A 450,215-nucleotide genomic window follows, 5' to 3' on the forward strand; every position below is an offset into this window, starting at 1 on the left:
GCGCGCGGTCTGCTCCGCAGACACAACGCGCCGCCGCTACGCGGCGGAAGAGGCGCAGCGCTCCGCGCTGCTGGCCGGCCACTCCGTGGCCGCCGTGGCCAACTCCGTTGGCCACGGCTCGAATCGCTCCGCGATTCGAGCCAGCGGAATCCGCTCCGCGGATTCCTTAAAGTGCAGCTACAGAAGGGAGTCTGATGGCCCGGCACCTTGCTCGGCGGACCGAGGTGACGGACCCCCTCGCGACCTGAGCTGTGACGGTCGTACCGGTTGGGCACTCCCTCAAGGTGCAGGAAGGTTCGCCCTCTGGGTCTCAGCGTAGCCGAGTTGGCGCCGTTCCTCTGCTTTTTGGATGCAGAAAAATCTAAGTGATCTCCGGGAGATCGGGGCAGTCCTCTCCGGCCGTGCTGGAGGGTACGGTCCAGTTCTCGCGGAGGATCTCTTGCATCAACTTGCTTTGCTCTTCGGCTAGTTGATCGTTCTTATGCTTGGTGCGCGTCTTGGACAGCCACGGGCCGATCATGACGCGCTCGCCGTCCACCTCGATCCACTCCCGGGCGCCGGGCGGTCGGCCGTGCCGCTCAACGAAGGCCCGGAGCAGCGTCGTGTGCTGCTCGAAGGAACGGCGGCGCCGTGGACCAGTGGACGGGATAACGGCCTTGGGGGCGGGGAGCGGGATCTGGTCGGGGGTCAGGCCGAGGCGGGTGAGGAGATCGCGTTGGCCGGGGTCGAGCTGGGACCAGGTAGTGAACTGGCGGTGTAGCCAGGATCCGGCTTTCACTCCGCCGACCATCGTGTCGCGGCGCAGCGTGGCTGGGTGGTTACCGGCCTCGATGTGGTGGTGCAGGAGGTGGTATTTGCGGTGCCAGTCCGGGCCGTACGGAAGCGTCCAGGTGGGGTCGAGGGCGGTGAGTTGGGCTTCGCGGTTGGAGTTGAGGAGTTGTTTGCGGGCGAGGCCGCGGCAGTTGACGAGGAACTGGCCGCCGGGGGCGGTGGCGGGGATGGCGAGGTGGCCGTGTTCTTCGTGGAAGGCTTCGAGGGTGGCCAGGTTGGCTTGCCAGGCGGCTTCGTTGTCGTCCCAGACCATGCCGAGGTCTTCTAGTTCGGAGATCCAGCCAGAGTCGAGAACGCCCTGGTGGTAGGCGGTGCGTTGCCCGGTGATGAAGGCGCCGAGGCGGTAGCCGTAGGCGTCTTCGAAGTCTGCGGGGACGCGTAGGTGATGGTGTTCTTCGTGGTAGCGGATGGCGGCGGCCAGTCCGGCGCGGCGGGGTTGGGAGAGGGCTGCGCCGGTGGCGGGCCAGGCGATGAGGTCCATCGTGCGGGCGATATGTTCGGGGTCGAGGGTGAAGTCGAAGCGGAAACGGCGCGCGAGGAGTCGGTGGGTGTCGCGGTCCAGGCGGTGCTTGGTGTTCTTTCTGGGGGCGCGGGCGGCGATGGTCTGGTCGTGGCGGCGTAGGGCTGCGGTGACGAGCCACAGCGCCTCGTAGGGGGTGCCCAGGAGGTCGGTGGGGTCGGCGCCAGGCGGGATGTGGGCGGGGATGACCAGGCTGGCCGTCTTGTGGTCGACGGTCGGGGGCTTGCGCAGGGCGCGGCCGAGGGACTGGACGATGCGGCGCACGCTGGCGGTGCGGTCGGCGAAGACGACGGCGTCCACGGCCGGCAGGTCGATACCCTCGCCCAGGACCTGGGCGTTGGTCAGGATGCCGTGGTTGGCGGCGATGAAGCGGCCCTGGATCCTCTGGCGCTGGTCGGGGGTGTGAGTGCCGTTGATCGACTGCACGACCAGGTCCGCGGCCCAGGCGGGGCACTGCTCTTTGGGGAGGGTGCGCAGGGTGTGGGCGAACTGGCGGGCGAAGTCGGCTGCGTCGGCGACCTGCTGGAAGTAGACGATCACATGGTGGAGGTCGTGGTCGTTCATGGCCTTGAGGACGGCCAGGTGCAGCGCTGTGGTCCGGCGGGCGTTGGGGCCGAAGCTGGTGCGCAGGTCTGGGTCGGTCAGGACGGTGCGCAGGTCGGTGTCGGTGACTGTGGGGATGAGGAGCTGGTAGTCGGCCAGGACGCCGTCGTCGATGGCATCGGCGTGGGAGTAGGTGTGCAGGCGTTTCCCGAAGACCTTGGGGTCGTCCATGGAAGCGATCATTGAGGGGGCCTCCCACGCAGGCGCGGTCGCGGCGGTGCGCTTTGGTTGGGGGCGCTGGTCCGGGGCTTCGGCCAGGCGGGGGGCTTCCCACTCGTAGGGGGTGGCGGTCAGGTAGAGACGGCGGTCGGCGGGGATGCGCTGGTTATCGTGCAGGGTCGTCCAGCGTTTGTCCCAGCTGCCTGCAGTGCGGTGCGCCTCGTCCACGATCAGCAGATCGAAGACGGGTGCGGGGAAGGAGGAGCGCTGGGTCTCCTCGATCCGGGGCAGGGAGTCCAGGGTGACGAACACGGTCGCCTTCTCGTGCCGACTAAGCCAGTACGCCAGGAACGCACCCGAACCCGTACTCACCGCTCCCGCCTTTGCGAGCAGGGGATGCTTGTCCGCGCGCAGCGAGGAGATGGCCATCAGCGGCTCTGTGCGGCCATCCGCGCGAGCAGCCTGGGCCCACTGGCCGATCAGGTCCAAAGACGGTACGGCGATGAGGAGACGGGCGGTATCGAGCTCCTCGGCGGTGCGCAGCGCGATCAGCGTCTTGCCGGTGCCGCACGCGGAGACCATGTGGCCGCGCGTACCCGGCTTCCTCAGCCCGCGTACCCCGCTGTCCACCGCCGCCTGCTGATCCGGCCGCAGCACCCGGCGGGGGGTGTTGGGGTCAGAGGCGGGGCGCGGGGCCGCGGGCTGGGGACTGGGGCTTGGGGGCATCACCACGGATAACCTCGGGCTCACGGCGGCATGGTCGTGCCCATCCTCCCTCACTCGGCACAGGCTGTGCGGGGGTACCTCAGGGTGGTGTGGTGCCGGGCTGAGACGGGACGGGTACTGGTGGGATGGTGGCGGGTACGGTCTGTTCAGCGAGTTTGCGGTAGCCGGTCGTAGTGAGGGAGCGCCAGGCGCGGTAGAAGCCGAAGGCGGTCGCTGCGCCGAGGGCGGTGGTAGCGCCCAGGATGAGTGGGCGGTGCTCGAAGGAGTAGCGCAGCATGGCCAGGTCTGCGGTGAGGGTCAGGGCCAGGGTGTTGAGAGTCCATCCGCGGCAGATCCGCATGCGGGAGCGCGCGTAGTCCGCCCGGGCTGCCAAGACCGGGAAGTCGGCCAGGCGCAAGCGCGCTTGGGCGTAGGCGGTGTTGGAGGGGAAGAAGCGGGTGCGCAGCCGACGGCGGTGCGGCGTGAGGGCGGTATCGGCCGCCCGGTCGATGGGGATGCCCAGGGCGTAGGCGGCGGCGAGCGCTACTCCGGCCGCCGCGGAGGAGCCCGCGAGGGGGGCGAGTTTGGCCGTGGTAGCTGGGCCGATCAGAGCGACGAGGAGGAGCACGGCTGCGGTGAGCGCGCCGATGCCGACCACGAGGACCTCGATGAACATCGCGGTGGCGGCCACGAGGGCTGGGGGCTCGGGCTGTGTTGGGCTCGTCATAGGGCGACTCCCCAGATCTGGGCCATGTCGGTGATCATGCTGTCCGGTAGCTCGCTGTTCTTCCAGGCGATGTGCAGGTCGAAGCGGGAACGGATCTGGGATAGCCGTTCAAAGATGATCAGGCTTTCTGGCTGGCTGGCCAGCAGGTAGCGGCCGTGCTTGAGGAAAAGGGCGCTGGTGGGTCCGTACTCGGTGTAGGCACGTTCGAGACGCTCGCGGAAGCGTTTGGTGAACTGGGTGAGTTGCTCGCTGTAGGCGGTGGTGTCATCGATGGTCTGGGAGAGGGTGTCGATGACTTCGTGGGACAGGTCGGTGCTGTAGGGGTGGTCAGTGAAGGTGCGGTAGATCTGTTCGGCCGTGTTGAGGAGGTGGTTGCTGTGTGCAAGGTCGGGGTGCTGTGCCATGGCTTCCACCCCCCGTTCGACCTCGAGGTCGAATAGTTCGACCAGGGCAATCAGACGGTACAGCGAGCGTCTGACATCGGGGGGTGGGGTGACGCCGGGCTTGTAGAGAAGCTTGTGGGACATGCGTGACCACAAGTCGACGGCCTCGGTGCGTAGTTGGATCTCACAGTCGTACGGGTTGCCGTCGGGGTCTTCTTCCCTGCCGACCATGACGGCTTGGATGTGCAGGCGGGGGTAGCGCAGGCGGTCCTCGTCGCCGGGGGTGTCCCGGTCGTCCTCTACCCACCGGACGTCAAGGCACTCTTTGATCATTTTCAGGGCGGGGTCGAGCAGACCTCTGTGGGGCACGATGACGCGTACGCCGGCTTTGTCGGTGATTTCCTTCCAGGGGTCGGTGTAGCCCTTGCGGTACATCTTCGTGTTGAAGCCGCTGACCTCCTTGGCGCGGGCGGTTACCTCGCAGGCAATCCCGCGGAGGGCAATGTGATGCTCCAGGTGTGCCTTGGTCGCCTCGGCTGCCTTTTCGATGCGGGGTCGTTCGTGTTGATAGCGCTGGAAGGCTTCATCGGCGCTCAGGGGCACGGCTGACCCAGCCAAGCGTTGGGGAGGGTGCCGCGGAACGTCACGTCTGGGCCGGTGGGAGCGCATGTCCGTTGTGGGCAGGCGTGGCTTTTTTGGGGAGGGCGCGGATTGTCTCGAATCCAGGAAGTGTCTCGGCCTGGATGGGCAACTCGGGGCGCTGAGTGGGTGGTTTGGGAGGGCGGCCCGCTGTTGCTCCGCTGCTGGTCTTGGTGACGGTCGAGGTGACTGTCACCGTCGTCCGGCCGTCGCCGAGGTCCTCTACTTGGATGGTTCCGTCCTGCATGGCTTCTACCGGGGCGACTAGGAAGGCACCGTTGGACAGGTCCACCCGCATCTTCTGGAGCCTGTTGCTGATGAGCTCGGTGTTCTTCTCGAAAGTGCCGATAGGGACGTCGTTTTCGGCAAGGAATGCGGCAAGGTCGGCCTGGTGCGCGTCGCGCAAGTGGGTGCGGATGAACTCCGTGGGGTCCACTGTCGGGGTGGGGCTCTGGAGTTCCACCATAGTGGCCAGCACGTAGTTCATACGGGTGTCTGAGTCCGTGCAGCGGCTGTTGACCCAGTTCATCGCGGTGTCGTGGAAGCGGCGGGTCAGTTCCCTGGGGTCGTTTTGATGCCGACAGCCCAGGAACTTCTCGAGGAAGAAGCGGGCCACGTCCTTGCCCGTTGTCTGGGGGTCTGCAGCCCATCCCTGAAGCCCTGGTTCAGCCAGCCCCTCTTCGGAGAAGAGGGCTACTTTGTACACCTTGGATTTCTGGGTGAGCAGGAGGTCATCGAGGTACTGCATGGCGAAGGTGCGCAGGCCGTCGGTGACGATCTCGTTGGTCTGCATGCCGGTCTCGTGCTCGAGTTTGACCATCAGCAGCGCCTGCTGGCCGTCCAGGCGGGCGGAGGCGACCAAGAGAAGCCCGGCCGGGCTGTTTCCTCCTTGGCTGTCGCGCAGTGCGTGTGCCAGTTCCCCGGAGACTTGGACGAGGTCCTGTTCAGTGTCGAGGAAGGCGCGGACCGTGTCGGGCAGGGGGGATTTGAGTTCCGGGTCCTCGATGACCTCGCGCCCCAGACGGGCGAAGACGTCACGCAGTTTGCCCTGGAGTTCGTAGCGCACGTCTTCGTCCAGGCGGCAGAACGTCTGGCTGAGCTGGAGCGGAAAGAGCTCCTCGTTCTGGGTGCGTCTGGGCACTATGTGGACGATGGCCTGGTCCACGACGAGGTCCCCGAAGTCGGTCCGCACTGCCCACCCCACGCATCCCGCCCGCACCCCCGTAGGCCGGACGCATTGTCGCCAGACGCAGTCCGGAGCGGAGCTAGCCCGTCCCGCGGCGTACGTCTGTGCGGCATCACCTGGCCCGGGGCGGGGCGGGCCGGTTCTGGGCCTGTCCGTGTCACGTGCCAACAATCTTGCCGCTCATCGTAACGGAGCGTACGAAGGCCATGGCAGGGATACCGGGAGTGGTGGCTGAACTTCAATGGTGGGCCAGGGCATGTGTGAGCTGTCGCCTGTGCCGGGATCGACACAGAGGAGCATCCTCTATGAGCTTGTCCTGCGAAGCTGAATAGCGGTTGAAGCGGCAGGGGCGGACTCAAGATCAGGCGGGTTCATCACCGCATCGAGAAGGCATGCGTGGTCGTGGCGGCTGCTGCCGCCCCGCGCCTAGGGTGTCGTGTCGGGTGGTTCCAGGATCGGGTTCCAGGCGAACCGGCCCAAGTTCTCGTCGCCCAGTTCCCATGGGGATTCCAGCAGCAGTTTCCGGGTTGTCCCAAGGTCCGTGGTGACGAAAGCGGGGGCGGGACCGATACGGGTCATCAGGTCACCCCATTCGTGGAGGAAATCCTCGTCCTCGCCGCGCAGTCGGCGCATCGCCGCTTCCACGCAGGCAGGCCATTTCGGCATACCGTAGTGGCGGCTGTTGGTCCCGATGCGGGGAGCGCCGGCAAAGAGGAGGAAGTCGTCTGGCGGCAGTCGCTTCTCGAAGTGCCTGAACATGTCTATGTGCTGTTTCGCCTGTTTCTTGATTCTCCGAGGAATCCCCAGCCGAAGTCCTTCAGAGTCCGCTCGCATCCCGGCCAGACCATGTCCCGGTCCAGGATCAGGTCCTCCAGTGCGTAGAGACGGAACGGGTCATCGGAGCCCAGAACGTCGAACGCCTGCCGGGTGTGCCAGGTGTTGCGGGCGAATATCGTCCCGTCGCGCAATGCCTTGCGCCGGCTGGTGGGTCGAGAGGCGTGCGCGTCCTCGATCGGACCGTTGCGCCAGACGGACAGGACGAGACCGTGGGCCGCCGCCCACCGCAGTCCGTCCTGCGTCCCGAAGACACCCATCTCCTCAAGGCGTTGCCGCGCCCAGTCCGATGTGTCCTGGATGTCCTCGTCCACCGGCTGCCTCTCCCCCCATGGTTCTCCGCACTCCTCGATTCGAATTTTCGGTGTTCCTGTCCAGCCACGCGGCGCAGGTGCCTGCGAGAAGTCAGTCCAGGCCGGGCCCCGGCGCCTGGGTGCCACTTTCTCTCGTAGTCACGCCGTCCGCCGGGCCGCTCTCAGGCGGGCCGGACCGCTGGAAGGCTGCGCTGAGCGCGTGCAGTTCGGCACGGCGAGCCCGTATGAGCTCCTCTGGCTGGCGCAGAGCGGTGTCCAGGAGCCACACGCCACGGCGGAACGGCTGAAAGCCGATGCTCTCCCACAGTGCGGCGACCTTCTTCTTCACATGGCGGCGATATGCCTCGGTGGCCTGCTCACGGTCTTCGGGGTACTCACCCATGGCCGGATAGACCGCGACCGCGCAGCAACCCCCGGACAGACGGCGGATCGCTTCGGCCGCCAGAGCCGGGCCCAGTCCGAAGCCCCTCCACACCTTGTCGAGGCTGACGCGGTCGAGGAGCAGCAGATCGCCGACAGGATGAGTGACCGCTTTCTCGAACGCAGCGCTATAGCCGTCGCGTCCGGATCGGCCCAGGGCAGCGGAAGCAATGACCTCGAGATCGCCGGACTCGGCGTCCGCCGCCTCCCACCGGTTCTCGCCGGTGTAGTCGCGCAGCCTCCACAGAATGAGGTGCCCGACCTCGGTACCCGCAGCCGGAGCGTGGCTGTCCCCGTCCTCCTCGTCGTCCCACTCCTCGTCGCCCGCCTGCCCGTGGGTGACCGCGACGTACCAGGATTCCAGCGTGTCCTCAAAGTCGTAGGGCACCGCAGGGTGTCCGTGACCGTAGTGGAGGTGAAGACGGGCGGGGTCGCCCGGGAGCTCGGTGACCGGCCGTTTGGGCCTCGCTGATGGCATGGCGGAGAGACTAGAAGCGGGCACTGACACCGCACCGGGAAACGGGAGTCCAGGGGGCGGGCGCGGTGAGGCCGGGGGCCGGTCACTGGTAGAGGAAGTCTGTCCAGCACACCTGGAGTCCGGCGACCAGGGGGACGGCGGTGTCCGCTGCCTCTCGGTGGCCGAGGGGCGGAAGAGGGTGTCCGCCGTCGCGTCTTCGTCGACAAGCTCGGCCGCGCCTTCACCACCAACGAGTACGCGGGCCGCTCGCACGCCGTGCCGGGCACTCGCACACGTAGCCCAGCGGGCACGCAACGGGCGGGCGCCCCTGAAATGCGGCAGGGTCCGGATCCTCTAATGGATCCGGACCCTGCTCGGCAGTAGCGGGGACAGGATTTGAACCTGCGACCTCTGGGTTATGAGCCCAGCGAGCTACCGAGCTGCTCCACCCCGCGTCGGTGAAGCCAACCGTACGCCATCCCGCGAGGTCCGCAGACCACCTCCGGCCAGGGGCTATGCAGCGAAGCCGACGTTGGTGCAGTACTCGTACGCTCCGTACTGGGACCCCAGATCAGGCAGGATGTCGTCGGTCCAGGCCGCGTCCAAGCCATGGTGGTCACCGGCCGCCCACGCGCCGACGATCCGGTCCCAGCGGCGCACGTTCATGTGCCGGAAGGGAATGTCGCGCTGCAGCGGGCGGGCGACGCCGGACTGGTTGAGGGGGTGGATCTCCACCCTGGTGCCGCCGTTCGCGTTGAGGCGCTTGAGCAGGTGCCGGGCCACGTTCTGCCGGCGCACCACCCGGTAGGCGTCCTCGATCTTCTTCAGGTTCTTCGCCGAGGGGTGGCGCTTGCCCTCCAGCCACGCCTTCAGCGTGCGGTCGGTCACCATCAGCCCGGCATCCCGGGCGGCCTGACGGGCGTGGTCGGACCTCGTCAGATAGTTCAGGCGCGCCATCAGACCGCGCTTCGCGGTGATGGGGGTGGCGATGCCGCCGGCGAGGTCGTCGAGCTTTTGCCCGACGAGTTCACTTCCCCTGACACCGCTCGCGCCGAACTTTCCGAAGTCATTGTTCCTCTCCGGCATCTACTGCTCCTCCCCCATCGTGTCGGTGCCCGCGGTGTAGAGGTCTTTGACCTTGACCTCGGTAACCCCACGGCCTTCGGGGAAGACACGGCGCCAGTCGCCGATGACGTGGAGTTCGTCGGTGCCCATCGCTCGGACGACGGCGAGTCCTTCGTCGTGGGCTTTGAGCGCCTTCATCCAGAGGTTGGCGAAGGCCTGGGATCGGATGATGTGCATCCAGTCCGGCCGGTACAGCTCCCGGTTGTAGTTCGACTCCCCCATGGTGGAGACGAACTTCGAGTACATCGCCTTCACGTACTCCAGGGTCACCGCGTCGCCGTCGGCGATGGCGGTGTCGCGGGCGTCCTTGAGCGTGATGCGGAACTTCTCCAGCAGGTTCTCCGTCGCCCCCGATGTATAGGACTCGTGGACTTCCGGCGCCTCGCACAGCCCGTGCTTCGGGCTGGACAGGCGCAGCAGGAGACGCAGGGTGGGTTCGGTGACCCATAGGGGCCCGGGTTCGTCGCGCTCGCCGATCGGGTTGGGCAGCACGGCGTCGTACTCCCAGGCGGGTGGGGTGATCAGGTGGACTCCGGCGCGGCGGCCGTCGTGCGGCATGCCGGTGGTGTGCTCGAGCTGCCCGAGCGGCAGATGAGTCTTGAGGGCGGACAGATAGGCGCCGTTGATGTCCAGTGCCGTCACCTCATGAACGCCGGGCGGCAGTTCGGCGCGGGTCCACTTGGGGCGGGCCTCCCAGATCTGGTCCGCGCCCCGGGAGGTCTGCTTCTTCAGGATGTCGGGAATTGCGGGGTGGGCGATCACGTCGTACCGGGCGCCCTTGCGGGTCTCGTCCAGCAAGCGCATCGCGTCCCCGATCGCCTTCTTCAACAGCGCCGCGGTGGCCGCTTCCACATCGCCCTGGTGCTCGGCGAGCGCTCCCTCAACCGCCGCATGGATCAAGCCCACCGGGCCTGACGGCTCCTGGAATGCCCGGCGGGCCGGGCCCTTGGCACGCTCCGACGGCTTCGAGGCGGGGGCGGACCGGTCGGCGACCGGGGCTGGCTGCGCCTCGACTGTGCTGTCCTGGCATTCGGCTGGGTCCAGGTGCTGAGCGAAGCCCTCCACCCGCCGCCCGGCCGGACGCCCGCACAGCACACACGGCTCCGGCACGGTGAGTACCTCGACTTCGTCCCCGCCCTCGGGCTCGGGCTCGGCTGCAGCGGCGGCATCCGCTGCGACGGGCTCGGCCGCAGTGGACTCCGCCGCCGGCTCGATTTCGGGCGTGGTGTCGGCGGCGAGCTTGGCGCTCAACCCGTCCAGGAGGTAGGCGTACTTGACGCGCACCTCGCCGGCCGGATCCCGGCCGGCTTCCCAGGCGCTGACCGTGGAAGGGCTCACCCCGAGGGCGCGGGCCACCTGCGCCTTGGACAGCTGAGCCTGCTCGCGCAAGGCGCGGCGGGCCTGGGCGTCTGGGAGGTCGGTCTGCGGGCCGACAGAGGCGAGGAGCGAGTCGATCGCGTCGAAATCACTCACCGGAACGCTCCCTTCAGATGTAGGTGACGGGGTTGCGAGACAGGTGCGGACTCTTGGTGGCACGGCCGACACGGTCGTCGCCGCGCAGCAGCTCTCCCTGGAGGGCATAGCGGTTACCGTGCTTGGAGATCCCGGTGATCGTCGCCACGGCGAGGACAGTGCCTTCGGCGTTGATGATCTGCACCTCGTCCTGGGACAGCGCGCGGTCGGCGTTGAACTTCCAGATACCGCGGCCGGCCTGCCATGCCTCGTCCTCGCTCATGCCAGAGCGCCATCCGATGGTCGACCGCCCGAGCACGTCGTCCGGACCCGCCTCGCGCTCGGGACCGATCTGGATCTGCAACACCCGTCCGCCTCCCAGAACCTGAACTCTTCAACTTGTCACCAAGTTACCATCCGAGCGTGAAACTTCGCAACAAGTTCGGAAGTACCCAACTCGATTGGCTCCAGCACGACTTCACTGCTCAGCCCCTCGACGCGAAGGAGGCACACGCCATGGCCAAGGCGTCAGCGAAGTACTGCGCGGCATCCGCGCCGGAACCTGCTCCACCTGCCACGAGGTCTCGGCCAGCTTGGACTTGGCGATCTTCTTGATCTCGCGCCGCTCGGGCAGCGTGAACGTCCTTGGACTGCCGCCTCGGTACCTGGGGTAGAGCGAGTCGAAGTTGTGGATCACGTTGCGGACCCGGCCCGGGCCGGTGAACGTGACCTCATCGATCTTGTCGGCGGGCATGCCCTGCGCGGACAGCGGCACCATACGGGCCCGCCGCGAGGTTCACTACCGACCCGGTACCCCGGCGGATGATCCGCAACAGCCGCGCACCTTCGTCGTTATCGATCTCCGTCGAACCCGTTCAGCCACCAGAACGGCGTCGCCGATGCATGCCGCCCGGACCTGAACCCAGACGGCGAGTCACGGCCCCTTGTTTTCGCGGTGAAGGTGCCCGGACCACGTTCCGGCGAGGCTGCATCAAATACGTGAGCTGCACGGTGTGCAGCAGGCTTCACCACTGCCCGCATGTCACTCGACGCCGCGCCGTGGTCATGGGGCAGCGCGCGGCGGGACTCGTGGTCATGTCATGCCCAAGGATCACGCCCGCAAGAGCAGCGCCCGCCGGCGGGCCGCCCGCACCGGATCCTCCTACACCTCCGCCAACGCCCGCACTGTGCACGAAGATCCCACTCCTACCGTCTGGCTGGCGGGACGGTCCTGGCCGCACGGACTCGAGCAGGTCCTGCGCGACGGCGAACGGCACTGGCGGTGGTGTGCTGGCGTATGTGAGAAACCGCCGCACTCCGCATGACCCCGCCCGACAGTTGACGTGCTGCGCCTACTGCTTCGCCGTGGTGCCGGTGCGGGCCGGTGCCTGGGCGGGCGCGCCACCCGCAGCTTCGACACAGTGCAGGTCGTGGCGCAGAGCACCGCACCGCTGCCGGTACGGCCGGGGTGGGCGCCGGAGACCTTCATGGAAGACTCGGATCTTCCCTTAGAGGAACTGCTGGCCGCCGATGAGCGGTTCGCCGGTGCGGCCGCCCGGCCGGTCATCAAACCCGAGACGATCGTCGTCGACCACGGCTCACCGTTCGTCTCCGCGGACTTCACCCGCTCCTGCAACTGTCTGGACATCGAGGTGCGCGAGGCCCGGCTGCGCACCCCCGTCGACAAGTCGATCGTCGAGCGCGCCATGCTGGCGATCAAGACCGGCTTCAGCCAGCACCTGGCCTCCTACACCCACCACCGTCTGGACCTGCGCGGCGAACAAGTCCGCAAGCAACCGCTGTGGACGATCGCGCAATTGCAGGAGCTGTTCGAGCAGTGGGTGGCGCTGCGCCGGCAGCAGACCCCGCACGGCGCCCTGCGCAGCCCGTTCACCCCGGGGCTGAAGCTCAACCCCGAACCAGATGTATGCGGCGCTGATCTCGCTGCGCGGCTACCGGGCCACGGCGCTGACCGAGAGCGAGAACCGCAAGCTGCTGCCGACCGCGTGGGTGCGCATCGACCGCACGGGCTTCCAGATCAACAACCGCACCTGCAACCCGGACAAGGCAGGCCTGGATCCCTTCCGCGGTACCTCGGGACTCGCGGCATTCCAGGGACGCCGGGAGGTGCACTACTGCCCCAACCACCCCGAGGCCGCCTGGCTGTTCAACCACCGGGTAGCCCCCGACGACGACCCGTGGGTGGAGGCGCCCTTCATCCACCGGCGCCTCCTGCACGACCGGTGGACCGAAGAGAGCTGCAAGGGCTGCAGGTCCATCTCGCCGCCGGCGGACATCGCCGGAACGAGGCCGCCATCGCGCGAGCCACCCATCGCCTGCTGTCCAAAGCAGCCGATGGGCCCGGGCCCGGCGACGCGCCCGCTGCCTCTGCACATGCCCTGCCCTCGCCCCACCGCCGGCCCGTGACACCCAAGGAGCCCTACGCCGTCGGCATGCCGACGCGGACAGACGCGGATCGGTGGGAAAGGGTCCCAGACCTTGGCGGCCTGGAACTGGTGCGGGCTCATCCGCTGGAGTGTGCCGGTGTGGGGCATGCCGTCTTCGCCGGTGTTCCTCACCAGGAACCACAGCTCGATACCCAGATCTGCCGGTGAACGGCCCGGGAAACTCATGACAGGCCGCTTCCCTCTCGCCCAGGAAACGGGCCAAAGCCGATACTGAGCACGCCCGTACCCATGCCCGATCTGCAGCCGGGCTGGGCGTAGTAACGGCCCAGGGCGTACAGAAAGCATTCACCGGCGATGGGACACATCTCGTCACGGGCATGCAAGCCGAAATAGGACGGGCTCCGAGCGTTGGTCTCCGTCGACGCCGGCAGATGGTGCTGCGCTCCAGGCGGGCCACGGAAATGGGGCCGGCGTTTTCCGGAGGGCGTGGCCGCGGCCGTGCAACTGCCGGACGCGACCGCGCGGGACGGCGTCATGTGACCTGTGCGGGTGGCCCAGCCCCAGGGTGTCTCAGGTGGCGCACCTGTGTAGACAAGAGGCGTTCGCCGCCGATGGTTCAGGGAGCCGAAGCAGGAACAGGGCCGTGCGGCCGTCAGCGTGGCACAGATAACCTGCGCGAATGAAGCGCATCCAGCGGGCCGCTGGCGCGGTCGTCGGCTCAGCGGTGGGTGACGCCCTGGGCGGCCCCTTCGAGTTCGGCCCCCAGGGAGCGTTTTCCGCACGGTTTCCCGCGCCTGGTTCCGGTGACGAGATGTGCGGAGGCGGTGGCTGGGACCCCGGCGAAGCCACGGACGACACACAGATGGCCGTCCTGGTCGCGGAGTCCCTGCTGGAGCAGGGCGGACTGGATCAGCCCTCGCTGATCACTCCGGAACAACGGGCAGACTGCACGCAGTTCGAGCCGGTCATGGACAAGATCTACGTCCCGCGCGCGGGACGCGGCCGTCCCCGTCGCACGCCGGACAGGGGGAGCGCCGACAAGGCGTACAGCAACCGCGAAAACCGCGCCTACCTCCACACACGCGGCATCCCGCACCTGATCTTGGAGAAGCAGAACCACAAAGCCACCCACCTGCCCCGGAGCACACGCGGCGGACGACCCCCGGGCCTCGACAAAGACCGGCACAAACACCGATACAAAGAACACAACACTGCGCAACGAGCCCCCGGCAACCGGAAACAGTTCAGAACCGCGGCCACCCACAATGACAAGCGCGGATACCTCTACCCCGGCACCGCCACCCCCGCCACACCCCACACCCGGCCCCGTTCCTGATCGGACGGACACCCCCTCGTCCACGACACCCAAGACCACGCCCGCCCCTCAACTACACCCCCACCCAACAACATCAGCCCAGAGCCACCGTCGTGATGTGGGCCCGGCTTGCGGTAGTGAGCGATCCGGGTGGTTTCGCCCGGAACGCGCACTGCCGCAAGCCGCCCTACCTGGCGAGTTCAACCGGTTCGTTCAGTCTCGTCAGCTTCAGTGGATTTCTCACCAAGTAGACCCGGGTGATCCGTCCGTCCTCCACCACGAGGCTCACCGCCGTGGCCAGCTCGCCGTCGATCTCGATCCGGCCGGCAGGTGCCCCGTTGAGCCACACGGGGGTCGTCGTGAGCGCGGCCACCTGCACCCGGTTCGTGCGCGCGAGCACCTTCGCCACGAGATCGACCCCGTGGATCGGAGCCAGAGCGGCGGCCGCCAGTCCGCCACCATCGGCGACCAGGACCACATCCGGCGCCATGACCTCCACAAGTTCCTGCAACTGCCCGGTACGCAAGGCGAGCAGGAACCGCTCCACCACGGCCTGCTGCTCCGACCGGCTCACCTGAACCCGCGGCTGCCGGGCCGCCACATGCTCGCATGCTCGCCGCGCGATCTGCCGCACCGCGGCCGCGGACTTCCCGATGGCCTCGGCGATCTCGCCGTACGGCAGCTCGAAGACCTCGCGGAGCACGAACACCGCCCGCTCCGTGGGCCCGAGCGTTTCAAGGACGGTCAGCATCGCTATCGACACGCTCTCCGCGAGCTCCACGTCCTCGGCGACGTCAGGGCTGGTCAGCAACGGGTCCGGCAGCCACTCGCCGACATAGTCCTCGCGGCTGCGCGCCAACGTCCGCAGCCGGTTGAGCGCCTGTCGCGTGACGGTCCTGACGAGGTAGGCCCGCGCGTCGCTCACCCGCGACTGGTCGACCCCGGCCCACCGCAGCCAGGATTCCTGCAGCACGTCCTCCGCGTCGGCCGCGGAGCCCAGCATCTCGTAGGCGACCGTGAACAGCAGGCTGCGGTGGGCAACGAACGGGTCCTGGGTCATGCCGCCGTCCCTGCGTCGGACGTTTCAGGTCGCGCCGCCAGCGGGAGCTCGCAGGCATCGGAATAGCCCTGCGAAGTGATCCCGTGTGCCGTGTTGCACCTGGCTGCCAGGTTGGCGAAGCCGATGAACACGGTGAGCTCGACCAGCGCCGCCGGGCCGAGCCGGCCCAGCAGACTCGCCGACAGCTCATCAGTGACCGCCGTCGGCGTGTCCGTCATGGCCTCGGCGTACTCCATCACCTCCCGCTCCAACGGCGTGAACACCTCAGACTCCCGCCAGCGCGGAACCTGACTCGCCTTGGCCAGGTCCAGGCTCTGATTCTGGGCCGCGAAGTAGTTGACGTCCAGGCACCAACTGCAGCCGACCCGCGCCGCGACAGCCATGTGCGCGAACGTCTTGAGACTCGCGTCGGCCGCATCCCACGTGGCCACCTTGGCCGCAAACTCCTGGTTGGCCTCGGCGAGCTTGGGATTGTTCCACAGCACCTCATTGGGCTCGGGCACCGAGCCCAACTGATTGATCAGGCTTTCGCGGAGCTCGGCGGGGAGCTGGGCCTTCGGTACACGTAGAGCCATCATGTCCTCCTTGGACGTTTGCCTGCTGCACATGAAGACACCACCGGGCCCAGGAATGTGACACCCACCCAACGCCATCGCGCAGGAACCGTCAGCACGCAGTCTGCGTGGCCTGTTGCTGGCAGGCACAGGTCGGTGGAGCCGATGGACGCCCGGCTGGGTCAGGACAGCAACCGTCAAACGCTGGCCCACTTTGTCATCTCCAACCCGTGGGAGGCGGGACGCGGGCGGGCCCATCTTCATTACGCGTGCAGGTCATCCACTTCAGCGGTGAGCGGTCGGTTGGGAAGGCCCTTGATTCCTCGCTCGTCGACCGCTTCGAGCAGCGCTGGCAGGCCCGGCTCCGCCCCCGTCGCCTCGCACATCTCAGCCCACACCGTGTAGGCGCGGAACTCGAGCTGGTAGCGGCCGACCGCGTTGGGTTTCACTGCTCCTCGTCCCTGCGGGTTTCACTGCTCCTCGTCCCTGCGGGTTGGTGATCCCGTGTCCGGCCAAACGCGCGGCCAGCTCTTCGCGGTTCGGCTCAGGCCCGCGGGTATGCAGGAACGACTCGTAGCCGAGGTAGTAACGATCGACCGCCGTCAGTTGCACCGCCTCATCCAGTGCAGCCTCGTGCAAGGTGGAAGCCGTGTCACGCCCGGGTTCGCGCTGGTCACCCGGCGGGCCAGGTGGAAGCGGCGCCTGGGCCTGAGGCTCGTGCAATGTGCCGGTTCCGTCCAGTGCTCCCGTGAGCGCTCGTCGGGCTTCACCGAGCCTGGAGAAGGGTGTTCTTGCGGCTCCGGGCCTTGCGGATTGCACGTCGAGTTCCTGCTGGCAGCGCAACTCCGAGCTGCCCCGTCAAGTGGCGTTCGATGAAGGGCCGGTGCGGCGTACTTCTCAGCCCAAGCGGAAGGTCGTCAGCACTGCCCGGTGATCCGATGGCCAGGTCTGCCCGCCGCCGATCACCCGGGACGCCACCGCTTTCGTGGTTCCGCCCTTGTGCAGGACGAAGTCGATCCGGTCTTGCGGCTCGGGATAGTCGTCGTACGCGGTATTGCGCTTCCACACGGTGGACCATGTATCGCCGCGATCAGCGGCCGGATCCGGGTTCACCTCGCGGAAAGAGTCCTTGAAGCCGCTGTCAGCGAATGCTTTCGTCGCCGGCCACTCGACCACCGAATCGCAGTGGTGATCCTTTGTGTCCTCGGTCCAGTCCAGGTGGGACGGCCCGTTGAAGTCCCCCGCCACGATCGCCGGGGAGGCTCCCGTCCACCGCGCCACAGCCTCGGCCTGCGACGTGCGGGTGTCCTCGTCGGCGTAGATGTCGTCGTAGGCGTCCTTGTCGAAACAGGCGTTGTACGGACCGTAGTCCTCCGGGTCGAGACGCACCGAGTACACCCATACTCCGTCCACCCGCGCCGCGACCGCCTCCGCGCCGCTTTCCTCGTCGGAGAAGAAGTCGCGGCCTTGGACCGGTCTACGGCTCAGCAGTTCGACGTCTGTGCCGCTGTCCGTACGATGCTTCCAGCCGAGCTGCGCGGCGATCTCCGCCGTCAGTGCACTCGAGGACTCTTGCAACGCCACCACGTCCGCGCCCGACAGCCTGATCACCCGAGCCATGGCCCTCGCGCCGTGCTCGACGTGCTTGCCCGCATCCCAGGTGTTCAGCGTCATCACCCGCAGCTTCTTCTGCGCGGGCGCGGCCGCCGCCTTGCCGGCATCCGCCTCGCCGCCCCGCAAGAACGTCCCTGGCAGGAGCGCTGCGGCAGTCGCACCCCCGGCGGCCAGGGCCAGAGCTGCCGCGATCACGAGCGGACGGCGTACCCCGCGCGGCCGCCGCCGCTCCGGCTCCGGAGGCGGAGCCGCCCAGACCCGCGTGCTCCCGCGACCGGGCGGCGTCTCAATGGCCGCCGAGCGCAGGAGCCGCGCCGCTCCTGCTGACGACAGGCGCTCAGCCGGGTCCTTGCACAGCAGGCCCTCCAGCACATCGCGCAGCGGGCCGGCGGCAGCTGCCGGAAGGTCTGGCGCCTCGTTCGCCACGGCGTGCAGGGTGGCAGCCGGAACGGATCGCGCGAAGGGCGAACGGCCGCAGAGCAGCGCGGACAGTGCGCAGCCCAACGAGAAGAGATCGCTCGGCGCCCCGACGTCCCCTCCGGTCAAGCGCTCCGGTGCGATGTATTCCACCGATCCAATGACCCCGCCCGGCACCGTGAGCGACTCCGACCCGGCCATCGTGGCTATCCCGAAATCGCACAGCACCACCCGGCCGTCCGAGCGCATCAGCACGTTCGCCGGCTTCACGTCACGGTGCAAGGCGCCTGCCGCGTGCACCGCGTCAAGGGCATCGAGCAGCTGTACGCCGATCTCGGTTACGCGTGCGACGTCCAGCGGGCCGGCGTGCGACACGTGCTCGGCGAGCGAAGGCCCGTCGACGTACTCCGTGACCATCCACACCCGATCGTCCTCATGGACGAGGTCATAGATGCCGATCACGTGCGGGTGTGCCATTCGGGCCACGGCGAGCGCCTCTCGCCGGGCCCGCTCCCCGCGCTCATCGCCCGCTTCGCCGACCGGCTGGACGTGCATCTCCTTGACGGCGACGACACGCTCCAAGAGCTGATCGTTCGCGCGCCAGACCGTCCCCATCCCACCGCGTCCAGAGAGCTCGACCAGGAGATACCGGCCGGCCACCAGACGCTGTCCACCCCCACTGCTCATCCCTCCAACCTACCGACCACCTCGCGCGAGTCCGGGACCGGCCCATGTGACCGGCTCGGGGAACCCACCCGACGCGGTGGCCGTCCTCGATACTTTGGAGCAGGGGTTCACCGCGGAGGACGCGACGTGAGACGGAGCGCCGTCCACAATCCCCCCATCATTCACCCCGCCGCTCCCGGTGACTGCTCGTCGTCGTCTCAGGTGCCTCGTCGGGCATCGGAGCCGCGACGGCACAGGTCCTCGCCGCAATGGCTACCACGTCCTTGCCGGGGTACGCACCGACAGCGAAGCGGACGCCGTCCGGGCCGACGGCATCGAACCGGTCACCCTGGACGTCACCGTCCCGGAACACGAGGTGGGTTGCCCGGTGTCGGTAATGAGGACTTGGCGGGCGCGCCGGTCGCGTGGGTCTGGCTTGCGGGTCACCAGAGTGTGGGCTTCGAGGTCGTCGAGGAGGTAGGTCATCACGGTGCGATCGAGACTGACTTCTTTGGCCAGGGCGAGCTGGGTGGGTGGCTTACCGCCGCCGGCCGGTGCACCAGGACCAGGTAGCCGCGGGCTCCGCCGGGCAGGTCTGCGACGGAGCCGGTGGCGACGCGGCGGATCGCCGTGGAGACCATGCGGATCGCCCAGCCAAGGTCGGTGTCCAGCGCCAGGGATTCTGTCCCGGCACGCGGCTTCGGTTGGCCGAGGTGGTCGTTGTCCATGTCGCACTCGGTCCGGGCCGGGCCGTTCTCGTCACAGCAGGCGACAGGGAAGGAAGTGTGGCGTGTGAGCTGTCGGAGCGCCTGTTCGACGTGGTGAAGGTCGTGTACGACGCGCCCGAGGCCGGGCTGTCGACCGAGCGGAGCGCTGCAACGTTTTACGTCGCCCATCCTCGGTGCCCAAGTACGTTCAGCGCCTCAACCAGGCCGTGGACGGGGCCAGCGGATGTTGCCTCGCGAGTATCTGATTGCTCGGCTCGGCCGGGTACCCCGCGTTCTGAATCCGTGCCACGAGCCGTGGCACGGCGCAGGTGCAGGCCCGGCCGCCCCAGTGCGACTTTTCGCGCTACACGGCACGCGTGACATTGCCTGGACTGGGCGAGTGGAGTCTGCGTTCCGCCCTACCTGGCACTGGAGTTGCCCTGCAGATGGCACCTGCTCCGGCACTCTCGAGGCAACTGGGACTGAAGGCGGCGTCGTTCTCGACCGGACCTTATGTGGCCACCGGGACTCCTGCGTGTGCTACGTCCTACGAGCCGTGTGCTGGAGAGACTCACCGGGCCGGCTGCTCAAGGAGAAAACGGGCGCTCCTGCTCCGGTCACGCTCGGGGTCGCTGCTTGGTCTGCCATTCTTCGTATCGGTCCAATATGGCTGGCATCTCCTGGCCGAGGAACCAGTAGAAGTCCCGCATGTCCCGGATCCGCGTGATCGCCCTGCCACCAGTCCCCTGCGCCTGCTCGAGGGTGGCGTCGAGGAGGGTCAGGGTGTTGCCGACGATGGTGAATCCCTCGCGGAACAAGTGGACCCACAGTTCGTCGCGCACGCGGTAGTGATCGCGTCGGGTGTCCGGCGAGACGCTGCGCTCGACCAGCCCCATCTGCAGCAGTAGCCGGCCGGAGTTCGACACCGCCGCGGGGCTGATGCCCAGTGCCTTGATGAGGTCCTTGCTGGACAGATCGGGTTCGTCGGTGGCCATCAGGGCCCCGAGCATGCGTGCGGCTGCTTTCGGCATCCGGTCCGCGAAGTGCTCGGCGAGCCGCTCGATGAACTCCCCCTGCCACCCCAATGCGTCTTCCGATCGCTGCATGGCGTCACGGTATCAGAAGAGGCCATTTACAATTAAGTGAACGGCCTCTAGAGTTCCCTGTCCGACGGCTACAGACCTGTAGCCGGTACACGCTGGTCACCGGCCGCGGGGGCAACGCCGCGACCGGCACGGAACATCGCCACTCGCCTGAGCCTCCTGGAGATCGTCGTGTCGGACCTTGCCCCGGCTGCTTCCCGCACCCGATGTACACCTGTCACCCTCGCCGTCCTGGCCGCGCTCGCCATCGCTATCGGCGCGGTGGAGAGCCTTCCACTGCCCGCGTTGCCGCTTATCCAGACAGAACTGGGGCTGACCCCGGCGCAGGCGGGCCTGCTGTCCACCACGCTGCTGCTGGCCGGTTCGGTCACGATGCCGATTACCGCCAAGCTCGCCGATGCCCACGGCGGACGGCGCATGCTGCTCGTCCTCGTGTGGTGCATCGTGGCGGGCGGTGCCACCTCGGCGTTCGCGGGCTCGCTGCCGGTAATGCTGGTCGGCCAGTTCCTGCAGGGGCTAGGGGCCGGCGTGCTTCCGGTGGCGTTCGTCGTGTTGCGCGAGTCGTTTCCCGAGCGGATGTCCACGTCGGTCGGTGTGATCACGGGATTCTTCACCGCCGGCGGCGGCGCCGGCATCCTCGTCTCGGGACAGCTCGCGGACACCTTGTCGCGCCGGTGGATGTTCTTGCTGCCCACCCTGCTGGTGACGGTCCTGGCCATGGTCGCCCACTTCGTGCTGCCCCGCGGCAGCGCAGGAAGGCGGGCGGCTGCGCGGTTGGACTGGCCGGGTTGCCTCCTGCTGGCGGTGGCCCTAGGCGCCCTGATGTACAACCTGTCCAAGATCCCGGAGAACGGGTGGCTTTCCATTACCACCCTCGGCCTCTTCGCCTTGACCCTCATATCCGGGGCCGCGTGGGTCGTGGTCGAGCGCCGCGCTCAGGATCCCGTCGTAGACCTGCGGCTGCTGGGCCGGCGGGGCGTGTGGAGCTCCAGCATCGTCGCGGGCGTCCTGGGCGCGGGTTACGCGGTCCCGAACTTCCTGATCCCCCAGCTGCTGGCGGTGCCCGAGGCGGTGGCCGGATTCGGTTTCGGGGCCTCGCCGGGCGACATCAGCCTGTACTTGTTCCCCGGCATTGTCGTCGCGGTCGTCGTCGGTCCGGCAGCCGGCCTGCTGGTACGTCGGGTCGGCTCCCGCGTGGTGGTCGTGGGCGGCCTGGTCGTGACCGCGGCGGGGCTGCTGTTCGCGATGCAGTGGCACAGCTCGCCCTGGCAGATCGTGCTCGTCCTGTTGCTGACGACCGGTGTCGGTGTGGGCGCGGCGTCGACTGCCCTGTACGTCGGGGTGATCGACTCGGTCGAGGAAGCCGAAACCGGCGTCGCGACCGCCGTCAGCGGCGTCGCGCGCGGCATCGGAGCATCCCTCGGCGTTCAGATCGCCGCCGCGGTCATCACCGCGAACACGAACCCCACCACGGCCCTTCCTACCGAACGCGGATTCCAGCACGGCTTCCTGCTGTCCGCCGCCCTCATCCTGCTCCCACTCGTGATCATGCGCTTCCTTCCCGGCAGTACGCGCCGGGCGGCACGCCCCGCGCCGAGCGAGAAGGCCACCGGGCCGACAACGGTCCAGTGATCTGTTCGATCAGAAAGGCAAGACCCTCGTGAACACCATCGACTGGCAGAGCCGATACACCGTCATCCAGCAACTGCTGGGCGACCACTCCCAGCTCGTCATCAACGCAGAAGTGCATCCCCGGTGGATCGGCGAATCCGGCTGCTTCTGGTATCTCCGTCACGGGACGGACGGCCGCGAGGCGCGCGTCGTCAACGCGCACACGAAGCACGTCCAGACGCTGCAGCTGGCTCCGGTCTGGGTGGCCCTGGAAGCCGCGTTGGAGACGCGCATCGACACCGACCACGCAGATCTGCGCGGCCTGGACTTCGCCCTCGACCCACTGCTGGCCACTTTCGAGTTCCATGGACGCCGCTGGGAGTATCTCGCCGACGGCGGGACCCTGCGCAACTGCGGCGAGGTGGTCGAGTCGCTGTCTTTGGAGGCGCCGGACGGCAAGACGGCCGCCTTCGTACGCGGCCACAATCTGTGGGTCCGCGACCTCGCCTCCGGCGCCGACCGGCAGCTGACCACCGACGGTGAGGAGCACAACGCGTATGCGAGCCCGCCCGTCGCCTCGCGTGCCTCGGCCGCGATGCGTGGTGAGGGCGCGCAAGGACTGTGGTCACCCAACTCGCGGTACTTCCTGACCCTGCAGACCGACGAACGCCACGTCCCAGAACTGCCCTGGGTCGACTTCGTCCCAGCCCCCGGGGCCCGCCCGGTCATACACCCCCACCGCACCAGCCTGCCCGGCGACCCGCGGGTCACCGAGTTCCGCATCCTGACCGTCGATCTGGAAACCGGTCGGCAAATCGAGGCCCGCTACCCGCGTCTTGCCGCGGTCCGCATGAACGACACTGTCTTCGCCAACGGCCTGGCATGGTGGAGCCAGGACAACCGGACCGCCTACTTCGTCGACATCGAACGTGGCGAAAAGAGGGCCCATGTGGTCGCGTTCGACCTCGCCACCGGCGCCACGACGGTGGTGTTCTCGGAGACCGCGGATACCCCGTTGGAACTCGGCGTGAACGTTTACACGCGCACCCTGATCACCCCCGTCCCGGGCACCGACGAGCTCATCTGGTACTCAGAACGATCCGGCCGCGGCCACCTCTACCGGTACGACCTGGCCACCGGGGCCCTGCTGAACGCCGTCACGAGCGGGGAATGGCAGGTCCGCGAGCTGCACGGAGTCGACGCCGAACGGCGCGAGGTGCACGTGCTGGCCGGGGGCATCGATCTCGCCGAGGACGACCCCTATCTGCGCAAGCCCGCGGTCGCCTCCCTCGATGGCGGGAGCGTCCGCATCCTGTCCGACGAACCCGGGGACCACACCGTGTGGCGGCCGGGCGATTTCGGCCTGGTCGCCCTGCACCTGTTGACCGGAACCGACCCCAACCGCGTCTCCGGGTTCTCCCCGGACGGCCAGCACTTCGTCGAGACCGTCTCCCGTCCCGGACGGCTGCCCCACACGGTGCTGCGGGACCACGACGGCCGACTCCTGCTGGAGCTGGAGCAGGCCCAGGACGTCGGCCTGCCCAGCGACTGGCAGTGGCCCGAGCCGGTGAAGGTCAAGGCCGACGACGGGACAACCGACCTGTACGGCCTGCTGTTCAAGCCGGCCGACTACGACCCGGCAAAGTCGTATCCCGTCATCGACCACATCTACGGCGGGCCGCAGGTCCCACACACCCCCAGGGCGCCCTTCACCGACTTCGGCGAGACCATCACTTTCCTGGAGTCCGCCGCACTCGCCCGCCTCGGTGCCTTCGTGCTCGTTCTGGACGGCCGCGGCACTGCCTACCGCGAACGCGACTTCCGGCAAGCCTCCTGGCGCGCCGCCCACACCGCCTCGGACATCGACGACCACATCGCCGGACTCGGGCAACTCGCCCAGCACTACCCCGCAATGGACCTGTCCCGCGTCGGCATCACCGGATTCTCTGGCGGCGGCTACGCCACCGCACTCGCGGCGCTGCGGCGCGGCGACTTCTTCACCGTCGCGGTCGCCGGCGGCGGCAACTACGACCTGTCCCTGTTCTGGCACGGCTGGGGCGAGCGCTATCACGGCACCTTCGACGCCGAGCACTACCAAACCCAGGCCGCACGCACCTACGCCGAGGGCCTGAGCGGCCACCTCATGCTCATCCACGGTCTGCGCGACGCCGGCTGCCACCCGGCCGGCCTGTTCCAGTTCACCCAGGCCCTGATCGACGCCGAGAAGGACTTCGACCTGGTGCTGCTGCCCGACGCGGGCCACGAGATGACCGGCTACGCGCTGCGCCGACGCCTGGACTACTTCGTCACCCACCTTCTCGACGACACCCCGCCCTCCGGCATCAAAATGGCCTCCCCGCTCAGCGAGCTCATCCTCGCCAAGGCCGCCGCCAACACCCCCGCCCCGGCGGAGCGTGCGAAATGACCGCCGTGCGGCTCGCGACCAGCCTCGGCACCCTCACCATCGAAGCCGACACCGACCGCGCACCCGTCTCGGCCGGCGACTTCCTGCATCATGCCGAGCACGGCAACCTCGCCCACGTCTCCTTCCTGCGGGCCGTCGACGCCGACAACGACCAGGGCACACCCCCGATCAGCATCCTGCAGGCCGCGCCGATCCAGGCAGTGCCCAACTGCGCGCCGATCGCGCACGAGAGCACCACCGAAACCGGGCTGCGTCACCGGAACGGCACCGTCTCGCTGGCACGCGGCGAGCCGGGCACCGCCAGCGGATTGACCTTCTTCGTCTGCCTGGGCGATCAGTCGGCCCTCGACGCAGGCGGCGCCCGCCTGCCCGACGGTCTCGGGTTCGCGGCGTTCGGAGCGGTCACCTCCGGCATGGACGTCGTCCGCAGCCTGCACGCCCGGCCGCGCCATGGATCCGCGCCGGTCGACGCAATGGAAGGGCAGATCCTGACCGACCCGGTCCCCATCCTTGCGGCGCAGGTACTGCGTTGACGACCCACCCCACGACAGGAACAGCATCACGACGCACCACTCGAACTCCCAACTGAGTCCGTTGGTTACTTTCATTGGTGCCCGCTGTCAGGGGCTGTGAGGTCGCAGAAGTAGATTCGGAAGCCGGTCAAGTCCTCTACCTCCTCGTGGTATTACAGCTCACGACCTAAAAGGCGCTAACAAAGCCGTTGGACGTGGCGGTGGGTGATCAGGCAGACGGCGAGACCGAGGAAGGCCTCATGGATGTCGTCGCGCCGTTCCCAGCGGATGCGCAGGCGGCGGAAGCCGTGGAGCCAGGCGATGGTGCGCTCGACGACGTAGCGGAAGATGCCCAGGCCGGTGCCGTGTGGCTCGCCTCGTTTCGCGATCACGGGGCGGATGCCGCGCTGCCAGAGCAGGCGGCGGTACTTGTCGTGGTCGTAGCCGCGGTCGGCGAGAAGCGCGTCAGGGCGTCGGCGCGGTCTGCCGACCCGTCCCGCGACGGCTGGGATCTTGTCGAGCAGGGGCAGGAGTTGGGTGACGTCGTTGCGGTTTCCGCCGGTCAGGGTCACTGCGAGCGGGATGCCCTGGCCGTCGACGATGAGGTGGTGCTTGCTGCCCGGCCGTGCGCGGTCGACCGGGCTGGGCCCGCTTTTGGGCCTTTACGAGCTGCCCTGACGTGGGAGGAGTCGATCACCGTCCGGCCCCAGTCGATCTGGTTCTTCGAGCGCAGCTTCTCCAGCAGGACGACGTGGAGTTGGTCCCAGACGCCGGCGTCATTCCAGGCGGCCAGGCGCCGCCAACAGGTCATTCCCGAGCCGAAGCCAAGCTCCTGGGGCAGATACTCCCACTGGATGCCGGTATGCAGCACGAACAAGATCCCGCACAGGGCCTGCCGATCGGGCACCCGCGGTCTGCCCTGTGCCAGCTTCGGTCCAGGCTCGGGCAGCAACGGCTCGATAAGCGACCACAGTTCATCCGACACGATCCACGGCCGCGACTGACGTTTCGCCACAACCAGACCAACGAGCCGACGCGCCAAGAGTCACATGATCAACCGCTTTTGTTAGAAGCAGTAAGCCCCAAGTGAGTATGCGTCGCAGACTCGCGGGCCAGTCGGCGGTCTACTCGGCAAGTGCGTCGCGGACCTGCGGCGCCTTCTAGCCGTCGGACAGATGGATGAGGCGGACGTAGCCGGTGGAGCATGCGACCAGGGTGCCGGTCGTCCGCCGACACGTCGCCGCAGGACACCGGATGCGCTGCCTGCGCGTCCGCCTCGATCCGGGCGACGGCTGCATCGCTTCGACGGAGTTCCTTGCTCACGACGGCTCGCCCGCCGGAATCGGCCAGCCCTCCATCGCCTTCTGGCTCGGTCGGCCGCCGAACGCTTCATGACCGATCAGCCACGAAACCGAGGTCGACGTCCACGTCGGCGGATGCCACATGGCGGGCAAGCGGTCCCGCGGTGTCACGCAGGACCAGGCGCGCCGAGCCCTGTACGAACGGGTCGAAGCGTGCCCGCACTGCCGACCCGACACGGAACTCGGCATCCTCGACTAGCTGTGAATGTCGATCAGTACCTTGGATACGCCGCCGGTGTAGTGGGCGGGAGGGGGATTTCGTCCAGCCGAAGCCATTGGTCCTGCCCTGCGGCGTCAGGCAACCGGAAGCGGAAGTCACGCGCGGCATCCACCTGGTGGTCAGCGTCTGCAACAACGCGGAGCAGCGCCCGCAGGCGCGGGTACGGTGCCTGGCGGGCCCGGCCGATGACCTCGGGGTCGCGTAGCGCGAGGAGCATGAGCGAGGCGAGATTGATCCCGGCTCGCCGGTGTTCGGCCGCGTGGCGGGAGACGTAGAACTGGTCGTCGCGCAGGAGCGAGGCGCGCGGCTCGTCGAGCACGGTGTAGCGCAGCAGCAGATCGCCACGTTGTACCAGGAGCCGGGAGTGCGGGGGCATCAGCTCGCCTGGACCGATCTCCTGGCTGGCGGCGGCCGTCCTGCCGATCAGCGGCCCCTGTTCGAGGGCTGCGATCTGCGCGAACTGTTCCACGGTCGCGTCCACCATGCGCTGCGAGTCGGGCAGGACGAGCAGACAGTGGCCGTGGAAGACCGTGCCGTCCGCGCTCCAGGACTGTTCGGACGTGCGGAAGACTTCCTCGCCGCCCTCCTGGGTGCGGATGTTCAGGTCGACGGGCTGGAGTTCCGAGCGGATGCCGTACTGCCCGAACGCGTGCCGCAGGGCCAGCGCCGCGTCGACGCAGATGTTCGACGGCGCCCCCACTTCTTCGGCGATCGACGCCCACAGGTGCGGCAGGAGCAGCTCGACCAGTTGGTCCGGCGGGGCCTGCTCCAGCAAGGTGGCCTGCATGCCGAGGTTGCCCTTGAGGGGCAACGCGCCCATCGGCCGTGATGCCGCACGCTGCGTCGGGACGACACGCCGGCGGGCAGGCCGCTGTTGCGGAGAGCGGTTTCGGCGGCCGCGCTGCTTCTTCCCCTTGTTCCCCATGCGCAGAGCGTATGCGGCCGAACTCCCCTGCAACAGACGGCCGTTCTGGCCGAGTTCGCCTGGGGCCGCGCATCTGGCTGAGCCGCTGATCACTCACGTCAGCGGTCGATCGGGAGGACCCGGTCCAGGCCGCTCTCGCGCAGGATCTGCCGAACCGTGTCATCCAAGGCACTGGCCGCGTCGATGACGGTCTCCAGGTCACCGGGCAGCAGGTCCTTGTCCCGGTACCACCCACCGGCGGGCACGCACCACTGGACGACAGCGCGGCGCACCCGGCGCTGGCGTGGTCGGGGTGTCCAGCGCGCGTGAAGACACCAACCTCTCCTTGTTTCCGGTGAATGGTGGTGCCCCGGGCGGCACAGGCTGACCGAGATCTAGAGCCATCACAGTCGGCCCGCGCGAAGATTCCGAGGCGGAGCCCGACACAGTCAAGGAAGGAACGGAAGCTCCGGCTTGGTGCCTGGATCGGCAATCAACGGAGCAGAGCAGCGACCCTGCACCGGAGCGGATGGAACGGCTGATCGGCATGCGGGGGCGTGATGGGCATCGTCGTCACGCGGCCCGCGCTCGCCGCCGATTACCGCGGCAACGGGTGACGGCTGCGAGCAGATACGCGGTGCCGCCCGGGTGGCTACCGGTGGAGACGGCAGTGGCTACGATGCGAAACTCCGCCCCCTGGCAGTTCGAGTGCCAAGGGGCGGGGAGTTGTCACTGGGTGGCTATCCGAGCCAGGTGATGGTGAGGACCGACAGGCGGCGCAGGGGCCTGTTCACCCAATAGGTGAGGGACAGTTGGCCGACGGACGCGTGGCGCACGTCCTCGCCCTCGGAGTCGTGGACGTTGAACTGCCGGAAACCCCACGGGTCGCGGGCGGCGGCATCCAGGACGTCCCACACGGTGTCTTCGACGTGCTCGGGCAGGGTGTCAAGGATCTTTGCGGCCGGGGAGGAGAAGCGGACCGCGTACGGCTGTCCGGTCACCGGCGCCTGCCACGGAGCTCCGCCATGTCGATGAACTCACTGTCGTCGTAGGCGGAAGCGACGAAGGCGTCTACCGCCGGAGCGGAGGCAATGAGACCCTGCCACTCCTGGACGACTTCATACAGCGCAGCGAGGGAGAACGTGCGGCGGGAATGCTCCAGCGCGCTCGCCCACTGCCGCTCGAAGGCCGGCACCCACTGCGCGGCGCGCCGGTCGGCGCGCAGCTGGGCGAGGAGTTCGGCCGGAGCCCCCGGGGCGGGGGCATACGGCGCGAGGGGGGCGTGGTCGGGTTGCGCGCTCATCTGGTCCTCCCGGCGGGTCGTCACCTCACGGTACTCGCCTCGGGTACCCGTAGATGCGGGCATGGGCGGATCCCTCCTACGGGCCTTGGCCAGTTGCTGTTTGTTCATCGCAGACCGGCCGTTGATGCCGCGCCGCTTGGCCTCCGTGTAGAGCTGGCGCCCTTCGTCGGACCTGCGATCCGCTGGGCGAGCGCTCGCGGCCCAGCTGCGAAACGGCTTCTTATCCCGCCTGGAGGTCTTGCTCGCGGACTTCGACTCGCCGCAACGGGCTCCGTGCCGGCTACCCGAGGATCTGTCCGGGCTCCGCTCTGTGCTGAGCCTGCCTCAGGGGCTGTCGGCCAGGGCGAGGCCCGCAGTGATGCGCTTGCCGACGGCTTGCCGTTCCACCAACAGTTCCCGGGCGATCGCCTGCACGATCTCCAGGCCGTGCTGGCCGATGCGTCTGGCATCTGCGCTGCGGGCCTTGGGGAGATTCGGCTCGGAGTCCCACACCGTGACCTTCACCAGATCTCCGGTGATGCGCAGGCGCAGCAGCACCGGGCCCGGTGCGTACTTCAGCGCGTTGGTGACCAGTTCACTGACCACCAGCTGCGCAAGGTCAAGGGTGCGCTGGGAGACCGGCACCTGATGGCGCACGCTGGCTGCAGTGAGGAACTCGGCGGCCATCCGGCGGGCGCGGGCGATACAGGAGCTGTCCCCCTCAAGCGCCACCATCGTCTCGAGGAAGCCCCCCTGCGTTCCGGGAACCTCCCTTTTACTCTCCCCGTTTACTCTCCCCGCCTTTACTCTCACCGCACTCTGCGTCCATTGCCCCACCTTGCATTCCCCGTCGGCAAATTTTCCCGCTACCCCTGAATCCGCAGATCACACCCCGCCGTCGCGGGCAGGCTCACCCCGGCCAGCCGTATGACGCAGGGGTGCAGGCGGCAGGCCCGGTGTGCCACCATCGCCGCCATGACGCAGCAAGAGCCGACCGGAACGCAACCCTCGCCACCCCCAGGGTCCCTGACGATCCAGGACACCAACGCCGAAGGCATCCGCGTCCTGTCCCTGGCCGGCGAGATCGACCACCACAGCGGCCCGGCACTGCACCAGGCCCTGGCCGAAAGCGATGCCTTCCGCCCCCGAGTGGTCCTCGACCTCTCGCTGGTCACTTTCATGGATTCCAGCGGCATCAACATCCTCTTGGCCGCCCACCACACCCACACAGAAGCCGGCGGATGGCTGCGTCTGGCCGCCCCCTCCCCCGCCGTCAAACGCACCCTGGACATCATCGGCGCCGACACCGTCCTGGACTGCCACGACACCCTGAGCCAAGCACTCACCTAGCCCGCCGACGCACACCACCACCCGCACCAGCACACGGTGTGCAGCAGACGAACAGAACGATCAGCACGGCTGACCGTACGGGCTCGTCTCCCGGGAGGGGTGGGCGTCGTCGTCGCCGCAGCCGCCGCGCTCGCGGCCGGCTATCTGCTCGGGCGACGGCCATGCCGGAGCGTGGGTCCGGGCGGCGCCGGAGCCAACTCATGCTGCGTCGGCCTTTGCGCCTGCAGCCGCGGCGACGCTTAACCGCCCCAGGACGGCGCAGCGGTCAGACCGAGTAGGACCCCCGTGCTTGGCATCAGGGGCCAGGAAACCACTGCGGCCGACACTCTTGTGCGCGGCGATATAGTTCCTTCATGGAAGGAACTGATTCGGTATGGTTGATCATCCGGGAGCTGCATCGGGCCGCGCAGCTGCAGCGGCGGGCGGCGGCCGGCTCGCCGCTGGGGCCGGTGGCTCTGGGGCTGCTCAACCTCGCTGCTCAGGCGCCGGTGCCGCCTTCGGACGCGGCGAAGGAGCTGCAGGTGCCCCCGCAGTCGATTTCCCGCGCGGTGGCCGACCTGATGGAGGCCGGCCTGGTGCGCCGGGTCGGCAACGCGGCGGACGGCCGCTCGTACTCGATCGAGCTCACAGAGGCAGGTCAGCAGGCTCGTTCGGACTTCCGGCGGCAGCTGTCAGCGGAATTCTCCCGGCTGCTCACCGACTGGGATCAGCAGGAGATCGACACCTTCGCCGGTCAGCTGAGCCGTCTCGTCTCCGCTCTGGCTGCGGATGCCGCCGCCGGCCCGGCAGCGGCGCGGACCGCCAATCCGTGGCGGCAGCCGGAGAGGTGACGGCGAACGACATCATGGGAGTAGAAAATGAGCGAGTTGGACTGCGACGTGCTGATCGTCGGTGGCGGGCTGGTGGGCCTGGCGGCCGGTGCGTTTCTGTCGCAGCAAGGCGTCAAGGTGACCGTGGCCGAACGGCACCGGGAGACGTCCCGGCACCCGAAGGCGCGCCTGGTCAACGTCCGGTCCATGGAGCTGTACCGGGCCCTGGGCGTCGATGACGAGATCCGCGCGGCCGGCGAGCCGAGCGCCGGCTTCGCGGTGGCCGACAACCTCGCCTCACCGCACGAGTCCTGGATCGCGCCACCGCAGGAGGAAGTGGCCGGCGAGGGCCTGAGCCCGGTCGCTCCGTACTCCTGTGACCAGCAGCGGATCGAGCCGATCCTGCGCAAGCGCGCCACCGCCCGCGGGGCCAGGGTGCTGTTCGACACTGAGGTTACGGACATCCAACAGCACGCCGACAGTGTCACTGCCCGGCTGGCGCGGCCGGATGGCGGGCAGGTCATCCGCGCCCGGTTCCTCGTCGCGGCGGACGGAGCTCGCAGCCCCATCCGAACCTCGCTGGGGATCGGCCTCGAGGGTGAGGCCGTGCCCGGCACTGCGGTCAGTGCCCTCTTCCGCGCCGACCTCGAACACGCGCTGCGCGGCCGCTGGGTCGATGCGCTCATGGCGCGCGACGCCGGAGCCTTCCTCTTCGCACGCGGCGACAAGGGTGACCGCACCTGGCAGCTGGGCACCCATCTCCGAGCGGACTGGGCAGCGGACGATCCCGAGGCCCTGGCCTCGCATCTGGTGCCGGTCATCCGCGCCGCCACCGGACTGTCCGACCTCAGCCCCGAGGTGGAGAGCGTGCTGACCTGGACCACCGGCGCATACACGGCCGACAACTTCCGCCGCGGACGGATCTTCCTCGCCGGCGACGCCGCCCACCAGATGCCGCCCTACGGCGGCTTCGGCGGCAACACCGGCGTCCAGGATGCGCACAATCTCGCCTGGAAACTCGCCGCAGCCTGCCGTGGCGACGCCTCGGACGCCCTGCTCGACACCTACCACGCCGAACGCGCCTCACTGGTAGCCCTCACCGTCGCCCAAGCGCTGCTGCGCTCCCGCAAGACCCCCGGCCAACCCGCCCCCGCCGAGCAACTCGACGCCACCACACTGGCCCTCGGATTCAGCTACCAGCTAGACGGCACCAAAATGCCGCACCAGGGCACCGCCGTGGAGGACCCCGCCGCCCCGAGCGGGCGGCCCGGAACCCGCGCCGCCCACGTACCCCTCACCGGCCCCGCCGCCAGCACGCTGGACCTGCTCGACCCCGCCGCGTTCACCTTCGTGGCCTCTGCCACCAGCCGCACCGCAATCGCACTGGAGCATCACCCGGTCCCTGGCGTCCGCGTCCGCACCGTCGATCCCGGCGACGTGGAGGCCCGCCACCGGCAACGGTGGGAGAACGTCTACGGCGGGCCACGCTGCGACGGCCTCCTCATCCGCCCGGACCAGGTCATCGCCTGGCGCGCACCGAAGACCGAGGCGGACAGCGATACCAACGTCCAGAACGCCATCCAGCAAGCGCTGCAGCCCGATGCCAGCCTATGAACCCAACGCGCTGATCACCATCTCGACGGCCCTCGGGGTGGCTCGGAGGAAATCTGAGCGACGATCAATGAGATCGGCTATGCCGCTGCTGCAGCCCCCCGCCATCAGCAGGACGCCAACCCCGGGGCCAGCGGCAGGTCTTGGACGCCATCTGGTGGCGTGCCCGCACCGGCTCGCCGTGGCGCGACGTCCGATCAAGCAGGCCCTAGTTCCTCACCAAGCCGCCCGAACTCGCTCAGAGCCTTGAGGAAGGCGCTACCGCCCCCCTGCGAGTAGTCACCCGGCCGGGCAGGACGACCCTGCCCGGCCGCTTGATCGCGAGAGCTGGTTTCTATTTGTTCCGTCGATGTGGCCGGTGCGCAGCGCCAGTTCGTGCTGTCGGCATACGACCTCGGCTCCCCGGTTATGGACGGATGAACGTCCCCAGCTACGGTTCACGGGTGGCAGAGCGATGGGGAGATCGGGTTGGAGCTGTGGGACCAGGACATCGCGCCATACGGAGAACAGCTGGAGGCGTTGGACAGCAGCCCACTGGCTGACCTTGTGCTGGACGTGGTGGCATCGACGATTCCGCTGTTCGAGCCGCCGTTTGACCACTTCTTCCCGCAACCGCACTTCGAGCTGGTCGAGTCCGTTCTGTCCCTGCGTGCACAAGCTCCTACGAGCTGGTGGGATGACGCGGCCTTCGCACGAGAGTTTCTGGCTCGCTACGACCTTCTGCCAGATGTCCCCACCAGGCCAGCAGTCGGTCCCTTCCTGATGGTGCTGGTTCGACTCTTCGAAGCACCCCGCGGATGCCTGTCGGCCGACCAGGCGCTGGAGTGCCTGTCCAGTTGCTATGAGGCAGTCCTGGTATCCCAGTTGACCGGGCGAGTCACAGTGGCGGACGAACGACAAAATGCAAAGTGCCAGCAGGCCATCGCGCACCAGACAGGCCTGCTCCTACGCGCGCTGGGATGAAGCGTGGTGGCCTAACTGCTTCTAACAAAAGCGGTTGATCATGTGACTCTTGGCGCGTCGGCTCGTTGGTCTGGTTGTGGCGAAACGTCAGTCGCGGCCGTGGATCGTGTCGGATGAACTGTGGTCGCTTATCGAGCCGTTGCTGCCCGAGCCTGGACCGAAGCTGGCACAGGGCAGACCGCGGGTGCCCGATCGGCAGGCCCTGTGCGGGATCTTGTTCGTGCTGCATACCGGCATCCAGTGGGAGTATCTGCCCCAGGAGCTTGGCTTCGGCTCGGGAATGACCTGTTGGCGGCGCCTGGCCGCCTGGAATGACGCCGGCGTCTGGGACCAACTCCACGTCGTCCTGCTGGAGAAGCTGCGCTCGAAGAACCAGATCGACTGGGGCCGGACGGTGATCGACTCCTCCCACGTCAGGGCAGCTCGTAAAGGCCCAAAAGCGGGCCCAGCCCGGTCGACCGCGCACGGCCGGGCAGCAAGCACCACCTCATCGTCGACGGCCAGGGCATCCCGCTCGCAGTGACCCTGACCGGCGGAAACCGCAACGACGTCACCCAACTCCTGCCCCTGCTCGACAAGATCCCAGCCGTCGCGGGACGGGTCGGCAGACCGCGCCGACGCCCTGACGCGCTTCTCGCCGACCGCGGCTACGACCACGACAAGTACCGCCGCCTGCTCTGGCAGCGCGGCATCCGCCCCGTGATCGCGAAACGAGGCGAGCCACACGGCACCGGCCTGGGCATCTTCCGCTACGTCGTCGAGCGCACCATCGCCTGGCTCCACGGCTTCCGCCGCCTGCGCATCCGCTGGGAACGGCGCGACGACATCCATGAGGCCTTCCTCGGTCTCGCCGTCTGCCTGATCACCCACCGCCACGTCCAACGGCTTTGTTAGCGCCTTTAAGCCCTGGAGAACCCCGAACTCCGAGCCGTCGTCGCCGAGGTCTTCGACCGGCGCCTTGCGACAACCACCACCGCTGCCACACCGCACTCGGCGGCCACCCACGGTTAGCCGCGTCAACGACGCCGCGGGTCAATACAACTAGGGCCTGTTGCGAAAGCGGCGCTATCGGACTAGATGTGCTCTGGCGCAAGTACCGTTTCTTGTCAGGCTCGGGAGGGTCGTTGCCCCTGGGGACTTTCTGTTGCAATCGGGAGGCTGCGCAGTGTCAGTGCAGCCGGTGGGGGCAGCGGTTTGTTGGTGGGGTCGGTGCGGAACGACTGGAGCAGATAGGCCACCAGGCGCCGGGACGCTGCACCGTCGTCCGGTAGGGCGGTTACCAGACCGCCGTGCGCCAATAGGGCCACGGCGAGGTCGGAAGGGTGAAAATCGGACCGTAGCGCGCCCGACGCCTGGGCCCTGCGTACCAGAGTCGTGAAGCCCCGCTCGGCTCGTTGCCGGGATTGCGCGTGTTCCGCCGCGGTTTCCGGGAAGGCCGCGAGGAACGCGGCCGGGAACCCGCGTTCCTCCCGTTGCAGAGCGCAGACCGTCTCGATCAGCTGTTGGAAGCCCTGCCACGGGTCAGGGGCGGCCAGAGCCTCGGTGAGCGCCCGCGCGCAGGTCTCCATCTGCTGCGCGAATGCGTCTCTCACCAGGGCGTCGCGGGTCGGGAAGTGCCGGTACAGCGTCGCCACGCCGACCCCGGCCCGTCGGGCCACGGTCGCCATCGGGGCGTCGATCCCGTGCTCCGCAAAGACCGCACGGGCGGCGACGAGAACATGCTCTCGGTTGCGCCGGGCGTCCGCCCGCATCCCGTCCCGGGCTGTGATCCGAGAGGATTCCGCCATCACTATCTCTCGCTTCCGGTACAAGCGGACGATTGCGTCCACTTAAGAGCTTACGGTCGATGCCAGATCCCTGTACGGCCCCCGGCGGCAAAGGCAGAACGATGAACGACCGCATGATGAAGGCAGTGCTCTACGACCGCTATGGCGGCCCCTATGTGCTGTACACGGGCTGCGTGCCGCGCCCTGAGCCGGCCCCCGGCGAGGTCCTTGTGAAGGTGCGCGCGTTCAGCGTCAACGGCGGCGAACTGGCAGCACGTGCCGGCCGTCTCCGTCTCCTGACCGGCCGGAAATTCCCCAAGCGCGTCGGCTTGGACTTTACCGGCGATATCGTCGCACTGGGCGCCGGAGTCACCCGGTTCGCGGCCGGCGACCGCGTGTGGGGGGTATTGGGCCGCACCTCCGGGTTCGGCAGCGCCGCCGAGTACGTGACCGTACCCGCTGAACGGGTCGGCTCGCTCCCCGACGGCCTTGACCTGGTGGACGCCGCCGCGCTGCCGGTAGCCACCACGGCCATCACCGCGCTGCGGGACAAAGCCGGGCTGCGCCCTGGCGAACGACTCCTCGTCCGGGGCGCTTCGGGCGGTGTCGGCAACGCCGCCGTCCAGCTCGGACGGGCGTACGGCGCCGAGGTCACGGCACTCGCCCGTGCAGCCAACCTCGACTTCGTCCGCGGGCTCGGCGCGCACAAGGTCGTCGACCACCAGGCCGTGCGGCCGGCGGAACTGGGCCGCTTCGACGTGGTCCTGGACACCGCGGGGACCGACCTGCGGGCCTTCCGGCGCCTACTGAATCCGGGCGGTCGCATGGTCACCATCGCCTTCGACCTGAAACGGCCTGCGGCGTCGCTCGGCTACCTCGCGGCCAGCACAGTCCATGGACACGGCCGGGTGCGTTTCTTCAGCGGCAACCCCACGAGGGCGGACTTCGACGACCTCGCCCGCCATGTGGTCGAGGGCAAGCTGAGCCCTGCGGTGGACACGGTGTTCCCCCTGGAGGAGACAGCTGCGGCACACCAGGCGCTGGAAGCGGGCGGCGTCCAGGGCAAGTACGTGGTCAGGGTCGCGTAGGTCGACTGTGGAGGTGCTGATCACAGCCACTCGTTGATGGCAGCGATGAGGACGGTCGCCTCGTGGCGGACCGCCAGTTTGTCGTATCGCGTGGCGACGGCGCGGTGCCTCTTGAGGCGTTTGATCCCGCACTCGACCGCGCGCCGTTGTTGGTAGTCGTCCTTGTCGAACTTCGGCAGGCGGCCGCCACGCGATCCACGCTTGAGGCGGTTGCGCGCCTGGTCGGCTTTGTCGGGAATAGTGCAGCGGATTCCGCGCGGCGCAGGTGGACGCGGTTTCTACGGGAGGCGAATGCCTTGTCAGCGCGGACTCGATGGGGACGGAGACGTGGCCGCCCCGGCCCGATGCGGGGCACGCGGATCTTCTCCAGGACGGGTTCGAACTGTGGCGAGTCCCCGCGCTGCCCAGCGGCCACCACGATGGACATGGGCTTTTGGCCCTGCTCAACGGCCAGTGCAGTTTGGTGGTGAACCCGCCGCGTGAGCGTCCCAGCCCGTGATCACCACAACTGGACACACTGACACTCCGTCACCCGCATAGGGCTGTTGTGACTGAGCTCTCTATCCGGCGTCGGTCGCCGGTTAGGGCGCTCAGCGGGGGCGAGGTCTCGCCGGACAGGCCTAGGGCGCCACCAACTGCACGGTCGCCCTGCCGTCCGCGGTCGCCAGGCATGCCGTCGCCTCGGACCAGGGGCACGACCCGACGGCCGGGGAGCTGCTCGAGGCCCTCAAACGTGCCGGGGTGAACCTGAGAGCCGATGTTGAGGCAGCCGCTGCGGTCCTTGAAGCCGAAGCGCACACCGCGGCGTTCGGCTGACGTGGCCGCCTGACGCTGCGCCCGGAAACCCTCCGGGCGCGGGCGCAGCACCACTCCCCTAGAGCCGCCATCGAATGGGAGGCGTGGGCAATCCTCGGGACAGTTCCCCAGTTCGGTCCACATGAAATTCACCGCGCTGATTGTTCGATGTTGGTGGAGAGCAACCACCAGCCAGCCACGAACGAAGGAACACCAGATGAGAACCCTGCCCTCGCGGTAGCCACCGCCGTTCACATCGCGACCCTCGCCCGCAAGGCCGGATAGCCCATCCTGCGGCGAGCGCGTCAACGGTCGCGGCAACCGGCCCATCGACACCAAGAACGGCCGTACCAAGGGCGGCGACGCCTACTCTGCCGACGGCCCGTCCTTGTGCCTGACCGGCAAGTACCGCACCTGGAAGCGCGAGAGTGACGGCCTGCGCCTTACTGCTTCTAACAAAAGCGGTTGATCATGTGACTCTTGGCGCGTCGGCTCGTTGGTCTGGTTGTGGCGAAACGTCAGTCGCGGCCGTGGATCGTGTCGGATGAACTGTGGTCGCTTATCGAGCCGTTGCTGCCCGAGCCTGGACCGAAGCTGGCACAGGGCAGACCGCGGGTGCCCGATCGGCAGGCCCTGTGCGGGATCTTGTTCGTGCTGCATACCGGCATCCAGTGGGAGTATCTGCCCCAGGAGCTTGGCTTCGGCTCGGGAATGACCTGTTGGCGGCGCCTGGCCGCCTGGAATGACGCCGGCGTCTGGGACCAACTCCACGTCGTCCTGCTGGAGAAGCTGCGCTCGAAGAACCAGATCGACTGGGGCCGGACGGTGATCGACTCCTCCCACGTCAGGGCAGCTCGTAAAGGCCCAAAAGCGGGCCCAGCCCGGTCGACCGCGCACGGCCGGGCAGCAAGCACCACCTCATCGTCGACGGCCAGGGCATCCCGCTCGCAGTGACCCTGACCGGCGGAAACCGCAACGACGTCACCCAACTCCTGCCCCTGCTCGACAAGATCCCAGCCGTCGCGGGACGGGTCGGCAGACCGCGCCGACGCCCTGACGCGCTTCTCGCCGACCGCGGCTACGACCACGACAAGTACCGCCGCCTGCTCTGGCAGCGCGGCATCCGCCCCGTGATCGCGAAACGAGGCGAGCCACACGGCACCGGCCTGGGCATCTTCCGCTACGTCGTCGAGCGCACCATCGCCTGGCTCCACGGCTTCCGCCGCCTGCGCATCCGCTGGGAACGGCGCGACGACATCCATGAGGCCTTCCTCGGTCTCGCCGTCTGCCTGATCACCCACCGCCACGTCCAACGGCTTTGTTAGCGCCTTTTACAGAAGCGGAGGCCGGTCTCCTCGTCGGTCCCGCCGCTCCTACCCGTGACAGGGCAGCCGCACGAGCGCCTTCCAGTAGGCCGCCGACGTTCGTCTCCCCAGTGATAGCCGCCATCGTCCTCAGTGGTGTTCTGTGCGCACTCCGGCTCAAGGCCGACCAGTACGAACACGCTCCGGCCGCGCGCGTGCCCGGACCCGCCGGGACCCCGGCGTCCGAGCCGGCCTGGGGGGGGGATCCCCAGAGGACGCCATGGGGCTCAGAGAACGTCGTAGAGCAAGTGCGTCGCCGTCGAGGTCGCCGTCACATTCCGCTGCGTCAACGTGCGCGGGGTCTTGCCGGTGAACAAGGGAGTACCGGCGCCGAGTACGACGGGCGCCAGATGCAGCGACAGCACGTCGACCAGCCCGGCTTCGACGGCCGAGCCGACCGTTGCGCCGCCGCCCATGAGGACGACGTCGAGGTCCTTCCCGCGGGCGGCCGACGCCGCCTCGGCATGTCCCCGAGCGACAGCGACGGCGTCGGACAGGCCGGTGGTGACGAAGGTCCAGTCGAGGTCGGCGAGGCGCACCGACTCCGGCGGCGCACTCGTCACGACGACGAAGGCGGGCTTGCCGACCTCACCAGCGCCGTAACCCACCGAGTCGTCCCAACCGCCGGGCCCGTCGACCACGTCGAAGAGCCCGCGCCCGAGGATGACGGCGCCCGAACGGGCGGTCCCCTCCTGCAGGAAGCGGCGGTCCTCGGGGTCGTCGGAGAACGCCCAGGTGTGCAGCGCCTCCCCGCCGGTGCCGAGGCCGTTCTCCGGGCCGGCGTCGGGGCCGGTCACGAAGCCGTCGAGGGAGACCGAGATGTCAGCGATGATTCGAGTCATACCCGGTAGACCGTAGGCGTCGCTCGAATTCATCGGCTGGGGCGCCGGGCCGGTGTGCCACCGCGCTCCTGTCCTTTCGCCTAGATCCGCCACACCGATAAGCGGTTCGTCTTCTCGATAACGCGAATGTGGTGATCAAGCAGCGACATAAGAGTCCGGAGGGACTCGATGCCGGCCGTACACACACGGTGGTAGGGGCCCGAGTGCCACAGGCTCTCCAACTATGAGTTGGCGTGTGCTCGGCTCGGTCTGCACGATGGTGACTACTACGGCGGCAACATAGTCGACAACCCGTACACGTAGATCGACAAGGGCGCGACGCAAGCCGCGACGCGTCTTGACGGTCCGCGGCCATGCTCACGATCGCTGTACCGCCCCGCACTCGGATCGCCTCGCTCGCCGTCCGCGCCCAGAACGTCGTCAACTCTGGCCTGTGCACCCATACATCGGGCGTCCCTGACTCGCTCGCCACCTGGACCAGCTCGAGCACCTGGACCGCGGCCCCCATCACCGACCGGCGCGCCACCATCGCAATCCTCGATGACCGCATCCTGTGCGACCTCGAGGTCCTGTCTTACCTGCGCCACGGCACGCCGTACACCTTGTGGGCCGCCACCCTGGCCGGATTCGCCGAGGACGTCCTAGGGACCACGACCTGGGCGCAGCTCTCCGGCCTCCTGGCCGCATCGCAGTCGTAAGCGGGGAAGAGCTACGGCTGCACCTGGTGCCACTTCGGCAAAAGGAAGCCAGGGCGTTCGTCACCGCGTGGCACGCCGCGGCCGCCACCCGAGCCGCGCCTGACGCGATCATTTCGCCAAAGCCTCAGCTCAGCCAATGCCCTAAAGGAAACCACCCGCATGCAATTGGCTGCGCTGTGCAACCACCGGGTAGCCAACACTGGTAGTTCATCCTGAGCCTGGAGACGGCAGCGCAACTCTTCGGCCTGCCGCCCTGGCCAGGGGGGCACGACTGCCTGTTCGTCAAGAAAATCCGCGACGTTGTCCTGGCCATGGCCTGGGCAGATTGCTGGTGACCCGCCATGCGCAGGGGCCGGGCGCTGCTGATGGCGGACCTCTGCCGCGTAGGCGACTGTGCCCGCCTAGGTTCGCCGGTTGGTGGTCGTAGCCGTTGGATGTGCGGAGACGTCCGTTCCGATCGCTATGACGCGGTGGCTGAGCCTGTCCATGTGCGCAGGCTGACCGACCAGGAGGGGCCGCGGCTGCAGCAGATCGTGCGCCGGGGCAGCGTGAGTTCGGTGCGTCACCGGCACGCGATGATGTTGGCGTCGGCCGGCGCGAACCGCGTGCCGGTGATCGCTCAGCTGGTGCGGGAGGACGCTGGGCGAACCCGGCCGTGGCGCACTTCGGACCGATGAGGCAGTTCACCATCGCCAACTCCGGCTACCCCAACCACCCCAAGCAGACTCGGGCCCTGCACGCCTACCTGCGCTGGCGCAACGCCCATGCCCGCCATCCCGACGTCCTGACCGCCCAACAACGCGAACGCGCCCGCATTCGATGTGGAAGGGCATCCGTCGGGGCCGACGCGCAGACGCTGAGGCAGCCTGACCAGGGCCAAGCTGCTACTGGCTCTCCTTGTGAACGGCCTCGATGTTGTTGCCATCGGGATCGCTGACGAACGCACAGTAGGCGCGATACTCACTCCAAAGCCGAGGAGTGTGCCGGGAGACGCCCCCGGCCACCACCGCAGCGGAGTGGAACATGTCTACCGCTTCTCGACTCCCGGCATCGAACGCGAGGTGCATTCCCCGAGTCGCCATAGCCGACTGCTCCGCGCGTTCCAACGACACCGAGGGCGTATCCCGCTCCGGATGCCAATACTCGGCGACACCATCCGCTCGATAACCGGCAGAGATCCCAAGCGGCTCAAGCGCCGCGGTGTAGAATCTTTCACTCGCCGCGAAGTCGGAAGCGAACACGCCCAGGGGATGGATAAAAGACATCGCTGATCCCATGACAGCGGAGCCTACGGCTGGATCGATCGACAACCCCGAGAGCAGGACCGCCAACCCGGCGAACCAATGTGGTCAGAGCACTAGCGCAACTCGTAGACCTCGCGCGCGACCAATCGGCAGAACTCGACGTGGTCGCGCGCCGCCCTCTCGGTCACCTCCGGAGCACGTTCACGGCGGCCATGCACCACCGGCATCACCTATCTCACCGTCGTCTACGGTCCGAACGTCGGGCCCAACCGGCTGCACCGGTCGAGCGTCGATGGGGCGAAGCAACTTCCAAGGCATCCGGGAAGGGTTCGGGGCCATCGACGACGTGTGGACGTCATGCATGCGCGACATCCGCCTCGCCCGCGCCCGGCTGATCGTCCCCCGGCGGATACCTACGCGACTACGGGCCCGGACAAGGCGCAGGATTCGACGACGACAACGAGGTCTGGTATTCGCTGAAGATGCCGCCCAACGAGGGCAGCGCCATCACGTTGAGCCAGTTCGAAATCCGGATCGAGGAACACCAGCGGAGCGCCCAGGCACTGGCACGGCAAGCCGCCCAGTCGGCCGGATACAGCGCCCGGTCATTCGGCCTCGATGCCCGCGGCGCCCCGATCACCGCGACCGAGGTCGACAGCCGCGGCACCCTGTCCATGGTCACCTGGCGGAAGAAGGCCGGCGATGGTGTCGCCGAGAGCGAGCAGAGCAAGGCGACAACGCTCGACCTGCTCCCCGAACTGGCGCCGTATCAACCTCGTCCAAGGTCAAGATCCTGCACCCTGATTGGGACGCCACCGCGGTACCAGCCGAAGTGTCCCCACCCTTACCCGAGACCGGAACGAGCGGGGCCGACCCTGTTGGCAACTTCCCTATGTAATCGTTGAGTTGTCAATGAGCCTGGAGCGAAAACCCGCCCGGCTTGGCAACGGGTCCGGTACAACACTGAGTGTGACGAGCTCTCGGCAACTTCGCGCGCAAACCAGTAGGCGCAACCGTCCCCGCACTCACCTCGCCCAGGCGGCGCGTCCTCCCCGTCGTGCTAGGGACGAGTCTGGCGAACAAGCAGACGCTAGGCATCAACGCCTAAATACCGCATCAACCGTACTAACGGCTGCGATCGCGATACCTGCTCTCGTTTTAGCGCTGATCACGTATTTTGATCAGAAGAAAAGTTCCGAGATCTCGGATCGAAAGGCGGCTGGTGCAGTTAGCTTCTACTTTAAAGGCCATCGACAGGGAGGGCCCCCTTCCGAACTCGTGCTAGAAAACAGGGCCTTGACCCCCACTTATAGAGTGATCGTCAACATTGAAGGCGAAACAGGTAAAGACGTCCAGAGATTCAACGCCCGTTTAATTCCCGCCTGCTCCCGCGTCACCTACCAGTTGGGGACCCACGGGCACGAAATCAGGGGTGACCTAAATTTGGAGCTCTTATTCAAGGACGCCGCCGGTCAAAGTTGGCGCGCGTCATACGGTGGAAGTCTGGATCAGTACATTCCACAAGGTAGAACATCGAAGGTGAAAGATTTGATCACCCGCTGGAACTTGACTCCCGATTACAAAGATCTGGAGGCCTGTGGGTAGACGAATTAAGAGGATGTCTCACGTGGTGTGAAGTCTGTGCGGCATGATACCGGTCGTGGTTTCTGATCTGTCGCAGCGGCTGGTTCCGGGCGAACTCTCGGAACTGGTCGCCCCGTCGCTGCCGTCGTTCCCTGCTAGCCCGCAGGAAGGTGGACCGCCCCGTGTGATGAGCGGGCCGTGATCAATGCCTGGTGTACGTACTGACCAGCGGTTGCGCCCGGCGGCATCTACCGCCGACGTTCGGTACGTCTCCCGCGACGGTGCATCGCCCGTTTCGCGTGGACCGAGACGGGAGCGACGGCTTCACCGGGCGGTGCTGGACGAACCCGGCGCCAGGGCGGGGTCGACTGGACCTCGGCAATCATTGACGCCGCCTCGGTCCGGGCGAAGGGGGGACCCTGACCGGGCCGAATCCGGTTGATCGCGGCAAGAAGAGCAGCAAACTGCACGTCCTGTCCGACGCCCAAGGCATCCCGCTGGCCGTTGCGGTGTCCGGGGCGAACCTGCACGACCGCCAGGCGTTCAAGCCGCTGATCCGTGGAATTCTGGCGGTTCGCTCCCGCTGCGGACCGCGTCCGCGCCGTCCCGGCAAGAGTCGCGCGGACAAGGCGTACTTCTCCGCCGACCACCTAGCCTGGCTACGCGAACGCGGGCTGATCCCGCGCATCGCGCGTCCGGGGATCGAATCGGGCCAAGGGCTCGGCCGACACCGTCGGAAGATCGAGCAGTCGATCGCCTGACTGTTCGACTACCGCCGCCTGACCTCGCTGCCGCCCTGACCTGCTACAAGAAGCTCTCACGACTGAAGCCAGGCAGCGGGAGACCGTAGCGGTCTCCCGCTGCCTGAACGTGATCACGGCCAGGCTGAGGCGCGATTGATCAGCCCCGGATCAACGGTGCCTGCAGTTCCGTCACCCAGTCCTCACGATTTTCCGGGTACTCCAGGTTGATCTCCCAACAATCGCACCGAACTGGCCCTCCACGACCAGCCTCGGATCGAATCCGGCCACTCTTAGCCGTCGCCGTGACCGATGCGCAAACGGCCGACAGGGGCGTCACCGGCTTCTTCGTCGCGTGGCGATCCCATGGCTGACGAAGAGAAGGATGCCGAGGCCGCCGAGGCCCACCCCGACGTACCCGACAAGTTCCCCCCGGGCTTCGTTCTTCTTCTCCTCGTCATAGCTGACGCTTCCGCCGCCGCTGAAGCTTGAGCACCACTGACCTGGTCTCATCGGGCTGCCGTCGCACTCGACGGCACTGCCGTTCAAAACCGCCTCGGCATTGATGAAGAACATGGCGGCCCCAACCATGACCAGAACGTAGGCAAGGGCCGTGAGCCATCGACGAGTCGCCATCCCCCAACCTTTCAGGCGTATAAGGACCGCCACGAACCCCAAGGCTGACGATCGTCATGCATCCGAGGTTCAGAAACAAGCTCTGCGCTTGTCATGCACCCCTCCGCCGCGCGTGAAGCGTGCCAGTGCTTCCCCGCACAGTCAGGTGCGGGGAGGAATAGAGGAACCTGCCATCGCAGTACAGGTCGTACTTGAACCGCCCCGCCCGCTCCACGTCCCAGCGCTGCTGCGAGTCCGCATCTGGGAAAGGTCAGTTCAGCGAAGCCGTTGCCATCGTGGCCCGGGGGGCTGAAGTCACAACTTCGCGCCAGCGACCGGCACTTCGGCGCTCGGGTTTAGTGGTTCCACATGATGGCCGCGCCGTCGTGCCACTGCTCGACTAGGGTGCTACCGATCCACGTGCCCAGTCCCCGACAGCGGCCCCTCAACGGCCGCCAGGCCCCCTGAGCTCGACCGCGGGGACGTCCTCGGCACCCTCCGTGGTGTACGCCAGGGACATGTGGGGGTCACGGCTCGGTGCCGGAGTGAACTGACCCGGAAACCGGCCCTCCATCAGCGTCGTGAGCGTGTCGACGGTCGCCGTCGGACTCGACCGTGCCCCCGGAGGCGGGTTCGGCTCACGGCCCGCGCCAGAGATGGGCGAAGGCCGCGTTCTCGATGGTCTCGGCGGCCGCTGGACACGGTTTGCGGATCCACCCCGCGTTCCACCTCCTCGAACAAGGCCACCGCTCCCGCCGCGGTACCCAAGGCCCACCGCCCCGTGCTCAGCAGGCCCAGGACCACGATGGCCAAGCCCAGCCCGAGCACCATCCACCACACGCCGCGCTCCGCGCCGGTGAACGCTGTGCCGCCGCTGGGCAGGGCCGAACCCACGATCGTTCCGGAGATGGCAACGCCAAGGGCGGTTCCGGTCTGCCGGCCTGTGGAGGCCAGCGAGGTGGCCACCCCGGCCATCGAACCGGGCATGCCGGAGACCGCTGTGTTGGTGATCGGCGGGTTCACGGTGCCCAGGAAGACGCCGAACAGCAGATAGGTCGCCAGCACAGCCGGCAGTGGGGTGTCCGGTCCGAGCCAGAGCGACGCTCCGCCGCCCAGCGCCAGCGCGCCACCGGCAACCAGCAGCGGCAACCTGGCACCACACGTGCCGACCAGTCGGCCGGTGGCCGGGGAGAGCACGACGACCAGTGCCCCGACCGGGAGCAGGCACAGCCCGGTCGCCAGCGCCGACAGGCCGCGTACGTCTTGCAGATACTGGGTGGTCACGAACAGGAACGCGCCGAAAGCGCACAGGGCGAAGAGCGCCATCAGGATCGCCGAGCTGAACGGCACGCTGCGAAAAAGGCGCAGTTCCAACAGCGGGTCGACGCGGCGCCGTTCGTAGCCAAGGATGCCCAACACGCCGAGCACGGCCACGCCAAGCAGACCCAGGATGAGCGGCGAGGTCCAGCCCAGCCGCCTGGACTCGACGATCGAGAAGACGACGCTGCCCAGTACCAAGACCACCAGGGTCTGGCCCACGGGGTCGAAACGGCGTGCCCGGACAGCTCGGGACTCGGGCACGAACAGCGCGGTGCACACGATCGCAGCGGCCACGATCGGAACGTTGATGAAGAAGATGGAGTGCCAACCGAAGCCGTCGACCAGGGCGCCGCCGAGGATCGGGCCGAGCGCCAGCGACAGACCGGTCATCGACCCGAACACGCCGATGGCCCTGGCCCGCTCGGCCGGTTCGGGAAACGTGATGGCCACCATCGCCATCGCCACCGGGTTGAGCATCGCGCCGCCGACAGCCTGCAGTGCCCGCGCCACGATCAACCAGTCCAGGCTCGGCGCCAGGCCGCACAGCAGCGAGCCCAGTCCGAAGGCGACGAGGCCGACCTGGAAGACGCGCCGACGACCGACCCGGTCAGCGGTGGAGCCGGCCAGCACCAGGAAGCCGGCCAGCACCAAGGTGTACGCATCGACCGTCCACTGCAGGCCAGAGACCGAGGCGCGCAGATCGCGGCGGATGGACGGCAGCGCTACGTTAACGATAGAGATGTCCATCACCACGACGATCACGCTGGCGCAGCAGATCACGAGCACCAAGAGCCGGCGGCGTCGGCTGAGTTCGGGCATGCGGGCTCCCGTCGAGAGACACTGCTGACGATCGGCAGTGAGGGGTTGGCGGCAACTGACCACGAAACTAGGATCTAGAGCGTGGTCGAGGTCAATCCGCAGCCCGAAACCGAGCACCCTCACTCCGACCCCCAGGCAGGTCTGAGCATCGGCGAGGCCGCCCGCCGCACCGGAGTCAGCGTGCACACCCTGCGCTACTACGAACGTGTCGGCCTGGTCGTCACGCCCGTCGACCGCACCCACGGCGGTCGACGCCGCTACCACCCACTCGACCTTGAGTGGATCACCATCTGCACCAGACTGCGGGCGACCGGCATGCCCATCCGCGGCATCCGCCGCTACGCCGAGCTCGTCGCGGCAGGCCAAGGCAACGAAGATGATCGATTGGAGTTGCTTGAGTCGCATCGTGATGAAGTGCTGGCCAGGATGGTCGAACTTCAGGAGAACCTGAAACTCATCGACCACAAGATCGACGTCTATCGAGACCGACTCGCCGCTGGTGACGCCGACCAGCTATGGGCGCCCAACCGCTCACCGGGAGCTCACTGAGCAATCTCCCCGCGGGCCCCGAACCACCAGCCGTCGTCCCCTGCCGAGAGTGCACGCCACAGCAGACCGCCCTCAACGACGTCATGACCTACTGCCCGCAGCGGCAGCTCAGGGACACCGGCGTCCCATCTTCGCGAAGTGCCGGTTGTACCCCTTGGTGTCCCACCACTCCTCCAAAAGGCCCCGCACCAGCTCAACCAGTTGGCGAAGACGCTCAGGATCAGGGGCTGATGAGGTGAACACGTCCACAAAGGACCTGTCACTCCATGGCAATGTGAACACCCAGCACTCGTCGTCGCGGCTCTTCCGCTCGACGGTGAGACGGTAGGTCAACGTGACGTTGCGGTCCGGTTGCTGAGCAACCGTCAAGTCCTCGACATTGAACCTGACCGCGCCATCGTCGGAGATGTATGAGCGAGCCAGGACTCCCTCAGCCGGCGTGTGAGCCACCGTATGCACCTCCCCCGTCGTCAGCCTGTATCCCACGTTAGTCGCTAGCAACTGACAGAGGGACGCGGGTCGTAACCCGGTAAGCGGTCCGCAGGGACCTTGGGGTTGTGCTGGCCCTTGTAGAGGGCGGGGGCTGCTTGTCGAGCTCCAGGAGCTGTGCGACCGCGGTCCAGGCGGTGCGAACGGAGTACTCCACGGCGAAAACCACGTCGTCGGGGACTTCGGCGTACTGGCCGATGAAGGCGAGATTGGTGGAAGCGTCAGGGACGCCTCGCCCGCCGCCTTCCCCAGGCCGGAGCGCTCACCACGATCGCCGCGATGGCCGCCTTGATCACCGGGCCGGCATCGGAGCACTCGCAGATGCGAGTGAGGGTGGTGATTCGGATCGCTTTGGCGCGTCCGTTCTTGAGGATGGACAGGTTGACGTTGGTCGCCGCCCCGCACGCCGACCAGGTCGCCGCTCGGTCAGTCGCACACCGACCAGGTCGCCGCTCGGCCAGTGAGCGGGGACGGGTCGATGAGGGGCATGGGTCCGCGCCGAGCCGGTCATGCAGGCGCAGCCGCCCGTGCCGCGTAGGCACGGACATCCGCGTCCGGGTCAAGGACTGCCGTGGCAAGTGCCGTACGAGCGTCCTCGTGCGCCGGGTGCCGGAGCAGGGCCAGAACAGCGGCCTTGCGGACGTCGGCGTTGGGGTCGCCGAGTGCTTTGGACAGCGCGGGGACGGCGCGGTGCGGGTCGGCTGCGCCCAGGGCCGTGGCCGCACCTGTGCGTACCTGCCAGGACGGGGCGGCCAGCGCGTCCTCGGCCGCGAGGTCGTACGGGGTGGGGCAACCCACGGAGGCCAGGGTGGTGAACGCCGCCGCGCGGACCAGGATGTCCGCGTCGTGCAGCAGGCGGGCCAGCGCCTGCGGGGTGTCCAGGCCGCGGGCCACCGTGACGCGGACCTCGCGGGCCGGGTCGACTCCTGCGCGGGCGACGGCGTCGAGGGCGCCGACCGAGACCAGGGCGCGCACCGACGCGATACGGACCTCGATGTCCGGGTCGGAGAGGGCAGGGGCGTAAGCGGCGGCGTCGCCCAGGCGCAGGGCGCGCAGGACGTCCAGGGCCGTCGACCGGACCAGGGCGTCCCCATGTGCAAGGGCCGCGCGCAGCCCGCTGCCCAACTCCGGTCCTGGCGGCAGGACTTCCACCAGTTCGCGCAAGGAGGCGGCAGCGGCGCCGCGGACTCCCGGATCCGGGTCCGCGAGTGTCTCGGCCAGCGCCGGGCCCGTACCCGCGGGGACGGTCTCGGTGAGCGCGGCCACCGCAGAGCGGCGCACGGCGGGGTTCGGGTCGGTCAAGAAGGGGTGCAGGAGGGGGAGTTCGGGCTCCTGCTCAATGAGGGTGAGCAGTTCCAGGATGCGTGGTGAGTGGGAGGCGGCGGTGGTCGTGTCCCGCGTTTCCGTGCTGCTCGTTCGGGTGGGTGATCCGACCGGGGCCAGGTCGCGCTGACCGGCCGTGGCCACCTGCTCCAGGTGCACCTCGCCCAGCTGACGTGACGCGCCGCCGACCGGCGTGAATTCCTCGACCGGGACCAGGTACGGCTCCACCGGGCGCGCGGTGAACTCCATCGTTCCGGCTGGGGACTTGCGAAGGTCCAGGTGGTGCAGCCAGACGTCGTCGCGCTTCGGGTGGTCCGTGCGCTCGTGGTAGAGGCCCCAGCGGGACTCCGTCCTGGCCAGGGAGGAACGGGCCGCCATCTCCGCGCAGTCCCGGATGAAGTGCACCTCGGCGCAGCGCATCAGCTCGTGCGGTGTCTGCGCGCCCATCTCGTCGATTTCGCCGCGCATCCGCTCGAAGTGGTCCACGGCCAGTGAAAGCCGCGCGCCCGACTTCGGCGGTGCGACGTAGTCATTCACGAAGCGGCGCAGTTTGTACTCGACCTGCGGTTGCGGAGGTCCGTCCGGGTTGCGCAGCGGGCGGTAGATCAGTTCGTGGGCGTCTTGCACCTGCTCGGTCGGCAACTCGCCCTCGTATACGCGAAATCGCGCTGCGTCCGCGCCTGCCAGGTCGCCGAAGACGAACGCGCCGATCATGTAGTTGTGCGGCACGCAGGCCAGGTCCCCCGCGGCGTACAGGCCGGGCACGGTGGTGCGGGCGTGGTCGTCCACGCGGACGCCCGACGCCGAGTGGCCTCCGCACAGGCCGATCTCGGAGATGTGCATCTCGACGTCGTGGGTGCGGTAGTCGTGGCCGCGGTTCGCGTGGAAGGTGCCCCGTGTCGGCCGCTCCGTGGAGTGCAGGATGTTCTCGAGGGCGCTGATCGACTCTTCCGGCAGATGGCTGAGCTTGAGGTACACCGGCCCACGGTCCGAGGCGAGTTCGGCCGCGAACTCCGACATCATCTGGCCCGACCAGTAGTCGGAGTCGACGAAGCGCTCGCCGTGCCGGTTGACCTGGTAGCCGCCGAAGGGATTGGCCACGTAGGCGCAGGCGGGGCCGTTGTAGTCCTTCATCAGTGGGTTGATCTGGAAGCACTCGATGCCGGTCAGCTCGGCACCGGCGTGGTAGGCCATGGAGTAGCCGTCGCCCGCGTTGGTGGGATTCTCGTACGTGCCGTAGAGGTAGCCGCTCGCGGGCAGGCCGAGGCGGCCGCACGGGCCGGTCGCGAGGATCACGGCGCCCGCACGCACAGTCACGAACTCGCCTGTACGCGTGTTGAATCCGGCCGCTCCGACGGCCCGGCCGTCCGCCGTGAGGACCCGGACCGGCATCACACGGTTCTCGATGCGGATGCGTTCGCGCATCTCGCGGCGGCGCAACTGCCGGTAGAGGACCTTCTTCACGTCCTTGCCCTCGGGCATGGGCAGGACGTACGAGCCGGAGCGGTGCACCTGACGCACCGCGTACTCGCCGTGCTCGTCCTTCTCGAACTTCACCCCGTACGACTCCAGTCGCTGCACCATCGAGAAACCGCGGGTGGCGGTCTGGCGGACGGTGGACTGGTCGACAATGCCGTCGTTGGCGCGGGTGATCTCGGCTACGTAGTCGTCAGGTTCGGCGCGGCCGGGGATGACGGCGTTGTTGACGCCGTCCATGCCCATGGCGAGGGCGCCGGAGTGGCGGACGTGCGCCTTCTCCAGGAGGAGGACGTCGCGACCCTGTTCGGCCGCGGTGAGCGCGGCCATCGTGCCGGCCGTGCCGCCGCCGATGACCAGGACGTCGCAGGAGAGCTCCTGGGCGTCGGTGACTGCGGGGATCTGCATGTAAGGAGGGCCTCTCAGGTGCCGAGGGACGTCAGAACGGTGCGGCGCAGCTCGACGGTGGCTGGGGCGTCGTGGGACGTACGGTCGCGGGGGCGCGGCACGTCGAGGACGGTCACGGGCCGCGAGGTGTGGCCGGTGCCGAGGAGCGCGACGCGGTCGCCGAGGAAGATCGCCTCGTCCACGTCATGGGTGACGAAGACGACGGTCGCGCCCGTGCCGCGCAATACGTCGGCCAGGAGCTGCTGCATCCCGGCCCTGGTCTGCGCGTCGAGCGCGCCGAACGGCTCGTCCATGAGGACGGCCCGCGGCTCTCCCGCGAGGGCGCGGGCGAGCTGGACGCGCTGCCGCTGACCTCCCGAGACGCGGTGCGGGAGTTTGACGCCGTGCGCGCGGAGGCCGACACGCTCCAGCCATTCCTCGGCCCGGGCGCGGCGCCCGGAGCGACTCAACCCCTGGATGGCCAGCGGCAGTTCGACATTGGCGCGCAAAGTGCGCCACGGCAGCAGCGCGTCGTCCTGAAAGATCAGAGCACGTTCGGCGTGGGGCGCGGTGATGGGGGTCCCGTCCTGGGTGATCCGCCCGCCGAGGGGAGGCAGCAGCCCCGCGAGGGTGCGAAGCAGGGTGGACTTTCCGCATCCGGACGGGCCGACGACGGTGAGGACCTCGCCGGCTGCGATGTCCAGATCGATCCCGTCGAGGACGGCGGCCCCCGCCCGCCCGATCGAGGCGCCGCGCAGGGTGAGCCGGGTTCCTCGGGGCGGGGCGAGGACGGAAGCGAGAGTGGTCTCCGGGGGTGTGCTCATGGCCTCACGCCTCCATGCGTCTCCTTGTACGGGCGGTCCGGCGCATGTACGGGGGCATGCGCACCGGCATCAACGGCCGTGGTGAAGCGGGGTTTTGGTCGCGAAATGCTCAGCCGGGTCCGGCGCGGCAGCACCGGTACCTCAAGGCGGGACTCCGTCCGTGGCAGCCACCGCGTCATCCTTCGGCCCAGCACCTCCAAAGCCGTCGACGTCATCCACCCGAGGGCTCCGATCGTCACCATGCCGACGAAGACGCCGGGGTAGTCGACCACCGTGTAGTCCTGCCAGGTGCGGTACCCCACCCCGTACTCGCCGGAGATCATCTCCGCCGAGATCACACAGATCCACGAAACGCCGATGCCGACGGAGAGCCCGCCGAGAATGCCGGGCAGCGCCCCGGGCAGCACCACCGAGCCGAGGACCCGCCACCGGCCACCGCCCATCGTGAGCACCGCCTCTTCCCAGACCGGGGTCAGGGCGCGGACCGCGTGCCGGGTGGAGACCATGACGGGGAAGAACGCCGCGGTGAAGGTGATGAACACGATGCCCTGCTCGTTACTGGGGAAGAGCAGGATCGCCACGGGCACCAGGGCGATCGCCGGTATGGGGCGCAGCACTTCGAGGACGGGACCGAGCAGATCGGCGGCCAGACGGGAGCGGGCGATCGCCGTACCGACGGCCACGCCCGCGACTGCCGCTAGGGCGAAGCCGGTCAGGATGCGGCTGAGGCTGTCGGTGAGGTCCTGCCAGTACTCGTCGCTGCCGATGCGCTGCCCGAACTCCCGCGTGACGTCGATGACGGTGGGGAACTGCTCGAAGCGCAGCCACAGTTCGACATCGAGAGCGGTCAGGAGCTGCCACAGGCCTAGCGCCGCGGCGAGCGACAGGGCGCGCACCAGATGATGCTCCGTCATGACGCCTGCCCCTGCGCCGTGTTGTGTGTGAGGGCCTGCTTGTACGAGATGGTGCGCGCCCCCGGATGCGCCTTGGTGTAGGCCGTGGCGGTGGAGGGCGTGACGAAGGGCAGGAGCTTCTTGCCGTCCGCCACCCACACGGCCTTGTCGGCGAACCAGGACGTCCCGGTCGTGGTGTCGGGGACGTACGCGGCACGCACCTTGCCCTGGTGCGCGGCTGCCTGGCGCAGCATGTCGGCCGGTTCGGCGAAGGACCGGGTCTTGTTCTCGCCCTTCAGCCAGAGCTCGCTGCGCGGGGGCTTGGGGGTGGCGGTCAGGGCGGTGGCGTATCCGTCGCCGTACGCCTTCTTCACATATCGCTCGTCGACGAAGGCGTCGACATCGACATCGCCCACCAGCTTCGCCGACTTCAGGACGGGCACGTCCTTCTTCAACGCGGCCACCAGCGCGGGTTTGATCGTGGGGTCGAAGGTGGCGATGCCGTGCATGCCGTTGTAGAGGTAGACGACCTCGGGCGGAAGACCGGTCGCCTTCGCCACTGATTCCGCGGCCGCGACCGGCCGCTTGTTGAGATGGTCGGTCGCCTTGGCCTGGGCGCGCAGAAAGTCCTGCAGGACTCCGGGACGCTTCTTCGCGAAGTCCTCCCGCGTGGTGACCCCATGGAAGGTCGGCAGGTCCAGTTCCGCGCCGTCGTACAGTGCGCGGGCCCGGTCCTGGAAGGCGAGCAGGCCGGGCCATGCCACGAACTGCGAGAGCGCGTCAGCGCTGCCCGCCTGGAGCGCCGAGGCACCCACGGCCGGCTGCTGGTTGAGCTTGCGGATGTCCTCGTCCGGGTCGATGCCGGACTGCCGCAGCGCCCGTACCAGGGTGCCGTCGGCAGCCGAGCCGACGCTCGTCGAGACTTTCTTGCCGCGCAGGTCCTTCAGTGCCGAGAGCTTCGAATCGGTGCCGGTGACAATGGTGTTGAGCCCTCCGCGGAGGTTGTAGCCGGTGACGGAGACGAGCTTCGTCGGCCGGTTCAACTGCGTGCCACGGGCGGCGTTGATCAAGAGGGGGAAGTCGCCCATCGACCCGATGTCGATCTTCCCGGCGGTCATCTGCGCGGTGATCGGGGCGCCGGTGGCGTAGTCCTGCCATTTGACCCTGTACGTGACGCCCTCGCGCTTGCCGCGCGCGGCGAGTTCGCGCTCGAAGTAGCCGAGCGACCGCAACAGCGTGCCCGCGGTGACGGTGTTGATGGTCTTGGACTGGTAGCCGATGGTCACGGTGACGGTTCCGGAGTCGTCCGCGCTGGCGCCGCCGCAGCTCGTTAGGGGCAGGGCCAGCAGGATGGCCGAGGCGGCGGCAAGCACCGTACGTTTCATGGGAGCTGTGCGCTTGGTGGGGGCTGTGCGTTTCGTGGGAGCCGTGCGTTTCATGGGGGCTGTGCGTTGCATGGGAGTGGGAGCCTCTCGACCTTCGTCGCCTTCCTTCACCGCCATCACCGGAGCAGATAGGGCATGTTGACCGTGACCGCGTCCGTGGGGCAGCGGGCGGCGCACGGCCCGCAGTACCAGCACTCATCGACGTGCATGAAGGCCTTGCCACTGTCCGGGTTGATCGCGAGCGAATCGAGCGGGCACATGTCGACACAGAGCGTGCAGCCGTCGATGCACTTCGACTCGTCGATGGTCACGGGCACGTCGGCGCGCTGGGGGGCCAGAGGCATGGCTGTCTCCCGGAAAGAGTGGCGGAGTGAGAAATCAGAGGGGCCGGCGGGCCGGCGGGCCCTATGGTCCGGACGGGCCGATGGTTCAGAGCGCCCGGTGGTTCAGAGCGTCCGGTGTAGCAACCCGCTCATGGCGATGCGGTCGCCGCGGAAGCGGATGAACTCCAGGTCCACGGGGCGCCCGTCGGACAGCGAGGTGAGACGTTCGAGCATGAGGACGGCGACGCCGCGCGGGGCCTCGAGAACGGCGGCGGAGTGCACGTCGGCGTTGACGGCCTCCAGGGTGATCTCGGCCGTGCCGAGCGGCTGACCGGTCAGGGTCTCGAGCAGCCGGAACACATCTGTGTTCTCCAGGTCGCAGCCGATGAGACCGGCGCCGATGTCCATCGGGATGTAGGTGAGATCGAGGGAGAGCGGCAGGCCGTTGAGCCGGCGCAGCCGCTCGATGTAGAGCACGTCGGTGTGCTCCACCAGGCCGAGCCGCCGCGCCACGGGTGCGGGCGCGGGGACGGGACCGACCGTACGGACTTCGTTGGTGACGTCGCCGTGCTCGTGCAGGGTCTCGGCGAGGCCCTGCAGCCGGTCCAGGCCGTGCGGATACTTCTCGGACACCACGACGGTGCCGACTCCGGGCTGCCGTTCCAGCAGCCCTTCTGTACGGAGCAGATCCAGCGCCTGCCGGACCGTGTTCCGCGAGACGTGGTAATCACTGCCGAGCGCGCCCTCCAGCGGCAGGACACCGTTGGGAAAGCCTCCCGTGCGCACCTGGTGGCGCAGGAGGTCGGCGAGCTGCCGCGCTTGGTCCGCGCGCAGCCGACGCCGACGTGCGGCGGCGACTGGCACAGTGTGCTCGCGGATACGTTCGACTGGCATGCGAGGGACCATACCGACGTGGCCGCGGTCGTGGTGTTGCCGGAGTATTGCGCCACTCGACGCGTCACACGCACCAAGCCTGACCTGCGGGTTCGCGCGGCCCTCGGAGAGATTTGCCAGGGCGGTTGCCTCCGCGCAGGTGTTGTTACTGGTGCGGTCGCGGAGCGAATGGTCGTAGGGGGTCACCCCCGCCAGGGGCCTGGTGTCCAGCGGAAGGTGCGCGACCCTCCACTCGTGCACGGACGTGACGGCCGCCAACGGCTGACTGCCGGGTGCGTGTCGCGCTGGGCAGGCTGGGTGGTGGACTCGTCCTGGGTCTGGGCGGCTGTGCGGGCCTCCAGCCCTGTGTGCGCTGCCGCAGCGGCTTTACCGCCCGGACGGTACGACGCCAGGACGGCGCCCGGCCCGCCGCGCCGAGGAGAAGACCCGGACCGCCGACCGGGGCCTTCACGCGCCTCCGGTGACGCGGATGATCGTCTTGCCGGGGGTGCGCTTGTTCGGGGCGAACGCGGCTGCCGTCTCGGCAAGCGGCCGGATGGCGCCGACGAGCGGCTTGAGGCGGCCGTCTCGCAGCCGCTGGGCGAGGTCGGCAAGGCGGGCCCAGTCGGGTTCCACGACGAAGAAGACGGCCCGCCCGTCGCGGGGGTGCACGGTGACCGGCTGGGCGATGGTGACCAGGGCGCCGCCGGGGCGGACCAGCGCGGTGGAGTGTTCCAGGATCTCGCCGCCGATGACGTCGAACACCACATCGACCCCACCGATGTCCTCCAGGCTCTCGGCCTGGAGGTCGACGAATGGTGCGTCAGGGTGATCACGGCGCAGGCAAACCGCCAAAGCCTTATCGTGCACGCCCGCGTACGCCAGCCCCCCGCACACTTCAGACAGATGCGCAGGTCCCGGCGGCCCAGACGCTTCGCCGAGCATGGTCAGCGGCGCTGACGTCCGGGTTAGGAAGGGCTCAGCGCTCTGGCAGCTCCCATGAAGCGAACCAGTGGGGGAAGGGTCCGGCGGAGGGCGGGAAGGCGAACGGCGGGGTGCGGTCGGTGAGCAGGCGCAGCACGAATTCGCCAGTAGCGCAGTCGAAGCGCTGCCACTCACCGTCCATGTACTGCACCAGAACCGGCCAGTCGTCGGGATCGGCCGGTCCGGTCAGCCAGTGGAAGGTCAGCTCCTGTTCGGAGGTTCCCCAGGTGAGCACGCCGCCGGGTGCGGGGTGGGTGGGGTAGGGCCGGTACAGGTCGGCGCACCTTGCCATGTTCTGGCCCCAGGAGATTAGGTCCGTGCCCAGTGCACCGGGCACCAGCAGGTCCAGGTACTCGTCGAAGGTGCCCGCGCCGAAGGCGTCGACGATGTTCTTGTAGTCGCCGGGCAGCGTGGTGCGCAGCGATGCCTCTGCCGCGGCCCAGTCGACGCCGCATCGATCGGGTTCCGTCCACCCAGTTACCTCCCGTAGCAACTCCACCCACCCGACACCGGGCGGGCGGGTGAACGTGCGCCGGGCGAGGATCACGACGCGGCGCGGGCCATCGGCGCTGGACCTCACGCCGTATCCGAACCAGTGCCCCGCCAGCACCCACCCGCGCAGCTCCAACAGCCCGCCCTGACCGCCGATGGGGATCCCGCCCTCCCCGCCCACCGGCGGGCCGTCGGACACCCCTGCCGCCTTCCCGCCAACGACCCACGCACGTACGGGCAGACCCGCCCCGTCGATCACGTCCGCAGCGACGCGCTCCAGCTCGGCCAGATCCTCCGCGTCACTGGGCACACAGACATGCCCTACGCCATGAGTGGGCAGCGGGCAGTGCAATTCGGGTGCGCGCCAGGCGTCATTCAGACGGGCGCGCAGAGCAGAGGCGTCCACGCGGCCAAGTGAACAACACGGCACTGACATTGAGCCTCTTCTTCAACCTTCATCAGCTGTACGTCGGCGGTCCGTGCTGTTCATGGCAGCGGGTACCTGCTGGAGGTGAGCCCCGTCGACGCGGGGGCGTCCGGCGCAACACCCCCTGCAACCGGACGCGTTCGGTCAGGGCCGAAGAGCCTGCGCATGGGCGGGAGCTCGAGCATGGCGGGTGTGCGCTGGTGGGACCGGGGCGCGGGCCGCTGTGATTTGGCGGCGCGTCAGCCCCATCCGCCATCAACTGCCGTATTTATGCCACTCTTTGAGGCTGTTCAAGGCCGAACATGAGCATCTGGTGTCTGTTTCAGTAAACGGATGCAGGAGAGAACCGCAATCGTCCCAGTAACGGTCTGTAGCGAGCTCTGCGCGAAGCCATGCCTCACGCGTCGGGTCGAAAGCGCCCTGACGGGTACCCGGTGACGGACACAGGAGGACTTCATGCCACTCACGTTCCGCAAGAGTTTCAGGATACTTCCCGGGGTACGGCTGAACATCAACAAGCGCTCGTGGTCCCTCACCACAGGCGGCGGCAGTCACGGCCCGCGCCGCACCCACAGCAGCACCGGCCGACGCACCACGTCGATGGACCTGCCAGGCCCGTTCGGCTGGCGCCGCACAACCAAGCGCCGGTAGGTCGAACAGCAGGAAACCAGCATTCCGTCGGCTTTTGTGGTTGTGCGTAGCAGAACTCACCGCATAGCGCGTGATGTACGCCAGTTCGTTACGGCAGCGCGCACCCTCACGCCAGGAGTTCCACGACGCGTGGAACGCAACGTGACCATCCGCGCCCAGAACTGAACGATGTGAAGGCCCGTACCGAGCGCGTGACGGGCCTTCATGCGTCAGCAGTCCAACCCATCCCCGGGGCCCACGGCTCCCGTCGAGAGCGGCGTCAATCGCCTCAAGAGACATCGAGCCGTGGCCACCCGCTATGACAACCTCGCGGGTCCGCTACGAGGCTCTCATCCTCGTAGCCGCCGTCAACGAGTGGTCGTGACGTACTGGTCCGACGACAACTCGAACACCCTTACTCGCCGACCGCCGGTGGGATTGACGGTCTCACGGGCCGGATGCATCCCCAGTTTGGTCATGATCCGTTCCGAGGCTTCGTTGCCCACTTGAGTGATGCTGACGATCCGCTCCAGCCCTCGCTCTTCGAACCCGAACCGTACAGCGGCCGCGGCAGCTTCGGTGGCCATGCCCTGCCCCCAGTAGGAACGTCCGAGCCGCCAGCCGACCTCAACCGCCGGCAGTACCTCCGGCAAGAAGTCGGGCACCGAGAGTCCGGTGAACCCGGCCAGCTCGCCAGTTGACCTGACCTCCACGGCGAACAGACCGAAGCCCTGCGACTCCCACTCTCTTTCCCATGCCTGGACCCCGGCGCGAGTCTGCTGTTCGTCACGGACGCTGCCGTCACGGATCCACCGCATGACCTCGGGGTCGGCATTGATGGCAGCCATGGGCGCAACATCTTCCTCGCGCCAGCGCCGCAGGACCAGACGGGGCGTCTCGAGCGTGACCATGCAATCATTCTGGATCACAACAGGGCGCCCCACCAAGCACTTTCGACGCACGCCCTAGCAGACATGTCGGCGGCGGCAGGCAGGTCAGGGATGTGTGCCTGCTCCCGCTTCTCAGCTACATCGCAACCCTTCACGCTTCCCGCACCGCGTCCTCGCACTCCGGGGAGCGCGGGATCCAGGAGCGGTACCGGCCGGGCGTGCTTGGATGGGCCTGTGGCCCAGACAATCGATACACCGTTCGTCGGCCGGACAAGCGAACTCGCCCGGCTCACCGGCGTACTGGAGCGGGCCGCGGCCGGCGACCCGCGCGCCGTCCTCGTGGCCGGGGATGCCGGCGTCGGCAAGACCCGCATGCTGACCGTGGCCGCAGCGCACGCCGCAACCCTCCACATGACCATCCTGACCGGCCACTGCGTTGACCTCGGGGACGTCGGCCTGCCCTACCTCCCGTTCACGGAGATCCTCGGTGCGGCTGCCGCCGACGAACGGCTCGCCCCGGCCTTCGCCGCGTACCCCGCGGTGGAGCGCCTGATCGGTACGGCAGCGGGGGTGGGCCCCGTGCCCGACGCCGGCAGTCGCCTCCAGCTCTTTGAGGGGATCGCCGGCCTCCTCGCCGATCTGACGGCCCTGACCCCGCTTCTCCTGGTCATCGAGGACCTCCACTGGGCGGACCAATCCTCGCGTGACCTGCTCCGCTTTCTGCTCAGCCGGGGTGTCCTCCAGCGGCCCACGCCCAGCGGACCGCCCCACCGGCTCGCGGTCTTCGCCTCGTACCGCGCGGACGACCTGCACCGCCGTCACCCGCTGCGGCCGCTGCTCGCCGAGTTGGTCAGGCTGCCCGCCGTCGACCGGCTCGAACTGAACCCGCTGGCTGACGCTGACGTGGCCCGGCTCGTGTACGCGCAACGCATGGGCCCGGTCTCCGATGCGGCGGTTCGCCGCATCGTCGACCGCGCCGAGGGAAACGCCTTCTACGCCGAGGAGTTGCTCGCCGCACTGCCCGAGGACGGCGAGGGCCCGGACTCAGCCGCCATGCCCAGCGGCCTGGCCGACGTCCTGCTCATCCGGATCGAGCAGCTGACCGAGACTGCCCAGCAGGTTTTGCGCACCGCGGCAGTGGCCGGGCGCCGGGTCGGGCACGACCTGCTGCGTGACGCCGTACAACTGCCGCAGGAGGAGCTGGAATCGGCGCTGCGCGAGGCAGTCGGGCACCAGCTGCTGGTGACCGACGACACCGCGACGTACTCCTTCCGGCACGCCCTCACCCGCGAGGCCGTGTACGCGGATCTGTTGCCCGGCGAACGGGTCAGACTGCACGGGGTGTTCGCTGCACTCCTCGCCGGCGAGGACCGTCCGGCGAACAGTGCGGCGGAGCGAGCCCATCACTCACGCGCGAGCCACGACCTGGCCGACGCGCTGGCGGCTTCCCTCGAAGCCGCCGACCACGCCCAGCGCCTCCGCGCACCCGCCGAAGAACTGCGCCACCTGGAGACCGCGCTCGAACTGTGGGCCGTGGTGGACCCGTCCGCGCACCCCGAGCACAGCGACCCGGTCACTCTGACCCTGCGCGCCTCGGCCGCCGCCGCACGCGCCGGTGAGCCCCATCGAGCGGTCCAGCTCACCCGCTCCGCGCTCGCGCGAGTCGGCTCGGAGGCCGACTCCGAACTCGCCGCCCGTGTGCGCTACACCCTCGCGGGCAACCTGATGCGGATCGACCATCTGGAGGCCGCCTTCGCGTACAGCAGCGAGGCGCTCGGGCTGATCCCGGCCGAGCCGCCTTCGCGCACCTGGGTGTGGGCGGCCGCGACCCACGTCATGGCGGCCCGTTACGTGGGCCGTGACGAGGACGCCGCACGCGTCGCCCGGCAGGCCCTGGACATCGCCGAACGGCTTCGACTGCCCGACGCCCAGGCCGATCTGGTGACCTCGCTGGTCGGTCTCGAGGCGCACAACCGGCGTACTCCGCAGGGTCGGGAGCGGCTGCTCGGAGCCCGTGAGCTGGCCCGCGCCGCCGGGAACTTCCAGGTGGAGATGCGGGCGCTGTACAACCTGGCGATCGGTTGCCACGAGTGCGGCGAGATGGACTCGTGCCTGGCCTGGATCGGCGACGGACTCGACCGCGCCCGCCGTGCCGGCCTCCTCTCCTCGCCGTACGCCGTGGAGTTGCGCTATCTGCAGTCCCTGCTGCTCTACACGCTGGGTCGTTGGGACGAGTGCACGCGAACGGCCGCCGACGATGTCACCCTCCTCACGGCCACTTCCGGGTTCGCGACCGCACCCGCGCTGTACGTCGCTCTGGCGCGCGGCGAGTTCGACGCGGCGGTCGGCGGCTCCCGCGCACTGCTCGACGGCCCCCCGGACTGGATGGCCTCGCTGGTCGCGAGCGTCGTGCTCACCGACGCCGCGGCGCTGCGCGGTGACGCCGAGGAGTGTGTACGGCAGCTGGGAGCCGCGGTCGACGCGCTCACGGAAGGTTCGGTCTCCGAGAGGCCCGACGCCGTGGTCCGGCTGGCAGCGCTCGCTCTGTCAGCCGTCGCGGACGCGGCGGAGGAGTCCCGCCTGGCCGGCGACGCGCCGGGCACCAGTCGCTGGACGGACATGGCGGCCGAGCTCGTGGAGCTGGCACGCACCACGGCGGCCCACGGCAAGGACGGCCCTGAGCAGGGTCCCGAGGGCCTGGCCTGGTTGGCCCGCGCCCAAGCCGAGGGAGCACGCGCCGCCACCGGCCCGGACGTCGCCACCTGGGAGCGGGCGGTGACCGCGTTCGGCTACGGCGAGCCGTACGAACTCGCCCGGTGCCGACGGCGGCTCGCCGAGGCCCTGCTCACCGTGGGCCGCCGCGAGGAGGCGGCCGAGCAGGCACACGCGGCCCGGGACACGGCCGTGCGGCTCGGCGCCGTACCACTGCGGGAGGCGCTCGAGGCCTTGATACGACGCGGCCGTCTCGCCGACGCAGCGGCCGCCGGGGAGCGTATCGCCGACCTGAACTCCCGGGAGAGCGAGGTACTGCGGCTGCTCGGCCGGGGGCGTACCAACCGCCAGATCGGCGAAGAGTTGTACATCAGCGGCAAGACGGCAAGTGTCCACGTCTCCAACATCCTCGCCAAGCTGGGTGCCGCGAGCCGTACCGAGGCCGTCGGCATCGCATACCGCGAGGGCCTGATCGAGCCGGAGACCAGCGCATCGGACTGAGCAGCTTCCGTCGCTTCGGGAGGGTGTCGGAACCGCAGATGGTCGATTGCCCTGCACCGATAGCGACGGACCCGCCTCTCCGATCTACAGAGACGCGCCACGCCACGACCGACACAGGCGCGCCCCACCTCCCCCGCTCCGCACAGACACTCGCGCCTCCGGTCAAGGCACCGCGGCGATCCCGGCTCCAGGACCGTCCGCCGTCCGTCGAGCGGCGGCCCTTACCTCAGCTGCGCCCCCCTTCCCCTGAAAGGGCCGGTCAAGGCCATCCGATCGTGTCGTTCTGCATGCTCCCTCCGCGGACAGACATCATCCACCGGCACAGACCGCACCGACTGCCCGGTGTGCGGGCACCTTGAGGGCGTCCGGTACTACGTCGAGGAGACCTGCTGTGGCCAGTCAGTTCCAACACGACAAGCTGGAAGCCATGTTCGAGGCCTTCGACGCGGATCGCGACGGCTACCTTCAAGAGAGCGACTTCGAGGCACTCTCTGCCCGCTGGGGACGGCTGCCCGGCGTGGAGCCAGGCACCGAGCTGCGAGCCCGGGTGGACGAGGTCTGCCGGGGCTGGTGGCACACTCTGCTGGCAGCAGCCGACACCAACCGCGACAACACGGTGGACATGAACGAACTCCTCTCCGTGGTCGATCAGTTGCCCACCATGCGGAAGGACGTCGCGGCGACGGCCGACGCCATCTTCGACGCCGTTGACGCGGACAAGGACGGCCGTATCTCGCCAACCGAACACCAGCGACTCATCGAGACGTGGCACGGACAGCCCCGCGAAACGCGTGACATCTTCCCCCTTCTCGACCACGACGGGGACGGTTACCTCACCCGCGCCGAGTTCGCGGCCCTGTGGACCCAGTTCTGGATCAGCGACGACGCCGCAGAACCGGGCAACCTGATGTGCGGCCGCTTCCCCGGTCTGCCCTCCCCCTCCGGGAGTCCGGCCCCGCCCCAGGCCTGAGCAAGCGTTCTGAACCGTTGTCTCATTCAACGTCCGGCCCGGCGTACTCGACCATGCGCTCCTGGACCAGAGGGTGCGCGAGTAGACCCTTCGGCAGCTTCGTGGTGGGGTAGATCCGGGCTCGGCCGAGTTGTTCCACGCGCAAGTTCGCAGCGCGGGTAGCGAAGATGTGAATTCGACTCCGCTGTGAACGTGAGGCGGGGCCCGTGCCTTCTTTGGTGAGCGAGCTGGTGACCAACGTCCATCGGTATGCCCCTGGACCGTGTCTACTGACGCTGGAGATCAACGAAGGGGCCGTGGCGGTGACGGTGTGGGACAGCAGCACCACGCTGCCCCTGATCATGGGACCCGACCCCAAGAGTTCACTCCGCGGCAACACATCACCAGAAGCTGCCCATCCATCCGGCCAGGACCGTTGCAGTACTCTCCTGCGTCGCTTCCTCGGCGTCACGGGCCTGCGCGTGCGGTGGTGGACGGGCGGTACCTCAGGTGGCGTACGGGGATCAGTGGGAATGTGGGGGGAACTTCGGGGCATTCGGAGGCGTACCTGACGTAGGTCATTTTCAGCTGGGGAGGGTGTGGAACATGCGTGTTTCCAGGATGCGGGGTTCGAAGACGGCAGCCTTCGGGGTGGCGGGGCTGCTGGCCGCCACGGTGCTGACGGGCTGTGGGTCGGAGGGCTCGGGTGATGACACCGGCTCCGGTTCCGGGAAGAAGACCGAGGGGGCCAAAGGCGGCGGCGAGAAGTCTCCGTCGCAGGTGCTGCAGGCGACGAACGAAAAGACCGCGGACGCCGGTTCCGCCCGGCTGAAGATCTCCACGATGGTCAGTACGAACGGCAAGAGCGAGACGGTCACCGGCTCCGGCGTCATGGACTTCGGGGGCGGCACCAGCAAGCTCACCATGGGGCAGCAGGGCAAGAAGGTCGAGCAGCGCGTCGTGGACAAGGTCCTCTATCAGAAGCCTCCCAAGGGAAAGGCCCAACTGCCTGACGGCAAGCCCTGGTTGAAGATCGACTTGGAGAGACTGCAGGCCTCCGGGGTGGCAGGCACCGATCAGGCCAGCGATCCCTCGGATTCCTTCGCCTACTCCAAGTCGCTGTCCGACAAGGGTGTGAAGCGGGTCGGTGAGGAGGAGATTGGGGGTGTGCGGACCACGCATTACCGGGTCTCGCTCGACATCGACAAACTCGCCCAGGGGGATCAGAAAGAGGCGGACAAGATGCGTGAGCAGCTGGGCGACTCCGTGCCGGTGAACATGTGGGTCGATGACAAGGGCCTGACCCGCCGTATGCAACTAGAGATGTCCGCCAAGAACGGAAAGGGATCCGGGGGCAAGGACAAGGTCAAGGTCGTCATGGACTTCAGCGACTTCGGCACGAACGTCGACGTCGACGTGCCCCCTTCCTCGGACACCGCCGACGTGACGGACAAGGTCATCAAGGAGAGCCAGGGCCGGCAAAAGGCCTGACCACGGGCGTTCCTGGTGGGCCGTCCCTGGCCGTGGTCAGGGACGACCCGCCCGTCATATCAGGCGAAGTCCGTCTGCTGTTCCGTTGGTCGGACGGCAAGGTCGCAGCGCGCTCGGATTGACCGTCCCTGCCGCTCCTCGGCCGCGCGCGTGGGCCTGCGGTAGGTCCAAGCGTCATTCCGGAGCCTCCGCCAAGGCTGTCTCGGTGCCGCCGCCAAGGGTCAGCTGAGCCCCAGTGCCTCCGACAGCCCCACCGGTCTGTCGGCCACGTCGACCGTCGCCCGTCCGATCTCAGGTACCCGCGCCCGCGCCGCCGGAGGTCAACCGAGAGGTTGGGGGGCCGGCTCTTGCCGGGGCAGCAGCCATCGCACCACGTCGGCCGCGCCGTACGGTGCGCCGTTCGGGCTCAGGGGCGTGAGGAACGTGAGGTCTTGGCCGAGGGTCGCGATGAGGGGTTCGATCGTGCCGTGGGGGCGGCGTTGGGCGAGGCCGATCGTGGCCAGCAGGCCGTTGCACAGGCACAGGCGACCCTCGGTGGCGGATGGGTCGCCGCCCTTGCGCCGGTAGGCCGCCTGGGGTTCGGCGGGGCAGCGGTAGCCGATGGTCCCCTTGGAGGTGCGGTAGGGCGTACGGAGATATCCGAGGTCGCAGACCCGGCGGCGTCCCGCGAGGACATCGGGGTCGGCGAGAGTGCCCGGCAGCTTCGCGACCTTGAAGGGGAAGCCGGTCGGCGAGGCCAGGGGGTCGTTGCGCACCGTGAGGTCCCCGGCGTGGGCCCGCTCCCTCAACTCCCCGCGCAGCTCCGGGTCGAGGCCGGAGTCCTCACTGAGCGCGAACGCGCTGCCGATCTGCACCCCCGCGGCCCCGGCCGCCCGCGCCACCGCGAGCCGGTCGGGGTGGGCTGCGCCGCCGGCCAGCCAGAAGGGGATGCCGAGCGCGGCCATCTTGGCCAGGTCGGGGTGGTCTCGGGGGCCGTAGACCGGATCGCCGTCCGGGTCCAGGCTCAGCCTGCCTCGCGGGGGTGCACTGTGCCCGCCCGCGCCATGGGTCTCGATGACGAAGCCGTCGGGCCGGGTCGCCTCGTCCCTGGCGAGATACGAGGCGAGCACGGGCAGCGAGACGATGGCGAGGACGTCCGGGCGGCGGAGGCCCGCCATCGCCTGCGATGCCGTAACTCCCGCTGTTGCATGTCGAGTTGGGGGTGCCGTCGTGCGGAGTCCGTCGATCGTCACGTCCTGCACCCGGCGCTTCCCTTCGCCGGAACCGCCCTCGCCGCGCCCGCACGCGCAGTCACCCGAGCCGGATCCGCTGCCCCCGCCGCAGCCGCCCTCCTCCACCGGGTCGGCGTCACCGACCGTCAACGTGGCCCTCGGGTCGAAGCGGTGGGCGTACGGCTCCTCGTCGCCGTCCACCGTGACGGCGACCGTCACCGGTTCCGCGCGGGCCAGACGTGAAGCAAGGTCCGGGACGTGGCCGGGGACACCCGCACCGACCAGGACGCAGTCGACTCCCGCGAGGATCGCCCCGAACATGGCCGGGGCTAGGCCCAGTTCGACCTTGCCCAGGTAGTTGATCCCCACCGGTCCTGCCGCGTCCCGCCGGTCCGCCCCGTCCCGCCGGTCTGCCGCGTCCCCTTGGCCCGCCCCGGCCTCGTAGTCCTCCTTCGCCAGCCACACCTCGACGAAATTGCCGAGCACGGTCAGCAGCTCCGCGGGCCGGCCGCGATCGGCCCGCAGCATCGGCACCGTACGGAAGCGTTCGTGCTCGCCGATGCCTCCTTCGACGTAGAAGCGGTCGATGACCGCGGACGCCAACTCCGGTACGGGGAAGGCCGCGAGGGCGCGCCGCACGTCGCCGCCCGGGTCGCCGAGCTGGAGACGACGCGCGAGCACCGCGTCGAGCGCCGTGCCGGAGACGACCCCGAACTGACCGGCGCGGGAGACCGCGCGGGCGAGCTGCCAGTCGGAGACGCCGACGCCCATGCCGCCCTGGATGATCTGGGGCGGGGCGCCGCCCGCGGCGATCCTGCGCAGGGCGGGCTTCGGTGTGACAACGGTCTTCGGCATCGCGCTCAACCTCGCTGCTCGGGCTCCGGAACCTACGGAACCGTAGGTTCGCCCGAGGCCCAGTCTGCGCCACCGCGGACTGCCACAACCGCGCCGAAGGACCCGGAAAGCAGGGCCTTTCGACCCCGGGTGGTCCTGTGATGGCAGGGTTTCGCCCAGGTCCGGGGGTTAGCTCCGGCCCGGGGATTCGCCCCCGGTCCAGTGGCCCCAGGCCCCAGGCTCCAGGCCCCAGGGCCTCACCCGGCCGTCACAGCGCAAGCAGAGTCACCAGCAGGACCGCCGACAGGGCCAGCTCGGTCAGGCCCACCGTGCGGATTCGCAGACCGCGGCCCGGCAGCAGCGCCGCCCGCAGCAGGCACAGGGCGAACAGCACCGCGAGCCGGGGGTCGAGCAGCGTCGCGACGGTCAGGGCCGCGCAGTGGTAGGCGACCGAGGCGAACAGGAACCGGCGGTTGTGGCGCTCGCGGATCATGGACTTGACGTAGAGGACCGTGCCGCCGAAGTAGAGGAGGCAAGCGATGAAGGGGCCCACTCCCCCGCCCGGCGCACCGCCACCGATCCGCAGCGCGACCAGCAGCATGGCGCACGCGGGCACGATCGCGACCAGGCCGTTGACCAGCGCCCGCTCCCGGTTGCGCAGCGCGTAGAAGATGTTCACCGCGACGAACGGCAGCGCGGCGGCGACCGCCACGGCCAGCCAGGGCCGCCATACGAGGAGCGGTGTGCCCAGGAGGATGAGCACGGTGGCGAAGACGAGGAACGGCCGTACGTGCCGCTCGGCGGCGCGGGGGTTGCGGGAGCAGCGGGTCAGCCGGATGTGCTGCTGGAGGTGGAAGGCCGTGGCGTAGGCGACCAGCCAGCACACGAAGAGCGGCAGGTGCAGCCAGGTCGGCTCACCCAGGAATGTGCCCGCCGCGAAAGGGACGGCCAGCATCGCCCAGGCGCCGTGCTGGTCGGGGACCCACTTGGAGCGGACGCGCGCCCTGTTCCCGGGGGTGGGAGCAGGTGCCCTGTTCCCGGGGATGGAGGAGAGCGTCCTGCTCCCGTGCCCGGGAGACATTGCCCTGCCGTGCGGGAGATCGGCCCGCACTCCGCCGTGCGTGACAGCGTGCGCCCTGCTGTGCATCAGTGAGAGACCTTCCCAGGAGCGGCCGCCGGGCGCGGCGAGCGACCGCCGACGAACAGCGAGCAGCGACCGCCGGTGAGCAGAGAGCGGCGGGCCAAAAGCCCCTTTCTCCGCGCTATTTGGCCCTGAGTTCCACCATGTCACGTACATGGAGCCGGAATTGCGGAATTAGGTCACTGCCTACTGGGACTTAAGTCCCGGGGTTCTGCCTGGTCAGCGGGCATAGGGTCTGGTCAGGCCAGCGAATTTCCCGGCGAGTTGTCGGCAAGTCGGGGCCGGAGTTTCTCCCATCTCGGAGGGTCAAGTTGCGGCAGAATCAGCGCGGAGCCGCGGAGACGCTGCTCAAGGCCGGACGGTATTTCGGCCGTGCCGACGTTTCCGAGGACCTGCGGTCGGTGCACCACACCGGCGGGCGCGACGGCGAGGTCTTCTACCGGGACCGCTGGAGCCACGACAAGGTCGTGCACTCCACCCACGGCGTGAACTGCACCGGCTCCTGCCGCTGGAAGGTCTTCGTCAAGGACGGGATCATCACCTGGGAGACCCAGGCCACGGACTACCCCTCGGTCGGCCCCGACCGTCCCGAGTACGAGCCGCGCGGTTGCCCCCGCGGCGCCTCCTTCTCCTGGTACAGCTACTCGCCGACGCGGGTGCGCCACCCGTACGTGCGCGGCACCCTCCTGACGATGTACCGCGAGGCGAAGAAACACCTGAAGGACCCCGTCCTCGCCTGGGCCGACATCCAGCGCGACCCGGTCCGCAGGCGCACCTACCAGCAGGCGCGCGGCAAGGGCGGCCTCGTCCGGGCCAGCTGGGAGGAGGCGGTGGAGATCGCCGCCGCCGCGCACGTGCACACGATCAAGGAGCACGGTCCCGACCGGGTGGCGGGCTTCTCGCCCATCCCCGCGATGTCCATGGCCTCGCACGCGGCGGGGGCCCGCTTCCACTCCCTCATCGGCGCCCCGATGCTCTCCTTCTACGACTGGTACGCGGACCTCCCGGTCGCGTCCCCGCAGGTCTTCGGCGACCAGACGGACGTACCGGAATCGGGCGACTGGTGGGATGCCGCGTATCTGATGATGTGGGGCTCGAACGTCCCCGTGACGCGCACCCCCGACGCGCACTGGATGGCGGAGGCGCGTTATCGCGGGCAGAAAGTCGTCACCGTGTCCCCCGATTTCGCGGACAACACCAAATTCGCCGACGAATGGATGCATCCGCACCCCGGGACGGACGGTGCGCTCGCCCTCGCGATGGGCCATGTCATCCTCAAGGAATTCTTCGTCGACCGGCAGACGCCGTTCTTCACGGATTACGTGCGGCAATACACCGACCTGCCCTTCCTGGTCACCCTGCGGGACACCGAGCAGGGGCTCGTCCCGCACAAGTTCCTGAACGCGTCCGACCTCGGCGAGGCCACCGAGAACGCGCGGTGGAAGACCGTCCTGGTCGACGACGCGACCGGCGACCCCGTCGTCCCGAACGGCACCCTCGGCCACCGCTGGGGCAGCAACGAGACTCCCGAGTGGAATCTCGACCTCGGCGACACCGTTCCGCGCCTCACCCTGCACGGCGAGGCGGGAGGTGACACCGCCGAGATCGTGCTGCCCCGCTTCGAGGAGGACGCGGACACCACCATGCGGCGCGGCGTACCGGTCCGGCGGATCGGCGGGCACCTCGTCACCACCGTCTTCGACCTCATGCTCGCGCAGTACGGCGTCGGGCGAGAGGGCCTGCCGGGTCAGTGGCCCACCTCGTACGACGACGCGTCGGAGCCGGGCACTCCTGCCTGGCAGCAGACGCTGACCTCCGTCCCGGCGGCTCAAGCGGCGCGTGTGGCCCGGGAGTTCGGGCAGACGGCCGAGCAGTCCAAGGGCAGGTGCATGATCCTGATGGGGGCGGGGACCAACCACTGGTTCCACTCCGAGACGATCTACCGCGCGTTCCTGGCCCTGCTCACCCTCACCGGCTGCCAGGGCCGCAACGGCGGTGGCTGGGGCCACTACGTCGGCCAGGAGAAGTGCCGCCCGGTCACCGGCTGGGCCACCCTGGCCAGCGGCGCCGACTGGGCGCGGCCTCCCAGGCACATGATCGGCGCGGGCTGGTTCTATCTGCACACCGACCAGTGGCGCTACGACACCCTGCCCACCGAGTCCCTCTCCTCTCCCCTGGCCGACGGGCACTTCGAGGGCATGAGCGGCGCCGACTGCCTGGCCGCGTCCGCCCGTATGGGCTGGATGCCGTCGTACCCCACCTTCGACCGTAACCCCCTGGATCTCGGTGACGCGGACGATCCCGTCCAGCACACCGTCGAGGAACTCAAGGCGGGGAAGCTGAAGTTCGCGGGCGAGGACCCCGATGCACCCGGCAACTGGCCGCGCGTCCTCACCGTGTGGCGGGCCAATCTGCTCGGATCGAGCTCCAAGGGCAACGAGTACTTCCTCAAGTATCTGCTCGGCACCCACTCCAACTTGCCCGACGACGGGCCGCGTTGCGCGCCGCGCGATGTCACCTGGCATCAGAAAGATGTCGAGGGCAAGCTCGATCTGCTGCTCGCCATGGACTTCCGGATGACGTCCACGACGCTGCTCGCCGACGTCGTGTTCCCGGCCGCGACGTGGTACGAGAAGCACGACCTGTCCTCCACGGACATGCACCCCTTCCTGCACGCCTTCACCCCGGCCGTCGACCCACCCTGGCAGGCGCGCTCCGACTTCGACGCTTTCCTCACGCTGGCCCGCCGGTTCGGCGAGCTGGCCGCCGAGCACCTGGGCGTCCGCAAGGACGTGGTGGCGACCGCGCTCCAACACGACACCCCAGGCGGGGAGATGGCGCAGCCCGGCGGGGTCGCGCTCGACTGGTCGAAGGGCGAGTGCGAGCCGGTGCCGGGGCGCACCATGTACAACCTGACGGTCGTGGAGCGCGACTACGGCGCCGTCGGCGAGAAGTTCGCCGCGCTCGGCCCGCTGATCGACACCCTCGGCGTCACCACCAAGGCCATCACCTTCGACGTGGGCGAGGAAGTCGACTACCTCGGGGCGAAGAACGGGACGGTACGGGGCGGCGTGGCCGATGGACGGCCCCGTATCGACACCGCGCAGCGTGCCTGCGAGGCGATCCTCTCGCTGTCCGGGACCTCCAACGGCCGCCTCGCCACCCAGGGGTTCGAGACCCTGGAGAAGAAGGTCGGCACCCGCATGGCGCATCTGGCCGCGGAGGCCGAGGGCAAGCGGGTCACCTTCGCCGACACCCAGGCCCGCCCGGTGCCCGTCATCACCTCGCCCGAGTGGTCGGGCAGCGAGTCCGGCGGGCGGCGCTACACCGCGTTCACCGTCAACACCGAGCACCTCAAGCCCTGGCACACGCTCACCGGACGCCAGCACTTCTTCCTGGACCATGACTGGATCCACGAGGTCGGCGAGGCGCTGCCCGTCTACAAGCCGCCACTGAACATGCACCGCCTGTACGGGGAGCCGCAGTTGGGCCGGGTCGACGAGAAGACGGTGGCCGTGCGCTACCTCACCCCGCACAACAAGTGGGCCGTGCACTCCATGTACCAGGACAACCTGTACATGATGTCGCTGGGCCGGGGCGGCCAGACCATCTGGATGTCCCCGCAGGACGCCCAGTCGATCGGTGTGGCCGACAACGACTGGATCGAGGCGGTCAACCGCAACGGCGTCGTCACCGCCCGCGCCATCGTCTCCCACAAGATGCCGCCCGGCACCGTCTACATGAACCACGCCCAGGAGCGCACCGTCGGCGTCCCGCGCACCGAGAAGACCGGCAGGCGCGGCGGCATCCACAACTCGCTCACCCGCGTGATGCTCAAACCCACCCATCTCATCGGCGGCTACGCCCAGTTGACCTGGGCGTTCAACTACCTGGGCCCGACCGGGAACCAGCGCGACGAGGTGACGGTCATCCGCCGCCGCAACCAGAAGGTGGCGTACTGATGCCCCGTGACGGAGTCACCAGTAGGCGAGTAATGGCACAGGTCGCGATGGTGATGAACCTCGACAAGTGCATCGGCTGCCACACCTGCTCGGTCACCTGCAAGCAGACGTGGACCAACCGGCAGGGCACCGAGTACGTCTGGTTCAACAACGTCGAGACCCTCCCCGGCCAGGGCTACCCGCGCCGCTGGGAGGACCAGGAGAAGTGGAAGGGCGGTTGGGAGCGCACCCGCTCCGGCAAGCTGCGACTGCGCTCCGGCTCGCGCGCCAAGCGCCTGGGCACCATCTTCGCCAACCCGGACCTGCCGGGGCTCGACGACTACTACCAGCCGTGGAGTTACGAGTACAAGAACCTCACCGAGGCCCCGGCGGGCGACGACCTGCCCACCGCCCGGCCCGTCTCGCAGGTCACCGGCGCCCCCATGGAGAAGATCGAGTGGGGTCCGAACTGGGACGACAACCTGGGCGGCGCGCCCGAGCACGGGCCGCGCGACCCGATCGTGGAGAAGATCCGCGACGAGGTGGGTGAGAAGATCCGTTTCGAGTTCGAGCAGTCCTTCATGTTCTACCTGCCGCGCATCTGCGAGCACTGCCTCAACCCCGCGTGCGTGTCCGCGTGCCCGTCCGGCGCGATGTACAAGCGCTCGGAGGACGGCATCGTCCTGGTCGACCAGGACACCTGCCGGGGCTGGCGGATGTGCGTCAGCGGCTGCCCGTACAAGAAGGTCTACTTCAACCACGCCACCGGCAAGGCCGAGAAGTGCACCTTCTGCTTCCCGCGCGTCGAGGTCGGCATGCCCACGGTGTGCTCCGAGACCTGCGTGGGCCGGATGCGCTACCTCGGGGTGATGCTCTACGACGCGGACAAGGTCGGCGATGCCGCCGCCGTCGAGGACGAACACGACCTGTATCCGAGCCAGTTGGAGTGCTTCCTCGATCCGCACGACCCGGCCGTGCAGGAGGCCGCGCGCGCGTCCGGAATCACCGACGAGTGGCTGGCAGCGGCCCGCCGCTCCCCCGTGTACGACCTCATCGCCACCTACCAGGTCGCGCTGCCGCTGCACCCGGAGTACCGCACGATGCCGATGGTCTGGTACGTGCCGCCGCTCTCCCCCGTGGTCGACGCCGTCGCCGCGACCGGGAGCGACGGCGAGGACGCGGGCAACCTCTTCGGGGCGATCGACGCGATGCGCATCCCGGTGGAGTACCTGGCGGGCATCCTCACCGCCGGGGACACCGACGTCGTCGACGCCGTGCTGCACCGGATGGCCGCCATGCGCGCCTTCATGCGGCGGATCAACCTCGTTGAGGAGCCCGATGAGGGCATAGCGCAGGCGGTCGGCCTGACCGGGGTCGAGATGCGGGACATGTTCCGGCTGCTCGCCGTCGCCAAGCTGGAGGACCGCTTCGTGGTGCCGAGCGCGGCGCGGGCGGACGCGGACGCGCTGGCGCAGGCGCATCCGTTCTAGGACGCCGGCGACCCGGTGGCGGCGAGGGCGCAGGCTCAGGCGCAGTCGGCCTGCCCGGTCGCCGGGCTGCCCAACGCCACCGGGGCCCCCGCACGCGTCCTGCTCAACCTCGGGGCCACCCGGAGGACCGCATGAGCGCGCCCGCCGTGGCATCCGTGACCGCGCCGGTCACCGCCGACGACGTCACGCGGCTGATCGTCGGGCGGTGCCTGGAGTACCCCGAGACGCGGCTCTACGCCGACCTACCCGCCCTGCGCGCGGCACTCGACGAGGCGACGCCCGAGGCCGCCGCGCTGCTCGCCGGGTTCCTCGACCACGTCGCGGCCACCGAGCCGCTCGACCTGGGCGCGCACTACACGTCCACCTTCGACACCCGTAACCGCCGCTGCCTGTACCTGACTTGGTGGGCGGACGGCGACACCCGCCGACGTGGCATGTCCCTCGTACGCGTCAAGCAGATCTACCGCGACCACGGCCTGCCGTACGAGGACGAGGAGCTGCCCGACTTCCTGCCCGTCGTCCTGGACTTCGCGGTCCGCCGCCCGGAGGCGGGCACGGAGCTGCTCGAAGAGCACCGGGTCGGCCTCGAACTGCTGCGCCTCGCCGTCGCCGCGGCGGACACCCCCTACGCGGCCGTGCTCGAAGCCCTCTGCACGACGCTGCCCGGCCCTTCCCCCCGCACCCGGGAGGAGGCCAAGGCGATGGCACGCAAGGGGCCGGCACAGGAACTCGTCGGCATCGGCTCGCCCCTGGAGCCCTTCGGCGCCGTCATCGACCTGCCGTGGCCCACCCCCTCCGCCGCGCACGGAATCCTCGACGCGCACGGAATCTCCGAAAGGCCGTCGGCATGACCGACCTGCTCCTGTGGGGCGTCCTGCCCTACGTCTCGATCGCGTTGCTGATCTCCGGCACCGTCTGGCGCGCACGCTACGACCGGTTCGGCCGGACCAGCCACTCCTCGCAGCTGCACGAGTCGCGGCTGCTGCGCATCGGCTCGCCGCTGTTTCACTTCGGGATGCTGTTCGTCGTACTCGGCCATGTCGTAGGCCTGTTGGTCCCGCAGGCGTGGACCGACGCGGTCGGTGTCAGCGACCACACGTACCACCTGGTGGCGGTCGGCACCGGGGCCGTGGCGGGCGCCGCGGCCGTCGCCGGGGTCGCGATCCTCCTCCACCGCCGCCTGACCGTGCCCGCCGTGCGCCGGGCCACCCTGCGCAGCGACCACCTGATGTACACCTTCCTGCTCGGCGCGATCGTGCTCGGGCTCCTCGCCACCATCCTCAACTCGACCGGAGCGACGGACGGTTACAACTACCGTGAGGGCATCTCGCCGTGGTTCCGTTCGCTGTTCACCTTCTCGCCCGACTACCAGCTGATGGCGGGCGCGCCGCTCGCCTTCAAGCTGCACATCCTGTTCGGCTTCACGCTCTTCGCGCTCATTCCGTACTCGCGCCTGGTGCACATGTTCAGCGCCCCGGTGCGGTACGTGTTCCGGCCCTTCGTCGTCTACCGCAGCCGGGACCCGAAGCGGCTCACCCCGCGCCCGGAGCGGCGCGGCTGGGAGCGGGTCCGATGACGATCGCTCATCACCAGCGGGCGGTGGCGCCTCCCGCTGGGCGGCTCGTCCGTACGCCACGGCACGCGGTGGCCGACCGGCCCTTCCTCGTCATCTGGGAGGCGACGCGGGCCTGCCCGCTGGCCTGCCTGCACTGCCGGGCCGAGGCCAACACCCGCCGCAGCCCACACGAGTTGGACGGGGCGCAGGCGCGCGCCCTGATGGACCAGATCGCCTCCTTCGGGCGCCCCCACCCGCTGTTCGTCATCACCGGGGGTGATCCGTTCCAGCGGCCGGACTTGAGTGAACTGATCTCGTACGGTACGAGGTTGGGCCTACGGGTCGCCGTGTCGCCGTCCGGCACGCCCACCCTCACCCGGGAGAACCTGACGGCGGTGCGGGACGCGGGCGCCGTCGCGCTCTCGCTCAGCGTGGACGCCTCCAGCGCCGCGCGGCACGACGCCTTCCGGGGCGTGGACGGGGTCTTCGACCTCACGCTGCGGGGCTGGCGGACGGCGCGCGAGCTCGGTCTGAAGGTCCAGATCAACACCACCGTGTCGCGGCACAGCCTCGACGACCTGGCCGACATCGCCGCCCTCGTCCGCCGGGAGGGGGCGATGCTGTGGTCCGGTTTCCTCCTGGTGCCCACCGGGCGCGGCACCGACCTCGCCTCGCTCAGCGCAGCCGAGACCGAGGACGTCCTGCACTTCCTCTACGACTGCGGGGCGTTCATGGCCACGAAGACCACCGAGGGGCACCACTTCCGTCGCGTCGTGCTGCAGCGGACCGCCCTGGCCGAGCGGGGCGGGACGCCGGCCACCGGTGAACTGCACGCACGCCTCACGGCGCGTGGCGCCGCGCTCGGGCTCTTCGACGGGGAGCGGCGTGCGGTGCGCAGGCCGCCGATGGACGTCTCGTCGGGGCGCGGCTTCGTCTTCGTGTCCCACACGGGCGAGGTGACGCCGAGCGGCTTCCTGCCACTGTCGGCGGGCAACACCAAGCACCGCCCGCTGACCGACATCTACCGCCACTCACCGCTCTTCACCCAGCTCCGCGACCCCGGGCTCCTGCGCGGCAAGTGCGGGCGCTGCGCGTACCGGTCCCTGTGCGGCGGTTCGCGCTCGCGGGCGTACGCGGTCACCGGCGATTACCTGGCCGAGGACCCCTGGTGCGCATACGAGCCGGGCGAAGTGGATGGACCGGGCTCCGCTCACGCTCCCGGCGCCCCCGAGGCCCCTGAGGCCCCGGAGGCTGCCGACACTCCCGAGTCCCCCGGCAAGGAGTCCACGTGCGTTCTGTGATCGTCATCGGCGGAGGCATCAGCGGTCTCGCCGCGGCCTGGGAACTGCGCGGCAAGGCCGAGGTCACCGTCCTGGAGGCGGGCGACCGCGTCGGCGGCAAGCTGCGTACCAGTGTCCTGGCCGGAACACCCGTCGACGAGGGCGCGGAGTCGATCATGGCGCTGCGGCCCGAGGCCGTACGGCTCGCCGAGGAGGTCGGCCTCGGGGAGAGCCTGTGCGACCCGGCGCCCGCCCCCGTCACCTTCTGGACCCGCGACGCCCTACGCCCGCTGCCCGCGGGGCACGTGATGGGCATCCCCGCGGACCCGGCCGCCCTCGACGGCACCGGGCTGCTGTCCCCCGAAGGCCTCGCCCGGCTCGTCCAGGAAGAGGCCATCCCCGCGAGCCCCGCCCTGGCCGAGGGGGCGGACATCAACATCGCCGGTTACCTGGTCCCCAGGATCGGCCGGGAAGCGGTGGACCGCCTCGTGGAACCGCTCCTCGGCGGGATCTACGCGGGCCGCACCGACCGGCTCTCCCTGCGCTCGGCCATGCCGTTCCTCGCCCCGGCAGCCGCGTCGGGCGACTCGCTGCTCGCCTGGCTGCGCCGCCGCCGGGAGAGCCGGCCGCCGGCCACGGGCACCCGGCCGAGCGTGGTCCGCGGCATCGTGGGCGGCACCGGCAGGCTGCCCCGCGCGGTGGCCGCGGCGAGCGGCGCCCGCGTCCTCACACACAGCACCGCCCTCGCCCTGGAACGCGTACCGGGCGGGGGCTGGCGCGTGCACGTGGCCACCGGCCGGGGCCCGACGACGCTGGACGCCGATGCGCTCATCATCGCGCTGCCGGCGCACGCGGCGGCCACGCTGCTCGGCCCGCACTCCCCGGCCGCGCAGGCCGAGCTCGACGGCGTCCGCCATGCCGGATCGGCCGTGATCACCATGGCGTTCGCCCGCTCACGGCAGGGCGGTCCCTCGCCGGGCCTGAACGGCTTTCTCGTACCCCCGGTGGACGGTCGGACCATCAAAGCGGCAACGATCCTCTCCCACAAGTGGCCCTGGCAGGGCGCCGATGCGCCATCGAAGCTCATCCTGCGCGCTTCGGTGGGCCGGGTGAGCGAGGAGCACCTGATCGGCCTCGACGACCGGCGCCTGATCGGCCTGGCGCAGCGGGAACTGGCCCACGCGCTGGGCCCGTTGGGCGAACCGCTGGAGTCGAGGGTCACCCGCTGGCCGCAGGGTCTCCCACAGTACGAGGTCGGGCACGCCGACCGCGTGGCCGCGATCCGGGACGCGATCGGCATGCTGCCCGGGGTCGAGGTGTGCGGGGCGCTGTACGAGGGAGTGGGTGTCGCCGCGTGCGTGGCGACGGGACGGGCGGCGGCGGAGCGGTCGCTGGAGGGGCGTTGAACCACGCGGCGGTGGCTACCCCGCAGCGAGAGCGCGTAACGGATCATCAAGTCGGGAAGGGCAGAGCACGCGGTCCGGTTCAGGGGTGCTTACGAAGAGCCGAGGCGTGAGCGGAGATAGGCGACTCCGGCCGTGCCGTCGGTACCAGGCTGGTTTCCGATCATCCGTTCCACCAGGCGCAGGTGCCGTTCTTTCCAGCTTTTTGCCGCCTCACGCACACGGGACACACTCGCGTCCACGTCTCGTGCGTGCGCAACCGGTACGGGTGCGCCGCATCGCGGCTGGGCGATGTGATGGAACAGCTCGGCGAACTGCACGGATTGCCCACCGCTGCCCTCGCCGAGCAGGGGCCTGAAGGAGGCGAAGTCCTTGTCGGTCAACGTGTCGAGCAGGGGGAGCAGGCCTTCGAGCTGGCACAGCAGGTCGTGCACCCGCTGAAGCGTGACCTGGGCGGCGCCGGGCACGCCGCCCGTCGAGTGGCGAAGCTGCCGCAGCTCGACCAGGGCGTGGGCGAGGAGAAGCTCCGAAGCTTGATGCACCACGATGAACAGGTGCTCATCGCACCACTGGGCGCCCCGGGCAGGTCGGGTACGCGGCTGCTGCAGAGCGAGAAGCTGCGCCACGTGCAAATAGGCCGCATACGGGCTCTCGTCGTCAGCAGGTTCTTTTTCGTCCGTACGATGGTCCATGTGCTGGTCCTCATAGCGGGATGACAGGGCAGGGCGCGGCGCCGCATCTCCAGCAGACCTGGTCGCCTGCGTGTGCCGCAGCTCTGCCTCGTCCATCTGGCCCACGTCCCGGCTGGGCAGTGGGCCCACTGGGCACCCACAACGAGATGATCGGCGTCGTGCTCGGCATGTACGCCGCGATCTACGGCATCATCCTGGCCTTTGTCGTCGTGGCCGAGTGGGAGGGCCTCAACGCCGCGGAGACCAACGTCGCGCTCGAGGCCAGCCAGACCGCCGAGGTATTGCGTGACGCTTCCGCTTTCCCGGCCGGCCAGGAACGCCGGGTGACGAACGCCGTCGGTGCGTACGTGCGTGTCGTCGTCAACGAGCAATGGCCGCTGATGCGCGCGGGAGAGCCCGACCCGGGCCTCACCAATCCCGAAGTGACCGCGCTGTACCAGGCGTTCCAGGAATACGAGCCGCAGACCGAGGCCGACTCGTCATGCTTCCCCTGACCTTGCTCTACGGCATCAGGATCCTGCGCGCGAAATTGATGTTCGTCGTGTCGGTCGCCGCGCTGATCGGCGTGAGCCTGCTGCTGTGCTTGACGAGGCGGCTCTACGACGCCGTGCGCCGGGCCCGTTCCTCTGCGTCCGCGTCGAAGCCGACCGGTTCCCAGCGCTTGGCCAGCAGTGCGATCAGACCCAGTACGGGGGCGGCGAGGATGACCCAGTAGACGTGGGTGCCCAGGCCGCTGCTGAGGATGGGGAAGAACAACAGGGTCAGCGTCGAACCGAGGCGCAGGACCGCCTGGTTGAAGCCGATGCTGACGCCGCGCATCGACGTGGGGAAGCCCAGCGAGGCGTAGCTCATGATGTGCGCGCCGGGGCCGAAGCCCTGGGCGAACATGAACGCGCCGAGCATCAGGATCCCTGCCGCGACAGCGGCCGTGCCGGAGGGGTCCGCGATGAGGCCGAGCACCGTGATGGCGACGAACTGGATCGCGAAGCCCAGCGTCATCATCGGCCAGGCGCCGCGGGTCGACGCCCAGCGGATCCCGAGCAGTCCGCCGGTCAGGGCGAAGAGGAGGTTCAGGGCGAACGAGGAAGCAATGGTGGTCAGCGGGCCCTGCGTCATCAGGGTGGCGATGATGATCGGCAGCCCGAACGCGACCGCGTTGTAGCCGAAGGTCTCCGCCAGACCGACCGTCACCGACTGGATGGTGCGGGTGCGGTACGGAGGTGTGAAGAGCCGTGCGTACGCGGCGAGGCCGGGCTTGGGCGGGCGGGGCGCCTGCGCGGGTACATCGTCGGCGACGCGCGCGTCCACGTCGTAGGACTGCCGGAGTATCCGCGCCGCGCCTTCCAGGTCGCCCTGGTCGGCGGCCCAGGTCGGGGACTCGTTCATGTAGCGCCGGCGCAGCAGCAGTACCAGCAGCGCGGGGATGGCGCCGAAACCGACCGTGAACCGCCACAGCCAGCCCAGCTGGGCGTCCGGCAGGAGGAAGTACAGCAACATGATCACCAGGTAGCAGCCGCTGGTCGCGGCGTACCAGGCGGGCGACCAGGCAGCCGTACGTGAGCCCTTGCTGCCCTTGCCGCGCAGCCGGGAGAACTCGGCGAGGAACGCGATCGCGACGGGGATGTCCATGCCGACACCGATGCCCATCACGAAGCGCGCCACGATGAGCGTCCACACGTCCTGCGCCAGCGCGCACACGAGCGCGGTCACGACGAAGAAGAGCATATTCGCCATGAAGACCCGGTAGCGTCCGATCCGGTCCACCAGCCAGCCGCCGACGAGAGCGCCGACGAGCGATCCCACGCTGATCGATGCGGTGACCGTGCCGGCCATGGCGGAGCTGAGGCCGAACTGTTCCGTGATGTCGGGAAGCCCGTAGGCGAGGGAACTCAGGTCGTAGGCGTCGAGGAAGATGCCGCCGAGCGCGATGATCACGATCATCTTGGCGTGCCGGCCGCGGGCCGTGCCCGAGTTCACCAGGTCGGAGACGTCCGCCGCGGAGCGGATCAGAACCGTGCCCGGTGCGGTCGCCGGGATCGTGCTGCCGGACAAGGGGGAGGTGGAGCTCACGAGCGCCTTCCGGGGTGGTGCGGACGTACCGGCGCATCGTCGCATCGGCCGGAAATCGTCCGTACGTACGTCCGCATAGTGGTCACGGCCGTCTGCATCATGGACGCCTCACCCACGATCCCTTCCAGCCTCGGGTGTCCGATGCCGGTAGGGGCCGACCCCTCGCCTCCCTGTGTGGAGGCTCGGGGCCTACCGAGTGCGATGAGGGCGAACGTGGCGATCGCTCGTGGCCGGTGGCGCAGCGTTTCCTACCCTGACAGCATCGGGACCCAGTAACTCATCACCTGGTGCAGACGCCGGCGGTGGTGCGCAACCCAGTCGTCCGGCGGGACGATCGGGACCCGCACGGTAACCATGGATCCGCCCTCGTCCTCCACGACCACCTCCGGACAGTCACGCTCGCCGGCGAGCTGGATGAAGATCGATGGCCCTCTGCTCATCTCCATCCAGGCGATGTCTTCGCCGGCGTCGAGCCGGTCCAACGCGTCGGCCCAGCTCTCCAGCCTCGAAAGGTACAGCCCCAGGTCGATACGGCCGCACACGAAGGGCGTCCTGACGACGATCTCGGCGTCGAGGCCGGTGCTCCAACTGGGGGCACGCCTCAGAACGTTGACCCTGACGCTGTTCCCCTCGTCATCCGCGAGGGAGATCAGCTCCCTCGGGGGACTGTCGCCCATGACTGCCCTCTCGTCGGCGAAGCAGTGAAATCAGTGACCCAGATCCTCGCCTGGCCGGAGGGCGACTTCCACTTCATTTGTCAGTGATGCGAAGGCGAGACCGCCAGGGTGCGCAGCACGTCGAACTCGTTGCCCTCGGGGACGGCCATGACCACTCAGTTCCGGTCCGAACCCTGGCCCGCGTCTGCCTTGGTGGCCCCGAGGGCGAGCAGTTGGGTCACCTCCTCCTCGGTGCTTTTGTCGATCGGGCTCACGTCGAGATGAAGCCGATTCTTGATGGTCTTTCCCTCGGGCACACGGATGAACACCAGGGGGGCGACATCTGGCGGGCCCGGACGTCCTCGACGGCCGGGACCCAGGAGCCGATCTCGACCTTGCCGAGGTAGTACGGACGGGGCTCAGCGTAGGTCGCCCGCCCGCCAGGTCCCAGATCTCTTGACCAGGGCCATCAGACGGGAGGGACCGAGGCGGAGGAACCGCTCAGTGCGGACGTCGTCTTGGCGATGCCCCGACTGTCGGTGCTCGGTGCGGGGCGCGACATGACGGCGGTCCGCGGGGCGTGACAGTACTGTCGTCGCCATGACTGACAATTCGCTGCGTTCCGTCACCATCGAACGGGCCGGCCCGGGACGGTTCACCGTGACCAATGCCCGCGGGGGCACGCTGAGCTTCGGCACCGGCGAGGGGACCGACTTCACGCCGGTCGAGTTGTTCCTCGCGGCGATCGGCGGCTGCACGGCGGCCGACGTGGAGGTCGCCACGAGCCGTCACGAGGAACCCATCACGTTCTCCCTCACCGTGACCGGCAACAAGGTCGAGGACGAGAGCGGCAACCGGATGTCGGACCTCGACGTCGCCTTCTCCGTCGCGTTCCCGGACGGCCCGTCAGGGGAACGCGCCCGCACGATCCTGCCGCGAGCCGTGAAGACCTCGCACGACCGGCTCTGCACGGTCAGCCGCACCGTCGAGGCGGGCACACCGGTCGGCGTGACCGTGTCCGACAACGCTGAGGGCGCCTGACGTGTGAAGGCGGCGTCGGAGCAAGCCGGTCGGCGAGCTTCGGCGCCGCAGGCCATCCACCACGTCCGCGAGTTCGGCGCGGAGCCTCTCCCGCGGGCGGGGGACCAAGCATGAACTGAGCCGCGGCGACGGCCTCCCCGTCGACGACTCCGGCCAGGGCGCATAAGCCGGCCGGGGGCCGGACGCCCGCCGCGGGACGTCACGCAGCGGGTGCCAGCAATCGGTCGACCAGCCCGTCGACATAGCCCCGGGTCAGCGGGCCCATGCCGAACAAGACGCGGATGTACATCGGGGCCAGGATGTGGTCCAGCACCCCGAGCGCGTCGGGCGCGTGTTCGCCACGTTCTTGGGCGCGATCGAGCATGGACTGCAGTTGCCGCGTGCGTTCGTCACGGAGTGCGTCACGCGCCTGCAGACCCTGCTGACCAGTGCTCGACAGGGCGACAGCCAGGCGCACCAACAACAGGCCGTCGGGGCCGGTGATCTCACGGGCCACGGCGGCCGCGTACGAGCGCAGGTCGCCGTCCAGGCTCCCGGTGTCGGGCATCGGGGACTGCGCGTTGAGGCGGTTGAGCGCCACGTCGGTGAGCAGGGCGTCCAGACCGCCCCACCGGCGGTAGATGCTGCTGTCCGCCACGCCCGCGCGGGCCGCGACCTCGCCGACGGTGAAGTTGCCGTAGCCGCGCTCGTTGATCAGGTCGGTGACGGCCTGGTGCACCTCCGCGGCGACGCGGGCGCTGCGCCCGCCGGGCCGTCGGGCTCGCTGTTGGTCCTCCATGCCTCCACCTTAACGCAGTTACTACTTGCGTTTACGAGGCAACCTTCCTACAGTCCCCTAACGCAGCCACCGGCTGTGTTAGGGCGCCGGCGGCTGATCACATCGGCCCGGAACGGCGCGACCGATTATGGAGAGGAATCCCCATGGCTGCATCGCCTGAGGCCGTAGGCAGTGGGCCGAACCGGGCCGTGCTGCTCGCAGTGACCTGCCTGGGTCAATTCATGGTCCTGCTCGACAACACGATTGTCGGAGCGGCGCTGCCCGACATGCAGCACCGGCTGCACACGGGTCTGACCGGTCTGCAGTGGATCGTCGACGCGTACGTACTGCTGGTCGCCATGCTGCTGATGTCCGGCGGCATCTTCGCCGACCGGTTCGGCCGCAAGCGGGTGTACCTGACCGGCGTGGCGGTGTTCACCGTGGCGTCGGTGCTGTGCAGCCTCGCGCCCTCGGTCGGCTGGCTGGTCGCCGGCCGGGTGCTGCAGGGCATCGGGGCCGCTGCGCTGGCCCCTGCCTCGCTCGCCCTGCTCGCCGCCGCCTATCCCCTGCCGCAGGAACGCGTCAAGGCGATCGGGCTGTGGGCCGGATTCAGCGGGATCGGTCTGGCCGCGGGCCCCGTGGCCGGCGGCGTGCTGACGGATGCCTTCGGCTGGCCCGCCATCTTCCTGGTCAATCTGCCCATCGGCGCCGCCCTTCTGCTGGTCGGTCTGCACAGCCTTGAGGAGACCCGTAATCCCGGCGCTCCCGCGATCGATGTTCCAGGTACGGTGCTGTCCGTTCTGGGGGTGGGGGCGCTGACGTACGGGCTGATCGAGGGTGGTGCTCGCGGCTGGACGGCGCCCGTGATCCTGGGCAGCTTCACCGCCGCGGTGATCCTCCTCGGAGCCTTCGTCGCCGTCGAAGCGCGTCGTTCCGCTCCGATGCTGCCGCTGCGGTTGTTCCGGGAACGCCTGTTCACCGTGTCCAACACCGCCATGGTCGTGGTGGGGTTCGCGCTCATGGGGTCGTCGTTCTTCTTCTCCCAGTTCTTCGTGTACGTCCAGGGCAGCTCCATCCTCCGCGCAGGCCTGCAGACCCTGCCGCTGTCCATCGCCATGGTGATCGTCAGCCCGTACGCGGGCCGGCTCGCCGCCCGGTACGGCTTCCGCATCGTGACCACCATCGGCCTGGGCCTGGCCGGCCTGGGCCTGCTTGGGCTCGGCATGGTGCACGCCGACACCGGCTACGGGAACGTGTGGTGGCGGCTGGGAGTCGTCGGCATCGGCTTCGCACTGACCATGTCCCCCCTGACGGGAGCCGCCATCCAGGCGGTCAGCCCGCAGGAAGGCGGCCTCGCGTCGGGCATCAGCAGCACCACCCGGCAGATCGGCGCGGTGCTCGGCGTGGCGGTACTCGGAGCCATCGTCCGGACCCGGCAATCCGGCGGCGCCTCCTTCGAGACCGGCCTCAACAGCGCCTTCCTCGCCGCCGGTGCGGTCACGTTGGCCACCGCCGTGTTCACCGGCCTGTGGCTGGCGCGGTCCAAGCCGGCGGAAGACTCCGCGACGCCGCACCGTTCCACGCGGTCAGGCGCGGTCACTGTCTCGAACCAGGCGTCGTCGAACAGCCGTTGACTGCGACGCCGAGCTCGGCCGGAAGTCTCGTCCCGCCGGTGGATCATCCGGCGGGACGCCTCCCGGGCAGGTAAATCCGGCCGCTCACAGAGCCGCGCGTCCCTCGAATGGCGGAGGGCGGCGGGCAGGCGCAGAGTGTAAGTGGCGCCCTGACGGGCGGATGAGCCGCTCGTTCCTGCACCACTTGGGAGGCGGCCATGACCGACACAGGAACGATCAGCACGAACGCGTCGACGGGCAGGTCGGGCACCTCGACGCCCGCTCCGGCCCGGGGCTCGACAGAGGCCGACTCGCGTGGCACGACCACTATCGCCGACAGCGTCGTGGCCACCATCGCCGGGATCGCGATCCGGGGGACGGACGGCGTGCACTCCGTCGGCAAGGGTGCGTCGAAAGCCTTCGGGACCGTTGCCGGCAAGATGCCCGGAACGTCGAACGCGGGCCGCTCGGTGCGGGTGGACGTCACCGACAAGCAGGTCGTGATCGACGTGGACATCGAGGTCGAGTACGGCATGCCGATCCACGAACTCGCCGACCAGATCCGCACTCATGTCATCGACGCCGTGGAGACCATGACGGACTTGAGCATGTGCGAGATCAATCTCAACGTCTTCGCCGTCCACGTCGTCGAGGATGACGACGAGGAGCAGTGAGACTGCGGGTGCGGAAGGCTGATCCTGCCCATCGGGTCGCCGGAACAGGTCGCCGGGACAGGTCGCCTCGATAGGTCGCCGGGGCGGGCATACCAGTCCCCGGGGGCCACTCGGGCCTCGGGCGGAGATAGCTGGCTGGCGGCTGGCCGGAGCGCGGCCCGGCAGGCCGGAACGTCAGCCGATGGGCTCGCGCATCTCCTCGCGCACCTGCAGCGTCATCCGCGCAAGCTTCTCCAGGTCCACGTCCTCAGGGTCCTGGGACACGTTCTCGTCGGTGATCACACCCACCGACGCCCCCGTGTTGTCGTCACCCCACACGCACATCGGTACGTTGCTCACCGTTCCGCCCTGCTCCGATGTCAGCACCTGGCACCGCACCGTCATATCCGAGCCCCGGACGGTGACATCGTGGGCGGGCACAGCCACCGTGGCGCCCTCAGCTTCCGCAGCACCCTCCGACATGTCGTCCCGCGCCTCCGCCGGGCTCCTGAACCGCCCGTACAACCCCGAGACCACCAGCCTGCTGCCGTTCTGCTCGCCCTGCCCCGCGTAACTGCCCACCACGGCCGTCGGATTCCGGACGTTGCTGCGGTTGCGGTTCTCCTCCACGATCTGCCGGCCCGCCGTGTCGGAGAGATCCGCGCTCAGCTTGAACGTTCCGCCCACCAGCTCCGCGGACACCCGCAGACGGTACTTCGCCTCCGGGAATCCCACCCCGCCGAACACGGCGAACCCCACCATCACCAACACCACGACCAGCACACCGGCCCCGACCGCCGCGACCACCCTGCCCGTCCTGCGCCCCGGCGGCGGAACATTCCAGGGCGGGGGCGAGGGATAGGGCTGCAACCCGTACGGCGGGCCCTGCGGCGGCAATGGCGCGGGAACGTGGGGCGGCTGCTGCGGTATCGGCCCAAAGGCAGGTGGGGCAGCACCGAACCCACCAGGCGGTGACGGAGGCATGGACATGCCCACACGCTACGTCACCCCCCACACAGAACCGCCGGAGCCCCACCACCAACTCCCCGCCACACCGCGGCCGTACTCCACACAAGCCGGCTCCGAGGCGACACGACTCGTTGACGCTTTGCGTTGTCGGCTATGGCTCCGTAGGTGCAGGTCACCGTGGTGCCGACGGCGGTGCATCCGGCGGAGAGGCTGGTGGCGGACGCGCCCAGCGGGAGCGTGGCGGACAGCGTTGCCGAGGTGACGGGTCGGGGCCGGTGTTGTGAGCGGTGAGGGTGTAGTCCAGGTAGGGCACAAGCAGGCCGAGGTTCGGCCGAGCGGTGAGGTTGGCGTCGATGTCCGTCGCCCGGCAACTTGACACCACACCCGAGGGGTTCACGACCTGTCCGAGCTTTCCCCGGATGAATCAGAGCTGTTCGCCCGTCGAGCTTCAACTCTCCCCCAGGTGTCGTCGAACCTGGCGGCGGATTGCTCAGGAGTGCCAGGTCGTCGAGCCGCCGTGCGACACCACGTATGCCAGACGCCAGATCACCACGATCAATGTTCCCGCCCAGAGCGCGATGCTCCCGTACAAGCCGCGGACGCACCGCCGGTAGCGCGTCTCCGTGTCCAGCGCGGCCAGTTCCGGGTGGGCCGGGTCGAAGCGGATGCGCACCCGGGACCCCTCGGGGAGGGCGTGGGCACCCGTGCCGTCGGGGAGGGCCCGTTCGTGCGTCGTGCCATCGGGGGCCGTCCAGGCCACCACCGGATGCAGCGTCGCGTACGTCGCCTCTCGCGAGGCCGTGTGACCGGTGACCGTCGCCTCGACCACCGTGCCCGTCGCGCGGCGCAGGGTTTCGGTGACGAGCTGGGTTATGTACGTCGCCATCAATGCCAGTCCCGCGACGAACGGGATCAGGGCAAGCAGCCAGGGTGTGCTCATGGGGCACCACCGTAGCCGCGTGACTGCACCGCGTTCGACGAGAAGGTCGCCGCACTACATGAACCGCAAGATCCGCATGGCCGCCGTCGCCATCGCCGCCACCGGCGTTGCTTTCGGCACGGCAGCCGCGTCGCCCGCGATGGCTGCCTCTGGCGCCCGAGGTCATCGTCAACGACATTGACCTCGACGGCCGTTCGATGGGCGTCCGGATCTCCGATGGCAGCGGCAAGTACCAACTAAACCTGCAGCAAGGCGTCAACGCACCAGCTGGGCGGGGGCCTACCCCCTCAGCCCGCCTACGGCGAAGGGCGGCAGGGGGCCTGCGAAGGCCCCGACTGGTTCGGGGGATCGCCAGCCGGGGCCGATCGGGTGTGGGCGCGAAGGGCGGTCGCCTCGCGGCGGGGGCTCCATGAGGCTTCAGCCGAACGATCGTCCTCATGGGCGAAGGGGTGAGGCCCGGGGACACAGTTCCCTCCACGCCCACATACGGATCAACAGTGAAGCACCCTCGAATGTTCCCCGGATGTTCCCCGGAAGCGGCTCCTACCGAGACTCTCCGCAGCTCGTGCGAGCGGGGCCCGGGGCGCGCCTGTCGCGCGGTTGCCGGTGCCGTCGGGTAATCAGGAACGGTGAGCAAGGACGCGAGTGACCCCTTCGTACATGTCCGGGGCGCCAGGGAGAACAACCTGCGGAACATCGATGTCGACGTGCCGCGGGACGCGATGGTCGCCTTCACCGGCGTCTCGGGTTCGGGCAAGACCTCGCTCGCCTTCGGCACGCTCTACGCGGAGGCCCAGCGGCGCTACTTCGAGTCCGTGGCACCGTACGCCCGAAGGCTGTTGCAACAGGTAGGCGCACCGCACGTGCAGGACATCACCGGACTGCCACCCGCCGTGGCCCTGCAGCAGCGACGCGGGGCGCCCAGCTCGCGCTCGACGGTCGGCACCATCACCACGCTGTCCAATCTGCTGCGCATGCTGTACTCCCGCGCCGGCACCTACCCGGCCAGGGCTGCTCGGCTGGAAGCCGAGTCGTTCTCACCCAACACCGCGGCCGGTGCCTGCCCGCAGTGCCACGGGCTGGGCGTCGTGCACGACGTCGCCGAGGACCTGCTCGTGCCCGACCCCGCGCTGAGTATCCGCGAGGGGGCGATCGCCGCCTGGCCGGGTGCCTGGCAGGGCGCCAACCTGCGCAGTGTCGTGAACGGCCTGGGGATCGACATCGACCGACCGTGGCGCAGGCTCAGGAAGAAGGACCGGCAGTGGCTGCTGTACACGGACGAGCAGCCCTCCGTGTACATCGAGCCGGAGGAGGCCCGCGTCGACTACGGCTACCAGGGCAAGTTCTGGAGCGCCCGCAAGCACGTCATGCACGTCCTCGCCGACTCCAAGAGCGAGAAGATGCGCGAACGGGCGCTCCGGTTCGTCAGGAGTGTGCCCTGCCCCGAATGTCACGGCAGCGGACTGCGGCCCGAGGCGCTCGCCGTGATGTTCGCAGGACATTCCATCGCCGAGATCAACGCGATGCCGCTCATCGAGGTCGTGGCATTGCTGCGGCCCGTCGCGGAGCGGTCCGAGGCCGACGCCACCACGTCGACCGCCCGATCCGGGGAGACGACCGAGGTCGCGGTCCGGATCTGCGCCGATCTGGTGGCACGGGTGGATGTTCTGCTCGACCTTGGCCTCGGATATCTGAGCCTCGGGCGCCGCTCGACGACCCTGTCGCCCGGCGAGGCGCAACGTCTGCGGATCGCCACCCAGCTGCGCTCGGGGCTGTTCGGCGTCGTCTACGTCCTCGACGAACCCTCCGCGGGCCTGCACCCGGCTGACGCGGAACCGCTGCTCGACGTGCTGGACCGCCTCAAGGCGGCGGGCAACTCTCTGTTCGTCGTGGAGCACGACATGGACGTCGTACGGCGGGCGGACTGGGTGGTCGACATCGGTCCCGGCGCGGGCGAGGGCGGCGGGCGCGTGCTGTACAGCGGTCCGGTCGCCGGTCTCGAACGGGTCGGGGAGTCACCCACGAGCCAGTACCTGTTCGGGCGCGCCCAGCCGCTCGATCACCGCCCGCGCGCCCCGCACGGCTGGCTGCACCTGCGCGGCGTCTCCCGCCACAATCTGCGCGACGTGTCGGTGGACGTACCGCTCTGCGTTCTGACGGCGGTGACGGGCGTGTCCGGTTCCGGGAAGTCGACGCTGGTGACGCAGGTGCTCGCCGAGGTCGTCCGTGGCCACCTGGGCGTCGTCCCCGAGGAGCCCGACGAGGCGCAGCTGGAGGTCGACGTCCAGGACGCGTCGGGGATCGAGTCGTTCGACCGCCTGGTGCTGGTCGACCAGCGGCCCATCGGCCGCACTCCGCGGTCCAACCTGGCCACGTACACGGGGATGTTCGACGCGGTGCGCAAGCTGTACGCGGCGACGGACGAGGCCAGGGCGCGCGGCTACTCGGCCGGGCGGTTCTCCTTCAACGTGCCCCAAGGGCGGTGCGAGACCTGCCAGGGCGAAGGGTTCGTCGCGGTGGAGCTGCTGTTCCTGCCCGGCACCTACGCGCCGTGCCCGACCTGCCGGGGCGCCCGGTACAACGCCGAAACCCTGGAAGTCACCTACCGGGGCAAGAACATCGCGGACGTGTTGGCACTGTCCGTCGACGCCGCCGCCGAGTTCCTGTCCGCCGTCCCGGCCGCCTCCCGCAGCCTGGAGACCTTGCGCGAGGTGGGACTCGGCTACCTGCGGCTGGGCCAGCCCGCGACGGAGCTCAGCGGCGGTGAGGCGCAGCGCATCAAACTGGCCACCGAACTGCAGCGAGCTCGCCGCGGCCACGCGCTCTACCTGCTGGACGAGCCGACGGCCGGACTGCACCCCTCGGACATCGCGCTGCTGTTGCGGCAGCTGCACCGGCTCGTCGACGCCGGCAACACGGTCGTCCTCGTCGAGCACGACCTGGACACGATCGCCACCGCCGACTGGGTCATCGATCTCGGGCCCGGCGGGGGCGACGCGGGCGGGCGGGTGGTCGCGGCGGGCCCGCCGGCCAAAGTGGCGAAGGCCCGCCGCAGCGCCACCGCGCCCTACCTCGCGGCCCGGCTCGCGCGCTCCTGACCACGCCGGAGGGGCGAAGCACCGGTCGCCGCGGGGCGCGGGGCGCGGGAGGCACGTAACGAGATCCTTCGCTCCCCTGCTCACGAGCAGCCGAGAACCTCAAGCTCGGGGAGGACGGAGAGGGAGGGCGGAGAGGGAGGGCGGAGAGGGAGGGCGGAGAGGGAGGGCGGAGAGGGAGGGCGCGACAGTGACATCGTGCGCGAGACGTTCGAGCGCACCGGCGCGAGCGTGATGGGCAAGCGCATGTTCGACGCGGCGAGCAGCCTGGCCCGAAGATCCGCCCTTCCACACGCCGGTGTTCGCGCTGACGCACGAGAAGCGTGATCCCGGGCCGCGACAGGGCCGGATTACCTCCACTTCGTCAACGACGGCATCGAGTCCGCGCTCCATCAGGCCCGCGAGGCCTCCGCCGGCCGGGATGTCCGCGTCGCAGGCGGCGGCGCGACCATCCTGCAGTACGTGAACCCTGCAGTACGTGAACGCCGGCCTGATCGACGCGTTCACTACCGCCCTCTCGCCCGTGCTGTTCGGCTCCGGTATCCGCCCGTTCGCAAGCGTCAACGCCGGCCACGTAGCTCTCGACCTGGTCCGTGCGGAGCATCGCCCAGGACGACGCATCCCAGTCACACCGTGCGCCCCCGGTAACCACCGCCACCGGGGGCAGTGCCGGCCGCGGGCGCCGCCCGCACGGTCCGGGCGCGGGCGATCTCCTTGAGAGCCACCCGGGCGGCAGGCGTTCCGGCAGGCGTCTCCCAGAAGGGATGCCCCGCGACACGGCGGGAGAGCTCCAGAAGGCGACGACGTCGCGCAGCCGTCTGCACCCCCGCGGGGTCGACGGCGAGTTCGTCGTAGGTCAGGTACCAGGCGGTCTGATCCCTCAAGAGGTCACTGGGGAAGCGGTCACGGTCCATGCTTCAAATAGACCACATGTTCGATTTCTATCGCAAAGAGGAGCCGAGGTGCGCACGCAGGCAGGTGACCTGTCGCCGCGAAGGTTGAGTGTTCTCATCGAACATTGAGTGCCGCCGGGTCGGCACGGCCGACGGCCATGGCCTGTGCGCACCCAGCCGAGGCGGTCGCGACGGGTGGCCTCGTGGTGGGCGAGCCGTTCAACGCGGCCGCCGTCGGCAATAGTGCCGGTACGGCCGGGTATCCCCGGCGGTCTGTCGACCCCGTCGTCAACTCCGGCTCAGTCGCCGTACGATGGCCTCCAGCAGCTCGTCCAGCGCCGCCTCGTGCGTCCGCCCCCGAGGCCGGACCAGCCCAACCCGGCTCGGTGAGACCCCGCGGACTGGACGGAAGACCACGTCCGGGTGGGAGTAGAAACGGGCCGCCGACGCCGGGGCCAGCGCCACGCAGCCGCCAGCCACCGCTCCGAGCCACTCGTCGGGACGGCTGGTGACGGCGCCTACCCGGACAGGGTGCCCGTCTCGCTCCTCCACGGCCAGCCAGTGCTCCCTCCAGGTTCCGGTCTCGGCTCCGGACGCGACGAACAGCTCGTCCCGCAGCTCCCGGAACTCCACCGTCTCGCTGTTCGCCAGCGGATGCCGAGCTGGTAGCAGCACCCCCCGGTCCTCAGTAAACAATTCCCGCACCGTCAACCTCTCTTGCCCCGGAAACGGCAAACGCACCACTGCTGCATCCACCTCACCCCGGGCCAGGTCGGCACCCGGGTCCGACCAGTCGAACTGCCGCAGTTCCACCCGCCACTCCGGCTGCGCCTTGCGGAACGCGGCGATGACCTCGGGGACGGCACCCACTGCGCCCGCGTCCAGGAAGCCCAGGCGCAGCACCTGCGCCGCTTGGCCCGTTGCCTGCACCGCCTCGTCCCAGTTGTCCAGCAGTGCGGACACCCGGGAGGCGAGCTCACGACCAGCCTCGGTCAGCGCCATCCCCGACCGCGAACGCGCGAAAAGCCGTACACCGAGATCGTCCTCCAGGCGCCGGATCTGCTTGGTCAGCGCAGGCTGCGAGACGAACAGCCTCTTCGCTGCCCCCGTCAGGCTCCCCTCATCCGCCACTGCGGCGAAGTACCGAAGCAGGCGCGTGTCCACATCCATGCCACCAGGTTATAAAAGCAGGTATTGGTAGGTGCCGCGGTGCCCGCGGATCCTGAAGGCATGACCAGTACCCAGCTCGCTTTTCTCGTTGTCACCCTGCTCACCGTCGCCGTCAACGTCGGTATCGCCGCCGCCGACCTTGCCGGGGCGCGCTTCGTGCTGGCCAACTCGGCGGAGGTAGGTGTCCCCCGGTCCTGGCTGCCCCGGCTGGCCACCCTCAAGCTGGCTGGCGCGGCGGGCCTCCTCCTCGGCCTCGTCGACGCCGCACTGCGCCCCCTCGCCGCGGCTGCGGCCGGCGGTCTCGCCCTGCTCTATCTAGGCGCGCTTGCCTTCCACCTGCGCGCCCGCGTGCTCTACAACCTCGCCTTCCCCGGTTTCTATTTCGCCACCGCCGTCGCCTCGCTGGCCTTGACGGTGTCCTCTTGATGGCAGCACCACTCAATGTTCGACGAGAACGCTCGACCTTCGCTGCGACAGGTCAGCAGGAGCCGGAGCCACCGTTGCCGACAAGGTGGGTCACTTGGTGAGGCGACCGGTGCAGGCGACGGTGCCGAGCCAGTGGGCGCTGAGCTTGGGGTGCGGGTGAGGGTTTCACGGTCGACGACAACCTCCTCCTTCTGAGCCCCACCCGCCGGTCAGACCGTACTGAGCGGGTGGGCCGCCGTGGCAGAGCGTGGGGGCCAGGCGCGGGGGGCGAGGATACCCAGGACATAGGCGCGGGCGACCAGGGCGGGGCGGGTGGCGGCTCCCAGGGCCTGCCGCAGGCGGCTGAGGTGGTAGTCGACCGTCTGCCTGGACAGCTTCAGCGAGGCGGCGATGTCACTGTTGCTGCTGCCCTCCGCCAGGAGGGACAGGATGCGGACCTGCGCGGCGGTGAGCGGCGGATGGGCCTCGTGGGCGAGGCTCTGGTGGGTGATGACCGCCCAGACGTGCCGGGCACGGGCAGTGGAGTGGCCGACGGTCGTCAGGTGGAGCCGCGCGCGGCGTTGTAGCCCCTGGCTGTCGACGAGCACGGCGGATGTCTCCATCCGTCTGGTGCGGCGCGCTATCAGACCGTTCCATCTGCGGTGCAGCCGGTCGAGGTCGGGGGCGGAGGCGGGGGCGAGCAGCGTGTGCGCGCGGCGGCCCACCAGGTCGGGCAGGCCGAGGTGGAACAGGTCGGCGGCCGCCGCGCTCGCCTCGATCACGCGTCCGTCGGCGGAGAGCAGTGCGCAGGGCAGGCCGCTGTGGTCGCGCAACGCCTGTAGGTTCTCCTCCGCCTCCTGCCGTTGGACCATGGCACGGAGGTGGTCCGTGATGTCCACGTAGATTCCGGCGACGCAGGTCTGCGTGTTCTCGCGCACGGGGAAACGGTGGCCGACCGCCTGACCGGCGCTGCCGTCCGGGCGGCGGTAGCCGAGGGTGTGGCGCACCTGCGTGCCCCGGGTGAGGATCTCCTGGTCGAGGGCGCGGAACTGGACGGCGTCGGCGGGGGCGTCGAAGTCCTCGATGCACTTGCCGGCGAGTTCTTCCGCAGTGGTGCCGTAGAGGTGCGCGTAGGCGTGGTTGGCCCACAGGTAGCGTCCGTCCCGGTCCCGGATGAAGGCGGCGGCCGGGGCGCGGTCGATGAGGTCGGCGAAGGCCGCGTACCGGCGCGGGACTTCGGGGTGTGCGTCGACCTCCACGGCGAGGCCGCGCGTGGGACTGTGGGCGCGGTTCTCGTCCAGGGGCCAGCTCACGTCGAAGGTGCGGCCGTCGAACCGGGCCTGCCAGCGGCCCTCCTCGGGCGGGCGGTGCCCCGGGGCCGAACGTTCCTGCTGCAGCCGTTCCAGGAAGCGCTGCGCCGTGCCGGTGTCAGCGAAGGCGCCGCCTCCTCTCTCCAGCACCTGCCACGGCTCGTCGACCTCCCACCAGAACACGGGAAGGTCCTCGAGAAGTGCCTTGAGGCCGGAATCGTCCACAGCGTTCTCTCCATCCGTATACAGCTGGTTGACGCACAGTCATCACGCGAGGCGTATCCCGTCCTGGTCCCGCGCATGCTCGGTTCTCGGCCGAAGTGGGGGCTACCCGCGGGGAATCGCGGGCAGCCAGCGATCCCTCGCGGAGCACGAGGTCGCCCAACACGGCCTGCGACTCAGGCATTTGCCTGAGTCGCGGGCGCCCCTGATGGCGTTCGCGGGTACCTGCCGACTGGTCCCCTTGAGTGTGCGGGTGAACACTCCCTGCAACGTACGCCCGGTGATCCGCCCTGGTCTACGCGCGTCACCGCTCCGTGCGACACCACGCCCCGTACCAACCGGATGGATGGAGACGAACTTCAGTGAGCACGGTGCTGTTAGTGCATGCCAAGGGTGGTCCGCCGCTCGGTCACGTCCTGTCCCGGACGGCCGCGCGGGCGGAAGTGCACCTGCTGACGCTCAGCGCTCTTCCTCCCGTGGCGGCGGACACCGCCCGGACACTGTGCGCGTCGGTGGTGACGCCCACCGATGCGCAGCGCTCCGACCTGGTGTCACTGATCGTCTCGCAGGCCGAGGCCGTGGGCGCGAACGCGGTGTTCACCTGCTCCGAGTATGCGGTCGTGGCGGTCGCCGAGGCGTGCGAGGCGCTCGGTCTGACGGGGGCGGGCAGCGCCGCCGCTCTCGCCCGTGACAAGCGTCTGATGCGGCGCACATGGCAGGAACACGGCCTGCCGCAGCCCGAGTTCCGGCCGGTCGCCACGGAGGCGGACCTGCACGAGGCGGCCGTTCACCTGCCCTTCCCGCTGCTCCTCAAGGCGGCCTGGAGCGCGGGGTCCACCGCGCACCAGATCATCCGCTCCCCCCACGAGGTGTCCGCCGCCTGGCGTCGATCGCGTGAAGTGATGGCCGAATCAGCCCTGTTGGGGTACGCGGAGCTTCATGTCGCCGAGGCCGAAGCGGACTTCGTGGTCGAGCAGATCGTGACGGGTACCGCTTCGCACTGGTTCGACGAGCCTGGCTGGGGCGATTACGTCAGTGTCGAGGGGATCGTGGCGGACGGCGTGTTCCGTCCGGTCTGCCTGAGCGGCCGGATGCCCACGGTCGAGCCGTTCACCGAACGCGCGGGGATCACCCCCGCCCTGCTGTCCCAGGACGCCCAGGACCGGATCGTGGCTCTGGCCCGTGAATCCGTCGACGCTCTCGGCCTGCGCGACTGCGGAATCCACACCGAGATCAAGCTCGGTGTGGACGGCAGCATGTGGCTGATCGAGACGGCTGCCCGATTCGGCGGCGCGATGACGGTGCCGCAGGTCGAGGAGGTGTTCGGGCTCGACCTGATCGGCATGCTCGTCGACCATCTTCTCGGCCGCCCCGTCGCGTGGCCCGAGCAGGCTCTCACCCCGGCGCAGGCACACGGCGCGGCGGGCTCCCTCGTGGTCCTCGCGGTCGACGGCAAGGGCGAAGCCTGGCAGGACCGCAAGATCTGGGACTTCGCAGCGGTAGCGGCGAACGTGCCGCTCGGAGGGGGCAGCGAGCTGTCGGTGGTCGCGGAAAGCTCGCTCGCCGACGGCAGCGTCGTGCCGGTCTACGATCCGGCCGCGGGCGCCAACACCATGGCGGCTCTGTGCCTGCTGTCCGCCACCGACGCGCGGGCGGTGCTCCGCGACTTCGAAACGCTGGTGGACGCCCTGCCCCTGACCCTGCCCACCGCGCGGCCCGAGGCGGTTTCCCGATGACCGACCAGCTGCTGACCGGCTCCGCCGGGCCTGCCACGGACCGCACGGTCGTCGGCGAGAACCTCTCCCTTCCGCTCTTCCGCACCCTCTCGGGCGTCCTGGCCGGTCATCCGTACCTCAAGGTCGTCGTCGACCGCGTCGAAAACACCTGGCACCTGCTCGACACCGCCGCGCACCCCTTCCACGTCAACTACATCGCCACCCGCGTCCTGGGCATGGAACTCGCCGCACTGGACGCGGATCTCGACGCGTTCAACGCCTCCGTCTACATGGACCCCGAACGCCGCTTCCTCCTCGGCGTGCTGTCCCTGCACACCGAGCAGGACCCGGAGGGCCGCGAACGCACCTTCCTCGTCCTGGAGACGACCGAGGCCGACACCATGCACGGTGAACTCCTCGCGTACTTCCACCAGTTCGTACGCGCACGCGTCGACGGCAGACTGCCCGTGCTCCTCAAGCCCGCCAACCACGGGCAGGAGGAGGAACTGGCGGCGATCAGCGAACTGCTCGTGCCGCGCATCCTGAGCCACGAGCTCTTCGGCTCCAGGACCCGAACGCCGCTCAACCCCGGCGAGGCCACCGGGCGGTTGCGGTACTTCCGTACGCACGAGGAGTACGCGGCGGCGGAGGCCGGGCTCGGCTGGGCGGACATCGTGGCCATGCCGTGCCTGCCGGACGACGTTCCCCGGGTGGCCGGATTCCTCAACACCGCCCCGATCACCCCGCTTTCGCACACCAACGTCCTCGCCTCCGGCTGGGGCATACCCAACGCCATCGTGCGCGACCTGGAACAGCTCGTCGAGAAGGACCAACTGAACGGCGCATGGGTGCGCTACCGGGTGCGCGAGGACGAGATCTCCCTGGAACGGCTCGACCATGAGCCGGCCCTGCAGGCTCCGGCCTGGCACCAGCAACGCATACGCCTCGAACCACCCCTGCTGGAGGACGCCCCCGTCCTGGCCCTGCACCGGCTGCGCAGCACCGACCGGGACCGGTACGGCACCAAGGCGGCCAACCTCGGCGAGCTGCACCACGTACTCGACAGCCGTACGGCCGACCTGACCACCTTCTACGGCCGGCCCCGTCCGCCGCGCGAGGACCTCTACGGGCACCTCGCGGCGCGCCTGGGCCTGCACACACCCTCCCCGGCCGAACTGCGCGCCGGTGCGGCCGACTTCGTGGCCACGACGGTCGGCGCCCCGGAGGGTGTCGCGCTCCCCTTCGCACTCCAGCAGCACTTCCTTGCCTCCTCCCCCGCGCTACAGCAAGGCATCGGCAAGCTCAAGATGGCACTGGAACTCGACGCCACCGACGTCCTGGACTCCCTCTGCCTGCAACTCCAGCACCTGATCCGGAACACTCCCGTCCCCGAGTCGGTCACCCGGCAGATCAACCAGGCGCTCCCCGCCGCCGCGGCCTCGCGCCGGCGCCTGGTGGTGCGCTCCTCGTCCAACGCCGAGGACCTTCCGGGCTTCTCCGCGGCGGGCGTCTACGACTCCGTCACCACCGTCCACGGCACCGGCGAACTCATGGAAGCCGTACGCCAGGTGTGGGCCTCCGTGGTGTCACCCCGCAGCGTGCGACTGCGCCACCAGGTCGGCATCTCCCTGGACGACACCTACATGGGCGTGATCATCCAGGAGTACGTGCCCGCCTCTCTGGGCGGTGTCCTGGTCACCTGCAACCCGACCCGCCGCGAGGACTTCCGCAACGTCTACCTCAACTGCTCCCCCGGATCCCCGGAGCAGGTGGTCGACGGCACGGTCATGCCACAGCAGTACCTGTACAACACGGTGGAGGGCGGGGGCCGCACCGTCGCCCTGGGTTCCGGGGGCGAAGCCCTTTCCACCGTCAGCCGCGCCCGGCTCGCCGACCTGTCCCTGACCGGGCGGCTGCTGCAGTCCCATTTCAGCGGGTCACACTCCGGTGGTTCGGAGGTGGACAAGCCGCTGGACATCGAGTGGCTGATGACCGAGCGGGGCGACTTCCGTCTGGTCCAGATCCGCCCGTACGCGCTGTGAGCGCGCGACGTGGGCGTCCGCGCACCGGCAAAGGGGCGGGCCACGGCCTGACGGACACCGCCCGCCGGATCATCCGCCTCAACTACGGCTTCCAGCTGCTGTTCAACTTGCTGTGGTGGATGCCGGTGTTCTATGCCTACCAGAAAGCAGCCGGGCTCTCGGACGGGCAGATCTTCGGCATCCAGAGCATCTACTACGTGGCCTTCTGCCTGTTCGAGATCCCGACCGGGCTGATAGCCGACCGCATCGGCACCCGCAACTGCCTGCGGGCCGGCGCGGTGGTCATGACGGCGGCCAACCTGGCTCCGGTGGTCAGCGCCTCGTACACCGGCTTCCTCGTCCACTTCCTCGCCATCGCCGCGGGCCGCTCGCTCACCTCGGGTGCGGCAAGCGCCTATCTGTACGACGGGTTGCAGGCCGAGCAGTGCGACGAGCATTACCTGAAGGCAGAGGGCACCGCGCGGGCCCTGGGGCTTGCGGCCAAGGTCGTGTGCTGGCCGCTGGTGGGGCCCTTGATGTCCGCCGCCCATGCGGCCCCCTACGTCCTCAGTGCCGCCAGCGCGGCGGGTTCCCTCGCCTGTGCCGTCGCGCTGCCCCGGCTTGCCGGAGCGGACGGCGGCACCGGGAAAGCGGCCGAGCGGACGAACGGCGGGCGCAGAAGCGGCGACTTTCTGCGCGACGCGGGCTCCGCTCTGCGCTGCGTCGCCTCCTCACGGTGGCTGGCCCTGGTGATGGTGCAGGGCGTGGCGGTCTTCACGCTGTCCCGCATCTGCCAGGTCAACCTCTTCCAGCCGATCCTGCTGGACCACGGCATCGCGGAGACCTCGCACGGCGGAGTGCTTGCTGCGATGACGGTGGCGGAGGCGGTGACCTCGGCCCGCCCCCAGTGGCTCAGCCGTCGCCTGACCCCGGTCGCCTGGGTCTCGGTCCTCAGCCTCGTGCTCGCGGCCACCCTTGCGGCCATGACACTCGGCGGCCCCTGGGCCGTGGTCACACTGCTCTGCCTCTTCGCCGCCGCCGCCGGCTTCGCGTACCCGGTTCAGCGCAAACTCGTGAACGACGCGGTGCCCGCACACGCCCCGCGCGCCACGCTCCTCTCGGTCGAGAGCACCGTGGACCGTGCGGTGTGCGCACTGGCCGCGGTGGCCGCGGGCGCCTATCTTTCGGCGGGACACCTGGACGCCCTGCTGTGGCACAGCGCGCTCGCGACGGCGGTGCTGCTCGGAGCCTTCCAACTGATGCTGCGCAGCGGGGTGGTGAAGCGGGGCCCGGTGGCCGCGGCCCCGGGAGCACCTTCGGCCCCGACCGGGAGTGCGGACACGACGGACGCGGACACGTGCGCCCCGACCGCCTGCACTGCCCCGGCGACGGAACCCGGCAGGGATGCCCTGCACGACGCGGGCGACGCGGACCGGCTGACCGGAGGTGGAGGCCGCAGGCCCCGGGGCTGACACGCAGCCGCGGAGGGGACCTCCGCCTCCCCCGCTGCCGTACACACCCGCGAACAGTGCGTCCGGCAGCGGGGACACGCTCCACGCTCCTCATGAACTTCGGTCAGCGGGAGCGGTCGCCGAGGAACTCGATCAGCCGGACCGGGAAAAACGCGGGCCGGTGGGGCCGGGCGACCTGGTACGCCACGTAGCCGAGCGATGCCGCAACATGGGTCTCCTCGGCCGTCTCCGCCTGGTAGACGACCCGGCAGCGGCCCGAGTCACCCTTCGCGCGCTGCCAGAGGGCGGGAGCCGGTTTGCGTTCCGCTTCCGTCCGGGGGGTGTAGATCCGGTCACCGAAGTCCTTCCAGGCGAAGGGCGCGGAGCCCACCCACGTGGCATCGACCTCCTTCTTCAGCCTGGCGGCACGCTCCTCGTCGGTCGTGCCCCAGGAGGACGGGACATTGGTGATCAGGCCGATGCTGATGTGGCGTTCGCGCAGGGCTCGCAGATAGGTGGCCGCACCGGCCTGATAGCTGGTGCTGCCGTCCTCGGCGGTGTGCACGAGGGTCTCGCCCAGGTCGAAGTACACGATGGGGCAGTCACGTTCGGCGCTCAGCCGCGCGACCGAGGACGTCGCCGTGGCGCCGCTCGCGTCCGCGGGCACAGCCACACTCGCCGTGGCGCAGAGCATGGTCGACGCCAGGGCCGCACCGAGCGTGATGCTCGTGCGGACCGAGCCCTTGGAGGCGGATCTGTACATGGCGTCGTCGCCCTTCTCCTGGCGCACCACGAGGGTGCGCTTATGTCCAGTCCATGACAGGCAGTTGCCGCATTCCATGCGTTCCATGCCGTCGGCTGCCTGTCTGGAAGTTCCCTCAACGCTTCGGCGGTCTACCCCGCTCTACCCGTGAACACCACGTGTCACTCGGCTCCCAGACACCGCCCTTGAATCCCACGTGATCGCGTCGCGTGACCGCATCCGCCTCTCGGTCGTCACGAAGCCGCCATGAGCTTGTCACGTACGGGCTGGAATGGCGGTCGCGCGACGGACGGTTGTGGTGAGTATGACCATCGGAGTAGCGCTCTCACTTCAGAACCGAGTCGACAGCACGGTGCAACTCGCGCGGGAGGCCCACGAGGCCGGACTGCGCTCCGCGTGGTTCGGCCAGACCTTCGCGTACGACTCCCCCATGCTCGCCGCGATCGTCGGCCGCGCGGTGCCGGGACTCCACGTCGGCACCGCGGCGATCCCGGTCTTCGGCCGTCACCCCCTGCCTGTCTCCAGCCAGGCCCAGACGGCCCAGGCCGCGACCGGCGGCCGCTGCCACCTGGGCCTCGCGCTCGGAACGAAACAGCTGACAGAAGCGGCCTTCGGCATCCCGCACGAACGCCCCATCGGCCGACTCCGCGAATTCCTCACCGCTTTGCGCCAGTTGCTGGAGACGGGCACCGCCGATTTCCACGGCGAGCTGCTCACCGCCACCACGCCCCTGTCTGCACAGGTGCCCGGCGCCGATCCCCCGGTGCCGATCCTGGTGGCCGCCATGGGCCCCCAGGCACTGCGTGTCTCGGGTGAACTCGCGGACGGCATCCTGCCGTTGCTGGCCGGCCCGCGCGCGCTGGCCGAGCACATCGTCCCGGCCGTCAACGCCGCGGCCGAAGCCGCCGGCCGACCCGCTCCCCGGATCGTGGCCTTCGTGCCCGGCGTCGTCACCGCCGATGCCGAGACGGTACGGGATACCGCGACCGCGGCTCTCTCGTTCTACGAGCAGTTTCCCTCCTACCAGCGTGTCATCGAGCTCTCCGGCGCCACCCGAGCCGCCGACCTGGCTGTCATCGGCGACGAGGAGCATGTCGCCGCCGAGGTGCACCGGTACAGAGAAGCCGGGGCGACCGAGGTGGTGTTCACGTCGACGGAGCTCGGCGGCCAGGCGGACCGCCGTCGTACGTGGAAACTGCTCGGGGAGCTGGCGAGCGCCTGAGGCGCTCCGATGGGCCTACCCGCTCAGCCGGCGTCGGCCGGGCGGGAGCCGGGAGCGTGCCCCGGCAGCGCGATGCCTTTCAAGTAGCGGAACGTGCCGCGTGCCAGATGATGCGCATGCCATGGCCACCGGGGTCGTTGCCCTCAGGGACACACCTGCGCCACTCAGGGGGGCGGCGTCTCCCCGAGGGGCACGTTTTCCCCGAAGAAGACAACGTCCGTGCTTGAGAACTCCGTCGCCACAGGTCGAACACGCCACCACCCGGAACTCGCAAACCGCTTCGTCGGGCACGTCGACGTCACAAGTCCCCTGGGGGCTCGGTGGAATTGAGGGGGCCGGGCGCGGCGGCGTCATGAATCGTGCACAGGCGGGCGGTCACCACCATGCGCTGGTTCCGCGAAGGGCCCCACCAGCCCGCCCTGCGCTGAGGCTCGCGCTGCACGCGGCCTGCCCTGCCCAGCCGCGTCCGTCGCGGAATTCACCGGCGGTCGCTAGTGTCGGCCCATGTCCAGTCCTGGAGATGTGCCGCCGGAGATCCTGAACCGGTTGCGGTCGATCTGTCGACAGCTGCCCGAGGCGTACGAGGAACCAGCCTGGATCGGCGTGCGCTGGCGGATCCGTACGCGGACGTTCGCCCATGTCTACACGCCGGACGTGGATCGCCACCCGCTCTACTCCTCGTATGCAGCCGCGGATCAGGAGCCGGTCGTGATGACCTTCCGGGTGCCCGCCGACGACCTGCTCGGCCTGACCGCCGGTGGGTTCCCGTTCCTCCGTGCCGGCTGGGGCCACAACGTCGTCGCCGCCGTCCTCGGTGACCACACCGACTGGACCGAGCTTGCCGAACTGATCACCGACAGCTACCGCGAGATGGCCCCGAAGTTCCTCGCCGCCCAGGTCCCCCTCCTGCCACCGATCAGCTGACTGACGGGAACCCGGCCGCCCGCCACACCACGCACTGCGCGTGGACCTTGGGTCACCACGACACCCCGAGACGCGGGTGACCCGACCATCCGATACAGCACGGCACCACCGAGTTGTGGTCACAGCATTCGGTCGACCAGCCCGTCGACGTAGTCCGGGGTGAGCTCCATGCCGAACAGGACGCGGATGTACATCGGGGCAAGGCAGCTCGCGCCTCACCACCCGCTGGTACGACCACCAGCAACACCCCACCCACCGCTGGCACACCCGCCTGACTGCCCGGACCCGAAGTCGAACTTCAAGGGCAATAGCCGCCAGGCGCTGCCCTGGTGCAGGAACCACAGGATGCCCTGCAGACTCCTTTTACGATCCCTTACCGGAACTACCGCCTATTTCTCCTCACCAATCCGATGATCATAATAATTGCCAAAATGACCACTACAGCCACAGCGGCCACTTGACCCGCCACCGGCCAGCTCTGCCCGTTTCCACCCTTTGCTATCAAAATTTCCATACGAATCTCCCAATTTCTTGCACATGTAGCCGATCGATATTCCGCGTATTGTGGACCAATTCTGACAGGCCCACAATACGCGGTGAAATATGCGCTTTTCTCAGTTGAGGCTCACCAGGTGTATTTCACCTTCGCGCTGCATCCGGGCTTAGCGCTGTACTGCGTGCTCGCGCCGAGACTCGTGTCACCGTCCGTACTGGCAGCTGCCCGCAGGTTTCCGGCAGAGCACTCAACCTCGCCCGAGGGGCCGGCGTTGGCATCTCCGGCGGACTGGTCAGCTGTGTAGTTGACCCCGGGAGTGCCAGCTCCCGCAGAAACACTGGGGTGGAAGGAGCCATCGTCGTTGATGGAAAGGCCACCACCGACACATCCGCCGAACATGCAGACTTCGAGACTGCCGCTGGACGCCAGCCCACTCGGGTCGATGCGGTTGACCGGGTCGCCCGAGGCGTAGAGGTAGGGGTTCTGTTCCTGGCCTGAGGGGTCAGGGCTGTTGAAACGGCCGATGTTGGGGTCGTAGTAGCGGGCCTGGTTGTGGTAGAGCCCGGTCGGGTCCTGATAGCTGCCAGCGAACCGATAGGGCTGGAGGATCTTTTCGCTGCTCGTAGAGCGGGTGACGCCGCGAGGACTGTAGGCATACGAATTCACCTTCGTGCCGGATTCGTCGGCGGTCGCGACGACGGAGCCGAGGGCGTCGGTGAGGTAGTAGTCCGCCTTTCCGTCCCGGGTCATGGAGTTGAGTGTGCCCTCCGGTTCCCGGTTGAAGCCTGTGTCCACACCGGCAGTTGACGTGGCCGACAGGCCGATCGGGCCGTTGTGGAAGTAGGTGTCGCCGAGCTTGACGCGCTCGCTCTGGTCGGTCGAGCCGTACTGGCCCTCATACGTCTTGCCGCCCACCGTCAGGGAGGTGAGCTGGCTGTGATCCGACCACTTCTCGCCCGTGCGGGTGCCTTCTGGTGTCGGGGCCGCGGCGGTCTCGTGGCCCTCCCGGTCGTAGGACCAGTTGGTGGCCGAGCCGTTCTTCGCGGTGATCTGCTGGGCGTCGTTGATCGTATAGGTGGTGCCGCGGGGGCAGCCTTTTTCCGTGCCCTGGCTGGTGAGGTTGCCGGCCAGGTCGTAGCAGTACTGCCAGGACTCGTTCAGCGTGGAGCCCTTGTTCTCCGCCGCGTAGGAGAAGCGGCCCGCCCCGTCATAGCTGTAGGTCGTCTTCAGCCCGGTCACCGCGTCGGTCTTGGTGCGGATCTTGTTGCCGTCGGTCGTGGCACCGGTGCCGTAGCCGTAGGTGTAGGCGAGGTCGACCAGCGTGCCCTTGCTGGATGTTGCCCTGATCTTCTCGGGGCGGCTGGACTTGTCGACGTCGACCTTCTGCACCGTGCCGCCGGGGTAGGCGGTCTCCGTGCGGACGTCGTTGTTGTTGTACTTGTACTCCGTCACCCGGCCCTGCGGGTCCTTGAGCTCCTTGAGCTTGTTGACCTCGTTCCAGGTGTAGTCGACCTTCCCGGCCGGGTCCTGGTAGAAGTCGACATTGCCGGCCGCGGTGTAGGCGAGCAGGGTTTGTGAGCCGTCCTGGAGGGTGCGGACGGTTTCGCGTTGGAGCGGGTCGAACTGGTACTTGATGGTGCCGGTGTTGTCGTCGCGCTGGCGCAGGTTGCCGTCGTCGTCGTAGTAGTAGCGGACCGTGTCGTTGGTGGTGGAGACGGTCTTGATGCGGTCCAGATGGTCGTAGGTGAAGACCTTCTTGATGCCGCGGCCATCGGTCAGGGTCTCGGTGCGGCCCAGGCTGTCGTACGTGTAGGTCGTCTCCCCCAGCGGCCCCGGCGGGCTCACCTTGGTCAGGTTGCCCTTGCCGTCATAGGTGAAGGACGTCTTCACCGTCTTGGACGCCGACATCTTCGTCTCGGTCGCACACCGCTGGCCCTCGAAACCACCGCAGTTGGGCGTGGCCGGGTTATAGGTGTAGGAAACGTTGCCGCCGCCGGTGCCGGTCTGGGCGACCGATTTGGTGTTGCCCGCGGTGTCATAGGTGTAGCTGGTCTTCTCACCGTCGGCGTTGGTGGAGTCCTTGGGCACATCCCCGCCGGCGATCGTCTGCCAGCTCGTGGCCGACTTCCCACCGGTCGGGGACTTGACGCTCTCGAGGTTGTTGCGGGTGTTGAACCCGTAGTCGGACACGTTGCCCGGGGTCGTACCCGACCCCATCGCGTCGGTAGCCGTGTCCACGTTGTGGTTGGCGTCGAACTTCGTCGACCGCTTGTGCCCCAGAGCGTCGGTGACCTCGTCGACCTGGCCATCCTTGTCGTGCTTGTAGCTGGTGGCGTGCTGTTCGGGATCGGTGACCTTCGTCGTGCCCGCCGCCGTCGGCGAGGCGGCGTCGTACTCATACGTCCACGTCGGCCCCGTGTGGCCGGAGCCGTTGAACTCCGTGGCCCGCAGCATGGACGTGACGCGGTTGGCGCTGTCATAGGTGAAGACGGTGACCCGCTTCTCCGCTGTGGTGATCTTTGTCAGGCGGCGTGAGGAGTCGTAGTCGAAGGTGGTGGTCTTGCCCTCGGCGTTCGTGGTCTTGTGCAGGTTGCCGGCGGGGTCGAGGTCGAAGACCGCGGTGCGGCCCGCGTGGTCCTTGGCCTGCCACTGCGAGGCGTCGGTCTTGACCAGGTCGATCCACCGGCCGGATCGGGTCTCGGTCAGCTTGAAGCCCTTGTGCTCGCCGCCCTCATCGTGCTGGGCGATCGTGATGGCGCCCTTGTTCTTGTCAGTGACCTTGGTCAGCGTGCCATCAGCGTTGTAGGTGTCCTTGGATGAGGACTTCCAGTTGGTGACGGTATAGGTGCCGTCCGCGTTCTTCTTCAGCTCCTTGGAGTAGCCCTTGGGCGTGGTGAAGGTGCCATCAGCCTGCTTGCTGAAGCGCAGGCTGTCACCCGAGGCGTCATAGAGGACGACTTCACCGTCGAGGACCTGGAGGTAACGCTCATACTGCTGCCACCAGCGTTGGGAGACCTTGCCCCACGGCGCGTCCAGTGAGTTGTAGGTGCGCGACAGGCTCAGAGTCTGGCCCACCCCGGCGATCTCGAAGTCGGTCGCGGTCAGCATCAGGTTGCCGGTCGAGTAGTCGACCCGGGCCGTCAGTGCGTCGGTGATCGCGAAGTTGCTGATGCGGTGCCAGGGCACATTGCCCTGCCTCTCGGGCACGTAGTCGCTGGGTGCCGCACGACCGGACCGGCCGGTACTGTCACCGCCCTGGGCGCGTTTCTTCTGCTCGGCCCGCCACGCGGCCACCTCAGCGGTGGGCGTGCGCTCGGCCTGCGGTGCGACCGGGTCGTTGTCCCCGACCTTCACCGGCGGCATCGTGAACGACGGAGCGTCCTGGCCCCACGCCGAACCCGGATCATCCGCCGCAGCCGCCACACCGGCGACCGGCAGCAACGACAACGTCAGGGCACCGGAAGCAACAACTGCCGCCGTCGCCAGGCTGGTTCTGTTCCGAGCACGCGAAAAACGCGCGCCGAAGGCACGTCTGATCAAGACTTCCCCCCACAGGAAGACATCCCGCAACCCCAACGGTCACGAGGAGCCCACAACCAACCACACAAGCCACACAAGTTGACTGGCGGTAGCCCCGATCCCTTCCGGTAAACGTCCAGGAATAAGCCCCTCCCCATAACGCCACCGCGGGGAGACATACGCAGCGCAGAGACAGTTTCCGGTTGGTCATTTGCGAACACGATCTGCTTTCACCCGGCAAACGTGGCGTGAAAGGGACGGTTAAAACCAGACCCGAAACGGGAGCGCCGCTGCGGCAGCACATCCTGATCGGACCTGACCCCACGTCCCCGCACAGCGCGTGGACTCACGCTCCTGCCGGTTGCTCTCCCGCCGGCCGGCGGCTTCCGCGCCAGTCGCACCGCTCGTCCCACACCGGTAAGGGCCGTGCCCTCTTCGGGGTCCCGACGCGGTCCAGCCCGCCGCCCTTGCCGCACCGCCATGGACCGTCTGAGGGACCGTCTGAGGGGCGCTGTGCGTCGTCAGGTCGACTTGGGGTGTACGCCGTGAACCGGCCGGCCCGCCAGTGCTTCGTCGACCTCGTGCTGAAAGTGCTCGAAGTTGGTCAGAGCGAACCATCCGCACGGCTCGACGCGCCCAGAGAGAGCGTTGTCGTTCTCGTCGACGTACCCCTCGTCGCTCGCGTCATAGAAGCAGTGCCCGAATCGATAACTTGCGTCGTCCAGCTGAAGGGCGAAGACGTCCCCAGCCACATGCTTGCGACGCTGGCCCCGAATCTTCATCAAAGGCATACAGGCAATCCTGCCGGAAGTCGCTCAAAAGTCGGGTCGCTCGAGGGAAGCTCGCAGCCGAGCCGACTCGAGACCGATGGGCCGAGGCGGCAGATTAACGCCGTAGTGCCTCGGAGATCCTGGCAGGACGCATGAACGGCAGTTGAGTCGGGGGCACTTCAAGGCTGCGCGAGGGGATTCACGGTGGCCCACCTGTGGCTGTCGCGTCTTGCCCTGATCAGGCGCCCCTGATCAGGGCACTGCTCGCCCGCCGTTGCGAGTGTCAGTGTGTTCCGGCGCGCAGAGTGAAGCCGCCGTCGACGGGCAGGGTGACGCCTGTGATGAAGGCGGAGGCGTTCGAGGCGAGGAAGAGTGCTGCTTCGGCGACGTCCTGGCTGGTGCCTTGATGGCCCATGGGGACGAGGCTCGCCCGTTGCGCCGCGACGTCTTTGCGGTCGGTGCCGCTGGAACGGGCGACGGAGTCCACGCCCATGGGAGTGTCCATCATCCCCGGGGCGATGGCGTTGACGCGGATGCCGTGCGGGGCGTACTCCAGCGCGAGGCTACGGGTCATGGAATGGACCGCGGCTTTGGAGGTGGTGTAGGCGATGGCCTCGCCGCCGGCGAGCAGTCCCGCCATGGAGGAGATGTTGATGACGGCGCCGCGGCCGCGCTCACGCATATGCGGTAGGACGTATTTGCAGGTGAGCCACATGCCGGTGAGGTTGACCTCGAAGCCGTGACGCCAGGTGGCGGAGGGGAGTTCCTCGGTGCGGCCGCCGGGCACGATGCCGACGTTGTTGTGGAGCACGTCGATCTGCCCGTAGGCGTCGAGGGCGGCCCGGGCCAGATCGGCGCAGTCCTTTTCGACGGTGACGTCGGCGCGGTGGGGCCGGGCGGTGCCGCCGCCCTTGCGGATGAGCGCGGCGGTTTCCTCGGCTGACTCCTCGTCCCGGTCGACGACCAGGACGCGTGCGCCTTCACGGGCGTAGGTGAGGGCGGCGGCGCGTCCGTTGCCCATGGTGGCGCCCGGGGTCTGTCCGCCGCCGACGACAACGGCGACTTGGTCGCGCAGACGTGCGCTCACGGTTGCTCCTTCCTGTCCGGCGGGGGTGCCGCACTGTTGGTCGGGGTGTTGGCCAGGGCGGTCACCTGTTCGTAGCCGGTGTCGTGTCCGGTGGCCGTGTCGACGGCCGCGTCGAAGGACGTGGCCAGCGGCCACCCGGCGTAGTAGGCGATCTGAACGGCCATTTCGCGCAGTTCGGCCTCGGTGAGGTCGCTGCTGGCCAGGGCGGCCCTGATGTGCAGTGGTGTGTGCAGGCGGTCCTGTCCAAGGACGGCCAGGGCGGTGAGGGTGATCAGCCGTCGGTCGCGCCGGGAGAGCCCGGGGCGGTCCCACAGGTCTCCGAAGATGTGCTGGGCGGACAGGCCGCCGAGCGAGGCCGGCGACATGGCCGGCGGAGCCGGGCACTGCATGACCTCGGCCATAGCTGCCCAACCCCGCGTGGCGCGCTGCTGTGGTGTCTCGGCGACTCCGGCACCGTCAGGGGCGCTCACCAGGTCACCGGCAGTTCTTCGAGCCCGTAGGTCAGGGCGTCGTCGTGGAAGCGCAGTTCGCTTTCGTCCACGGCCAGGCGCAGGGCGGGGTAGCGGTGGAAGAGGCGTGGCCAGGCTTCCTGCATCTCGACGCGGGAGAGGTTCTGGCCCAGGCACTGGTGGATGCCGAAGCCGAAGCCGATGTGCTTGCGCTCCACGCGGGTGAGATCGAGCGCCTCAGGGGCGGCGAAGACGTCGGGGTCGCGGTTGGCGGCGGGCAGATTACAGATGACGCCCTCCCCGGCCTTGATCAGGACGCCGCCGATCTCGGTGTCCTGAAGGCAGACGCGCCGCGGTTCGGTCTGCACCATGGACCAGTACCGCATCATCTCCTCGGTGGCCGTGCTCTGATATTTCTTCGGGTTCGAGAGGAGGATGGCGCGCTGCTCGGGCTCGCGCAGCAGAGCGAGGATGCCGAGGCCGATCATGTTCGCCGTGGTCTCATGTCCGGCGGCGATGACGAGGACGCCCAGGCCGACGGCCTGCTCGAAGCCAAGGACGCCCTTCTCGTCGACCCAGGTGTTGACCAGGCGGGAGAGCAGCCCGTCATCGGGATCGCTGCGTTTGTCGGCCATGGTGCGGCTGAGGGTGTCCAACATCGTGCGGTGCGCGGCGAGCTTCTCCTCTTTGGGAAGGCTGAGCTGCACCACCTTCTTCGAGGACTCGTGGATGATGTGCCGCCACTCGGACGGAACGCCGAGGATCTCGCATATGACCAGGGTGGGCAGAGCCAGGGCGTACTCCTCGATGAGGTCGACGGGCCTGCCCTTGGCCGGCAGCTCGTCCAAGAGATGGTCGATCAGTTCGACGATGCGGGGGCGCAGCGCCTCGGAGCGCTTGGCGGTGAAGTCGGGGTTGAGGATGCGGCGGATCGGCAGGTGTTCGTCGCCGTCCTTGCGGAAGAAGATGCCGCCCTCGACGACGGGCTGGGCGCTGGAGGTGTTGGGGAAGCCGGGGAGGGTGACATCGGCGCCGAACCGGCCACCCGGGCTGAGAACCTGTTGGACCTGGTCGTGGCGGGTGATCAGCCAGGGGCGGGTGCCGTTCCAGATGATGACCCGGCGCGGTGCGCCGGCCTCACGGAAGGCGGTGGCGGTCTCCGGCGGAGCGAAGGGGCAGCCGCGGGTGAGAGGGAAAGCGGGGGCTTGTGCTGAGGTGTCCGTGGACATGCGTGTCCTTCAGGTGGGGGGAAGTCTTAACCGGCGAGGGGAAGGTCCTGACGGGCCTGTTCCCACGGGGCGCGGGCGGCCACGAGGGGCCGCAGGGCGCGTAGCGGGCGGATCATGCCGACGCCCAGGGCTGCGGTGACATGACCGCGGCTCAGGTACAGCGCGGTGAACTTCCGCTCGTGCAGGCTGCCTTCGACGACGTGCATCGCGTCGGCGCCATGGGTACGGCCGTAGATCTGGATCTTCAGGTCGTACTGGTCGGACCAGACGTAGGGCACCGTGCGGAAGGCGGTCGCGGCGGGCCCGGCGAGGATGTTCCGGGCGACGGTCAGGCCCTGCTCGGAGGCGTTGGTGCGGTGCTCGATCCGCAGGCGTTCGCCCGAGTCGACGTCCGGCCAGGAGGCGACGTCACCGGCGGCCCACACACCGTGGCCTGCGTGCAGGAAAGCGTTGCAGTCGACACCGTTGGTGAGCGACAGGCCGCTGCCGGTTAGCCAACCGGTGTTGGGCCTCGCTCCGATGCCGATCAGGACAGCTCCCGCGGGCAGGATGCGGCCGTCGTCAAGACGTACACCGGCGGTCCGCCCGTTCTCGGTGATCACTTCCCTCACCAGTGAACCGGTCACTACCCGCACGCCGTGCTCGCGGTGCACCGCTGTCAGCAAGCCGCCGACTTCCACGCCGACGGCGTCCGAGAGGGGCGCGTCCTGGTCCGTGACGAGCGTGACCTCGCAGCCGAGCCCGCGTGCCACCGCCGCGGCCTCCGCGCCCACGAACCCGCCGCCCACGAACCCGCCGCCCACGATCACCAGGTGCGGGCGGGCGACGAGTTCCGCACGCAGCGCCAAGGCGTCTTCCACCGTGCGCAGGGTGTGCACCCCGGCCACACCCTCGGTGCCGGGCAGCGTGCGGGCCGAGGCGCCGGTGGCGACGACCAGCTGCGTGTAGGCCAGCTGGCGGCCGTCGGCAAGACGGACGCTGCGGCCCCCGGTGTCCAGGGCGACCGCCTCCGCGCCGAGCAGGTGATCCACCTGGAGTTCGGTGTACGTCTCGGGGGTGCGCAGGCGCAGCTTTTCCGGCTGCCAGGCACCGCTGAGCAGCTGCTTGGACAGCGGGGGCCGGTCATAGGGCAGATGCGACTCACCGCCGACCAGTGTCAGCGAGCCCTCGTAGCCGCCGCGCCGCAGCCCCTCCACGGTGGCCAGACCCGCCGCCGAGGCGCCGACCACGACGATTCCGGCGGACACGGTCATGCGTGGATCTCGATGGCGGCGGCCGGACAGACGGACGCGGCCTCACGGGCGGCGTCCTGCTGCTGCGAGGGCGGCTCGGCATCCAGCAGGACCACCACCCCGTCCTCGTCCCGCTGGTCGAAGACCTCCGGCGCGACCAGCACACACTGCCCTGCACCACAGCATTTGTCCTCGTCGATCGTGATGTGCATGCGCGTTTCCCTTCAGAACAGGGCACGGCAGCGCTCCGGCAGGGAGCGTCCCGCTCCGTAACTTTACGAGTATTTATTTACACCCGATTAGCTACTGCCGTAAAGCTCGGGATCGTCGCCGTCGACCTCCGTGGCGCCCGGAACGAACACTGTGCGAGGCTGGCAAACATGGCCGACCGCACCCGAAGCTCCTCGCCGCCCGAGGAGACCGCCCTCAGACGCAGACCCCGTAACGCCCGGGGCGAGGGAGACAAACTCCGCGAGGAGATCCTGCAGGCGACGCTCCGGCTCGTCGCGGACGAATCCCGGATGCAGATCGTGCCGTTGTCCCTGCGAGAAGTCGCCCGGGAGGCAGGAGTCACCGCACCGGCCATCTATCTGCACTTCGCGGACAAGGAAGAACTGTCGATCGCGGCCGTACGACGGCTCTTCGAGCAGCTCCTCGACGCGATGGACCAAGTGGAGGGAGACTCACACGAGCTTCCACCGGACCGGCGACTGGCCGAACTCGCCCACGTCTACTGCCGGTTCGCCGAGCACAATCCGCTGTACTTCCGGGTCATGTTCGGCGACCACGACCGGCATCAGAATGAGATGGCGCTGCTCGCGGATCGCTGGCGGACCGCCGTCACGCGGCTGGCGGCGACAGGCATGCGTCTGACACAGACGCCGGAGGCCGCTGCCGTGTCCGTGTGGTCGGCGGTGCACGGCCGCATCCTGCTCAGGAACAGCGCGGGCCAAGTATGGAACCTGGGCGACGTGCACGACTTCGTCGAGGAACTCACCCGCTCCATCACCACGGCCGATGGCGGCCCTCGCGGCTGACTTGCCAAGGTGAGCGGCCCGCCTCGCTCCCCTCCCGAGGGCGATGCGGCAACAGGAGCACCCGGGGGCCCGTACGTCCAGGACTCACCGAGATCCGTGGCCCTTAGGGCCTGTCTCTAGTCGCGATCATGAGCGGGAGTCAGGGCTGAAGTGGTGCTCACGGCGTCCGCCGTCGGCCGGCCGACGGGTAGCGACGCTCACTCCGGTCTGCTTTCCCTCGCCGGAGCCGCACTCTGGCTGCGCTCCCGATAAGTAGGCTGTGTCAGCTTCTTCGGGAGTCGTTTCGGTGTGACTTCGGTAATCGTTTGGCGGCCAGCCGAGTGATCAATGTCAGCGTGGTGCCGGGCTAGCGGCGATGCCTCCTACGCATCCAGCCCGCTCCGAGAGCAACCGCGGCGATCGCAGACAGAAGGATCGCCCCAAGGACCGTGGTTGCTCCGGTTGAGACCACGATGATGGCCCACCACGGCGGATCACCTTCCACAGCGCACCCCTAAGAAATCACGAGTACCAGGCACGACGCCGGGCTTTGGGGGATGGTTCTGTGGGCCTGATCACCTGTCCCACTTCCGGGAAGACTCCTACGGATGCGTGGGGTGACCCCCATGTGTGATCCGGTCGGTGTCTTAGGTCAGCAGCCGCTTGCGGGCATCGGGCGCGAAGGCGCGGTCCAGGCGCGGGGCGTGGGCGGCGACCACCAGAGACGTCGCTGCCCTCCTGACTTGCAGAACCTTCACCCCCTACGAGAGATCGAAGGGGGCGGGGGCGTGGCCTTCCCAGATCCGGCGGGAGACCTGTTCGGGGTAGGGCAGAGTCTTTGATTCGGCGTCCAGGACGCGGGTCAGCTGCTGGTCGGGCCGGTAGGCGGCCCATCCCGCGTCGCCGGTCGTGACGAAGCGGACCCATGCCTCCCTGAGTTCGCGGGAGATCGCATGGGTCTCGGGGGTGGGGTCGTCGCCGATGAGCTGTGCGCCGACGGGACTGTCCAGGGTGCCGAACGCCAGGGGGACGTCGAGGCTGTGGCAGGCGCCCAGGGCGCCGCCGAGGGCCGGGGCGGTCCAGCACAGCTCGAACAGGAATGAGGTGCCGCCGGCTGCGGCGTTCGCCTCGGCCAGCTTCTGCGACGGCATGCGGAAGAGGGCGTCGGAGTACACCGTCTCCACCAGCTCCTCCGGGCCGGCCTGTGGAAATCCGGCACGGTACGCGTCGGCGCCGCCCGGCTGCGGGGCGAGCAGCTCCAGGGCTGCACGGGCGTCCTGCTCGGTGAAGGTGCCCCGCCGTCCGCTCATGACGCTGAACAGCCGGAATTCATCGCGGGTGTGGCCGACGAGCAGCTCGGTCCCGTTCGCGCGCGCGCCGCTCAGCGCGGGCCAGGGCGTTTCGGGGAGGACCTCGCCGTCGACGACGGGGCACAGGGCGGTGCCGGTCTCCGTGAGCCGTCCCCAGCTCTCCCGGTGTGCATGGAGGTCGGCGTTGAAGGAGGTGAGTTCCGCGGCCAGGTGCCAGGGGTCGATGTCGCGCATGGCCGCGGCGGTGGGGGCCGCCGCGCCGAGCCGGTCCGCGAGCGCGGCGGTGACCTGCAGTGCCAGCGCGGGGGTGCTGTGCAGCCCCGGCACCGAGTGGGTGATGGCCCGCCGGAACAGGCCGCGCGCCGGCTTCATCGTCAGGAGGGCGGCGACCGACCCTGCCCCGGCGGACACTCCGCCCACGGTGACCTGGTCGGGGTCACCTCCGAAGGCGGCGATGTTCCGCTGCACCCACTCCAGCGCCGCGATCTGGTCGAGGAATCCGCGGTTGGGCGGCGCATCGTCGAAGAACGCGTAACCCTCCACGCCCACCCGGCAGTTGATGCTCACCACAACGACTCCCGCGTCGGCCAGCGCCGCCGGGTCGTACATCGGGTCGCTCGACGCCGCCGAAACGTAGCCGCCTACGGGGATCCACACCAGCACCGGTAGTCCTGCCGCGCCCGGATCCGGGGTGCCGACGTTGAGCGTCAGCCAGTCCGTGCCCTGCGGCGGGCCCACGTCGATCGGCAGGGACAGCGGTACCACGGGGCCGAACTCCGCCGCCTGCCTCGTACCCTCCCAGCGCTGCGGTGAGGCGGGCGCGGCGAAGCGAAGTTCTCCCACCGGGGGCCGGGCGTAGGGGATCCCGCGGAACACTGCGTGTCCCTGCCGCCGGCGCCCCTGCACCACACCTTCGGTGGTCCGCACTGTTGGCTGTTCGGGCAGCCGTTCAGGCATGGCACTTCCTTCCTCGAGTGGGCTCCAGGTTTATCGGTCGCCTGTATTATGTCAAGTGTATGGGAAAGGCTCCGGGTACGAGAGAAGAGGCTGGCGATGCCGAAACTGGTGGATCACCGCAGACGCCGCGAAGAGATCGCCCGCGCGCTGTGGCGGGTGGTGGAACAGCGCGGCGTCGCGCACCTGACGACGCGCGTGGTGGCGCGGGAGGCGGGTATCTCCCTCGGGCAACTGCAGCACTATTTCGCCACTCGGGCCGCCATGCTCTCCTTCGCCATGGACTTCGCGTCCGAGCAGACCTCGCTGCGCGTCGACCAGGGCCTCAAGAAGCTCGGTGACCGTCCGCACCCCCGCGACGTACTGCGCCTGACGCTCGCGGAAATGCTCCCCCTGCACGCCGACGCCCGCGCGACCAGCCGGATGAGCGCCGCCTACGTCCTGGAGGCGCTGCACGACGAGGCCGTCCACGAGCAGGCACGCCGCGGCCTCCTCCAAGGACGAGATCTCGTCGAGCAGCTGATCCGCCAAGCGGTCGCCGACGGGCAGATCGATTCTGACTGCGATCCGGCGACCGAGACCAACCTGCTTCTCGCCCTCACCGGCTTCACCCCTCTGATCGAACTCGACGTGATCGGACCCGGGGACGCACTCACTGCGATCGATCTCCACCTGGACAGGCTGTTCAGCGGCAACGATCGGAGTGCGTGACCTGCCCCCCGGCTCCGCCAGCGAACGGCTCGGCGGGCCCTCTAGCCTGGCTTGGACGTAGACGGCTGTTCGTCAGGGGCCGGGGGTGCTCCAGCGGGTGCGCCACATCGGCTATTCCTGACCGGCGGTCCTTCACATCCGCCGGTAGAACCGCGCGCCCTTCTCAAACCTTCTTGCGATGACTGTCGTCTCCTCGCGGTAGTTGCCGGCCTCGTGACAGTTGTCGGCCTCGGCGAACAGCAGCGGCACCCCGCGGCCTCTGGGGCCGTGAGGACGGCGTCGGCGCGCGCTTCCCAAGCCTGGGGTCTTCCACGCACCGGTGGCGGGGAGCGCCACTCTCCCGTTACACGCCCTATGCGGACTTCGGCATGGCGCCGGCAGCCTCCACCTGACTCAGACATTTCAGACACAGGGGCTGGAGGAGTCCTATCGCACGGCTGGCCGATGGCGGACCCTGGACCGGCCGCACCGCGACCGCACGGACGTCGACTCTTCAGGAGGGTGGTCATGGCCCGAATCTCACCTGAACTTCCGGCGGTTGGCCACCGTCTGGTGCCGGCTTACCAGCGGGTGGGGACGGTAGTTCTTGCGCTGAGCTGACGGGTGGCCGCCTTGTGCTCATCCAGCGCGGGCCCCTCCTTGTCGGTGGCAATCGTGGTCACCGGTGACATTCCCCGCATCCCCTGGACTGGACGCTGGTCAGCCGCGTCCACTCCGCCCTCGCCTGGCGTCGGCGTACGATCTCGGCTCCCCGGTTGTGGACGGATGAACGTCCCTGACTACGGTTCACGGGTAGCAGAACGATAGGGGGAGGGGGGATTGGGTCGGAGCTTTGGGACCAGGACATCGCGCCGTACGGCGAGCAGCTGGAGGCGCTGGACAGCGGCACGCTGGCTGACCTTGTGCTGGACGTGGTGGCATCGACGATTCCGCTATTCGAGCCGCCGTTTGACCACTTCTTCCCGCAACCGCACTTCGAGCTGGTCGAGTCCGTTCTGGCCCTGCGTGCACAAGCTCCAACGAGCTGGTGGGATGACGCGGCCTTCGCACGAGACTTTCTGGCTCGCTACGACCTTCTGCCAGATGTCCCCACCAGGCCAGCAGTCGGTCCCTTCCTGATGGTGCTGGTTCGACTCTTCGAAGCACGCCGCGGATGCCTGTCGGCCGACCAGGCGCTGGAGTGCCTGTCCAGTTGCTATGAAGCAGTCCTGGTATCCCAGTTGACCGGGCGAGTCACAGTGGCGGACGAAAGACAAAATGCAAAGTGCCAGCAGGCCATCGCGCGCCAGACAGGCCTGGTCCTACGCGCGCTGGGATGAAGCCGTCGACATGGACCGTATGCCTCGCGGAAACGCCGCCCCGGGTCAGGCGACATCGTTCTTTGGACCGATGACCACCAGGCGGCTCTTCAGCCATTGATGGAGATGACGTCACATCAAGAACTGTCCTTCTCCCTCCCGTACGAGGGTGAGGAGGGGCACGTGTACGCCGAGACTCAGCACAGCCTGACCCCCTACCAGGTCCTCGACACCCTCCAGGACCTCCTGCGGTGCCGCACCGAGCTTCCCGAACACACCCTCAGCTTGTTCTTGGACCTGAGCCCAGTCGGGCGCGCAGGATTGCGGCACCGTCACCCTCAAGGTCCTCGCAGGCCGATGCACGGCCTGCCATCCCCATCACCAGCGAGAGGGTCGGCCCCCGGAGCAGATCCCCCGAGCCGGTGGTAAACGGGCCGTCTGTGGCCTCGACCCGCAAGCCCGCGATCGCAGTGTTGCTCGCGACGGTGAAATCGCGGCCGGCGAAGAACCGGGCCACGGCGGTCGTCGTGGCTACCGGGGGTGTCCGTACAAGCCCCAATGGCCGACGGATGTCCTCGCTGTGGACGACTGTTTCGCCCAGCCAGGCCGCAGTATGTCCTGTCGGCCCGGCGGGCCCGGCGACAACTTCGCGAAATCGCCGCAAGCTCTCTTCAGGTGTAGCACCACGGTGCTCTGCAAGTCGTCGGTCGTTGTGCAGAGCAGGGTCGAACCGCGCGGCCAGCATGCTCAGCAGCCAGCGCCACATGCTCGTGCTGGCACCTGCCGTCAGATGGGCTACGACCTCCTCCACGGTCCAGCGCTCACACAGTGACGCTTTCGCCCACTGGGCCTCGCTGAGTTCGGCGAGGTCTTGAGCGAGCGCGGACCGCTCGACGTGGATCGCCCTTTCCAGAGCTTTCCGGGTTTCAAGAACGTGTGGTTCAGCCACGGGCCAGCCTCCAAAGATCACCTGTCCTCCATCAGACTCCTATCGCAGCCCGAACTCATCGACGGCACCCGCGTAGCGGGCCGCAGATGCGCGGCTACGGTTCCGGTCGACGCCGACCAGGAGGGTGTGACCGCCGAGGCCGAGGAGGCGTCGGAAGGGTGAGGTGCGGCCGAACTCGAATCCGAGTGTCTGCCGGCTCGCGATGTTCTCGGCTCGGGCTCGCTCCCCTTGCGGCGACGGGCGCCTGTGAGGCGAGTGGGTACCGCTTTGGGCGGCTCGGCGCCGGTGTGAGTGGCAAAATCGTGCTCAACATGTGTGGCGTCGCTGCGGCTTCGAGCCATCGTCGCGAGAGCCTCTCCGGCGGATGAGGGTCAGGAGAGCGCATGATCCGCCGGACAGACCTAGTCCCTGCCGTCGGCGTTCAGTCGCGCGCCGTCCAAGGTGGTGTCCGTGAGGGTGGTACGCGTCTCGGTGCTGACCTCAGTGCGACTGACCACGGCGCAGGTCATTTCGGACAAGAGGAAGCCTGAGCGGTGCTTTCCGCGCACCATGCCGGAGTCCACGCAGTGATTCACTCCATCGCGGAGCCAGTCATACAGGTCGTGGACGTCGTCATCCTGCCATCCCTTGAGGCCAGCGGCGCGGATGCCTAGGGCCAGCCTCTCGGCCACGTAGTCGGGATCAAGGAAGGTCCGGAAGCGAATCGTCAGGCGCTCGAACTCATGGCCTCCGCCGAACTCCCAGAGAGCCCACAGCTCCGCCACACCCTCCGCCACGGGTCGGGCCTCGAGAAGCCACTGGTACTCATCCATGAAGGGCGCATGACGATCCAGCCACGACTTTTGTGCCCGTGGGTGGATCACCCAGGGCTTCGGGATCTCGGGGAAAGCCGGCCATTCGACCTCGGGGCATTCCCAGCGCCTTGTCCACGACCGAACCTTCTCCCGGTTGGCCACAAACTTCGCTCGAAGTTCGTCCGCGTCGCGCCGTTTCGATCTGCGTAAGCTCATGTCCTTCAACTTCCCGCTCTCCCGCCAGGACAAGCTCTCACTCAACGGTCGATGACAGAGGCCCAGCCAGTGATGGCGCGGGCTGCCCGGGTCGGCCGCTCTCGCGGCATCGCGATCGGCTGGGGCCTACCACGCCGCACAGGTTAAAGATCAAGCCAGAGCGGCAAAACCTTGAGCTGATAACCGCGCTGGGGGACTCATCCTCGTCGCCTACACCCAACTCCGCCTCGCCCGCCCACTCGCAGTGTCTGCCAGAGACGGTCGGCATCCGCCGGAGCGGCATCGGTGCCTGACCACCACGACCAGACCGGGTTCGGTGTTGCTCCGGCTTCGGTGTTGCTCCGCTGGGCAGGTGGCCGATATCCGGGGGATCACCGTTCCTTCCACGATCGGGAGGGTGTGGTCTGTGTCTGCCCAGGAAGAGCTATGGGTCAGCTTGGGGTGCAGCCGGTTCCAGGAGCGGGCCGCCCTGGCGGTTCCGTGGAGGTGTGTCTCGGTGACGGTTTCGGTGTTCGGGGTGCCCCACGTCTCGAGCTGTCCGTAGACGAACTCGCCGCCGTGCCGGGGCGGTCGGCCCTGGGTGTGCGGGAGCCGGGGTGGGACAGCTCTGCGAGGCGTGGGCAGGCACCACGCCGGCCAGGGCTGCCTGGACGAGACGTGACGGGCGTCGCGGGCACGTGGCGCAGCGGCCGCTCAGAGGTGGCCGTCCAGGAACTTCCGTACTTCGGCGGTGGTCATAGGACCGGTGCTGTGCGCCACCACCTCTCCCTCCTTCAGCAGGACGCAGGATGGGGCTCCGGTGACTCCGTATCGCTCGGTTGCGGCCGGGCAACGCGTGATGTCGGCGCGAACGGCCGTCAGGCGGCCCGTGTATTCGTCGGCGATGTCACCCACGACGAGGTCCATCTCCCGGCAGGGCTCGACTGCCTTGGGCCATGTTCCGGTGAAGTACGCGAGGACCGGGCCTTCGCTCATCCCGAGGATGAAATTGAACTCCGCGTCCTCGCGGGGGCGGTGGACCCGCTTCGCCATGCAAGCTCCTGACCTTCACATTCCGTCATTCCATCCCCATCATCCCTCGCGCGATGCGCCAGGCCCGCCCGGTCGATCGTCCGGTTGACCTGGCGGCAGGGAGGCACGGGGCCGTCGCAGACCACTGTGGTCGTGGGGGCGAGCGGCCTGCCCCCGCCGTTGGTGACGTGACTCCACCTGATCGGCCAGCGCATCGTCCACCGGCTCCGGTCGAGCCCTATCCGCCACCACGCTTCTCAGAGACAGCCTCCCCGAGAGGCTTCTGTCTGGTCCGCACCGCGCCCCGCTCTCAGCTGGCCGATTCCGCGCCCCGCTCTCAGCTGGCCGATACCGCTCTTCTGCAGGCCGCATGAGCCGGACGAGGACACCGAGAACGAGGCGCGGTTTTTCGGACCGCTCACGGACCCGGTGGTGGACGGTCGAAGTACGCGTCAGCTGTCCCGAAGACCGACCGCCAGTGTCAGTTCAAGGATGCGCTGTGGCGATGCGAGGTCAGGAAACAGCTCACGCAGTTGCGACAGCCGGTACCGGACCGTCTGGGGGTGGACGAACAGCGCCGCCGCCGCCTCCTCCCGCCTGCCCTGGTGCAGTAGCCACTCCCGCAACGTCTCCTCCAGCCGCCGCGCTCTGGCGGCGGGCAAGGTCCGCAACGGCGCGAGGGCTCGGGCACGCAGGTCGGCGAGCGCGTCCGCGTCGGCGCTCAGCACCAGTTCGGGCAGGTGGTCCTCGGTGTCGCGAATGTCAGGGGAGAGCGAGCGTGCGCGTACAGCCCGTGCGTACGAGTCGGACGCACGAGTCCACGGACGGGCCGGGCCGACCACCGCGGTGCGGTCGGCCAGCTGCCGCAGGAGATGTGATCGGTCGGCATCGGGGACCAGCAGCAGACCAGTGGCGTCCACGAGGTCGTCGAGGACAAGGGTGCTCGGGTCGAGCGCGCGGTAGGCGGGCCGGGCCTGGGCTGCGGGCAGCAGGACCGCGGTCAGCGAAACGGGAGGCTGCCACCCGGCCCGTTGCACCGAGGCCAGCAGCACGTCCGGGCTCGCGCCGGCGAGAAGGTCACGGGCCAGGTGTTCCAGGTGGAGCTCGTGGGCCCTGCCCCGGGCGGCCAGCTCGTCGGCGTGGCCCGCGGCGCTCGCGGCGGAGAGCTCGTCGATGTAGGCGAAGGTCAGCTCGGCGAACTTGGCGACCTCGGCGGCGGGCAGGCCTGCGGGTACGGCACCAGCTGCCAGGCATCGCCAGGCCACGCGGGCGCCGACGCGGTAGGCGCTGAGCAGGGCGTCCATCGAACGGCCGTCCCGTACCTCGCCGCGGCCCAGCTCGTAGGCTGCGTCACCGGCGTCGCCGCCGGTGGCCTTCCCGCTCGCGAGGTCCAGGTAGTGCCCCAGGGCGGTGCGGACGGCTCGGCGGATGGTGCCGCCCATGCTGCCCGATAGGGCGTTGGCGTAGGGAGGGACCTCGTCGATGATGGCCTGGACGACCTCGTCCGCGGTGCTCTTCACTGTGGCCCGAAGTGCGGTGACCGTCGTCTCGTCCAAGGCCAGTTCGCTGGCCCTCTGGATTGCATGACTCACGTTTTTGTTCCCTGCGAACAATTCAGTCGACCAGATTTACGTCCTGCGGTCAGGACTTTACGCCTTGAGGCGCAGCAAGCTGAAGTCATGACGAGTACAGCCCTCCGCAGCAGGGCGTGGAAACTGCTGGAGATGGTCACGACGCCGCTACTGCCGTCGGACTACCTCGACCTGGTCAGCCCGCTGCGTGCGGGCGCTGACCTGCGTGGGCGCATCGAGGCCGTGCACCCGGAGACGGGTGACGCCGCGTCTATCGTGATCAGGCTGGGGCGGGGCTGGCGCGGTCACAAGGCCGGTCAGTACATGCGGATCGGGGTCGACGTCGACGGGGTGCGCCTGTGGCGCGCCTACTCCATCACCTCGCCGACACACCGCCAGGACGGCCGCGTCACGATCACCGTGAAGGCGATCCCGGACGGCAAGGTCAGCAACCACCTGGTCCGCAGGGCGAGACCGGGCACGCTGATCCAGCTCGACCAGCCGACCGGTGACTTCGTGCTGCCAGAGGCCAAGCCCGCCAAGGTGCTCTACCTGACGGCCGGCAGCGGCATCACGCCCGTGATGGGCATGCTGCGCGACACCGAGTTCGACGACGTCGTCATGGTCCACTGCGCGCCACAGCCGCAGGACGTGATCTTCCGCAACGAACTGCACGAGCTGGTCGCGGACAAGAAGCTGCGGCTCACCGAGGTGCACACCGACACCGACGGCATGCTCGACATCGCCCGTCTCGACGAACTCGTACCCGACTGGGCCGAGCGCGAGACCTGGGCCTGCGGGCCAGCGGGCCTGCTCGACGCCGCCGAGAAGCACTGGAGCGAGCACGGCGTGCCAGAGCGCCTGCACACTGAACGCTTCCGCCCCAGCGTCGTCGTCGCCGGCGATGGCGGCGAGGTCACGTTCAGCACCACCGGCAAGACCGTCCACGCAGGCGGCGCGACGCCGTTGCTGGACGTCGGCGAGGAGGCCGGCGTGCTCATGCCCTCCGGGTGCCGCATGGGCATCTGCTTCGGCTGCGTCACGCCGCTCAAGGCGGGCGCCGTCCGTGACCTGCGCACCGGCGAGATCACCGAGGCCGAGCCCGGCGTCCTCATCCAGACCTGCGTGTCCGCCGCGGCGGGCCCCTGCGACATCGAACGGTAGGAGCACCTTGACCGCCATCGACCCCACCGCCCACCTGACCACGGAGCAGATCGAGGAGCTGGGCCGCGAGCTGGACGCGATCCGCGACGAGGTGATCGCCGGCCGCGGCGAGAAGGACGCCGCCTACATCCGTAAGGTCATCTCGGCGCAGCGCAAGCTCGAGCTGGTCAGCAGGGGTGTGTTGCTGTTCTCGATCTTCCCGCCCGCGTGGCTGATCGGCACCGCCGGTCTGTCCGTGGCGAAGATCATGGACAACATGGAGATCGGCCACAACATCCTGCACGGCCAGTGGGACTGGATGCGGGACCCGAAGATCCACTCCACCACCTGGGATTGGGATCACGTCTCGCCGGCCGACCAGTGGAAGCACTCGCACAACGAGCTGCACCACACGTACACCAACGTGATCGGCAAGGACAACGACCTCGGCTACGGCATCATGCGCGTCGACGAGGACCAGAAGTGGCACCCCTTCCACCTCGGCCAGCCGCTGTGGAACTTCATCAACGCCTGCTTCTTCGAGTACGGCATCGCGGCGTACGACCTGGAGCTCGGCAAGAATCTGCCCAAGCATCGCCGCAAGAGCCCGGAGTTCCGCGCGCGGGCCAAGGCCGTGGGCCGAAAGATTCGCAAGCAGGTGCTCAAGGACTACGTGATCCACCCGCTGCTTTCGGGTCCGTCGTTCCTCCCCACGCTCGGCGCCACCTTCACCGCGAACCTGGTCCGCAATCTCTGGACCCACTCGGTGATCATGTGCGGGCACTTCCCCGAGGGCGTGCAGGTCTTCGAGCGCCGGTCGATCAAGGGCGAGACGCGCGGCCAGTGGTATCTGCGCCAGATGATGGGCTCGGCGAACATCAGCGGCAGCAAGGCCATGCACTTCATGTCCGGCAACCTGTCGCACCAGATCGAGCACCACCTGTTCCCGGACCTCCCGAGCAACCGTTACGCCGAGGTCGCGGTGAAGGTGCGCGCGCTGTTCGAGAAGTACGAGCTGGAGTACGTCACCGGGCCGCTGCCCAAGCAGGTGTTCTCCGCGTGGCACAAGGTGTTCCGGCTCTCGCTGCCGAACAAGAAGCCCAAGGTCACGACGCCGAACCGCGAGCGGAAGCTCGTGGCGGCCTGAGCCCCGGCCCTGGGCCCCGGCCCTGGACCCTGACTGGAGACTTCGGTCCGGGCGATCCTGATGGCGCCTCGCTCCTCTGTTCTTTCTTGCAGCGGGCCGGGCAGTGTCTCGCCATGCGGCGACGCCGGTCGTGGGCGGTACGCCCAGGTGGCGGTCGAGCATGTCGGGCGCCGTCCCTTCCTTGAATGAAGCTGCGGGACGTCAGTCGTTTGGACGAAACCCGCAGCGCCGGGTCGCCGCGTCAGACAAGGTTCTTGACCTGCAGAAACGCCTACCCGACCGCCCGAGCGGGCTTGAAGAGAGCCCGTGGGACGCGCGAGCTGGAGTGCAGGACGGCCCACAGGAGGCTGTTCTCGAAGCAGATCGCGTTGCCGGGCAGCGCACAGGCGCTGTGCCCCGTTCCACCGGGAGGTCACTGCATCATGGGTGCCATATCCGTTGTCGTCACCGCTGCTGCTGGCGCGGCCATCATCAGCATCGCCGCCCCGGCGGTGCAGGCCACCGACAGCTCCGCCTGCGGGCGAGCCGAGATCGCTGCGCAGCAGGCTGAGACCGACTACAGGGCGGCGCTGAAGACGTACCAGGCGATCGTCGATGAAGGGGGCCACCCCGATCAGTCCCGGCGCGACAACGTGGACCGACTCAAGTCTGAGTCCGCATTCTTCTCCACTCAGGCGGCCCGCTGCCCCGGCCCCCACCAGACGCCCACAGCCACCACACATGCCGGGCTGGGCGGCCCGAACCAGGAGCGCTACGGCCCCGCGTTGGCCGGTTCCACGATCGTCGCCCTGGCCGGCGCCTACGGTCCGGCGATGGCCGGCTCCGCACTTGTCGCAGTGGCGGGGAGCCTGCTTCTGCTCATGTGGCGGCGAGACCGCTCCTGACCAGCCGCTGAAGCCGCTGTAGCACCCGGCACCCCGCTCATGGTCTGCCGGGCACCCGTCGGAAGTAGGAGCTGGATGCCGATCACAGTGGTCATCGCGGACGACCAGGAGATGGTCCGCAGAGGATTCCGGATGATCCTGGAGGCGACCCCCGGAATCGAAGTGCTCGCCGACGTCGCAGACGGCCAGGAAGCGCTGGAGGCCGCACGTGCACTTGCGCCCGACATCATGCTCCTGGACATCCGCATGCCGGGTATGGACGGACTCGAAGTCAATCGGCGCCTGCGCCAGGCAGATCACAACAAGGAAAGTGAACGCTCCTCACCGAAGGTCGTCATCATCACCACGTTCAATGACGACGAATACGTGCGCACGGCGCTGCGCGACGGAGTCTCCGGTTTCCTCCTCAAAGACTCCAGCCCTGCCCTGCTCGTCGAAGCGGTCCACGCGGCAGCCGCGGGCGACTCCCTGATCTCACCAGCCATCACTGTGCGCCTGCTCGAGCAGATGGCGCAACAGCCCGGTGCGCTCAGGGCGTTTCAGCCTGCCGAACCACTGACACCGCGAGAGGTGGATGTTGTCCGTCGCCTGGCGCGCGGCCTCACCAACGCGGAGATAGCCGAGGACCTCTTCCTGTCCGTGTCCACCGTCAAAGCCCACCTCGCGCACATTCAGACCAAGCTCGACGTACGCAACCGTGTAGAGATCGCCGTCTGGGCATGGGAGGCGGGCCTGTGCACCACCGATTGACACACGCGCACGGCCCCGCGTGCGATCTCTCGTGTCCCGCCCCCTCGTGTCCCGCTGTCACGCGCCACAACGCGCAGGAGAGCCTTGCCTGGTGCAGCACATGACGCTGGTGGAACGCTTTTCACGCCTCCCGGCCCGCAACCCCAGGGTGATGATCGCCTCGGGGATCGTCTTGCTCGGCCTCATCACCATCGATGCGGTCTTCCTCGAGAGGCTGCCCTCGGCGGAACTCGCCCTCGCCATCGGCTCATCCATCGTGTGCAGTCTGTGTGCCATCCCCGGCACCCCCGTCCCGCTCGCCGTGCGCGGCACAGTCGCCGCCGTCGTTTCGTGGGGCGTCACGTTGTACTTCATCGTTGGAAGCGATGAGAGCGGGGTGTGGGGAATCGGGGAAATCGCGGCGCTCCTGCTTCTGTTGTGCAGTGTCTGCTGGCGGGCCTCGGATCGCACCGCCACCATCTTGGCGCCCGCGTTGGCGCTCGCCTGCATGGCCGTGCCGACACGTGATGCCAACCCGCAGGAGTGGACCCTTGCCATCTCACTCATCACCCTGATCGTCGCGACGTTCTCCATCCTCCTGCGGGCACAGAGACAACGACGTTTCCGTGATCTCGCCGAAACACGCTCCGTCGAACGCAGAGCCCTGGCACGGGAGTTGCACGATGTGGTCGCTCACCACATCACCGGCATCATCGTTCAGGCGAAGGCGATCCGCTTCGTAGGAGCGCAAGGGCAAGTACCGGATGACGCCCTGGAACGCATCGAGACGGAAGCCGCCGAAGCGCTCAATGCGATGAAACGGCTCGTGGCGGTCATGCGCCGAACCGGCGACCGCGAGAACACGGGCCCTCTTGCCCCCACAGGGCTCGGCGGACTGCCCCAGGTGGCTCGGGATTTCGCCCGCACTGGACCACCGGTAGAACTCGACATCGCACCCGGTGTCGAGTCAGGACTTCCGGCTGACGTTCGCGCCGGGGTTCACCGGATCGTCCGCGAGGCGCTGACCAACATCCGCAAACACGCAGCCGACGCCACCCTCGTGCGCATCTCACTGCGCGAGCTGCCCACCGGGCTCGAACTGAAAGTCGTCAACGACGGCCACCGTGCAGCCGGCCTCCCGCCTCGCGCCCGAGGTGGGGGCTTCGGGCTGGAAGGCATGCGCGAGAGGGCAGCCGCCATGGCAGGACGCCTGGACGCCGGCCCCACTGACGAAGGCGGCTGGCAGGTACGGGCCCTCCTCCCCCTGCGGCCTCCCGGCGCGTGATCCGTCTCGCTCTGCCGACTTTCCGAACGGGTCGAGGAGAGGGACGAGTAGGTCTCCTACCGAGGGAACTCGCACTGGCTCCATGAGCGAACCTCCGCCCCGTGCCCGTGCCTTCGAAGGCACGGGCACGGGGCGGATGATGGTGACTGCTGGGTGCGCTGCGGATCTGGGCGCTAGGTCCTGCCACCTGGCTGGCTCAGCCTGTGGCCGGGCTGGGGGTCGGGCCATCATCGGGCGTCGGGTTCGGCGTCGGCGTCGGGCTCGGCGTCGGGTTGTCGATGATGTGGGCCTTGGTCCGCCACTTGACGACCTTGCCGTTGCTGTACACCTTCGTGTGGACCATGAACTTCCCATCGAATTCGGTGTACTCCTTCACCACACGCACCGGGCGGGGCTTCTTCTTGTTCTGGCCCTTCTTCTTGCCGACGGCGGCGGCAGACTGGCCCCCATCGCTGTTCGGGGCTTTCTGGCTGACGGTGCTCGATGTCGACGAAGGCGCCGGCGCGGCCATGGATTCGACCGCGGGAACCAGGGACAGACTGCCCAGCGCGGCAACGACGATGCCGGCGCGCACGGTGCGACGAGACAGAGCAGAACGCATGATGTTTCCCTTCAGAGGCCTGGCGGTACGTGGTGCACCGCGCAGAACGGTTCGGTGGTCGTCGGCCGGCCCACCCCCCCTGCTTGCGGGCCGACCGACATCTACCAACGTAGGAAACCGGGCGCTCCTGCCGCTTCAGCCCTTTGGCCAAGGAATGGGCAACCGAAAGTACTGAGACAGGGCGGCAGGCCGCACCGGGGGATGACGGATGATTCGCCGGTCCAGGAGGCGCGCGCGGTGAAGGGCGGCCTGCTGCTCTTCTCAGCCCCGGGCAGCGACTTCTTGATGCGCTCGGACCGTGTCCCGCGCGCCGCGCTCCCGCCAACCGCACCCGGTTCTATCTGCACGACTCGCCAACATGTCTCCTTCACCAGGGTGGCTAGGAGGCGCGAGCGCCGTGGCATGGTGATCCGGAGTTCACGGCCGGACAGCGCAGGGAGAACGTGGATGATGTCGTCAAAAGCCCCCATCCCCTCTCGGCCTCGGCCCGATGGGTCTGAAGGCTCCCGGCCATCGCCCTGGCTGCGCCTGTTGCCCGGCATTTCCCCCAAGCGCCGTGGCTTCGTGCTGGCCTGGTGGGGATTCACTCTCACCTTCGGCGGAATGCGCCTCCTCACCTGGCTCATCCACATTGACGCCGCCGGGGTCGGCGACATGGAGGCCGGCGGAGTTCACATCCATCACTATGTGTGGGGATTCCTCTTGCTCGCGGCGGTCGGCGCGGCAGGTTTGAGCGATCGCTCGGCGCGGGCACGCGCCTGGTTGGGACTGGCCTACGGCGTGGGCTTGGCTCTCGTCATCGACGAGGCGGCATTGCTGATCAGCTTGGAAGACGTCTACTGGGACACTCAGGGCGGGGTAAGTATCGCGCTGGCCATCGCCGTGATCGCTGTCGCAGGCAGCGTTCTGGCTGTTACACGAGGGCGCCGCGCCTCCAAGGATGAGGACCTCAACGCCGCCTGACACCGAGAAGGCAGCCACCAATCCTACGCAAGACGCCTTGGCAGAGGACCCGAGCAGTCGTACGGCTGCTCGGGTCCTCTGCCAAGGGTCGAGGGGACGTACACGACCCGACGCATGCCCGCTTCTCAGGAGGTCAGTTGCACCTTCTCGGCCGGCTCCTTGGTGCTGACGCATTCCGTGTAGGGGTTGGGCGCCCCCTTCTCCTGCTTCTCCTGGCACTTCCACGCCGTGCCGTTCACGGTGACGGTGACGGGCGGAGTTTTCTTGGCCTCGATGACCTTGCCGAATGCGCTGGAGACCTTCTGTGCGGTGGGGCAGGCATCCTTACCCTTCGAGGTGATGGCTGTCACGGCCAGCCCGTTCCAACCGTTCCCGCACTGGATCTCTTGCCCGGCGGAGCTACCGGAGTGCACCTTGAGGGTCGCCCCCACCGGGCCCACAACGTTGCCCGGGTGGGTAGCGGCTTCTTGCCGGGTCACCGGCCCCCATTTCCACGGCAGGCTGCTGGACGCTTTGTTGTCCGGCGGCGTCACGATCGCCTTCGTCGGGCTGATGGCCTGTCGGGGTTCGTCCTTCTCGCTGAGAAAAAGGAACGTGAACGTGGTGCTCTCGCCCGGTGCCAAGGACACCTGCTTCGGGGCGGGCTTGCTGGTGTCGTGGAGCCTCTCCTCGTCCGTGCCCTTGGTCAGGGCGACATCGGGATGGCCCTGGAGCGTGCACGTTGCGTCGCTGGAGTTGCGCAGCTGCACGACAGCCGTTTCCTGCTCACCCGTTGGTTCGCTGGAGCGGGCCGAGCCCGCATCACTCCAGGAAGCCTGGAGCTGGTTCGTACGGCAGGAAGCCGGTGCGGCCGAGGCGGGTGGGCCCGCGAAGAGAACCAACGGCGTTGCGCAAGCGGCAGCAGCGGCCCAGGCCACCATGGTTCTGGTGGCGGCGGCCGGGCGATGGTGCACGTGACTGCTCATGGAGTTACCTCCGGAGTCCGACAGGAAGCCTCGCTTCACGAGGCAGCGGTGTCCTACAGCACTCCACGGGGCTCGGAGCGCGGACGTGTCCATTATCCCGGCGGTTGCACAAGGCGACAGGCGAACCCGAATGGATACGGGGTACCGGTATATGCACGATTTGACGACCACCGCAGATTTTCTTCAACTCCAGGTGCAGCAATGTGGTTTGTGAGTTTCGATGCGCTCACTTCCCAATCATCTCTCGCCATACCCTGCGGGGGTTCCTCGGCTAAGAAGATGGGTCCGCACGTTGTTGGTGTCGGAAAGGAAGAAATACCTTCCTCGCTTTCCCCGTCTCGCCGATATCTCGACCGGCAAGACCTACAAGGCTGGCAACGCCTACGAAGCCGACATCTTCTGCAAGGGCACAAAGATCGGCACCCTACCCTCAGCAAGCGCCTGACGACTTCCCGCGGCAGCCGGGGTGGTGGGGTCGAGGACGGGAGTACAGCTTTCGCACTGGTCACAGCGTGCTCTGTCGTAGCCGCAGTGGGGACGTGTGGCACAGTTCGATGCCCTGCACGTCGCTGTGCAGGGCATCGCTGTTGCGTCTCTTCGGTCGAGCGAATATCACTTAGGCGGCAGCGCCTGCCTCCGGCTGCGGGGTGGGGACGACGTCGTCGTCCGGGGCCGGGATCGGCTTGATCGGCTCGTCCTTCTTGTCGTCCTTCTTGTCGTCGTTCTGCTGCTCGTCCTGTGCCGCGCCGGGCTTCGGCTTGGGGTTGCTGAGCCAGGAGGTGATCTTGCCGTTGGAGGTCATGGTGACGTTCACGACGCCCAGGCCGCCGGTCTCACCGAACTTGATCGTGCCGCGGCCGTTGATGACACCCACGGACTTGCCCTTGGAGGTGATCTCCGCCCGGAAGGTCTTGCCGGTCTTGTAGACCTTGGCGACCGAGCCGTCGACCAGGCCCTTGACGGCGACCAGCTTCTTGCCGGCCTTGCCCTGCTGCGCCACGGTGATCACCGAGTGCGGCGTAGCGGTGTGCGAGCCGGCCGTCAGCGCGCTGGGCAGAGCGGCCGCCGAGCCCGCGGGGGCAGTTCCGGAGACGTCGTCGGGGGTGGGGTTGGGGATCGGGTCAGTGATCCCGTCATCCGGAGTGGGGTTCGGAATCGGGTCGGTGATCCCGTCATCAGGGGTGGGGTTCGGGATCGGGTCGGTGATCCCATCCCTCTTCTTCTGCTCGTCGCTGTTCGGCTTGGCCTTACCGGCCTTTTCCGCCCACAGCTTCCCCTTGTAGGGGTGGAAGCTGTAATTGACGCCGTGGTGCTTGAGGACGGTCTTTCCGGCCTTGAGCGTGCCGATCTTCTTGCCCTGGTAAAAGATGTCGGCCTCGAACTTCCCGCCGACCTTGTAAACCTTGCCGACCGAGCCGTCCGCGAGCTTCTGCGTCTGGACCAGCTTGCGCTGCTGGGCGACGGAGAAAGCGTCGACGACGCCGTGGTTGCCGGCGTGTGCAACGGAGGTGACGGCCGTCTGGTGGTCCGTGCCGGAGTCCTGCGCTGCGGCGTAGGCGGCTGCCGGTGCCCCGAGCGCGACGGCAGCACCGAGGGTGACGGCGGTGGTACGGATCGTGCGGCGCGAGTAGGAGTAACGCATGGATGTCCCTCTTTCTAAGTGAGGAAAAGCCTTGTTCCTTTCCTCCGACACCCATAACGCTACGGTTTTCGAGGGATACGCCGCGTCGGTAAAACGGTCAGACGCATACTGGCCGAAAGGCCAATAGACGGGCCGGACCGCTAGCCCCAAATATTTGCGCACAGAGTGGGTGGTGGACCAGGTGGAGACGGAGCGGGTCGTCGCAGCGGTCTGCCGGAGCGACGGGCAGAACAGCACCAGCGGCACAGTGGGGGTCACCACCGGGTTGCCTCGGTGAGCACGTCCAGTTCACTCCGGCGAGCCGGTGAAGGCGTTCTGCGTCGAGGACAGAGATGATCACGCAGGCCCCCGGGGTATCCCGCAATCCTGGGTCGTGCCGAATGACTCATGACAATCGGCCTGGTGTGGTTCGCTGCTGGGGTGACTCAGGACTTGGAGATCGTCGCATTCGAATCCGCCGAGGCCTTCCAGGCATGGCTCGGCGAGAACCACGACCTCTCCCCCGGCATCTGGCTCAAGCTTCGCAAGAAGGGTCCCGGAATCGCCGCGCTCGACTATGCCCAGGCGCTCGACGTGGCACTCTGCTACGGCTGGATCGACGGCCAGAAGGCAAAGTTCGACGACCAGTGCTGGCTCCAGCGGTTCACCCCGCGCAAGTCGCGCAGCAAGTGGTCCAAGGTCAACCGGGCCAAGGTGGCGGTCCTGATCGAGCAGGGCCGGATGCAGCCGCCGGGACAGGCCGAGGTCGACCGCGCCAAGGCAGACGGCCGCTGGGAAGCGGCCTACGACGGCGCGAAGACCGCCACAGTTCCGGACGACCTCACGGCAGCCCTGACCGCCAACCCGGCCGCGGCGGAATTCTTCGAGACACTGGACCGGCAGAATCGCTACGCGGTCCTGTACCGGATCCAGGACGCCAAGAAGGCCGAGACCCGGGCGCGCCGGATCGAGAAGTACGTAGCGATGCTGGCGAAGGGCGAGAAGCCGCACCCCTAGTCACGGAGGGGGCCGTGGCCATGTGCTGCCCTGGGCTCCCGGGCGCGCCTGCGGCCCCGGCAGCAGCCATCAACCGCCGGACCCGCGGTTTGGAGAGCTGCATCGGCGGAATCAGGCCCCGCGGGTTTCGGACAGGGGCTCAAGCCCCGGGGCCTGGCCTCCGCGATCTCGGCGGAGAGTGGCGCGCGATGGTGGGTTTCGAAGTTGGGGTCAGCGGGCGTAGAGGAAGGTCTGGCCGTCGTCGTCCTTGGCCTGCACCGCGATGCTGCCGTGCAGGTTCTTCGCTTTCACGGTGAGGCGGTCACTGGTCACCTTCGCGTCGGCGGACAGGGGGACGGCGAAGTAACCGGTGCCGTCCTGTTCCATCTGGCCGGCGGTCACCCCGGCGAGGGTCATGGTTCCTGAGGGGAGGGAGAAGGTGGCTCTCGCCTCGGGGGTGATGGAGATGGGCAGTTCTTCGGTGGTGTAGAAGCCGCTGCCGCCGACGCTGCCGCTGACCTTGTCGACGGGAAGCATCAGTACGCGGGTGCCGTGGTCCTGGATGGCCTTGACGAACGGGTCGATGGACTGCGCCAGCTGCTTGTTGGTCTTGTCCACGGCGGCGGTGACGCCTTGGCGTACGTCGTCCGGCACCTTTTGTGGCGGCGCCGGTTCGACGCCTTCCAGCAAGGCGTCGAGCGGGGTGGTGGGGTCCTGGGTGAGCCGGGTCTTGAGGTTCTTGCCCTGGGCGTCGGCGGCCAGGAGCGCGGCCGTGCCGATCGCGTACGGCTCGACGCCCTTGAAGGCGGTCTTCATCGGCTTCAGTCTGCTCAAGGTGGCCTTGCGGAGGTCGCCGGCGCCGGAGCGGTCGCCTGCCAGGGCCATGGACAACGCGGTCTGTTCCACGTATTTGGTGGTGCCTTCGAGGAGGTCGACCTGTTTCGGGGAGTCGGCCTCCTCGCGGTGATCGCTCTGGTATTTCTGGCGCCACCACGCCGTCTTGGTCAGTAGTTCGCGCGCACGGCCGGGGTCCTTGGCGGCGTCCAAGAGGGTGTTGTAGATCATCGCGCGCTCGATACGCGGTGCGGCCCGCAAGGGGTACAGCTCCTCGCGGTCGCCGCTGCCAGCGGCTTCCAGCTTGGCCAGGGACTTCCAGGTTTTGCCGTCCTTGTTCTGCACGTAGGGGTGGAACTGCTCGTGGGTGGCGAGCTCGAAGGCGTGCATGGCCGCGCTCGGGCTGGTCAGGCCGAGCGGATCCTGGCGCAGCTGGCCGAGTTCTTTGCCCTGGGCGACCCGCACGATCAGGGAGTGCTTGCCCTGCCAGGTGATCACGTCGAATCCGCCGCGCTGTGGCAGCTTGATCTTTTCCGCTCTGACCTTGTCTTCTTCGACGCGGGTGGCGTGGTCGCGGTCGGCCTCCCACACGCTTCGGCCGTCGGTGAGCAGCAGATTGTGGTCGGAGAAGTCGGCTCCGGGCCAGATCTCGCCCAGGCGCGGCCACACCGTGGCGATGGCCTGCTGGACCTGTTCGGCCGTCTGCTCCAGCGGAGCGGCGGCGGGGTGCTGCCGGGCGGTGCTCGTGCCGCAGGCTGTCAGACCGCCTGCGGCCATGACCGCCAGACCAGCGGCTATCGGCAGGAACCGGGTACGGCGAGGGGCGCAGGTCATGCGTACTGCTCCAAGCGCGAGGTGGGCACACAGTGCTTTCAACCGTGTGTGTCACCAATGCGCCGGGGCACGGCATGGTCCGCCGATCGGGGGTGGTGGTTAGGTGGGGTACCCGTTTGGCGGGACTGCGGCTGCGAGCGGTGGACTTGGGGGTCGAAGGTGGGGGGATGAATCAGCACCTTGCCCCTGCACGCGGCGTCGTTGTGGCAGCTCTCCTCGCTCTTGGCACGAGCGTTGTGGCCGGGTGCGGTGCCGAGGACCTTGTCGGTGGCGGCGTAGCCCGTACCGGAGCCTCCCAGGCTGGGAAGATCGCCTTCCGTGTGCACGAGCACCCTCTGCGTGGCGATCTGAAGTGTACGAGCCAGGGGGACGGCAGCGACGAGATGCGCGTTCGGTGCACGGGCACCACTCAGGACGGCCGCCCGGCGGAGATGACCGCGACGCTGGGCAAGGGCGCGAAGGTCAGCAGCGGCGACAAGCCGAAAATCACCGGCGCCACGGCCGTCGGCACGGTCGACGGCAAGGAAGTCTTCCGCGGTGACTGCATCGGCGCCTGCTGACGGGTGGCCGGCGCAGGGGGACTCCGCACCCGACGCTTCGGCGCGGACACGTGGATCACTCCTCCTCCGTTTCGGTGTTGCCGTGTGCCGGTTCGCATTTGATGTCGTAGCGGGCTCAAGAAGTTGGTGGTATGGACCGACACCAGTTCCAGGTCGGCGCTGAGCGCCAGGGTGAGGGAGCGCTCGAAAGGGTGATCCGCGCATACGGCTGGCGAGAGCGGCGCGACGGTCTAGGAAGCGTTCATGGCCCTGGCCCGATCCCCGGATCCGGCCTGTGCCACGCAAGCAGCCATCGGAGGCGGTAGGGACGCCACGCCCCTGAGCCGCACGGGCGCGGTCACCAACCGGGTCGGACGGACCGGCCGCCCCCGGTCCGGACGCCGTCCACTCAAACCGCACGACTCGCGTCAGGGGAGGTCCGTCCCGGCGCGGGCTCGGACGGGGACGTAACCACCTACGGCGCTGCCTGCCTGCAGGGTGCGCAGGCGGTGTTCGAGGTGGATGGCGCGCTCGGAGGTGGGGGCGAGGACGGCGTACTCGACGCTGCGGTGGAGCGTGGTCCGGTCGGTGGTGATGATGACGCCTTCGCCGGTGTGCGGGTTCCAGGCCAGTTGGTGAATGTGCAGGTCCTCAAGGAGGCGGGGCAGGCTGGTGGCGGGCAGGTCGTTGCGGGCACGCAGGGTGTGGGTGCGCATCCAGTGCGGGCCCAGCAGGCGGGTGGCGAGGTGGTGCAGGTGGGTGCAGCCGCCCAGGCGGGCGTTGACCTCGTTGAAGAAGACCTCGCCGGTCGGGGTGATGATGGCGTCGATGTTGACCAGGCCGCGGTATCCGAAGGCGCGCATCGCTGCGGCCAGCCGCAACGCTCCCTCAAGGATGGTCTGCTGGGGGCCGGGGGTCAGGGGAGCAGGCATGAGGAAGCCGTTCCATACGGGTTCCATGAGCATCTCCCCCACATTCAGCACAGCCGGCTGCGTGCCGTGGGCCGGATCGCAGTCGATCTCCACGCAGAGGGAACGGCAGTAAGGGTGGTAGGCCTCCGCGACGAACTGGCCGTGCGGGGCGTGCGTTTCCTCAAGCCCGGTCGCCGCGATGAGGACGTCGAGGTCTTCCGGGCCGGTCAGGTCCAGAGTCTGCTGTGCCCCGGCGGCCGGCATGCCCGCATCGGTGCGGCACAGCCAGTTCCCGGCCCCTCCCGCGTTGCGGTCGGCCTTGACGATGACCGCTCCGGTGGCCTCCAGCAGCCGGGGCACCGCGCGCAGCAGGTCCCCGCGGGTGGCGCACAGCGCACCGTCAGGAACCCGCACACCGACGCCGGCGGCCAAGGCACCGAAGACCGCCTTACTGTTGAACAGTTCGGCCCCGCCCGCCTCTTCGAATGCGGCGTACCCGGTAATGCCCAGGGCGCGGGCGAGGCTGCCCAGACCCCGGTCGTGGAGGTAGCCGCGCATCTCCCATTCCTCAGGGCGCCGCACGAGCGCGCGCAGGCGGGCCAAGAGGCCGGGCTCGTGCAGTTGCTGCTGGTCCAGGCAGCGGACCGCGGCATCATCGGGCGTGAGAATGTGCACACGAGCCGGATCGAAGCCCACCAGGGGCCCGATGGCCTCGAGGTGGACGGGATCGACGGGTTGCGGGAGCACGAGCGCGTCACCGTCGCGCAGCAGCCACACCATCCGGGCGCCCACGGCCGGTGTCCCCTCGTGTTCCGCCGCATCCAGGAGACCGCGACGGTGAACCATGTACTCGCTGTCACAGTTGCCCACCCACAGCCTGCGCACCACACAACTCCCTCACCACGAAAGGCAATCGGCCAAAGAGCGCTACCCCACGTTGCGGCCGCACACTCCCCGCCATCCCTGCGCGCAGCCGTCAGGGGCAGCGGCCGGGGCGGCTGCCCTCCAGCCGCCCACTACCTGAACTCAGCTCGATAGAAGCGGTCGCGGACGGCGATACGTGTCTGGAGGAGCCCACCGGGTTCAAGAAGCCGATCTTGTGCCGCCTTCTCTGTCGGAGGCCCCGGTTACGGGTGCCGGGTGAGCGGATCGAATACACCGGCAGGCCCCGACCTACCGACCTACCCGCCCGCCCCGACGCGCTGCTGCCTCTCCTGAGCGCCGATGAGGAGGTCGTTGCGTTCTTCGCCGGGGTCGCGGACCTCGACGCGACGGATCCGGCCGACCAGGAGTTGGTGGACGGAGTTCGCCTTGCCTCCGGGGCCCGGCTGGAACAGTTCGCTCGGGCGGGCTCAGGGGACGCGTTCTGCTTCGTCGGTGAAGGCGGAGAGGAACGCCCGGTGGTGTACGTCAGCCTCGACGGCGAAGCCGGACTGTTGGCTCTCGGGTTGCCGGAGTTGGTCAGGCTGTGTCTTGTGGCACCGTGGTGGCGGGATGCTCATGGGCGGACAGCCGAAGAATGCCTGTCAGTCGCCGACGAGTACCGAGAGGACCTGCCGGATTTCGACCTGCGGCGCGACCTCGCCGCCCGGGCTCTGGGCCTCGATCCGGCCGGGCTGCCGTCGGAGGCGGTGGTCCTCGCCCGGCTCGTAGAACTCTCCCGTGGGCCTGTCGCCACCTCCTGCATTGTCATGGGATACGAGGGCGACCCGTTCAACCCCCTGTTCGGCGCCGCCCCCAACCGGCCGTGACTGAAACGCTATACGGGCACGGTCCGGTGCCGGATCCCTCTACAGCCGTGTTGCGTGTGGCCTAGGCCGTCGTTGCCATGCCTCAAAGAACGATGCCCTGAGGCAGTTGGCATGCCGGAGTCGCGAATCCGTACTCTGTGTGATCTACAGCCGACTTCCCGTCACGGGAAATGCTAGGAGCGTCCAAGTGAGCCATCCTCTACCGCAGAGCCACCACCCGGCGTCCGAAGGGATGCCCAACTACCCGTCGCCGTTGCACATGGCCGGGGCTCAGTATCCGCCGTTTCCACGCCCAGATGCCCGGTACGCCCAGCAGGGCCCTCTATACGCCGGATGGATGCAGCGGGCAGACGCTTTCCTCCTGGACAGCCTGATCAATTTCGGGCCGATGTGGCTCCTGATAGGCATCGGTTACGCCATCGATGAGAAGAGCTCCGGAGACAGTGGCGAGATCCCCGCAGCGATCCTGAGCTGGGTGGGCATCATCGCCATGGTCGTCACGACTGTTGTACAGCTGATCCGCGAAGGTCGAACCGGGCAGACCGTGGGCAAGAAGGCCTTCGGTATCCGAGCCGTACGCGACCACGACGGTTTCATGCCCGGAATCGGCCTGGCCCTCAGCCGTCGACTCTGCCAGTTCCTCAACTGGCCGCTCCTCGCGCTGGGTTGGTGGTGGGCCATCTGGGACACCAAGAAGCAGACTTTCGCAGACAAAATCACCGGTGTTGTCGTCGTCACTGCTGCCACCGGACCTACACAACAGCCTGCCGCTGGCGGCCAATGAGCCCATCGCCGTTTTTTGCCTGGCCCTGCATACGGGGACGCGGAACCCCTGACCACAAACTGGCTTCCTTCGCGCCGCGACCAGGGCCCGGGGTGGTGAACGACCCCCAGCAGTCGCATGGTCGTAACCGACCTTGTTACCCCTACGCGATGCGCAATGCGCCCAACACCCGGCCCGCCCAACACGCCTGACTCTCCAGCGTCACCCGTATCGTCGCGTGATCCGTACTGTCGAGCGATGTGATCACTCGATCGTGAGTTCTTCCGCACTCCGGCCGGGCATGGCGGGATGCTCGCAAGGGCGGCGCGTGATGGGCGCCTTCCGGATGTCCACTGGGGTGGGGGCGTGGCATGGCAGAGGCGGCGGGACGGCGTGGAGGAACGGACGGCCAGGCGGTGTTGCTGGTGGCCGGACTGGCCGATCTGGCGGTGAGTACGCTGGGTTCGGCGTTGGGGGCGGTTCGGGGGATGCTGCGACGCTCCGACGCCGCCGAGCTGGCGACGGAGGCCGAGCGTGACCTTCTGGCGCGCGGCCGCCTGGTGCTTGACCGGTACGCGACCGTGCCCCCCGCTCACCTGGAGGTGCTGGCCCGGCGGGCGCTGGCTCGACGGGCCGCCGATGACGTCTGAGGTGTGGGAGCCGGACGCGTTCAAGTCCCGCGTCGACGAGACACTGCGCCGGTTCGTCGCCGAGGAGGCGGACCAATTCGTGGCCATTGACCCGCTCCTGGGCCCCGTGGCCGGGCAACTGGAGGCGGCGGTCGCGGACGGCAAACGACTGCGTGCGGCATTCTGCTACTGGGGCTGGCGCGCGGTGGGGCAGCCCGACAACGACGCCTTGGTGCGGGCGGCGGCCTCCATGGAGCTCGTACACGCCGCGGCCGTCGTGCACGACGACCTCATCGACGACAGCCCGCTGCGGCACGGGCGGCCCACCGCGCACCGCGCCCTGCGCGGCGCCGTACGCCGTCGCCCGCGCGCCGATGCCGCGGCGAGGTCGTTGGCGATGCTGGTGGGTGACCTGCTGATGGCGCTGGCCGGACACCTCTTCACCACCAGCGGGCTGCCCGCCGCGTATCTGGCCCGGGCCCGCCCGGTGTGGTCGGTGATGGCCCGCGAGCTGATCGCGGGAGAGTGTCTGGAGATCCTGCGCACCGGATCCGGTCCGGACATCACGGCGTCGCTGAAAGTGATCCGCTACAAGACCGCCAAGTACACCGTCGAGCAACCCCTGCTCATCGGCGGGGCCCTGGCCGGTGCCGGGCCCCGGCTGCGCGAAGGCTACGAAGCGTATGGGCTGCCGCTGGGCGAGGCGTTCCAGTTGCGGGACGACCTGCTCGGTCTCTTCGGAAACCCGGACCTGACCGGTAAGGCCAACGCCGACGATGTGCGCGGCCACCGGCCGACAGCCCTGTTGGCGGAGACCTGGCGCCTGGCAGGCGACGACGAGCGGGAGCGGTTGCGTGCACTCCTCGGCAAGCGCGACCTGGGCGCGGAGGGCCTGCAAGAGGTGCGCCAAGTGATGGACCGGCTCGGGGCGCCCGCCCGCATCGAAGCCATGATCAGCGCGCGGGTCGAGGAAGCGCTCGACGCCCTGCATGCCCTGGATGTGCCGACGCACGCCACAACCGCCCTGACCGTGTTGGCGCGTTCGGCGGCCCTCCGCCTGTCCTGACTCCCCCACGGGGTGGGTGAACCTGCGCCTCCCTTGCCTGCCGGCGGCGGCCGACCCCGCAGCGGACACATGGAGACGCGCGGCAGACGCCCAAGACGCATCAGACGCACCCAATGCAGCCAATGCCGCCAATGCCGCCAATGCAGCAGACAAGGACCCCGCCATGAACTACACCGAGACATCGATGGATTCCCTGCGCCAGGCAGGGGACGAACTCGCCGACGCCACCGTCGCCGAACTCTTTGAACGCGGGCAGGTCGGAACGTTCAACACCCTGATGCGTTACGTCTCCACCGCCGGCTCACCCCTGCCGGACGGGCTACCGGAGGTCGCTCGCGAGTACCTCGAAGCCACCCGTACCCCGCCGGCCTGGGTGGACTGGGGAGAGATGGAGAAGGCGCGGCTGTTCTTCATCGACAACAACGTGCACATCTCCACCGCGCTGTCCTTCGCCTCCATGCCCGCCTGCTACGTCGTCCCGCACGTGGCGAAGTTGTTGTCGACCACCCACGGTCTGAAGTACCCGTCCAAACGGATGGCGGAGACCGGGCAGTTCACCGTCTACCTGATGCGGCCCGACGCCTTCGAGAGCGGCAGCCGCTTCATTCCCGCCGCCCAGAAGGTCCGCCTGCTGCACGCCTCCATCCGCCACCACCTCACTCGCGAGAACCGGTGGGAGACCGGCCTGCTCGGGACGCCGATCTGTCAGGAGGACATGATCGGCGGGCAGATGTTCTTCTCGATGCTCGTGCTGGACAGCCTGCACCGCCTGGGTATCCACATGTCGACGGAAGGCGCGGAAGCGTACTACTACGCCTGGCGCGTGGTCGGCGCCATGCTCGGCGTCGACCAGGACGCCGTCCCCAAGACCCTTGATGACGCCCGCCGCTTCCTCGACCTGTACATGGTCCGACACATGGGACCCTCCGAGGAGGGTGCGCATCTGACCCGGCAACTCATCGACCTCTACGAGGAAGTGGTGCCCGGGACCGTACTCGACCCGATCGTCTCGGCTCTCATCCGCTTCCTCGTCGGAGATACCTGTGCCGACTGGCTGGCGGTTCCCCGCACCCGATGGGACACCGTCGTCAAGACCGTGCCCCATCTGCTGGGCGTACTGGAGACGATCGAGGACCGCTCCCCGCTCGGCGCCTGGGCGCTGGACCGCCTCGGCCATCTGACCAGCGTTCTGGAACTGTCCTCGCTCACCCGCGGACGCGTCATGCACTACGCCATCCCCGAGCAGCTCAAAAAGGATTTCGGCGTCCCCAACACGGTCCCCCGCACCCACCGGTGGACCCCACCGGCCACCACGGTCCACTGACCGCCGCTCTCCCGCTGACGCAGGGGGCACAATGGTCGGTCCTACGTGTCCTGCGTCAGGCGCTGGGTCGGCCGCGGCTTTGGGCGGATGGCTCGATCCGCGTGCCGTTCATGGGCCGAGACGGCAGGCGCGCCGCGCTGCGTGGGACGAGCCGCTGGTGCCTCAGATGGGATCCATTTTGTCTGCCACGACGGTGGTGGGGCCCGCCTGTTAACGTATCGAGCCGGTGGGGGCGGGCCAGGGGGTGGGGAGAGACGATGACGGATATGGAACAGGCATGGCAGGTTGCAGAGCTGCGCTGGCGGAGCAATACCTTGTCCGCATTCGTGGCGGCATGCTCTCGTGACGAGGAACGCGCACGCCAGGCCCGCGAGTTGGCTCAGCAGGCACTCGAGTGCAACCCCGACGACATCGAGGCGATCCAGGAGATCCAGGAGATCGTCTGGACGCTTGCCGACAGCGCCGAGGATCTCGCGGACCACCCTCACTACCCCAGCGAGCCGAGGCCTGACGAAACCGACCGTCTGGTCCGTGACCACCTCAAGGACATCCTGCGCAACCACCTGCCAACCGAGGCCCGCGATTGGATGTCAGGCACCCAGCTCTTTCTGGACGTCGATTTCCATGCTCTGCGCCAGCTGCCGGCGCTGGACTCACGAGTCCGTGAGGACGTCTTCTACACCTACGGGCGCGCCACGATGGCCCTTGACCTCGGAAACCGACAAGCAGCCGAACGTGAGCTGGAACGCCTGCGGGAGCTGAGCAAATCGCACTCCAAGGGAACACCCTGAACCTTTCCAACCTGGTGCGGTGGGATGGTAGTTGGGCTGGGGGCGGTGTCAGGGTGTGAAGAAGCTTCGGGTAGACGGGTTCACGACCAAGGTCTGCGCTACCTGTCCGCCTGCATGCGGACCAGCTGGCAGACAAGGGCTACCGGGCGCCCGGCGGCACCGCCCACCTCCCCTACTGGGGACGGCCCGGGGGAGCTGTCCCCAGGTCAGCTAGACACTGTCCGGCGGATTATGCTTCGAGGTCGAGGATCCGGAGGTCGTAGAGATAGGAGCGATCGCCCTTAAAGCTGCGCCAGACGGTGGCCGGGGGTTCGAGTTCGTCAGCGTGGCTCTTGAGGGGATGGGCAGTGACGAGGCCGTCAGCGATCTCGCAATGCCAGCCGTCGGTCGGCGACCAAACACACCGCACGTCTCCGTCCGTTCGGCGGTAGGCAGGGCGGCCATTGTGCTCGCCGTCGCGTTCGAAGTGGTAACGAAGCCCGTCTATGTGGCGCACGAAGGTGAAGGATGAAAGTGCCGTCATACCTTCGGCACTGTATGGGACAACGCTGCTGGCGGCTAAGCAGTTCTGGGCGTACCCAGATGCAGGGTGCATCTCACGGGCGGAGCCAGAGCCGGATTGCGGCGACGGTGACGGTGCCGTGGAAGACGTAGACCCTGTTGTCGTAGCGGGTGGCGACAGCTCGGGAGTTCTTGAGCCGATTGATCGTTCGCTCGACCTCGTTGCGGCGTTCGTAGATCTCGCTGTTGAAGCCGACGGGCCGACCGCCCTTGCTTCCGCGTCTTGTGCGGTTGGCCCGCTGGTCCTTCGGTTCGCGGATGATGTGGTTGATCTGGCGTCTTCGCAGGTAGCGGCGGTTGCGGCGTGAGCTGCATGTCTTGTCGCCGCCGAGGTGGTCCGGCCGTGCGCGGCCGTCCGCCCTGCGGTCGGGGAACGGCGATGCGGTTGAGGACCTCAATCATCTGCGGCGCGTCGCCCCACTGACCCGGCCGAGTAGGAAGGCCGTCGAATCGACGCTGACCATGCTCCAGTCGATCCGACCCGCGAGGTCGGCGTCCGCGCCGCATCCGCATCCGCATCCGCATCCGCATCCGCATCCGCATCCACTGAGAACGACGAGCAGACACCGGCAGGGCTTTCGTCTTAAAGGCGCTAACAAAGCCGTTGGACGTGGCGGTGGGTGATCAGGCAGACGGCGAGACCGAGGAAGGCCTCATGGATGTCGTCGCGCCGTTCCCAGCGGATGCGCAGGCGGCGGAAGCCGTGGAGCCAGGCGATGGTGCGCTCGACGACGTAGCGGAAGATGCCCAGGCCGGTGCCGTGTGGCTCGCCTCGTTTCGCGATCACGGGGCGGATGCCGCGCTGCCAGAGCAGGCGGCGGTACTTGTCGTGGTCGTAGCCGCGGTCGGCGAGAAGCGCGTCAGGGCGTCGGCGCGGTCTGCCGACCCGTCCCGCGACGGCTGGGATCTTGTCGAGCAGGGGCAGGAGTTGGGTGACGTCGTTGCGGTTTCCGCCGGTCAGGGTCACTGCGAGCGGGATGCCCTGGCCGTCGACGATGAGGTGGTGCTTGCTGCCCGGCCGTGCGCGGTCGACCGGGCTGGGCCCGCTTTTGGGCCTTTACGAGCTGCCCTGACGTGGGAGGAGTCGATCACCGTCCGGCCCCAGTCGATCTGGTTCTTCGAGCGCAGCTTCTCCAGCAGGACGACGTGGAGTTGGTCCCAGACGCCGGCGTCATTCCAGGCGGCCAGGCGCCGCCAACAGGTCATTCCCGAGCCGAAGCCAAGCTCCTGGGGCAGATACTCCCACTGGATGCCGGTATGCAGCACGAACAAGATCCCGCACAGGGCCTGCCGATCGGGCACCCGCGGTCTGCCCTGTGCCAGCTTCGGTCCAGGCTCGGGCAGCAACGGCTCGATAAGCGACCACAGTTCATCCGACACGATCCACGGCCGCGACTGACGTTTCGCCACAACCAGACCAACGAGCCGACGCGCCAAGAGTCACATGATCAACCGCTTTTGTTAGAAGCAGTTAGACCGTCGCGGCGGGCAGCAGCCCTTTCAGTATCTGCCCTCGGGGAAGACTCAGACCGAACCGCTCTTCCAGCACCGACAGAGATCTGGCGTGGGCGGCGTCACGGCTCTCCTCCCCCTCGATGCCGGCAGCCTGAACATCACGGAGAAGCAGATCCGGTGCCGTACCGCCCACGTGCGGGAACGAACACAAGTCGAAGCCGCACATGTACGTCTCCTGGTGAAAATAGGAGAATGAGGGTGGCGGCACCTTTGGATTCTCACTCTCGTAGTAGAGCTGGAAGACGTGCGCCTCCCCGGAGAGACCGTCGGTGAACCCCGGGCCCATATACCCCGGCCAGTCCCCGTACGCCACCGCGAAGGCCAGCCCCTCACTGGAGCCGTACCGCACTGCCGTCCGCGCGGGCGCATCCCGGCGCTCCAGGTGAGCCTCCAGCGTCTCGGCCGTGTACTCACCCAGCGGACCCGGCTCATCCCGGGCCAGGCGCCGCACCAGCTCATCCGGCTCATCCGGCTCCAGCCCACGGGCCAGCGTCACGCAATACCCGGCCCACGTCACGTCGCTGTTGGCCAGCCACGTCAGTCCGTCACTCAATCTCTCTCCCATGCCGAAAGGGTTCCGAGAACTCGCTGTCGTCCGCAGACGACGGCACCAGCCGCAGCCGACCCCCCGGCCCCAGCCCACACCGGCACCGTACGTCCGGCTCCAGCAACTACCCCGCCTGTCGCGGCGAGCAGCGCTGCCCGCCGCGGAGTCTGTCAGAGCGTGGTGGCCAACCGGACTGCAGCTGGGTGAGGATGAGCCGCAGTTCGAGTCGAGCCGAAACCATAGGCCTGCCCTGTGGCAGGTCGTCCACGCCCGTCGCGCCGAAGGGCGACCAGCCCGCGCGCCGCATCGCGCCCAGCCCGGCCTCGGCCGTGGGCCAACCGATGGAGCGGTCATCGGTCAAGTACGGGGCGGGCGCTCATCCCCAGGTTTCACCGGTGACCAGCGCGGACCCGAAGTGCCGGGCAGCCACCGTTTCGATGGCCGGGCAAGGAGTTCCCTCGCCATGCTTGAACGTGTTGACCACGCACGTCTGTACGGGATGCGTCGGCCCGCCCGACCGGCCGAGGGTGTTCGCCTCCAGCGGCCTGTGCTGCGGCGTGGCCAAGGCGAAGCAGGCCAGCACGGTGCGCTCGTCCTCGTACCAGTAGTGGTCCAGGATCGCGGAGTTGGTGAAGTCGAGGCACCGGAATGTGACAGCGATGTCCTGCTGCGCGTAGGGGGCGTCACGCAGTGCGGGCAGCACGTCATCAAGGGTCTCGCCGCGGGCCAGGAGCACCGCCCGCTCAACCGATACGCCCCACGGCGGCGGCTCACTGTCCGGGCCGTCATCGGCGGGCCGCTCCTCGGAGACGAGTTCCGTTCCGATGGCGGGCGATTCGAACCGGGCCCGCCCCAGGACACTGTCCCAGCCCAGACCGGCGTTGACACACAGAGTGCCGGCGAACACCGCCCACGGCGTGCGCACCAGCTGCTCCCGGCCAAGGTCCACCACCAGCTGCCCGAACTCCTCCAACGGGAGCAAGGCTGGTGTGGCAGGCGCGATGAAGGTGTCGACCCAGATACCCATGAGTTGGTTCTACCTACGCCCCGAAGCTACGTCATCCCGATATCAGTGCAAGCGGTGGCGCTCAGCCGCGCGCGCAGCGACCCACGGGCACTGATCTCGGGCGGGGTCTCGTTTGTATGTAGTGTGCGGACATGACAAGGAGTGAGCGGCTCGCGGAGCAATTGGACTGGTACTGGCACAAGAACCTGCGGCCCCGGCTGGACGGTCTTACCGATGAGGAGTACTTCTGGGAGCCGGTGCGTGGCTGCTGGAGCATCCGCCCACGTGGCACGTCGGCCGCACCGATGTCGGAAGGTTCGGGGGAATGGACGATGGATTTCGCGTCCCCTGGCCCGGTGCCGGCGCCCGTGACCACGATTGCCTGGCGGCTGGCGCACATCATCGTCGACTGCCTGGGCTATCGGGTCGGATGGCACTTCGGCGGCCAGGATGTCGACTCCGCGACATTCGCCTACGCGGGGACCGCTGACGAGGCGCTAGAACAGCTCGATGCGATGTACGAGAGATGGAACGCGGGGGTCCGCGAGCTCTCGGACGCTGACCTGGACAACCCGCCGTCGGTGGGTCCCGAGCGGTTTCCGATGGAGAACAGGGTCCTGCATGTCAACCGGGAGCTGATCCATCACGGCGCCGAGATTTCCCTGCTGCGCGACCTCTACCGCTGGCAGGACGGAGCCGCACCGCGCCGCATATGACTCCGTGGCTGCTGGAGCCCGCTCCGTCAAGAGGATCCTGCTGGTCGATATGTGCTGGCCGCTTGAGCCGAAGGCCGCGAGACTCAGGCTGTGAACATGGGGATCTCTGGTTTCGAGCCGTCTTTTCTGGTCGGGTGCAAGGCAGTTCAGCAGGCGCACGGGGCACGTCTGGCGACGCTGGCCGGTAGGCGGTTGACGGGCTTCGCCGTGGTGCGTTTCGTCGAGGACGGGGACTGGTTCGCCGAATGCCCGGTCGTGCTGGACTTCGACGGCATCCAGGTTGAGGTCTGCCACTGGAAGTTCGACGAGCTCTCGATCGGCTGGGACACGATCGACACCGCGGCGGAGATCGCCGGGTGGGAGTGGTTCGAGCTGACGCCCCGATGGTCTCAGCACGATGAGCGCCTCCAACCGTTCGTCGGTCAGGAACTGCGCGAGGTCGCGCTCCTTGAGTGGCGGCCAGCCGGCCCTGGCCTGGCGGCTGGGTCGTTGGTGGTGGAATTTGCGTTCGCCGGGGGCTGCCTGCGGATCGCCAACGGACTCGACGAGAACCGCATCGAGGTCGGCGGGTCCCGGCCGGACTACGTTCGGCACCGGCTGGGCTGTTGAGGGCTACCGCCCTGTCAGGGGCCCGGTTGGTCTCCCCCCATGGCCGGCAGCAGGGTGGCCTGAGCAGGGCCCGGGGCAAGCCCGCTTGCTCTCCGGGCCGTCTGGTGCTGGTGTTGCAGTTCGTGGAAGGCCTCACCGACCGGCAGCCGCGGAAGCGGTGGGGAACGGAAGCGGGCGGTGCGGGAACGGAAGCAGTGCGGGCATGGAAGCCGTGCGGGCACGGATCGACCTCACATACGCTCTCGGGCTGGGAACTGGCTAAGCCGGGCTTCGACTTCTCGGTGCTGTCGGCGGCATGTTTCGGGCACAGCCGAAACACCTCCCGCCCATGCCGACCCGCCTCCTACGGTGCTGAGTGTTCACAGAAACATCAGCTCAGCACTACGGGGGAAACACCACCATGAAACGAACACTGCGCACGGCCCCACTGGCTGCGACCGCCGTGGGCCTGGCCACCGCCCTGACCCTCACCGCCTGCGGCGCCACGGACGTCGCCGACAGCGGGAGCGCCGCCGCGATCGAGAAGGACCACAAGAACAACAGCGCACTTCCCGTTCAGAACGCCCAGGCCCAGAGCCAGCCCAACTCCCACCAGTCGAAGGCGGCATCCGACGCCGTACGCAAGCCCATGCGCCGGCTGTGGATGCCCCTCCCCTGCGGGCAGAAGTGGCGCGTCAACACCTGGGACGCACAGCACTGGCCGGCGCTGGACATGGTCCGCGAGCCGCAGCACAAGACGGAGGGCTCGACGGTACGCGCCGCCGCCTCCGGCACGGTCCGCTTCGCGAAGTGGGACGGCGGCGCCGGAAACGTCGTACAGATCAAGCACTCCTACGGCTACTACACCACGTACCTCCACCTCAAAAAGCGCAGCGTCAAGGCGGGCCAGAAGGTCAAGCGCACCACGAAGATCGGGACGGTCGGCCAGACCGGCTCGAACGGCAACACCCCGCACCTGCACTTCGAGGTCGCCAAGGGCAAGGGCAACGCGAACCACTGGGGCGAGGACAAGGGCGACAAGTACCGCAAGGTCGCGAACCTCTATCCCAAGACCTACAACGACAACAACGGCGGCGGCCCCGGCGGCGGCGAGTGGCGCAACCAGGTTTCGCACTCCTGCTCGGCCCCCAAGCCGACGAAGTGGGCGCCGTTCAAGGTGGTCAAGGAGGTCAACAAGCGCAAGTGGGCCGGTACGAAGTACGAGTCGTCCGGGAAGCTGAAGAAGGGCAAGACGGTGATGCTGGGCTGCAACCACACCCGTAAGCCCGACGGTAAGCTCTACCGGCGCCTGGACGGTGGCGGCGGCGCGGACGGCCGGGGCCTGTGGGTGCGGTCCTCTACCAAGTACGTCAAGCAGACGGCCGGTTGCAGTAGGTGAACTCCCCTTCAGCTGAACGCTGTTGAACCGGTCACCACCCCGTCGAGCCAACCTCGCCCGTGACTTCCGACGCTGTTGGTCAATTCGGCTGCGGGTTCCGATGCCGGCCCCCGAGACTTGGTCTCGGGGGCCGGGTCGTGGTGCAGGGGGGACCGCGATGGGTGCGGAGATCTTGAGCGGTCGCCTTGTTCCCGAAGTCGGGTTCGGCTCACGGTCCGCGCCAGAGATTGGCATAGGCAGCGTTCTCGATGGTCCGCCTCTGGCGTACTGCCTCCAGCTCCATCACCGCGTCGTGGACGGCGGCCAGTACGGTCGTCACCGCCTCGTCCTCGAGGACGGACTCATCCTCGGATCGTTCATTCTCGATGCCCACGGCCGAGGCGAGGGCGGCCAGGACGGGCTCCTTCTCTCTCCAGCGGTCGCCTGCACGGCGGCGCGCGGGCGTATCGACCGGTTCCACGCGTTTCGAGCCGAAGGGCAACCGGCCGCTCCGCTGCGGCTTCAGCTCTTCGTTCTTCTCCAAGGCGGCCTGGTACACGGCCGAGAGGTCCCGGCCCCGGCGCCACAGCCAGTCCTCGATCCGCTCATAGGGCGCCTGCCGAGTGAGAGCTGCCGCAGCCTCGTCCATGAGCTGCTCATCCGGCGTCGACTGTCCACCCGGCACGATGCGGTCGCCGTCCACTGCGACCGCCCCCGCAGCGATGAGATCGATCAGCTCGGCTCCCGCGAGTGCGAGGGACAGGTCGCCCTGTCCCACGGAATGCTTCAGTTCCATGGCGATGATGAACAGGTCTTTCGCCGTGGTCATGAACGGCTCCCCTCAAAGACATCGACAAAGGTGACTCTCCGCCAACGGGCCCACGTCCGAAGCCAGCCCGGCGCGGCCCCGCGGTGCGACTGTCACGATCAGTATTGCCCAGTACACGCGGCCTCCTACGCGGACTGCGGATGCATCAGCCGGGCCAGCAGGTCGTCGAGGGTGACGATGCCGGTGAGTCGTCCGGTGTCGTCGCTGACGATGGCCAGCGACGCGCGGCGATCGCGCAGTTGCTCGATGGCGTGGCCGACGGTGTCCTGGCTGTCCAGTTCCGGCACGGGGCGTGCGAGATCCCTGGCGCTGGTGGTCGTCCGGCCTCGGGCGCGGGCGATCAGCGCGTCGCGCGCGTGGACGGAGCCGAGGACCAGCGGGCCGTCGAGCACCAGCAGACGGCTGCGGTCGTGCGCGGCAGCGGCTGCGAGGATCTCCTCGACGGTTGCCTGGGCCGGGATCGAGGTGATCTGGTCGGCTGGTGTCTGTAGGTCGACGACCGGCATGTGCGGCTCGGTCAAAGAGTTGGTGATCAGCCCGGAATCAGCCGCGCTGATGAGACCGAGCCGCTCGGACTCCTCGACGAGATGGGTCAGTTGCTCGCGGTTGTGGACCGAGGTGAGCTCATCCCTCGGGGTGACCCGGCACATCCGTACCAACGCGTTGCTGACTTTGTTGAGCAGCCGGATCAGGGGTCGTACGACCTTCACGACGGCACGGAAGGGGGGTGAGAGCAGCATCGCCGAGCGCTCGGGGTGGGCGATGGCCCAGGACTTGGGCGCCATTTCGCCAAGGACCATGTGCAGGAAGACCACGACGATCATCGCGAAGGCGAAGGAGACGCCGTAGCTGAGCCCGCTGGGGAGGCCCAACTTGTGCAGCAGTGGGTCGAGTTCGTGTGAGACCGCGGGTTTGGAGATCGAGCCGAGGCCCAGGGTGCAGACGGTGATGCCGAGTTGTGCGCCCGCGAGCATGAGCGAGAGCTCGCGCATCCCGGCGAGCGCGGCCTTGGCGCCGCGCTGTTTGTCGGCTGCCGCCTTTTCCATGCGGTGGCGTTTCGCGGCGACCAGTGCGAATTCGGCAGCCACGAAGAAGCCGCTGCCGATCAGCAGCAGGACGGTGACGAAGAGCGCCATCGGGAAACTCATGAGCGGGACTCCTCGGGCGGGGCCTCGGCGTGGGGCATCCATTCCAGACGTACGCGCTCGGCGACATGGCGGTCCAGGGTGCGTACGTCGATGACCGCGCGGCCCTCGTCGGACAGCCGGAGGGCGACGCGGTCGCCGACGGCGGGGAAGCGGCCGAGCCGGTCGACGATCAGGCCGGAGACGGTGTCGTAGTCGTCGTCCTGGGGCAGCTCGATCCCCGTGGCTTCGGCGATCTCGTCCAGGCGACGGCCGGCGTCCACCAGCCAACCGTTGCCGTCAGGGGCGGCGAGTTCGACGACGGTGTCGCTCTCGTCGGCGATGTCGCCCACCAGTTCCTCCGCGATGTCCTCGTACGTGACGATGCCCGCCACACCGCCGTGCTCGTCGAGGACGACGGCGAACTCATCGTCCCGCCGGCGCATCTGCGCCACCGCGGCGGGCAGTTCCAGGGTGTCGGGCAGCAGCAGGGGGCGCCGGGCGGCCGCCCCCGCGGTCGTTTCGGCGAGGCTGTCCGCGGGGAGTCGCATGAGTTCGCGGACGCCCAGCACGCCGCCGATGTCGTCGGGGTGGTCGCCGAGGACGGGGTAGTTGGAGTGGCCGTGCTTGGCGATCAGTTCGACCGCGTCCGCGGCGCTGGCGTCCTTGCGGACGAAGACGGCATCAGCGCGCGGCACCATCACCTCGTCCAGCGTGCGCTCGGAGAACTCCAGCGCGTGGTCGAGGAGCGCGGCGGTGTCCTTGGGCAGTTCACCCTGCTCGTGGGACTCGCCGATGAGGTGACCCAACTCCTCCAGGGTCGCTCCGTGATGCAGTTCCTCGACGGGCTCGATGCCGACCCGGCGCAGCAGCCGGTTGGCCGCGCTGTCGAAGATCCGCACGAGCGGTCCGACGACCTTCAGATACGCGAGGGTGGAGCCGGCAAGCGACTTGGCGAGCCGCTCGGGAACGGCGAGGGCGAGATTCTTCGGCGCCAGCTCGCCCAGGACCATCTGTACGACGGTGGCCAGCACGAAGGCCAGGACGACCGAGATGCCGCTGACGGCGCCGTCCGGAATGCCTATCCCGGTCAGCACGGGCCTGAGCAGCGCTGACACGGACGGCTCGGCGATGAAGCCGACGACCAGGCCGGTGACGGTGATGCCGAGCTGCGCGCCCGACAGCATGAAGGACAGCCGACCGAGGACCTTCAAGGCGCGGGCGGCACGCTTGTCGCCCGCTGCCGCCTCGCGCGCCAGGGCAAGACGATCCGCTGATACGTAGGCGAACTCCTGGGCAACGAAATAGCCGGTGCCGGCGGTCAGGACAAACACCGCTAGAAGGCCCAGTGCGGCACTCATCGGCGCGTCGATCGAGAGGGGGCGCCCCGCCGCGTGCCGCGATCAGCCAGGTTGTTCAGGGTCTGGCGGGGTGGTCGGGGGCTGTGCTCCGGAGGGTCCGTCGCTGTGGCGGACAAGGCGCTGCTCCTTGGTGTGGGTGTTTCAGGACAACGGTCACGACCCCGGTCGAGTTCCCGTCCACCCAGGTCAGGGCATCATGTGAGGGCATCGCACACCACAGGACGGGAAGGCGATCTCCATCTCGTCCGTCATGGCGGCAAACCGTCATGGCGGCAAAGAGGGGCACCCGAACCGGCGAAACGCGTCCTACAGCGAGTACGGGGACCGCGCCGTCGCAAAACATTCATCGCACCCTGGACACGCATCTACGGCGACGTCACCCAGGCACGCCGAGCGGTGGGTGCTCGAGCACGCGGGGCTTGTACTCGACCAGCTGGGTGCGTCCGTCGAAGGTGCGGTGCTCGATCATCTCGAGGGCGACGTCGGGGTAGCCGTCGTAGATGCGTTCTGCGCCCGTGGCCCCGGTGATCACCGGGAACATCACGACCCGGAAGCGGTCGACGAGTCCGGCTCGTAGCAGGGACCGGCACAGGCGCAGGCTGCCGATCGTGCTCAGGAGCCCTGAGCCGCTCGACTTCATGGCTCGGACCGCCTCGACGGCATCGTCACGGACGAGCGTGCAGTTGGCCCACGTCAGTGGCTCCTTGAGCGAGGAGGAGAACACCATCTTGGACGCTTGCGTGAGTTCGTCGACGGATGCCTCTTCTTCGGGCCTGAACTCATCTTGGCCGTCGGGGACCTCGCCTGCGGCGAAGCCCGACATCTGGCGGTAGGTGTTCGTCCCCATCAGGAAGGTGGCCTCGGGCTGCTCGCCGAGCCAAGCGAGGTACTCGGGGCCCTCGAGGCCCCAGAACCCGGGCCACCCCTCCCCCGATGCGTGGCCGTCGAGGGAGGTGATGAAGTCGACGAGAAGTTCCGACATGGCGGTGTCCTTTCCTGGGGTGCCAAGAGCTTGGACCGGCCGGGTGTCACAGACTCATCGGCCACGCCGTGGAGGTTCATATCTCGCCGCAACGGGCCCAAGACCTCCGGCCTCAACCCTGCTCGTTCCTTCGGCCATGCCTAGCTCGTCCTGGCCCTGACGATCACCGGCCTTCTGCTACCCGACGGCAGTTCCGCACAAGGGCCAAGCACTCCAGGCGCTCGAGGAGCACTTCGACCGACGGTCGTAGAAGTCAGGGTCAGGCGTCGTCGCCCCAAGCGAGCAGCGTCTCACCGACCGCCGCCGGAAGGCCGAAGGATTCGAAGCGAGGGTTCCACCAGCGTGTGAACTCCGAGTCGTACGACCTCAGTCGGGCCACGAGTTCGGCCGGAGTCACGCCATCATCGAGCTCGAGGTAGACGATGAGCTGTGCGCTGCCGTCCTGGTTGGGCTGGAGCCACATCCGCTCCCGGTGATAACCGACCTCCCGCGCTCGCTCCGCGAGCCCGGACAGATCCTTGTTGAGCTCGGCGAGCATGCCGCGGAACTCCTGAACCCTCTCCCGCGGAATGGGGACGGTCCAAGCTGTGCTGGTCACGGTGCCTCCGTGGTGTGGAATGCGTCTTTCGGGCGCCCCGCCCGCCAAGGTGTCCTCACCCAGCCCGGCCGCGGCCTGGACCAGAAACGGATGTAACGACGTCTCAGCGAGCTGGGACCGGCATGGTCGACGGCCGCCACTCTCGCCTGATCAACCCGAACACCCACGTGTCGGATACCTCGCCGTTCACAATGCATTCTTCCCGCAGCGTCCCTTCCCGCAGGAATCCGGTCTTCTCCAGAACCCGGGCAGATGCCACGTTGCGCGTATCGGTCTCGGCCTGAACTCGATTCAGGTCCAGTGTGTCGAATGCCCACTGCAAAAGGGCGTGCGCGGCTTCCGTCGCGTAGCCGTGCCCCCACGTCGTATCAGCGAGGCAGTAGCCCAGCGACGCGCTGCGGAAGTCCGGGTCCCAGTCGGTCAGAGCGCACCAGCCGACGAAGGCCCCGTCTGAAGCACGGTCGATGGCAACCCGTGCGCCGGTGCCTTCGTCCGCCATCGTTCCGCACCTCGCGATGAAGCGGTCAGCGTGGGCGCGTTCGTTCCACGGCGCGGAATCCCAGTAGCGCATTACGTGTGTGTTGCTGTGCAGCGCGAAGAGGTGGTCTGCATCGGCGTCGGTGAAGGGGCGCAGTCGCAGGCGAGCGGTGTTCAGCGAGGGAGTGGTCAAGGGCATGCCGCCCATCGTGCGTCATCACGGGCGGCCGGGACATCGAATTTCCCACCCCGGTCCGGTCCTCACGACCAAGGCGCCGCCCGCTGTTCCTCGCCTTTCTCACTCGTCCGGCAAGAACCGGGCGCGGTTCGGGTCTCTCGCCACGTCTCAGGTGGTGGCCCGTACGACCAGCTCGGTCGGCACGAGAACGTTCCGCGGTTGCTGCGATCCCTCGACAACAGCAACCATCATCCGGGCGAGCTCACTGCCCATTTGTTCCACCGGCTGGGACAGGGTGGTGAGCGGCGGCTCGGACTCGTGGCTGTTCGTGTCACCGCCGAACCCGACGACAGCGATGTCCTCGGGCACTTTGAGCCCCGCGGTGTGCAGGGCACGCAACGCCCCGCGGGCGACCATGTCCGAGGCGGCCACCACAGCGTCCACCGGGACACCCCGTCCCAGAAGTTCTGTCATGGCCCGTTGGCCGCCCGGCGCCGTGTAGTCGCTGGGAACAACTAGAGATGCCCGTTCGGCCAACCCCACTTCCTCGATTCCGCGCAGATAGCCGCGGTGGCGGTCGTGACTCGAGCGCATGTTCCGGACGCCGGTGATCATCGCGATGTTTCGGCGGCCACGTTCATACAGATGATGGACAGCTGCACGCGTTCCCCCCACATTGTCGACGTCGAGATAGCGCGCCCCTGTGGCCCCGAACGGCCGTCCGATGAACACCACGGGCACGCCGGATCTCTGCAGGGTTCCGGCGAGCGGATTCCCACGCTGCGGCGACAGCACCATCAGCCCGTCCACGTGCCCACCGTGCGCGTACTCTTCCAGCCACTGCCGGTCGTTGGCCGATCTGCCGACCATGAGCACGAACCGGAACGGTGTGGCCGCCAGGCCGGCGGCCACACCGTCGATCAGCCGGGCGAAGAACGGCTCGGCGAAAATGTGGGTCTGGTCCTCGGGGATGACCATGCCCAAGACGTCCGCGCGGTTGGTGACGAGCTGACGGGCGGCGAAGTTCGGTACATAGCCGAGGCGTTCGATGGCCTCCTGCACGGCCCGGGCGCGTTCACTGCTCACCGGCAGGGAGCCGCGCACCACCCGTGAGACCGTGGACGGAGAGACGCCGGCCAGGGCTGCGACGGCGGCGAGTGTCGGGCGCTCCAGGTCTCCCTGCCCGCGCGGTCCCATGGCCCCTCCAAGGGTTCAACTCGGGTATCGGCCGGCCGTTGGGGGTGCGGCGACCTGCCCGATGCCGATCAGACGCCCCATCGTAGGCAATGGCGTGCGGTGGCCCACGTCCGCCGTCCGGTCGCTGTGCCGCTCCCACCGCTCACTGCATTGTCGTCCGGGTGCACGACACCGTTAGCGGTGAGCCGCATCGCTCCGGCCTGCCGTCCACTCCCATGGCTTCATCGAGCAGGGGCGGTGGCCTTCTTTTTATGCCTCCCAGCGGGCGTGTCCGCGCTCTACAAGCGCTTGGGCGTTGCCGGCGAGCAGGTCGTAGGCGTCGAGGTCGGTGCTGTCGATCTCGACGACACACCAGGAAACGCTCGCCGGTACGTGCCGCAGCGTCGTGTCCGGGTCGACGCGGCCGGTCCCGATGGGAGTCTGCGGCTGCCAGGGCTGGGCCGGACCGTCCTTGACGTGCAGGGCCATGGTGCGCTCGCCGAGGGTGGTGAGGACTGTGGCCGGGTCGACGCCGGCTGCCGCCGCCCAGTAGACGTCCAGCTCCGCGCGGAGTGCGTCGCTGGTGCGGGACCAGAAGCGGTCCCAGGCGGTGGTGCCGTCAGGCAACTGTACCCATTCGAACCAGTGGTTGTGGTAGCCGAGGCTCAGCCCCTGGGCCGCCAGTTCATCGGCCGCGGCGCCCAGGCGGGCGGCGAACGCGTCGAGGGCGGCCGGTCCGGCGGAGTCGGCGCAGCCGGTGAAGGTGTCCTCGTCGAAGCGGGTCTGACCGCTGACCATGTGCGGGTGTGGCACGAATACCGTGTCGGCCCCCAACTCCCCGCACTCCTCGACAAGTTCGTCGAGGTCTGCGGGAAGGCCCGCATGGACGGCGGACACGGCGAGGCCAGCCGCGTCCAGGGCCGTCCGCAGTTCGCGGGCCTCGGCCAGGCGCTGGGCGGCCGGCCGGTCGGTGGAGCAGAGGCCGAACGGCTCGACGTGCCGGAAGCCTGTTTCTGAGAGACGGGCGAGGGCGGCGCCGCGGTCGGCGGCCAGCTGGTCGCGGACGCTGAAGAGCTGGACGGACAGGAGCGCGGGGGCGATGGACATGTTCTTCCTGACTGCGCGGCACGGTAAGGGGGCGAGCGGAGGCGCATAGGGGGACTGAAGCGGCGGCGGCCGGTGTGCGCGGGGACGGGCCCACGGGCACGGGGCCGGCACCACGGGCACAGGGCCGGGCCCACCGGCACGGGGCCGGCACCACGGGCACAGGGCCGGGCCCACCGGCACGGGGCCGGCACCACGGGCACAGGGCCGGGCCCACCGGCACGGGGCCGGCACCACGGGCACAGGGCCGGGCCCACCGGCACGGGGCCGGGGCCCACCGGCACGCCCCGTGGCGCGGCTCGGTGCAGGGCTCATCGAGGTGCCCGCGCCGATCCGGGCGGGCGGCGGCTGACTCAGCCGACGAGTGGCGGGCGGTGGTCGCCCTCAGGAGACGATCAGCGGCCTCAGGTTGCGGTGGGCGATACGCAGGCCCTGGGTGACACGGTCCTCGTCGCCGCTCCACACGGGGTCCTCGTGCTCGACGGAGAGGGTGCCGGTGAAGCCGTGCTCGTAGAGCCGGTCCACGACGCGTCGCCAGTCCACCTGGCCCAGGCCGGGCACGCGGTAGCGCCACCAGCCCATGTCCCAAGGGTCGCCGCCCTTCGCCGACTTGCCGAAGAAGCCATAGCGCTGCCGGGCCGCGGGGTCCAGCTCGACGTCCTTGGCCTGGGCGTGCACGATGCGGTCCGCGTAAGGCGCGATGGTCGCCACCGGGTCGATGCCGATCCAGGTCAGGTGGGACGGGTCCCAGTTGAGATAGAAGCCCAGCTCGAACATCCACTCCCACAGTTCCGGGGAGTAGGCGAGGTTGCCGGGGTATCCGTCGGGGTGCCAGCCCTCCATGACGCAGTTCTCGACGATGATGCGCACGTCTCGTTCGCCTGCGTACTCGACGAGCTCGGGCAGGATCCGTTCGGCTTCGGTGAGGTTGTCGGCGACCGACTTCGTCCAGTCGCGGCCGATGAACGTGCCGACATAGGGCACTCCGAGTGCTTGCGCGGCGTCGATGGCGTGGCGCAGGTGCGTGCGAATCTCCGTGCGGCGCGCCGGATCCGGGTGGAGGTTGTTCTCGTAGTAGGCCAGCGCCGAAAGCTCCAGGCCGTGGCGGGCGAGCAGGGCGCGGGTCTCCTCGGCCTGGCGGGGTCCGAACTGCGCGACGGGCAGATGGCTGGCCTCGAAGTCGCGTCCGCCTGTGCCGGGCCAGACCGCGACCTCCAGAGCTTGGTACCCCTCCTGCTGCGCCCACACGGCGATCTTCGCCAAGTCCCATTGAGGCAGGCATGCGGTCAACATGCCGAGTTTCATGGTTGTCACGATTCCACCTTCGTCCAGGCGTTGTCACGGGAGGAGTGCAGCACCGCGTCGACCAGGTGCGCCGAGCGCAGGCCGTCGGTGAACGTCGGGAGGCCCTCGCGCTGTGCGGCGGTGAGTTCACCGCGTACGGCGGCATAGGTATCGGCTACGAACGCCTCGAAACACTGGGCGTAGCCCTGGACGTGGCCGGCGGGCAGCCGGGAGAGGCGGCGCTGTTCGGCGGAACCGTGCCCAGGATCGCGCACCAGGACACGGTGGCCGTCGGCGTCCCCGAGCCAAAGTGTCTCCGGGTTCTCCTGATCGAATACCGCACTGCCCTGGGCACCGTCGAGTTCGAACCACAACCGGTTCTTGCGGCCGGCCGATACTTGGGAGACCACGGTGGAGCCGAGGAGGCCGCCGGCGGTGCGCAGCAGGACGGCTGCGGAGTCCTCGGTCTGCACCGCCACGCGCGCCCCGTCGGGTGCGGTGGGGCCCGAGAAGCTCGGGCCGGTGGTGGCCGGACGCGTGGGGATGGCGATGGATGTGTGGGCCAGCACCTCGGTGAAGGATTCGCCCGAGACCCACTCCACCAAGTCGCACCAGTGGGAGCCGATATCGGCGAACGCCCGTGAGGGGCCGCCCAGTTCACTGTCCACGCGCCAGCTTGAGGTGTCCGGCGAGAGCATCCAGTCCTGCAGATAGCTGCCGTGCGCCAGATACCACTCGCCGAATTCGCCGGCCATGCGTCGGGCCCGTAGCTCGCGGATCAACGGGTGGTAGCGGTAGACGAAGGGGACGGTGGCGACCAGGCCCAACTCCTCGGCGAGCCGGGCCAGCAGCTGCGCCTGCTCGACGTCGGCGGCCAGCGGTTTCTCGCACACGACGTGCCGGCCGGCGCGCAACGCGGCCTCGGCGTACGGCGCGTGAGTGGCGTTGGGCGTGCATATGTGCACGACGTGGACCCGGTCGTCGGCGAGGACGGCGTCGAGGTCCTCATAGGCGCGATCGACACCCCATTCCTGAGCCACCTGGCGCGAGCGTTCGGGCGTCGAGGCGAGGACGCCGACGATGTCGGCGCCCGCCAGGATAGCGGAGCGCCGGTGCACGTCAGCGATCATTCCGGCTCCGACGAGAGCGACGCCGAGGGGCTGAGGGCGGGTCGTTGCGGGTGGTACGGCGGGCAGCGGGCGGGGGATGCCCGCCGTTCTTGGCCCGCTCGGAGCGCTGGGTCGGCTCACCCCGAGACTCCTCCGGTAGTGCGGTCACTGTGGTGTCTCACGCCCCAGTCATCGCCTGCAGGAAAGTTAAAGGCCTGCCATTTACATGCACAAGAGACCTGTTTTATTTTCTTTCCAGTCATTAATAAAACGAAAAGCGACGGGAGTGTGTCCTGGTGCAACCGGTACGCCTGGCTCTGCCGCACGTCACCGGCCGGACCGAGGGCAGTGTGGTGCGCAGCTCGCTGGCCCGCCTCATCGCCGCGGGTGCGGCCCCCTCGCGTGTGTCGCTCGTGCGCGCGACCGGTCTGTCGCGTACGGCGGTCAACACGCATCTCGAGCCGCTCCTGAGGGCGGGTTTGGTGGTCGAGGACGGGCAGGCGGCCGGCGGGGGGCGTGGCCGCCCGGCGCACCGGCTCGCCCTGGCGCACCGCGCGGACGTGGTGGTGGTCGCAGACGTCGGCACCCAGTCGGCGCGGTTGGCGGTCGTCCACCTGGATCAGACACAGCTGGTGCGCCAGGAGATCGCCCTGGACATCGCCCTTGGCCCCGTCGCCGGACTCGACGCACTGGAACAGGGTCTGCTCGGCGCCCTCGCCGAGGCGGCGGTCGAACCGAGCGCGGTGCGGTGCCTGGTGGTGGGGCTGCCGGGGCCGGTGGACGCCCAACTGGGCCGCCCCGTGCGGCCGCCGATCATGCCCGGCTGGGACGGATTCCCGGTCAGTGACACGCTGCGCGAGCGATTCGGCTGCCCGGTGCTCGTGGACAACGACGTCAACCTCATGGCCTTGGGCGAGGCACGCGCCCGGCCACCGGAAGAGTCCCCGTTGCTCTACCTCACGATCGGCATGGGCATCGGCGGAGGCCTGGTTTCCGCGGACGGCTCACTGCATCGCGGCGCCGACGGGGCGGCCGGCGACATCGGCCATGTACGAGCGGCGTCGAGGGACGACGTGGTGTGCGTGTGCGGAAACGTCGGCTGCGTCGAGGCAATCGCCTCCGCGGGCGCTGTACTTCGCCGCCTGCAGACGCAGGGGCGCGACTTGGCGACCATCGAGGACTTGGCCGCTCTGCTGCGCAGCGGGGACCCGGGAGCCGTACGGGCCGTCAGGGGAGCCACCGAGCCGATCGGCGAGGTGGTCGCGACCCTGGTGCACTTCTACAACCCGCGAACCATCGTCATCGGCGGCCTCATCAGCACTGGCAGCGACGACGTTCTGGCAGGAGTACGCAGCGTCGTCTACCGCAGGGCGCTGCCGCTCGCGACCCGCAATCTGCTGCTGAGTCACAGCATTCTCGGCGACGCCGGGATCGCGGGCGGCGTGGCGGCGGGGATCGAGACGGTGCTCGCGCCCGGCAACATCGACGCGCTGCTCAGCCACTAATCAGCCCTTCCTTATGGCCCTGTTCAGGGCGTTCTCATGACAGCGCTGTCAGACAATCGCTTGACAGCGCTGTCAGGATCCGTCAATGATTCAGGCGTCTCACGTCCCCGGTTTCGTTCGCATCGGATCTGTCGGCGCCTCTGCCGACCCCGCGGCCCGGCGCCCCACGCGCCCGCCGTGTCCGGTGCCCCAAGGGCAGGACCGTCCGCACGGTCGCCCGAGGTATGCGACGAGAGAACGGGTACCAACCATGGCCGACCACCAGGCCACCACCCCAGCAGTCACTCCCCCACGCGCCCATGTCGAAGACACCGGCATGCGGCCGCGTGAACTGCGGGCCGGGCAGCGCACCTGCGTGTGGGTCGCTTCCGCCGAATCGTCCACCCCTTCGCTGGTCTTCGAGACCTCCGACATCCTCCTGGAAGCCCCCAACTGGAGCCCGGACGGCAACAGCCTCCTCCTCAACGGCGATGGCCGACTGTGGCGGCTGAACCTGGACCAGCGGACCGACCAGCTGGTGGAGATCGCCCTCGACGGCGTCCCGCCGATCAACAACGACCACGTCCTCTCCCCCGACGGCCACCACATGTACGTCTCCGGCATGGACGGTCACCTCTACCGGGCGCCTCTCACCGGTGGCACCGGGACCCGCCTGACGGACGACGACGGGACGCTGCACTTTCTGCACGGGGTGAGCCCGGACGGCCGCACCCTTGCCTACGTGCAGATCCCGTGCGGCGTGGAGGGCGCACCCGGCCGACTCGCTCTGATGCCCGCCGAGGGCGGACGCGGTTACGTCGTGGACACCGGCAAGGGCCACATCGACGGCCCGGAGTACTCCCCCGACGGCGTGTGGATCCTCCTGAACAGTGAGGCGTTCACGAGCGTGCCGGGCCACGCGCAGATCGCCCGCCTGCCGGCTGCGGGAGGCCCCCTCGATCGCTTGGTCAACTCCGAGACCGTGGACTGGTTTCCGCATGTCTCACCCGACGGCCGTCTCGCCACGTACGTGGTCTTCCCCGCCGGCACGCTCGGCCACCCGGAGAACCTCGACGTCGCCGTGAACCTGGTCGCGACGGACGACTGGCAAACGCCCCTTGCCACCTTTCCGCTCTTCGGCGGGCAAGGGACCCTCAACGTCAACAGCTGGGCACCCGACAGCCGCGCCTTCGCCTTTGTCTCCTATCCCATGGCGGACCGCTGACAGGCCTTTGGCCATGCGGCGGATCCCGCGGGCCCCCGCCTGACCACCGCGATCTCCTCCGCGTCCGGGATCGCGTCCGGACCCACCCCACGCGGCCCAGTCGTCCCGCCGCTCGACCTTCCTCGCCGAAAGGCGGTCCGTCATGACCGACAACAGCTTCCGCAGCCTCTTCGACGGAGAAACCCTCGACGGCTGGTACGCGGTGCCGCGCAGTTACGGCACACAGTGGCCTGGCGGCCCGCACGTTCTGGACGACGACAACTTCCCGCCCGACTACCAGGTGCACGCCGACGCCCACCCCGCCAAGTGGAGCGTCGAGAAAGGAGAGTTGGTGGGCAGGCAGGACCCGCCCGGCAGCGGTTACGGCGGTTACCTGGTCAGCGAGGAGTCCTTCGGCGACTTCGAGCTGGTCCTGGAGGCCAAGCCGGACTGGCCCGCCGACAGCGGCATCCTGATACGCCGCCGACCGCACTCCTGGGAGGGCCTGCAGGTCCTCCTCGACCACCGCGCGTCCGGCTCGATCGGCGGCTACTACGGCAACGGCATCGGCGCCTTCCACGCCGTCCCGTTCGCCCTGAACGCCCAACCCGGCCCGCAGTGCAACCCTGTGGGCCTGCGCGAGGACGACCCTGCCACCAGTCTCGAGCCGTTCACGCCGGACAAGCGCGCCATGCTGACCCGGGCCTGTGATGTCGGTGATTTCCTCGCCGCCTGGCGCTGGAACGACTGGAACGAGTTCCGTATCCGTTGTGTCGGCGGCATGCCGCTCGTCACCACCTGGATCAACGGACTCCTGGTCGCCGAGATCGATCTCGAAACCCTTGAGGCTCCGCACTACGACGCCGAGACCGTGCGGGCGCTCCTCGGCTCACGGGGACACATCGCGCTCGAGGTACACGACACCGACAAGCGGATGGGCCCGGCCCGGTGGGGCGCCGACTCCGCCTGCCGCTGGCGAAATCTACGTATCAAGCAGCTGTGAGAGGGCCATCGATGAACAACTCCACTGGTCTGTACGCCCGGCTCGGCTCGATGATGGTCCTCGAGTTCCTGGTGTTCGGTTCCTGGTTCCCGACGATCGGCCTCGTGCTCAGCAAGAACGGCCTTGGCAACCTCATCGGCCTCGTCTTCGTCTGCTCCTCCGTCGCCGCCGTCATCTCCCCGATGTTCGTCGGCGCGCTGGCAGATCGCTTCTTCGAGGCTCAGAAGGTGTTCGGTGTCCTGCACCTGGCGGGCGCCGCCGTCCTGCTCTTCATCCCCAGCGCGGTGAAGTCGGGGAACGACACTCTCTTCCTCGTTCTCATCTTCGTCTTCACCGTCTTCTTCCAGCCGACCCAGGCCATGCCGAACAACATCGCGTTCGTGCACCTGAAGGACCGGCATGACATTTTTCCCTACATCCGCTCGCTGGGTACCGCCTCGTGGATCGTCGCGGGCCTGATCGTCGGTCAGGCCGGTCTGTCGGCGAGCTCCGTCATCTTCTATCTCACCGCGGGCTGGGCCGTCGTGCTCGGCCTGTACTCCTTCACCCTGCCCTCCACCCCTCCGCAGCAACGGGACGTGCGCTTCCGGCTCGGAGATGTCATCGGCAGTGGCGCGTTCGTACTGTTCCGTCAGCGCAGGTTCGTGGCGCTGATGGCGTGCATGCTGTTGATCTCCGTCCCGATCTCGATCTACAACGCCTACGGTTCCACCCATCTGTCCGCGGCGGGCATCACGGATGTCGCTTCCGTCATGTCCATCGGCCAGGCCTGTGAGCTGGCATTCATCCTGCTGCTGCCGGCCCTGCTGCGCACCGTCGGCTATCGGGGCGTGCTGACGATCGGCTTGATCTGCTGGGTCGTCCGCTGCGTCCTCTTCCTGGTCATGAACAACGGACAGGTCTGGCTGGCCTACGTGGTCGTCGGCATGCACGGCGCGTGCAACGACTTCTTCATGATCACGGCATGTATCTACGTGGACCGGATGGTGGCACCGGCGTTGAAGGCGCAGGCGCAGGCCCTGGTCTTCTTCGTGAGCATCGGTGTCGGGCAGGGCCTGGGCGCGCTGATCGCCGGATTCATCTACAGCGGCACGGTCGGCCATCACCCCACCTCCGAGCTCAGTCACTGGAACGGGCTGTGGGGCATCGCGACAGCCGTAGCGGTCCTGACGTTCCTGGTCTTCGCGTGCCTTTTCCGCAAGCAGCAAAACGGGGTCGAGTCACCGGTCGAACCAGCCCCACAGCCCCCGCGGCCGACGGAGCATCCTCCCGCCGGACAACCCGACCCCGTACGTCAGACCGTCAAGGAGACATCACCATGAAGAGTCCTCTGCCGCTCGCCGGTTTCATCCAGATCGCTCTGGTCGTCGATGACATGGACCGCGCCCTCGATGCGTGGTGCGACCTGCTCGACATCGCGCGCCCCAGCATCCGCGTCACGGAGCCTGAGCCGAACCCCCACGAGACCTACCGCGGGCAAACGGCCTGCTACGGGCTGAAGTTCGCGGTGATCGAATGCAGGGACCGCGGTTTCGTCATCGAGCTGCACGAGCCGGACGAGAACCCCTCCACCTTCAGGGAATTCCTCGACACACACGGAAACGGCGTCCACCACATCGGTTTCCAGGTCGGTGAGGCACGTGACACGGTGGTCGGCGACCTTGAGCATCTCGGCTATGCGCTGCGCAACATGGGCACCTACCCCGGCGGTAGTTGGACCGTCCTGGACGGCGAGGCGACCCTCGGGGTGAATCTCAACATCAAGCCGTGCCCGTGAGCGTCCGTCCACATGACCGTCGTCCCCCACACATGCGCATGACTGCCATTCCCCTCCCGCATGAGCCCTGACGTCGGCCCTTCCCCTGTGTTGACTCGGGTCAACAGAACCGTGTTCACAGCGTAAGGGGCGTTTATGGACGAGCAGCAGGTGTCGGTGCGCGGCGGACAGACGGTGGTGGTGACGGGTGGAACCAGCGGGATCGGGGCGGCGATCGCCCGACGGTTCGCGGCCGAGGGGGCTCGCGTGATCGTCGCAGGTCTCGACGCGGACCAAGCGACGAGCCCGCTGCCCGAAGGCGTGCGCGCGGTGGAGCTCGATGTCACGCGGGTGGACGAAGTGCGGGATCTCTTCTCGGGTTTCGACGCCTTGGACGTTCTCGTCAACGCCGCGGGGGTGATCGCACGGGACCGCGAATTCGACCCTGAGGTCTTCGCGCACGTCGTCGGGGTGAACCTCACCGGCACCATGCAGTCCTGTGTGGCCGCGCGCAGGGCGCTGGTCCGATCACGCGGTTGCATCGTCAACATCACCTCGATGTTGAGCTTCTTCGGTGGCCCCAAAGTGCCGGCGTACAGCGCCAGCAAGGGAGGGGTAACGCAGCTCACCAAAGCTCTCGCGGTGGCCTGGGCCGACGATGGCGTACGGGTCAACGCCGTGGCGCCTGGCTGGATCCGTACCGGGCTGACCAGTGAACTGCAGGAGAGCTCCGACGCCAGTCGGCGCATCCTCTCGCGGACACCCCTGAAGCGCTGGGGCCGGCCCGACGACGTGGCAGGGGCGGTCTCCTTCCTCGCCGGGCCGGACGCCGGCTTCATCACCGGTGCGGTACTGGCGATAGACGGCGGCTATCTGGCCGCCTGACCCCACAGACCTCCTCGCTCCTACGCACGATGGAAAGGACCCGCTACTCATGCGCCCTGTTGAATCCTCCGCGCCCGTGGGGCCGGCCATTGCCCTCTCCTCGCTCGTCCCGCCGGAGATCGCGGTGGCGGCGGAGCCCGACGACGAGCGGGTCTGGGTCCCCCAGGCCCCCCATGTGTGGTTCCGGCCGCTGATGTTCAACACCGTGACCGGCCAGTGGTGCAACCTGCTGAAGGTGACCGCTTCGGGCGTCGTCTCCCGCCACCGTCACCCCGGCGTCGTCTTCGGCTACGTGATCAAGGGGACCTGGCACTACCACGAGCACGACTGGGTCGCCGAGGCCGGGCACTTCGTGTACGAGCCACCAGGTGAGATCCACACTCTTGCGGTTCCCGAGAACTGCACGGAGATGATCACCTTCTTCAACATCACGGGTGCCATGGCCTACGTCGACGACAACGGCGTACAGATCGGTTACGAAGACACCTTCACCAAGATCGACATGTGCCGGGCGCACTACGAGAAGGTCGGCCTGGGAGCCGACTACGTGAACCAGTTCGTGCGCTGAGCGACATATCCGCGGCGCCCCGCCCCCTGCTGCCTCGCAGCCTCGGGCGGGGCGCCACGCAGTCGGCTTCCCCCAAGGGCTCAGGTGATCGGAGAACGCCCATGGACCTCAGTGATGTCCACCAGTACCGCCTCGACTGGATCTCCAGCTTTGTCTCGGTGGCGCGCCACGGCGGTTTCTCCGCAGCCGCGAAGTCGCTCTACCGCTCCCAGCCTCGCGTCAGCAGCCATGTCGCCGCGCTGGAAAGGAGCGTGGGCCGGCGTCTGATCGACCGGTCGGTACAGCCGGCGGTCCTCACCCCCGAAGGCCGCGGGCTGCTGCCGCACGCCGAGGAGATCCTGCGACAGCTCGCGTTACTGGCCGAGACTGCTCAAGGCACCGTGCGCGGCACCGTACGCATCGGCTGCTATCCCAGCGTTGCCGCGTATCTGTATCCGCTCGCGGTAAGGGCACTGCGGGCGGCACACCCGGAGATTCGGCTGGTCCTGCACGAGGGCCCCAGCATGCAGCTCGGCTCACGACTCCTGGGCGGGGAGGTGGATGTGGCCATCCGCCCGCTCCATCCGCTCCTGGACTCCGACCGCGTGGCCGGTCAAGTCCTGTGGCGTGAACCGTTGGTGGCCGTCTTTCGCACCGATCACCCGCTTGCCGGGGCCTCCTGCGTACGGCTGGCACAGACGGCCGCGCTGCCGGTGATCAGCATGGGCGAGGCGGGCCAGGAGCACAGTCATCAGTACGACACCAACCTCGCGTTCGCCGCCTCCGGGCTACGGCCGGTGATCAGCGAGCGAACCAGTCAACCGCAGACACTCGTCTCGCTGGTCCGCCACGGCATGGGCGTCGGTGTGACCAACGCCCTCGCCATGACGACGGCCGACACGACGGGAGTGGCTCTGGTCCCCATCGCTGACTCCGGCTGCGAGCGCGTCGTTGCGGCGTGGTGGCGCCGCGGTGAGAGCGTCTCCCCCTCGGTCGAGACGGTACGGGACTACCTGAGCCGCCTCGCTCCACCGCGCTGGCCGTGGAGCGAGGCGCCCTACCGAGGCCAGGACCACCCCGCCACCTCCGCGTCCCTCCCTGGGGCCGGGGCCCATGAGCGGACGAGGGAAGGTGCGGCCCCGTCCGTAGAGCCGTTCACGACGCCCGGCTTCACACAGCCGTCGACCGTGCCTGCTCGACGGCCGACCTGAGCGGGATAGGGCCCACTGCACCGTGCCCGGTGGTGGTCAGGGCAGCGGCGACGACTGCGTACCGGGCGGCGTCCTGCACGCTGTCACCGGCCAGGAGCCGGGCGGCGAAGGCTCCGTCGAACGTGTCGCCGGCCCCCGTCGCGTCGAGCGCTCGCACCGGGTGGGCGGGAAGGTGGGTGAGACGACCGCCCTCCGAGAGCAGCACTCCGTCCTCCCCCATCTTCAACGCCACCACGGCGGGCCCGCGCCGGGCGAAGAAGTCCGCCACGGCCTCGGGCTGCTCCTCCCCCGAGATGAGCCGGCCCTCCCCCAGATTGGGCAGGAAGACATCGGACAGTTCGGCGCTGCGCAAGATCGTGGCACGAGCGCGTTCCAACGGCCACAGAGCGGGCCGGTAGTTGGGATCGAAGGACACGAGGGTGCCCGCCTCGCGGGCGATCCGCATCGCGTGGAAGGCCGTGTCACAGGCTGAGGAGGAGACGGCCTGGGTGATGCCGCTGACGTGCAGCAGCCGGGCGCGGGTGACGGAAGTCCGCGTCACGTCCCCGGGGGTCAGGCGACTGGCGGCCGAACGCGCTCGACGGTAGGTGAAGCGATGGCCTTCCTCGGCGTCACGGGTGATGAAGTAGAGCCCCGTCTCTCCACCCGGTTCACGGATCACCCCGGTGGTGTCGATGCCCTCGCGTTTCCACATGTCCATCAGCAGTGTGCCGAACGCGTCGTCCCCGACTCTCGTCAGGTACGCCGTCGAAGCTCCGGAACGGCTGGCCGCGACCGCCATGTTGGACGTGTCGCCGCCGTATCCGAGGGCGAAGCCGACGGCGCCCTCCAGAGCGCCGTCGGACTCCGCGCTGAGCTCGGCCAACGGCTCGCCGAGAGCCACGACGTCAAGGTCGGTCCCGCGTTCGGGAAAGGTGGGCAGGGCGGTGGTGGCAGCCATGTCTCAGATCCTGTTGTAGCGGGAAAGGCCCTCGCGCAGGGATCCGGAGCCGAGGATGAGACGTGTCTGTTCCTTCTCGCGCTCCTCGATCTCCTGTGCCGTGTCCAGGACGGGGACGACCAGGTGGGCTGGGATCCGCACCACGCCGTCGCGGTCGGCGACGATGAGATCGCCGGGACGGATGTCGACATCGCCCACGACCACCGGCTCGTTGAGGGCGACCGTGCGGATCCGGCCGAGCGTAGTGGCGGGGACGGTGGAGCGTGCGTAGACGGCGAAGGAGGGGAAGTCCCGGTTGATTTCGGTGACATCGCGGACCCCTCCGTCCAGCACGCAGCCGGCCAGGTGGCGAGCCACCGCGCCGGCGGTCATCAGTCCTCCCCACACCGCGATGTCGGCGCCTCCCGCATCTATGCAGACGATGCTGCCCGCAGGGGACTCGTCGATCGCGTCCAGGGCGTGGGTGGGCGGCCCGGCCTCCGCGGCCGGTATCTCGCGGACGGTGACGGCCGGACCGACCAGCGTGCCTTCGCCCGGGGCGATCTGATGGATGACGCCCGCCAGGTATCCGCGCTGCCCGTGCTGTTCCACGGCGTCGGCCAGCGAGGCGGTGGTGATGGCACGGAAGGTCTTGAGTGTTTCCTCTGTGTAGGGGTTCGGGTCGTGCGCCGGTGATGTGTTGTTCTCAGACATGTGTGTTCTTCCTTCGGTGCTGGTGGGGCGGGCGGTCAGCGCCTCGACGGCGCGTTGCGTTGTCAGGCGGAGGTGGCCGAAGCCTGTGGGGAGGCGCCTCGTCGGTTCTCCTTGTCCCGGCCCAGCGCCCCGAATGACGTGATGACGAAGCCGTAGACGAGAGCACCGAGAAGCGCCATGCCGCCCGCGACGGCGAGCGGCACGAAGTACGAGCCGCCGGTGGCATCCAGGAGCAGGCCCACGACGAGCGGGCTGACGAAGCCCGCCACGTTCGATGCCAGGCCTTGAATGCCCGCGATGGAGCCGACGTTCGCCGGGCTCGGCGCGATGTCGACCGGCAGGGCCCACAGACTGGACGCTGCGAAGCAGAGCGCACTCTGCGACAGGGCGAGCAGGGCCAGTGCCACGTAGGCGTTCTCCACCACACCGGCGAGCACGATCACCGACGACAGGATGAGACCGCTGATGAGCGGGACCTTGCGCGCGTAGGTCACCGACCTACCCCGGCTCACGAGCTTCATCTGCAGCCAACCGCCGTACCACTGGGCCGGCATGGCGAGCAGCGCGGGGATCATGCCCAGGAAGCCGAGCTTGAGCAGGTCGAAGCCGCGCTCGTTCACCAAGTAGGACGGGAACCAGGTGACGAAGAAGTAGAGGACGAAGGAGAGGCAGAAGAAGCCGATCAGCATGCCCCAGACGGTGCGGTACCGGAAGAGTTCCTTCCAGGGCATCGACACCTGAGAGCCGTCGTTGCGCTGGGCGCCGCCTGCCGCGATGTAGCCGCGCTCGGCGTCAGTGAGTTTCGGGTGGGTGTCCGGGTCGCGGTAGAACTTCAGCCAGAAGAGGGCGTAAAGGAGACCCGCCAGACCAGCGGCGACGAAGGAGCCGCGCCAGCCGAGCAGTGCGATGACGGCAGTGGTGATCGGCAGAGCGAAGGCTGTTCCGGCCCGGCCGCCGCTGTCGAAGATGGAGGCCGCCATCGCTCGCTCGCGGACCGGGAACCAGCGTCCCACCACCTGTGAACTCGACGGGTAGGCCGGTGACTCGACGGCGCCGAGCAACAGTCGCATCAGCAGCAGGGCCAGGAAGCCGCCGGCCGCGCCCACGAACATGGTGACCAGCGACCACGCTATGAGCGCGAAAGCCATCATGCGCCGGGGCCCGAAGCGGTCGACGAGCCAGCCGGCGCCCGGCAGGAACGCGGCGTACGTCCAGAAGAACGCTCCGAGCAGCAGGCCGGTGACGCTACTCGACAGATGCAGGTCGTCCGCCATGTAAGGGAGCGCCACACCGAAGTTCGCACGGTCCACGTAGTTGATCGTGATGGCACCGAACGACAGCCAGATCATCGTCCATCGGACGCGGCCTGCCACCGGTGGTGACGATGGTGATTCTGCGGTCATCAATGCTCCTGCGTACGGGGCGGCCCCCGAACTCACACGGATACGCAGGGGGCCGGCCATGGGGACAGAAGGGATGAGAATGCCGAAAGTTCGGCGCCCTGAGCGGGGGAATGTGAGGCGAGCGTAGACGAGCGGAACCGCACCGTTAAGAGGCCGCTGCGAATGCGGCTATTCGGAATATGGATCGACCCTCATCCGAAATTCCGCACGGGCCTTGTCAGCCGCGGGGCCCGGGTATAGATCAAGGAAGCATGCTTCGCACCGACATACGCCTCGAGTGGTTCGTCTCTTTCCTCAGCGTCATCGACACCGGTAGTTTCAGCGCCGCCGCAGAAGTCGTACACCGGTCCCAGCCACGTGTGAGCATGCACGTCGCCGCCCTGGAACGGGAAGCAGGCGTACCGCTGTTCGACCGTAACCGGCGTCCCGTGGCGCTCACCGACGCCGGGGCGGTACTGGCCGACCACGCACGCGTCATCCTGCGCCAACTCGCCGACACCGAGGCGGCGATGGCGGTGCACCGGGGTGCGGCTCGCGGCGTCGTGACCCTCGGCAGTTATCCGAGCGCGAGTGTGGCGTTCGTGCCGCAGCTCCTGGAACGTATGGCGCGCACCCGCCCGGCCATCAAGGTCGTCCTGGTGGAACGCTCGACGCTGGAGCTCGACGGGGCTCTCGCCTCCGGCGAGATCGATATGTGCCTGCGCCCGATGACCCCTCCACCTGGCCCGTCGGTGGAGTACCGGCCGCTTTGGCGCGAGGACCTGATCGTCGTGCACCGCCCCGACCATCCGCTGGCCGCTCTGCCCGAGCCGCTACCCGTGACGACCGTGGCCGGGTACCCGCTGATCACCATCGGCCGCCTGGGGTCGCCCACCGCGATGGGTTTCGAGATGTACCGGGCCTTCAGGGAACGGGGTTTCGAACCGAACGCGGTGCAGGCCACCAACCAGCCGCAGACTCTCATCTCCCTGGTCCGCAGCGGTCTGGGTATCGGAGTCACCAATTTCCTGGCGGTCGACACGGCGGACGCGCGGGGCGTGGTGGCGCGCACCCTGGATGTTCCCTGCGGCCGTCGAGTCGCCGTGCACTGGAGTGGGACCACTCCGCTGACACCAGCCGCCCGAACGCTGCTCCGGGAGATCGAGGGCTCCGATGTGCCGCGGGGCACCCGACGGCTCGCGCCGGAGCCGACTCTCCCGGCACAACAGGGGTAAGGCACCGCCGTATTCGATGCCGGGCGTCTCGGGCGCACCATTCGACATACGAATCCGGTTATCTCTCCCTGATTCTTCACGCGCCCTGGAACTACCCCTACCGTTTCCGTCAATTCCAGTGCGCGACGCCGCTTCTTCGTTTTCCTCGTGCACTACTTCGGCATACCCGCTGAGCGTCCGGACTCTTTTGCGAAGCACGCTTCAGGAGGAATACCCGTGCAGAAATCCAGATCAGCCGCCTCCGTGGCGGTCGGTGTCTCCACCCTGTTGGCCGGCGGCCTTGCGGTCGCCGCCTACTTGCCGCACACGTCGCCCGCCGTGCACACCGCCCCCGCCGCGGCGGCCGACTCCGCGCGACAGGAGCGGGCACCGGTCTCGCCGAGCGAGCCGAATCCCGTGGCGCGGAAGGCGGAGGTCGTCGCGCTGACCGCGGACTGGAAGGGAGCACGTTTCCCCGACGGACGCCCGAAGGTCTCCGACGACCTCCTGAAGCGCATGAAGGTGGTGTCGACCGAGCAGGCGTGGGGTTACCTGAAGGACAAGGGCTACAACAACCAGTTCGCCGGTGACTGGAAGGTGATTCACGAGGGCAGGCCCGTGGTCGGCCGTGCGCTCACGGCTCAGTTCATGCCGAACAGTCCCGCGCTGGAGAAGCGCATGACGGACGTCGGTCACGCCGCGGGTCATGACGGCCAGATGAACACCTGGCCGATCGAAATGCTCAAGAAGGGCGACGTCTACGTCGCCGACGGCTTCGGAAAGGTGCAGGACGGCACCCTCATCGGCGGGAACCTCGGCAGCGAGATCCACGCGAAGACGGGCAACGGCGTCGTCTTCGACGGCACGGTGCGCGATCTCGACGAGCTTGCGGAGATCAAGGGCTTCAACGCCTATGTCCGCGGGTGGCACCCGTCGTACATCCAGAACGAGATGCTGACCGGAGTCAACAGGAACATCCGCATCGGTGAGTCCGTGGTACTGCCCGGCGACATCGTTCTCGCCAAGCGCGAAGGCGTGGTGTTCATCCCCGCGCACCTGGCCGAGGGCCTGGTGAAGGACTCCGAAGTCACGCTGCTGCGCGACCTGTTCACCAAGAAGCGACTTGCTGACGGCACCTACACGGCCGGGCAGCTCGACAAGGGCTGGGACGAGATCGACCAGAAGATCAAGGACGATTTCGTCGGCTGGCTGAAGGAGAACAAGGACGAGCTGCCTGTGCCGCCGGAGCGCGTGCAGGAAGTCATCGACAGCTCGGACTGATCAGGGTCGACAACGGCCACGGGGCGAGCGCTGCCCGGCCGAGACCCCCACACACCCACCCGTTCACCATGGCGCCCGCCCGACGGGGCCGCCGCACCATCTTCCTACGATCAGGAGCACACCCATGCGCGATGACGCACCCCGCACAGAGGCCTCGGACGCTCGCCCCAAGGTACGTCCCACCAGGCGCGACATGCTCAAGCTCTCGGCCGTCGGCCTTGGCGGACTCAGCCTGGGCGCCATGGCGTTCCACCCCATCGAGGAGCAGGTGGACTATGTGTCCCAGAAGGTCAACAGGGCTTCCAAGCCGTCGCAACTGAAGATCACTGACATGCGCGTCGCGGTCCTGGACGGTGTCCCGTTCTCCAGCCCCATCGTCCGCATCTCCACCAACCAGGGGATCTCCGGGTACGGCGAGGTACGCGACGACGCGGACAAGCGCTATGCCCTTGAGCTCAAGAGCCGCCTGTTGGGCGAGAATCCCTGCAACGTGGAGATGCTCTTCAAGCGCATCAAGCAGTTCGGGAACCACGGCCGGCGAGGGGGCGGGGTCTCCGGTGTGGAAATGGCGCTGTGGGACCTGGCGGGCAAGGCGTACGGCGTCCCCGTCTTCCAGATGCTCGGCGGTGCCTACCGCCGCAAGATCCGTCTCTACACCGACACGCCCGAGTCCGAGAATCCGAAGGTGTACGCACGCCGTATGAAGGAGCGCGTCGACAAGGGCTTCACCTTCCTGAAGATGGACCTGGGCCTGGAGTTGGTGGCGAAGACGAAGGGCACCATCGTCGGCGAGAGTTACTGGGACGGGAACCTGGGGCAGTACGACGGCACGCCCGGCGGGTACGGCATGACGGAACACAACTTCACCATGGTGCAGCTCACCGACAAGGGCATCGAGTTGATGGCCGAGTACGTGCACGCGGTGCGCGATGCCATCGGTTACGACATTCCCCTTGGCATGGACCACACAGGCCACTTCGACGTCAACACCGCGATCCGCCTGGCCGACCGCTTCGAGCGCTACAACCTCGCGTGGCTGGAGGACTTGGTGCCGTGGCAGCACACAGACGACTGGAAGGAGATCACCAAGGCCATCAACGTGCCAACGATGACCGGGGAGGACATCTACGGCCTTGAGGCCTTCCGCAAACTGTGCGATGAAGACGCCGTCGACCTCGTGCAGCCCGACCCGGCCACCGCCGGCGGCATCCTGGAAACCAAACGAATCGGCGACTACGCCCGCGAGAAGGGCAAGGCCATGCCCCTTCACTACGCCGGCTCGCCGGTGGGAGCCATGGCGGCCGCGCACATAGCGGCGGCGACCGAGAGCTTCGTCGCGCTGGAGTACCACGCGTCGGACGTTCCGTTCTGGAACGATCTCGTCAAGCAGGACGAACCGCTGATGGACAGGGGCTGGTTCCACCTCACCGACAAGCCGGGGCTCGGCATCGAGATGGACGAGAAGGAGATGGAGAAGCACCTCGCCAAGGGCGAGAAACTGTTCGCTCCCACACCCGAGTGGAACAAGAAGGTTGCCTGGGACCGGACCTGGAGCTGAACGGCCGCGCTGACTGACCGACCCCTCGCATCGGCGCGGCCGTTGGCAACGCCGATGCGGGGTTTCTGCGGCAACCGGCCCACACGGGCCACCCACCACGCTCAGTCTCGACGGCGCAGCGTCGGTGCACACTGTGCACAGGTCAGGCGGGCTGGTGCGCAGTGAACTCCGCTTCCTGCAACCAGTCGATGTACCAGTGAGTGAACGTGACCGGCTTCCCGTACCGGTCCAGAAGCGGGACGAGGTCGGCGTCGTCCGCCCGGCAGTCGGACCAGACTGTGCCGCGGTAGGTGCCGCTGATGATCAGCACTCCCTCTGTGCGCATCCGAGGTGGCAGATGGAGAGGACAGGCAGCCAGGCCGCCCGCCTGTGCAAAGGCTCACGCGGCGGACGGCCACCCGGCTTCGACGAGGACCGCCAAGGAGCGCAACACCGTGGAGCGGGCCATCAACAAGCTCAAGAAACCACCGCGCCGTGGCGACCCGTTACGACAGCGCGGCCCCGTCTTCCTCGGCACCGTCACCGCGGCTGCCCTCGTCATCTGGCCCCGCACTTGGAGCCGCTTCACAGGGCGAACGGCTGGTACTCCAGAGCCTGGGGCTGTGGCGGGTGGTGGGCGCGCGTGTCAGAGCGTCGATACGACCTGCTCGTAGGTCAGTCGGGGCAGGCGCGGGAACCAGGCATCGGGGCCGGGCCGACCGATGTTGACGACCATGAGCGGGGCGTGGTCGTCGTCAAGGAACTCCTTGCGCAGGCCGTCGGCGTCGTATCCGGTCATGGGCCCGGCGGTGAGTCCGGCCGCGCGGATCCCGATCAGGAAGTAGGCGGCCTGCAGCGCCCCGTTCAGTGCGGCAGCCTCCTCACGTACGGGGCGCTCAGAGAAGTAGGCGTCCTTCAGGTCGGGGGCATGAGGCACCAGATGCGGCAGCTCCGCGTGGAATTCGTGGTCGGTGGCGAGGATCGCGACCAGGGGCGCGGAGGCGGTCTTGTGCCGGTTGCCCTCTGCCATGTGAGCCAGCAGCCGCTCGCGCGCCTCCGGCGTGCGGATCACGACGATGCGCAGGGGATTGGCGTTGAAGGCGGTCGGGCCGTACTTGACCAGATCGTAGACCGCCTCCAGTTGGGCGTCGGACACCGGCTCCTCGGTGAAGGTGTTCGCGGTGCGCGCCTCACGGAAGAGGAGGTCCTGGGCAGCGGGGTCGATCAGCAGGCTCATGGCGGGTACTCCACAGAACTAGTTCAAGGCTCGGTCTTACAAGCCAATATGTTTTGACGTTGAAAGACAACACGCTTGCCCGTTCAATGTCAAATCTTTTAAGGTGGAAGTACATTGTCGTGAGGAAGGAGGCCGCCATGGCCGACGCGGTGGACCAGATGGCAGAGCAGTGGCGCACGGAACGGCCCGACCTGGCCGGCCAGCTGGAATCGATCGAACTGCTCGCACGCATCTCCCGCATGCAGAGAGTGTTCGACCAGCACTACAAGAAGTTGCACGATCAGTTCGACCTGACCCTCGGCGAGATCGACATGCTCTTCACGCTCCGCCGCTCCGGGCCTCCCTACACACTCACGCCCGGCGCGTTCGTGAAGGCGGTCATGGTGACCGCAGGCGCTATCACCAACCGGCTCGACCGCATGGAGGCCAAGGGCCTGGTCGAGCGGGTACGAGAAGGCACCGACCGGCGCTCGGTACAGATTCACCTCACCGAGCACGGCAAGACCCTCGCCGACGAAGTCCTCGCCGCTCACATGCAGAACTACGAAGAGATCACCGCTCCCCTAGCCCCACAGGAACGCCAACTCCTCAACGCAGAGCTGCGCAGGATCCTCGAAGCCCACGGCGACACCACTCTCGGCTGACTCCTCACTGCCTTCGCCACCGGCGCCAACCCGCAGACGCGAGTACCAACACCCACAACGTCCCCAGGAAGATGAGGAACCGCCACCCAGTGTCCGACCACGGCTCCCGCCGAATCGCCTGCCCTACGAGCGCGTACAACGCCGCTGCCGGGAACGTTGCCGCTAACCGGAACGCCAGTGGCCTTCCCCTCAGGTCCATGCATGCCGACTACCCCACGGCACGGCTGTGACGCCCGAGCCTCGCCGTCGACAGCGACCCCGGCTGGTCCGACGCCAGGCTTCCCTTGTCCTATACGGGGGGGCCTGCCGTGTGAACTGCCGCTGGAGAAGCGGGTGCTGTTGCCATCACCTACTGGCGCACAAACATGACGAGGCGTCAACTCGCCCCGCTGTTCGGCTTTTCGCAGTCAGCGGCCGACCGCCGGCCTCCCTTGTCACGGGACACCTCCCGCCGCGGACGCGGCCGGAGAGGGTCCTAGCGAGGCAGTTCCCCACCTCGCCCACTCGGAGGATCCTCAGTCGAGACAGAACTCGTTGCCCTCAATGTCCTGCATCACGATGCAGGACTCGTTCTCGCCGTCGGCACGCATCGTTCGCACATGTACCGCACCAAGCGCCACCAGCCGTGCACATTCGGCTTCAAGCGTGGCCAGACGCTCCGCGCCCACGAGCCCGGTACCGGCCCGCACGTCGAGATGCAGCCGGTTCTTGACGACCTTTCCTTCGGGAACGCGCTGGAAGAGCAGGCGCGGGCCTTCACCCGAGGGATCACTGCACGCGAAGTAGATCGCCTGATCCTCAGGTGGCAGGGAGCGATGGTAGTCCTCCCAAGTGGCGAAACCCGTCGGGACCGGAGGTACGACGTAGCCCAGCACCTCGCACCAGAAGCCGGCGAGACGCGCAGGTTCCGCGCAGTCGAAGGTCACTTGAAACTGCTTGATCGTTGACATCGGCGCACGATAACAGGGGCCCTACTCATCGCCGAGCGAGGCGTCGAACAGGGCTCTGTCCTGGGCGTTTTCCGCTGGGTAAAGCCTTCCTCGGCCTCGCCATTTTGACTGATCACCCAATGACGCGTCCGACGCCGCCGTTCGGACCGTCCTGTTAGCCCCGGCTCGGGCCGGTGAACCCGATGCTCTGGCGCCAGTTGAGCTCGTCGACTCCGTCGCCGGTCTCCTTGCGGAAGACGACTCGGTATCCGGTCCAGGAGAAGCGTGTCCATTTCCACCCGTCTTCCCCTCTGATCACGTGCGCGTCCCAGTCCGTCAGGTCGCCGTTGCCCACGGCGGCGATCACCGTGTCGTCGGCGTCACCGAGGTCACAGCCCTCGTTGTGATGGGCGATGACCGCGACGGTGTTCTTGTAGGTGCTGAGATCAACTCCGCAGTCGGCGTCCCCCGCCGCAGGGTGGAGAACCCGGGGCTGCGACCAAGAGCCGCCATCGGCGCCTTGATGCCTTTCGGTCAGGCCTTGCTCAGTGAAACGCACCGAGACACGAACGCCGTCCTCCAGCACCACTGGACCCTGCTGACTGGTCGTTTTGACGGAAGGCGTCTTCACCGGCCACTCGGCGCATCCCACCCACGCGCCCACCACCGCAAGCACCAGTCCCCCGGCCACCAGACCACGCCTCAAGCGCATCGTCGATCTCACCTCTTTCCTTCATCCACTGCCGGGTCCAGGACGACCGATCACCACCGCGCGGTTCCATCTCCACGCGAGCGGCGTAGTTGCTGCGGCTGCACGGTCCCGGCCACGGGAACCGGGACCTCGCAATCCTGGTCGAACATGCGGACCACCTGCTGAAGTCGGACTTCCTGGGCACGTTCGTGTCGGTTCTCGCCCAGGCGGCTTGGAACTCCAACCTCCGCCTGGACGCCGACGGAGAGCTCGATGAATCGCGGCGACGCATGGCCCAGCACTTCGTCTTCCTCCTGGACCACACTGCACCCGCGGCCTTCACGGAAAAGGCAGCCCGCGGCACGGACGTGGCGGTGGCGCTCGCGGACGGCCGCCTACTCGTCACCCTGACCGACGTTGACTGGCCCCGCGGAGATCCCGCCTCCGCCCCGTGGACAGCCGGCCCGCTCTCCTTCGCGGACAAGGAGATCCTCTGCGGCACGACCGTCAAAGCCATGGAGACCTTCCAACACCACCTCGGCTGCTCGAGCGACGAGGCCCTGCACATCGTCCAGGCCCGCGCTGAGCACCTGCACCGCGAAAACCGAACGGCTACGTGACTGTCGTCAATCCCGCCGAACTCTGGGGTCAGGAGGCAGTTTTCGTCGCTCCCACTCAGCCGGCCGCGGTGATCTGTGACGCCTCGCGTGCTTCGGTGAGGGCCCGCTGCCGGAGGTTGCCGCCGAACAACTGAATCGTGGTGGCGGCCAAGATGTCATCCCTGCCGATGGTCCGCCCGTCCCCGCTGCGAGTGGACAGGGCGGCCCGATGGGAATCCGGGGCCGGGGCCGGCTCCGGCTCGGTCGACATCACCAGGGAGACCGAACCGAATCGTTTGACCCCGCCCTCGCGGACGACCATGGCCGCGTCCCGGGCGAGGTCCGTCAGGAACACACTCGCGATCCCGTCCAGGTCACGGACCATCGCTGGGACGGCCGTCACCCCCTGGCTCCGCAGCATCTGCTTGACCCCAGCCTCGAACCTGTGAGCACCGACCACCGCAACTGCTTTGCGCGACCTGCTGCGCTGACGAGAAGGCACGATGACACCCTCGGCGTCGTACAGGACACCGGTCAGGCCCTTGAAGGTGGGACTGTGGTCGTACCACTTGGCCCCCACCTCGAGTTCGATGTTCCGGTCGATCGCCGAAAGAAGGTCCCCGGGTATCAGCTTTTTCCGGGCCTCCTCCGCTGCCGCTCTCCTCGCGCCGTCGATGATCTCCGTCAGCACTGTCCGCGTCACCGACGCGGCGGCCCACGCGGCCGACCGAGAGACATTCATCGAAGTCACCTCCCTGAACACCGCTTTGACGAGAGAAGGCTTGAACGGCGAGACATCTATGACCGAGGCGGTGGCGTGACCGTTTCGGCCAGGGCGTGCGTGTTGTGTGGCCATCGGAAGAAGCGCTCCCTGCTGTTGGAGTTACTCAGAGGACCACACTCCACCACGCAGCCCGGTCGGAGGGCCTAGTCCTGGGCACTTAGCCAAGCCCCCCTGCTCACCCATCGCGACGGCGCCCGGATAGTGGCCGGCACATTCGCTCCCAGAGCCAACACCGTCATCGGCTCGGACGTGTCCGTACAGGTGCTTTGCCGGGCCGGCCTGCCTCCCGCCCAAGCGGGCTGGGTCACCGTCGCCCTCTTCACTTACCGCGACCTCGCATCAGATGGATCGCAAAGAAGACGGCGCCGACGACCACAAGGGCGCCGAAGGCGATCCCGAGCCAGGGTGGGCCGTCGGGCCCCCCGCCCGGGGCTGCCAGCTCTGTCGCACGCATCTGGTCCTCCTCCGTTCCGTTGCCAAGTCTTCTCGACCTGGTATCCCCCCGGGGGGAAGGGCCCGCGCCCACGGTGCGCGGCCGCCCTCGAGCGGGCCGGTCATAACAGAGTCTGCTACTGAGCTGCGAGGTCCGGGGCTACCTCCGCTCCCGGCACAGGTGGCGCCTCGGTGACGTCGAGGAAGACCTGGTCGGCCTGCGGCCAGCGTTCGGCCACGCCGGATTTGATGCGCTCCATGACGAGTTCCACGACCTCGCTGTCCCGGCCGGGGGCGAGGTCGATGCGGGCGGCGACGAGCGTCGAGTCCATGCCGAGCCGCATCGTGAGCAGGCTCGCGACACGGTCGATCTCGGGCTGCTCGGCGAGGAAGTGGGCTATCTCCTCGCGCAGTTCGGGGTCGACGGCCTCGCCGATGAGCTGGTCCCTGGCCTCCTTGCCCAGGCGGTAGGCCACCGCGATGAGCAGTAGACCGATCGCTATGGAGGCAGCTGCCTCGTAGACGACCTCGCCGGTCGCCATGTGCAGGCCCATGCCGATCATCGCGAGGGTCACGCCGAGCACGGCGGTTCCGTCCTCGGCGATCACGGTGCGCAAGGCCGGGTCGGAGCCGATGCCGCCCTCCTGTCGCCGCACCTGCCACAGCGCGCGGACGAGGGAACCCCCCTCGGCGAGGAACGCGACTCCGAGTACGACGAGACCGATGATGTAGCCGGTCGTGGTTTCGGAGCTCTCGGAGCGCAGCGCCTCGACGCCCTGGAAGACGGAGAAGCAGCCACCGGTGACGAAGATGCCGACGGCGGCGAGCAGCGACCAGAAGAAGCGCTCCTTGCCGTAGCCGAAGGGGTGCTGGCGGTCGGCCGGTTTACGGCTGCGGCGCAGCGCGGCCAGCAGGAAGACCTCGTTCATGCTGTCGGCGACCGAGTGAGCCGCCTCGGAGAGAAGCGCGGGTGAGGCCGCGAACAGTCCGCCCGCCACCTTGGCCACGGCGATGACCAGGTTTGCGGCGAGAGCCACCCACACGGTGGTCTTCGTCTCCTGGTCCTTCGACGACTTGTTCCTCGCGGCCTGCTCGCTCGGCTTACTCGCGGCCTGCTCGCTGGGCTTTCCCACGGCCTGCTCGCTGGGCGCTCGCTCGGCCGACGCCGGTCTGCTCGGCGTTTGCTCGGTCGACGGCTTGGCGGTCATCAGGCCTCGCAGTTCTGGTAGGTCTCAGGGGTGCTGCAGTGGACAACACGCCGTCGTGTACCCCGGCGATGTGGCTCCAGACGTGCAGGTGCCGTCGCTCCGTACGCGGGCCGGACGCGCGCATGGATCCGGTTCGAACGCTGGCGTCCGGCCGCGCCACGCGGCGAGCGAGCCCCCTCCCTGCCTGTGCTCGGACGCCACCGGACGACCCACGTCGGCGCGTGATCCACGTCACCGTGAGAGCCCCGCCCAAGTGTCATGTCCCTGATCTGCTCGGATAGGGTCCGCGTGCACCGTGAGCGACTGCCACGGGGCGCATCGTTCCCTTTTCTTACGTACGGGGTACATACGGCATGGATTTCGTTTTCCACCTGCTCTTCCCACTGATCATCGTGCTGATGTTCTGGGCCGCCTACGCGATCGTCAGCCGGACTCGGCAACGGCGCGCGGCCTGGGAGAGCGGGCTGACCGCGTCGGCGCGGGTGGTGCGTGCCTGGGTCACTGTCCAGATGGTCAACAACGTGGCGCGGCGCATCCAGTGGCACGAGTACGACTTCACGACGGCGAATGGCCTGGCCGTCCGGTTCAAGGAATCAGGTGGCCCGACGAGCCGTGAGCCGGGCGACGAGACGCTCGTGTACTACGTGGGCGACGAGCCGGACAAGGCCACTGCCTCCGAGCCCCGGCCAGGCAAGGACATGTTCGGGCTGGTTTTCGGTCTCGGCGTCATCGGGGTGGGCGTCGTCATCCTTACCAAGGTGATGATCCAGTACTGGTGATCGCGCAGCCTCTGGAAACGAAACCGCTCTCTCAGGCGCGCGGGGTGAGTCGAACGGTCACGATCTGGAACGGCCGCAGCGCGAGAGTCAACCCTTCGTTGCTGCGGGTGAGTTCCGGTACGTCCGGCAGGGGCCGTTCGAGCAGATCGGTCAACGTAGCGTCAGCCAGCGCGAATCCAGCCCGCAGGGTCGTCGTGGCGCGCCCGCCGAGTGACTCGTAGAGTCGCACGATCACGTCTCCGGAGGAGTCGTCCGCGAGTTTGACCGCCTCGATCACGACACCGCTGTGGTCGACCTCGACGAGCGGTTCGACGGCAGCCGTGCCGGCGACGCCGCGTTCGGCGAGGTTGAAGCCGTAGCCCTCACGGATGGCGTCGCCTGTGTCGGCGCCGAGCACCAGGCCGTAACGCAACCGGTGTTCGCCCTGGTCCGCTTCGGGGTCGGGGAAGAGTGGGGCGCGCAGGAGCGAGAGCCTGGCGGTGGTCGTCGTGCCGCCGTCGGGGCGGACGTCGCGGGTGACGTCGTGGCCGTAGGTGGAGTCGTTGACCAGGGCCGCTCCCCAGCCTGGCTCGGCGAGGTGCAGGTAGCGGTGGGCGCAGATCTCGAAGCGGGCCGCGTCCCAGCTGGTGTTGGAGTGGGTGGGCCGCCGGACGTGGCCGAAGGGGATCTCGCTGGTGGAGTGGTCGGCGCGAATGTCGAGGGGGAACGCGGCCTTGAGGATCTTCTCTCGCTCCCGCCAGTCGACGGTGGTGTCGATGTCGAGGCGGCGGGAGCCCTCGCGCAGCGTCAGGAGTTGGCGGATGCGGGACTGGTTGACGGTCCGTACGACCTCGATGGCGTCGCCGTGGGCGGTGACCTTGTCCGCCTGCGTGAGGTCCTGCACGGTGTTGCGGTAGAACGCGTCGACGTCCCAGGCGTCCCACTGGTTGGGGAAGTCCTGGTGGAGTTGGAGCAGGTTGCCCACTGTCCCCGGGGCGAGCGCCTCGCGTCGGGCGGAGCAGTCGTAGGCGGAGGTGATCAGTCCACGGGCGTCGACCGTGATGCGGATCAGTCCGTTGTCCAGGATGAGGCTGCCGCCGTGACTTGCTCGTACGGGTACCGTCCGCGGCGATGTGGGGCGGGGTGTGCCGCCGAGGGCGGGCACTCCGTCGCGGTCATGCGGAGCCGCGTTGAAGACGACCTCGCTGCCGTCAGGATCCGGTGGTCCGGCCAGGGACCGCTGGGCCGTGTCGATGATGGTGTTCAGTTCGCGGACGGCTTCCCGGTGGGCCTGCTCGGTTTCCCGGTGTACCCAGGCGATAGAGGAGCCGGGCAGGATGTCGTGGAACTGCTGCAGCAGGACCGTCTTCCAGATCCGGTCGAGCGCGGCGTACGGGTACGGCTCGCCCGTCCGCATGGCCGCCGTGGCCGACCACAACTCCGCCTCGCGCAGCAGGTGTTCACAGCGGCGGTTGCCCTGCTTGGTGGCGAGTTGACTGGTGAGAGTGCCTCGGTGGAGTTCCAGGTAGAGCTCACCGACCCACACCGGTGCGTCGGGGTATTCGTCGTGGGCTTTGGTGAAGAAGTCGGCAGGGCCCTCCAGTTCGACCTTCGCGGAGCCCTCCAGGTTCGCCAGCCGGTCGGCGCGTGCCAGCATCTCGCGGGTGGGGCCTCCGCCGCCGTCGCCGTAGCCGAAGGGCACCAGGGAGCGGTTGGTGGCCCCCTTGTCGCGGAAGTTGCGTTCGGTGTGGCCGATGTCGGCCCCGGAGAGGTCGCCGTTGTAGGAGTCGACGGGCGGGAAGTGGCTGAACACGCGGGAGCCGTCGATGCCCTCCCACCAGAAGGTGTGGTGCGGGAACGCGTTGGTGGTGTTCCAGGAGATCTTCTGCGTGAGGAACCAGTCGATGCCGGCGAGCTTCATGAGCTGGGGCAACGCGGCGTTGTAGCCGAAGGTGTCCGGCAGCCACATGTCGCGTGTCTCGACGCCGAACTCCTCCAGGTAGAAACGCTTTCCGTGGACGAACTGGCGCACCAGGGACTCACCGCCGGAGAGATTGGTGTCGGGCTCGACCCAGAGACTGCCGGTCGGCAGGAACTGCCCGGTCGCCACCTTCTCCAGTACCCGGGCGTACACCTCGGGGCGCTGCTCCTTGAGCCAGGCCAGTTGCTGGGCCTGTGACATGACGAACCGGAAGTCGGGGTGGTCGTCCATCAGCGCCGTCACGTTCGAGACCGTGCGGGCCGCCTTGCGGACGGTTTCGCGTACCGGCCACAGCCAGGCCGTGTCGATGTGGGCGTGGCCGACGGCCGAGATCTGATGGGCGCCCGCGTGTGCGGGTGCGGAAAGCGCCGGGGCGAGGAGCGTCCTGGCCTGCCCGGCGGAGGCGGCGATGTCCTGGAGGTCGATCGCGTCGAGAGCCCTGCTGACCGCGTGCCGGATCTGGCTGCGGCGGGTGGAGTCCTCGGGCAGTTGGTGCATCAGCCCGGACAGTACATCGAGGTCCTGGACCAGCTCCCAGACCGTCTCGTCGAAGACGGCAAGGTCCATCCGCGTCAGCCGGTAGAGCGGTTCTCCGGCCGGTTCGGCGGGCTCCTCGCCGCGCAGCCAGGGGGCGATGTCGCCTGCCTCGGTGGGAACATAGGGGTCGCCCGCGGCGTCGAAGTCGAAGATCAGCGGGTTGGCGGCGGCCTCTATGTGAAACTCGAAGTCCTCGCCGCCCTGGGCCTGTTCGGCGATCAGGAGCCAGGTGTTACGTGGGTTGAGCGCCTTCACCGGAGTCCCGTCCGGCCGGTGGACAAGCCCCTCGGCGGAGAATCCGGGCTGGGTGGCGGCGAAGCCGAGGTCGAGCACGGCTTCGACCCGCTCCCCCGCCCAGTCGTCGGGGACGGTGCCGCGGATCTTGAACCAACTCGTGGACCAGGCCGGCCCCCAGGGGGTGCCGGTGGCGACCGGCTCGTAGGGCCCCGCGATGCCTTCCTTCACCGGTATGGGTTCACCGAAGGTGTGATGGGCGCTCACTTCGAGAGGGAGGGAGCGTGCGTGGACTGCCGGCCTGAGGCGTTGGTCGAGGACCCGGGCGAGCCGGCGTTCGGTCAGCGTGCGGTCGTCGTGCATAAGACTCCGTCCAAAGTTCCGCGCAGGGCGGCAGACTGGCCCGCCGAGCCCGTCGTGGGACAGCAGAGACCCGAAGAGAAGAGGGGCGGGCTGCGGGAGGCCTAGATGTGGTGGGTCCCGTACCGGATGACTTCGATGGGGACCATGGAACGTCGCACGGGCAGCGCGGCGCCGGGGCCGGCGTTGATGCGGTCGATGAGCATCTGACCGGCCCTGCGCCCGATCTCGTCGGCGTCGTAGGACGCGATCGTCAGCGGAAGCCCGAGGACGTCCGCAAGGTCGAAATCGTCGAATCCGGCAAGCGACACCGGAACGTCTAGGGTGCGGACAGCTCGGACGGCACCCTGGGTGAGACGGTTGTTGGTACAGAAGAGGGCAGTAGGTGCGTCGGGCTGCTGCAGCAGGGCGACGGCGGCACGCTCGGCCGCGGCCACGTCGGAAGGTCCGCGGCGGATGGTGCGCTCGTCGGGCTCCAGGCCGGCTTCCTCGTGCGCGGCCCAGTAGCCGCGGAACCGTTCGGCGCCGGTGTAGAGCGCCGGCGGGTTGCCGAGGAACCCGATGTGCCGGTGACCGTCCTCGATGAGCCGGGCGGTCGCCGCCTCGGCTCCGCCGAAGTCGTCCACCAGTACGCAGTCGGCTTCCATGCCCGCCGGCGGCCGGGCGGCGAGGACGAGGGGCATGCCGCGCAGGGCGGCCGGGGTCAGGTGCCGGTGGCTGCCGCTGGCGGGCACCACGATCATCCCGTCGACCTGGCTGGCGGCGAGATCCTCCACCAATCCCCGCTCCCGGTCGACCTGTTCGGCGGTGTTGCCGAGCAGGACCCGCAGGCCGTGCGCGTAGGCGACCTCCTGGACGCCGAGCGCCAGCCGTGAGTAGAAGGGGTTGGCCAGGTTGGTGACGACGAGACCGATCATCCCGCTGCCGCCGACCCGCAGACGGCGGGCGGTTTCGTTGCGCCGGTAGCCGAGCGCGTCGACGGCGCTCAGCACACGCTGCCTGGTGGCCTCGGTGACCTGGGGGTCGTCCTTGAGGACCCGCGAGACGGTCATCGCGCTGACCTTGGCACGAGCGGCGACATCACGCATCGTCGGCGCGGCGGCGTCGCTCGGTCGGTGCTGCGCCACGGCCGGTCCTTCCTTCGTACCTTCACGGGGTCATTGCCATCGGCGGGCTGCCGGAGCTGCGGGCGCCGTCATTCTAGAGAAGTTCTCCGCCTCCAACGCCGTGCGCACCGGCCGGTGCGGGCCTGTGGCGAGGCTCAGTTGCCTCCTCACGGCGGAGCCGCGCGGCAGGAGTCAGGCGGTACGGGGCGGGACGCGAGGACTCCGGTGTCCCGCTCCTCCCCCTGGGTCCGACAGTCCAAGGCCCAGTGAGCGGCGCCGATCAAAGGAGCGTCGTGTGGCCTGCGGGCGCTGCGAAGTTCCATGGCGGCGACGGCGGCAGCCGCTTCGTGCCCGGCGGCCTCGGCTCCGGTGGTGAGGCCCTCCCGCAGCGCCGGGCCGATGAGGTCCCAGGACGCGGCCATGGAGCCGCCGACCACCATCACGTCCGCCCGGAAGGCGCCGCACCACGGTGCCAGGGCACGCCCCAGCGTGCTGAAACACCCGAGGATCGTCGCCGCGGCCCGGGGGTCCCCCGTGCGGGCCAGTGCGGCGATGTCGCTGACGTCCGGGCCCTCGGCTGCTCGTGCAAGGCCTGCGGCCTTGGCATACCGCGCGCGGATCGCCCGGCGCGAGACCACGTCCTCCAACGGCAGCCCGTCGACGCTGATGCGATGGGCCCGGCCGTCGGGCGGCACAGCGGGGCCTTCCGTGACGGGCTGTCCGTCGAGCAGGAAGGACGATCCGACGCCGGTGCCGAGCGTGATGCACACGGACCGGTTTCGCCTTGCTGCCGCTCCCCTGTGGTGCTCGCCGATGGCGAAGGCGTCGGCGTCGTTGAGGAAGCGGATGGCGCGCGGATTGGGCAGCCGCTCGCGCAGCTCCGCCCCGACGTCGACGCCGTGCAGCGACTCGAACTTGCCGATGCCGCGGAATCGTCCGATTCCGGCGGCGTAGTCGAAGGGCCCCGGTACGGCGACGCCCCATCGCGCGTCGGCGGGCGCTTCCGTGTGCCGGGCAGCTGCGGCGAAGGAGTCGAGTATCTCCGTCGCACCCGCGTCGGCGGACACCGGCCTGCGCACGAGGGAGTCGGTGACCGGGACACCGTTGCTCATGTCCACCACGGCGGCGGTGACATGCGTGCCGCCGATCTCCAGCACGGGCACCCGGGTCATGACGGCTTCACCAGGGACTTGACGACCTGTACGGGTCGTACGCCGACGGGGTGCAGTCGGTATGCCCCCACGGCTGCGGGCACGGTGAGGGTTTCGGCGAACGCCAAGTCATGACGCCGGCCGTCGGCGGTCTCCACCACCACGCCGTCACCGGCGGCGACGTTGAGGATGTGGAAACGGCCCTCGGTGTCGTCGTCGGCCGGCTCCGTCCCCTCCAGCACCAGCCGGTGGACCGCGTAGAACATCTCGGGCAGAGCGCCGACGATCTCCTCGCGCCAGCCCGGGCCCTCGCGCAGGACGCGCGGCTGCGGGACGAGGTCCTCGACGACCTCGGTGCCGCGTCGCTCGGTGTCGAGGTTGGCGAAGGCATGAGCGTGCGACAGCGGCCTGGGCACCCCGGAGTCGGAGCGGCGCAGCCAGTCGTAGAAGCGCAGCGAGTAGAGGTAGGGCGTGGCGCTGATCTCCAGCACGAGGTTGCCCGCGCCCGATGCGTGCGGGGTCCCGGCCGGGATCATGAACAGCTGGCCGGGGTCGGCGGGGAACGTCTGGATGTGGTCCTCGACGTGCAGCGGCGTGCCGTGCGCCGCCGAGGCCTCGACTTCCTTGCGGAGGATGTCCACGTCGGTACTCTGCCGCAGCCCGAGGAAGACCTGCGATCCGGGGTCGCTCGCCGTGACGTAGTAGGTCTCGTGCTGGGTGTAGGACCAGCCGAAGTTCTCCCGCATGTACTGCTCCTGCGGGTGGCAGTGCAGCGAGAGGTTGCCACCCCCGACCGTGTCGAGGTAGTCGAAACGGATGGGGAAGGAGGTGCCGTAGCGTGCGTGCACGTCGGCGCCGAGGAACCGTTCGGGGTGCAGGACGCACAGCAGCTGGAACGGCAGTTCCACCTGCGCTCCGGCGTCCTGGCCGACGAGGACGCCGGCTTCGGGGGCGATCAGCTCGTAGCCCAGTGCGGTGTTGCCGCCCTCGGGCTCGAAGCCGAGCTGCTCGGCGGCCCACTTTCCGCCCCAGGCGGTGGAGTTGAAGTACGGGCGGGTGCGCACCGGCTGCTGGGCGAGCGCGGTCAGGGTGGCGCGAAAGGCCTCGCCGTCCAGGGAGGCGGGGGCCTGCGGGTCCTGCACGTCGACCCAGCGGTCGATGGTGGGCGCCAGTGCGTCGCGGTGGCGGTCGGCGACCGGCCAGTCGGTGTAGAAGAGGCGGCGCAGTTCGCCGGGGGTGTCGGGGTGCCCCAGATTGACGCCTACGGGCAGGGTTCCGGAGGCCACGGCGGTCTCGGCGTAGCGCTTGGGCAGGTCGGCCCACCAGAGCAGGTCGGGCGAGCACAGGGCGGAGCCGGGGCCGAAGACCAGCAGAACACCGCTCGCGGGCCGATCGACGTTCAGCGGGCCCTCGAAGAGGTCGGCCATGTCGAACTCTGCGAGCGGCAGGAAGAAGACATCGCCGCCGTCGCGAGGGGTGCACAGCCGCTCGACGGCTGCCGGTGACCAGTGCTCGCGCACATCCAGGACCGCGACTTCGGTGCCCTGGGCGCGCAGGGCGGCGGCGAGCCCCTGTGCTGCCGCGTTCCAGTCCAGGGCCGCCGGTCCGTCCAGGGCGAGCACGGTCGGCCGGTCGGGCAGGGTCGCCGCGACCTCGTTCCACCCCGTGACCACGGTGCCGGTGGCCGCCGGGTAGCGGGGGTTGCGTTCGTAGGGTCGGGGCTCTGAGTGCACAGGTACTCCAGGAGTGGTGAGCGGGGGCAGCCGGAATGTTATCGATACCAATCAGAGTGCACAAGATGAATGCTCAGCGGCAAGTCATAACCGCTGCCAGGGACGGCACACAGACGGATTCCCGCAACAGAGTCTTGTTTCGGCCTCATGGTGTCGTTAACATCCTGGCCATCCGAACCGCCGATGCCGTGCGGTACGGCGAGATCTCGCGGAGGGCGTCAGGCCCTCTCACCCACCACACCCCAGAGCCAGGGATCCCGTCCGGGATCCACAGGGAAGGGCACCCATGAGATCAATCGGCGGGGCGACGCAGTGGCCGCCCCACCCGCTCGGCCGCCGCAGCGTCCTCGCGGGCATCGGAGCGGGCGCCGCGGTCGCGCTGGCCGGCTGCGCCCGCGGCGACAGCACCGCGGTGCAGCCGGGGACCACCTCGCTCACCAACGACAACGCCACCTGGGACCGGGGCTATGTCGCGGCCGGGCGGGAGCTCAAGAAGCTCACCGGTCACGCGCTGCGTCCGCTGTCCAACCCGAACCCCACGTCGTACAAGCAGGTCACGCAAATCTCACTGCAGACGACCAAGGCCACCGACATGATCAAGTGGGCCTCGGGCTACTTCCTCAAGTCGCTGGCCCGTACCGGTGAGCTCAGCGATCTCTCCTCGATATGGGCCGACTACGAGGACAAGGAGTGGGTCACCCCTCAGACCCGTGAGGCGATGTCCTACCGCGGCTCCGTCTACGGGATACCCCTCTACGAGTCGTACTACGTGCTGTTCTACAACACGGCCCTCTTCCGCAAGCACGGTCTGCGCGCTCCTGACACCTGGGACGAGCTGCTGCACAACGCCGAGGTGCTGAAGAAGGCCGGAGTCATCCCGTTCGTGGCGACCCAGGCCGGCAACTGGCCCGCCTACGAGTGGTTCCAGGAGCTGGTCAGCAAGGTGGATCCCGACTTCTACGCGGACCTGGTCAGCGGGAAGGCGCAGTACACCGACCCGCAGGCGCACAAGGCACTGCAGATCTGGCAGGACTTCATGCGCAAAGGCTGGATGACGCCGGCGGACTTCGACCAGAACAACGGCCCTGCCGCGCTGAAGTCAGGGCGCGTCGGCATGTTTCTGCACGGCTCGTGGCAGTCGCAGGGGATCGCCGCCACGGGTATGAAGCCCGGCACGGACTTCGACGCCTTCGTTCTGCCTCCCGTCGAATCATCCACCCGGCGCTCCGTGATCACCGAGTCCGGTGTTCTCGCCGTCCCGCGCAAGGCCGTTTCGCACGACGCGGCGATGGCCAACGCGGCGCACTGGCTCGACCCGAAGGTCCAGCAGGTGTGGACCGACTTCCTGCAGGACGCCTCGGCCAATCCGCGCTCCCGGCCGGGCAACCCGGTGATGGCGAGCCTCAAAGAGCGCGCGCGCAAGGAACGTTGGGCACAGCTTCCCCGCTACGGCGAGTCAGGCCCGCCCAACCTCATCCAGGGAAACACCGATGACCTGGGCAGTTTCATGACCGGCGCATCCTCCCCGCAGGCCACCTTGCGCAGCATGGCCGGCCGGGCGGCGGAGGAATGGGCCGCGTGGGAGAGGGACGAAGCATGAGTTCTTCCGTCGAACAACGGCGACCGCTGCTTCCCGGGCCGGATGCCTCCCCCGGTCCGCACCCGTCAGCCCCCACGCCCACGCGTCGCCGCCCCCGGCGGCTGACGGGCAAACTGGCCGCGACCGGATTCCTGGCCCCTGCTGTGCTCTTCGTGGGCGCACTGCTGCTGCTCCCGTTCGCCACCACCGTCTACCGGAGCTTCTTCGACGACCGGCGCATCTCCGGCTTCGCCGAATTCGACAACTACCTCCTCTTCCTCAACGATCCGACGCTGACCCGGTCGATCCAGAACACCTTGATGTGGGTGGTCGGCTCAGTCGCCCTCCCGATGGTGCTTGGCCTGGCCATCGCGGTGCTGACGCACAGCGGCGGATTGTCTCGCGTGGCCCGCCTGCTGGTCGTCCTTCCCTATGCCCTGTCCGGATCAGCCGTCGCGGTGGTGTGGCACTTCGTCCTGACCACCGACGGCGCCGCCAACCAGGTACTCAAGGCGTTCGGCCTCGATGCCTTCGCCCAGGGATGGCTCCTCGAATGGCCTGGCAACACACTGGTCATGATCATCGCCAACACCTGGCAGGCCGCGGGCGTCGCGGTGATCCTCTTCCTGGTCGGACTGCAGACCATCCCGCCCGAGACCCTGGAGGCCGCTTCCCTGGACGGTGCGGCGGGCTGGCGGAAGTTCTGGTACGTCGTCCTGCCCCAGCTGCGGACCGTGTCGGTGATCGTCGTCGGGACCAGCCTGGTCGGCGGCCTCAAGTCCTTCGACCTGATCTGGGTGCTCACCCAGGGAGGGCCCGGCCGGCAGTCGGAGACGCTCGCGGTCTCGATGTACCAGGAGACCTTCCTCGCCCTGCACCCCGGAGCAGGCGCGGCGGTCGCGGTCATCCTCACCGCGATCGTGCTCCTCGCCTCATGGCTGTACCTGCGGCGCCAGCTGACTCCGAAAGGCAACTGATCATGCCTACTCGCACCCCGCGCAGAAGTGCCCCACGGCCGCGGCCCACGGCAGGCCGGATCGTGCGCAACACGACCCTGGTGATCATCTCCCTGGTGTGGGCGCTGCCCACCTGGCTGCTGCTCGTCAACGCCCTGGTACCGTCCGCCGACTACGGTGGCGCGCCCCACTGGTGGCCGCAGGGGTTCGGCCTCTTCGACAACATGTCGCAAGCCTGGTCGCAGGCGGACCTCGGCCCCGCCATGGGCAACAGCCTCCTCTACGCCGTCACCAGCGCCGCGGCCGCCATCCTGGTGGCCACCACGGCCGCCTTCGCGACCGTCATCATGCCGGTCAAGCACAAGACCCTGTGGTTCTGGCTGATCTACTCCGGAACCCTGCTGCCGCTCCAGGTCTTCCTGCGCCCCCTCTTTCTGGCCTACGCCGACACCGGCCTCTACGACGCCCAGTTCGGGCTGTTCCTGGTGTACGTGGCCATCGCCATCCCGTTCGCGTACTTCATCATGCGCAACTTCGCGCTGACCCTCGCGCCGGAAATCATCGAGGCCGCAAGGATGGACGGTGCCTCATGGTGGCGGATCTTCTGGCAGATCCACGTGCCGCTGTCCCGGTCCGCCATGGTGGCCGCCTTCGTCTTCCAGTTCGTCGCCGTCTGGAACGACCTCCTGTTCGGCATCACGCTGTCCACCAGCAGCAACATCCGCCCCGTCATGGCCGCGCTGGCCGAACTCCAGGGCAACTACTCCAGCGTCGGGCCGCCGGTCGTGCTCGGCGGCGCGCTGCTGGTCTCGCTGCCGACCGTCGTCCTGTTCTTCTCCGCGCAGCGCTTCTTCGTCAGCAGCCTCAAGCTGCACGGCTGACCGCAGCTCGGCCTCCGCTCACCGTTCCACCTTCCCGAAAGGCAGACCCTGGTGAAGACACCCGTACACGCCGCACTGGCCCTCGCCGTCCTCTCCGGAGCGCTGTGGGCGAGCCCCGCCGCCGCAGCCGGAAACGACAAGGAGACCACCCCCTCCACCTGGGCCCACCGCGCCCAGGCCGGCTACGACTCCCTGCAGCGGCACCTCTACCAGGGCCCCAAGGAGCACGGCCTGTACCTGGAGAAGACGCCGCGTACGCAGGAGGAGAACCCGCACTCGTACATCTGGCCCCTGCGCGAGGCGGCGGCCGCCACCGTCGACATGTCCGAACTGCCGCGTACCGGCGCCCGCTACGACCGCGACGCGGCCGAGCGCTTCGAGACACTGCGGCTCTACTTCAACCCCCGCGACAACAGGCCCGGATACGACTCCTACCTGCCTGCCCCGCTCGGACAAGGCGGCGACGTCTTCTACGACGACAACGCCGTAGTCGGACTCAGCTTCCTCGACCAGTACCGGGCGACCGGAAGGAAGCTCTACCTCGATCGGGCAGCGGAGACCTACCGCGTCGTCACCCGGGCATGGGACACGGACCCGGCCAAGCCGTGCGCGGGCGGCATGCACTGGGTCGACTCCGCGAACAACTACATGCGCGCCGCGAACGTCACAGGCCTGTCCGCCCAACTGGCCGCAGAGCTCTACGCCATCGAGCGCGACGACCGGTACCTCGCGAGCGCCAAGAAGTGGTACGAGTGGAACTGGTCGTGCCTGCGCCAGTCCCCCGGCCTGTACAACAACAGCCGCGACGACGACGGCACCGTCAACAAGACACTGTGGTCCTACAACTCCGGCGCGATGATCGGGACCGCGACCACGCTCTACCGCGCCACCGGGGAGCGCCGCTACCTCGACCGGGCTGTCGAGGACGCCAACGGCTCCCTCGCGTACTGGAAGAAGGACGACCGGCTGCACGACCAACCGGCCATCTTCAACGCCTTCTACTTCGACAACCTCCGCATCCTCGACGAAGTACGGCCCAACAGCGAGTACCGCAAGGTGGCCGCCGCCTACGCCGAGCAGACCTGGCGGGAGAACCGGACGCCCGCCGACGGTCTTTTCCGCTTCCAGCCCTCCGGCGGCGGCGACCACGCCCCGGACGCACAGGCCGAAACCCTCCACCAGTCCGCGATGATCCAGATCTTCGCCGGGCTCGCCACCGACCACTCCTGAACCGTCCCGAGCCCTCGCCACCTCACACCCTCGCGCAGCACCCCAGGCACCAACACGAGTGGAGATCTCTTCCATGCCCCGCCCCGCACTTGCCCGTCCCTCCTGGTGGGACTCGAACATGGCCCGAGACATCCTGCGCGAACGCGCGGTGTCCTCCGAGGGTCTCCTCGCAGGACACCGGATCAGGTTCTCCTGCGAACCTCTCCTCCGCCACGACGGCACAGGCGGCTTGCTCCAGTCCGTCCGCGTGACGGCGCCCCGGCCGCTCACCCGCGCCCGCGTCACCACCATCGCCGGAAGCGCGCTGCGGTGCGACGTCCTCGCCGGGCCGGGTGCGGCTACGCGCCTGCTGGTCCCGGAAGTCGACGCTCCCACTCCCGTCCTGGTCGAGCTGCCCGAGCTGGCCGAGGGGGAGACCATCGAGGTCCTGCTGACCCCCCAGCGCCACTGGACGCTCCACCTGGTCCAGCACGCACACCTGGACATCGGCTACACAGACCCCCAGAGCACCGTGCTCGCCGAGGGACGCAAGTACCTCGACTCCCTGCTCGAACTGTGCCGGACCACGGACGACTGGCCGGACGAGTCGAAATTCCGCTGGGCGGTCGAGGGCTTCTTCAGCTACGAGAACTGGTCACAGAACCGGCCCACGCGCCAGGTCGCGGAATTCCTGGACCGTGTCCGCGAGGGACGCATCGAACTGGCCGCGATGCCCTTCAACCTCCACACCGAGACGTGCTCCACCGACGAGCTCCACGAACTGCTGCGCCCCATACGGGAGTTGCGCGCCCAGCACGGAATCGATGTCACCACGGCCATGCAGACGGACGTACCGGGACAGGTCGTCGGCCTGCCCGACGTCCTGACGGACAGCGGGATCCGCTATCTCTCGGTCGCCCACAACTGGGCAGGACGCGCCGTACCGCACCACGTCGGGGGAGAGCATCTGCCGCGCCTGTTCCGTTGGCGGGCACCGAGCGGACGGGAAGTACTGGTGTGGCGCACGGACACACCGCACGGCCTCGCCTACATGGAGGGGTCCATCCTCGGCTTCGACGAATCCTTCGACCGCGTCGACGACCTGTTGCCCCACTACCTCTCCGCGCTGGCGAACCACCAATACCCGCACGAAGGCCGGGGGATCCCGGGATTCCCCATCCTGGACGAGGAGTTCAAGAGCGACCCCTACCCGTGGGACATCCTGCACCTGCGGGTCCTGGGCAAGTTCGCCGACAACGGTCCTCCACGCCGCATCATCGCGGACACCGTACGCCGGTGGAACGAGGAATGGGCCTTTCCCGTCCTGCGCACCTCACGCAACGAGGACTTCTTCACGGACGCGGAGGAACGGCTCGGCGACCGGCTCGAGACGTTCGAGGGCGACTGGACGGACTGGTGGGTCGACGGTGTCGGCGCGGGTGCCGTGCCGCTGGCGGCCACCCGCGACGGCCAGGCGGCGCTCGCCGACGCGCAGACTCTCGCGGGCCACGCACTGGTCCTGGGAGCGCCGGGCGGGGCCCGGATCACCGAAGCCGCACCCGAGGTCTACCGGTCGGCCTCCCTGTTCAACGAGCACACCTGGGGCGCCGGCGACCCGTGGACCCACGGCGACCACGGCCACGCCTCGGGCGAGCGCCAGTGGCACTGGAAGTACGCGCAGGCCCTCAACGCCCACGACGGGGCGCAGACACTCCGCGACGCCGCGAGCACGGCGCTGGGGGATGTGCTGGCACCGCGCGAAGGGACACTCGCCGGTTACTACGTCGTCAACACATGCAGCTGGGACCGGTCCGAGGCCGTACGGCTCTTCCTCCCGGAGAGCACCGTCCCCCTCGACGCGCCCGTCCAGGTCGTCGATTCGCGCGACGGCAATGTGCTGGAGGCGACCGAGGAAGCGCAGAGCAACGAACTACACCGGGCTGCCGGCCGCTTCCTGCTGTTCAGGCTGCCCGACGTACCGGCCCATGGAGCGGTACGCGTCGACATCGAGCCCGCGCCCGCCGACTCGGCCGAACTGTCCGCCGGCTCGGCCGGACGATCGACGGAAGGCAACGCTCCCGCAGCCGCTTCCACGGTGCTGGAGAACGAGTACCTGCGCGTCCACGTAGACCTCAAGTCCGCGTGCATCGACTCGATCCTGGACAAGCGGACCGGAGCCGAGCTGGTCCGCCAGGACGCCACCGTCGGCTTCAACGGCTACCTCTACGACGAGTACGCGACCGCCGGCGGATTCAATCACCAGTCGAGCAAGACGACGGCGGACGACTCCATGCATCTGCTGGCCACCCGGCAGACGGCACCCCCCGCGGCCCTGCTGGAACGCACCACGGACGCGACGGGCGAGACGCTGGTCTACGAATGCGCCCCGGCCGGTACCCGACGGCTGCGGGTCAAGGTCCATCTGCCGCGCGCAAGCGCACGGATCGACCTGGAGAACCGCATCGACAAGGCCCCGACACTGACCAAGGAGAGTGCGTTCTTCGCCTTCCCGTTCGCGATGCGGTCCCCGGTCGTCCGGATGGAAGCGACCGGCGGAGTCACCGGTACGGGACTGCCCACGGTGCCCGGCTCGGCCCAGCACATGCGGGCGGTACGCCGCTGGGTCAGCCTTCAAGAGGAGGGCGTGAGCGCGGCGTTGGCCACACAGGACGCGCCGCTGATCCAGATCGGTGGGATCGCCATCCCCTACGTGCCGTACCCGCAGTCCCTGGCTCAGGAGGAACCAGGAACGGTGTTCTCCTGGGTCCACAACAACATCTGGGACACCAACTTCCCCTCGCAGCAGGCGTTTGACCATGTCTTCCGGTACAGCATCGGGTGGCAGGACACGCCGGCCATCGGCGGCGCCGTCCTCGGCATGCGCACGGCCGCCGTCGGCAGCCGGCCCCTGGTCGCCGTACGGGCCCTGCGGGCAGCCGAAGCCGACCCCAGCGCGTCCTACGCGCTACTGACCCTCGACGACCCCCGCGTACGGATCGTCGGTCTGACCGTCCCGGCGCCGGGACGTCTACTGGTGCGCTTGCAGTCCTTCGCCGAGGAGTCCGTCACCTGCCGGCTCACGCCGGGCTTCCCTATCGCTGACGGGACGAAATTGGCCGACTACCTCGGCAAGGAGAGCACCACACTGCATGCCGACGCGGATGGCTCCCTGCCAGTACCTGTGCCTCGACTCGGCACCACAGCCGTATCGCTGACGACAACGGACATCCCGTGAGGCCCGCACTGACACAGATCGTCAACTGAACGATTCTCACGGGGCTGTTCGCTGTCCGGGGCCTGCATAGGGTTTTGAGAAGGCGGTGGTGCGGCATGTGCGCACTCGATCCGCCGCCGCGCCGAGTGTTCAGGCGCACCCCCGCGAGAGGAGACACACCCCCTATGCGAGCCCTTGTGGTCGATCACAGTGAGGCCGGACCCATACGGTTCGCCGATGTCGATGAGCCCGTACCGTCCACCGGTGAGGCGTTGGTGGAGGTACGGCACATCGGTCTCAACTTCGGAGAGCTGAATTACGTACACCAGTGGCCGGCCGGCGCCGTGCACGGACACGACGCCGCCGGCGTCGTGGTGCGCGCCGCGTCCGACGGCTCGGGGCCGCCCGAAGGTACGCGCGTCGCAGTGGGAATGGCTCCCCACGCATGGGCGGAGCGGGTGGCGGTCAGCCCCGCCTCGCTCGGCACCGTGCCCAAGGGCGTGGACCTGGCCGACGCCGCCGCGCTGGGGATCGCCGGAGTCACCGCACTGCGGGTGCTGCGCAAGCGTTCCCTGTTGGCGCGCGACGTGCTGATCACCGGCGCCAGCGGGGGTGTTGGGCACTTCGCCGTCCAACTGGCGGCGCTGGCGGGCGCCCGGGTGACGGCACTCGTCGGTTCGCCGGAGCGGGCCGCCGGGCTCCGCGAACTCGGGGCCGACAAAGTCCTGACCGAACTGGCCGCACTGGCCGAACTGGCCGAGACCGGGGGCCGGTTCGACCTTGTCCTGGACACGGTCGGCGGGCCGCTGGTGGCCCAGGCGTGGAATTCCCTCGCCGAGGGCGGCACCATCCACCTGGTCGGTTACTCCTCAGGGCAGGAAACCACCTTCCCGGCAGGGGCCTTGTTCGGCTTCGGCGAACCCCGCAGCATCGCCACCTTCGGCGACATGACGCCGACCAGCGGGGAGTTGACGGAGCTGCTGGGCCTCATGGCCGCCGGGAGGCTCTCGGCACCCGTCGGACTGCGAGGCGGCTGGCAGGACGTGGACGACGCCGTCCAAGCGCTGTTCGCGCGGAAGGTGCACGGAAAGGTCGTTCTCGACGTGGCCTGAGGCTGGGGAACAGGACACATGTGTCTCGCCCGCTGGTGGGCGGTTCGCGGCAGTGGACGAGAATGGACCCATGGATGTGCTGGCGGAGGTCTTGCGTGTTTCCGGTGCGCGTGGGGCGCTCGGGGTCGTGCTGAAGGCCGGAGGAACCTGGGGCCTGCGGCTGGACTCCTCTCCAGGAGCGGCACTGCATGTGGTGTCCCGCGGCACCATGTGGCTCCACGTCCCAGGCGAGAAACCACTTCAGGTACAGGCCGGAGACGCCGTCCTGGTGTCGCCGGGCACCGCTCACGGGATAGCCGGGGGCGCCGGCGTGACGATGGGTTCCTGCGACCGTGAGGCGGCGGCCCGGTCCTTGCGCGACGGCCGGGCCCTGCGGCTGGGCTCGGCGCCGGTGCAGACGGAGGTGATCGTGCTGCGCTACGAGCAGGACGCGGAGGTGCGCACACCGGTGCTCACCTCTCTCGCTCGGCCGATGCACGTCACGGCCCGGGAGAACGCCCAGCTCAGAAGAACCGTCGAACTTCTCGCCGCGGAGCTCGCACAGCCGCAGATCGGCACCACCGCCGCCGTCAACAGCATCGTCGACCTGCTGCTCGTCCAGTTCGTACGCGCCTGGCTGGCCCGCCACCCGCAGGAGCGGTCCGGCTCATGGCTGGGAGCGATGCGTGATCCGGTCGTGCGCGAGGCTCTGGCCTGCGTGCACGCCCGCCCGGGGCACCCCTGGACCACGGAGACCCTGGCCGCCGCGACGAGCGTTTCCCGGGCGACGCTGTCCAGGCGTTTCCGATCCGCCCTCGGGCAGACGCCGGGCGCGTACGTGACGCAGTGGCGCATCGATCTGGCGTCCGTCCGGCTCCGCGACACCGATGAGCCGGTCGAGTCGATCTCCGGCGCGGTCGGATACGGCTCTCCGCACGCCTTCAGCCGCGCCTTCCGACGTGCCCGAGGTGCGGCCCCGGGTGAGTATCGCTCTCGACTTCGCGAGTGATCGCACGCAGGCGACGACGACCGGCGTCACTTGGCCGCACCACCCGAAGTCCGGCACCCGCCCCCGCTCTGTCGAGCCGAGCGGAGCCCCGAGTGCGAACTCGTGTTCCCGGAGGAGGTACATTGCGTGGTGACCACCGCGGGAGCTCGGGAGTAGCCGGGCTGAGAGGGCGGACGGGACTTGATCCCCTTTCCGCCGACCGCATGAACCTGGACCGGGTAATGCCGGCGTAGGAAGGGTGTTGACGATGGAGAGTGCCTCCATACCTGCCCGGAACGGCCCTGCCGTTTCCCGTGCTGCTGTGGCGGACGTGATCGCGTCGGTGCGGACCTCCGCACCCCTTGTGCACTGCCTGACCAACGTCGTGGTGTCGCAGTTCACCGCGAACGTGCTGCTCGCGGCGGGGGCCGCCCCCGCGATGGTGCACAGCGCGGAGGAGGCCGGAGCACTGGCCCGAGTGGCCGGAGGCGTCCTGGTCAACCTGGGGACGGTGACCTCCGTGACGGCTGAGGCGATGCGCGTCGCGGTCAAGGAAGCGGCCGGGGCCGGGCGCCCGTGGGTGCTCGACCCGGTGGCGGTCGGCCCGCTGCCCTGGCGCACCGAGCTCGCCCACGAACTCCTGGAGAGCGCACCCCCGGCGGTCGTCCGCGGTAACCCATCCGAGATCCTGGCGCTGGACGGCGGCGGCGCGGGCGGGCGCGGCGTGGACAGCACGGACGCCCCCGAAGCGGCGCTGGCCGCGGCCGGCGCGCTGAGCCGACGCTACGGCTGCACGGTCGCCGTGAGCGGACCGGAGGACGTCCTCACCGACGGGACGCGAGTGGTGCGCGTGACCAATGGGCATCCGCTGCTGCCCCTGGTGACGGGAACCGGCTGCTCCCTCGGCGCCCTGGTGGCCGCTTGCACAGCCGTCACCGGCGACGCGCTGCTGGCCGCCACTGCCGCGACGGGCCTGCTCACGGTGGCCGCGGAAACCGCCGCCACCCGCTCGACGGGTCCCGGCACGTTCGCGGTCGCACTGATCGACGCGCTGCACGAGCTCAGCCCGGACCGGCTCACCGAGGCTCTCAACCTGCGTTGAGCTCGCGGGTGTTGGGGATGTCGCGGGGTTTTGCGGTGGGCGGTCGGCCTGGATGTCAGCGGCTGATCAGCCGCTAATCAGCCGCTGATCAGCCCCCGCCCGCCCAGGGGGGCGACCCCAACACCAAGTCTGCCAGCCCTCTCGGACACACACCCCCACCCCTGTGGATAACTCAAGGTTCCTGCATGTCAGGTGCCCTCCCCTTTCCCTACACCTCTTTCCCCAGCACCTCTTTCCCAGCACCTCCCGATGCGTCTCCCACGCCCCCACGCCCTCCCCCGGCCGGGAGACCCCAAGGAGCACCCATGCGACCACCACTCGACCTGTCCCTGTATCTCGTCACCGACACCCGGCTCTGCGGCGACCGCGGCGTAGCCGCCACCGTGGCAGCCGCCGTCAAGGGCGGTGTCACCGCTGTCCAGTTGCGCGATCCGGACGCCGACGACCGCACGCTGTGCGCGCTCGGCCGGTCGATCCAGGCCGAACTCGCGGACACCGGCGTCCCCTTGATCGTCAATGACCGCCTGGACGTGGCGGTCTGGCTGGGCGCGGACGGCATCCACCTCGGGCAGCGGGACGTCTCCCCCACGACCGCCAGGCACCAGCTCGGCCCGTACGCGTACGTCGGCCTGTCCGTCAGCCGTCCCGAGCAGCTGGCGCACGTACCCGATGCCGTCGATCACCTCGGTGTCGGTCCGGTGTTCCCGCAGGCCACCAAGCCGGACGCGGACGCCCCGCTCGGTCTGGGCGGCTTGGCCCGCATCGTCCGGGAGAGCCCGCTGCCCTGCGTGGCCATCGGCGGGATCGGCGTGTCCGAGGCCGCCGCGGTCAGGGGAAGCGGCGCGGCCGGGATCGCTGTCGTCAGCGCGGTCTGCGGGCAGCCCGACCCCGAGACCGCGGCCCGTTCCCTCGTCCGCACCCTGCGACCGGAGGTCTCCGCGTGACCAGCCCGCCCATCGCCCTCAGCATCGCCGCCAGTGACCCCTCCGGCGGCGCCGGGATCCAAGCCGACCTGAAGGCGTTCTCCGCGAACGGCGCGTACGGAACGGCAGTTCTGACCGCCCTGACCGCACAGAACACCCGGGGCGTCACCGGCATCCACGCCGTCCCGCCGGAGTTCGTCACCGAGCAGCTCGACACGCTGTTCGCCGATGTGGCGGTGGACGCCGTCAAGATCGGGATGCTGGCCGACGCCGCCATCGCCGCAGCCGTCGCGGACGCTCTGGAGCGGCACCGCCCCCGGTACGTCGTCCTCGACCCCGTCATGGTCTCGACCAGCGGTCACCGCCTCCTCGAGGCCGATGCGGTGACGGTGCTGCGCGAGCGTCTCCTGCCGCTCGCCGATCTCATCACCCCGAATCTCCCCGAGGCCGGCGACCTCCTCGGCGCCGCCTCCGCAACGAACCGCACCGAGGCCCTCGAACAGGCCCGCGCCCTCCTCGAGACCGGCGCCACGCGCGTCCTCCTCAAGGGCGGCCACCACACACACGACGCCGAGTCCGTCGACATCCTCGTCGACGCCGCGCATGCCACAGACGCCCCTGGCACGAGCGTCACCGAGCTGTCCGCACCTCGCGTGAACACGCGGAACACCCATGGCACCGGCTGCACCCTCTCCGCCGCGATCGCCGCCCTTCGCCCCCGGAGCGACGACTGGCAGACCGCTGTCCGCGCCGCGAAGGACTACCTGACCGGGGCCCTGCGTGCGGCCGACACCCTGCGCGTCGGGCACGGCCACGGCCCCGTCCACCACTTTCACCAGTACTGGAGCTGAGCACCATGACCACGACGTTCTGCGACGAGCTGTGGACGGCCACGGCCGAGATACGTACGGCCATCGACAAGCTGCCGTTCGTCACCGGCCTCGGCGACGGCACCCTGGACCGGGAGAAGTTCGTCTACTACCTGGCCCAGGACGCCCACTACCTGCGCGGCTACGCCCGCGCGCTGGCCGGCGCCGCCGCGAAGGCGGACCAGCATCAGGACATCGCGTTCTTCGCGAAGTCCGCCCACGACGCCGTCGCCGTCGAAAGCTCCCTGCACGAGACCAACGTCGTCGACGTCGATGCCTGGACCCCCTCCCCCACCTGCACCGGCTACACCTCCTACCTGCTCTCCGTCGCCCACACCCAGGGCTACCCGGAGCTGGCCGCCGCGGTCCTGCCCTGCTTCTGGATCTACGCCGAGGTGGGCCGGGCACTGCTCGAGCAGGCCGGTGACCTCGCCGTCCATCCGTACGGAGACTGGATCGGCACGTACGCCGACGACGAGTTCGAGGCCGCCACCGAACACGCCCGACAGATCGTCAACCGGCTCGCCGACCAGGCCGACCCGGCCACCCGCGCACGCATGCGAACGGCCTTCACCACCGCGTCCACCTGGGAGTGGATGTTCTGGGACGCCGCCTGGCGTGTGGAGTCCTGGCCCTTCGACCTCGCTCCTGCCCAGGTTTCGGAGCCTGCGAAGTGACGATCACCACCGACCCCAGTACTTCGACACCGGACCCGGCCACAGCCCCGGCGAACGAGGCGCCGCTCACCCTCGACCAGCCAACCCCCAAGGTCCTGACCGGCCTTGACCAAGGCACCTTCTGGGCCAACCTGGGCGTCAGCCTGCTCGGGTTCAGCGGCATGCTGGTCGTCCTCGACCCGCTGGGCACCGGCAGTCCGACCTTGTCGTTCGCCGCCGCCGTCACCGCGTCCGTCGTCGGCACCCTGATCGGCACCGCCGCCCTCGGCCTCGCCGCCATCACCGGGGCCCGCACCGGCGCGCCCTCGATGGTGCTGCTGCGCGGCCTGTTCGGCGCGAAGGCGTCCTACCTGCCCACCGTCCTCAACGTGCTCCAGATGGTCGGCTGGGCCGTCTTCGAGCTGGTGGTCATCTCCACCGGCTTGAAGATCCTGGCAAGCCAGGCCTTCGGCGAACCGGGTCCCGGCTGGCTGTACGTGCTCGTCGCGGGCGCGGTGACCACAGCGCTCACGCTGCGCCCGCTCGGCGCCCTTCGCATCATCCGCCGCTACGTCACCATCGCCGTCGTCCTGGCCATCGGCTACCTGGGCTGGGACCTGGCCGGCCGCGGGATCCCGATGGAGGGCGGCTCCTGGAAGGACTTCTGGTTCGCCGCCGACAGCGTGATCGCCGTGTCGATCTCCTGGCTGCCGTTGGTCGCCGACTACTCGCGGCACTCCCGCAGCGAGAAAGCGGCGTTCGGTGGCCTGGTCATCGGCCAGACCCTCGCGGGCGTCGCGGGCTCGGTCCTCGGCGTGGCCGCCCTATCGATGATCGCGTTCGACAGCACCGACCCGTACAAGGTCTTCGACCCCTTCACCGCCACCAGCGTCGGCGTGATCTGCTTCGGGGTCCTGGTCCTGCGCGAGGTCGACCAGTCCTTCGCCAACGTCTACTCCACCGCCGTGTCCGCCCAGAACCTGCTCCCCCGGGCGGACCGCCGCGTCCTGTGCCTGATCAGCGGCACGCTGGCCACCGCCCTGGCACTCCTGGTGAACATGGACAGCTACGCCAGCTTCCTCTACCTGATCGGCGCGGTCTTCATCCCGATGTTCGCCGTCCTCGTCGTGGACTTCTTCGTACTCGGCGGCCACCGCACCTGGGACGTCTCCGAACAGGCCCCCACCCGCTGGGTCATGCTCCTGCCCTGGACACTCGGCTTCGCCACCTACCAACTGATCGCACCCACGAACATCGCCGGCTGGTCCGACTTCTGGGCCTGGCTGCAGGACACCGTGGGCCTCACCGTCCAACCATGGATGAGTGCTTCCCTGCTCTCCTTCGCGGTAGCTGCGCTCGCCACCCTCGCTGTGGGCCGCAGGCGTCGGCGCGTCACGGCATAGGCTTCGGGGTTGACGGTGGGAACGGCTGCGGTCTCCGCCGGTCGTCTCCCAAGTGCTCAGGCTGCTGCGGCGACGCCGACGCCGATGGCGATGAACAGCCAGCCGGTGGTCAGTTCCCAGCGGTGGCGGATCTTCGGCCGGGCCAGCAGGGTGCGTAGCCGCACGGCGCCCGCGACCAGGGCGAACCAGTAGCCGACCCCGATGAGGACGTCCAGGATCCCCAGGAAGAAGATCTCCTGGGTCCTGGAGCCGCCTCCGTTGACGAACTGCGGCAGGATACTGAGGAAGAACAAGGCCGCCTTGGGGTTGAGTACGTTGGTGAGAAATCCCTGGGTGAAGCTGGGGCGCCACCGCACGGCGGCCGACTGCGGTTGCCCCGGCGCGTCCTGTGCGGCGGCGTACGGGCTTTCGCTCTGTCCGGGACCTGCGGCGGCGTGCTCCCGGGCGCTGCGCCGCGCGGCGAGCACCGCCCGTACGCCCAGGTAGACGAGGTAGGCGCAGCCCAGGAATTTGATGGAGTCGTACACCACGGGTGAGTGGGCGGCGATCACGGACAGGCCGACGGCTGCGGCGAGCATGTGCACGCACAGCCCGGCCTGGGCGCCCAGCGCTGCCGCCCGGCCTTTGGACGGATGCTCGGCTGCTGAGCGGAGTACCACCAAGAAGTCCGGCCCTGGGACCACGTAGGCAACCAGCACCACGCCGAGGAAACCGATGAGGTCGACTGACATCCGTTCTCCGTTCGTCGGCCCACAGCCTGCACGCCGCGGAGGTGGAAGTTTCCAGTCCAGGTTTCAGACCGCTGGGGCGTGCCACGAACTCCGGGTCTCCTGTACCCGCTGACGACGTGGGCAGGCACAAGATCTCGGGAACGGACTCTGCCGCCAGCAAAGAGAAGCCCTTTGGCACCTCCAACCCCGACGGCTTGACGCATGCCGATATCGGCATATGATTTTGTCCATGGCACGAGCAGCGACGACGTCGGACGTCTTCAACGCGATCGCCGAGCCGCAGCGCCGGGAGATTTTGGTGTTGCTGCGGGCGGGTGAGCGGTCGGTGACCGAGGTGGCCCAGGAGCTGGAGATGACCCAGCCGGGGGCGTCCAAACACCTGCGGGTGCTCCGGGAGGTCGGGCTGGTGCGCGATCGCAAGGCAGGCAAGCAGCGTCTGTACGGCCTTGACGCCGGCGGGCTGCGGTCCGTCCACGAGTGGACCGGCGGTTTCGAGCAGTTCTGGAACGAGAGCTTCGACCGACTGGACGCCTACGTGCAGGACCTGAAGCAGACAAGGAAAGCGGAGTAGCTCATGAGTGCGACAGGACCAGGAACGCCGACGCAGTCGGCGACAGCCGACCGGGAGACGGTCATCTCCCGGATCATCGACGCCCCGCGGGAGTTGGTGTTCGAGGCCTTCACCGAGGTGCGGCACCTGTCGCGGTGGTGGGGGCCGGAGGGGTTCACCACCACCACGCGGGCGTTCGAGTTCCGCGTCGGCGGAGCGTGGGACTTCGTGATGCACGGCCCGGACGGGACGGACTACCAGGAGTGGATCACCTGGACCGCGATCGCCCCGCCGGAACGGATCGCGATGCTCCACGGTGAGGCCCGCGACGACCCCAACGCCTTCGAGTCGGTGCTGACGTTCGAACGCGACGGCGCGGCGACCCGGATCGAGATGCACACGCTGTTCCCCACCAAGGAGCAGCGCGACGAGGCGGTCGAGAAGTACCACGCGATCGAAGCCGGCCGGCAGACCCTGAACAACCTGGCTGCCTACGTCACCGAGACCGTTTCGAAGGGAGCTGAGGACTGATGACCGGGAAGGTCTTCTTCAGCGTGTCGATGTCGCTGGACGGTTTCATCGCGCCCGATTCCCCCGAGGAGTTGATGGGAAAGCAGTGGATGGAGCTGCAGCAGTGGGTCTTCCCGCAGCGGTTCTTCCGGGAGAATCTGAAGCTCGGCGCGGGCGGCGAGGAGGGGCGCGACAACGACATCGTGCGCGAAACGTTCGAGCGCACCGGCGCGAGCGTGATGGGCAAGCGCATGTTCGACGCCGGGGAGCAGATGTGGCCGCAGGAGGCGCCGTTCCACACGCCGGTGTTCGTCGTGACGCACGAGAAGCGTGACCCCTGGGAGCGGCCCGGCGGGACCACCTTCCACTTCGTCAACGACGGCATCGAGGCCGCCCTCGATCAGGCCCGCGCGGCCGCCGGCGACCGCGACGTCCGTATCGCGGGAGGAGGCGCGACGATCCTGGAGTACGTGAACGCGGGCTTGGTCGACGAGTTCTCGATCGCCTTGTCACCCGTGCTGTTCAGCTCCGGAATCCGCCTGTTCGAGGGCGTGGACGCGGGCCGCGTGGCTCTGAAGCAGATCCGCGCGGAGCCCTCCCCACGGGTGACGCACCTGACCTACACCGTCCGGGAGCGGTAACGCTCCTGCCCGCCCGGGGAGGGTTCGTATCCAGCCGCTCGCTGGGCTGTCACCGCCGTCGGATCGTCGACCGGTCGATGAGGTGCAGAGAGGCGATCGTCTCTGCTGTCTCTGCTGTCTCTGCTGTCTCTGCTGTCTCTGCTACGACCAATAACCGGGGCGAGTTCACTCCATCGACTCCAGGATGCGATCGAGGGTCCGGCGCCCCATTCCGCTCATCGTCCGGTTACTCCCGACGTAGTACCAGACAAGACCCATCGCCTGTTGGAACGCCCATGCCTTGCCGCGCTCCCACTCCAGATCGTCACAGCCCAGTACCCGCCGGAGCACTTCCCGCGGGCCTGGCTGCAACAGGTGCCAGGCGCTGACCAGATCCAGCGCGGGGTCGGCCGGGCCGAAACCGCCGGTGTCGAGTACGCCGCTGAGACGGTCTCCCGCGACCAGTACATTGCCCGGGATCAAGTCCCCATGGCTCATCACGTCGGCCAACTACACCGCCCCCGTTATCTAATTGGGGCCCACCGAACCGCCTGCGCTTCCCGACCTGACGAAGGACGGCGATGAAGGACGCATTCTCGACGCGGGAACATCCTCGGCTGCCCGTCGGATGGCGGCGGTTCCTGGCCCGGCTGCCGCTGCGCCTGTACAGCGCAGGGCTCGGCCCGCTCTTCGGCGGGAGGATGCCCCGAGGAGGGCGGGGCGATCATGGCCTGCTACGCCTCCAGGCGCCCGCGGCTCGCCCGCCGCCTCTGCGCCTTCATGGGCTTGGATGTTGACGGGAGTGAGGCGAGGTTCCGGGAAGCGGGGAAGTCCATCCCCTTCGTACGCCTCGAAGCCGCTCCGGAGCCACGCCGCCGCGAACCGCCGCGCTGAAAGGTGCGTGCGCACACACTCCGGTCGCGGGCTCCGAAGCAGGCCTAGGGGGCCTCGCCGTCTGCAACGCGATAGTAGAGCTGCCTGCAAGGGCGCGGCCTCTCTACCCACGCAACGAGCCGCGGCGAGATTTCAGCGGCTGTCCGTCATGCCTCCCGTCACCGCGATGGTCTCCCCGATGACGTAACTGGAATCGGCTTCCGAGGCCAGGTAGACGTAGGCAGGCGCGAGCTCCTCCGGCTGGGCGGCGCGGCCCATCGGGTCCGCTGCTGCGAGATTCTTTTCGAGATAGTCGTCGGGAAACCGCTGTCCCGCGACGTTCAGGACGGTCCATGTCGGGCCGGGGGCCACCACGTTCGCCCGGATTCCGCGCTTGGCCAGGTGGGAGGCGATGGACTTCGTGAAGATGATTTGCGCGGCCTTCGACGCGGCGTAGTCCATCATCATGTCGCTGCCCTTGAGACCTTCCTCCGAGGCCGTCGCGATGATCGCATCTCCCCGTCCCAGGTGAGGCAGAGAAGCCAGCACCAGGTGGAAGTAGGCGTAGACGTTCGTTTTGAAGGCCAGGTCGAACTCCTCGAAGTTCAAGTCCTCCAGGCTGTTCTGGCTGTTGAGGCGCGCTGCGTTGCTGACCAGAATGTTGAGTCCGCCCAGCGTCTGCACGGTCGTCTCCACGGCCTGTCGGCAGAAGTCGGGGTCACACAAGTCGCCGGGTATCAGCAGGCACCGTCGGCCTTCGGATTCGACGACCTTGCGCGTCTGTTCGGCGTCCTCCTGCTCCTCCGGCAGGTAGACGATGGCCACGTCTGCGCCTTCACGCGCACACAGCACCGCCACGGACCGGCCGATGCCCGAGTCGCCGCCGGTGATCAAGGCCACCTTGTCCCGGAGCTTGTCCGCCCCGCGATAGTCGGGAGCCATATAGCGCGGCGGCGTCGACATCCGAGACTCCAGCCCAGGTCTCTGCTGCCGCTCGAAGGTGTACGGCGGCGTGGGCTCAGCGCCCGCCCCGGGCCGGCCCGGGCGACCCTCGTGTGCGTCAGTCATCAGGCAAACCTCCAGCGGAGACGAAAAGCGATCACCCGCCTCGCGTAACCCGGACCGGCAACGATGAAACAATCAGCGGAAATATCGCACTGGAGGATGCGGGGGCGGGCGCCCTACCCCCAGGTCATCACCCTGGACACGAGCACTCGGGGCGCGGCATCGGCAGACATTCGCTACGCCCGCGAGGACGGCGGTCTGCTCGTCCCGTTCACGCCGAAGCCCCTTCTCGGGTCGAGCAGCCCTCCCCCGTTCACTGGATCAGATCGGTGTGTGGATGCTCCGGGGAGGTCGGGCAGACGTAGATCTGCATGTTGTCCGTGCTGCCTACTTCCACCCCCGTCGGCTGCGAGGGATTCTGCCCGGGGTAGTTAGAGCCGGCGAGGGCGGCGGCCTGGTCTTCCTGCGGCGCCCAGTTGCGCCCTGCGCCGCCGTCCCACTCCCGGGAGGCGATCGTCAGGAGCGGGGCCATCTGCGCTTCGCACACCGAGCAGTACCGGCGGTAGGGGTCGGTGCGGCCCCACGGGGGCCAGCCGCCGACCTTCCAGCCCGGGGCGTTGCCCAGATGAAGGGAATAGAGCTCGCGCGGATTCTGCGCGTAGGAGACATCCACGTCGGCGCCGGCTGCCTGCCACCTGTTCCAGTCCTCCAGCATCCGCTGCAGTTCCGGGCTCAGATCCAGGATGTTGGGGTACTCCGTGATCGCTTCCGGCGCCAGCACGCACGGCTCTGGCACGTAACCCGGATAGTCCGCCTCGTACGGCTCTGGTGGTGTGGTGAGGATGTCGACGATCTCCGCGGCCGACCGCCAGAACAGGGCGGTCGCCGGCTTGTAATGCGGTTCGTGCTCGTACGGGCACCAGAGAACCTGAAGCAGATCGGCCTGCCCGGGCGGTCGCAGCAGGGCTATGTCACGCAGGAACAGCTGAGCCACGGGCAGCATCGGGACCGGGCAATCGGCGGGCCATGGAGGGCTCGCTTCGTAGCGTTCGGCGAGCCACGCGGCATTGCGCGCACTGAGGGCTGCCTCCTCGGGCGTGAGCGCGGGACGTTGGTCATCTGGACGCCATCGGGACCGCAGGCGTCTCGCGAGCCGCACTTCGGTCGGTGACTCGCGAAACCCCGTGTCCACATGCAGGTGCGCGTCCGCGCAGTGCGGCCACGGCTCCCCCGCCGGCCACATCAACGGCCCGCCGACCGAGCTGTCCCCGACAGAAGGCGTTCCCGGACGCGGATGCAGCCGGATGGCAGGTCGCGCCAGCGGAGCCAGCTCGGGAAAGACCGCGCTCACCTCTACAGGCCGCGGCGGAGTGGTACGTACGAAACTCATGCCGGTCATCCTGTCACCAGCCACTGACACTCCCCTTGCCACCTCGACCCCCCGCAACACCCAACCAGCCACACCCTCCACCGACTTGGCCACGGTGCTGGCAGCGGCCATTCGCCCGGGTCAGCTGGTCGGCGTGGTCCGGCGTCCCGTCGAGGCGCGGAGGATCACGGCGAGAGCGACCAGGACGATGCCGAACCAGACGACGCTCGTGACACCCACGTGGTCGGCGAACAGGCCGCCGATGAGGGCGCCCAGGGCGATGCAGGTGTTGTAGGCCATGGTGTTGAGCGACATCGCGGCCTCGAAGGTCTCGGGGGCCGCCGAGAGCGTCATGTTGATCTGGCTGAGCTGGACGACGCCGAAGGCGAGGCCCCACAGGACCATGGCGGCGATCACGCCGATGTCGTTCGTGCCGATGGTCAGCAGCATGACGAGGACGGCGATCATGATGAGGCCGCCCACGATGAAGCTGCCCCGCAGGCTCTTGCTGACGCTCTGGCCGCCGATGAAGTTGCCGATCGCGCCGCCGATACCGAAGACGATGAGGACGACGGTGATGAAGCCGACGGTGGCGGACGTACGTTCCTCGAGGTAGGGACGGACGAAGGTGTAGGCACCGAAGTGGCCGAGGACGAAGAAGACGACCATGACCAGCACCACCCGTAGCGGCACGTTCTTGACCGGCAGCTCGAAGACCTCGCGGACCGAGACCGCGTTGGCCGACGGCAGCGATGGGATCGTGAAGGCGACCGCGAGGAACACCAGAGCGCTGAGGCCGGCCCAGATCAGGAAGGTGGTGCGCCAGTCGATGGCGCTCTCGAGCAGGGTGCCGAGCGGGATGCCGACGACGGTGGCGATCGAGATTCCGGACATCACGACGGCGGCGGCCCGGTTGGCGTGCTGCTCGGGGACGATGCGCATGGCCATGCTGACGCCGATGGCCCAGAAGACGCCGCTGGCGAATCCCATGATCAGGCGGGTGCCCAGGATGAGCGGGTAGTTCGGGGCGATCGAGGTGATCAGGTTACCGACGGCCAGGACGGCCAGCAGTGTGGTCAGCAGTCGGCGCCGGTTGACGCGCCGGGTCCATGCCACGATGAACGGCACACCGAGACCTGCCGCCAAACCCTGCGCCGTAACCATCAGGCCGACCGATCCCACGGAGACTCCGAGGCTTGCGCTGAGCGGGGTGAGCAGGCCGATCGGCATCAGTTCGGTGGTGAGGAAGACGAACAGACTGGCGGTGATGGCAGCCACGCCCAGCCATGCCCGGTTCGGGGACATCTGCTTCTGTGGCGTGACGGGGGTGTTGGTCTCTTCTTGAGTGGTCATGTCATCTCTCCGGATGTGGTCAGACGTGCGTGGTACGCGAATGCCTCACGGCGCCGGCGTCCGCGAGACCGTGGTGGAGGGTGGAGCCGAGGGCGTCTCCTCGGGCTTCGGTTCGGGCGGGCGCGGCTGGCCCAGCACGACCGCCAGGAAGATGACGGCCATTCCGATGACCTGGAGGGCGGACAGCGTCTGGTCCTTGACGAGGTAGCCCAGCAGGGTTGCCACGACCGGGCTGCCCAGCGCGAGGAAGGAGACCGCCACGGTCGGCAGGCGTTCGATGCCTCGGAACCAGACGACGTAGCTCAGGACCGCCCCCAGAGTGATGAGGTAGGCGAAGCCGATGACGTTGGAGCCGGTGAGGCCGTCGGGAAGGTCTTCCAGCGCCAGCCAGAACGGCAGCAGGACCAGACCGCCCGCCGTGAGTTGCCACCCCGTGAACGTGAGCAGGCCGACACCTTCCGGCCGGCCCCACCGCTTGGTCAGTGTGATGCCCGAAGCCATGCACAGTGCTCCGCCGACCGCGGCGACGAGCCCGATGGTGTCGAGCGACGTCGCGCCCCTGAAGACGAGCAACATCACGCCCCCGGTGCCCATGACGCAGGCCAGGGCGTGGACGAGTCTGATCCTCTCGCCGAGGAAGAGGGAGGCGAGGATGACGACGAACACGGGTTGCGCCGACATGACCACGGCGGCGATACCGCCCGGCAGCCGGTAGGCCGCCACGAAGAGCAGGAAGTTGAAGGCGCCGATGTTCAGAACACCGAGCACCAGCGCGCGCCACCACCAGACGCCGACGGGAAGCTTCCGGCCGAAGGCCAGCAGGACCAGACCGCCGGGCAGGGCCCGCATGGTGGTCGCCAGGAGCGGCCGGTTCGGGGGCAGCAGCTCGGTGGTCACCAGGTAGGTGCTGCCCCAGACCGCCGGAGCAAGACCGGTCAGGGCCGCGGTGAGCAGATTCTGTCTGTTCTTCATCTCGTTCTCACATCCCTCGGGGGAACCACTTGGCTCCCGTAGTCCGTCCGTCCGGCCGTCCGTCCGGCCGGCTCAGTCGAAGATCGGGTCGCGGTCGCGGCCGCGCTTCAGCTCGAAGAAGCCCTCTGTGCTCACCACGGCCAGCACGCCGTCCCAGAGCGTTCCTGCCGCCTCGGCACGGGGAGCGGGGGTGAGCACAGGGCCGAAGAACGCCAGCGGCTTTCCCTCCGGGCCGGGCACGTGGATCACGGGGGTGCCGACCTCGGAACCGACAGGGTCCATCCCCTCGTGGTGCTCGGCCCGCAACGGCTCGTCCCAGGAGGTGTCCTCCGCGGCCTCGATCAGTTCGGCCGGCAGACCCGCCTCCCCCAGAGCTGCAAGGATCATGTCGTGGCCGAGCCCGGCCTGCTCGTGGTGGATCCGACGGCCCATGGCGTTGTAGAGGGGGCGCAACACCTCGTTGCCGTACCGCTGTTGTGCCGCGACGCACACGCGCACGCAGGCCCAGCCGTCGATCATGCCCTGGCGGTACTTCTCCGGGACCGCGCGGCCCTCGTTGAGGACCGAGAGGCTCATGATGTGGAAACGGGCTTCCAGCGGCCTGACCTGCTCCACCTCCAGCATCCAGCGTGAGGTGATCCACGCCCAGGGGCAGCGGGGGTCCACCCAGATGTCGGCGATGGTCGTCTCGGAACGGGTGGGCGTGGTGCTCATGGCGGTCGCTCGTCCTTTCGGTGTCATGCGTCATGGGTGCGAGGGGTGCAAGGGGTACGAGGAGGGCGAAGGGCGCGCGCAGGCATGCCTCGGCGCTGTGCGCCCAGGTGCGGGGGGTGAAGGAGCTGGCAGCGGTAAAGCGGCTTCTGGGCATGCCGGAGAGGCCCTGATCGAGGGCCCGCCCGGCGGAGTTACCCCGAGGACGTAGCTGCCGTGTGCGGTCGTCATCAGTGTCGGGACGAGAGCATCAATGAGTCCAACACATGATTGTCACGCGATGGATCTCGTATCACGATGGATCCATGGAGCTCCAGCAGATGCGGTACGTGATCGCCGTGGCCGAGACGAACAGCTTCACGAGGGCTGCCCAACGGTGCCTCGTGGTCCAGTCCGCGCTCAGCCACCAAATCGCGCGCCTGGAGAAGGAATTGGGCGCGAGACTCTTCGAACGCACCAGCCGCCGCGTCCGGTTGACCCCGGCGGGCGCGTCCTTCCTGCCCGCCGCCCGCCAGTGCCTGGACGCGGCAGAGCGGGCCGCGGCCGAAGTCGCGGCGGCCGTCGGGGAGGTGCGCGGACGACTCTCGGTGGGGCTGATCCCCAGCGTCGCCGCGGTGGACGTCCCCGCCGTTCTCAGGGAATTCCACCAGCGCCATCCCAAGGCCCGGATCAGCCTCAGCGTGGGGGCGAGCGACGAGCTCGTCGAGCAGGTCAGGCAGGGCGAGATCGAGGTGGCCTTTCTCGGCATCCCCGTCACGGCCCGCCCCCGGGGCGTCATGGCCCGGAAGCTGGCCCAGGAGCGTCTTGTGGCCGTGGTCTGTCCGGACCACCCACTCGCCGACGAGACCTCGGTCGACCTCCGTCGGCTGTCCTCGGAGGTGTTCGTGGACCTCCCGGCGAAGACTGCCGGCCGGGCCCAGTCCGATCTGGCCTTCACCGCCGCCGGCCTCACCCGGGAGGTCGCCTTCGAGGTGACCAACGCGGACTACCTGGCCCGTCTGGTCGGCGCGGGCCTGGGCGTGGCCCTGCTCCCGCCCGCATACGTCGCGGGCCTGGCCGGACTGGCCACGATCGAGGTCACGGACGCACCGTCCCGCGCCGAGTACGTGATCTGGGGCCGGGAGAACCGCACCCCGGCGGCCACTGCCTTCCTGGAGCTACTGGGCATCGAGGAGGAGTAGGCCGGTCTTTCGCAGCCGCTTGTTATAGCCGGGCTGGTTGGGGGGGGCAGGTACGGCAACGGATGCTGCGGGCAGCTCATCGCTATGGATGCCGCATGCCGTGAATCGACGCCGACCATCGCTGCTCCGTAATGACAGCCGGGATGCATGTCGCGATATAGCACTAGTCTTTCTTCTCGCGCCGCTGCCTGCGTCGCGAGAACGACGTCGACAGGACCAGGACGGAATCATGTCGGGAGAGATCTCGCCCACCGGGAAGGGCTCCGGCCACGACTCGTCGCCGGAGCTGAGGGCCTCTCATGCGGACCGGGACCGGGTGGTGGACGTGCTGCGCATCGCGGCGGGGGACGGCCTGCTGGCCGCGGACGAGTTGGACGAGCGCCTGGAAGCTGCCCTGTCGGCGCGGACTGTCAGTGAGCTGACCGCGCTGACCGCTGACCTGCCGGCCGTGTCCGCTTCGAGCGGCACGGCCGGGGCGGAGGTCAAGGACGTACTCCAGATCAACGCGGTCCACAGTGGTGCGGTCAAACGCGAGGGGCGCTGGGTGGTGCCGCGGAGGCTGGAGCTGGTCACTGCGTGGTGTGATGTGACGCTCGACTTCACTGAGGCAGTGATCACGCAGGACACTTTGCGGATCGAAATGAGCACGGCAGGCAAGAAGCTGACGCTGATCACCAAGCCAGGCATTGTGGTCGATGCCGATGCCCTGGGCCTCGTACACAGCAAGATCAAGATTCGCCAGGCTCCAGACCACGGGACGCCGATCACGCTGCGCGTGGAGCTGGTCGGCACGACCATGCACGGCCGCGTCGTGGTGCGGCCCCCGCGGCGGACGTTCGGGCAGTGGCTGCTACGTAAGCCCGCCTCACTGCCCACAGGCGATTGACTCCATCACGGGGAGCTGTCGGCGGTGGTCCGGACGGTATGGGGCGGGGCTCAGCGGTCGGATCGCCCGGGAGCAAACACCAAGCAGCGGACCAAACACTCAGTCAAACGGCGACGGAGAGCAGATCCACCACGAAGACGAGTGTCGAGCCCGCCGGGATCAACGGCGAGGGTGACTGGTTGCCGTAGCCGAGGCGCGGGGGAACGATGATCTCGCGTCGGCCGCCGACCTTCATCCCCCTGACCCCGCGGTCCCACCCCTTGATGGCCTTGCCGCCACCCACGGCGAACTTGAACGGCTGGCCCCGGTCCCAGGAAGCGTCGAATTCCTTTCCGGACGCGAAGGTGACCCCGACGTAGTGAACCCGGACGACCCTGCCCGGCTTCGCCTCGAGCCCGTCCCCCACGACAAGGTCGCGGACTGTCAGTTCGGCGGGAGCATCACCCTCCGGAAGATCGACCTCGGGCTTCGTCAGTTCACTCATTGCAGCCTCTTTCTCTCGCCGCCGGAAGCCCTCATACAGACCAGCCAGGCGCACGGTCACTCTAAGCGGTAGATCATGATGCCGTCGTGAAGGTTGATCTCCTGGAGTGCTTGATGGAGCCCGCCGCCGGGCCTATGCCGTACGCCCGTACGCCCGTACGCCGGTGTACTGGAGACATGCCCGTCGAGGAGCAACCGTCAGAACCTGTCGACGCGAGCCCCACCGACCCAGCGGTGATAGGCGTCCACGTCGACGTTGCTGCCGCACACGATGGTGACGACGTGTCGGCCGGCGAAGCGGTCACGGTCTTCGAGGACCGCTGCGATGCCGAGGGCGGCCGACGGTTCGACGACGAGTCCGGCGTGGTCGAGGAGCAGCCGCATACCGGCGATGATCGACGCCTCCTGGACCACGACGGCGTCGTCAACGACCAGCAGGAGGTCGTCCAGGACTGCCGGGATGGGTCGTCGGCCTGCGACGCCGTCAGCGATGGTGTCGGTCAAGTCGGTGGTGACAACACGTCGTTGGTGCCACGAGCGCGTCATCGCCGGTGCGCCCAGCGGCTGGACACACATCACCTCGACTTCCGGTGCCAAGGCCTTGATCACATGCCCCACGCCGGTGGCCAGCGCTCCGCCGCCGAGTGCGATCAGGACGGTGTCGAACGACGGCGCGGTGTCGACCAGTTCCAGGCCGATGGTCGCCGCTCCCTCGCAGGTCTCGATGTCGAGGCTGTCTTCGACCAGCCGGATGCCGTCTTGCCGCGCGATGGCCGCGGCCCGCTCGCGGGCCAGCTCGTGGTCGCCGTCCACCAGCTCCAGCCTTGCGCCCAACGCGCGGATGCGATCGAGCTTGGCCACCGTCGCGAAGCGGGATGCCACGACGGTCACGTCGAGCCCCCGGCCGCGACCGGACCAAGCGAGGGCCTGGCCGAGATTGCCCGCGCTGGCGCACACCACGGCCGGCGAGGCATCGTCGGCCAGCAGGCTCGCGACCAACTCGGTGCCGCGTGCCTTGAAGCTGCGGACCGGGTTCGCCGTCTCGAGCTTGATGCTCACCGTGCACCCGAGGTCGGGTTCCAGCGCCTCGCAGCGGTACAGCGGAGTATCGAGAAAAATCGGGTCGATCACCCGGCGAGCCGCCCGGATCCGAGCGGTATCAAGGCGCGTCTTCTCCGTCACGACACAGCAGCGTAGCTGGGCTGCTCAACCGCACGCTTCGACGACCGGACTCCTCGGACCAGGTGACCGAGCCGAGGCCGTGGCCGTGGTCGCGTGCGCGGGTGACGATGCTCTCCAGGTCATCGACGTCGACCGTAAGTTCCCACTGCGGGGTGGATGGCCCGGGTCCGCGCGTGGCGATGAAATCGGCGCCGTAGGGGGCAATGACTCAGTCGAAGCATCCGCTGGGGTGGATCTCCGGGCGCAGGGGCCATCCCCCGGGGGGCCTGGACGTGCCCGAGCAGCTGCCGCCGAGGCCCCCGGCAAGCCCGAAAAACCGCGAGCCATTTGGTCACAGCCCCGGCAGGATGCGCTGCGTGAACCATGTTCTGTGCGGTCTGGCTGCCAATGCCGCCCTGCCATCCGCGCTCGTCGACCAGCTGATCGAGGTGGCGGACGCGGAGATCGCCGCGGACCTCGCTCGTCGCGCGGACCTCGGCCATGCGCAGGCAGCTGCCCTGGCATCCCGCGTTGAGGAAAGCGCTGCATGGCTGGCGTACGAGGGCCATCTGACAACCGCCGACATCGATCCGGGCGCCCAACCGCACGCCGCGCTCGCCCTCCTCTGCGGGGGTGTTGGCAGCCCACGGTGGGCGCGCCTCCTCGCGGCAGATCCAGACTTCGAGCACCGGGAGAAGCTGGCTTCCTGTTCCGGCCTCCCCTCCGATGTGGTGGAGACGCTCGCCGCTGACGCGGACGTACGGGTCGTCGCGGAGCTCGCCTTGTGGACCACCCTTGAAGTCGCCGCAAGGCTCGCGGGGCATCCGCACGCCGAGGTCCGCCGCGCGGCAGCGGCGAACCAGGCGACGCCCCCATCTCTGCTGGCGGCGCTGCTCACCGGCGAGGGCCGGCCCTCGGCGCTGCGCTGCCGGGTATGTGACCGTGAGGAGATCCCGTTCGTGCACGACCCGCATTGCCCGCGCAACGATTGCGATCTGCTGCCGGGTGACTCCTGCGACGGCAGTCACGAGTCCACCGTGCACACAACGCAGCAGATGGCACTGCAGAACCCGGCAACACCCACTGAAGCCGTCATCCGCTTCGTCAATCACCCTTCGGCGCTGCTGCGTTGGGCGCTCGCCTCTCGCTCCGATCTGCCGTCGGAGGTGTACGGACAGCTCGCCATGGACCCCGACCCTGGTGTCCGGGCCGACCTCGCCGAGAACCCCGCGATCGCGGAGGCTTTGATGCGGGCTCTGGCCGCCGACCGTGGCCACGATGTGCGGCGTCGGCTCGCCCACAACCCGCGCGTGCCGCTCGATGTGCTCACCCGCCTGGCGAGCACCACGAAGATCGGCGCCATCTTGCTGCCGCGGATTGCCGCCGCTTCTTGCGGCGAGGTCGAGGAGCTGGCCCAGTCGCCGGAGTCGGCCGCGTGGTTGCTCGTGGCTCGACGACGCGATCTGCCGGCCGCGATCCGCGACGAGCTGGCCACCCACCCCGACGCGAAAGTGGTCAAGTGCATCGCCTCACACCCAGGCCTGTCCGAAGCGCAGTTGCGCGCCATGGTCGCCCGGCACGGAGTGCGTGTCATCGCCGAGGTGGCGGCCAACCCGGATGCGACTGCGGCTCTGCTGGAGGATCTGACCCGGCACGAACCCCCGGCAAAGAAGGTGTTTCGCGAGGTCGCCCGCCACCGCAACGCGACGGGACCAGCGCTGCAGAACTGCCTGGCAGACAAGCGGGCACGGCCCCTGGCCGCCGGCCATCCAGCCCTTCCGCCGCACGTGATCACGGAGCTGCTCACCGACACCGACTGGCGGGTGGCGCAAGCCGCAGCCGCCAACCCGTCGCTACCGTTCGCCGTGATGTCGGCGCTGATGCCCCAGCGGCAATCATGCGGCTCACCAGACGAAACGCCCAGCGATGCCCGGCTTCCGCGCCGTGCCACCCGGCACCGGATCGGCGAGCAGCCCCTCCGCGCTCCGGAGCCCGGCACCGCGGAGAACCGGTCCACAGCCTGAACGGTCGTTGACCTGTCGAAAGGACCTCATGTCAGCCGTTGTTGTCGTCGGTGCGGGAATCATCGGCTCCTCGGTCGCCTACCACCTGGCCCGTCGGGGCGTCCCGGTCACCCTGCTCGAGCAGGGGCCGGCACCGGCCACGGGGGTCACCGGAGACTCCTTCGCCTGGATCGGCGGCTCGGGAGGCCACTGGCCCGGCGGGGCGCGAGACCTCCGCGAGTACGTCCGGGCGGACTACCGACGCCTGGAGGACGAACTGCCCGACGTTGCCCTGCGCTGGACCGGCTCGCTGTCCTGGGCCGACGCACCGGCGCCTGACCCACTGCCGAGGCCGGGCCAGTTCCGTATCGGACGAAGTGACATCGCAGCCCTGGAGCCCAACCTTCGACACCCACCCCGCCAGGCCATCCACACCCCGAGCGACGCAGGCGTCGACCCGACGGCCCTGACCCACGCACTCATCACAGCCGCCAAGGCGCACGGAGCAACCGTTCTCTACGAAACCGCGGTCACCTCTTTGCCGGTGACCAACGGACGCGTCGAGGGGGTACTGACCTCGTCCGGACTCCACTCCGCCGCAATCGTCGTACTCGCTGCCGGAACCAACGTACCCACGCTCTGCGAGCCGCTGGCGGCCGACCTGGCCATCGCCGCTTCTCCTGCCACCCTCGCGCGGGTCGCAGCACCGTCCGGCCTGGTCAAGACCATTGTGGCCAGACCGGATTTCGAGGTCCGCGAGGTACGGGACGGGGAGCTCTTGCTGGTCGTACCGCACGTCGAAGGCTCAGCAGCAGCGTTGGCGCAGGCCGCCCAGGACGCGCTGCAGCACCTGAAGACGGCCTTCCAGGGCAGCGACCAGTGTCATCTGCTGGGCTACCGCACCGCCAGGCGCCCCATGCCCGCTCACGGTCCCGTCATCGGATACGCGACACACGATCGGTCCGTCTACGTCGCCGTCATGCACTCCGCCATCACATTGGCGCCCACCGTCGGACGCCTCATCGCAGACGAACTCGTGACCGGCAGGCCCGTATCCGAGCTGAAGCGGTGCCGCCCGCGCGGCCACTGACATCACTTCTCGACGACCCTCGTCAAGGAGAATCGCCGAGGAAATCTGAGCTCAGTCAGATTTGCAGCCCCGCAGTCCATGGAGTGGTGAGTGTCGGAGCAGCCGTGGAAGGTTCAGGCGTCCGCAGGTGCGGTGTCGAGGGCAGCCGGGGCGAAGCCGGCCTCGGCGAGGACGTCGGCGGCGACTCCGCGACCGACTTGGGCGAGGCCGATCAGCAGGTCGTCGCAGTCGATGCGGTCGCAACCCTTCTGCTCGGATCGCGCCTCCGCGATGTCAATGGCCTTGCGGGAGTACGGAGTCCAGGCGATCCGTTCGGCTGCCTGGGACGCCCCCATGCTCAGCCGCGTCCCGACTGCCCGGTGGACCGCCTCCGGTGAGACGTCGGCCGTCCGCAGGAGTCGGGCGGCGCTGTTGTCCTGCGCGGTCAGCCCCCAGAGCAGGTGCTCGGTGCCGATGTAGTTGTTGCGGTGGTGCACCGCCGCCTGCTTGACGTGGACCATCGTCTCGCGGAGGTCGTCGGTCATGGCCTCGGGGGTGTAACGCTTGTGCGGGGCGTGGAAGCGTTGCTGGACCGCCTGCCGGGTTACGCCCAGGGCGGTGCCGATGTCGGTCCATGAGTTGCCGTGCATCCGGCAGTGTTCGACGTAGTCCTCGACCAGGTCGTCTGCCAGGGCCTGTAGCTGGCCCGCGAGTTGGGCCGCGACGGTGAGCAAGGCGAGCCAGTCGGGCTGGTCTTGTCCGCCGGGGCGGTGCGCGGTGTCGCACCTTCGGTCGACTTCCGCGATGAGATCGTCCAGGTCTGGAAGAGTCATAAGGCAAGTACGCCTTGACGTTTCCAAACTGTCAAGACTTACTTGCGTTTTCTTTTCGCACGGCATTCCAGTCCGAGGTTGAGTGTGATCCGCCGGGCTTCACCTCGGGGCCGTGCTACCGACCCGACATGCGGGCTGCGCGGAGCCTTGTTGGCGAACCGTTGGCGGGCCGGGCGACGATGACCTTGTGGTCGGCGAGCGTGTCACCCCTCTGGGGTGGAGCACACGCCGAGCAACCGCCGGTCCATCGAACCGAACGCCTGGTTCCGGTGGACTCACGGGCGTAAGAACTGCATCGGCCTGGACCGATGCCAATGAGGGGAAAGCATGAATCTGAATCTGCGCCGCACCCGGCCTGAGCCGCTGTCATCCGCGAGCAGGAAGGCCGTGTCGGCCGCGCTGGTCGGCGCAACCATCGTCGGCGCGACGGTACTGACCGCCTCCCCGGCCTCCGCGCTGAGCTGGAAGTGCAAGACGAGTTCCACGACGATCGACGACGCGGGCTACTCCGGCCCCTGGGGCGACAACTGGGACTTCACGGTCAAGAACTGCGTGGCCCGGTCCGGCGGTTACGTCTACGCCAAGGCCACGGTGAGCTGGGACGCTCCGCCGTGGTACTCCGGAACCAACCTGTCGGAAACCTTCGACAGCGCCCACTTCCGGCTGTACATCACCCACCCCGACGCGGGCACGGACACCATCCTGGGTACGAAGACCTTCTACATCCAGGACAACCTGGCGGGCATGAACGGCAGCGGCAACGGTTCGTGGAGCACTTCCACGGCGAAGAAGTACGTGGGCAGCAAGAGTGCGTACGCCGATGGCGCACTGAAGCTCAACTGGGACGAGGACGGCAAGGGGGTACGCCACTACGACTTCAGCGGCACCCGCTCGGTCTGACGCCGGTGCTGTTGACGCGGGCGTACAGCCAACGCTGAACGTCTCGCGCCGTCCCGGCCGCCTGGTCCGCGGCCGGGACGGCCCGGCGCGCGGGCACTGGCGCCGCGGAGAGCATCCGGGCCACGACCGGCGGGGCCCGCCCTCGCGGCGGCGCACGGCCGCAAGCAGCGGCGGTAACAGAATTCGCCGGAATACTTCTCCTGGTTCATGCGGGGCTGGTGGGCTTGCCGCGCTCAACTCACCGATCACAGGAGGCGCGCGTGAATCTCGTCGTCAACGGCGACGCGGAGAGCGGGGCCGGCGGCACCGCCGACCCCGTATCGAAGGTCCACGGCTGGAAAGTAACTCAGGGAGCCCCGGCGCTCATCGCCTACAGTCTCGGCGGTGGTTACCCGACCGCGTCGGACCCCGGCCCGGCCAGCCGCGGCAGCCGCTTCTACTCGGGCGGCAACAGCCCGCGCACCGTATTGGTGCAGGACATCGATCTGCCGAGGAGCGGCCCCACCGGACGCGGCGCCGTCGACGGGGGCAAGGTCCGCTACACGCTGGCCGGCTGGCTCGGCGGCTTCGCAGCACAGGAGGACGGTGCGCGCCTGTCCGTGGAGTTCCGCGATGCCAAGGGCACGCCTGTCGCCCTCAGTGTCCTGGGACCTGTCGGCGCGTCCGACCGGCAGGGCAAGACCGGGCTCCTAGAGCGCACGGCCGAAGCCGCCGTGCCGCCCACCGCTCGCTCGGCGCGGGTCCTGCTCGTCTTCACGCGCAGCGGCGGCGGCACCTCCAACGACGGTTATGCGGACGCCCTTTCCCTCACCCTCACCGCCACCGGAGAACGCCGATGACCGTCAACCGCCGTGACCTGCTCAAGTCCGCCGCGGCGGCCGGCGCTCTCAGCCTGGCCTGGCCGCTCGCCCCGGGGCTCAGCCCGGCGCAGGCCCGCGAGGCCGCCGAGAACCTCGGTGCCGAGTACGACCGCGCGCCCTTCACGCTCGGCGTCGCCTCCGGTGATCCGCAGCCGCACTCCGTGGTCCTTTGGACCAGACTCGCGCCCGAACCGCTCGCCGCCGAGCAGAAACTTCCCGAGGTCGTCGAGGTCGAGTGGGTCCTCGCCAAGGACGCCCGGCTGCGCCACGTCGTCGCCCGGGGCACGGCCCCCGCCTCGGCGACGCTCGGCCACAGCGTGCACGTCCCGGTGAGCGGCCTGACCCCCGGCCGCCACTACTGGTACGCGTTCAAGGCGCTCGGTAGGACATCCCGCGTGGGGCGGACGAAGACGGCGCCGCTCGGCCGCGTCTCCAAGGTCACCTTCGCGGCCGCCAACTGCCAGGCGTTCCACGACGGTTTCTACGCCGCCCATCGCGGCATAGCCCGCGAGAACCTCGACTTCGTCGTCCATCTCGGCGACTACATCTACGAGCACGGCCAGGTCGGCGGCGTACCCGAGGAGCACGTACGCGATCACGACGGCCCGGAGATCCTCACCCTCGCCGACTACCGCAAACGACACGCTCTCTACAAGGGCGACAAGTCACTGCGCGAGGCGCACGCCGCCCACCCGTGGTTCTTGACCTGGGACGACCACGAGGTCTTCAACGACTACAGCGGTACCGGGGGCGGCGCGCCGTTCATGCGGCGCCGCGCGGCCGCGTACCAGGCGTGGTTCGAGCACATGCCGCACCGTGACTCCTTCGGCGGCTCGGCGCTGCCCGACCCCGAGATCCACCGGGTGCGGCGCTGGGGCGATCTGCTGGAGCTGGCCGTCCTCGACCTGCGCTCGTACCGCTCGGCGCAGAACCTGCAGGACGGCACCATCCTGGGCGCCGAGCAGAAGACGTGGCTGAAGAAGACCGTGGACCGTGCCCCCGACGCCTGGCACGTATGGGCCAACTCGATCATGCTGAGCCAGCTGAGGGGTCGCCCTGGCGGCTCGTACATGTTCACCGACCAGTGGGACGGTTTCCTCGCCGAACGCGAGGAAGTTCTGGGGCATGTGCACCAGAGCGGTCTGGAGGACCTGATCGTCATCACCGGTGACTGGCACTCCGCGTTCGTCGACGACATCCGCACCGACTTCGACGAGCCGCAATCCCCCCTGATCGGCACGGAGTTCACCGCTCACTCGGTGACCTCCGGCGCGTACTCGGCCGACTGGAACGCCACCAACGGGCCGTTGATGGGCCAGGCCAATCCGCACCTGAAGTACTTCGAGGGCAATCGGTACGGTTACGACGTGTACGAGGTGACGCCGCAGCGGTTCAGCGCACACATGCGCGTCATCGACGACCGCCGCGACCCGCGCTCTCCCGTCAGTACGCTGACGACATTCCACGTGGACCGGGGCAAGAGCGGATCCTACGAGGACGACGCCACGAAGAACTCGCCCGCGCAGTACCGACGGGACTGAGACACACCGCCTGCCGGTGCCCCGGCCCCAACAGGCCGGGGCTCCGGCGGCCTTCACCTCACATACGGTCGGCGGCCCCTTGCCGTGATCGGCTTCCGCTCACACGGCCACGACGATCTTGCCCCGGGGGTGGCCCGCCTGCAGGTGCTTGATCGCGGCGGCGGCTTCGACGAGCGGGTAGGTGCGGTCGATGACCGGTGCGATGGTGCCGGCCTCGGCGAGATTCCTGAGGGTCATCAGGTCCTTGTGGCGCACCCTGGCGACGAGGCTGTGCAGGGTCTGCCCGAGGAACGGTGAGAGCGCGTATCCGCCGAGCTGGCGGCCCATGCCGCCGATCCAGTCGCCGCCGCCTTCGCCCCCGGCCATCACCAGGACGCCTTTGGGGGCCAGTACCCGGCGCAGCAGCGACAGCGGGCGGTTGCCGGCGGCGTCGAGGATGATGTCGAACAGCTGCTTGGCGTCGGTGATTTCCCCGCTGGCGTAGTCGATGACATCACTGGCGCCCAGGGCTCGCACGAAGTCCGCCTTGCCAGGGCCGCAGACAGCAGTGACGTCGGCCTCGCAGGAGACGGCGATCTGCATGGCATAGGTCCCGACGCCTCCGGATGCGCCGATGACAAGGACCTTCTGCCCTGGTTTCGGGCGTGCCTTGCCACTGAGGGCCTGGTAGGCGGTGACACCTGAGACGGGGAGAACCGCGGCTTGCTCGAACGTGAAGTTGGCGGGCTTGGGAGCGAGTTTGTCGGCCTTGGCGCAGGCGTACTGGGCCAAGGAGCCGTCGCCGACCCCGAAGATCTCCTGTCCCGGCTCGAAACGTGTCACCTTCGCACCGACCGACTCGACGACTCCTGCGAGGTCCCAGCCGCGAACCGGATTCCTGGGCTTGCGCAGCCCCAAGGCCAGGCGGGCGATGTAGGGCTTGCCTGTCATGAGGTGCAGGATGCTCGGGTCCACCCCGGCGGCACGCACCTGGACCAGCACTTCATCGTCCCGGGGCACGGGTCGGGCGATGTCGCGTACTTCCAGGCCGTCGGCAATGCCGTAGGAGTCCTGTGCGATGGCCTTCATGGGGGCCCTCCTGGTGGGGATACCGCTGCCCCCGAGCATCGCGCCGCTTCGACCTGCTGACCAGCCTCCGCGCCCCCCATTCGTCCCCTATATGTCACCCCTGACGGCGCGCACAAGCGGCGCGCCGCCCCGCGTCACCGCCGTCTCATCGCCATCAAGACCCCATTACCTCGCCGTACTTGATGGCCCCGTGGGGCAGCGCGAAGCCGAACGGGGTCAGTGACTTGCCCACCGGGTACGTCTCCTCGGTGCTGCTCGGCGCGAACCAGACGCCGCCCGACCTGGGCTCGCCGGCGTTCTCCCCGGGTGCGCTGACCGCGGTGTCCCACAGTCCGTCGCGGTTGTAGTCGCCGACGGCCACCCGGGCGCCGAAGCGGTCGCCCGCCTCGGCGGTGCCGGGCATGTTCGGGGTGCTCTGGCTGCGGGCCAGGCCGCCCTGGGGGCCGTGCTCCGTGCCGTTCAAGGTGACGTATCCGCCCGCGTCCTTCACGGCGCCCACGTCCTCGCCGGGTACGCCGACCACCAGCTCCGGACGGCTGTCGCCGTTCAGGTCGCCTGCGGACAGCGCGGCGCCGAAGTCGTCGCCGTCCTCCGCGGTGCCGCCGACATCCGGGGCGGACTGCGTGATGCACTCGTTCTCGGTGCCGAAGTCCGCGGTCTTCGAACCCTTGAGCAGGAGCACCGCGCCGCCGACGCGGTCCTCGCAGTGGGTGGTCTCCGACTCGGGGTTGGGCTGTACCAGGCCGACCGCCAGGTCGTCGGTGCCGTCCCGGTCGAAGTCGGCGGCGGCGAGCGCGCTGCCGCGGTCACCGTCGGCCCACCACTGGGCGGGCTCGGCCTGGTCGTCCCAGCGCGTGATGAAGGTGCCGGAGTCCTCCATGGCCTTCCAGGTGGTGGCCAGGTCGTCCCGGCCGTCGCCGTCGAAGTCGCCGGTGGCCAGGGCGTGGGTGCGGCCGCCCATGCTGTAACTGCGCAGGGTGGTCGTGGTCACCGGGTCGGCGGTGAGCGGGCCCGGCCTGAACCGGAGCGCGCCGCTCTCCTCGCCCTTCTCGCCGTACGCGAGGTCGGTGTCGCCGTCACCGTCGTAGTCACCCGTGGCGATGGTGTCGCCGATGCTGCTGAACTCGCCCCCGCCTCTGGCCACGGTGGTGCCCTTGACGTTCCCCGAGCCGTCCAGGACGGTGATGGTGCCCTCGTCCCTGAACTGTTCCGAGGTGAGCGACTCGCCGCTCGCCCCGACGACGAGCTCGAAGACGCCGTCGCCGTTGACGTCGACGGGCGCCACGGAGGAGCCGAAGCGGTCGCCTGCCTCGGGTGTGCCGGGGATGCCGGCCCCGGCCTGGCTGATGACGCCGGTGGACTGGCTCGGGCTCTGCGGGCCACCGTAGATCACGCTGACGTAACCGGCCTTGGCCTTGCCGTCCACCGTGGCGTTGGGCATGCCGACGGCGATGTCCGTGTATCCGTCGCCGTTGAAGTCGAACCGCGCAGTCGTCGCAGCCGCGGCGCTCCCGGCGAGCGGCAGGGTCAGACCGGTGGCGGTGAGTGCCGCTACGACGGCGGTGGCGGCCAGGGTTCGTACACGCACGTGGAACTCCGTTGGTCAGGGGAAACGCAGGGGAAACCCAGGGGAAGCGCTTGCGGGAGTGTGACTCACGAGGCGTACGAAGGGTTGTGCGAAGGTAGCCGCCCGGTGAACACGCCTTGCCTCAGGAAGACATCGGGCCGCGGCCACGAGCGGAGCGCTTGCTGCTGGCGGCTGTGCGGCGCCGAGCATGCCGCCGGCGGGGCTGAGCAGAGCCGAACTTCGTTCACCGGGCGGCCCACCGTCCGCGGCAACCGTCCTATGGTTGGCCGATGACCACACGCCCTGTCGACCGACCTGCCGATCTCGACGTCGTCCGTGAGTCCTATGACCAAGTGGCCGACACCTACGTCCACTTGTTGGCCACGACGGGCATGGGCGACATCCGTCGTCATCCCTGGCTCAAGGCATCGATCGATGCCTTCGCCGACACCGTCGGTGACCTCGGGCCCGTCCTGGACGTCGGCTGCGGTCCCGGCACGGTGACCGGCTACCTCGCCGAGCGCGGACTCGACGTATCCGGGGTGGACCTCTCACCCCGCATGGTCGAAAACGCGCGCCGTCTGCATCCGCAGTGCCGCTTCAGCGTTGCCTCCGCCACCGAGCTCGACCTCGATGAAGCGTCCCTCGGCGGCGTGCTCGGGTGGTGGTCACTGTTCAATCTCCCCCGCGACATCCTGCCGCAGGTCCTGGCCCTGTTCGCGCGCGCCCTGCAGCCGGGCGGGCACTTCATCACCGCCACCCACGTCGGCGAACAGGACAAGGTGCGCACCGAGGCGTATGGAGGAGTGCCCGTTCGCTGGACCACACATCAGTGGCGGCCCGAACAGCTCATCGACCTGATCGAGCAGGCCGGCCTCCGCCCCGTCGCCGAACTCCGCCTCCCCGCGAACGAGCAGGCCGGGCCGGGCGTGGTCGTCATGGCCGAGCGCCCTGCCTAGGGACCGCTGAGGTCCAGCGGGCGTGTTGTCAGTCCGGTACGAGGCCGCCGGTGAGATTGAGCTCGGTGGCGGTCATCGTGCGGGCCCAGTCGGAGGCGGCGAAGACCGCGGCGTTGGCCACGTCGTCGTAGCTTGGGCGCTCGGTCAGGAGTGCCCCGTCATCGGCACGGTTCTCCCCGCCGGGTGTGGGAGAACCGGGTGAGAGCAGCCAGGCGACGCGGATGCCCTGCGGACCGAGTTCCGCCGCGAGTTGCCGGCAGACGCCCGTGAGGGCGGACCACGCGATGTGCGAACCACCCAGGTCGGGGATGGTCTCGCGGCCTCCGGCCATGACGAGCAGGACACCGCTTCCACGGTGGATCATGTGACGGGCCGCGGCAGTGGCCGTGGTGAGCGTGGTCGTCACCGCCTTCGTGACCGGGCGGATCACATCCGCGACGGCCATGTCGACCAGCGGGCTGCCCTGCAAGTCGTCGTTGGCCGTGGCGTTGAAGCAGATGTCGATGCCGCTGCCCGCAGCCGCGACCGCGTCGGCATGGTGGTCGGCGGCCTCGCGGTCCGTCGCGTCCAACTGTGCGACGTGAGCGACCCCGCCATCGCCTCGGATGCGCCGTGCGACGTCGTCGAGGGGCGGCACGGATCGTCCGGTGAGGTGTACGGCAGCGCCTTCGCGAGCGAAGGCGCGAGCAACAGCCGCCCCCACCGCTCCGGAACCGCCATGGACGATAGCCGTCTTGCCGGAGAGCAGCACGGATCCCTCCTCTGTACGGAAACTGACGGACTGACAACTGTGCGGTTCAGAAGCGGGGCATCTACGGACCCCACCTGGATGTCGGGCACGGGGCTGAGAATAGTGGCCAGTCCTTCGCGGACGCGGGAAGCCGATGCGAACCACGACAGCGACCTGGTCAAGGAGTTCGAAGGGGGCGGGGGACGGACCTACTTCCGTCCTCGGACACCGTGCAGGACAGTGACCACTTGTGCCCAATCGGTGGTGCAGACGTACACAGGATCGGCGTGCCAGGTGAATGTCTTGGTTATCGTCGAGGGACAGTAAAGATTCTGCCTGCCGAGGGATTCCTGCGATGACGCTGACGCCAGAGAAACTCGCGGTCCTGTTCGCCGAGTTGATGGAGCTGGCAGCAACGGACCCACTCGACACGCAAAGGGTGCTGCGTACGTGCACACGCAGCGGTCGGCGCATCTACGGCTCCCACGGCGCACTCGTGCGCTATCGACCGTGCGGTGGGTCGGCCGGGCAGACGGACGGGACCAGCACCGCCCTGCAGGACCTCGCGGCCGATGCCCTCGCCTGGAACGAGGGACCCGGTCACGACGCGCAGGCCGAGGGCTGCCCACTGGTCGACGTGGATGTGACCGACCCGGGCGCACATGCGCTCTGGCCACGCTGGGCGCCGCGTGCCACGGCGCTGCGCTACGGCCGGGTGACGGCACTGCCACTGGCCGCTCACGGCAGCCCGGTCGGCGCACTCGTGCTGCTCGGCGCGCCGGGCAGTGCTCCGGCGGACGAGCAGCTGCTGGCCTGTGTCCATTCCCTGGCGAGCATCACCGCGCACGCGCTGTCGCTGCAACAGAAGACCTTGGAGAGCCGCGCCCAGGCCGCCCAGCTCCAGGGCGCGTTGACCAGCCGGGTCTTGATCGAGCAGGCCAAGGGCGCCCTTGCCGCGCGGCATGGTCTCACCACGGAGGAAGCGTTTCAGCTCTTGCGGCAGTACGCCCGCTCTCATCGACGCAAGGCCGCCGAGGTCGCCCGTGACGTCATCGACGGACGCATCGACCTGTCAGGCCAGGCGGACACGGAGTGGAGCGAGTAACACCCATACGGAGTGGTCCGAGGGACACGGCCGGACCTGTATGGCCGGGAGGCGCCTGCTGTCGTCGGGAAGTCCCGCCGAGACGCACGGGCAGACTCGCACGCGATGGGTACCTGATCTTGTATGGGTGACATTCTCGTGGGCACGTGCTCGTGGACCGACCCGGCGCTGGTGCGCAGCGGCTGGTTTCCGACGGGACAGCGAGACGCCGAGGGGCGGCTGCGTTACTACGCCGGCCGGTTTCCGGTCGTCGAGGCGGACGCGTCGTACTACGCCCTGCCACAAGAGCGCGTCAGCCGCCTGTGGGTGGAGCGGACGCCGGACGGGTTCACGTTCGACGTCAAGGCGTTCTCGTTGCTGACCGGGCATCCCACCCGGGAGTCGGTGATGCCCAACGGGCTGCCGGCCGACACCAAGGACCGCGGCGTGCTCGACGAGGTGTGGTCGCTGTTCGCCGCGGGAGTCGAACCGTTGCGGAGAGCTGGGCGGCTCGGGAGCGTGCTGTTCCAGTTCCCACCGTGGTTGCGTCCCGGGGACCGGGCCGAGCGGATCCTGGCGCAGACAGCGCGACGCACCCGCGACTGGCCCGTCTCCGTGGAGTTCCGGCACCCCGACTGGTGGCGTTCCGACCGGGATGCCGCGTCCACTCGCGCACTGCTCGCGGAGTACGGCATGGCCGCCGTAGCCGTGGACATGGCCCAGGGGTTGCCCTCTTCCCTGCCGCCTGTCACACCTGTCAGCACCTCTCGGCTGGCCGTCGTGCGATTCCACGGACGCAGCACGTCGTGGGGGCGGGGGACCAAGGAAGACCGCTTCCGGTACACGTACTCCGAAGATGAACTCACCGCGTGGATACCCCGGTTGCGCGAGCTCGCCGAGCGGGTTGAGCGGGTGCACGTGCTGTTCAACAACTGCTGCGGCCGTGCCTCGGTCGGAGCTGCCGAGCAGATGGACCGTCTGCTGCACGCGGACCGGTCGCGTACGTGACCGGTGGCAGGCCGGCTCGAAGGACGCACCTCACCGGCACGGTCGGCACCGCCATTGGGCCGACAAATGACGGACGCTCACGTCCCGTTGACGTGCGCCGCCCCACCCGCCAGGCTCGGAACGCACGTGCGCACCTCCCGCCCCTCCCCCACCCCTCATGGAGTGCTCTGATGCCCAGACGCACCGCACGGCTCGTCCTATCGCTTGTCATGCTCATTGCCGCCACCCTCGGCGGTGTCATCGCCACCGCCGGAACTGCTCAGGCCGACGGCTGCTACACATGGTCGCGCACCTTGTCCCAAGGGGCCTCGGGCGCCGACGTGACGCAGTTGCAGATCCGGGTAGCGGGTCACGCCGGCAACGGCGGCGTGCTCTCCATCGACGGCGCCTACGGACCGGCGACGACCGCCGCGGTCAAACGGTTCCAGTCGGCCTACGGTCTGGCTGCCGACGGCGTCGCCGGTCCGGCGACCTTCAGCAAGATCTACGCCCTCCAGGACAACGACTGCACACCGATCCACTTCACCTACGCCGAACTCAACACCTGCAACTCCACCTGGGCGGGCGGCGCGGTGAGCGCCACCACCGCGAAGTCCAACGCGTTGCGCACCATGTGGAAACTTGAGGCGCTGCGGCACTCTCTGGGCGACCAGCCCATCCGCGTGACCAGCGGCTTCCGCTCGCACGCCTGTAACGACGCGGTCGGCGGAGCGGCCGGCAGCCGCCACCTGTACGGCGACGCGGCCGACCTCGGCTCCGGCCCGCACTCACTGTGCCGACTCGCTCAGCAGGCCCGCAACCACGGCTTCAACGGAATCCTCGGCCCCGGCTATCCGGGCCACAGCGACCACACCCACCTCGATCACCGCCCCAGCCGCTTCTGGTCGGCGTCGAGCTGCGGCATCTGAACACGCCGGCGGGCGCTCCCGACCTACTCCCCGCTCAGGGAGCGCCTTCCGGTCAACTCCGCCGACTCCGTGACCTGCGAAGCGGCCGTTTCGACGATGGTCTGGACGAAAGCACGCAGCCGCGGGGTGTTCGCCGCGGCCGACCACAGGAGGCCGTACTCCACCGGCGGAGCATCGCTGAAGGGCACGTAGACGATGTCCGGGCGTGAGTAGTAGTGCGCCGCGCGTGCGCAGGTGGGGGAAACCCCTTTGCCCGCGGCGACCATGGTGAGCACCTCCTGCCAGGCGGTGGTCGACGGGCCGCGGGGGATGAGGCGTCCCTGCGGTGTGCGGTGGGGGTAGTGGAGGTCGAGGAAGTACTGGGGCTGGCCGGTGATCGTGATCAGAGGGGCATCCGCGAGATCCTCCACGGACACCGTCTCCCGCTCGGCGAAGGGGTGGCCGGCGGGGACGATCAGCGCGCGAGGCTCGGTGAAGAGGACTGGACCGTTCACGATGTCGGGCTCGTCGATCGGCAACTCGATGAGCTGAAGATCGCGGCTGCCGTCACGCATCGGGCCGAGCGGTTCGAGCAGGGGTGACTCGTAGATGTGAATCCGGCAGTCGGGGTGGCGGGCGCGGAAAGTGTCCGCGGCTGTCACGATGAGATTGCCGCACCACGCGGTGGCATAGCCGATGTGGAGCTCCCCGGTGATCCCCCGCCCGGCGGCGCTCGCGGCGGCCAGCGCCTCCTGGATGTGCTGGTAGCCGACGGCGAGGCCGTCCCTGAGCTGCGCACCGATCGGTGTCAGTTGGACATTGCGGCTGGTGCGCTTGAACAGTTCGGCGCCGATGACGCGTTCCTGCTTCTTGATCGCCTGGCTGACGCGGGCCGGGGTGACGTGCAGTCGGTCAGCCGTGCGGCCGAAATGCAGCTCCTCCGCCAGGGCCAGGAAGATCTCTATCTCCCGCAGCTCCACGCTCCACGCCCCCGCATCATGAACCGCTGTGTTAAGTGCCGTTGCAGGATACGACGTTGATCCGCCTTCCCGCGTTGTCGATGCTTGTCCGTGACGGCAGACGGCGGCGAAGAAGGGCTCAGTGCATGCACATCGCTGCGTAGAGGCTGAGGCGGAGGGGGGCACAGTTCATGGCACTGCCGCACCAGATGCTCCGGATTGGTCGGTCGTGAAGCTCGACGGCCGCGACGGCGTGGTGAGCCAGTTCGCGCCGTGGGTGCCCTCCGTCCGCGCCTGACTGCTCCTCAACTCCCCTGCGGGAGCGCTCGCTGCGGCGAGCGCGTGCTCAGCTGCGCCTGCGAGCGCCTTCCTGGCCCACCTCAGCCACGCGCCGTACTCAACCCTTTGCACCTACAGCCTTCAAACGGAGGGCCTCATGTCCTATGTCATCCCCACACACAGCATCGTGCCCCAACAGGGAGGTGGACACCTGACTGCCATCTCCGCCACCGGGCTGCGCAAGTCCTACGGCGACAAGACCGTACTCGACGGCATCGAGCTCACCGTCCCGGCGGGTACCGTCTTCGCGCTGCTCGGCCCGAACGGCGCTGGCAAGACCACCGCCGTGAAGATCCTCTCCACGCTCATCACGGCCGACGGCGGCCAGGCCCAGGTCGCGGGCCACGACATCGCCACCTCCCCGGACGGGGTACGCGCCGCGATCGGTGTCACCGGTCAGTTCTCCGCGGTCGACGGCCTGATCACCGGCGAGGAGAACATGCTCCTCATGGCCGACCTGCACCACCTCCCCCGAGGGGAAGGCCGCCGCGTCGCCGCCGAACTCCTTCAGCGGTTCGATCTCACCGAGGCCGCCAAGAAGCCCGCCTCCACCTACTCCGGCGGCATGAAGCGCCGCCTGGACATCGCCATGACCCTGGTCGGCAACCCGCGGATCATCTTCCTCGACGAGCCCACCACCGGCCTCGACCCCCGCTCCCGCCACAACATGTGGGCCATCATCCGGGAGCTGGTCTCCGGCGGGGTGACCGTCTTTCTCACTACCCAGTACCTCGAAGAGGCCGACGAACTCGCCGACCGCATCGCCGTGTTGAACGACGGCAAGATCGCAGCAGAAGGCACGGCCGAGGAGTTGAAGCGACTCATCCCCGGCGGCCACGTACGGCTGCGCTTCACCGACCCCGAGGCGCACAAGTCGGCCGCGACCCTCTTGCCCACGGCCGCTCGGGACGACCAGACGCTGTCCCTCCAGATCCTCAGCGACGGCACCCAACGCCAACTGCGCTCCATCCTGGATCGCTTGGACACCCTCGGCATCGAGGCCGACGAACTGACCGTGCACACTCCCGACCTCGACGACGTCTTCTTCGCCCTCACCGGTCCGACCACCCTCCCCAGCCAGCCCGCCGAGCAGCCCGCCCGAACCAAGGAGAACGCCCGATGAGCAGCCTCGCCCTCGCCGTCCGCGACTCGAACACGATGCTGCGCCGCAACCTCCTGCACGCCCGGCGCTACCCGTCGGCGACCCTGAACCTGCTCCTCGCGCCGATCATGCTCTTGCTGCTCTTCGTCTACATCTTCGGCGACGTGATGAGCGCGGGCATCAGCGGCGGCGGCGCCGACCGGTCCGACTACATCGCCTACATCGTCCCCGGCATCCTCATGATGACCATCGGCTCCACCGTCATCGGAGCCGCCGTATATGTCTCCATGGACATGACCGAGGGCCTCACGGACCGCTTTCGCACCATGAGGATCTACCGCGGCTCCGTGATGATCGGACACGTCGTCGGCAGCGTGCTGCAGTGCCTCGCCAGCGTCATCCTCGTCGGCACCGTCGCCCTCGCCATCGGTTTCCGCTCCACCGACGCCACCGTCCTGGAGTGGCTCGCGGCGTTCGGACTGATCACGCTGTTCGCCGTGGCGCTCACCTGGATCGCCGTCGGCATGGGCATGGCGAGCCCTAACGCCGAGGCAGCCGCCAACAGCGCCCAGCCGCTGATCCTGCTCCCCCTCATCTCCAGCGCCTTCATCCCCGCCGCCACGATGCCGGGCTGGTTCCAGCCCATCGCCGAGTACCAGCCCTTCACCCCGGCCATCGAAACCCTGCGCGGCCTCCTGCTCGGCACCGAGATCGGCAACAACGGCTGGATCGCCATCGCCTGGTGCACGGCCCTGATCGCACTCGGCTACCGCTGGTCGATGGCACAGTTCAACCGCGGCTCGAAGTAGCGCCCGGCTGGGCCAGCCAGGCGGTCAAGGAGCCGGATCGCGCCGCCAGTTGTCCAGTCCGGTGGCGGCCGTCGCACAGAGGCGCCTCGGCCCCCACTTCGAACCCGACGGAGCCGGCTCGAACCCGACGGCGACGACTTGAACCCGACGGAGACGGCAGGTGAACTCCGTACAACCAGCTCAGTCCTTCGACGGTCACACCAGACAGAACCGCACCCCAGAACAGAACCGCACCCCAGAACTGCACTCCGTCGACCGAGTGGGAGCCACCGTGCCTCGCAGCCGCCGCATTTTGACGTACGCCATCGCGGCAGCCGCTGCCGCCACCGCCGGGTTCCTGCTCCCGCCCGGTGCTGCCGCTGCCGCGCCCCGCAGCGCCGCCAGCGACTTCAACGGTGACGGTTACGCGGACCTAGCGGTCGGCGTCCCGGGCGGGACCGTGGACGGGCGGGCCAAGGCCGGGTACGTCAACGTCGTCTGGGGCGGGCCCAAGGGCGTCGGCGCCCATGGAAGCATCCGTGTCACCCAGGCCACCCCCGAAGTTCCCGGATCTCCGGAGGCGGGCGACCGCTTCGGGGCTTCCGTGACCCTGACCGACCTCAATGGCGACGGCATCGCGGAACTGCTCGCCGGTGCCCCCGGTGAGGACGTCACCGACCGCGGCAGCGACGCGGGCATGGTCACCGTCGTAGGCGGCTCGAAGACCGGGCCGGGGCCGGGGTCGACGGTCCTGACCGGGCCCTCGCCGTCGGCCGCGTACGGCACCTCGATCGCGGCGGCCGATCTCACCGGGGGCGGCAACAAGGCGATCGTGGTCGGTGGCACGGACAAGGTGGTCGCCCGGGTCATCCAGGGCGAGGACAGCCTGGTCACCACCGTGGTCGCCGCTCCCATGGGTGGCCGCGCCCCCGTTCTGGCCACCGGCGACTTCGACAGCGACGGCACGGCGGACCTGGCCGTGGCGTACTGGACCTCGGGGGTCCCCAGCACGCAGTCCCACGTACGGCTGTGGAAGTGGGACGCCGACCGGTCCGAGATGGCCAACTTCTGGAACACGGACAACGCCGGCGTGACCGCCTTGGCCGCCGGCGACTTCGACGGTGACGGTCACGACGACCTGGCGCTCGGCGAATGCCGTGAGATCGCCGACGAGAACATCGACGACCCGTGCGGTCCCGAGAACCTCGCCAAGGGCGGCGGCATCCACGTCCACTACGGAAGCACCGCGAGCGGCTCGTTCGGCGCCCGTGCGCAGACGCTCAACCAGGACACCGCGGGCGTGCCGGGGGCGGCCGAGGACGGCGACCGCTTCGGCGCCGCCCTCGCCGTCGCAGACGTCAACCGCGACGGCCACGACGACCTGATCGCGGGCGCTCCGGGTGAGGCCATCGGAAGCCGGGCGGGGGCGGGTGCCGCTTGGCTGGTGCGGGGCGGCGCTCAGGGGTTGGTCGACGCCAAGGGCGCCGCCCGTTCACTCTCCTGGAACCAGGACACGTCGGGTGTCCCGGGCGTGGCCGAGGCGGGCGACACCTTCGGCGCGGCGGTCGCCGCGGGTGACCGCAACGCCGACGGTGTACCGGACGTGACGGTCGGATCACCGGGCGAGAACTCCTCCCTGGGCGCCGCCTGGCTCTTCCCCCAGGGATCGGTCGGCGGCTCGGCGGCCTTCTCGCCCCGCACGCTCGGCCTCCCCTACCTCTCCACGGCACACGCGTACGGAAAGCCGCTGAGCAGCCACTGAACGTGGCGGCCGCGCCCCCGACATCGTTGTCGAGAGCGCGGCCCGCGCGGGACTCAACCCTGCCGGATGCGGCAAATCCCGCCGCATGGCTTTGCGTTGAGGTGTGTGTGCGTCCTACGGGGTGTAGACGGCGTCACTGCCGTACAACTCCCTCGTGAACGCGGAGACATCGGCGCTGCGATCGGTGCCGTCGAGGTTGTACGTCAGGTAGACGCCGTACCCGCCGCTGACGGTGCGGCGGGCGAGGTCGGCGGCCGTGCTCTGCGAGGTCCGGCCGATCTCGACGGCCGCCGGTGACAGCTTCGACTTGGGAAGTGCGATGCCGGGGACCTGCCAGGTGCCGTAGTACGGGTTCCAGGCGTAGTCGAACTTGGTGGAGATGTCGACGCCGTCGTAGGACAGGCGCGATGCGGCCGGGCCGATGTTGTAGAGGCTGATGATCTTGTTCGGCATGTTCGCGCGCAGTGCCGACACCAGGTGCACGAACGAGCTGGTGTTGGGCTGGCCGGTGCCGTTGTTGCCGTACTCGGCGTATTCGTCGTCGAAGTCGATACCGTCGAGTCCGTACTTGGTCACGGTGTCCGACATTTCCTTCGCGAACGCCGAAGCCGCCTGCTGCGAGGGGAAGTTGGCGAACCCGGCGCCCTGGTGGTTGCCGAGGACCGAGAGGACGACCTTGATGCCCTTCTGCTGCAACGGCCGTATCTCCGTGTCGGCGTTGTCGAGTACACGCTGCACGTTCTCGTTGAAGTGCAGATACGCCGACTTCTTGGTCGTGTCGTAGTTGATGTTCGCCGCGAAGATCACGGCTACGTCGAAGACGTTGTCGCCGCCGTCGGCAAGCGTGTACTTGCCGACGTTGCGCATGCTGTTGTTGTTCACCTCGACGTACGCCACCGAGGTCGGCCCTTGCTTCGCGGGAGCGGATGCGGGGGCGGGAGCGGGGCTGGGGGCGGGGGCCGCTGACGCGCCCGTCGTGGCGGTCGCGCCGAAAGCGAGGGCCGCGACGGCCGAGAGGGCGAGCGCGGCGGTCCGCACTCTGCTCCGTACCAGAGTGAACATCGTTGATCGGTCTCCCATCGCACGGTCGGCGCCCGACTCGTTCGGAAGCGCCGGTGAGCTCCCCGATCTTTTCGCTCCCGCGACCGAATCCCCAGAATCGTGCGTGAACTCTTCACGACTCCCACCCATGAATCCCCGGGGTTGTCTGTACGAACCCTGGGGCTAGTTGAAGACGTACCAGTTGACGGTGATGGCCGCGGTCTTTCCCGCCCCGTCCTTGACGGTGATCCGGCTGTTGTGGATGCCCCAGGCCGTGGGGGACCCGGAGATCGTGCCCGTGCCGACGTTGATGGTCAGGCCCGCGGGCAGGCCGGTGGCGGTGAAGGTGCGGGTTCCGGTGCCGCCGCTCGCGGTCAGGGGCAGGGAGTAGGGGCGGCCGGTGTAGACGGTCTGGTTGCCGGGGTGCGTCAGGGCGAGGGTGCCGCCTCCGGGTGCGCTGACGGTCCAGGTGAACGTGGTGCTGCCGGTCTTGCCGGTGGCGTCGGTGGCCGTGAGGGTCACCGTGCTGGTGCCCGCCGTGGTGGGTGTTCCGGTGACGGTTCCGGTGCCGGCGTCGATCCGCAGGCCCGCGGGCAGGCCCGAGGCGCTCCACTTGTAGGGGGCCGTGCCACCCTGAGCGGTGTTGTTCAGCGTGGCGCTCTGCCCCACCGTGCCGCTCTGGTCGCTCACGGCACCGACGGTGACGTCGCCGGGCTGCGGGTTGCTGGTGGCCAGAGACAGGTTCCACTTCTGCAGGGCTTCGTTGACCGGCTGGAAGATGGTGTTGGTCGTGCCGGAGCTGCCGCAGGTGGCGCTGCCTCCCCCGGAGTGCAGCCCCACGGCTCTGCCGCCGGTGGCCGTGACGTAGGAACCCCCGGAGTCTCCCCCGGAGGAGCAGGCATCCGTCCAGGAGAGGCCGTCGATGACGACGTTGCCGTAGTCGACGCTCTGGTTGACCTTGGTGATCTCTCCGCAGCGCCAACCGCTGGTCTGGCCGGAGCGGCAGACGCTCTGGCCGACGACCCCTTCGGCTGAGCCGGTGACCGTGACGTCGCCCTGCCCGTAGCCGGAGACCTTCGGGGAGAGGTCCCATCCGGTCTGATCGACGGCCACCAGTCCGAAGTCGCCCTCGCGTGCGTTGATGCTGTGGCTTCCGCCCTGGTTGGAGGTGCCGAGGCGGCTGCCGTCCTTGCCGTACGCGGGCTGGTTGGCGTCGTTGGTGCAGTGCCCGGCGGTGAGGAATCCCTTCGCTCCGCCGGAGGCGGTGACCGAGAAGCCGACGGAGCAGGGGCTCTCGCTGCCGGGTATCCATTTCTCGCCGCCGACGACGCTGCCCTGCTGCTGGCGCGGTGCGTCGGCGATCGTGGAGTGTCTGACGATGTCTCCCAGGCTGCGCAGCCGCTCCAGGAGGCGCTCGGTTTCCGGGGTGTGGCGGTCGGCGGCGGTGACGACGTCGATCCGGCCGGTGCGCTGGTCGACACCCCAGGAGACAACCCCGGGAACGTCGCGGACCTGGCCGCGGACCACGGCGAGGGCCTCGGTCAACTCACGCGGAGTGTAGGCGGTGCGGTGGGTGATGGCTCCGAGCCGTTCGGCGGTGGCCGCGTCCGCGGAGCCGTTGAGATTGACGTGCAGCTTTCCCGACGCACCGTCGAACCACATGCCGACGACCCGGTCACCGATGGTGGAGCGGATTCGGGTGGCCGCGCCCCTGGCTGCTCTCTCGTCGGCGAGGCGGGTACGCGCCTGTTCCGGCGTCAGGTTCAGGTCGCGCTGGAGTGCGGACAGGAGGCCTGGAGCCGGTGGAGGTGTGGCTGATGTGTGCTGCGCCGAGGCGAGTTGGGGAGACGCGGCGAGGGTGAGGCACGCGACGGTGCCGGCGATGGCAGCACGTAGCGTGGTGCTGCGAGGGGTGATGGGCACGGTGGGGCCTGCCTTTCTGTGGTGGCTGGGCTGTTGTGACTGGTCTGTTGTGACTGGTCTGTTGTGACTGGCGCTCCGCGGTTGCGACTGCCGCGGTGCGAAGCTGCGGTGACTGCCGCGGTCGGATGCTGCTGTGTCTGCCGCGTTGCGACGGGATCCGATAGCCGTGCAGCCTCGTGGCACTGGCCGGCCGTGGCCATCAGGGATGTCCCTGGCGTCTCGTCGTCACCAGGGGGAGGCGGCGGATTGCGGTCGCCGACGCGGATCAGCGGGTCCCGGGCGAGCCGCACCTGCCATGTGGTGGGTAGTTCTTACGGTGACCATGGGATGGCGGGGTGTCGGCTGCCGGTGGCGAGGGCTCACGACTCTGGCGGGGGCCTGAGGGTTTTCCCTTGCCCGCAAGGCCCACGCTGGATGGGGCGCGCCCCGGAACCTAGGCTCACGGACGTGACCGAGGTGCGTGAGGGGTACGGCGGGAGCGACGCGTGGTGGCCGGAGCAGGGCCGGGTGCTGCGGGAGGCAGAGGCTGACCTGTGTGCGCGGGGCCGCGTCGTGGTGAGCGGGCCCTGGGGTTCGGGAAAGTCCCACGTACTGCGGGAGTTGGCCCGCCGCGCCGGCGCCGCCGGGGACACACGATGTCTCCCGCTGGCGGGGTGCAGGCAGCTTGAGTGCGAACCGTATGGACTTCTGGCGCAGTTGGTCGGAATGTTGCCGCCGTCGCGGGAGCCCGCGCCACCCTTTGACCTACGTCCGCCCTTTGACCTACGTCCACCCCTTGACCTACGTCCACCCCCGGAGCCCTCTGATGCGGACCCGCCGTCTGTCGCCTCCGTGGCAAGGGCGGTACGGCAGTTGTGCCTCGACGATGGCGCCGGGGGTTGGACAGTGCTGATCGACGACGTACATCTGGCGGACCAACTGAGCCTGGACGTCCTGGACTTCTGCTGCCGTACGCTTCCCCCTTCCCGCCTGCGGCTGGCCTTCTCCCTTCCGTCCGCCCACTGCGCTTCGGGAGAGCTGAACGCGGTGCTCGGCGGAGGCCACGCCCCCTGGACCGAGCTACGGATGCTGACCGAGGCCGAGGTCGCCGCGGCCCTCGTGTCTCAGGGCGTCTCCGCCGGGCATGCCGCCTCGGCGTACCGCGACAGCGGCGGCCATCCGCTGCTGGCGCGCGCCGCGGCGAGCGAATTCGGCACGGATCACGAGCGGCCCACTGCCCAGTCGGCCCGCCTGGCGCAGGCTTGGTGGCAGTCGGTCCCCACCCCCTGGCGGGGCACCCTCACCGCGCTGGCACTGACCCGCTCGGCCGACGCGTCGCTGCTCTGCGCCTGCGGATACGACGACGCCGAACGCGACGTGGAACGTGCGGGCAGAGCGGGCCTCGTTGTCCGCGACCCGGCGGGAAGAGTCGCCTTCGCCTCCGAACTGCTGCGAAGGCAGGCTGAGTTCGCCATCGGGCCCATGGAGCGTGCAGCCCTCCATCACGCTCTGGCAACCGCCACCCCTGACCCGCTCGCCGCAGCCCGGCATCGTCTGCTGGCCGTGGCCGGTCCGGATGAGCGAGCCGCCGGTGACGGTGTGGCCGCGGCTCGCACAGCCCGTTCCTGCGCCGAGCCGGGCCTTGCCGCCGAGCTCATGCAACTGGCGGCGCGCCGCACCGCCACCGACGACCGGCCTCTTCTTCTGGAGCGCTGGCTCCAGGCGTGCCGAGACGCGGCCGACGCCGGCGACGCCGGTCTCGCCTCGCGCGCGGTCGCTGCCCTCACCCTCCTGCGCGCGCCCGACGCCGAGGCGGAGGCACTGCTCGCACTCCTTGACGCGCACGGCCAGGGACTCGAGAACCAGAGCGCCACCCTGGCGCGCCTGGCGGCCCTGACCCGTTCCGATGCCTCGCTCCGCGCCCGGCTCGGGCTCTACACGGCCATTCGGCACAACATCGCGGGCCGGCCCGAGGAGTCCCTGGCCGCCGCCGAGCAGGCAGCACTCGACGCCCGATCCTCCGCACGGCCGGACATCGAGGCGGCCGCCCTGACCATGCAAGCCCGCATCGAACGCCTCACCCAGCGGGGCGACGCCAAGGCCACCCTCGCCCGGGCGCTCACGGTCAGCCCCGGCCTACCTTCCGGTCAACTCCGCTACAGCCCGCACTACCTGAGGCTTCGTCACACTCTCTATGACGACGACCACGCGACCACGCAGAGCGGTCTGCACCATCTGCTCGGGCACGCTGAGGCCACGGGCAGCACCGAGGACCTCCAGGAGATCTGGCGCAGTCTCGCCGAGAGCGACCTGCGCCGCGGCCACGTCGCCGCCGCCGAAGGCTGGAGCCGACGCGCCTTGCATCTCGCCCGGGCGATGCGCCTCTCCCCCGGTCCCGCCTGCGCCACGCACGCCCTCGTACAGGTCGAGAGGGAAGGTCCCGGCCAGGCCGCCATCACCGCCCAGTGGGGTCTGCGACAGTCCAAGGAGGACGAGGACAGCATCTTCACGGCGCGCAACCTGCACGCCCTGGCCCAAGCGCTGCTGTGCCTCCACCAGTTCGAGGCGGCAGCGGCGGCCCTCGGTGAGGTGGCCCGCCTCGAACAGCATCAACTCACCGCCGATCTCTCAGCCTTCAAGTGGCACCACCTGTATGCCGACGCACTCACCCTGGCCGGCCGGGCGGACCAGGCCGAGCGCTTTCTCACCCGCCTCACCGAGGAGCATCCCCAACCGGCCCCGGCCGTCGCCGCGGCCCTGCTCCGCAGCCGGGCACGGCTCGACCTCCACCACCACCGAACCGACCAGGCCGCCGAGCGGCTGGCCGAAGCCGCCCGCACCTTCGACGACTCGCACCTGCCCTTGGAGCACGCACACACCTTGGTTCTGCTGGGGCAGGCGGAGCAGAAACGGCGCCGGGCGGCAGCCGCGCGCCGCCACCGGGAACACGCCCACGACCTCTATACGCGGGCCCAGGCGACCTACCGCGCCGAGCGGACCCACCACCTCCTCCTACGACTCGACCGCACCGCGCCGACCGGCCCCGGGCGGGAACTGACGCAGGTCGAGGCGGACATCGCCCGCCATGTGGCCTCCGGTGCGTCCAACCGGGAGGTGGCCAACACGCTCTTCATCTCCGTCAAGACGGTCGAGGCCCACCTGAGCCGCATCTACCGCAAGCTGTCCCTTACGTCACGCACCCAACTCGCCCTGCGGATGCGGCAGCAGTGACTGATGCCGCGTCCGTAGGCCTGTCCGCATCCGCAGACCTGTCCGCGTCCGTAGGCCTGCCCGACCGACTGGAGAACGGATTGTCAGCCGTTGCCCAGGCTTCCGTCCAGGAGATCCAGCAGGCGCTCCCAGTGGCGCTTCAGGCCGGAAGCGCTGAAGGCGTCGGTGTCGGCCATGGTGTAGCCGTGGACGGTGCCGGGGTAGATCTCGGAGGTGTAGGCGACACCTGCGGTGTCCAAAGCCCGGTTGAGTTCGCCGAGGGCCTCGGGCGTCAGGTCCGATTCGGCGTGGCCGAGGTGCACCTGGGCGGTGATCTTGGAGAGAAGGCGGTGCAGACCGTCGGGCCCGTCCGCGACCACGGGGCAGTGGAATCCGGCGACGGCGGCCACCTGGCCGGGGTGGGCCGAGGCGGTGCGTATCGCCAGGAGGCCTCCGATGCAGTAGCCGGTCACGGCCACCGGCCCGGCAGCGACCTCGGGTTGGGCGGTGAGGAACCTGAGGTAGGCGTCCGCGTCGCTCTCGACACGTTCGTCGGCGATGTGCTCGTTGATCAAAGGCATCAGCCGGGCCAGGATGGAGGGCCGGGCCTCTTCTCCGATGTGCGCGGGAAGTTCGAGCAGCGGCGCCGGGCCGTGACGGTAGAAGTAGTTGGGGACGAGCACGTAGTAGCCGTGCCCGGCCAGTTCGCGGGCCATCTCTTCCAGAACGGGCCGTATGCCGAAGGCGTCCGCGTACAGCAGCACCCCCGGGTGACGCTCACTGCCGTCGGGAAAGGCGGCGAAAGCGTCGGACCGGCCGTCCGGGGTGGGAATCTGCAACGTTTTGGTGGGCATGACTTCTCCTGTCGTGGTTGATGTGCAGAACCTGAGATCAACAACACGACGGAGGAGGAGCCCGCGCGGCAGCGCGAGGTCCTCGGTCGAACAGCGGGCCCGGTCCGGCCCCTACGGCGCTCAGGAGAGCACCGGGTAACCGCTCTGTGTGTGGCGCGAGGCCGTCCCGGTAGTCATCGCCGCGCATCCTAGTCCAGCGTCGGCGATGGGTCCTGAAGGGCCGCGACCAGCGTCATGACCTGTGGGTGACGTCGGCGGAGGATCGTGGCGACACCAATGTGCCGGGTCGGCGTAGGCGGCGCGATGGGGACGGTGCGTATCCCCGTTATCTGCGGGGTCAGTGCGATGGAGGGGATCAGTGAGATTCCCACGCCTGCGGCGACGAGCGAGCGGGCGAAGAAGTAGTCGGTCGTCGTGCCGCGCACCTCGGGTTCGAAGCCGGCACGTTCGGCGTGGCGGCGCAGGTAGGCCTCGGTCTTGAGGCAGCCGAGTACCCAGGGTTCGGCGGCCAGTTCAGCGATGTCGAGCGAGGTGCGGTCGGCCAGCCGGTGGGTGTCAGGCAGGACGACATGCAGAGGATCCTCCATGAGCGTCGTCCACGCCAGGCCGGTGCTCGGGCCGAGCCGGCCCGGCAGCGGGCCGTCGAAGTGGTAGGCGATGGCGACGTCCACGGCACCTTGGCGGACCAGTGGCAGGCTGTCCTCGGGCTCGGCTTCCCGGACGTGGACCACGGTGTCGGGGTGGTCGGCGGTCAGGCGGGCGAGGGCGCCGGGCAGCAGGAGCCTGCCTCCGCTGGTGAAGGTGGCGATGGTGATCTGGGTGCGCCCGCTGCCGAGTTGGTCGACTTGCTGCTTGGCGTGCACGAGCTCCGCGGCGACCGACTCGGCGGCGCCCACCATGATCACCCCGGCCGGGGTGAGGGTGACCCCGCGGGTGCTGCGCGCGACCACCTGGGCGCCGAGACTGCGCTCGAGCGCGGCGACGTGCTGGGAGACGGCCGAGGGCGTGAGGTGGAGGACTGCCGCCGCCCGGTTGAAGCTGCCGTGTTCGGCCACTGTCCGCAGGACCCGGAGCCGCTGCACATCGATCAACAGTTTTCCTTAATACGTATCCACTAAGTAGTCACTTCTACTGGCAACCATAGGTGGCCAGGATGAGGGGCATGCAAAGAATCTGCGTGATCGGCGGAAGCCGCTACTTCGGCAAGCTCCTGGTGCAGCGCCTGCAGGCGGCAGGCCACCAGGTCACTGTGATCAACCGCGGCTCCGTCCCGCCGCCGGCAGGGGTCGAGCACCTCGTCGCCGACCGCGATGACGAGGCCGCCCTGGTCGCCGCGTTGGGCGCCCGCAGCTTCGACGTGGTCGTGGACCAGGTCTGCTACACCCCGGTGCAGGCCGCCATCGCCGCCCGCGTCTTCAGCGGGCGTACCCAGCGCTACGTCATGACCTCCACGATCGAGGTCTACGATCCGGCGACCGCCGCACTGCCCGAGATCCCGAGCGGCACACCAATACCTGAACGGACGGTGGATCCGGCCACGTGGCGGGTGCAGACGAATTTGCCCTGGCACGACGCGGCATACCTGGAGGGGCATTACGCCGAGGGCAAGCGCCAGGCGGAGGCAGTCCTCACGCAGCATCACGGGTTCGATTTCGCCACCGTGCGCAGCGCCCATGTCCTGGGCGGCGGCTCCCAGGAGTTCACCGGCCGGCTGGCGCACTACGTCGAACGCATCACCCAGGGAATTCAGGTCACCGTGCACGCCCATCCGCTGCCCACGGTCTTCATCCATTACCGGGAGCTGGCCGACCTGCTGCTGTGGGCGGCCACGGCCACCGACTTCACCGGGCCGCTCAACGCATGCTCCGACGGCCCGCTCGACGTCCGCGCCCTGAGTGCCTTGATCGCCACCCAGGTCGGCACCGAGGCCCTCTACCGCACCGTGGGTGCGGGCGTGGGCGTAGGCGTGGGCGTGGGCGAGCCTGCCTCGCCGTTCTCCTTCGACCGCCACTACGCCATGAGCAACGCCCGCGCGAAAGAACTGGGCTTCCGCTTCTCCCACACCGCCCAGTGGCTTCCCGAAGCCGTCGCCGAAGCCCTCAGCACACCGTCCGACACCACCGCCACCGCCACCGCCTGAGGAGCAACCACCCATGCATTACCGCCCCATCGGGAAAACCTCCGTAAGCGCGATCGGCCTGGGTGCCATGCCGCTGTCCATCGAGCACCGCCCGGACGAACGGCGGGCGACCGCCACCATCCACGCGGCCCTGGACGCCGGCATCACGCTCATCGACACCGCCGACAGCTACCACTGGCACGCCGGTGAGGCCGGGCACAACGAACTCCTCATCGCCCGGGCCCTGGCCCACTACGGCGGCGACACCTCCGACCTGCTCATCGCCACGAAAGGCGGCCGGGGCCGCCCCGGAGACGGCAGTTGGACCGTCAACGCCACCCCCTCCCACCTCAAGCGCGCCGCCGAAGCGTCCCTCAGACGCCTGGGCGTGGAAGCCATCGGCCTGTACCAGCTGCACAAACCGGACCCGGCCGTGCCCTGGGCGGATTCCGTGGGAGCGCTGCGCGAACTGCTCGACGCCGGCACCATCCGATCCGCCGGGATCTCCAACGTCACCACCCACCAGATCCGCGAGGCGCACGCCATCCTGGGTGCGGGGCTGGTCTCCGTGCAGAACCAGTACTCACCCGCCGTCCGCGAGAGCGAGCCCGAGCTGCGCCTGAGCACTCAGCTGGGGCTGGCCTTCCTGCCCTGGAGCCCGCTGGGCGGCATTTCGCGCAGTTCCCTCGACGGTCCCTCCGGGCCGGTCGCCACCCACACCGCCTTCCACCGCGTCGCCGCCGAGCGCGGCGTCAGCCCACAACAGATCACCCTGGCCTGGCTGCTGAACCGCTCCCCGGCGATGATCCCCGTACCGGGCGCCAGCCGCCCGGCCTCCATCCAGGCCTCCGCCGAGGCGACCGACCTCGAACTGAGCGCAGCAGAACAGCGCCAGTTGGATGAAGCACTGCCCAGATGAACTGACGCGAGCACACCCCGAGCTCAGGTCCCTTCACGACATCCCTGCCGTCGATCGGCATCGATCGCATCGATCGGCATCGGCGGCATCGGAACACCCCTGCAAACCGCCGCGCGCCGCCGACCGGCGCCTATGCTTTGGTCCGTGCCGATCCGTCTGTCGCCGCGACTCGCCGCGATCGTGACCGCCCTCCCCCTCCAGCCACATTCCCGGGTGCTCGAGATCGGGTGCGGGCCCGGGGCGGCCGCGCGAGCGGTCGCGAGCCGGCTCACCACAGGCCACATCCTGGCCATCGACAGGTCCGCAACCGCGATCGCCCAGGCACGAGCCGCCGCGGTCGAGGAGATCGGATCAGGCCGCATGAGTGTCCGCCAGGTCTCGGCCGAGGACTTCGTCCTGCAACCGCACGAAGAGCCCTACGACCTTGTGTTCGCCATCCGTGTCGGCGCCCTCGACGGACGCCACCCCGAGGCCGGACGGCAGGCGATGCGACGTATCGCCGTGGCCACCACGGCGAACGCGCGGCTCTTCGTCGACGGCGGCGACCCACTACGTGAACTGGCCATCCCGGGGCGATGAACCGCGGGCCAAGTCAGAGATCGCTGTCGATGCCGGTGACGGCCGGGGGGCCGAGCGGGGCGTCCGGCCCGTTGATGCCCGCTTCCTCCAGAGCCGTCGTGACAAGCCGGGAAGCTTCCAGCTCCGCCTCGTAGCGGTCGGCGGCCCGCACTTCGAGACGTACCGAGAAACGGCCGCCATCGTCCAGCGTGAGCAGATCCAGGCCCTCGCCCTCACTCACCTCCGTGTGCCGAGAAGCCAGCCCTCGCTCAAGTGCCGCGCGCGTGGCCTCATCGATGTCGGTGAGGAAGGTGCCGGGGACAGTGATCACAAAGGTGGACATGACGGCTCCTCGCATGGGTGGTGCTCGTGTGCCACACCTATTTCCCGTCCGCCTAATGACTAACCCAGCACGAACTCTCCTGCGCCGGGCCGACCCTGGGCCACCGTGTCCCGTATGTCCGGAACCGGGCCTCTCGCCCCTGGTGTCACAAGCGGTTCGATACGCGGCGTGACAAGAGTCGCACCGATGTGTGCGATCAGTGATGGTCCTCTGTGCGTGCAGGCCCGTGAACTCGGGCTTTACTGTTCGGTAACCCTCACATGAAGCGGATTTCGTGCCTCCGGGCCAGAGATCCACTGCGTGCTAGCGTCCCGGATCGCCGGGGGGCCGACACAGCGAAGTGAGAGGAATCCCGTGGGTCACATGCACCACATGGCAGGAGGCTGGGCCACTCCGGTCCTGTCGTACGCCATGGCCGTCGTCGGCGCCGCGCTGGGACTGCGCTGCACCGTGCGCGCCCTGGCAGCCGGGGGGCGTTCCAAGCGGAACTGGCTGATCAGTGCGTCCGTCGCCATCGGCGCCGGCATCTGGACCATGCACTTCATCGCGATGCTCGGCTACACCGTGGAGGGCACCGCCATCCGCTACGACATTCCGCTGACGCTGCTGAGCCTCGTCGTCGCCATCGCCGTCGTCGGCGCGGGCGTCTTCACCGCCGGGTACGGAAAGTCCCGGCTGCGGTCCGTCGCGCTGGGCGGTATCGGTACCGGCCTCGGCGTCGCCGCGATGCACTACATCGGCATGGCAGCCGCTCAACTCAACGGCTCGTTCTCCTACGATCCCGCTCTCGTGGCCGCCTCCGTGCTGATCGCGATCGTCGCCGCGTCCGCCGCCCTGTGGGCCGCGCTGTCCGTTCGGGGGCCCGCCGTCGCGGCCGTCGCCTCGCTCGTGATGGGCCTGGCGGTGAGCAGCATGCACTACACGGGCATGGCCGCCGTCTCGGTGGATGTGCACGCCGGTACCGCGCCGCTGCAAGGCGCGAGCGCCACCGCCTTCATCCTGCCGCTCGCCGTGGTGCTCGGCTCCTTCCTCTTCTTGACCTGCGCGTTCGTCGCGCTGTCCCCCACGGCGCGTGAGCGCGCCGAGAGCGAGGCCGCGGCCCGCCCGCTGCACGAGGTCGAACTCCCCGTCGCCTGACCGCAGCCGGGCCGCCCCGACCGCGCCCGCTCTCTCCCTTGCCGCGGCACGCCCTTGCGTCACGCACGCCGGCGCCGCGAATTCCCCGGGCGCCGACGCCCTGCGCGCCCCACACACTCCTGCACCGCCAAGGAGCCCCTTCGTCATGCCCGCACGCCCTCTGGTGCCCGAACGCTGGCGCCCCAAATCGATCCGCGCGAAGGTCGTCACCCTGCTGACCGTGCCGGTCCTCTCGCTGATGGCCCTGTGGGGTCACGCGGCCGTCACCACCGCCTCCCAGGTCTCGTCCACCGAGCAGTTGCGCCAGATCAACGCGACCCTGGTGCGGCCCGTCGCGCACTTCACCTCCGCGGTGCAGGACGAGCGTGCCGCGGCCCTGAAGTACCAGGCCACGCCCGGCGGCGCCGCCCGCGACGACTTCGACGCCGCGCAGGCCCGCACCGACAGGGCCGTCACGGCGCTGCGCGCGGGTGTCCGCTCCAGCAGCACCGACCTCGCCGCCCTCGACGCGGCACTGCCCGGCCGGGTGCGCTCGCTGCTCGCGAGCGCCGGGGAGCTCGGTGAACGGCGCGACAGCACGCGCGGCGCCTCGGCCGTGCTCTCCGACTACGGCCAGGCCGTCGACCGGGCCTTCGCGGTCCGGTCCAAACTCGCGGGCGCCGATCAGCCGGACCGCGCGTCCGCCACCCGTACCGTGCTCGAACTGGCCCGCTCCCGCGAGGCGTTGAGCCGTCAGGATGCCGTGCTCGGCGCCGCGCGGGCGAGCGGGACCATGTCCGCGGCCCACTACCGTACGTTCGTCGGCGATGTCGCACAGGAGCGTGGCTTCGCCGACGCGGCGGTGTCCGACCTGCGGACCGAGGACGCCGCCGCCTACCGCAGGGTGCTCGACTCCCCCACCGCCTCCGACCTGGCTAGCGCCCAGGACGACATCCTCGCCGCGGGCCCGTCCGGCGCCGCGACCGCCGTGACGGACGCGCGCTGGCACTCGGCCGCCGGGCCCACCCTGTCCGGGCTCGCCGCCGCGGAGGGGGACGCGATCGACACGGGCGTCGACGCCAAGCCGTACTCCCTGTCGAACCTCGGCAGTTCCGGCCTCGCCGTACTGCTCGGCCTGCTCGGTGTGATCCTCGCGCTGCTGCTCTCCGTACGCATCGGACGCGGACTCGTCGCCGACCTGACCGGCCTGCGCAACTCCGCTCTGGAGCTCGCCGCCCATCGGCTCCCGGCCGCCATCCGCCGCATCCACGGCGGTGACACCCTCGACCTGGAGAAGGAGGCGCCGCTCTCCCACGAACCGGTCCGGGACGAGATCGGCCAGGTCGGCGCGGCGCTGACCACGGTGCAACGCGCCGCCTTGCGCGCCGTCGCGGGCCGCGCCGCCGTCCTGACGGGCGTCTCCGGCGTGTACGTCAGCCTGGCCCGCCGCAGCCAACTGCTGCTGCACCGGCAACTTGAACTCCTCGACACCATGGAGCGCCGCACCGAGAACCCCACGGACCTGGAGGACCTCTTCCGCCTCGACCACCTGACGACGCGGATGCGCCGCCACGCCGAGTCCCTGCTGATCCTCTCCGGCTCCGCGCCCGGGCGCGCCTGGCGTTCCCCGGTGCCGCTGATCGACGCCGTGCGCGCGGGCATCGCGGAGACCGAGGACATCGAGCGGGTCCACCTGGACGACATCCCCGATCTGCGCCTCGCCGGGTCGGCGGTCGCCGACCTCATTCACCTGGTCGCCGAACTCACCGAGAACGCCGCCTCGTACTCGCCGCCGCACACCCCCGTGATGGTGCGCGCCGAGGAGGTCGGGGCGGGCGCCGTCCTGGAGATCGAGGACCGCGGTCTCGGCATGGGCGACGAGGCACTCGCCGCGGCCAACGAGAAGATCCAGGCCGCGGACGTGGACCTGCTCGACTCGCGCCAGCTCGGCCTGTTCGTGGTCAACCGCCTCGCCCAGCGCCAGCACATCGAGGTGACGCTGCGCCGCTCGGTCTACGGAGGCATCACCGCCCTCGTCTTCCTCCCACAGCACCTCCTGGAGGCCCCGCACCCGGGCCTGCGGCCCCTGCCGCAGCGGTCGGAGGTGGAAGGGTCCGGACCCGCAGCGGCCCTTGCGCCGGGTCTGACGCGCATCCCCACCCAACGGGAGCGCAGCCAACGGCCGACGGCCGCACCGGCACAAGCACCCGCACCCGCACCCGCACCCGCACCCGCCACGGAACCTCGCCCGACGCGCAGCGACAACCCGGCGCCCCGCCAACTCCCCGGCCACGCCCGGCGCGCCGCGGCCCAGCGACCGGACAGCCCGGCCAGCCCCACCGCCCGACCCGCTCCGGCACCGGCACCGGCCCAGGCACCGGACGACGAGAGCCAACTGCCCCGCCGGGTACGCCAGGCCAGCCTCGCGCCCGAACTGCGCACGGACCAGGGCGCGGGCCAGGCCCCCGAACCCGGCCCGCGCGTACGCTCCCCCGAAGCCGCCCGCGCCACGATGGCGTCGTTGCGCTCCGGTCGGCGCCGCGCCTCCGCCACGCGGGACGAACCGGCCGGCCCACACGCCCCGGGCACCGAGCCCCACCACCGCACAGCGAACGACGAAGGGTCCCAAGACCGATGACGCCGACCTACTCCGTCACCAGCGTGGGCGATCCGAGCGACGGCCACGGCGCGACCGGCATCGACTGGCTCCTGGACGACCTCGTCGACCGCGTCGCGGAGGTGCGGCACGCGATCATGCTCTCCACCGACGGTCTGTGCGTCGGAGCCTCGCAGGCGATGGGCCGCGACGAGTCCGAGCGCTTCGCCGCCATCGCATCCGGCTTCCACTCCCTCGCCAAGGGTGCGGGCCGGCACTTCGACGCGGGTGGCGTCGTCCAGACCATGGTCGAGCTGCAGGACGGCTTCCTCTTCGTGGTCGCCGCCGGCGACGGCTCCTGCATCGCGGTCTTCACCGACGGACACGCCGACATCGGCCTGGTGGCATACGAGATGGCCCTGCTGGTCGACCGGGTGCGCGAGCACCTCACCGTGCCCGTGCGCTCGGACGGCGCTCCGACGCCGGACGGCGAGGCCTCATGACGGGCCGGCCCCCCAACCGCCACCCGGGCGGCCAGGGTGGACCGGGCGAGCGCTCCGCCGAGGCCTGGACCGACCGGTACGACGCGGAGGCCGGCCCCCTGGTCCGGCTCTACGCCATGACCGCCGGGCGCGCCCGCACGGACAACGGCGCCGAGCGCGTCGACCTGATGGCGATCGTGCGGCCCACATCCGGCACCCCGCGCAGCCCGCTGCCGCCCGAGCAGCGCGCGCTGTTGGCGCTGAGCGCCCACGGCCCGAGCCCCGTGGCGGACCTCGCATCGGACTCGGGGCTGCCCCTTGGCGTGGTGCGGGTCCTGCTCGGCGACCTCACGGCCCAGGGCCTGATCCACATCACCCCGCCCGAGTCCACCGCCACCGCCGGGAGCGAACATCCTCCCGCCCATCTCCTGCGAGAAGTGATCAATGGCCTCCGCGCACTCTGACCGCACGCGGCACTCGGCGACCGCCGACTTCACCGCGCTCAAGCTCCTGATCGCCGGCGGCTTCGGCGTCGGGAAGACCACGCTGGTGGAGTCGGTCAGCGAGATCCGCCCCCTGCGTACGGAGGAGCCCCTCACCGAGGCGTCCCGTCCGGTGGACAGCCTCAAGGGGGTGGCCACCAAGTCCACGACCACGGTCGCCATGGACTTCGGCCGCATCACCCTGCGCGACAACCTCGCCCTGTATCTGTTCGGCACGCCCGGTCAGGACCGGTTCTGGTTCGTCTGGGACGAGTTGGCCACGGGCAGCCTCGGCGCGGTCGTCCTCGCCGACACCCGCAGGCTCGCGGACTGCTTTCCCGCCGTGGACTACTTCGAGAGCCGCGGCATCCCGTTCATCGTCGCCGTGAACTGCTTCGACGGGATCCGCAGCCACACCCCCGAGGCCGTGGCCCGCGCCCTCGACCTGAACCCGGACACACCCGTCCTGCTGTGCGACGTACGCGAGAGGGAGTCCGGCAAGGAGGTCCTGATCTCCCTGGTCGAACACGTCCTGAGCCGGGAGCTTGTCACCCACTGACGCCCTCCGTGACCGCCACCCGTCAGTAGCGGTGGCCCGGCGCACATCCGCCCACCGCACGTAGCAGTGGGCGGAACAGGTCACCCCTGGGCCAGTGCTTTCGTATCACCCCTTGGCGAGTGCCTTCGTGGTTCCGGGTGAGAGGCGGCCGGCCAGAGCCGTGGCGGTGCGGGCGAACGGGGTGGTCATGATTCCGGCCACGCTGGTGTGGCCGGATACGTAGGCGTCGAGTCGTCGCCACGCCGGGGGAAGCCGGGTCAGCGCTGTGTGGACGAGACCGGGGCTGCGGGTGAAGAGGCCCATCAGCACGCTGCTGGCGCGCATTTCGGCCCCGAGGACGTCGTTGATCTGCCGTCCGTACTCGTCGGCGGCTGCGCTCGCCTCCTGGCCCGCGGCGGCGACGAGGCGGGTGGCCGCGTGACCCGCGAGGTCGCCTGAGCGCAGGGCGTAGGAGATGCCCTCCCGTGACCAGTGGTCGACGAGCGCCGCGGCGTCACCGGCGACCAGGACACGTCCCCGGGCCAGGGGCGATTCGGGGCGGCGGCATCTGGTCAGGTGGCCGGTGTCGTGAAGGGGGCGGGGACCGAGAAGGCCGTGGCGACGGAGGAAGTCCTCCTTGTAGGCGCGCAGGGCGGCCGGGTTGCCGCGGGCGGCCACCACGCCGCCGGTGCAGACGTCCCCCTTGGGGAACACCCAGCCGAAGGAGCCGGGCAGTGGGCCCCACTCCATCAGCGCGCGGCCTCGCCACCGTTCGGCCGTCCTGGCGTCGACCGGGACCTCTGCTTCCAGGGCGAGGTCGACCTGGGCGCACTCCACGCCCACGTACCGGGCGACTCTGCTGGCGCTGCCGTCGGCGCCGACGACCGCCCGGGCGCGGAGGGTCTCGCCGCGGTTGGTCTTCACCGTGACGGTGCCGTCGTCCTGTTCGTCCAGGGTGGTCAGCGCGGTGCTGTCCTGGACCTTGGCGCCTGCCGCGGCGGCCAACTCGGTGAGTGCGGCGTCGAGTTCGCTGCGGTAGACCATGGCACAGGTCGGGGACGCGCAGTCGAGGGTGCGTTCCTTGGTGCCGTTCAGGGAGAAGGTGAACCGGCCGGCCGTGTCGTAGACGTTCAGGGGCAGGCCGGGGGGCAGAGCGGCGAGGGAGGCTCCGATGAGTCCCCCGCCGCAGGTCTTGTACCGGGGGATGGCGGCGCGCTCCAGGAGCAGCGTCCGGCAGCCGTTCTCGGCGGCGACGCGGGCCGCGGTGGCGCCGGCGGGGCCCGCGCCGATGACGATCACATCCCACGTGCCGGGCGCGGGCGTGGAGTTGGAAGGAGGGAGCATGCGGGTCACCTAAACGGTCGGGTGTGTGGGTGGGCGTGTGATGTCAGTTGGGGGTGACCGAAGCGGTGACCGTGGGGTCCGGCTCGTCGTGCGTCTCACCCTGGATCTGCTCGGGATGCAGTCGGGCCAGGAGGTAACGAGTGAGGTCGAAGGCGGTCGGGTGGGTCCACATCACTGTGGTGGGGATGTCCAGGGCCAGTTCGCGCTGGAGGCGGTTGCGCAGCGCGATGGCCATGAGTGAGTCGAGGCCGAGCGAGACGAGGGAGGTGTTGGCGTCGAGCCGGTCGGCTCCCAGGCGCAGCACCGCGGCGATGTGGCCGACGACCTCGGGTTGCAGCATCTGCTGACGCTGCTGGGGGCTGTCGGTTTCCCGCAGGGCGTCCAGCAGGGCGCTGCGTCCGCCGAGGGGGTCCGCACCCGCTTCGGGGGCGGCCATCTCCGCGAAGAAGGCGGTGCGGCCGGTGTCCGGGTAGGACTCGAGCCACCGGGACAGGTCGATGGGCGTGTAGGCGGTGCGGTCGCGGTCGTGAGCGAGGATGCGCTCCAGGGCCGCGATCCCCTCCGCGGGCGTGATCATGGCGTAGCCACGGTCCTCCATCGCCGCGCCGCGCCCCACCTGTGCCCAGGGCCCCCAATTGACGCAGGTCGTCGGAAGACCGAGGCCCCGGCGCCAGGAAGTGAACTCGTCCAGCCAGGCGTTGGCGGCCGCGTAGGCGCCCTGCCCGGGGTTGCCGAGGAGAGAGGCAGCGGAGGAGAAGTTCACCCACCAGTCCAGGTCCAGGCCGTCGACGGCCTGGTGGAGCAGCCAGGCACCCGTCGCCTTGGGGCGCCAGACCTTCTCCAGGAGGTCCGCGGAGAGGTTGGCGACGGTGGCGTCCTCGACGACGGCGGCGGCGTGCACGACACCGCGCAGAGGATGGCCCGAGTCCAGGGCGGACCGTACCAGGGTGTCGGCGACGCCCGGCTCGGCGAGGTCCCCCCGGACGACCTCGACCCGGGTGCCGAACTCCTCGGTGAGGGCATCGAGAGCGGCGTCGGCGGCCGCGGTGGGGGCGCTGCGTGAGGTGAGGACGACGGCGGCGGCGCCGCGTTCGGCGAGCCACCGGGCGACGAGCAGGCCGAGGCCGCCGAGTCCGCCCGTGACGAGGTAGCTCGCGTCGGACCTGACGACGGGGACGTCCTCGGGGCGCATGGGCAGGGTGTCGGTGCCCGTCTCGGGCCAGGTAAGGACGAGTTTGCCGGTGTGCCGGGCGCCGGCCATGGTGTGGAAGGCCGACGGCGCTTCGGCGACGGGGTGTGCGGTGACGGGCAGCGGCGGCAGGGTGCCATCGGCGAGCATGCCGCCGAGTTCGCGGTAGCCCTCGGCGAGCAGCTCCGGGTCCTGCTGCATCATCATCAGTACGTCGACGCCGGTGAAGGTGACGTTGTTGCGGAAGGGCAGCAGGCCCAGGCGGGTGTTGGCGTAGATGTCCCGCTTGCCGAGTTCGATGAACCGGCCCCGGTGGGCCAGCAGGCCGAGACCGGCGGTCTGCGCCGGGCCCGTGAGGGAGTTCAGCACGACGTCGACGCCGCGGCCGCCGGTGAGGTCGCGCACCTGGTCGGCGAAGCCCAGGGTGCGGGAGTCCATGACGTGCTCGATGCCAAGACCCCGCAGGTAGGCCCTCTTGGCCTCGCTTCCGGCGGTGGCCCAGACCTCCGCGCCGGAGGCCCGGGCGAGGTTCAGCGCTGCCAGACCGGTGCCGCCGCTGGCCGAGTGGATGAGCACCTTCTCCCCCGACCGCAGCCGGGCCAGGTGCCGCAGGGCGTACCAGGCCGTCAGATAGGCACACGGCAGCGCGGCGGCGTCCGGTGTGCTCATCGCGTCCGGCACCGGCAGGAGGCAGCCGGCGTGGACGGTGGCGAAGGAGGACATGACCGCTGACTGGGACCCGTCGACGAACATGGCGGCCACGCGGTCGCCTTCCCGCACGTGGTGGACGCCTGCCCCGAGTGCGGTGACGACGCCCGCGCCGTCGAACGCGCTGACGTCCACGGGCTCTTCACCGGCGCTGAACTTCTGGTAGACGCCCATCGCCTGGAGCACGTTGATGAAGTTGACGCTGGTCGCCTCGATCCGGATCTCGACCTCGCCCGGGGCGGGTCGGCGGCGCGGCTGGGCCACGAACTCGAAGGAGTCCAGGTCGCCGGGGCGCGCGAGGTGCAGGGCCACGCGGTCGTGTCCGCGGTCGACGGAGGTGTGCCTGCGCTCCCGCTCGTCCAGCGGGGCGGTGCGCAGGCGCGCCAGGTGACGGGTGCCGTGCCGGTAGGCGATCTCGTCCTGCTCCTGGGGGCAGGACAGGAGTTCCGCGGCCACTTCCGCGACGGGTGTTCCGGTGTCGGTGTCCAGGACGCTGGGGCGCAGTTCGGGGTGCTCGTAGCTCAGCACCCTGGCGAGGCCGCGCAGGCCGGCCTGCCCCAGGTCCGGCAGGTCATCGGGCATGACCTGCTGAGCGGTGGTCGTGAGGGTCCACAGCCGGGGCTTCTCCGCGGCCTGCGCCAGGGAGCGGGCCGTTTCCACCAGGCGGGAGACCTGTCGCCGCGCTCGGGCATCCGGTGTGGTGTCGTCGGGCCCGGTGCCGGTCGCCGGCAGGTAGACCACGGACCGCGCCGCCCCTCCGTCGGGTCCGCGGGGCGCGAGCGGCGTGGCTTCGTCCGGCGACGCGCTGTCGGCGTCGAGCGTCCGGATGCCTACGACGGCGCCTTGCTGCTCCAGAGCCTCGCCCAGGGCGGTCGCGTACGACAGGCGTCCGGCCTCCGCCAGGAGCATCCACGTTCCGGGCTCCGTGCTCGGCGCGGGCCGCTCGCTCGGCTCCCAGCTGGTGCGCAGCAGGCGGTGGGCGAAGCGTTCTTCGGCGCTCTCGGCGGGTACGTGCCGGAATTCCACTCCGGTGGCGTCCGCGACCAGGCTTCCGTCGTCGGCCCACAACCGGAAGTCCGCCGTGTACCGCTCGCCTTCGAGTACTTGGAGCGTGACCAGGCAGTACCCGCTGAGCGGCGCCGTCCCGTAGAGCCGAAGCGTGTCGATGCCGCGGGGCAGGATGCCTCCGGCGGGCACGAGGCCGGTGCGCAGGACGACGGCCGCGACGGCCTGGAGGCAGGTGTCCAGAGCGACGGGGTGCCAGTGCAGGGCCTGGGCTCCCGCCCGCCCCTCGTCCGGGACGCCGATGCGGGCAAGGAGGCGGGCGCCCGGGTGGTCGGCGCGCGTTCCGTCCGCGTACAGGGCCTGCAGGCCGAGGAACGGCGAGCCGTGCTGCACTCCGCGCTCTTCGCGCATCTGCCGGTAGACGTCCGCGGGGTCCAGCACCTGTGGGAATGCGGCGAGCAGTTGCTGCGGAACGCAGCCTTGCGGGGCGGGCTCGTCGTCGGGTGTGCGGTGCAGGTCGGCCTGGGCGTGCTGTACGTGCGTGCCGTCGGCGGCCGTGCTGACGACGCGCCAGCGGGCCGTGTCCGCGTCGGTCTGCTCGGCGGTGGCGGTGATGGAGGTGCCTTCGGACGCCGGAAGCAGCAGCCGCTGCAGATCGATGCCGGTGACGCGCAGGCGCTCGGGACCGGCGCCGTACAGGTCCGTGGCGGCGGCGATGGCCATCTCGCACAGGGCGGCGCCGGGCACCACGGCCACGTCGTTGACCCGGTGGGCGTCGAGCCAGGGCAAGGTGGCCGGGGTGATGCGGGTCTGCCACAGGTGGCGGCCCTCGCCGTCGGGGTCCGCGGTGTGCGGTCCGGTCAGCGGATGCGAGGCCGGGGCGCATTGGGCTCCGCCCGACTGCCGCAGCGGGGACGGATCGACGATGTACCGGGTCCGTTCCCAGGTGGTCGGCGGTACGTCGGCCAGCGCGCCCTCGCCGTAGCGGCCTGCCCAGTCCAGCGGGTGTCCCGCGCAGTGCAGGGCCGCCACGTTGGTGTGGAACGCCAGCATGTCGTCGCTGTCGCGCAGCAGGGAGGGTACGACCGCGGTGTCGGTGTGGCCGTGTGCGCCGAGCGTGGCCTGCACGGGGTTGGAGAGGACGGGGTGGGGGCCGATCTCCACGAAGAGCCGGTGCCCGTCCTCGGCGGCGGCCTTGACGGCGTCGGTGAAGCGCACCACTTCGCGGAGGTTGTCCGACCAGTAGGAGGCGTCGAAGGCGGCACGCTCGCGCGGGTCCTCGGAGACGGTGCTGTAGAAGGCGGCCTTCGGCGTCGTGCCGGTGACCTCGGCGAGCGCTGCGGCGAGGTCGGGCAGGATGGGGTCCATGTGGGCGGTGTGCGAGGCGACGTCCACCTCGACCACGCGGATGCCGATTCCGCGGGCGTCCCACTCCTCGGCGAGCCGGCGGATGCGGTCGGCGTCACCGCCGACGACGGTGTTCTCCGGCGACGCGACGACCGCGACGCTCACACCCTGCACGTCCCCTTCCGTCAGGAGCCGTTCGACCTCGGCGCGGCTGAGGGCTACGGAGGCCATCAGGCCCTGCCCGGCGGCCCGCAGGATCAGGCGGGAGCGGCGGCAGATGACGCGTACCCCGTCGCGGACGCTCAGCGCTCCCGAGGCGACCGCGGCGGCGACCTCTCCCATGGAGTGGCCGATGACGGCCGCCGGTTCGACGCCGTGGGAGCGCCACATCGCCGCGAGGCCCAACTGGATGGCGAAGATCACGGGCTGCACTCGGTCGAACCCGGTCACCACCTCGGGGCGGCCCAGCGTCTCACGCAGGGAGAAGCCGGACTCCTCGGCCACCAGCGGTTCGAGCTCGTCGATGACCCGGGTGAACTCGGGGTCACGGTCCAGGAGTTGTCGGCACATGCCCGCCCACTGCGAGCCGTGTCCCGAGAAGACCCACACCACACCGTGTCCGGCGTCGGGAACCGCCCTGCCGGTGGCCACCCCGATGGCGGGTGTCGCTCCGGCGGCCAGTTCGGCCAGCCGTGCCACCAGCTCCGGCCGGTCGGCGGCGACCACGGCCGCGCGTTCACGGGAGGGCGACCGGCGCGTGGCCAAGGTGTGGGCCACGTCGCCGAGCGGAGCCTGTGACCCCTCGCCTCTCAGCCACTTCGCCAGGCGATCGGCCGCGGATCGCAGGGCGGCGGGCGTACCAGCGGAGAGCGGGAACACACAGGGCGCTTCGCCGTGGCGGTCCGGTCCGCGGTCGCCGGCCGGCTTCGGCCGGGCGGCTCGCCGGGCGCCGGGGAGCGCGGGGGGCTGTTCCAGTACGACGTGGACGTTGGTTCCGCTGATGCCGAAGGACGACACCGCGGCGAGCCGTGCGCCCTCCCGTACGGGCCAGTCGGTCGTGTCGGTGGGCACGAACAGGCGGGTGCCGCTGGGGTCGATCTGCGGGTTCCAGCCGTTGAAGTGCAGGCTGGCCGGCACCATGCCGTGACGCAGGGAGGCGATGGCCTTCAGCAGACCCGCCACGCCCGAGACCGGTTCGGTGTGCCCGATGTTGGTCTTCACCGACCCCAGCGCGCACTGGTCACGGCCCTTGCCGTAGACGGCGGCCACCGCGGCGAACTCGATGGGGTCGCCCACCGCCGTGCCCGGACCGTGCGCTTCCACCATGCCCACGTCGCCTGCCTCGACGCCCGCGCGCTCCAACGCCATGCGGTAGAGGTCGATCTGTGCGGGTTCCGACGGCGCGCTGAGCCGGGTGCCCCTGCCGTTCTGGTTGACGGCCGTGCCGCGCACCACGGACAGGACCCGGTCCCCCGCCCGCAGCGCGTCCGAGAGGCGCTTGAGAACGACCACGCCGCACCCTTCGCCGCGGACGTAGCCGTCGGCGCCCTCGCCGAAGGCGTGGCAGCGGCCGGTGGGCGAGAACACCCCCCACAGGGCGGGGGCGATGACGCCCTCGGGGCCCAGGGTCAGCATGGCGGCCCCGGCCAGTGCGACGTCCGACTCGCCGGCCCGCAGGCTCTGGCACGCGGTGTGCACGGCGACGAGGCCGGAGGCGCAGGCGCTCTCCATGACGACCTGCGGGCCCTTCAGGTCCAGCATGAAACCGACCCGGCCGGGACCGATGCTGTCGAAGCCGGTGTACATGGCGTAGGCGTTGACCTCCTCCAACGGCCGCTGCACACGCAGCATGTAGTCCTTCTGGTAGATCCCGAAGAACATGCCGGTGGGTGTGCCCGCAAGACGCTGCGCCGGGATTCCCGCGTGCTCGATGGCCTCCCAGGCGACCTCGGACAGCAGCCGGTGCTCCGGGTCGACCCAGGGCGCCTCCTGCGCGTTGATGCCGAAGAACTCCGGCTCGTACGCGTAGACGTCGTCGTCCAGGAAGCAGCCGTATCGCAGCCGGGCCGCCACCTGGGCGGGCAGGCCTGCCAGTTCGGCCTGCTCCCAGCGTTCGGCCGGCACCTCCCGCGCCGTCTCCCGGCGCGCCATCAGCAACCGCCACAGCGAGGAGAGGGACCGGGCCTCGCCCGGGAACCGACAGGCGGCTCCGACGATGGCAATCGGCTCGTCCTGGCCCGCTCCGGTCTCTTCGAGGCCGGGGTGTGCATGCATGGGAGGTCCGTCCTTCATCACGAGTACGTAAGGAAGCGGCCGGCTGCCCGGCGCGCTCTCCACCACGCCGTCAGATCGATGGCGCGTGGAGGCCCCATTTCGCCATGCCTGCGGACAAATCGGTAGGGCGTACGGACGTAACCAGTAGCGCACTTGTGCGTGCGAACGCCTCGATGCAACAGGTTCAGTCGCTTGGGCGGGTTCTTAAACGATCATTGCGTCAAGGGGCGGCGTCGCGTGCCGGTGCCCGCACACCACGCGGGTGTGCGGGCACCGGCCGTACATGTCCGTCCCTCACCTCACGAGGAGGGGACGGTGTCCTCGAAGGCCGTTCCCGCGCTGCGGTACGCGGCCACCTTCGCGGCCACCTGTGCGGGGGTCAGCACCTGGTCCTTGACGTGCAGGACGTAGTCGACCTGCTGGTCGTACGCGCGCGGGGTCGTGCTGGTCTGTCCGGCGAGGTCGATCAGCCACTGGTTGAAGTTGATCGACATGGGCCGCTCCGGCAGATACGCGGCGTCGTGCGTGCCGAACGGCTGCCCGTCGACGTAGTACTTGATGGAGTTGTCGTCGATCGTGACGACCAGGTCGTGCCAGCCCGCGTAGCTCTGCCGGCTCTCGGTGTGCTGGTTGACGGCCTGCCAGGGGTCCGGGTTGTAGGTCTCCCAGGACGTCGCGTACAGGATGTTCGACGGCTCGCCCCAGCCTCCGTTGGGCAGGTACTCGAAGTCGTACTCGGCGTAGTCGTCCGCCATCGGCGCCTTGAGGTCGTTGATGGTGAAGAACGTCTGGACCAGGTGGTCGCCGTCCGGGCCGCTCTTGGGGGCGTCACTGAACTTCACGCGCGCCGCGTACGTCCCGTTCTTGAACTTCATCGCCTTGGTGAGCACTTCGGTCTGCTTGGTGCTCTCGCCCGTGCCCGCCGTCGACGTCTCCAGGTTCATCACGGAGTTGCCGCCGGATGCGGAGAACGTCACGTTCTGCGGCGCCCAGGTCGCACCCGGCACCCCTGGGCCACCGGAGTTGGAGCGCACGTTCCAGCCGTGGGCCGAGATGGCGGGGTCGTCGTGCTTCGTGTAGTTGAAGTCGTCGAAGAGGCTCGCTCCGTCGCCGGGCGGGTCGGTCGGGTCGGTCGGGTCGGTCGGATCCGTGGGGTCGTTGCCTTCGGGTGCGGTGCCCCAGACCGTCGCGCCGTCCAGTTGGGCGGTCACCTTTGTCCAGTTCGCGTACGAGGACTGGGCGGCGCCGAAGGAGTAGTCGTCGTTCTGGTTCACTGACTGCCAGTCGGAGCGGTGGAAGCGGAGCTGGAGGTCGCCGCTGTCGGCTCCGGCGGCGAGGGAACCGGCGCCCGGGGTGAAGCCGATCTCCAGATAGCGGTCGGCGGTGGCCGTCGGGTGGGCGAGCGTGCCGAACGTACCTGTGATGTTGCCGCAGCCCTTCACGGCCCACGAGCAGGCGAAGCGGTAGGTGGCGCTCGCGGACTCGGCCTTGAAGTAGTAGCGCAGCTTCACGCCGCTGAGTGCCACGGCTGACGTACCGGTGTTCTTCACCTTCAGCCACGGTTCGGCCTGGTCGCTGCCGGTCGAGCCGGTGTGGTACTGCACCGACACATCACCCGCGGCGGCGCCGGTGGCGGTCGCGGGCAGCGCGGCGAGACCGGTGCAGCCCATCAGGGCGACGAGGGCGCAGCGTGCCGATCTCGTGAGCACGCGGCGGGATGGCTTTCGTGCAGGACTCATCTCGATTCCTCTCCGGAACGGTGGGGGTCGGGGACGTACGGGTCGAACGGTCCGTGCCGCACGCCGAGCGCGGCGAGCCTGGCGCCGTGTGCGATCAGACGTGCGCGGGCCAGGGGCCAGGGGGACGCTCCGTGCCAAGCCCGGTCGGCGAGCGCCGCGAGCCGGGGGAAGGCCAGGTAGTCGACGTGTGCGGCGGTGGGGGCGAACTCGGTCCACAACTGGGCCTGCACTCCCAGGAGTTCGCCACCCGATGCGGGTTCGTCGGGTGGGTCGTGGTCGTGCACGGCCCGTAGATCGACCACGGCGCCGGGCTGTGCGGGAGGTTCGGCCGGGGACGCGGACTGGGCGTAGTCGAGGTAGGTGGCCTTGTAGTGGCCGCTGACCACGGCGTGGCCGCGTTTGAGGGCGACCTGGGTGTGCTCGGGGTCGCGCCAGGTCATGACGGTGAACTCGGGCGGCAGGCTTTCGCCCGTCTCGGCCCACGCGGTCGGGATGCGGCCGCGCTCCATGAGGTGGGCGCCGATCCGGCCGAGGAACCATCCTCGTAACTCACCTGGCCCCGACAGGCCTTCGGCTTCGATGCGCTCGCGGGCGGTGGTGCTCGCGGCCCATTCGGTGGTGGGGCATTCGTCGCCGCCGACGTGCACATGTGGGGAGGGGAAGATGTCCAGGACGGTGTCGAGGACGGTGCGGCAGAAGTCGAGGGCGGGGTCGTGGACGCCGAGGACCGTTTCGCACACGCCCCAGTGGGTCCACACATCGAGCCTGCGGCCCGGGACGGTGCCGAGTTCGGGGTAGGCGGCGAGGGCCGCGCGGGTGTGGCCGGGCATCTCCACTTCGGGCACGATCGTGACGCCGCGGGCGGCGGCGTAGGTGACGAGGTCGCGCAATTCCCTGTCGGCGTAGGCGCCTTCGTGCGCGACGCCGTCGAAGACGTCGGACCCGGCGGGGCCCACCATCGACCGTGCACGCCGCCCGCCCACCTCGGTCAGCAGCGGATAGTCGGCGACCGGCAGGCGCCAGCCCTGGTCGTCGGTGAGGTGCAGTTGCAGCACGTTCAGTTTGTGCAGGGCGAGCAGATCGACGTAGCGGCGCAGGAACGCCACGGGCTGGAAGTGGCGTGCCACATCCAGCATGAAGCCGCGCCAGGCGCGCCGCGGCACGTCGGTGATCTCGACGCAGGGAAGGCGCCAGGGCGCGCCGGGCCGGGCACGGTCCGCCAGGGCCTCGGCGGGGAGCAGCTGTCGTATCGTCTGGATCCCGCGCAGCAGGCCGGTGAGGTGTGCGGCTCGCAGCAGCACGGCGTCGTGCGAGATCGTCAGGCCATAACCTTCCGTGCCGAGACCGCCGAGTCCCGGGTCGAGGGCGAGGACGAACGGCCCGTCGGAGGCCGGGTGGAGCGGGAGCCCGGTGGCGGGTGCGATGAGGGTGCGCAGGAGGGTGGCGGCGGGTTCGGCGCCTGGTGCGATGCGGACGGTGGTGTGCGGGGTGAGCGTGAAGTGGCCCGGGCGGTGGGTCAGTTGGGTGGGGGCGGGCACGAGGGCGGGGCGGGACGCGGGCACGGCGGACCTCCGGTGCGGGCGTTGGGGGATGCGGGACGGGCGCGGTGGCGGGTCAGCCCTTGACGGCGCCGGCGGCGAACCCGGATGTCACGTGTCGCTGCAACAACAGGAAGATCGCAAGGGCGGGCAGCGCGAAGAGAGTCGAAGCGGCCATGGTGGCGCCCCAGTCGGTGCCGAACGTGTTGTGGAACGAGGAGAGCCACACCGGCAGCGTCCGGTGGTCCTGCTGTTTGATGATCAGGAAGTTGGCGTAGGCGAACTCGTTCCACGCCGTGATGTAGCCGAACAGCGACGTCGCCATCAGGCCGGGCGCGAGCAGCGGGAACGCCACATGCCGGAACGCGCCGAACCGGGTGCAGCCGTCGACCTGGGCCGATTCCTCGAGCTCCGCCGGGATCGTGGCGATGAAGCCGCGCAGCACGACGACGGTGAAGGGCAGCGTCATCATGAAGTAGACGAGGGTCAGGGTCGGAAGCCGGTCGAGCATGCCGGTGTCCCGGGAGATGATGTAGACGGGGATGATCAGGGACTCCCACGGTGCCATCTGCGCGATGAAGACCATGAGCATGAACTGACGGCGGCCGCGCCAGCGCATCCGGGCCACCGCGAACGAGGCGCCGAGCGCGACGACCAGGGCGAGAGCCACGGCGGCCAGGGTGACGAGCACGCTGTTGCGCCAGAACAGCGCGAATCCGTCCGCGTCGACGGCACGCCGGAAGTGGTCGAACGTCCAGCTCTGTGGGAGTAGTTGAGGGCTGTCGGACTGGATGTCGCGTGACGGCTTGAAGGCGGTGGTGACCATCCAGTAGACGGGGAAGAGGCAGACGACGACCGTCACGGTGGCCGCGATGTTGAGCGGCAGGCGGCGCAGTGCGCGCGAGGTCGTCACAGCTCGTTCTCCTGTCGGAACATCTGGCGGAAGTAGGCGACAAGGACTCCGGACATGAGCAGCACGGTCAGCATCGACGCGGCCGATCCGAGGTCGTAGCGCTGTTGGGCCAGTGCGGTCTGTACGGCGTAGACGGGCAGGATCGTCGTGGCGTCGCCGGGGCCGCCGCGGGTCATCACCCAGATCTGCACGAACGCCTTGAACGTCCAGATGACTTCGAGGGAGAGCACGAGCATGAAGATCGGCCGGACGATCGGCAGCGTGACCGAGTGGAAGATCCGGAAGCCGGACGCGCCGTCGATGCGCGCGGCCTCGTAGAGCTCGGTGGGCACGGTGGTCAGCGCCGAGTACAGCGTGATCGCGGCGAACGGCACCGACTGCCACACGACCAGGGTGACGAGGATGGCGAAGGCCGCGGGGCCGTGTGCCAGCCACGGATAGCCTTCGAACCTGCTGAGGCCGAGGCCGGTGAGGGCGTGGTTGACGATCCCGAACTCGGAGTGGAAGAGCCACTGGAACACGGTGGTCGCCGCGACCACGGGCATCGCCCAGGTGAGCACGAGCGCGCTGAGCACGGCCGTGCGGCCGAAGCGTCCCAGCCGCTCCACCATCAGCGCCACGAGTGTCGAGATGACCATGATCAGTGCGACGTTGACGGCCATGAAGAGGAAGGTGCGGCGCACCACGGCCCAGAAGCGCGGGTCGGACAGCAGTTCCGTGTAGTTGTCGAAGCCGGTGAAGTGCGCCTCGCCGAGGATGAGCTGGCGCAGGCCGAAGTCCTGGAAGGAGATCAGGACGGCCCGCGCCAGCGGGTAGACGAGCAGGTACAGCATCCCGAGTACCGCGGGCGCCACGAGCAGGTACGGCCAGATGCCGGACATCGTGGCGCGTGGGGCGGTGGTCGGTGTACGCCGAGGCGGTCGGGACACCACCGGCTCACGGGTGATCGTCACGGCGCACTCCTCTCGGTGCGGATTCCGCGGTCGGGGGTCAACGCGCTTCTCAGGAGCCGGACTTCATGGCGTCGGTGATGGCGTCGGACGCCTCGGCCGCCTCGCGCTTCGGATCGCCTCCGGTGAGGACGGCGGTGAGGTAGTCCTTGATGGGGTTCTTGGCCTCGACCGCGGCCCAGCCCGGCGTGTTCGGCGTGGCGTGGCCGACGGCCGCTCCGGCCGCCATGGCGGAGGCGCCCGGATCGTCGGCGACCGCGTCGGCGAGCGTGGTCTTGTTGGGAACGTAGCTCATGGCGACGGCGAGCTTCTTCTGCCACTTGTCGCCGGTCAGCTCCTTGACGAAGGTGAACGCGGCGTCGTGATGCTGCGACACCGTCGGGATCACCAGGTCGGAGCCGCCGGTGAAGACCGCGCCCGGGGTGTCCGCCGTCTTGCCGGGGATGGGGAAGAAGCCCAGCTTGTCCTTGAGTTCGGGGTTGTTCTGGGTGACTACGTTGGCTCCGCCCGGCACACTGATGAGCTGCGCCACCTGGCCCTTGGCCATGACCTCGGCCTGCGGCGGCTGCGCCTCGTCGGAGTCCTTCGGGCCCTTGCCGAGGGCCTGCAGTTTCTTGTAGAAGGCCATGGCGCGCAGTGCCTCGGGGCTGTCCAGCGCGCCCTTCCACGTGCCGCCCGACTCGGTGGCGAGGTCGCCGCCCTCGTCCCAGACGAAGCCGGCGTAGGTGTACCAGTTCTGTCCCGGCAGGTAAATGCCTTGCTGAGAGCCCTTGTTGAGCTTCTTGGTCGCGGCCACCCACTGGTCGCGGGTCTTGATCGCGGCGGCGTCGACGCCGGCCTTCTCGAAGAGGTCCTTGCGGTAGATGACGACGCGGTTCGCCGCGTAGTACGGGATGCCGTACTGCTTGCCCTCCCAGGCTCCCGGCTCGGCGAGACCCTTGAGCCAGGCGTCACCGCCGAGGCCGTCGACCTTGTCACTCAGGTCCAACAAGCCGCCGCTCTGCGCGAACTGGGCGACCTGAGTGTTGCCCGTCTCGATGACGTCAGGGGCGTCGTTGCTGGCCAGCGCTGCGGTGACCTTCTCGCCGATGCCGTCCCACTCCTGGATCTGGATGCGTACGTCGATGTCGGGGTGCGCGGCTTCGAAGCCCTTCTCGAAGTCCTTCTGGAAGGCGGACGAAACGCTGTCGCGCATCAGCCACACGTCGATCGCGGTCTTCCCGCCTCCGGCGGACTCCCCGTCTCCGGAGCCGGACGAACAGGCACTGAGCCCGGCGACCGCGACGAGCGCGGAGACACCGGCGAGTAGACGGAACTTCACGGTTCACCTCTGGGGTGCCGGACCTGACCAGCGTCTAACTGGTCAAGTGACCTCTGGTGAGGGAGAAAGCTGGCATAGACCATTGTTCGCGTCAACCCCCGCTGCAATCAGGGGAGTTAATGATTTGGTGGTCGATCTTCGCGCTTTCGTGGTCAACTGGTCAGACAGCTGGTTGTACGGCACGAGGGGGCGGACAGTGACCACCGACGCGAACGACGCGGGCGGGACCGCGAAGGCAGGGGTCGGGCGGCGCTCCTCGGGAGCGGTGCTCAAGCGGGAGCGGGTCCGTGACCATCTCCTGCAGCTCATCGAGTCACAGCGCCCCGGCGACCCCATCCCCTCGGAGCGGGCGCTCTGCGCGGACCTGGGGGTCTCGCGCCCCACCTTGCGCGCGGCCGTCGACGAACTGGTCGCAGCGGGCGTTCTCGTACGCGAACACGGGCGTGGCATGTTCGTCGCGCCGGAGAAGATCACCCAGGAACTGATCTCGCCCGCGCACGGCCTCGAGGTGCCGCGGGCGGGCGGCGCCTGGTCCAGCCGGCTCCTGGAGTTCACGACCATCCAGGCCGGCGCCCGCGTCGGCCGCAAGCTGCGCCTCTCCCCCGCCGCCCGGATCGTCTACGTGGCCCGGCTGCGGCTCGTCGACGGCGCCCCGATGGCCATCGAGCACCTGCACATCCGCGCCGATCTGGTGCCCGGACTCTCCGCGCAGGAGCTGGAGAGCGGTGATCTGTACGAGCACTTGAGCGAACACCATGACGTTCATGTCCGCGAAGCGACCCAGACGATCGAGCCGACGGTGGTGACCCGGGCCGAGGCCGAGGTGCTCGAAGTGCCCGAGCTCTCCCCCGCTCTGCTGGTCGAGCGGCTCACCTCGGACCATTCCGGCATCCCGGTCGAGTACGTCCACTCGCTGTACCGCGGCGACCGCTACCGCATCGTCTCGCGTCTCACCCTCGGCCCCGCTGCCGCGTCGAGCGCGACGCAGCAGCTGGCCGGCCACCACCCCGGCATCCCACCCGGCGACTTCGCCCACCGGGACACGGTCGCCTCCTCGACCCGCGGCGACGTGCAGGCGATCTGAACGGGACCGCGCCCCATGCCCCCCCCCCGGGGTGCAAACCGCCTACCGCTTGCGCAACAGCGCGCAGACGAAGTTCTCCTCCACGGCCCGCAGCCGCTTCAGCAGATCCGGCTTGTTCGTCTTGTTGATCTGCGTGGTGAGCGAGACGGTCAGCGACCGCTTGCCGTTCGGGGTGGCTGCGATCAGCTGCGTGTAGCCGGGGAAGTTGCCCGTGTGGCCGTACACCACACCGCAGCGGGTGGTGTACCGGAAGATGGCAAGACCCGCCTTGTTCTTGCCGGGGCCCGCGGGCTCGGATGCGCCCTTCACCCAGTTCAGCTGCTGATGGCGGGTCCGGTCGGAGATCAGCTTTCCGCCCGCGTAGCCGCGGATGAAGGACGTCATGTCCTTCGGCGTCGAGATGATCCCGCCGGACGCCCACACGCCCGACGCGCTCAGTACCTCGCTGAGGTCCTCGGGCGGGTTCGGCGGGGTGACGTCGTAGCCGTGCATGTACGGCTTCGGCATCCGGTAGCCCTGCGGCAGGCTGGTGCTGCGCAGGCCCAGCGGGTGGTACACGAGCTCGGCGAGCAGATGCTCGTAGGGGTGTCCGGTCACCGCCTCCGCCATCAGTGCCACGGCGATGTTGTCGGAGTTGGAGTAGGTGTAGCGGGACCCCGGCCGGAACACCAACGGCTCGTCGGCTACGAAGTCCAGGAGCCGGCGGGAGTCGAAGTGACGGCGCGGGTTCTCGGTCACCAGGGCCAGGAACCTCGGGTCCGCACTGAAGTCTGGCAGCCCGCTGGTGTGGTTCAGGAGCTGGCGCAGCGTGACCCGGTGCCATGCGCGCGGCAGCCGGGGAAGCACCTTGCCGATGGTGTCGTTCAGCCGCAGCTTCCCGCGGTCGACGAGCTGGAGGGCGACCGCGCCGCTGTACGCCTTGGCCGTACTGGCGATGCGCATGTGGTCGGTGGCCTTGACCGGACGGCCGGTGCCGGTCTTGGCGACCCCGGCCCGGTAGACCTCGGTGCGGGATCCGCGCTTGAGGACGGCGATCGCCCCGGGCGGGCCGCCGGGAGCGGTGGTCAGCTCCTGCAACTGCCGTCGCAGCGAGCGGTGGTCGTCGGCGGGGACGTCCGCGGACTGGGCCGGGGCCTGCACGAGGCCGGTCATGCAGGCAGCGGCCAGCACAGCGACCAGGGGCAGGCGGACCTGCGGAAAGCTGGGAGTTGACACGGAAGGACTCCTGAGACATGAGCGCGGTGGGACGTCAGCACGACCAGCTGCCGGCAGGGCACCTGATCTTCTGGGCCCCCAGGCACGCCGGCACGAACGGGCTTCTCACCAGGGGTCCGTCCGTTTCATCCCATAACAGGATGTACAGAAACAAACCACCGCCCGAAGACCTACGTGACGTGGCCGTGCTGCACCTCAATGAGTGACGACGTCCGTCCGTCCCCGCCCCCACGACCGCGGTCGTGTCCTCTACGGGATCACCGTGCCGGGGCCGTTGTCGCCGCTCAGGTTCGAGCCGAACAGGGCCTGCCCCGCCGGCGCACCGATGTCCACCGGGTTGTACGCGACCGCCCGCGAGGCCGTCGCTCCCGATGCGGTGCCGCGCAGCATCCACACCGCGCCGCCGTTCACGACGGCGTCCAGGTTCTCCCCGGGCGCGCCCGCGACCAGGTCCGCCTTGCCCTCCCCCGTCACGTCGAGCACGCGCAGCGACCCTCCGAATACGTCACCGGACTCCGCGACTCCCGGCACACCGGCCGTGTCCTGGTGGAACGCCTGCGCTCCCTTGCCGGAGAGTCCGTCCTTGCCGCCCTTGAGCAGCACGACAGCGCCCGCTTTGGCCTTCGAGCCGATCGCCTCGCCCGGTACACCGGCGGCCAGGTCGGGGTATCCGTCGCCGTTCACGTCGCCCGTGCTCAGCCGTCCGCCGAACTGGTCGCCCTTCTCGCTCACTCCGGGCACACCCGCCGTGTTCTGCGTGATCGTCTGCGTGCGGGTCTGGCTGGGGCCGGCCGGCGAACCGTAGTAGATCTTGACGGTACCCGGGTCCTCCTCGGTGCCCTCGGTGTCACCGCCCGGGAAGATCCGGGTGGCGAGGTCGGTGTTGCCGTCCTGGTCGAAGTCGGCGACGGCGGTGCCGGCCGCGGAGGACAGGGGCTGCGGGGCGGTGGACAGGCCGGCCTCGGTGCCGAGCCACAGTTTGCCGCCCTCGGCGTGGTTCTCGTAGACGTAGAAGGTCGCGAGGTCCTCGATGCCGTCGCCGTTGAAGTCGCCGGTGGCCGTCGAGTTGATGGAGTTGTCGGTGCTGTACACCTTCACCTGCTGCTCGCGGGCGGGGGTGCCGCCTCGGGCGAAGGGGCCGTAGAGCACGGCGTGGTAGTCGTAGTCCTCGCCGTTGCCCATGAACAGGTCAGCGTTTCCGTCCCCGTCGAAGTCGCCCGCGGTGATGTCGTCCCCGACCTGGGCGTCGGACGGTGCGCCGACACGTACAGCGCCCAAGCCCGAGATACCGCTTTCCCGGCCCCACAGGACGATCACCGATCCGTTGACGTTGTTCTCCGGCCGGTAGTCGCGGGCGACCACCGCCAGATCGGTCAGGCCGTCGCCGTCCAGGTCACGGGAGATCATCGCGTAGCCGAAGACCTGGTTGTCGCCGGAGGTGCCGGGGACGCCGGGGGTGTCCTGGGTGATGACCGTCGTGCGCGCGGGGCCGGGGCCGCTCGCCGAGCCGTAGCTGATCGTGACGTGGCCGGCTTGAGCGTGCCCACCGACCTTCGCGCCGGGGGCGGCGACGGCGACGTCCTGGTAGCCGTCGCCGTCGAAGTCCTCGCGCACGGTCACGGCGCCGTCCTTAGCGGATGCGGTGCCCGCGACGATCGGCACGCCGAGCGACCCGATCAGTGCGGCGGCCACGGCGGTCGATATGGCAGGTCGGCGGATGCCCACGGTTCCTCCTTGAGCGCGAGCGACGTCGAGACGCGTGCGCGCGGGTGTGATTCATCTGCGAGACACGCGGAAACGGCTGATGGTTGTGCGGAGAACGGCATCTGAACGGGCGCGGGCCCGGCCGTGGCCCTGTGGCGGCAGAGCGCGTCCGCGAGCCGATACGGCACTACCGTCCTCAACGCACCACGCGGTGGCGGAGGTAGACGACTTGCGACTCGAAGGTGCGGGTCTCGACGAGTTCGAGGTCCACGTGTCGCTCGCGCTGGGGGAAGAACGGGATGCCACCGCCGACCAGCACCGGATAGACCTTGGCCCGGTACTCGTCGATCAGCCCCAGGGCGGCCACCTCGGCTGCGAGCGTCGCGCCGCCGATCGCGATGTCCCCCTCCCCCGGCGCGGCCCGCAACCGCTCGATCTCCTCCGCCAGGCCACCGGAGGCGAGGCGGGCGTTGCCCCGTACCGCTGACAGCGTGGTGGAGAAGACCACCTTCGGGAGCCGGTTCCAGATCGCGGCGAACTCCTGCCTGGAGTCCGGCAACGACAGATCCCGCTCGGCGTTCTCCCAGTACAGCATCGCCTCGTAGAGCCGCCGACCCAGCAGATGGACTCCGAGCCCCCGCACCTGGTCGGTGGCGAAGCGGAAGAGCTCCTCGTTGGGGCCCGTCCAGTCGAAGCCGCCGTCCGGCCCGACGATGTAACCGTCGAGCGAGACGCCCATCGAGTAGGTCACCTTGCGCATCGCAGTCCTCCTCTGTTGAGGGTTTCGACACTAGGACCGCCTGACGCCGTGGGGCTCATCGCGGCTCGCGCGCCGTCCACGTACCGGTCATCACTCCGTCCGCCGCTGTTCATGAGCCGCCGGGCAACTCCGCTCCTGGGCCTCCTGTCTAACGGGGTGACCAGCAGCACCACTGCACACGCACACCCCGAAGGGTCACTTCCGCATGCGCATCCACCGGACCATCGCAACCGCCGCCACCCTCGCCCTGACGCTCGGCACGGCCGTCTTAACGACCTCGACCGTCCAGGCCGCCCCGTCCGCCCCGTCCGCCCCGTCCGCCCCGTCCGCCCCGTCCGCCCCAGCGAACACGGCCTCCGTCGTCGTCGCGGACGGTGAGCTCTGGTACAAGGCGGCTCCCGGCCAGCAGAACGAGGTGACGGTCGACGAGGAGATCGACCACCGCGGCGAGCACGACTCCTACTACGTCATCACCTTCCACGACCAGTACGACATCGCCATCTCCGCCGACGCGGCGGAGTGGGACGAGTGCGCGTACCCCGAGGAGGGCGACCGCACCGCCGTGCGGTGCGCCGTCAAGATCCCGGAGAACTCGGACGACTCCGACAGCTACGACATCGAACTCGGCGACGGGAACGACACCGCGACCCTCGCGCCCGACAGCCAGGCCTGGGCCGGGGTCTACGGCGGCGAGGGCAACGATGTCATCAAGGCGTCGGCCTCCGCGCTCCTGCACGGCGGTGACGGCGACGACCGCCTCGAGGGCGGCGGCGGCCCGTTCGGCTTCGGCCCGTGGGGCGACGCCGGTAACGACACCCTCACCCGCTGCAGCACGGACTGCTTCGGCGGCCTCGGCAACGACTCGCTGACCGGCACCGACGAGGAGAACAACCTGCACGGTGAGGACGGCAGCGACGTCCTGCACGGCAAGGGCGGCGCGGACGTCCTCTACGGCGGCAAGGGCAACGACAAGCTGTACGGCGAGGCGGGCAACGACACGCTGTGGGGCAACAGCGGCGACGACGTCCTGTGGGGCGGCACAGGCACCGACACGCTCTCCGGCGGCCCGGGCCGCAACGAAGTCCACCAGGACTGAACAGCACTCCCGACCGGGGTTCCGACCCGCACGAACGCGAGTAACCACGGCAGGGGCAAAGCCCCTGCCGTGTACCCGAGTTCAGGTATCGGCCGTGGATGCCGCCCCGCGCTCTATCCGGGCTGCTGGGAGATGTTGACCATCCAGGTGATCCCGAACCGGTCGACGAGCGAGCCGGCCTCGTCACCCCATGACTGCTTCTCCAGGGGCAGCGTCACGGTGCCGCCGACGGACAACTTCTCGAAGTAGCCGCGGAGCTTGGGTGTCGCCACCGTCGAGGAAGACCGCGACGTTGTTGCCCGGGGTGTGGGGCATCCCTTCCCGGACGTCCCACGCCATCAGCGTGTAGCCGTCCGGGGTGCGGAGCGTGGCGTGCATGATCTTGTCGGGGTGCGGGACGTCCGGTGATCCGTATTCGGCGTAGGTGCCCATCTCGTTCTGCGGCCCCGCACACCATCAAGCGCGTTGCGCCCGATGGACACTGACGGCATAGCCGCCGCCCTCGTAGGGGTCGGCGTCCCATGTGGCGAAGCGGTCCACCAGGGTGAGGTGGGCCGCCGCGCAGTAGGCGTCGTACTCGGACAGGGTGATGGAGGGCGCTACGGGCAAGTGGGCCTCGTCCAGGCCGAAGCCGGCGACCATGAGGCCGCCCGGGCGCAGAGTCGCCGCCAGCCGGCCGACCGCGGCGGCCTCCGTGCCCGCGGCGAGGAGCGGGAAGATGTTGCCGGCGGCGACCACGAGGTCGAACCCCTCCGCCACCTGGAGTTCGGCCGGGTCGAGCGTGGTCAGGTCGGCCTGGATCCAGGGCAGTTCCGGCGCCTGCCTGCGCGCCACGGCCAGCATGGACGCGTCACGGTCGACCCCGACACACTCGTACCCGAGCTCCGCCAGACGGATCATGACCCGGCCGGTACCGCACCCGGCGTCCAGCACCCGCGCCCCGGCGGGCACCAGCGCGGCGCACAACCGTGCCTCACCGTGCATGTCCTTGCCACTACCGGCCAGGGCGGCGAACCGGGCGGCGTAGTCCTCCCCGGATGTCCCACCGGTCAACTCTTCCCAACGGCTCATGACAGACACCGTAGACGCACCGGGTGCCTGCACCGCACGCGCATCTGTTTCCTGATCGTCTGTGAACTGCCCGGATCGCGGCGGTGCCGGATTACGGCGTCGGCGTCTGGGCACCGGGCTCTGGTACGCGGGACCTCCTTCCGGCGTGCGACCGGACGAAAAGCGGGGGGCGGAGATGGGCACGGCGACGACGGTTCCTCAGACGCGGGACATGGAGGGCGACGAGCTCTCCGGCGACGAGGCCTTCGTGGCGCTGCGTCACTACGGGGGCTGGCGGCTGCTGCGCGATGCCTTCGTGCGCTTCCGCTACGCCGACGGGTTCAGCCACTCCCGGGCACTGGCGCTGCAGACGGTCCTCGCGGTCGTCCCGCTCGCCATCGTCTTCGTCGGTCTGTCGAGCGTGCTGCACACGCAGGACATCGGCCGGTTCGCGGAGGTGGTCATTCACCGTATGGCAGAAGGGCCGAGCGCCGATGTCGTCGACGAGGCGCTGGCCCGCAGCCGACGTACCGCGGGTGGTGGTACGCAGGTCGCGCTCTGGTTCGGGCTCGTGTTCTCCCTGGCCAACGTCACCACGGCGATGTGCCAGATCGAACGCGGCGCCAACCGGATCTACGGCAACGAACGCGACCGGCCCTTCCACCGCAAGTATCTGCGCGGCCTGGCCATGGCCGTGACCGCGGGCCTGCCCCTGGGCCTGGGTTTCGTGGTCATGGTGGCGGGTACCGACCTGGTGGCCGCGGCGGTGACCGTCTTCGACGCCGGGGACGGGGTGAGCACCCTGTTCGGAGTGCTGCGCTGGCCGTTGGGTTTCGTGCTGGCGCTCGTAGCGGCGAGTGTCGTGTTCCGGCGCGCACCTCGGCGGCGCCAACCCGGTTACACGTGGCTTGCGTTCGGGGCGATGGTCTACCTCCTGCTGTGGACGGGCCTGACAGGCCTCCTGAGCCTGTATCTGTCGCTCAGCGGTTCCTTCGACACCGTCTACGGTCCGCTCAGCGCCTTCATGTCCCTGCTCCTGTGGGCCTACTTGACGTCGATAGCCCTCTTCCTGGGCCTGGCCTTCGCGGCCCAGCTCGAAGCGGCCCGTGCCCTGAATCCCGGCCCCGTCCAGGCGGACCCGGGAGTATGAGGAAGCTCAGAGCAGTCTCAGGAGGAGGGCATACCTCGGCATGGCCGCCAAATACGACGTCAAGCGCGAGCTCAAGACGTGCTACGCGCCCAAGAACACCGACTGGGAGATCGTCGAGATCCCCGAGCTCCGCTACGTCGCCATCGACGGGCACGGCGACCCGAACTCCAGCGCCGCCTACCGCCACGCGGTCGAGGCGCTCTACGCGGTTGCCTACACCGTCAAATTCGCGAGCAAAGGCGACCTCGGCAGGGACTACGTCGTGGGCCCGCTCGAAGGGCTTTGGTGGGCGGAGAACATGGACGACTTCCTGGCCAGGCTCAAGGACAACTGGCAATGGCGACTCCTCATCCATGCCCCCGCCTGGGTCACCGACGAGATGATCGATGACGCCAGACACACTGCTCTGTCCAAGAAGGGTTTTCCGGCCATCGCGCACGTTCACTCGGAGACCTTGCGCGAGGGCACGAGCGCTCAGGTTCTCCACATCGGCTCGTACGACGACGAGACACCGATCCTGACCGAGCTGCACCAGGAGTACCTGCCTGCCCACGATCTCCGGGAAGCGGGGCTGCACCACGAGATCTACCTCAGCGACCCGCGCAGGACCGACCCCGCCAAACTCAGGACGGTCCTGCGGCAGCCCGTGAAGGCTCGGTCGCTCAGCCCCAGGTCTGTCCGGCCGGCTCCTTGACGGTGCGGTTGAGCCGGTTGAAGAAGTTGGTCAGCGCGATCTCCAGGTTGATCGCGCCGACCTCCTCCTCGGTGAAGTGGGCGTTGACCTCTTCCCAGATCTCGTCGGTGACGCCCTCCGCGCCATCCTGCAACCGGGTGGCGCCCTCGGTCAGGGCCAGTGCCGCGCGCTCCGCATCGGTGTAGAACGGTGCCTCGCGCCAGGCGGATACGTTGTGCAGCCGCTCGTCGGTCTCACCGGCCTTCTTGCCCCCGGCGACACTGGCGTAGACGCACGCCGAGCAGCTGTTGATCTGGCTGGCGCGCAGGTGCACCAGCGTGAGCAGCTTCGGGTCGACGCCTCCGGCGGCGATCGCCTTGTGCAGATGCGAGATCGCGGTCCACAGGTCGGGGTTGCTCGTGTTCTTGTTCTTGAGACGGTTCTCCATGCGGGAGTGCTCTCCTTCAAAGGCGTTACGTCGACGGGCTGTTGACCGTCACCCCTATGACGGAGCAGCTTCGAGGAAGGTAACAACATGCCCGACACCCACCCCACGGATCCGATCGTCGATGCCTTCGAGTCCCACCGCGAACGGCTCCGAGGCGTTGCCTACCGGGTCCTTGGATCACACGCCGACGCGGAGGACGTGGTCCAGGAGGCGTGGCTGCGTCTGTCCCGTCAGGGCGCCGGCACCATCGACAACCTCGGCGGCTGGCTGACCACCGTGGTCGGCCGCATCAGCCTCGACGTCCTGCGGTCGGGCCGCAGGCGCCCGGAAGTCTCCTACGACGAACAGCCGTCCGAGTTCAACGGGACGATCGACGACGCCCCTGCTCCGGAAGAACTGGTGGCGCTCGGGGACTCCGTGGGCCTCGCGCTCCTCACGGTCCTGGACTCGCTGCGACCGGACGAACGACTGGCGTTCGTGCTGCACGACGTGTTCGCCGTGCCCCACGGGGAGATAGCCACGATTCTCGGCAAGTCCGCCGACGCGACCAAGATGCTCACAAGCCGCGCCCGCAGGAAAGTACGGGCCGCCCGGCAGCCGGCGAGCGCCGGACGGCAACAACGCGAAGTGGTCCAAGCCTTCCTTGCCGCGGCCGGCGCCGGTCAGTTCGAGCGGCTGCTGCAGGTTCTGCACCCGGAGGTGAAGTTCACCGTCGACACCCCGAACGGTCGGTTCGTCACGCTCGGAGCGACCGAAGTCGCCACCCGCGCGCGACTGGCCGGCAGCGCGGCACGAGGGCAGGAGGTCAGCGTCAACGGCCGCCCCGGCGTCATCTCCTGGAGCCAGGACGGGGCCCCGGCCGCCCTGCTCTCCTTCACCGTCACCGACGGCCGCATCACCGAAATCACCGCCGTGGTCGACCCGGCCAGACTCGCGCTCATGGACCTGCCGGACCCGGCGCGAGGGCGGCAGGACGTCCAGAGGGCTTGAAGTAGATCGTCTGGGCCGCTTGCCGGGGGCCACACCGGTCATGCTCTTGCTGAAGGGTTCTGATCACGCACGGAGAGGGAGGCCACGAGTGAACTGGGCACTTGGCGAAGAGTTCGAGACGCCTGAAGGGGTGGTGCGGTGGCGGGCGCTGGGCAGTGGAGACCCGGTCGTGCTGGTGCACGGCACCCCGTACTCCTCCCTCCTCTGGCGGGACATCGCACCGGCCCTCGCCCGTACTCGGAGGGTCTTCGTGTTCGACCACCTCGGCTTCGGCCAGTCGGACCAGCGCGAGGGCCAGGACCTCAGCCTGGCGGCCCACGCGAGGAACTTCGCCGGGCTCCTCGACCACTGGGAGCTGTCCCGCCCCAGCGTCGTCGCCCACGACATCGGCGGCGCCGTGGCTCTTCGGACACTGCTGCTCGAGGAGCGGAGCTACCGGGACCTGACGCTCTTCGACGCGGTGAGCGGCGGTGAGTGGGAGCGCGGGCTCTTCCAGCTCATCCTGGAGCACTCCGATGCCCTCGCGCAGCTTCCGGACTACGCTCACGAAGCGCTGGTGGCCAGCCATATGCGCCATGCGACGCACATCGGTCTGCGACCGGAGGTCCTCGACGCGTTCCTCGCACCGTGGCGGGGACCCGAGGGACAGGCCGCGTTCTACCGCCAGTACCGCCAGATCAGGCAGTCGGACACAGCCGCGTACGAGCATCTGCTGGGCGGCATGTCGCTTCCGGTACGCCTCATCTGGGGGCGCGAGGACCGCATCCTGCCTCCGGAGTACGCCAGTTGGCTGCACGCGCGCATCCCCCGCGCCGAGCTGCATTGGGTCGAGGGAGCGGGCCACCTGCTCCAGGAGGACGCCCCGGGGCAGCTGTCGGCCTTCCTGACCGCCGGATTCCCCTCGGCTAGTGCCCGGCCAGTCATGGAGTGAGTGCGACGACGGGGTCAACCCCGGTTTGCTCGTTCGTTGTAGGCGTCTGCGGCCTTCTCGTTCAGTGCGCTGCCCCACGCCTGGAACCTGCTGCTCAGGGCGCCCTGGGGCGGGGCGATGTCTTCGCCGGAACGCAAGGGACGGTGGCCGCCCGACGCACCGGGCAGCACTCGGGCCAGCACGCCGTTGAGGCGGGTGACCGCGGCCGGGGCGAGGCCGTGGGCCAGGTCGGCGGCGCGTGCGGCGGGGGTCAGGACCAGGCGGGCGCGGCGCCGGACGGTGGCCTTGACGATGCGTTCCGCGGCTCGCTGAGCGTTCATCGAGATGACCGGCGCACCGGCCAGTGCCGAGAACCAGCCGTACTCGCTGCTGTGGGCGCCCCCGAACTGGGCCTGGAGATGCGAGCCGGTCCGCATCAGGCCGGGGTAGACGGCGGTCACACTCACTCCGGCGGACGCGGCCTCCGCGTGCAGGCCCTCGGCCAGTACGCCGGTCGCGGCCTTCGCGCCGGCATAGGGCAGGAGGTGCGGGACGCCCAGCAGGCCGCCCACCGACGAGATCAGAGCCAGCCGGCCGCCGTGCTCGCTCTCCCTGAGGTAGGGAAGTGCCTCGAGGCTGGTGTGCACGGCCCCCATGTACATGGTCTCCATGGCGTCCCTGAACTCCGCGGCCCCGATGGCCTCCAGCGGAGCCACCTGGATGATCCCGGCGTTGGCGATGACGATGTCGGGGCCGCCGCACGTGTCGTGAACGGCTCGGAACGCGAGGTGGACGGCTTCCTGGTCCCGGACGTCACAGACCGCCGTATGGATGACGGCGCCGCGCCGACGGGCGCACAGCTTCTTGCGGGCGGACGCCAGCTCTTCCGGGTCGCGCGCCGCGATGACCACCGTGCAGCCCCGCGCGGCGAGCCGGTCGGCCATGAGCAGACCGAGGCCCCGTGATCCACCTGTGACGAGCGCGGTCAGTCCGGACAAGGATGGCGTGGAATGCGACGTGGGCATGGTGACGATCCCTTCTCTCGGCCGCCCGTGGACCGGCCACGAGGCACCGGTGCCTCGTGGCCGACGCCTGGATTCAGGGCCCGAACAGCACTTTGATCATCCCATTTTCCTCGTCCGGTAACACGGTGGTGGGCGAGTTGTCAGCGACGCGCGTCAGATGCCGTCCCCGTCCGGGCCGGGGTCCGCTGCCCCAGGCCCCGCCGGATCGCGATCTCCACGGGTGAGTACGCGCCGTCGGCCCGCTCCAGTTCGTACGGCGCGGCCGGCATCAGCGGCGGCTGGGCCATGAAGCGTGGCGTGGCCCCGTGGTGCGGTTGCGCCGCGTGCACCAGGAACGGATGGCACAGGAAGACGTCGCCCGGTGACCCGGTGGCCAGGGCGACCGGCCGGTGGTCGGACGCCGCCACCAGATCGGGCGCGAGGGCAAGCCCGCTCGCCCCGTCCTCCCCGTGCTTCTCCAGCACCTTCGGCACGTCGAGGTGGGAACCGACCCGGATCCGGGTCGGGGCGTCCTTCTCACCGACCTCGCTGAACAGGAACAGCATCAGCAGTGCCCGTCCCCGGGAACGCAGATTGGTGAAGTACCAGCTCTCGCCCTCCGGCAGATAGCTCCCCTCGATGTGCCAGCCGGCGTCGTCCGGCTCCTCCTCGTGCGGGAAACGCAGCGGGAACGTGCCCAGCGAGTAGCGCGGCTCCCAGCGTCCCGCGCCGACGAGGAGGTCGTACGCGTGGTGCAGGGCCGGGGAGTTGGGTGCGGCGGCGAAGGGCCCCTGCGCCATGCCGGGCACCCAGTGCACGGGCTGTGTCCATGTCGCCGGGTCGTCCGGGTCGCAGCCCGTCTCCCGCCACAGCAGCCGCGCGCAGTGCGCGGCCACGCGCGGGGCGACGGCGCCCTCCAGCTTCACGAAGCCGTCGTGCAGGAAGCGGGTTACCAAGGTCGTGTCATCCATGGCCCCATCGTGCGGCGGCACCGCTCCCGATCGCCCCACAAAATCCGCACCTCCCTTGTCGGGTGCCGCTGACGCGCCGGAGAGCAGGGGGTCTCGACACGCTCTCACTCTCGGCTTCCGTGCAAATTAATAGAATTGAAAGATAATGCGGGAGTGCTCAGAAATACGCTGCCGCGACTGATCGCCCCCTTGCTCCTCTGCATGGTTTCCCTCAGTGGATGCGGCGACGGCAAGGCTCCAGCCGACAGCCGGTCGGGCAACAACGCACCGCCGCGCAATGCAGAGGGAAAAATCCCGCCCCCGAAGCGGGTCATCTCCATTCCGCAACTCGGGCCGCGAATGCAAAAGGCCGTGGACCGCCGGGACGCGAGGCAAGTCGTCCTGGTGACCGGGGACGCACCGGACTCCAGCTACTCCACGGTCCACTTGTACGAACGTGACGCCGTTACCGGATGGCGCAGGGCCTTCGAGCCTTGGCCGGCCCGCAACGGCCAACGTGGCTGGACCGAGCACCACACCGCGAGCGACCGGTCCACTCCGGTAGGGGTGTTCGACCTGACCGACGCCGGGGGGCTCCTGCCCGACCCGGGGTCCAAGCTGCCCTACGACGAGTCGCCCGTCTACGACGAGGACGGCGTCGGCTTCTTGGGGCAGTCCCTCGAAGGGGCCTTCGACCACGTGGTGGCCATCAACTACAACCGCCAGCCAGGCACCCCGCCCAGAGACCTCGTACGGCCACTGGGAGAAGAAGCCGGCGGGGGAATCTTCGTCCACATGGATCACGGTGGGCCGACGCAGGCATGTGTGGCACTGCCGCGCAAAAAGATGACTGAACTCCTGAAATGGCTCGACCCCAAGATGAACCCCGTCATCGCCATGGGTGACATCGAATCGGTCACGCGCTGATCCTGCCTTCCGCTGGTCGTGCGTGACGTGATCGTGCGAGGGTGGCCCGCATGACGACAGAGACGGCAGAGACGACGGACCCGGCAGAACCGACTGAGCGCTTTGAGGTGCAGCGTCTGATAGCCGCTTCCCCGGACAAGATCTTCGCCCTGCTGTGTGACCCCGCCGGGCATGTGGCGATCGACAGTTCAGGCATGCTGCAGTCCGCCGAGGGCAAGTCCGTGTCCGGGGCCGGTGACGAGTTCGTCGTCCACATGGACCGTGAGGCGTTGAACGACTACCCGTTGGGCAAGTACGACGTCACGGTGATCATCACGCGGTTCGAGCAGGACGCCCTGATCGAGTGGACCATCTCCGGCCAGATCCAGCCTCCCATCCGGCACCTCTACGGTTACCGGCTCCAGGCCACCGAGGGCGGCACGCTGGTCACTTCGTACTACGACTGGAGCGAGATCGAGGAACGGTACCGGGACGCGGGCATCTTCCCGGTCATCCCCGAGGCGGGCCTCCGCGCGACCCTCGGGATCCTGGCGCGGAACGTGGAGCAGTGACGACGCAGCGATGACGGGTACGAGCGGCCGGGGATCACTCCGCCCGCCCCCGGTTCCCGCTCGGCCGCCGCGAAGTCGGCCAGCACACCGTAGTGGTCACTCGCCTGCACACCGGCGACGGGCTCGGCGAGGAACAGCTCGCAGGTGACCACACGCAGCGTCGGTCCGTGGAGGCCGCAGCGGGCCATGACGTGGTCGATGCGCCGGCCCGGCTCCAGCGGCATGTCGCCCGCACGCACCAGTGGGTTGGCGGGGGTGAAGGTGTGGCCGGGGAGGTCGGGGTGCGCGGCTTCCCACGCGTCCTGGTAGCAGACGCTGACACCGTCCAGGGACTGCGCCCCCCGCAAGAACCGCAGGCTCGCGGCCTCCGGCCCGGCGTCGAGATCGCCCAGAAGCACGGCGTGCCGCACTCGCTGCTTTCCCTCGGCGAGCATCTCTTCGGCGAGTACTGCGGCTGCTCTCGCCTGTGCTTCGCGCTCGGCCTCGAAGCCGTAGGGCCAACTGGGCTTGTGATGGACGAGGAGTACCCCGCCGAGCGGGTCGTCGTACGTCACCTCCGCGGCGACGACACCGCACCAGGGTGTCCGGGCCGTCCGCTCGGAGACTTGCAGGGCATCGGTGCGAACGCGACCGAGCGGGGCACGGACGGCCAGCAGCGCGCCGACCGGGCCGTCCGGGCCGTCCGGGCCGTCCGACGAGGTGTGCGGGTGCGGCAGCACGTTCCAGCCGTCCGCCGCGAGTCGCCGCGCGTCATCCGGGACCACCTCCTGCAGCGCCAGCACATCCGGGTCGGCTGCGGCCACGGCGTCGGCCAGGACGCGGCGCCGTGCCGCGCCGTCGGCGTACTGGGGTTCAAGGACGTTCATCGTCAGCACACGCAGGGCGGTCTTGCTCACTCCGGACACTCACATTCCTCGGGCGGGTGGCGTCGGCGGCCTGGCTCGCTCCTGTCCGTCCAGCCGCCTGAAGCCGTCGTCGGTGATCGCCCCCGGGTACCTGAGAATGCCCGAGTGATGCACGACCGAGTCCCGCGCCGGAGAGAGGGTCAGTCGTGCGGGAGCAGGGAGCCGAGTGGGCCCAGGTCGAGGTTGAGGTCTTCGCGACGCAGGCCGTGCCGCTCGCAGAGGTCGGTCATGCGCTCGTCGAGGAGCATGAGCGCGGTCCCGACCTTCTCCTCCTGTTCGTCGGTGAGGTCGCCCGCGTCGAACCTGCGCACGGCTTGACGCTCCATCAGCTGGCGCAGCAGTTCGACGACGGTGAGGACGAGGGAGGCCAGGTCACGGCCGACCGCGTCGGGGTCCAGGTCCAGTCGCGAGGTCCCGCTCACAGCGGCCCCCCGTCCGCCCACGGCGCGGGCACACGCTCGCTCACGGACGCCAGCAGCGCGTGCAGCGAGATCCGTACCAGAGGCACCTCCGCGATGGCGATGACGAGGTCGCCGCTGACCACGACTCCGGTGGCCAGCACCCGGTCGAGCAGGTCGACGAGCGGCACGCCGATGGGGGCGCCGCTGTCCGGGCCTTGCCAGGCGACAGGTTGCGCGGCCGTGTGACGGTTCATGCGTGGCTCCCTACGGCATCGGGTTCCGAGTAGGAGGGCGCGTCCACGAACGAGTACGGCACCCACGGGCCGGTGGCCTCCACCTCGCAACCCTCGAATTCGGGTGCGGCCCGCAGCCGGTCGAGGAGCGCGAGGAATTCCGCCCCGCTCTGGTGAGGGACCAGATAGGCGGAATTCATGATCTGGGTACGTCCACGGCCGACGACCTCGGCGCTGTGTGGTCTGCGGCGCACTGTCTCATCCGCGACCGACAGGACGGCACGGTCGAGCAACTCTGCTGCGTCCAGGGCGCGTTGCCGCCGGTCGTCCCGTTCCTGGCCGCGCTCGCGCAGTCGGGCCAGGTAGGCCCGGCCGTTAGGTGCGGGTGCTTCGTCGTTCCGTGCCGGAGATGCCGACTGCGTGGGTCGCGAGGGCTGCGAGGTCTGCTCCCGGGGGGTGAGCAGGTTGACCTTCACCGCCCACTCGTCCCGGCCCGTGATCCGTTCCAGAGTGCGCTCGAAGCGCGGCCCGTTGTCCACCAGGGCGGCCCGGCCCCGTTCCTCGGAGTGATAGAGCGTGGCCAGCGGCAGCGGAACCGCCCCGCCCCGCGCGGCAAAGGCGGTCACCACGGCGTGGTGGTCCCGTACGCACCGCTCCAGCGTCGCGGGGTCGGACAGCCGCTCGCGCAGCGCCTCTTCGGAGTACTCGTGGGCCGGCACGTCCTGGACCACGGCCCACAGGGCGCCGGCCGGGACAAGACGCAGCGGGCCGCCTCCCTCATGGCCCGACAGGCCCGCGGGCAGCTCCGGGCCTCGGCCTCGTCGGACGGCGAACACGCACACGGCGTGCGCGGGGGTGGACGCTGTAGCCATCAGTGGGGCTTCTCCTTCGTCCGTTCCGGTCGACGCGATCCCTCGTCGGCGGGCGTGAGCTCTTCCAGTTGCGCGCGCAGCCGACGGTTCTCCTCACGGAGGTCGTCGCGTGCGGCGCTCGACGACAGGGCCGGATCCGTCTCCCACCAGTCGATGCCGGCCTTGCGAGCGGTGTCCACGGATGCGATGAACAGCCGGAGCCGGATGGTGAGCAACTCGATGTCGAGCAGGTCGATCTTGATGTCTCCGGCGATGACGACGCCCTTGTCCAGCACCCGTTCGAGGATGTCGGCGAGGCTTCCGTCAGCGGGACGGGAGAGGTCCGATGCCTGAGGTGAGGAGCGCCAGGTGTCGAGGCCGTCCATGGAGCCGGTCACCGCCTTCGGGCGGATCGGGCGCGGGGCCGCCGTTCGTCCTCGTCTTCGTCCTCGGCGTCCTCATCCTCCTCGGCGTCCTCATCCTCCTCGTCGTCCTGCTCCTCCTCGTCGGTCTCGTCGTCCTGGTCCTCCGGGCCGCCGTCCTCGGCGTCCTGGTCGTACTCCTCGTCCTCGGCGTCATCCTCGTACTCGGACTCGCCGCCGTTGCCCTCACCCTCGTCGTCGTAGTCGTCGTCCTCCAGGCCCTCCTCGTGGGAGCGGACGACCTCGCCGTCCCGGATCTCACCGCGCCAGCCCTCCACCTCTTCGTCCGCGTTGAGCGTCACGTAGCGGGCGAAGTGCTTGAGGTCGAGCCGCAGACGACGGCCCTGGGCACGCCAGAGGTTGCCGGTCTTCTCGAAGAAGCCTGCGGGGTAGTACTCGACGACCATGACGACGCGGGTCAGCGCCGGGGCGACCTCGTGGAAGCTGACGGCCCCGCGGGTGCTGCCCTTGCTGCCTTCCGACGTCCAGACGATCCGGTCGTCGGGCACCTGCTCCTGAACCGTCGCCTTCCAACTCCGGCTGGACGGACCGACCTTCACCTTCCAGTCCGAACTCACGTCGTCGTCGGACATCGAGACGCTGCGGACACCTTTGGTGAAACTGCTGAACTCCTCGTACTGGGTCCACTGGTCGTAGACCATTCGCAGCGGGAGACCCACGTCGATGGCCTCGACGATGTTGGTGACCTTCGTGTCGCCCGCCCCTCCCCCGCCACCGCCGGAGGAGAACAGGTCCTTCGCCTTGCCGACGACACTGTCCTTGATGCCCTTGGCCTTCTCCGCCACGACTGCTTTCACGGGCGAATCGCCCTGCAGCATCCGGGCGCCCATCTTGGGGAGGGACCCGCCGTTGTCCGCCACGTCCTGCAGTTTGTCGGTGAGACCACCGAGCGCGTCACCCAACTTGTCCGTCAGGTTCTGTGCCTGCGCATCGACGAAGTCGGTGAGCCCGTCACGGAGTCGGTCCATGCCCGACTCCTCGCCGCTGCCGGCGCTCTTCTTCCGTTCGGCCATGGCCGGTCAGCTCCTCTGCCTCGAACGCGACGTTGTCGCTCTGCCGCTCGACCTCTTGGCGGCGCCGGTCTTCTTCGCTGTCGTCTTCTTCGCTGACGTCTTCTTCGCAGCTGTCGTCTTCTTCGCTGCTGTCTTCTTCGCTGCTGTCTTCTTCGTCGCTGTCTTCTTCGTCGCTGCCTTCTTGGTCGCCGCCTTCTTCGCGGGAGTGGACTTCGCAGTCTTCTTCGCTGCCGTCTTCTTCGCGGAGGTCGACTTCTTCGCCGCGGTCTTCTTCGCCGGGGCGGTTTTCTTCGCGGCTGACTTCTTGGCGGGGGAAGCCTTCCTGGCGGGCGAAGCCTTCTTCGCGGGGGAAGCCTTCTTCGCTGGAGTGGCCTTCTTCGCCGGGGCCTTTCTTGCCGCGGACTTCTTGGCGGGGGAGGTCTTCTTCGCCGATGCGGTCTTCTTGCCCGCGGAAGTCTTCTTGGCGGCGGGAGGTTCGGAACCGTCGTTCCTGCCCCTCGACCCGTCGCGTTCAGAACGCGCTATCGCGGTCTTCTTGCCCTGCGACTTCTTCGCTCCCGACCGCGGGGCTGAACGCTCCCGACCTGACCTCCGGCGCGGCGTCGACCGGCGTTCGGCGTCGCGGCTCGAGCGCCGTCGGTCGTGATCGTGGTCGTCGCGGCTGGTGGCGCCGCGGTGCCGACGTGAGGTACGGCCGCGAGAAGGCGCCGACGGCTCGTCCTCGCCATCGCCGTCCTCGTACTCGTCCTCTTCGTCCTCTTCGTCTTCTTCGTCTTCGTCCTCTACGTCGTCGGCCTCGTCCTGCGGTTCATCGTCCGGGGCCTCGTCTTCCTCGGCCTCGTCGTCGTACCGCTCGTCACGGTCGTCGTACTCCGCGTCGCCCTGGTCCTCGTCCTCGTCCTCGTAGTCGTCGCGGTCCCGCGACGAGCGCAGGGACTGGGTGCGCTCGGCGAGTTTGTCCGTGAAGGAGGACAACTGACGGCCGGCCGCGGCGGACACCGCGGCCCGCCCAGCGTCCATCAGCTCGCCTCTCACCTGTTCACTCAGGTCGGCGAACTGTGGCGTCTCACGCAGCCGTTGGGCACCCTGCCTGAGCAGTTCCTGCGGTGAGAGGCCGAACTTGCGGCCTGCGAGATACGAGCCCACGGCGAAGGCGAACTTTGCCTTCTTCGTACGCCCGAGGAGGTACCCCCCGGCTACTGCCGCGCCGAGAGCGATCCGGTTGCATTCATTCATCAGGAACTTCCCGTGGGTCGAGGCCGACGCCGCCGCGCACAGCGTCAGGAGGCCGTTCGGTAAGGACGTCGTTCCAACAGGTCGAGCAAGTGCTCCTCTTCGCGTTCGAACTGGTCGAGGTCGATGTCGCCCTGGTCCAAGGCTTCGTTGAGGGCGGCGAGCCGAGCTCGGACGGCATCCGGGGAGTACAACTCGTCCTCCGCCGCCTCGATCAGCCGATCCGCGATCCAGCCGACCCCGCGGATCGGAGCCAGCGGGAGCAGCAGGATGCCGCTGATCAGTCCCATCTCACGCGCCTACGGGTACGGCGTCGGCGCTCACGAAGCTGTAGCAGGGCAAGGGGCCGGTGAGCGTGAGCGTGATCCGTCCGCGGCATCGGGTGGCGAGCAGGTCGACGGCCCGCCGGAAGGCGGTCTCGGCGCTCCGCGGCACGAGGAAGGAGACGTTCATGGCCCCGGCGGCGCTGTCGCGCCCTTCACGCGTCTCAGCGGCCAAGGGGCGCAGTTCGGCCACCACGTCGGCGGCGGCCTGCTCCGCTCGGCGCTGCAGTGCGCCGGCCACGGCTTCACCGAGGCGCACGTTCGCCTCGTAGCCCGGGCGCCGCCGTGTCGTCTCGCGCAGGGCGCGCAGGCCGGCGTCCTCGCGCAGCAGGTCGGGCAGGGCCTCGGGCACGGACTCGCCCTTGAGGTTCCACTCGGCCTTGCCCTCCAGGCGCGTGAGCGCGGCGAGGTGTGCCTCCCGGGCGGAGTCCAGTCCGGCAAGGACGGTGTCCTCGTCGGGCGCGATCACACCGAAGCGCATGGGCAGGACGGGGCCGTGCTCGGCGAGCACGCCGAGCACGGCCTGGTGAGCGCTCAGGTCGCGCCGGCGCGCCCGCGGACGTCCGGCCACCCGGCTCACGACTGCGGCCAGATCGTCCTGGCCCAGCACGGACACAGTTGCGTTCCCGTCGCCGACAGCCCGGCAGTGGCGGGCGTGTGCGGCGGTCTCGGGGCCGGTGATGGCGTACACGTACAGGCCAGGAGGGCCGGGAGGGCCGGGAGGGCCGGGAGGGCCAGAAGGTCCAGGAGGGCCGGGAGGTGTCGGCACGGTCAGTCCTCTTCGTCTTCGTCACGGCGCCGGGCGCGAGGGCGCTGACCGGCACGAGATGTGGAGCGGGAGCGGGAGGACGAGCGCGAGGAGGCGCTGCGGCGCGGACGGCTCGTCTCGCGCTCTTCTTCTTCCTCGTCGTCGTCCTCGTCTGAGCCTGTGTCCAGGCCCAGGGTGTCCTTGACCTTGTCGCCCACGGAACGGACGGCCTTCTTGGCGCCGGCCTTGCCCACCGTGGCCGCGCCGCCACCGAAGAGTTCCGGGACGGTCTTGCTACGCGAATCGTGTTCGAGGTCGAGGCGATTGCATGCCTCTGCGAAGCGGAGGTAGGTGTCGACGGACGCGATGACGATTCTCGCGTCGATCTTCAGGATCTCGATGCCGACCAGTGAGACCCGGACGAAGACGTCGATGACCATGCCGCGGTCGAGTATGAGTTCCAGGACGTCGTAGAGCGTGCCCGCACGGGGCGCGCAGGGGACGACGTCCTCACTGTAGGTAGTGGTCATGAAGGGGCCTGCTCCTCTCGACGGCGCAGAAGGTGCGCCTCAGCTGTCCGCCCAGCCGCGTCGGTAGCGGCGGACTCTGCGGTACTGCGTCAGGCGTCCGTGCGCGTCCAGATCCACCTCGTAGGTGGCCAGGAGGCTGGTGGTGTCGGGGATCCGAGCCACCTCCAGCACATCCACGCTGACCCGCCAGCCGTCGCTCTCGGTCGGGCAGACGGCCGACACACCTTCAGCGCGGTGACCGATGAGTTCGGTCAGCGTCCGGCATGCCTCGCCGACCAGTTCCCGCAGGTCCGGGGCGCCGTGATCGTCGGCACGTTTCGCCGGCCGGCGGGGGGCGGTGGCCTGGGTGCGTCCTGAGCGCTCGGTCATGCGACCACTCTTGAACGCCCGGTCGCCGACGGCACGGGCTGATAGACCGAACAGGTGCCGGGGCCGCGCCGCCTCCGCACATCACCCGCAGCGGCGGTCACCCTCCAGGGCGTTACCCAGCGAATACCACAGGCCCGAATTCAAAAGGGCGAGCGGGAATAGGGCCGGCACTTTCGGGAATACTCGGCCTTCAGTTTGTGAGGCGCCCCATAGGGGCCACATCACACGCTAACCGCGGTAGTAGACGCCATAGGCGCTCATAGGCCGCCGATTCGACGTAGAGGCGCTCACTGGCAGGTCTTCTGCGTAGCCGGGTAGTACGTCACATCCTTGCGCCGCTTTCCCGTCACCGCTAACCATGGTCGACATCGCAGGGCCAAAGCAGCGCGGCCGGCGCGAATACATCGCCATTACGGCCGCCCAGGCTCCTGTGCCACGTCCCCCCATGGAAAAGGTTCACTTCCGTATGCCCACGCGCACCAGCACCACCCGCATCGCCCGAATCCGCTCGTTCTCCGTCGCGGGTCTCGCCACGGCCGGAGCCGCTGCCGCTCTGCTCACGGTGGCCCCCTCCCCCGCCCAGGCCGCCGAGCCGCACTCCGCCGCGGCCAAGGCACCTGCCGCCGCCGCGAAGGCCGAGAAGAACTACCCGAACAACCTCGACGGCTGGATCAAGGAGTCCCTGGACATCATGAAGTCCAAGGGCATCCCCGGTTCCTACGAGGGCCTGCACCGCAACATCATCCGCGAGTCCGCCGGTGACCCGAACGCCCAGAACGGCTGGGACGTGAACGCGCAGAACGGCACCCCCTCCAAGGGCCTGCTCCAGGTGATCCAGCCCACCTTCGACGCGTACCACGTGTCGGGCACCCCGAATAACCTGACCGACCCGGTCGCCAACATCACCGCGGCCGCCAACTACGCCGCCGACAAGTACGGCTCGATCGACAACGTCGACTCCGCGTACTGAGCCGTCCCACGCCCGGCAGAGCCGCCACTGATGTGACAGCCGATGTGACCTCTGGGCCCCAGAGAAGTGGCCCAGGTCCCTGTCACCAGTGCCCGTTCGAGCCGTACCCCAGTCAGGCGACGAGCAGGCGGAGGCCCAGCTCCGCCGCGTCGAGGGCGACGAGGTCGCGGTTGCGCTCGGCCCACTGACCTGAGGAAAGGTCGTCGCGCAGGCATGCAGCGTGCGGACCCTCACGCCGGCCAGCTCGGCCACGCGTCCCACGGTCAGGTGCTCCTCCATGCCGAGGACTATGCGGCCTGACGCCGCGTGAGGGTCAACACTCGTGGCCCGGCTGCCACCTGGTGCCTTCGGCGCGCATGTGCTGAGGTGCATACTGCCCTCAGATCCCCGCCCTTTGCCTTCGGAGAGCGACATTGCGCAGCCTGACCTTCGTGATCGGTACGGGCCGCAGCGGCTCCACCGCGCTGTCCCGCATCCTCAACGCCCACCCCGACGTACTCAGTCTCAACGAGTACATGGCCTCCGTCGGTGACGCGGCCTTTCCCAAGGGCCGGGTCTCGGGCGCGGCGTTCTGGGAAGCCCTCTTCCGGCCCACCCCGTACTTCGCGAGCATGATCCGCAGTGGGCTCCTGATGCCCGAGTTCCTCTACACTCGCCGCCCGGGGAAGTACACGGGGCAGAGCCCCGGTATCCCCGCGCTCTCCCTCATGGTGCTGCCCCACCTCACCGACGACCCCGACGGCCTGCTCGACGAAATCCGCGCTGCGGTCATCGGCTGGCCGGTACGCCCCGCCCCCGAACACCACGAGGCCCTCTTCGAGTTGCTCGGCGCGCGGCTCGGGCGCACCACCGTCGTGGAACGCTCCGGTTACTCGACGGGCTGGGCTCCCGGGCTGCGTGCTGCCTTCCCCTACGCGAAGTTCGTGCATCTCTTTCGCGACGGGCCCGACTGCGCCCTGTCCATGAGCCGACATCCCGGGTACCGCGTGATCACCTTGATGCGCGAGATCAAAGAACGGACGGGCGTCGAGAGTTTCGGCGATCTGACGGCCGAGCAGGTGCGCTCCCTGCCTCCCGACCTGGCGCCGCTGCTCGACGAGTCCTTCGACCCCGCCCTCGTACGAGACCGTTCCTTCCCCCTGCGCCGGTTCGGCGCCCTGTGGTCCGAACTCGTCGCCCAGGGCGCACAATTCCTCGATGCCCTGCCCTCCGGCCAACGTATGACGCTCGCCTACGAGGACCTCATCGACTCCCCCAGAGACGAACTCGCCCGCCTGGCCGCGTTCGTCGGCATCGATCCTGCCCGCTCGTGGCTGGACAGCGCCTGCACCCAACTCGACGGCAGCCGCCGCGGCTCCGCCGAGAAGCAGCTGTCGGCGGCCGAACTGGACGATCTGAGGATCAGCTGCGCGCCGGGTATCCGTGCGCTGGAAGAGCAGCCGAGGTGACGACAGACCGCCCGGACCTGAGACACAGATCCGGGCGGACTGGTGGAGAGTGGGCCGGTCGATTCAGCCTGCTGACACCGTCGTTACAGCCCCTGCCTCTTTCCCGGTACGTCAGGGTCGAGGCCCGCACCTCCTCCGTTGATCACGAACTGTGAGCCCGGTTCGATCAGGATGTCCCCGTCGCGCGAGTCGCTGATCTGCACGTTGCTCAGCGTCGCGCTGCCGCGTGCTCCGCCCATGGCGAGGATGCCGGAGCCGTTGTTGGACTTGGAGATCGTCACGTCGCTGATCTTCACGTCCGGCATGGCGCCGCCTCCCGTCTTGAACTGGATGCCGTCGTACGTCGAGTCGTGGATGTCGGTGTCGCGGATCGTGACACCGGGGATGCTCGGCCCCTGCGCGAAGAGGGTGATCGCGCCGAACTCCTGGTCCTCGTTCCAGAACGCCCCGCCGGTGCGGTAGAGCCCGTTGTTCGCGATGAGCGTCTGCCCGGTGAAGGGGATCGGGTCGTGGTCGGTGGCGAGCATGATGCCGGGGTAGTTCATGGTGTCGTGGATCAGGTTGTTCTCGATCTTGTTTCCGTAACCTCCGTACACCGCTATGCCGTTGGCACGCCACGGCAGTTGCACCGTGTTGTTGCGGAACACGTTGTCGTGACCGACGTCGACCGACGTGTCCTTGACGTACTTGCTGGCCCACACGGCGAGCGCGTCGTCACCCGTGTTGCGGAACGAGGAGTTGAAGACGGTCGAATTGCGGGTGCCGTTGGTGAAGTTGACGCCGTCCGCGTAGGTGTTGCGGATGCGCATCCCGCTGAACTCCAGGCCGTCTCCAGGCCCCCACAGCTCGGGGATGTTGCTGTAGTCGCGGCCGACCCAGGCGCCGACGTTGGCATGCTCTATCCACACGTTCGAGATCTTGGTGTTCTTGCCGAAGCGGCCGTTGAGACCGACGCCGCCCTCGGCATTGCCGTCGCCGCCCCGGATGGTGCCCGAGCCGAAGATGGCGATGTCCGAGATCTTGGTGTTGTCGTCGATGTCGAAGCCGAAGTTGCCCTCGTGCGGGTGATTGATGCCGCCCGCGTCCTGCGGCGGTATCAGCGAGTACAGCTGCGCGTGCCACATTCCGGCGCCGCGGATCGTCACGTCCTTGATACCCACCTGGTTGTACTGGCCCCGGTTCAGCGGGTCGTCGGTGAGGATCTTTTTCTCCTGACGCCACTGACCTGCTGGGATCCATACGCAGTCGATCTCGCCGTTCTGGTCGGCGGCCACCGCCTTCTGGATCGCGTCCGCGTCATCGATGCCGTCGTTGGGGACAGCCCCGTACTCGGTGATCGACTTGCACGCGGCGGGCTTGCTCGCCGCAGGTGCCACCTGTTCCAGGTCGATCAGGTCGATCGTGTAGTACGCGGCGTCGTCACCGGCGTCGCGCTGCAGGCGGAACTTGGTGCCCTGCGGATAGGTCTGCGCGAGCAGGGCGTGCGACTCGTCGAAGAGCCTGCGCGCGTCGCCACCAGGCGTGTTGGTCAGGCCCTCGGGCTGGTCCGTGTTGCCGTACAGCCAGCTGTGCTTGGACGACAGGGTCAGCTTCTGGACGAACTTCCCGTCGGCGTAGAGGCTGATCGTCTTCTCCTGGCCGCCGCCGCTCGGTGCGTCGGGGATGGAGTTGCGTACGACGATGGAGTTGGTGGCGCTGGTCGACGTGAACTCCACGTACTGGCCGGTCGAGTTGAGGCGCACCGCCTTGCGGCCCGATGACTCGGTGGCGAAGTTGGTGTGCCCGAAGGTGCGCTCGGCGTCCGCTTCGAGGAGCGTGCCCTCGTACCTGCCGTCCTCCGCCTCGTACTCGACGTACGGCGTCGCCGCGCCGCGGCCGACCACGATGGAGCGCGCGAAGACGTTGTTGTCCTCGTTCGTCTCGTCCACGACATCGGTGGCGTCCGCGCTCGCGGTGAGGGTGGCGCCGCCACTGGTGGCGGTCCACTTGCCCGACAGGTCGACGATGGCGCTCTCGCCCGCGGCGATGGCGGGTGTGGTGCCGTTCAGTGTCTTGTCGGCCACGGTCAGGCGGGTCACTGATCCGGCGCTCACCGAGCTGGTCCCACGGTTGTGCACCTTTGCCGTGAAGGTGACATCGGCGCCGACCGCGGGGTTGGCCGGGTTCGACGTGATGCCGGTGACCTCCAGGTCGGGGCCGGGGCTCTGACCGACCGTCAGCTTCGCGTCGGCGGTGCGGCTGTTGTTGTCGTTGTCCTGTTCGGGGACCGTGTCGCGGGGGTCCACCACCGCGGATACGGTGTAACTGCCTTGCGCCCGCTTGCCGATGTCGACCGGGACAGTGGCCGACTCACCGGCGCCGAGCGCGCCCACCTCGGCGTTGCCGGCGACCGTCCCGCCCAGGCTCACGTCGACCGTGGTGGCGGCGGAGGCCGCCGAGCCCGTGTTGCGCACGGTGGCGTCGACCTTGATGGCGTCGCTCTCGCTGGGCTGCGCGGGCCGCCAGCTCAGGTCGGCCACGGTCAGGTCGGGGTTGGGCGCGGGGGTTCCGTTGACTTCGAACTCCGCGACCTGGGCCCCGTATCCGGAGCTGTTGGAGTAGATCTTCAGCCGGACCTCGGCGTAGCGCCCGGAGACCGGGATCGTCACGCGGTTCTGGTTGCCCGCGGGGTCGAAGGTGTAGTCGGCCCGAGCCTTCACCGTGCTGAAGTCGCCGGCGGACTGCGTACGTCCGAGCACCTCGATGCTCTGCTTACGGGCTGCCCAGGCCGCGTCCGGGTTGAGTTTGAGCCCGACGGAGTCGAGCTCCGCGTCAGCGCCGAGCTTCACGGTCAGCGTCGACGGATGTCCGCTGGATTCCCAATAGGTGCTCGTGCTGCCGTCGTTGGCGTTGGGCGCGTAGTAGTTCTGGGTGGACGTGGACGCCTCGATCGGCTTCTTCAGCGCCAGATTCGCGGCCGCCTTGGGCGCCGCGGGCGCTGCGTGGGCGGGGGCGGGTGCTGCGTGGGCGGCGGCGGGCAGGAGCCCGGCGGCTAACAGGGTGCCGACGAGCCAGGCGCCCAGGGTGCGCCGGCTCCGCTGTCTCCATCTCACGGTGGTCCTCTCTGACGCGTTCATGACATATGTCAACCCGTATCTGCGGTACGCGTCAGCACTCAATCGCGGCCGACACAAGAACGCAAGATGTGTGGCAGAGATTGCAAATAACCGACAGACTTACGAGATTTTCGGCTTCCGGAGGAGCTGACTCCTAGCGCGGTCTGTTGAAGCGGCGCGGATTCGGTGCGTAATGCGCACATTACGGGCGCCCGCTGGCGTCGCCCTTGCAGGTTCAGCGGCATGAGCGCCATGCATTGGTCAGTTTTTTGCGGCTTTCTGTCGTCTAATTACGCGAACCCTTCCCTTCGAGGTGGCCGATGAGCTCGTCGAGCCGGGCTGCGAGAGCGGGATGGGTGCGCGCCACGTACGGGCAAGCCGCACTCAGAGGTTCGATCAGGGCCGCCGGGTCGTCGTCGGCGAGAGCCGCGTCGAGATGGCCGACCGGGACCTGGGCTTGCGGCGGGAGACCGGTGAGTGACGTGACCTGACCGGCGAGGCGGCGCAGGGCGGCGGCATTCTCCCGGGCCCAGGCGGTACGGCTGCGGTCGGCGGCGCGGCGCTGCCGGGTGGCCTGTACGCGCTGCTCGCCGGTGCTTCCGGTCGGCCCGGGGCGCTGGCGCAGGTAGCGCCGTTCGGCGGCCTGACGGCTTGCGACCCCCAGGGGGTGCGCGAGGTCGGCCCAGCTGGCTCCCGCGTGTCGCGCGGTTTCGATCAACCCCGCCTCCCACGCGGCGAGTTGCTCACGGACCTCGCGCAGCAGCAGCAGCGAGGCCAAGGCCTGCTCCAGGTCGGTGCCCCCTGCGGGTGCGGCACCCGCGCCGCGCTCTTGGGCGACGTCCATGGCGTCGCTGATGGCCTCCAGAGCGGAGGCCGCGGCCGGAAAGGAGGCCGGATTACGGGCCGCTGCCTGGGTTGATTCCGGTGGGCCGGTCGCTGTCATGAAGGCCTCCCTCGTCTCGGCGTCATCCATTGGATGACATCTGCCTTGTCATCCAATGGATGACATGCTACAACCTAGAGCAGGTGAAGCGCATTGGCAGGTACTGCCCTGACCTATGGAGGTGTTTCGCGATGTTGATGCGCACCGATCCCTTCCGCGAGCTCGACCGCATCGCCCAGCAGCTGGTGGGCCCCGGAACGTGGTCGCGACCGTCCGCGATGGCCATGGACGCCTACCGCGAAGGCGACGAGTACGTGGTGGCCTTCGATCTGCCCGGCGTGACCGCCGAGGCGATCGACATCGACGTGGAACGGAACATGCTGACCGTCAAGGCCGAGCGCCGACCGGTCACCAAGTCCGAGAACGTCCAGATGGAACTGTCCGAGCGGCCACTGGGCGTGTTCTCCCGCCAGATCGTGCTGGCCGACACACTGGACACCGAGCGCATCAAGGCCGACTACGACGCGGGTGTACTGACCCTGCGCATCCCGATCGCCGAGCGTGCCAAGCCCCGCAAGGTCTCCATCGGGAACGAAGCGTCCCGGAGGGAAATCCGCGGCTGAGCCCCAGCCACGGACGCCTGGCGCGGAGGACTGCAGCTCTCCCCCGGCTCCTCCTCCGCGCCCGGGCCGTGTCGACTCCCGCACGGCCTTCCCTCGCGGGCTTCCCTCGGCCCTCCCCAGCCGACCCCACGACCCCACGCCCCGCCCGCGGGTGCTGTCCAGCTGCCCGCACCCGCGACACAACCTCTGCGACGAGAAAGGCGCGCACTCCGCGATGTCAGTGATCTCCGAACGCCCTGAAGTCTCCCGGCCCCTCCCCGCGATGACCTTCCAGCAGATGCTGGAGAAGGTCCGCTACGAGGGCGCGTACCCCACCCGGGAGCGCGCCGAGGAAGCCGTCAGGCTGGTCATCGGCGGCCTTGGCAGGCAGCTGACCGGGGAGGAACGCGTCGAACTCGCCGCCCGCATGCCCGTCGAGGCCGCGCTCATCCTCACCGCCCAGATCCCCGCCACCGAACCCCTCACCGGCTGGGGATTCGTCAAGGATCTCGCCACCCGCGCAGGGGCCAGTCCCGCCACCACGCGCTGGGACACCGGCGCTGTCCTGGCCGCCGTCGCCGACCTCGCCGGCCCCGGTCTCCTGACCCGCATGCTGGCCCAACTCCCCTCCGGTTACGCGCTCCTGTTCGGCCGAGCCGAACTGATCCAGGCCGCGTAGGGCTCGCTCGGGGCGGGGGTCAGGCGCGGCGGCGCACAGCGGTGACGGCGCCCAGGACCGCGCCCACCAGCAGGACGATCCCGCCCCGCAGCCACACCTCGCCCTCGATCCGCGTCGCGAGCACCACGCAGGACACCGCTCCGAGCACCGGCACGACCGTCGGGGCCCGGAAGTGGTCCTGCGTGGTGGCGTCGCGACGCAGCACCAGAGCCGCCGTGTTGACCAGGAAGAAGACCACCAGCAGAAGGAGGACCAGGGTCGAGGCGAGCGTCGACACGTCGCCGGTCAGCGCGAGGAGAAGCGAGAGCACGGTGGTCGCGGCGATCGCCGCCCACGGCGTACGCCTGCCGGGCAGCACCTTCGTGAGGAAACTCGGCAGCAGCCGGTCGCGCGCCATGCCATAGGCCAGACGCGACGACATGATGCCGGTGAGCAGGGCGCCGTTGGCGACGGCGACCAGGGCGATGGCGCTGAACAGCTCCGTGGGGACGCCACCGGCCGCCCGGACGACCTCGAGGAGCGGTCCGCTGGACTCGACGAGCGTCTTGGTCGGCACGGCCGCCGCGGCTGCGGCACCGACCAGGGCGTAGATGGCCCCCGCGGTGATCAGCGCGCCGAAGAGGGCCCGCGGATAGGAGCGGCGCGGGTCACGGGTCTCCTCCGCCACATTGACGGAGGTCTCGAAACCGACGAAGGAGTAGTAGGCCAGGACCGCACCGCTCAGCACCGCTGCCGCGGGCCCGTGTTCCGGTGTTCCCAGTTCCGTGAGCCGCCCGACGTCACCGTCGCCGCGCAGCACGATCCAGACGCCGAGCCCGATCACGAGCAGGAGCCCACTTACCTCGATGACGGTGGCGACGACGTTGGCCCGCGTCGACTCGCTGATCCCCCGCGCGTTCAGCAGGGCAAGCGCGGCAAGAAACACGACCGCGACGAGGGCCACGGGAAGCGTGACGAACTCCGCCAGATAGTCGCCGCCGAAACCGCGGGCCAAGGCGCCCACCGACACGATGCCGGCGGCCAGCATGCAGAAACCGGCGAGGAACCCGGCGAAAGGCCCGTAGGCCAGGGTCGCGTAGTGGGAGGCGCCGCCGGCCCGGGGGTACTTCGTGGCCAGTTCGGCGTACGAGGCCGCCGTCAGGAGCGCCAGGCACAGCGCCACGACGAGGGGCACCCAGACGGCGCCGCCCGTGTCGGCCGCGACCTGACCCACCAGGACGTATACGCCCGCGCCGAGGACGTCTCCAAGGATGAAGAAGTAGAGCAGCGGGGTGGTGAGCGCCTTCTTGAGCGCGGTCGGCTCGGAGGCTTCGGGATTGGTGCGGGGAGATTTCACGCGCACACACGTACCCGATTCGGCGTCCGGCAGGCGGCGGACCCTCCGAACGCCTGCGAGGGTGAGCAGGAGTGAGAACGGGCGTGCCGGGTACCGGGGAGCCGCAGCATCCGACGCGGGCTTCCGTTTCCGACGAGGGCTGGAGAGCCGAATGGCCGTACGACACCGATTGATCAAGCGGTCCGTGGCAGACGTCTGGGCGGTACTCGCGGACGGCTCGCGTTACGGCGACTGGGTGGTCGGCACATCCGATTCGGAGCCCAGGGAAGGCGTCTGGCCGGAGGTCGGCTCCAGCATCACGTACACGGTGCGGGTGGGGTGGCGGACGTTGTCGGGCCGCACGACCGTCCGGCGGTGCGAAGAGCCCGGCATTCTGGAGCTCGAGGCCGACAGCGGATGGCTCGGTGCGGCGCGTATCGCTCTCGACGTACGGCCCTGGGGTGAGTACGCCCTGGTCATCGTCGACGAGCATCCGCTGACCGGGCCCGGCGGAATGCTCCACAACGCGGCCGTGGACGCCCTGATCCAACTGCGGCACCGCGCCATGCTCGCCCGCCTGGCGGACGTCGTGGAGAAGTCACCGAAGCGCACGTACGAATCGGCCTGAGGACAGGCCGATCAGGTCGAGCACGTCGGCCGAGCGAACGTCAGGAGTCAGGGATGCCGGACGCGGTGGTCATCGGTGCGGGGCCCAATGGTCTCGTCGCGGCGAATCTGCTGGCAGAAGCCGGATGGAGTGTGGAGGTTCTCGAGGAGCAGGACGAGCCGGGCGGTGCGGTCCGCAGCGATCGCGGTGTACACCCCGACTACGTCAACGACCTCTTCAGCGCCTTCTATCCCCTCGCCGCGGCCTCCCCGATCCTCGCGGACCTGCAGCTCCAGCAGGAGGGTCTCAGCTGGAGCCACGCTCCCCGCGTCCTCGCTCATCCCCTGCCGGACGGCCGGTGCGCGGTCCTCGCTCGCGGGGCGGCGGACACGGCAGCAGGTCTTGACACGTTCGCGGCGGGCGACGGGGCTGCCTGGCTCAACCTCTGCTCCACCTGGAACCGCATCGGCCCCGACATCGTGGGGGCGCTCTTCACTCCGTTCCCCCCTGTACGGTCCGGGATCCGCCTCGCCGCCAAGCTCCGAAGCGCGGGCGGTCTGCGGATGGCCCGCACGATGGCGCTGCCGGTCCGCCGCCTGGGCGAGGAGGAGTTCCGCGGCGAGGGCGGCAGGCTGCTCCTCGCGGGCAACGCGCTGCACGCGGACCTCGGCCCCGAAGCGGCGGGCAGCGGCGGCTTCGGCTGGCTGATGTCCATGCTCGGCCAGACGTACGGCTTCCCTGTTCCGGTCGGCGGTGCGGGCGCGCTCACGGCGGCCCTGGTGCGGCGGCTCGAACGGCACGGGGGCGTGGTCCGGTGCGGGGAGCGCGTGAGTGAGGTCGTCGTACGGTCCGGACGCGCGGTCGGCGTGCGCACGGCCGGAGGTGAGGGCGTTCCCGCGTCCCGTGCGGTTCTCGCCGACGTGTCCGCACCGGCGCTGTTCGGCGATCTCGTCGACGCCCGGCATCTGCCGGGGTGCCTCCTTGGGGATCTGCGCCGGTTCCAGTGGGACTTCGCGACTTTCAAGGTCGACTGGGCGCTGAGCGGGCCGGTGCCCTGGACGGCGCGGGAGGCGGCCACGGCGGGGACGGTCCACCTGGCCGACGGCGTCGACGGTCTGACCCAGTTCGCGGCACAGATCGCCATGGGGAAGGTGCCCGACCGCCCGTTCCTCCTCTTCGGTCAGATGACCACCGCCGACGCGTCCCGCTCGCCGTCCGGCACCGAATCCGCCTGGGCGTACACGCATGTCCCGCAGCGGATCAAGGGCGACGCGGGTGACGACGGCCTGACCGGCGCCTGGGACCAGCGGGAACAAGAGGCCATGGCCGACCGCATGGAGAACGAAGTGGAACGCTGGGCGCCGGGATTCCGCTCCCGCATCCGATCCCGGCGTCTTCTCGCCCCGTCCACCCTCCAGGCCATGGACGCCAACCTGCACGGGGGCGCGATCAACGGCGGCACGGCCTCCGCCCACCAGCAGCTGGTGTTCCGCCCCACGCCGGGCACGGGCCGCCCCGAAACCCCGGTCAAGGGCCTCTACCTCGCGTCGGCCGCCGCTCACCCGGGGGGCGGCGTCCACGGCGCTCCCGGAGCCAACGCCGCCCGTGCCGCGCTGCGGGGCCGGCTCGACCGGCGCTTTCGACCGGGCTGACTTCGGCGCTTGCTTCAGCGCGGCCCGGTCGGGGTCTCAGCCGCGCGCCCGCCGGGCCCGAGCAGTCCCGTGGCCGAGAACTCCGAGCGCGTCAACTCCTGGCGTGCGTACCTGCTGACGAGCGGCGGCAGGCCGGCCCGCACCAACTGCACGGCCCGCAGCCACCCCGGCACGTACACGGTGGCCGCCCGCCGCTCGACGGCGTCCACCAGACGCCCGGCCACGTGCTCCGGGGGATAGACCTTGCGGGCCGGCGCCGGCATGTGCGCACGCAGTTCGCGCAGGACGGCATGCTGGTCGGCGTCACGGATCATGTCCGTGTCGGTCCAGCTCAGATAGGCGGCGCCCACCCTGACGCCCCGCGGCGCGAGCTCCGCGCGCAGTGACTGGCTCAAGGACTCCACGCCCGCCTTGGACGCGCAGTAGGCGCTCATCAGCGGAGCGGCACCGATGGAGGCGAGTGAGGCGATCTGCAGGAAGTAGCCGTGGGTGTGGAGCAGTTGGGGCAGAAAGACCCGTGCGGTGTTCGCGCTGCCCACGAGATTGACGTTGATGACACGTTGCCAGCTCGCGGGGTCAGAGTCGACGAACGGCCCGCCCTCGGCGATCCCCGCGTTGGCGACGACGACCGATGCGGGGCCCTGCTGGTCGCGTATCTCTCCGGCCACGCGCTCCATCGCGTCGGTGTCCGTCACATCCACATGCCAGTGCCTCGACGGGGTGGGCAGCTCCTGGGCCACCCGGGCCAGTGACTTCTCCTCCAGGCCGAGCAGGGCCACTTCGGCTCCTCGATCGGCGAGCTCCCTGGCGATGGCTTCGCCCACTCCGCGCGCGGCGCCGGTCACGACAGCTGTGCGACCGCGCAGTACGTGCTTCCGGTCGGTCACGAGAACTCCTCCGGGCGGGACGGCAACGACGGGTGCTCCACCCGCCGGACGCACAGGGTCATGGTGGCAGGCGGCGCCGGGACCCGCATACCAGGCAGCGCAGCGCCCAAACCCCGGGCTCGTGCGTCTCACGTCACAGCGTCGGGTGGCGTCCGGAGCTCTCCCGTGGGCACACTGAACTTTGAGGTCAGGAAGCGGCTGCGCCCAAAAGCCCTGCTTCCACGGAGCGAGTGTTGTTCTTCCTCAACCGCCATCCACACGAAACCCGCCTCGGCGGGCATCTCGTCGACCTCGGCGATGAACTCGAGATGGGGCAGGAGATCCGGCGTCCGCCGGCTGTCCCGGCTCGCGCACCGCGGTTGTGGACAGGTACGCGCCGTCAGCCACCTCGCCCACTCTCCACCTGCCGTGGTGCGCGCCCGGGTGTGCCGGACGGTGCCAGTCACCCCTGCACCACCGCCTGTTGAGGACGTTCACCCCTGCCCGTCGAGAGCGAAGGAGACCTGCCGTGCTGATGGCCGACCCGAGGATTCTGCGCAACCTGGTGGAGCAGTACGAGGCCCTGAGTGCGCTGCATACGCGCAACCGCGCCCCCGAGAACCGCCAGAGGCTCGAGGACATCGCGTACACCCTCTGTGTCTCCACCGGAACCCGTGAGGTGGAGACGGCGCTCGCCGCCGCCCGGGCGCACGTGGCCATGGCCGAGGGCGAACCGGGCGCCCCGCAGCCAGTGTGAGGAAAGAGGGCTGCGGAACGCCGCACTCTCGGTTCAGGGTGCTGCGAGAAGGGCTGTGACCAGATTGTCCAGGCCCAGTGCCGCGCTCTCCTCGGGAGCGGGCAGCAGAGCGTACGCCTCTTGGACGAACGCCTCGACCGGTGCCCGCTCCAGTTCACCCTGGACTCGTCCGCTCGGGGACGTGAGCGTCACCAGCACCCGGTGCCGCCCGCTCGGCCGGATCACGACATCGCCCTCGCCCGTCCGCGCTCGCAGCCCCGAGGCCAGCAGATCCCTGGAGAACACCCACACCGTCGGTGCCCGTCCCGCCGCGGGCGGCGGAAAAGTGAGGGTGACGGCCAGCGGGTCCTTGGTGGCGTACGTGAGGGTCAGTTCGGCTTCGAGCACCAGGTCAAGGGCGTCGACGCGCAGGTGAGACCTGATGGGGCAGGTGAGGCTGGATTCCATGGAACACGGGGTTCCCGCCCGACGCGGATGCATGCCCAGGATTAGCCACCTGGGTGAACGCATCCCGAAGACTGACGCGTGGCGCCAGGGTCAGGCCGTCCGGGCCGGCGAAAGGACGACGCCCGCGGCGGTGCACACCGCCGCGGGCGTCTGGTGTCTCAGCGTCCGAGGGCCTTCTTGAGCTGCTGCTTGTTCATCGACGAACGGCCGTCGATGTTCTTCTTCTTGGCCTCTTCGTAGAGCTGGTCCTTGGTGGGGCCCTGGGACCCACTGTGGGACCGCTCCCCGCCGCGCTGCGGCGCGGACTTCGGGTCCTTCGTCGATGTCTTGCTCGCACTCTTCGACTCGCCGGAGCGGGCCCGCTCCTTGTTGACCGTGCGTGCCGCCATCTCCTTGGCCCTGCCCTTGGAGGCACCGCGTTCCTCGGCGCTCTCCTTGATGTGCTCGTACTGACGCTCGCGCTTGTTACTGGCTCCAGCCGGCATGCTGACCTCGCTGTTCTTCTTGGCTCCGGTCACGGCGAGTGCTCGCAGTGGCCGCAGTGGCCGCCTTTCGGGCATTTCCAAGTTTCACACCAGTACCCACACAGCGCCCGGCCAGTCATTCAGGCGGAAAGGCGGGCGTCATCCTGCGAGTGCACTCCGGCCAGTTGAGCGCGGGCCGACGCCAGAGCCGACTCAGGAGTCCGCTTACCGGTGGAGACGCACAAGGTGTACAGGACGTCGTCCATCCGCCGCCTGACCTCGGCCGAATCCTCCCGGGCCTGCATGTGTCGCAGCGAGGCGTAGGTTTCGAGCAGGGTGTGCAGGAACGTGGGGTGGGGCCTGAGCACGGGGGTGCTCCTCTCAGTGAATTCGGTGACGGAGTGCTGTGACGGAGACGTTCAAGCAGTGCGATGAAGCGCAGTTGGCCGACATCTAGTGCCCGCGCTGTCGCTCGGTATTCACGGAGGACTACGCCGACGCTCGCCTCCGGGCAGGCACAGAGCCCCGTACAGCACGCGCTTCACGCGCCTGATCGTTCGCATGAGGTGTCTCCCTCTTCCGGTCCCTCGGACCTTGCTGGTCGGGCTCTGCTCCCGTGCCCCGGCGCACGCTCCCCTACCGGGACGAAAGTCCCGCCTCGGACGGCTCATGACTGCCCGACTGTTCACGACACCGACGAATGATCTCGACCCGGCAGGGCACCCGGCTCCGTGATCGCAAAGGGTTCGGCGCCGCTCCAGTGGTGCCCGCGGCGGGCCCGGCAGAGGCTGGACGGAGAGCGACCCCCCACGGGCGAGCGGAAAGACTTCCTGGAGGAAACCGATGCTGGACAGCACCCTGCCGCTCCTCGCGCAGGGGTATGCGTGGCTTCCCGACCTGAGCCGCCGCAAGGGCCCCGGGCCCGTCCGCACACGCCTGTTGGGCAAACCCGCCATCGCACTGCGAGGACCGGCCGCCGTGGCCTTCTTCTACGACGAGAACCACGTACGGCGGCGTTCCGCCCTCCCCGAACCGGTGCTGAGCACGCTCTTCGGCGAAGGCGCGGTGCACACGCTTGACGGAACGGAGCACCGCGGACGTAAGGCACTCTTCGTCTCGCTCCTCAAGGACCCGTCCGACGTCGCCCGGCTGGCCCAGCAGGTGGCCGCGGAGTGGGAGCGGTCGAGCAAGGAGTGGACCGCTCATCCGCGGGTGACGCTGTTCGACGAGGTGAGCCTTCTGATCACGCGTGCCGTGTGCCGGTGGGCGGGAGTGCCGCTCACCGAGGGTCAGGACGGCGAGGCACGGCGCACCGCGCGTGATCTGGTGGCCATGGTCGACGGATTCGCGACCGCCGGTCCCCGGCATTGGCGGGCCCGGCGGGCCCGGCGGCGCCAGGAGGAGCGGCTGGCGGAGCTGGTCGAGGAGATGCGGCCGGCCGGTGGCACCGCGGCGGACGGCGCGGAGCCGGAGTCGGTGGTGCGGGCCGTGGCCGTGCATCGCGACGCCGACGGTGAGCTGCTCGATCCGCGAACCGCCGCCGTCGAGATCCTCAACGTCATCCGCCCCACCGTCGCCGTCACTTGGTACACCGTGTTCGGCGCCCATGCGCTGCACCGGAATCCGGCGCTACGGCAGCGGCTGGCCCAGGACCGTGACGGCTACGGCCGGGCGTTCGCCCACGAAGTCCGTCGCTTCTACCCGTTCGCGCCCTTCGTCGCGGGCCTTGCCCCGGTCGACGTGGAGTGGCACGGCGAAACGATCCCGGAAGGCTCGCTCGTCCTCCTCGACCTCTACGGCCAGAATCACGATCCGGAGCTGTGGCATGACCCCTACATGTTCGACCCGGAGCGTTTCGTGGGCCGCGAACCCGGTCGCAACGAGTTGGTTCCCCAGGGCGGCGGAGACGCGTCCCAGGGCCACCGCTGCCCCGGCGAGGACATCACCCTGGCGGTGTTGAGCACCCTGCTTCCACGACTCGCGCAGCTGGAGTACGACGTCCCGGAGCAGGACCTGCGTATCCCGTTGAACCGCATGCCGACGAGGCCCCGCAGCGGCTTTGTCATCGCTGCGGGGCATTGACGACGAGTGACGAACCGCGACTCGAACGCAGAACCAAATAGACCCAGAACTAGATGGATGGAGATTCGGCATGAGCAACCACGAGCACCGCGGTGAACACCAGAAGGAGCAGAAGCCGAAGCACGCGGAAACCGCCGCCGAGGAGATTTTCGACGAAGCAGAGGACGCCGAAACCCGTGTCCTCGGCGACGAACGAAACAAGGAGAGGGACAGCGAAGGCGCGGACGCGCTCACGCCCAACCCTTCCGCACAGGCCGACGTCCAGCGCGGCAACGACCACGAGACGCAGGACGCCGAGACGCGAGACCGGTAGCGGCTAGCGGCTAGCGGCTAGCGGCTAGCGGCTGCGGCCTCACGCTCTGCGGAAACCCCGCACCCTTGCGCCGGACGGTGCCCGTGTAGTCCGCTGATCCGCATGGGGAAGAGAAGCGTTGCCGCAATGACAGCCGCCCTGGTCGCGGGGTCCCTTCTGGCGGGCGTACCGAACGCTGGTGCGCAAGCAGCTGAGCACGGCACCGGTCGCTCGTCGCCGCCGAACAGGTCGGCTCTCGCACCCGGGATGGATCTGGACACCGTGACCATTCCGGAGTTACAGGCGCGTATGGCGGGCGGTTCGCTGACCTCGTCGGCCCTGACCCGGGCCTACCTTCGGCGGATCGAGAAGGTCGATCCCAGGATTCACTCGGTGCTGCGTACCAGCCCGACGGCCCTGCGCCAGGCAGCCGCCAGCGACGCAAGACACCGGCGTGGCAAGGCCCTTGGGCCGCTGGACGGCATACCCGTTCTGCTCAAGGACAACGTGAACACCCGTGACATGCCGACGACGGCCGGTTCGCTCGCGCTCGCCGGGAGTCCGCCCGACACCGATGCCGCGCTGGTGACCCGGCTGCGCAAGGCGGGGGCGGTGATCCTCGGCAAGACCAACCTCTCCGAGTGGGCCAACTTCCGTGGCGCAAAGCCGACTTCGGGGTGGTCGGCGGTGGGCGGGCAGACCAACAACCCGTACGTCCTCGACCGGAACCCATGCGGATCGTCGTCCGGCTCGGCCGCCGCGCTCGCCGCGTCGTTGTCGCAGGTCGCGATCGGCACCGAGACCGATGGCTCCATCGTGTGCCCGGCCGGGATGAACGGCGTCGTCGGCCATAAGCCCAGCCTCGGCCTGGCCAGCCCGTCGGGCGTGGTGCCGATCTCCGCCGAGCAGGACACGGCGGGGCCGATGGCGCGCAATGTAATCGACACCGCGCTCACACTTTCTGTTCTGAGCGGTGGCGAGAGCGAGGGCAAGGGCTTTGGCGGCTCGCTCACAGCCAAGGGCCCGGCAGCGGCAGCCCACGGGGCCGACCTCCGTGGGAAGCGGATCGGGCTGTGGCGTCTGCCCTCGCTCGGGTCGGACGTGGACGCGGTGATGACCCGTACGGCGAAGAAGCTGCGCAAGGCCGGGGCCGTGGTTGTCGAGGTGACTCCCCCGTACCAGGCTCGGCTCGCCGAGCTCGAGTTCCCGGCGCTGCTCAGCGAGTTCCACCGGGACATCGACGCCTATCTCGGCACGCGCGAAGGCCCCCGGAACCTCGCCGAGTTGATCGAGTTCAACCGCGACCACCCCGAGGAACAGACCTGTTTCGCCGGCCAGGAGCTGTTCGAGCAGGCACTCGCCGCGCCTCCCACCACCGACCCCGAATACCGGGCGATGCGCGCCGAGTTGAAGGACCTCTCCCGGCGTTCCATCGACGAGACCATGGCCGCTCACCGTCTGGACGCCATCGCCGCGCCCACGAACCCGCCGGCCTGGACGACCGACTGCGAGCGCGGCGACAACGACGTCATCCCGTCCTCCACGCCGGCGGCCGTCGCCGGATATCCGTCCCTTTCGGTACCCGCCGGGTCCGTGAACGAACTGCCCGTCGGCGTGCTCCTGATGGCCGGTGACCATCAGGACGGCAAGCTTCTGACGCTGGGGGCCGCGGTGGAGCACCGGCTGAAGGCCTGGCGGGCACCGCGCTACCTGCCGACGATCGGACCCGGCGCGCCACGGTGAGCGGGAGGGCCTGGCCGCTGGTGAGAGGACCGGTGGCGCGGCCGTCCGCGGTCACGTCACGCGACGGCGGTCCCTTCGAGCTCGACCATCTGGCCGGGGATCGCCAGCCGCGTCACCCCGAGCATCGTGGTGGTGGGCGCCACGCCGGCGGCTCCCAACTGCCCTGCCAGTACGCCGTAGTGCCGGAACAGTAGGTCGACGTCCGTCGTGTAGACGTTGAGTCGGACGAGGTTCGCTAGAGACATGTCGGCCTCGCCGAGCACGGACTTCAGGTTGTCGACGCTTCGTGCCAACTGCGCCGCCATGTCGCCGTCGTGCTCGGGCTTGCCCTCCTCGCTCATCGCGGTCTGCCCCGAGATGTACAACGTCCGGGTGTGCCCGGAGACGACCTCACCCTGGTTGAAGCCCATGTCCACCGACCATGTCGCCGGGTTGATCGCCGTTCTTCGCACTGTCACGTCAGTTCCATTCAGTACAGGGAAGTACGCACCGGCCCTCGGCTCAACAGTGCCGCCGTGCCCCGATGTCGTGTTGATGAGCCTCGCAACAATTCACGACACCCTTGGTCATGTATTTCGACAAAGTTCTCGGATGCGCGCCGACCGGCTGGTCTCACTGGTGCTGCTGCTGCGTCAGCGCGGTCGGCTGACCGCGGACACGCTCGCCCGCGAGCTGGAGGTATCCACCCGCACGGTGCTGCGCGACATCGAGGCGCTGTCATCGGCCGGAGTCCCGGTCTACGCCGAACGCGGCCGGCACGGCGGTTTCGCGTTGTCGCCCGGTTTCCGGACCGAACTCACCGGCCTGAACCACGATGAGGCCCTCGCGCTGCTGACCGCCGGATCGGGGCGCGGCGAGCAGGCGTTCGGCCTCGGCTCTGCGCTCGTATCGGCCATGCGGAAGGTGGTCGACGCGCTGCCCGAAAGCCACCGTGCCACCGCGAGCGACGCGGCACAGCGGTTCCTCGTCGAGCCGCAGACCGACCTGCTCTCACGCCGGGTGGACATCGATGACGTACCCGGCACGACCATGATCGAGGTACGGCGCGCGGTGCTCGCCGGACACAAGCTGCGCATCCACTACGCGGCCACGGGCCAGGCACCGCGGTGGCGCACGGTGGACCCGATCGGCCTGGTGACCGCACGCGACCGCAGCTACCTGCTGGCCACGAGATCCGGGGCCGACCGCACCTACCGGCTGTCGCGGGTACTGGCCGCCGAGGAACTCCCCGAAACGGCGCAGCGTCCCGACCGGGTCGACCTTGACCGGATCTGGCGTGAACGCTCGGCCCAGTTCCTGGCCGGCGGCGACCACATCACCGTGCTGCTACGGGTGAGTTCGGCGCGGCGGGAGGAGTTGCTGGACACCGCGTTGGCCGTCCGCGCGGAAGACCCCGACGCGGACGGCTGGCTGCGGCTGGAGGTGACCTTCCAAGACGCACGGCATGCCGAATGGGCGCTGTGGCAGCTCGGCATCGACGCGGAAGCCCTGTCCCCCCAGTCGCTGCGCACGTCCCTGCGCAACCGCGCCACCGCGCTTGCCGACCGCTACGGAGAATCGGCCATCCCGGTGCTGCCCGACCGAGAGCCTCGAAGGGACGACGCGGTGTGTGGCTGAGGCGTTGCCGCCGGAGTCCGTGGTGTGGCCCCGCTGCGGTGAATCCACACGGGACAGCCTTACCCGCCCGTGAGTTGCCCGGTCGGCTCCTGACGCGCCGCATTGCGCGCCGGTCCGCTGCACGGGGCTACCACATGTCCGTCGTCGTGGCCGCCGGACTGGAGGAGTTCGATGTCCTCCTTGCCGCCGTCGTCCTGCGCTCCCCTTTGGCCTCGGACGCCTGGGAGTTCGCTTTCGCGGTGCCGACCGGCTCGCCCGGACAGAAAGCCGGAGAGATCACCGTCCCCTCACCTAGCCAGAGCTGAGCGGCTGACCCGATGCGGGCCGTTACCGTCCGGCCGCCTCCGAATCCGGCGTCGAGATGCATGTCGGCTGCGTGCTAATCCGTGGGCGTTCTCGTGCCGAGCGCGCGCCGAATCCTTGCCCACCATGAGGTCCGACCGGAGGTGGCAACGTCTCCAGCGGTGCGTTCACTTGCTGCCGTATTGGATGGTTCTGACGAGGTGTCCCGAAAGTCGCCGCGGAACGCCACGATCCCCTCGCCCACCCCGAGCACCTCCAGGAGAGCGTCCAGTGCCTTGTCCGCGTCCTCGTGCGACTGGGTGAGCCAGACCAGGGAGACTCCGGCGGGATTACCGTCGTGTTTGCTGACGGCGAAGCTGAAGCCCCGCAGCAGAAACAACACGACGTCGAGATCGTCCAGCCCGTCCCACGACCGTTCCACGTGCAGACGCAAGCGGTTCGCCACGAGCTGTACTGAAAGTTCGAGCCCTCCGATCATCTGGAAGAGCGGCGAGCAGTGCTCCCAAACGCTCCACTGATGGGCCGGATTGTTGCCGCTGTAGTAGGGCGGGCTGGTGGCCGGCTGCCAGTCGGGCTCGGGCCCGGGTATTTCCGTCGGAGTCACCGCAAGCCTCCTCTGACGTCATCCAGCCGATACACGTTCATGCTCATGCCCCTCCCTCGCAGAGGATCATGACCGCCCCAGGCCGACCTCAACCTCACGGATAGGGTCGAGAGCATGACATCCGAACAGCCCCATACGCCGGCCATGGCGTTCCTGGACTCCCAGGAGATCACCACGACGGACTGCCGCCGGTGCGGCACCGAAGTGTCGGGCGTCAACGGCCGCTACGCGTGCGGGGTGTGCGGCTGGGTCAACAACTGGACCGAGGGCCACAACGAACTACCCGGCGCGGGCAGCGGCATCTAGCATCGCACCCCCTCCGGCGATCCGCCGACCCACAACCGGCCCAGGTGCTGGGCCTGTTGAACACTCTCGGAGGCCGTGTCGTCTGGTCGGAGACAACGCCGATTGTGAACTCCTTGAATACCGTGACGGTCAGCCCGATCATATTCCAGACCCGTTCGCCACAATCGCCCGCCCTACAAGTGCAAGTCGTGGGAAGGGTTTTGCTCCGCCGCACAACTCCAAGGGCTGCCGAATAAGTCGTCCTGGCCGACTCTAGCCTCGACCGTTCGATGTCGACGGGCCGATCGCCCCCCGACCCGAGAATCCCCGACCCCGAAATCACCCAGCGGGCAGAGTGCCCCCTCCCAGCACGAGCAGCCCGGGACACCCCCTCATCGACCCACTCATGAGCAGTATGTCCCTTTAGGCACAGAATGACGCCCAAACCCCGTGTCCAGATTGCCCATATAAAGTACCTCTACAGACTGTTAGTGACGCATTTAAAGCCCCGCCCGTATTGCGCAGCCCTAGCCCGAAATGGCGCGATCCACAGCACGCGCGACTCCCCCTCCTACCCCTCTCCCATTCAGTGGAATAGGTCACACCCACCGCCCAGGGCCCGAAGAGAGCCGTTCGGCGCACTTTCGTTCTCCGCAAAGAAAGTTGGGGCTATTCGATCATTGGGGGTGTGTGGGCCCTGTCGGCGGGGGCGGGCCTCTCGCATTCCCTATTCGAATTCCGCCCTTGTTCCCTCCGGCCTTTCTCGCTTAACGTCACCCTCAATCCGGATGGAACGCCGAATCCTGCCGCTGTCCGGAAACCCTTCCCATCAAACACCTACGCTCGGCAGGAGCGGGGGACCCAGGTAAGCCGCCGGTCCGGACAACGGAACGGCTAGGGGTGAAGTCGCATGCGCAGTGCGACCGGACATCTCCCGTCCGAACCCGACAGCTCACCTCGTAGGCGACGGAGAGGAATTCGTCATGCCTGCAAAGGGTAAGCACCGCCGTCCCAAGTCCAGCTCACTCACCCGGGGCATCGCCGCCGCGGGCACGGGCGGGGCCGTGCTCGTACTCCCGGTCATCGGCGCGACCGCCGCCACCGCCGCGCCGGCAGACGCGGCCGCGAAGCCCGCCGCCGCCCCGAAGACGTACGTCGTGGCCGCGGGCGACACCCTCTCCAAGATCGTTCGCGAGCACTCGCTGAGCGGCGGCTGGAAGAAGCTGTACCAGGACAACCGTGACGCCCTCGGCGGTGACCCGGCACTGATCCACCCCGGCCTCAAGCTCACCCTCGGCGAGAAGGCCCCCGCCGAGCGGACGGACCGCTCCGAGCGCAAGGACGCGTCCGCCGCGAAGCCCGCCTCCGCCCCGGCGAAGAAGGCGTACACGAACGACCTCGACGGCTGGATCAAGGAATCGCTCGACATCATGGCCCAGCGCGGCATCCCCGGCTCCTACGAGGGCATCCACCGCAACATCATGCGCGAGTCCTCCGGCAACCCGCTGGCCACCAACAACTGGGACGTCAACGCTGCCGCCGGTACCCCGTCCAAGGGGCTCCTGCAGGTCATCGCGCCCACGTTCGACGCCTACCACGTGCCCGGCACCTCGCTGGACAGCTTCGACCCGGTCGCCAACATCACCGCCGCCTGCAACTACGCGGCCGACCGGTACGGCTCGATCGACAACGTGAACGGCCCGTACTAGGCCGCACCGGCCGCGTATCCGGCCTCTCGACCGCTCTGAGCCCCGGCCCGCCAGGTGTCCAGGGCTCAGGCCTGCGCGATGCGGTGGCGTCAGTCGTCGATGCCCGAGCGTTCCACCCCCGCCACGATCCACCGCTGGAAGAACAGGAACACCACGAGCAGCGGCACGATCGACACGGCGGCCGCGATGAAGAGTTCGTGCAGCCTGATCACCTGCGACGTGGTGAACGACGACAGGGCCACCTGCACCGTCCACGCGTCGCGGTCCTGGCCGATGACCAGCGGCCACAGGAACGAGTTCCACGCGCCGATGAAGACGATCGTGCCCACCGCAGCGAAGACCGGCCTGGAGTTGGGTACGACCACCCGCCAGTACGTGCGCCAGTAACCGAGCCCGTCGACACGCGCCGCGTCCTCCAACTCCCGTGGGAATCCGAGGAAGTACTGCCGGAAGATGAAGCACGCGAACGCGGAGAACAGGGTCGGGACGATCAGACCGCGCAGCGTCGACACCCAGCCGAGCGAGGACACCAGGACGAACGTCGGCACGAAGGTGACGGACGCCGGGACCATCAGGGTGCCGAGGATCGCGTAGAACACCTTGTTCGCGTGGCGGTACGGGATGCGGGCCAGGCCGTAGCCGGCGAGTGAGGCCAGCAGCAGCGTGCCGAGCGTCGTCGCGACCGCGATGAGCGAGGAGTTGAGCAGAGAGCGGGCGAACGGCACCGACGTGTCGTCGAAGAGTTCCTCGATGTTTCCCCACCGCATTGTGGAGGGGAAGAAGGTCCACTCGGGCGATGTGATGTCGCTCTCGGACGAGAGGCCGTTGCGCACGAGGAGGTAGAAGGGGATCAGGAACAGCAGCGCGAGCGCGATGAGCAGCGAGAGCCGCAGCGCGCGTCCCGCCCTGACCCTGGCGTCGTCCCTCGAGTGGTCTCTCATTCCGCCTCCTTCCTGCCGAGCCCGAACCACTTGGCCTGACCCACCGTCACCACCGCGATGATCAGGGCCAGCAGGACGGCGCCCGCGCTGCCGAGGCCGAGGTTCTGCCCCTGTCCCAGCGCCGTGTAGTAGAGGTAGACGAGTGGGGGTCTGGCGTAGGGCGGGTAACCGCGCGAGTCCGAGAGCAGGTTGTAGAACTCGTCGAACGCCTGGAAGGCGTTGATGACCAGGAGCAGGACCACCGCCACGGACGTGGCCCTCAGCTGCGGGAACGTGATGTGACGGAAAACCTGCCAGCCTGGCCGCGCCCCGTCCACGGCCGCCGCCTCGTAGAGGGTGGGGCTGATGCGCTGGAGCCCGGCGAGGAAGAGCACCATGTAGAAGCCCGCCTGGAGCCAGAGCCGTACGGTGACGATGACGGCCCAGTACCAGGGTGGGTCGGTGGTCGAGAGCCAGGCGATCTGGTCGCCGCCGAACCAGCCGAGGACGGTGTTGGCGAGCCCGAACCGTACGCCGTTGAAGATCGACATCTTCCAGATGAGCGCGGCCACGACGTAGGAGCAGGCGGCGGGCAGGAAGAAGACCGAACGGAAGAACGCCTGGGCGCGGCGCTGCCGGTGGACCATCAGGGCGAGCGCGAGGGAGAGCGCGTAGGTCGCGGGCACGATGAAGAGCGAGAAGACGAGGAAGGTCCACAGGCTGTCGGTGAACGCCTCGTTGCGCAGCATGTCGGTGTAGTTGCCGAGGCCGACGAAGTCGTCCGGGGTGACGGTGTTGTGGGCGTCGAAGAAGCTGAGGTAGACGCTCCAGCCGAGCGGGATGTACGTGAAGACGCCGAGGCCCAGCAGGAAGGGCCCGACGAACACCCAGAACCAGAGGGTGCGGTTCTGGTGACCCCACAACTTCCTTCGCCCTGTTGCCTTTTGCTCGCGAGGGGCTGTTGTGGTCACGACTTCTTCTTCACCCGGCCGAGTTCGTCGGACACCTTGCGCACGACCTTCCTGAGTTCGTCGTCGGGGCTCGCGCCGTCCTTGATGATGCGGCTCAGGGCGTCCTGGTACGCGCTCCTGCTGGCCGGGGTCCACAGGAGGGGTTCGGCGTGGCCGTGGTCCGTGGTGTAGCGCACGGCGTCGGCCGCCGCGCCCTTGCTGAGCTTCTCGGCCCTCTTCGCCAGGGACATGCGGGCCGGGATGTGGAATCCGTACGCGAGGGCGAAGTCCTCCTGCCGGTCGGCGCTGTCGATCCACAGCCACTTGAGGAAGTCCTTGCCGGCCTTCTGGTGTTTGCTGCGGGCGCTGACCGCGGCGGCGTACGCCCCGACCGGCACCGACGGCTTGCCCGCGGAACCATCCTTCGGGAACGGCAGGACACCGAAGTCGTCGCCCAGTTCCTTCTGCACGGTGGGCAGCGCCCACAGGCCCGACCACTGCATGGCGGTCAGTCCCTGGACGAACGCCGACGGGTCGGACCAGTCGGCGGGCGCGCCCAGGAGCAGCGACTTGTCGGCGTACAACCGGTGGATCTTGCCGAGGGCGCGGGCTGCCGCCGGGTCGTCGAAGCCGACCTTTCCGTCGGCGGTGACGAGTTCGAGGCCGGCCGCGTAGAGGGGCGTGCCGCCCAGGACACCGGCGCCTCCGTCGTTCCCGAGGAACAGGCCCTTCGTCTTCTTCGACGTGAGTTTCTTCGCGGCGTCCACGAGTTCGTCCAGCGTCTTCGGCGGCTGGACACCCGCGTCGGCGAGCAGACTCTTGCGGTAGTAGAGCATCTGCATGTCGACGACTTGAGGGATGCCCCAGATCCTGCCGTCGTACGTCTTCGGGGCGAGGACGGCAGGGTTGAAGTCGTCCTTGACGCCGTCGAACAGCTCGGTGAGGTCGGCGACCTGCTTGCCCTGGATCTGGTCGAGGGAGGGGCCGTTGACCTCGAAGACGTCGGGTCCCGAGTCGGTGAGGAGCGCGGCCGCGGTCTGCTCGTCGTAGTTGCCCGGCCGCCACTGCACGGTGACGTTCGCCTTCTTGTAGGCGGCGGCGTACTTCTTGACGGCCTGCTCGGTGCCCTGCTCGCCGTACTGGTGGTACCACTGCGACAGCTTCGGCCCGTTTCCTGAACCACCGTCGTCCCGGCCGGTGTTGGAGCCACATCCGGTGAGCAGCCCCAACGCCGCGCCCGCCCCGAGCAGTCCCCTGCGGCTGATGGTCATAGGTCGTCCCCCTGTTCGGTCTACGGCTGATCCCGACGGCCCAACGATCAACCATGCAGCCGGATTACGACAGGGGGACTACGGCCGTGTGTCGGCCTGCGGACTCACCGTCGGCCGAGTCGCTCGATCGCGTCGAGGACCTGCCGAGTGCCGTCCTCCCTGGCGAGGGAGGCGGCCGTGTCCTGGGCGCGGGCCCGCAGGACGGGACTGTGGACAGCCGTGGTGACCGCCTGGGAGAGACGGTCCACGGTCAGGCGTTGGTAGCGCACCGGCCGCGGTGAAAGGCCCAGGGTGTGCAGGCGGGTGGCCCAGAAGTTCTGGTCGAGCTGGACGGGGACGGGAACCGAAGGGGTTCCGGCGCGCAGACCGGCCGCGGTGGTGCCGGCGCCCGCGTGGTGGATGACGGCGGCTGTCCTGGGGAACAGCCAGGCGTGCGGGACTTCCTGGACGGTGATCAGGTCGTCGTTCTCGGCGTGCAGGCCGCTCCAGCCGGCCTGGATGATGCCGCGCACCTTCGCGCGGCGCAGGGCGTCGGCGAGCAGGGTGCTCAGCCGCCCGGAGTCGGCGGTGACGAAACTGCCGAAGCCGGCGAACACCGGCGGTGGCCCCGCGTCGAGGAAGTCCACCAGTCGCGGATCCGGCTGCCAGTCGGGGGTGACCGGGGGCCACCAGTAGCCGCCCACCTCGTGTCCCGAGGGCCAGTCGGCGGGGCGGGGGACGATCCGCGGGCTGAAGCCGTGCAGGACGCTACGCCCGCGCGGCAGGCCGAGCGGACCACCGAACCGGCGGCGCGGCAGGCCCAGTTCGCGGCGCAGGGCGCTGACCGCGGGGGCGAAGATGGGGTCGCTGCCGAGCCACAGGGCCTGGGCGGCCAGGCGGTTGCCGTACGCCCCGAGGGAGCGGGCGCCGCTGATGAGCGGCGGAAAGGCGCCCGTGGGGTGGACCGGCTGGAGGTAGACCCCGATGCTCGGCACGTCCAGTGCCTCGCCGAGCGCCGCGCACATGGGGTCGGTGACCGTGGAGCTCAGCACCACATCGGTGCCTTCTCGCACGGCGTCCGCGACCCCGGCCGTCAGCCGGGGCATGAACGCCCGCGCCATGCGCATCAATCGCGCCATGGCCACGGGCGGGCTGACCGCTCTGGCGAGGCCCTGGCCGTCCTGCGATGCCAGTTCCTGCCGTGGGTCGACCGGCAGGGGTCTGAAGCCGAGGCCGTGGGCGGTCACCGCCTGCTCGAAGCGCTCGTGGGTGGCGAGGACCACCTCGTGTCCCGCCGAGCGCAGTCGCACGCCCAGTCCGGTGAAAGGGGCGACGTCGCCCCAGCTTCCCGCCGTAACGATCAGTACGCGCACCGCGTCAGGATGTCAGACCCCGGGGCCGCGCGCCGAGCGCGACGGGTTCACTCACCGGCGTGTCGGCGCAGAAGGCTGGGCCTCCACCCCGGGCGCCCATGAACGCCGACGCATTCCCGCTTCGCCGGCGTCCATGGTCGGGCTGCACCGGCCGTGGAGGGGAGCTCGTCGCGGTCGGTACGCCCTATCCCTACCGTCCTCCCCCGACGCGGCCGAAAACAGGCCGATCCTGCGCATTTCCTCTACGCCACAAGGCTCGTGCCCCACGCGCGACGGCAACTCGTCGGAGTCTCCCTTGTATTCCGGGCAGGCCGTCTGGACGCCAGGCTCCCTCGCCGATCACGATGGCGGGCAGGCGAGCGATCAGGCGAGCGGGCGAGCGAGAGATCGGGGTGCGGGACTGTGGCGACGCGTCGGACAGTGATCAAGGCGATGGGTGCGGGGACGCTGGCGAGCGGGCTGTCCACACCCGTGTCAGCCGCTTCCCGGGCGGCGGAGGCCGACGTACTGCTGGTGGTGGAGAAGAGCAGCCACGCGGTCAGCTTCTACGACGTCGAGTCGGGCAAGCGCCTGCGGACCGTCCAACTGCCCGACTACCCCCACGAGATGGTCGTCGATTCGCGCAGGCGATTCGCCTACGTCGGGCACTACGGCGTACGCATGTCCTCCACCGTCGGTGAGGGCGGCGCCGCTGTCTTCGTCATCGACCTCGCCGAGCGGTCCCTGGCCCGGACGATCGACACCCGGCCCTTCAACCGCGTCCACGGGATGGGCATCGACCGCCTCGACCGGCTGTACGCGCTGAGCGAGGAGAAGGCGGTTCTGCTCGGGTTCGACGATCCGGCGACCGACCTCGCGCCGACCAGGGCAGTGCCCACCCACGGGGTGAAGACCCACTTGTTCACGCTCAGCCGTGACGGCGAACGAGCCTATGTCACCGGCCTGTTGTCCCACACGGTGAGCCTCGTGCGCCCGCACGACGCCTCCGTCCCGCCTGTCCTCGTCTCCCCCGGCCAGCTGCCCGAGAGCAGCTGTCTGAGCCGGGACGAGAAGACGCTCTTCGTCGGGGCTCGCAAGAGTTCCGCACTGGTCGCGCTGGATGCCCGCACCATGAAGGTGCGGCGGACGAGGAAGACGGGCGGAGATCCGCTGCGGGTCTACACGCTCGATGACGAACGGCTGTTGGTGACGGACATCGTCGCCAACACCCTCTCCGTATGGAGCACCGACCTGCGGCGCATCCGTTCCCTTCACCTCGACGGGACGCCGTCCGCGGTGACGCTCCACCCGGGCAAGGCACGTGCGTACGTATCCCTCCTGGGCACGGATCGGATTGCCGTCGTCGACCTGGACCGCTTCACCGTCGTCGGCGGCTTCGGCACCCGGTCGGAACCGGACTCCGCGGTGCTGTTGCCCGCTGCCTCCGGCCAGGATGTGCGCGCCGGGTGACCGTGTCGCTGCCCCCGAGCAGGCGAAAACGCCTTCGGCCGCTCCGGCCACTCCTGCTAGCCTGATCGTTATGGCACGAGGTATCTGGTCGCAGAAGGTCCGCTCCGCCCGCTGACGGCGGCGCCTTCTCCCTGTTGAGTTCGCCGCCGTTCCGGTTCCCGCCGGGCGGCCGCTTCTTGCTGCCCGGCTCCACTGCGAGCTGCGGAGCATCCGTTGAACCTCACTCCCACCCCCGAAGCCATGCCCCTGCCCGTCGACGCGGGCGGAAGTGCGCACGTCCGCGCCCAGGGGCTCATCGTCACCCGCGGGTCCCGGCGGGTCCTGAACGACGTCTCGGTCACGCTCTCCGCCCGGTCACGTATCGCCGTCGTGGGCGAGAATGGCCGGGGCAAGACAACGCTGCTGCATGTCCTGGCGGGCCTGCTCACGCCCGACGAGGGCGCCGTGCACCGGGCCGGGACGATCGGCCTGGCCCGCCAGGAGTTGTCCGTGGGCGACGGGGAGACCGTCGGCACCCTGACGTCCCAGGCGCTGGCCGCTTCGCTCGCGGCCCTCGCCGCACTGGACGAGGCGACCCTTGCCATGGCCGAGGGCGATGTCGCTGCCGACGACCGCTATGCCGCCGCGCTCGACGCCGCCACCCGGCTCGACGCATGGGACGCCGAACGCCGCGTCGATGTCGCCCTGGAGGCTCTCGGCGCCTGCACCGACCGCGAGCGTCTCTTGTCGACACTGTCGGTCGGGCAGCGTTATCGCGTACGCCTCGCGTGTCTGCTCGGCGCACGGCACGACATCCTGCTGCTCGACGAGCCGACCAACCACCTCGACGCCGGTGGGCTCGATTTCCTCACCCGCAGGCTGCGCGAGCACGACGGCGGCCTCGCCGTCGTCAGCCACGACCGGGCGCTGCTGCGGGACGTCGCGAACCGTTTCCTGGACCTCGACCCGTCCCGCGACGGGAAGCCGCGCCTGTACGCGGGCGGCTATGACGCCTGGCAGGGCGCGCGGCGCCGTGAGCGGGAGCGCTGGGAGCAGGACCACGAGGCGCAGCAGGCCGAGCACCGGCGGCTGCAGGACTCCGTGTCGGCTGCCCGCGACCGGCTCTCCACCGGCTGGCGGCCGGACAAGGGCACCGGCAAGCATCAACGCCAGTCCCGCGCCCCCGGCGTCGTACAGGCCCTGAAGCGTCAGCAGGACGCCCTGGAGGCGCACCGGATCGACGTGCCGCAGCCGCCGCCCACGCTGCGGTGGCCGGACCTCGGTGTCCGGCCGGGCGCGCCACAGCTGCGGGCACACGGCGTCGCGGTCGAAGGGCGTCTCGGCGGTCCGGTCGGCCTCACCCTCGACGGCGGCGACCGGCTCCTGGTCACCGGGCCCAACGGCGCCGGGAAGTCCACGCTGCTCGCGGTGCTTTCCGGCTCCCTCCAGCCCACGCACGGGCAGGTCCGGACGGCGAAGGGTGCCCGTATCGTCCAGGTCACCCAGGAGACCGCCCAGCAGGACCCCGGCCTCACCGCCCGCGAGGTGCACGCCCGACATGTGGGGCGGCTGGTGGCCGGCGGGGTGATCCGCGACGCCGAAGCCGTACCGCTCGGGGCGCTCGGGCTGCTGGACTCCGATGCGCTGCGCACGCCGGTCGGGCGGATGTCACAGGGTCAGCAGCGGCGTCTGGACCTGGCACTCGCACTGGCCGGGCGGCCCAGCCTGATCCTGCTCGACGAGCCCACCAACCACCTGTCGTCCACGCTGGTCGACGAGTTGACCGAGGCGCTGCGCGAGACGAGCGCCGCCGTCGTCGTCGCGACGCACGACCGACAGCTTCTGCGGGACCTCGCGCACTGGCCACGTCTCGAAGTGGGAGGAGGTGGCGGAATCGGCGGGACCTCGGTGAGCGAGCCCGATCCAGTGCGCTGAGCGTCTACAGCCAGTCGTGTTCCCGCGCGTAGCGCGCCGCTTCGTGCCGGGTTCGTGTCTGCGTCTTGTGCATGGCGTTCGACAGGTAGTTGCGTACGGTGCCCTGCGCGAGGCTGAGGCGGATGGCGATGTCGGCGACGGAGTACCCCTCGCCCGTCACACGCAGGACGTCGATCTCCCGGTCGGTGAGGGGGCAGTCGTCGACGACGGCGAGCGCGGAGACGTCGGGGTCGATCCACCGTCTGCCCTCGTGCAGCGTGTGGATGACCTCCGTGATGTGCGCGGGCTCCGCCGACTTGCTGACGAAGCCCTGGATGCCGAGTTTCAGGGCCTTGCGCAGCACCCCGGGCCTGGCGTGGCGGATCAGCATGAGGATCACCTGGTCCGGCTGTGCGCGGCGGATCTCCACGACCGCGCCGAGCCCGTCGACGCCGGGCATCTCCAGGTCGATGACGACCACGTCCGGCCGGTGGTGCAAGGTGGCCCGGATCGCCGATGCGCCGTCCTGCGCTTCGGCGAGCACGGTGATCTCGCCTTCGAGCGTCAGGAGCGCGGCGAGCGCCTTGCGGAGCAGGGCTTCGTCGTCGGCGAGGACCACGGTGGTCATCGGTCGCCCTCCCGTGCCGCGCGGGACGGTGTCGTCGAGCCGGGGCGAGGGAACACCGCGGCCGTGACGAAGCGCCCGTCCCGTTGCTCCACCGTCAGCTCGCCTCCGTTGTCGCCCACTCGCTCCTTGAGGGTGGCGAGACCCCCGAGGCCGGGGAGGGGGGTGATGTTCACCGTGGCCGCCTTCGGCATTCTCGCCGGCCTCGTGCTCCCGGTTACCGTCCTCGCGCTGATCCAGGTGACCGCGATCCTCGCGGTGCTGGCGGCGGCGGTCCTCTCCACGGTGATCATGATGCTCGGGCTGGGACTGGCCACGGCGGGACTGACCAACTCCCCCGAGCACGCCCAGGTGACCACGCTGCCCGTCAGCCTCGGCGCCATCGCCGTCACGAACTGGGTGGCCATCACCGGCACCGAGGAGCTGACCCTGCTCAAGCGGCTGCTGCCGGGCGGCTTGGCTACCGAGCTCGTCCTCGACGCCTGGAACGGCGGCGTTCCCGTGGCCGAGTCCCTGCCCCTGTTGCTGCCCACGCTGGGGTGGGTCGTCATCTCCGTGGCGCTGGCCTCGCGCCTCTTCCGGTGGGAACCGCGCCGGTAACACCCTTCCGCGCCCGGTACTCGTCCAGAATCCCCACCGCGATCAGCAGGAGCACCGCCGCCAGGGCGAAGCCGGCGGCCAGGATGTTGAACAAGCCGTAGGGCCCGCCGGCCTCGACAGCGCGACCGCTCTCCAGCAGACAGTCGAAGCCCAGCGGGAAGTACGACGGTTCGTGCCCGGCGAGCTGGTCGAGTGTGCCGGGCGGGAGGGAACGGCAGGGAACGGCGGGCGAGGACCCCGCGCCGGACTCGGCTTCGCTCGCGTCCATCTGGACCAGGCCCATGCCGTACGTGTACACGATGACGGCTGCGGCGGCCCCCACGCCCCCGCTCCACAGCAGCAGGTCTCTGAGCCAGTCAGGTCGGCGTCCGGGAAGGAGGACCGATATCAGCTTCACCGCGACCGTGACGACCCAGAGCGGTACGGCGAACATGGCGCCGTACATCAGGAGGATGAGCATGTGGCAGCTGCCTTTCGGGCGTTCCCCGGCTCCGTCGACCGCCTTGTGGCTCCGTCACCGACGTGGTTGTCCTGCGCCTGACGGCGCGCTGTGCGTCTGCGTGCCCCCACGGTCACGCGTCACGGTATCGGTCCCGCATCTCGGGGAGTTGGCGGAAGCCGGCTGATTCGTAGGTGGCGACGGCACCGGTGTTGGAGCTCGGCGTGCAGACGACCGCGCTCGACGAGCCCAGGTCCCGGAGTGCGGCAGCCGCGGCGACGGTGATCGCCTTGCCGTAGCCCTGGCCGCGATGCTCCCGGTGCACGCCCATGGGTTCGAGCAATCCGGGCTTGCCCGGCCCGGCCGACCAGACCGTCACCGCCGCCACCGCGGCGCCCTGTTCGTCGTACGCGACCAGACATCGGGCGTCGGCGTACGGCAATCCGGCCGCCGCCGCGTGCCAGTGCTCGTCCGTGAACGTCGACCCGTCGAACGATGCCCGATGCACGGCGGCCCGCACATGCGCCTGCGCGGGACCGATCATCTCGGTCCGCACGCCTGGGTCGCCTACCCGTTCTCCGAGGTCACGGCGGAGCGGCGTCCAGGGCTCGTCGGTGTTCCAACCTCGCTCGAACAGCAGCTCCTGCATCAGTGCGTCCATCGGTGCCTCGATGTTCGCCTTTCCCGCGGGCAGGACACCGCGCTCCGGATCGGTTACGTCCTCGACCAGCTGCCGCGCCAACTCCTCGTCCCACTGGGCTTCCTGCGCGATCGTCAACCGCAGCAGCCCGGGGCCGTCCAGCAGGCCTACGGCGAGAATCCGGCCGCCGCGGCTCCAGGTCCGGACCGCCGCGGCCGTCGCCTCCGTACCCGACCGCCAGAACCAGCCCAGGTCCCCCGGGTGCAGTTGCATCGGAGCCCCTTCGTACTGCCACTCCCGCAGCACGGCCACAGCCTCGCTCAGCTCGTCGACTCCCGGCTCGCTCAACACAATCGCCATGCCCCCGATCAGACACGACCTCGTCCACTGTCCGCACCCGATTTCCGTCGGTGAGCAGTGGGTCAGTCAACTGACCATGTGTGCACGGCGATTGGCACCTTACGTCTCAGCCGGCGTGCAGAATCCGAAAGCGGTCGGGTTCCGCCGGATCCCGGTCGACGACCTGGATCGGCGTCCTGGCCCACTGCCACACGCTGATGCCCGGCGTGCGGGAGAACTCGATCCGCCCCCGGGTGCCTTCGACCGCGACGCGCGGCCAGGATTCGGCGATGCGCGCCCGGTCCGTGCCGTGGGAGCGCAGAACTTCGGCGAGGACGACGACCGTGTCGTAACCCTCGTAGGCGACGAAGGACGGCGGTGCGCCGAGCCGTTCGCGGAGGGTCGCCTCGACTCGTGCCCCAAGGGGGCTGAAGTTCTCGGGCAGGTAGCGCAGGAACGGGATCGCGGCGCCGTCGGCGCCCAGCAGCTCCGCCCATTGCGCGAACTCCGGTTGCCCGGCGGGAGCCCCGATCAGGATCTCGGCGAGGCGCCGGTCGTGGCGGACGGCCTTGACGATCGGCACGGCCGGTTCGGGGTGGCCGACCAGCAGAAGGAGTGTTGTCGCGCCACTGTCGACGAGCTCGTCGCACACGGCCGCTGGGGTGAGCGCGTTCATGTCGAGCTCGACGAGCGTGCCACCACGTGGAGCGAGGTGGTCCCGCAGGATGCGGGTTCCGGCTGCCCAGTAGACGCTCGGCTGGGCTGCCACGGCGATGCGGCTGTGGCCCGCGCCGAGAAGGAAGTCCGCGTAGACCTGCCAGCCGCGTGACTGCGGCGGAGGGAGGCGCGCGACCCACTGCGTCGGCTGTTCGGTGAGCGCGTCGAGAACGGCCGACGAGCAGAGGAACGGCAGGCCCAGGGCGTCGGCCCGGCCTGCGGCGGCGCGAGCGACGACGCTGTGGTACTCCCCCACCACGGCGGCCACGCCCAGACCGGCGAGTTCGTCCACGGCCGCCGCGGCCCTCTGTGGATCAGCCGCGGTGTCCCGGACCAGCAGCTCGAGTGGACTTCCGCCGATCCCGCCGGCGTCATTGACTTCACGCGTGGCCATCTCCAGTCCGGCGAGCAAGTGTCGGCCCGCCTCGACCCAGCCGGGCCGAGTGAGTGGAACGAGAGCGCCGACCTGGACGGTTGATCCGCCGGTCCGCTCCGCTCCAGATATCGATGGTGGCGTAGTCATGCGTGGGCGTCTCCTGCCTGACCTTGGATGATCATGCGGAACATTGCATCCACCACCATCGCCGGGAAGCAATTGATTTCCCACGATCAGTGAACCTAAAGCTGAAGTTGAGGTTGCAGTTGAGGCTGAGGCTGAGGCTGAGGCTGAGGCTGAGGCTCTGCGCCTCAACTACGCCGCCTGCAACTCCGTCGCCAGCTCATCCAGGCTCTCCACCCGCCAGTCGAAGCTGTCCGTACTCCTCGGCGGATCCCCAACCGGCCGCTGGACATACGCCGTTCGCATTCCCACGGACTGGGCTCCCCGCAGATCCCACGCGTGCGCGGCGACCATCAGCACCCGCTCGGGCGGGCACCCCGCCGCCTCGACCGCGAGTCGGTAGACCTCCGGCGCGGGCTTGTAGGCACGCGCCTCCTCACCGGACAGCACCTGATGCCAACGCAGCCCCGCGTACGCGTTCAGCCGCAGCAGCACCCCGCGGCTGGCGTGAGACAACCCCAGCACGGGGAAGCGCTTCGCAAGGCGCGCCAGCCCGGCAACGGAATCTCCCCAAGGCCTCAGGCGCTGCGCTGCCTCGGCCAGCCGCTCGATGGACAGCGGATCACTCAGCCCGGCGCGGACCGCCACGCGCTCGGCCGCTTCCCGGTCGATGACCTCACTGTTCGCATACGCCCGTTCCCCCTCCCCCATGCGCCACTGCTCACGCTCGACGTGGCTCTGCCAGATCTCCAGCAGATGCTCCACCGTCATCTCGGCGGACGGCCGGGCGCCAAGCGCGGACACCGCTTCAGCCAGCGCCGCACGCAGCCCGCCGGATTCGTCGACCATCGTCCCCAGCACGTCGAGAACGACCACTTCAACGGTGGACTCGACCTCGACCTCGACCTCGACCTCAGCCTCAGCCTCCACATCGCCCGTACCGGACATGCATCTCTCCCCTCGCGTCACCGGTTCAACCGGTGACGAGTGTTGCCGCACAGTTCGTCACCGGTCAAGATGGTGACGTGCACTTCGCCTTCGTGAGCGGCAACCCCGCCCTGGACCTGGTCGCCACCGTGGAATCCCGCCGCGACCGGCCCCACGAACTCCTGGCCACGCCCGCCGACCTCGAACAGTGGGTCATGGCCTGCGAGGAACTCCCCGATCAGGTCACCGCCGACAGCGCGGCGCTCACCCGCGCCCAGCAACTTCGCGAGGCCGTCCACCAGCTCGCCCTCGACCGCATACAAGGCCGTGGCTACGAGGCGGCTTGCCTGGACGTCCTCAACCACGCCGCCGCTGGGCAGCCCCCCGCGCTCCACCTCAGCGACGCGGGCGTCCGCCGGACGGGAGATCTCCCCTCCGCGCTCGCCCACGTCGCCCGCAGTGCGATCACCTTGCTCGCCGACCCCGATGCCTGCCTCAAGGAGTGCGGGCGGCCGAGCTGTACCCGTCTGTACCTCGACCGTTCGCGCGGCACGCGTCGCACCTGGTGCGGCATGCAGGCCTGCGGCAACCGCGTGAAGGCCGCCGCCTACCGAGCCCGCAAACACGCCACTCCGTGAGCCGCAGAGCGGTCGTACTACCCTTCGAGCGTGACGAACCCAACCGCCCCCCGAGGCCCGCGCCCGGCCAACCAGGGGCGGCGGGTCGCGGCGCGCAATCGCGCCGCCCTCATCACGGCCGCCCGTGAAGTCTTCGCCGAGCAGGGCCTCGACGCGCCGCTTTCGGCCGTCGCGCGGCGGGCGGGTGTGGGGCAGGGCAGCCTCTACCGGCACTTCGCCGACCGGGTCGCGCTGGCCTCCGCCGTCCTCGACGAGAACGTCCGGCAGATCGAGCAGGCAGCCGACGAACCCGACGCGAGCCTGGCGAGCGTCCTGGGCGTGGTCACCTGGCATCTGACCCGCTCGACGGCGTTCGTCGACCTGTTGCGCATTCGCGGGGCACGGGGCGACGGCGAACAGGCCAGGGCGCTGGCGGCGCGGGTCCACGGCGTCCTCTCCCGATGCCTGCCCGTGGGCCATCGGCTGACCGCCGACGACGCCATGCTCGCTGTCGCGATGGTCTCCGGCGCCGTCAGCGGGCCCACCCCGGCCGAGCGGGAGCACCGCGCTCTGGCGGCCTGGCGCCTGCTCGGCGTCGAGGTGGGGCCGATGCGGTCCGTCGAGACCACTGTGGACGTGTGACCGTCAGCCGCCGTTGGACTGGCGAATTCCCTCGCCGAGCGCGGTGAACCGGAAGACGTACCCGCCGTCCGGACCGCTCACGGTCATGTAGGCCTTCGTGCCGCCCGGCGTGATGGCGACGTTGGTCGCCGGCTCAAGGCCCTTCGCGGCCTTGGCGGGCACTTCGACGGTGGCAAGCCGTTCACCGTCGCGGCTGTAGACGGCCATGGCCGGTCGGCCGTGCAGCGCCTGGTAGACGTTGCCGTCGGCATCCACGGCTATGGAGTCGGTCTGGGCCACGCCCGCGTCGACGTGAATGGCCTCGTGCTGCGACGTCACGGTGGTTCTGTCGGCGTCGAGCAACAGGTAGGAGACGGTGTTCTCGGCGAGTTCACTGATCCACAGGCCGCGCAGCCCGGGGTCGAACCCCACCCCGTTGGGGTGGGCGAGCCCGTCGGCCAGGACTGTGGTCCTTCCCCCGTCCCGGTCGATGCGCACGATGCGGCCCTCCGCCTTGCCCGGCTCCATGCCGTGCAGGTCGCTGACATAGAGGTTGCCCTCGTCGTCGAAGGCGATGTCGTCGAGGTTCATCGTGGAGCCGTCGACCTCGCCTGAGAAGAACGTGCGCGGGTCCGAGCCGTCCGGCTCGATGCTGACGACGGATCCGGTGTAGTCGGTGAGGTAGAGGCGTCCGTCGTACGGGCTGATCTGCGCCGAGGTGTAGGCACCGGTCTTGTCGGTGTAGACGCCCCGGTGCTTTCCGGTGGTCAGGTCGACGGACATGAGCTTGGGTTCGCCGGGCGGCGCGGTGACGTCCACGAGGTACAGGTCGCCGTTCTCGTCCAGGACCGGCCCCTCCAGCAGGGTCCTTCCGGTGGCCTCGTGCGGGTCGGTCACGTGCGCGACCTCGGTGGCGCGGATGGTCCTGCCCTCGCTCGACGGTGCGGGGCGTGAGGCCGGGGCGGCGGAGGTCTGGGCGGCGGAGGTCTGCGTGCCGCATCCGGCGAGGGCCAGCAGGCCACCTGCGGCCAGAGCTGCCAGGGCGGCGCGGGGGCGGCGGTGGGATGTTCGGGAGGCGGTCATGTGGTGGGGGTGCTCCTTCCTGTCGTCCGGGCTGCCGCCCGGACGTGTGGAAATGGACGGGATGCGCCGGGCCGGGCGGGAGAGGGTGGCCGCGGGCAGCGGTGGGCGGTCAGGCGGCCGACCAGCCGCCGTCGGAGGGCAGGATGGCGCCGTTGATGTTCACCGCGTCCCTGCTGAGCAGGAACGTGATCGAGGCCGCCAGTTCCTCGGCCACCGCGAGCCGTGGGATCGCCACGCGCATCTTCGCCGTGCGGGACGAGCCGTACGGCGCGGGGGCAGGCATCGTGATCCCGGTGGCGACCGCGCCGGGGGCAACGGCGTTGACCTGTACGCCTGTTCCCGCGTACTGATAGGCCGAGGACACGGTCAGGCCGACCAGTGCGTGCTTCGATGTCGTGTAGGCGGCGCCGGCCGCCGAGCCGCGCAGGGCCGCCTCGGAGACGACGTTGACGATCCGGCCGCCGCCCGCGGCGAGCATGCCGGGCACGACGGCGCGCATCAGGCGCATCGGTCCTTCGACGTTGATACGAAGGACGCGTGCCCAGGTCGTGTCGTCGACCTCGTGCACTGCAGCGTCGTCGTCCATCACACCCGCGACGTTCGCCAGGGCGTGCACGCGACCGGCCGCCGCGGCCAGGACCGCGTCGGCGGACGCGGGTTCGGTGATGTCCGCGGTGACGGGTACGAGCGCCTCGCCGAGGTCGCAGGCCAGGTCGTCGAGGCCATCAGCGGAGACGTCGACGGCGACGACGCGACCGCCCTCGCGCACGATGCGGCTGGCGACGGCCCTGCCGATGCCGGACGCGGCTCCGGTGACGACGACGCTCTGCCCGCCGAAGCGGCCGGGCGTGACCTGCTCGGTCCACGGATCGGGGGTGGCTATCTCGATGCCGGGTGCGGACTTCGCGGCGCCGACGGCGGGGGCGGGACCGGACGCAGGGGCGGGACCGGACGCCGGAACCGTCGGTACGCCGTCGGGGAGCTGCCCCGTCTCGGCAGCGGTGACCAAGGCGTCCACCAACTCCGGAGGGAACTTCCCGCCGGACATCTGCACCAGTTGCTCAAGCGGCAGGCCGAGGGCGGGCGCGAGAGCCTCCTCGCTCTGCCCCTGGGAGGCGAGGAAACCACGCAGGACCTGTCCGGCGGTGGGTTGCGCCAGCCAGTCCCGCAGCGGGGAGGCGGGGGTGATGTTCGACATCGCGGGCCTTTCGAGTCGGTCGTAGTCCGGTCGTGGTCGTGCCGTTGTCGCGCTGTTGTCCGGTCGTGGTCGTGGTCGTGCCTCGTCGAGTCGCCCCCACGTCATCGCGTCGCGGGGGTCAAGTCGTGGCGCTGGGGCGGGCCGTGGGTGGACGAGGGTGGACCGACCCCAACCGGACAACACTGTCCGGTTCTTGGGTTACGGTACCTGTGACCGCTCGGGGCGCCCCGGCGAGGGCACCGATCACGCCCGCGCGGCGCCCGACGCACCTCCCCCACAAGGCCCCCCACGAGCTCCACGAGAGGACCCGCACCATGCCCCTGCCGCAATGCGCCGCTCAGCCCACCCCGCAGGAGATCTTCGCCCTGCGCGAGCGCTACCGCTTCGAGCGGGAGCGTCGCGTACGCCCCGAGGGAACAAGCCAATACCGGCCCGCGGAAGCGGAGTTCGGCTACTTCGCCGCCGACCCGTACACCGGCGATGTGGCGCAGCGCGAGCCGCTGCACGACGCGGTGGACGTCGCCGTCGTGGGCGGCGGGTTCGGCGGGATCCTGGCGGGCGCGCGTCTGCGCAGGCAGGGCGTGGCGAAGGTGCGTGTCATCGAGCAGGGCGGCGACTTCGGCGGCACGTGGTACTGGAACCGCTACCCCGGCATCCACTGCGACGTCGAGTCGCACGTCTACCTGCCGCTCCTGGACGAGACCGGCTACGTACCCGAGTGGAAGTACGCCCCGGGCGAGGAGATCCGCCGGCACGCGGTGCGCATAGCCGAGCAGTTCGGGCTGTACGAGCACGCCCTGTTCTCCACCGCCGTCACCTCACTGACCTGGGACGAGACGGCGGAGCAATGGATGGTCGCCACGGATCGGGGCGACGAGTTCCGGGCCACCTACGTCATCACCGCGACCGGCACGCTGTCGGAACCGAAGCTGCCCGGCATCCCCGGCACCGAGGACTACCGGGGCCACACCTTCCACACCTCGCGCTGGGACTACGCGTACACCGGCGGCAGTCCCGAAGGCGGCATGACGGGTCTGGCGGGCAAGCGGGTCGGCGTCGTCGGCACCGGCGCCACCGGCGTGCAGGTCATCCCGATGCTGGCCGAGGACGCCGGTCACCTCTACGTCTTCCAGCGCACCCCCTCGGCCGTGGACGTGCGCGGACAGCGGCGCATGACACCGCGGCAGGTCGGCGCGGACCGGGCGGGCTGGGCTGCCGAGCGCCGCGAGAACTTCCTGCGCATCTGCTCCGGGGAAGACGCCGAACAGGACCTGGTCGGCGATCGCTGGACGGAGTCGGCCGGGCTGCTCGAAAAGCTCCTGCCGAGCTTCCGACGCCATGGCGAGCCGGACTTCGAGGCCGCCTACGAGGTCGCCGACCACGCCACGATGAACCAGATCCGTGCCCGCGTGGCCGCCGAGGTCACCGATGCCGCGACCGCCGCGGCCCTCACGCCCTGGTACCGGTACGCGTGCAAGCGCCCCACGTTCTCCGACAAGTACCTGCCCGCCTTCAACCGGGACAACGTCACCCTCGTGGACACGGCCGACAGCCACGGCATAGAGCGCATGACCGAGCACGGAGTCGTCGTGGGCGCAGTGGAGTACGAGGTCGACTGCCTGGTGTTCGCCACCGGATTCTCCGTCGGCCTTTCCGGCGTCACCTCCGGAAAGCTGCCCGTGACCGGCCGCGACGGCGTGCAGCTCCTGGAGTCGCTGAAGCAGCGAGGACCGCGCACTTTGCACGGTTTCACCATCAACGGATTCCCGAACCTGATCCGGATGGGCCCACTGCAGAACGCCAGCAGCGTGAACTTCACCCACATCCTGGACGAGCAGGCCGTGCACGCCGCGGCCCTTGTCGCCGCCGCGGAGGAGAAAGGCGCCGTCGTGGAGCCCTCCCCCGCGGCCGAGGACGCGTGGATCGACGTGTGCGCGCAGGGTGCCCCCGACCACGCGTGGTTCCACGCCGAGTGCACTCCCGGCTACTACAACGGCGAGGGACGCGGCCGCCCGAACGGCCCCACGGCCTACCCGCACGGCGCGGTGGCCTTCCATGAGCTGCTCCGCCGCTGGCGCGAGGAGAACATGGGCGAGGCTCTCCGGGGCCGGACCCAGGCTGCCACCTCGGCCTGATTCTTCTGGTTCTCCGCGTTCGCCGCTCTTCTCTGCTTTCGCCGGTCTTCTCTGCGTTTGCCGGTCTGTCTTGATCAGCCTAATTTTGCGGCGACACAGCTTTTTCTCAGGCAAGAGGAGAAAAGCTCCATGGTGAAAGGCCTTCCGCACAGAACGCCCCGGCGCCCCCGGAGGCAGGAGGCGGAGTCGACGCGTGCCTCGCGGTCGGAGACCGACCGGATGGCGCGCACCCTGCTGCGACGCCGCAAGAAGTCGCTCAGCGCCGAGGACGTGATGGTCTCGGATCGCCCCAAGGTGCGGCGCGCGGTGACGGCCGCCGCACTCGGGAACACCATGGAGTGGTTCGACTTCGGGGTCTACGCCTATTTGGCGGGCACCATCGGCAAGGTCTTCTTTCCGTCCAGCTCGCCCGGGGCCCAGGTCGTCGCCACGTTTGCCACCTTCGCCGCGGCCTTTCTCGTCCGACCGCTGGGCGGGCTCGTGTTCGGGCCGCTCGGTGACCGCATCGGACGGCAGAAGGTGCTCGCCGCCACCATGATCATGATGGCGGCGAGCACGTTCGCCGTCGGCCTGCTGCCCTCGTACGCCTCCATCGGGTTCGCCGCGCCGTTGCTGCTCCTCGTCTGCCGCCTGGTGCAGGGTTTCTCCACCGGCGGCGAGTACGCCGGCGCCACCACCTACATCGCCGAGTACGCCCCCGATCAGCGGCGCGGCTTCCTGGGCAGCTGGCTCGACTTCGGCACCTTCGTGGGCTACTCGCTGGGCTCGGGTCTCGTGACGGTCCTGACGCTCACCCTCGGGACGGACGGCCTGGAGAGCTGGGGCTGGCGCATTCCGTTCTTCATCGCCGGTCCGCTCGGGCTCATTGGCCTCTACATGCGGCTGAAGCTGGAGGAGACGCCCGCTTTCCAGCAGGAGGCTGCCTCTGCCGCGGCGGAGCGGGAGACCGTGTCCGAGCGTGGGGAGGACGATCCCGTCGAGCAGGCTCGCCAGTCCGGCAAGGGACGGCTCAAGGAGATCTTCACCCGCCACTGGCAGGCGGTGCTGATCTGCATGGGACTTGTGCTGCTCTACAACGTCACGAACTACATGGTGACGTCGTATCTCCCCACGTTCATGACGGTGACCTTGGGCGAGAGCGACACGACGGCTCAGTTGCTGGTGCTTGGCACCATGCTGCTCGTCGCTCTCGCCATCACCACCGTGGGCCGCAGTTCCGACCGGTGGGGCAGACGCCCGATGTTCATGGGCGGCAGCATCGCGCTGATCGCGCTCGCCATCCCGGCGTTCCTGTTGATCCGGGAGGGCGGCATCCTCCTGCCCGCGTTCGGCTGTGCCATCCTCGGCCTGCTCCTGGTCTGCTTCGCCGGGACGGCGGCGGCGACTCTGCCTGCGCTGTTCCCCACGCGTCTGCGGTACGGCGCGCTGTCGATCGCGTACAACATCTCGGTCTCGCTCTTCGGCGGCACCACCCCCTTGCTCGCTTCCTTCCTGGTCGAGAAGACCGGCAACACCCTGGTGCCGGCCTTCTACTTGATGGTGGCCGGAGCGATCGGCCTGGTCTCGACGTTCTTCCTGCACGAGACGGCAGGGCGGCCGCTGCGTGGCTCCGGCCCCATGGTCGAGACGCACGACGAGGCCCGCGAGATGGTGGCGCGCAGCCGCTCGGAGGCGGGGCGGCACGCACGTGACGTGTGGCTGCGGTTGTGGCATCCACGCGGCGGCGGCCGCGACGACTCCACGAAAGCGCGCAAGCGCAAAGACTGACGTGTGACCTTTCGGGGTGCGGCATGAGGGTGGTTCGCTCACAGGGTCGGGGGCATTCGGTCACGTATGACGACTCATGATGAGCATCGCGACTCGCCCGGCCTCGGCGAGATGGAACGGGGCACTCCGCAACGCCTCGCGGCGCGCAACCAGATGTGGACGCTGGCGTGGACCGCCCTGTGCGTCCTGCTCGCCGTCTGGTCGCTGGCCTGGGGCGTCGGCGCGGCCAGGGGGGCCACCAACGCGTGGGTGTACTGCTTCGCCGGCCTCGTGCTGCTCGGCTGCGCGCTGTGGGCCCGCCGCTCGGCCATCCGCAACAATCCGCCGCGCCACCTGTGACGGCGTGACCGCTCCTCGCTTTCGGCCGTCGCCTCGAAGGTCCCCGGCGGGCGGTGATGGTGCGTCAAGGCCGTTGTCAGTGCCTCCCCATAGAGTGGAAATCACTCGGGGAACAGCTCGGGCAGCAGCCTTGGAGAAGGAGCAGAAGCATGTCCGCCAACAGGATTCAGCACAAGGTGAATCACGTCGCGCTGGTAGTGGACTGTTCGGGTTCCATGCGTCCGCATCAGAGTCAACTCATCCGCGTCGTGGACGAGTTCGTGGCGGGTTTGAAGGCCGAGTCGGACAGCCTCGGTCATGAAACCCGGATCAGCCTCTATTCCTTCGACCACAGGGTGGAGAACCTCGTCTGGGACATGGACGTGAAGCATCTCCCTTCCATGCGAGGGCTCTACCAAGTCAACAACGGAGCCACGGCCCTCATCGAAGCTTCGCTGAAATCCCTGGACGACCTGGGACACATCTGGGAGGAGTACGGCGAGCACAGCTTCCTGCAGATCGTGGTGACGGACGGCGAGGAGAACGCCTCCGGCGGTGACAGACGACACGACGGCGACATGGCGATCCTCGGCCCCTGGCTCGACAGGATCGCGGCGAAGATGGGCGGGCTCCCCGGCCACTGGACCTCCGCCATCCTGGTGCCGAACTCCCTGGCCAAGCGCACAGCGCAGAACTACGGCTTCCCGGCAGGGAACATAGCCATCTGGGACGCGGACTCGCAGGAGGGTGTCGAGGAGGCCATCGGCACCGTGCGCGCCGCCGCCACCAGCTTCCTCCGCGCCCGGGAGAAGGGCGTACGCGGCACGAAGAACCTGTTCGCCGTCGGCCAGGACATATCGATCGACGAGGTGCGGGCGAATCTCGAACCGATTCCGGCCGACAGGTACCGCCTCCTGAAGGTCGACAAGGAAGTCGAGATCCGCCCCTTCGTCGATTCGCATCCCGGTGTGGCATACGAACGCGGCGCCTGTTACTACCAGTTGGGCGCGCGGGCGCAGGTGCAGCCCAACAAGGAAGTCATAGTGGTCGAGAAGGACACCGACCGCGCTTATACGGGCGACGCGGCGCGCAGCCTTCTGTTCGGTTCGGGCATTCAAGGGACCGTCTCGGTGAAGGCGGGGAACAATCCCAAGCTGGAGGTCTATGTACAGAGTCGTTCGGTGAACAGGAAACTCAAGCCGAAGACACGTCTGCTCATCATGCTCTGAAATGCCCCGGCGGCGGCGCCGGGTGGGTCGACGGGTCAGCGGGTCAGCGGGTCAGCGGGTCAGCGGGTCAGCGGGTGATGAACGGCTCGGTCAGGTGTGGGGTCGCGAGGTGCAGGGTGTCGGCGGCCCCGTCGTGGAGCACCCGTTCCCTTGACGCCCGTGCCTGCTCGGGGTCCATCTCGTGGGCGTAGGCGAGTTTGGGGTGCAGGAGCTGGATCGCGTGCACGAGCAGGTCTCCAGTGACGGCGACCTGCTCGCGCCCGGACGCGATGAGCACACTCTGATGCCCTGGCGTGTGACCGGGCGTGGCGAACGCGCGCTCGCCGCCGCGCAACGGGGTGTCGCCGTCGAGCAGCCGTAGCTGATCGGTCTTCCGGAGCGGGTCGATCACAGTGGACCGCAGCTGCGGGTTGACCTCTTCGATCGCATCGAACTCGGCTTGCTGCAACAGGTATTCGGCGTTCGGGAAGAACGGCCGCGCCTGCTCGCCGCCGACGACGGCCCAGCCCACGTGGTCGGTGTGGAGGTGCGTGAGCACCACGGTGTCCACGTCGGATGGTTCGATGCCCGCGGAGGCCAGCGAGGCCGGGAGGGCTCCGGGCACAGGCGCCCACGAGGCAGCCGGGCCGTCGGCCGGACCGATCCCCGCGTCGATCAGGGTCACACCCCGATCGCTGCGGATCGCGAACGCGCGGAACTGGAGCCGCCAGCGCCCTTCGGCGTCGAGCGCGCCGGGATCGAACCGGTCGGCCGCCGACCACTGCTCGGTGGTGGCGCCGGGGAACGCCTCCGCCCTGGGGGAGAAGAAGGGGCCTGCGCCGTCGGCGAGCGCGATGACGGTGTACGGGCCTACCTGAAGGGAAGGGGACATCCCGCAGATGATGCCACCGGCGGCCGAGCCACGACCGGGCGGGCGAACCGCGTGATCCGGCAGCCGGCCGACGCCGGGCCAATCCCTGGGCTCCGTGCGTCAGTTGAGCCTCGGCTTCACTTGAATCTCCGTCTCACCGCGTCCTTGACGCCGTAGGCCACCCCGATCAATGAGCCTCGGCTCTGGTGCGCGACGGCTTTCATCGCCCCGCCCGTGCCACGCCGGTTCGCGAGTCGGGCGCAGGCATCGGCGAAGCGGTCCGCGATGAGAGCCGGTTCGTACCGCGCCGAGGAAAGGCGAGCCGCGTCGGCCATCCGTCGACGGAGCTCATCACTGTTGATGAGCTCCAGGAGGTTCTGGGCGAGGACCTCTTCATCACCCATGGGCACGAGACGCCCGTCAACGCCATCGGAGATGATCTCTCTCGGTCCCAGGGGGCAGTCGGTGGACACAACGGGTACACCGCACCGCATCGCTTCAACGATCGTCATGCCGAAGGACTCATGGTCCGAAGCGCTCGCGGCGAGGCCCGCCTTGAGCCACTCGGTTTCCAGGGGCGAAACAGCGCCCATGAGGAAGGCATGCTTTTCCAGGCCCAATTCCTCGATGAGCCGCTGGAGTTGCGTTCCGTGGCCGCCACCGATTCCTGGGCCGAAGATACGCAGGACCCAGTCGGGGCGGTCGGCACGGACTCTGTCGAATGCTCGGATGAGGAGGTCGTAGCGTTTGGTGGGTACGAGTCTCCCGGCAGCGACGACTGCTTTGTCCCGGATATCCGGCGGGGCGCTCAGTGGCGCCGGAACAGGGTTGGGGAATGCTTCGATTCGCACGCCCGGAAGTGTCATCCGCCGGCGATAGACATCCGCGTCGGCTGCGGTCGTGGTCGTCAGCATGTCAAGGCGTGGGTAGAGCCGACGCAATGCCCGCCGCAGCGGTCGCGGGTGGTTGTGGAATGTCAGGTGCTCTTGACCCACGCGCAGCGGCCCGCGCCTGGCCTGCAGACAGATATGGGTGTTCAGCCCCGGTCGGGTGCCCACGACGACGTCGCTCGTCAGCGTGCTCAGGTGATGAGCGATCCGCTGGTCGGTCAGCGCGCTGTAGTGCGGGTACTGCGTCTCGCTCCGGGGGAAGACAGCAGCGGGCTTGCGAGCCTCGGGCAGGTCCCCCTCGTATCCCGGGGTCCCCTGCCTCAGATCGACGAGGTGCCGAATGCGGATCTGAGGATGCAGCGGGAAAACGGGCGAATCCCTGTGCCGATAGACCGAGACGATCTCCACATCATGCTGCTCGACAAGCGCGTTGGCGAGATTGATGGTGGTGCGGATCGTGCCACCGAAACCGTAGGAATTGTGGATGAGAAATGAGATGTGCAAGGTGCCGTAGCTCCCGTAGCCGCACTCCGTAGGAGTCGCCAAGGCCCCAGCACAACAGACAATTGCGGAAATGGGGCCACTCGTCATGCCAACGACAGGACCGACCGAAGGTTGCGAGCCGTAGGGCCCCCTCGGATGAGTGAAATTATCCGGCAATATGGAGGGGCTCGTCCGCATGAACCACATCGGCCGCTCACGCAGTGCTGTCGTCCCTTCATGCGCAGCAGCAACCGGCAGTACCTCGTGTCCGTGGACCACTTGCGTGCCTACGCTGCCGTGCTGGTGCTCCTCTGCCACGGTACGCACATGATCTCCCCGTTTCTCAGGGAGATCCCGAACAGCGACTCGCACGGCTGGCTGTATTCGGAGAACCCCCTGGCCACCCTGGTCATTGAAGGCCATTCCGGGGTGGCTCTCTTCATGGTTCTCTCCGGATTCATCTTCACCATCGGCACGCTGGGCAAAGACGTCCACTACGGCCGGTTCCTGGGCAACCGCGTGCTGCGGATCTTCCCGCTCTACATCGCCTTGATCATCCTGGGCATCGGCGCACACAAGCAGGGCGCGGGCCTGCTGCCGGTTCTCCAGTCCCTGATCGGTCTGGGAAATCTGCCCGGGTCCCTGAACCTGGGGGCCGTGTCGAGCATGTGGTGGGCCATCGCGGTCGAGTTGCAGTTCTATCTGCTGTTCCCGCTGTTCAGCAGGCTTCTCACCAAGCGCGGCCCGGTGGCTCTGTGCAAGCTCCTGGCCGCCGTTGCCGTGCTCCGGGCCCTGGTGTGGGCCTCGGCCGCCGGCAGCATCAGCGTGAACTCGATGCTCTACTACAGCCTCGCGGGCAGGATCGACCAGTTCCTGCTGGGCATGGTGGCCGCCTGGTTCTTCGTGCACCACCGGGAACGGTTCCGGGGATTGCTGAAGGTCGGCGTCGCGACAGCCCTGGCCGTGGGCGCCATCTGGGCGTTCAACCAATCCCATGCCTTCCACGAACGGCACGCCACACGCCTGCTCTGGGTCGACGTCGAGGGGGCTCTGTGGGCCCTGGTGGTGCTGGCCTATGTGGCCACGGTCTCCTCGACGGGGATCGTGTCGAGAGGCATCGCCAAGGTCGGCGAGATGAGCTTCTCCGTCTATCTGCTCCACTACATGGTCGTCACCGCGATCATCTCCCGCCGCTGGTGGTTCGAGCTGACCGGACGGCCGGTGGTGGATGCCTTCCTCACCGCGGCGGCGGCAGTTCTGCCCCTCACCTTGGCGGCGGCCGTGGTCACGTTCAACGGCATCGAACGACCGTTCCTCCGATGGCGCCGCGCCTACCTCCTCACAGCCCCACCCGAGCCCACCGCACTCCCCCCTGCTCCCAAGGCCGCGGTCGTCTCGCCGAGATAGCCGCAGGACCAGGACCGTTCTCCCGTGGGAATTGACCATTCCCATCCCGCGATGTGGCGTGGATCACGGCAGCAGACTGTCACGGTTCGTCGGATCGAGGTGTCTCGATGGGCGTCCGAAGAGAGGAGCCGGGTGTGGTCGCGCCACTCAACGCTGAAGACGTCTTCACCGAGCACCGTCCGCTGCTGTTCACCATCGCCTACGAGATGCTGGGCAGCGCCGCCGACGCCGAGGACGTGCTGCAGGAGAGTTACCTGCGATGGAGCCGAGTCGACCGGACGTCAGTCGAACATCCGCGCGCCTACCTGGTCCGCGTCGTGACCCGGCAGGCTCTCAATCACCTCCGCGCGGTCAAGGCACGGCGCGAGGACTACGTCGGCCCGTGGCTGCCCGAACCGATCCGCACCGCGCCCGAGGTGAACGACGACGCGGTCCTGGCCGAGTCCGTGTCGATGGCCATGATGCTCGTCCTGGAGACGCTCAACCCGACCGAGCGCGCGGTGTTCGTGCTGCACGACGTGTTCGGCTACACCCACGGCGAGATCGCGGCCTCGGTCGGCAGGACCGAGGTCACCGTCCGGCAGATCGCCCACCGCGCGCGCAAGCACGTCCACGCACGCCGCCGCCGCTTCGAGCCCGACTCCGATGCCACGCGAGCCGTCGTCCGGCGGTTCCTGCTCGCCGCGACCACCGGTGAGATCCAGGGTCTGATGGACCTGCTGGCGCCCGATGTCGTGGAGATCTCCGACGGAGGCGGGAAGGCGTCCGCCGCCCGTCGCCCCGTCACCGGCCGCGACGAAGTCGTCCGCTTCACCCTCGGCGTGGCGCGCACCAGCATCACCCCGGCGACCCGCATCGAGCACGCCGTTTACAACAGCATGCCCGCGGCGCTCTGCGTCACCGACGGCGAACTGGGCTGGCTGCTCGCGTTCGAGATCCACGACGGACGGATCACCGGCCTCTACGCCATGCGCAACCCCGACAAGCTGCACCGCGCCCGGACGGTGCGCCCACTCGACCGAGGAGAACACCAGCCGTGGAAACCATGACCGTCGAGCGCACCATCCACGCCCCGATCGACGACGTATTCGCCTGGCTCACCACGACGACCAACTACACGCGCTCGCCCCTTGTCCTGCGCTGCCGCCTCACCCGCCACGGTGAGACCGCGCCCTACGGGGTCGGCGCTGTCCGCAGTCACCTCTGGCTGATCGGATGGCTGCGCGAACGCATCACCCACTACGACCCGCCCTATGCCACGGAGTACGTCGTCGACCGCAGCGTCCCGCCGTCCCGGCACGAACTCGGGCGCATGACGTTCACCGAGACCGAGGGCGGCACTCTGGTCAACTGGACCACGCGCGCCGAAATGCGGGCCCCGCTCGTCGGCGGCTTCCTCACACGGCACCTCGTACGACCGATGATCACCCGTAGCTTCGGGAGCATCCTCGACGCCGCCGACACCGCCCTGAGATGAGGGGCCGCCGGCTGTCGAGCGACGGGGATGCGGTACGAAGTCTTCTGTGAACGAACAGAACCGGCCCGCGACCGTTCGCGTCTTCATCGCTCTGGCCCCGCCCGACGAAGCGAAGCAGGAACTGGAGCGAGCGCTCGACCCTGCCTACCAGGCACATCCACGGATGCGGTGGAACCGCGTCGAGGACTGGCACATCACTCTGGCGTTCCTCGGCGAGGTCCCGGTCTCGGTGATTCCGGTGCTGCGTACACCGCTCGCGCGCCTCGCGGCCGACCGCGAGCCCTTGACCCTGACACTGAGCGGTGGCGGGCATTTCGACGAGCGTGTGCTGTGGAGCGGGATCGACGGCGACCTCGAAGAGCTGCATCTGCTCGCCACCGAGGTGCGTGCCGTGACCGACGCGTGCGGAGTCCCTCATGCCGGCCGGCCGTTTCGCCCGCATCTGACGCTGGCCCGCGCCCGCAGGGACACCCCGTCGTGCGCGGTGGAAGCCGCTGCCGGACTGGCCGGATTCACCGGTCGGCCCTGGCAGGCCGAGCGTCTGCACCTGGTCGCCAGCAACGTCGGCCGCGGCCCGGGGCCCATTCACTACGGCGATGTCGGAGCCTGGAGTTTCGATGGTGGTTCCGCCGCCGATCGGCGCTCCGCCCGCTCGTCAGGTCCGCGTGCTCAGTCCTGACAGGTGCTCAGTCCTGACAGGTGCTCAGTCCTGACAGGTGCTCACTCCCGACAGCCGAGTGCCCCGCCCCTGCATCACGGGGGCGGGGCGGCAGCGCCGCAGCCACACAGCGCGGATAGAAGAGTCCAGGCTAGCGGCGGGCACTGACAAACGTCGGCCGGTTACTGCTGCGGGGGACGGTCCTGGTCCCTGCCGAACTGGTCCCTGAGCTTGTCCTGGCCGGTGTCGACCTGGCTCGAGTACTTGCCCTGGGTCTTGTCGTCGACGAAGTCACCCGCCTTGTCGATGCCCTGTCCGGCCTTGTCCTCGTGCCCCTTGAGCATCTGCTTGAGCTTGTCCATGACTGACATGGGCAGCCGCCTCTCTGTGTCGCCCCCACACCCACCAGGCTCACACCGCGGGGCGTGATCCGCATCCGGTGGCCCCGAACACCCCCTCTGCCTGCGACAACGTGGTCGGCGCTGTCTGTCGCCGTCGCGCGCTAGGCCGACTCCCGCACCACGAGTTCCGGCTCGAAGATCACCGAGGTGGGGTCGGTCCGTACGCCCTCGATCTGTTCCTGCAACAGCCGGGCCATCTCCGCGCCCATCTCCTCGACGGGCTGCCGCACCGTCGTCAGCGGGGGCACGCAGGTGACCGCCACGCTCGAGTCGTCGAAGCCGACCACCGCCACGTCCCGCGGAGCCTGCTTGCCCGCTTCCCTCAGGACCTGGCACGCGCCTTGTGCCATCAGGTCGTTGGCCGCGAAGACCCCGTCGATGTCCGGGTGCTCGGCCAGCAGCCCGCGCATCGCCCTCGCTCCGCTCTCGAGGGTGAACCCGCCCTCGGCCACGGGAATGTAGGGCTGTCCGCCCCGCTCCATGCCGTCCTGGAACCCGGCGAGCCGTTCGCGCCCCGCCGGGATGTCCAGCGGTCCGGAGATGGTCGCCACCCGTCGGCAGCCACGGGACAGGAGATGCTCGGCGGCCAGCCTCGCTCCGTCCCGGTGCGCGAAGTCCACGTACGTGACGCGGGCGCGAAGGGAGGGGCGTGCGAAGAACACGGCGGGCGCCCCGGCTTCGGCGAGCAGCTCCGGCAGCGGGTCCTGGGCGTGGGTCGAGACGACCAGGGCCCCGTCCGCGTTGCCCTGGCGCAGGTAGGTCAGGACCTGCTGCCGGGATTCCTCCGTCTCCGCGAACATCAGCACCGGATGCATGGCACGCGGGCGCAGGAACCCCACCACTCCGCTGACGGCGCGACCGAAGAAGGGGTCCGCGAACACCCGCGCGGCGAACGCGTTCTGTGCCGTGTCGGTCTGGTCCCCGGCGCCCGACACGACCAGGGCAACGGTGCCCGCGCGCTGGGTCACCAAGGAGCGCGCCGCGCGGTTGGGCGCGTAGCCCGTACGCTCGATGGCCGCTCGCACCACGTCCTGGATGGCGGGGGCGACGTTGCGCACGCCGTTGACCACCCGGGAGACGGTGGCACGGGAGACCCCCGCTTCGCGCGCCACGTCCTCGAGCGTCGGCATCTGTCTGTCCATCCGGGAACCCTAACGCCCCGCGACCAGGCGTCATAGAGCGCTCTCCCGTGCCGCCCGGCGGTCAGGAGCGGTTGTTCGACCCGCGTACCGTGGTCGTCGCCGTCAGGGGCAGATCTCCGGCACTGCGCCCGGCGAGGATCTGCCAGGCACCCGCTTCGGTGCGCCATCGGTGCTCTTCCGCATCCCAGTGGCGCAGCGCCCTGGCCGGTACCTCCACCGACGCGGTCACCGTCTCGCCCGGCTCCGCCCGGACCGCGGTGAAGCCCGCGAGCCACCGGACCGGCCGCTCCACGGCGGAGTCGGGCCGCGCGAGGTAGACCTGCACCACCTCACGGCCTGGGCGCGGGCCCGTGTTGCGCAACCGCACCTCCACGAGCAGGGCCTGCCCCTCGTCGACCGTGCTCGCGACCCGGAGGCGGTCGTAACCCCACGTCGTGTAGCCCAGGCCGTGCCCGAACCAGTAGGCGGGTTCGCGGCCGGCCCGCAGCCAGGCCCGGTAGCCGATGTGGAGCCCTTCGGCGTAGGCGAGCGCGCCGTTCCGCGGGCGGGTCTCACTGACCGGTGCGTCCGTGAGCGCGGCTCCCCACGTGGTGGGCAGGCGGCCACCCGGCTCCGCCTGCCCGAAGAGGACATCGGCGAGTCCGCTCCCCGCCTCCTGACCGGGGAACCACGACAGGAGCACGGCGCCGGCCTGTTCGCGCCAGGGCAGCTCGACGGGTCCGCCCGAGTTGACGACGACCACGGTGCGCGGATTCGCGGCGGCGACCGCCGCGACCAGTTCGTCCTGGCGGCCGGGAAGGGTGAGCGAGGTGCGGTCGTGTCCCTCGGATTCGCTGCCCTCGGTGGTGCCGACGACGACCACGGCCACGTCCGCGTCCCGCGCGGCCCGGGCCGCTTCGAACAGGGCCCGGTCGGGGTCCGGTTCGGGCGCGGCGGCCGTCACGACGACGGCGCGTCCGGTGTCGGGCGCCAGTTCACGGCGGGCCACGACGTGTGCGGCGTGGTCGGCGGGCAGCCATACCGAGGCGTGCTGTCGTGGTGGGTCGAGATGAATGACCGCGGGGTCCTCGGTGTCGCGCGCGAACTCCCCTTCCACCAAGGTCTGTTCGTCCACCGTGAGAATCATCCGGCCGTAGCCGCCCACTGCGAACGTCCACTTCCCCTCGTCTGCCGTGCGAACCAGCGCGCTGATCTCGATGGTGTGGGCCTCTGGTGCGAGAGGGGGCTCCAATTGTCTTCCCGTAAGGCGGTGTTCGGCGGACAGTTCACGTCCGTCCGCCGTCAGCACCCGCAGCAGCACGCCAGGCTCCCCCGTGCGGGGGTTCGCGCAGCGTGCGGGGTCGAGTGGCCTCGGCCGCCCGCCCAGACCGGGCCCGGGAACGTGCAGCACCTGGGCCCGTCCTCGCAGCCGGGCCCGGATCCCCTCCAGCGGTGTCACGACGTCCGCCGGGAAGACTCCGGCACTGCCTTCTCCCTGGAGCCGCGGCGCCGTCGCGTGCCGTCCGATGACCGCGACGCTGCCGAGCGCGGAGGCGTCCAGGGGCAGGACGTTCTCGTTGCGCAGGAGTACGGTGCCGGCGGCCACCGCCCGTTGCAGCAGTCGGCGTGCGGTGCCGCTGGGCCACGCGCGCGGGGGGCGCCTTCGGCCGGAGCCCAGGGCACCAACACGGTCGGCCAGGGTGAGCAGGCGCACCACCTTGTCGTCGATGGCCTCCTCCGTGACGTGGCCGGACCGGACCGCCGCCACCAGAGCCGCGCCCCACGGGCCCTCCGGGCCCGGCATCGCGAGGTCCTGGGCCGCCGCCGCGCTCTCGGCCGTCAGGCGCACGGCTCCCCAGTCGGAGACGACGGCCCCGTCGAATCCCCACTCTCCTTTCAGCGGTTGGGCCAACAGGTCGTTGGCCGTCATCGTCGTGCCGTTGACGCGGTTGTACGCGCTCATGACGAGCCATACACCCGCGCCGACGGCGGCTTCGAACGGGGCCAGATACACCTCGCGCAACGTCCGCTCGTCCACCCGTACATCCAGGGTGAGCCGTTCGGTCTCCGAGTCGTTCGCCACGTAGTGCTTGGCGGTCGCCGCGACCCCGTGCGCCTGGATGCCGCGGATCAGGGCGGCTCCGGTGCGCGCGGCCAGTTCGGGGTCTTCGGTCAGGCACTCGAAGTGGCGCCCTCCCAGCGGGGTGCGGTGGAGGTTCAAGGTGGGCGCGAGGACCGCGTGCACGCCCTTGCGCAGCGCCTCGAAGGCCAGCAGTTCGCCCAGCTCCCCCGCCAGTTGCTCGTCCCACAGGGAGCCAAGCGCGGAGGCGGAGGGCAGGAGCAGCGAGGGGCGGCGCTCGTCCCACTCCTCCCCCCGCACACCGGCGGGGCCGTCGGAGAAGACCATCTCCCTCAGCCCGAGGGCTGGTTCGGACCGGGTGCGCCACACGGTGGCTCCGGTCAGGAGCTCCACCTTCCGCTCCAGTTCCAGCGTGTCCACAAGACAGAGCAGTTCGTCGCGCGTCATCCTCTACTCCTCCCGAATGATCCCGGACCCGCGCCGGTGGATCAGTTGTAGACGCCGAACTCGTAGAGGGAGTAGCCGTATCCGGTGCCTCGCTCGGTTCCGTTGACCCGCACATAGCGGCCCGAACCGTTCACATCGAAGTCGTCGACACCGCCGTTGCCGCCCCGCACCTCGTGCACGGTCCTCCAGTTCTGTCCGTCGTCGGAGGTCTGGATCGTGTACGTCTTCGCGTACGACGTCTCCCAGTTGAGCTGCACGTGCTTGAAAGAGGTGGTGGAGCCCAGGTCCACCTGGAGCCACTGCGGGTCGCTCCAGTCACTGGCCCACCGGGTGTTCTGCTTGCCGTCCACCGCGTTGGCCGCGGTGCACGGGCAGTCGCCGCTGCCGGGCTGGAAGGACGAGGCGGTCGCGGGCTTGCCCTGGGCGACGTTCGTGCCGTCGACCGGGGGCACCACCACACGCACGGACCGCGTCTCGATGCCGACGTTGCCCTTGCCGTCACTGACCTTCACGTAGATCTTCCAGACACCGGGCTTGTCCGGGGCCGTGACCTTCAGCCGACCCGATCCCTGGTCCGTGACGGTCAGCGGGGTGAGGTCCTTGTTCTTGTCTATGTACATGCTGTTGGCGAGCACCTCGTAGGACAGCGCGTCGCCGTCGGGGTCGCTGACCTTGGTCGTGAGTGTGAGCGGGCTGCCCGCGGGGACCTTGCCCGCGTCGCCGTCGACGGCCAGTTCGGAGATGACCGGCGGAGTGTTGTCGCCGGCGGTGCTGCCCTGGTAGGCCTTCTTCACCGCGTAGTACGAGAGCCTCTTCTGACCGGCGGGAAGCAGGTTGAACCACACACCACCGAAGTCGTACTCGGTGCCGTAGTGGAACATCGTGGCGCCGAGCGCGACACCTCGGTGACCGGTGACGCAGTCCCAGGCCTTCGTGTAACCGGCGGCCTTGGCCTGGTCGGTGGGCTCCTCGGGCACCCCGTTCGCGTCGTCGGGGACCTCCCACTCACCGGCGGGCCCGGTCTCGGTGACGATGTAGGGCTTGTCGTAACCGCCCTGCTCCCAGTCGGACTTGACGTCGCACGTGGCGTCGTAGGCGTTGACGGCGTACAGGTCGAGGTCAGGCGCGTTCTTCTTGTAGTACGGCCAGGCCCCGGTCCAGGCGTCGGTGGAGGTGACGGGGTGGTTGGGGTCCACCGCGTGGATCTTCTTGGCGACGTCGTTGACGAAGGTGGTGTACGCGTTGCGCTGCTTCTCCAACTCGTCCCCGGCGTAGCAGTTCTGCAGGCCGAGCACCGACTCGTTGCCCACGTTCCACATCAGGACGCCGGGGTTGTCCTTGTAGGTGTCCACCCACTTGGGGAACTCCTCGAGCATCTTGTCCTTGTACGCCGTGTCCGTCAGGTAGTTGACACAGCCACCGCTCCCCGGGCCGCCGCCGGGCTGGAGCCAGAAGCCCGCGACGACCTTGATGCCGTGGGCGGCCGCGGAGTCGAACAGGGGCTTGCTGGAGGCGTCGGTGCCCCAGGTCCGGATGGTGTTGACGCCCATGGACCGCAGGTCGGGCAGGTACTTGTCGGCGTCCGCGACGGAAGGGCCCCAGGTCAGGCCCTTGACCTGGTAGGGCGAGCCGTCGACGGTGAGCTGCCAGTTGCCCTGCGAACCGGTCACCTTCACGACGCTGCCTGCCGCGTGCGCCTGTGGGGCGGGAAGCACCAGGGCGGCGGTCACGAGCAGGCCCGCGGTCGCTGGAGCAATGATGCTGCGGAGGGAGGGGGCTGTGCGCGGTCTGCGCATGGGGGTCTCCTGGGCGAGGGGGGGAAGTGCGGGGAAGGGGATTGCCTGCGAAGGGCGGAAGGGTGCCCCGCCCTTCGCAGGCCGGGCTCACGGCAGTTCGTAGTTCTCGTCGAGCGCCGCGCCCGCTTCGGGGTGCGTCTGGTCATAGCCGCGCGGGTCGCACTGCAGGCCGCCGACGATGCAGTGATCCACCAGCGCCTTCAGCGTCGCGTCGTCCCACGCGTTGAAGAAGTCGTAGTGGAAGGAGTGGCCGGTCCCGCTCGCCAGCCGGACCTTGGACATGTCCCCGTTGACGGGGAACGCCATCTTGAACTCGACCATCGGCAGAGCGACGGGGTGACTGGTCGGGCACACGTTGTCGTTGGTGCCGTCCTTGACCACCGGGTAGGACATATGGCTCTGGTGGTCCGGGGAGTCCAGCGTCTTGCCGTCCCAGCAACTGGGCGCCTGGAAACGGATGTTGAGCTGCGTGTCACGGCTCGTGGGGCAGACCTTGGGGAAGTCGACGTTGAAGTAGCTCTCCCCGCACTCCCACCCTTCGACGAAGCCGGGGTGGTCGCGGAACTCCTGCGCGCTCTGCATCGGACTGCCGACGACGAACCTGAGGCCCTTGGGGAACGGCCGCACACTCGTGTAGTCGGTGACCCCGGCCTTGTAGTAGATCGTCTGATCCCCTACGGGCCGTATCTCCTGGTCGCCGTTGTACAGCGTGGGCATCCAGTACGCCGACCTGTCGCCGGGGGCAAGGCACTTGGTGGACCCGGAGTCCAGGGACCCCGTGGTGCTGCTCGCGTTCGTCGTCGTGTTGCCCATGAACGTGTGGTCGTGCGACTTGCCGGGCTGCCCGGGGTAGACGATCGGGTCGTCGGGGGCGGTGTGCGACACCGAGCAGTGTGCCTGGAACTCGTGGAAGTAGCGGTGCGGCGGCTGGTCGGCCGACGGTTCGACGCCGGTGACGGGTGACTTCGCGGGGATGTACCCGTCCGCGTCGGCGTCCTCCGCCGCCGCGCGGGTGGATGCGGCCATGGTGTGGCCCGAGTGCGATGTCGCGGCCTTCGACGTCCGGGGCTCGGACGCGTGATCGGCGCTCACCGCTATGCCACCGATGCCTAGGGAGCTCAGTAACAGGGCGCCCGCGATCAGCGCTCCCGAAATCGTTCTCGATCTCCGTGCCATGGAGACCTCCTGCCACGTGGAGAGGGATGGGGGGCCGGCCTGTCCGGGAGCCGTGGCCGTGCACTCCCGGAGGCCGGGGCGAGCACCCGACCGTATCTACTCCGGGAGAGCGCTCTCCCGGAGTGTTCCCATCGTGACGCGAACGTGTCAAGAGGCAGCGCATTCTTGGATGCTGGGGAGCGCCGCACGCCTCGCTGGGACAGGTGGACACGCGGCGGGGCCGGGACGCGTACGTCCCGGCCCCGCTTTCAGGTTGTGCCTCAGAGGTCGTATCTCAGAGGTCGTATCTCAGAGGTCGTGCCTCAGAAGTCGTCCTCAGAGGTGCTGGGTGCTGGAGATGTCGGGGGCGACCACGCCGAGACCGGCGCCGGGTGTCTGCGGCGCGCCCTCGACCGACGGAGCGGTGTCGCCGATCTCGTCCAGCGCGCCCACGGCGTGGGCGGGCTCCCTCGCGTCCGCGGTGTCCGCTCCCTGGGGCGGGCTGATGGCGGCGATGACAGCCCCGGCGGCAAGAGAGGCAACGGCCAGTACGCTTCGCTTCTTCATACCGGGGTCAACTCCCTGTCGCGCAGAAGGGCACGGCCTGGCCCCGGAGATCACCGCAGCGGACGTCTTCGGATCCGGTGCGAAGCGGAGGGCGGCGGCGCCTACGCTGTGCGGATGTTGGTCTACGCCCCGGCGGTACTCCTCTTCCTCGTCTTCTGCGTGCGCGTGGCGCGCGAGCGCAGGAAGTTCAGCAATGCCGTGATCCTGGGGCTGGCCGCGCTCTGCGCTCTCGCGGCCTGGCTGTTCCAACTGGTCAGGTCCGGCTCGGCATCGGGTCAGGCCGTGGCGTGGGCGCTGCTGGTGCTCGGCGCTCTGAGCATCCTCGTACTGACAGGCTTCCTGTTCTCCAACGGCCTGCAGATGGTGCGCAAGGAAGGCAGAAGCCCGACCAACTTGCTTTCACTGGTAGCGGCGTTGGCCATTGTGGCGGTCGTGGCGCTGGTGGTCATGGCGGTGGTCGTACGGACGCCGGTGTGGGTCGGGGTGGGCACGGCGGCCGGCGGGCTCGCCGCCTATCTCGCGTTCCTGTTCCTGTGTTTCGTCTGTTACGCGTTCCTCTACGGGCGGCTGCGCGTACACCGCAAGGCCGACTTCGTGGTCGTCCTCGGCTCGGGGCTCGTCGGCGGGTCCACCGTGCCGCCTCTGCTGGCCAGTCGCCTCAGGCGGGCGCAGTCGGTGCACGCGCGCCTCGCCGAGCGGGGCGATGCGCCGGTGGTCATCACCTCGGGCGGCCAGGGGCCGGACGAGGACGTGCCGGAGTCCCACGCTATGGCCGACGATCTGATCGCCCATGGATTTCCCGCGGGCCTGATCGAGCGGGAGGACCGCTCGACGACGACCGACGAGAATCTCCGGTTCAGCAAGGCGATCATGGAGAAGTCGAAGCCGGACTACCGGTGCGTCATCGTCACGAACAACTACCACGCCTTCCGTGCCGCGCTCACCGCTCGGCGGACCGGGATCAAGGGCCAGGTGGTGGGCTCGCCGACCGCCGCGTACTTCTGGCCCACCGCGACGATCCGTGAGTTCGCCGCGGTCCTCGTGGCCTACAAGCGGACCAACGCGGCGATCTGCCTGCTGCTCCTCCTCGGCGGGGTGGCCGCCTGGTGGGCCCAGCAGAACGCCTCTTGAGGCCGCTGTAGCGGCTTGGGCGCCGAAGTCCTGGCTACGGCCGGCGGCGGGGCTTGCCGCGCTTACCGGCGCTCTTCGCCGCACCGCCCTTGGACGCGCCGCCGCCCTTCGAAGCGCCGCCCTTTGCTGCGCCGCCCGCACCGCTGCGGGCGTTCTTGCCCGACTTGCCCGCCGTCGGCTTGCGTCGGGCGGCGTTCTTGTCGGGGGTCTTGCGCTTCGACTGGTCCGGCGCCGCACCGGCGGCCGGGGTCTGGGAGCGGCCGCGGGAGCTGTTGACGGTGCGTCCTCGCACGATCCCGATGAAGTCCTCCACCAGGTCCGTGGTCGCGTCCTCGGGCCAGGACAGCGCGACCCGCGATTCGGGGGCTTCGGTGAGCGGCCGGTAGGTGAGGTCCTTGCGGTGGTGCAGGCGGGCGAGCGACTGGGGGACGGCGAGGACACCGATGCCCGCGGCCACCAGTTCGATGGCGTCGGCCGTCGTCGCGGGGCGCTCGTTCGCCGGGTTTCCCGGCAGCTTCTCCCACGGGAGGGTGTCGTCGAGGGGGTGCAGGACGATCTCGTCGGCCAGGTCCTCCGCGGTCACTTCGTCGACCGCCGCGATGACGTGGTCCTTGGGGATCACCACGACGGTCGTCTCGGTGTAGAGGGGGATCGCGCTGAGGTCCGTACGGTCGACCGGCAGCCGTACGAAGCCGGCGTCGGCGCCGCCGCTGCGCAGGAGCTCGAAGGCGTCGCCGGGGGCCACCCCCACGAGAGTCAGGGGCACGTCAGGGAGCCGCTCGTTCCAGATCCGCACCCACTTGGTGGGTGTCACCCCCGGTACGTACGCGAGCCTGAAAGAAGGGGTTACCTGCGAGTCCGTCACTCCGCCAGGTTACCGGTCGTGGTCGGCGGTAGCTCACACGCTCGATACCCTGGGGACCATGACGTCGCACCAGACCGCCCAGACCATGAAGCCCGCGACCGCGGCGAAGAAGCTGGGTGTGTACCTCGAGGCCACCCCCGCCGAGTTCCAGGAGGGTGTCGTCTCGCGCACCGAGCTGAACGCCCTGCAGACCGAGCCGCCCGAGTGGCTCCAGGAGCTGCGGCGCACCGGCCCGCACCCCCGGCCGGTCGTCGCGTCGAAGCTCGGCGTGTCCATCGCCGGCCTCGCGCGCGGCGGGGTCACCGAGGCCCTCACCACGGAGCAGATCGAGGCGATCAAGACCGACAACCCGGAGTGGCTGCAGAAGGAGCGCGCCACCCAGGCCGAGGTCCGCAAGGAGACGGTACGCATCAAGGAGAAGAACGCCGCGGAGCAGGAGCGCCGGTCGCGTTCCTGACCGCCCCAGTATCACGCACGACCGAGCCCCCGGACTGACTCGACAGCCGGGGGCTCGGTCGTGTGCGCCCGCCCCACACACCCGCCCCCGTGGCAAGCGCGGCCGGGGGCCCTGCGAAGCTGATCGTGTGGTCCTCACCCCCGCAGTGCCGGAACCGATTACCGCCGACCCGCCCGCCTCCGCCGAGAACCCGCTGCTCACGCAGTCGTGGCTGGACCTCGCCTTCGTGCACTGGGCCGTGGACCCCGCGGATGTCGCGCCACTCCTCCCTGCCGGTACCGTCCCCGATCTCCACGACGGGGCGACCTACGTGGGTCTGGTCGCGTTCCGCATGCACCGGGTCGCTGGTTCAGGCTCCCCGGCATCCCCTATCTGGGTACGTTTCCCGAGACCAACGTCCGCCTCTACTCGGTGGACGCCCATGGCCGCCGCGGCGTCGTCTTCCGCTCCCTCGACGCCTCGCGGCTGATTCCCGTGGCGGTGGCGCGCGGCGCCTTCCGGCTGCCGTACCAGTGGTCGCGGATGAGCATCCGGCGCAGCGGCGACACCGTGACGTACGCGAGCGTCAGGCGCTGGCCGGGGCCGCGGGGCGCGCACAGCCGTATCGCCGTCCGGGTGGGCGAGCCGGTCGAGGAGCCCACTGATTTCGAGCACTTCCTCACCGCTCGGTGGGGCATGCACAACACGTTCTTCGGGCGGCAGATGTTCCTGCCGAACGCGCATCCGCGCTGGCCGCTGCACCGGGCCGATCTCATCGAGTGCGACGAGGATCTGATCGCGGCCGCGGGGCTGCCGCGGCCGGCCGGGGACCCGGTGAGTGTGCTGTATTCGCCGGGTGTTCCGGTGCGCTTCGGGCGCCCCGCCCGGCCGGGCGGCATCCCGACTCCCTGAGGGATGCCGCCGCGTCGGATCACGCCGCCGCGTGGGAGCCGCTCGCCCCCGCACCGCCCGCTTCGTGGTGGATCGGCGTGCCGGAGCCGGTCAGCGGAGCGCCCGTGCCGCCCCTTCGCGCCGCGACGATCTCCGCCGCGATGGACAGGGCGGTCTCCTCCGGTGTGCGGGCCCCGAGGTCGAGCCCGATCGGGGAGTGCAGGCGGGCCAACTCCTCTTCGGTGACGCCGACTTCGCGCAGGCGGCGGTTGCGGTCCTCGTGGGTGCGGCGTGAACCCATCGCGCCGACGAACGCGACCGGCAGCCGCAGGGCGACCTCAAGGAGGGGGATGTCGAACTTGGCGTCGTGGGTGAGGACGGCCAGGACCGTGCGGCTGTCGGTCGCGGTGTCCCGGAGGTAGCGGTGCGGCCAGTCGACCACGATGTCGTCGGCCTCGGGGAAGCGGAGCCGCGTGGCGAAGACCGGACGGGCGTCGCACACGGTCACGTGGTAGCCGAGGAACTTGCCCGTGCGCACCAGGGCCGCGGCGAAGTCGATCGCACCGAAGACGATCATGCGGGGCGGGGGCACGCTCGACTCGACGAACAGGGTCAAGGGCTCCCCGCAGCGCGAGCCGCTCTCGGAGACGTCGAACTCTCCGGTGCGGCCCGCGTCCAGCATCGCGTGGGTCTCCCCCACCACCGTACGGTCGAGGTCAGGGTGCCCCTCGATGCCTCCTTCGTGCGAGCCGTCGGGGTGGACGAGCACGACCCTGCCGAGGAGTTCGGCCGGGCCCCGGGCCACGCGGGCGATCGCCGCGGACCGGCCGCGGGCGGCGGCCGAGAGGGCCGCCGCGAAGACGTGCCTGCCCGGCGCGTCGGCGCTGACCGGAGTCACCAGGACCTCGATGACTCCCCCGCAGGTCAGGCCGACGGCGAAGGCGTCCTCGTCGCTGTAGCCGAACCGCTCGCGCACGGCTCTGCCGTCCTGGAGGGCCTGGACGCACAGCTCGTACACCGCGCCCTCCACACAGCCACCGGAGACCGAACCGATGACCGTGCCCCCGCTGTCGACGGCGAGGGCCGCTCCGGGCGGGCGCGGCGCGCTGCCGCCCACCGTCACGACGGTGGCGACGGCGAAGTCGCGGCCCTCCTCGACCCATCGGTCCAGTGCTTCGGCGATGTCAAGCACCCGGGGCTCCTCCCGCGTCCAGGACACGGTCGGGGCGGATGGGCAGCTGGCGGTGGCGTACGCCGGTCGCGTGCCAGACGGCGTTGGCGACGGCCGCGGCGGCCCCCACGATGCCGATCTCGCCGATGCCCTTGATGCCGACCGGGTCGTCCGCGTCCGTGTCCTCGACCCAGTCCGCCTCGATGACCGGTACGTCGGCGTTGGCGGCGAAGTGGTAGCCCGCGAAGTCGGCGCCGACGTGGCCGCCCGTCGCCTGGTCCCGGTGGGCCTCCTCGTGCAGGGCCATGGACAGGCCCCAGGTCATGCCGCCGACGAACTGGCTGCGCGCGGTCAGCGGGTTGATGATGCGGCCGGCCGCGAAGATGCCGAGCATGCGCCGCACCCGCACCTCACCGGTGGTCGCGTCGACGGCGACCTCGGCGAACTGCGCGCCGTAGGAGTGCCGTTCCTTCTGCGAGAGGCCTCCGACCGCCGAGCTGGTGTCGGACCGCACGGTGATTCCCTGCGGCGGAATGTCACCGCCCAGGGCCAGTTGCTCCCGCAGGTCGGCCACGGCCATCCGGACGGCCCAGCCCCAGGAGCGGGTGCCCATCGAGCCGCCGGAGATCGCCGCCGGGCCGAAGTCGCTGTCGCCGATGCGGACCCGGACGCGGTCCTGGGGCACTTCGAGGGCTTCGGCAGCGATCAGCGTCAGTGCGGTCCGCGCACCCGTCCCGACGTCCGCCGCGGTGACCCGCACCGTGAAGGTGCCGTCGGCCTCCGCGGTCACGGCCGCCGTGGACGGCATGACGATCACCGGGAACGTGGCCGCCGCCGTGCCGGTGCCAAGCAGCCAGCGGCCTTCGCGCCGCAGGCCGGGGCGCGGGTCACGGTCCGCCCAGCCGAACCTGCGGGCCCCTTCCTCGAAGGCGGAGAGCAGATTGCGGCTCGCGAACGGCAGTCCGGAGACGGGGCCGACGTCCGGTTCGTTGCGGGCGCGCAGTGCGATCGGGTCCACACCGCACCGCTCGGCGAGTTCGTCGAGCGCGGACTCCAGGGCGAAAGAGCCCGGCGCCTCACCCGGCGCGCGCACATAGGTCGGAGTGGGCACGTCGAGACGTACCACGCGGTTGACGCTGCGGTGGGCGTCTGCGGCGTACAGGGGACGCCCGAACCCGGCGCTTGCCTCGACGAATTCATGGACCGTCGACGTGAGGCTGTGGCCCTGGTGGTCGACGGCGCGCAGCCGCCCGTCGGCGTCGGCGCCGAGCCGCACGCGCTGGGCGGTGGGGCTGCGGTAGCCGGTGAGCGTGAACAGCTGGCGACGGCTGAGGACGACCCGGACCGGGCGGTCGAGCAGCGTCGCCGCCATCACGGCGAGGACCTGGTGGACGCGTACGCCCTTGGAGCCGAAGGCGCCGCCGACGTGTTCGGACCGGACCCGGACCGAGGTCGGGTCGAGCGAGAACAGCTTGGACAGCTCGTCCGCGACCCAGGTGCTGCCCTGGTTGGAGTCGACGACCTCGAGACGGCCGTTGTCCCAGCGCGCCATCGCCGCGTGCGGTTCCATCGACCCGTGGTGCTCTTCGGGCGTGGTGTACTCCGCGTCCACGACATGCGCGGACGCGGCGAGTTCGGCCTCCAGGTCGCCCTTCTCCACCAGATGGCCGTCGCCCTCGGGGGTGTAGAGGCCGGGGTGCGCGGCGGAGAACGCGACGTCGTGCGGCTCTTCCTCGTACCGCACCACCAGTGCCTCGGCGGCCTCGCGTGCCTGCTCGGAGGTCTCGGCGACGACCATCGCCACCGGCCAGCCGACGAACGGCACCTTGTCGTGCTGGAAGACCTCGACGATCGGGTCGGGCACGCCGAGCATGCTGACGTAGTCGCCGTCGACACGCGGCGCGTTCCCGTGGTGCAGGACGGCCAGGACGCCGGGCATCTCGCGCACGGGATCAGCCTCGACCGAGAGGACACGGCCGCGCGCGATCGTGGACAACACGAGCCAGCCGTGGGCGAGTTCGGCGAAGGGGATGTCGCCCGCGTACCGGGCCGTGCCGGTGACCTTGTCGCGGCCCTCCACACGGGTGAACGTGGCGCCGACGGCGCTCGCCGCCGCCGTGGACGTGGTTGTCGCGGTCATCGCGCGGCCTCCTCGGTGAGCTCGGTCAGCAGGGCGACGACGAGGTTGCGCATCAGCGTGACCTTGTAGCCGTTGTCGGGCAGCGTCTTCGCGGCGGCCAGTTCGGCGTCCGCGGCGGCGGCGAACGCCTCGGCGGTCGCGGGGCCGCCGGTCAGGACACGCTCGGCCTCCCGGGCACGCCACGGCCGGGACGCCACGGCACCGAAGGCCAGGCGCACTTCGCGTACGACACCGTCCTGGACGTCGAGCGCCGCGGCGATCGAGCCGATCGCGAAGGCGTACGACGCGCGCTCGCGCACCTTGCGGTAGCGGGAGTGGGCGGCGACCGGCGCCGGGGGCAGGGTGATGCCGGTGATGAGGGCGCCGGACGGCAGCGCGGTCTCCAGATGCGGGGTGCTGCCCACGGACAAGTAGAAGTCGGTGAGCGGCAGTTCACCGACTCCTTGTGCCGTCTCGTACGAGACGACGGCGTCGAAGGCGGCGAGCGCCACGCCCATGTCGGAGGGGTGGACTGCGACGCAGTGCTCGGTGGCGCCGAGGATGGCGTGGTTGTGGTGCTCCCCTTCGATGGCGGGGCAACCGGTGCCGGGGGCGCGTTTGTTGCAGGGTTTGGAAACGTCGGCGAAGTAGCCGCAGCGGGTGCGCTGGAGCAGGTTTCCGCCGACGGTGGCCATGTTGCGCAGCTGGCCCGACGCTCCCGCCAGGACGGCCTCGGCCAACGCCGGGTAGCGGCGCCGCACTTCGGGGTCGGCGGCGAGGTCGCTGTTAGTGACGGTCGCGCCGATCCGCAGACCGCCGTCGTCCGTGGTCTCGATCCGGTCGAGGGGCAACTCGCGTACGTCGACGAGCAGTCCGGGCCGCTCCACGCCGGTCTTCATCAGGTCGACGAGGTTGGTGCCGCCACCCAGGACGCGCGCGTCGGGGTCCTCGCCGAGGAGCGCGACCGCGCCGGTGACGTCGGACGCCCGCTGATAACCGAATTCCCTCATGCCACGGCCTCCGCACCCTTGGTCTCGGCGGCCGCGGCCTGCGCGACCGCCTGGACGATCGACACATACGCGCCGCAGCGGCACAGGTTGCCGCTCATGCGCTCCCGGATCTCGTCGGCGCTCAGCTCGGGAACGCCCGCCTCGGGCCGTACGTCGGTGGTCGCGGCGCTCGGCCAGCCCGCCGCGTGTTCCTCGATGACCGCGATGGCCGAACAGACCTGTCCCGGCGTGCAGTAGCCGCACTGGTATCCGTCGAGGTCGAGAAATGCCTGCTGCACCGGGTGCAGTTGGTCTCCCTGTGCCACACCTTCGATGGTGGTGATCTCCCGCCCCTCGGAGGCGACGGCGAGTTGCAGGCAGGAGACGGCACGGCGTCCGTCGATCAGCACCGTGCAGGCGCCACACTGTCCTTGGTCACAGCCCTTCTTGGTGCCGGTCAGATCGAGGCGCTCGCGCAGGGCGTCGAGCAGGGTGGTGCGGTGGTCGACGGGCAGCGAGTGCTTCTCGCCGTTGATGTTCAGCGTGATGGCGCTGGACGTCGATGGGGCCACGATCAGCCTTCTTTCGCTTCTCTCAGCTTCGGTCAGCGTGGGTCGCTCGTGTCACGTAAAAGCGGGAGCGTCGCGCGGGGCGGTCCCGACCAAGGCTCCGCCGAGGTGGTGGCGCTGTGCGTAAAGGGGGTCTGCCGGTATGGTGACCCTAAGCGGACAGTTGTCCGTTAGCTTCAAAACTTAACGGACAGCTGTCCGCTTAGCAAGAGTGGCCCGGCCGTGATTCTCGGGAGGAGGACGAGTGCATCAGAAGAAGGACCCACAGCTGCGCTCGGACGCGCAACGGAATCGCGAGCGCATCCTCGAAGTGGCCCTGGCCGAGTTGACGCACTCGGCGGACGCCCCGCTCAGCACGATCGCCAAGAAGGCGTGCGTCGGGCAGGGAACGTTCTACCGCAACTTCCCGAGCCGCGAAGCCCTCGTCCTGGAGGTCTACCGCTACGAGGTCCAGCAGGTCGCCGACACCGCCTGCCAGCTCCTGGAGACACGCCCGCCCGACCAGGCCCTGCGGGAGTGGATGGACCGCCTCGCGCAGTACGCCATGGCCAAGGCCGGCCTGGCCGACGCGATGCGCAAGGCCACCAGCGCGCTGGGCACGCTGGCCGGAGTGGGCCACGGGCCCGTGACCTCGGCCGTCACGCTCCTCCTGAAGGCGAACGAGGAAGCGGGCACCATCCGCCCCGGCGTCACCCCCGACGACTTCCTGCTCGCCATCGCCGGCCTGTGGCAGATCGACCCGCACGGGGACTGGCAGACGCGCTCCGGACGGCTCCTGGACCTGGTCATGGACGGACTGCGCGCGGGAGCGCCGCGCTGACGCAGGGCGTATCACGCTGTGAACCCTTGAGCCCCGGTCATGTCCGTCCGTGACAGAATCCGGCCTGAACAGCGGCGATGAGGGTGTGAGGGCAGTGAGACGGCGGACCAGGACCGGCACATGGGACCGCTTCGTGGCATCGGACCCCGGGCTCCTGCGACTCATGGCGGGGCTGCGGACGGTCGGCGCGATCGCGCTGACGCTCGTCGTCCTCGCGCTGTTCGGCACCGACGTCACGCACATGGTCGCGGGCGCCATGACCGCGATGGTCTCCACCTTCGCCATCAAGGAGAAGGAGGTGCGCGGCCAGGCGGTCACGCTCGCGCTCGGCCTGCCCGTCGCCCTCACGGCGATCTCCCTGGGCGCGCTGCTGCACGACCAGGTCGTCGCGGGCGACATCTTCTTCATCGCGCTGATCTTCGGCGCCGTCTACAGCCGCCGGTTCGGCGACCGGGGAACCGCCCTCGGCCTGATCGGCTTTCAGGTCTACTTCGTCTCCCTGTTCGTGGGCGCCACCACCGCCGCCCTGCCCCACCTCTATCTGGCCCTGGCCGTCGCCTTCGCGTGCAGCGCTGTCGTACGGTTCGCCGTCGTGCCGGAGACTCCGGGGCGTGATCTGGGGCGGTTGCGCGTCGCCTTCAGAGCGCGGCTCGCGCAGCTGGTGGCCACGCAGATCGAGCTTCTCGACGCCACGCCCGAGCAGTTGGAGAAGGTCCTCGGCGAGCTGCGGCGGGGCACCTCCCGGCTGCACGAGACGGCCCTGATGATCCAGGGGCGCCTCGAGGAGGGCACCCCCGACGCGGCTACGGCGACACTGGTCCAACGCCGTGTGGCGGACGCGGAGATCGCGGCCGAACGTCTCGGCGTACTCCTCCTGAACGCGCGCAGCGCCGAGCGCGCGGACACCCTCACCCTGCATCTGCCGTACGCGCCCGTACCGGCGACCGGGACGCGCATTCGTGCCGAGGACGACGCGACGGTCACCCTGCGCCGGGACCTGAAAGCCCTGCACCTGCTGGTCGGCCGCCCGGTCGCCGACGACCGGGGCACGGGCCTCGCCCACGTACGCAACCGGCTGCTCGGCTACCGCGACGAGGACAATCTGCCGCGGGCCTCGATGGCCGTGCAGGACGTGTTCCGCGGCATCGGTGAGGCGGCCCGAGCCGTCCTCGGTCTGCGCATCGCCCTCGACGGACCTCAGGACGAGTCCGACGACTCGCCGGCGACGACCCGCTCCCGCGAGGAGTTCGACGCCGAGGACATCGCGATCGCCGGTGCCGAGGAGACCGCCGAACCCGTGGAGGACGACCGCACCGGCCTCAGGCGGCCCACCACCAGGGCCGCGTTCCAGGTCTCGGTGGGCTCGACCCTGGCCATCATCGGCGGCGAGTTCCTCTCCACGCAGCGCTGGTACTGGGCGGTGCTCACCTGCTGGGTCGTCTTCCTCAACACCGCGTCCACGGGCGAGATCCTGGTCAAGGGCTATCGACGGCTCCTGGGCACGGTGCTCGGGGTGGTCGCCGGGGTGGCGCTCGCTGGTCTGGTCGGCAACCACACGTGGGTCGCGTTCGCGCTGGTCCTGGTCTTCATCTTCGCGATGTTCTTCACCGCTCCCCTATCGTACGCGCTCATGTCCTTCTTCGTCACGGCGATGCTGGGCCTGCTCTACACGCTTCTGAACACCTACAGCCTCGCCGTGCTCTGGCTGCGCATCGAGGAGACGGCGCTCGGGGCCGCCTGCGGCATCATCGCGGCGGTCCTCGTCCTTCCGGTGCGCACCGACCACCGCACCGACGAGCTCCTGAACACGGTCCTGACCCGGCTCGCCGATGTCATCTCCGCGTCGGTCGAGCAGCTCAGCGGCGGCCCGGCGGCCGATCTCCTGGACAAGGCGAGGGACTTGGACACCGCCCTCGACGATCTGCGCGCCTCCATCCAGCCGTTGACCCATCCCATCACCCCGCTGCGCGGCCGCCGCAGGACCGCCCGCTATCTGGTGGCACTCCTGGAGACCTGCGCCTACCACGCCCGTTCTTTGGCGGCGACGGCCGAGCTCGTGCCGTACAGCAAGAACGTCGCGGCCGACCCGCGTCTTGAGCGGGCCGGCCTGCGCATCGCCCACAACATCGAGGTCATCGCCGGGTACGTGGACGACGACAAGGCGTCGGGCGAGGTCGAGTCGGGCGCCAGCATCGCCTCGATGCTGGAGGCCTCGGGGTCCGGCGCCCCGCGCTCGGGCACCGTCACCTACCGCGTGCTGCGCCATCTGCAACGCCTGGACGAGGGAGTGGTGGGACTCGCGAGGCCCCTCGACGTGCCGGTCGCGGACGGCGGCCGCTCGTCGGGCAAGACGCCGCGGGCCTGAGCGGCCGCCCGGGCCGCGCTCGTCGATGCGGGGTCAGTCGAGCAGCTGCGTGCGCAGTCGGTCGATCAGAGCGTCGTCGACGCCCAGTTGCTTGACCGCGTAGTCACGTACCGAGCCGTAGGTGGCGGTCAGGTCGGCCAGGAACAGGCGCATTATCGCTTCGGGTGCTCGCCCGTAGCCGGGCCAGTTCAGGGCGCGGTCCGGGTGGGCCGTCCTCCAGTCGGCTGTCAGCCGGTCCGTGGCGAGTTCGGTGAGGGCGAAGTCCGCGGCGATGTCGTCCTCGTCCACGCCGAGCAGCGAGAGGACGAGCGCCGCGAGCAGGCCGGTGCGGTCCTTGCCCGATGCGCAGTGGAAGACCTGCGGGGCGCTGCCGGAAGCGATGATCTCAAGGGCCTGGTGGAGCTCCGCCGCGCCGTCGAGGGCGACTTCCGCGTACCGGTCGGCGAGGAAGCGCCAGGGGTCGAGGCCGGGGTCGATCTCGGCCTGGTCGTAAGGGCGGTGCTCCACACTGAGGTTGGCGTATGCCAGTCCTTCCGCTTCGGGCACCCGCCCCTTGGCTTCGATCTCCCACGGATAGCGCAGATCGATCACCGTGCGGATCCCCAGGGACAGGAAGCGGTCCCAGTCGGCGCCCCTCAGCTTGGCGAGCGAGTCGGAGCGGTAGAGGCGGCCCCAGCGCACCGTACGCTCGTCAGAGGTCCGATAGCCGCCCAGGTCACGGAAGTTGTGCAGGCGCTCGAAGTCTATGTGTCGTCTCACGCGCGGAACCCTACGTGGAGGGCGGGGCGGGGGGTGTGGGTGTACTACCGCGTCGAGCCGTCCGTGGTGGCCGCGTTGGGGCAGATGCTGCGTCAGGGCGCCGCGCCAAGGCCTGGGCCTTCCGGGCCGTAGCCGAGCTCACGAGTGCGCTCGGGGCGGCTCACCGATACACCTCAGTGGGGTGCGAGCGGCCCACATCGCGGACGAGCTCCAGTCCGAGTACGCGGTCCAGGTGGGCGAACGTCTCGAACTTGGCGCCGCCCGGTACGTCCACGGCCGACTCCAGGTCGCCGAGCAGTTGCAGGACGGCCGGAGTGTCGAGACCGTTCTCCAGGGCGGTACGGGCCCTTTCCACGAAGGCGGTGGGCATCGCCTTGGACGGCTCATCGGCCCACGTCGCCACGGCCTTGCGCCAAATGGCCAGCTTCGCTCCGGCGGCGTCCACGGCTTCCGCGGAGACGTCGACGGGTTCGTGGTGCGGATGGCCGAGGAGGAGCAGCCGCAGGGCGAGACCGTCCAGGTCCACGCCTCCCTCGGTGGTGACTTCGCCGACGTGGAGCGACAGGCCGCCCGCGGCTTCGTACGTGCGGCTGGTGAAGTGAACGGCCGGCGGGCCGCCCAAAGCTTCGGTGATCTCTTCGACGGTGCCATGGGCATCGGCCGGACGGATACCGGTGGCGTCGGCCGACGCCACCGGCGGGCAGGTCCACCCGATGAGGACGGTCCGGCCGCGCAGTTCGACGATGCGGCACAGGACGTCAGCGACGAGGAGCACGCGCAGACCGGTCAGGGCGTCCGGGTCGTCGTCCGGGGCGCCGGAGGGATCGGAGGTGTCGGAGGTGTCGGGGACGCCGAGGGCGTCGGCCGAGGGCGCGTGGGCGCACATCCGCAGCGGTCCGAACCCGGACAGATCATCGACGATGCTCAGCACACCACAGAGACTAGGCGTACCGCTCCTCGATGGCACCCGCCGGGAGCGGCGGGGAGGGTGTCGGTTTCCCCACCCTCCCCGCCGCTCCCGTTCCAGTTCCGCGCTCCGTCAGGCCGGTCCGACCGCGCCCGTGCAGGCCTCGCCCGGCTCGGGCGTCTGCTCCCCCTGGACGTGCTTGTGGACGCACTTGCCCGGGAACCGCTCGTCCCCGCGGGCCCGATGCCTTGTCGCGCTCCGGCGGGGCGGGGGTGGCCCACCAGGCCATGCCCATGCCTGCCCACCCCCGAGCTCCGCGCCGCATCCCGGCCGCTGCGGGGAGCCCGCACGATCGACCTCGCCCTCTTCCTCGTCCTCACATCCCGTGGTGCGCAAGGGCCTTGTGCGGGTCCGGGGTTCCAGGGGTGGGCGCCGGGTCCGCGTGGACCAGGGCCGCGGTCAGGTTGGGGATCGCATGCAGCAAGGCGTGCTCCGCGGCCACCGCGACCTCGTGCGCCTCCCGCACCGGCAGCTCCCCGTCCACCACCACCGCCACCTCCGCACGCAACCGGTGTCCGATCCAGCGAAGGCGCAGCTCGCCGACGCCTCGTACACCGGGGACCGTCAGTAGGGCCTCCTCCGCCGTGTCGACCAGGGTCGGGTCGACAGCGTCCATCACCCGGCGGAAGACCTCGCGCCCCGCGTCCCGCAGGACCAGCAGGATCGCCGCGGTGATCAGCAGGCCCACGATCGGGTCGGCGAGCCGCCAGCCCAGTGCGGCGCCACCCGCGCTCAACAGGACGGCCAGTGAGGTGAATCCGTCCGTCCGTGCGTGCAGACCGTCGGCGACCAGAGCGGCGGATCCGATCTCGCGGCCGACGCGAATGCGGTAGCGGGCGACCCACTCGTTGCCGATGAAGCCGATGACAGCAGCTGCGGCCACCACCCAAAGGTGGTCGAGCGTACGGGGATTGAACAGGCGGTCGACCGCGGCCCAGGCCGCGAATGCCGCCGACGCGGCGATCGTCAGGAGGATGACGATGCCCGCGAGGTCCTCGGCGCGGCCGTAGCCGTAGGTGAAACGGCGGGTGGCGGCCCGCCTGCCCAGGACGAAGGCGATACCGAGAGGGATCGCGGTCAGCGCGTCCGCCGCGTTGTGCACCGTGTCGCCTAACAGCGCGACCGAGCCGGTGAGCAGCACGACCACCGCCTGCGCCCCGGCCGTCACGCCCAGGACGGCCAGCGAGATCCACAGCGCCCGCATGCCGCGCGCCGACGACTCCAGCGCGGGGTCGACCTTGTCCGCGGCCTCGTGCGAGTGCGGCTTCACCACGTGCCCCAGCTGCCCCAGCTTGTGCCGCCACCGGCCAAGGCCCCCGGCGCCGCCGCGCCCAAGCGCGTGGTCGTGGTCGTGGTCGTGGTCGTGGTCGTGGTCGTGCGAAGGGTCGTTCAGGTGTCCGTGCGGTTCAGTCACCGGTGCCGCCTTCCGACTCGGGACGGAGAGTGGACACCACCAGGCGCCCGCGCCCATTATGTGCGTATGAGCGCACGCATGCACCTATCACCTGCGCAAGACGCACAGGACGCACAGGACGCACAAGACACGCAGGCAGCGCACCCGCAAGACCCCGGCGCCGAGCACTTCGCCCACGCCGCCGAGGTTCTCGGCCTCCTCGCCGACCGCACCCGCCTCGCCCTGCTGCACACCCTCGGCAAGGGCGAGGCCGACGTCATGACGCTGACCGCCGTGTGCGGCGCGGCTCGACCGGCGGTCAGTCAGCACCTGGCCAAACTCCGCCTCGCCGGTCTCGTCTCCGTACGCAGGGAAGGGCGACGCATGATCTACGGCCCGCCCGACGGGCATCTGCGCCGTGTGGTCGACGAGATCCTGAACCTCGCCGACCACCACCTCAGCGGCGCGGAAACGCACAACTGAGCTTTCCTCAGGCCTAGTTGCGTTTGCCACGCCGGTGAGCGATCTCCCCCAGCACGATGTCCACGGCGAGGAAGGCCGCCAGCGGGATGCCGAGCAGCGGCACGAAGTAGCCGAGCACGGCGACGGCCGCCATCAACGGGACCAGGACGTACGCCGGAACGTGACTCCAAGCGCCGCGCGGCAGCGGACGCCCGAAGGAACCGCCGCGCCCGCGCTGCCACCACATGCGGTACCCCCACACGATCATCAGGATCAGGCAGAGGGCGAGGGCGACGAGCGCTATCTGGTTGGCCAACCCGAACAGGGTGCCGGTGTGCGCGTCGATACCCCAGCGGGTCAGCTTGGCGAGCACGGGATAGTCGGCGAACCGCAGCACTTCGGTGACCTCACCGCTCGCCGGATCGACGGCGACGGAGTCCTGCTTCTCGGGCCAGCTGCGCTGGATCTGCCGGACGACGTACGCGGACGACGCGTCGGCGGGCGGTACGACCTCCACCGGGTTGGAGAGGCCCTCGGCACGGGCCGCCTTCAGGACGGCATCGAGGCCGGCGTCATCGCCGCCGGTGGCACCGCCCGATCCCGATCCGCCGTGGCCCGCGTGCTCTCCGCCGCCCGCCGCGGACGCCGTCAGCGCCGGTGTCGTCTGCCCGATGGCCTCCCGTAGGTCGCTGACGCTCTGACCCGCGTACGCCGACCAGGTCAGGCCCGTGGCCGACAGGAAGATCAGCCCCAGAGCGGCCCACACGCCCACCGTGCCGTGCAGCGAGAGCGTGCGCCGGCGGCCCGTCGCCCCGCGCAGCTTGCGCTGGGAGCGGCGGCGTCCGAACCACAGCACCAGGCCGCCGCCCGCGATCACCCACAGCCAACTGGCGGCGAGCTCGCTGTAGAGGCGGCCGGTCTCGCCCAGGTGCAGATCGCGGTGGAGTTCGTCGATCCAAGTGCGCAGCGGCAGTGCGCCGGTGGAACCGTACTGCTCCAGGGCGCCCCGCACTTCGCCGTTGTAGGGGTTCACGAACACGGCGAGCGTGTGGTCGGCTTCCACACCCGGCGCTCCGGACAGCAGCACGCGGGTCGTCGCGCCCTCCTCCGGTGAGGGCCGCACCGCGCTGACGGTGCCCTCGGGGTGCGCCTTGCGTGCGGCGGCCACCTGCTGCGAGATCGGCAGCTCGATCTTGTTCTCGCCGACGGGGACGCGCAGTTCGTGGGAGTACACGATCTTCTCCGCCTGGTACGAGCAGGCGTACAGAAGTCCCGTGGTGGCGGCGACGAGCAGGAAGGGTGCGATGAGCACCCCGGCATAGAAGTGCAGTCGCAGCACCAGCGGACGCAGCGACGCCCATCCGGACCGTCCTGCGGAGGGCGGCGCCCCCTGGGTCTCCTGCCCGTCGTCCGGGGCGAGGAGTGTGGGTTCGGCGGACATCAGCTGCTCTCCTGGATCAAGGGTGGTGCGGATCGGCCGTACCGGGCCGGTGCAGGAGTCGGTCGGAGAGCCGGAAAAGTTCCCGACGGCCGGCGCGAGCTACGTGAGGGCATGTACGCGAGACACGCATCCGCCGGGCAGAGCCACGAGCTGTGCGTCCGGCACGCTCCACAGCACGAGCACTGCCGTCTGCTCCGAGGCCACGAACAGGGGGGTGTCCGGCTGCCTTGAGGTCATGCGGATCCCGCGGGCCTAACTCACCGGGCCGGAGCCCCGGGCCTGGCACGCCGGGCCGGAGCCCCGGTCGCCCGCGCCGTTCGCTCCGTGGCCTGCGATCCGGCAAACTGCCCGGATGGACTATGAGTTCTGGAACGACATCCACTCCCGCGGCGGCATCCCCGCGGTCAAGAACGCACTGGAGGAGCTGGCCGAGCGCGGGTCTCCCGAGGACGTCGACTCCGCGATGGACCTGGCCTGCCGGGTCATCGAGGACGACACCGCGCGGCTCCAGGCCCGCGCGGATCAGGCCGAGGCCAGGCTGCGGATGCTGACCGACGAGGCGCGCGAGGTGGAGCGGCAGGTCGACGCGCACGCCGAGGCCGAGGGCGTCGCGCGCGCCCCCGAGGCCTGACCCACAGCAGGGTCAGGCCTGTCAGACCGGCTGAACCGGTCAGGCAAACCGGTTGATCCGTACGTCAGCTCACGGTCACCGAGACGATCGGCGAGACGGTGGTGCCGCTGGCCACGCGCAGTTCGTTCTTGCCCTTGATGCCGAGCTTGACCCGCAGGCCGTAGCTCCCGGACGAGTTGGTGACCGTAGTAGCGGGCAGTGCCTTCCACGCGTCGCCCTGCTTCTGCTGCAGGGTCACCTTGCTGCCGGCCTTCAGCCCGGTGGCCTTGCCCGTGAGGCGCAGCTCCTGCCACGCCCGGACCTGGGTGACGGACGCCTTCGCCGTGAGCGTGGCCGCCACGGGCTCGGCCGCGGCCGGCGCGGGCTGGGGCTCGGGGCCTGACCCGGCGGCGAGCGCGGCGGTGGCGGGAATCAACAGGACCGATCCGACGAGCGCGGAGACGGCGGTGGTGCGCAGCAGGCTACGACGGTTGTTTCGCATGACGGCAGTGATCCCCTTGGGTGTTGGTCGGTGCGCGTGCCTCGCCGCGTGACGAGTCGCGCAATGACGAACATAAACGTATGCACCCGGCATTGCGATCACCCGGAAGGGGCGTAACCGAAACCGGCAAAGGGGGACGCAGTAACCGCAACTACCCGCGCCGTGCCCTGCGTTGCGGACGGGTCAGCGGCGGGTCGGCAGGGGGTCAGCGTCGGGTCAGGTAGGCGTGGGTCGCCGCCGCGGAACTCACCAGCTCGGTCACCTGGTAGCCGTCGATCCCCTCGGCCACGTTGTCGAGCAGCCGCTCGCCCCTGCCGACGAGGAGCGGGACGACGACCAGGTGCAGATCGTCGATCAGCCGCGCGCGCAGATACTGCTGCACGGTGGCCGAACCCCCTCCGATCCGTACGTCCCGGCCGCCGGCTGCTTCGAAGGCGCGCGCGAGGACCGTCTCGACGGGTTCGTCGGTGAAATGGAAGGTGGTTCCGCCCTCCATCGGGATCGAGGGCCGTACGTGGTGGGTGTGCACGAACACGTCGTGGTGGTAGGGCGGATTCTCTCCCCACCAGCCCTTCCAGGACTCGTCCTGCCACGGTCCGCGCTGCGGCCCGAACATGTTGCGGCCCATGATGGTGGCGCCGATGTTCTCCTCGCTGCGCTCGATGCAGTCGACGTCGATCCCCGTCCTGCCCTCGGCGCGGTCGCGCATCGCGGCGATCATCCAGTCGTGCAGCCCCTCGATGTTGTCCCCGAAGGGTTCGTCGAGGCGCTGGTGGGGTCCCGCAGCGAAGCCGTCCAGCGAGACGGTGATGTTGTGTACGCGCACCTTCGGCATGACGTTCTCCTCCTCGGTGGTCCTGCTCTCATCATCGCGTCGAACGAGCCACAGCGGACTCGAGCCCGTGCCGCCGCTCCCCCAGAACCCGCCGGCAGTTGGCGGCCTCGGACGCTGGGCCGAAGACCTCTTGAGCACGCCGATCGGCCACCGCCGCCGCGGTGTCGGCGGTCACGAGGTCGGAGTTGATCGCTGTCGCGGCCGTCATGCCGGAGGCCGCGGACACCATGACTCCGGCCATGAGGTCGGTGACATTGCCCGCGACCCATACCCCCGCCACGCCGGTGAATCCGGTCGCGTCCGACTCCACGTAACTCCCGACGCCCATCGGGTGGTTGACGCTCTCGAGGCCAAGTCCCGAGAGCGCCGCGCCGCGTGCCTCGAACCGGGGCGCCACGGCGAGAGCCCGCACCGGCACGCGTCGGCCCGAGGCAAGACGTACGCCGGAGAGCCGGTCGCCCTCGACGTCGAGTCCGGCCACCTCGCCGTCGACCACGGCGATTCCCCGGGCGGCAAGCTGCTCCCACTGCTCGTCGGTCAGCTCTTCCGACTTGTGCAGGAACAGGGTCACATCGCCCGACCACTGGCGGAACAACAGCGCCTGGTGCGTCGCCTTCGGGCCGGTCGCCAGGACGCCGATCGGCTCGTCGCGTACCTCCCAGCCGTGGCAGTAGGGGCAGTGCAGGACGTCGCGGCCCCACCGCTCGCGTACGCCGGCGACATCGGGAAGCCCGTCGACGAGCCCCGTGGTCACCAGCAGGCGCCGCGCCATGTGGCTCCGCCCGCCGGCGGTCTCCACGACGAAGCGCTCGCCGACCCGGCGGGCACCGGTCACCACGTCCGATTCGATGAGCCCGCCGTAGCCGACGACCTCGTCGCGGCCGATCCGCAGGAGTTCGCCCGGCGCGAGGCCCTCCCGGGAAAGGAACCCGTGCACGCCGTCCGCGGGAGCGTTGCGCGGCTCGCCGGAGTCCACCACCAGCACGGAACGCCTGGCGCGCGCCAGGGTCAGCGCCGCCGACAGACCGGCCGCACCACCCCCGACCACCAGCACATCCACCTCTACGCCTGCTTCTGCTCCCGCTCCTGCCCTTGCTTCTGCTTGTGCTTCTGCTGCTACCGCGTCTCGTTCGCTCATCTCAGTCATGCCGACACCGTGCGCCGACACGAGCAGAACGGCAAGCTCAGTTGCTGCTTCGGCAAGTATCAAGCGAGGACGGCGGCGGCAGTGATGCGCCCGACTGCCTGGCGCGTCAGCTCGCGCCCGTGCGGTGCGCCGTCCAGCGCCCGGTGCAGGGTGAGCCCCTCGATGAGCGCGTCGAGCTGACGGGCGGTGTCCGGATCGAAGTGCCGCTCCAGGAGGCGCCGACTGTGGCCCATCCACGCGTGGGTCAGCTCTCGGTACTCCGGGCGCCGAGCGGCGAGCGTGTAGAGCTCCTGCGTGAGGACCAGGTCCCGCCGGGGCCCTTCCGAGAGGGCGTGGATGAGGTCGGTGACCGCCTCCCGGGCCTGGTCCGGTTCGCCGGCATGTTCCAGGTGCTGCTCGAAGACCGCCACGATGTGCTCGGCGAAGAGCGTGAAGGCTTCACGGAGCAGGTGATCGATGCCGGTGAAGTGGTACGTCATCGAGCCGAGCGGCACGGTGGCCCGTGCGGCGACCTTGCGGTGGGAGACACCGGCGACGCCTTCCTCGGCGATCTGGTCGAGGGTCGCGGCGAGGATGCGCTCGCGCCGCTGGGGGTCCGCGTGTCCGGTGGCCATGGCGACGGGGCCCTAGAGGCTGCGGACCGGTCGCGCGGGGTTCCCCACGGCGACCACGTCGGCGGGTACGTCCTTCGTGACCACCGCACCGGCACCGATGACGCTGTTGTTCCCGATCGTCACACCGGGGCAGACGATGACACCGCCGCCGAGCCAGACGTTGTCCCCGATGGCGATGGGGAGCGCGGCCTCCAGCTTGTCGCGCCGGAGCTGCGGCTCCACCGGGTGGGTGGGGGTGAGGAGTTGGACGTTGGGGCCGATCTGACAGTCCTCGCCGATGGTGATGCGGGCGACGTCCAGCGCGGTCAGGTGGTAGTTGACGAAGGTGCCGGCGCCGATGGTGATGTTGCTGCCGTAGTCGACGTACAGCGGCGGGCGTACCTCTACCCCCTCACCGACCGAGGCGAGCAGTTCGGCTAGCACCTCCTGGGCTTCGCCCGATTCCTCCAGGAAGACGGACTGGTAGCGAGCGGCGAGCCGCATGGCGCGGTGTTGCCTGCGAGCGATCTCCGGGTCATCGGCGATGTAGAGGTCGCCTGCGAGCATGCGCTCCAGGTTGGTGCGCGGGTCGTCGGCAAAGTGGTCGGTCGGCATGCGTACGATCGTACACTCCAGAAGGTACGAACGTACGCTCCGCCTCCGAGGCAGCAGCAGGGCACCCGCGCGCCCGCGAACCGGCCTTGGCGGTGTACTCGAACTCCGAAGCGACAGCTGGCCTTCGCGGGCGGCTTGATCGGGTTCTGCGGCTGGACCTTCTGGATGCGTCGCCGTTCCCTCGCCCACTGCCGCTGCCTCCGCTCCGCCTTGCAGAGCTGGAGCCGCCAAAAAACGCGTGCGGTCAAAATCTGCGCGCGTTATCGTCGGCCTTATGAACGTCACCGGCCTGTACTCCACCGCGACCGCGCGAGCGCCCAGCTCGCCGGTTGCCGCCGCCTGACGTATTTCCCCTTTTCCACCGGCGACCGGACACGGTCCGCCGGTGTTTTGTGGTCTCCGCGGTCTTCCCGCCCCGACTCCCCTGCGCGGACCTCTCGTCCGGTGCCTCCCCGCTGTGATCGCGAAGGAGCCACCCCATGAACACCACGCACACCACCGCCACCACGCCCACCACGCCCACCACGCCCACCGGGTTGAGCACGGAAGACGCCGTCCGCACGTTCGTCGAGTACTACGAGGAGCGCGGCCACCGCCGGATCACCGGGTCGACACTGTTGCCCCCGCCCGGCGACCCGGTGCTGTTCACCACCTCCGGCATGCATCCGCTCACTCCCTACCTGGAGGGGCAGCCCCATCCCCTCGGCAGGCGACTCGTCAACGTGCAGCGCTGTCTGCGCACCACGGACCTGGAGGAGGTCGGGGACTCCACGCATCTGACCGTCTTCGAGATGCTCGGCACCTGGTCGCTCGGCGACTACGAGGGGCAGCAGAGTCTCGCCTGGGGTTACGACCTGCTCACCGACGGTTTCGGCGTCGACCCACGTCTGCTGCACGCCACCGTTTTCGGCGGCGACGATCACGTCGGGCCCGACACCGCCTCCCTCGAACTGTGGCAGGACCGCGGGGTTCCGGTGGAGCTGACCGTCGAGGACAACTGGTGGTCCAACGGGCCCACCGGGCCGTGCGGACCCGACTCGGAGATCTTCCTGTGGACCGGCGACACCCCGCCCGAGTCCACCCCGACAGGTGACGACCGCTGGGTGGAGATCTGGAACCACGTGATGATGCGCCACCGTCGGCTCGCCGACGGGACGCTCGTACCGCTACCCCAGCGCAACATCGACACCGGGCTCGGTCTTGAGCGACTGGCCTCGCTGCTTCAGGGGCGCACGTCGGTGTTCGAGTGCGACATCTTCGACCCCTGGCGTCACCTCGTGCCGGGCCTGTGGCAACTGGACGAGCCGACGCTGCGACTGGTCAGCGACCACCTGCGCTCGGCCATGGTGGTGATCGGCGACGGAGTCCGCCCCGCCAACACCGGCCGCGGCTATGTGCTGCGCCGACTCGTACGGCGCGTCCTCACCGTGCTGTGGCGAGAGGAATCCTCGCGGCAACTGGTGGACCTCCCGGGCGAGTTGATGCGGCACACCCTCGAACACTTCCGTCAGGACGTGGACATGGAGGCCGAGGACGTACGCCGGGTCCTGGTCGAGGAGGAGCGGCGCTTTCGGCGGCTCCTGGAGCGGGGTCGGCAGGTCCTCGCTCGGCCCCGGTTCCAGGGCCCGCTCGGCGAGGAGGACCTCCACTACCTCCATGACACCCACGGCCTGCCGCGTGACCTTGTCCTGAGCTTGCGTCAGGAGTGACGGAGCCATTCGATCCGGGCGGCCCTGACCCCGGCCCGGAACGTCAGCTTTGTCCAGGGCCGGGCGCCGGCGGCGTGCTGGTGTGCCGGTGTGTGCGCAACGCGTGCGAGAGCGCGTCAACGGTCACTTCCACCACGGCCAGGAGCTGTGCCGGGCTCGCCCCGGCTCTGCTCATGACAGCGAGGGACTGGTTCACGGCCGCCGCGTGTTCGGCGAAGACTTCGGCGTCCTGGTCGGTCATTCCACCGGCGTTCAGCGCGGCGCGCAGGCGCAGGCGCTGGAAGCCGAGCGCCTGTCTGGCGTGCGCCGCGACGGCCGGGCTCAGCGCTGGGATCGCCATGGCCGACTGGACGACCAGGCATCCGTCGGGCAGTTCGGGATCGGCGATGCGCTCGAGGGTGACGCCGAAGAACGCGCGGACAGCCGCGACGGGCTCGGAGGCCGCACACGACAGGGCGGCGTCGTACTTGCCCCCGAAGCGCGCGGCGTAGCGATCCAGGCAGCGCAGGAACAGGGCGTCCTTGTCGCCGAGCGAGGAGTAGATCGAGCTGCGGTTCAGGCCGGTGGCCCGGGACAGGTCGCCGACCGAGGTCTCGGCGTAGCCGACGCGCCAGAACTGGATCATCGCGGCGTCGAGCGTCGTGTCCATGTCGAACTGCTTCTTGCCTGCCACGTGGTACGTCCTTGCCGGGTGTCGGTGAGTTCGGAGTGTCGGATGCCGACCGTGATTCTATCTTGAACTGATCAGTTCAAGATGTGTTAGCGTCCAGTCATGATCTTGAGCGGGCGCGCCCTCCAAGCCGAGCCCGCTCGCCCCCGCTTGTGGAGGATGCCGTGACCGCTGCCGAGAGCAACCCCGTCCGCGACCTGCCCCTGCACGACCTGTCCGGATTCACCCACCGATGGGTCGACGCGGACGGCATCCGCCTTCACGCCGTCGAAGGCGGCCGGCCGAACGGCCCGGTGTCGTCCTGCTCGCCGGGTTCCCGCAAACGTGGTGGGCCTGGCGGAAGGTCATGCCCAGCCTCGCCGACCGGTTGCGCGTCATCGCGATCGACCTGCCCGGCCAGGGCCACTCCGAGCGCCCGGAGCGCAGCTACGACACCCACACGGTCGCCGCCCACGTGCACGCCGCCGTCAAGGCACTCGGAGTGCCGGCCTACTGGCTGGCCGCCCACGACATCGGCGCCTGGGTGGCCTTCTCGCTCGCCCTCAACCACGAGAGCCAACCGCGCGGGGTCGCCCTGCGCGGGGTCGCCCTGCTCGACGCCGGAATCCCCGGCATCACCCTCCCGGAATCAATTCCCACGGACCCGGCCCGGGCGTGGAAGACCTGGCATTTCGCGTTCCACCTCGTGCCCGGCCTGCCCGAGACCCTGCTCACCGGCCGCGAACGGGAGTACGTCAGCTGGTTCCTGAAGACGAAGGCTCTCGCTCCCGGCACATTCGACGACGCCGACCTCGACCACTACGCAGCGGCCCTCGCCGCCGACGGCGGCCTCCGTGCCTCCCTCGCCTACTACCGGGACGCCGCCGAGTCGGCGCGCAAGAACCACCAGGCACTCGACCGGCAGCACCTGACCGTGCCCGTTCTCGGAATATCCAGCAGCCACGGCTCCGTCCCGGACATGGCGGCCTCCATCAGCCCATGGGCCGACCACACCACCGGAGTCGTCGTGCCCGGCTCCGGGCACTTCATCCCCGATGAGCAGCCCGAAGCCGTCGCTGCCGCGATAGCCGACTTCATCGACGGCACCCATTGACACCGCTCAGGCCCCGCCCGCCTGCGCACCAGCCCACGCGCACCCGGGGGCGCCCACGCCCAGGCCGTCCTCAGGGGCCGAACCTGATGTCCGCCGCGACGGGCAGGTGGTCGCTGCCGGTGGAGGGCAGGGTGCGGACCTGGGTGACCCTGGCTGCGCGGGTCATGATGTGGTCGATCCTGGAGACGGGGAAGGTGGTCGGCCAGCTGAAGGCGAAATTGTCCCGTCCCGTCGAGTCCAGGCGGGTTCTGACCGGGTCGAGGCCGCGGTCGTCCACCGTGCCGTTGAGGTCGCCCAGCAGGATCACCTTCTCCAGCTGCTCGGCCTCCAGTGCCGCGCCCAGCAGGCCTGCGCTCTCGTCCCGGCGGGCGGAGCTGAAGCCGTGCCACTGGACGCGGACCGACGGCAAGTGGGCGACGTACACCGCGACATCGCCCCACGGCGTACGGGCTTGGGCCCGCAACCCGCGGTTCCAGTCCTCCCCGATCCCCTCCGGCCTGATATCCACCGCCCCGACCTCCGTCAGCGGGTGCTTCGACCAGAGTCCGACCGTTCCCCGCGCCGCCCGGTAGGGGTACCGCGCCCGCAGGCTCGCCTCGTACGCGGGCAGTGCGGCCGGCGTCAGCTCCTCCAGGGCGATGAGATCCGGGCCGGCGGCGCTCAGGGCGCGAGCGGTGCCCGCGGGGTCGGCGTTCACGTCGCTGACGTTGTGCTGGACGGCCGTGAGGTCGTGGGCGCCACCGTCCCCGGCGGTCGAGCGCCCGCCGAAAAGGATCCCCCAGGCGGCGACCGGAAGCAGTAGGGCCACCAGGGCCAGGGCCGACCGGCGCAGCAGGGCCAGGGTGAGCAACAGGGGGACGGCCAGGCCCAGCCAGGGGAGGAACGTCTCCAGGAGGCTGCCGAAGCGGCCCACGGTGTTGGGCACCGCGGAGTGGAAGGCGAGGAGGGCCGCGGTCAGGACGGCGAGCGTGGCGAGAATCCGGCCGCGCGTCCAGCGGGACCGGCCCTTCGCGTCCACTCCCCAGCGCGGCCGGACACCGCTGCCCGGCCACCTCCGCAGGCGCGCGAATCTCGTACCCCGCTTCGTCCCGCCGTCCACCCGCTCCACTCGGCTCCCCCTGCTTCCCCCGCTCCCCGGCCGTGAGCGTCGCGTGGCTGGAAGGACGCCACCATCGGGTGATCGGGTTCCGGCTGTCGGATGCGGGCCTCGCGGGCGAGGGGAACACTGGGGTGTGCGCGTGTCCCCACACGCGTGCGCGTTCTCACGCTCGCTCTCCGTCGAAGGGACCTACAAGTGGCCGACCTCTACGCCCTCGTCGCGGAGCACCTCGAGAAGGCCCGCGCCGCCGCGCACGGACGCAGCGCCGAGCTGCTCCTGCACGACGGTCCACTGCGGCAGAGCCTCATCGTGCTCGTATCCGGACACGAGCTGAGCGAGCACGACACACCCACGGCCGCGACCCTCTTCGTCCTGCGCGGGCGGGTCGGGCTCACCACCGCGGGCGACACGCTCGAACTGGGCGAGGGCGAGTTCGCGCCCATCCCGCACGAGCGCCACGGCCTGACCGCGCTGGACGACTCCGCCGTCGTACTGACCGCCGTCACCGAGGTCTGAGCGGGCGCCCCCGCTGCGGCACTACCCCTTCGCGACGGCCCCCAGCCACTCCTCGACGGCGACGACCTCCGCCCACTGCGGGAACAGCTTCTCCATCAGGAGCGCGTGCACCTCGGGGTCCAGGTCGAGGCACGCGTCCGACAGGACGGTGAGTCCCAGGTCCCCGTCGTTCGCGTGGCACGCCGTGTGCAGCACTACGCCGCTGGTGGCGATGCCGGTCAGGACGAGGTGGTCGATGTCGCGCGCCCTGAGCACCAGGTCCAGGTCGCTGCCCGAGAACGCGCTCCCACGCCGCTTGGTGACCACGGTGTCGCCCGGCTGCGGCCCGATGTCCGGGTGGATTTCGGTGCCGGGCTCGCCTTCGACGTGCAGGCCCGCCCGCACCACGGCGGTGAGCGCCTTGTTGCGGGTGCTGACATCCGGGTATCCCGGTCGTAACGCGATGGCCACGTAGATCACGGGGATGCCCGCCGCGCGGGCGCCCTCGATCGCCCGGCGCAGGCGCGGCAGATAACCCGAGCCGTCGTCGGCGAGGTCCACGATCTCGCGCTGCACATCCATCACGAGGAGGGCGCTGTTCACGCCCGGGATCGTGCGCTGATGATTCGTCATGTCTCCTCGAACTCCCGCGGTGGCCGAGCCGTTCCGTGGGGACGGAGCCCGTCCCCGTCCGGTGCGATCATGGCGCGTGATGAATGCCGACGAACAGTGTGCCGAAGACGAGCCCGCGGGGGACGGATGGCCGGACATACCGGGTGACACCGCGCTCACCATCAAGGTCCCCGAAGCCGATCCGCTGGTCCGCGCGGGGTTCCCGGCCCACGTGACCGTGCTCTACCCCTTCTTGCACGAGAGTCGCATCGACGCGGCGGCCCACCGCGAGCTGACCGGTCTCTTCGCCGGACGTGACGCCTTCACCCTGACGTTCGCCGAGTTCGCCCGCTATCCCGGCGTGCTGTACCTCGACCCGTGGCCGCACGCCCCGGTCACGTCCCTGGCCAAGGACCTCGCCGCGTGCTGGCCGGACGCGGTGCCCTACCGGGGGATCTTCGACCCCCCGCTCGGCCCGCATCTGACGGTCGCGAACAACGAGGGCCCCGCGACGCAGGACGCCGCGTACGACGCGTTGCAGGCCGAGCTGGAGCCCCTGTTGCCGCTGAGCTGCCGTATCCGGGCCGTCCACCTCATCGTCTGGGACGGCACACGCTGGCAGGACCGCGCGGAGTACCGCCTCGGCTCATAGCCGCGCGCGGGCACCCACCCGCACAGGGAGTTTCTGCACGCTGTTCCCCACGAAGGAGGCGTGGCGGGGCAGTTCGGGCTCCGGGACGGCGAGGTCGAGGTCGGGGAAGCGGGTGAACAGTTGCTCCAGGGCGATGGTGGCCTCCATGCGGGCCAGCGGGGCGCCCATGCAGAAGTGCGCGCCGTGGCCCAGGGACAGGTGCCGGGTGGTGGTGTTGTCGCGGGTGATGTCGAAGCGGTCGGCGTCGGGGCCGTGCGCCTGTTTGTCGCGGCCCGCCGCGGAGTAACCGGCCAGGACGGGGGTCCCCTGGGGGATGACGGTGCCGTCGAGCGTGAGGTCGCGCGTCGGGTAGCGGAAGGGGAAGTAGCTGACGGGGCTGTCCCAGCGCAGGGTCTCCTCCACCACGTCCGCCCAGCTCACCTTGGAGCTCTGGGCGAGGGCGAGCTGCTCGCGGTGGGTGCACAGGGCGCGTACGGCGTTGGTGATGAGGTTGAGGGTGGTCTCGTGCCCGGCGATGATCGTGAGCATCAGGGTGCCGAGCAGCTCGTGGGGGCTTAGCCGGTCGCCGTTCTCCTCGCGGGCCGCGATCAGGGCGGTGGTCAGGTCGTCTCCGGGGTTCGCCGCGCGGGCGGCGGCGACCGCGCCGAGGACTTCCACCATCTCCCGGTTGGCCGCCATCGCCTCCTCGGGGCCGATGTCGGTGGCGACGATCTGGTTCGACAGGTGGTGCAGGCGGTCGTGGTACTCGGCGTCCACGCCCAGGAGTTCGCAGATGACCCCCATCGGCAGCGGCAGCGCGAAGTGCTTGCGCAGGTCCGCCACGCCGTCGCCGGCGGCCGCCTCTCCCAGGTTGTCGAGCAGCTCGGTCGTCAGGGCCGTGATCCGCGGCTGGAGTTCCGCCACCCGGCGCGCGGTGAACGCCTTGCCCATCAGGGAGCGCAGCCTGCGGTGGTCGGTGCCGTCGGCGGTGGTCATGCCCTGCACCGTCGCGAACGTCTTCAGCGGCCAGCCGTCGGCTATCTCGCCCGCCTGCAGCGCCGCGAAGTGCTGTGCGTTCTTGGCGACATCGGGGTGTGCGAGGAACTCCTTGAGCGCATCATGGCCGAGCACCGCCATGCCCTGTACGTCGCCGGGCAGGACCACCTCTGTGACGGCGCCGTGTGCCAGGAGCCGGGCGTTGTCGGCGTGCGGGCAGCCGCCGGCGGGGTCGAAGCGGTGCGGCCTGCTTGCTGCGGGGTCGGTGTTCACCGATGACGTGTTCAACGGGCTCTCCTGGTCGAAGGGTCGGGATGCTGCGAGAGGACCGGCGCGGTGAAGCGCACCGGGAGTGCGGCGAGTCCCCTGCTCCAGGGTGACTTGATCCACTCCAGTTCGCCCTGCGGGACGGCGAGTTCGAGGTCGGGCAGCCGGTGGCGGATCGTGTCCACGGCGGTGCGCGTGATGAGCCGGGCCGGGTCCTGGGCCGGGCAGATGTGCGGGCCCGCGCCGAAGGCAAGGTGCGAGCGGTTGCCCACGACCGGCGCGCCGTCGTCCGGGAGGATCAGCGGGTCCGCGTTGGCGCCTGCCAGGCCGAGGATGAGCATGTCGCCGGTGCGGACGGCCTGCCCGCCGAAGGTCATGTCGCGGGTGGCGTAGCGGGCGGGGAAGTTCTGCGTGGGCGGGAAGCGCCACAGGACCAGGTCGAGTGCGTCGTCCACGCTGAGGTGGCCGCCGGTCAGCGAGGAGCGGAACTGCGGGTCGCACAGCAGGATGCGCAGGGTGGTGGCGATCCAGTTGACGGTGGTCTGGTTGCCCGCGACGAACATGACGACGAGGTTGTGCAGGACCTCTTCGTCGGTGAGCCGGGCCGGGTGGTGCAGCAGGGCCGACGTGATGTCGTTGCCGCGGCGGCGCCGCTTCTCCTCGATCAGCCGGAGCAGGATCGCTCCCATGCGCTTGCTGGCGTCAGCGGATTCAGCGGTGGCGGCGACCGTTCCGGCGACGGCCTCCACCAGGTGGCGGCCGGTCTGTTCGTCCACGCCCAGCAGCATGGTGATGACGCGCATCGGCAGCTTGCGCGCGTAGTCGGCGACCAGGTCGGCCTCGCTGCGTTCCGCGAACGACTCGATCACCTCCTCGGCGGTGGCTCGCACGGAGCGCCGCAGTTCGTGGCCGTTGATCCCCGCGAGCGCGGCGGAGACGGCTGCGCGCATCCTGCGGTGCTGCTGTCCGTCGTTGAACAGCAGGGCGGGCCGCCAGCCGACCATGGGCAGGATCGGCGAGTCGGCGGGCACGCGGCCTTCCCGCAGCAGGCTCCAGCGGCGTGGATCGTGCGAGAAGTCCTGCTCGTCGCGGGTCAGTTGGAGCAGCTCGCGGTGGCCGATGACCAGCCAGGCGTCGACGCCGGGCGCGATGCTGACGGGCGCCACGGGCCCGTGGTCGCGGCGCAGTCGCTCGTACAGGGCGGGCATGGCGTCGCCGTCGAGGTGGGGTCCGTACAGCGCGGTCGACGGCCCCGCGGCTCCGGTGACCGGACAGTGGGTGGGCGGCCCGGCCGTGGTGTGGGGCGAGGTCATGTGCTCTCCGTGGCGACGTGGATGAGGTGCTGGACGAGGGCGATCAGCGCACGGACCGAGGACGCGGGGTCGCGTGCGTCGCAGGCCACCACAGGGGTGCCGGGGAGCAGGTCGAGGGCGGCGCGCAGATCGTCGGCGCCGTGCTGGGGGCTGCCGGGGAAGACGTTGACGGCCACCGCGAACGGCAGCCCGAGTTCCTCCAGGTTGCCCAGCGCGTCGAAGGACGCCTCCAGGTCACGCGTGTCCACCAGGGCGAGGGCCCCGAGCGCACCCTTGGCCAGGTCCCGCCAGGCGGGCAGGAACCGCTGCTGGCCCGGGGTGCCGAACAGGTAGAGGACCAGCTCTCCGTCGATGGTCATCCGGCCGAAGTCGAGGGCCACGGTCGTGGTGGTCTTGCCGCCTGCCACGAGGGTGTCGACGCGGGCGCCCGCCTGGGTCATGACGGCCTCGGTGGACAGGGGTTTGATCTCCGAGACGGTGCCGATCAGGGTGGTCTTGCCGACCCCGAGCGGTCCGACGACCAGGATCTTGGCGGCGCCGGCGACGCTGGAGGTGAGGTACTTCCCGGAGCCGGCCGGCTGCGGCGCCGCTACCGGTGCCGGTGTCGTTGCCGGGACCGGTGCGTCAGAGGCGGCTTTCGAGACCATGGAGGACCTTTCTGAGCATGGTCACATCGGTGTGTTCGGCCGGGGGCACCGGCGGACGGGTCACGATGAGCCCCCATTCCAGGAGATCGCAGAGCAACACCTGTACGACCGAGGGGGGCTGGCCGATGTGGGCGGCCACCTCGGCCACCGAGAGGAGCCCCTGGCAGTGCGCCAGGATGGTCTGGTGTTCGGGCTGGAGCGAGGCGGGAAACGCCGCGTCCGTCGCCATCACCAGGGACTCCCAGGCCAGCGCCTCGGTGTCGGCTGCCGCCCGCCCGCGAGTGATCACGTAGGGGCGGATCGCCGAGGCCGTCGGCTCCTCCGGCCGCGGTTCCGTCATGACGCCGCGGCGGCCGGATCCCGCGGCTGGCTGCTCAGGTGCGAGCCGATCTTCACCACGAGCAGCTGCATCTGCTGGGCGACCAGGCCGACGTCCGCCTCCAGGTCGGTGGCGACGCCCAGGTGCGCGCCCACACCGGCGTGGGTGAACAGCACGAAGCCGTGGTCGGACTCCAGCATCAACTGCCGTACGCCGGCGCCCGAGCCGAAGAGCAGCGCGGTCGTGGAGCGGCCCGTCATGGTCATCGCGGCGCAGGCCGCGGAGAGGGACTCGGCTTCGGCGACGCTCAGGTCGGCCACGGGGCCCGAGAGGTTCTCCGCGGAGGCGTGGCCGAGCCGCAGCCCGTCCTCGGAGACCACCACGCTGTGCCGGACCCCGGGGATCTCGATCAGCGGGCGGAGCATCCAGCCCAGGTCGGGAAGGGGGGTGATGATTCCGGTCACTGCCGGCCTCCGTCTTGCTCGTCAGGGGTGGGGGGTCGGGACGGTGTCTCCGTCGGCGGGGTCCCGGCCGACGGGTTCGCCTCCCCGGCCGCGGTCTTGTCCGCGTCGAGAGCCGCGCGACCGCGCAGCGAACCGGACACCACGCTGGCGATCGACGCCCGCGCCGCCTCCGGTGTCCAGGGGGTGGTGGGTGCGGCCGGGGGCGCCTGCCGGTCCTCCGGGACCGGCCGGCCGGGAGCGTCCGGGGCCGCCGCTCGGCGCCGGTTGCGCCGCTTGGGCAGGCCGGCCGCCGTCTCGCGCTCGGGAGGCACGTTCGGTGCGGCGGGCCGCACGGACAACAACTCTTCGTCTCGCGCCGGGTCGTGCTGGTCCCGCTGCTCGGGCTGGTCCCGCTGCTCGGGCTGGTCCTGCTGCGCGTGTCGGCCCAGCTGCTCGGGCTGATCCTGCTGGTTCGGCGTCTGCGCGTCCGCGTACGGCGGCGGCGCCATCTGGGCGCTCACCCGATGGGACCCCGTGAGCTGCGATGGGGGCTCGGTCAGCAGGCGGAACGGCACGAACGTCACGGCGCGCGTGCCGCCGTAGGCCGAGGCTCCGCTCAGCTCCACGTTGAAGCCGAGCTCGCGGCTCCATCGGCCCACGCAGGCCAGGCCGAGGCGCGGTACGGCGCCGAGCCGTGCCAGGTCCTGGTCGTCCCGCAGCTGGCCCATCGCCCGGTGCAGCACGTCCGGTGGCATCCCGAGTCCGGCGTCGTCGATCTCCAGGACCGCTCCGGCCCCCACCTCGCGGATGGTGACGACGACCTGGGAACGCGAGGGGGAGAACACCGTGGCGTTCTCCAGGAGTTCGGCGATGGCGTGCATCAGCCCTTCGACCGCGGGCGGCACGGCGTACAGCGTCTGTCCGCCGTGCACCTCGATCCGGCTGTACTCCACGATCCGCGACTGGGCGCCGCGCACGCAGTCGTACAGCGAGACCGGCCGTGTCTCCCTGCGGGCGGGCCAGATCCCGCACATCACGAGCAGTGTCTGGGCCTTGCGGGTCATCTGCGCCGCCGCGTGGTCGGCCTTCATCACCTCGCCCATGAGGTGCGGGTCCTCGATGGAGCGCTCGACCCGGTCGAGTACCTGCTGCTGCACGGTGGCCATCGCGTGCATGGTGCGGGCGACGGATTCGAACGCGGCCTGCACCGAGTCGCGCAGTCCGCGTTCGCGGCGCACCGCCTCGTCCGACCCCAGGGCGAACGCCACGGCGGACAGGGCTCGCGCGAACTCCTCACCGGTCTCGGCCGGCCCCGTCAACGGTCCTGGCACACCTTCCAGTCGCTGACCGGCTCGTACGCGCTCCGCGATCGCCGGCAGCCGTACGCCGGCCAGGTGCGCGACCTCGGCTTCACGTGCCGCGGCACGTCGCTCATGGCGGGCGCGGTCGGCCCGCTCGGCGGTCAACTGCCGGACCAGCACAAGCACCCAGGCGAGCAGCAGTACCGCGACCGCGGCGCAGCCACCGGCCAGAACCTGCCGCCACTGCGCCGCCGGGTCCAGGGCGGCGAGCACCGCGCCCACGATCGCGAGGACCACCGCCATCAGCCAGACCACGGCTTCGCGGCTCACGGACCCGTGTCCGGGACGGCTCACCACGCCGCCCTCGCCCCGGCGGTCCTGCGCACCTTCACCACGACGAACGAATCCTCCCCGAACGCACCGAACTCCCTTACGAATGGGGAGCGTGGCGATCTTAGGTCAACTCGGCGCTTCTGGGCTGGCCGTTGGGGAAGCTTGCCTTCCGGCGCGCGAAGCTCTGCCCGGGATTGGCCGGAACTACCGCCCGGTAAGGGGGCATCGGGTGAGCAGAGTCGCCGGGTCGGCAGCCTCCGGGCGCGGCAGGGTCCGACTGGGCGGCGGCTGCTTTCCCCGGCCGAGCCAGGCCTCCATGGCGGTGAAGGCTGAGCGGTGGCAGGGCACGAGAGGCCGCAGCTTGTCGGGGAAGGCGTCGACGAGCGAGTCGACATGCGTGCCGTCCTCGACGCGGTAGTAGCGGAACAGGCCGCCGCGGCCCGCTCCGCGCACCATCTTCGCGTAGACGTCCGAGTCCTTGCTGATGGGCAGTTGGACGTCGAGGGTGCCGTGCACGGTGATCAGTGGTTTGCCGATGCGTCCGGTCAAGGCGATCTCGCGCACGGCGTCACGCACTTCCCGCGGCCGGGACGCGTACGCGTAGTCGGCGTCGCACGCCGGTGTTCCCGGCGCGCAGAAGGGAGTTCCGGCCTCGGTCGCGCCGTCGTAGCCCGGGTCGAGCTCCTCGCGGTAGATCCGCTGGGTCAAGTCCCAGTAGATCTGGTGGTGATAGGGCCACAGGAACTCCGAGCCGGCCGGGAAGCCCGCGTCGACCATCTCCTGATGCGCCTTGTCCGCTCCCTCGCCGCCCGCCGCGTACCGGGGGTAGGCACGCAGCGCGGGTGGCAGGAAGTCGAGCAGATTCGGCCCGTCGGCCCGCCATAGCGTGCCTTCCCAGTCCACTCCCCCGTCGTACAGCTCGGGGTGGTTCTCCAGCTGCCAGCGCACCAGGTAGCCGCCGTTGGACATGCCGGTGGCGAGGGTGCGGGCGGCTGGGCGGTGGTATCGCTGGGCGACCACGGACCGGGCTGCACCGGTGAGTTGAGTGAGGCGTTCGTTCCATTCGGCGATCGCGTCACCCGGTTCGGCCCCGTCGCGGTAGAAGGCGGCGCCGGTGTTGCCCTTGTCGGTCGAGGCGAACGCGTAGCCCCGGGAGAGCACCCAGTCGCCGATCGCCCGGTCGTTGGCGTACTGCTCACGGACACCGGGTGTGCCCGCGACGACGAGTCCGCCGTTCCAGCGGTCGGGCAGGCGGATGACGAACTGCGCGTCGTGTTTCCAGCCGTGGTTGGTGTTGGTCGCCGAGCTGTCGGGGAAGTAGCCGTCGATCTGGATGCCGGGCACACCGCGCGGCGCGGTGAGCCCGGCAGGGGTCAGCCCCGCCCAGTCGGCCGGGTCGGTGTGTCCCGATTCGACCGTCCCCGCCGTGGTCAACTCGCCAAGGCAGGCGATCTGTTGGCGTTCCGCGCCCGGCACTTTCAGTCTCGCGGACGACGCGCAATGCCCTGCGCTGCCGTCTCGGCCTTCACCTGGCTGCCCTGCCGCGGCCGGGACCGCGGCGAGCGTGACGAGCAGCGCGGTCAGCGCGAGAGCACTGTGGAGCGACCGGGCCGGGTGGCGCCTCCCGCGCGGCAGGCGTCGGGGTGGATCTATGGCGGGCACGGTTCCTCCGGTGGGCGTGAATGCGTACGGCGGTCGCGGAGCGGGATCGGTCAGGGGCAGGCGCCGTCGGCGATGACGTAGTGGCCGGCCGGGGACTCCTTGAGCGTGTGCGTGACAGCGGTGTTGTAGAGGCCCATGTTCTGGTTCGAGCCCTTGGCGTAGGTGTAGCCGCCGCTGGTGGTCGCGCGTCCGGCCCGGACCTGCTGGTAGTTGTTCGCGGTCCAGCACTTGGCGGTGGCGCCCGTGGTGGAGGCGGTGACCTGGGACGACCTCGCCCCTTCCGTACCGTCCGGGTCACGGGCGGCAACGCTGTACGTGTGACTGCTGCCCGCGCTGAGGCCGGTGTCCGTGAACGGAGGGGCGGCCGGGGTGGCGACACGGGTGCCGTCCCGGTATACGGCGTAGGACGCTGCCCCGGAGACGCCGTTCCAGTTCAAGGTGACGGAGGTGTCGGTCGTGCCGGTCGCGGCCAGGCCGCTCGGAGCGGGCAGGCCGCCGGGGTCCGGATCGGAGCCGTCCAGGCCGAAGAAGCCGGTGATCCAGTGACTGGAGCAGATGGAGTCGATGAAGTTCGCCGTCCCGGTCGCGCCACACTGCTGTGCACCTGTTCCCGGGTCGACGGGAGTGCCGTGGCCGATGGACGGGACCCGGTCGACTTCCACGGCGACCGCCCCGTCCGTCCCGAGATACTGCTCCCTGCGGGTCGAGTTGGGGCCGATGACCGAGCTGCGGTCCGGGGTCTGGTCCAGGCCGTGGACGGCGGTCCACTGGTCACGCAGTTCGTCGGCGTTCTTCTTGGCGACGGTGGGGTCGTTGTCGCCGTGCCAGATCGCCACCCTCGGCCAGGGGCCCGTATGGCCTGGGTGCGCGTCCCGGACGCCCTGCGCCCAGGCCGATGGGGTGCGGTCGACGCCGGGGCTCATGCAGCTGTACGCGGACAGCACGTCATCGGCACAGTCGTACGGGAGGCCTGCGACCACGGCTCCCGCCTTGAACACGTCCGGGTACGTCGCGAGCATCACCGACGTCATGGCACCACCGGCCGAGAGACCCGTGGCGTAGACCCGCGCCGTGTCGCCGCCGTAGGCGGAAGCGGCATGCGAGACCATCTGGCGGATCGAGGCGGCCTCCCCCTGTCCGCGTCGGGTGTCACCCGGCTGGAACCAGTTGAAGCACTTGCTGCTGTTGTTGACGGATGTCTGCTCCGGGAGGACGAGCAGGAAGCCGTGCTGGTCGGCGAACTCGGCCAGGCCGGAGTTGTCGGCGTAGATCTGCGCGCTCTGCGTGCAACCGTGCATGGCCACCACCACGGCGGGGTTCGCCGCCAGTGACGTCGGCCGGTACACGTACATGCTCAGACTGCCGGGATTGGCACCGAAGTTGCCGACCTTCTCCAGGGCGACCGCTGCTGGGGCCGCCTGCGCCGAGGGCGCGGGTGCGGACACGGCCCCGGCCACGACCAGGCCCACGACGGCGGCCAGCCGCCCCACGGCACGGCGCCACCTCCTCACACCGCGGGAAGGCCGCCCATAGGGCACCGGACTCAAAGGTCTTTCGTACGACGGCATGGCGGCTCCCGACGGAGGGTGGCGCGGTCTCCGGGGCGGATCACGCGACCCCAACCGTAGGAGTCGCCCGGACGGGAACAGAATGGCGCGGGGCGCCACACCACCATCAACAGCCCCTGGTGTCCAACCCGTTGCCGCTCCTCCCGGTCCGTGCTAGGAGCACCTCCATGGCGCGGCCCACGAAAAGGTAGAACGGCGATACTCGGGGCACTCGTCGCTCCGGACCCGGGCCGCCGATCGGCCAGGCCCACGGCTGACGTCCCGACGGCACCGCGGAGGTGCGGACCACCATGCCCACACAGCAGACCATCACCGCCGGCGTCGACGGCTCACCCGGCAGCCTGGTCGCCGCCGACTGGGCTGCGGGCGAGGCCCTGCGTCGTGACCTGCCCCTGCGTCTGGTCCACGCCAGTGAGCCGCCGGGGGAACGCGGCCGGTTCGACGGGAGTGGCGCCGCGGCGCGCCTGGAGACCGGCGTGCTGGAGCGCTCCGTCCAGCAACTCGACCGCTGGTACCCCGAGTTGGAGATCCTCGACGAGCAGGTGACCGGATCACCGGCGGGGGCCTTGTTGGCGGCGGCCTCCTCCTCGGCTCTGGTCGTCATCGGATCGCATGGCGCCGGCAGACTCACCAACGTCATGGTCGGCTCGGCCGCGCTGGCCGTCGCCACGCGTGCGTCGTGCCCCGTCGCTCTGGTACGGGCGGCGGACACCCCCGACGGCAAGCACCAGGATGCGGCGGACCGCCCGGTCGTGCTCGGTCTCGACCTCGACCGTCGCGGTGACGAACTGCTGGAGTACGCCTTCGACGCGGCGGCCTCCCGCCGGGCGCCGCTCCACGTCGTGCACGTCTGGACCGCCCCCATGACCGAGGAATCCGAAGCCGTCGACCCCATGCCGGACAAAGAGCGCCTGATGGCCTCCGAACTCAGCTCATGGCGCCGGAAGTTTCCCGAAACGCACGTGGATCAACGGCTCGTGCACGACGCGGCGGGCCATCACCTGGTCCAGTCGACCTCGACCGCCTGCCTGCTGGTCATCGGCCGCCTCATACCCACCGGGCCGCATCTGGGCGAGACCGCGCACGCGGCGATTCATCAGGCCAGGTGCCCGGTCGTCATCGTCCCGCACAACTGACGGGCTAGCCGTCCAGCGTCGCGGGACCGTACCGCGCGGCGGGCGCCTCGGTCGCGAGAGCCCAGTAGCGGTCGCCGTAGGACCAGTGCCACCACTCCGTGGGGTAGTTGACCAGGCCCGCCGTGGCGAGAGCGGCGGTGAGGGTGCGACGGTTGCGGCGGGCTTCCGGGGAGATCAGGGCGCTGTCCATGTAGCAGGCGCCGTCGCTCTCCTCCGGGCTCGCGTTCACCGGGGTTCCGAGGTCGAGTTCGGTGCCGGAAGTGGTGCACAGAGTGAGGTCGACCGCGGCGCCCGCGACGTGCGGGCCGACTTCGGGCGGTGAGAGGGAACGGCTCGTCTGCGTGTGGAGGTAGGCGTCCGACCAGTCGGGGTTGGCCTTCCTCAGCTCGGCGGCGTACTCCTCGAAGTACTGGATCTGCAGGGCCAGCGGCCGGTACCCCTCGGTGACCAGGAGGCGCAGGCCCTCGGGCAGCAGCCGGGCGGCGCGGGCCAGACGCCAGGCGACGCCCTCGCGCAGCTGGGCGTAGGCCCCGGCCGGGTCGGCGAGGCGGTCGTCGACGTCCACGAAGGGCAGTTGACGCAGGTCCACGAGGGCTTCCGCGCAGTCGTGGACCGGGATGCCGACGACTCTGGGATCGTTCATGAGGATGATCGACGACATGTATGCCCCTTCGTGGCGACGGTGGCGGGCACAGCTCCGGGGACGGGCTGCCGCCCGCCCCCGAAGTCCCCTCCGTGCCCTGGCAGGGGCTCTACGCGACGAGCGGCCCACACGACCGACGGTGTCGGTGGTGTGGGCCGTACGAGGCTTCAGTGGCCTTCCCCCGTGTTCCCCCGATGAATTCCGCTGAGTCCCCCGTTGTTTCCTGCGATCCCCCGTTGTCGGCGGCGTGTTCACCCGCCGACAACCACAGCGTGACGCAGCCCGCTGTAAATTCTCTGCAAGTCCGGGACAAGCGGATTGCAGACCGCCGCCGGAAGCGGACCTCAGAGCCCCGGTTCGTTCCGCTCGCGCGCTTCGTACGCCATGAAGACCTCCCGCGCCTCGGCGCGCAGCGCACCTGCCGCCACCCGGTCGCCAGCGGCCTCGCGCGCCGCCGCGAGATCGCGCAGGGTGCGGGCCCGGGGCAGGGGAAGCCCCAGATCGTCCCAGAGGGCCGCGGCCGTGGTCAGGTGCTGTTCGGCGGTGTCGACGCGGCCGGCGGCGAGCTCGCACTCGCCCAGGGTGCGCAGGCCGAGCGCCTCGCCGAAGCGGTCGTGCTGGCCGCGGCAGATGGCGAGGACGTCCCTGATCTCGGCCTCCGCTTCGGCCGAACGCCCCAGTCGGATACGCGACTTGGCCCGCGCCTGCATCGCGTAGGCGAGCATGAGCGGGTCGCCGAGGGTACTCAGGAGGTCCACCGCACGGCTGGAGAGTTCCTCCGCCGCCTCGTACTCGCCGAGGGCGCGATGGACCAGGCCGAGCGAGCGCAGCGTGAGGGATTCACCGCGGCGGCTGCCGAGCCTGCGGTAGGCGCGCAGCGATTCGTCGAGGAAGGCGCGCGATGCCGCGAAGTCGCCGAGTTCCAGCTGGACGGATCCGGCGTACCGGCAGGACAGGCCGAGGCCCGGGTCGTCGTGCAGTTCACGGAACCCGTCGACGGCGCGCACCAGCGTCTCCTGCGCAGCCCGCAGCCGCCCGGCTTCGCGCAGCGCGCTGCCGAGACCGGCGTGGGCGGCAGCCTGTCCGCGTACGTCGCCGAGGTCGGCGCAGAGTCCGGCCGCCTGCTTGAAGTAGCCCTGGGATTCGGGGAACCGGTCCTGTTCGTAGCGCAGTTGCCCCAGACCGATGAGCAGCAGGGCCTCCCCCGCCCTGTCCTCGGCTCGGCGGGCCGCGGCCAGTGCCGCGTCATGGGTGCGCCACCAGGCTTCGAAACGGTTGCCGACGGTGTACGCGGACGAGCACAGGGCCGCGGCGGCCTCGCAGGAGAGCGTGTGCAGGTCGAGGGCGGCCGCGCGCTCCACGGCGGCTGCGATCGCGTCGGCCTCTGCCTCGAACCAGGCGGCCGGGTCGGCGAGTGCCCGCTGGGTGGCTTCCGGCCCGACGGGGCGCACCAGTCGCCGCAGGGAGCCGGCCGAGGGCCCGTTCGTGCTGGAGTCCAGGAGCCCGCGGTGCAGCTCGACGGCGCCCGATGGCGTGGCGGACGCGGCGAGGCCGGTGAGCCAGAGCCAGGCGCCCAGTGCACGGCCGACGGCGGCGGCCCGTTCGGCGGGCGGGTCCTCGGCGTCGGCGCGCTCGGCGGCGTAGACGCGGACCAGGTCGTGCGGCCGGTAGCGGGGCTGGCCCGCGCGGTCGACGCCGGTGCAGTGCAGGAGCTGGGCGTCGATGAGCTGCTCCACGACGCGGTCCGCCTCGGCTTCGGGCACGTCGAGCAGCGCGGTCACCACCCACGCGGCGACATCGGGGGCGGCGAGCAGGCCGAGGCGCCGCAGGGCGGTGCGGGCGGGGGCGTCCAGGGCCCGGTAGCTCATGCCGAGCCCCGCCCGTACCTCCAGGTCGCCGACGGCGAGTTCGTCCAGGCGGTGGTGTTCGTCGGCGAGCCGGTCGGCGAGCATCCGCGCGGTCCAGTGCCTACGGGTGGTGAGGCGGGCGCCCGCGATCCGGATGGCGAGCGGGAGTCCGCCGCACAGCTCGACGATGCGCCGGGCGGCGTCCGGCTCGTCCCTGATGTGACGCTCCCCCGCGACGCGGCCGAGGAGTTCGATGCCGGGCTCCGTGTCGAGCACGTCGAGGTCGGTGCGGTGGGTGCAGGGCAGGGCGCCGAGGCGGGCCCGCGCCGTGATGAGCACCCCGCAGGTGGCGCTGCCGGGGAGCAGGGGGCGCACCTGGGACTCGCTGGCCGCGTCGTCGAGCACGAGCAGCACGCGGCGCCCCGAGACCAGGCTGCGGAAGAGGTCGCGCCGCTCGGCGTCCCCGTCGGGCGGGTCGGCCCCCAGCGCGTAGAGGAGGCGTCCCAGGACTTCGCCGGGCGCCACGGGGTCGGTGGCGCCCCGCAGCTCGCCGTACAGCTGTCCGTCCGGGTAGGCCTCGGCGACCTGATGCGCGGCCCGGACGCCCAGCGTGGACTTGCCGACGCCACCGGGCCCGGAGAGCACGACGACCGGCATGGCATCGCGGGGGCCGGACAGCGCGGCCCGCACGTCGGCGAGTTGCGTGTCCCGGCCGGTGAAGTCGCCGATGGTGGGCGGCAGGAGCGCCGCCACCGGAATGGCGGCGGTGTCCCTGGGGGTGGGGCCGGGGCTGTCAGCCGTGGCCGGAAGGAGCTCTTCGTCGGCCCGCAGGATCGCCTCGTACATCCGCCGGAGATCGGGGCCGGGATCGATGCCCAGCTCTTCGGTGAGTACGTCGCGGCCCTCCGCGTAGACCGCGAGTGCCTCGGCCTGGCGTCCCAACCGGTAGAGGGTGAGCATCAGTTGGCCACGGAGCCGCTCCCGGGTGGGGTGGGTGGACACCAGCGCGGTGAGTTCGGCCACCAGTTCCCTCTCGCGGCCCGTCTGGGCGAGCTCGGCGACGATCCGCTCCTCCAGGGCCGCCTGCCGCGCCTCGTCGAGCTGGTCGGCCATGGCCCGCAGCGTCTCGCCGATGCCGCCGAGCGCGGGGCCCCGCCACAAGGCGAGGGCGTCCCCCAACAGCCGGGCGGCCGCACCGTGGTCCCCTTCGGCGGCGGCCTGCCTGCCCTGTGCGGCGAGGCGCTCGAACTCGACGCGGTCGACGAGGGTGGCGTCCGCGCGGATCAGATAGCCGGGCGGGCGGGTCTCGATGGCGTCGGCCGGCAGGGCGCGGCGCAGCGCGGAGACGTACGACTGGATCAGGGAACGTGCCGTGTCCGGCGGCCTCTCGCCCCAGATGGCGTCGATCAGCGCCTCGACGGACACCACACGCCCCGGCTCCAGGAGCAGCGCGGCGAGCAGGGCGCGTGGCTTGGGGCCGCCGAGGCTGAGGCGGCGGCCCGCGCACCACGCCTCGACCGGACCCAGCAAGCGGTAGTCGGTGTCCGTGTTCAAGCCCGTCTCCATGGATCCTTGCCCCGCGCCGCCGCCCAGCCCTCGCTCCGGATCGGCTGGTCATACTACGTCTGCCCGCCGTCAACTGGCTTGCACACCAAGGGAATCAGGCCATCCGCCGGAAGGGCGACGTGGGAGCTTCGGACTGCCGCGGTTTCAGCCGGGCGCAGAAGGGCCGTTACGGGGAGGAGGACCGTCGGACGAGCCCGCCTCGACCGCGTCGGACTCCGGCGCGTCCGCTGCCGGCGCGAGCGGCACACCGCCGCCCTGGAGACGCTCCAGGTCGGCGGGCCGCACCTGGATGACCACCAGGGCGATCAGCGCGGCGACGACGGCGAAGACGGCGGCGGCGATGAAGGAACTGGAGATGCCCGAGGCAAGGACCTCGTCCCCCCAGCGCCCCGGCAGCTCCCCCGTCCTGCGGAACTCCAGCTGCTCGGCCCGGGTCGCCTCGGCCATGAAGCGCGGGACCTGGTCGGTGGCTTCGTTGCGGCTGGCCGTGCCGAAGACGGTGACCAGGACGGACAGGCCCAGTGAACCGCCCACCTGCTGGGTGGCGTTGAGGATGCCGGAGGCCGCCCCGGCGTTCCGGGACTCCACACCGGACACCGCCATCAGGGTCAGCGACACGAACTGCATGCCCATGCCGAAGCCGAAGACGAGGACGGGCCCGAGCAGGCTTCCCATGTACGTGCTGTCGACATCGGTCAGCGTCAGCCAGCCGAGTCCCGCGGCGGCCAGCACCGCGCCCACCACCATGAACGGCTTGGGTCCCCACTTGGGAAGGAGCTGGGAGGCCAGTCCGGCGCCCACCGCGATGATCGCGCTCACCGGCAGGAAGGCGAGACCGGCCCGCAACGGGCTGAAGTTCAGGATGTTCTGCACGAAGAGCGTCAGGAAGAAGAACATCCCGAACATGGCCGCGGCCAGGCAGAGCATCATCCCGTACACACCGGCGCGGTTGCGGTCGCGGAACATCCACAGGGGCGTGATGGGCTGCCTGGACCGCCGCTCGACAGCGAGGAAGAGGCCCAGGAGCACGACGGCCGCCACGAAGGCCGAGATGGTCACGCTGTCGCTCCAGCCGTCCTCGGAGGCGCGGATGAAGCCGTAGACGAGCAGCACCATGCCCGCCGTGGACATGAGCGCGCCGACGATGTCGAAGTGTCCCGGGTGGCGCTCGGACTCACGGATGTAGCGGGGGGTGGCGAGGGCGATGAGCAGGCCGATGGGGATGTTCACGAACAGGACCCAGCGCCAGTCGAGCCACTCCACGAGCAGTCCGCCCGCGAGCAGGCCGATGGCGCTGCCGCCCGCCGACACGGCCGCGAACACGCCGAACGCCCGGTTGCGCTCGGGCCCTTCGCGGAACGTCGTCGTGATCAGGGACAGGGCGGTGGGCGACGCGATGGCGCCGCCGACGCCCTGCAGCGAGCGGGCGGCGAGCAACTGCCAGGATTCCTGGGAGAGTCCGCCGAGCAGCGAGGCGAAGACGAAGAGCAGGACGCCGAACATGAAGACCCGGCGGCGTCCGAGGATGTCGCCGAGTCGCCCGCCGAGCAGGAGCAGACCACCGAAGGTCAGCGTGTAGGCGTTGATCACCCAGGACAGGGTTTCGGTGGAGAAGCCGAGCGAGGTCTGGATGTGCGGCAGAGCGATGTTCACGATGGTGATGTCGAGGACCACCATCAGCTGACACGAGGCGATGACGAGGAGTGCGATACCGCTGCCGCTGCCCCGCTCCGGGGATGCGGCAGGCTTCGAGGGTGTCGTCCGAGAGCTCGTCATGAAATTACTCGCGTGTTGCTCGCGTGCTCGTCATGTAATGGCTCGCGTGTCAAGCAGGCAGTGAACGGAGACGTTCACTCCCTCAGGCTAAGCCCGGCGCTCCTGGCCTGCCATTCGTCCACCTGGTGTGACCCACGACACCCTGGCCGGGCGATGACTTGATCGCGCCCCGCACGTCCTACTGACGACACCACTGCGAGAGAACGGGACGGCGTCCTCATGACCGAAGCAGCCACCAAGGGCCCTGCCAGCTACTTCCCTTCGATCGAGAGGAAGTACGGGCGCCCCGTCGCGGAGTGGAAAGACCTCATCCGTTCCTCGCCGCTGACCAAGCACATGGAGCTCGTCGGCTGGCTCAAGGCCGAGCACGGCCTTGGCCACGGTCACGCGAACGCCCTGGTCGCGCACACCCTGGCCGAGGCCCGCGCCGTGTGAGCGTGCCGTTACCGGCTCAGCGCGGCGCTCCCCTTTCCGCCGCGGCGCCGGGCGAGCCGGTGGAAGGACTTCGGCGCGCTTCGCGGCGAGGGCAGCGCGCCGGCGACCGCGTCGGCCAGGAGTGTGCTGACGGTCTCGGCGGCGCAGGTGCGGTTGGCGCCGATTCCGCCGCTGGGGCCCCGCTTGATCCAGCCCACGACGTAGGTGCCCGGCCGTCCCGTCACTCGGCCGCCCTCGTGCGGCACGGTGCCGGTGACCTCGTCGAAGGGCAGTCCGGCGACCGGCACCCCGCGGTAGCCGATCGCGCGCAGCACCATGCCCGTCCGTAGGGTCCGCTCCCCCGACGCCTCCGCGACACGTACGCCCCGGACTGCTTCGTCCCCGGTCATTTCCACCGGGGTCGAGTGGAAGCGGAGCACGATGCGCCGCCCGGGAGCGGGCTCCTGCGACCAGTCGACACGCTGGCGCGTGACCCCTCGCAGGAGCGCCGCCCTGCCCTTCGGGTCGGTGGCAGGGCCGGCCTCGTCGATGACCGACGCCGTCCGGGGATCGTGGTCGTCGACCACCAGGTCAAGGCCGGGAACGTGCTGGAGGGCGAGCAGTTCGGACTTGGTGTACGCGGCGTCCTCGGGACCCCGCCGCCCGAGCAGAACCACCTCGCGCACCTTGCCCGCACGCAGCGCCGCGAGGGCGTGATCGGCGATGTCGGTGCGGGCGAGGCTGTCGGGGTCGGCGAGCAGGATGCGGGCCACGTCGAGGGCGACGTTGCCGTTGCCGACGACGACCACGCGTTCGGCGGACAGGTCGATCGAGTCCGGCGCCGCGTCCGGGTGGCCGTTGTACCAGGCGACGAAGGCCCTCGCCGAGATGCTGCCGGGCAGGTCCTCACCCGGCACGGCCAGCATGCGGTCGGCCGACGCGCCCACGGCGTAGATGACCGCGTCGTGATGCGCGGCCAGTTCCTGCGCGGTGACGTCGGCCCCCACGTCGAGCCCCAGATGCATCCGCACCCTCGGATGCGTGTGGAACCGGGCGAACGTCTCGCCGACCTTCTTGGTGGCCGGGTGATCCGGCGCCACGCCGAAGCGCACGAGGCCGCCGGTCACCGGGAGCCGGTCGATCAGCGTCACTTCGGCGCTGGTGTGCAGGAGCAGATCCTGGACCGCGTACATCCCCGCCGGTCCCGTGCCGACGACGGCGACCTTGAGGGGCGCGAAGTCCGAGGGCAGGACGCGCGGGAAGGACGGCTCGTCCCATGCGTGGAAGTTCGGTCCGTCCGGGGCCGGTTCGGGCGCACGGTCCGCGTAGTACGCGGCGTTGATCGTCGCGTACTCCCGCTGGGCGACGGGCAGGCTGTCCACGGGGAAGATCGCCTCGACCGGGCAGGCGTCGGCGCAGGCGCCGCAGCCTATGCAGGTGGCCGGGTCGATGTGCAGCATCTCCGTGCTGCCGAACGCCCGCTCCTGCGGGGTCGGGTGGATGCAGTTGACCGGGCAGACGGCGACGCAGGTGGCGTCGTTGCAGCAGGTCTGGGTGATGGCGTAGGAGGTCATGTCGTCGGCTCGACTCGCTCGGGTCGGGTGAATGGCTGGCTGGCTGGCTCAGATGAGGTTGGCGCGCTTGTAGAAGGCAAGCGCCGGCTTGGTGAGCAGCCGGGAGGAGGCCAGGAACTCCATCAGGCCCGAACAGCTGGACCGCATCATGGACTTGTGGTGTTCGTTGACCTTCGCCTCAGCGAGCGCACGCTTCTCGTCGAGCCCCGCGTTCGCGTACACCTTGGGGTTCACCATGCTGGTGACGATGTAGTACGAGGCGATGGCGACGACGAACGCGTTGATCTGGCGCCGCAGCCGGCCCGCCCCGCTCAGGCGCTTGGTCGTCTGGTCGCGGGCGAACTTCATGTGCCGTGATTCCTCGACGACATGGATGTTGTTGATCGTGCGGACGAAGGGCACCACGCGCTCGTCGCGCATCCAGTCGCGCTGCATGACGTCGAGCACCTCTTCGGCCACGAGGATCGCGGCGTAGGCCGCCTCGCCGAAGGCCACCGTCTTGAACGCACGGCCCAGCTCCATCGCGAACCGCTTGGGCCGGTAGGCGGGCGCGCCCAGTTTCCGGGCGCCGCGGGCGAACATGATCGAGTGCCGGCACTCCTCGGCGATCTCGGTGAGCGCCCACTGCACTTCGTCGCTGGCCGGGTCCTTCATGTACACATCGCGGAGGACCATTTGCTGGAGGATCATCTCGAACCAGATGCCCGTGCTGGCCACCGAAGCGGCTTCCTGCCGCGTCAGTTCCTTGCGCTGGGCCTCGGTCATCTCCTGCCAGTAAGCCGTGCCGTACAGGGAGCACCATTCCGGGCTCGCGCCGTGGAAGTCCCGGTCGAGGGGGGCGTCCCAGTCCACCTCGACGGCCGGGTCATAGGCCAGTTCGGCGGCCGAGTCGAGCAACCGCCGGGCGACGTCGTCCTCTTCGGGGCGGTCCTGGGATATCGGCCGAACAGTGCTGCTTGCCATGCTGCGGCTCCTTGACTCTGATGCGTACGTTCTCTTGTTCGCTCAGGCAACGGACCGGGGCGCCGTCCCACAACGCGCCGCGGCCCGCTTGTTAGACAGACCGTATAACAAGGGGAGCGGCGAGCCTACCCCTGAGTAAGAAGTGAATATGCGCAAGTTCTTGCAGCAACAACCCCACAACAGACAGCGGTAGTTGAAATGTCTTGCAGAAAGCATTGACGTGCACATGCGTGGGCGGCAGGCTCCCCCTCGGAATCCCCCACGAAGGAGCCGCACCATGCAGCACCGTTCCCGCCTGCTCGCCACCACGTCGGCCGGGGTCCTGGCCGCGGCCGGTCTCGCCACGTTCGCGCCCTCGCAGTCACAGGCGACACCGCCCGGCGAGAAGACCGTCACGGCCACCATGTTCGAGCGCGAGTTCGCGGAGGTGGGCAAGGCCTGCACCGACCAACTCGGCCCGGCGGGTTACGGCTACGTCCAGGTGTCCCCCGCGTCCGAGCACATCCAGGGCGACCAGTGGTGGACCTCGTACCAGCCTGTCAGCTACAAGATCGCGGGCCGCCTCGGTGACCGCGCCGCCTTCGAGAGCATGGTCGACGCCTGCCACCAGGCGGGCGTCAAGGTCATCGCGGACGCCGTCATCAACCACATGGCGGCGGGATCGGGGACGGGCACCGGTGGCACGGCGTACGGCAAGTACGAGTACCCCGGCTACTTCCGGGACGCGGACTTCCACACCTGCCGCACGAGCATCGACGACTACACCAGCCGCGACAACGTCCAGAACTGCGAGCTGGTGGGCCTGGCCGACCTCGACACCGGCAGCGACGCGGTGCGCACCACCATCGCCGCCTACCTCGACGACCTGCGGTCCCTGGGCGTCGACGGCTTCCGTATAGATGCCGCCAAGCACATGTCCGCCGACGACGTCGCCGCCATCAAGGGCAAGATGAGCGACCCCGGGTTCTGGGTCTCGGAGGTCATTCACGGCGGCGGCGAGGCCGTCCAGCCCGAGGAGTACACGGGCATCGGGGACGTCGACGAGTTCCGCTACGGCGGGCACCTCAAGAGCGCCTTCCAGGGCGGGAACATCGCGCAGCTGAAGACGGTCGCGGACGGCAAACTGGGCAGCGGTTCGGCCCGTACGTTCGTCGACAACTGGGACACCGAGCGCAACGGCTCGACGCTCACCTACAAGGACGGCGCGGCTTACACGCTGGCCAACGTCTTCATGCTCGCGTCCCCCTACGGCTCACCGAACGTGTACTCCGGCTACGAGTGGTCCGAGAAGGACGCGGGCCCGCCGAGCGGCGCGGACGGTTGGACGAACACGCACGCCCAGCAGGCGGTCGCCGGCCTGGTCGGCTTCCGCAACGAGGTGGGCGCCGCCGAGCTGACCGACTGGTGGGACAACGGCGGCAGCGCCCTCGCCTTCGGCCGCGGCGGCAAGGGCTTCGTAGCCCTCAACAACGGCGACGGCGAGCTGCACCAGACGTTCGCGACGTCCCTGCCGGGCGGCACCTACTGCAATGTCGCCAAGGCGTCCCCGGACAGCTGCGACGGCGACACGGTCACCGTCGGGGACGACGGAAAGATCGAGACCACCCTGCCCGCCCGCACCGCCCTGGCACTGCACACCGGCGCGAAGGCGGGCTGACCCTGCGCCAGGCGGAACACCGGATGACGTGGCGACTCGGCGGCGACCACCTCGGCCTCAGCGACCTCGGTCCGTGATCGGAACCCGGCTCGACCAGCGCCTCAGGAGCAGCGGCAGCAGCGCGCACTGCGCGGCGACCGCGACCCAGAACAGGCCCGCACTGCCTGCGCGTTGGGCCAGCTGATAACCCTCGCCCCCGGCGGCTCCGCTGGCGAAGGCGCCGATACCGGCCGCGAGTCGCTGGTGGCCGAACACGACCGCAGGGGCACGGGCCGAGCGTGCGAGGGCTTCCAGGTCGTTCTTGAAGAAGAGGACGATCTCACCCAGGCAGACGAGCAGGGCTCCGAGCAGGATCGCCGCATGGTCGCCGATCGCGAGCGCGGCCATCCCGGCGGCCATCGCGCCGAAGCCGAACCACAGGGCACGGACGTAGGGCAGGCGCGCGATCCAATCCGAGAGGAGGGGTTGCGCGACGACGAGCAGGAGGGCGTAGAGCGCGAGGACCAGGCCGTAGTACGTCGCCGAGGTGCGGGGCACCGCGTACAGCGCGAGGTAGTGCTGGAAGTACATGAAGACGTACAGGCTCAGCACGGTGGTCACGAAGGGGAGCACGGCGAGGCCGGACAACGCCCGTTCCCTGGGCTCGGGTTGACCTGGCCCGGCCTTGATGGGTTGCTCTCGTCCGGCCCCCACGGCCTGACCGGGGCCGGGGCTCTCGGCGGGCAGCAGGGCGTGGCCCACGGTGATCGCCGCGAACAGCGCGGTCACCGCGGTGAAGAGGCCGGCCGATGCGCTGAGGACGAAGGGCGCCGCCGCAAGCGGCCCCAGGGCGATGCCCGCGTTCAGGGCGGAGCTGCTCGCGGACAACAGCAGGGGGCGCTGCTCCTCCCCCGCCTCGTGTATCAAGTAGGCCTTGTTCGCGGGAAGATAGAGGGCCGCGCCGACGGAGACCAGGAAGAGGGCGAAGACGGCGGCGACCGGGTGGCGGAGGCCGGGCAGGAAGCAGGCGAAGCCCGCTGTGCGGATCACCAGGGCGAGCAGCATCGTGCGCCGAAGGCCGATGCGTTCGGCGACCACGCCGCCCACCACTCCGCCCGAGAACTGCACCAGCGAGGCGACGGCGAGCACGACGCCGACCGTCCCGAGCCCCATGCCGAGCCGTTCGTGCAGCAGCACCGACATGAAGGGCAGGACGGCGAAGCTGCCCAGCGGTATCAGGAACGATCCGGCCAGCAGGAAGCGTTGCGGCGCGGTGAGCCGCGCGAGGCCGGATCGAAGCGATCGCAGGCGCCCGCGCGGCTTCCCGATGAGCGTCACTCCGAGGCGTCGGCGGCGACGAGTGCCCGTATGCTCCCGGCCGCGCTCAGCGCACGGTGCAGGGCGAGTTCGGCGGTGGCGCCCTCGGCAAGGACGATGCCGGTGCAGCCCCGCTGATCGCTCACATGCTCAAGGCGGTCACCGGGGGCCGCGGTCGGGTACCACTCGGGTGAGCCGGGGAAGGCGGCGAGGCCGTCCACGCCGGCCCATCCGGTGAGCGTGCCGGGCCGGTCGGGGTAGACGAGGACGAATCCCGTGGCGGGGCCCGTGGCCGCGGGCGCGTCGAGCAGGGCGGGGCGCAGGCCGAGCGCCACGGCGACCATCGCGTCGTACACGTTGGTGCGCAGGGCCCGGCACAGTGCCTCGCCGACGAGCGCGCCGCCGATGCGCCGGTTGATCTCGACGAGCTGCGGTCCTTCGGCGGTGAGCACGAACTCGACGTGCCCGAAGCCCGCGTCATGGCCCGCCGCCTCCAGGACGCGCCCCACCCAGTCCTGGACGAGGGCGAAATCCGGTTCCGGCAGGGCCACGGGGAAGGACGCGGCCTCCTCACGGACGGACGGCTCCGGCGACATCTGGCGGCTGAGCACGCCCAGGAGCTTCGTCTCACCCGCCCAGCTGAGTGTCTCCGCGCTGTAGACGGGCCCGGCGAAGAAGGGCTCCGCGAACAGCCGCCCGGAGAAGGGGCGTTGGGCGGCTTCGCCAAGAGCGGCGTGCAGCTGCCGCTCGTCGCGGACCAGCCAGACGTTACGGGATGAGGTGCCCGCCGAGTCCTTGAGGACCGCCGGGAGGCCGAGCTGCCGGAGCACCTCGTCGGCCGCCGCGGGCCCGGCAGGGATCGTGAGGGCGGGTCCGCGGCTCAGGTTCTGCTCGTGGAGGAGGTTGCGCACCCGGGACTTGTCCCGCAGGACACGGACCGCGGCCGGGTCGGGTCCCGGTAGGCCGAGTTCGGCGGCGAGATCCGCGCCCGGCACGCTCCAGGTGTCGGTCGAGTTGATGAGCCCCTTCAGGCCGGGTACCGCTGCGAGGGCGGCGGCGGACGCGGAGGCGTCGCGGGTGTCGACGTCGACGATGTCGAGCGCGCCCGGCGCCAGGCGGTCCAGTTCATGCCGGTACACGGCACGGTTGCCCGTGAGCAGGCAGAGGCGGTGCCCGGCGGCCTCGGCCGCTTCCACCATCCGTCCGAGGCCGAAGGTGAGCGCTTCCAGGGCGGCGATCGTCACGATGCCTTTCCCTCCTTCTTCGTGCGTACGTCGTAACTGCGCCGGTTCCACTCCATCGCCGACCACGGCAGCGCGAGGTCGGTCAGGTCCGTGATCTGGTGCGGCTTGAGGGTGCGCGGGTCGAGGGCCTCCTGGTGCCGGGCGAAGACCCGCTCGGTGTAGCGGTGCCCCGTGTCCGCGCCGATGACCAGGTGCATGCGGTCCGGATTGCGTGCCGCCTCCCAGCCCGTGACGAGGTGGGCCGCCCCGGTGGACAGGCCCGCGAACACCGCGTGGGCGCGCAGTAGATCGACGGCTCCCGCCATGGCGTGCCGGAAGTCGACCCAGTGGAGGGTGTCGTACAGGTCGTGGCGGACGTTGTCGAAGGGGATCGAGCTGCCGATCCCGGCGATGATCGCCTCGGGATCGCTGAAGTCCTCGCTGCCGAAGGTGACACTGCCGAACGGCTGGATCCCCAACAGCCGTACTTCCCGGCCGCGTTGGCGCAGCGGCTGGACGAGTCCGCCGGTGGAGGCCCCGGTGCCGACGGCTCCGACGACCGTCAGCGGGGCGTCGGGCAGCGCGGCGTCGACCAGGTCCGCGAACTCCTCGTAACCCGTGTAGTGGACGCCGTCGTGGTACTGGCGCATCCAGTGCACGTCGGTGCGCTCGCCGAGGAGTTGACGCACGCGACGCACGCGGCGCTCCTGGTCGAGGCGCAGGCTGTCGGAGGGTGGCATCTGGTCGACCGTGGCGCCGAGGATCTCCAACTGGGCCCGCATCGCGGCGTCCACGGTGGTGGAGGCCACGATGTGGCAGCCGAGTCCGTAGCGGTGGCAGGCCATGGCGAGGGCGAGGGCGTAGATGCCGCTCGAGCTGTCGACGAGGGTCTGGCCGGGCCGCACGGTGCCGTGCTCCAGGAGGGTACGCACGGCGCCGAGCGCCGCGTACACCTTCATCGTCTCGAAGCGCGCGAGGACGACGTTGTCGCAGAGGCGCAGCAGGTCGGGGGCTTTCATCGCGTCGGTGATGTGGCCGTGGACGGTGGCCGCGGGGGCCGCGGGGGCCGCGGGTGCTGCCGTGCGCAAGGGGGTCATCGGCCCACCGACCGGAGGTAACCGCCCAGGCGCTCGGCGCCCTTGACGTTGCGCGGGCCGCTGACGGCGTCGCCGTAGGACATGACGAAGAAGCGGCTGTTCTTCACGGCCGGGACCGACTTGAGGCTGTCGAGCGACTTCAGGTAGGCGATCTTCTCCTTGGCCGGCTGGTCGGCGTAGTCGATGATGACGATGACCTCGGGCTTCGCCTTGATCACCGGCTCCCAGCCCACCGTCGTCCAGCCCTTGTCCAGGCCGTCGAAGATGTTCGTGGCGCCCGCGGCCTTGATGATGTCGTTCGGTGCGGCGTGCCGCCCGGCGGTGAAGGGCTGGTCGGTGCCCGAGTCGTAGACGAAGGCCTTGGCCGGGTCGCCCTTCTCGGGCCAGGTCTTCTTCAGGGCGGTGACGCGCCCCTTGAGGCCGGTGACGAGCTTCTCGGCGCGCTTCTCCACGCCGAAGATCCGGCCGAGGTTGTCCAGGTCCGTGTAGAGCGCTTCCAGTGGCGTGACGTCGACGCTCTTGTCGCCGTAGTCCCAGCACGTCTCGGTGTGCAGATAGCTGGCGGAGCCGACCTTCTTGAGGAGGGCGGGCGTGATGCCGCGCTCCTCGCTGAAGCCGGAGTTCCAGCCGGCGAGGACGAAGTCGGCCTTGGCGTCGGCCACGATCTCGCGGGTGATGCGCTCGGTGCCGAGGCGCTCCACGTCGGCGTAGTCCTCGCGCCAGGGCGAGCCCTTGATGGAGGGGTCGCCGAGCTTGTTCATGACGTAGCCGCGCATCCGGTCGGCGAGGCCGAGGGAGAACATCTTCTCGGCGCCGCTGACGTCGTAGGCCACCGGACGCTCGGGACGGGTGTACGTGACGTCCTTGCCGCAGTTGGAGACGGTGACCGTCTCCGTCTTGTTCTTCGCCGTCGGCTCGACCTCGGCGCCGCAGCCGGTGATCAGGAGCCCGGTCGTGAGGAGTGCGGCGGTTGCCAGGGCGCGGGGCAGCGGTGGTCGGATCATGAGTGGGGTCCTTCTGCCAGGGCGTCGGCGGGGGCCGGGGTGCCGGTGGGGGCGAGGTCGTAGACGAGTTGGGGGATGCCGGTGCGGGGGTGGTGCACGACGGTGGCGTCGACGCCGAACACCTTGCGGATCAGCTCGGGGTTGAGGATGTCCGCCGGGGGCCCCGTGGCGACCAGGGAGCCCGCGCCGAGGACGGCGATGCTGTCGCAGGCGGCGGCAGCCAGGTTGAGGTCGTGCAGGGCCGTGAGCACGGTGAGGCCCGATCCGCGCAGGAAGGACAGGAGCTCCACCTGGTGGCGGATGTCCAGGTGGTTGGTGGGCTCGTCGAGGACCAGGACGCGCGGTTCCTGCACGAGGGCGCGCGCCACGAGCACGCGTTGCCGCTCGCCGCCGGAGAGGGTGAGCACGCTGCGGTCCGTGAGGTGGGTGACGTCGAGCCGGTCCATCGCCTGTCGGCACAGGGCGTGTTCGCGTGCGGTGAGGGGCTGGTTGCCGCGTGCGTGGGGGGCGCGGCCGAGGGCCACGACCTCCCCGACCGTGAAGTCGAGTTCGGTGTGGCTCTCCTGGGTGAGCGCGGCGATCGACCGGGCGCTGTCGCGCAGCTTGAGCGTCGACAGGTCGGATCCGTCCAGGAGCACGGCTCCGGACGTCGGCTTCAGCGCCCGGTAGACGCAGCGCAGCGCCGTGGACTTGCCACTGCCGTTCGGGCCGACGAGCCCGACGATCCGCCCGGCCTCCACCTCGATGTTCAACCGGTCGACCAGGGCGCGCCCCGCCGCCTCGACCGAGAGTTCCCGCAGTACGAGGGTCATCTACCGCCCTCCGAACAGATAGCCGCGGCGCCGCATCAGCACGATGAACACCGGTACGCCGATCAGCGCGGTGATGACCCCGAGCGGCAGTTCCTCGGGGGCGAAGGCGGTACGGGCGACGAGATCGACCCAGACCAGGAAGCAGGCCCCGGCCAGTGGCGCCACGGCCAGGACTCGGCGGTGCGTCGAGCCGACGAGGATGCGCACGACGTGCGGCAGGACGAGCCCGACGAAGCCGATCGCGCCGCTGACCGCGACGATCAGGCCGGTGACCGCCGCCGTGAGGAGGAAGAGACGGCGCCGCAGCGCCTCCGCGTCGACGCCCAGGCTGGCCGCGGTCTCGTCCCCCAGTGAAAGGACGTCCAGGGAACGGCTCTGGCGCAGCAGCACCACGATCGTCACCAGTACGGCACCGGCCGCCAGCGGCAGCGACTCCCAGGACGCCGAGCCGAGGCTGCCGAGCAGCCAGAACAGCACGGTGCGCGCGGCCTGGCCGTTCGGGGACAGGAAGACGAGCACGCTCATCAGGGCCTGGAACCCGTAGGCCAGTGCTACGCCCGTGAGGACAAGACGCAGCGGTGTCAGGCCGAGCGGGCCGCGCGCGGCCAGGTACACCAGGACGGTGGCGCCGAGCGCCCCGAGGAACGCGGCGGCCGACAGGGCGTAGACGCCGAGCCCGGCGAAGACTCCGAACACCACGACAGCGGTGGCCCCGACGGAGGCGCCGGACGAGATGCCGAGGACGAACGGGTCCGCGAGCGCGTTGCGCACCAGCGCCTGGATGGCGACGCCGACGACCGAGAGCCCCGCCCCGACCACGGCGGCGAGCAGCACCCGTGGGGTGCGCACGTGCCAGACGATGGAGTAACCGGTCACGTCATCGGCCCCGATACTGCCGCCGGTGAGGGCGGCGGTCAGGAAACGCACGACGTCCCCGAGCGGTACGACGGTCGGCCCGAGCGCGATACCGGCGATGACGGAGACGACCAGCGTCCCGGAGAGCACCGCCAGCGTGGTCACGAGCCGGCCGCGGCCTGCCCTGCCCGCCGCCTCGTGAGGGGCTGCCTCGGGGGAAGCGGTCCCGGGTGATGCCTCTGTCGGGGCATCAGATGTGGCCTCGGTCATGAAGTCCCTTCACCCGTTGGACAGTTCGGAGCGCTGTGGCCGCCCTTGCGGGGTGCGGCACGATCCAGTAGTCGGCGGGCATCGCCGCTCAGTTCCCGGAGATTCACGAACTGCCCCCCGTCAGCGGACGGGCTTGGTCCCTCGCACGATCAGGCGCCGGGCGTGGTGGTCGTAGGGCTCGGCGTCGAAGCCGCCGAAGCACTCCACGCCGGTGAACCCGGCGTCCTCGAAGAGGCCGCGCAGCTCCGCCGCGCTGTAGAGGAAGGAGGTGAGGGAGGCCTCGCGCGCGACACCGTCACGCACGAGCGTCCAGTCGGTCCGCAGCCGTGTCCAGCTGTCCAAAACGGTGTCGCGCTGCACCACGTACGCGCCGTCGAGTTCGACGAGTTGAGGGCGGCCGATCCAGCCGGCGAGGACTTCCTTGCCCATCACGTCGATGAGCAGTTGCCCGCCCGGCACCAGCGATGCGTGCGCGTTGCGCAGCACTTGGACGTTGTCCTGCGGGTCGTCGAAGTAGCCGAAGGAGGTGAAGACGTTGAGCACCACGTCGTACGCGTCCGGCTCGACGTGGGTGAGCATGTCGGCCTGGATCAGGCGGACATCGACCCCGGTGTCGTCGCACACGGACCGGGCGCGTTTCAGGAGTTCCGCGCTGAGGTCCACGCCCGTGACGCTGTAGCCGCGGCGCACCAGCGGCTCCAGATAGAGGCCGGGTCCGCAGCACAGGTCGAGTACGCGGCTGCCGGCCGGGAACCCGAGGAGCGGCGAGCGGGCGACGGTGGCCGCCGTCTCCTCCCGCCGCCGCTCGGAGAACATCGTCTCGGAGAAGTCGGACCAGAATCCCTCGTCCTCGTACCAGTGCATGCTGCCGCGACCTCGATCCAGTGGGCTGTCGTGGCCCGTACACCGCGGCTGCGTGAGCGGCGGCGTACGGGACGTGCGCACCAGTGGTCGGCTGCGGGTCGCGTCTGGTTCCCCGCTGCCTCCCTGTTGGTGCCCCGCTGTTTCCCGGCGCAGGGGCCCCGGGCCGACCGCCCGGCTCGCCGCGCGCGTACCGCCGGGTGACCATGGAGCTGATACCGGCCCCGGAGCCGGGTACGGGAGGCTCACGTGGCGCACACTCACACGACCGACGTACTGATCGCGGGAGCGGGCCCCGTGGGGCTGAGCGCGGCCGCCGAGCTGCGCCGCCACGGGGTGCGCTGCCGCCTGGTCGACCGCCTGCCCGAGCGTCTTCCGTACGCCAAGGCGGTCGGCGTACAGCCGCGCACCCTGGAGATCTGGGACCGGATGGGTCTGGCGCGCGCCGCGATGGAGAACGCCGCCCCGATGCGCGGCCAGCTGATCTACGCGAACGGTCAGGAGCGGGCGCGGATCGAGCTCGAGCTGCCGCCCGAGGTGCCCTACGGGTTCGCCGCGCTGCCGCAGTACGAGACGGAGCGGCTTCTCGAGGAGTACCTGGCGGGGCTCGGTACGGTCATCGAGCGCCGGACGGAACTGGTGTCGTTCGCTCAGGACCCGGACGGCGTCACGGTCCGGCTGCGGACGGCCTCCGGGGCCGAGGAGGAGTCACACGTCGGCTATCTGATCGGCTGCGACGGCGCGCACAGCACCGTCCGCAAGGGCCTCGGCCTGACGTTCGAGGGCGGCGCGCTGCCCGAGGAGTACATGCTGGGCGACGTCGAGGCCGACTGGGACCTGCCGCACGGATACGGCATCCGCTCCCTCCACGTGGCCGACGACGGCTCCACCGACGACCTGCTGGTCTGCATCCCACTGCCCGGCCGTGGCGGCCGCTATCGCATGTCGATGCTGGTCCCGCCCGAACTGTCCACGCGGACCACGGACCGGGGGCGAGCCGGGGACGACGGCGTCGTGCACGGCCTGGAGGGGCAGGTCGCCCCGGAGCTGCACCATCTCCAGGCCGTCGTCGACCGCCTGGCGCCGCGCCCTGCCCGCCTCTCCCGGCTGCGCTGGTCCTCCGTCTTCCGCATCAGCCACCGCATCGTCGACCGCTACGGCGAGGGACGCGTCTTCGTCGCGGGCGACGCCGCCCACATCCATCCGCCGACCGGCGCCCAGGGTATGAACACCGGCATCCAGGATGCCTGCAACCTGGCCTGGAAGCTGGCGCTCGTGGTCCGGGGCACGGCCGGGCCCGCCCTGCTGACCAGCTATGACGCCGAGCGCCTGCCGGTCGGCGAGGAAGTCGTCGGCCGGACCGTGCGGCACGCCACCCAGGGCATCGAGACCGACCCGGACGACCCGCGGACCCTGATGCAGCGCGAGGCCCAGCTGCTGGTCGGCTATCGGGGCGGTCCGCTGGCCCACGCCCCGTACGGACCGGCCGATGCGCCCCAGCCCGGTGACCGGAGCCCCGACTGTGGCGGTCTCACCGGGACCCTGGCCACCTACCCACTGCGTCTGCTCGACGTCCTGCGGGGCCGCACCGAACACGTCCTGCTGCTGTACGCGGACGACATCGCCGACGTGAACGCAGCGGCCGCGGCTGCCACCGACGGAGGTGGCCCCGCCCGCGCGGGCCTGGAGACGATCGCCGTCCTCGCCCGCGGAGGCGCACCGGACCTCGCAGGCACCCTCACCGTTCCCGGATACCGCGACGCCGCAGGAGAGTTCGCCCGGCTCTACCGACCGGAAGGACCGACCGGCTTCGTCGTCCGCCCCGACGGACAGCTCGGCGCCCGCTTTTCCCTCGCGGACACCGCGGCAGCCCTCGCGGACTACCGCACGGCCACATCCATGCCGGGGTGACCGCGCTCCCCAATCGGCTCCGCCCGCCGGAGAGGGCTACGCGCCGCTCGCCTTGAGCATGTCCTCGCGCTCGACGATCTTCACGCGCTCGCGCTCCTCGGCCACGCCGAGGGCCTTCTCCGCAGCGTCGAGGCGGTGCCAGCCCTCCCACGTGGTGAAGCGGATGTTCCGCTCGCCGAGAAAGGTGTTCACCGCCGCCGGTTCGGGGGCGGTGGGCGTGTGCAGACGCTCGTTCGCGTGGTCGTCGAGGAGGCTGGCGACGGTCTCGTTGGCGTCACCCTTGGTGTGCCCGATCAGGCCCACGGGGCCACGGCGGATCCACCCGGTGACGTACGTCGACTGCAGGTGCTCCCCGGTCTCCTCGATGACGCGGCCTGCCTTGTCCGGCACCGTGCCCGACGCGACGTCCCAGGGCAGCTTGGGCAGTTCGTCGGAGAGGTAGCCCACCGCGCGGTAGACGGCGCCGAGGTCCCAGTCCTTGAACTCGCCGGTTCCCTTGACGTTCCCGGTGCCGTCGAGGGCGGTGCGCTCGGTGCGCAGGCCGACGACCCGGCCGTCCTCGCCGAGGATCTCGGTCGGCGACTCGAAGAAGTGCAGGAACAGCTTGTGCGGCCGCTCGCCGATGTCGCGGATGGCCCAGTTCTCCAGCGTCTTGGCCACCATGTCGGCCTGCTTGTTGCCGCGCCGGGTCGCGATCGAGCCGTCGTCGTAGTCGATGTCCTCGGGGTCGACGATGACCTCGATGTTCGGGGAGTGGTCGAGCTCCCGAAGCTCCATCGGGCTGAACTTGGCCTGCGCGGGGCCGCGGCGCCCGAAGACGTGCACCTCGCGCGCCTTGTTGGCCTTGAGCCCCTCGTGGACGTTCGGCGGGATCTCGGTGGAGATGAGCTCCTCCGCCGTCTTGGCCAGGATGCGGGCCACGTCGAGCGCGACGTTGCCGACGCCGAGGACGGCGACCTTCTCCGCGTCGAGCGGCCAGGTGCGCGGCACGTCCGGGTGCCCGTCGTACCAGGAGACGAAGTCCGCCGCGCCGTACGAGCCGTCGAGGTCGATGCCGGGGATGCCGAGCGCCCGGTCGGCCGTCGCGCCGGTGGAGAAGATGACCGCGTCGTAGAAGCTGCGCAGGTCGTCCAGGTCGATGTCGCGCGGGTAGTCGACGTTGCCGAAGAAGCGGATCTGCGGCTTGTCGAGGACCTGGTGCAGGGCCGTGACGATGCCCTTGATCCGGGGGTGGTCGGGGGCGACGCCGTAGCGGATGAGGCCGAAGGGCGCGGGCATCCGCTCGAAGAGGTCGATCGACACACCGGGCTCGACCGCCACTGCGGATTTCAGCAGCGCGTCGGCGGCGTAGATGCCGGCCGGACCGGCTCCGACAACGGCTACCCGCAGAGGGCGAGACATGATCAGGTTTCCCTTCGAGCGAAGACATGGGGCTCGTGGGGAAGCCTAAACTAAGGCAATCCTAAGTTAGTACTGGGGTTGGACCTATGACCTCATAAGGTCGCCTTATGGGATCACGAAGGCGAGGTTTGGGCCACGGGTCGCTCACGGGAGCCCACTGCAAGATCAAAAGTCGCACGGGTTAGCATATGAGCGCCGCCTAGCTCGAAAGATAAACCTGTGACTGTCAATGACGACTCGTTCACCAATTGGAAGCACCGCGAGGAGATCGCGGAGTCGATGATCCCGATCATCGGGAAGCTGCACCGGGAGCGGGACGTCACCGTCCTGCTCCACAGCCGCTCCTTGGTGAACAAGTCGGTGGTCAGCCTCCTCAAGACCCACCGATTCGCGCGACAGATAGCCGGTGCGGAACTCTCCGTCACCGAGACGCTGCCGTTCCTCCAGGCCCTCACCACCCTCGACCTCGGTCCTTCGCAGATCGACGTCGGCCTGCTCGCCGAGGCGTACAGGACCGACGACCGTGGCATGTCGGTGGCCGATTTCACCGCCGAGGCCGTCGCCGGAGCCACGGGCGCCAACAAGATCGAGAGCCGCGAGGGACGCGACGTCGTCCTCTACGGCTTCGGCCGTATCGGCCGCCTGGTCGCCCGCCTGCTGATCGAGAAGGCCGGTTCCGGCAACGGCCTGCGCCTGCGCGCCGTCGTCGTCCGCAAGGGCGGCGAGCAGGACATCGTGAAGCGCGCCTCGCTGCTGCGCCGTGACTCCATCCACGGTCAGTTCCAGGGCACGATCACCGTCGACGAGGCGACCAGCACGATCATCGCCAACGGCAACGAGATCAAGGTGATCTACGCCAACGACCCCTCCGAGGTCGACTACACGGCGTACGGCATCAAGGACGCCATCCTCATCGACAACACCGGCAAGTGGCGTGACCGCGAGGGTCTCTCCCAGCATCTGCGCCCCGGTGTCGACAAGGTCGTCCTGACCGCGCCGGGCAAGGGCGACGTCCCGAACATCGTGCACGGCGTCAACCACGACACGATCAAGCCGGACGAGCAGATCCTGTCCTGCGCCTCCTGCACCACCAACGCGATCGTCCCGCCGCTGAAGGCGATGGCCGACGAGTACGGCGTGCTGCGCGGCCACGTGGAGACCGTCCACTCGTTCACCAACGACCAGAACCTCCTGGACAACTTCCACAAGGCCGACCGCCGCGGCCGCTCCGCGCCGCTCAACATGGTCATCACCGAGACCGGCGCCGCCTCCGCCGTCGCCAAGGCGCTGCCCGACCTCAAGGCGCCCATCACCGGCAGCTCGATCCGCGTCCCCGTCCCGGATGTGTCGATCGCCATCCTGAGCCTGCGCCTGGGCCGCGAGACCACCCGCGAAGAGGTCCTCGAGCACCTCCGCGACGTCTCGCTGCACTCGCCGCTGAAGCGCCAGATCGACTTCACGACCGCTCCCGACGCCGTCTCCATGGACTTCGTCGGCTCGCGGCACGCCTCGATCGTCGACGCGGGCGCCACCAAGGTCGACGGCGACAACGCGATCCTCTACCTCTGGTACGACAACGAGTTCGGCTACTCGTGCCAGGTCATCCGTGTCGTCCAGCACGTCTCCGGCGTGGAGTACCCGACGTACCCGGTGCCGGTGGCCTGACCAGGGCATACGGCTCGGCGACGGGCGGCAAGGGGTTCGTTCCCTTGCCGCCCGTCGCCGTTCCCCGTCACCCGCCGAGCAGCCTGCGGGCGCCGAGGGCGAGGGAGATCTCCACCAGGTCGCCGACCCGGGTGAGGCTGCGGCCGGTCAGCTGCTCGACGCGGCGCAGCCGGTTGAGGACGGTGTTGCGGTGGCAGTAGAGGCGGGCGCCCGCGCGTTGCGCGGAGCCGTCGGTCTCCATCCAGATGACGAGTGTGTCGATGAGGAGGTCGCGGTCGGCGGGGTCGAGGGAGCGCAGCGGGCCGAGGACGCGCTCGGCGAGCGCCTCCGCGAGCTCGGGTGACGAGACGACCAGGGCGTCGGGCAGCCGTTCGTCCAGGAGTACGGTGCCGCCGCTGCGGGGGCAGGCGCGCAGGGCGGTGTCCGCGAGGCGGCGGGCGCAGGGGACGGCGGCGAGGCCCTCCACCGGTGAGCCGATGCCCGCGCGGGCCCCGGGGGGCAGCGCGAGACCGGCGCCGAGGGCGGACAGTTCGGCTGCCGGTCCGGCGTCGGTGTTGCCGAGCAGTACCAGGATGTACTGGACCCCGGGCCCGGTGTGGTGCAGCGTCCGCGTTCCTGGCGGCAGGGCGGGGTTGCCATTCTCCCCCGCCACGGCGATCACGGCGTACCACCCGTCCTCGGGCAGGCCCAGGACATCGGCGGCGGTGGGCAGGTCCGTGAGACGCGCACTTCCGTCGAGGAGGCTCGCGGTCAGGAGCCGCAGGCGGTTCTCGTGCCGCCAGGCCATGCGGCGCTCGGTGCGGCGGTAGGCGTCGGCGACCACGCCGCAGTGCTCGTCGACGAAGTTCCATACGTCCGTGGCGACATGGATGAGCAACCGCATGTCGTCGGGGTTGCCGCGCGCGACCTCCTGGACCAGGCCCTGCCACACCATCGCCCCGCCAAGCCGGAAGGCGTGCAGTAACGCGTCGAGCGGCAGGCCCCGTTCAGCACGCACACCGGCGATCTGGATGGATGTGCGGTGGGCGGCCTCCCTGGTCTCCGCCGGCTGGAGGAGCGAGGTCACGCTGTACCGCAGGGAGCGGTGCACCTCCTGCCACACCTCGGTGGGGCGGGCCTCGATGTCCGTACGGTAGGCGGGTTCCTGCTCACGCAGCTCCGCGACGAGCCGGTCGGTCATCGCGGGCAGGTCCCTCAGCAGGGCGCGGGCCGCGCGGTGCAGTACGGCGACGGCCTCGGCGTCGAGGAGGGAGCGGGCGCCCGGTGTGAGCGGGGTGATGGCGGGCACTTCGTGCAGGGGCCCGACCCGTGACCGCAGGACGTGTGGCATGGGGCCTCCACGGGAGTGTGCGCAACCGCACTGCCGGATCTTCCTGACGCCCGAAGAATGGCATACCGCCCGGTCGGTACCTAGAGGTGTGCGGCAATCTCCTCATCACGGTCCGGCAACCCTCCGTCGCCGCCGAGGAGCCGGGACAGCTCGACGCGGGATCGTACGCCCAGCGCCGCGAACACATTGCGCAGGTGGTGGTCGACGGTGCGGTGGCTCACCGACAGGCGTTCGGCCACCTCGCGGTTGGTGGCGCCCTCCGCCACGTGACGGGCGATGCGCTGCTGCTGCGGGGTCAGCGCCGAGAGCACTCCCGCTCCCGGCTCCCCCGCCACCGCCTTGCCCGCGGCGCGGAGTTCACCGCGGCTGCGGTCCGCCCAGGCGCGTGCGCCGCAGCGTTCGAAGCCGACCAGCGCGTCCCGCAGCGGGCCGCGCGCCTCACGGGTACGGCGCCTGCGGCGCAGCCACTGGCCGAACAGCAGCTGCGTGCGGGCGCGTTCGAACTCGCCGGGCGAGCGGTCGTGGTGCGCGAGGGCGTTCTCGTACGAAGCGGCTGTCTGCTGCGGTGGAGCCAACAGGGCCTGGCAGCGGGCCAGTTGGGCCGGAGCGAGCCGGTCCGCGGTGGCTTCCGTCCAGCGGGTGAACTCTTCGGTGGCCTTCCGGGCCTCTGCCGTGCGCCCTGCCTGGACGGCCGCTTCGACGAAGCAGGGGACCGCCAGCATCCTGACGGCGAAGTGCCCGCGCCGGGGGCCGGGGGTGACCAGCGGGGCGAGGCGGGCCGCCGCGTCCCCGGGGCGCCCCGCCGCGAGATCCGACCGCGCGACGGCCCAGGCCGCGAGCGTGGCCGCCTGGTTGAGACCGTGCGGCCCAGCGCCCTCGGCAGCGGCCGCCGCATGCCCGGCGCAGGCCTCGGCGTCGCCTTCCACGGACGCGGCGAGCGCGAGGACGGCGTGCAGACAGGCGGCGACGTTGGGCTGCCCGATACGGTGCGCCGCCCGAAGCCCTTCGAGGGCGTGCGCCCGCGCCGTGGTGTGCCGCCCCGCACGCAGCTCTCCGTACGCCAGGTGTTCCAGGGCGCGCGGCAGCAGGACCTCGGGGCCGTGGGCGCGTACGGCGGCGAGCGCCCGGGCACCGGCGCCGCAGGCGGTGTCGACCTCGCCGACGACCAGGGCGGCAGCCCCGCAGCGCAGCAGACCGGCCGGGTCAGCCGTCCCGGGTAACGCGTCCAGGCAGCGGCGCAGCAGGGCGTGTCCCTCGGCGATGCGGCCCGCGAGGACCGCGCACATACCGGCGCGGTACGCCTCCAGGGAGGGGTCGTCGGCACAGGCGGGGACGCGTGCCATCGCCTCCCGGTAGGCCGCGGCATCACCCATCGCCCAGGCCGCCTCCGCCGCGCCGATCAGGGCGTGGCGGGCCGGTGCGGGTGGGAGCAGCGCGGCGGCTGCGAGCAGATCCTCCCGGGCGTCGGCGGCCGGGCCGTCGCCGAGGGACAGCAGCCCGCGCACGCGGTGGACCCCGCCGTGCGCGGGAACGGCGGCGGTGCGGGCGAGCAGGGCGCGGGCCCGGACGGGGTCGCCCGCCAGGCGGGCGGCTTCGGCCGCGTCGGCGAGGCGGTCGGTGCGCAGCCTCGTGTCGACGGTGAGGGCCGCGGCGCGGGCCAGGGCGGCGGAACGCTCGGCGTGCGGGCGCGGCGCGCTCGCCGCGGCGGCGGCGGCGGCGAGGGCTTCGGCGAGCCGCGCGTCGTACTCCCCTGCGGCGCAGGCGAGTTGCACCAGCCGGGAGAAACGGTCCCCACACACCGCGGCAAGCCAGGCATGGGCGGCTCTGCGGCGAGCGAGCGGGCCACGATGCAACACGGCCCGCCGAAGAAGCGGATGACCGAAATGAACCCGCCCCCCAACCCTGACAACCACCCCGGCAACCTCAGCCGCAGCAAACCCACCGGGCCCACCCTCAGCCTCCCCCTCCCCAACCGCCGCCGCCCGTAACACCAGTGACAGGTCGGCCCCCGCGCCCTCAGCTTCGTGCTCCCCCGCCGCCGCGGCGAGCAGCAGCAAGGTGCGGGTGTCGGGTGGCAGGTCGGCGAGGGGGGTCGTGAAGTCGTCGAGGAGGGGTTCGGCACCGGGCAGCGGATCGGGCAGCGGGGTGCGGCCGGCCAGCTGGTCCGGGGTGAGGGCCGCGACGAACGCGGTGAGCAGGCGTGGGGTGCCCGCGGCCTCGCGGATCAGCCAGGCTCCGACGACCGGGTCGGCCGAGCCGCGGGTCAGCCGGTCGAGCAGGGCGGCCGCCGCACTGTCGTCGAGCGGGCCCAGGCGCAAAGGCATGAGGTCTCTCAACTCCCTTGCACCGCAGCCGTGTTCAGTGTGCGTGAGCAGGACCGCCACCGGTCTCTCGGCGGGCAGGCGGCGTAAGTCGGCCAAGAGGGCGGCCCGGGCCGCCGGGTGCCACCGGTGCGCGTCGTCGACGCAGACCAGCAGCGGGCCCTCCTGCGGCAGTGCCGCAGGGGCGGCGAGCTGAACCGATGGGAGCGGGGCGCAGATGGCTCGCGCGTACTCCACGAGCGCGGTGCGGCCGAGGCCCGGCTGCGCGACAAGGGCGAGGACGCCCCCTCGGCCCGCCCGCAAGCGTCCCACCAGGGATTCCACCGCAACGATTGCCTCGCGGCGGCCGTAGAGCTCGGGGGCCGTGAGCACGCCGGGTCCGGTCGTCGAAAGGGTCACGCCCGCACGTTACTCCGCGTAACACCCCCCGGAAGCCCCGCGTCCACCGCACTGGGCGCACCACCAACGGCAGCCGCGTCCGGGTGTGCGCGGGCACAGTCCGCGGGCCGGGGGGAGGAGGGGGACGACACACGTCGTCCGCCGCCGGCTGACCACCGGCGACGGACGACGGGCCCCCATGACGGGCCGTCAGGGTCAGGAGTTGTGCGGGCAGTTGCCCCGGTACTCCTCGATGGTGAGGCTCGGCCTCGGCAGCGGGCAGAGGAACTGCTCGAAGCGGGTGTCGTTGTCGATGAACCGCTTCAGCCACGAAATGCTGTACTTCGCGATCGTCGTGTTCGACGAGTTCGGCGTGAAGTGGGAGGCGCCGTTGAGCTCCAGGTACGCCTTGTCCAGACTGCTCGGCAGCGACTGGTAGAACGGCTCGGAGTGGGAGGAGACAGGCGCGACGGTGTCACCGTCGGCGCCCACGACGAGAGTGGGCGTGCGCAGCTCGGGCCAGGTCTTGTCGGTGTTCCAGCCGGTCAGCGGGATCGCCGCCTTCAGCGAGGAACGGCTCTTGGCGGCCTCCAGGGTGCCACCACCACCCATCGAGTGCCCCATCACACCGAGCCGGGAGGCGTCGACGCGGCCCCGTACCGAGCTCGACTGCGTCAAGTAGTCGAGAGCAGACAGGAGTTGGCGGCCTCGGCTGTCGGGCTGGTCGACCGTCGTGTTGGTGTCGATGGTGAAGACCACGAAGCCCTGGGAGGCGAGCCGCGGCCCGAGCCAGGCGATGCTCGACTGGTAGGCGGTGAAGCCCGGGGAGATGACGACCGCACCGAAGGTGCCGTCGGCGGTGGACGTGGGGTAGTAGATGGTGCCGCCACCGAAGCCGGACACGCTCAGCGAGGAGACGGTGGTCTGCGAGACGGCGTACGAGCCGCGCGATGCCTCGATGCTGGAGACGGTGGGTTCGGGGCCACGCTCGTACGGGTTGTCCGCGGCGGCCTGGGCACCGGGCACGAGGCCGGTGCCGAGGAGGCCCGCGGTGGCGACCGCGGCGGCCAGGGCGGCCCGCACCACAGGGCGGGAGAAGACGTGCATGCGCACGGAGGGGTCCTCTCGGTCGTGGCGGGGCCGGCCGGGAGAGGGAGGTATGTCCCGGTGGAGACCGCCGTGTTCGTTGGCGGTCCCCACCGTGGCGGTGCTGACGGGATGTCGGCATCGGCGAAATCACCGGTGTCGTACGGACACCGACCCCGGCCCATCGAAGGTGCAGGCCCGAAAGGGGCGGAACAGTGGCGGTATCTACGCATTGGTACCCCCGGACCCACAGCGAGCGCACAGCACGGGGCAGGCCACCTCGCGCCCTACTCACGGGTTCGTTTGATTCTTCAACACATCGCGCGATTCATTGACGCGGACCGTTCACCTCTTTATGGTCGCCTGACCTTCCCCGGCGACCCCGCAACGGAGCACAATGAGGTCCCTCCCCCGCACGGCCCGGTTCATCGCACCCCTCCTCGTGGGTGTGCTTGCCGCCGCCGTTCCCCCCACCGCGGCGGCCGACATCGCGTCCCCAGGCACCGAGAAGCCGACGACGCCCGCGCCCTCGTCCGACGACGGCTGGACGCTGACGTCGACCCGTATCGACGCGAAGGACACGTACCACGCCCTCGTCGGCAACGGCTACCTCGGTCAGCGCGTCGCGCCCAACGGATCCGGCTACACCGCTTCCGACGCCAAGACCGGCTGGCCGCTGTTCAGCCGCCGTTACGACGGTTCGTTCGTCTCCGGCCTGTACGCGCACAACAAGGACACCACCGAGAACCGCGAGGTCGCGGCGGCCATCCCCACCTGGAGCCCCCTCACGGTCTCCACCGACGGTCCCGAGTCCGAGACGTTCACCTCCGCGACGCCGGCCTCCCGGATCTCGCACTACCGGCAGAGCCTCGACCTGCGCCGCGGCCTGGTGCGGACCGAACTCACCTGGACGGCCAAGGACGGCCGGGCGACCGACCTCGTCTACGACGTCCTCGCGGACCGCACCAACCCCCACGTCGGCGCCGTACGCCTGCGCGTCACCCCGCACTGGGACGGCGAAGCGAAGGTCACCGACCGCATCGACGGACGCGGCGCCCGGCGCATGACCGCCACCGGCGGCGGTGCACGCTCCGGGGGTCAGACCATGGCCGTGGGGTTCCGCACGGACGGCACGAAGACCGAAGGGTCGGTCGCATCGACGCTCCGCGCGGGGCATGGCGTGCGTACAGGAAATGAACAACGCTCAGCTCCTGCCCGCGAATTGAGCGCGCATCAGTCCGTCGGCATGCCCGTTCGCTCCGGCCGGACCTACGAGATGACCAAGTTCGTCGGCGTCGACACCGCGCTGACCTCCCGCTCCCCCGAGCGCGCCGCCGTCGCGGCCTCGCAGCGTGCTGCCGGGCGCGGCTGGGACGCGCTGTTCGCGGGCCACACCGCCGCCTGGCGCAAGCTGTGGCGCAGCGACATCGAGGTGGCCGGGCAGCGCGATCTCCAGTCGTGGGTGCGCTCCGCCCAGTACGGGCTGCTGTCCAGCACCCGCACCGGCTCGGCCAACAGCATCTCCCCCACCGGTCTGAGCAGCGACAACTACGCGGGGCTCGTCTTCTGGGACGCGGAGACCTGGATGTACCCCGCGCTGCTCGCCGCCCACCCCGACCTCGCCAAGTCCGTGGTGGAGTACCGCTACCGCACCCGGGACGGCGCGCGCGCCAACGCGAAGAAGCTCGGCCACCGCGGCCTCTTCTACCCCTGGACCAGCGCGAGCAAGGGCGATCTCAAGGCCGAGTGCCACAGCGTGGACCCGCCGCACTGCCGCACCCAGAACCACCTGCAGAGCGACGTGGCCCTGGCCGCCTGGCAGTACTACCTCGCGACCAAGGACCATCACTGGCTGCGCACCCGTGGCTGGCCGGTGATCAAGGGCACCGCCGAGTTCTGGGCCGACCGCGCCACACGCAACGCCGACGGCAGCTACTCCATCAAGGACGTCGCGGGTCCCGACGAGTACAGCAACGGCGTCGACGACGGCGTCTTCACCAACGCCGGCGCCGCCACCACCCTGCGCACCGCCACCCACGCCGCGAAGCTCCTCGGCAAGGACGCCCCGGCGAACTGGAACACCGTCGCCGACAAGCTGCGCATCCCCTACGACAAGAAGAAGCAGGTCTTCCAGCAGTACGACGGTTACAAGGGCTCGGTGATCAAGCAGGCGGACACCGTGCTGCTGATGTACCCGCTGGAGTGGCCGATGTCGAAGCAGGCCGCCACGAACACCCTCGACTACTACGCGGCCCGCACCGACCCCGACGGGCCCGCCATGACCGACTCGGTGCACGCCATCGACGCCGCCGCGATCGGCGAGCCCGGCTGCTCCGCGTACACGTACCTGACGCGCTCCATCCGCCCCTTCGTGCGTGGCCCGTTCGACCTGTTCTCGGAGGCGCGCGGCGACAAGGCGGGAGCGTCCGACCCACTCTCCGGCTCCCCCGCCCAGAACTTCACGACCGGCCAGGGCGGCTTCCTCCAGGTCTTCACCAATGGCCTGACCGGGCAGCGGATGCGCGAGAACAGCGTGCACCTCGACCCGATGCTGCCGCCGCAGCTGTCCCAGGGAGTGAAGCTCAACTCCCTGCACTGGCAGGGCCGTACGTACGACATCGCCATCGGCGCCCACGAGACCACCGTGCGCCTCACGCACGGCGAGCCCTTCGAGATCGAGACCCCGCAGGGCAAGCAGGTCGTCAGCGAGGGTGCGCCCGCGCACCTCAAGACCCGCCGCCCGGACCTCGAACCTACCGACAACCTCGCCAGGTGCCGTGCCGCGAAGGCGACTTCGGAGCAGCCGGGCCAGTACGCGGACGCAGCACTCGACGGCAACACCGCCACCGCCTGGGCCCCCGAAGCAGCCCGCGCCACGCTCACCGCGGACCTCGGCAAGGTGTCCCGTATCGCCGAGATCACCCCGCGCTGGACGGACGTGAAGCCCACGAAGTACGCGGTGCAGACGTCGCGAGACGGCCACCATTGGAAGACCACCGACCCGGACGAAGGAACCACGGCCCGCTACGTCCGCGTGAAGCTCACCTCCAAGGACCCGAAGAAGCCCGCGGGCATCCAGGAGTTGACCGTCAACCGATAGGTCGCGGCAGGAGCGGGCACGCGACGGTGGAGGCACGTGTAATGGAGTGCCTCCACCGTCGCTTCTCGTTGTAGCCTCCGGCCGTGGCAGACGAGGCGTACGAGGATCCGAGGCTGGCAGCGCTCTACGACCCGCTGGAGTCGGACCGCGGCGACTTGGACGTATACGCCGACGTGGCCCAGGAACTGAAGGCACATCAGGTGCTGGACGTGGGGTGTGGCACAGGAACATTCGCGCTGCTCCTCGCCAACAGGGGGCTGCAAGTGACCGGTGTCGAACCGGCCGCCGCCTCCCTCGACATCGCCCGCTCCAAGACCGGCAGCGACCGCGTGCGATGGATTCACGGTGACGCGACCGCGCTCCCGGACATGCAGGTGGACCTGGCCACCATGACCGCCAATGTGGCTCAGGCGATCGCGGTTCCGGAGATGTGGGAGTCCACCCTGCGCGGAGTCCATGCCGCCCTGCGACCGGGCGGCCATCTCGTCTTCGAGACCCGCGACCCCGACCGCAGGGCGTGGCGGGAGTGGAACCGCGCCGCGACCCTGCGCACGGTCGCCGTCGAAGGCGTCGGCGACGTCGAGACCTGGGTGGAAGTCACCGACGTCAGCCTGCCGTTGGTGACCTTCCGCCACACCTACGTCCTCACCGCGACCGGCGAGACCCTCACCTCCCACCCCACCCTCCGCTTCCGCGAGCGCGACGAGGTGACCGCGTCGCTCACCGCCCACGGCTACGTGGTGGAAGAGATCCGCGACGCCCCGGACCGCCCCGGCAAGGAGTTCGTCTTCCTCGCCCGCCGCCACAAGCCCCGCTAGCGCGTCGACGAGAAAGCCGTGCGCACGTTGCGTACATCGATGGCGGTGAGCGCCATGGCCAGCGGCCCCGGCACAAGGAACGCCAGCGGCAGCATCATCCAGGCGCACAGGACGGCCGCCGCGAGGGCGAGCAGGACCAGGGCGCTGCCGCCCACGTCCCGCACCGATGCTCCCGCGGCGCCGCGCACCGCCGCTCGCCAGTCGGTGAGCGACGCGGGGTGGGCACAGGCACGCAGGCCCACGATCACCGCGCACGCCCCGATCGCCGCCGCCGTCACGGCGAAGACCCTGGCGCCCGGCAGCCCCGCCCCCGCGAGCGCCAGGTCCGCCGCGAGCAGCAGCATCCCGGTGAGGGCGGCCAGCCCCGCCGCGAGGTCGCCGGGACGGAACCGGTCGCGTAGAAGCACCAAGTAACGCTTCGCCGTGGCCGGTTGGTCGTCCCCGGTGCCGCGTACCACCGCGCAGGCGGTGGAGAGCGCCGCCGGAGCGGTGATCAAGGGCAGACAGGCGAGCGCTGTGACCACGCCGAGTGCGAGGACGTCCGCGAAGAGAGTCATTCGCGGACCGAAGATCTCGCCCGTCTCGCGGGCCCGCGCACTCATCCCTTCACCCCGGAGCTGGCCATGCCCTCGACCAGGAAACGCTGGAAGGCCAGGAAGAACAGCACGATCGGGAGCAGTGCGATCACCGACATGGCGAACATCGGGCCGAACGCGGACTGGCTGGAGGCGTCCACGAACGACCTCAGCGCGAGCGTCAGCGTGAACTTCTCCGGCGAGAAGAGATAGATCAGCTGCGTGAAGAAGTCGTTCCACGTCCAGATGAACGTGAAGATCGCCGTGGTGATCAGGGCGGGCCTGGTGAGCGGCAGGACGACCAGGAAGAAGCTCCGGAAGGGGCCGCAGCCGTCGATCCTGGCCGCTTCCTCCAACTCGCGCGGCAGGCCCCGCATGAACTGCACGATGAGGAAGACGAAGAAGGCCTCGGTGGCGAGGAACTTCGGCAGGATCAGCGGCCAATAGGTGTTCACCATGCCGAGCTGGTTGAAGATGATGTACTGCGGGATCAGGACGGCGTGGTGCGGCAGCATGATCGTCGCGATCATGAAGGCGAAGAGCGGCCCGCGGAAGCGGAAACGCAGCCTGGCAAAGGCGTAGGCCGCGAGAGAGCAGCTGAGTACGTTGCCGAGGACCGCGCCGCCCGCGATCAGCAGGGAGTTGGAGAGCAGCCGTCCGACGGACACCTCGTCCACGCCGTCCAGGGCGGTCGAGTAGTTCGACCACTCCAGCTTGCTCGGCAGCAGGTTCAGGCTCGCGATCACCTCGTCGGCCGGCTTGAGCGACGTGGCGACGAGCCAGGCCAGCGGGTAGAGCATCACCAGGAGCGCGGCCAGGCATCCGGCGTGCAGCGCGACGCGACGCCAGGGAAAGGTCCTGCGGCCCGTGGCGGTGGCAGTGGTAATGGTCATCGCTCCCCCTCGTTCGCGTAGAAGACCCAGGAGCGCGAGGTGCGGAAGAGCACCGCGGTCACCGCTCCGATGGCGATCAGCAGGACCCAGGCCATGGCGGAGGCGTAGCCCATGTGCGAGGCGACGAAGCCGCGGTCGTAGAGGTAGAGCGTGTAGAAGAGGGTGGAGTCGGCGGGGCCGCCCTTGCCGCCGCTGACCGCGAAGGCGGGCGTGAAGACCTGGAAGGCCTGGATGGTCTGGAGCACCAGGTTGAAGAAGAGCACCGGTGAAAGCATCGGCAGGGTGATCGACACGAACTGCCGCCTGCGGCTTGCCCCGTCGACCGCGGCAGCCTCGTAGAGCTCCGTGGGAATCTGCTGGAGCCCCGCCAGGAAGATCACCATGGGGGCGCCGAACTGCCACACCGTAAGGAGCGCCACCGCCAGCAGCGCCCAGCCTGGCTTGTTGACCCAGCCGCCGGTGTGGATGCCGACGTCCGCGAGGAGGTTGTCGACGGTGCCGCCGTCGTTGAAGACCGCCCGCCACACCAGGGCGATCGACATGGACGCGCCGAGCAGCGAAGGGGCGTAGAAGGCGGACCGGTAGAAGGACTTGCCGCGCTTCATGGACTTCAGGGCGAGGGCGACGGCGAGGGCGAGCGCCAGTTGCAGCGGCACGGCGATCACGACGTACATCAAGGTCGCGCCGACCGAGCGCCAGTAGCGCGGGTCCTCGGTGAACATCTGGACGTAGTTGCGCAGTCCCACCCAGCGCGGGGCGTTGAACAGGTCGTAGTCGGTGAAGGACAGATACAGCGAGACGGCCATCGGAAGGAGCGTCAGGACGGCGGCGCCGAGCACCCAGGGCGAGAGGAACACCCAGGCGGCGCCCTCGCGCCGAAGCCTGCCGGGCTGCTTGGGCGGTGGCGCGGGGCGCTCGGTCCGCGCGGCGTCAGCGGGTAGGTCGGTGGTGGTGGTCATGACCGCAGCTCCGCCTTCGCCTCGGTGAGGTAGTCCTCCGCCGCCTCACGGGGTGACATCTGCTCGAACGACACCTGGTCGTAGTCGCGCCCGAAGGTGGTCTGCAAGGCGTTGTCGCCGCTGGGCGGGGCCTGCGGCGGCGCCTCGAGGCTGCCGTCGACGGAATCCTGGTAGTCGGCGACGATCTTGTCGAAGTCCTTCAGTTCGGGGCCGAGTTCGTCGCGGATCGGCTCGTTGACGGGGATGCCCCGGGAGGCACCGAGGATGGCCGCCGCCTTCTCGTCGTTGATCATGAAGTCGATGAACTCTGCGGATTCCGCCGGGTGTTGGGTGCTGTCCGCCGCACCCATGAACATCGAGGGCTTGAAGTACTGGCCGGGCGTGCCGTCCGCGCCGGACGGCATCGGGGCGAGCGTCAGGCCCTCGCCCACGATGGGCGTGTAGCCGCTGGCGGGCGCGTCCCAGTTGAAGTCGGATATCGCCTTGCCGCGCGCCAACGGCTGGTTCTCCACGGTCCCGTCGAGCTGCGTGGTCTGCTGGGCGGACGACACCACGCCCTCGCGGCGCAGCTTGTCGGTGAAGGTCCACCAGCGGGTCAGGTCGTCGGCGGTGAAGCCGAGCTTGCGGTCCTTCGTGTAGAGGGTCTTGCCCTGACCCCGCAGCCACACCTCGAAGCAGTCCTCACTCTGTCCGGGGTCGACGGAGCCCGGCTTCCCCGTCCGCTTCGCCAACTCCCGCATGGCGTCGGCCCATTCGTCCCAGGTCCAGCCCTTGCGCGGGAGCTTCACCCCGGCCGCCTTCCATTGCTCGGCGTCGTACACGACGGTTTCGGTGCCGCGGCCCTGCGGGATCGCGTACTGGGTGCCGTCGACGACCCCGGTGGCGAGGAGACCGGGGTCGATCTCGTCGGTGCGCAGGGTCTTCTTCTGCTCTCCGAGGTCGAGGAGGATGCCGCCGGACGCGTACTGGTCGATCTGCCGGTAGTCGAGCTGCATCACGTCGGGGGCGTCGCCGCCCGCCGCCTGGGTGGCGAGCTTCTGCTTGTACGCCTCGTAGCCGGCGAACGAGGTCTGCACCGTGATCCCGGGGTGCTCCTTCTCGAACAGCGCGATGGCTTCCTGCGTACGGGCCGCCCGGTCGGGGTTGCCCCACCAGGTGTAGCGCAGAACGGTCCGGCCGCCGCCGCTCGTTTCGTCCGAGCCGCCGCAGCCGGTGAGCAGCGCACTGAGCGTGAGCACCGCGACCGCCCCGCAGGACCACTTTGTCCTGTTTCCGGGCATGCCGATGACACCTCTCCTCTCTCGATTCCTGACGGACGCTTCTGCTGATCGGGGCGGTTACTCGCCGTGGTACGGGAGCGTCGTGCCCGGCAGTTCGTACTCGTCGCGGCGCCCGCACATGCCGTACCCGCCGTGGCGCGAAGGCCGGCTGTCGTACGAGCCCGATCCCGCGAGGTAGTCGGGGGTGCCGGACTCCAGCGCCCGCAACTGCGCGCCGGTGCGCTCGGCGGTGGCGAGGGCGCCCGCCTGCCACAGCTCGCGCCAGGTGGGGACCTTGTCCCGCACGAGCCGGGCCGCGGCCTGCTGGAACTCCAGGTAGGGGCCGTTGTCCCCGGCCCTGAGCGCCTCCCGCAGCGGCAGATACCCCTCGACGGCCAGGTCACGGCGTTTGCGAGCGGCGGCCTCCGCCTCCGGGCCGCTCTTGGCGGGGAGCCGTGCCGCGGCCGCGTACCGCTCGGGGTCGGCGAGCACGTCGGGCGGGAAGGTGAAGACGGCGTCCCCGGCCTCGGGCAGGCCGCTGTTCTGCATCAGGACCGTGATCCGCAGGTCGCCGCCCTGCACCATGCGGTGGACGGTGCCGGGCGTGAACCACGCGACGGAACCCGCTTCGAGGGGGACCTCGCGGTAACCGTCGGGGCTGAGCGTCTGGACGGCCCCGAGGCCGCCGGTGACGACGTACGCCTCCGTGCACACCAGGTGCAGATGCGGGCTACCGCCGCACACGCCGTCGGCGGCCTCCCACTCGTAGGCGCTCAGGTGCGAGAGGCCGACGGCTCCGGGCAGGGGGTGCGGAAGGCTCACCATGACAGGCCCTTCAGGTGGGTGGCGACGCGGTCGCGGTCCCACGCGCCGTCGGCGACCACGACGCGGTAGCGGTAGGCGAAGGACGCGCCGGGCGTCAGTTCGAACTCCTCGAAGAACGCCCAGGAGAAGGCGACGGTCGGGATGGGTTCGGAGCGCACGAACCAGTGCGAGTCGTGGATCCCGTCCACGTTCTCCGGGCTGTGCGCGAAGACGAGCGTCGAGTGCGCGTCGACATCGTCGTGCTCGGCGGTGAAGGCCAGCCACGGCCCCTGGGTGCCCATCAGCCCGGCCGCGTCCTTGTCGCCGTCGGGGCCGAAGGCGGCGCCGCCGGTGAAGTCACGCGGACCGCGCCACTGCAGGCCCGTGTACCCGGCCATCTCGCGGCCGGCGGTGGTCGGCGAGCCGAAGCGCAGGGGTTCGTCGCGGATGTTGGTCAGCCGGATCGACCAGTCGAGGGCCCACGACCCGGCGTCCGCGTCGACCGAGTGGACGGTGATGTCCCGCTCTTCCCTGGCCCATTCCTGGCCGCCGTTCTCGACCCAGGTGAGCTCTTCGGTGAAGTGGAGGCGCTCGTCGTCCACGGCGATGGCGGGGAATCCGTCGTGCCGCATGGAGCCGACACGCTCCGGCAGACGCAGGTAACCCTCGCCGTGGACATAGCAGTTGCCGCCCCAGAAGTTCTGCCCCGACAGATGGCTCGCGGTCATCTGAAGGCCCTTGTGCCAGCGGTGGTCGTTCGGCCGATAGCCCGAGACCTGGTGTCCGGCCAGGGTGCGCAGGGGGTGGATGTAGGGCTTGCGCGCCTCGAAGGCGTCGGGGTCCGGGGCGTAGACGTAGCTGAGCAGCTCGACACCGCCCGACTCGACCGTGATCCGCTCGCCGTGGGTGTGGGTGACCTGAATCGTCATCGCTGAGGGCTCCAGTCGGGGTGGCTGCCGTGCATGGCCGGGTAGTAGGGGTCGCCGGAGACGATCTCGCCCGCGAACACCGGCTGCCCGGTGAACGCCGACTTGTAGAGCGCGGCGGCGAATTCGAGGGTGCGGCGGGCGTCGGCGCCGCTGCCCGGCGGCCGTATGCCCCGCTCGTTGGCGTCGAGGAGAGCGCCGAGCTGGGCGGCGTGCGAGCTGGGCACGTCTGCGGTCGGCGTGCGCCAGGCCTTCGCGCGCCCCGCGTCGACGTGCGGGGCCGGGGTGTAGACCCAGTCGTCGTTGGAGTGGCCGTAGAGATGGGTGAGTTCGAGCGTCGCGTCTGCGCAGTCGAGGCGGATGCGGCTGACCTCGTCCGGGGACAGGACGCTGTTGACGACGGTGGCGAGCGCGCCGCTCTCGAACCGCACCAGGGCGGTCGAGACGTCCTCGCTCTCGGTGTCGTGCACGAGGCGGGCCGCCATGGCGCGCACCTCGGTCCAGTCGCCGAGCAGGTGCAGGAGCAGGTCGAACTGGTGGATGCCGTGCCCCATGGTGGGGCCGCCGCCCTCGCTCTCCCACCGCCCCCGCCACGGCACCGCGTAGTAGGCGCTGTCGCGGTGCCAGGTGGTCTGGCAGTGCGCGACGCGGGGTGTGCCGAGTTCGCCGTTCGCGATCAGCTCGCGGGCGTGGACGGCTCCCGAGCCGTAGCGGTGCTGGAAGACCACCGATGCGTACGCCCCCGATGCCTCCTCGGCGGCGGCGATCTCGTCGTACTCGGCGAGCGAGAGACACAGCGGCTTCTCGCACAGCACCCACGCGCCCGCCTCCAGCGCGGCCACGGTCTGCGCGCGGTGCAGCGAGGGCGGGGTGCCGATCAGGACCAGGTCGGGGCGGACCGCGTCGACCATCGCGTCGAAGTCCGCGTAGCCATCGACGTTCATGTCCGCGGCGGCGGCCTCCGCGCGGAACGCGGCGAGCCGAGCGGGGTCGACGTCGACTGCGGCTCTCAGCTCGATCCGGTCCGCGTGGGCCCGCAGGGCGGGCAGATGACTTCCGGTCACGATGCCGCCTGTGCCGACGACGGCGGCCCGTAGACGGGTGGGGGTGGAGGACATACGGTCTCCTCGAACGAGCTTAGAAAGCGCTTGCACCGATGCCGACCCTAGGCACCGCAGGAATCCCAGAACAAGACCTCGGAGCCGAAAACCGGAACGAAGAATGAAACGACTCAATGATGTGGACGCCGATCGTTGCCGTGCGCTCACCACCTCCCCCCGCGACGCCCACATCCGGACATCCGGACATCCGAAATCCTCAACTCCCCGAACGGATGCACTCATGCCCATCGACGCCCCACGCCGTCGTCGCTGTGCCGTGGTGGGACTCGGCGCCCGCGCCCAGCTCTTCACCGAGGCGCTCGCCGGCCCCTACGCGAACCGGATGGAACTGGCCGGTTTCTGCGATGCCAACGCGCACCGCATGGCTGTCCACAACGACTGGATCGCGACCGCCCACCCGGGCCGCCCCGCCGTGCCCGCTTACGCCCCGGACGACTTCGAGGAGATGCTGCGCCGTGAGCGCGTCGACCTCGTCGTGGTCTGCACCGTCGACCACCTCCACGACCACTACATCGTGCGGGCCCTCGAAGCGGGCTGCGACGTGGTCACGGAGAAGCCGATGACCACGACCGCCGAGCGCGCCCGCCGCATCCTCGAAACGCGGTGCCGCACGGGCCACGACGTCCGCGTCGCCTTCAACTACCGCTACAACCCGGTGCATTCAGCCGTACGGAAGCTTTTGGCGGACGGCGCGATCGGCGAGGTCGGCTCGGTGCACTTCGAGTGGCTGCTCGACCTGCGGCACGGCGCGGACTACTTCCGCCGCTGGCACCGCGACAAGGCGAACTCCGGCGGCCTGATGGTGCACAAGGCCACCCACCACTTCGACCTGGTCAACTGGTGGCTGGGCGCACGGCCCGAGACCGTCTATGCGCAGGGCGGACTCTTCTTCTACGGCGACGAGGCGGGCACCCGGCACGGTCTGGCCCGTGACTACGCCCGCGCGCACGGCTCTCCCGCAGCCGAGAGCGATCCCTTCGCCATCCGTCTGACCGACTCGTCCGCACTCAGTGCCCTCTACCTGGATGCGGAGGCGGAAGACGGCTACCACCGCGACCAGAACGTGTTCGGACCCGGGGTGAGCATCGAGGACGACATGGCGGTCCTGGTGCATTACTCGTCCGGCGCGACCCTCACGTACCACCTGACCGCCTACGCGCCCTGGGAGGGCTGTCGGATCGCCTTCAACGGCAGCGAGGGACGCGTCGAACTCCTCGTGGAGGAATCCACCTGGACGCGCCCCGACGTACGGACCGATGGCGCGAGCCCCGTCCTGCACGGCACGGCGGTCGGGGACGAAGCGGGCCGCATCCAACTCCTGCTGCGCCGCTTCTGGGAGGAGCCGAGGGAGGTGAAGGTGCCCACCGGTGAGGGCGGGCACGGCGGCGGGGACGTGCGCATGTTGGTCGATCTCTTCGGCGAGCGAGCACCCGGTGTGCCGGACTCCCTGGGCCGCGGGGCGGACGCCGAGGACGGGGCCCGCTCCCTGGCCACGGGGCTCGCCGCGAACCAGTCCTTCGTCACGGGGCTTCCGGTCGACGTCCGGAAACTCATGGAGAGCTGAGACGACGTACGGGCCGGTCCGCGAGGACCGGCCCGTACGTCACCGTCAGAGAGCTCAGACCAGGTCGAACCGGTCGAGGTCCATGACCTTGCTCCAGGCCGCGACGAAGTCCTTCACGAACTTCTCCTTCGCGTCGTCGCTCGCGTAGACCTCGGCGAGCGCGCGGAGCTCGGAGTTCGAGCCGAAGACCAGGTCGGCGCGGGTGCCGGTCCACTTGACCGCGCCGCTCGCGTCACGGCCCTCGAACGCGTCCTGCGCCTCGGACGTCGACTTCCAGGTCGTGCCCATGTCGAGCAGGTTGACGAAGAAGTCGTTCGACAGGGTGCCCGGCTTGTCCGTGAACACGCCGTGCTTCGAACCGGCGTGGTTGGCGCCGAGGACGCGCAGACCGCCGACGAGGACCGTCAGCTCGGGCGCGCTCAGGGTCAGCAGGTTCGCCTTGTCGAGCAGCAGGAACTCGGCCGGCAGGCGGTTGCCCTTGCCGACGAAGTTACGGAAGCCGTCGTGGGTCGGCTCCAGCGCGGCGAACGACTCGACGTCCGTCTGCTCCTGCGCGGCGTCGACACGGCCCGGCGTGAACGGCACCTCGACCTGGACACCCGCGTCCTTGGCCGCCTTCTCGACCGCCGCGGAGCCGGCGAGGACGACCAGGTCGGCCAGCGAGACCTTCTTGGCACCGGAGTTGAAGGACGACTGGATGCCCTCGAGCGTACGCAGCACCTGCGCGAGGCTGTCGGGGTTGTTCACCTCCCAGCTGCGCTGCGGCTCCAGGCGGATGCGACCGCCGTTGGCGCCACCGCGCTTGTCGCTGCCGCGGAAGGAGGACGCCGCGGCCCAGGCCGCGGAGACCAGCTGCGCGGTGGTGAGGTCCGAGGCGAGGATCTGCTCCTTGAGCGACGCGATGTCCGAGGCGTCGACCGGCTCGCCATCGGCCGCCGGCAGCGGGTCCTGCCACAGCAGCACCTCGGAGGGCACCTCCGGGCCGAGGTAGCGCACGATCGGGCCCATGTCACGGTGCGTCAGCTTGTACCAGGCGCGGGCGAACGCGTCCGCGAACTGGTCCGGGTTCTCGTAGAAACGCCGCGAGATCTGCTCGTAGACCGGGTCGAAGCGCAGCGCCAGGTCGGTGGTGAGCATCTGCGGGCGGTGCTTCTTCGACGTGTCGAAGGCGTCGGGGATGACCGCCTCGGCGTTCGTCGCCACCCACTGGTTCGCACCCGCCGGGCTCTGGGTGAGCTCGTAGTCGTACTCGAAGAGGTGCTTGAAGAAGTCGTGGCCCCACTGCGTGGGCGTGGTGGTCCAGATGACCTCGAGGCCGCTGGTGGTGGCGTCGGGGCCCACGCCGGTGCCGTGGGTGTTCTTCCAGCCGAAGCCCTGCTGCTCCATGAGCGCGGCCTCGGGGTCGTCGCCGACGGCCTCGCTCGGTCCCGCGCCGTGTGTCTTGCCGAAGGTGTGGCCGCCCGCGATGAGCGCGACGGTCTCCTCGTCGTTCATCGCCATGCGGCGGAACGTCTCACGGATGTCGCGGGCCGCGGCGACCGGGTCCGGGTTGCCGTTGGGGCCCTCGGGGTTGACGTAGATGAGACCCATCTGGACCGCGCCGAGCGGGTTCTCCAGCTCACGGTCGCCGGTGTAGCGCTGGTCGTCGAGCCAGGTGGTCTCGGGGCCCCAGTACACGTCCTCGTCGGGCTCCCAGACGTCGGCGCGGCCACCGGCGAAGCCGAAGGTCTTCAGGCCCATCGTCTCCAGGGCCACGTTGCCGGTGAGGACCATGAGGTCGGCCCAGGAGAGGTTCTGGCCGTACTTCTTCTTCACCGGCCACAGGAGCCTGCGGGCCTTGTCGAGGCTGACGTTGTCCGGCCAGCTGTTGAGCGGGGCGAAGCGCTGCTGTCCGGCGCCCGCGCCGCCGCGGCCGTCGCTGATGCGGTAGGTGCCCGCGCTGTGCCAGGCCATGCGGATCATCAGCGGGCCGTAGTTGCCGAAGTCGGCGGGCCACCAGTCCTGCGAGGTGGTGAGGACCTCGGCGATGTCCCGTTTCACGGCCGGCAGGTCGAGGCTCTTGAACGCCTCGGCGTAGTCGAACTCCTCACCCAGCGGATTGGCCACCGCGGGGTTCTTGGCGAGGATCTTCAGGTTGAGCCGCTCCGGCCACCACTGGCGGTTTCCACCGCCCTGGGTCGGGTGCGGCGCGCGACCGTGCGCGACGGGGCAGCCACCGGCCGCCTCCGGCTCGGGGTCGGTGACGATCGCGTCATGGTTGTCAGTCATGGGAATCCTTCCGGACGGGGCGGATCACGGTGCTCAGAAACTGCGAACGGCGAAACGGTCGGGGGCGCCCGGGGACGGTACGGGCCTCGGCGGCCGGGAAGCCGACGCCGAGGTGATCACCGTCCAGGGGCCGGTGCGCGCGTGAGCGTTCGCTCGCGGGACTGCTTCTCCGCGAACGGGGTACCGGATGCCGGGGCGAACGGACCCGTCTCCTGAAGTCACGTGCTGTTCCCTGCTGTTGCCCTGTCCCTTGGCCGTCGGCCGGAACTGATCCTACGATGGACCAAGTCCAAGTCAATACGACAGACGGGTCCGTACGAATTCAGGCGTAAGACGATGCACAGTTAGGCTGGTAGGCATGAGCGATCTGCTGGGACGACTCCGCGGACGTGGGTGGCGGATGACCGCTCAACGCCGGGTGGTCGCCGAGGTACTCGACGGTGAGCACGTCCACCTGACCGCGGACGAGGTGCTCGCACGCGCCACTGACCGATTGCCGGAGATCTCCCGCGCCACGGTCTACAACACCCTCGGTGAACTGGTCACCCTCGGCGAGGTCATCGAGGTGTCCACCGGCCGCGCGAAGCGGTACGACCCCAACGCCCACCACCCCCACCAGCACTTGGTGTGCTCGGGCTGCGGCGCCATCCGCGACGTGCACCCCGGCGGCGACCCGCTGGCGGCGCTGCCGGACTCCGAGCGGTTCGGCTTCACCGTGTCCGCGGCCGAGGTGACGTACCGGGGAATGTGCCCGGACTGCGCTCGCGGGTAACCGGGGCCCGTGCCAGGTCCGCCCGGACTCTCCCGTCACAGGAGGCAGTTCCATGACCGAACCCCACTCCCCCATCCCCCGGTTCCACCTGGCCATGCCGGTCGACGACCTCGCCGCGGCACGCCTCTTCTACGGTGAGGTACTGGGCTTGGAGGAGGGCCGCAGCGCGGACACCTGGGTGGACTGGAATCTGCACGGCCACCAGTTCGTCACGCATCTCGCGCCGAAGGGCGCCCAGCGCGTGCACAACCCGGTCGACGGCCACGACGTCCCGGTGCCGCACTTCGGCCTGATCCTGCCGGTCCCCGAGTTCCAGAAACTGGCCGAGCGACTGCGCACGGCAGGCATCGAGTTCATCATCGAGCCGTACGTACGCTTCGAGGGCGAGAAGGGCGAGCAGCGGACGATGTTCCTCCTCGACCCCGCCGGCAACGCCCTGGAGTTCAAGGCGTTCGCCGACGACTCCCAGGTGTTCGCCGCCTGATCCGCCCGCGGCGCCACCCGGCCTCTCCGCCGCGGGCCTAGCGGCCGCCCAGCAGGCAGGACGGGTTTCATGGCCTGCTGCTCGGACGACGTGCGGTACGTGAGGATCTCACCGGGCACCGTCACACCACGGATAGCCCCCCCCCACGCTCACCCGGGAGGCGCGGGTGGTGAGCGAGAGCGGCGTCCGGGGTGTGGGCCCCGAGGTCATCCGGTCAGGGCGCCATCTCGTACGTCCCGGCCAGTGCTTCGACTCGTCCCCACACCCGTGCCGAGCGCGCGTCGTCGACGACCGGGCGTCGCACCGCGCCAAGGGCCCAGTTCTGCTGTGCCTCGGTGGCGGAGTCCTTGCCGTGCAGTTCGACGGCGTGCGCGGAGAAGTCGCGTACGAGGACGGCGAACAGCTCGTCGAGCACGTCCTCGTCGAGGTCCGTCAGACGTGCCTGCTCCAGGATCAGCTGGCCGTGCACGACGAGCGCGAACAGCTGGCCGACGGCGAGGAGGAGGTCGAGGTCGCGGCTCTGCTCCTCGTCGGGAGCCGCCGTGGTGACGAACTCGCAGAGGGCGTCGGCCTGTTCGCGCAGGCGCGCGACGTTGGGCACAGCGGCGTACGCGTCGTAGGCGGTGCGCCAGTCGTGGAAGCGGATGGCGCCCAGGCCACGCGCCGGTCCCTGCCGGAAGAGGAAGTCGTCGTCCGCCGCGTCGACGCGGGTCGGCACGGGCTCGTACGCGGCCGGGTTCAGGAGGTGGTTGCCCATGAACTTGAGGATCAGGGCGAGGTTGACGTGGACCGTGCCCTCCAGCTTGGGCAGGCCTCGGATCTCGACAGCCGCCTGCGCGAAGTAGTTGTCCTTCTCGAAGCCCTTGGCCGCGATGACGTCCCACATCAGGTCGATGACCTTCTCGCCCTCCGTGGTCACCTTCATCTTCGTCATGGGGTTGAAGAGGAGGTAGCGGCGGTCGTCGGGACCGGCGGAGCGGAAGTAGTCGACGGCGCGGTCGCTGAACAGCTTCATCCCGACGAGGCGGACGTACGCGTCGGTCAGCTCGCGGCGCACGTGCGGGAAGGCGGTGACGGGGCGGCCGTAGAGGATGCGGTTGTGGGCGTGGGTGACGGCCTCGTACATCGCGTGCTCGCAGATGCCGATCGAGGCGGTGCAGAGGTTGAACTTGCCGACGTTGACGGTGTTGAGCGCGGCGTCGAAGGCGGCGCGGCCGGTGTGCAGCACGTCGTCGGGGCCGACCGGATAGTTCTCCAGGCGGAACTCGCTCACGTACTTGGAGGAGTCGACGACGTTCTTCACCAGGTGGTACGCCTCGTGGCGGCTGTCGGCGGCGAAGAAGACGTAGCCGTCGGGGCCCTCGACGTCGGTGCGGCGGCCGAAGACGGAGACGAGACCTGCGGCGTTGCCGTTGCCGATGTAGTACTTGGAGCCGCTGGCCAGGAACCCGCCGTTGCCGTCGGGCTCGAGGAGCATGTCGGTGGAGTAGATGTCGGCGCCGTGCGTCTTCTCGGACAGTCCGAAGGCGAACACCTCGCCCTGTGCGAGGAGTTCGGCCGCGCGGGCGCGGGCGGTGGCGTTCTCGCTCTGCCAGACCGGGCCGAGGCCGAGGATGGTGACCTGCCACGCGTACCAGTAGTCGAGCCCGTAGAAGCCGAAGATCTCGTTCAGGGCGGCGATCCGGGCGGTGTCCCAGCGCTTGTCCTGCTGCCCCTGTGCGGCGGACGCCGGGGTGAGGAAGGTCGCGAACAGGCCTTCCTTGGCGGAGAACTCGAGGAAGTCCGCCAGCCAGGCGCGGTCGCGGTAGTCCTCGATCAGGCGGCGCTTGCCCCGGGCCTCGAACCACTCGACGGTCGCGCGCAGCAGCCTGCGGGTCTCGGGGTCGAAGTGCTCGGGGTCGTAGGTGCGCGGGTTGAACAGCAGCGGGTCGGCCATGGGTGTTCGCCTTTCCGGCTCGGGAGGTTCGGTGAGGGTGAGGGTGAGGGAGGGCGGAGAGCGTGGGCAGCAGGCCGGTTCAGCCCTGGGGACCGAGCCGGTGGAGTGTGGCGAGCACGTCGTCCAGCCAGGCGAGCGTCATCCGTTCGTACGCGATGCCACCGCGCAGCACGACATGTTGCAGCTCCTGCCCGGGATCGGGCGTGGCGGGCGCTTCGGGTCCGGTGAAGTCACGCAGCTCGCCCGCGAGATAGCGCGCGAGCCGGTCGGCGTGCGCCTGACGGTGCCGCTCGACCTCGTGGATCAGCGCGACCGGGTCGTCGAAGGCCGCGCCGCGGATCTTCACGGCCAGCTCGTGCCGCACGCTCTCGGGTTCGATCGGCTCGTGCAGCCACTGCGACAGCGCGGTCCGCCCGAGGGCGGCGACGGAGTACTCCTTCTTGTCCGGCCGCGCCTGCTGCGGCACCTCGCGGACATCGATCCACCCGTCGCTCTCCATGCGCTTGAGAACGCGATAGATCTGCTGGTGGGTGGCGGTCCAGAAGTAGCCGATGGACCGCTCGAACCGCCGGGCGAGTTCATAGCCTGAGCCCGGCTTCTCCAGCAGCGAGACGAGGATCGCGTGCTCTAGCGCCATGCCCCGATCCTGCTATGCAACTCGTTGCATAAACAAGTGGAGCCACCCTGGTGAGACACGGCTCACCCGGGGTGCTCCGCGGTGAAGCCGGCCGAGTTCTCCCTCACCCACTCCGCGAAGCTCAGCGGCGGACGGCCCAGGACGCGTTCGACGGTGTCAGTGGTGCGGCCGGGCGTCCGGGCGTAGTCGGCCAGCGAGCCGAGCAGCCGTTCAGGAACGTCCGCCGGCAGGCCCTGGGCGAGCATCGCCCGCCGGACGTCCTCGGGTCCGACCTCCTGGAAGGACAGCTCCCGGCCGACGGCGTCGCCGATGATCCGGAGCTTCTCGCGCTGGTCGAGCGACTGGGGCCCGGTGAGCGCGAGGCTCTGCCCTGCGTACTCCCCGCCGGTGAGCGCCCGTACGGCCACCTCGGCGATGTCGCGCGGGTGGATCGGCGAGGTCGCCGCCGCTGGATGGGCGCCGGAGACCGTGCCGTTCGCGCGGATCTGCGCGCCCCAGGCCAGCGAGTTGGCGGTGAAGTCCGCGCACCGCAGGACCGTCCAGGCCGGCCCGGCGCCGCGCACGGTGGCCTCGAACTCCCGGAACTCGTCGATGAATCGGGGGAGGCCTGCGGGTTGCTCCACGGTCAGCGCCGACAGCGCGACGACCTTCTTGGCGCCTCGTTCCGCGACGAGGGCGAGGAGCTCGGACGCGGCGGCGGCCGTGCCGACCGGACGGAGGCCGATCAGTACCCCGTCGACATGCTCGGGCAGGCCCGAAGCCAGCGCCCCGGGCCGGGAGGAGTCGCCGCACACCACGCGCGCGGCGTCCGGCAGCCCCGCGGAGGCCCGGTCGCGACGCGTCACGGCGGCCACCTCCTGACCTGCGTCCAGCAGAAGCCGTACGGCCTCGCGCCCCACGTGCCCGGTAGCTCCGACCACCATGAACATGGCGTTCCCCTTCCCCTCGCCCCAGTTTGTTCGGGTGCCGTAATATACGAGAACCGTAACACTACATTTCGAGGAGCGTAAGTTATGAGTTCCGTAGCATCTGGTTCCGCGGACGGCAGCCACCGTCGCGCGACCGTCGGGGTGAAGCAGGCGCTGCGCGAGGTGGACGCGCAGCTCGCGCTCCTCAACCGGCAGGTCGGCGGCCGACTCGGCCTCAAGGACGTGGACATGGACTGCCTCGACCTCATCAACGCCCATGGCCCGCTGAGCCCCGGCGCACTGGCGCGCCGCGCCGGGCTCCACGCCGCCACCATGACCGGGATCCTCGACCGGCTCGAACGCGCCGGCTGGGTCTCCCGGGAGCGCGATCCGGCGGACCGACGGGCCTTCCTGGTACGGGCGCTGCGCGACCGCAACGCCGAACTGCTCGGGCACTTCGCCGGCATGAGCGCGGCTGTGGAGCGGATCTGCGACGACTACCCGGACACGGAACTCGAACGCTTCACCCAGTTCCTGCACCGCATCGCCGAAGCCGGCCAGACCGCGGCGCGCGATCTCGGGTGACCGGCTGCCACCACCCGGCTCAGCTCACGGCGTTCCGCACGAGCGCCGCGATCATCGCCTCCGCCTCGGAGGTCAGCTCCGTCAGGGCGTACGAGGCGGGCCACATGGCGCCGTCGTCGAGGTTCGCCTTGTCGCTGAAGCCGAACGTCGCGTACCTCGCGCCGAACTTCTGTGCGCTCTGGAAGAAGCAGACGACCTTGCCGTCCTTGGCGTAGGAGGGCATTCCGTACCAGAGCTTCGGCGCGAGCTCCGGGACGTTCTCCTTGATCACGGCATGGATCCGCTCGGCCATGGCGCGGTCCGACTCCTGCATCTCGGCGATCTTCTCCACCACGGCGGCCTCCTCCTGCGCCGCCTTGTCGGCGCGCGATCCGCGACGCGCGGACGCCTTGAGCTCCTGGGCGCGCGCCTTCATCGCGCCTCGTTCCTCATCCGTGAATCCGTCGGACTTCGCGGTCTTCTGCGTGGTCGTCACGGCGACTTCCTTACGTACGTCGGTGGGTGGGTGCGTGGGTGGGTGGGGAGCGGCGTGCCCGGGTGGAGCCGCTGTGGCGGCTCCACCCATCGGGGTCTCAGCCCCACGCACCGGCGATCTGGCGGGTCGTCGCGTTGAGTCGGTTGAACAGGTTGGTGACGCCGATCATGAGGACGATCGCGGCCAGCTGCTTCTCGTCGAAGTGGGTGGCGGCCGCGTCCCACACCTCGTCGTTCACCGCGTCGCCGCGGTCGGCGAGCCGCGTCGCGGCCTCGGCGAGTTCCAGCGCCGCCCGCTCCGGCTCCGAGAAGTACGGAGCCTCGCGCCAGGCGGCGACCACGGCGAGCCGCTCGTCGCTGACGCCCGCCTTGCGGGAGGACTTCACGCCACCGTCGACGCAGGCGCTGCAGCCGTTGATCTGGCTGACGCGCAGGTGCACCAGCTCCAGGGTCTGCCCCTCCACCCCACCGGCGTGCACGGCCTTGATGAGTGACTGGATGGCCGGCATGGCGTCGGACAGGACGACGGCGGGGTTCTGCATACGCGACTGCATCTCGGTGTGCTCCTTCTTCGGGGCCGTTCCCCGTTCCCTCGGGGTGTGAGTCCATATCAGCGGGAACTCCTCGCCACGACCACGGCGTTGGGACACCGTGGGACAGCTGGAACAGCCTTGAGCAGCGACGACATGGCCCGGTAGGTTTCTGGCCTCACGGGACACGGGGGTATCTGGTGGATGAGCCGCGACACACGGCGAAGGCGGACCCGCGGAGCGAGCTGGCGGCCCGGCTGCGCCTGATCCAGGACCTGTCCGGACTCGGCGTACGGGCCCTCGCGCGGGACGCCGGCCTCAGCTCCTCGTCCCTGTCGCGCTACCTCAGCGGCCGGACGGTGCCGCCCTGGCCCGCGGTGATCGCGCTCTGTCGCCTCGTCAAGCGCGACCCCCGCCCGCTGCGCCCCCTGTGGGAACGCTCCTCCAACCCTCTGCCCGCGCCCCCGAAGTCCAGCCGCCAGGGCAGGCCGAGGCCCCGCAACGACCTGCCGCGCGACGTAGCGGACTTCACCGGCCGCGAGGCCCAACTCGCCGCCGTGCTGGCCGCGGTGGAAACTCACCGGGTGGTCGCCGTCGACGGCATGGCGGGAGTCGGCAAGTCCTGTCTGGCGATGCACGCGGCGCACCGGCTCGCCGCCGACTATCCGGACGCCCAGCTCTATGTGGACCTCCACGGATTCACCGAGGGCCGGGATCCGCTCGACCCCGACTCCGCGCTGCGGATGCTGCTCGGCGCGCTCGACGTTCCCTCCGAGAAGGTCCCGCGGGAAGGCATCGAGCAACTGGCCGCCTGCTGGCGCTCGGAGCTGGCCGACCGGCGCGTCGTCGTGGTGATCGACAACGCCGCCGACGCCGACCAGGTCCGCCCCCTGCTGCCGGGAGCCGGCCCGTCCGTCGCCCTGATCACCAGCAGGAACCGGCTCCTCGGCCTGGACGAGGTGCCGCCGGTGTCACTCGACGTGCTGAGCCCGCGGGAAAGCGCGGAGATCCTCGCCCGAGCGAGCGGCGACCCGGCCGGACCCGAGGGCAGACTTGCCCGCGACCCCGAGTCCGCCGCCGAGGTGCTGCGGCTGTGCGGTCATCTGCCGCTCGCCCTGCGCCTTGCCGCGGCCCGGCTGCGGCACCGGCCGGGCTGGACGGTGGGCATCCTCGTCGAGCGGATGGCCGAGGGCGCGAGCGAGTTCGACACCGCGTTCGCCATGTCCGTACGGCAGTTGGACCGTTCCCAGGCCCGCCTGTTCCGGCTGCTCGGCCTGCTCCCCGGTGGTTCCTTCGACGCGTACCTGGCGGCGTCCCTCGCCGACGTGCCGCTGAACAGGGCGCGGGCGACGCTGGAGGACCTGGTCGACGCGCACCTCGTACAGGAGTCGACTGCTGGCCGCTACCGCCTGCACGACCTGGTGCACCAGCACGCGCGCCGGGCCGGTGAGGAACAGGACTCACCGGCCGAGCGGGACCAGGCCCTTGCCCGCTTCCTCGACTACTACGTGCACGCGGCCGCTGCCGCCGACGCCGCGATGCCGTTCCTTTCGCCGGGCAGGCCGCCGACCGCGGGCAGGCCGCCTGCCGCGCTGCCGCGGTTCGCGGACAAGAACGCGGCGTTCGCCTGGCTGGTGGCGGAGTACGAGAATCTGGTGGGCGCCTTCGAGACTGCGGCCGCCGTCGGGGCCGACGCGCATGTGTGCGAGCTGCCGCGCTTCTTGCGGGCGTACTTCGCGCGGCGCTGCGGCACGACGCACCTCAACGCCCTCTTCGAACGGTCGCTTGCCGCTGCCGAGCGCCTCGGCGATCCACTCCAACTGGCCGACGCGCACAGCGATCTGGGCTTCGCTCGCTACAACGCGGGCCGCATGGCGGAGGCCGCCGCCTCGTACGAGGCGGCGCAGCCGCGGGTGTCCCAGGCGGGGAACGTGGGGTCACAGGCCGAACTGACCCTGCGGCGCGGCTATCTGAAGTGGGACGAGGGCCACGTCGAGGAGCCGCTCGAACTCTTCCGGCTGGCAGGGAAGTTGTACGAGCAGGCCGGCTGCCCGACGGGGACGGCCGGCGCGGCCGCGTCGGAAGCCTGGGCCATGCTCCAGCTGGGGCACCGCGATGAGGCGGCGCAGCGGGCCCGGGAGGTCCTCGGCATGCCCCACGCCGATCCGGCGTCACCGCCCGCGCTGACGGCGCGGCTCACCCTCGGTGTGGCCATCGCCCACGAGGAGCCCGACGAGGCCGCGGAGCACCTGCACCGGGCGTTGGCGCTGGCCCGCGAGGACGGGCACCTCCACAACGAGGCGTGGTGCCTCAACTGCCTGGGGGTCGCACTGCGGCAGATGGGCCGCTATGAAGAGGCCCTTGCCGGCCACCGGAAGGCGTTCGCGCTGCTCGACGAGCTCTTCGAGGAGCACTGGAAGATCCACTTCCTCAATGGCTACGCCGAGACCTGCCGCCTCGCGGGCCTGCCCGACGAGGCCCTGCGCCTGCACCGCCAGGCTCTCGAACTCGCCCCGGCACTGGGGTACCGCAACGAGGAAGCGCTGGCCCACGAGGGCATCGCGATCGTTCTCGACGCGACGGACCCGGCCGCGGCCGCCGAACACCGCGCGGCGGGCCGGGCCGTCCTTGAGGTACGCGACTGACGTTCAGAGGCGCACCGTGTACGAGACGCGTCGCCGCAGGGACTTGGTCCGCTCGGCCTCGTGGGAGCGGGCGATGCGACCGGAAACCGCCGGACGGGCTCTCGCCCTCTCACCCGAGGAACGACAGCCGCACCTCGCGCCGGGGGTTGTCCCTGTTGGTGTCCACCAGGCACACCGACTGCCACGTCCCCAACTCGAGGCGGCCCCGCACCACCGGCAACGTCGCGTGGGGCGGTACCAGTGCGGGCAGGACGTGGTCGCGGCCGTGGCCGGGGCTGCCGTGGCGGTGCTGCCAGCGGTCGTCGGCCGGGAGGAGGGTGTGCAGCGCGGCCAGCAGGTCGCTGTCGCTGCCCGCTCCCGTCTCCAGGATCGCGACGCCGGCCGTCGCGTGCGGGACGAAGACGTTGAGCAGGCCGTCACGGCCCGCTGCCGCCTCGCTCAGGAAGCTCTCGATGTCGTCGGTGAGGTCGAAGACCTTCTCCGAGGAGCCGGTGGTGACGTTCAGGACACGGGTGGTGAAAGCGTCGGACATAGGTCCATCTTCCCTCACGGCGCTCCCGTTCCCTGATATGTGGCGTCCGCCTTTCGAGACGACATTGACCGTGCGCGGACGATCTGGCTACGTTCTGCGGCATGTTGCGTTCGGCTCTGCTCACCACGCGCGGTCACATCGACCTGCTGCGGGTGGCCTCCGCTGCGTGTCCTCGCGGCTGCTGACACCTCCTCAGCCCGCTTTCCTGCCTCAGCGCTTCCCTGCCCCGCTGCCCCCACGCGGTTGATGTCGCCATCCCGCGTGTAGGCCTCTCGGGCATCCCTCCCTCCTGCCGTGGAGCACCCATGAGCATCAGCCATGCCCCGCCGGGTTCCGTACCCGACATTTCGGGAATATCGAAGTACGAGCTCGTCCCCATCGTTCCCTCATCCACCCGCCGCACCCGCGTCCCCCGCTGGCTGCGCCGCACCTCCGGCCCGCTCGTCCTGCTCGCCCTGTGGCAAGTCCTCAGCTCCACAGGGGTGTTGCCCCAGGACATCCTCGCCTCGCCGGGGACCATCGCCGGCGTCGCCCGTGATCTCCTCGCCGACGGTTCGCTGACCTCCGCCATGGGGGTCTCCCTGCAACGCGTCGCGGTGGGGCTCCTGCTCGGCGTCGTCGTCGGGACCTCGCTCGCGCTCATCTCCGGGCTCTTCCGCGTCGGCGAGGATCTCGTGGACGCCAGCGTGCAGATGCTGCGCACCGTGCCGTTCGTCGGGCTCATCCCGCTGTTCATCATCTGGTTCGGCATCGGTGAGGCGCCCAAGGTCGCCATCATCACGCTGGGCGTCTCCTTCCCGCTCTATCTGAACGTGTACGCGGGAATCCGCGGGGTCGACTCGCAGCTCATCGAGGCCGGGGAGTCCCTCGGGCTCTCCCGGTGGGGACTCGTGCGCCACGTCATCCTGCCGGGCGCGCTGCCGGGTGCGATGACCGGGCTGCGGTACTCGCTGGGCATCGCCTGGCTCGCCCTCGTCTTCGCCGAACAGATCAACGCGGACTCCGGGATCGGCTTCCTGATGGTCCAGGCGCGTGACTTCCTGCGGACCGACGTCATCGTCGTCTGCCTGATCGTCTACGCCTTCCTCGGCCTCATCGCCGACTTCATCGTCCGCACCCTCGAAAGGCTGCTGCTGCAATGGCGACCGACGTTCACCGGCCGGTGACCCACAACGCCCCCTACACACCCAGCACTTCAGCCGTACGCGTCGAAGGTCTCACGCGTTCCTTCGACGGGCGTCCCGTCATCGACCACCTGGACCTGGACGTGCGGCCGGGTGAGTTCGTGGCGCTGCTCGGACGCAGCGGCTGCGGCAAGTCGACCCTGCTGCGCATCCTCGCCGGGCTCGACCGGGACATCGAGGGGACGGTCCTCGTACCGCGCCGCAAGGCCGTCGCGTTCCAGGCGCCCCGGCTCATGCCCTGGAAGCGCGTGTGGCGCAACGTCCTGCTCGGCCTGAAGGGGAAGCCCGAACGCGGCGTCGCCGAGCGGGCGTTGGAGGAGGTCAGCCTCAAGCACCGCACGAACGCCTGGCCCAAGACGCTCTCCGGGGGCGAGGCCCAACGCGCCTCACTGGCCCGCGCCCTGGTGCGCGAGCCCGATCTGCTGCTGCTCGACGAGCCGTTCGGCGCGCTCGACGCGCTCACCCGCATCAAGGCCCAGCGTCTCGTCGACGAACTGTGGCAGCGACGCGGCTGCGCCGTCCTGCTCGTCACGCACGACGTCGAGGAGGCCGTGCTGCTCGCCGACCGGGTGCTCGTCATGGACGCGGGGGTCATCGCGTACGAGACCGAGATCGATCTGGACCGGCCGCGCGGCATCTCCGATCCGCGCTTCGCCGAACTGCGCGCCGAGCTCTTGCAGCGCCTGGGCGTCGACGCGCACGACTCCGCGGAAGCCGTGGCCGCGGCGTGAACCCTCCGCATGCCCTCTCCCCCGTGAACAGCACGAACAGACCGAACGGACTCACCATGCGACGACACATCGCCGCCCCCGCCCTGCTCCTCCCCCTGGCCCTGCTGCTCGCCGCCTGCTCCGGCTCCTCCTCCGCGAGCACCTCCTCCGCCGGCGCCGGTGGCGGGACCGACGGCCAGGGGTCGCTCACCCTCAACGTCGGTGACCAGAAGGGCGGTTCGGAGGCCGTGCTGCGCGCGGCCGGGGAGCTCGACGACCTGAAGTACAAGATCCGCTGGTCCACGTTCACCTCCGGGCCGCCCCTCCTGGAGGCCATCAACGCCAAGGCCGTGGACATCGGCGCCGTCGGCAACACACCACCCGTCTTCGCCGCCGGAGCCAACTCGAAGATCTCCGTGGTGGCCGCGACCCACGGCACCGCGGTGGGCGAGGCGATCCTCGTCCCGAACGGCTCGGAGCTGAAGAAGGCCGAGGAACTCAGGGGCAAGTCCATCGCCGTCGCGCAGGGTTCGTCGGCGCACTACCAGCTGATCGCGTCCCTCAAGAAGGCCGGGCTCGGCTTCAAGGACGTCAAGGTCAAGTATCTCCAGCCCGCCGACGCACTGGCCGCGTTCACCAGCGGCAAGGTGGACGCCTGGGCGGTGTGGGACCCGTACACCTCGCAGGTTCTCCAGAGTAAGAAGGGCCGTGTCCTGACCGACGGTGACGGGATGGTCAACGGCCTCGGATTCCAGGTGGCGGCGCCCGGCGCGCTCAAGGACAAGAAGAAATCCGCGGCGATCGACGACTACCTCAGGCGGCTGCGCAAGGCGCAGGACTGGGTCTACGACCACCCGGAGGCGTGGGCGAAGGTCTGGGCGAAGGACACCGGGCTGCCCTACGAGGTCGCGCTCGCCGCGGTCAAGCGAACCAACGGCACCCGGGTCCCGGTGGCCGTGGACAAGAACGTGATCACCTCCGAGCAGGAGATCGCCGACACCTTCGCCGACCAGAAGCTCATTCCGCGCCGCATCGATTTCGGCGACTTCGTCGACACCCGCTTCAACGGCGATCTGCCGCCGTCGACCAGCAAGCCGCGCACGTACCGCAAGGAGTCCTGACGATGACCGTCCACCTCAACTGGTTCCTGCCGACCGGCGGCGACGGCCGCACCCTCGTGGACCGGCACGCCTACACCGACGGCGGCATCAAGCGCTCGCGCGTCACGCCGGTCAGCGGGGTACGGGCCCCCGACATCGACTATCTGATCCAGATCGCCAAGGCCTCCGAGCAGTTGGGCTTCGAGGCGGTGCTGACCCCGACCGGCACCTGGTGCGAGGACGCCTGGCTGACGACGGTCGCGCTGGCCCAGCACACCGAGCGCCTCAAGTTCCTGGTGGCGTTCCGGCCCGGCGTCATCTCGCCGGTGCTCGCCGCGCAGATGGCCGCCACGTATCAGCGCATCACGCGCGGGCGGCTGCTCCTGAACGTCGTCACGGGCGGCGACTCGACCGAGCAGCGGCGCTTCGGCGACCATCTCGACCACGATCGCCGTTACGCCCGTACCGATGAGTTCCTGTCCGTCGTACGGGGGGTGTGGGGCGGAAAGCCCTTCGATTTCCACGGCGAGCACTACGACGTGGAGGGCGGTCTGACCGCGCTGCCGCCCGACCCGCTGCCGGAGATCTTCTTCGGTGGTTCGTCGGCGGCGGCCGGTCCGGTCGCGGCACGGCACACGGATGTGTATCTGACGTGGGGCGAGCCGCCGGAGCAGGTCAAGGAGAAGATCGACTGGATTCGCGCTCTGGCCGAGGAGCAGGGGCGCACGGTCCGGTTCGGGATCCGCCTGCACACCATCTCGCGTGATTCCGCCGCCGAGGCCTGGGCCACGGCGAACCGGCTGCTCGACGACCTCGACCCGGACACCATCGCCGCCGCCCAGCAGGCTCTCGGCCGTAGCGAGTCGGTCGGCCAGCAGCGGATGCTCGCGCTGCACGGCGGTTCCCGCGACAAGCTGGAGATCTCGCCGAATCTGTGGGCGGGCGTCGGTCTCGTACGGGGCGGCGCGGGCACCGCGCTGGTCGGCAGCCACGCGGACGTCGCGGACCGGATCGAGGAGTATCACGCGCTGGGGGTCGAGCACTTCGTGCTTTCGGGCTATCCGCATCTGGAAGAGGCGTACTGGTTCGGCGAGGGTGTGATCCCTGATCTGGCGGCGCGCGGGCTGCTGCCCCGGATTCCGGCCTCGCAGCGGGCCGGTGTGCCCGCGGTGAACGGTCGTCCGGCCTCGGCTCCCGGCGGCGCTCCGCTGCTGGTGGCGGGCGGGCGCTGACGTAACCCGGACGGCCGCCGACGCGGGAAGATCCCGGGCCCCGATGGAGTTAGTAGAAACGTGAACGACATCGGGGCACAGGACGCGGCCGCACACGAGGCGGTACAAGAGGTGGACGCGGTGGTCACAGGCGCCGGTCAGGCGGGTCTGTCCAGCGCCTATCACCTGCGCAGGGCCGGTTTCGAGCCGGACCGGGACTTCGTCGTCCTGGACCACTCGCCACGCCCCGGCGGCGCGTGGCAGTTCCGCTGGCCCTCGCTCACCTACGGGAAAGTGCACGGCATGCACTCACTCCCCGGCATGGAACTGACCGGGGCCGACCCCGCACGCCCCTCGTCGGACGTCATCCGGGAGTACTTCGACGCGTACGAGCAGCGCTTCGACCTGCGCGTGCGCCGGCCCGTCGACGTCCATCGGGTGCGTGAGGGCGACGGTGGGCGGCTGCTGGTCGAGACGTCGGCCGGCGCGTGGGCGACCCGCACCCTGATCAATGCCACGGGTACGTGGGACCGGCCGTTCTGGCCGCGCTATCCGGGGCAGGACACCTTCCGCGGGCGGCAGTTGCACACGGCCGTCTATCCCGGGCCCGAGGCGTTCAAGGGGCAGCGCGTGATCGTCGTGGGCGGCGGGGCATCGGGCACCCAGCATCTGATGGAGATCGCCCCGTACGCCGCGCAGACCACCTGGGTCACTCGGCGTGAGCCCGTCTTCCGTGAGGGGCCGTTCGACGAGAACTGGGGCCGCTCGGCCGTGGCCATGGTCGAGGAGCGGGTGCGGCAGGGGCTCGCGCCACAGAGCGTGGTCTCCGTGACGGGGCTGCCCGTCAACGACGCCATCCGGCAGGCTCGGGCCGACGGGGTGCTCGACCGGCTTCCGATGTTCGACCGCATCACGCCGAGCGGCGTCGAGTGGGACGACGGGCGGCGCGTGGACGCCGACGTCATTCTCTGGGCCACCGGCTTCCGGGCCGCCATCGAACACCTGGCACCGCTGCGGCTGCGCGAGGCGGGGGGCGGCATCCGGATCGAGGGCACCCGCGCCGCCGCCGACCCCCGCATCCACCTGGTGGGGTACGGGCCGTCGGCCAGCACGATCGGCGCGAACCGTGCGGGGCGAGCGGCGGTGCGGGACATCAAGAGGCTTCTGCGGGAGGTACCCGCCACCGTGTGACACACCGGGGGCGGGCCGCCCGTTCTCAGGACCCTTGCTTCTTCTGGTCCTTGCTCTGGTTCCTGTTGAACTCCGCCACGTTCTTCTGCTGCTCCTCGAAGCTCGCCGTGAAGCGGGTGTCCCCCGGCTTCACCGTCACGAAGTACAGCCAGTTGCCCTGCGTCGGGTTGGTTGCCGCACGCATCGCCTCCTCGCCGGGGTTACCGATCGGGGTGGGGGGCAGGCCCATGCGCGCGTAGGTGTTGTAAGGGCTGTTGATCTCGGTGTCGCGTTCACGGGTGTTCAGCGTGGAGCGGTTCAGGGCGTAGTTGATCGTGGAGTCCATCTGGAGCGGCATGCCCTGTTCGAGGCGGTTGTAGATGACCCGGGACACCTTGCCCATGTCCGCCTTGGAGCCTGCCTCGGCCTCGATCATGCTGGCGATGGTGAGGGTCTGGTAGACGTTCACGGCGTTGCGTTCGGCGCCCGCCGTGACCTGGCCGCCGCTGAACCTCTTGGTCGCCGTGTTCACCATGTACGAGAGCACGGAGGCGGGGGTCGACTTGTCGTTGATGGGATACGTGGCAGGGAAGAGGTAACCCTCTGGGTTGCCGCGGGCGTCGGCGGGGAGTTTGAGGCCCGCCTTGGGAAGGGCCTTCTTCGTGGTGCCGGTCGGCACACCGAGGACCTTGTCGACGGCCCCGTACACCTGGCTGGAGCGCCAGCCTTCCGGGATGGTCAGGGATTGGGGGCGTCCCTCGTCTTCCGGGAGCAGCAGCGGCACCGCCACGGCGGTGACCGCCGCGACGGTTCCGGTCGCGATCAGGGCGATCCGGCCCCGACGCGTCAGTCGAATCGTGCCCCGGCGCGGAGTCTTGGTCTGCAGCATGCGGTCACATTATCTCGCAAATGCGGACATACCGAGCATATTTTCATGTCGCTGGCTCCAGTTGGGCGTCTCTTCGGACCAGGGCGGCGTAACGGTCACCCCTTTCCAGGAGCTCCTCGTGGGTGCCGCGCTCGGCGGTCCGGCCCGCGTCCAGGACCACGATCTGGTCGGCACCGCGGACGGTGGAGAGCCGGTGGGCGATCGTGAGGGTCGTCCGGTCGGCGGACAGGGCGTCGATGGCCTCCTGCACGGCGTGCTCGGTGTGCGTGTCCAGGGCGCTGGTCGCCTCGTCCAGGATGAGCACGGGCGGATCGCGCAGGATCGTACGGGCGATGGCGAGGCGCTGTTTCTCGCCTCCGGAGAAGCGGTGGCCGCGCTCGCCGACCACCGTGTCGTAACCATCGGGGAGGGACGCGATGTGGTCGTGGATCTGGGCGGCGCCCGCTGCCGCGATCAGCTCGTCGTCCGTGGCGTCGGGCTTGGCGAAACGAAGGTTCTCGGCGACCGACGCGTGGAAGAGATACGTCTCCTGGGAGACGACGCCGACCGCACGGGCCAGCGTGTCGAAGTCCAGGTCGCGCACGTCCACACCGTCGATCGTGACGCGCCCGCCCGTCACGTCGTACAGCCGCGGCACCAGATAGCTGAGGGTCGACTTTCCCGATCCGGTGGGGCCGACGACGGCCAGGCTGCCGCCGGCGGGGACGGTGATGTCGATGCCGTCGAGGATCGGGCGGCTCTGGCCGTCGTCGCCGTCGTAGCGGAACTCGACGTCTTCGAAGCGGACTTCGCCCTTGATCTTGTCCAGGCGCACCGGGTGCTCGGGCTCGGTGATGTCGATGGGCAGGTCCAGATACTCGAAGATGCGCTGGAAGAGCGCGAGCGAGGTCTGGATCTGTACGCCGGTGGACAGCAGGCTCACGGTGGGCCGGAACAGGCCCTGCTGGAGCGAGACGAAGGCCACGAGTGTGCCGATCGAGACCGTCGGGCCGCCCGTCTGGAGTGCGAGGCCCGCGGTCCAGTAGATGACGGCAGGCATGGCGGCCATGACGATCGAGATGACGGCCATGCGCCAGCGACCCGCCATGTTCGAGCGGACCTCGAGGTCGACGAGGCGCTCGGACTCGTCGGCGAAGGACCGGGTGAGCGAGTCGGCGCGGCCCATCGTGCGACCCAGCAGGATGCCGCTGACGGAGAGCGATTCGGTGACCGTCGCCGCCATCGCGGCCATCTGCTTCTGCCGCTGCGTGGCGATCTTCTTGCGCTCGCGGCCGACCCGGCGGCTGATCCACACGAAGACGGGCAGCAGGAGCAGCGACACGGCCGTCAGGCGCCAGTCGAGGGCGAGCATGGCGACGATCGTGGCGATCACGCTGGTGAAGTTCGAGACCAGGGAGGTGGCGGTGGAGGTGACCGTCGCCTGCATGCCGCCGATGTCGCTGGCGATGCGGGACTGGACCTCACCGGTGCGGGTCCTGGTGAAGAAGGCGAGCGACATGCTCTGCAGCCGGCCGTAGACAGCGGTGCGCAGATCGTGCATGACGCGCTGCCCGACCGTCGTACTGATCAGGGTCTGCAGGACGCCGAAGATGCTGGTGACGACCGCGCTGAGGATCATCCCGAGGGCCAGCAGGCTCAGCAGGCCCGTCCGCCCCTGCGGGATGGCGGTGTCGAGGATCTCCTTCAGCAGGAAGGGGGTGGCGACCGAGACCAGGGAGGCGGCGCCGACCAGCAGGCCGACGACCGAGAGACGGGCGCGGTAAGGGCGGAAGAGGCGCAGGATGCGGCGGATCTGCCGCGGCTGTTCCTCCTGGCCGGGGACCAGGGGCTGCGGTGTCCACTTGGGTTCGTCGTGTGGCATGGGCTCCTACGGGAGGTGAGACGGCCGTCGGCAGCAATACAGCCGACGATGACTGAGGGAGCATAGCTCACTGTTACCTATACTCACAATGCACAAGGTCCTGATAATGTTCCCGCATGAACACCCCGGACGCCGACGGACTGCTCGCCGAACAGCTGCTGCGGCTGACCCGCAGGCTGCACCGCATCCAGAAGCGCCATCTGGTGCCGATCGGCATCACCCCGGCCCAGTCACGCCTGCTGCGCACCCTCGTGCAGTACGACTCCCCGCCCCGCATGGCCGACCTCGCCGAGCGCCTCGAGGTGGTCCCGCGCGCCGTGACGAGCCTGGTCGACGGCCTGGAGGCCGGTGATCTCGTGCGCCGCGTCCCCGATCCGACCAACCGCCGGGTGATCCGTATCGAGCTCACGGACGCGGGGCGCAAGTCGCTGAGGGAGTTGCGCAGCGCGCGCCGGGCCGCCGCGGAGGACATCCTTGCCCCACTGGACGCGGAGCAGCGCGAGCAGCTGGGCGGCCTGCTGAACGCGTTGTTCGATGTGCCGGACGTCCGCCGCTGCTGACACCGTGGGCCACCCGAGACCGCGGGCCACCCGAGACCGCGGGCCACCCGAGACCGCTGACCGTTCGACCCCGCCGAGGAGAGCTCATGCCGATCCTGGAGCCCAAGCCGGAAGCTCTGCGCCCCACGTCGCGCCCGGAGGCACCGGCTCACGACCGGGTGCCGGACCGGCAGGCCAAGGGCACCCCCGAGCCCCTGCGCTCGGAGCTGACAGCGCTGCTCGGCGAGGGCAAGGTCCTGACGAAGATCTCCGACCTCGTGCGGTACGCGTCCGACGCGAGCCCCTACCGCTTCGTGCCGCAGACCGTGGTCGTCGCCGAGGACATCGACGACATCTCCGCCGTCCTGTCGTACGCGCACAGCAGGAGCCGCGAGGTCGTCTTCCGCGCGGCGGGCACCTCGCTCAACGGCCAGGCCCAGGGCGAGGACATCCTGGTCGACGTCCGCAAGCACTGGGCCGGCGTCGAGGTCATCGGCGCGGGCGAGCGTGCGCGCATCGGCCCCGGCACGACCATCCTGCGGGCCAACGCCACACTCGCCCGGCACGGAAGGGTGCTCGGCCCCGACCCGGCGAGCGCCATCGCCTGCACGATCGGCGGGGTCGTCGCGAACAACGCGTCCGGCATGACGGCGGGCACCACACGCAACTCGTACCGCACGGTCGCCTCGCTCACCTTCGTCCTGCCGACGGGCACGGTCGTCGACACGGCGGACCCGGATGCCGACGAACAGCTGGCGCATGCCGAACCCGCCCTGTGCGAGGGACTGTTGGCGATCAAACGGGAGATCGAGGCGGACCAGGAGCTCACGGCCCGCATCCGCGCCAAGTACGAGATCAAGAACACGAACGGCTATCGTCTGGACGCCTTCCTGGACGGCGCGACGCCCGTCGAGATCCTGCGCGGCCTGATGGTCGGCTCCGAGGGCACCTTCGGGTTCATCTCGGAGGTCGTGTTCGACACGCTTCCACTGGACCGGCATGTCACCACCGGTCTGCTGTTCTTCCCCTCCCTGCCGGCCGCGGCGGCGGCCGTCCCGCTGTTCAACGAAGCGGGGGCGCTGGCTGTCGAGTTGATGGACGGCAACACCCTGCGCGCCTCGACCAGCGTGGCGGGGGTGCCCGCCGACTGGGCGCGGCTCCCGAAGTCGACGGCCGCGCTCCTGGTGGAGTTCCGCGCACCGGACGAGACGCGTCAGGAGGCGTACGAGGCTGCGGCCGCCAAGGTGGCCGAGGGGCTCGAACTGGTCGCGCCGGTCGCCTCGGTGACCAACGCCTTCACCCGCGACCCCAAGACGATCGGCGGCTACTGGAAGGCCCGCAAGGCGTTCGTGACGGCGGTGGGCGGCTCACGCCCCTCCGGGACGACACTGATCACCGAGGACTTCGCGGTCCCGCCGTCGCAGCTCGCCGACGCCTGCGAGGCCCTCCTCGAACTCCAGACGCGGCACGGCTTCGACGCGGCCGTCGCGGGGCATGCCGCGCACGGCAACCTGCACTTCCTGCTCGCGTTCGACGCTGGCCTGCCGTCGGACGTGGAGCGCTATGCCGCGTTCATGGACGAGTTCTGCCGGCTGACCGTCGAGCGCTTCGACGGCTCGCTCAAGGCCGAGCACGCGACCGGACGCAACATCGCCCCGTTCCTGGAGCTCGAATGGGGCCCGAGGGCCACGGAGTTGATGTGGCGCACCAAGCAGGTCATCGATCCTGACGGGGTGCTGGCGCCACGCATCGTCCTCGACCGCGACCCGAAGGCCCACCTCCGCGGCCTGAAGACCATCCCCAAGGTGGAGCTGATCGCGGACCCCTGCATCGAGTGCGGCTTCTGCGAACCGACCTGCCCCAGCGAGGACTTGACGACCACTCCACGCCAGCGCATCGTGCTGCGCCGCGAAATGATGCGCCAGCCCGCCGGTTCCCCGGTCGAGGACGGCCTGGTCGAGGCGTACGGATACGACGCGGTGGACACCTGCGCCGGTGACTCCACCTGCAAGCTGGCCTGCCCGGTGGGCATCGACACGGGCGCCCTGATGAAGGACTTCCGGCACGCACGGCACACACCGCGCGAGGAGAAGACGGCCGCCCTCGCTGCCAGAAACTTCAAGGCGGTGGAGGCCGCAGCACGGCTCGCCGTGGCCGCCGCCGACCGCATCAGCGACCGGCTCCTGACCTCGGTGACGCGCGCCGCGCGCACAGCGGTCCGCCCCGATCTGGTCCCCGAGTGGCTGCCGAGCATCCCGGGAGCGGCCGCCCGCAAGCTGCCGCGCACCACGCGCGCGGGGGCGAGCGCCGTCTACTACCCCGCGTGCGTCAACCGCATCTTCAAGAGCCCCGGCGACCGCTCCCTGCCGGAGGCGATGGTCGCCGTCTCGACGCGCGCGGGAAGGCCCGTCTGGATTCCGGACGATGTCGCGGGAACGTGCTGCGCGACGATCTGGCACTCGAAGGGGTACGACGAGGGCAACGCGGTGATGGCCAACCGCATCGTCGAGGCGGCGTGGGGTTGGACGGCGGGCGGCAGGCTGCCTCTGGTCGTGGACGCCTCGTCCTGCACGCTCGGCATCGCCCACGAAGTCGGCCCCTATCTCACGGCCGACAACAGGCAGTTGCACCGAGAGCTGAACATCGTCGACTCCCTCGTCTGGGCCGCCGACGAACTGCTCCCCCACCTGAACGTGTTCCGCACGGTCGGCTCCGCCGTCCTGCACCCCACCTGCTCCATGAGCCACCTCGGTGACGAGGCCCAGCTGCGCGCCGTCGCCGAGGCCTGCGCGGACGAGGTGGTGGTCCCGGACGACGCGGGCTGCTGCGCCTTCGCGGGCGACCGCGGCATGCTGCACAAGGAGTTGACGGAGTCCGCCACCCGCAAGGAGGCGGCCGAAGTCACCGCCCGCCCCTTCGACGCGCACCTCTCGGCGAACCGCATGTGCGAGGTCGGCATGGATCACGCCACGGGCCGCGCGTACTACTCCGTACTCCTGGAGCTGGAGCGCGCGACACGACCGTGAACCCACCCCCACGGCCCCACCGGAACGCACCGGCAGCACTCCCCGCGCCGGAGTGCGCGAAATAAATCCAACTCCCTGGCCACTTCGGTCCCTTGCGCCACGCCCGTCGCCCCATCAGGGTGGCATCCGTTCCAGCGCAGGCATCCAAGCCACGGAGGTCCGATGCACGACGAGCACGCGAAACCGAACCCTGACGAGTCCGCGACCCCTGACGAGTCCACCGACGGGGCATCCCGCCGCGCCGTGCTCCGCACCGCCGGCCTCGCCGGAGCCGGGATCGGTCTCGGCGCCCTCGCCGGCGGCACGGCCCACGCGGATGCCCCGCAGGGTGCGCCGGCGGTGCCCGCGGCCGCGGACTCGGCCGCACAGGCGCCGCCCCGCAAGGGCAAGACCATGATCGGCGTACCGTTCGAGCGGCGTTCCACGGTGCGTGTCGGCATCGTCGGGCTCGGCAACCGCGGCGGCAGCATGATCGACCTGTTCCTCGCGGTCCCCGGGGTGAAGGTCGTCGCGCTCTGCGACCCGGTCAAGGACAAGACGGCGGCCGCGGCGAAGAAGGTCACCGACGCGGGCCAGCCCGCTCCGGCGACGTACACCAAGGGTGACCACGACTACGAGAACCTGTGCAAGCGCGGAGACCTGGACTTCGTGTACGTGGCGACGCCCTGGGACTGGCACTTCGAGATGGCCAAGTCCGCGATGCTGAACGGCAAGCACGTGGGTGTGGAGTGTCCTGTCTCCCTCCAGCTCGACCAGCTCTGGGAACTGGTCGACCTCTCCGAGCGGACCCGCAGACACTGCATGCAGTTGGAGAACTGCTGCTACGGCAAGAACGAGATGCGCGTCCTGCGCATGGCCCACGCGGGCAAGTTCGGCGATCTGCTGCACGGAGCGGGCGCCTACAACCACGATCTGCGCGGCCTGATGTTCGACCCGGACTACTACGAGGGGCCCTGGCGGCGCCTGTGGCACACGCGGCTGCGCGGCGATCTCTACCCCAACCACGGCTTCGGCCCGGTCTCCAACTACATGGACATCAACCGCGGCGACCGCGTCACGCACATCTCCAGCTTCGGCACACCCGCCCTCGGTCTTGCCGAGTACCGCAAGGCGCACATGCCGCCGGGCGACCCGAGCTGGAAGGAGACGTACATCGAGAGCGACCGCACGATCAGCCTCGTCCAGACGGCGAAGGGGCGGGTGATCCGCCTGGAGCACGACGTGAGCACCCCGCACCCCTACTCCCGGATCAACAGCCTCGGGGGCACGCGGGGCGTGTTCGAGGACTACCCCGAGCGCATCTACATCGAGCCGGACCACACGAACGACGAGTGGGGCGACTTCGACAAGTACGCCACCGAGTTCGACCACTGGCTGTGGAAGGAGCACGCCAACCCGCCGGGCGGGCACGGCGGCATGGACTACATCATGATCTTCCGTCTGATGCAGACCATGCAGCTCGGCCTCGTTCCTGACTTCGACGTCTACGACGCCGCGGTCTGGACGTCGCCCGTCCCCCTGAGCCATCTGTCGATCAAGGCTAAGGGCGCGCCGCAGGCGATCCCGGACTTCACTCGCGGGCTGTGGAAGAAGGCCCGTCCGGGAGTGGACTCCCAGAAGCCGCAGGCGTAAGGGACTTGGGCCCGGCAGTGCTCACATCGGCGCTGCCGGGCTCCTCCACCGGTTCGCCCTGTTCCGGCACGAAGGCGATCTCGCCGCCCAGGACCTTCTTCGCCCGCGCCGTGTCCAGTGCGCCCTCCCAGCGCGAGACCACGAAGACGGCGACGCAGTTGCCGAGCAGGTTCGTGGCGACGCGCATGGCGTCCATGATGCGGTCCACGCCGAGCAGCAGCGCGACCGCGCCGGCCGGGATGACCCCGAGCGCGGAGGCGGTCGCGGACAGCGCGAGGAACGCCGAACCGGGCACGCCGGCCATGCCCTTGCTGGTCAGCATCAGGACGAGGACGACCGTGATCTGCTGGCCCAGGCTCAGGTCCACGCCCACGGCCTGCGCGATGAACAACGTACCGACGGAGAGATAGATCGAGGCTCCGTCGAGGTTGAAGGAGTACCCCGTCGGCAGGACCAGGCCCACCGCGTCGTCCCGGCAGCCTGCCTGACGCAGCTTCTGCATCATGTGCGGCATGACGGCTTCGCTGGAGGCCGTGCCGAGCGCGAGCAGCATCTCCTCGCGGGTGTAGCGGACGAACTTCCACAGGCTCAGGCCTGTCAGTGCCTTCAGGGCGACGCCGAGCAGGACGAGGAAGAGCAGAGCCACCGCGTAACAGACACCGATGAGCTTGCCGTACGTCGACAGGGCGCCGAGACCGTACTCCCCCACCAGATGCGCGGTGGCGCCGAAGACGGCGAGCGGTGCCAGCTTCATGATGAAGCCGACGATCGCGAAGACGACCTCCTGGGCCTGCTCGATGGCGGGCAGGATCGCGGGGACCTTGGTGGTGCAGATGCAGCAGGGCGGCGCCCACCAGGCAGGACAGGACGAGGACTTGGAGCAGCGAGTTCTCCGCGAAGGCCCCGATCGCGCTGTCGGGCAGCGAGTGCAGGATGAATTCGCTGGTCGAGGGAAGTTCGCCGCCGCCGGTCTTCTCATCGACCGCGGTCGCGTCGAGCTTGGCGGGGTCGACGTTCATGCCGGTGCCGGGGCTGACGAGGTTTCCGGCGACCAGACCGACGACGAGGGCGACCGTGGTCGCGACCTCGAACCAGATGAGGGCCTTGATCCCGATGCGCCCGAAGGCCTTGAGGTCTCCGGCCTTGGTGATTCCTGCGACGACCACGCAGAAGACGAGCGGGGCGATCATCGCCTTGATGAGACGTACGAAGCCGTCGCCGAGCGGCTGGACGGCGGTGCCCGCGTCGGGCCACAGCCGGCCGACGAGGACTCCGAGCGCCAACGCGCAGGCGACCTGCGCGAACAGTGAGGTTCGCAAGGTGCGTGCTACGCGTCGCGGCAGGGACGGTACGGACTGCGGCACGGGCACTCCTGTGGTGAGGCTCCAACTGGCTTCTGCCATACGGAAATTTGTTTCCGCGAGGCGCCACTATGGCGGAGTGCCCTCTTCCGGAAAAGACCTCCAGATCACATCGACGTAAATCTTGGATCTTGCTCCAAGGGGTCAGGTCAGCAGGGGCTAGCCCTTGAGATGCGCCTTGTCGCCCATCAGCACCACCGGGTGCTGCTTCGGGTCGAGGTTCCCGAGGAGGTACTTCATGCCCTGCTTCGACAGGCTCACGCAGCCCGACGTGCCGCTGCCGTGGTCCATGTGCAGCCAGATGCTGCCGCCCTTGGACTGGCCCTGGGGGCGGGTCGGGTCGTTGGGCGGAGTGTTCTTGGCGCGGTTGTAGTCGATCGCGACGACGTAGTCGAAGTCGTGCCAGTGCGTCTTGGGCCAGTAGTGCGGAGCCTGCATCGACGCGCTCTGCGTGTACGGGAGCTTCGCGCCGGGATCGGCGAGGACGCCGCCCGCGTCGGTGAGCGTGAAGACACCGACCGGGCTGCGCTTGTCGTTCTCGCGGTGGTCGGTCGTCCAGCCCTTCTTGCCGTTGTGCGCGGCCCAGCTGCGGGTCTTGTCCCAGGTCGAACCGGACTTCTCGTACAGGACGACGGTGGACTTCGCCGAGTCCTCGCCCTCTCCGTAGACCGCGACGACCTGCCGGGAGTTCTTGGGGATCTTGTTCTGCAGGCGGTCACCCACATCGGGGATGCGCTTGAGGTCGGTCGTCGCCGACGCCTCGGCTCTCTTCGCCCGGCCCGCGCCCTCGTCGTTCTTCGCTCCGGCCTTCACCCCGCCGCCCGAGCTTCCGCAGGACGTCAACAGAACACCACAGGCCGCGAGGGCGGCCGCCGTTCGCACCGCACCGGCTATACGCATCCGTCCATGGTCGCACCCGGTGCGCGGGAGCCGTCCCGGCGCCCGGCCGCCGTCGAAGAAGGGGCCGAATCTTTACTCCCCTACGGAAAACCGTTTGCTTCGCGCCACCGAGCGAGGCGAACCTTTCACGGCGAGTTACCGCAGCTCGACGTCAGCTTCTCCCCATGTGGAGCCGCTTTCCCTCTCCGCCGCTTCCCTGCCGCCTCCCCGCTGCCTCACCTCCCGTCCAGCACCGTCCGTTCACGCCGGCACGCTCCGCCGAACCGACGGCCCCTCTCTTTCGACACCGACACCGACACCGACCCCGACCCCGACCCTGGGACGTCACACGTCATGCAGATTCGCGATCTTCCGTTCTCCGACCCGGGCATGCCGGATGCCCGCTCGGGCCCCCACTTCCTGCGCTGGCTGGGGCGCAACCAGCTCGACGGCCAGCTGAAGTCCCTCGCCTGGGGCATCCTGCACTTCGGCTCCATCGCGGTGCTCCCCTACCTCGTCGGCCTCGCCGTGCAGGCCGCGGTCGACCGCTCCGGGGGACGGCTCGCCGTGGCTGGCGGGGTGATGGCCCTGTGCGGCATCGCCATCGCCCTGGGCGACACCATGCTGCACCGCACCGCGGTCACCAACTGGATCACCGCGGCCGCCCGCGTCCAGCAGCTGCTGGCCCGCAAGACCTCCCAGCTCGGCTCGGCGCTCACGCGGCGCGTCGCCGCCGGTGAAGTGGTGGCCGTATCCACCGGTGACGTCGAGAAGATCGGCTGGTTCGTGGAGGCGATCTCGCGGTTCACGGCGGCCGCCCTCACGGTCGTCTTCGTCTGCGTGGGCCTCGTCGTGTACCAGCCCGCACTCGGTGTGGTCGTCGCGGTGGGGGTGCCGGTGCTGGCGCTCGCCGTGCTCCCGTTGCTGCCGCGCGCCACCCGGCGGGCCGACCACCAGCGGGAGAAGGCCGGGCGAGCGACCGAGCTCGCCTCGGACACCGTGGCGGGGCTGCGGGTGCTGCGCGGCATCGGCGGCGAGGACCTCTTCCTCGACCGCTACCGCCGCGCCTCGCAGGAAGTGCGTACGGCCGCCGTGCGCAGCGCCCGGATGTGGGCGGCGATCTCGGCAGTGCAGGTGCTGCTGCCGGGGCTGCTCCTGATCGTGGTCGTCTGGCACGGCGTGCACCTGGCCCGCGAGGGCCGGATCACCATCGGCGAACTGGTCACTGTCTACAGCGCGGTGACGATGCTGACCTACCCCTTGCGGCACTTCGAGGAGATCGCGATGGCCTACAGCTTCTCGCGCCCCTCGGCCAAGCGTGCCGCGCGGGTGCTCTCGCTCCAGCGCACGACGCATGCCGATGGCGAGCGGACGACGAGCACCGAGCACGCGGAGGTCGGGCCGCACGACGACGCTCCGACGCCCACCGGTGATCTCCTGACGCCCACCGGTGATCTCTACGACCCGGCGACCGGGCTTCTCGCTCCCTCCGGCCGTCTCACCGCCGTGGTGTGCGGCGACCCGGACGAGGCGGGGCGACTCGCCGAACGCCTCGGCGGGCACGCGGCGTTCGACGACGCTCAGGAGCTGCCGTCCGTGCTGCTCGGCGGGGTGCCGCTCGACGAGGCGGCGCTGGCCACCGCCCGCACCGCCGTCCTCGTACAGGACAAGGACCCGGTGCTGCTCTCCGGCACGCTCCGCGGACTCCTCGACGTACCGTCATCGGGAGCGGTGAGCGCCGAGGAGGCCCTGGACGCCGCGCAGTGCGCCGACGTTCTGGACGCTCTGGCGCAGGGTTCGGTGAGCGAGGACGCGCTGGACGCCCACGTCACCGAGCGCGGACGTTCCCTGTCGGGCGGGCAGCGGCAACGGCTCGCGCTGGCCCGCTCGTTGATCACCGACCCCGAAGTCCTCGTACTCGACGAGCCGACGTCAGCCGTCGACTCGCACACCGAGGCGCGGGTCGCCGACGGCGTCAAGGGGCTGCGCAAGGGGCGTACGACGGTGGTGCTCACCTCGTCGCCACTGCTCCTCGACCGGGCCGAGCGCGTGGTCTTCCTCCACGAGGGGGAGGTCGCGGCGGTGGGCGTGCACCGCGATCTCGTGCACAGCGAGCCGCGCTACCGGGCGGTCGTGACGCGTGAGACGGACGAGGAACAAGCCTCCCTGAACCTGACCGACATCAAGATCGACATCGAGGAGACGGCATGATCGGCCTGGCGCCACCGGAGTACGATCCGGCGGCCCCGACCACCGCGGACACCCTGCCCGTGGGCGCGCCCGCGACGGTAGGGGCCTACGTACGCGAACTGGTCAGGCGGCACCGCCGGGCCTTCGCCCTGCTCATCACGGTCAACACCTGCGCCGTGATCGCCTCGATGGCCGGTCCCTACTTGCTGGGTGATCTGGTCGAGAACGTCGCGGACAGCGCCCGTGACCTCCATCTGGGGCGCACCATCGGCCTCTTCACCGTCGCCCTGCTCGTGCAGGCCTGCTTCGTCCAGCAGGTGCGGCTGCGCGGCGCGATGCTCGGCGAGCGGATGCTGGCCGATCTGCGCGAGGACTTCCTCGTACGGTCGGTCGGGCTGCCGCCGGGGGTGCTTGAGCGGGCGGGGACGGGGGATCTCCTTTCGCGGATCACCACGGACGTCGACCGGCTCGCGAACGCCATGCGGGAGGCCGTGCCGCAGCTCGCGATCGGGGTGGTGTGGGCCGGGCTCCTGATCGGCGGTCTCGCCGTGACCGCGCCGCCGCTCGCGCCCGCCGTGCTCGCCGCGGTGCCGCTTCTCGTCGTCGGCTGTCGCTGGTACTTCAAGCGGGCGCCCTCCGCCTACCGTTCGGAGGCAGCGGGGTACGCCGCTGTCGCCGCGGCCCTCGCCGAGACCATCGACGCTGGCCGCACAGTGGAGGCACACCGGCTCGGAAAGCGCCGCGTGGAGCTGTCGGAGCGGCGCATCAAAGAGTGGACGGCGTGGGAACGGCACACTCTCTATCTGCGCTCCGTCCTCTTCCCGGTCATCACCTTCACCCACACCCTCGTGCTCTGCTCGGTCCTGATGATCGGCGGCGTGTTCGTCCTGCAGGGCTGGATCGGCGTCGGCCAGCTGGCCACGGGCGCACTCATCGCACAGATGCTCGTCGACCCGCTTGGCATCATCCTGCGCTGGTACGACGAACTGCAGGTCGCCCAGGTCTCACTGGCCCGCCTGGTCGGCGTACGGGACATCGAACCGGACGTGGGCGACGGCTCCGTCGCTCCTGACGGACGCGACGTGCTCGCGGATGACGTGCATTTCAGCTACCGGCCGGGCGTGGACGTGCTGCGCGAGGTGTCCCTCGCCGTCGAGCCGGGATCACGCGTCGCCCTGGTCGGACCGTCCGGGGCGGGCAAGTCCACGCTCGGCAGGCTGCTCGCCGGGATCTACGCACCGCGCGACGGTCATGTGACGCTGGGCGGGGCGGAGCTTTCGGCCATGCCCGCGGAAGACGTCCGCTCCCATGTCGCGCTGGTCAACCAGGAGCACCACGTCTTCGTGGGCTCCCTGCGCGACAACCTCCTGCTCGCGAGGACCGGGGCGCGGGACGCCGAACTGTGGGCGGCCCTTGGCGCGGTCGACGCGGACACCTGGGCCCGGGCCCTGAGCGAGGGTCTTGACACCGAGGTGGGCTCGGGTGGTTACGCCCTCACACCGGCACAGGCCCAGCAGATCGCCCTGGCTCGCCTGGTCCTGGCCGACCCGCACACCCTGGTCCTCGACGAGGCGACCTCGCTCCTGGACCCGCGCGCTGCACGCCACTTGGAGCGTTCCCTCGCGCGCGTCCTGGACGGCCGCACCGTCGTCGCCATCGCTCACCGCCTGCACACCGCGCACGACGCGGATGTCATCGCGGTGGTCGAGAACGGCCGCATCAGCGAGCTGGGCAGCCATGACGAGCTGGTGGGGGCGGGCGGCGCGTACGCGGCGCTCTGGCGGTCCTGGCACGGGTAGCGGAGCCTCGGCGGGACGGAGGGGTCCTCACTGCTCCGTCCCGCCGAGAGGGCCGTACTCCCGGTCGGCCGTAGTCCCAGTCGGCCGTACTCCCGGCCGGCCGTACGGTCAACTGCCCCCGGAAGCGGCGTTGTCGAGCACCTCGCGCAGCCTGAGCGCGAACTCGTCCGGCTTGCCCGGGTATCCGGACTCACCGTCCGTGAAGCCGCCGTGGTGACTCGGGAAG

Annotated in this window: 406 protein-coding genes, 1 tRNA gene, 21 pseudogenes and 2 riboswitches (1 of these 430 running past the window's edge); of the genes and pseudogenes, 188 read left to right on the forward strand and 240 right to left on the reverse strand. The window is 69.5% G+C overall.

The window, feature by feature from the left end:
• Positions 1–361: 361 nt before the first annotated feature.
• From ABXJ52_RS00005 to ABXJ52_RS00065, 13 genes and pseudogenes are all read right to left on the reverse strand, one after another.
• On the reverse strand, positions 362–2,839 hold the full coding sequence (locus tag ABXJ52_RS00005; RefSeq protein WP_367048702.1) for a Helicase associated domain protein: 2,478 nt from the start codon (positions 2,837–2,839) through the stop codon (positions 362–364).
• A gap of 79 nt (positions 2,840–2,918) precedes the next feature.
• Complete coding sequence (locus ABXJ52_RS00010) at positions 2,919–3,545, reverse strand: hypothetical protein (RefSeq protein ID WP_367038148.1); 627 nt, start codon at positions 3,543–3,545, stop codon at positions 2,919–2,921.
• A complete protein-coding gene (locus ABXJ52_RS00015) occupies positions 3,542–4,531 on the reverse strand; it encodes a hypothetical protein (RefSeq protein WP_367038150.1) in 990 nt (329 codons plus the stop codon). Before ABXJ52_RS00015 ends, ABXJ52_RS00010 begins: the two co-directional genes overlap by 4 nt.
• A 40-nt stretch (positions 4,532–4,571) precedes the next feature.
• Entirely contained in the window at positions 4,572–5,732 is a 1,161-nt protein-coding gene (locus ABXJ52_RS00020) for a nucleoid-associated protein (RefSeq protein WP_367038151.1), read from the reverse strand.
• A gap of 447 nt (positions 5,733–6,179) precedes the next feature.
• Complete coding sequence (locus ABXJ52_RS00025) at positions 6,180–6,512, reverse strand: hypothetical protein (protein WP_367038153.1); 333 nt, start codon at positions 6,510–6,512, stop codon at positions 6,180–6,182.
• 2 nt (positions 6,513–6,514) lie between these two features.
• Positions 6,515–6,901: a hypothetical protein gene (locus ABXJ52_RS00030; RefSeq protein ID WP_367038155.1), complete on the reverse strand. Its 387-nt coding sequence runs from the start codon at positions 6,899–6,901 to the stop codon at positions 6,515–6,517.
• A gap of 91 nt (positions 6,902–6,992) precedes the next feature.
• Positions 6,993–7,709 (reverse strand): hypothetical protein, encoded by a 717-nt coding sequence (locus tag ABXJ52_RS00035; protein WP_367038157.1) that lies wholly within the window; start codon positions 7,707–7,709, stop codon positions 6,993–6,995.
• Positions 7,710–8,159: 450 nt separating this feature from the next.
• Positions 8,160–8,233: transfer RNA gene (locus ABXJ52_RS00040), tRNA-Met, on the reverse strand.
• 58 nt (positions 8,234–8,291) lie between these two features.
• On the reverse strand, positions 8,292–8,864 hold the full coding sequence (locus tag ABXJ52_RS00045) for a helix-turn-helix transcriptional regulator (protein ID WP_367038159.1): 573 nt from the start codon (positions 8,862–8,864) through the stop codon (positions 8,292–8,294).
• Entirely contained in the window at positions 8,865–10,376 is a 1,512-nt protein-coding gene (locus ABXJ52_RS00050; protein ID WP_367038161.1) for a helix-turn-helix transcriptional regulator, read from the reverse strand. It lies immediately after the preceding gene.
• Positions 10,377–10,389: 13 nt separating this feature from the next.
• Positions 10,390–10,722 (reverse strand): hypothetical protein, encoded by a 333-nt coding sequence (locus tag ABXJ52_RS00055; RefSeq protein ID WP_367038163.1) that lies wholly within the window; start codon positions 10,720–10,722, stop codon positions 10,390–10,392.
• A gap of 216 nt (positions 10,723–10,938) precedes the next feature.
• A pseudogene (locus ABXJ52_RS00060) lies at positions 10,939–11,238 on the reverse strand (IS630 family transposase); the annotation flags it as partial.
• Positions 11,239–11,953: 715 nt separating this feature from the next.
• Positions 11,954–12,226 carry a hypothetical protein gene (locus ABXJ52_RS00065; protein ID WP_367038165.1) on the reverse strand — a complete coding sequence of 91 codons (273 nt, stop codon included), beginning with the start codon at positions 12,224–12,226 and terminating at the stop codon, positions 11,954–11,956.
• Between the two features lie 52 nt (positions 12,227–12,278).
• Between ABXJ52_RS00065 and ABXJ52_RS00070 the strand changes: the two genes are divergently transcribed.
• Both ABXJ52_RS00070 and ABXJ52_RS00075 read left to right on the forward strand, forming a co-directional pair.
• Complete coding sequence (locus ABXJ52_RS00070) at positions 12,279–12,782, forward strand: hypothetical protein (RefSeq protein ID WP_367038167.1); 504 nt, start codon at positions 12,279–12,281, stop codon at positions 12,780–12,782.
• A 660-nt stretch (positions 12,783–13,442) separates the two neighbouring features.
• Positions 13,443–13,673, forward strand: a pseudogene (locus ABXJ52_RS00075) (ADP-ribosylglycohydrolase family protein); the annotation flags it as partial.
• Between the two features lie 592 nt (positions 13,674–14,265).
• Here the strand turns inward: ABXJ52_RS00075 and ABXJ52_RS00080 are convergent.
• From ABXJ52_RS00080 to ABXJ52_RS00110, 7 genes are all read right to left on the reverse strand, one after another.
• Positions 14,266–15,138 carry an RNA polymerase sigma-70 factor gene (locus ABXJ52_RS00080; protein WP_367038169.1) on the reverse strand — a complete coding sequence of 291 codons (873 nt, stop codon included), beginning with the start codon at positions 15,136–15,138 and terminating at the stop codon, positions 14,266–14,268.
• Positions 15,135–15,713, reverse strand: a complete 579-nt coding sequence (locus ABXJ52_RS00085) for a carboxymuconolactone decarboxylase family protein (RefSeq protein ID WP_367038171.1) — start codon at positions 15,711–15,713, stop codon at positions 15,135–15,137. The genes ABXJ52_RS00080 and ABXJ52_RS00085 overlap by 4 nt, the downstream gene beginning before the upstream one ends.
• A gap of 242 nt (positions 15,714–15,955) precedes the next feature.
• Positions 15,956–16,141: a hypothetical protein gene (locus tag ABXJ52_RS00090; protein ID WP_367038173.1), complete on the reverse strand. Its 186-nt coding sequence runs from the start codon at positions 16,139–16,141 to the stop codon at positions 15,956–15,958.
• A 448-nt stretch (positions 16,142–16,589) separates the two neighbouring features.
• Positions 16,590–18,410 carry a protein kinase gene (locus ABXJ52_RS00095; protein ID WP_367038175.1) on the reverse strand — a complete coding sequence of 607 codons (1,821 nt, stop codon included), beginning with the start codon at positions 18,408–18,410 and terminating at the stop codon, positions 16,590–16,592.
• Positions 18,411–18,662: 252 nt separating this feature from the next.
• Entirely contained in the window at positions 18,663–18,875 is a 213-nt protein-coding gene (locus ABXJ52_RS00100; RefSeq protein ID WP_367048704.1) for a MarR family winged helix-turn-helix transcriptional regulator, read from the reverse strand.
• On the reverse strand, positions 18,875–19,117 hold the full coding sequence (locus ABXJ52_RS00105) for a hypothetical protein (protein ID WP_367038177.1): 243 nt from the start codon (positions 19,115–19,117) through the stop codon (positions 18,875–18,877). Before ABXJ52_RS00105 ends, ABXJ52_RS00100 begins: the two co-directional genes overlap by 1 nt.
• Before the next feature lie 596 nt (positions 19,118–19,713).
• A complete protein-coding gene (locus ABXJ52_RS00110) occupies positions 19,714–20,202 on the reverse strand; it encodes a helix-turn-helix domain-containing protein (protein ID WP_367038179.1) in 489 nt (162 codons plus the stop codon).
• A 168-nt stretch (positions 20,203–20,370) separates the two neighbouring features.
• Here ABXJ52_RS00110 and ABXJ52_RS00115 point away from each other — a divergent pair, with 168 nt between their 5' ends.
• The 3 genes from ABXJ52_RS00115 to ABXJ52_RS00125 are packed head-to-tail and all read left to right on the forward strand — an operon-like array spanning position 20,371 to position 24,768.
• A complete protein-coding gene (locus tag ABXJ52_RS00115; protein WP_367038181.1) occupies positions 20,371–21,831 on the forward strand; it encodes an MFS transporter in 1,461 nt (486 codons plus the stop codon).
• Positions 21,832–21,859: 28 nt separating this feature from the next.
• Positions 21,860–24,235, forward strand: coding sequence for a DPP IV N-terminal domain-containing protein (locus ABXJ52_RS00120; protein ID WP_367038183.1), 2,376 nt, complete (start codon positions 21,860–21,862; stop codon positions 24,233–24,235).
• Positions 24,232–24,768 (forward strand): peptidylprolyl isomerase, encoded by a 537-nt coding sequence (locus tag ABXJ52_RS00125; protein WP_367038184.1) that lies wholly within the window; start codon positions 24,232–24,234, stop codon positions 24,766–24,768. The genes ABXJ52_RS00120 and ABXJ52_RS00125 overlap by 4 nt, the downstream gene beginning before the upstream one ends.
• 176 nt (positions 24,769–24,944) lie before the next feature.
• On the opposite strand, the pseudogene ABXJ52_RS00130 reads toward ABXJ52_RS00125, so the two are convergent.
• Positions 24,945–25,762, reverse strand: a pseudogene (locus ABXJ52_RS00130) (IS5 family transposase).
• Positions 25,763–25,944: 182 nt separating this feature from the next.
• Between ABXJ52_RS00130 and ABXJ52_RS00135 the strand changes: the two are divergent.
• Both ABXJ52_RS00135 and ABXJ52_RS00140 read left to right on the forward strand, forming a co-directional pair.
• Positions 25,945–26,142 (forward strand): hypothetical protein, encoded by a 198-nt coding sequence (locus tag ABXJ52_RS00135; RefSeq protein WP_367038186.1) that lies wholly within the window; start codon positions 25,945–25,947, stop codon positions 26,140–26,142.
• A gap of 48 nt (positions 26,143–26,190) precedes the next feature.
• On the forward strand, positions 26,191–26,307 hold the full coding sequence (locus ABXJ52_RS00140) for a DUF6233 domain-containing protein (protein ID WP_367038188.1): 117 nt from the start codon (positions 26,191–26,193) through the stop codon (positions 26,305–26,307).
• A gap of 13 nt (positions 26,308–26,320) precedes the next feature.
• Here ABXJ52_RS00140 and ABXJ52_RS00145 read toward each other — a convergent pair whose 3' ends face one another.
• From ABXJ52_RS00145 to ABXJ52_RS00165, 5 genes are all read right to left on the reverse strand, one after another.
• A complete protein-coding gene (locus ABXJ52_RS00145; protein WP_367038190.1) occupies positions 26,321–27,253 on the reverse strand; it encodes a hypothetical protein in 933 nt (310 codons plus the stop codon).
• A gap of 98 nt (positions 27,254–27,351) precedes the next feature.
• Positions 27,352–27,525, reverse strand: a complete 174-nt coding sequence (locus tag ABXJ52_RS00150; protein WP_367038191.1) for a hypothetical protein — start codon at positions 27,523–27,525, stop codon at positions 27,352–27,354.
• A gap of 447 nt (positions 27,526–27,972) precedes the next feature.
• Entirely contained in the window at positions 27,973–28,233 is a 261-nt protein-coding gene (locus tag ABXJ52_RS00155; protein ID WP_367038193.1) for a hypothetical protein, read from the reverse strand.
• Positions 28,230–28,535 carry a DUF6247 family protein gene (locus ABXJ52_RS00160; protein ID WP_367038195.1) on the reverse strand — a complete coding sequence of 102 codons (306 nt, stop codon included), beginning with the start codon at positions 28,533–28,535 and terminating at the stop codon, positions 28,230–28,232. The genes ABXJ52_RS00155 and ABXJ52_RS00160 overlap by 4 nt, the downstream gene beginning before the upstream one ends.
• Positions 28,536–28,859: 324 nt before the next feature.
• Positions 28,860–29,249, reverse strand: a complete 390-nt coding sequence (locus ABXJ52_RS00165) for an ATP-binding protein (RefSeq protein ID WP_367038197.1) — start codon at positions 29,247–29,249, stop codon at positions 28,860–28,862.
• A gap of 240 nt (positions 29,250–29,489) precedes the next feature.
• Here ABXJ52_RS00165 and ABXJ52_RS00170 point away from each other — a divergent pair, with 240 nt between their 5' ends.
• From ABXJ52_RS00170 to ABXJ52_RS00195, 6 genes and pseudogenes are all read left to right on the forward strand, one after another.
• The gene (locus tag ABXJ52_RS00170) at positions 29,490–29,864 is read left to right on the forward strand and encodes an STAS domain-containing protein (RefSeq protein ID WP_367038198.1); all 375 of its coding nucleotides are present in this window, start codon (positions 29,490–29,492) and stop codon (positions 29,862–29,864) included.
• 353 nt (positions 29,865–30,217) lie between these two features.
• Entirely contained in the window at positions 30,218–30,694 is a 477-nt protein-coding gene (locus ABXJ52_RS00175) for a MarR family winged helix-turn-helix transcriptional regulator (RefSeq protein WP_367038201.1), read from the forward strand.
• Positions 30,695–30,721: 27 nt separating this feature from the next.
• Positions 30,722–32,287, forward strand: a complete 1,566-nt coding sequence (locus tag ABXJ52_RS00180) for an FAD-dependent monooxygenase (protein WP_367038203.1) — start codon at positions 30,722–30,724, stop codon at positions 32,285–32,287.
• Positions 32,288–32,394: 107 nt separating this feature from the next.
• Positions 32,395–32,496, forward strand: a pseudogene (locus ABXJ52_RS00185) (hypothetical protein); the annotation flags it as partial.
• A 256-nt stretch (positions 32,497–32,752) separates the two neighbouring features.
• Positions 32,753–33,247 carry a hypothetical protein gene (locus ABXJ52_RS00190; protein ID WP_367038205.1) on the forward strand — a complete coding sequence of 165 codons (495 nt, stop codon included), beginning with the start codon at positions 32,753–32,755 and terminating at the stop codon, positions 33,245–33,247.
• A 76-nt stretch (positions 33,248–33,323) separates the two neighbouring features.
• A protein-coding gene (locus tag ABXJ52_RS00195) for an IS5 family transposase (RefSeq protein WP_367038206.1) occupies positions 33,324–34,141 on the forward strand; the annotation gives its coding sequence in 2 pieces (ribosomal slippage) (positions 33,324–33,684 and positions 33,684–34,141; 819 coding nt in all).
• Positions 34,142–34,353: 212 nt separating this feature from the next.
• Here the strand turns inward: ABXJ52_RS00195 and ABXJ52_RS00200 are convergent.
• Complete coding sequence (locus ABXJ52_RS00200; RefSeq protein ID WP_367048706.1) at positions 34,354–35,034, reverse strand: TetR/AcrR family transcriptional regulator; 681 nt, start codon at positions 35,032–35,034, stop codon at positions 34,354–34,356.
• 101 nt (positions 35,035–35,135) lie between these two features.
• Between ABXJ52_RS00200 and ABXJ52_RS00205 the strand changes: the two genes are divergently transcribed.
• Positions 35,136–36,101, forward strand: a complete 966-nt coding sequence (locus tag ABXJ52_RS00205; protein WP_367038208.1) for an NAD(P)-dependent alcohol dehydrogenase — start codon at positions 35,136–35,138, stop codon at positions 36,099–36,101.
• A gap of 20 nt (positions 36,102–36,121) precedes the next feature.
• On the opposite strand, the gene ABXJ52_RS00210 is transcribed toward ABXJ52_RS00205, so the two are convergent.
• Both ABXJ52_RS00210 and ABXJ52_RS00215 read right to left on the reverse strand, forming a co-directional pair.
• Positions 36,122–36,352, reverse strand: a complete 231-nt coding sequence (locus tag ABXJ52_RS00210; protein ID WP_367048708.1) for a hypothetical protein — start codon at positions 36,350–36,352, stop codon at positions 36,122–36,124.
• Positions 36,353–36,405: 53 nt separating this feature from the next.
• Positions 36,406–36,528: pseudogene (locus ABXJ52_RS00215) on the reverse strand (IS5/IS1182 family transposase); the annotation flags it as partial.
• A gap of 875 nt (positions 36,529–37,403) precedes the next feature.
• On the opposite strand from ABXJ52_RS00215, the gene ABXJ52_RS00220 reads away from it, so the two are divergent.
• Positions 37,404–38,221 (forward strand): IS5 family transposase gene (locus tag ABXJ52_RS00220; RefSeq protein ID WP_367038206.1). Its coding sequence is split into 2 segments (ribosomal slippage): positions 37,404–37,764 and positions 37,764–38,221, totalling 819 coding nucleotides; the frame shifts between segments, so codons are not numbered across the junction.
• A 266-nt stretch (positions 38,222–38,487) separates the two neighbouring features.
• On the opposite strand, the gene ABXJ52_RS00225 is transcribed toward ABXJ52_RS00220, so the two are convergent.
• Entirely contained in the window at positions 38,488–39,102 is a 615-nt protein-coding gene (locus tag ABXJ52_RS00225) for a dihydrofolate reductase family protein (protein ID WP_367038209.1), read from the reverse strand.
• Positions 39,103–39,455: 353 nt separating this feature from the next.
• Here ABXJ52_RS00225 and ABXJ52_RS00230 point away from each other — a divergent pair, with 353 nt between their 5' ends.
• Both ABXJ52_RS00230 and ABXJ52_RS00235 read left to right on the forward strand, forming a co-directional pair.
• The gene (locus tag ABXJ52_RS00230; RefSeq protein WP_367038211.1) at positions 39,456–39,800 is read left to right on the forward strand and encodes a hypothetical protein; all 345 of its coding nucleotides are present in this window, start codon (positions 39,456–39,458) and stop codon (positions 39,798–39,800) included.
• 640 nt (positions 39,801–40,440) lie between these two features.
• Positions 40,441–40,670 (forward strand): annotated as a pseudogene (locus ABXJ52_RS00235) (IS630 family transposase); the annotation flags it as partial.
• Between the two features lie 14 nt (positions 40,671–40,684).
• Here the strand turns inward: ABXJ52_RS00235 and ABXJ52_RS00240 are convergent.
• On the reverse strand, positions 40,685–41,077 hold the full coding sequence (locus tag ABXJ52_RS00240; RefSeq protein ID WP_367038213.1) for a VOC family protein: 393 nt from the start codon (positions 41,075–41,077) through the stop codon (positions 40,685–40,687).
• A 449-nt stretch (positions 41,078–41,526) separates the two neighbouring features.
• Here ABXJ52_RS00240 and ABXJ52_RS00245 point away from each other — a divergent pair, with 449 nt between their 5' ends.
• Together ABXJ52_RS00245 and ABXJ52_RS00250 are read left to right on the forward strand one after the other, a co-directional pair.
• A complete protein-coding gene (locus ABXJ52_RS00245) occupies positions 41,527–41,949 on the forward strand; it encodes a hypothetical protein (RefSeq protein WP_367038215.1) in 423 nt (140 codons plus the stop codon).
• Positions 41,950–43,047: 1,098 nt separating this feature from the next.
• Positions 43,048–43,389, forward strand: a complete 342-nt coding sequence (locus tag ABXJ52_RS00250) for a transposase (RefSeq protein WP_367048710.1) — start codon at positions 43,048–43,050, stop codon at positions 43,387–43,389.
• Between the two features lie 315 nt (positions 43,390–43,704).
• Here ABXJ52_RS00250 and ABXJ52_RS00255 read toward each other — a convergent pair whose 3' ends face one another.
• Both ABXJ52_RS00255 and ABXJ52_RS00260 read right to left on the reverse strand, forming a co-directional pair.
• Positions 43,705–43,959, reverse strand: a complete 255-nt coding sequence (locus ABXJ52_RS00255) for a hypothetical protein (RefSeq protein ID WP_367038217.1) — start codon at positions 43,957–43,959, stop codon at positions 43,705–43,707.
• A 597-nt stretch (positions 43,960–44,556) separates the two neighbouring features.
• A complete protein-coding gene (locus ABXJ52_RS00260; protein WP_367038219.1) occupies positions 44,557–46,122 on the reverse strand; it encodes an MFS transporter in 1,566 nt (521 codons plus the stop codon).
• Between the two features lie 81 nt (positions 46,123–46,203).
• Here ABXJ52_RS00260 and ABXJ52_RS00265 point away from each other — a divergent pair, with 81 nt between their 5' ends.
• Positions 46,204–46,671: a MerR family transcriptional regulator gene (locus ABXJ52_RS00265; RefSeq protein ID WP_367038221.1), complete on the forward strand. Its 468-nt coding sequence runs from the start codon at positions 46,204–46,206 to the stop codon at positions 46,669–46,671.
• Positions 46,672–46,779: 108 nt separating this feature from the next.
• Here ABXJ52_RS00265 and ABXJ52_RS00270 read toward each other — a convergent pair whose 3' ends face one another.
• The 11 genes and pseudogenes from ABXJ52_RS00270 to ABXJ52_RS00320 form a co-directional block, all read right to left on the reverse strand.
• Positions 46,780–47,121, reverse strand: coding sequence for a hypothetical protein (locus ABXJ52_RS00270; RefSeq protein ID WP_367038223.1), 342 nt, complete (start codon positions 47,119–47,121; stop codon positions 46,780–46,782).
• Between the two features lie 44 nt (positions 47,122–47,165).
• Positions 47,166–47,389, reverse strand: a pseudogene (locus tag ABXJ52_RS00275) (oleate hydratase); the annotation flags it as partial.
• Between the two features lie 62 nt (positions 47,390–47,451).
• Positions 47,452–47,540 (reverse strand): annotated as a pseudogene (locus ABXJ52_RS00280) (helix-turn-helix domain-containing protein); the annotation flags it as partial.
• Between the two features lie 127 nt (positions 47,541–47,667).
• The gene (locus ABXJ52_RS00285; RefSeq protein WP_367038225.1) at positions 47,668–50,367 is read right to left on the reverse strand and encodes a fumarate reductase/succinate dehydrogenase flavoprotein subunit; all 2,700 of its coding nucleotides are present in this window, start codon (positions 50,365–50,367) and stop codon (positions 47,668–47,670) included.
• 14 nt (positions 50,368–50,381) lie between these two features.
• Complete coding sequence (locus ABXJ52_RS00290) at positions 50,382–51,170, reverse strand: ABC transporter ATP-binding protein (RefSeq protein ID WP_367038227.1); 789 nt, start codon at positions 51,168–51,170, stop codon at positions 50,382–50,384.
• On the reverse strand, positions 51,167–52,084 hold the full coding sequence (locus ABXJ52_RS00295) for an ABC transporter permease (protein ID WP_367038229.1): 918 nt from the start codon (positions 52,082–52,084) through the stop codon (positions 51,167–51,169). Before ABXJ52_RS00295 ends, ABXJ52_RS00290 begins: the two co-directional genes overlap by 4 nt.
• Positions 52,081–53,448 (reverse strand): ABC transporter substrate-binding protein, encoded by a 1,368-nt coding sequence (locus tag ABXJ52_RS00300; protein WP_367038231.1) that lies wholly within the window; start codon positions 53,446–53,448, stop codon positions 52,081–52,083. Before ABXJ52_RS00300 ends, ABXJ52_RS00295 begins: the two co-directional genes overlap by 4 nt.
• A 116-nt stretch (positions 53,449–53,564) precedes the next feature.
• Complete coding sequence (locus ABXJ52_RS00305) at positions 53,565–53,792, reverse strand: ferredoxin family protein (protein ID WP_266533934.1); 228 nt, start codon at positions 53,790–53,792, stop codon at positions 53,565–53,567.
• Between the two features lie 102 nt (positions 53,793–53,894).
• The gene (locus ABXJ52_RS00310; RefSeq protein ID WP_367038233.1) at positions 53,895–54,665 is read right to left on the reverse strand and encodes a GntR family transcriptional regulator; all 771 of its coding nucleotides are present in this window, start codon (positions 54,663–54,665) and stop codon (positions 53,895–53,897) included.
• A 447-nt stretch (positions 54,666–55,112) separates the two neighbouring features.
• Positions 55,113–55,460: pseudogene (locus tag ABXJ52_RS00315) on the reverse strand (zinc-binding dehydrogenase); the annotation flags it as partial.
• Positions 55,461–55,623: 163 nt separating this feature from the next.
• Positions 55,624–56,430, reverse strand: a complete 807-nt coding sequence (locus ABXJ52_RS00320) for a hypothetical protein (protein WP_367038235.1) — start codon at positions 56,428–56,430, stop codon at positions 55,624–55,626.
• 573 nt (positions 56,431–57,003) lie between these two features.
• Between ABXJ52_RS00320 and ABXJ52_RS00325 the strand changes: the two genes are divergently transcribed.
• The gene (locus ABXJ52_RS00325; protein WP_367038237.1) at positions 57,004–57,198 is read left to right on the forward strand and encodes a DUF4236 domain-containing protein; all 195 of its coding nucleotides are present in this window, start codon (positions 57,004–57,006) and stop codon (positions 57,196–57,198) included.
• A 347-nt stretch (positions 57,199–57,545) separates the two neighbouring features.
• Here ABXJ52_RS00325 and ABXJ52_RS00330 read toward each other — a convergent pair whose 3' ends face one another.
• The gene (locus ABXJ52_RS00330) at positions 57,546–58,088 is read right to left on the reverse strand and encodes a GNAT family N-acetyltransferase (protein ID WP_367038239.1); all 543 of its coding nucleotides are present in this window, start codon (positions 58,086–58,088) and stop codon (positions 57,546–57,548) included.
• Between the two features lie 213 nt (positions 58,089–58,301).
• Here ABXJ52_RS00330 and ABXJ52_RS00335 point away from each other — a divergent pair, with 213 nt between their 5' ends.
• The 3 genes from ABXJ52_RS00335 to ABXJ52_RS00345 all read left to right on the forward strand — a co-directional run bounded on the left by ABXJ52_RS00335 (position 58,302) and on the right by ABXJ52_RS00345 (position 63,720).
• A complete protein-coding gene (locus ABXJ52_RS00335) occupies positions 58,302–61,280 on the forward strand; it encodes an AAA family ATPase (RefSeq protein WP_367038241.1) in 2,979 nt (992 codons plus the stop codon).
• 391 nt (positions 61,281–61,671) lie between these two features.
• Positions 61,672–62,250 carry an EF-hand domain-containing protein gene (locus ABXJ52_RS00340; RefSeq protein WP_367038243.1) on the forward strand — a complete coding sequence of 193 codons (579 nt, stop codon included), beginning with the start codon at positions 61,672–61,674 and terminating at the stop codon, positions 62,248–62,250.
• Positions 62,251–62,835: 585 nt separating this feature from the next.
• On the forward strand, positions 62,836–63,720 hold the full coding sequence (locus ABXJ52_RS00345) for a hypothetical protein (protein WP_367038245.1): 885 nt from the start codon (positions 62,836–62,838) through the stop codon (positions 63,718–63,720).
• Between the two features lie 320 nt (positions 63,721–64,040).
• On the opposite strand, the gene ABXJ52_RS00350 is transcribed toward ABXJ52_RS00345, so the two are convergent.
• Positions 64,041–65,786, reverse strand: coding sequence for a hypothetical protein (locus ABXJ52_RS00350; RefSeq protein ID WP_367038247.1), 1,746 nt, complete (start codon positions 65,784–65,786; stop codon positions 64,041–64,043).
• 247 nt (positions 65,787–66,033) lie between these two features.
• Positions 66,034–66,846 (reverse strand): YwiC-like family protein, encoded by an 813-nt coding sequence (locus ABXJ52_RS00355; RefSeq protein ID WP_367038248.1) that lies wholly within the window; start codon positions 66,844–66,846, stop codon positions 66,034–66,036.
• A gap of 371 nt (positions 66,847–67,217) precedes the next feature.
• On the opposite strand from ABXJ52_RS00355, the gene ABXJ52_RS00360 reads away from it, so the two are divergent.
• The 6 genes from ABXJ52_RS00360 (at position 67,218) to hemG (ending at position 76,578) form a co-directional block, all read left to right on the forward strand.
• Positions 67,218–70,868, forward strand: coding sequence for a nitrate reductase subunit alpha (locus ABXJ52_RS00360; RefSeq protein WP_367038250.1), 3,651 nt, complete (start codon positions 67,218–67,220; stop codon positions 70,866–70,868).
• Positions 70,868–72,337 (forward strand): nitrate reductase subunit beta, encoded by a 1,470-nt coding sequence (gene narH / locus ABXJ52_RS00365; RefSeq protein ID WP_367038252.1) that lies wholly within the window; start codon positions 70,868–70,870, stop codon positions 72,335–72,337. Before ABXJ52_RS00360 ends, narH begins: the two co-directional genes overlap by 1 nt.
• 131 nt (positions 72,338–72,468) lie before the next feature.
• On the forward strand, positions 72,469–73,188 hold the full coding sequence (gene narJ, locus ABXJ52_RS00370) for a nitrate reductase molybdenum cofactor assembly chaperone (protein ID WP_367038254.1): 720 nt from the start codon (positions 72,469–72,471) through the stop codon (positions 73,186–73,188).
• On the forward strand, positions 73,185–73,913 hold the full coding sequence (gene narI / locus ABXJ52_RS00375) for a respiratory nitrate reductase subunit gamma (RefSeq protein WP_367038256.1): 729 nt from the start codon (positions 73,185–73,187) through the stop codon (positions 73,911–73,913). The genes narJ and narI overlap by 4 nt, the downstream gene beginning before the upstream one ends.
• Complete coding sequence (locus ABXJ52_RS00380; protein WP_367038258.1) at positions 73,910–75,193, forward strand: TIGR04053 family radical SAM/SPASM domain-containing protein; 1,284 nt, start codon at positions 73,910–73,912, stop codon at positions 75,191–75,193. The genes narI and ABXJ52_RS00380 overlap by 4 nt, the downstream gene beginning before the upstream one ends.
• Positions 75,181–76,578, forward strand: a complete 1,398-nt coding sequence (gene hemG / locus ABXJ52_RS00385; RefSeq protein WP_367038260.1) for a protoporphyrinogen oxidase — start codon at positions 75,181–75,183, stop codon at positions 76,576–76,578. The genes ABXJ52_RS00380 and hemG overlap by 13 nt, the downstream gene beginning before the upstream one ends.
• Before the next feature lie 89 nt (positions 76,579–76,667).
• On the opposite strand, the gene ABXJ52_RS00390 is transcribed toward hemG, so the two are convergent.
• The gene (locus ABXJ52_RS00390; protein WP_367038262.1) at positions 76,668–77,363 is read right to left on the reverse strand and encodes a tryptophan 2,3-dioxygenase family protein; all 696 of its coding nucleotides are present in this window, start codon (positions 77,361–77,363) and stop codon (positions 76,668–76,670) included.
• A gap of 50 nt (positions 77,364–77,413) precedes the next feature.
• On the opposite strand from ABXJ52_RS00390, the gene ABXJ52_RS00395 reads away from it, so the two are divergent.
• The gene (locus ABXJ52_RS00395) at positions 77,414–77,761 is read left to right on the forward strand and encodes a hypothetical protein (protein WP_367038264.1); all 348 of its coding nucleotides are present in this window, start codon (positions 77,414–77,416) and stop codon (positions 77,759–77,761) included.
• Between the two features lie 103 nt (positions 77,762–77,864).
• On the opposite strand, the gene ABXJ52_RS00400 is transcribed toward ABXJ52_RS00395, so the two are convergent.
• From ABXJ52_RS00400 to ABXJ52_RS00410, 3 genes and pseudogenes are all read right to left on the reverse strand, one after another.
• The gene (locus ABXJ52_RS00400; protein WP_367038266.1) at positions 77,865–79,337 is read right to left on the reverse strand and encodes an MFS transporter; all 1,473 of its coding nucleotides are present in this window, start codon (positions 79,335–79,337) and stop codon (positions 77,865–77,867) included.
• Between the two features lie 248 nt (positions 79,338–79,585).
• Positions 79,586–80,014 carry a DUF5959 family protein gene (locus ABXJ52_RS00405; protein ID WP_367038268.1) on the reverse strand — a complete coding sequence of 143 codons (429 nt, stop codon included), beginning with the start codon at positions 80,012–80,014 and terminating at the stop codon, positions 79,586–79,588.
• Positions 80,015–80,169: 155 nt separating this feature from the next.
• Positions 80,170–80,393, reverse strand: a pseudogene (locus ABXJ52_RS00410) (VOC family protein); the annotation flags it as partial.
• A gap of 200 nt (positions 80,394–80,593) precedes the next feature.
• On the opposite strand from ABXJ52_RS00410, the gene ABXJ52_RS00415 reads away from it, so the two are divergent.
• On the forward strand, positions 80,594–81,034 hold the full coding sequence (locus ABXJ52_RS00415) for an OsmC family protein (protein WP_367038270.1): 441 nt from the start codon (positions 80,594–80,596) through the stop codon (positions 81,032–81,034).
• A 199-nt stretch (positions 81,035–81,233) separates the two neighbouring features.
• Here the strand turns inward: ABXJ52_RS00415 and ABXJ52_RS00420 are convergent, their stop codons facing one another.
• A complete protein-coding gene (locus ABXJ52_RS00420; protein ID WP_367038272.1) occupies positions 81,234–81,812 on the reverse strand; it encodes a TetR/AcrR family transcriptional regulator in 579 nt (192 codons plus the stop codon).
• A 143-nt stretch (positions 81,813–81,955) separates the two neighbouring features.
• On the opposite strand from ABXJ52_RS00420, the gene ABXJ52_RS00425 reads away from it, so the two are divergent.
• Positions 81,956–83,425, forward strand: coding sequence for an MFS transporter (locus ABXJ52_RS00425; protein ID WP_367038274.1), 1,470 nt, complete (start codon positions 81,956–81,958; stop codon positions 83,423–83,425).
• 197 nt (positions 83,426–83,622) lie between these two features.
• Positions 83,623–84,078 carry an Asp23/Gls24 family envelope stress response protein gene (locus ABXJ52_RS00430; RefSeq protein ID WP_367038276.1) on the forward strand — a complete coding sequence of 152 codons (456 nt, stop codon included), beginning with the start codon at positions 83,623–83,625 and terminating at the stop codon, positions 84,076–84,078.
• A gap of 174 nt (positions 84,079–84,252) precedes the next feature.
• On the opposite strand, the gene ABXJ52_RS00435 is transcribed toward ABXJ52_RS00430, so the two are convergent.
• Positions 84,253–84,864 (reverse strand): hypothetical protein, encoded by a 612-nt coding sequence (locus ABXJ52_RS00435; protein ID WP_367038278.1) that lies wholly within the window; start codon positions 84,862–84,864, stop codon positions 84,253–84,255.
• A gap of 652 nt (positions 84,865–85,516) precedes the next feature.
• Positions 85,517–85,966 (reverse strand): DUF3592 domain-containing protein, encoded by a 450-nt coding sequence (locus ABXJ52_RS00440; protein ID WP_367038280.1) that lies wholly within the window; start codon positions 85,964–85,966, stop codon positions 85,517–85,519.
• A gap of 58 nt (positions 85,967–86,024) precedes the next feature.
• Between ABXJ52_RS00440 and ABXJ52_RS00445 the strand changes: the two genes are divergently transcribed.
• From ABXJ52_RS00445 to ABXJ52_RS00455, 3 genes are all read left to right on the forward strand, one after another.
• Positions 86,025–86,147 (forward strand): hypothetical protein, encoded by a 123-nt coding sequence (locus ABXJ52_RS00445; protein ID WP_367038282.1) that lies wholly within the window; start codon positions 86,025–86,027, stop codon positions 86,145–86,147.
• A 448-nt stretch (positions 86,148–86,595) separates the two neighbouring features.
• Positions 86,596–89,064, forward strand: a complete 2,469-nt coding sequence (uvrA, locus tag ABXJ52_RS00450; RefSeq protein ID WP_367038284.1) for an excinuclease ABC subunit UvrA — start codon at positions 86,596–86,598, stop codon at positions 89,062–89,064.
• Positions 89,065–89,259: 195 nt separating this feature from the next.
• Positions 89,260–89,388, forward strand: a complete 129-nt coding sequence (locus ABXJ52_RS00455) for a hypothetical protein (protein ID WP_367038285.1) — start codon at positions 89,260–89,262, stop codon at positions 89,386–89,388.
• Between the two features lie 299 nt (positions 89,389–89,687).
• Here the strand turns inward: ABXJ52_RS00455 and ABXJ52_RS00460 are convergent, their stop codons facing one another.
• The gene (locus tag ABXJ52_RS00460; RefSeq protein WP_367038287.1) at positions 89,688–89,975 is read right to left on the reverse strand and encodes a hypothetical protein; all 288 of its coding nucleotides are present in this window, start codon (positions 89,973–89,975) and stop codon (positions 89,688–89,690) included.
• Positions 89,976–90,242: 267 nt separating this feature from the next.
• The gene (locus tag ABXJ52_RS00465; RefSeq protein ID WP_367038289.1) at positions 90,243–91,124 is read right to left on the reverse strand and encodes a LysR family transcriptional regulator; all 882 of its coding nucleotides are present in this window, start codon (positions 91,122–91,124) and stop codon (positions 90,243–90,245) included.
• A gap of 60 nt (positions 91,125–91,184) precedes the next feature.
• Between ABXJ52_RS00465 and ABXJ52_RS00470 the strand changes: the two genes are divergently transcribed.
• Positions 91,185–91,550, forward strand: a complete 366-nt coding sequence (locus tag ABXJ52_RS00470; protein ID WP_367038290.1) for a DoxX family protein — start codon at positions 91,185–91,187, stop codon at positions 91,548–91,550.
• A gap of 209 nt (positions 91,551–91,759) precedes the next feature.
• On the opposite strand, the gene ABXJ52_RS00475 is transcribed toward ABXJ52_RS00470, so the two are convergent.
• A complete protein-coding gene (locus ABXJ52_RS00475) occupies positions 91,760–93,064 on the reverse strand; it encodes a PAS domain S-box protein (RefSeq protein WP_367038292.1) in 1,305 nt (434 codons plus the stop codon).
• A gap of 359 nt (positions 93,065–93,423) precedes the next feature.
• Between ABXJ52_RS00475 and ABXJ52_RS00480 the strand changes: the two genes are divergently transcribed.
• The 3 genes from ABXJ52_RS00480 to ABXJ52_RS00490 are packed head-to-tail and all read left to right on the forward strand — an operon-like array spanning position 93,424 to position 98,269.
• A complete protein-coding gene (locus tag ABXJ52_RS00480; RefSeq protein WP_367038294.1) occupies positions 93,424–94,797 on the forward strand; it encodes an ATP-grasp domain-containing protein in 1,374 nt (457 codons plus the stop codon).
• The gene (locus ABXJ52_RS00485) at positions 94,794–96,818 is read left to right on the forward strand and encodes a PEP/pyruvate-binding domain-containing protein (RefSeq protein ID WP_367038296.1); all 2,025 of its coding nucleotides are present in this window, start codon (positions 94,794–94,796) and stop codon (positions 96,816–96,818) included. The genes ABXJ52_RS00480 and ABXJ52_RS00485 overlap by 4 nt, the downstream gene beginning before the upstream one ends.
• Complete coding sequence (locus ABXJ52_RS00490) at positions 96,815–98,269, forward strand: MFS transporter (RefSeq protein ID WP_367038298.1); 1,455 nt, start codon at positions 96,815–96,817, stop codon at positions 98,267–98,269. Before ABXJ52_RS00485 ends, ABXJ52_RS00490 begins: the two co-directional genes overlap by 4 nt.
• A gap of 103 nt (positions 98,270–98,372) precedes the next feature.
• Here ABXJ52_RS00490 and ABXJ52_RS00495 read toward each other — a convergent pair whose 3' ends face one another.
• The gene (locus ABXJ52_RS00495; RefSeq protein ID WP_367038300.1) at positions 98,373–99,098 is read right to left on the reverse strand and encodes a hypothetical protein; all 726 of its coding nucleotides are present in this window, start codon (positions 99,096–99,098) and stop codon (positions 98,373–98,375) included.
• 217 nt (positions 99,099–99,315) lie between these two features.
• Here ABXJ52_RS00495 and ABXJ52_RS00500 point away from each other — a divergent pair, with 217 nt between their 5' ends.
• Together ABXJ52_RS00500 and ABXJ52_RS00505 are read left to right on the forward strand one after the other, a co-directional pair.
• Complete coding sequence (locus tag ABXJ52_RS00500; RefSeq protein ID WP_367038302.1) at positions 99,316–100,233, forward strand: LLM class F420-dependent oxidoreductase; 918 nt, start codon at positions 99,316–99,318, stop codon at positions 100,231–100,233.
• Between the two features lie 504 nt (positions 100,234–100,737).
• Complete coding sequence (locus ABXJ52_RS00505) at positions 100,738–101,157, forward strand: MmcQ/YjbR family DNA-binding protein (protein WP_367038304.1); 420 nt, start codon at positions 100,738–100,740, stop codon at positions 101,155–101,157.
• Positions 101,158–101,276: 119 nt separating this feature from the next.
• Here the strand turns inward: ABXJ52_RS00505 and ABXJ52_RS00510 are convergent.
• The 8 genes and pseudogenes from ABXJ52_RS00510 to ABXJ52_RS00545 form a co-directional block, all read right to left on the reverse strand.
• Positions 101,277–101,360, reverse strand: a pseudogene (locus ABXJ52_RS00510) (TetR family transcriptional regulator); the annotation flags it as partial.
• Positions 101,361–101,782: 422 nt separating this feature from the next.
• Positions 101,783–105,016, reverse strand: coding sequence for an RHS repeat-associated core domain-containing protein (locus ABXJ52_RS00515; protein ID WP_367048712.1), 3,234 nt, complete (start codon positions 105,014–105,016; stop codon positions 101,783–101,785).
• A gap of 677 nt (positions 105,017–105,693) precedes the next feature.
• Positions 105,694–105,963: a hypothetical protein gene (locus ABXJ52_RS00520; RefSeq protein WP_367038306.1), complete on the reverse strand. Its 270-nt coding sequence runs from the start codon at positions 105,961–105,963 to the stop codon at positions 105,694–105,696.
• Between the two features lie 262 nt (positions 105,964–106,225).
• Entirely contained in the window at positions 106,226–107,029 is an 804-nt protein-coding gene (locus ABXJ52_RS00525; protein ID WP_367038308.1) for an SDR family NAD(P)-dependent oxidoreductase, read from the reverse strand.
• On the reverse strand, positions 107,026–107,499 hold the full coding sequence (locus ABXJ52_RS00530) for a carboxymuconolactone decarboxylase family protein (RefSeq protein WP_367038310.1): 474 nt from the start codon (positions 107,497–107,499) through the stop codon (positions 107,026–107,028). The genes ABXJ52_RS00525 and ABXJ52_RS00530 overlap by 4 nt, the downstream gene beginning before the upstream one ends.
• The gene (locus ABXJ52_RS00535) at positions 107,496–108,707 is read right to left on the reverse strand and encodes a cytochrome P450 (protein WP_367038312.1); all 1,212 of its coding nucleotides are present in this window, start codon (positions 108,705–108,707) and stop codon (positions 107,496–107,498) included. The genes ABXJ52_RS00530 and ABXJ52_RS00535 overlap by 4 nt, the downstream gene beginning before the upstream one ends.
• A 26-nt stretch (positions 108,708–108,733) precedes the next feature.
• Positions 108,734–109,960 carry an FAD/NAD(P)-binding oxidoreductase gene (locus ABXJ52_RS00540; RefSeq protein WP_367038314.1) on the reverse strand — a complete coding sequence of 409 codons (1,227 nt, stop codon included), beginning with the start codon at positions 109,958–109,960 and terminating at the stop codon, positions 108,734–108,736.
• Positions 109,957–110,151 (reverse strand): ferredoxin, encoded by a 195-nt coding sequence (locus tag ABXJ52_RS00545; protein WP_367038316.1) that lies wholly within the window; start codon positions 110,149–110,151, stop codon positions 109,957–109,959. Before ABXJ52_RS00545 ends, ABXJ52_RS00540 begins: the two co-directional genes overlap by 4 nt.
• 168 nt (positions 110,152–110,319) lie before the next feature.
• Between ABXJ52_RS00545 and ABXJ52_RS00550 the strand changes: the two genes are divergently transcribed.
• Positions 110,320–110,976, forward strand: coding sequence for a TetR/AcrR family transcriptional regulator (locus tag ABXJ52_RS00550; protein ID WP_367038318.1), 657 nt, complete (start codon positions 110,320–110,322; stop codon positions 110,974–110,976).
• A gap of 740 nt (positions 110,977–111,716) precedes the next feature.
• Here the strand turns inward: ABXJ52_RS00550 and ABXJ52_RS00555 are convergent.
• Positions 111,717–113,222 (reverse strand): carboxylesterase family protein, encoded by a 1,506-nt coding sequence (locus ABXJ52_RS00555; protein WP_367038320.1) that lies wholly within the window; start codon positions 113,220–113,222, stop codon positions 111,717–111,719.
• Positions 113,223–113,318: 96 nt separating this feature from the next.
• Between ABXJ52_RS00555 and ABXJ52_RS00560 the strand changes: the two genes are divergently transcribed.
• Positions 113,319–113,930 (forward strand): TetR family transcriptional regulator C-terminal domain-containing protein, encoded by a 612-nt coding sequence (locus ABXJ52_RS00560; protein ID WP_367038322.1) that lies wholly within the window; start codon positions 113,319–113,321, stop codon positions 113,928–113,930.
• A 902-nt stretch (positions 113,931–114,832) separates the two neighbouring features.
• Entirely contained in the window at positions 114,833–115,249 is a 417-nt protein-coding gene (locus tag ABXJ52_RS00565; RefSeq protein WP_367038324.1) for a hypothetical protein, read from the forward strand.
• 259 nt (positions 115,250–115,508) lie between these two features.
• Here the strand turns inward: ABXJ52_RS00565 and ABXJ52_RS00570 are convergent, their stop codons facing one another.
• From ABXJ52_RS00570 to ABXJ52_RS00595, 6 genes and pseudogenes are all read right to left on the reverse strand, one after another.
• Positions 115,509–116,177, reverse strand: coding sequence for a maleylpyruvate isomerase family mycothiol-dependent enzyme (locus ABXJ52_RS00570; RefSeq protein WP_367038325.1), 669 nt, complete (start codon positions 116,175–116,177; stop codon positions 115,509–115,511).
• Between the two features lie 39 nt (positions 116,178–116,216).
• Positions 116,217–116,381, reverse strand: coding sequence for a hypothetical protein (locus ABXJ52_RS00575; protein WP_367048714.1), 165 nt, complete (start codon positions 116,379–116,381; stop codon positions 116,217–116,219).
• A 197-nt stretch (positions 116,382–116,578) separates the two neighbouring features.
• Entirely contained in the window at positions 116,579–117,232 is a 654-nt protein-coding gene (locus ABXJ52_RS00580) for a hypothetical protein (RefSeq protein WP_367038327.1), read from the reverse strand.
• A 203-nt stretch (positions 117,233–117,435) separates the two neighbouring features.
• Positions 117,436–117,799, reverse strand: a pseudogene (locus tag ABXJ52_RS00585) (transposase); the annotation flags it as partial.
• 81 nt (positions 117,800–117,880) lie between these two features.
• Positions 117,881–118,219: a thioredoxin domain-containing protein gene (locus tag ABXJ52_RS00590; RefSeq protein WP_367038328.1), complete on the reverse strand. Its 339-nt coding sequence runs from the start codon at positions 118,217–118,219 to the stop codon at positions 117,881–117,883.
• 431 nt (positions 118,220–118,650) lie between these two features.
• A complete protein-coding gene (locus tag ABXJ52_RS00595; RefSeq protein ID WP_367038330.1) occupies positions 118,651–119,790 on the reverse strand; it encodes a helix-turn-helix domain-containing protein in 1,140 nt (379 codons plus the stop codon).
• Between the two features lie 87 nt (positions 119,791–119,877).
• Between ABXJ52_RS00595 and ABXJ52_RS00600 the strand changes: the two genes are divergently transcribed.
• The 5 genes from ABXJ52_RS00600 (at position 119,878) to ABXJ52_RS00620 (ending at position 124,957) form a co-directional block, all read left to right on the forward strand.
• Positions 119,878–120,933 (forward strand): ferredoxin reductase, encoded by a 1,056-nt coding sequence (locus tag ABXJ52_RS00600; RefSeq protein WP_367038332.1) that lies wholly within the window; start codon positions 119,878–119,880, stop codon positions 120,931–120,933.
• A 7-nt stretch (positions 120,934–120,940) separates the two neighbouring features.
• Entirely contained in the window at positions 120,941–122,059 is a 1,119-nt protein-coding gene (locus ABXJ52_RS00605) for an acyl-CoA desaturase (RefSeq protein WP_367038334.1), read from the forward strand.
• Between the two features lie 422 nt (positions 122,060–122,481).
• A complete protein-coding gene (locus ABXJ52_RS00610; protein ID WP_367038336.1) occupies positions 122,482–122,943 on the forward strand; it encodes a hypothetical protein in 462 nt (153 codons plus the stop codon).
• A gap of 75 nt (positions 122,944–123,018) precedes the next feature.
• Positions 123,019–123,693 carry a response regulator transcription factor gene (locus tag ABXJ52_RS00615; protein ID WP_367038338.1) on the forward strand — a complete coding sequence of 225 codons (675 nt, stop codon included), beginning with the start codon at positions 123,019–123,021 and terminating at the stop codon, positions 123,691–123,693.
• Between the two features lie 100 nt (positions 123,694–123,793).
• Entirely contained in the window at positions 123,794–124,957 is a 1,164-nt protein-coding gene (locus ABXJ52_RS00620) for a histidine kinase (RefSeq protein WP_367048715.1), read from the forward strand.
• Positions 124,958–125,153: 196 nt separating this feature from the next.
• Here ABXJ52_RS00620 and ABXJ52_RS00625 read toward each other — a convergent pair whose 3' ends face one another.
• Positions 125,154–125,558, reverse strand: a complete 405-nt coding sequence (locus tag ABXJ52_RS00625; RefSeq protein ID WP_367038340.1) for a hypothetical protein — start codon at positions 125,556–125,558, stop codon at positions 125,154–125,156.
• 531 nt (positions 125,559–126,089) lie between these two features.
• Between ABXJ52_RS00625 and ABXJ52_RS00630 the strand changes: the two genes are divergently transcribed.
• The gene (locus ABXJ52_RS00630; RefSeq protein WP_367038342.1) at positions 126,090–126,521 is read left to right on the forward strand and encodes a hypothetical protein; all 432 of its coding nucleotides are present in this window, start codon (positions 126,090–126,092) and stop codon (positions 126,519–126,521) included.
• A gap of 125 nt (positions 126,522–126,646) precedes the next feature.
• On the opposite strand, the gene ABXJ52_RS00635 is transcribed toward ABXJ52_RS00630, so the two are convergent.
• Together ABXJ52_RS00635 and ABXJ52_RS00640 are read right to left on the reverse strand one after the other, a co-directional pair.
• Positions 126,647–127,486: a DUF4232 domain-containing protein gene (locus tag ABXJ52_RS00635; RefSeq protein ID WP_367038344.1), complete on the reverse strand. Its 840-nt coding sequence runs from the start codon at positions 127,484–127,486 to the stop codon at positions 126,647–126,649.
• 616 nt (positions 127,487–128,102) lie between these two features.
• Positions 128,103–129,128, reverse strand: coding sequence for a hypothetical protein (locus ABXJ52_RS00640; protein ID WP_367038345.1), 1,026 nt, complete (start codon positions 129,126–129,128; stop codon positions 128,103–128,105).
• A gap of 387 nt (positions 129,129–129,515) precedes the next feature.
• Here ABXJ52_RS00640 and ABXJ52_RS00645 point away from each other — a divergent pair, with 387 nt between their 5' ends.
• On the forward strand, positions 129,516–130,124 hold the full coding sequence (locus tag ABXJ52_RS00645) for a YdeI/OmpD-associated family protein (protein ID WP_367038347.1): 609 nt from the start codon (positions 129,516–129,518) through the stop codon (positions 130,122–130,124).
• A 210-nt stretch (positions 130,125–130,334) separates the two neighbouring features.
• On the opposite strand, the gene ABXJ52_RS00650 is transcribed toward ABXJ52_RS00645, so the two are convergent.
• Complete coding sequence (locus ABXJ52_RS00650) at positions 130,335–131,771, reverse strand: hypothetical protein (RefSeq protein ID WP_367038349.1); 1,437 nt, start codon at positions 131,769–131,771, stop codon at positions 130,335–130,337.
• Between the two features lie 431 nt (positions 131,772–132,202).
• Here ABXJ52_RS00650 and ABXJ52_RS00655 point away from each other — a divergent pair, with 431 nt between their 5' ends.
• Complete coding sequence (locus tag ABXJ52_RS00655) at positions 132,203–132,331, forward strand: hypothetical protein (RefSeq protein ID WP_367038351.1); 129 nt, start codon at positions 132,203–132,205, stop codon at positions 132,329–132,331.
• A gap of 407 nt (positions 132,332–132,738) precedes the next feature.
• On the opposite strand, the gene ABXJ52_RS00660 is transcribed toward ABXJ52_RS00655, so the two are convergent.
• Positions 132,739–134,106, reverse strand: a complete 1,368-nt coding sequence (locus ABXJ52_RS00660) for a peptide ligase PGM1-related protein (RefSeq protein WP_367038353.1) — start codon at positions 134,104–134,106, stop codon at positions 132,739–132,741.
• A 248-nt stretch (positions 134,107–134,354) separates the two neighbouring features.
• Between ABXJ52_RS00660 and ABXJ52_RS00665 the strand changes: the two genes are divergently transcribed.
• The 6 genes from ABXJ52_RS00665 to ABXJ52_RS00690 all read left to right on the forward strand — a co-directional run bounded on the left by ABXJ52_RS00665 (position 134,355) and on the right by ABXJ52_RS00690 (position 139,545).
• The gene (locus ABXJ52_RS00665) at positions 134,355–134,972 is read left to right on the forward strand and encodes a hypothetical protein (RefSeq protein ID WP_367038355.1); all 618 of its coding nucleotides are present in this window, start codon (positions 134,355–134,357) and stop codon (positions 134,970–134,972) included.
• Between the two features lie 337 nt (positions 134,973–135,309).
• Positions 135,310–135,756, forward strand: a complete 447-nt coding sequence (locus ABXJ52_RS00670; RefSeq protein ID WP_367038357.1) for an RDD family protein — start codon at positions 135,310–135,312, stop codon at positions 135,754–135,756.
• Between the two features lie 350 nt (positions 135,757–136,106).
• Positions 136,107–136,385 carry a polyprenyl synthetase gene (locus ABXJ52_RS00675; RefSeq protein WP_367038359.1) on the forward strand — a complete coding sequence of 93 codons (279 nt, stop codon included), beginning with the start codon at positions 136,107–136,109 and terminating at the stop codon, positions 136,383–136,385.
• Positions 136,375–137,430: a polyprenyl synthetase family protein gene (locus ABXJ52_RS00680; protein ID WP_367038361.1), complete on the forward strand. Its 1,056-nt coding sequence runs from the start codon at positions 136,375–136,377 to the stop codon at positions 137,428–137,430. The genes ABXJ52_RS00675 and ABXJ52_RS00680 overlap by 11 nt, the downstream gene beginning before the upstream one ends.
• Before the next feature lie 163 nt (positions 137,431–137,593).
• A complete protein-coding gene (locus tag ABXJ52_RS00685; RefSeq protein WP_367038363.1) occupies positions 137,594–138,754 on the forward strand; it encodes an oxygenase MpaB family protein in 1,161 nt (386 codons plus the stop codon).
• A 257-nt stretch (positions 138,755–139,011) separates the two neighbouring features.
• Positions 139,012–139,545 (forward strand): hypothetical protein, encoded by a 534-nt coding sequence (locus ABXJ52_RS00690; RefSeq protein ID WP_367038365.1) that lies wholly within the window; start codon positions 139,012–139,014, stop codon positions 139,543–139,545.
• Positions 139,546–139,774: 229 nt separating this feature from the next.
• Here the strand turns inward: ABXJ52_RS00690 and ABXJ52_RS00695 are convergent, their stop codons facing one another.
• The 5 genes and pseudogenes from ABXJ52_RS00695 to ABXJ52_RS00715 form a co-directional block, all read right to left on the reverse strand.
• Positions 139,775–140,068, reverse strand: coding sequence for a hypothetical protein (locus ABXJ52_RS00695; RefSeq protein WP_367038367.1), 294 nt, complete (start codon positions 140,066–140,068; stop codon positions 139,775–139,777).
• A 73-nt stretch (positions 140,069–140,141) separates the two neighbouring features.
• Positions 140,142–140,535: pseudogene (locus ABXJ52_RS00700) on the reverse strand (transposase); the annotation flags it as partial.
• 163 nt (positions 140,536–140,698) lie between these two features.
• Positions 140,699–141,516: pseudogene (locus tag ABXJ52_RS00705) on the reverse strand (IS5 family transposase).
• 61 nt (positions 141,517–141,577) lie between these two features.
• Complete coding sequence (locus ABXJ52_RS00710) at positions 141,578–142,186, reverse strand: hypothetical protein (protein ID WP_367038369.1); 609 nt, start codon at positions 142,184–142,186, stop codon at positions 141,578–141,580.
• 358 nt (positions 142,187–142,544) lie between these two features.
• Positions 142,545–143,195 carry a hypothetical protein gene (locus ABXJ52_RS00715; protein WP_367038371.1) on the reverse strand — a complete coding sequence of 217 codons (651 nt, stop codon included), beginning with the start codon at positions 143,193–143,195 and terminating at the stop codon, positions 142,545–142,547.
• Between the two features lie 131 nt (positions 143,196–143,326).
• Here ABXJ52_RS00715 and ABXJ52_RS00720 point away from each other — a divergent pair, with 131 nt between their 5' ends.
• From ABXJ52_RS00720 to ABXJ52_RS00735, 4 genes and pseudogenes are all read left to right on the forward strand, one after another.
• On the forward strand, positions 143,327–143,890 hold the full coding sequence (locus ABXJ52_RS00720) for a DinB family protein (protein WP_367038373.1): 564 nt from the start codon (positions 143,327–143,329) through the stop codon (positions 143,888–143,890).
• 96 nt (positions 143,891–143,986) lie between these two features.
• Positions 143,987–144,499, forward strand: a complete 513-nt coding sequence (locus ABXJ52_RS00725) for a hypothetical protein (protein WP_367048717.1) — start codon at positions 143,987–143,989, stop codon at positions 144,497–144,499.
• A 68-nt stretch (positions 144,500–144,567) separates the two neighbouring features.
• Positions 144,568–144,789, forward strand: a pseudogene (locus tag ABXJ52_RS00730) (hypothetical protein); the annotation flags it as partial.
• 110 nt (positions 144,790–144,899) lie between these two features.
• Entirely contained in the window at positions 144,900–145,877 is a 978-nt protein-coding gene (locus tag ABXJ52_RS00735; RefSeq protein WP_367038375.1) for a M23 family metallopeptidase, read from the forward strand.
• 208 nt (positions 145,878–146,085) lie between these two features.
• Here ABXJ52_RS00735 and ABXJ52_RS00740 read toward each other — a convergent pair whose 3' ends face one another.
• The 10 genes from ABXJ52_RS00740 to ABXJ52_RS00785 form a co-directional block, all read right to left on the reverse strand.
• Positions 146,086–146,685, reverse strand: coding sequence for a GPP34 family phosphoprotein (locus tag ABXJ52_RS00740; RefSeq protein WP_367038377.1), 600 nt, complete (start codon positions 146,683–146,685; stop codon positions 146,086–146,088).
• A 125-nt stretch (positions 146,686–146,810) separates the two neighbouring features.
• Positions 146,811–147,833: a hemolysin family protein gene (locus ABXJ52_RS00745; protein ID WP_367038379.1), complete on the reverse strand. Its 1,023-nt coding sequence runs from the start codon at positions 147,831–147,833 to the stop codon at positions 146,811–146,813.
• Positions 147,830–149,170 carry a hemolysin family protein gene (locus tag ABXJ52_RS00750; protein ID WP_367038381.1) on the reverse strand — a complete coding sequence of 447 codons (1,341 nt, stop codon included), beginning with the start codon at positions 149,168–149,170 and terminating at the stop codon, positions 147,830–147,832. The genes ABXJ52_RS00745 and ABXJ52_RS00750 overlap by 4 nt, the downstream gene beginning before the upstream one ends.
• Before the next feature lie 376 nt (positions 149,171–149,546).
• The gene (locus ABXJ52_RS00755) at positions 149,547–150,152 is read right to left on the reverse strand and encodes a dihydrofolate reductase family protein (RefSeq protein WP_367038383.1); all 606 of its coding nucleotides are present in this window, start codon (positions 150,150–150,152) and stop codon (positions 149,547–149,549) included.
• A 259-nt stretch (positions 150,153–150,411) separates the two neighbouring features.
• On the reverse strand, positions 150,412–150,750 hold the full coding sequence (locus tag ABXJ52_RS00760; protein WP_367038385.1) for a hypothetical protein: 339 nt from the start codon (positions 150,748–150,750) through the stop codon (positions 150,412–150,414).
• Between the two features lie 103 nt (positions 150,751–150,853).
• Positions 150,854–151,426 carry a GNAT family N-acetyltransferase gene (locus ABXJ52_RS00765; protein WP_367038387.1) on the reverse strand — a complete coding sequence of 191 codons (573 nt, stop codon included), beginning with the start codon at positions 151,424–151,426 and terminating at the stop codon, positions 150,854–150,856.
• Between the two features lie 147 nt (positions 151,427–151,573).
• Positions 151,574–152,602 (reverse strand): LacI family DNA-binding transcriptional regulator, encoded by a 1,029-nt coding sequence (locus tag ABXJ52_RS00770; RefSeq protein ID WP_367038389.1) that lies wholly within the window; start codon positions 152,600–152,602, stop codon positions 151,574–151,576.
• 249 nt (positions 152,603–152,851) lie between these two features.
• Positions 152,852–153,688 carry a sugar phosphate isomerase/epimerase gene (locus ABXJ52_RS00775; RefSeq protein WP_367038391.1) on the reverse strand — a complete coding sequence of 279 codons (837 nt, stop codon included), beginning with the start codon at positions 153,686–153,688 and terminating at the stop codon, positions 152,852–152,854.
• A 381-nt stretch (positions 153,689–154,069) separates the two neighbouring features.
• Positions 154,070–154,990 (reverse strand): sugar phosphate isomerase/epimerase, encoded by a 921-nt coding sequence (locus ABXJ52_RS00780; RefSeq protein ID WP_367048719.1) that lies wholly within the window; start codon positions 154,988–154,990, stop codon positions 154,070–154,072.
• Between the two features lie 5 nt (positions 154,991–154,995).
• Positions 154,996–156,177 carry a Gfo/Idh/MocA family oxidoreductase gene (locus ABXJ52_RS00785; protein ID WP_367048721.1) on the reverse strand — a complete coding sequence of 394 codons (1,182 nt, stop codon included), beginning with the start codon at positions 156,175–156,177 and terminating at the stop codon, positions 154,996–154,998.
• Positions 156,178–156,374: 197 nt separating this feature from the next.
• On the opposite strand from ABXJ52_RS00785, the gene ABXJ52_RS00790 reads away from it, so the two are divergent.
• From ABXJ52_RS00790 to ABXJ52_RS00825, 8 genes are all read left to right on the forward strand, one after another.
• The gene (locus tag ABXJ52_RS00790; protein WP_367038393.1) at positions 156,375–157,583 is read left to right on the forward strand and encodes an ROK family protein; all 1,209 of its coding nucleotides are present in this window, start codon (positions 156,375–156,377) and stop codon (positions 157,581–157,583) included.
• Positions 157,584–157,833: 250 nt separating this feature from the next.
• Positions 157,834–158,787, forward strand: coding sequence for a hypothetical protein (locus ABXJ52_RS00795; RefSeq protein WP_367038395.1), 954 nt, complete (start codon positions 157,834–157,836; stop codon positions 158,785–158,787).
• Between the two features lie 142 nt (positions 158,788–158,929).
• Positions 158,930–159,769: a DUF1080 domain-containing protein gene (locus ABXJ52_RS00800; RefSeq protein WP_367038397.1), complete on the forward strand. Its 840-nt coding sequence runs from the start codon at positions 158,930–158,932 to the stop codon at positions 159,767–159,769.
• 11 nt (positions 159,770–159,780) lie between these two features.
• The gene (locus ABXJ52_RS00805) at positions 159,781–161,091 is read left to right on the forward strand and encodes an MFS transporter (protein WP_367038399.1); all 1,311 of its coding nucleotides are present in this window, start codon (positions 159,781–159,783) and stop codon (positions 161,089–161,091) included.
• Positions 161,088–161,546, forward strand: a complete 459-nt coding sequence (locus ABXJ52_RS00810; RefSeq protein ID WP_367038400.1) for a VOC family protein — start codon at positions 161,088–161,090, stop codon at positions 161,544–161,546. The genes ABXJ52_RS00805 and ABXJ52_RS00810 overlap by 4 nt, the downstream gene beginning before the upstream one ends.
• Before the next feature lie 135 nt (positions 161,547–161,681).
• A complete protein-coding gene (locus tag ABXJ52_RS00815; RefSeq protein WP_367038402.1) occupies positions 161,682–162,410 on the forward strand; it encodes an SDR family oxidoreductase in 729 nt (242 codons plus the stop codon).
• A gap of 49 nt (positions 162,411–162,459) precedes the next feature.
• A complete protein-coding gene (locus ABXJ52_RS00820; protein ID WP_367038404.1) occupies positions 162,460–162,978 on the forward strand; it encodes a 2,4'-dihydroxyacetophenone dioxygenase family protein in 519 nt (172 codons plus the stop codon).
• Positions 162,979–163,079: 101 nt separating this feature from the next.
• Complete coding sequence (locus ABXJ52_RS00825) at positions 163,080–164,168, forward strand: LysR family transcriptional regulator (RefSeq protein ID WP_367038406.1); 1,089 nt, start codon at positions 163,080–163,082, stop codon at positions 164,166–164,168.
• On the opposite strand, the gene ABXJ52_RS00830 is transcribed toward ABXJ52_RS00825, so the two are convergent.
• From ABXJ52_RS00830 to ABXJ52_RS00840, 3 genes are all read right to left on the reverse strand, one after another.
• On the reverse strand, positions 164,128–165,108 hold the full coding sequence (locus tag ABXJ52_RS00830; protein WP_367038408.1) for a sugar kinase: 981 nt from the start codon (positions 165,106–165,108) through the stop codon (positions 164,128–164,130). The two genes, ABXJ52_RS00825 and ABXJ52_RS00830, sit on opposite strands and share 41 nt — an antisense overlap.
• A gap of 3 nt (positions 165,109–165,111) precedes the next feature.
• Positions 165,112–165,801, reverse strand: coding sequence for an RraA family protein (locus ABXJ52_RS00835; RefSeq protein WP_367038410.1), 690 nt, complete (start codon positions 165,799–165,801; stop codon positions 165,112–165,114).
• 62 nt (positions 165,802–165,863) lie between these two features.
• The gene (locus tag ABXJ52_RS00840; protein ID WP_367038412.1) at positions 165,864–167,204 is read right to left on the reverse strand and encodes an MFS transporter; all 1,341 of its coding nucleotides are present in this window, start codon (positions 167,202–167,204) and stop codon (positions 165,864–165,866) included.
• Between the two features lie 251 nt (positions 167,205–167,455).
• Here ABXJ52_RS00840 and ABXJ52_RS00845 point away from each other — a divergent pair, with 251 nt between their 5' ends.
• The 3 genes from ABXJ52_RS00845 to ABXJ52_RS00855 all read left to right on the forward strand — a co-directional run bounded on the left by ABXJ52_RS00845 (position 167,456) and on the right by ABXJ52_RS00855 (position 171,236).
• Complete coding sequence (locus ABXJ52_RS00845) at positions 167,456–168,418, forward strand: LysR family transcriptional regulator (protein ID WP_367038414.1); 963 nt, start codon at positions 167,456–167,458, stop codon at positions 168,416–168,418.
• 216 nt (positions 168,419–168,634) lie between these two features.
• A complete protein-coding gene (locus ABXJ52_RS00850; protein WP_367038416.1) occupies positions 168,635–169,678 on the forward strand; it encodes a hypothetical protein in 1,044 nt (347 codons plus the stop codon).
• A 124-nt stretch (positions 169,679–169,802) separates the two neighbouring features.
• The gene (locus ABXJ52_RS00855; RefSeq protein WP_367038418.1) at positions 169,803–171,236 is read left to right on the forward strand and encodes a mandelate racemase/muconate lactonizing enzyme family protein; all 1,434 of its coding nucleotides are present in this window, start codon (positions 169,803–169,805) and stop codon (positions 171,234–171,236) included.
• A 142-nt stretch (positions 171,237–171,378) separates the two neighbouring features.
• Here ABXJ52_RS00855 and ABXJ52_RS00860 read toward each other — a convergent pair whose 3' ends face one another.
• Together ABXJ52_RS00860 and ABXJ52_RS00865 are read right to left on the reverse strand one after the other, a co-directional pair.
• Positions 171,379–171,561 carry a hypothetical protein gene (locus ABXJ52_RS00860; protein ID WP_367038420.1) on the reverse strand — a complete coding sequence of 61 codons (183 nt, stop codon included), beginning with the start codon at positions 171,559–171,561 and terminating at the stop codon, positions 171,379–171,381.
• Positions 171,562–171,861: 300 nt separating this feature from the next.
• Positions 171,862–172,452, reverse strand: a complete 591-nt coding sequence (locus tag ABXJ52_RS00865) for a malonic semialdehyde reductase (protein ID WP_367038422.1) — start codon at positions 172,450–172,452, stop codon at positions 171,862–171,864.
• A gap of 137 nt (positions 172,453–172,589) precedes the next feature.
• Between ABXJ52_RS00865 and ABXJ52_RS00870 the strand changes: the two genes are divergently transcribed.
• On the forward strand, positions 172,590–173,096 hold the full coding sequence (locus ABXJ52_RS00870; RefSeq protein WP_367038424.1) for a MarR family transcriptional regulator: 507 nt from the start codon (positions 172,590–172,592) through the stop codon (positions 173,094–173,096).
• 291 nt (positions 173,097–173,387) lie between these two features.
• Positions 173,388–173,518, forward strand: a pseudogene (locus tag ABXJ52_RS00875) (transposase family protein); the annotation flags it as partial.
• 93 nt (positions 173,519–173,611) lie between these two features.
• Here ABXJ52_RS00875 and ABXJ52_RS00880 read toward each other — a convergent pair.
• Both ABXJ52_RS00880 and ABXJ52_RS00885 read right to left on the reverse strand, forming a co-directional pair.
• Positions 173,612–174,046: a VOC family protein gene (locus tag ABXJ52_RS00880; protein ID WP_367038426.1), complete on the reverse strand. Its 435-nt coding sequence runs from the start codon at positions 174,044–174,046 to the stop codon at positions 173,612–173,614.
• A gap of 154 nt (positions 174,047–174,200) precedes the next feature.
• Positions 174,201–174,584, reverse strand: a complete 384-nt coding sequence (locus tag ABXJ52_RS00885; RefSeq protein ID WP_367038428.1) for a hypothetical protein — start codon at positions 174,582–174,584, stop codon at positions 174,201–174,203.
• A gap of 242 nt (positions 174,585–174,826) precedes the next feature.
• On the opposite strand from ABXJ52_RS00885, the gene ABXJ52_RS00890 reads away from it, so the two are divergent.
• Positions 174,827–175,336 carry a hypothetical protein gene (locus ABXJ52_RS00890; RefSeq protein ID WP_367038430.1) on the forward strand — a complete coding sequence of 170 codons (510 nt, stop codon included), beginning with the start codon at positions 174,827–174,829 and terminating at the stop codon, positions 175,334–175,336.
• 55 nt (positions 175,337–175,391) lie between these two features.
• Here ABXJ52_RS00890 and ABXJ52_RS00895 read toward each other — a convergent pair whose 3' ends face one another.
• Positions 175,392–176,171, reverse strand: a complete 780-nt coding sequence (locus ABXJ52_RS00895; protein WP_367038432.1) for a hypothetical protein — start codon at positions 176,169–176,171, stop codon at positions 175,392–175,394.
• Positions 176,172–176,300: 129 nt separating this feature from the next.
• Between ABXJ52_RS00895 and ABXJ52_RS00900 the strand changes: the two genes are divergently transcribed.
• Positions 176,301–176,675, forward strand: a complete 375-nt coding sequence (locus tag ABXJ52_RS00900) for a hypothetical protein (RefSeq protein WP_367038434.1) — start codon at positions 176,301–176,303, stop codon at positions 176,673–176,675.
• On the opposite strand, the gene ABXJ52_RS00905 is transcribed toward ABXJ52_RS00900, so the two are convergent.
• The gene (locus tag ABXJ52_RS00905; protein ID WP_367038436.1) at positions 176,669–177,739 is read right to left on the reverse strand and encodes a cation diffusion facilitator family transporter; all 1,071 of its coding nucleotides are present in this window, start codon (positions 177,737–177,739) and stop codon (positions 176,669–176,671) included. The two genes, ABXJ52_RS00900 and ABXJ52_RS00905, sit on opposite strands and share 7 nt — an antisense overlap.
• Before the next feature lie 353 nt (positions 177,740–178,092).
• On the opposite strand from ABXJ52_RS00905, the gene ABXJ52_RS00910 reads away from it, so the two are divergent.
• On the forward strand, positions 178,093–178,518 hold the full coding sequence (locus ABXJ52_RS00910; RefSeq protein ID WP_367038438.1) for a DUF3592 domain-containing protein: 426 nt from the start codon (positions 178,093–178,095) through the stop codon (positions 178,516–178,518).
• A 31-nt stretch (positions 178,519–178,549) separates the two neighbouring features.
• Here ABXJ52_RS00910 and ABXJ52_RS00915 read toward each other — a convergent pair whose 3' ends face one another.
• The 4 genes from ABXJ52_RS00915 to ABXJ52_RS00930 form a co-directional block, all read right to left on the reverse strand.
• Positions 178,550–181,612 carry a glycoside hydrolase family 38 C-terminal domain-containing protein gene (locus ABXJ52_RS00915; RefSeq protein WP_367038440.1) on the reverse strand — a complete coding sequence of 1,021 codons (3,063 nt, stop codon included), beginning with the start codon at positions 181,610–181,612 and terminating at the stop codon, positions 178,550–178,552.
• A gap of 101 nt (positions 181,613–181,713) precedes the next feature.
• Positions 181,714–182,697, reverse strand: coding sequence for a LacI family DNA-binding transcriptional regulator (locus ABXJ52_RS00920; protein WP_367048723.1), 984 nt, complete (start codon positions 182,695–182,697; stop codon positions 181,714–181,716).
• Positions 182,698–182,882: 185 nt separating this feature from the next.
• Positions 182,883–183,887 carry an ROK family protein gene (locus ABXJ52_RS00925; RefSeq protein ID WP_367038442.1) on the reverse strand — a complete coding sequence of 335 codons (1,005 nt, stop codon included), beginning with the start codon at positions 183,885–183,887 and terminating at the stop codon, positions 182,883–182,885.
• Entirely contained in the window at positions 183,884–185,539 is a 1,656-nt protein-coding gene (locus ABXJ52_RS00930; protein ID WP_367048725.1) for a class I mannose-6-phosphate isomerase, read from the reverse strand. Before ABXJ52_RS00930 ends, ABXJ52_RS00925 begins: the two co-directional genes overlap by 4 nt.
• A 346-nt stretch (positions 185,540–185,885) precedes the next feature.
• Here ABXJ52_RS00930 and ABXJ52_RS00935 point away from each other — a divergent pair, with 346 nt between their 5' ends.
• The 12 genes from ABXJ52_RS00935 to ABXJ52_RS00990 all read left to right on the forward strand — a co-directional run bounded on the left by ABXJ52_RS00935 (position 185,886) and on the right by ABXJ52_RS00990 (position 200,470).
• Complete coding sequence (locus ABXJ52_RS00935) at positions 185,886–187,199, forward strand: extracellular solute-binding protein (RefSeq protein ID WP_367038443.1); 1,314 nt, start codon at positions 185,886–185,888, stop codon at positions 187,197–187,199.
• Complete coding sequence (locus ABXJ52_RS00940; RefSeq protein WP_367038445.1) at positions 187,196–188,155, forward strand: sugar ABC transporter permease; 960 nt, start codon at positions 187,196–187,198, stop codon at positions 188,153–188,155. The genes ABXJ52_RS00935 and ABXJ52_RS00940 overlap by 4 nt, the downstream gene beginning before the upstream one ends.
• A gap of 2 nt (positions 188,156–188,157) precedes the next feature.
• Positions 188,158–189,015 carry a carbohydrate ABC transporter permease gene (locus tag ABXJ52_RS00945; protein ID WP_367038447.1) on the forward strand — a complete coding sequence of 286 codons (858 nt, stop codon included), beginning with the start codon at positions 188,158–188,160 and terminating at the stop codon, positions 189,013–189,015.
• Between the two features lie 51 nt (positions 189,016–189,066).
• The gene (locus tag ABXJ52_RS00950; protein WP_367038448.1) at positions 189,067–190,245 is read left to right on the forward strand and encodes a glycoside hydrolase family 76 protein; all 1,179 of its coding nucleotides are present in this window, start codon (positions 189,067–189,069) and stop codon (positions 190,243–190,245) included.
• 73 nt (positions 190,246–190,318) lie between these two features.
• Positions 190,319–193,459 (forward strand): alpha-mannosidase, encoded by a 3,141-nt coding sequence (locus tag ABXJ52_RS00955; protein ID WP_367038450.1) that lies wholly within the window; start codon positions 190,319–190,321, stop codon positions 193,457–193,459.
• 164 nt (positions 193,460–193,623) lie between these two features.
• On the forward strand, positions 193,624–194,550 hold the full coding sequence (locus ABXJ52_RS00960) for a zinc-binding dehydrogenase (protein ID WP_367038452.1): 927 nt from the start codon (positions 193,624–193,626) through the stop codon (positions 194,548–194,550).
• A gap of 70 nt (positions 194,551–194,620) precedes the next feature.
• Positions 194,621–195,538: an AraC family transcriptional regulator gene (locus ABXJ52_RS00965; RefSeq protein WP_367038454.1), complete on the forward strand. Its 918-nt coding sequence runs from the start codon at positions 194,621–194,623 to the stop codon at positions 195,536–195,538.
• A gap of 128 nt (positions 195,539–195,666) precedes the next feature.
• Positions 195,667–195,792, forward strand: a riboswitch (TPP riboswitch).
• A gap of 47 nt (positions 195,793–195,839) precedes the next feature.
• Positions 195,840–196,619 (forward strand): hydroxyethylthiazole kinase, encoded by a 780-nt coding sequence (gene thiM / locus ABXJ52_RS00970; RefSeq protein ID WP_367038456.1) that lies wholly within the window; start codon positions 195,840–195,842, stop codon positions 196,617–196,619.
• A 305-nt stretch (positions 196,620–196,924) separates the two neighbouring features.
• On the forward strand, positions 196,925–197,563 hold the full coding sequence (gene thiE / locus ABXJ52_RS00975; RefSeq protein ID WP_367038458.1) for a thiamine phosphate synthase: 639 nt from the start codon (positions 196,925–196,927) through the stop codon (positions 197,561–197,563).
• Entirely contained in the window at positions 197,560–198,393 is an 834-nt protein-coding gene (thiD, locus tag ABXJ52_RS00980; RefSeq protein WP_367038460.1) for a bifunctional hydroxymethylpyrimidine kinase/phosphomethylpyrimidine kinase, read from the forward strand. The genes thiE and thiD overlap by 4 nt, the downstream gene beginning before the upstream one ends.
• 5 nt (positions 198,394–198,398) lie before the next feature.
• Entirely contained in the window at positions 198,399–199,088 is a 690-nt protein-coding gene (tenA, locus tag ABXJ52_RS00985) for a thiaminase II (RefSeq protein ID WP_367038462.1), read from the forward strand.
• A complete protein-coding gene (locus ABXJ52_RS00990) occupies positions 199,085–200,470 on the forward strand; it encodes a cytosine permease (protein ID WP_367038464.1) in 1,386 nt (461 codons plus the stop codon). The genes tenA and ABXJ52_RS00990 overlap by 4 nt, the downstream gene beginning before the upstream one ends.
• A 56-nt stretch (positions 200,471–200,526) precedes the next feature.
• Here the strand turns inward: ABXJ52_RS00990 and ABXJ52_RS00995 are convergent, their stop codons facing one another.
• The gene (locus ABXJ52_RS00995) at positions 200,527–201,201 is read right to left on the reverse strand and encodes a LysE family translocator (RefSeq protein WP_367038466.1); all 675 of its coding nucleotides are present in this window, start codon (positions 201,199–201,201) and stop codon (positions 200,527–200,529) included.
• Between the two features lie 229 nt (positions 201,202–201,430).
• On the opposite strand from ABXJ52_RS00995, the gene ABXJ52_RS01000 reads away from it, so the two are divergent.
• From ABXJ52_RS01000 to ABXJ52_RS01010, 3 genes are read left to right on the forward strand one after another with little or no spacing between them, the layout of a single operon-like run.
• Entirely contained in the window at positions 201,431–201,772 is a 342-nt protein-coding gene (locus ABXJ52_RS01000) for a metalloregulator ArsR/SmtB family transcription factor (protein WP_367038468.1), read from the forward strand.
• 3 nt (positions 201,773–201,775) lie between these two features.
• Positions 201,776–202,282 (forward strand): SRPBCC family protein, encoded by a 507-nt coding sequence (locus ABXJ52_RS01005; protein WP_367038470.1) that lies wholly within the window; start codon positions 201,776–201,778, stop codon positions 202,280–202,282.
• The gene (locus ABXJ52_RS01010; protein WP_367038472.1) at positions 202,282–202,902 is read left to right on the forward strand and encodes a dihydrofolate reductase family protein; all 621 of its coding nucleotides are present in this window, start codon (positions 202,282–202,284) and stop codon (positions 202,900–202,902) included. The genes ABXJ52_RS01005 and ABXJ52_RS01010 overlap by 1 nt, the downstream gene beginning before the upstream one ends.
• A 165-nt stretch (positions 202,903–203,067) precedes the next feature.
• Here the strand turns inward: ABXJ52_RS01010 and ABXJ52_RS01015 are convergent.
• Positions 203,068–203,388 (reverse strand): annotated as a pseudogene (locus ABXJ52_RS01015) (phosphotransferase); the annotation flags it as partial.
• Between the two features lie 74 nt (positions 203,389–203,462).
• Between ABXJ52_RS01015 and ABXJ52_RS01020 the strand changes: the two are divergent.
• A pseudogene (locus ABXJ52_RS01020) lies at positions 203,463–203,775 on the forward strand (hypothetical protein).
• Positions 203,776–203,907: 132 nt separating this feature from the next.
• On the opposite strand, the gene ABXJ52_RS01025 reads toward ABXJ52_RS01020, so the two are convergent.
• The 5 genes from ABXJ52_RS01025 to ABXJ52_RS01045 form a co-directional block, all read right to left on the reverse strand.
• Positions 203,908–204,717: an SDR family oxidoreductase gene (locus tag ABXJ52_RS01025; protein WP_367038474.1), complete on the reverse strand. Its 810-nt coding sequence runs from the start codon at positions 204,715–204,717 to the stop codon at positions 203,908–203,910.
• Positions 204,718–205,072: 355 nt separating this feature from the next.
• Positions 205,073–206,149 carry a hypothetical protein gene (locus ABXJ52_RS01030; protein ID WP_367048727.1) on the reverse strand — a complete coding sequence of 359 codons (1,077 nt, stop codon included), beginning with the start codon at positions 206,147–206,149 and terminating at the stop codon, positions 205,073–205,075.
• A 120-nt stretch (positions 206,150–206,269) separates the two neighbouring features.
• Positions 206,270–207,481 carry an MFS transporter gene (locus ABXJ52_RS01035; RefSeq protein WP_367038476.1) on the reverse strand — a complete coding sequence of 404 codons (1,212 nt, stop codon included), beginning with the start codon at positions 207,479–207,481 and terminating at the stop codon, positions 206,270–206,272.
• Between the two features lie 45 nt (positions 207,482–207,526).
• The gene (locus ABXJ52_RS01040; RefSeq protein WP_367038478.1) at positions 207,527–208,453 is read right to left on the reverse strand and encodes an EamA family transporter; all 927 of its coding nucleotides are present in this window, start codon (positions 208,451–208,453) and stop codon (positions 207,527–207,529) included.
• Between the two features lie 72 nt (positions 208,454–208,525).
• On the reverse strand, positions 208,526–209,167 hold the full coding sequence (locus ABXJ52_RS01045; protein ID WP_367038480.1) for a disulfide bond formation protein DsbA: 642 nt from the start codon (positions 209,165–209,167) through the stop codon (positions 208,526–208,528).
• A gap of 302 nt (positions 209,168–209,469) precedes the next feature.
• Here ABXJ52_RS01045 and ABXJ52_RS01050 point away from each other — a divergent pair, with 302 nt between their 5' ends.
• On the forward strand, positions 209,470–210,345 hold the full coding sequence (locus ABXJ52_RS01050; protein ID WP_367038482.1) for a LysR family transcriptional regulator: 876 nt from the start codon (positions 209,470–209,472) through the stop codon (positions 210,343–210,345).
• 229 nt (positions 210,346–210,574) lie between these two features.
• Positions 210,575–211,231 carry a DUF1707 domain-containing protein gene (locus ABXJ52_RS01055; RefSeq protein WP_367038484.1) on the forward strand — a complete coding sequence of 219 codons (657 nt, stop codon included), beginning with the start codon at positions 210,575–210,577 and terminating at the stop codon, positions 211,229–211,231.
• 103 nt (positions 211,232–211,334) lie between these two features.
• On the opposite strand, the gene ABXJ52_RS01060 is transcribed toward ABXJ52_RS01055, so the two are convergent.
• Together ABXJ52_RS01060 and ABXJ52_RS01065 are read right to left on the reverse strand one after the other, a co-directional pair.
• The gene (locus ABXJ52_RS01060) at positions 211,335–211,715 is read right to left on the reverse strand and encodes an FKBP-type peptidyl-prolyl cis-trans isomerase (protein WP_367038486.1); all 381 of its coding nucleotides are present in this window, start codon (positions 211,713–211,715) and stop codon (positions 211,335–211,337) included.
• Between the two features lie 197 nt (positions 211,716–211,912).
• A complete protein-coding gene (locus ABXJ52_RS01065; protein WP_367038487.1) occupies positions 211,913–212,896 on the reverse strand; it encodes a pyridoxal-phosphate dependent enzyme in 984 nt (327 codons plus the stop codon).
• Between the two features lie 356 nt (positions 212,897–213,252).
• On the opposite strand from ABXJ52_RS01065, the gene ABXJ52_RS01070 reads away from it, so the two are divergent.
• Together ABXJ52_RS01070 and ABXJ52_RS01075 are read left to right on the forward strand one after the other, a co-directional pair.
• Positions 213,253–214,899 carry a hypothetical protein gene (locus ABXJ52_RS01070; protein ID WP_367038489.1) on the forward strand — a complete coding sequence of 549 codons (1,647 nt, stop codon included), beginning with the start codon at positions 213,253–213,255 and terminating at the stop codon, positions 214,897–214,899.
• 28 nt (positions 214,900–214,927) lie between these two features.
• A complete protein-coding gene (locus ABXJ52_RS01075) occupies positions 214,928–215,968 on the forward strand; it encodes an FAD-dependent oxidoreductase (RefSeq protein WP_367038490.1) in 1,041 nt (346 codons plus the stop codon).
• A 113-nt stretch (positions 215,969–216,081) separates the two neighbouring features.
• On the opposite strand, the gene ABXJ52_RS01080 is transcribed toward ABXJ52_RS01075, so the two are convergent.
• Complete coding sequence (locus ABXJ52_RS01080; RefSeq protein ID WP_367038492.1) at positions 216,082–216,780, reverse strand: Clp protease N-terminal domain-containing protein; 699 nt, start codon at positions 216,778–216,780, stop codon at positions 216,082–216,084.
• Between the two features lie 327 nt (positions 216,781–217,107).
• Between ABXJ52_RS01080 and ABXJ52_RS01085 the strand changes: the two genes are divergently transcribed.
• The 3 genes from ABXJ52_RS01085 (at position 217,108) to ABXJ52_RS01095 (ending at position 220,081) form a co-directional block, all read left to right on the forward strand.
• Complete coding sequence (locus tag ABXJ52_RS01085) at positions 217,108–217,680, forward strand: hypothetical protein (RefSeq protein WP_367038494.1); 573 nt, start codon at positions 217,108–217,110, stop codon at positions 217,678–217,680.
• Positions 217,681–217,940: 260 nt separating this feature from the next.
• Positions 217,941–218,519: a phosphoesterase gene (locus tag ABXJ52_RS01090; protein WP_367038496.1), complete on the forward strand. Its 579-nt coding sequence runs from the start codon at positions 217,941–217,943 to the stop codon at positions 218,517–218,519.
• A complete protein-coding gene (locus ABXJ52_RS01095) occupies positions 218,516–220,081 on the forward strand; it encodes an alkaline phosphatase D family protein (protein ID WP_367038498.1) in 1,566 nt (521 codons plus the stop codon). The genes ABXJ52_RS01090 and ABXJ52_RS01095 overlap by 4 nt, the downstream gene beginning before the upstream one ends.
• Before the next feature lie 99 nt (positions 220,082–220,180).
• Here the strand turns inward: ABXJ52_RS01095 and ABXJ52_RS01100 are convergent, their stop codons facing one another.
• The gene (locus ABXJ52_RS01100) at positions 220,181–221,149 is read right to left on the reverse strand and encodes an NAD(P)-dependent alcohol dehydrogenase (RefSeq protein ID WP_367038500.1); all 969 of its coding nucleotides are present in this window, start codon (positions 221,147–221,149) and stop codon (positions 220,181–220,183) included.
• Between the two features lie 154 nt (positions 221,150–221,303).
• Positions 221,304–222,737, reverse strand: coding sequence for an FG-GAP and VCBS repeat-containing protein (locus tag ABXJ52_RS01105; RefSeq protein WP_367038502.1), 1,434 nt, complete (start codon positions 222,735–222,737; stop codon positions 221,304–221,306).
• Positions 222,738–223,006: 269 nt separating this feature from the next.
• On the opposite strand from ABXJ52_RS01105, the gene ABXJ52_RS01110 reads away from it, so the two are divergent.
• Positions 223,007–223,675: a methyltransferase domain-containing protein gene (locus tag ABXJ52_RS01110; RefSeq protein ID WP_367038504.1), complete on the forward strand. Its 669-nt coding sequence runs from the start codon at positions 223,007–223,009 to the stop codon at positions 223,673–223,675.
• A gap of 28 nt (positions 223,676–223,703) precedes the next feature.
• Here ABXJ52_RS01110 and ABXJ52_RS01115 read toward each other — a convergent pair whose 3' ends face one another.
• Positions 223,704–224,426, reverse strand: a complete 723-nt coding sequence (locus ABXJ52_RS01115; protein ID WP_367038505.1) for an SDR family oxidoreductase — start codon at positions 224,424–224,426, stop codon at positions 223,704–223,706.
• Between the two features lie 334 nt (positions 224,427–224,760).
• Between ABXJ52_RS01115 and ABXJ52_RS01120 the strand changes: the two genes are divergently transcribed.
• The 3 genes from ABXJ52_RS01120 to ABXJ52_RS01130 all read left to right on the forward strand — a co-directional run bounded on the left by ABXJ52_RS01120 (position 224,761) and on the right by ABXJ52_RS01130 (position 227,405).
• Positions 224,761–225,510, forward strand: coding sequence for an ANTAR domain-containing protein (locus ABXJ52_RS01120; protein WP_367038506.1), 750 nt, complete (start codon positions 224,761–224,763; stop codon positions 225,508–225,510).
• A 123-nt stretch (positions 225,511–225,633) separates the two neighbouring features.
• A complete protein-coding gene (locus ABXJ52_RS01125) occupies positions 225,634–226,497 on the forward strand; it encodes a DUF72 domain-containing protein (RefSeq protein ID WP_367038507.1) in 864 nt (287 codons plus the stop codon).
• Between the two features lie 170 nt (positions 226,498–226,667).
• The gene (locus ABXJ52_RS01130) at positions 226,668–227,405 is read left to right on the forward strand and encodes a D-Ala-D-Ala carboxypeptidase family metallohydrolase (protein WP_367038508.1); all 738 of its coding nucleotides are present in this window, start codon (positions 226,668–226,670) and stop codon (positions 227,403–227,405) included.
• Positions 227,406–227,428: 23 nt separating this feature from the next.
• On the opposite strand, the gene ABXJ52_RS01135 is transcribed toward ABXJ52_RS01130, so the two are convergent.
• A complete protein-coding gene (locus ABXJ52_RS01135; RefSeq protein WP_367038510.1) occupies positions 227,429–228,364 on the reverse strand; it encodes a LysR family transcriptional regulator in 936 nt (311 codons plus the stop codon).
• Positions 228,365–228,779: 415 nt separating this feature from the next.
• On the opposite strand from ABXJ52_RS01135, the gene ABXJ52_RS01140 reads away from it, so the two are divergent.
• The 3 genes from ABXJ52_RS01140 (at position 228,780) to ABXJ52_RS01150 (ending at position 232,334) form a co-directional block, all read left to right on the forward strand.
• Positions 228,780–229,805 (forward strand): ATP-binding cassette domain-containing protein, encoded by a 1,026-nt coding sequence (locus tag ABXJ52_RS01140; RefSeq protein ID WP_367038512.1) that lies wholly within the window; start codon positions 228,780–228,782, stop codon positions 229,803–229,805.
• Entirely contained in the window at positions 229,802–230,593 is a 792-nt protein-coding gene (locus tag ABXJ52_RS01145; RefSeq protein ID WP_367038514.1) for an ABC transporter permease, read from the forward strand. Before ABXJ52_RS01140 ends, ABXJ52_RS01145 begins: the two co-directional genes overlap by 4 nt.
• 271 nt (positions 230,594–230,864) lie before the next feature.
• Complete coding sequence (locus ABXJ52_RS01150) at positions 230,865–232,334, forward strand: FG-GAP-like repeat-containing protein (RefSeq protein WP_367038515.1); 1,470 nt, start codon at positions 230,865–230,867, stop codon at positions 232,332–232,334.
• 114 nt (positions 232,335–232,448) lie between these two features.
• Here the strand turns inward: ABXJ52_RS01150 and ABXJ52_RS01155 are convergent, their stop codons facing one another.
• Both ABXJ52_RS01155 and ABXJ52_RS01160 read right to left on the reverse strand, forming a co-directional pair.
• Complete coding sequence (locus ABXJ52_RS01155) at positions 232,449–233,396, reverse strand: endo-beta-N-acetylglucosaminidase H (RefSeq protein ID WP_367038516.1); 948 nt, start codon at positions 233,394–233,396, stop codon at positions 232,449–232,451.
• A 162-nt stretch (positions 233,397–233,558) separates the two neighbouring features.
• Entirely contained in the window at positions 233,559–235,298 is a 1,740-nt protein-coding gene (locus tag ABXJ52_RS01160; RefSeq protein ID WP_367038518.1) for a putative Ig domain-containing protein, read from the reverse strand.
• Positions 235,299–235,712: 414 nt separating this feature from the next.
• Here ABXJ52_RS01160 and ABXJ52_RS01165 point away from each other — a divergent pair, with 414 nt between their 5' ends.
• Positions 235,713–238,508, forward strand: coding sequence for a LuxR C-terminal-related transcriptional regulator (locus ABXJ52_RS01165; protein ID WP_367038520.1), 2,796 nt, complete (start codon positions 235,713–235,715; stop codon positions 238,506–238,508).
• A gap of 83 nt (positions 238,509–238,591) precedes the next feature.
• Here ABXJ52_RS01165 and ABXJ52_RS01170 read toward each other — a convergent pair whose 3' ends face one another.
• Positions 238,592–239,341: a dienelactone hydrolase family protein gene (locus ABXJ52_RS01170; protein ID WP_367038522.1), complete on the reverse strand. Its 750-nt coding sequence runs from the start codon at positions 239,339–239,341 to the stop codon at positions 238,592–238,594.
• A gap of 188 nt (positions 239,342–239,529) precedes the next feature.
• Positions 239,530–240,432 (reverse strand): LysR family transcriptional regulator, encoded by a 903-nt coding sequence (locus ABXJ52_RS01175; RefSeq protein ID WP_367038524.1) that lies wholly within the window; start codon positions 240,430–240,432, stop codon positions 239,530–239,532.
• A gap of 71 nt (positions 240,433–240,503) precedes the next feature.
• Between ABXJ52_RS01175 and ABXJ52_RS01180 the strand changes: the two genes are divergently transcribed.
• The 3 genes from ABXJ52_RS01180 to ABXJ52_RS01190 all read left to right on the forward strand — a co-directional run bounded on the left by ABXJ52_RS01180 (position 240,504) and on the right by ABXJ52_RS01190 (position 242,958).
• Positions 240,504–241,481 carry an NAD-dependent epimerase/dehydratase family protein gene (locus ABXJ52_RS01180; protein WP_367038525.1) on the forward strand — a complete coding sequence of 326 codons (978 nt, stop codon included), beginning with the start codon at positions 240,504–240,506 and terminating at the stop codon, positions 241,479–241,481.
• 13 nt (positions 241,482–241,494) lie between these two features.
• Positions 241,495–242,379, forward strand: coding sequence for an aldo/keto reductase (locus ABXJ52_RS01185; protein WP_367038526.1), 885 nt, complete (start codon positions 241,495–241,497; stop codon positions 242,377–242,379).
• A 144-nt stretch (positions 242,380–242,523) separates the two neighbouring features.
• The gene (locus ABXJ52_RS01190) at positions 242,524–242,958 is read left to right on the forward strand and encodes a class I SAM-dependent methyltransferase (RefSeq protein WP_367038528.1); all 435 of its coding nucleotides are present in this window, start codon (positions 242,524–242,526) and stop codon (positions 242,956–242,958) included.
• Positions 242,959–242,971: 13 nt separating this feature from the next.
• Here the strand turns inward: ABXJ52_RS01190 and ABXJ52_RS01195 are convergent, their stop codons facing one another.
• Positions 242,972–243,280, reverse strand: coding sequence for a hypothetical protein (locus tag ABXJ52_RS01195; protein ID WP_367038529.1), 309 nt, complete (start codon positions 243,278–243,280; stop codon positions 242,972–242,974).
• Between the two features lie 354 nt (positions 243,281–243,634).
• Here ABXJ52_RS01195 and ABXJ52_RS01200 point away from each other — a divergent pair, with 354 nt between their 5' ends.
• From ABXJ52_RS01200 to ABXJ52_RS01220, 5 genes are all read left to right on the forward strand, one after another.
• Complete coding sequence (locus tag ABXJ52_RS01200; RefSeq protein ID WP_367038531.1) at positions 243,635–244,417, forward strand: MHYT domain-containing protein; 783 nt, start codon at positions 243,635–243,637, stop codon at positions 244,415–244,417.
• A 145-nt stretch (positions 244,418–244,562) separates the two neighbouring features.
• Positions 244,563–247,034 carry a nitrate- and nitrite sensing domain-containing protein gene (locus ABXJ52_RS01205; RefSeq protein WP_367038533.1) on the forward strand — a complete coding sequence of 824 codons (2,472 nt, stop codon included), beginning with the start codon at positions 244,563–244,565 and terminating at the stop codon, positions 247,032–247,034.
• Positions 247,031–247,495, forward strand: a complete 465-nt coding sequence (locus ABXJ52_RS01210; protein WP_367038535.1) for a roadblock/LC7 domain-containing protein — start codon at positions 247,031–247,033, stop codon at positions 247,493–247,495. The genes ABXJ52_RS01205 and ABXJ52_RS01210 overlap by 4 nt, the downstream gene beginning before the upstream one ends.
• Complete coding sequence (locus ABXJ52_RS01215) at positions 247,492–247,938, forward strand: DUF742 domain-containing protein (protein ID WP_367038536.1); 447 nt, start codon at positions 247,492–247,494, stop codon at positions 247,936–247,938. The genes ABXJ52_RS01210 and ABXJ52_RS01215 overlap by 4 nt, the downstream gene beginning before the upstream one ends.
• A complete protein-coding gene (locus tag ABXJ52_RS01220) occupies positions 247,919–248,515 on the forward strand; it encodes an ATP/GTP-binding protein (RefSeq protein WP_367038538.1) in 597 nt (198 codons plus the stop codon). The genes ABXJ52_RS01215 and ABXJ52_RS01220 overlap by 20 nt, the downstream gene beginning before the upstream one ends.
• Positions 248,516–248,620: 105 nt before the next feature.
• On the opposite strand, the gene ABXJ52_RS01225 is transcribed toward ABXJ52_RS01220, so the two are convergent.
• From ABXJ52_RS01225 to ABXJ52_RS01255, 7 genes are all read right to left on the reverse strand, one after another.
• Positions 248,621–249,838 carry a geranylgeranyl reductase family protein gene (locus ABXJ52_RS01225; protein WP_367038540.1) on the reverse strand — a complete coding sequence of 406 codons (1,218 nt, stop codon included), beginning with the start codon at positions 249,836–249,838 and terminating at the stop codon, positions 248,621–248,623.
• Positions 249,839–249,881: 43 nt separating this feature from the next.
• The gene (locus ABXJ52_RS01230) at positions 249,882–256,361 is read right to left on the reverse strand and encodes a type I polyketide synthase (protein ID WP_367038541.1); all 6,480 of its coding nucleotides are present in this window, start codon (positions 256,359–256,361) and stop codon (positions 249,882–249,884) included.
• Between the two features lie 299 nt (positions 256,362–256,660).
• On the reverse strand, positions 256,661–258,031 hold the full coding sequence (locus ABXJ52_RS01235; RefSeq protein WP_367048729.1) for a cellulose binding domain-containing protein: 1,371 nt from the start codon (positions 258,029–258,031) through the stop codon (positions 256,661–256,663).
• Positions 258,032–258,096: 65 nt separating this feature from the next.
• Entirely contained in the window at positions 258,097–259,662 is a 1,566-nt protein-coding gene (locus ABXJ52_RS01240) for a beta-N-acetylhexosaminidase (RefSeq protein WP_367038543.1), read from the reverse strand.
• A 52-nt stretch (positions 259,663–259,714) separates the two neighbouring features.
• Complete coding sequence (locus ABXJ52_RS01245) at positions 259,715–260,551, reverse strand: carbohydrate ABC transporter permease (RefSeq protein WP_367038545.1); 837 nt, start codon at positions 260,549–260,551, stop codon at positions 259,715–259,717.
• Positions 260,548–261,432 (reverse strand): sugar ABC transporter permease, encoded by an 885-nt coding sequence (locus ABXJ52_RS01250; protein WP_367048731.1) that lies wholly within the window; start codon positions 261,430–261,432, stop codon positions 260,548–260,550. The genes ABXJ52_RS01245 and ABXJ52_RS01250 overlap by 4 nt, the downstream gene beginning before the upstream one ends.
• Before the next feature lie 121 nt (positions 261,433–261,553).
• Positions 261,554–262,822, reverse strand: a complete 1,269-nt coding sequence (locus ABXJ52_RS01255) for an extracellular solute-binding protein (protein ID WP_367038547.1) — start codon at positions 262,820–262,822, stop codon at positions 261,554–261,556.
• A gap of 265 nt (positions 262,823–263,087) precedes the next feature.
• Between ABXJ52_RS01255 and ABXJ52_RS01260 the strand changes: the two genes are divergently transcribed.
• On the forward strand, positions 263,088–263,906 hold the full coding sequence (locus ABXJ52_RS01260) for a GntR family transcriptional regulator (RefSeq protein ID WP_367048733.1): 819 nt from the start codon (positions 263,088–263,090) through the stop codon (positions 263,904–263,906).
• 42 nt (positions 263,907–263,948) lie between these two features.
• On the opposite strand, the gene ABXJ52_RS01265 is transcribed toward ABXJ52_RS01260, so the two are convergent.
• The 3 genes from ABXJ52_RS01265 to ABXJ52_RS01275 all read right to left on the reverse strand — a co-directional run bounded on the left by ABXJ52_RS01265 (position 263,949) and on the right by ABXJ52_RS01275 (position 267,585).
• Positions 263,949–265,058: a serine hydrolase domain-containing protein gene (locus ABXJ52_RS01265; protein ID WP_367048735.1), complete on the reverse strand. Its 1,110-nt coding sequence runs from the start codon at positions 265,056–265,058 to the stop codon at positions 263,949–263,951.
• Between the two features lie 312 nt (positions 265,059–265,370).
• A complete protein-coding gene (locus tag ABXJ52_RS01270) occupies positions 265,371–266,846 on the reverse strand; it encodes an FG-GAP and VCBS repeat-containing protein (protein WP_367038549.1) in 1,476 nt (491 codons plus the stop codon).
• A gap of 175 nt (positions 266,847–267,021) precedes the next feature.
• Positions 267,022–267,585, reverse strand: a complete 564-nt coding sequence (locus tag ABXJ52_RS01275) for a dihydrofolate reductase family protein (protein ID WP_367038551.1) — start codon at positions 267,583–267,585, stop codon at positions 267,022–267,024.
• Positions 267,586–267,790: 205 nt separating this feature from the next.
• Here ABXJ52_RS01275 and ABXJ52_RS01280 point away from each other — a divergent pair, with 205 nt between their 5' ends.
• A complete protein-coding gene (locus tag ABXJ52_RS01280) occupies positions 267,791–268,681 on the forward strand; it encodes a calcium-binding protein (RefSeq protein ID WP_367038553.1) in 891 nt (296 codons plus the stop codon).
• A gap of 113 nt (positions 268,682–268,794) precedes the next feature.
• Here the strand turns inward: ABXJ52_RS01280 and ABXJ52_RS01285 are convergent, their stop codons facing one another.
• Positions 268,795–268,953, reverse strand: a complete 159-nt coding sequence (locus ABXJ52_RS01285) for a hypothetical protein (RefSeq protein WP_367038554.1) — start codon at positions 268,951–268,953, stop codon at positions 268,795–268,797.
• 184 nt (positions 268,954–269,137) lie between these two features.
• Positions 269,138–269,752: a class I SAM-dependent methyltransferase gene (locus ABXJ52_RS01290; protein ID WP_367038556.1), complete on the reverse strand. Its 615-nt coding sequence runs from the start codon at positions 269,750–269,752 to the stop codon at positions 269,138–269,140.
• Between the two features lie 175 nt (positions 269,753–269,927).
• Between ABXJ52_RS01290 and ABXJ52_RS01295 the strand changes: the two genes are divergently transcribed.
• Together ABXJ52_RS01295 and ABXJ52_RS01300 are read left to right on the forward strand one after the other, a co-directional pair.
• On the forward strand, positions 269,928–270,881 hold the full coding sequence (locus tag ABXJ52_RS01295) for a YihY/virulence factor BrkB family protein (protein ID WP_367048737.1): 954 nt from the start codon (positions 269,928–269,930) through the stop codon (positions 270,879–270,881).
• A 40-nt stretch (positions 270,882–270,921) separates the two neighbouring features.
• Positions 270,922–271,575, forward strand: coding sequence for a GyrI-like domain-containing protein (locus ABXJ52_RS01300; RefSeq protein WP_367038558.1), 654 nt, complete (start codon positions 270,922–270,924; stop codon positions 271,573–271,575).
• Here ABXJ52_RS01300 and ABXJ52_RS01305 read toward each other — a convergent pair.
• Positions 271,544–272,002 carry a carboxymuconolactone decarboxylase family protein gene (locus tag ABXJ52_RS01305; protein WP_367038560.1) on the reverse strand — a complete coding sequence of 153 codons (459 nt, stop codon included), beginning with the start codon at positions 272,000–272,002 and terminating at the stop codon, positions 271,544–271,546. The two genes, ABXJ52_RS01300 and ABXJ52_RS01305, sit on opposite strands and share 32 nt — an antisense overlap.
• Positions 272,003–272,089: 87 nt before the next feature.
• Here ABXJ52_RS01305 and ABXJ52_RS01310 point away from each other — a divergent pair, with 87 nt between their 5' ends.
• Positions 272,090–272,992, forward strand: a complete 903-nt coding sequence (locus tag ABXJ52_RS01310) for a sigma-70 family RNA polymerase sigma factor (RefSeq protein ID WP_367038562.1) — start codon at positions 272,090–272,092, stop codon at positions 272,990–272,992.
• Positions 272,993–273,080: 88 nt separating this feature from the next.
• Positions 273,081–273,923, forward strand: coding sequence for an alpha/beta hydrolase (locus tag ABXJ52_RS01315; protein WP_367038564.1), 843 nt, complete (start codon positions 273,081–273,083; stop codon positions 273,921–273,923).
• A gap of 14 nt (positions 273,924–273,937) precedes the next feature.
• On the opposite strand, the gene ABXJ52_RS01320 is transcribed toward ABXJ52_RS01315, so the two are convergent.
• Both ABXJ52_RS01320 and ABXJ52_RS01325 read right to left on the reverse strand, forming a co-directional pair.
• Positions 273,938–274,927, reverse strand: coding sequence for an SDR family NAD(P)-dependent oxidoreductase (locus ABXJ52_RS01320; RefSeq protein ID WP_367038567.1), 990 nt, complete (start codon positions 274,925–274,927; stop codon positions 273,938–273,940).
• A gap of 140 nt (positions 274,928–275,067) precedes the next feature.
• On the reverse strand, positions 275,068–275,877 hold the full coding sequence (locus ABXJ52_RS01325; protein ID WP_367038569.1) for a phytanoyl-CoA dioxygenase family protein: 810 nt from the start codon (positions 275,875–275,877) through the stop codon (positions 275,068–275,070).
• Positions 275,878–276,228: 351 nt separating this feature from the next.
• Here ABXJ52_RS01325 and ABXJ52_RS01330 point away from each other — a divergent pair, with 351 nt between their 5' ends.
• Together ABXJ52_RS01330 and ABXJ52_RS01335 are read left to right on the forward strand one after the other, a co-directional pair.
• Positions 276,229–276,783 carry a L,D-transpeptidase family protein gene (locus tag ABXJ52_RS01330; RefSeq protein WP_367038571.1) on the forward strand — a complete coding sequence of 185 codons (555 nt, stop codon included), beginning with the start codon at positions 276,229–276,231 and terminating at the stop codon, positions 276,781–276,783.
• 50 nt (positions 276,784–276,833) lie between these two features.
• On the forward strand, positions 276,834–277,334 hold the full coding sequence (locus ABXJ52_RS01335; protein ID WP_367038573.1) for a polyketide cyclase: 501 nt from the start codon (positions 276,834–276,836) through the stop codon (positions 277,332–277,334).
• Here ABXJ52_RS01335 and ABXJ52_RS01340 read toward each other — a convergent pair.
• The 11 genes from ABXJ52_RS01340 to gvpO form a co-directional block, all read right to left on the reverse strand.
• Complete coding sequence (locus tag ABXJ52_RS01340) at positions 277,220–278,230, reverse strand: endonuclease/exonuclease/phosphatase family protein (RefSeq protein ID WP_367038575.1); 1,011 nt, start codon at positions 278,228–278,230, stop codon at positions 277,220–277,222. The genes ABXJ52_RS01335 and ABXJ52_RS01340 overlap by 115 nt on opposite strands.
• Positions 278,231–278,379: 149 nt before the next feature.
• Positions 278,380–278,661, reverse strand: coding sequence for a gas vesicle protein K (locus ABXJ52_RS01345; protein ID WP_367038577.1), 282 nt, complete (start codon positions 278,659–278,661; stop codon positions 278,380–278,382).
• Complete coding sequence (locus tag ABXJ52_RS01350; protein ID WP_367038579.1) at positions 278,658–278,894, reverse strand: gas vesicle protein; 237 nt, start codon at positions 278,892–278,894, stop codon at positions 278,658–278,660. The genes ABXJ52_RS01345 and ABXJ52_RS01350 overlap by 4 nt, the downstream gene beginning before the upstream one ends.
• Complete coding sequence (locus ABXJ52_RS01355) at positions 278,891–279,745, reverse strand: GvpL/GvpF family gas vesicle protein (protein ID WP_367038581.1); 855 nt, start codon at positions 279,743–279,745, stop codon at positions 278,891–278,893. Before ABXJ52_RS01355 ends, ABXJ52_RS01350 begins: the two co-directional genes overlap by 4 nt.
• Positions 279,745–280,110, reverse strand: a complete 366-nt coding sequence (locus ABXJ52_RS01360; RefSeq protein WP_367048739.1) for a gas vesicle protein — start codon at positions 280,108–280,110, stop codon at positions 279,745–279,747. Before ABXJ52_RS01360 ends, ABXJ52_RS01355 begins: the two co-directional genes overlap by 1 nt.
• 8 nt (positions 280,111–280,118) lie before the next feature.
• Complete coding sequence (locus ABXJ52_RS01365; RefSeq protein WP_367038583.1) at positions 280,119–281,180, reverse strand: SRPBCC family protein; 1,062 nt, start codon at positions 281,178–281,180, stop codon at positions 280,119–280,121.
• Between the two features lie 6 nt (positions 281,181–281,186).
• Entirely contained in the window at positions 281,187–282,416 is a 1,230-nt protein-coding gene (locus tag ABXJ52_RS01370) for a histone protein (protein ID WP_367038585.1), read from the reverse strand.
• Positions 282,417–282,460: 44 nt separating this feature from the next.
• Positions 282,461–282,703, reverse strand: coding sequence for a gas vesicle protein GvpG (locus ABXJ52_RS01375; protein ID WP_367038587.1), 243 nt, complete (start codon positions 282,701–282,703; stop codon positions 282,461–282,463).
• A 1-nt stretch (position 282,704) separates the two neighbouring features.
• Entirely contained in the window at positions 282,705–283,505 is an 801-nt protein-coding gene (locus ABXJ52_RS01380) for a GvpL/GvpF family gas vesicle protein (protein WP_367038589.1), read from the reverse strand.
• A gap of 2 nt (positions 283,506–283,507) precedes the next feature.
• A complete protein-coding gene (gvpJ, locus tag ABXJ52_RS01385; protein WP_367038594.1) occupies positions 283,508–284,014 on the reverse strand; it encodes a gas vesicle protein GvpJ in 507 nt (168 codons plus the stop codon).
• Positions 284,015–284,053: 39 nt separating this feature from the next.
• Positions 284,054–284,383 (reverse strand): gas vesicle protein GvpO, encoded by a 330-nt coding sequence (gene gvpO, locus ABXJ52_RS01390; protein ID WP_367038596.1) that lies wholly within the window; start codon positions 284,381–284,383, stop codon positions 284,054–284,056.
• A gap of 466 nt (positions 284,384–284,849) precedes the next feature.
• Here gvpO and ABXJ52_RS01395 point away from each other — a divergent pair, with 466 nt between their 5' ends.
• The gene (locus tag ABXJ52_RS01395; protein WP_367038600.1) at positions 284,850–285,353 is read left to right on the forward strand and encodes a transglycosylase SLT domain-containing protein; all 504 of its coding nucleotides are present in this window, start codon (positions 284,850–284,852) and stop codon (positions 285,351–285,353) included.
• A gap of 413 nt (positions 285,354–285,766) precedes the next feature.
• Positions 285,767–286,801: a sulfotransferase gene (locus ABXJ52_RS01400; RefSeq protein WP_367038603.1), complete on the forward strand. Its 1,035-nt coding sequence runs from the start codon at positions 285,767–285,769 to the stop codon at positions 286,799–286,801.
• Positions 286,802–286,884: 83 nt separating this feature from the next.
• On the opposite strand, the gene ABXJ52_RS01405 is transcribed toward ABXJ52_RS01400, so the two are convergent.
• Together ABXJ52_RS01405 and ABXJ52_RS01410 are read right to left on the reverse strand one after the other, a co-directional pair.
• A complete protein-coding gene (locus ABXJ52_RS01405; protein WP_367038608.1) occupies positions 286,885–289,893 on the reverse strand; it encodes a CARDB domain-containing protein in 3,009 nt (1,002 codons plus the stop codon).
• 289 nt (positions 289,894–290,182) lie between these two features.
• Positions 290,183–290,839, reverse strand: a complete 657-nt coding sequence (locus tag ABXJ52_RS01410; RefSeq protein WP_367038612.1) for a type III effector protein — start codon at positions 290,837–290,839, stop codon at positions 290,183–290,185.
• A 131-nt stretch (positions 290,840–290,970) separates the two neighbouring features.
• Here ABXJ52_RS01410 and ABXJ52_RS01415 point away from each other — a divergent pair, with 131 nt between their 5' ends.
• Positions 290,971–291,402 carry an Hsp20/alpha crystallin family protein gene (locus ABXJ52_RS01415; RefSeq protein WP_367038614.1) on the forward strand — a complete coding sequence of 144 codons (432 nt, stop codon included), beginning with the start codon at positions 290,971–290,973 and terminating at the stop codon, positions 291,400–291,402.
• A 214-nt stretch (positions 291,403–291,616) separates the two neighbouring features.
• Positions 291,617–292,060 carry a DUF2267 domain-containing protein gene (locus ABXJ52_RS01420; protein ID WP_367038616.1) on the forward strand — a complete coding sequence of 148 codons (444 nt, stop codon included), beginning with the start codon at positions 291,617–291,619 and terminating at the stop codon, positions 292,058–292,060.
• Positions 292,061–292,079: 19 nt separating this feature from the next.
• Here ABXJ52_RS01420 and ABXJ52_RS01425 read toward each other — a convergent pair whose 3' ends face one another.
• Positions 292,080–293,396, reverse strand: coding sequence for an APC family permease (locus tag ABXJ52_RS01425; protein WP_367038618.1), 1,317 nt, complete (start codon positions 293,394–293,396; stop codon positions 292,080–292,082).
• 151 nt (positions 293,397–293,547) lie between these two features.
• On the opposite strand from ABXJ52_RS01425, the gene ABXJ52_RS01430 reads away from it, so the two are divergent.
• Positions 293,548–294,003 (forward strand): SRPBCC family protein, encoded by a 456-nt coding sequence (locus ABXJ52_RS01430; RefSeq protein WP_367038621.1) that lies wholly within the window; start codon positions 293,548–293,550, stop codon positions 294,001–294,003.
• A 53-nt stretch (positions 294,004–294,056) separates the two neighbouring features.
• Positions 294,057–295,634 carry an NAD(P)/FAD-dependent oxidoreductase gene (locus ABXJ52_RS01435; protein ID WP_367038622.1) on the forward strand — a complete coding sequence of 526 codons (1,578 nt, stop codon included), beginning with the start codon at positions 294,057–294,059 and terminating at the stop codon, positions 295,632–295,634.
• 14 nt (positions 295,635–295,648) lie between these two features.
• On the opposite strand, the gene ABXJ52_RS01440 is transcribed toward ABXJ52_RS01435, so the two are convergent.
• On the reverse strand, positions 295,649–296,521 hold the full coding sequence (locus ABXJ52_RS01440; protein ID WP_367038624.1) for an SDR family oxidoreductase: 873 nt from the start codon (positions 296,519–296,521) through the stop codon (positions 295,649–295,651).
• A 508-nt stretch (positions 296,522–297,029) separates the two neighbouring features.
• Here ABXJ52_RS01440 and ABXJ52_RS01445 point away from each other — a divergent pair.
• Positions 297,030–297,257: a DUF5133 domain-containing protein gene (locus tag ABXJ52_RS01445; protein ID WP_367038626.1), complete on the forward strand. Its 228-nt coding sequence runs from the start codon at positions 297,030–297,032 to the stop codon at positions 297,255–297,257.
• Between the two features lie 33 nt (positions 297,258–297,290).
• Here the strand turns inward: ABXJ52_RS01445 and ABXJ52_RS01450 are convergent, their stop codons facing one another.
• The 3 genes from ABXJ52_RS01450 to ABXJ52_RS01460 all read right to left on the reverse strand — a co-directional run bounded on the left by ABXJ52_RS01450 (position 297,291) and on the right by ABXJ52_RS01460 (position 298,536).
• Entirely contained in the window at positions 297,291–297,704 is a 414-nt protein-coding gene (locus tag ABXJ52_RS01450) for an SsgA family sporulation/cell division regulator (protein WP_367038628.1), read from the reverse strand.
• Positions 297,705–297,862: 158 nt separating this feature from the next.
• The gene (locus tag ABXJ52_RS01455) at positions 297,863–298,189 is read right to left on the reverse strand and encodes a plasmid stabilization protein (RefSeq protein ID WP_367048741.1); all 327 of its coding nucleotides are present in this window, start codon (positions 298,187–298,189) and stop codon (positions 297,863–297,865) included.
• Positions 298,190–298,308: 119 nt separating this feature from the next.
• Positions 298,309–298,536 (reverse strand): DUF5133 domain-containing protein, encoded by a 228-nt coding sequence (locus ABXJ52_RS01460; protein ID WP_367038630.1) that lies wholly within the window; start codon positions 298,534–298,536, stop codon positions 298,309–298,311.
• 475 nt (positions 298,537–299,011) lie between these two features.
• Here ABXJ52_RS01460 and ABXJ52_RS01465 point away from each other — a divergent pair, with 475 nt between their 5' ends.
• The 3 genes from ABXJ52_RS01465 to ABXJ52_RS01475 all read left to right on the forward strand — a co-directional run bounded on the left by ABXJ52_RS01465 (position 299,012) and on the right by ABXJ52_RS01475 (position 302,285).
• Positions 299,012–300,250 carry a cytochrome P450 gene (locus ABXJ52_RS01465; protein WP_367038632.1) on the forward strand — a complete coding sequence of 413 codons (1,239 nt, stop codon included), beginning with the start codon at positions 299,012–299,014 and terminating at the stop codon, positions 300,248–300,250.
• Positions 300,251–300,320: 70 nt separating this feature from the next.
• Positions 300,321–300,563 carry a hypothetical protein gene (locus tag ABXJ52_RS01470; RefSeq protein ID WP_367038634.1) on the forward strand — a complete coding sequence of 81 codons (243 nt, stop codon included), beginning with the start codon at positions 300,321–300,323 and terminating at the stop codon, positions 300,561–300,563.
• 102 nt (positions 300,564–300,665) lie between these two features.
• Positions 300,666–302,285: an amidase gene (locus ABXJ52_RS01475; protein WP_367038637.1), complete on the forward strand. Its 1,620-nt coding sequence runs from the start codon at positions 300,666–300,668 to the stop codon at positions 302,283–302,285.
• A 56-nt stretch (positions 302,286–302,341) separates the two neighbouring features.
• On the opposite strand, the gene ABXJ52_RS01480 is transcribed toward ABXJ52_RS01475, so the two are convergent.
• Positions 302,342–302,737: a RidA family protein gene (locus tag ABXJ52_RS01480; protein WP_367048742.1), complete on the reverse strand. Its 396-nt coding sequence runs from the start codon at positions 302,735–302,737 to the stop codon at positions 302,342–302,344.
• 139 nt (positions 302,738–302,876) lie between these two features.
• Between ABXJ52_RS01480 and ABXJ52_RS01485 the strand changes: the two genes are divergently transcribed.
• On the forward strand, positions 302,877–303,902 hold the full coding sequence (locus ABXJ52_RS01485) for a WYL domain-containing protein (protein WP_367038639.1): 1,026 nt from the start codon (positions 302,877–302,879) through the stop codon (positions 303,900–303,902).
• Between the two features lie 134 nt (positions 303,903–304,036).
• Positions 304,037–304,207: a hypothetical protein gene (locus ABXJ52_RS01490; RefSeq protein WP_367038641.1), complete on the forward strand. Its 171-nt coding sequence runs from the start codon at positions 304,037–304,039 to the stop codon at positions 304,205–304,207.
• Between the two features lie 74 nt (positions 304,208–304,281).
• Here ABXJ52_RS01490 and ABXJ52_RS01495 read toward each other — a convergent pair whose 3' ends face one another.
• Positions 304,282–304,809 carry a hypothetical protein gene (locus ABXJ52_RS01495; protein ID WP_367038643.1) on the reverse strand — a complete coding sequence of 176 codons (528 nt, stop codon included), beginning with the start codon at positions 304,807–304,809 and terminating at the stop codon, positions 304,282–304,284.
• Positions 304,810–304,923: 114 nt separating this feature from the next.
• On the opposite strand from ABXJ52_RS01495, the gene ABXJ52_RS01500 reads away from it, so the two are divergent.
• Both ABXJ52_RS01500 and ABXJ52_RS01505 read left to right on the forward strand, forming a co-directional pair.
• Positions 304,924–305,115 (forward strand): hypothetical protein, encoded by a 192-nt coding sequence (locus ABXJ52_RS01500; protein WP_367038645.1) that lies wholly within the window; start codon positions 304,924–304,926, stop codon positions 305,113–305,115.
• Between the two features lie 803 nt (positions 305,116–305,918).
• A riboswitch (cyclic di-AMP (ydaO/yuaA leader) is annotated at positions 305,919–306,073 on the forward strand.
• A gap of 4 nt (positions 306,074–306,077) precedes the next feature.
• Positions 306,078–306,803, forward strand: a complete 726-nt coding sequence (locus ABXJ52_RS01505) for a LysM peptidoglycan-binding domain-containing protein (RefSeq protein ID WP_367038647.1) — start codon at positions 306,078–306,080, stop codon at positions 306,801–306,803.
• 89 nt (positions 306,804–306,892) lie between these two features.
• Here ABXJ52_RS01505 and ABXJ52_RS01510 read toward each other — a convergent pair whose 3' ends face one another.
• The 4 genes from ABXJ52_RS01510 to ABXJ52_RS01525 form a co-directional block, all read right to left on the reverse strand.
• Positions 306,893–307,744, reverse strand: coding sequence for a carbohydrate ABC transporter permease (locus tag ABXJ52_RS01510; protein ID WP_367038649.1), 852 nt, complete (start codon positions 307,742–307,744; stop codon positions 306,893–306,895).
• Entirely contained in the window at positions 307,741–308,694 is a 954-nt protein-coding gene (locus ABXJ52_RS01515) for a sugar ABC transporter permease (RefSeq protein ID WP_367038651.1), read from the reverse strand. The genes ABXJ52_RS01510 and ABXJ52_RS01515 overlap by 4 nt, the downstream gene beginning before the upstream one ends.
• Positions 308,691–309,944 carry a sugar ABC transporter substrate-binding protein gene (locus ABXJ52_RS01520; protein ID WP_367038653.1) on the reverse strand — a complete coding sequence of 418 codons (1,254 nt, stop codon included), beginning with the start codon at positions 309,942–309,944 and terminating at the stop codon, positions 308,691–308,693. Before ABXJ52_RS01520 ends, ABXJ52_RS01515 begins: the two co-directional genes overlap by 4 nt.
• Before the next feature lie 104 nt (positions 309,945–310,048).
• Positions 310,049–311,296, reverse strand: coding sequence for a glycosyltransferase (locus ABXJ52_RS01525; RefSeq protein ID WP_367038655.1), 1,248 nt, complete (start codon positions 311,294–311,296; stop codon positions 310,049–310,051).
• Positions 311,297–311,698: 402 nt separating this feature from the next.
• Between ABXJ52_RS01525 and ABXJ52_RS01530 the strand changes: the two genes are divergently transcribed.
• Complete coding sequence (locus ABXJ52_RS01530; protein WP_367038657.1) at positions 311,699–312,745, forward strand: YncE family protein; 1,047 nt, start codon at positions 311,699–311,701, stop codon at positions 312,743–312,745.
• A gap of 213 nt (positions 312,746–312,958) precedes the next feature.
• Entirely contained in the window at positions 312,959–314,659 is a 1,701-nt protein-coding gene (locus tag ABXJ52_RS01535) for an ABC-F family ATP-binding cassette domain-containing protein (RefSeq protein WP_367038659.1), read from the forward strand.
• A 4-nt stretch (positions 314,660–314,663) separates the two neighbouring features.
• On the opposite strand, the gene ABXJ52_RS01540 is transcribed toward ABXJ52_RS01535, so the two are convergent.
• Both ABXJ52_RS01540 and ABXJ52_RS01545 read right to left on the reverse strand, forming a co-directional pair.
• Entirely contained in the window at positions 314,664–315,266 is a 603-nt protein-coding gene (locus tag ABXJ52_RS01540; protein ID WP_367038661.1) for a response regulator transcription factor, read from the reverse strand.
• A complete protein-coding gene (locus ABXJ52_RS01545; protein ID WP_367038663.1) occupies positions 315,263–315,439 on the reverse strand; it encodes a hypothetical protein in 177 nt (58 codons plus the stop codon). Before ABXJ52_RS01545 ends, ABXJ52_RS01540 begins: the two co-directional genes overlap by 4 nt.
• Between ABXJ52_RS01545 and ABXJ52_RS01550 the strand changes: the two genes are divergently transcribed.
• On the forward strand, positions 315,432–315,863 hold the full coding sequence (locus ABXJ52_RS01550) for a hypothetical protein (protein WP_367038665.1): 432 nt from the start codon (positions 315,432–315,434) through the stop codon (positions 315,861–315,863). The two genes, ABXJ52_RS01545 and ABXJ52_RS01550, sit on opposite strands and share 8 nt — an antisense overlap.
• Here ABXJ52_RS01550 and ABXJ52_RS01555 read toward each other — a convergent pair.
• From ABXJ52_RS01555 to ABXJ52_RS01570, 4 genes are all read right to left on the reverse strand, one after another.
• Positions 315,811–316,323, reverse strand: a complete 513-nt coding sequence (locus ABXJ52_RS01555) for a hypothetical protein (RefSeq protein WP_367038667.1) — start codon at positions 316,321–316,323, stop codon at positions 315,811–315,813. The genes ABXJ52_RS01550 and ABXJ52_RS01555 overlap by 53 nt on opposite strands.
• A 112-nt stretch (positions 316,324–316,435) precedes the next feature.
• Positions 316,436–317,302, reverse strand: a complete 867-nt coding sequence (locus tag ABXJ52_RS01560; RefSeq protein ID WP_367038669.1) for a GNAT family N-acetyltransferase — start codon at positions 317,300–317,302, stop codon at positions 316,436–316,438.
• Positions 317,303–317,408: 106 nt separating this feature from the next.
• Positions 317,409–318,521: an ABC transporter substrate-binding protein gene (locus tag ABXJ52_RS01565; protein ID WP_367038671.1), complete on the reverse strand. Its 1,113-nt coding sequence runs from the start codon at positions 318,519–318,521 to the stop codon at positions 317,409–317,411.
• A 168-nt stretch (positions 318,522–318,689) separates the two neighbouring features.
• Positions 318,690–319,445 (reverse strand): haloacid dehalogenase type II, encoded by a 756-nt coding sequence (locus ABXJ52_RS01570; protein WP_367038674.1) that lies wholly within the window; start codon positions 319,443–319,445, stop codon positions 318,690–318,692.
• 77 nt (positions 319,446–319,522) lie between these two features.
• Here ABXJ52_RS01570 and ABXJ52_RS01575 point away from each other — a divergent pair, with 77 nt between their 5' ends.
• Positions 319,523–320,062, forward strand: coding sequence for an ABATE domain-containing protein (locus ABXJ52_RS01575; RefSeq protein ID WP_367038677.1), 540 nt, complete (start codon positions 319,523–319,525; stop codon positions 320,060–320,062).
• 30 nt (positions 320,063–320,092) lie between these two features.
• On the forward strand, positions 320,093–320,683 hold the full coding sequence (locus ABXJ52_RS01580; protein ID WP_367038682.1) for a helix-turn-helix domain-containing protein: 591 nt from the start codon (positions 320,093–320,095) through the stop codon (positions 320,681–320,683).
• 3 nt (positions 320,684–320,686) lie between these two features.
• On the opposite strand, the gene ABXJ52_RS01585 is transcribed toward ABXJ52_RS01580, so the two are convergent.
• Complete coding sequence (locus ABXJ52_RS01585) at positions 320,687–321,745, reverse strand: SMP-30/gluconolactonase/LRE family protein (RefSeq protein WP_367038684.1); 1,059 nt, start codon at positions 321,743–321,745, stop codon at positions 320,687–320,689.
• A 109-nt stretch (positions 321,746–321,854) separates the two neighbouring features.
• Positions 321,855–322,943 (reverse strand): SDR family oxidoreductase, encoded by a 1,089-nt coding sequence (locus tag ABXJ52_RS01590; RefSeq protein ID WP_367038686.1) that lies wholly within the window; start codon positions 322,941–322,943, stop codon positions 321,855–321,857.
• Positions 322,944–323,257: 314 nt separating this feature from the next.
• Between ABXJ52_RS01590 and ABXJ52_RS01595 the strand changes: the two genes are divergently transcribed.
• From ABXJ52_RS01595 to ABXJ52_RS01610, 4 genes are all read left to right on the forward strand, one after another.
• The gene (locus tag ABXJ52_RS01595) at positions 323,258–325,078 is read left to right on the forward strand and encodes an NAD(P)/FAD-dependent oxidoreductase (protein WP_367038690.1); all 1,821 of its coding nucleotides are present in this window, start codon (positions 323,258–323,260) and stop codon (positions 325,076–325,078) included.
• A 219-nt stretch (positions 325,079–325,297) separates the two neighbouring features.
• Entirely contained in the window at positions 325,298–326,845 is a 1,548-nt protein-coding gene (proP, locus tag ABXJ52_RS01600) for a glycine betaine/L-proline transporter ProP (protein WP_367038693.1), read from the forward strand.
• A 66-nt stretch (positions 326,846–326,911) separates the two neighbouring features.
• Complete coding sequence (locus tag ABXJ52_RS01605; RefSeq protein WP_367038696.1) at positions 326,912–327,184, forward strand: hypothetical protein; 273 nt, start codon at positions 326,912–326,914, stop codon at positions 327,182–327,184.
• Between the two features lie 149 nt (positions 327,185–327,333).
• Positions 327,334–328,392, forward strand: coding sequence for a vWA domain-containing protein (locus tag ABXJ52_RS01610; RefSeq protein ID WP_367038699.1), 1,059 nt, complete (start codon positions 327,334–327,336; stop codon positions 328,390–328,392).
• A gap of 67 nt (positions 328,393–328,459) precedes the next feature.
• Here ABXJ52_RS01610 and ABXJ52_RS01615 read toward each other — a convergent pair whose 3' ends face one another.
• Together ABXJ52_RS01615 and ABXJ52_RS01620 are read right to left on the reverse strand one after the other, a co-directional pair.
• Positions 328,460–329,263: an MBL fold metallo-hydrolase gene (locus ABXJ52_RS01615; protein WP_367038701.1), complete on the reverse strand. Its 804-nt coding sequence runs from the start codon at positions 329,261–329,263 to the stop codon at positions 328,460–328,462.
• A gap of 116 nt (positions 329,264–329,379) precedes the next feature.
• A complete protein-coding gene (locus ABXJ52_RS01620) occupies positions 329,380–330,636 on the reverse strand; it encodes a glycosyltransferase (protein ID WP_367038702.1) in 1,257 nt (418 codons plus the stop codon).
• A gap of 216 nt (positions 330,637–330,852) precedes the next feature.
• On the opposite strand from ABXJ52_RS01620, the gene ABXJ52_RS01625 reads away from it, so the two are divergent.
• The 4 genes from ABXJ52_RS01625 (at position 330,853) to thpR (ending at position 334,178) form a co-directional block, all read left to right on the forward strand.
• Positions 330,853–332,022, forward strand: coding sequence for an acyltransferase (locus ABXJ52_RS01625; RefSeq protein WP_367038704.1), 1,170 nt, complete (start codon positions 330,853–330,855; stop codon positions 332,020–332,022).
• 206 nt (positions 332,023–332,228) lie between these two features.
• Positions 332,229–333,071 carry an RNA polymerase sigma factor SigJ gene (gene sigJ, locus ABXJ52_RS01630; protein ID WP_367048744.1) on the forward strand — a complete coding sequence of 281 codons (843 nt, stop codon included), beginning with the start codon at positions 332,229–332,231 and terminating at the stop codon, positions 333,069–333,071.
• The gene (locus tag ABXJ52_RS01635; protein WP_367038705.1) at positions 333,059–333,499 is read left to right on the forward strand and encodes an SRPBCC family protein; all 441 of its coding nucleotides are present in this window, start codon (positions 333,059–333,061) and stop codon (positions 333,497–333,499) included. The genes sigJ and ABXJ52_RS01635 overlap by 13 nt, the downstream gene beginning before the upstream one ends.
• Before the next feature lie 46 nt (positions 333,500–333,545).
• The gene (gene thpR / locus ABXJ52_RS01640; protein WP_367038707.1) at positions 333,546–334,178 is read left to right on the forward strand and encodes an RNA 2',3'-cyclic phosphodiesterase; all 633 of its coding nucleotides are present in this window, start codon (positions 333,546–333,548) and stop codon (positions 334,176–334,178) included.
• Positions 334,179–334,339: 161 nt separating this feature from the next.
• On the opposite strand, the gene ABXJ52_RS01645 is transcribed toward thpR, so the two are convergent.
• The 6 genes from ABXJ52_RS01645 to ABXJ52_RS01670 form a co-directional block, all read right to left on the reverse strand.
• Positions 334,340–334,528, reverse strand: a complete 189-nt coding sequence (locus ABXJ52_RS01645) for an antitoxin (protein WP_367038709.1) — start codon at positions 334,526–334,528, stop codon at positions 334,340–334,342.
• A gap of 131 nt (positions 334,529–334,659) precedes the next feature.
• Positions 334,660–335,700 (reverse strand): LacI family DNA-binding transcriptional regulator, encoded by a 1,041-nt coding sequence (locus tag ABXJ52_RS01650; RefSeq protein ID WP_367038711.1) that lies wholly within the window; start codon positions 335,698–335,700, stop codon positions 334,660–334,662.
• A 61-nt stretch (positions 335,701–335,761) separates the two neighbouring features.
• On the reverse strand, positions 335,762–338,206 hold the full coding sequence (locus ABXJ52_RS01655; protein ID WP_367038713.1) for a glycoside hydrolase family 3 C-terminal domain-containing protein: 2,445 nt from the start codon (positions 338,204–338,206) through the stop codon (positions 335,762–335,764).
• A 41-nt stretch (positions 338,207–338,247) separates the two neighbouring features.
• The gene (locus ABXJ52_RS01660; RefSeq protein ID WP_367038715.1) at positions 338,248–340,002 is read right to left on the reverse strand and encodes a discoidin domain-containing protein; all 1,755 of its coding nucleotides are present in this window, start codon (positions 340,000–340,002) and stop codon (positions 338,248–338,250) included.
• 87 nt (positions 340,003–340,089) lie between these two features.
• A complete protein-coding gene (locus ABXJ52_RS01665) occupies positions 340,090–341,178 on the reverse strand; it encodes a DUF1996 domain-containing protein (RefSeq protein WP_367038717.1) in 1,089 nt (362 codons plus the stop codon).
• A gap of 315 nt (positions 341,179–341,493) precedes the next feature.
• Positions 341,494–341,724, reverse strand: coding sequence for a hypothetical protein (locus tag ABXJ52_RS01670; RefSeq protein WP_367038719.1), 231 nt, complete (start codon positions 341,722–341,724; stop codon positions 341,494–341,496).
• Positions 341,725–341,838: 114 nt separating this feature from the next.
• Between ABXJ52_RS01670 and ABXJ52_RS01675 the strand changes: the two genes are divergently transcribed.
• On the forward strand, positions 341,839–342,855 hold the full coding sequence (locus ABXJ52_RS01675) for a YdcF family protein (protein WP_367038721.1): 1,017 nt from the start codon (positions 341,839–341,841) through the stop codon (positions 342,853–342,855).
• Positions 342,856–342,889: 34 nt separating this feature from the next.
• Here ABXJ52_RS01675 and ABXJ52_RS01680 read toward each other — a convergent pair whose 3' ends face one another.
• Positions 342,890–343,720 (reverse strand): LysR family substrate-binding domain-containing protein, encoded by an 831-nt coding sequence (locus tag ABXJ52_RS01680; protein WP_367038723.1) that lies wholly within the window; start codon positions 343,718–343,720, stop codon positions 342,890–342,892.
• 58 nt (positions 343,721–343,778) lie between these two features.
• Between ABXJ52_RS01680 and ABXJ52_RS01685 the strand changes: the two genes are divergently transcribed.
• Positions 343,779–344,177, forward strand: coding sequence for a DUF5997 family protein (locus tag ABXJ52_RS01685; protein ID WP_367038725.1), 399 nt, complete (start codon positions 343,779–343,781; stop codon positions 344,175–344,177).
• 127 nt (positions 344,178–344,304) lie between these two features.
• Positions 344,305–345,068: pseudogene (locus ABXJ52_RS01690) on the forward strand (DUF2071 domain-containing protein).
• A 19-nt stretch (positions 345,069–345,087) separates the two neighbouring features.
• Here the strand turns inward: ABXJ52_RS01690 and ABXJ52_RS01695 are convergent.
• From ABXJ52_RS01695 to ABXJ52_RS01710, 4 genes are read right to left on the reverse strand one after another with little or no spacing between them, the layout of a single operon-like run.
• Positions 345,088–346,239, reverse strand: coding sequence for an XdhC family protein (locus ABXJ52_RS01695; protein WP_367038728.1), 1,152 nt, complete (start codon positions 346,237–346,239; stop codon positions 345,088–345,090).
• The gene (locus ABXJ52_RS01700; RefSeq protein ID WP_367038729.1) at positions 346,232–348,358 is read right to left on the reverse strand and encodes a xanthine dehydrogenase family protein molybdopterin-binding subunit; all 2,127 of its coding nucleotides are present in this window, start codon (positions 348,356–348,358) and stop codon (positions 346,232–346,234) included. Before ABXJ52_RS01700 ends, ABXJ52_RS01695 begins: the two co-directional genes overlap by 8 nt.
• The gene (locus ABXJ52_RS01705; RefSeq protein WP_367038731.1) at positions 348,355–349,347 is read right to left on the reverse strand and encodes a xanthine dehydrogenase family protein subunit M; all 993 of its coding nucleotides are present in this window, start codon (positions 349,345–349,347) and stop codon (positions 348,355–348,357) included. The genes ABXJ52_RS01700 and ABXJ52_RS01705 overlap by 4 nt, the downstream gene beginning before the upstream one ends.
• On the reverse strand, positions 349,344–349,898 hold the full coding sequence (locus tag ABXJ52_RS01710) for a 2Fe-2S iron-sulfur cluster-binding protein (protein WP_367038733.1): 555 nt from the start codon (positions 349,896–349,898) through the stop codon (positions 349,344–349,346). Before ABXJ52_RS01710 ends, ABXJ52_RS01705 begins: the two co-directional genes overlap by 4 nt.
• A gap of 241 nt (positions 349,899–350,139) precedes the next feature.
• On the opposite strand from ABXJ52_RS01710, the gene ABXJ52_RS01715 reads away from it, so the two are divergent.
• Positions 350,140–350,715, forward strand: coding sequence for a TetR/AcrR family transcriptional regulator (locus ABXJ52_RS01715; RefSeq protein ID WP_367038735.1), 576 nt, complete (start codon positions 350,140–350,142; stop codon positions 350,713–350,715).
• Between the two features lie 163 nt (positions 350,716–350,878).
• Positions 350,879–353,080: an FUSC family protein gene (locus tag ABXJ52_RS01720; RefSeq protein ID WP_367048746.1), complete on the forward strand. Its 2,202-nt coding sequence runs from the start codon at positions 350,879–350,881 to the stop codon at positions 353,078–353,080.
• A 33-nt stretch (positions 353,081–353,113) separates the two neighbouring features.
• Here the strand turns inward: ABXJ52_RS01720 and ABXJ52_RS01725 are convergent, their stop codons facing one another.
• The 3 genes from ABXJ52_RS01725 to ABXJ52_RS01735 form a co-directional block, all read right to left on the reverse strand.
• Positions 353,114–353,839, reverse strand: a complete 726-nt coding sequence (locus tag ABXJ52_RS01725; protein WP_367038737.1) for a tyrosine-protein phosphatase — start codon at positions 353,837–353,839, stop codon at positions 353,114–353,116.
• A gap of 160 nt (positions 353,840–353,999) precedes the next feature.
• Positions 354,000–354,770, reverse strand: a complete 771-nt coding sequence (locus ABXJ52_RS01730) for a hypothetical protein (protein ID WP_367038739.1) — start codon at positions 354,768–354,770, stop codon at positions 354,000–354,002.
• Positions 354,771–355,122: 352 nt separating this feature from the next.
• The gene (locus ABXJ52_RS01735; RefSeq protein ID WP_367038740.1) at positions 355,123–356,220 is read right to left on the reverse strand and encodes a cation diffusion facilitator family transporter; all 1,098 of its coding nucleotides are present in this window, start codon (positions 356,218–356,220) and stop codon (positions 355,123–355,125) included.
• A gap of 66 nt (positions 356,221–356,286) precedes the next feature.
• Here ABXJ52_RS01735 and ABXJ52_RS01740 point away from each other — a divergent pair, with 66 nt between their 5' ends.
• On the forward strand, positions 356,287–356,682 hold the full coding sequence (locus tag ABXJ52_RS01740; protein WP_367038741.1) for a metalloregulator ArsR/SmtB family transcription factor: 396 nt from the start codon (positions 356,287–356,289) through the stop codon (positions 356,680–356,682).
• Between the two features lie 13 nt (positions 356,683–356,695).
• Here ABXJ52_RS01740 and ABXJ52_RS01745 read toward each other — a convergent pair whose 3' ends face one another.
• Positions 356,696–358,102, reverse strand: a complete 1,407-nt coding sequence (locus ABXJ52_RS01745) for a PepSY domain-containing protein (RefSeq protein WP_367038742.1) — start codon at positions 358,100–358,102, stop codon at positions 356,696–356,698.
• A gap of 352 nt (positions 358,103–358,454) precedes the next feature.
• Between ABXJ52_RS01745 and ABXJ52_RS01750 the strand changes: the two genes are divergently transcribed.
• Entirely contained in the window at positions 358,455–358,733 is a 279-nt protein-coding gene (locus tag ABXJ52_RS01750; RefSeq protein ID WP_367038743.1) for a hypothetical protein, read from the forward strand.
• A 64-nt stretch (positions 358,734–358,797) separates the two neighbouring features.
• Here ABXJ52_RS01750 and ABXJ52_RS01755 read toward each other — a convergent pair whose 3' ends face one another.
• The 5 genes from ABXJ52_RS01755 to ABXJ52_RS01775 all read right to left on the reverse strand — a co-directional run bounded on the left by ABXJ52_RS01755 (position 358,798) and on the right by ABXJ52_RS01775 (position 362,404).
• Positions 358,798–359,214, reverse strand: coding sequence for a hypothetical protein (locus ABXJ52_RS01755; protein WP_367038744.1), 417 nt, complete (start codon positions 359,212–359,214; stop codon positions 358,798–358,800).
• A gap of 205 nt (positions 359,215–359,419) precedes the next feature.
• Positions 359,420–360,049: a dihydrofolate reductase family protein gene (locus tag ABXJ52_RS01760; RefSeq protein WP_367038745.1), complete on the reverse strand. Its 630-nt coding sequence runs from the start codon at positions 360,047–360,049 to the stop codon at positions 359,420–359,422.
• A 31-nt stretch (positions 360,050–360,080) separates the two neighbouring features.
• Positions 360,081–361,196, reverse strand: coding sequence for an NAD(P)/FAD-dependent oxidoreductase (locus tag ABXJ52_RS01765; RefSeq protein ID WP_367038746.1), 1,116 nt, complete (start codon positions 361,194–361,196; stop codon positions 360,081–360,083).
• Between the two features lie 59 nt (positions 361,197–361,255).
• Positions 361,256–361,810 carry a TetR family transcriptional regulator gene (locus ABXJ52_RS01770; protein WP_367038747.1) on the reverse strand — a complete coding sequence of 185 codons (555 nt, stop codon included), beginning with the start codon at positions 361,808–361,810 and terminating at the stop codon, positions 361,256–361,258.
• A 12-nt stretch (positions 361,811–361,822) separates the two neighbouring features.
• The gene (locus ABXJ52_RS01775) at positions 361,823–362,404 is read right to left on the reverse strand and encodes a sugar O-acetyltransferase (RefSeq protein ID WP_367038748.1); all 582 of its coding nucleotides are present in this window, start codon (positions 362,402–362,404) and stop codon (positions 361,823–361,825) included.
• Positions 362,405–362,940: 536 nt separating this feature from the next.
• Here ABXJ52_RS01775 and ABXJ52_RS01780 point away from each other — a divergent pair.
• The gene (locus tag ABXJ52_RS01780) at positions 362,941–364,113 is read left to right on the forward strand and encodes an alanine--tRNA ligase-related protein (RefSeq protein ID WP_367048748.1); all 1,173 of its coding nucleotides are present in this window, start codon (positions 362,941–362,943) and stop codon (positions 364,111–364,113) included.
• 43 nt (positions 364,114–364,156) lie between these two features.
• On the opposite strand, the gene ABXJ52_RS01785 is transcribed toward ABXJ52_RS01780, so the two are convergent.
• Positions 364,157–364,786 carry a TetR/AcrR family transcriptional regulator gene (locus ABXJ52_RS01785; protein WP_367038749.1) on the reverse strand — a complete coding sequence of 210 codons (630 nt, stop codon included), beginning with the start codon at positions 364,784–364,786 and terminating at the stop codon, positions 364,157–364,159.
• Between the two features lie 149 nt (positions 364,787–364,935).
• On the opposite strand from ABXJ52_RS01785, the pseudogene ABXJ52_RS01790 reads away from it, so the two are divergent.
• Positions 364,936–365,876: pseudogene (locus ABXJ52_RS01790) on the forward strand (alpha/beta hydrolase).
• 70 nt (positions 365,877–365,946) lie between these two features.
• Here the strand turns inward: ABXJ52_RS01790 and ABXJ52_RS01795 are convergent.
• Complete coding sequence (locus tag ABXJ52_RS01795) at positions 365,947–366,894, reverse strand: endonuclease/exonuclease/phosphatase family protein (RefSeq protein ID WP_367048750.1); 948 nt, start codon at positions 366,892–366,894, stop codon at positions 365,947–365,949.
• A gap of 276 nt (positions 366,895–367,170) precedes the next feature.
• On the opposite strand from ABXJ52_RS01795, the gene ABXJ52_RS01800 reads away from it, so the two are divergent.
• Positions 367,171–367,491 carry a cupin gene (locus ABXJ52_RS01800; RefSeq protein WP_367038750.1) on the forward strand — a complete coding sequence of 107 codons (321 nt, stop codon included), beginning with the start codon at positions 367,171–367,173 and terminating at the stop codon, positions 367,489–367,491.
• A 21-nt stretch (positions 367,492–367,512) separates the two neighbouring features.
• Here ABXJ52_RS01800 and ABXJ52_RS01805 read toward each other — a convergent pair whose 3' ends face one another.
• Entirely contained in the window at positions 367,513–368,103 is a 591-nt protein-coding gene (locus ABXJ52_RS01805) for an isochorismatase family cysteine hydrolase (protein ID WP_367038751.1), read from the reverse strand.
• Positions 368,104–368,182: 79 nt separating this feature from the next.
• On the opposite strand from ABXJ52_RS01805, the gene ABXJ52_RS01810 reads away from it, so the two are divergent.
• Positions 368,183–368,734, forward strand: a complete 552-nt coding sequence (locus ABXJ52_RS01810; RefSeq protein WP_367038752.1) for a 2'-5' RNA ligase family protein — start codon at positions 368,183–368,185, stop codon at positions 368,732–368,734.
• On the opposite strand, the gene ABXJ52_RS01815 is transcribed toward ABXJ52_RS01810, so the two are convergent.
• From ABXJ52_RS01815 to ABXJ52_RS01850, 8 genes are all read right to left on the reverse strand, one after another.
• Positions 368,729–369,997: a cytochrome P450 gene (locus ABXJ52_RS01815; RefSeq protein WP_367038753.1), complete on the reverse strand. Its 1,269-nt coding sequence runs from the start codon at positions 369,995–369,997 to the stop codon at positions 368,729–368,731. The two genes, ABXJ52_RS01810 and ABXJ52_RS01815, sit on opposite strands and share 6 nt — an antisense overlap.
• Positions 369,994–371,289 (reverse strand): cytochrome P450, encoded by a 1,296-nt coding sequence (locus ABXJ52_RS01820; protein ID WP_367038754.1) that lies wholly within the window; start codon positions 371,287–371,289, stop codon positions 369,994–369,996. The genes ABXJ52_RS01815 and ABXJ52_RS01820 overlap by 4 nt, the downstream gene beginning before the upstream one ends.
• Positions 371,286–371,936 (reverse strand): ATP/GTP-binding protein, encoded by a 651-nt coding sequence (locus ABXJ52_RS01825; RefSeq protein ID WP_367038755.1) that lies wholly within the window; start codon positions 371,934–371,936, stop codon positions 371,286–371,288. The genes ABXJ52_RS01820 and ABXJ52_RS01825 overlap by 4 nt, the downstream gene beginning before the upstream one ends.
• A complete protein-coding gene (locus ABXJ52_RS01830) occupies positions 371,914–372,276 on the reverse strand; it encodes a DUF742 domain-containing protein (protein WP_160502689.1) in 363 nt (120 codons plus the stop codon). Before ABXJ52_RS01830 ends, ABXJ52_RS01825 begins: the two co-directional genes overlap by 23 nt.
• A complete protein-coding gene (locus ABXJ52_RS01835) occupies positions 372,273–372,719 on the reverse strand; it encodes a roadblock/LC7 domain-containing protein (RefSeq protein WP_367038756.1) in 447 nt (148 codons plus the stop codon). The genes ABXJ52_RS01830 and ABXJ52_RS01835 overlap by 4 nt, the downstream gene beginning before the upstream one ends.
• Positions 372,716–374,302 carry an ATP-binding protein gene (locus tag ABXJ52_RS01840; RefSeq protein WP_367048752.1) on the reverse strand — a complete coding sequence of 529 codons (1,587 nt, stop codon included), beginning with the start codon at positions 374,300–374,302 and terminating at the stop codon, positions 372,716–372,718. The genes ABXJ52_RS01835 and ABXJ52_RS01840 overlap by 4 nt, the downstream gene beginning before the upstream one ends.
• Before the next feature lie 234 nt (positions 374,303–374,536).
• Positions 374,537–375,916 (reverse strand): 3-hydroxybutyrate oligomer hydrolase family protein, encoded by a 1,380-nt coding sequence (locus ABXJ52_RS01845; RefSeq protein WP_367048754.1) that lies wholly within the window; start codon positions 375,914–375,916, stop codon positions 374,537–374,539.
• Between the two features lie 128 nt (positions 375,917–376,044).
• A complete protein-coding gene (locus ABXJ52_RS01850) occupies positions 376,045–377,562 on the reverse strand; it encodes a PHB depolymerase family esterase (RefSeq protein ID WP_367038757.1) in 1,518 nt (505 codons plus the stop codon).
• A gap of 290 nt (positions 377,563–377,852) precedes the next feature.
• Between ABXJ52_RS01850 and ABXJ52_RS01855 the strand changes: the two genes are divergently transcribed.
• Positions 377,853–378,698 (forward strand): universal stress protein, encoded by an 846-nt coding sequence (locus ABXJ52_RS01855; protein ID WP_367038758.1) that lies wholly within the window; start codon positions 377,853–377,855, stop codon positions 378,696–378,698.
• A gap of 4 nt (positions 378,699–378,702) precedes the next feature.
• Here ABXJ52_RS01855 and ABXJ52_RS01860 read toward each other — a convergent pair whose 3' ends face one another.
• From ABXJ52_RS01860 to ABXJ52_RS01870, 3 genes are all read right to left on the reverse strand, one after another.
• Complete coding sequence (locus tag ABXJ52_RS01860) at positions 378,703–379,359, reverse strand: M15 family metallopeptidase (protein ID WP_367038759.1); 657 nt, start codon at positions 379,357–379,359, stop codon at positions 378,703–378,705.
• Positions 379,360–379,685: 326 nt separating this feature from the next.
• Complete coding sequence (locus ABXJ52_RS01865; protein WP_367038760.1) at positions 379,686–382,754, reverse strand: BTAD domain-containing putative transcriptional regulator; 3,069 nt, start codon at positions 382,752–382,754, stop codon at positions 379,686–379,688.
• Positions 382,755–382,898: 144 nt separating this feature from the next.
• Positions 382,899–384,530 (reverse strand): MFS transporter, encoded by a 1,632-nt coding sequence (locus ABXJ52_RS01870; protein ID WP_367038761.1) that lies wholly within the window; start codon positions 384,528–384,530, stop codon positions 382,899–382,901.
• A 219-nt stretch (positions 384,531–384,749) separates the two neighbouring features.
• On the opposite strand from ABXJ52_RS01870, the gene ABXJ52_RS01875 reads away from it, so the two are divergent.
• Positions 384,750–384,965: a DUF4287 domain-containing protein gene (locus ABXJ52_RS01875; protein ID WP_367038762.1), complete on the forward strand. Its 216-nt coding sequence runs from the start codon at positions 384,750–384,752 to the stop codon at positions 384,963–384,965.
• Between the two features lie 8 nt (positions 384,966–384,973).
• On the opposite strand, the gene ABXJ52_RS01880 is transcribed toward ABXJ52_RS01875, so the two are convergent.
• Both ABXJ52_RS01880 and ABXJ52_RS01885 read right to left on the reverse strand, forming a co-directional pair.
• Positions 384,974–386,518 carry an FAD-dependent oxidoreductase gene (locus ABXJ52_RS01880; RefSeq protein ID WP_367038763.1) on the reverse strand — a complete coding sequence of 515 codons (1,545 nt, stop codon included), beginning with the start codon at positions 386,516–386,518 and terminating at the stop codon, positions 384,974–384,976.
• Between the two features lie 48 nt (positions 386,519–386,566).
• Positions 386,567–387,481: a diiron oxygenase gene (locus ABXJ52_RS01885; RefSeq protein WP_367038764.1), complete on the reverse strand. Its 915-nt coding sequence runs from the start codon at positions 387,479–387,481 to the stop codon at positions 386,567–386,569.
• 277 nt (positions 387,482–387,758) lie between these two features.
• On the opposite strand from ABXJ52_RS01885, the gene ABXJ52_RS01890 reads away from it, so the two are divergent.
• Positions 387,759–389,138 carry an alpha-amylase family protein gene (locus tag ABXJ52_RS01890; protein ID WP_367038765.1) on the forward strand — a complete coding sequence of 460 codons (1,380 nt, stop codon included), beginning with the start codon at positions 387,759–387,761 and terminating at the stop codon, positions 389,136–389,138.
• Positions 389,139–389,195: 57 nt separating this feature from the next.
• Here the strand turns inward: ABXJ52_RS01890 and ABXJ52_RS01895 are convergent, their stop codons facing one another.
• The 7 genes from ABXJ52_RS01895 to ABXJ52_RS01925 all read right to left on the reverse strand — a co-directional run bounded on the left by ABXJ52_RS01895 (position 389,196) and on the right by ABXJ52_RS01925 (position 396,559).
• Positions 389,196–390,446: an MFS transporter gene (locus ABXJ52_RS01895; RefSeq protein WP_367048756.1), complete on the reverse strand. Its 1,251-nt coding sequence runs from the start codon at positions 390,444–390,446 to the stop codon at positions 389,196–389,198.
• 5 nt (positions 390,447–390,451) lie between these two features.
• Positions 390,452–391,678: an ATP-grasp domain-containing protein gene (locus tag ABXJ52_RS01900; protein WP_367038766.1), complete on the reverse strand. Its 1,227-nt coding sequence runs from the start codon at positions 391,676–391,678 to the stop codon at positions 390,452–390,454.
• Positions 391,675–392,754, reverse strand: coding sequence for a pyridoxal-phosphate dependent enzyme (locus ABXJ52_RS01905; protein WP_367038767.1), 1,080 nt, complete (start codon positions 392,752–392,754; stop codon positions 391,675–391,677). The genes ABXJ52_RS01900 and ABXJ52_RS01905 overlap by 4 nt, the downstream gene beginning before the upstream one ends.
• Positions 392,751–393,758 (reverse strand): ABC transporter substrate-binding protein, encoded by a 1,008-nt coding sequence (locus ABXJ52_RS01910; protein ID WP_367038768.1) that lies wholly within the window; start codon positions 393,756–393,758, stop codon positions 392,751–392,753. The genes ABXJ52_RS01905 and ABXJ52_RS01910 overlap by 4 nt, the downstream gene beginning before the upstream one ends.
• Positions 393,755–394,570, reverse strand: a complete 816-nt coding sequence (locus tag ABXJ52_RS01915; protein WP_367038769.1) for an ABC transporter ATP-binding protein — start codon at positions 394,568–394,570, stop codon at positions 393,755–393,757. Before ABXJ52_RS01915 ends, ABXJ52_RS01910 begins: the two co-directional genes overlap by 4 nt.
• Complete coding sequence (locus ABXJ52_RS01920; protein ID WP_367048758.1) at positions 394,571–395,590, reverse strand: iron ABC transporter permease; 1,020 nt, start codon at positions 395,588–395,590, stop codon at positions 394,571–394,573.
• 225 nt (positions 395,591–395,815) lie between these two features.
• On the reverse strand, positions 395,816–396,559 hold the full coding sequence (locus ABXJ52_RS01925; RefSeq protein WP_367038770.1) for a methyltransferase domain-containing protein: 744 nt from the start codon (positions 396,557–396,559) through the stop codon (positions 395,816–395,818).
• 246 nt (positions 396,560–396,805) lie between these two features.
• Here ABXJ52_RS01925 and ABXJ52_RS01930 point away from each other — a divergent pair, with 246 nt between their 5' ends.
• Positions 396,806–398,467: an FAD-dependent monooxygenase gene (locus ABXJ52_RS01930; RefSeq protein ID WP_367038771.1), complete on the forward strand. Its 1,662-nt coding sequence runs from the start codon at positions 396,806–396,808 to the stop codon at positions 398,465–398,467.
• Positions 398,468–398,503: 36 nt separating this feature from the next.
• Here ABXJ52_RS01930 and ABXJ52_RS01935 read toward each other — a convergent pair whose 3' ends face one another.
• Positions 398,504–399,868 carry an FAD-dependent oxidoreductase gene (locus tag ABXJ52_RS01935; protein WP_367038772.1) on the reverse strand — a complete coding sequence of 455 codons (1,365 nt, stop codon included), beginning with the start codon at positions 399,866–399,868 and terminating at the stop codon, positions 398,504–398,506.
• A gap of 219 nt (positions 399,869–400,087) precedes the next feature.
• Here ABXJ52_RS01935 and ABXJ52_RS01940 point away from each other — a divergent pair, with 219 nt between their 5' ends.
• Positions 400,088–401,533 (forward strand): glyceraldehyde-3-phosphate dehydrogenase, encoded by a 1,446-nt coding sequence (locus tag ABXJ52_RS01940; RefSeq protein WP_367038773.1) that lies wholly within the window; start codon positions 400,088–400,090, stop codon positions 401,531–401,533.
• 67 nt (positions 401,534–401,600) lie between these two features.
• Here ABXJ52_RS01940 and ABXJ52_RS01945 read toward each other — a convergent pair whose 3' ends face one another.
• The 3 genes from ABXJ52_RS01945 to ABXJ52_RS01955 form a co-directional block, all read right to left on the reverse strand.
• Positions 401,601–402,863: a helix-turn-helix domain-containing protein gene (locus ABXJ52_RS01945; protein ID WP_367038774.1), complete on the reverse strand. Its 1,263-nt coding sequence runs from the start codon at positions 402,861–402,863 to the stop codon at positions 401,601–401,603.
• A gap of 80 nt (positions 402,864–402,943) precedes the next feature.
• The gene (locus ABXJ52_RS01950) at positions 402,944–405,583 is read right to left on the reverse strand and encodes a LuxR C-terminal-related transcriptional regulator (RefSeq protein WP_367038775.1); all 2,640 of its coding nucleotides are present in this window, start codon (positions 405,581–405,583) and stop codon (positions 402,944–402,946) included.
• A 195-nt stretch (positions 405,584–405,778) separates the two neighbouring features.
• Positions 405,779–406,669, reverse strand: coding sequence for an alpha/beta hydrolase (locus ABXJ52_RS01955; protein WP_367048760.1), 891 nt, complete (start codon positions 406,667–406,669; stop codon positions 405,779–405,781).
• A gap of 376 nt (positions 406,670–407,045) precedes the next feature.
• On the opposite strand from ABXJ52_RS01955, the gene ABXJ52_RS01960 reads away from it, so the two are divergent.
• Positions 407,046–409,748 carry a discoidin domain-containing protein gene (locus tag ABXJ52_RS01960; RefSeq protein ID WP_367038776.1) on the forward strand — a complete coding sequence of 901 codons (2,703 nt, stop codon included), beginning with the start codon at positions 407,046–407,048 and terminating at the stop codon, positions 409,746–409,748.
• Between the two features lie 83 nt (positions 409,749–409,831).
• The gene (locus ABXJ52_RS01965) at positions 409,832–410,566 is read left to right on the forward strand and encodes a class I SAM-dependent methyltransferase (protein WP_367038777.1); all 735 of its coding nucleotides are present in this window, start codon (positions 409,832–409,834) and stop codon (positions 410,564–410,566) included.
• On the opposite strand, the gene ABXJ52_RS01970 is transcribed toward ABXJ52_RS01965, so the two are convergent.
• Genes ABXJ52_RS01970 through ABXJ52_RS02000 form a run of 7 tightly spaced genes read right to left on the reverse strand, consistent with a single transcriptional unit; the run spans position 410,563 to position 417,100 of the window.
• Complete coding sequence (locus tag ABXJ52_RS01970; protein ID WP_367038778.1) at positions 410,563–411,123, reverse strand: hypothetical protein; 561 nt, start codon at positions 411,121–411,123, stop codon at positions 410,563–410,565. The genes ABXJ52_RS01965 and ABXJ52_RS01970 overlap by 4 nt on opposite strands.
• Positions 411,124–411,164: 41 nt before the next feature.
• Positions 411,165–412,034, reverse strand: coding sequence for a carbohydrate ABC transporter permease (locus tag ABXJ52_RS01975; protein ID WP_367038779.1), 870 nt, complete (start codon positions 412,032–412,034; stop codon positions 411,165–411,167).
• Positions 412,031–412,993, reverse strand: coding sequence for a sugar ABC transporter permease (locus ABXJ52_RS01980; RefSeq protein WP_367038780.1), 963 nt, complete (start codon positions 412,991–412,993; stop codon positions 412,031–412,033). Before ABXJ52_RS01980 ends, ABXJ52_RS01975 begins: the two co-directional genes overlap by 4 nt.
• Entirely contained in the window at positions 412,990–414,273 is a 1,284-nt protein-coding gene (locus ABXJ52_RS01985; RefSeq protein ID WP_367038781.1) for an ABC transporter substrate-binding protein, read from the reverse strand. The genes ABXJ52_RS01980 and ABXJ52_RS01985 overlap by 4 nt, the downstream gene beginning before the upstream one ends.
• Before the next feature lie 57 nt (positions 414,274–414,330).
• Positions 414,331–415,077, reverse strand: coding sequence for a cupin (locus tag ABXJ52_RS01990; protein WP_367038782.1), 747 nt, complete (start codon positions 415,075–415,077; stop codon positions 414,331–414,333).
• Positions 415,071–415,985: a PmoA family protein gene (locus ABXJ52_RS01995; protein ID WP_367038783.1), complete on the reverse strand. Its 915-nt coding sequence runs from the start codon at positions 415,983–415,985 to the stop codon at positions 415,071–415,073. Before ABXJ52_RS01995 ends, ABXJ52_RS01990 begins: the two co-directional genes overlap by 7 nt.
• Positions 415,982–417,100 (reverse strand): Gfo/Idh/MocA family oxidoreductase, encoded by a 1,119-nt coding sequence (locus ABXJ52_RS02000; protein ID WP_367038784.1) that lies wholly within the window; start codon positions 417,098–417,100, stop codon positions 415,982–415,984. Before ABXJ52_RS02000 ends, ABXJ52_RS01995 begins: the two co-directional genes overlap by 4 nt.
• A 223-nt stretch (positions 417,101–417,323) precedes the next feature.
• Between ABXJ52_RS02000 and ABXJ52_RS02005 the strand changes: the two genes are divergently transcribed.
• A complete protein-coding gene (locus tag ABXJ52_RS02005; protein ID WP_367038785.1) occupies positions 417,324–418,667 on the forward strand; it encodes a Gfo/Idh/MocA family oxidoreductase in 1,344 nt (447 codons plus the stop codon).
• A 54-nt stretch (positions 418,668–418,721) separates the two neighbouring features.
• On the opposite strand, the gene katG is transcribed toward ABXJ52_RS02005, so the two are convergent.
• Positions 418,722–420,935: a catalase/peroxidase HPI gene (gene katG / locus ABXJ52_RS02010; protein ID WP_367038786.1), complete on the reverse strand. Its 2,214-nt coding sequence runs from the start codon at positions 420,933–420,935 to the stop codon at positions 418,722–418,724.
• A 358-nt stretch (positions 420,936–421,293) separates the two neighbouring features.
• On the opposite strand from katG, the gene ABXJ52_RS02015 reads away from it, so the two are divergent.
• Both ABXJ52_RS02015 and ABXJ52_RS02020 read left to right on the forward strand, forming a co-directional pair.
• On the forward strand, positions 421,294–421,707 hold the full coding sequence (locus ABXJ52_RS02015) for a Fur family transcriptional regulator (protein WP_367038787.1): 414 nt from the start codon (positions 421,294–421,296) through the stop codon (positions 421,705–421,707).
• A gap of 52 nt (positions 421,708–421,759) precedes the next feature.
• A complete protein-coding gene (locus tag ABXJ52_RS02020; protein WP_367038788.1) occupies positions 421,760–422,191 on the forward strand; it encodes a VOC family protein in 432 nt (143 codons plus the stop codon).
• A 214-nt stretch (positions 422,192–422,405) separates the two neighbouring features.
• On the opposite strand, the gene ABXJ52_RS02025 is transcribed toward ABXJ52_RS02020, so the two are convergent.
• From ABXJ52_RS02025 to ABXJ52_RS02035, 3 genes are all read right to left on the reverse strand, one after another.
• Positions 422,406–424,127 (reverse strand): acyl-CoA dehydrogenase family protein, encoded by a 1,722-nt coding sequence (locus tag ABXJ52_RS02025; RefSeq protein ID WP_367038789.1) that lies wholly within the window; start codon positions 424,125–424,127, stop codon positions 422,406–422,408.
• 79 nt (positions 424,128–424,206) lie between these two features.
• Positions 424,207–424,764: a PadR family transcriptional regulator gene (locus ABXJ52_RS02030; RefSeq protein ID WP_367038790.1), complete on the reverse strand. Its 558-nt coding sequence runs from the start codon at positions 424,762–424,764 to the stop codon at positions 424,207–424,209.
• A gap of 62 nt (positions 424,765–424,826) precedes the next feature.
• Positions 424,827–425,693, reverse strand: a complete 867-nt coding sequence (locus ABXJ52_RS02035) for an NAD(P)H-binding protein (RefSeq protein WP_367038791.1) — start codon at positions 425,691–425,693, stop codon at positions 424,827–424,829.
• A gap of 84 nt (positions 425,694–425,777) precedes the next feature.
• Between ABXJ52_RS02035 and ABXJ52_RS02040 the strand changes: the two genes are divergently transcribed.
• Positions 425,778–426,257, forward strand: a complete 480-nt coding sequence (locus tag ABXJ52_RS02040) for a MarR family transcriptional regulator (protein ID WP_367038792.1) — start codon at positions 425,778–425,780, stop codon at positions 426,255–426,257.
• A 19-nt stretch (positions 426,258–426,276) separates the two neighbouring features.
• Here the strand turns inward: ABXJ52_RS02040 and ABXJ52_RS02045 are convergent, their stop codons facing one another.
• Both ABXJ52_RS02045 and ABXJ52_RS02050 read right to left on the reverse strand, forming a co-directional pair.
• A complete protein-coding gene (locus ABXJ52_RS02045) occupies positions 426,277–426,672 on the reverse strand; it encodes a DUF1801 domain-containing protein (protein ID WP_367048762.1) in 396 nt (131 codons plus the stop codon).
• A gap of 157 nt (positions 426,673–426,829) precedes the next feature.
• A complete protein-coding gene (locus tag ABXJ52_RS02050; protein ID WP_367038793.1) occupies positions 426,830–427,285 on the reverse strand; it encodes a carboxymuconolactone decarboxylase family protein in 456 nt (151 codons plus the stop codon).
• A 176-nt stretch (positions 427,286–427,461) separates the two neighbouring features.
• Between ABXJ52_RS02050 and ABXJ52_RS02055 the strand changes: the two genes are divergently transcribed.
• Positions 427,462–429,906, forward strand: a complete 2,445-nt coding sequence (locus ABXJ52_RS02055; protein WP_367038794.1) for a tetratricopeptide repeat protein — start codon at positions 427,462–427,464, stop codon at positions 429,904–429,906.
• Between the two features lie 109 nt (positions 429,907–430,015).
• Here ABXJ52_RS02055 and ABXJ52_RS02060 read toward each other — a convergent pair whose 3' ends face one another.
• On the reverse strand, positions 430,016–430,438 hold the full coding sequence (locus ABXJ52_RS02060; RefSeq protein ID WP_367038795.1) for a secondary thiamine-phosphate synthase enzyme YjbQ: 423 nt from the start codon (positions 430,436–430,438) through the stop codon (positions 430,016–430,018).
• Positions 430,439–430,539: 101 nt separating this feature from the next.
• Here ABXJ52_RS02060 and ABXJ52_RS02065 point away from each other — a divergent pair, with 101 nt between their 5' ends.
• From ABXJ52_RS02065 to ABXJ52_RS02090, 6 genes are all read left to right on the forward strand, one after another.
• The gene (locus ABXJ52_RS02065; RefSeq protein ID WP_363206664.1) at positions 430,540–430,623 is read left to right on the forward strand and encodes a putative leader peptide; all 84 of its coding nucleotides are present in this window, start codon (positions 430,540–430,542) and stop codon (positions 430,621–430,623) included.
• Between the two features lie 120 nt (positions 430,624–430,743).
• On the forward strand, positions 430,744–431,604 hold the full coding sequence (locus ABXJ52_RS02070; protein ID WP_367038796.1) for an ABC transporter permease: 861 nt from the start codon (positions 430,744–430,746) through the stop codon (positions 431,602–431,604).
• On the forward strand, positions 431,577–432,353 hold the full coding sequence (locus tag ABXJ52_RS02075; RefSeq protein ID WP_367038797.1) for an ABC transporter ATP-binding protein: 777 nt from the start codon (positions 431,577–431,579) through the stop codon (positions 432,351–432,353). Before ABXJ52_RS02070 ends, ABXJ52_RS02075 begins: the two co-directional genes overlap by 28 nt.
• 56 nt (positions 432,354–432,409) lie before the next feature.
• Positions 432,410–433,453, forward strand: a complete 1,044-nt coding sequence (locus tag ABXJ52_RS02080; protein ID WP_367038798.1) for an ABC transporter substrate-binding protein — start codon at positions 432,410–432,412, stop codon at positions 433,451–433,453.
• Positions 433,454–433,455: 2 nt separating this feature from the next.
• Entirely contained in the window at positions 433,456–434,664 is a 1,209-nt protein-coding gene (locus ABXJ52_RS02085; RefSeq protein ID WP_367038799.1) for an LLM class flavin-dependent oxidoreductase, read from the forward strand.
• A gap of 60 nt (positions 434,665–434,724) precedes the next feature.
• Positions 434,725–435,834, forward strand: a complete 1,110-nt coding sequence (locus ABXJ52_RS02090) for an NAD(P)-binding domain-containing protein (protein WP_367038800.1) — start codon at positions 434,725–434,727, stop codon at positions 435,832–435,834.
• A gap of 25 nt (positions 435,835–435,859) precedes the next feature.
• On the opposite strand, the gene mltG is transcribed toward ABXJ52_RS02090, so the two are convergent.
• Together mltG and ABXJ52_RS02100 are read right to left on the reverse strand one after the other, a co-directional pair.
• The gene (mltG, locus tag ABXJ52_RS02095; protein ID WP_367048764.1) at positions 435,860–436,699 is read right to left on the reverse strand and encodes an endolytic transglycosylase MltG; all 840 of its coding nucleotides are present in this window, start codon (positions 436,697–436,699) and stop codon (positions 435,860–435,862) included.
• Positions 436,700–436,745: 46 nt separating this feature from the next.
• Complete coding sequence (locus ABXJ52_RS02100; protein ID WP_367038801.1) at positions 436,746–438,563, reverse strand: ABC transporter ATP-binding protein; 1,818 nt, start codon at positions 438,561–438,563, stop codon at positions 436,746–436,748.
• Positions 438,564–438,679: 116 nt separating this feature from the next.
• Between ABXJ52_RS02100 and ABXJ52_RS02105 the strand changes: the two genes are divergently transcribed.
• The 3 genes from ABXJ52_RS02105 to ABXJ52_RS02115 all read left to right on the forward strand — a co-directional run bounded on the left by ABXJ52_RS02105 (position 438,680) and on the right by ABXJ52_RS02115 (position 443,760).
• Positions 438,680–439,123 carry a MarR family transcriptional regulator gene (locus tag ABXJ52_RS02105; protein ID WP_367038802.1) on the forward strand — a complete coding sequence of 148 codons (444 nt, stop codon included), beginning with the start codon at positions 438,680–438,682 and terminating at the stop codon, positions 439,121–439,123.
• A gap of 86 nt (positions 439,124–439,209) precedes the next feature.
• The gene (locus ABXJ52_RS02110) at positions 439,210–442,128 is read left to right on the forward strand and encodes an FAD-binding and (Fe-S)-binding domain-containing protein (RefSeq protein ID WP_367038803.1); all 2,919 of its coding nucleotides are present in this window, start codon (positions 439,210–439,212) and stop codon (positions 442,126–442,128) included.
• Positions 442,129–442,290: 162 nt separating this feature from the next.
• On the forward strand, positions 442,291–443,760 hold the full coding sequence (locus ABXJ52_RS02115; RefSeq protein ID WP_367038804.1) for a Gfo/Idh/MocA family oxidoreductase: 1,470 nt from the start codon (positions 442,291–442,293) through the stop codon (positions 443,758–443,760).
• On the opposite strand, the pseudogene ABXJ52_RS02120 reads toward ABXJ52_RS02115, so the two are convergent.
• Together ABXJ52_RS02120 and ABXJ52_RS02125 are read right to left on the reverse strand one after the other, a co-directional pair.
• Positions 443,699–445,124: pseudogene (locus ABXJ52_RS02120) on the reverse strand (cation:dicarboxylase symporter family transporter). The gene ABXJ52_RS02115 and the pseudogene ABXJ52_RS02120 overlap by 62 nt on opposite strands.
• Positions 445,125–445,280: 156 nt before the next feature.
• Positions 445,281–446,021: a L,D-transpeptidase family protein gene (locus tag ABXJ52_RS02125; protein WP_367038805.1), complete on the reverse strand. Its 741-nt coding sequence runs from the start codon at positions 446,019–446,021 to the stop codon at positions 445,281–445,283.
• A 333-nt stretch (positions 446,022–446,354) separates the two neighbouring features.
• Here ABXJ52_RS02125 and ABXJ52_RS02130 point away from each other — a divergent pair, with 333 nt between their 5' ends.
• Positions 446,355–448,211, forward strand: coding sequence for an ABC transporter ATP-binding protein (locus tag ABXJ52_RS02130; RefSeq protein WP_367038806.1), 1,857 nt, complete (start codon positions 446,355–446,357; stop codon positions 448,209–448,211).
• Positions 448,208–449,989, forward strand: coding sequence for an ABC transporter ATP-binding protein (locus ABXJ52_RS02135; protein ID WP_367038807.1), 1,782 nt, complete (start codon positions 448,208–448,210; stop codon positions 449,987–449,989). Before ABXJ52_RS02130 ends, ABXJ52_RS02135 begins: the two co-directional genes overlap by 4 nt.
• 108 nt (positions 449,990–450,097) lie before the next feature.
• Here ABXJ52_RS02135 and ABXJ52_RS02140 read toward each other — a convergent pair whose 3' ends face one another.
• Positions 450,098–450,215, reverse strand: partial view of an alpha/beta hydrolase gene (locus ABXJ52_RS02140; RefSeq protein WP_367038808.1) — the 3' portion only. 764 nt of this gene lie beyond the right edge of the window; 118 of the gene's 882 nt are visible here — the last part of the coding sequence; the start codon falls outside the window, past its right edge — the gene reads right to left on this strand; the stop codon is at positions 450,098–450,100.

Origin of the sequence: Streptomyces sp. Je 1-332, from assembly GCF_040730185.1 — a bacterium.
Classification (GTDB): domain Bacteria; phylum Actinomycetota; class Actinomycetes; order Streptomycetales; family Streptomycetaceae; genus Streptomyces.

Bases quoted from the DNA above. Each gene is read 5' to 3' on its own strand.
- ABXJ52_RS01075 (WP_367038490.1), top strand. From the start codon at position 214,928: ATGTCAGCCGTTGTTGTCGTCGGTGCGGGAATCATCGGCTCCTCGGTC.
- ABXJ52_RS02045 (WP_367048762.1), bottom strand. From the start codon at position 426,672: ATGAAGGCGCGCGCCCAGGAGCTCAAGGCGTCCGCGCGTCGCGGATCG.
- ABXJ52_RS01910 (WP_367038768.1), bottom strand. From the start codon at position 393,758: ATGATCCGACCACCGCTGCCCCGCGCCCTGGCAACCGCCGCACTCCTC.
- ABXJ52_RS02130 (WP_367038806.1), top strand. From the start codon at position 446,355: ATGCAGATTCGCGATCTTCCGTTCTCCGACCCGGGCATGCCGGATGCC.
- ABXJ52_RS00935 (WP_367038443.1), top strand. From the start codon at position 185,886: ATGAGATCAATCGGCGGGGCGACGCAGTGGCCGCCCCACCCGCTCGGC.
- ABXJ52_RS01195 (WP_367038529.1), bottom strand. From the start codon at position 243,280: ATGTCCACCTTTGTGATCACTGTCCCCGGCACCTTCCTCACCGACATC.
- ABXJ52_RS01045 (WP_367038480.1), bottom strand. From the start codon at position 209,167: ATGAGCACCACGCCCACCCGTTCCGAGACGACCATCGCCGACATCTGG.
- ABXJ52_RS01810 (WP_367038752.1), top strand. From the start codon at position 368,183: ATGAATGCCGACGAACAGTGTGCCGAAGACGAGCCCGCGGGGGACGGA.
- ABXJ52_RS00995 (WP_367038466.1), bottom strand. From the start codon at position 201,201: ATGTCAGTCGACCTCATCGGTTTCCTCGGCGTGGTGCTGGTTGCCTAC.
- ABXJ52_RS00925 (WP_367038442.1), bottom strand. From the start codon at position 183,887: ATGACCCGGGTGCCCGTGCTGGAGATCGGCGGCACGCATGTCACCGCC.
- ABXJ52_RS00355 (WP_367038248.1), bottom strand. From the start codon at position 66,846: ATGTCTCCCGGGCACGGGAGCAGGACGCTCTCCTCCATCCCCGGGAAC.
- ABXJ52_RS00290 (WP_367038227.1), bottom strand. From the start codon at position 51,170: ATGAGCACACCCCCGGAGACCACTCTCGCTTCCGTCCTCGCCCCGCCC.
- ABXJ52_RS01670 (WP_367038719.1), bottom strand. From the start codon at position 341,724: ATGAAGAAGCGAAGCGTACTGGCCGTTGCCTCTCTTGCCGCCGGGGCT.
- ABXJ52_RS01470 (WP_367038634.1), top strand. From the start codon at position 300,321: ATGAGCAACCACGAGCACCGCGGTGAACACCAGAAGGAGCAGAAGCCG.
- ABXJ52_RS01550 (WP_367038665.1), top strand. From the start codon at position 315,432: ATGTTCACCGTGGCCGCCTTCGGCATTCTCGCCGGCCTCGTGCTCCCG.
- ABXJ52_RS01820 (WP_367038754.1), bottom strand. From the start codon at position 371,289: ATGACCTCGCCCCACACCACGGCCGGGCCGCCCACCCACTGTCCGGTC.
- ABXJ52_RS00160 (WP_367038195.1), bottom strand. From the start codon at position 28,535: ATGAGCGCGCAACCCGACCACGCCCCCCTCGCGCCGTATGCCCCCGCC.
- ABXJ52_RS01945 (WP_367038774.1), bottom strand. From the start codon at position 402,863: ATGCCACACGTCCTGCGGTCACGGGTCGGGCCCCTGCACGAAGTGCCC.
- ABXJ52_RS01220 (WP_367038538.1), top strand. From the start codon at position 247,919: ATGGCCTCCGCGCACTCTGACCGCACGCGGCACTCGGCGACCGCCGAC.
- ABXJ52_RS01165 (WP_367038520.1), top strand. From the start codon at position 235,713: ATGGGGCGCGCCCCGGAACCTAGGCTCACGGACGTGACCGAGGTGCGT.
- ABXJ52_RS01210 (WP_367038535.1), top strand. From the start codon at position 247,031: ATGACGCCGACCTACTCCGTCACCAGCGTGGGCGATCCGAGCGACGGC.
- ABXJ52_RS00110 (WP_367038179.1), bottom strand. From the start codon at position 20,202: ATGCAGCGATCGGAAGACGCATTGGGGTGGCAGGGGGAGTTCATCGAG.
- ABXJ52_RS02020 (WP_367038788.1), top strand. From the start codon at position 421,760: ATGACCGAACCCCACTCCCCCATCCCCCGGTTCCACCTGGCCATGCCG.
- ABXJ52_RS01225 (WP_367038540.1), bottom strand. From the start codon at position 249,838: ATGCTCCCTCCTTCCAACTCCACGCCCGCGCCCGGCACGTGGGATGTG.
- ABXJ52_RS00815 (WP_367038402.1), top strand. From the start codon at position 161,682: ATGGACGAGCAGCAGGTGTCGGTGCGCGGCGGACAGACGGTGGTGGTG.
- ABXJ52_RS01610 (WP_367038699.1), top strand. From the start codon at position 327,334: ATGTCCGCCAACAGGATTCAGCACAAGGTGAATCACGTCGCGCTGGTA.
- ABXJ52_RS00960 (WP_367038452.1), top strand. From the start codon at position 193,624: ATGCGAGCCCTTGTGGTCGATCACAGTGAGGCCGGACCCATACGGTTC.
- ABXJ52_RS02080 (WP_367038798.1), top strand. From the start codon at position 432,410: ATGCGACGACACATCGCCGCCCCCGCCCTGCTCCTCCCCCTGGCCCTG.
- ABXJ52_RS01360 (WP_367048739.1), bottom strand. From the start codon at position 280,110: ATGGACGGCCTCGACACCTGGCGCTCCTCACCTCAGGCATCGGACCTC.
- ABXJ52_RS01375 (WP_367038587.1), bottom strand. From the start codon at position 282,703: ATGGGACTGATCAGCGGCATCCTGCTGCTCCCGCTGGCTCCGATCCGC.
- gvpO (WP_367038596.1), bottom strand. From the start codon at position 284,383: ATGACCGAGCGCTCAGGACGCACCCAGGCCACCGCCCCCCGCCGGCCG.
- ABXJ52_RS00955 (WP_367038450.1), top strand. From the start codon at position 190,319: ATGCCCCGCCCCGCACTTGCCCGTCCCTCCTGGTGGGACTCGAACATG.
- ABXJ52_RS00395 (WP_367038264.1), top strand. From the start codon at position 77,414: ATGATCGGCGTCGTGCTCGGCATGTACGCCGCGATCTACGGCATCATC.
- ABXJ52_RS01745 (WP_367038742.1), bottom strand. From the start codon at position 358,102: ATGTCCGCCGAACCCACACTCCTCGCCCCGGACGACGGGCAGGAGACC.
- ABXJ52_RS01660 (WP_367038715.1), bottom strand. From the start codon at position 340,002: ATGCGCAGACCGCGCACAGCCCCCTCCCTCCGCAGCATCATTGCTCCA.
- ABXJ52_RS01000 (WP_367038468.1), top strand. From the start codon at position 201,431: ATGGCACGAGCAGCGACGACGTCGGACGTCTTCAACGCGATCGCCGAG.
- ABXJ52_RS00430 (WP_367038276.1), top strand. From the start codon at position 83,623: ATGACCGACACAGGAACGATCAGCACGAACGCGTCGACGGGCAGGTCG.
- katG (WP_367038786.1), bottom strand. From the start codon at position 420,935: ATGACTGACAACCATGACGCGATCGTCACCGACCCCGAGCCGGAGGCG.
- ABXJ52_RS00470 (WP_367038290.1), top strand. From the start codon at position 91,185: ATGACCAGTACCCAGCTCGCTTTTCTCGTTGTCACCCTGCTCACCGTC.
- ABXJ52_RS00345 (WP_367038245.1), top strand. From the start codon at position 62,836: ATGCGTGTTTCCAGGATGCGGGGTTCGAAGACGGCAGCCTTCGGGGTG.
- ABXJ52_RS01625 (WP_367038704.1), top strand. From the start codon at position 330,853: ATGCGCAGCAGCAACCGGCAGTACCTCGTGTCCGTGGACCACTTGCGT.
- ABXJ52_RS00230 (WP_367038211.1), top strand. From the start codon at position 39,456: ATGCTCACGATCGCTGTACCGCCCCGCACTCGGATCGCCTCGCTCGCC.
- ABXJ52_RS02040 (WP_367038792.1), top strand. From the start codon at position 425,778: ATGAGTTCCGTAGCATCTGGTTCCGCGGACGGCAGCCACCGTCGCGCG.
- ABXJ52_RS00725 (WP_367048717.1), top strand. From the start codon at position 143,987: ATGGGGATCTCTGGTTTCGAGCCGTCTTTTCTGGTCGGGTGCAAGGCA.
- ABXJ52_RS01665 (WP_367038717.1), bottom strand. From the start codon at position 341,178: ATGGCACGGAGATCGAGAACGATTTCGGGAGCGCTGATCGCGGGCGCC.
- ABXJ52_RS01590 (WP_367038686.1), bottom strand. From the start codon at position 322,943: ATGTCGAACATCACCCCCGCCTCCCCGCTGCGGGACTGGCTGGCGCAA.
- narJ (WP_367038254.1), top strand. From the start codon at position 72,469: ATGAGCGCGCCCGCCGTGGCATCCGTGACCGCGCCGGTCACCGCCGAC.
- ABXJ52_RS00070 (WP_367038167.1), top strand. From the start codon at position 12,279: ATGTATGCGGCGCTGATCTCGCTGCGCGGCTACCGGGCCACGGCGCTG.
- ABXJ52_RS00770 (WP_367038389.1), bottom strand. From the start codon at position 152,602: ATGGGACCGCGCGGGCAGGGAGACCTGGAGCGCCCGACACTCGCCGCC.
- ABXJ52_RS01975 (WP_367038779.1), bottom strand. From the start codon at position 412,034: ATGACCATTACCACTGCCACCGCCACGGGCCGCAGGACCTTTCCCTGG.
- ABXJ52_RS00245 (WP_367038215.1), top strand. From the start codon at position 41,527: ATGCCGCCCAACGAGGGCAGCGCCATCACGTTGAGCCAGTTCGAAATC.
- narH (WP_367038252.1), top strand. From the start codon at position 70,868: ATGCCCCGTGACGGAGTCACCAGTAGGCGAGTAATGGCACAGGTCGCG.
- ABXJ52_RS00325 (WP_367038237.1), top strand. From the start codon at position 57,004: ATGCCACTCACGTTCCGCAAGAGTTTCAGGATACTTCCCGGGGTACGG.
- ABXJ52_RS00865 (WP_367038422.1), bottom strand. From the start codon at position 172,452: ATGAGCCTGCTGATCGACCCCGCTGCCCAGGACCTCCTCTTCCGTGAG.
- ABXJ52_RS01290 (WP_367038556.1), bottom strand. From the start codon at position 269,752: ATGAGCCGTTGGGAAGAGTTGACCGGTGGGACATCCGGGGAGGACTAC.
- ABXJ52_RS00520 (WP_367038306.1), bottom strand. From the start codon at position 105,963: ATGCCTTTGATGAAGATTCGGGGCCAGCGTCGCAAGCATGTGGCTGGG.
- ABXJ52_RS01095 (WP_367038498.1), top strand. From the start codon at position 218,516: ATGACCGTCAACCGCCGTGACCTGCTCAAGTCCGCCGCGGCGGCCGGC.
- ABXJ52_RS01805 (WP_367038751.1), bottom strand. From the start codon at position 368,103: ATGACGAATCATCAGCGCACGATCCCGGGCGTGAACAGCGCCCTCCTC.
- ABXJ52_RS01855 (WP_367038758.1), top strand. From the start codon at position 377,853: ATGCCCACACAGCAGACCATCACCGCCGGCGTCGACGGCTCACCCGGC.
- ABXJ52_RS00880 (WP_367038426.1), bottom strand. From the start codon at position 174,046: ATGTCAACGATCAAGCAGTTTCAAGTGACCTTCGACTGCGCGGAACCT.
- ABXJ52_RS01775 (WP_367038748.1), bottom strand. From the start codon at position 362,404: ATGCCGACCGACCACTTTGCCGACGACCCGCGCACCAACCTGGAGCGC.
- ABXJ52_RS01100 (WP_367038500.1), bottom strand. From the start codon at position 221,149: ATGAAGGCCATCGCACAGGACTCCTACGGCATTGCCGACGGCCTGGAA.
- ABXJ52_RS00615 (WP_367038338.1), top strand. From the start codon at position 123,019: ATGCCGATCACAGTGGTCATCGCGGACGACCAGGAGATGGTCCGCAGA.
- ABXJ52_RS00635 (WP_367038344.1), bottom strand. From the start codon at position 127,486: ATGAGCAGTCACGTGCACCATCGCCCGGCCGCCGCCACCAGAACCATG.
- ABXJ52_RS02075 (WP_367038797.1), top strand. From the start codon at position 431,577: ATGGCGACCGACGTTCACCGGCCGGTGACCCACAACGCCCCCTACACA.
- ABXJ52_RS01280 (WP_367038553.1), top strand. From the start codon at position 267,791: ATGCGCATCCACCGGACCATCGCAACCGCCGCCACCCTCGCCCTGACG.
- thiE (WP_367038458.1), top strand. From the start codon at position 196,925: ATGCGACCACCACTCGACCTGTCCCTGTATCTCGTCACCGACACCCGG.
- ABXJ52_RS01085 (WP_367038494.1), top strand. From the start codon at position 217,108: ATGAATCTGAATCTGCGCCGCACCCGGCCTGAGCCGCTGTCATCCGCG.
- ABXJ52_RS01675 (WP_367038721.1), top strand. From the start codon at position 341,839: ATGTTGGTCTACGCCCCGGCGGTACTCCTCTTCCTCGTCTTCTGCGTG.
- ABXJ52_RS00870 (WP_367038424.1), top strand. From the start codon at position 172,590: ATGGCCGACGCGGTGGACCAGATGGCAGAGCAGTGGCGCACGGAACGG.
- ABXJ52_RS00505 (WP_367038304.1), top strand. From the start codon at position 100,738: ATGTCCAGTCCTGGAGATGTGCCGCCGGAGATCCTGAACCGGTTGCGG.
- ABXJ52_RS01295 (WP_367048737.1), top strand. From the start codon at position 269,928: ATGGGCACGGCGACGACGGTTCCTCAGACGCGGGACATGGAGGGCGAC.
- ABXJ52_RS00600 (WP_367038332.1), top strand. From the start codon at position 119,878: ATGACGAGTACAGCCCTCCGCAGCAGGGCGTGGAAACTGCTGGAGATG.
- gvpJ (WP_367038594.1), bottom strand. From the start codon at position 284,014: ATGACCACTACCTACAGTGAGGACGTCGTCCCCTGCGCGCCCCGTGCG.
- ABXJ52_RS00295 (WP_367038229.1), bottom strand. From the start codon at position 52,084: ATGACGGAGCATCATCTGGTGCGCGCCCTGTCGCTCGCCGCGGCGCTA.
- ABXJ52_RS01585 (WP_367038684.1), bottom strand. From the start codon at position 321,745: ATGACCGCCTCCCGAACATCCCACCGCCGCCCCCGCGCCGCCCTGGCA.
- ABXJ52_RS00145 (WP_367038190.1), bottom strand. From the start codon at position 27,253: ATGGGGAACAAGGGGAAGAAGCAGCGCGGCCGCCGAAACCGCTCTCCG.
- ABXJ52_RS02000 (WP_367038784.1), bottom strand. From the start codon at position 417,100: ATGTCCTCCACCCCCACCCGTCTACGGGCCGCCGTCGTCGGCACAGGC.
- ABXJ52_RS00545 (WP_367038316.1), bottom strand. From the start codon at position 110,151: ATGCACATCACGATCGACGAGGACAAATGCTGTGGTGCAGGGCAGTGT.
- ABXJ52_RS00775 (WP_367038391.1), bottom strand. From the start codon at position 153,688: ATGTCCATCGCCCCCGCGCTCCTGTCCGTCCAGCTCTTCAGCGTCCGC.
- ABXJ52_RS00500 (WP_367038302.1), top strand. From the start codon at position 99,316: ATGACCATCGGAGTAGCGCTCTCACTTCAGAACCGAGTCGACAGCACG.
- ABXJ52_RS01880 (WP_367038763.1), bottom strand. From the start codon at position 386,518: ATGACCTCCTACGCCATCACCCAGACCTGCTGCAACGACGCCACCTGC.
- ABXJ52_RS00535 (WP_367038312.1), bottom strand. From the start codon at position 108,707: ATGTCCACGGACACCTCAGCACAAGCCCCCGCTTTCCCTCTCACCCGC.
- ABXJ52_RS01510 (WP_367038649.1), bottom strand. From the start codon at position 307,744: ATGAGAGACCACTCGAGGGACGACGCCAGGGTCAGGGCGGGACGCGCG.
- ABXJ52_RS01025 (WP_367038474.1), bottom strand. From the start codon at position 204,717: ATGTCGACGCCGCCGCGCTATATGGCTCCCGACTATCGCGGGGCGGAC.
- ABXJ52_RS02030 (WP_367038790.1), bottom strand. From the start codon at position 424,764: ATGGCGCTAGAGCACGCGATCCTCGTCTCGCTGCTGGAGAAGCCGGGC.
- ABXJ52_RS00255 (WP_367038217.1), bottom strand. From the start codon at position 43,959: ATGGTTGGGGCCGCCATGTTCTTCATCAATGCCGAGGCGGTTTTGAAC.
- ABXJ52_RS00380 (WP_367038258.1), top strand. From the start codon at position 73,910: ATGACGATCGCTCATCACCAGCGGGCGGTGGCGCCTCCCGCTGGGCGG.
- ABXJ52_RS01420 (WP_367038616.1), top strand. From the start codon at position 291,617: ATGTCAGTGATCTCCGAACGCCCTGAAGTCTCCCGGCCCCTCCCCGCG.
- ABXJ52_RS00285 (WP_367038225.1), bottom strand. From the start codon at position 50,367: ATGCAGATCCCCGCAGTCACCGACGCCCAGGAGCTCTCCTGCGACGTC.
- ABXJ52_RS02070 (WP_367038796.1), top strand. From the start codon at position 430,744: ATGAGCATCAGCCATGCCCCGCCGGGTTCCGTACCCGACATTTCGGGA.
- ABXJ52_RS01720 (WP_367048746.1), top strand. From the start codon at position 350,879: ATGGCGGGGCTGCGGACGGTCGGCGCGATCGCGCTGACGCTCGTCGTC.
- ABXJ52_RS01305 (WP_367038560.1), bottom strand. From the start codon at position 272,002: ATGGAGAACCGTCTCAAGAACAAGAACACGAGCAACCCCGACCTGTGG.
- ABXJ52_RS01995 (WP_367038783.1), bottom strand. From the start codon at position 415,985: ATGACGATTCAGGTCACCCACACCCACGGCGAGCGGATCACGGTCGAG.
- ABXJ52_RS00840 (WP_367038412.1), bottom strand. From the start codon at position 167,204: ATGACCGCAGAATCACCATCGTCACCACCGGTGGCAGGCCGCGTCCGA.
- ABXJ52_RS00205 (WP_367038208.1), top strand. From the start codon at position 35,136: ATGAACGACCGCATGATGAAGGCAGTGCTCTACGACCGCTATGGCGGC.
- ABXJ52_RS00025 (WP_367038153.1), bottom strand. From the start codon at position 6,512: ATGTTCAGGCACTTCGAGAAGCGACTGCCGCCAGACGACTTCCTCCTC.
- ABXJ52_RS01890 (WP_367038765.1), top strand. From the start codon at position 387,759: ATGCAGCACCGTTCCCGCCTGCTCGCCACCACGTCGGCCGGGGTCCTG.
- ABXJ52_RS00910 (WP_367038438.1), top strand. From the start codon at position 178,093: ATGGATTTCGTTTTCCACCTGCTCTTCCCACTGATCATCGTGCTGATG.
- ABXJ52_RS01755 (WP_367038744.1), bottom strand. From the start codon at position 359,214: ATGCGAAACAACCGTCGTAGCCTGCTGCGCACCACCGCCGTCTCCGCG.
- ABXJ52_RS00845 (WP_367038414.1), top strand. From the start codon at position 167,456: ATGCTTCGCACCGACATACGCCTCGAGTGGTTCGTCTCTTTCCTCAGC.
- ABXJ52_RS01990 (WP_367038782.1), bottom strand. From the start codon at position 415,077: ATGGTGAGCCTTCCGCACCCCCTGCCCGGAGCCGTCGGCCTCTCGCAC.
- ABXJ52_RS01145 (WP_367038514.1), top strand. From the start codon at position 229,802: ATGAGCAGCCTCGCCCTCGCCGTCCGCGACTCGAACACGATGCTGCGC.
- ABXJ52_RS00300 (WP_367038231.1), bottom strand. From the start codon at position 53,448: ATGAAACGTACGGTGCTTGCCGCCGCCTCGGCCATCCTGCTGGCCCTG.
- ABXJ52_RS01335 (WP_367038573.1), top strand. From the start codon at position 276,834: ATGACGACAGAGACGGCAGAGACGACGGACCCGGCAGAACCGACTGAG.
- ABXJ52_RS02135 (WP_367038807.1), top strand. From the start codon at position 448,208: ATGATCGGCCTGGCGCCACCGGAGTACGATCCGGCGGCCCCGACCACC.
- ABXJ52_RS00640 (WP_367038345.1), bottom strand. From the start codon at position 129,128: ATGCGTTACTCCTACTCGCGCCGCACGATCCGTACCACCGCCGTCACC.
- ABXJ52_RS00620 (WP_367048715.1), top strand. From the start codon at position 123,794: ATGACGCTGGTGGAACGCTTTTCACGCCTCCCGGCCCGCAACCCCAGG.
- ABXJ52_RS00945 (WP_367038447.1), top strand. From the start codon at position 188,158: ATGCCTACTCGCACCCCGCGCAGAAGTGCCCCACGGCCGCGGCCCACG.
- ABXJ52_RS01235 (WP_367048729.1), bottom strand. From the start codon at position 258,031: ATGGGCTGCACCGGTCTCGCCGCGCTGCCCGCGACCGCCACCGGCGCC.
- ABXJ52_RS00515 (WP_367048712.1), bottom strand. From the start codon at position 105,016: ATGCCGCCGGTGAAGGTCGGGGACAACGACCCGGTCGCACCGCAGGCC.
- ABXJ52_RS01565 (WP_367038671.1), bottom strand. From the start codon at position 318,521: ATGACTACGCCACCATCGATATCTGGAGCGGAGCGGACCGGCGGATCA.
- ABXJ52_RS00820 (WP_367038404.1), top strand. From the start codon at position 162,460: ATGCGCCCTGTTGAATCCTCCGCGCCCGTGGGGCCGGCCATTGCCCTC.
- ABXJ52_RS02105 (WP_367038802.1), top strand. From the start codon at position 438,680: ATGAACACCCCGGACGCCGACGGACTGCTCGCCGAACAGCTGCTGCGG.
- ABXJ52_RS00415 (WP_367038270.1), top strand. From the start codon at position 80,594: ATGACTGACAATTCGCTGCGTTCCGTCACCATCGAACGGGCCGGCCCG.
- ABXJ52_RS02015 (WP_367038787.1), top strand. From the start codon at position 421,294: ATGAGCGATCTGCTGGGACGACTCCGCGGACGTGGGTGGCGGATGACC.
- ABXJ52_RS01830 (WP_160502689.1), bottom strand. From the start codon at position 372,276: ATGACGGAACCGCGGCCGGAGGAGCCGACGGCCTCGGCGATCCGCCCC.
- ABXJ52_RS00465 (WP_367038289.1), bottom strand. From the start codon at position 91,124: ATGGATGTGGACACGCGCCTGCTTCGGTACTTCGCCGCAGTGGCGGAT.
- ABXJ52_RS00495 (WP_367038300.1), bottom strand. From the start codon at position 99,098: ATGGAACGCATGGAATGCGGCAACTGCCTGTCATGGACTGGACATAAG.
- ABXJ52_RS00825 (WP_367038406.1), top strand. From the start codon at position 163,080: ATGGACCTCAGTGATGTCCACCAGTACCGCCTCGACTGGATCTCCAGC.
- ABXJ52_RS00655 (WP_367038351.1), top strand. From the start codon at position 132,203: ATGACCGCGACGCTGGGCAAGGGCGCGAAGGTCAGCAGCGGCGACAAG.
- ABXJ52_RS01520 (WP_367038653.1), bottom strand. From the start codon at position 309,944: ATGACCATCAGCCGCAGGGGACTGCTCGGGGCGGGCGCGGCGTTGGGG.
- ABXJ52_RS00685 (WP_367038363.1), top strand. From the start codon at position 137,594: ATGAACTACACCGAGACATCGATGGATTCCCTGCGCCAGGCAGGGGAC.
- ABXJ52_RS00225 (WP_367038209.1), bottom strand. From the start codon at position 39,102: ATGACTCGAATCATCGCTGACATCTCGGTCTCCCTCGACGGCTTCGTG.
- ABXJ52_RS01415 (WP_367038614.1), top strand. From the start codon at position 290,971: ATGTTGATGCGCACCGATCCCTTCCGCGAGCTCGACCGCATCGCCCAG.
- ABXJ52_RS00720 (WP_367038373.1), top strand. From the start codon at position 143,327: ATGACAAGGAGTGAGCGGCTCGCGGAGCAATTGGACTGGTACTGGCAC.
- ABXJ52_RS00965 (WP_367038454.1), top strand. From the start codon at position 194,621: ATGGATGTGCTGGCGGAGGTCTTGCGTGTTTCCGGTGCGCGTGGGGCG.
- ABXJ52_RS01840 (WP_367048752.1), bottom strand. From the start codon at position 374,302: ATGGCGGTGGTCCTCGCGATCGTGGGCGCGGTGCTCGCCGCCCTGGAC.
- ABXJ52_RS01760 (WP_367038745.1), bottom strand. From the start codon at position 360,049: ATGCCGAAGGTGCGCGTACACAACATCACCGTCTCGCTGGACGGCTTC.
- ABXJ52_RS00390 (WP_367038262.1), bottom strand. From the start codon at position 77,363: ATGGACGAGGCAGAGCTGCGGCACACGCAGGCGACCAGGTCTGCTGGA.
- ABXJ52_RS00420 (WP_367038272.1), bottom strand. From the start codon at position 81,812: ATGGAGGACCAACAGCGAGCCCGACGGCCCGGCGGGCGCAGCGCCCGC.
- ABXJ52_RS00695 (WP_367038367.1), bottom strand. From the start codon at position 140,068: ATGACGGCACTTTCATCCTTCACCTTCGTGCGCCACATAGACGGGCTT.
- ABXJ52_RS00095 (WP_367038175.1), bottom strand. From the start codon at position 18,410: ATGAGCAGTGGGGGTGGACAGCGTCTGGTGGCCGGCCGGTATCTCCTG.
- ABXJ52_RS00405 (WP_367038268.1), bottom strand. From the start codon at position 80,014: ATGGGCGACAGTCCCCCGAGGGAGCTGATCTCCCTCGCGGATGACGAG.
- ABXJ52_RS01310 (WP_367038562.1), top strand. From the start codon at position 272,090: ATGCCCGACACCCACCCCACGGATCCGATCGTCGATGCCTTCGAGTCC.
- ABXJ52_RS01275 (WP_367038551.1), bottom strand. From the start codon at position 267,585: ATGCGCAAGGTGACCTACTCGATGGGCGTCTCGCTCGACGGTTACATC.
- ABXJ52_RS00765 (WP_367038387.1), bottom strand. From the start codon at position 151,426: ATGCCCTTGACCACTCCCTCGCTGAACACCGCTCGCCTGCGACTGCGC.
- ABXJ52_RS00240 (WP_367038213.1), bottom strand. From the start codon at position 41,077: ATGGGATCAGCGATGTCTTTTATCCATCCCCTGGGCGTGTTCGCTTCC.
- ABXJ52_RS01765 (WP_367038746.1), bottom strand. From the start codon at position 361,196: ATGACTGAGATGAGCGAACGAGACGCGGTAGCAGCAGAAGCACAAGCA.
- ABXJ52_RS00645 (WP_367038347.1), top strand. From the start codon at position 129,516: ATGACAATCGGCCTGGTGTGGTTCGCTGCTGGGGTGACTCAGGACTTG.
- ABXJ52_RS01870 (WP_367038761.1), bottom strand. From the start codon at position 384,530: ATGACGAGCTCTCGGACGACACCCTCGAAGCCTGCCGCATCCCCGGAG.
- ABXJ52_RS00905 (WP_367038436.1), bottom strand. From the start codon at position 177,739: ATGACCGCCAAGCCGTCGACCGAGCAAACGCCGAGCAGACCGGCGTCG.
- ABXJ52_RS01395 (WP_367038600.1), top strand. From the start codon at position 284,850: ATGCCCACGCGCACCAGCACCACCCGCATCGCCCGAATCCGCTCGTTC.
- ABXJ52_RS01560 (WP_367038669.1), bottom strand. From the start codon at position 317,302: ATGGCGATTGTGTTGAGCGAGCCGGGAGTCGACGAGCTGAGCGAGGCT.
- ABXJ52_RS01645 (WP_367038709.1), bottom strand. From the start codon at position 334,528: ATGTCAGTCATGGACAAGCTCAAGCAGATGCTCAAGGGGCACGAGGAC.
- ABXJ52_RS00445 (WP_367038282.1), top strand. From the start codon at position 86,025: ATGAACCGCAAGATCCGCATGGCCGCCGTCGCCATCGCCGCCACCGGC.
- proP (WP_367038693.1), top strand. From the start codon at position 325,298: ATGGCGCGCACCCTGCTGCGACGCCGCAAGAAGTCGCTCAGCGCCGAG.
- ABXJ52_RS00170 (WP_367038198.1), top strand. From the start codon at position 29,490: ATGACGCAGCAAGAGCCGACCGGAACGCAACCCTCGCCACCCCCAGGG.
- ABXJ52_RS00940 (WP_367038445.1), top strand. From the start codon at position 187,196: ATGAGTTCTTCCGTCGAACAACGGCGACCGCTGCTTCCCGGGCCGGAT.
- ABXJ52_RS00100 (WP_367048704.1), bottom strand. From the start codon at position 18,875: ATGACCTACCTCCTCGACGACCTCGAAGCCCACACTCTGGTGACCCGC.
- ABXJ52_RS02110 (WP_367038803.1), top strand. From the start codon at position 439,210: ATGCCGATCCTGGAGCCCAAGCCGGAAGCTCTGCGCCCCACGTCGCGC.
- ABXJ52_RS00735 (WP_367038375.1), top strand. From the start codon at position 144,900: ATGAAACGAACACTGCGCACGGCCCCACTGGCTGCGACCGCCGTGGGC.
- ABXJ52_RS00795 (WP_367038395.1), top strand. From the start codon at position 157,834: ATGGCCGACCACCAGGCCACCACCCCAGCAGTCACTCCCCCACGCGCC.
- ABXJ52_RS00740 (WP_367038377.1), bottom strand. From the start codon at position 146,685: ATGACCACGGCGAAAGACCTGTTCATCATCGCCATGGAACTGAAGCAT.
- ABXJ52_RS01875 (WP_367038762.1), top strand. From the start codon at position 384,750: ATGACCGAAGCAGCCACCAAGGGCCCTGCCAGCTACTTCCCTTCGATC.
- ABXJ52_RS01325 (WP_367038569.1), bottom strand. From the start codon at position 275,877: ATGGATGACACGACCTTGGTAACCCGCTTCCTGCACGACGGCTTCGTG.
- sigJ (WP_367048744.1), top strand. From the start codon at position 332,229: ATGCTGGGCAGCGCCGCCGACGCCGAGGACGTGCTGCAGGAGAGTTAC.
- ABXJ52_RS00835 (WP_367038410.1), bottom strand. From the start codon at position 165,801: ATGTCTGAGAACAACACATCACCGGCGCACGACCCGAACCCCTACACA.
- ABXJ52_RS00590 (WP_367038328.1), bottom strand. From the start codon at position 118,219: ATGGCGAAGCGGGTCCACCGCCCCCGCGAGGACGCGGAGTTCAATTTC.
- ABXJ52_RS01230 (WP_367038541.1), bottom strand. From the start codon at position 256,361: ATGCATGCACACCCCGGCCTCGAAGAGACCGGAGCGGGCCAGGACGAG.
- ABXJ52_RS02060 (WP_367038795.1), bottom strand. From the start codon at position 430,438: ATGTCCGACGCTTTCACCACCCGTGTCCTGAACGTCACCACCGGCTCC.
- ABXJ52_RS01005 (WP_367038470.1), top strand. From the start codon at position 201,776: ATGAGTGCGACAGGACCAGGAACGCCGACGCAGTCGGCGACAGCCGAC.
- ABXJ52_RS01055 (WP_367038484.1), top strand. From the start codon at position 210,575: ATGTCGGGAGAGATCTCGCCCACCGGGAAGGGCTCCGGCCACGACTCG.
- ABXJ52_RS01355 (WP_367038581.1), bottom strand. From the start codon at position 279,745: ATGGCTACAGCGTCCACCCCCGCGCACGCCGTGTGCGTGTTCGCCGTC.
- ABXJ52_RS01970 (WP_367038778.1), bottom strand. From the start codon at position 411,123: ATGACTCTCTTCGCGGACGTCCTCGCACTCGGCGTGGTCACAGCGCTC.
- ABXJ52_RS01080 (WP_367038492.1), bottom strand. From the start codon at position 216,780: ATGACTCTTCCAGACCTGGACGATCTCATCGCGGAAGTCGACCGAAGG.
- ABXJ52_RS02005 (WP_367038785.1), top strand. From the start codon at position 417,324: ATGCCCATCGACGCCCCACGCCGTCGTCGCTGTGCCGTGGTGGGACTC.
- ABXJ52_RS01125 (WP_367038507.1), top strand. From the start codon at position 225,634: ATGGGTGACATTCTCGTGGGCACGTGCTCGTGGACCGACCCGGCGCTG.
- ABXJ52_RS02125 (WP_367038805.1), bottom strand. From the start codon at position 446,021: ATGCGTATAGCCGGTGCGGTGCGAACGGCGGCCGCCCTCGCGGCCTGT.
- ABXJ52_RS01595 (WP_367038690.1), top strand. From the start codon at position 323,258: ATGCCCCTGCCGCAATGCGCCGCTCAGCCCACCCCGCAGGAGATCTTC.
- ABXJ52_RS02085 (WP_367038799.1), top strand. From the start codon at position 433,456: ATGACCGTCCACCTCAACTGGTTCCTGCCGACCGGCGGCGACGGCCGC.
- ABXJ52_RS01850 (WP_367038757.1), bottom strand. From the start codon at position 377,562: ATGCCGTCGTACGAAAGACCTTTGAGTCCGGTGCCCTATGGGCGGCCT.
- ABXJ52_RS00550 (WP_367038318.1), top strand. From the start codon at position 110,320: ATGGCCGACCGCACCCGAAGCTCCTCGCCGCCCGAGGAGACCGCCCTC.
- ABXJ52_RS02115 (WP_367038804.1), top strand. From the start codon at position 442,291: ATGCACGACGAGCACGCGAAACCGAACCCTGACGAGTCCGCGACCCCT.
- ABXJ52_RS02035 (WP_367038791.1), bottom strand. From the start codon at position 425,693: ATGTTCATGGTGGTCGGAGCTACCGGGCACGTGGGGCGCGAGGCCGTA.
- ABXJ52_RS00555 (WP_367038320.1), bottom strand. From the start codon at position 113,222: ATGCCTGAACGGCTGCCCGAACAGCCAACAGTGCGGACCACCGAAGGT.
- ABXJ52_RS00750 (WP_367038381.1), bottom strand. From the start codon at position 149,170: ATGAGTGCCGCACTGGGCCTTCTAGCGGTGTTTGTCCTGACCGCCGGC.
- ABXJ52_RS01435 (WP_367038622.1), top strand. From the start codon at position 294,057: ATGCCGGACGCGGTGGTCATCGGTGCGGGGCCCAATGGTCTCGTCGCG.
- ABXJ52_RS01955 (WP_367048760.1), bottom strand. From the start codon at position 406,669: ATGCACGTCTTCTCCCGCCCTGTGGTGCGGGCCGCCCTGGCCGCCGCG.
- ABXJ52_RS01430 (WP_367038621.1), top strand. From the start codon at position 293,548: ATGGCCGTACGACACCGATTGATCAAGCGGTCCGTGGCAGACGTCTGG.
- ABXJ52_RS00460 (WP_367038287.1), bottom strand. From the start codon at position 89,975: ATGGACCGTGACCGCTTCCCCAGTGACCTCTTGAGGGATCAGACCGCC.
- ABXJ52_RS01770 (WP_367038747.1), bottom strand. From the start codon at position 361,810: ATGGCCACCGGACACGCGGACCCCCAGCGGCGCGAGCGCATCCTCGCC.
- ABXJ52_RS01035 (WP_367038476.1), bottom strand. From the start codon at position 207,481: ATGACCACTCAAGAAGAGACCAACACCCCCGTCACGCCACAGAAGCAG.
- ABXJ52_RS00710 (WP_367038369.1), bottom strand. From the start codon at position 142,186: ATGGGAGAGAGATTGAGTGACGGACTGACGTGGCTGGCCAACAGCGAC.
- ABXJ52_RS01885 (WP_367038764.1), bottom strand. From the start codon at position 387,481: ATGGCAAGCAGCACTGTTCGGCCGATATCCCAGGACCGCCCCGAAGAG.
- ABXJ52_RS01170 (WP_367038522.1), bottom strand. From the start codon at position 239,341: ATGCCCACCAAAACGTTGCAGATTCCCACCCCGGACGGCCGGTCCGAC.
- ABXJ52_RS00140 (WP_367038188.1), top strand. From the start codon at position 26,191: ATGGCGGGCAAGCGGTCCCGCGGTGTCACGCAGGACCAGGCGCGCCGA.
- ABXJ52_RS01490 (WP_367038641.1), top strand. From the start codon at position 304,037: ATGTCCGTCGTCGTGGCCGCCGGACTGGAGGAGTTCGATGTCCTCCTT.
- ABXJ52_RS00180 (WP_367038203.1), top strand. From the start codon at position 30,722: ATGAGCGAGTTGGACTGCGACGTGCTGATCGTCGGTGGCGGGCTGGTG.
- ABXJ52_RS01350 (WP_367038579.1), bottom strand. From the start codon at position 278,894: ATGAACCGTCACACGGCCGCGCAACCTGTCGCCTGGCAAGGCCCGGAC.
- ABXJ52_RS01915 (WP_367038769.1), bottom strand. From the start codon at position 394,570: ATGACCCTCGTACTGCGGGAACTCTCGGTCGAGGCGGCGGGGCGCGCC.
- ABXJ52_RS00440 (WP_367038280.1), bottom strand. From the start codon at position 85,966: ATGAGCACACCCTGGCTGCTTGCCCTGATCCCGTTCGTCGCGGGACTG.
- ABXJ52_RS01475 (WP_367038637.1), top strand. From the start codon at position 300,666: ATGGGGAAGAGAAGCGTTGCCGCAATGACAGCCGCCCTGGTCGCGGGG.
- ABXJ52_RS00830 (WP_367038408.1), bottom strand. From the start codon at position 165,108: ATGGCTGCCACCACCGCCCTGCCCACCTTTCCCGAACGCGGGACCGAC.
- ABXJ52_RS01705 (WP_367038731.1), bottom strand. From the start codon at position 349,347: ATGAGGGAATTCGGTTATCAGCGGGCGTCCGACGTCACCGGCGCGGTC.
- ABXJ52_RS02025 (WP_367038789.1), bottom strand. From the start codon at position 424,127: ATGGCCGACCCGCTGCTGTTCAACCCGCGCACCTACGACCCCGAGCAC.
- ABXJ52_RS01215 (WP_367038536.1), top strand. From the start codon at position 247,492: ATGACGGGCCGGCCCCCCAACCGCCACCCGGGCGGCCAGGGTGGACCG.
- ABXJ52_RS01410 (WP_367038612.1), bottom strand. From the start codon at position 290,839: ATGACAGCGACCGGCCCACCGGAATCAACCCAGGCAGCGGCCCGTAAT.
- ABXJ52_RS00895 (WP_367038432.1), bottom strand. From the start codon at position 176,171: ATGGCCACACAACACGCACGCCCTGGCCGAAACGGTCACGCCACCGCC.
- ABXJ52_RS00260 (WP_367038219.1), bottom strand. From the start codon at position 46,122: ATGCCCGAACTCAGCCGACGCCGCCGGCTCTTGGTGCTCGTGATCTGC.
- ABXJ52_RS01010 (WP_367038472.1), top strand. From the start codon at position 202,282: ATGACCGGGAAGGTCTTCTTCAGCGTGTCGATGTCGCTGGACGGTTTC.
- ABXJ52_RS00805 (WP_367038399.1), top strand. From the start codon at position 159,781: ATGAACAACTCCACTGGTCTGTACGCCCGGCTCGGCTCGATGATGGTC.
- ABXJ52_RS01455 (WP_367048741.1), bottom strand. From the start codon at position 298,189: ATGCCGGCTGGAGCCAGTAACAAGCGCGAGCGTCAGTACGAGCACATC.
- ABXJ52_RS00330 (WP_367038239.1), bottom strand. From the start codon at position 58,088: ATGGTCACGCTCGAGACGCCCCGTCTGGTCCTGCGGCGCTGGCGCGAG.
- ABXJ52_RS01605 (WP_367038696.1), top strand. From the start codon at position 326,912: ATGACGACTCATGATGAGCATCGCGACTCGCCCGGCCTCGGCGAGATG.
- ABXJ52_RS01030 (WP_367048727.1), bottom strand. From the start codon at position 206,149: ATGAGTTTCGTACGTACCACTCCGCCGCGGCCTGTAGAGGTGAGCGCG.
- ABXJ52_RS00915 (WP_367038440.1), bottom strand. From the start codon at position 181,612: ATGCACGACGACCGCACGCTGACCGAACGCCGGCTCGCCCGGGTCCTC.
- ABXJ52_RS00085 (WP_367038171.1), bottom strand. From the start codon at position 15,713: ATGGCTCTACGTGTACCGAAGGCCCAGCTCCCCGCCGAGCTCCGCGAA.
- ABXJ52_RS01935 (WP_367038772.1), bottom strand. From the start codon at position 399,868: ATGTCTCGCCCTCTGCGGGTAGCCGTTGTCGGAGCCGGTCCGGCCGGC.
- ABXJ52_RS02065 (WP_363206664.1), top strand. From the start codon at position 430,540: ATGTTGCGTTCGGCTCTGCTCACCACGCGCGGTCACATCGACCTGCTG.
- ABXJ52_RS01750 (WP_367038743.1), top strand. From the start codon at position 358,455: ATGGACTATGAGTTCTGGAACGACATCCACTCCCGCGGCGGCATCCCC.
- ABXJ52_RS01905 (WP_367038767.1), bottom strand. From the start codon at position 392,754: ATGACCCCCTTGCGCACGGCAGCACCCGCGGCCCCCGCGGCCCCCGCG.
- ABXJ52_RS01120 (WP_367038506.1), top strand. From the start codon at position 224,761: ATGACGCTGACGCCAGAGAAACTCGCGGTCCTGTTCGCCGAGTTGATG.
- ABXJ52_RS01740 (WP_367038741.1), top strand. From the start codon at position 356,287: ATGAGCGCACGCATGCACCTATCACCTGCGCAAGACGCACAGGACGCA.
- ABXJ52_RS01685 (WP_367038725.1), top strand. From the start codon at position 343,779: ATGACGTCGCACCAGACCGCCCAGACCATGAAGCCCGCGACCGCGGCG.
- ABXJ52_RS00855 (WP_367038418.1), top strand. From the start codon at position 169,803: ATGCGCGATGACGCACCCCGCACAGAGGCCTCGGACGCTCGCCCCAAG.
- ABXJ52_RS01505 (WP_367038647.1), top strand. From the start codon at position 306,078: ATGCCTGCAAAGGGTAAGCACCGCCGTCCCAAGTCCAGCTCACTCACC.
- ABXJ52_RS01465 (WP_367038632.1), top strand. From the start codon at position 299,012: ATGCTGGACAGCACCCTGCCGCTCCTCGCGCAGGGGTATGCGTGGCTT.
- ABXJ52_RS01650 (WP_367038711.1), bottom strand. From the start codon at position 335,700: ATGGACAGACAGATGCCGACGCTCGAGGACGTGGCGCGCGAAGCGGGG.
- ABXJ52_RS01155 (WP_367038516.1), bottom strand. From the start codon at position 233,396: ATGTTCACTCTGGTACGGAGCAGAGTGCGGACCGCCGCGCTCGCCCTC.
- ABXJ52_RS01825 (WP_367038755.1), bottom strand. From the start codon at position 371,936: ATGGTCTCGAAAGCCGCCTCTGACGCACCGGTCCCGGCAACGACACCG.
- ABXJ52_RS01370 (WP_367038585.1), bottom strand. From the start codon at position 282,416: ATGAATGAATGCAACCGGATCGCTCTCGGCGCGGCAGTAGCCGGGGGG.
- ABXJ52_RS00920 (WP_367048723.1), bottom strand. From the start codon at position 182,697: ATGCGTGATGTCGCCGCTCGTGCCAAGGTCAGCGCGATGACCGTCTCG.
- ABXJ52_RS00485 (WP_367038296.1), top strand. From the start codon at position 94,794: ATGACCGACCAGCTGCTGACCGGCTCCGCCGGGCCTGCCACGGACCGC.
- ABXJ52_RS01060 (WP_367038486.1), bottom strand. From the start codon at position 211,715: ATGAGTGAACTGACGAAGCCCGAGGTCGATCTTCCGGAGGGTGATGCT.
- ABXJ52_RS01050 (WP_367038482.1), top strand. From the start codon at position 209,470: ATGGAGCTCCAGCAGATGCGGTACGTGATCGCCGTGGCCGAGACGAAC.
- ABXJ52_RS01365 (WP_367038583.1), bottom strand. From the start codon at position 281,180: ATGGCCGAACGGAAGAAGAGCGCCGGCAGCGGCGAGGAGTCGGGCATG.
- ABXJ52_RS00045 (WP_367038159.1), bottom strand. From the start codon at position 8,864: ATGCCGGAGAGGAACAATGACTTCGGAAAGTTCGGCGCGAGCGGTGTC.
- ABXJ52_RS00310 (WP_367038233.1), bottom strand. From the start codon at position 54,665: ATGCCAGTCGAACGTATCCGCGAGCACACTGTGCCAGTCGCCGCCGCA.
- ABXJ52_RS01655 (WP_367038713.1), bottom strand. From the start codon at position 338,206: ATGACGCGCGACGAACTGCTCTGTCTTGTGGACACGCTGGAACTGGAG.
- ABXJ52_RS00810 (WP_367038400.1), top strand. From the start codon at position 161,088: ATGAAGAGTCCTCTGCCGCTCGCCGGTTTCATCCAGATCGCTCTGGTC.
- ABXJ52_RS00080 (WP_367038169.1), bottom strand. From the start codon at position 15,138: ATGACCCAGGACCCGTTCGTTGCCCACCGCAGCCTGCTGTTCACGGTC.
- ABXJ52_RS01110 (WP_367038504.1), top strand. From the start codon at position 223,007: ATGACCACACGCCCTGTCGACCGACCTGCCGATCTCGACGTCGTCCGT.
- ABXJ52_RS01700 (WP_367038729.1), bottom strand. From the start codon at position 348,358: ATGACCGCGACAACCACGTCCACGGCGGCGGCGAGCGCCGTCGGCGCC.
- ABXJ52_RS01450 (WP_367038628.1), bottom strand. From the start codon at position 297,704: ATGGAATCCAGCCTCACCTGCCCCATCAGGTCTCACCTGCGCGTCGAC.
- ABXJ52_RS00350 (WP_367038247.1), bottom strand. From the start codon at position 65,786: ATGCCGAAGACCGTTGTCACACCGAAGCCCGCCCTGCGCAGGATCGCC.
- ABXJ52_RS01960 (WP_367038776.1), top strand. From the start codon at position 407,046: ATGAGGTCCCTCCCCCGCACGGCCCGGTTCATCGCACCCCTCCTCGTG.
- ABXJ52_RS01485 (WP_367038639.1), top strand. From the start codon at position 302,877: ATGCGCGCCGACCGGCTGGTCTCACTGGTGCTGCTGCTGCGTCAGCGC.
- ABXJ52_RS00690 (WP_367038365.1), top strand. From the start codon at position 139,012: ATGACGGATATGGAACAGGCATGGCAGGTTGCAGAGCTGCGCTGGCGG.
- ABXJ52_RS01555 (WP_367038667.1), bottom strand. From the start codon at position 316,323: ATGCTCATCCTCCTGATGTACGGCGCCATGTTCGCCGTACCGCTCTGG.
- ABXJ52_RS01130 (WP_367038508.1), top strand. From the start codon at position 226,668: ATGCCCAGACGCACCGCACGGCTCGTCCTATCGCTTGTCATGCTCATT.
- ABXJ52_RS02100 (WP_367038801.1), bottom strand. From the start codon at position 438,563: ATGCCACACGACGAACCCAAGTGGACACCGCAGCCCCTGGTCCCCGGC.
- ABXJ52_RS00305 (WP_266533934.1), bottom strand. From the start codon at position 53,792: ATGCCTCTGGCCCCCCAGCGCGCCGACGTGCCCGTGACCATCGACGAG.
- ABXJ52_RS01250 (WP_367048731.1), bottom strand. From the start codon at position 261,432: ATGTCCGGCATCTGGCCGTACCTGCTCGTGGCGCCCGCGGTACTCGGG.
- ABXJ52_RS01615 (WP_367038701.1), bottom strand. From the start codon at position 329,263: ATGTCCCCTTCCCTTCAGGTAGGCCCGTACACCGTCATCGCGCTCGCC.
- ABXJ52_RS01980 (WP_367038780.1), bottom strand. From the start codon at position 412,993: ATGACCACCACCACCGACCTACCCGCTGACGCCGCGCGGACCGAGCGC.
- ABXJ52_RS00175 (WP_367038201.1), top strand. From the start codon at position 30,218: ATGGAAGGAACTGATTCGGTATGGTTGATCATCCGGGAGCTGCATCGG.
- ABXJ52_RS00675 (WP_367038359.1), top strand. From the start codon at position 136,107: ATGGCAGAGGCGGCGGGACGGCGTGGAGGAACGGACGGCCAGGCGGTG.
- ABXJ52_RS01205 (WP_367038533.1), top strand. From the start codon at position 244,563: ATGCCCGCACGCCCTCTGGTGCCCGAACGCTGGCGCCCCAAATCGATC.
- ABXJ52_RS00560 (WP_367038322.1), top strand. From the start codon at position 113,319: ATGCCGAAACTGGTGGATCACCGCAGACGCCGCGAAGAGATCGCCCGC.
- ABXJ52_RS00860 (WP_367038420.1), bottom strand. From the start codon at position 171,561: ATGCGCACAGAGGGAGTGCTGATCATCAGCGGCACCTACCGCGGCACA.
- ABXJ52_RS02050 (WP_367038793.1), bottom strand. From the start codon at position 427,285: ATGCAGTCGCGTATGCAGAACCCCGCCGTCGTCCTGTCCGACGCCATG.
- ABXJ52_RS01185 (WP_367038526.1), top strand. From the start codon at position 241,495: ATGCATTACCGCCCCATCGGGAAAACCTCCGTAAGCGCGATCGGCCTG.
- ABXJ52_RS00780 (WP_367048719.1), bottom strand. From the start codon at position 154,990: ATGAAACTCGGCATGTTGACCGCATGCCTGCCTCAATGGGACTTGGCG.
- ABXJ52_RS01500 (WP_367038645.1), top strand. From the start codon at position 304,924: ATGACATCCGAACAGCCCCATACGCCGGCCATGGCGTTCCTGGACTCC.
- ABXJ52_RS01540 (WP_367038661.1), bottom strand. From the start codon at position 315,266: ATGACCACCGTGGTCCTCGCCGACGACGAAGCCCTGCTCCGCAAGGCG.
- ABXJ52_RS01300 (WP_367038558.1), top strand. From the start codon at position 270,922: ATGGCCGCCAAATACGACGTCAAGCGCGAGCTCAAGACGTGCTACGCG.
- ABXJ52_RS00125 (WP_367038184.1), top strand. From the start codon at position 24,232: ATGACCGCCGTGCGGCTCGCGACCAGCCTCGGCACCCTCACCATCGAA.
- ABXJ52_RS00680 (WP_367038361.1), top strand. From the start codon at position 136,375: ATGACGTCTGAGGTGTGGGAGCCGGACGCGTTCAAGTCCCGCGTCGAC.
- ABXJ52_RS00200 (WP_367048706.1), bottom strand. From the start codon at position 35,034: ATGGCGGAATCCTCTCGGATCACAGCCCGGGACGGGATGCGGGCGGAC.
- ABXJ52_RS00540 (WP_367038314.1), bottom strand. From the start codon at position 109,960: ATGACCGTGTCCGCCGGAATCGTCGTGGTCGGCGCCTCGGCGGCGGGT.
- narI (WP_367038256.1), top strand. From the start codon at position 73,185: ATGACCGACCTGCTCCTGTGGGGCGTCCTGCCCTACGTCTCGATCGCG.
- ABXJ52_RS00425 (WP_367038274.1), top strand. From the start codon at position 81,956: ATGGCTGCATCGCCTGAGGCCGTAGGCAGTGGGCCGAACCGGGCCGTG.
- ABXJ52_RS00800 (WP_367038397.1), top strand. From the start codon at position 158,930: ATGACCGACAACAGCTTCCGCAGCCTCTTCGACGGAGAAACCCTCGAC.
- ABXJ52_RS01985 (WP_367038781.1), bottom strand. From the start codon at position 414,273: ATGCCCGGAAACAGGACAAAGTGGTCCTGCGGGGCGGTCGCGGTGCTC.
- ABXJ52_RS00625 (WP_367038340.1), bottom strand. From the start codon at position 125,558: ATGCGTTCTGCTCTGTCTCGTCGCACCGTGCGCGCCGGCATCGTCGTT.
- ABXJ52_RS00165 (WP_367038197.1), bottom strand. From the start codon at position 29,249: ATGGTGGCGCTTGAGGGGGACAGCTCCTGTATCGCCCGCGCCCGCCGG.
- tenA (WP_367038462.1), top strand. From the start codon at position 198,399: ATGACCACGACGTTCTGCGACGAGCTGTGGACGGCCACGGCCGAGATA.
- ABXJ52_RS01865 (WP_367038760.1), bottom strand. From the start codon at position 382,754: ATGGAGACGGGCTTGAACACGGACACCGACTACCGCTTGCTGGGTCCG.
- ABXJ52_RS00610 (WP_367038336.1), top strand. From the start codon at position 122,482: ATGGGTGCCATATCCGTTGTCGTCACCGCTGCTGCTGGCGCGGCCATC.
- ABXJ52_RS00010 (WP_367038148.1), bottom strand. From the start codon at position 3,545: ATGACGAGCCCAACACAGCCCGAGCCCCCAGCCCTCGTGGCCGCCACC.
- ABXJ52_RS01320 (WP_367038567.1), bottom strand. From the start codon at position 274,927: ATGCCCACGTCGCATTCCACGCCATCCTTGTCCGGACTGACCGCGCTC.
- ABXJ52_RS00005 (WP_367048702.1), bottom strand. From the start codon at position 2,839: ATGCCCCCAAGCCCCAGTCCCCAGCCCGCGGCCCCGCGCCCCGCCTCT.
- ABXJ52_RS00105 (WP_367038177.1), bottom strand. From the start codon at position 19,117: ATGGACAACGACCACCTCGGCCAACCGAAGCCGCGTGCCGGGACAGAA.
- ABXJ52_RS01180 (WP_367038525.1), top strand. From the start codon at position 240,504: ATGCAAAGAATCTGCGTGATCGGCGGAAGCCGCTACTTCGGCAAGCTC.
- ABXJ52_RS01570 (WP_367038674.1), bottom strand. From the start codon at position 319,445: ATGTCCGGTACGGGCGATGTGGAGGCTGAGGCTGAGGTCGAGGTCGAG.
- ABXJ52_RS00745 (WP_367038379.1), bottom strand. From the start codon at position 147,833: ATGAGTTTCCCGATGGCGCTCTTCGTCACCGTCCTGCTGCTGATCGGC.
- ABXJ52_RS00755 (WP_367038383.1), bottom strand. From the start codon at position 150,152: ATGTCGGAACTTCTCGTCGACTTCATCACCTCCCTCGACGGCCACGCA.
- ABXJ52_RS00650 (WP_367038349.1), bottom strand. From the start codon at position 131,771: ATGACCTGCGCCCCTCGCCGTACCCGGTTCCTGCCGATAGCCGCTGGT.
- ABXJ52_RS01925 (WP_367038770.1), bottom strand. From the start codon at position 396,559: ATGCACTGGTACGAGGACGAGGGATTCTGGTCCGACTTCTCCGAGACG.
- ABXJ52_RS01860 (WP_367038759.1), bottom strand. From the start codon at position 379,359: ATGTCGTCGATCATCCTCATGAACGATCCCAGAGTCGTCGGCATCCCG.
- ABXJ52_RS01265 (WP_367048735.1), bottom strand. From the start codon at position 265,058: ATGACCGGCCTCGTGCAGGCCCCGGCCCAGTCCGCGGACGTCCCCGCC.
- ABXJ52_RS01040 (WP_367038478.1), bottom strand. From the start codon at position 208,453: ATGAAGAACAGACAGAATCTGCTCACCGCGGCCCTGACCGGTCTTGCT.
- ABXJ52_RS00670 (WP_367038357.1), top strand. From the start codon at position 135,310: ATGCAGCGGGCAGACGCTTTCCTCCTGGACAGCCTGATCAATTTCGGG.
- ABXJ52_RS01140 (WP_367038512.1), top strand. From the start codon at position 228,780: ATGTCCTATGTCATCCCCACACACAGCATCGTGCCCCAACAGGGAGGT.
- ABXJ52_RS00715 (WP_367038371.1), bottom strand. From the start codon at position 143,195: ATGGGTATCTGGGTCGACACCTTCATCGCGCCTGCCACACCAGCCTTG.